At 34.7% G+C, this 461373-nt stretch carries 364 protein-coding genes, 10 tRNA genes and 1 pseudogene (2 of these 375 cut by a window edge); 200 read left to right on the top strand and 175 right to left on the bottom strand.

The features are described 5' to 3' along the window. From BXU10_RS10545 to BXU10_RS10565, 5 genes are all read right to left on the bottom strand, one after another. Positions 1-2035: the 5' portion of an outer membrane protein assembly factor gene (locus BXU10_RS10545; RefSeq protein ID WP_078227292.1), read on the bottom strand. 704 nt of this gene lie to the left of the window's left edge; the window shows 2035 of its 2739 coding nt (coding positions 1-2035); it begins with the start codon at positions 2033-2035; its stop codon lies beyond the left edge, outside the window. Continuing rightward, complete coding sequence (locus tag BXU10_RS10550; RefSeq protein WP_078227293.1) at positions 1968-2708, bottom strand: isoprenyl transferase; 741 nt, start codon at positions 2706-2708, stop codon at positions 1968-1970. Before BXU10_RS10550 ends, BXU10_RS10545 begins: the two co-directional genes overlap by 68 nt. Position 2709: 1 nt before the next feature. Beyond that, entirely contained in the window at positions 2710-3393 is a 684-nt protein-coding gene (locus BXU10_RS10555; RefSeq protein WP_078227294.1) for a DUF6089 family protein, read from the bottom strand. A 173-nt stretch (positions 3394-3566) separates the two neighbouring features. After that, positions 3567-4454, bottom strand: coding sequence for an NAD kinase (locus BXU10_RS10560; protein WP_031454470.1), 888 nt, complete (start codon positions 4452-4454; stop codon positions 3567-3569). 84 nt (positions 4455-4538) lie between these two features. Then, complete coding sequence (locus tag BXU10_RS10565) at positions 4539-5198, bottom strand: CBS domain-containing protein (protein WP_078227295.1); 660 nt, start codon at positions 5196-5198, stop codon at positions 4539-4541. Between the two features lie 116 nt (positions 5199-5314). Here BXU10_RS10565 and BXU10_RS10570 point away from each other — a divergent pair, with 116 nt between their 5' ends. From BXU10_RS10570 to BXU10_RS10605, 8 genes are all read left to right on the top strand, one after another. Further along, the gene (locus tag BXU10_RS10570; RefSeq protein WP_078227296.1) at positions 5315-6028 is read left to right on the top strand and encodes a pyridoxine 5'-phosphate synthase; all 714 of its coding nucleotides are present in this window, start codon (positions 5315-5317) and stop codon (positions 6026-6028) included. 24 nt (positions 6029-6052) lie between these two features. Then, positions 6053-6817, top strand: coding sequence for an alpha/beta fold hydrolase (locus BXU10_RS10575; protein ID WP_078227297.1), 765 nt, complete (start codon positions 6053-6055; stop codon positions 6815-6817). A 48-nt stretch (positions 6818-6865) separates the two neighbouring features. Next, complete coding sequence (locus BXU10_RS10580) at positions 6866-7213, top strand: phage holin family protein (protein WP_031454474.1); 348 nt, start codon at positions 6866-6868, stop codon at positions 7211-7213. Positions 7214-7325: 112 nt separating this feature from the next. After that, positions 7326-8651 carry a trigger factor gene (locus tag BXU10_RS10585; RefSeq protein WP_078227298.1) on the top strand — a complete coding sequence of 442 codons (1326 nt, stop codon included), beginning with the start codon at positions 7326-7328 and terminating at the stop codon, positions 8649-8651. 313 nt (positions 8652-8964) lie between these two features. Then, the gene (gene clpP, locus BXU10_RS10590; protein WP_078227299.1) at positions 8965-9639 is read left to right on the top strand and encodes an ATP-dependent Clp endopeptidase proteolytic subunit ClpP; all 675 of its coding nucleotides are present in this window, start codon (positions 8965-8967) and stop codon (positions 9637-9639) included. A 153-nt stretch (positions 9640-9792) separates the two neighbouring features. Further along, positions 9793-11025: an ATP-dependent Clp protease ATP-binding subunit ClpX gene (clpX, locus tag BXU10_RS10595; protein ID WP_078227300.1), complete on the top strand. Its 1233-nt coding sequence runs from the start codon at positions 9793-9795 to the stop codon at positions 11023-11025. Between the two features lie 134 nt (positions 11026-11159). After that, positions 11160-11759, top strand: a complete 600-nt coding sequence (locus BXU10_RS10600) for a hypothetical protein (protein WP_078227301.1) — start codon at positions 11160-11162, stop codon at positions 11757-11759. Further along, positions 11743-12408, top strand: a complete 666-nt coding sequence (locus BXU10_RS10605) for a murein L,D-transpeptidase catalytic domain-containing protein (protein ID WP_078227302.1) — start codon at positions 11743-11745, stop codon at positions 12406-12408. The genes BXU10_RS10600 and BXU10_RS10605 overlap by 17 nt, the downstream gene beginning before the upstream one ends. A 148-nt stretch (positions 12409-12556) precedes the next feature. Here BXU10_RS10605 and BXU10_RS10610 read toward each other — a convergent pair whose 3' ends face one another. Then, positions 12557-13522: a GlxA family transcriptional regulator gene (locus BXU10_RS10610; RefSeq protein ID WP_078227303.1), complete on the bottom strand. Its 966-nt coding sequence runs from the start codon at positions 13520-13522 to the stop codon at positions 12557-12559. Positions 13523-13652: 130 nt separating this feature from the next. Here BXU10_RS10610 and BXU10_RS10615 point away from each other — a divergent pair, with 130 nt between their 5' ends. From BXU10_RS10615 to serB, 8 genes are all read left to right on the top strand, one after another. Beyond that, positions 13653-14063, top strand: coding sequence for a VOC family protein (locus tag BXU10_RS10615; RefSeq protein ID WP_078227304.1), 411 nt, complete (start codon positions 13653-13655; stop codon positions 14061-14063). 21 nt (positions 14064-14084) lie between these two features. Further along, on the top strand, positions 14085-14489 hold the full coding sequence (locus tag BXU10_RS10620) for an SRPBCC domain-containing protein (RefSeq protein WP_078227305.1): 405 nt from the start codon (positions 14085-14087) through the stop codon (positions 14487-14489). Then, positions 14490-14897 (top strand): DUF1801 domain-containing protein, encoded by a 408-nt coding sequence (locus BXU10_RS10625; RefSeq protein ID WP_078227306.1) that lies wholly within the window; start codon positions 14490-14492, stop codon positions 14895-14897. 22 nt (positions 14898-14919) lie between these two features. Beyond that, entirely contained in the window at positions 14920-15336 is a 417-nt protein-coding gene (locus tag BXU10_RS10630; RefSeq protein ID WP_078227307.1) for an SRPBCC family protein, read from the top strand. A 215-nt stretch (positions 15337-15551) separates the two neighbouring features. Beyond that, positions 15552-15959, top strand: a complete 408-nt coding sequence (locus tag BXU10_RS10635) for a VOC family protein (protein WP_078227308.1) — start codon at positions 15552-15554, stop codon at positions 15957-15959. Positions 15960-15961: 2 nt separating this feature from the next. Then, positions 15962-16399, top strand: a complete 438-nt coding sequence (locus BXU10_RS10640; RefSeq protein ID WP_078227309.1) for an ATPase — start codon at positions 15962-15964, stop codon at positions 16397-16399. 70 nt (positions 16400-16469) lie between these two features. Further along, positions 16470-16910 (top strand): VOC family protein, encoded by a 441-nt coding sequence (locus BXU10_RS10645; protein WP_078227310.1) that lies wholly within the window; start codon positions 16470-16472, stop codon positions 16908-16910. Positions 16911-17067: 157 nt separating this feature from the next. After that, positions 17068-18297, top strand: a complete 1230-nt coding sequence (gene serB, locus BXU10_RS10650) for a phosphoserine phosphatase SerB (RefSeq protein ID WP_078227311.1) — start codon at positions 17068-17070, stop codon at positions 18295-18297. 158 nt (positions 18298-18455) lie between these two features. On the opposite strand, the gene BXU10_RS10655 is transcribed toward serB, so the two are convergent. Together BXU10_RS10655 and BXU10_RS10660 are read right to left on the bottom strand one after the other, a co-directional pair. Continuing rightward, entirely contained in the window at positions 18456-19211 is a 756-nt protein-coding gene (locus BXU10_RS10655; RefSeq protein ID WP_078227969.1) for an alpha/beta hydrolase, read from the bottom strand. A 38-nt stretch (positions 19212-19249) separates the two neighbouring features. Further along, positions 19250-20758, bottom strand: coding sequence for a GH3 auxin-responsive promoter family protein (locus BXU10_RS10660; protein ID WP_078227312.1), 1509 nt, complete (start codon positions 20756-20758; stop codon positions 19250-19252). A gap of 233 nt (positions 20759-20991) precedes the next feature. Between BXU10_RS10660 and BXU10_RS10665 the strand changes: the two genes are divergently transcribed. Both BXU10_RS10665 and BXU10_RS10670 read left to right on the top strand, forming a co-directional pair. Continuing rightward, positions 20992-21786 (top strand): DUF2797 domain-containing protein, encoded by a 795-nt coding sequence (locus tag BXU10_RS10665; RefSeq protein ID WP_078227313.1) that lies wholly within the window; start codon positions 20992-20994, stop codon positions 21784-21786. Positions 21787-22022: 236 nt separating this feature from the next. Next, complete coding sequence (locus tag BXU10_RS10670; RefSeq protein ID WP_078227314.1) at positions 22023-23102, top strand: glycosyltransferase family 9 protein; 1080 nt, start codon at positions 22023-22025, stop codon at positions 23100-23102. Positions 23103-23143: 41 nt separating this feature from the next. Here the strand turns inward: BXU10_RS10670 and BXU10_RS10675 are convergent, their stop codons facing one another. The 3 genes from BXU10_RS10675 to sppA form a co-directional block, all read right to left on the bottom strand. Further along, the gene (locus BXU10_RS10675; RefSeq protein WP_078227315.1) at positions 23144-25771 is read right to left on the bottom strand and encodes an AsmA-like C-terminal region-containing protein; all 2628 of its coding nucleotides are present in this window, start codon (positions 25769-25771) and stop codon (positions 23144-23146) included. 328 nt (positions 25772-26099) lie between these two features. Next, positions 26100-27047 (bottom strand): alpha/beta hydrolase, encoded by a 948-nt coding sequence (locus BXU10_RS10680; RefSeq protein ID WP_078227316.1) that lies wholly within the window; start codon positions 27045-27047, stop codon positions 26100-26102. 9 nt (positions 27048-27056) lie between these two features. Continuing rightward, on the bottom strand, positions 27057-28814 hold the full coding sequence (sppA, locus tag BXU10_RS10685; RefSeq protein ID WP_078227317.1) for a signal peptide peptidase SppA: 1758 nt from the start codon (positions 28812-28814) through the stop codon (positions 27057-27059). A gap of 137 nt (positions 28815-28951) precedes the next feature. On the opposite strand from sppA, the gene folK reads away from it, so the two are divergent. Further along, the gene (gene folK / locus BXU10_RS10690; protein ID WP_078227318.1) at positions 28952-30085 is read left to right on the top strand and encodes a 2-amino-4-hydroxy-6-hydroxymethyldihydropteridine diphosphokinase; all 1134 of its coding nucleotides are present in this window, start codon (positions 28952-28954) and stop codon (positions 30083-30085) included. Between the two features lie 118 nt (positions 30086-30203). On the opposite strand, the gene BXU10_RS10695 is transcribed toward folK, so the two are convergent. The 3 genes from BXU10_RS10695 to BXU10_RS10705 all read right to left on the bottom strand — a co-directional run bounded on the left by BXU10_RS10695 (position 30204) and on the right by BXU10_RS10705 (position 33547). Further along, positions 30204-32408, bottom strand: a complete 2205-nt coding sequence (locus BXU10_RS10695) for a T9SS type B sorting domain-containing protein (protein WP_078227319.1) — start codon at positions 32406-32408, stop codon at positions 30204-30206. Between the two features lie 98 nt (positions 32409-32506). Further along, entirely contained in the window at positions 32507-33040 is a 534-nt protein-coding gene (locus BXU10_RS10700) for an RNA methyltransferase (protein ID WP_078227320.1), read from the bottom strand. A gap of 75 nt (positions 33041-33115) precedes the next feature. Next, entirely contained in the window at positions 33116-33547 is a 432-nt protein-coding gene (locus BXU10_RS10705) for a DUF1573 domain-containing protein (protein WP_078227321.1), read from the bottom strand. Positions 33548-33707: 160 nt separating this feature from the next. Here BXU10_RS10705 and mutS point away from each other — a divergent pair, with 160 nt between their 5' ends. The 4 genes from mutS to BXU10_RS10725 all read left to right on the top strand — a co-directional run bounded on the left by mutS (position 33708) and on the right by BXU10_RS10725 (position 37248). Beyond that, the gene (gene mutS / locus BXU10_RS10710; RefSeq protein WP_078227322.1) at positions 33708-36314 is read left to right on the top strand and encodes a DNA mismatch repair protein MutS; all 2607 of its coding nucleotides are present in this window, start codon (positions 33708-33710) and stop codon (positions 36312-36314) included. 146 nt (positions 36315-36460) lie between these two features. Next, positions 36461-36533, top strand: a tRNA-Gly gene (locus tag BXU10_RS10715). 77 nt (positions 36534-36610) lie between these two features. Further along, a tRNA-Leu gene (locus BXU10_RS10720) sits at positions 36611-36696 on the top strand. Between the two features lie 177 nt (positions 36697-36873). Continuing rightward, entirely contained in the window at positions 36874-37248 is a 375-nt protein-coding gene (locus BXU10_RS10725) for a DUF1508 domain-containing protein (protein WP_078227323.1), read from the top strand. A 108-nt stretch (positions 37249-37356) separates the two neighbouring features. On the opposite strand, the gene BXU10_RS10730 is transcribed toward BXU10_RS10725, so the two are convergent. Both BXU10_RS10730 and BXU10_RS10735 read right to left on the bottom strand, forming a co-directional pair. Next, positions 37357-37572 (bottom strand): hypothetical protein, encoded by a 216-nt coding sequence (locus BXU10_RS10730; protein WP_078227324.1) that lies wholly within the window; start codon positions 37570-37572, stop codon positions 37357-37359. 337 nt (positions 37573-37909) lie between these two features. Continuing rightward, entirely contained in the window at positions 37910-39154 is a 1245-nt protein-coding gene (locus tag BXU10_RS10735) for a 3-deoxy-D-manno-octulosonic acid transferase (protein ID WP_078227325.1), read from the bottom strand. A gap of 136 nt (positions 39155-39290) precedes the next feature. On the opposite strand from BXU10_RS10735, the gene BXU10_RS10740 reads away from it, so the two are divergent. Further along, complete coding sequence (locus tag BXU10_RS10740; protein ID WP_078227326.1) at positions 39291-40424, top strand: DegT/DnrJ/EryC1/StrS aminotransferase family protein; 1134 nt, start codon at positions 39291-39293, stop codon at positions 40422-40424. 67 nt (positions 40425-40491) lie between these two features. Here the strand turns inward: BXU10_RS10740 and BXU10_RS10745 are convergent, their stop codons facing one another. Further along, entirely contained in the window at positions 40492-41268 is a 777-nt protein-coding gene (locus BXU10_RS10745; RefSeq protein ID WP_078227327.1) for an META domain-containing protein, read from the bottom strand. 272 nt (positions 41269-41540) lie between these two features. On the opposite strand from BXU10_RS10745, the gene nirB reads away from it, so the two are divergent. The 8 genes from nirB to BXU10_RS10785 all read left to right on the top strand — a co-directional run bounded on the left by nirB (position 41541) and on the right by BXU10_RS10785 (position 51811). Further along, a complete protein-coding gene (gene nirB / locus BXU10_RS10750) occupies positions 41541-44051 on the top strand; it encodes a nitrite reductase large subunit NirB (protein WP_078227328.1) in 2511 nt (836 codons plus the stop codon). 126 nt (positions 44052-44177) lie between these two features. Further along, a complete protein-coding gene (gene nirD / locus BXU10_RS10755; RefSeq protein ID WP_031454507.1) occupies positions 44178-44558 on the top strand; it encodes a nitrite reductase small subunit NirD in 381 nt (126 codons plus the stop codon). A gap of 34 nt (positions 44559-44592) precedes the next feature. Continuing rightward, the gene (locus BXU10_RS10760) at positions 44593-45177 is read left to right on the top strand and encodes a DUF4202 domain-containing protein (protein WP_078227329.1); all 585 of its coding nucleotides are present in this window, start codon (positions 44593-44595) and stop codon (positions 45175-45177) included. A gap of 64 nt (positions 45178-45241) precedes the next feature. Continuing rightward, entirely contained in the window at positions 45242-47062 is a 1821-nt protein-coding gene (locus BXU10_RS10765) for an ATP-binding protein (RefSeq protein WP_078227330.1), read from the top strand. A 300-nt stretch (positions 47063-47362) separates the two neighbouring features. Continuing rightward, positions 47363-48022 (top strand): response regulator transcription factor, encoded by a 660-nt coding sequence (locus BXU10_RS10770; protein ID WP_078227331.1) that lies wholly within the window; start codon positions 47363-47365, stop codon positions 48020-48022. Between the two features lie 100 nt (positions 48023-48122). Continuing rightward, positions 48123-49601, top strand: a complete 1479-nt coding sequence (locus BXU10_RS10775) for a nitrate/nitrite transporter (RefSeq protein WP_078227332.1) — start codon at positions 48123-48125, stop codon at positions 49599-49601. A gap of 268 nt (positions 49602-49869) precedes the next feature. Continuing rightward, entirely contained in the window at positions 49870-51258 is a 1389-nt protein-coding gene (locus BXU10_RS10780) for a CmpA/NrtA family ABC transporter substrate-binding protein (RefSeq protein ID WP_078227333.1), read from the top strand. A gap of 187 nt (positions 51259-51445) precedes the next feature. Beyond that, on the top strand, positions 51446-51811 hold the full coding sequence (locus BXU10_RS10785; protein ID WP_078227334.1) for a hypothetical protein: 366 nt from the start codon (positions 51446-51448) through the stop codon (positions 51809-51811). Between the two features lie 171 nt (positions 51812-51982). Here the strand turns inward: BXU10_RS10785 and BXU10_RS10790 are convergent, their stop codons facing one another. Continuing rightward, complete coding sequence (locus tag BXU10_RS10790) at positions 51983-52504, bottom strand: hypothetical protein (RefSeq protein WP_078227335.1); 522 nt, start codon at positions 52502-52504, stop codon at positions 51983-51985. A gap of 67 nt (positions 52505-52571) precedes the next feature. Continuing rightward, positions 52572-53126: a hypothetical protein gene (locus BXU10_RS10795; protein ID WP_078227336.1), complete on the bottom strand. Its 555-nt coding sequence runs from the start codon at positions 53124-53126 to the stop codon at positions 52572-52574. A gap of 156 nt (positions 53127-53282) precedes the next feature. On the opposite strand from BXU10_RS10795, the gene BXU10_RS10800 reads away from it, so the two are divergent. After that, complete coding sequence (locus tag BXU10_RS10800) at positions 53283-54188, top strand: IS1595 family transposase (protein WP_078226492.1); 906 nt, start codon at positions 53283-53285, stop codon at positions 54186-54188. Between the two features lie 48 nt (positions 54189-54236). Here the strand turns inward: BXU10_RS10800 and BXU10_RS10805 are convergent, their stop codons facing one another. The 8 genes from BXU10_RS10805 to BXU10_RS10845 form a co-directional block, all read right to left on the bottom strand. Then, complete coding sequence (locus BXU10_RS10805) at positions 54237-54596, bottom strand: hypothetical protein (protein ID WP_078227337.1); 360 nt, start codon at positions 54594-54596, stop codon at positions 54237-54239. Positions 54597-54816: 220 nt separating this feature from the next. Beyond that, entirely contained in the window at positions 54817-55605 is a 789-nt protein-coding gene (locus BXU10_RS10815; protein WP_078227339.1) for a hypothetical protein, read from the bottom strand. A 51-nt stretch (positions 55606-55656) separates the two neighbouring features. After that, positions 55657-56115, bottom strand: a complete 459-nt coding sequence (locus BXU10_RS10820; protein WP_123921978.1) for a hypothetical protein — start codon at positions 56113-56115, stop codon at positions 55657-55659. After that, on the bottom strand, positions 56105-58666 hold the full coding sequence (locus tag BXU10_RS10825; RefSeq protein ID WP_078227341.1) for a hypothetical protein: 2562 nt from the start codon (positions 58664-58666) through the stop codon (positions 56105-56107). The genes BXU10_RS10820 and BXU10_RS10825 overlap by 11 nt, the downstream gene beginning before the upstream one ends. A gap of 5 nt (positions 58667-58671) precedes the next feature. Then, the gene (locus BXU10_RS10830) at positions 58672-59139 is read right to left on the bottom strand and encodes a DUF4280 domain-containing protein (protein ID WP_078227342.1); all 468 of its coding nucleotides are present in this window, start codon (positions 59137-59139) and stop codon (positions 58672-58674) included. A gap of 46 nt (positions 59140-59185) precedes the next feature. Continuing rightward, entirely contained in the window at positions 59186-59545 is a 360-nt protein-coding gene (locus BXU10_RS10835; protein ID WP_078227343.1) for a PAAR-like protein, read from the bottom strand. A 49-nt stretch (positions 59546-59594) separates the two neighbouring features. Further along, positions 59595-60806, bottom strand: a complete 1212-nt coding sequence (locus BXU10_RS10840; RefSeq protein WP_078227344.1) for a hypothetical protein — start codon at positions 60804-60806, stop codon at positions 59595-59597. Positions 60807-61008: 202 nt separating this feature from the next. After that, positions 61009-61413 (bottom strand): helix-turn-helix transcriptional regulator, encoded by a 405-nt coding sequence (locus BXU10_RS10845; protein WP_078227345.1) that lies wholly within the window; start codon positions 61411-61413, stop codon positions 61009-61011. 252 nt (positions 61414-61665) lie between these two features. Between BXU10_RS10845 and BXU10_RS10850 the strand changes: the two genes are divergently transcribed. Further along, a complete protein-coding gene (locus tag BXU10_RS10850) occupies positions 61666-62292 on the top strand; it encodes a bifunctional 2-polyprenyl-6-hydroxyphenol methylase/3-demethylubiquinol 3-O-methyltransferase UbiG (protein WP_078227970.1) in 627 nt (208 codons plus the stop codon). A gap of 28 nt (positions 62293-62320) precedes the next feature. On the opposite strand, the gene BXU10_RS10855 is transcribed toward BXU10_RS10850, so the two are convergent. The 6 genes from BXU10_RS10855 to BXU10_RS10880 form a co-directional block, all read right to left on the bottom strand. Continuing rightward, positions 62321-62872, bottom strand: a complete 552-nt coding sequence (locus BXU10_RS10855) for a chlorite dismutase family protein (RefSeq protein ID WP_078227346.1) — start codon at positions 62870-62872, stop codon at positions 62321-62323. A gap of 106 nt (positions 62873-62978) precedes the next feature. Beyond that, positions 62979-63785 (bottom strand): ABC transporter ATP-binding protein, encoded by an 807-nt coding sequence (locus BXU10_RS10860; RefSeq protein ID WP_078227347.1) that lies wholly within the window; start codon positions 63783-63785, stop codon positions 62979-62981. Positions 63786-63863: 78 nt separating this feature from the next. Next, positions 63864-64751 (bottom strand): nitrate ABC transporter permease, encoded by an 888-nt coding sequence (gene ntrB, locus BXU10_RS10865; RefSeq protein ID WP_078227348.1) that lies wholly within the window; start codon positions 64749-64751, stop codon positions 63864-63866. A 176-nt stretch (positions 64752-64927) separates the two neighbouring features. Next, entirely contained in the window at positions 64928-66139 is a 1212-nt protein-coding gene (locus BXU10_RS10870) for a CmpA/NrtA family ABC transporter substrate-binding protein (RefSeq protein ID WP_078227349.1), read from the bottom strand. Between the two features lie 31 nt (positions 66140-66170). Continuing rightward, complete coding sequence (locus BXU10_RS10875; protein ID WP_078227350.1) at positions 66171-67622, bottom strand: alginate export family protein; 1452 nt, start codon at positions 67620-67622, stop codon at positions 66171-66173. 383 nt (positions 67623-68005) lie between these two features. Beyond that, positions 68006-68710 (bottom strand): Crp/Fnr family transcriptional regulator, encoded by a 705-nt coding sequence (locus tag BXU10_RS10880; RefSeq protein ID WP_078227351.1) that lies wholly within the window; start codon positions 68708-68710, stop codon positions 68006-68008. Between the two features lie 188 nt (positions 68711-68898). Between BXU10_RS10880 and BXU10_RS10885 the strand changes: the two genes are divergently transcribed. Then, positions 68899-72417: a nitrate reductase gene (locus BXU10_RS10885; protein ID WP_078227352.1), complete on the top strand. Its 3519-nt coding sequence runs from the start codon at positions 68899-68901 to the stop codon at positions 72415-72417. A 127-nt stretch (positions 72418-72544) separates the two neighbouring features. Next, entirely contained in the window at positions 72545-73981 is a 1437-nt protein-coding gene (locus tag BXU10_RS10890) for a rubredoxin (RefSeq protein ID WP_078227353.1), read from the top strand. A 140-nt stretch (positions 73982-74121) separates the two neighbouring features. On the opposite strand, the gene BXU10_RS10895 is transcribed toward BXU10_RS10890, so the two are convergent. Further along, a complete protein-coding gene (locus BXU10_RS10895) occupies positions 74122-74985 on the bottom strand; it encodes an AraC family transcriptional regulator (RefSeq protein WP_078227354.1) in 864 nt (287 codons plus the stop codon). A gap of 96 nt (positions 74986-75081) precedes the next feature. On the opposite strand from BXU10_RS10895, the gene BXU10_RS10900 reads away from it, so the two are divergent. Both BXU10_RS10900 and fabD read left to right on the top strand, forming a co-directional pair. Then, entirely contained in the window at positions 75082-75444 is a 363-nt protein-coding gene (locus tag BXU10_RS10900) for a DUF983 domain-containing protein (RefSeq protein ID WP_078227355.1), read from the top strand. Positions 75445-75515: 71 nt separating this feature from the next. After that, positions 75516-76391, top strand: a complete 876-nt coding sequence (gene fabD, locus BXU10_RS10905) for an ACP S-malonyltransferase (protein ID WP_078227356.1) — start codon at positions 75516-75518, stop codon at positions 76389-76391. A gap of 130 nt (positions 76392-76521) precedes the next feature. Here fabD and BXU10_RS10910 read toward each other — a convergent pair whose 3' ends face one another. From BXU10_RS10910 to BXU10_RS10930, 5 genes are all read right to left on the bottom strand, one after another. Continuing rightward, the gene (locus tag BXU10_RS10910) at positions 76522-77055 is read right to left on the bottom strand and encodes a YceI family protein (protein WP_078227357.1); all 534 of its coding nucleotides are present in this window, start codon (positions 77053-77055) and stop codon (positions 76522-76524) included. Positions 77056-77306: 251 nt separating this feature from the next. After that, on the bottom strand, positions 77307-78023 hold the full coding sequence (locus tag BXU10_RS10915) for a pirin family protein (protein WP_078227358.1): 717 nt from the start codon (positions 78021-78023) through the stop codon (positions 77307-77309). Positions 78024-78334: 311 nt separating this feature from the next. After that, entirely contained in the window at positions 78335-78697 is a 363-nt protein-coding gene (locus BXU10_RS10920) for a hypothetical protein (protein ID WP_078227359.1), read from the bottom strand. An 11-nt stretch (positions 78698-78708) separates the two neighbouring features. Next, positions 78709-79329, bottom strand: coding sequence for a response regulator transcription factor (locus BXU10_RS10925; RefSeq protein ID WP_078227360.1), 621 nt, complete (start codon positions 79327-79329; stop codon positions 78709-78711). Next, positions 79326-81326 carry a sensor histidine kinase gene (locus tag BXU10_RS10930; protein ID WP_078227361.1) on the bottom strand — a complete coding sequence of 667 codons (2001 nt, stop codon included), beginning with the start codon at positions 81324-81326 and terminating at the stop codon, positions 79326-79328. Before BXU10_RS10930 ends, BXU10_RS10925 begins: the two co-directional genes overlap by 4 nt. A 137-nt stretch (positions 81327-81463) precedes the next feature. Between BXU10_RS10930 and BXU10_RS10935 the strand changes: the two genes are divergently transcribed. Further along, a complete protein-coding gene (locus tag BXU10_RS10935; RefSeq protein ID WP_078227362.1) occupies positions 81464-83605 on the top strand; it encodes a LamG-like jellyroll fold domain-containing protein in 2142 nt (713 codons plus the stop codon). 278 nt (positions 83606-83883) lie between these two features. On the opposite strand, the gene BXU10_RS10940 is transcribed toward BXU10_RS10935, so the two are convergent. The 8 genes from BXU10_RS10940 to BXU10_RS10980 all read right to left on the bottom strand — a co-directional run bounded on the left by BXU10_RS10940 (position 83884) and on the right by BXU10_RS10980 (position 92109). Continuing rightward, complete coding sequence (locus tag BXU10_RS10940; protein ID WP_078227363.1) at positions 83884-84459, bottom strand: Crp/Fnr family transcriptional regulator; 576 nt, start codon at positions 84457-84459, stop codon at positions 83884-83886. Further along, positions 84459-84779: a DUF6370 family protein gene (locus BXU10_RS10945; RefSeq protein WP_078227364.1), complete on the bottom strand. Its 321-nt coding sequence runs from the start codon at positions 84777-84779 to the stop codon at positions 84459-84461. Before BXU10_RS10945 ends, BXU10_RS10940 begins: the two co-directional genes overlap by 1 nt. Positions 84780-84781: 2 nt before the next feature. Continuing rightward, positions 84782-85942, bottom strand: a complete 1161-nt coding sequence (gene purT, locus BXU10_RS10950; RefSeq protein WP_078227365.1) for a formate-dependent phosphoribosylglycinamide formyltransferase — start codon at positions 85940-85942, stop codon at positions 84782-84784. A 473-nt stretch (positions 85943-86415) separates the two neighbouring features. Next, positions 86416-88284 carry a U32 family peptidase gene (locus BXU10_RS10955; protein WP_078227971.1) on the bottom strand — a complete coding sequence of 623 codons (1869 nt, stop codon included), beginning with the start codon at positions 88282-88284 and terminating at the stop codon, positions 86416-86418. Between the two features lie 128 nt (positions 88285-88412). Next, positions 88413-88814: a hypothetical protein gene (locus BXU10_RS10960; protein ID WP_078227366.1), complete on the bottom strand. Its 402-nt coding sequence runs from the start codon at positions 88812-88814 to the stop codon at positions 88413-88415. 145 nt (positions 88815-88959) lie between these two features. Continuing rightward, positions 88960-89415 carry a PA2169 family four-helix-bundle protein gene (locus BXU10_RS10965; RefSeq protein ID WP_078227367.1) on the bottom strand — a complete coding sequence of 152 codons (456 nt, stop codon included), beginning with the start codon at positions 89413-89415 and terminating at the stop codon, positions 88960-88962. 337 nt (positions 89416-89752) lie between these two features. Next, the gene (locus BXU10_RS10975) at positions 89753-90943 is read right to left on the bottom strand and encodes a pyridoxal phosphate-dependent aminotransferase (RefSeq protein ID WP_078227369.1); all 1191 of its coding nucleotides are present in this window, start codon (positions 90941-90943) and stop codon (positions 89753-89755) included. 68 nt (positions 90944-91011) lie between these two features. Then, positions 91012-92109, bottom strand: coding sequence for an acyl-CoA desaturase (locus BXU10_RS10980; RefSeq protein ID WP_078227370.1), 1098 nt, complete (start codon positions 92107-92109; stop codon positions 91012-91014). 107 nt (positions 92110-92216) lie between these two features. On the opposite strand from BXU10_RS10980, the gene rsmG reads away from it, so the two are divergent. Then, positions 92217-92846 (top strand): 16S rRNA (guanine(527)-N(7))-methyltransferase RsmG, encoded by a 630-nt coding sequence (gene rsmG, locus BXU10_RS10985; RefSeq protein WP_078227371.1) that lies wholly within the window; start codon positions 92217-92219, stop codon positions 92844-92846. Between the two features lie 129 nt (positions 92847-92975). Here rsmG and pruA read toward each other — a convergent pair whose 3' ends face one another. Beyond that, positions 92976-94601 (bottom strand): L-glutamate gamma-semialdehyde dehydrogenase, encoded by a 1626-nt coding sequence (pruA, locus tag BXU10_RS10990; protein ID WP_078227372.1) that lies wholly within the window; start codon positions 94599-94601, stop codon positions 92976-92978. Positions 94602-94778: 177 nt separating this feature from the next. Between pruA and BXU10_RS10995 the strand changes: the two genes are divergently transcribed. From BXU10_RS10995 to pdeM, 4 genes are read left to right on the top strand one after another with little or no spacing between them, the layout of a single operon-like run. Then, a complete protein-coding gene (locus tag BXU10_RS10995) occupies positions 94779-95843 on the top strand; it encodes a ligase-associated DNA damage response exonuclease (protein ID WP_078227373.1) in 1065 nt (354 codons plus the stop codon). After that, positions 95844-97445, top strand: coding sequence for an ATP-dependent DNA ligase (locus tag BXU10_RS11000; RefSeq protein WP_078227374.1), 1602 nt, complete (start codon positions 95844-95846; stop codon positions 97443-97445). A 17-nt stretch (positions 97446-97462) separates the two neighbouring features. Then, on the top strand, positions 97463-99922 hold the full coding sequence (locus BXU10_RS11005) for a ligase-associated DNA damage response DEXH box helicase (protein WP_078227375.1): 2460 nt from the start codon (positions 97463-97465) through the stop codon (positions 99920-99922). A gap of 4 nt (positions 99923-99926) precedes the next feature. Then, positions 99927-100559: a ligase-associated DNA damage response endonuclease PdeM gene (pdeM, locus tag BXU10_RS11010; protein ID WP_078227376.1), complete on the top strand. Its 633-nt coding sequence runs from the start codon at positions 99927-99929 to the stop codon at positions 100557-100559. Position 100560: 1 nt separating this feature from the next. Here pdeM and apaG read toward each other — a convergent pair whose 3' ends face one another. The 7 genes from apaG to map all read right to left on the bottom strand — a co-directional run bounded on the left by apaG (position 100561) and on the right by map (position 108832). Further along, positions 100561-100947: a Co2+/Mg2+ efflux protein ApaG gene (apaG, locus tag BXU10_RS11015; RefSeq protein ID WP_031454545.1), complete on the bottom strand. Its 387-nt coding sequence runs from the start codon at positions 100945-100947 to the stop codon at positions 100561-100563. An 82-nt stretch (positions 100948-101029) separates the two neighbouring features. Further along, complete coding sequence (locus BXU10_RS11020) at positions 101030-102283, bottom strand: DUF5103 domain-containing protein (RefSeq protein ID WP_078227377.1); 1254 nt, start codon at positions 102281-102283, stop codon at positions 101030-101032. Between the two features lie 75 nt (positions 102284-102358). After that, the gene (locus BXU10_RS11025; RefSeq protein WP_078227378.1) at positions 102359-105253 is read right to left on the bottom strand and encodes a DEAD/DEAH box helicase; all 2895 of its coding nucleotides are present in this window, start codon (positions 105251-105253) and stop codon (positions 102359-102361) included. A gap of 124 nt (positions 105254-105377) precedes the next feature. Continuing rightward, complete coding sequence (locus tag BXU10_RS11030) at positions 105378-106151, bottom strand: class I SAM-dependent methyltransferase (protein ID WP_078227379.1); 774 nt, start codon at positions 106149-106151, stop codon at positions 105378-105380. Further along, the gene (locus BXU10_RS11035; protein WP_078227380.1) at positions 106151-106669 is read right to left on the bottom strand and encodes a hypothetical protein; all 519 of its coding nucleotides are present in this window, start codon (positions 106667-106669) and stop codon (positions 106151-106153) included. The genes BXU10_RS11030 and BXU10_RS11035 overlap by 1 nt, the downstream gene beginning before the upstream one ends. Continuing rightward, positions 106659-107891 carry an AAA family ATPase gene (locus tag BXU10_RS11040; protein WP_078227381.1) on the bottom strand — a complete coding sequence of 411 codons (1233 nt, stop codon included), beginning with the start codon at positions 107889-107891 and terminating at the stop codon, positions 106659-106661. Before BXU10_RS11040 ends, BXU10_RS11035 begins: the two co-directional genes overlap by 11 nt. 122 nt (positions 107892-108013) lie before the next feature. Then, entirely contained in the window at positions 108014-108832 is an 819-nt protein-coding gene (gene map / locus BXU10_RS11045; protein WP_031454550.1) for a type I methionyl aminopeptidase, read from the bottom strand. A gap of 187 nt (positions 108833-109019) precedes the next feature. Between map and BXU10_RS11050 the strand changes: the two genes are divergently transcribed. Beyond that, on the top strand, positions 109020-110273 hold the full coding sequence (locus tag BXU10_RS11050; RefSeq protein ID WP_078227382.1) for a DUF445 domain-containing protein: 1254 nt from the start codon (positions 109020-109022) through the stop codon (positions 110271-110273). A gap of 61 nt (positions 110274-110334) precedes the next feature. Here the strand turns inward: BXU10_RS11050 and gpmI are convergent, their stop codons facing one another. Next, the gene (gpmI, locus tag BXU10_RS11055) at positions 110335-111852 is read right to left on the bottom strand and encodes a 2,3-bisphosphoglycerate-independent phosphoglycerate mutase (protein WP_078227383.1); all 1518 of its coding nucleotides are present in this window, start codon (positions 111850-111852) and stop codon (positions 110335-110337) included. A 481-nt stretch (positions 111853-112333) separates the two neighbouring features. Between gpmI and BXU10_RS11060 the strand changes: the two genes are divergently transcribed. Next, complete coding sequence (locus BXU10_RS11060; RefSeq protein WP_078227384.1) at positions 112334-113053, top strand: murein L,D-transpeptidase catalytic domain family protein; 720 nt, start codon at positions 112334-112336, stop codon at positions 113051-113053. Here the strand turns inward: BXU10_RS11060 and BXU10_RS11065 are convergent. Next, positions 113042-114625: a murein L,D-transpeptidase gene (locus BXU10_RS11065; protein WP_078227385.1), complete on the bottom strand. Its 1584-nt coding sequence runs from the start codon at positions 114623-114625 to the stop codon at positions 113042-113044. The genes BXU10_RS11060 and BXU10_RS11065 overlap by 12 nt on opposite strands. A gap of 1 nt (position 114626) precedes the next feature. After that, positions 114627-115064 (bottom strand): GNAT family N-acetyltransferase, encoded by a 438-nt coding sequence (locus BXU10_RS11070; RefSeq protein WP_078227386.1) that lies wholly within the window; start codon positions 115062-115064, stop codon positions 114627-114629. 135 nt (positions 115065-115199) lie between these two features. On the opposite strand from BXU10_RS11070, the gene BXU10_RS11075 reads away from it, so the two are divergent. Then, positions 115200-115272, top strand: a tRNA-Gly gene (locus BXU10_RS11075). 92 nt (positions 115273-115364) lie between these two features. Beyond that, a tRNA-Gly gene (locus BXU10_RS11080) sits at positions 115365-115437 on the top strand. 46 nt (positions 115438-115483) lie between these two features. On the opposite strand, the gene pepE is transcribed toward BXU10_RS11080, so the two are convergent. Then, the gene (gene pepE, locus BXU10_RS11085) at positions 115484-116191 is read right to left on the bottom strand and encodes a dipeptidase PepE (protein ID WP_078227387.1); all 708 of its coding nucleotides are present in this window, start codon (positions 116189-116191) and stop codon (positions 115484-115486) included. A gap of 162 nt (positions 116192-116353) precedes the next feature. Here pepE and BXU10_RS11090 point away from each other — a divergent pair, with 162 nt between their 5' ends. From BXU10_RS11090 to BXU10_RS11120, 7 genes are all read left to right on the top strand, one after another. Then, the gene (locus BXU10_RS11090; protein ID WP_078227973.1) at positions 116354-117121 is read left to right on the top strand and encodes a hypothetical protein; all 768 of its coding nucleotides are present in this window, start codon (positions 116354-116356) and stop codon (positions 117119-117121) included. Further along, complete coding sequence (locus BXU10_RS11095) at positions 117108-117833, top strand: carboxypeptidase-like regulatory domain-containing protein (protein WP_078227972.1); 726 nt, start codon at positions 117108-117110, stop codon at positions 117831-117833. Before BXU10_RS11090 ends, BXU10_RS11095 begins: the two co-directional genes overlap by 14 nt. Next, entirely contained in the window at positions 117823-118578 is a 756-nt protein-coding gene (locus tag BXU10_RS11100) for a hypothetical protein (protein WP_078227388.1), read from the top strand. Before BXU10_RS11095 ends, BXU10_RS11100 begins: the two co-directional genes overlap by 11 nt. Further along, the gene (locus BXU10_RS11105; protein WP_078227389.1) at positions 118575-119081 is read left to right on the top strand and encodes a DUF6702 family protein; all 507 of its coding nucleotides are present in this window, start codon (positions 118575-118577) and stop codon (positions 119079-119081) included. Before BXU10_RS11100 ends, BXU10_RS11105 begins: the two co-directional genes overlap by 4 nt. 64 nt (positions 119082-119145) lie before the next feature. After that, positions 119146-121389, top strand: a complete 2244-nt coding sequence (locus BXU10_RS11110; RefSeq protein ID WP_078227390.1) for a M1 family metallopeptidase — start codon at positions 119146-119148, stop codon at positions 121387-121389. A 104-nt stretch (positions 121390-121493) separates the two neighbouring features. After that, positions 121494-121841, top strand: a complete 348-nt coding sequence (locus tag BXU10_RS11115; protein WP_031454562.1) for a twin-arginine translocase TatA/TatE family subunit — start codon at positions 121494-121496, stop codon at positions 121839-121841. A gap of 1 nt (position 121842) precedes the next feature. Further along, positions 121843-122406: a phosphatase PAP2 family protein gene (locus BXU10_RS11120; RefSeq protein ID WP_078227391.1), complete on the top strand. Its 564-nt coding sequence runs from the start codon at positions 121843-121845 to the stop codon at positions 122404-122406. Between the two features lie 184 nt (positions 122407-122590). Here the strand turns inward: BXU10_RS11120 and BXU10_RS11125 are convergent, their stop codons facing one another. The 5 genes from BXU10_RS11125 to BXU10_RS11145 all read right to left on the bottom strand — a co-directional run bounded on the left by BXU10_RS11125 (position 122591) and on the right by BXU10_RS11145 (position 125989). Beyond that, a complete protein-coding gene (locus BXU10_RS11125; RefSeq protein WP_078227392.1) occupies positions 122591-123058 on the bottom strand; it encodes a hypothetical protein in 468 nt (155 codons plus the stop codon). A 135-nt stretch (positions 123059-123193) separates the two neighbouring features. Continuing rightward, positions 123194-123916 carry a phytanoyl-CoA dioxygenase family protein gene (locus BXU10_RS11130; RefSeq protein WP_078227393.1) on the bottom strand — a complete coding sequence of 241 codons (723 nt, stop codon included), beginning with the start codon at positions 123914-123916 and terminating at the stop codon, positions 123194-123196. 69 nt (positions 123917-123985) lie between these two features. Continuing rightward, positions 123986-124627: an O-methyltransferase gene (locus tag BXU10_RS11135; protein WP_078227394.1), complete on the bottom strand. Its 642-nt coding sequence runs from the start codon at positions 124625-124627 to the stop codon at positions 123986-123988. A 109-nt stretch (positions 124628-124736) separates the two neighbouring features. Next, entirely contained in the window at positions 124737-125090 is a 354-nt protein-coding gene (locus tag BXU10_RS11140; RefSeq protein ID WP_031454566.1) for a hypothetical protein, read from the bottom strand. A 302-nt stretch (positions 125091-125392) separates the two neighbouring features. After that, entirely contained in the window at positions 125393-125989 is a 597-nt protein-coding gene (locus BXU10_RS11145) for a YceI family protein (RefSeq protein ID WP_078227395.1), read from the bottom strand. Between the two features lie 423 nt (positions 125990-126412). Here BXU10_RS11145 and rlmN point away from each other — a divergent pair, with 423 nt between their 5' ends. From rlmN to dnaG, 8 genes are all read left to right on the top strand, one after another. Next, positions 126413-127456: a 23S rRNA (adenine(2503)-C(2))-methyltransferase RlmN gene (gene rlmN / locus BXU10_RS11150; protein WP_031454568.1), complete on the top strand. Its 1044-nt coding sequence runs from the start codon at positions 126413-126415 to the stop codon at positions 127454-127456. 76 nt (positions 127457-127532) lie between these two features. After that, positions 127533-128510: a polyprenyl synthetase family protein gene (locus BXU10_RS11155; protein WP_078227396.1), complete on the top strand. Its 978-nt coding sequence runs from the start codon at positions 127533-127535 to the stop codon at positions 128508-128510. 61 nt (positions 128511-128571) lie between these two features. After that, positions 128572-129123, top strand: coding sequence for a LemA family protein (locus BXU10_RS11160; RefSeq protein ID WP_078227397.1), 552 nt, complete (start codon positions 128572-128574; stop codon positions 129121-129123). 12 nt (positions 129124-129135) lie between these two features. Then, on the top strand, positions 129136-131043 hold the full coding sequence (locus tag BXU10_RS11165) for a DUF2207 domain-containing protein (RefSeq protein ID WP_078227398.1): 1908 nt from the start codon (positions 129136-129138) through the stop codon (positions 131041-131043). Between the two features lie 298 nt (positions 131044-131341). Then, entirely contained in the window at positions 131342-131902 is a 561-nt protein-coding gene (locus BXU10_RS11170; protein WP_078227399.1) for an RNA polymerase sigma factor, read from the top strand. Then, complete coding sequence (locus BXU10_RS11175; RefSeq protein ID WP_078227400.1) at positions 131889-132599, top strand: hypothetical protein; 711 nt, start codon at positions 131889-131891, stop codon at positions 132597-132599. Before BXU10_RS11170 ends, BXU10_RS11175 begins: the two co-directional genes overlap by 14 nt. A gap of 83 nt (positions 132600-132682) precedes the next feature. Continuing rightward, positions 132683-133723 (top strand): hypothetical protein, encoded by a 1041-nt coding sequence (locus tag BXU10_RS11180; protein ID WP_078227401.1) that lies wholly within the window; start codon positions 132683-132685, stop codon positions 133721-133723. 127 nt (positions 133724-133850) lie between these two features. Next, a complete protein-coding gene (gene dnaG / locus BXU10_RS11185) occupies positions 133851-135881 on the top strand; it encodes a DNA primase (RefSeq protein ID WP_078227402.1) in 2031 nt (676 codons plus the stop codon). Positions 135882-135955: 74 nt separating this feature from the next. Here dnaG and BXU10_RS11190 read toward each other — a convergent pair whose 3' ends face one another. Together BXU10_RS11190 and nadE are read right to left on the bottom strand one after the other, a co-directional pair. Then, a complete protein-coding gene (locus BXU10_RS11190; RefSeq protein WP_007810686.1) occupies positions 135956-136585 on the bottom strand; it encodes a response regulator transcription factor in 630 nt (209 codons plus the stop codon). A 92-nt stretch (positions 136586-136677) separates the two neighbouring features. Continuing rightward, positions 136678-137484 (bottom strand): NAD(+) synthase, encoded by an 807-nt coding sequence (gene nadE, locus BXU10_RS11195; RefSeq protein WP_078227403.1) that lies wholly within the window; start codon positions 137482-137484, stop codon positions 136678-136680. Between the two features lie 98 nt (positions 137485-137582). Here nadE and gldB point away from each other — a divergent pair, with 98 nt between their 5' ends. Beyond that, positions 137583-138539: a gliding motility lipoprotein GldB gene (gene gldB, locus BXU10_RS11200; protein WP_078227404.1), complete on the top strand. Its 957-nt coding sequence runs from the start codon at positions 137583-137585 to the stop codon at positions 138537-138539. Beyond that, entirely contained in the window at positions 138539-138874 is a 336-nt protein-coding gene (gldC, locus tag BXU10_RS11205) for a gliding motility protein GldC (protein ID WP_031454580.1), read from the top strand. Before gldB ends, gldC begins: the two co-directional genes overlap by 1 nt. A gap of 37 nt (positions 138875-138911) precedes the next feature. On the opposite strand, the gene BXU10_RS11210 is transcribed toward gldC, so the two are convergent. From BXU10_RS11210 to BXU10_RS11220, 3 genes are all read right to left on the bottom strand, one after another. Further along, positions 138912-139538: a hypothetical protein gene (locus tag BXU10_RS11210; protein ID WP_123921979.1), complete on the bottom strand. Its 627-nt coding sequence runs from the start codon at positions 139536-139538 to the stop codon at positions 138912-138914. A gap of 163 nt (positions 139539-139701) precedes the next feature. Then, entirely contained in the window at positions 139702-140322 is a 621-nt protein-coding gene (gene yihA, locus BXU10_RS11215; protein ID WP_031454582.1) for a ribosome biogenesis GTP-binding protein YihA/YsxC, read from the bottom strand. A 44-nt stretch (positions 140323-140366) separates the two neighbouring features. Next, positions 140367-141131 carry an alpha/beta fold hydrolase gene (locus tag BXU10_RS11220; protein ID WP_078227406.1) on the bottom strand — a complete coding sequence of 255 codons (765 nt, stop codon included), beginning with the start codon at positions 141129-141131 and terminating at the stop codon, positions 140367-140369. 377 nt (positions 141132-141508) lie between these two features. Here BXU10_RS11220 and mraZ point away from each other — a divergent pair, with 377 nt between their 5' ends. The 17 genes from mraZ (at position 141509) to BXU10_RS11305 (ending at position 160075) form a co-directional block, all read left to right on the top strand. After that, positions 141509-141982 carry a division/cell wall cluster transcriptional repressor MraZ gene (gene mraZ / locus BXU10_RS11225; protein WP_031454584.1) on the top strand — a complete coding sequence of 158 codons (474 nt, stop codon included), beginning with the start codon at positions 141509-141511 and terminating at the stop codon, positions 141980-141982. After that, positions 141957-142865, top strand: a complete 909-nt coding sequence (gene rsmH / locus BXU10_RS11230) for a 16S rRNA (cytosine(1402)-N(4))-methyltransferase RsmH (RefSeq protein WP_189328080.1) — start codon at positions 141957-141959, stop codon at positions 142863-142865. Before mraZ ends, rsmH begins: the two co-directional genes overlap by 26 nt. A 15-nt stretch (positions 142866-142880) precedes the next feature. Beyond that, a complete protein-coding gene (locus BXU10_RS11235) occupies positions 142881-143228 on the top strand; it encodes an FtsL-like putative cell division protein (protein WP_031454586.1) in 348 nt (115 codons plus the stop codon). Beyond that, positions 143219-145225 carry a penicillin-binding protein gene (locus tag BXU10_RS11240; RefSeq protein ID WP_078227407.1) on the top strand — a complete coding sequence of 669 codons (2007 nt, stop codon included), beginning with the start codon at positions 143219-143221 and terminating at the stop codon, positions 145223-145225. Before BXU10_RS11235 ends, BXU10_RS11240 begins: the two co-directional genes overlap by 10 nt. Next, a complete protein-coding gene (locus tag BXU10_RS11245) occupies positions 145222-146685 on the top strand; it encodes a UDP-N-acetylmuramoyl-L-alanyl-D-glutamate--2,6-diaminopimelate ligase (protein WP_078227408.1) in 1464 nt (487 codons plus the stop codon). Before BXU10_RS11240 ends, BXU10_RS11245 begins: the two co-directional genes overlap by 4 nt. Positions 146686-146764: 79 nt before the next feature. Beyond that, complete coding sequence (gene mraY, locus BXU10_RS11250) at positions 146765-147994, top strand: phospho-N-acetylmuramoyl-pentapeptide-transferase (RefSeq protein ID WP_031454589.1); 1230 nt, start codon at positions 146765-146767, stop codon at positions 147992-147994. After that, a complete protein-coding gene (murD, locus tag BXU10_RS11255) occupies positions 147995-149326 on the top strand; it encodes a UDP-N-acetylmuramoyl-L-alanine--D-glutamate ligase (protein ID WP_078227409.1) in 1332 nt (443 codons plus the stop codon). A 79-nt stretch (positions 149327-149405) separates the two neighbouring features. After that, complete coding sequence (locus BXU10_RS11260; protein ID WP_031454591.1) at positions 149406-150719, top strand: FtsW/RodA/SpoVE family cell cycle protein; 1314 nt, start codon at positions 149406-149408, stop codon at positions 150717-150719. A 46-nt stretch (positions 150720-150765) separates the two neighbouring features. Further along, on the top strand, positions 150766-151851 hold the full coding sequence (murG, locus tag BXU10_RS11265; RefSeq protein ID WP_078227410.1) for an undecaprenyldiphospho-muramoylpentapeptide beta-N-acetylglucosaminyltransferase: 1086 nt from the start codon (positions 150766-150768) through the stop codon (positions 151849-151851). A gap of 142 nt (positions 151852-151993) precedes the next feature. Beyond that, complete coding sequence (gene murC, locus BXU10_RS11270) at positions 151994-153343, top strand: UDP-N-acetylmuramate--L-alanine ligase (protein ID WP_078227411.1); 1350 nt, start codon at positions 151994-151996, stop codon at positions 153341-153343. Continuing rightward, a complete protein-coding gene (locus tag BXU10_RS11275) occupies positions 153330-154052 on the top strand; it encodes a cell division protein FtsQ/DivIB (protein ID WP_078227412.1) in 723 nt (240 codons plus the stop codon). Before murC ends, BXU10_RS11275 begins: the two co-directional genes overlap by 14 nt. A 6-nt stretch (positions 154053-154058) precedes the next feature. Beyond that, positions 154059-155468 (top strand): cell division protein FtsA, encoded by a 1410-nt coding sequence (gene ftsA / locus BXU10_RS11280; RefSeq protein WP_031454595.1) that lies wholly within the window; start codon positions 154059-154061, stop codon positions 155466-155468. 73 nt (positions 155469-155541) lie between these two features. Further along, positions 155542-157527 carry a cell division protein FtsZ gene (gene ftsZ / locus BXU10_RS11285; RefSeq protein WP_078227975.1) on the top strand — a complete coding sequence of 662 codons (1986 nt, stop codon included), beginning with the start codon at positions 155542-155544 and terminating at the stop codon, positions 157525-157527. Between the two features lie 213 nt (positions 157528-157740). Continuing rightward, the gene (locus BXU10_RS11290) at positions 157741-158190 is read left to right on the top strand and encodes a GatB/YqeY domain-containing protein (protein ID WP_078227413.1); all 450 of its coding nucleotides are present in this window, start codon (positions 157741-157743) and stop codon (positions 158188-158190) included. Positions 158191-158230: 40 nt separating this feature from the next. Continuing rightward, a tRNA-Arg gene (locus BXU10_RS11295) sits at positions 158231-158304 on the top strand. A gap of 310 nt (positions 158305-158614) precedes the next feature. Continuing rightward, complete coding sequence (locus BXU10_RS11300; RefSeq protein WP_078227414.1) at positions 158615-159433, top strand: hypothetical protein; 819 nt, start codon at positions 158615-158617, stop codon at positions 159431-159433. 378 nt (positions 159434-159811) lie between these two features. Beyond that, entirely contained in the window at positions 159812-160075 is a 264-nt protein-coding gene (locus tag BXU10_RS11305) for an RNA polymerase sigma factor (protein ID WP_180908268.1), read from the top strand. 245 nt (positions 160076-160320) lie between these two features. Here BXU10_RS11305 and BXU10_RS11310 read toward each other — a convergent pair whose 3' ends face one another. From BXU10_RS11310 to BXU10_RS11320, 3 genes are read right to left on the bottom strand one after another with little or no spacing between them, the layout of a single operon-like run. Beyond that, entirely contained in the window at positions 160321-160839 is a 519-nt protein-coding gene (locus BXU10_RS11310; RefSeq protein ID WP_078227416.1) for a hypothetical protein, read from the bottom strand. Beyond that, the gene (locus tag BXU10_RS11315) at positions 160817-161284 is read right to left on the bottom strand and encodes a hypothetical protein (protein ID WP_078227417.1); all 468 of its coding nucleotides are present in this window, start codon (positions 161282-161284) and stop codon (positions 160817-160819) included. Before BXU10_RS11315 ends, BXU10_RS11310 begins: the two co-directional genes overlap by 23 nt. A gap of 7 nt (positions 161285-161291) precedes the next feature. Next, on the bottom strand, positions 161292-161753 hold the full coding sequence (locus BXU10_RS11320) for a hypothetical protein (RefSeq protein ID WP_078227418.1): 462 nt from the start codon (positions 161751-161753) through the stop codon (positions 161292-161294). 246 nt (positions 161754-161999) lie between these two features. Between BXU10_RS11320 and BXU10_RS11325 the strand changes: the two genes are divergently transcribed. The 3 genes from BXU10_RS11325 (at position 162000) to BXU10_RS11335 (ending at position 165227) form a co-directional block, all read left to right on the top strand. Then, on the top strand, positions 162000-164027 hold the full coding sequence (locus BXU10_RS11325) for a sensor histidine kinase (RefSeq protein WP_078227419.1): 2028 nt from the start codon (positions 162000-162002) through the stop codon (positions 164025-164027). After that, positions 164024-164767 (top strand): LytTR family DNA-binding domain-containing protein, encoded by a 744-nt coding sequence (locus tag BXU10_RS11330; RefSeq protein ID WP_078227420.1) that lies wholly within the window; start codon positions 164024-164026, stop codon positions 164765-164767. The genes BXU10_RS11325 and BXU10_RS11330 overlap by 4 nt, the downstream gene beginning before the upstream one ends. 130 nt (positions 164768-164897) lie before the next feature. Next, positions 164898-165227, top strand: coding sequence for a DUF4870 domain-containing protein (locus BXU10_RS11335; protein WP_031454617.1), 330 nt, complete (start codon positions 164898-164900; stop codon positions 165225-165227). Between the two features lie 224 nt (positions 165228-165451). Here BXU10_RS11335 and BXU10_RS11340 read toward each other — a convergent pair whose 3' ends face one another. Genes BXU10_RS11340 through BXU10_RS11350 form a run of 3 tightly spaced genes read right to left on the bottom strand, consistent with a single transcriptional unit; the run spans position 165452 to position 167196 of the window. Beyond that, on the bottom strand, positions 165452-166198 hold the full coding sequence (locus BXU10_RS11340; protein ID WP_078227421.1) for a hypothetical protein: 747 nt from the start codon (positions 166196-166198) through the stop codon (positions 165452-165454). Positions 166199-166224: 26 nt separating this feature from the next. Next, entirely contained in the window at positions 166225-166704 is a 480-nt protein-coding gene (locus BXU10_RS11345) for a DinB family protein (protein WP_189328081.1), read from the bottom strand. Between the two features lie 27 nt (positions 166705-166731). Beyond that, on the bottom strand, positions 166732-167196 hold the full coding sequence (locus BXU10_RS11350; protein ID WP_078227422.1) for a DUF962 domain-containing protein: 465 nt from the start codon (positions 167194-167196) through the stop codon (positions 166732-166734). 160 nt (positions 167197-167356) lie between these two features. Between BXU10_RS11350 and BXU10_RS11355 the strand changes: the two genes are divergently transcribed. Continuing rightward, on the top strand, positions 167357-167902 hold the full coding sequence (locus BXU10_RS11355; protein WP_031454621.1) for a DUF4494 domain-containing protein: 546 nt from the start codon (positions 167357-167359) through the stop codon (positions 167900-167902). Positions 167903-168546: 644 nt separating this feature from the next. On the opposite strand, the gene BXU10_RS11360 is transcribed toward BXU10_RS11355, so the two are convergent. The 6 genes from BXU10_RS11360 to BXU10_RS11385 form a co-directional block, all read right to left on the bottom strand. Then, a complete protein-coding gene (locus BXU10_RS11360; RefSeq protein WP_078227423.1) occupies positions 168547-169776 on the bottom strand; it encodes a TMEM143 family protein in 1230 nt (409 codons plus the stop codon). Positions 169777-169974: 198 nt separating this feature from the next. Then, a complete protein-coding gene (locus BXU10_RS11365) occupies positions 169975-171237 on the bottom strand; it encodes a hypothetical protein (RefSeq protein WP_078227424.1) in 1263 nt (420 codons plus the stop codon). Between the two features lie 2 nt (positions 171238-171239). Continuing rightward, positions 171240-171620 carry a hypothetical protein gene (locus BXU10_RS11370; protein ID WP_078227425.1) on the bottom strand — a complete coding sequence of 127 codons (381 nt, stop codon included), beginning with the start codon at positions 171618-171620 and terminating at the stop codon, positions 171240-171242. Positions 171621-171797: 177 nt separating this feature from the next. Beyond that, on the bottom strand, positions 171798-172052 hold the full coding sequence (locus tag BXU10_RS11375; protein WP_123921980.1) for a hypothetical protein: 255 nt from the start codon (positions 172050-172052) through the stop codon (positions 171798-171800). Positions 172053-172230: 178 nt separating this feature from the next. Next, entirely contained in the window at positions 172231-172944 is a 714-nt protein-coding gene (locus tag BXU10_RS11380; protein ID WP_078227427.1) for a LytTR family DNA-binding domain-containing protein, read from the bottom strand. After that, positions 172917-173999, bottom strand: coding sequence for a sensor histidine kinase (locus BXU10_RS11385; RefSeq protein WP_223255419.1), 1083 nt, complete (start codon positions 173997-173999; stop codon positions 172917-172919). The genes BXU10_RS11380 and BXU10_RS11385 overlap by 28 nt, the downstream gene beginning before the upstream one ends. Positions 174000-174074: 75 nt before the next feature. Here BXU10_RS11385 and BXU10_RS11390 point away from each other — a divergent pair, with 75 nt between their 5' ends. The 3 genes from BXU10_RS11390 to BXU10_RS11400 all read left to right on the top strand — a co-directional run bounded on the left by BXU10_RS11390 (position 174075) and on the right by BXU10_RS11400 (position 176971). Then, positions 174075-175067, top strand: a complete 993-nt coding sequence (locus tag BXU10_RS11390; protein WP_078227429.1) for a hypothetical protein — start codon at positions 174075-174077, stop codon at positions 175065-175067. A 30-nt stretch (positions 175068-175097) separates the two neighbouring features. Next, positions 175098-175310, top strand: a complete 213-nt coding sequence (locus BXU10_RS11395; RefSeq protein ID WP_078227430.1) for a hypothetical protein — start codon at positions 175098-175100, stop codon at positions 175308-175310. A 128-nt stretch (positions 175311-175438) separates the two neighbouring features. Continuing rightward, positions 175439-176971, top strand: a complete 1533-nt coding sequence (locus BXU10_RS11400) for a SulP family inorganic anion transporter (RefSeq protein WP_078227431.1) — start codon at positions 175439-175441, stop codon at positions 176969-176971. 28 nt (positions 176972-176999) lie between these two features. Here the strand turns inward: BXU10_RS11400 and BXU10_RS11405 are convergent, their stop codons facing one another. From BXU10_RS11405 to miaB, 9 genes are all read right to left on the bottom strand, one after another. Next, positions 177000-179372 carry a hypothetical protein gene (locus BXU10_RS11405; protein WP_123921981.1) on the bottom strand — a complete coding sequence of 791 codons (2373 nt, stop codon included), beginning with the start codon at positions 179370-179372 and terminating at the stop codon, positions 177000-177002. A gap of 202 nt (positions 179373-179574) precedes the next feature. Further along, positions 179575-181203 (bottom strand): chaperonin GroEL, encoded by a 1629-nt coding sequence (gene groL, locus BXU10_RS11410; RefSeq protein WP_078227433.1) that lies wholly within the window; start codon positions 181201-181203, stop codon positions 179575-179577. 10 nt (positions 181204-181213) lie between these two features. Further along, a complete protein-coding gene (gene groES / locus BXU10_RS11415) occupies positions 181214-181501 on the bottom strand; it encodes a co-chaperone GroES (protein WP_078227434.1) in 288 nt (95 codons plus the stop codon). Between the two features lie 145 nt (positions 181502-181646). Continuing rightward, the gene (secG, locus tag BXU10_RS11420; protein WP_078227435.1) at positions 181647-181988 is read right to left on the bottom strand and encodes a preprotein translocase subunit SecG; all 342 of its coding nucleotides are present in this window, start codon (positions 181986-181988) and stop codon (positions 181647-181649) included. Between the two features lie 3 nt (positions 181989-181991). After that, the gene (locus BXU10_RS11425) at positions 181992-183635 is read right to left on the bottom strand and encodes a tetratricopeptide repeat protein (protein ID WP_078227436.1); all 1644 of its coding nucleotides are present in this window, start codon (positions 183633-183635) and stop codon (positions 181992-181994) included. A gap of 53 nt (positions 183636-183688) precedes the next feature. Then, the gene (locus BXU10_RS11430; RefSeq protein WP_031454636.1) at positions 183689-184210 is read right to left on the bottom strand and encodes an LptE family protein; all 522 of its coding nucleotides are present in this window, start codon (positions 184208-184210) and stop codon (positions 183689-183691) included. Between the two features lie 78 nt (positions 184211-184288). Next, the gene (locus BXU10_RS11435; protein ID WP_078227437.1) at positions 184289-185548 is read right to left on the bottom strand and encodes a sigma-54-dependent Fis family transcriptional regulator; all 1260 of its coding nucleotides are present in this window, start codon (positions 185546-185548) and stop codon (positions 184289-184291) included. Between the two features lie 56 nt (positions 185549-185604). Next, complete coding sequence (locus BXU10_RS11440) at positions 185605-186126, bottom strand: YcxB family protein (RefSeq protein WP_078227438.1); 522 nt, start codon at positions 186124-186126, stop codon at positions 185605-185607. Positions 186127-186149: 23 nt separating this feature from the next. Further along, entirely contained in the window at positions 186150-187595 is a 1446-nt protein-coding gene (gene miaB / locus BXU10_RS11445) for a tRNA (N6-isopentenyl adenosine(37)-C2)-methylthiotransferase MiaB (protein ID WP_078227439.1), read from the bottom strand. A gap of 378 nt (positions 187596-187973) precedes the next feature. On the opposite strand from miaB, the gene BXU10_RS11450 reads away from it, so the two are divergent. From BXU10_RS11450 to BXU10_RS11485, 8 genes are all read left to right on the top strand, one after another. Beyond that, complete coding sequence (locus BXU10_RS11450) at positions 187974-188771, top strand: hypothetical protein (protein ID WP_078227440.1); 798 nt, start codon at positions 187974-187976, stop codon at positions 188769-188771. Positions 188772-188942: 171 nt separating this feature from the next. After that, the gene (gene topA / locus BXU10_RS11455) at positions 188943-191459 is read left to right on the top strand and encodes a type I DNA topoisomerase (RefSeq protein WP_078227441.1); all 2517 of its coding nucleotides are present in this window, start codon (positions 188943-188945) and stop codon (positions 191457-191459) included. 2 nt (positions 191460-191461) lie between these two features. Beyond that, entirely contained in the window at positions 191462-192613 is a 1152-nt protein-coding gene (locus BXU10_RS11460; protein ID WP_078227442.1) for a formimidoylglutamase, read from the top strand. A 261-nt stretch (positions 192614-192874) separates the two neighbouring features. After that, a complete protein-coding gene (gene gldK, locus BXU10_RS11465) occupies positions 192875-194275 on the top strand; it encodes a gliding motility lipoprotein GldK (RefSeq protein WP_078227443.1) in 1401 nt (466 codons plus the stop codon). A 55-nt stretch (positions 194276-194330) separates the two neighbouring features. Continuing rightward, positions 194331-194978 (top strand): gliding motility protein GldL, encoded by a 648-nt coding sequence (gene gldL / locus BXU10_RS11470; protein ID WP_031454644.1) that lies wholly within the window; start codon positions 194331-194333, stop codon positions 194976-194978. Positions 194979-195029: 51 nt separating this feature from the next. Next, positions 195030-196568 (top strand): gliding motility protein GldM, encoded by a 1539-nt coding sequence (gene gldM, locus BXU10_RS11475; protein ID WP_031454645.1) that lies wholly within the window; start codon positions 195030-195032, stop codon positions 196566-196568. A 44-nt stretch (positions 196569-196612) separates the two neighbouring features. Then, the gene (gene gldN, locus BXU10_RS11480) at positions 196613-197602 is read left to right on the top strand and encodes a gliding motility protein GldN (RefSeq protein WP_078227444.1); all 990 of its coding nucleotides are present in this window, start codon (positions 196613-196615) and stop codon (positions 197600-197602) included. A gap of 76 nt (positions 197603-197678) precedes the next feature. Beyond that, a complete protein-coding gene (locus BXU10_RS11485; RefSeq protein WP_078227445.1) occupies positions 197679-198728 on the top strand; it encodes an FAD-binding oxidoreductase in 1050 nt (349 codons plus the stop codon). 127 nt (positions 198729-198855) lie between these two features. Here BXU10_RS11485 and BXU10_RS11490 read toward each other — a convergent pair whose 3' ends face one another. Next, positions 198856-199245: a DUF983 domain-containing protein gene (locus BXU10_RS11490; protein WP_078227977.1), complete on the bottom strand. Its 390-nt coding sequence runs from the start codon at positions 199243-199245 to the stop codon at positions 198856-198858. Positions 199246-199351: 106 nt separating this feature from the next. Between BXU10_RS11490 and BXU10_RS11495 the strand changes: the two genes are divergently transcribed. After that, positions 199352-201265 (top strand): ABC-F family ATP-binding cassette domain-containing protein, encoded by a 1914-nt coding sequence (locus BXU10_RS11495; RefSeq protein ID WP_078227446.1) that lies wholly within the window; start codon positions 199352-199354, stop codon positions 201263-201265. A 255-nt stretch (positions 201266-201520) separates the two neighbouring features. Here the strand turns inward: BXU10_RS11495 and BXU10_RS11500 are convergent, their stop codons facing one another. After that, positions 201521-202483, bottom strand: coding sequence for an App1 family protein (locus BXU10_RS11500; RefSeq protein WP_078227447.1), 963 nt, complete (start codon positions 202481-202483; stop codon positions 201521-201523). 61 nt (positions 202484-202544) lie between these two features. On the opposite strand from BXU10_RS11500, the gene BXU10_RS11505 reads away from it, so the two are divergent. Then, positions 202545-203414 (top strand): diacylglycerol kinase family protein, encoded by an 870-nt coding sequence (locus BXU10_RS11505; protein WP_078227448.1) that lies wholly within the window; start codon positions 202545-202547, stop codon positions 203412-203414. A 10-nt stretch (positions 203415-203424) separates the two neighbouring features. Here BXU10_RS11505 and BXU10_RS11510 read toward each other — a convergent pair whose 3' ends face one another. Both BXU10_RS11510 and BXU10_RS11515 read right to left on the bottom strand, forming a co-directional pair. Continuing rightward, positions 203425-204570 carry a GNAT family N-acetyltransferase gene (locus tag BXU10_RS11510; protein WP_078227449.1) on the bottom strand — a complete coding sequence of 382 codons (1146 nt, stop codon included), beginning with the start codon at positions 204568-204570 and terminating at the stop codon, positions 203425-203427. A 122-nt stretch (positions 204571-204692) separates the two neighbouring features. Beyond that, the gene (locus tag BXU10_RS11515; protein WP_078227450.1) at positions 204693-205181 is read right to left on the bottom strand and encodes a DUF1761 domain-containing protein; all 489 of its coding nucleotides are present in this window, start codon (positions 205179-205181) and stop codon (positions 204693-204695) included. A gap of 186 nt (positions 205182-205367) precedes the next feature. On the opposite strand from BXU10_RS11515, the gene BXU10_RS11520 reads away from it, so the two are divergent. Together BXU10_RS11520 and BXU10_RS11525 are read left to right on the top strand one after the other, a co-directional pair. Then, positions 205368-205994, top strand: a complete 627-nt coding sequence (locus tag BXU10_RS11520; RefSeq protein ID WP_223255420.1) for a Two component regulator three Y domain protein — start codon at positions 205368-205370, stop codon at positions 205992-205994. A gap of 218 nt (positions 205995-206212) precedes the next feature. After that, positions 206213-206518 (top strand): hypothetical protein, encoded by a 306-nt coding sequence (locus BXU10_RS11525; protein ID WP_078227452.1) that lies wholly within the window; start codon positions 206213-206215, stop codon positions 206516-206518. 79 nt (positions 206519-206597) lie between these two features. Here the strand turns inward: BXU10_RS11525 and BXU10_RS25250 are convergent, their stop codons facing one another. From BXU10_RS25250 to BXU10_RS11580, 11 genes are all read right to left on the bottom strand, one after another. Next, positions 206598-206774, bottom strand: a complete 177-nt coding sequence (locus BXU10_RS25250) for a hypothetical protein (RefSeq protein ID WP_223255421.1) — start codon at positions 206772-206774, stop codon at positions 206598-206600. Between the two features lie 143 nt (positions 206775-206917). After that, complete coding sequence (locus BXU10_RS25255; RefSeq protein WP_223255422.1) at positions 206918-207097, bottom strand: hypothetical protein; 180 nt, start codon at positions 207095-207097, stop codon at positions 206918-206920. Between the two features lie 18 nt (positions 207098-207115). Further along, entirely contained in the window at positions 207116-207508 is a 393-nt protein-coding gene (locus BXU10_RS11535) for a hypothetical protein (RefSeq protein WP_078227453.1), read from the bottom strand. 279 nt (positions 207509-207787) lie between these two features. Further along, positions 207788-208962, bottom strand: a protein-coding gene (locus tag BXU10_RS11540; RefSeq protein ID WP_223255423.1) for an IS3 family transposase whose coding sequence is annotated in 2 segments (ribosomal slippage) — positions 207788-208707 and positions 208707-208962 — 1176 coding nt in all. Because the reading frame shifts where the segments join, the coding sequence is not laid out codon by codon here. Positions 208963-209007: 45 nt separating this feature from the next. Next, positions 209008-209337 (bottom strand): hypothetical protein, encoded by a 330-nt coding sequence (locus BXU10_RS11550; protein WP_078227455.1) that lies wholly within the window; start codon positions 209335-209337, stop codon positions 209008-209010. 72 nt (positions 209338-209409) lie between these two features. Next, on the bottom strand, positions 209410-210762 hold the full coding sequence (locus tag BXU10_RS11555; RefSeq protein WP_078227456.1) for a DUF3526 domain-containing protein: 1353 nt from the start codon (positions 210760-210762) through the stop codon (positions 209410-209412). Position 210763: 1 nt separating this feature from the next. Next, on the bottom strand, positions 210764-212200 hold the full coding sequence (locus tag BXU10_RS11560; RefSeq protein ID WP_078227457.1) for a DUF3526 domain-containing protein: 1437 nt from the start codon (positions 212198-212200) through the stop codon (positions 210764-210766). A 9-nt stretch (positions 212201-212209) separates the two neighbouring features. After that, positions 212210-214507, bottom strand: coding sequence for a TonB-dependent siderophore receptor (locus tag BXU10_RS11565; RefSeq protein WP_078227458.1), 2298 nt, complete (start codon positions 214505-214507; stop codon positions 212210-212212). 28 nt (positions 214508-214535) lie between these two features. Further along, positions 214536-215231: an ABC transporter ATP-binding protein gene (locus BXU10_RS11570; protein WP_078227459.1), complete on the bottom strand. Its 696-nt coding sequence runs from the start codon at positions 215229-215231 to the stop codon at positions 214536-214538. Between the two features lie 240 nt (positions 215232-215471). Then, positions 215472-215825 (bottom strand): hypothetical protein, encoded by a 354-nt coding sequence (locus BXU10_RS11575; RefSeq protein ID WP_189328082.1) that lies wholly within the window; start codon positions 215823-215825, stop codon positions 215472-215474. Between the two features lie 117 nt (positions 215826-215942). Beyond that, positions 215943-216317 (bottom strand): helix-turn-helix domain-containing protein, encoded by a 375-nt coding sequence (locus tag BXU10_RS11580; protein ID WP_223255424.1) that lies wholly within the window; start codon positions 216315-216317, stop codon positions 215943-215945. A gap of 113 nt (positions 216318-216430) precedes the next feature. Between BXU10_RS11580 and BXU10_RS11585 the strand changes: the two genes are divergently transcribed. Further along, on the top strand, positions 216431-217042 hold the full coding sequence (locus BXU10_RS11585) for an FMN-dependent NADH-azoreductase (protein WP_078227460.1): 612 nt from the start codon (positions 216431-216433) through the stop codon (positions 217040-217042). Positions 217043-217087: 45 nt separating this feature from the next. Here BXU10_RS11585 and BXU10_RS11590 read toward each other — a convergent pair whose 3' ends face one another. After that, positions 217088-218368: an acetyl-CoA C-acetyltransferase gene (locus tag BXU10_RS11590; RefSeq protein WP_078227461.1), complete on the bottom strand. Its 1281-nt coding sequence runs from the start codon at positions 218366-218368 to the stop codon at positions 217088-217090. A 164-nt stretch (positions 218369-218532) separates the two neighbouring features. Further along, complete coding sequence (locus BXU10_RS11595; protein WP_078227462.1) at positions 218533-219135, bottom strand: RNA polymerase sigma factor; 603 nt, start codon at positions 219133-219135, stop codon at positions 218533-218535. 278 nt (positions 219136-219413) lie between these two features. On the opposite strand from BXU10_RS11595, the gene BXU10_RS11600 reads away from it, so the two are divergent. From BXU10_RS11600 to BXU10_RS11645, 10 genes are all read left to right on the top strand, one after another. Continuing rightward, positions 219414-220565 (top strand): FecR family protein, encoded by a 1152-nt coding sequence (locus tag BXU10_RS11600; RefSeq protein WP_078227463.1) that lies wholly within the window; start codon positions 219414-219416, stop codon positions 220563-220565. A gap of 185 nt (positions 220566-220750) precedes the next feature. After that, a complete protein-coding gene (locus BXU10_RS11605) occupies positions 220751-224332 on the top strand; it encodes a SusC/RagA family TonB-linked outer membrane protein (RefSeq protein ID WP_078227464.1) in 3582 nt (1193 codons plus the stop codon). A gap of 14 nt (positions 224333-224346) precedes the next feature. Then, a complete protein-coding gene (locus BXU10_RS11610) occupies positions 224347-225756 on the top strand; it encodes a RagB/SusD family nutrient uptake outer membrane protein (RefSeq protein WP_223255425.1) in 1410 nt (469 codons plus the stop codon). Between the two features lie 63 nt (positions 225757-225819). After that, positions 225820-227016: a TlpA disulfide reductase family protein gene (locus BXU10_RS11615; protein WP_078227466.1), complete on the top strand. Its 1197-nt coding sequence runs from the start codon at positions 225820-225822 to the stop codon at positions 227014-227016. Positions 227017-227165: 149 nt separating this feature from the next. After that, positions 227166-228299, top strand: coding sequence for a TlpA disulfide reductase family protein (locus BXU10_RS11620; RefSeq protein ID WP_078227467.1), 1134 nt, complete (start codon positions 227166-227168; stop codon positions 228297-228299). A 208-nt stretch (positions 228300-228507) separates the two neighbouring features. Further along, positions 228508-231297 (top strand): pitrilysin family protein, encoded by a 2790-nt coding sequence (locus tag BXU10_RS11625; protein ID WP_078227468.1) that lies wholly within the window; start codon positions 228508-228510, stop codon positions 231295-231297. A 331-nt stretch (positions 231298-231628) separates the two neighbouring features. Beyond that, positions 231629-233632 carry a cytochrome c biogenesis protein CcdA gene (locus tag BXU10_RS11630; RefSeq protein ID WP_078227469.1) on the top strand — a complete coding sequence of 668 codons (2004 nt, stop codon included), beginning with the start codon at positions 231629-231631 and terminating at the stop codon, positions 233630-233632. 22 nt (positions 233633-233654) lie between these two features. Further along, entirely contained in the window at positions 233655-235142 is a 1488-nt protein-coding gene (locus tag BXU10_RS11635; protein WP_189328083.1) for an aminotransferase class V-fold PLP-dependent enzyme, read from the top strand. 89 nt (positions 235143-235231) lie between these two features. Further along, a complete protein-coding gene (locus tag BXU10_RS11640) occupies positions 235232-235717 on the top strand; it encodes a GNAT family N-acetyltransferase (RefSeq protein ID WP_078227471.1) in 486 nt (161 codons plus the stop codon). A gap of 276 nt (positions 235718-235993) precedes the next feature. Beyond that, positions 235994-236638, top strand: coding sequence for a hypothetical protein (locus tag BXU10_RS11645; RefSeq protein WP_078227472.1), 645 nt, complete (start codon positions 235994-235996; stop codon positions 236636-236638). 129 nt (positions 236639-236767) lie between these two features. Here BXU10_RS11645 and BXU10_RS11650 read toward each other — a convergent pair whose 3' ends face one another. From BXU10_RS11650 to BXU10_RS11685, 8 genes are all read right to left on the bottom strand, one after another. Continuing rightward, positions 236768-237178 (bottom strand): hypothetical protein, encoded by a 411-nt coding sequence (locus tag BXU10_RS11650; RefSeq protein WP_078227473.1) that lies wholly within the window; start codon positions 237176-237178, stop codon positions 236768-236770. Positions 237179-237340: 162 nt separating this feature from the next. Next, positions 237341-239083: a RagB/SusD family nutrient uptake outer membrane protein gene (locus BXU10_RS11655; protein WP_078227474.1), complete on the bottom strand. Its 1743-nt coding sequence runs from the start codon at positions 239081-239083 to the stop codon at positions 237341-237343. Between the two features lie 27 nt (positions 239084-239110). Then, positions 239111-242296 carry a SusC/RagA family TonB-linked outer membrane protein gene (locus tag BXU10_RS11660; RefSeq protein ID WP_078227475.1) on the bottom strand — a complete coding sequence of 1062 codons (3186 nt, stop codon included), beginning with the start codon at positions 242294-242296 and terminating at the stop codon, positions 239111-239113. A gap of 18 nt (positions 242297-242314) precedes the next feature. Beyond that, positions 242315-243790, bottom strand: coding sequence for a fasciclin domain-containing protein (locus tag BXU10_RS11665; RefSeq protein WP_078227476.1), 1476 nt, complete (start codon positions 243788-243790; stop codon positions 242315-242317). A gap of 52 nt (positions 243791-243842) precedes the next feature. Further along, positions 243843-245540, bottom strand: coding sequence for a fasciclin domain-containing protein (locus BXU10_RS11670; RefSeq protein WP_078227477.1), 1698 nt, complete (start codon positions 245538-245540; stop codon positions 243843-243845). 7 nt (positions 245541-245547) lie between these two features. Next, positions 245548-247062, bottom strand: coding sequence for a RagB/SusD family nutrient uptake outer membrane protein (locus tag BXU10_RS11675; protein ID WP_078227478.1), 1515 nt, complete (start codon positions 247060-247062; stop codon positions 245548-245550). Between the two features lie 11 nt (positions 247063-247073). Then, complete coding sequence (locus BXU10_RS11680) at positions 247074-250358, bottom strand: SusC/RagA family TonB-linked outer membrane protein (RefSeq protein ID WP_078227479.1); 3285 nt, start codon at positions 250356-250358, stop codon at positions 247074-247076. 1 nt (position 250359) lies between these two features. Beyond that, positions 250360-252570 (bottom strand): fasciclin domain-containing protein, encoded by a 2211-nt coding sequence (locus BXU10_RS11685; RefSeq protein ID WP_078227480.1) that lies wholly within the window; start codon positions 252568-252570, stop codon positions 250360-250362. 779 nt (positions 252571-253349) lie between these two features. Between BXU10_RS11685 and BXU10_RS24995 the strand changes: the two genes are divergently transcribed. Further along, positions 253350-253505: a hypothetical protein gene (locus BXU10_RS24995; protein WP_180908083.1), complete on the top strand. Its 156-nt coding sequence runs from the start codon at positions 253350-253352 to the stop codon at positions 253503-253505. A gap of 610 nt (positions 253506-254115) precedes the next feature. Here BXU10_RS24995 and BXU10_RS11700 read toward each other — a convergent pair. The 3 genes from BXU10_RS11700 to BXU10_RS11710 form a co-directional block, all read right to left on the bottom strand. Then, entirely contained in the window at positions 254116-254655 is a 540-nt protein-coding gene (locus tag BXU10_RS11700) for a DUF3575 domain-containing protein (RefSeq protein ID WP_078227481.1), read from the bottom strand. A gap of 88 nt (positions 254656-254743) precedes the next feature. Further along, positions 254744-255880 (bottom strand): helix-turn-helix domain-containing protein, encoded by a 1137-nt coding sequence (locus BXU10_RS11705; protein ID WP_078227482.1) that lies wholly within the window; start codon positions 255878-255880, stop codon positions 254744-254746. 233 nt (positions 255881-256113) lie between these two features. Next, positions 256114-257661 (bottom strand): S41 family peptidase, encoded by a 1548-nt coding sequence (locus BXU10_RS11710; protein ID WP_078227483.1) that lies wholly within the window; start codon positions 257659-257661, stop codon positions 256114-256116. A gap of 307 nt (positions 257662-257968) precedes the next feature. Between BXU10_RS11710 and BXU10_RS25000 the strand changes: the two genes are divergently transcribed. The 3 genes from BXU10_RS25000 (at position 257969) to BXU10_RS11720 (ending at position 259970) form a co-directional block, all read left to right on the top strand. After that, on the top strand, positions 257969-258130 hold the full coding sequence (locus tag BXU10_RS25000) for a hypothetical protein (RefSeq protein ID WP_180908080.1): 162 nt from the start codon (positions 257969-257971) through the stop codon (positions 258128-258130). A 42-nt stretch (positions 258131-258172) separates the two neighbouring features. Next, positions 258173-258679 (top strand): PRC-barrel domain-containing protein, encoded by a 507-nt coding sequence (locus BXU10_RS11715; RefSeq protein WP_078227484.1) that lies wholly within the window; start codon positions 258173-258175, stop codon positions 258677-258679. Between the two features lie 202 nt (positions 258680-258881). Next, a complete protein-coding gene (locus tag BXU10_RS11720; RefSeq protein ID WP_078227485.1) occupies positions 258882-259970 on the top strand; it encodes an SGNH/GDSL hydrolase family protein in 1089 nt (362 codons plus the stop codon). Between the two features lie 276 nt (positions 259971-260246). Here BXU10_RS11720 and BXU10_RS11725 read toward each other — a convergent pair whose 3' ends face one another. Then, complete coding sequence (locus BXU10_RS11725; protein WP_078227486.1) at positions 260247-261737, bottom strand: S41 family peptidase; 1491 nt, start codon at positions 261735-261737, stop codon at positions 260247-260249. Between the two features lie 57 nt (positions 261738-261794). Here BXU10_RS11725 and BXU10_RS11730 point away from each other — a divergent pair, with 57 nt between their 5' ends. Further along, the gene (locus BXU10_RS11730) at positions 261795-262175 is read left to right on the top strand and encodes a hypothetical protein (protein ID WP_078227487.1); all 381 of its coding nucleotides are present in this window, start codon (positions 261795-261797) and stop codon (positions 262173-262175) included. A gap of 252 nt (positions 262176-262427) precedes the next feature. Here BXU10_RS11730 and BXU10_RS11735 read toward each other — a convergent pair whose 3' ends face one another. The 3 genes from BXU10_RS11735 to BXU10_RS11745 all read right to left on the bottom strand — a co-directional run bounded on the left by BXU10_RS11735 (position 262428) and on the right by BXU10_RS11745 (position 265249). Beyond that, positions 262428-263318: an alpha/beta fold hydrolase gene (locus tag BXU10_RS11735; protein ID WP_123921982.1), complete on the bottom strand. Its 891-nt coding sequence runs from the start codon at positions 263316-263318 to the stop codon at positions 262428-262430. Positions 263319-263459: 141 nt separating this feature from the next. Beyond that, a complete protein-coding gene (locus BXU10_RS11740) occupies positions 263460-264608 on the bottom strand; it encodes an AraC family transcriptional regulator (RefSeq protein WP_078227488.1) in 1149 nt (382 codons plus the stop codon). Between the two features lie 224 nt (positions 264609-264832). Further along, positions 264833-265249, bottom strand: coding sequence for a thioesterase family protein (locus BXU10_RS11745; protein WP_078227489.1), 417 nt, complete (start codon positions 265247-265249; stop codon positions 264833-264835). 332 nt (positions 265250-265581) lie between these two features. Between BXU10_RS11745 and BXU10_RS25005 the strand changes: the two genes are divergently transcribed. Continuing rightward, positions 265582-265731: a hypothetical protein gene (locus BXU10_RS25005; protein ID WP_189328084.1), complete on the top strand. Its 150-nt coding sequence runs from the start codon at positions 265582-265584 to the stop codon at positions 265729-265731. Continuing rightward, positions 265721-266149: a hypothetical protein gene (locus BXU10_RS11750; RefSeq protein WP_078227490.1), complete on the top strand. Its 429-nt coding sequence runs from the start codon at positions 265721-265723 to the stop codon at positions 266147-266149. The genes BXU10_RS25005 and BXU10_RS11750 overlap by 11 nt, the downstream gene beginning before the upstream one ends. Before the next feature lie 521 nt (positions 266150-266670). Here BXU10_RS11750 and BXU10_RS11755 read toward each other — a convergent pair. Further along, complete coding sequence (locus BXU10_RS11755) at positions 266671-267075, bottom strand: helix-turn-helix transcriptional regulator (RefSeq protein ID WP_078227491.1); 405 nt, start codon at positions 267073-267075, stop codon at positions 266671-266673. A 178-nt stretch (positions 267076-267253) separates the two neighbouring features. Between BXU10_RS11755 and BXU10_RS11760 the strand changes: the two genes are divergently transcribed. The 4 genes from BXU10_RS11760 to BXU10_RS11855 all read left to right on the top strand — a co-directional run bounded on the left by BXU10_RS11760 (position 267254) and on the right by BXU10_RS11855 (position 292640). Further along, on the top strand, positions 267254-267814 hold the full coding sequence (locus BXU10_RS11760) for a hypothetical protein (RefSeq protein WP_078227492.1): 561 nt from the start codon (positions 267254-267256) through the stop codon (positions 267812-267814). 507 nt (positions 267815-268321) lie between these two features. Then, a complete protein-coding gene (locus tag BXU10_RS24795; RefSeq protein WP_123921983.1) occupies positions 268322-289663 on the top strand; it encodes an immunoglobulin-like domain-containing protein in 21342 nt (7113 codons plus the stop codon). 52 nt (positions 289664-289715) lie between these two features. Next, the gene (locus tag BXU10_RS11850) at positions 289716-290627 is read left to right on the top strand and encodes a type IX secretion system membrane protein PorP/SprF (protein WP_078227493.1); all 912 of its coding nucleotides are present in this window, start codon (positions 289716-289718) and stop codon (positions 290625-290627) included. A 12-nt stretch (positions 290628-290639) separates the two neighbouring features. Continuing rightward, complete coding sequence (locus BXU10_RS11855; RefSeq protein ID WP_078227494.1) at positions 290640-292640, top strand: OmpA family protein; 2001 nt, start codon at positions 290640-290642, stop codon at positions 292638-292640. Positions 292641-292834: 194 nt separating this feature from the next. Here the strand turns inward: BXU10_RS11855 and BXU10_RS11860 are convergent. Then, positions 292835-292907: transfer RNA gene (locus BXU10_RS11860), tRNA-Met, on the bottom strand. Positions 292908-293024: 117 nt separating this feature from the next. Between BXU10_RS11860 and era the strand changes: the two genes are divergently transcribed. The 5 genes from era to BXU10_RS11885 all read left to right on the top strand — a co-directional run bounded on the left by era (position 293025) and on the right by BXU10_RS11885 (position 300102). Continuing rightward, positions 293025-293906, top strand: coding sequence for a GTPase Era (gene era / locus BXU10_RS11865; RefSeq protein ID WP_078227495.1), 882 nt, complete (start codon positions 293025-293027; stop codon positions 293904-293906). 27 nt (positions 293907-293933) lie between these two features. Beyond that, positions 293934-294935, top strand: coding sequence for a hypothetical protein (locus BXU10_RS11870; protein ID WP_078227496.1), 1002 nt, complete (start codon positions 293934-293936; stop codon positions 294933-294935). A gap of 15 nt (positions 294936-294950) precedes the next feature. Continuing rightward, positions 294951-295544, top strand: coding sequence for a CHAP domain-containing protein (locus BXU10_RS11875; RefSeq protein ID WP_078227497.1), 594 nt, complete (start codon positions 294951-294953; stop codon positions 295542-295544). 296 nt (positions 295545-295840) lie between these two features. Beyond that, on the top strand, positions 295841-297151 hold the full coding sequence (der, locus tag BXU10_RS11880; protein WP_078227498.1) for a ribosome biogenesis GTPase Der: 1311 nt from the start codon (positions 295841-295843) through the stop codon (positions 297149-297151). 158 nt (positions 297152-297309) lie between these two features. After that, a complete protein-coding gene (locus BXU10_RS11885; protein WP_078227499.1) occupies positions 297310-300102 on the top strand; it encodes an outer membrane beta-barrel protein in 2793 nt (930 codons plus the stop codon). A gap of 132 nt (positions 300103-300234) precedes the next feature. Here the strand turns inward: BXU10_RS11885 and BXU10_RS11890 are convergent, their stop codons facing one another. From BXU10_RS11890 to BXU10_RS11925, 8 genes are all read right to left on the bottom strand, one after another. Then, on the bottom strand, positions 300235-300978 hold the full coding sequence (locus tag BXU10_RS11890) for a DUF2490 domain-containing protein (protein WP_078227500.1): 744 nt from the start codon (positions 300976-300978) through the stop codon (positions 300235-300237). A gap of 165 nt (positions 300979-301143) precedes the next feature. Next, entirely contained in the window at positions 301144-303708 is a 2565-nt protein-coding gene (locus BXU10_RS11895) for a TonB-dependent receptor (protein WP_078227501.1), read from the bottom strand. Positions 303709-303952: 244 nt separating this feature from the next. Beyond that, positions 303953-304366: an Rrf2 family transcriptional regulator gene (locus BXU10_RS11900; RefSeq protein WP_078227502.1), complete on the bottom strand. Its 414-nt coding sequence runs from the start codon at positions 304364-304366 to the stop codon at positions 303953-303955. 109 nt (positions 304367-304475) lie between these two features. Beyond that, positions 304476-305300 (bottom strand): YgcG family protein, encoded by an 825-nt coding sequence (locus BXU10_RS11905; protein ID WP_078227503.1) that lies wholly within the window; start codon positions 305298-305300, stop codon positions 304476-304478. 3 nt (positions 305301-305303) lie between these two features. Then, positions 305304-305741 carry a TPM domain-containing protein gene (locus BXU10_RS11910; protein ID WP_078227504.1) on the bottom strand — a complete coding sequence of 146 codons (438 nt, stop codon included), beginning with the start codon at positions 305739-305741 and terminating at the stop codon, positions 305304-305306. 69 nt (positions 305742-305810) lie between these two features. Then, entirely contained in the window at positions 305811-306401 is a 591-nt protein-coding gene (locus BXU10_RS11915; RefSeq protein ID WP_078227505.1) for a LemA family protein, read from the bottom strand. Between the two features lie 40 nt (positions 306402-306441). Further along, positions 306442-306774, bottom strand: a complete 333-nt coding sequence (locus tag BXU10_RS11920; RefSeq protein ID WP_078227506.1) for a MerR family transcriptional regulator — start codon at positions 306772-306774, stop codon at positions 306442-306444. A gap of 54 nt (positions 306775-306828) precedes the next feature. Next, positions 306829-307806, bottom strand: coding sequence for a M23 family metallopeptidase (locus BXU10_RS11925; protein WP_078227507.1), 978 nt, complete (start codon positions 307804-307806; stop codon positions 306829-306831). Between the two features lie 252 nt (positions 307807-308058). Between BXU10_RS11925 and alaS the strand changes: the two genes are divergently transcribed. Both alaS and BXU10_RS11935 read left to right on the top strand, forming a co-directional pair. Then, positions 308059-310695, top strand: a complete 2637-nt coding sequence (gene alaS / locus BXU10_RS11930) for an alanine--tRNA ligase (RefSeq protein WP_078227508.1) — start codon at positions 308059-308061, stop codon at positions 310693-310695. A gap of 106 nt (positions 310696-310801) precedes the next feature. Beyond that, positions 310802-311179, top strand: a pseudogene (locus BXU10_RS11935) (GxxExxY protein). A gap of 72 nt (positions 311180-311251) precedes the next feature. On the opposite strand, the gene BXU10_RS11940 reads toward BXU10_RS11935, so the two are convergent. Beyond that, a complete protein-coding gene (locus tag BXU10_RS11940; RefSeq protein WP_078227509.1) occupies positions 311252-312997 on the bottom strand; it encodes an ABC transporter ATP-binding protein in 1746 nt (581 codons plus the stop codon). Positions 312998-313308: 311 nt separating this feature from the next. On the opposite strand from BXU10_RS11940, the gene BXU10_RS11945 reads away from it, so the two are divergent. The 7 genes from BXU10_RS11945 to BXU10_RS11975 all read left to right on the top strand — a co-directional run bounded on the left by BXU10_RS11945 (position 313309) and on the right by BXU10_RS11975 (position 324954). Continuing rightward, a complete protein-coding gene (locus tag BXU10_RS11945) occupies positions 313309-314055 on the top strand; it encodes a hypothetical protein (RefSeq protein WP_078227510.1) in 747 nt (248 codons plus the stop codon). Between the two features lie 101 nt (positions 314056-314156). Beyond that, complete coding sequence (locus BXU10_RS11950) at positions 314157-315116, top strand: GSCFA domain-containing protein (protein WP_078227511.1); 960 nt, start codon at positions 314157-314159, stop codon at positions 315114-315116. 162 nt (positions 315117-315278) lie between these two features. After that, on the top strand, positions 315279-320378 hold the full coding sequence (locus tag BXU10_RS11955) for a translocation/assembly module TamB (protein WP_078227512.1): 5100 nt from the start codon (positions 315279-315281) through the stop codon (positions 320376-320378). Continuing rightward, on the top strand, positions 320362-322677 hold the full coding sequence (locus tag BXU10_RS11960) for a BamA/TamA family outer membrane protein (protein WP_078227513.1): 2316 nt from the start codon (positions 320362-320364) through the stop codon (positions 322675-322677). The genes BXU10_RS11955 and BXU10_RS11960 overlap by 17 nt, the downstream gene beginning before the upstream one ends. 135 nt (positions 322678-322812) lie before the next feature. Further along, positions 322813-323295 (top strand): 3'-5' exonuclease, encoded by a 483-nt coding sequence (locus BXU10_RS11965; RefSeq protein WP_078227514.1) that lies wholly within the window; start codon positions 322813-322815, stop codon positions 323293-323295. Positions 323296-323394: 99 nt separating this feature from the next. Then, positions 323395-324666 (top strand): DUF2851 family protein, encoded by a 1272-nt coding sequence (locus tag BXU10_RS11970; protein WP_078227515.1) that lies wholly within the window; start codon positions 323395-323397, stop codon positions 324664-324666. A 60-nt stretch (positions 324667-324726) separates the two neighbouring features. Further along, on the top strand, positions 324727-324954 hold the full coding sequence (locus BXU10_RS11975; protein WP_031456752.1) for a PspC family transcriptional regulator: 228 nt from the start codon (positions 324727-324729) through the stop codon (positions 324952-324954). A 73-nt stretch (positions 324955-325027) separates the two neighbouring features. Here BXU10_RS11975 and BXU10_RS11980 read toward each other — a convergent pair whose 3' ends face one another. After that, positions 325028-326476, bottom strand: a complete 1449-nt coding sequence (locus BXU10_RS11980; protein ID WP_078227516.1) for an amino acid permease — start codon at positions 326474-326476, stop codon at positions 325028-325030. A gap of 247 nt (positions 326477-326723) precedes the next feature. On the opposite strand from BXU10_RS11980, the gene BXU10_RS11985 reads away from it, so the two are divergent. The 19 genes from BXU10_RS11985 to BXU10_RS12075 all read left to right on the top strand — a co-directional run bounded on the left by BXU10_RS11985 (position 326724) and on the right by BXU10_RS12075 (position 344271). Then, a complete protein-coding gene (locus BXU10_RS11985; protein ID WP_078227517.1) occupies positions 326724-327611 on the top strand; it encodes a helix-hairpin-helix domain-containing protein in 888 nt (295 codons plus the stop codon). 11 nt (positions 327612-327622) lie between these two features. Next, positions 327623-328765 (top strand): acyl-CoA dehydrogenase family protein, encoded by a 1143-nt coding sequence (locus BXU10_RS11990; RefSeq protein ID WP_078227518.1) that lies wholly within the window; start codon positions 327623-327625, stop codon positions 328763-328765. 110 nt (positions 328766-328875) lie between these two features. After that, complete coding sequence (gene rpsU, locus BXU10_RS11995) at positions 328876-329070, top strand: 30S ribosomal protein S21 (RefSeq protein ID WP_007807454.1); 195 nt, start codon at positions 328876-328878, stop codon at positions 329068-329070. Positions 329071-329225: 155 nt separating this feature from the next. Beyond that, the gene (locus BXU10_RS12000) at positions 329226-330119 is read left to right on the top strand and encodes a tyrosine-type recombinase/integrase (RefSeq protein WP_078227519.1); all 894 of its coding nucleotides are present in this window, start codon (positions 329226-329228) and stop codon (positions 330117-330119) included. A gap of 36 nt (positions 330120-330155) precedes the next feature. Then, positions 330156-330458, top strand: a complete 303-nt coding sequence (gene hpf, locus BXU10_RS12005) for a ribosome hibernation-promoting factor, HPF/YfiA family (protein WP_078227520.1) — start codon at positions 330156-330158, stop codon at positions 330456-330458. A 91-nt stretch (positions 330459-330549) separates the two neighbouring features. Continuing rightward, a tRNA-Thr gene (locus tag BXU10_RS12010) sits at positions 330550-330623 on the top strand. 54 nt (positions 330624-330677) lie between these two features. Next, positions 330678-330758 (top strand) — tRNA-Tyr (locus BXU10_RS12015). A gap of 91 nt (positions 330759-330849) precedes the next feature. Then, positions 330850-330921, top strand: a tRNA-Thr gene (locus BXU10_RS12020). 53 nt (positions 330922-330974) lie between these two features. Then, entirely contained in the window at positions 330975-332162 is a 1188-nt protein-coding gene (gene tuf / locus BXU10_RS12025) for an elongation factor Tu (protein WP_078227521.1), read from the top strand. Between the two features lie 60 nt (positions 332163-332222). Continuing rightward, positions 332223-332293 (top strand) — tRNA-Trp (locus tag BXU10_RS12030). A gap of 18 nt (positions 332294-332311) precedes the next feature. Continuing rightward, on the top strand, positions 332312-332509 hold the full coding sequence (gene secE, locus BXU10_RS12035; protein WP_008466927.1) for a preprotein translocase subunit SecE: 198 nt from the start codon (positions 332312-332314) through the stop codon (positions 332507-332509). Between the two features lie 9 nt (positions 332510-332518). Next, positions 332519-333070: a transcription termination/antitermination protein NusG gene (gene nusG / locus BXU10_RS12040; protein WP_007807444.1), complete on the top strand. Its 552-nt coding sequence runs from the start codon at positions 332519-332521 to the stop codon at positions 333068-333070. Between the two features lie 66 nt (positions 333071-333136). After that, the gene (gene rplK / locus BXU10_RS12045; protein WP_007807442.1) at positions 333137-333574 is read left to right on the top strand and encodes a 50S ribosomal protein L11; all 438 of its coding nucleotides are present in this window, start codon (positions 333137-333139) and stop codon (positions 333572-333574) included. A gap of 13 nt (positions 333575-333587) precedes the next feature. Next, a complete protein-coding gene (gene rplA / locus BXU10_RS12050; RefSeq protein ID WP_031456760.1) occupies positions 333588-334277 on the top strand; it encodes a 50S ribosomal protein L1 in 690 nt (229 codons plus the stop codon). 22 nt (positions 334278-334299) lie between these two features. Beyond that, the gene (gene rplJ / locus BXU10_RS12055) at positions 334300-334803 is read left to right on the top strand and encodes a 50S ribosomal protein L10 (RefSeq protein ID WP_078227522.1); all 504 of its coding nucleotides are present in this window, start codon (positions 334300-334302) and stop codon (positions 334801-334803) included. 88 nt (positions 334804-334891) lie between these two features. Further along, positions 334892-335263, top strand: a complete 372-nt coding sequence (gene rplL / locus BXU10_RS12060) for a 50S ribosomal protein L7/L12 (protein WP_078227523.1) — start codon at positions 334892-334894, stop codon at positions 335261-335263. A 266-nt stretch (positions 335264-335529) separates the two neighbouring features. After that, positions 335530-339342 carry a DNA-directed RNA polymerase subunit beta gene (rpoB, locus tag BXU10_RS12065; protein ID WP_078227524.1) on the top strand — a complete coding sequence of 1271 codons (3813 nt, stop codon included), beginning with the start codon at positions 335530-335532 and terminating at the stop codon, positions 339340-339342. 255 nt (positions 339343-339597) lie between these two features. Next, positions 339598-343908, top strand: a complete 4311-nt coding sequence (gene rpoC, locus BXU10_RS12070; RefSeq protein ID WP_078227525.1) for a DNA-directed RNA polymerase subunit beta' — start codon at positions 339598-339600, stop codon at positions 343906-343908. 54 nt (positions 343909-343962) lie between these two features. Continuing rightward, complete coding sequence (locus tag BXU10_RS12075) at positions 343963-344271, top strand: DUF3467 domain-containing protein (protein ID WP_025572408.1); 309 nt, start codon at positions 343963-343965, stop codon at positions 344269-344271. Between the two features lie 239 nt (positions 344272-344510). On the opposite strand, the gene BXU10_RS12080 is transcribed toward BXU10_RS12075, so the two are convergent. Then, positions 344511-346103: a peptide chain release factor 3 gene (locus tag BXU10_RS12080; RefSeq protein ID WP_078227526.1), complete on the bottom strand. Its 1593-nt coding sequence runs from the start codon at positions 346101-346103 to the stop codon at positions 344511-344513. Between the two features lie 347 nt (positions 346104-346450). Between BXU10_RS12080 and BXU10_RS12085 the strand changes: the two genes are divergently transcribed. Continuing rightward, positions 346451-347884, top strand: a complete 1434-nt coding sequence (locus BXU10_RS12085) for a peptidylprolyl isomerase (RefSeq protein WP_078227981.1) — start codon at positions 346451-346453, stop codon at positions 347882-347884. Positions 347885-347961: 77 nt separating this feature from the next. Next, complete coding sequence (locus tag BXU10_RS12090; RefSeq protein ID WP_031456770.1) at positions 347962-348915, top strand: MoxR family ATPase; 954 nt, start codon at positions 347962-347964, stop codon at positions 348913-348915. A 55-nt stretch (positions 348916-348970) separates the two neighbouring features. On the opposite strand, the gene xrtN is transcribed toward BXU10_RS12090, so the two are convergent. After that, positions 348971-350284, bottom strand: a complete 1314-nt coding sequence (gene xrtN / locus BXU10_RS12095; RefSeq protein ID WP_078227527.1) for an exosortase N — start codon at positions 350282-350284, stop codon at positions 348971-348973. After that, a complete protein-coding gene (locus BXU10_RS12100; RefSeq protein ID WP_078227528.1) occupies positions 350212-352710 on the bottom strand; it encodes an XrtN system VIT domain-containing protein in 2499 nt (832 codons plus the stop codon). Before BXU10_RS12100 ends, xrtN begins: the two co-directional genes overlap by 73 nt. A 410-nt stretch (positions 352711-353120) precedes the next feature. On the opposite strand from BXU10_RS12100, the gene BXU10_RS12105 reads away from it, so the two are divergent. The 3 genes from BXU10_RS12105 (at position 353121) to BXU10_RS12115 (ending at position 359765) form a co-directional block, all read left to right on the top strand. Further along, positions 353121-355904, top strand: coding sequence for a bifunctional aconitate hydratase 2/2-methylisocitrate dehydratase (locus BXU10_RS12105; protein WP_078227529.1), 2784 nt, complete (start codon positions 353121-353123; stop codon positions 355902-355904). Between the two features lie 124 nt (positions 355905-356028). Further along, positions 356029-358293 (top strand): aconitate hydratase, encoded by a 2265-nt coding sequence (locus BXU10_RS12110; RefSeq protein ID WP_078227530.1) that lies wholly within the window; start codon positions 356029-356031, stop codon positions 358291-358293. 344 nt (positions 358294-358637) lie between these two features. Next, a complete protein-coding gene (locus tag BXU10_RS12115; RefSeq protein ID WP_078227531.1) occupies positions 358638-359765 on the top strand; it encodes a peptidoglycan endopeptidase in 1128 nt (375 codons plus the stop codon). Positions 359766-359778: 13 nt separating this feature from the next. On the opposite strand, the gene BXU10_RS12120 is transcribed toward BXU10_RS12115, so the two are convergent. The 4 genes from BXU10_RS12120 to BXU10_RS12135 form a co-directional block, all read right to left on the bottom strand. Further along, positions 359779-360087 (bottom strand): hypothetical protein, encoded by a 309-nt coding sequence (locus BXU10_RS12120; RefSeq protein ID WP_078227532.1) that lies wholly within the window; start codon positions 360085-360087, stop codon positions 359779-359781. 167 nt (positions 360088-360254) lie between these two features. Further along, positions 360255-360749, bottom strand: coding sequence for an SHOCT domain-containing protein (locus BXU10_RS12125; protein WP_078227533.1), 495 nt, complete (start codon positions 360747-360749; stop codon positions 360255-360257). A 5-nt stretch (positions 360750-360754) separates the two neighbouring features. Beyond that, on the bottom strand, positions 360755-361240 hold the full coding sequence (locus tag BXU10_RS12130; RefSeq protein ID WP_078227534.1) for a hypothetical protein: 486 nt from the start codon (positions 361238-361240) through the stop codon (positions 360755-360757). 178 nt (positions 361241-361418) lie between these two features. After that, positions 361419-361889 (bottom strand): hypothetical protein, encoded by a 471-nt coding sequence (locus BXU10_RS12135; protein ID WP_123921985.1) that lies wholly within the window; start codon positions 361887-361889, stop codon positions 361419-361421. A gap of 393 nt (positions 361890-362282) precedes the next feature. Between BXU10_RS12135 and BXU10_RS12140 the strand changes: the two genes are divergently transcribed. Further along, entirely contained in the window at positions 362283-363692 is a 1410-nt protein-coding gene (locus BXU10_RS12140; protein WP_078227536.1) for an APC family permease, read from the top strand. A 78-nt stretch (positions 363693-363770) separates the two neighbouring features. Here BXU10_RS12140 and BXU10_RS12145 read toward each other — a convergent pair whose 3' ends face one another. The 9 genes from BXU10_RS12145 to BXU10_RS12185 form a co-directional block, all read right to left on the bottom strand. Beyond that, on the bottom strand, positions 363771-365492 hold the full coding sequence (locus BXU10_RS12145; RefSeq protein WP_078227537.1) for an ATP-binding protein: 1722 nt from the start codon (positions 365490-365492) through the stop codon (positions 363771-363773). A 72-nt stretch (positions 365493-365564) separates the two neighbouring features. After that, positions 365565-366689, bottom strand: a complete 1125-nt coding sequence (locus BXU10_RS12150; RefSeq protein WP_078227982.1) for a histidine kinase — start codon at positions 366687-366689, stop codon at positions 365565-365567. Between the two features lie 82 nt (positions 366690-366771). Then, entirely contained in the window at positions 366772-367863 is a 1092-nt protein-coding gene (locus tag BXU10_RS12155; RefSeq protein ID WP_078227538.1) for a porin, read from the bottom strand. A 375-nt stretch (positions 367864-368238) separates the two neighbouring features. Next, complete coding sequence (locus BXU10_RS12160) at positions 368239-368790, bottom strand: K(+)-transporting ATPase subunit C (RefSeq protein ID WP_078227539.1); 552 nt, start codon at positions 368788-368790, stop codon at positions 368239-368241. 122 nt (positions 368791-368912) lie between these two features. Further along, positions 368913-370970 carry a potassium-transporting ATPase subunit KdpB gene (gene kdpB / locus BXU10_RS12165; RefSeq protein ID WP_078227540.1) on the bottom strand — a complete coding sequence of 686 codons (2058 nt, stop codon included), beginning with the start codon at positions 370968-370970 and terminating at the stop codon, positions 368913-368915. Positions 370971-371151: 181 nt separating this feature from the next. Beyond that, entirely contained in the window at positions 371152-372873 is a 1722-nt protein-coding gene (kdpA, locus tag BXU10_RS12170) for a potassium-transporting ATPase subunit KdpA (protein WP_078227541.1), read from the bottom strand. 108 nt (positions 372874-372981) lie between these two features. Then, entirely contained in the window at positions 372982-373059 is a 78-nt protein-coding gene (kdpF, locus tag BXU10_RS25740; protein ID WP_078227983.1) for a K(+)-transporting ATPase subunit F, read from the bottom strand. A gap of 175 nt (positions 373060-373234) precedes the next feature. After that, positions 373235-373516 carry a hypothetical protein gene (locus tag BXU10_RS12180; protein ID WP_078227542.1) on the bottom strand — a complete coding sequence of 94 codons (282 nt, stop codon included), beginning with the start codon at positions 373514-373516 and terminating at the stop codon, positions 373235-373237. A 243-nt stretch (positions 373517-373759) separates the two neighbouring features. Next, the gene (locus tag BXU10_RS12185) at positions 373760-375115 is read right to left on the bottom strand and encodes a sigma-54 dependent transcriptional regulator (protein WP_078227984.1); all 1356 of its coding nucleotides are present in this window, start codon (positions 375113-375115) and stop codon (positions 373760-373762) included. Positions 375116-375296: 181 nt separating this feature from the next. On the opposite strand from BXU10_RS12185, the gene BXU10_RS12190 reads away from it, so the two are divergent. Continuing rightward, positions 375297-376304 (top strand): LLM class flavin-dependent oxidoreductase, encoded by a 1008-nt coding sequence (locus BXU10_RS12190; RefSeq protein ID WP_078227543.1) that lies wholly within the window; start codon positions 375297-375299, stop codon positions 376302-376304. Positions 376305-376339: 35 nt separating this feature from the next. Here the strand turns inward: BXU10_RS12190 and BXU10_RS12195 are convergent, their stop codons facing one another. Together BXU10_RS12195 and BXU10_RS12200 are read right to left on the bottom strand one after the other, a co-directional pair. Beyond that, positions 376340-376840: a pyridoxamine 5'-phosphate oxidase family protein gene (locus tag BXU10_RS12195; protein WP_078227544.1), complete on the bottom strand. Its 501-nt coding sequence runs from the start codon at positions 376838-376840 to the stop codon at positions 376340-376342. Positions 376841-376858: 18 nt separating this feature from the next. Beyond that, positions 376859-377233 (bottom strand): STAS/SEC14 domain-containing protein, encoded by a 375-nt coding sequence (locus tag BXU10_RS12200; protein ID WP_078227985.1) that lies wholly within the window; start codon positions 377231-377233, stop codon positions 376859-376861. Positions 377234-377435: 202 nt separating this feature from the next. Between BXU10_RS12200 and BXU10_RS12205 the strand changes: the two genes are divergently transcribed. Then, positions 377436-378056, top strand: a complete 621-nt coding sequence (locus BXU10_RS12205; protein WP_078227545.1) for a DUF4230 domain-containing protein — start codon at positions 377436-377438, stop codon at positions 378054-378056. Positions 378057-378233: 177 nt separating this feature from the next. Here BXU10_RS12205 and BXU10_RS12210 read toward each other — a convergent pair whose 3' ends face one another. After that, on the bottom strand, positions 378234-379988 hold the full coding sequence (locus tag BXU10_RS12210) for an aromatic amino acid hydroxylase (protein WP_078227546.1): 1755 nt from the start codon (positions 379986-379988) through the stop codon (positions 378234-378236). 235 nt (positions 379989-380223) lie between these two features. Between BXU10_RS12210 and BXU10_RS12215 the strand changes: the two genes are divergently transcribed. Genes BXU10_RS12215 through BXU10_RS12225 form a run of 3 tightly spaced genes read left to right on the top strand, consistent with a single transcriptional unit; the run spans position 380224 to position 381713 of the window. Then, a complete protein-coding gene (locus BXU10_RS12215) occupies positions 380224-381114 on the top strand; it encodes a DKNYY domain-containing protein (protein ID WP_078227547.1) in 891 nt (296 codons plus the stop codon). Between the two features lie 29 nt (positions 381115-381143). Continuing rightward, positions 381144-381296, top strand: a complete 153-nt coding sequence (locus BXU10_RS25745) for a DKNYY domain-containing protein (protein ID WP_369803404.1) — start codon at positions 381144-381146, stop codon at positions 381294-381296. Between the two features lie 3 nt (positions 381297-381299). Further along, positions 381300-381713, top strand: a complete 414-nt coding sequence (locus BXU10_RS12225; RefSeq protein ID WP_031456795.1) for a nuclear transport factor 2 family protein — start codon at positions 381300-381302, stop codon at positions 381711-381713. Between the two features lie 30 nt (positions 381714-381743). On the opposite strand, the gene BXU10_RS12230 is transcribed toward BXU10_RS12225, so the two are convergent. From BXU10_RS12230 to BXU10_RS25010, 6 genes are all read right to left on the bottom strand, one after another. Continuing rightward, positions 381744-382187, bottom strand: coding sequence for a hypothetical protein (locus BXU10_RS12230; protein ID WP_078227549.1), 444 nt, complete (start codon positions 382185-382187; stop codon positions 381744-381746). Positions 382188-382225: 38 nt separating this feature from the next. Further along, positions 382226-382609, bottom strand: a complete 384-nt coding sequence (locus tag BXU10_RS12235; RefSeq protein ID WP_078227550.1) for a group III truncated hemoglobin — start codon at positions 382607-382609, stop codon at positions 382226-382228. 81 nt (positions 382610-382690) lie between these two features. After that, the gene (gene ilvA / locus BXU10_RS12240; protein WP_078227551.1) at positions 382691-383935 is read right to left on the bottom strand and encodes a threonine ammonia-lyase IlvA; all 1245 of its coding nucleotides are present in this window, start codon (positions 383933-383935) and stop codon (positions 382691-382693) included. 174 nt (positions 383936-384109) lie between these two features. Next, complete coding sequence (locus BXU10_RS12245) at positions 384110-384652, bottom strand: DUF4136 domain-containing protein (protein WP_031456799.1); 543 nt, start codon at positions 384650-384652, stop codon at positions 384110-384112. Between the two features lie 26 nt (positions 384653-384678). Next, complete coding sequence (locus BXU10_RS12250) at positions 384679-386655, bottom strand: urocanate hydratase (RefSeq protein WP_078227552.1); 1977 nt, start codon at positions 386653-386655, stop codon at positions 384679-384681. A gap of 331 nt (positions 386656-386986) precedes the next feature. Next, the gene (locus BXU10_RS25010) at positions 386987-387163 is read right to left on the bottom strand and encodes a DUF5522 domain-containing protein (protein WP_165830187.1); all 177 of its coding nucleotides are present in this window, start codon (positions 387161-387163) and stop codon (positions 386987-386989) included. A gap of 112 nt (positions 387164-387275) precedes the next feature. On the opposite strand from BXU10_RS25010, the gene BXU10_RS12255 reads away from it, so the two are divergent. Genes BXU10_RS12255 through hemL form a run of 5 tightly spaced genes read left to right on the top strand, consistent with a single transcriptional unit; the run spans position 387276 to position 391008 of the window. Next, positions 387276-387611 carry a hypothetical protein gene (locus BXU10_RS12255; RefSeq protein WP_078227553.1) on the top strand — a complete coding sequence of 112 codons (336 nt, stop codon included), beginning with the start codon at positions 387276-387278 and terminating at the stop codon, positions 387609-387611. Beyond that, positions 387608-388516 (top strand): 1-aminocyclopropane-1-carboxylate deaminase/D-cysteine desulfhydrase, encoded by a 909-nt coding sequence (locus BXU10_RS12260; RefSeq protein ID WP_078227554.1) that lies wholly within the window; start codon positions 387608-387610, stop codon positions 388514-388516. Before BXU10_RS12255 ends, BXU10_RS12260 begins: the two co-directional genes overlap by 4 nt. Next, complete coding sequence (locus BXU10_RS12265) at positions 388509-389390, top strand: glucosaminidase domain-containing protein (RefSeq protein WP_078227555.1); 882 nt, start codon at positions 388509-388511, stop codon at positions 389388-389390. Before BXU10_RS12260 ends, BXU10_RS12265 begins: the two co-directional genes overlap by 8 nt. 27 nt (positions 389391-389417) lie before the next feature. Next, positions 389418-389669, top strand: coding sequence for a hypothetical protein (locus tag BXU10_RS12270; protein WP_078227556.1), 252 nt, complete (start codon positions 389418-389420; stop codon positions 389667-389669). Between the two features lie 52 nt (positions 389670-389721). After that, positions 389722-391008: a glutamate-1-semialdehyde 2,1-aminomutase gene (hemL, locus tag BXU10_RS12275; protein ID WP_078227557.1), complete on the top strand. Its 1287-nt coding sequence runs from the start codon at positions 389722-389724 to the stop codon at positions 391006-391008. A gap of 42 nt (positions 391009-391050) precedes the next feature. Here the strand turns inward: hemL and BXU10_RS12280 are convergent, their stop codons facing one another. Further along, entirely contained in the window at positions 391051-391503 is a 453-nt protein-coding gene (locus tag BXU10_RS12280) for a hypothetical protein (protein ID WP_078227558.1), read from the bottom strand. A 195-nt stretch (positions 391504-391698) separates the two neighbouring features. Between BXU10_RS12280 and BXU10_RS12285 the strand changes: the two genes are divergently transcribed. Next, positions 391699-392709, top strand: coding sequence for a 2-hydroxyacid dehydrogenase (locus BXU10_RS12285; RefSeq protein ID WP_078227559.1), 1011 nt, complete (start codon positions 391699-391701; stop codon positions 392707-392709). 43 nt (positions 392710-392752) lie between these two features. On the opposite strand, the gene BXU10_RS12290 is transcribed toward BXU10_RS12285, so the two are convergent. The 3 genes from BXU10_RS12290 to lysS all read right to left on the bottom strand — a co-directional run bounded on the left by BXU10_RS12290 (position 392753) and on the right by lysS (position 396289). Then, positions 392753-393247 carry a hypothetical protein gene (locus BXU10_RS12290; protein WP_031456807.1) on the bottom strand — a complete coding sequence of 165 codons (495 nt, stop codon included), beginning with the start codon at positions 393245-393247 and terminating at the stop codon, positions 392753-392755. Then, entirely contained in the window at positions 393244-394500 is a 1257-nt protein-coding gene (locus BXU10_RS12295; RefSeq protein WP_078227560.1) for an AAA family ATPase, read from the bottom strand. Before BXU10_RS12295 ends, BXU10_RS12290 begins: the two co-directional genes overlap by 4 nt. An 88-nt stretch (positions 394501-394588) precedes the next feature. Beyond that, the gene (lysS, locus tag BXU10_RS12300) at positions 394589-396289 is read right to left on the bottom strand and encodes a lysine--tRNA ligase (RefSeq protein WP_078227986.1); all 1701 of its coding nucleotides are present in this window, start codon (positions 396287-396289) and stop codon (positions 394589-394591) included. Between the two features lie 342 nt (positions 396290-396631). Here lysS and BXU10_RS12305 point away from each other — a divergent pair, with 342 nt between their 5' ends. The 5 genes from BXU10_RS12305 (at position 396632) to BXU10_RS12325 (ending at position 402910) form a co-directional block, all read left to right on the top strand. Continuing rightward, positions 396632-397387, top strand: coding sequence for a hypothetical protein (locus tag BXU10_RS12305; RefSeq protein WP_223255426.1), 756 nt, complete (start codon positions 396632-396634; stop codon positions 397385-397387). 5 nt (positions 397388-397392) lie between these two features. Beyond that, the gene (gene lipB, locus BXU10_RS12310) at positions 397393-398091 is read left to right on the top strand and encodes a lipoyl(octanoyl) transferase LipB (RefSeq protein ID WP_078227562.1); all 699 of its coding nucleotides are present in this window, start codon (positions 397393-397395) and stop codon (positions 398089-398091) included. A gap of 427 nt (positions 398092-398518) precedes the next feature. Beyond that, a complete protein-coding gene (locus tag BXU10_RS12315; protein WP_078227563.1) occupies positions 398519-399370 on the top strand; it encodes a nuclear transport factor 2 family protein in 852 nt (283 codons plus the stop codon). Between the two features lie 514 nt (positions 399371-399884). Beyond that, positions 399885-400466 (top strand): Crp/Fnr family transcriptional regulator, encoded by a 582-nt coding sequence (locus BXU10_RS12320; RefSeq protein WP_078227564.1) that lies wholly within the window; start codon positions 399885-399887, stop codon positions 400464-400466. Between the two features lie 68 nt (positions 400467-400534). After that, entirely contained in the window at positions 400535-402910 is a 2376-nt protein-coding gene (locus BXU10_RS12325; RefSeq protein WP_078227565.1) for a TonB-dependent receptor, read from the top strand. Positions 402911-402955: 45 nt separating this feature from the next. On the opposite strand, the gene BXU10_RS12330 is transcribed toward BXU10_RS12325, so the two are convergent. Beyond that, entirely contained in the window at positions 402956-403624 is a 669-nt protein-coding gene (locus BXU10_RS12330) for a ribonuclease HII (protein WP_078227566.1), read from the bottom strand. A 174-nt stretch (positions 403625-403798) separates the two neighbouring features. On the opposite strand from BXU10_RS12330, the gene BXU10_RS12335 reads away from it, so the two are divergent. Both BXU10_RS12335 and BXU10_RS12340 read left to right on the top strand, forming a co-directional pair. Beyond that, positions 403799-405766, top strand: coding sequence for a putative porin (locus tag BXU10_RS12335; RefSeq protein ID WP_078227567.1), 1968 nt, complete (start codon positions 403799-403801; stop codon positions 405764-405766). Between the two features lie 39 nt (positions 405767-405805). Further along, entirely contained in the window at positions 405806-407167 is a 1362-nt protein-coding gene (locus BXU10_RS12340) for a pyridoxal-phosphate dependent enzyme (protein WP_078227568.1), read from the top strand. Positions 407168-407224: 57 nt separating this feature from the next. Here BXU10_RS12340 and BXU10_RS12345 read toward each other — a convergent pair whose 3' ends face one another. The 6 genes from BXU10_RS12345 to BXU10_RS12370 form a co-directional block, all read right to left on the bottom strand. Further along, positions 407225-407434, bottom strand: coding sequence for a hypothetical protein (locus BXU10_RS12345; RefSeq protein ID WP_078227569.1), 210 nt, complete (start codon positions 407432-407434; stop codon positions 407225-407227). 262 nt (positions 407435-407696) lie between these two features. Beyond that, positions 407697-409718 (bottom strand): heavy metal translocating P-type ATPase, encoded by a 2022-nt coding sequence (locus tag BXU10_RS12350; RefSeq protein WP_078227570.1) that lies wholly within the window; start codon positions 409716-409718, stop codon positions 407697-407699. Positions 409719-409729: 11 nt separating this feature from the next. After that, positions 409730-410923 carry an efflux RND transporter periplasmic adaptor subunit gene (locus BXU10_RS12355; RefSeq protein ID WP_078227571.1) on the bottom strand — a complete coding sequence of 398 codons (1194 nt, stop codon included), beginning with the start codon at positions 410921-410923 and terminating at the stop codon, positions 409730-409732. Between the two features lie 10 nt (positions 410924-410933). Next, positions 410934-415250, bottom strand: coding sequence for a CusA/CzcA family heavy metal efflux RND transporter (locus tag BXU10_RS12360; protein ID WP_078227572.1), 4317 nt, complete (start codon positions 415248-415250; stop codon positions 410934-410936). 102 nt (positions 415251-415352) lie between these two features. Further along, entirely contained in the window at positions 415353-415679 is a 327-nt protein-coding gene (locus BXU10_RS12365) for a DUF6660 family protein (protein ID WP_031456824.1), read from the bottom strand. Positions 415680-415812: 133 nt separating this feature from the next. Further along, positions 415813-418428 (bottom strand): glycoside hydrolase family 3 C-terminal domain-containing protein, encoded by a 2616-nt coding sequence (locus tag BXU10_RS12370; protein ID WP_078227573.1) that lies wholly within the window; start codon positions 418426-418428, stop codon positions 415813-415815. A 354-nt stretch (positions 418429-418782) separates the two neighbouring features. On the opposite strand from BXU10_RS12370, the gene BXU10_RS12375 reads away from it, so the two are divergent. After that, complete coding sequence (locus BXU10_RS12375) at positions 418783-423075, top strand: hybrid sensor histidine kinase/response regulator transcription factor (protein WP_189328086.1); 4293 nt, start codon at positions 418783-418785, stop codon at positions 423073-423075. A 122-nt stretch (positions 423076-423197) separates the two neighbouring features. On the opposite strand, the gene BXU10_RS12380 is transcribed toward BXU10_RS12375, so the two are convergent. Next, positions 423198-423518 carry a GIY-YIG nuclease family protein gene (locus tag BXU10_RS12380; protein WP_078227575.1) on the bottom strand — a complete coding sequence of 107 codons (321 nt, stop codon included), beginning with the start codon at positions 423516-423518 and terminating at the stop codon, positions 423198-423200. A gap of 691 nt (positions 423519-424209) precedes the next feature. Between BXU10_RS12380 and BXU10_RS12385 the strand changes: the two genes are divergently transcribed. The 16 genes from BXU10_RS12385 (at position 424210) to BXU10_RS12465 (ending at position 449020) form a co-directional block, all read left to right on the top strand. Then, the gene (locus tag BXU10_RS12385) at positions 424210-425025 is read left to right on the top strand and encodes a hypothetical protein (RefSeq protein ID WP_123921986.1); all 816 of its coding nucleotides are present in this window, start codon (positions 424210-424212) and stop codon (positions 425023-425025) included. Positions 425026-425104: 79 nt separating this feature from the next. Further along, positions 425105-428314, top strand: a complete 3210-nt coding sequence (locus tag BXU10_RS12390; RefSeq protein ID WP_223255427.1) for a TonB-dependent receptor — start codon at positions 425105-425107, stop codon at positions 428312-428314. Between the two features lie 20 nt (positions 428315-428334). After that, positions 428335-430224 carry a RagB/SusD family nutrient uptake outer membrane protein gene (locus BXU10_RS12395; protein WP_078227577.1) on the top strand — a complete coding sequence of 630 codons (1890 nt, stop codon included), beginning with the start codon at positions 428335-428337 and terminating at the stop codon, positions 430222-430224. An 11-nt stretch (positions 430225-430235) separates the two neighbouring features. Beyond that, complete coding sequence (locus tag BXU10_RS12400) at positions 430236-431885, top strand: DUF5123 domain-containing protein (RefSeq protein WP_078227578.1); 1650 nt, start codon at positions 430236-430238, stop codon at positions 431883-431885. 174 nt (positions 431886-432059) lie between these two features. After that, positions 432060-433709 (top strand): glycoside hydrolase 43 family protein, encoded by a 1650-nt coding sequence (locus tag BXU10_RS12405; protein ID WP_078227579.1) that lies wholly within the window; start codon positions 432060-432062, stop codon positions 433707-433709. A 201-nt stretch (positions 433710-433910) separates the two neighbouring features. Beyond that, positions 433911-435131, top strand: a complete 1221-nt coding sequence (locus tag BXU10_RS12410) for a glycoside hydrolase family 105 protein (RefSeq protein WP_078227580.1) — start codon at positions 433911-433913, stop codon at positions 435129-435131. Positions 435132-435306: 175 nt separating this feature from the next. Beyond that, the gene (locus BXU10_RS12415; RefSeq protein ID WP_078227581.1) at positions 435307-436998 is read left to right on the top strand and encodes a glycoside hydrolase family 28 protein; all 1692 of its coding nucleotides are present in this window, start codon (positions 435307-435309) and stop codon (positions 436996-436998) included. Positions 436999-437287: 289 nt separating this feature from the next. After that, positions 437288-440506: a pectinesterase family protein gene (locus tag BXU10_RS12420; RefSeq protein ID WP_078227582.1), complete on the top strand. Its 3219-nt coding sequence runs from the start codon at positions 437288-437290 to the stop codon at positions 440504-440506. 12 nt (positions 440507-440518) lie between these two features. Further along, entirely contained in the window at positions 440519-442807 is a 2289-nt protein-coding gene (locus tag BXU10_RS12425) for a glycosyl hydrolase family 28 protein (RefSeq protein ID WP_078227583.1), read from the top strand. A gap of 72 nt (positions 442808-442879) precedes the next feature. Continuing rightward, positions 442880-443866: an alpha/beta hydrolase gene (locus tag BXU10_RS12430; protein ID WP_078227584.1), complete on the top strand. Its 987-nt coding sequence runs from the start codon at positions 442880-442882 to the stop codon at positions 443864-443866. Further along, entirely contained in the window at positions 443866-444681 is an 816-nt protein-coding gene (locus BXU10_RS12435) for a rhamnogalacturonan acetylesterase (RefSeq protein ID WP_078227585.1), read from the top strand. Before BXU10_RS12430 ends, BXU10_RS12435 begins: the two co-directional genes overlap by 1 nt. 252 nt (positions 444682-444933) lie before the next feature. Then, complete coding sequence (locus BXU10_RS12440; protein WP_123921987.1) at positions 444934-445482, top strand: hypothetical protein; 549 nt, start codon at positions 444934-444936, stop codon at positions 445480-445482. Between the two features lie 270 nt (positions 445483-445752). Next, complete coding sequence (locus BXU10_RS12445) at positions 445753-446709, top strand: tol-pal system YbgF family protein (protein WP_078227587.1); 957 nt, start codon at positions 445753-445755, stop codon at positions 446707-446709. Between the two features lie 279 nt (positions 446710-446988). Continuing rightward, the gene (locus BXU10_RS12455; RefSeq protein WP_123921988.1) at positions 446989-447456 is read left to right on the top strand and encodes a hypothetical protein; all 468 of its coding nucleotides are present in this window, start codon (positions 446989-446991) and stop codon (positions 447454-447456) included. Between the two features lie 72 nt (positions 447457-447528). Beyond that, positions 447529-448257, top strand: coding sequence for a phosphodiester glycosidase family protein (locus BXU10_RS12460; RefSeq protein ID WP_078227988.1), 729 nt, complete (start codon positions 447529-447531; stop codon positions 448255-448257). A 295-nt stretch (positions 448258-448552) separates the two neighbouring features. Then, on the top strand, positions 448553-449020 hold the full coding sequence (locus BXU10_RS12465) for a hypothetical protein (RefSeq protein ID WP_078227589.1): 468 nt from the start codon (positions 448553-448555) through the stop codon (positions 449018-449020). Between the two features lie 256 nt (positions 449021-449276). On the opposite strand, the gene BXU10_RS12470 is transcribed toward BXU10_RS12465, so the two are convergent. Then, positions 449277-451661: a TonB-dependent receptor gene (locus BXU10_RS12470; protein WP_078227590.1), complete on the bottom strand. Its 2385-nt coding sequence runs from the start codon at positions 451659-451661 to the stop codon at positions 449277-449279. A gap of 101 nt (positions 451662-451762) precedes the next feature. Further along, positions 451763-452779 (bottom strand): AraC family transcriptional regulator, encoded by a 1017-nt coding sequence (locus tag BXU10_RS12475; RefSeq protein WP_078227591.1) that lies wholly within the window; start codon positions 452777-452779, stop codon positions 451763-451765. Positions 452780-453310: 531 nt separating this feature from the next. Here BXU10_RS12475 and BXU10_RS12480 point away from each other — a divergent pair. From BXU10_RS12480 to BXU10_RS12490, 3 genes are all read left to right on the top strand, one after another. Beyond that, positions 453311-455446: a T9SS type A sorting domain-containing protein gene (locus BXU10_RS12480; protein ID WP_078227592.1), complete on the top strand. Its 2136-nt coding sequence runs from the start codon at positions 453311-453313 to the stop codon at positions 455444-455446. A 79-nt stretch (positions 455447-455525) separates the two neighbouring features. Then, on the top strand, positions 455526-457085 hold the full coding sequence (pelA, locus tag BXU10_RS12485; protein WP_078227593.1) for a pectate lyase: 1560 nt from the start codon (positions 455526-455528) through the stop codon (positions 457083-457085). A 217-nt stretch (positions 457086-457302) separates the two neighbouring features. Further along, the gene (locus BXU10_RS12490) at positions 457303-460353 is read left to right on the top strand and encodes a glycoside hydrolase family 2 protein (RefSeq protein WP_078227594.1); all 3051 of its coding nucleotides are present in this window, start codon (positions 457303-457305) and stop codon (positions 460351-460353) included. A gap of 217 nt (positions 460354-460570) precedes the next feature. Here the strand turns inward: BXU10_RS12490 and BXU10_RS12495 are convergent, their stop codons facing one another. Further along, a complete protein-coding gene (locus BXU10_RS12495; RefSeq protein ID WP_078227595.1) occupies positions 460571-460840 on the bottom strand; it encodes a hypothetical protein in 270 nt (89 codons plus the stop codon). 271 nt (positions 460841-461111) lie between these two features. Further along, on the bottom strand, positions 461112-461373 hold the 3' end of the coding sequence (locus BXU10_RS12500) for a DUF6625 family protein (protein ID WP_078227596.1). Its footprint extends 653 nt past the window's final position; 262 of the gene's 915 nt are visible here — the last part of the coding sequence; its start codon lies beyond the right edge, outside the window; the stop codon is at positions 461112-461114.

Here is a 461373-nt window from a genome sequence, read left to right on the forward strand (position 1 = left end):
GTTTATATTCTTCTTTTTCTCCTAATGATGAATAATCTATACCATTAAACAATGAATAAGGAGGTGTTATTTTTGCTGAAACGCTAAATTCTGAACCATATGTCGGAAATATAGGATTCACTCCTTTATTACTTCTCGTAAGACCAATTGTATAGGCTAAATTTCTTGAAGTTCCATTACCAAAAGTAAAAAGTCCTGTGAAATAATTATTCAAATCATAATGTTGGTAACTTACAGATTGAGATAATACGAAATAATCATCTGGTACACTCAGCCTTTTAGCAAGTCCAAGCTGTAAAGTCAGGATGTTAAAGCTTTGGCTTTTATCTACATTACGACCATAGCTGTAATTAAATTGTTTACTATATGAAATAGATGAACTAAATTGTACTGGTTTTTTTCCTCCAAACCAAGGTTCTGAAAATGATACACTATAAGTTTGGAAATAGGTACTTCCTTGTAAACGAAGGGATACTTTTTGGCCATCTCCCATAGGCAAAGGTTTGTAAGCTTCCTTATTAAACAGGTTTCTTGCCGAAAAGTTATTAAAAGATAATCCTAAGGTTCCTATGAAACCTCCACCACCATAACCACCTTGTAACTCTACTTGGCTAGAACCTTTTTCAACCAAATTGTATTCGATATCTACTGTTCCTGATGCGGCATCTACATTTTTAAATTTAGGATCAATTGCTTCAGGATCAAAAAATCCTAATTGTCCTATTTCACGAATGGTTCTTACTAATAGTTCTTTACTATATTTTTCACCAGGTTTTGTTCTTAGTTCACGATAAATAACACGATCGTTTGTTTTATCGTTTCCAACGACTGATATTTTGTTGAAATAAGCAATTGGTCCTTCTGTAATCCTAATTTCAAAATCAATGGTGTCATTAGCAGTTTTTACCTCAACAGCATTAATATTTGAAAACAAATATCCATTGTTTTGGTATAAGTTAGTAATGTCCTCACCATCTGGTTTAGTCTTATCTGCGATTCTTTTTTCTAATAAAACTCCGTTGTATGTTTCTCCTTTTTTGATTCCTAAATAACGATTAAGTTGTTGATCAGAATAAACGGTATTTCCTAAAAATTTAATATTTCCGAAGTAATATTTGTTTCCTTCTTCTAAATTAATTTTAATGGCAAGCATGTTCTTTTCTTTATTATAGGTGACAGAGTCATATATAATACGTGCATCACGATATCCTTTTTCTTTATAGGTTGCAATAACTTTTTCTAAGTCAGTCTTGTATTTTTCAGGAATAAATTTTGAAGCTTTCAGTACACGAAGGATATTTCTTTGTTTGGTATCTTTCATAGCGCTTCTCAACTTACTGTCTGTGAATTGTTTGTTGCCTATGAAGTCTATACTGCTAATCTTAACCTTATCTCCTTTGTCTACACGAACGAGCATATTAACATTGTTGCCTGCAGTAGTGTCAGGAGTAGTTGTAATAGTAACTTTTGTTCTATAAAATCCTTCTTTTTTGTATTTGTTTTCGATGTAATTTTTTGTAGTAGTGATTAAATTTTCATTTACAATCTTGCTCTTTGTCAGATTGTTATCTTTTATTAATCCTTCGACTTTACTCTTTTTAATACCAACAAATTTTACTTCATTTAATTTCGGAAGCTCAACTATATTTAAGTCTAAATAGATACTGTCATTTTCTACCTTATTTACGTAAAAAGTTATTTCATCAAAAAGACCAAGTTTTCCTAATTTTTTGATTGCACCACTAATTTCTTCACCAGGAACAGTGATTTCCTGACCTTTTTGCAGACCTGAAAATGTTACAACGGTTTGTTCATTGAAGCTTATTTTACCAACAACAGAGACTTTTGCAAGAATGTATTTTTTTCCCTGATCAAAAGGAATTCTTTCTTGTGCTTTAATTTGAGAAAAACTACCCAAAATAAACAGGGTAAGTACTATTTGTATTCTTTTTTTTAACACTAAAATATTATTTAATTTGTTCACTGGTTTTTCCAAATCTACGTTCTCTTTTTTGATAACTAATGATAGCCTCATATAAATGTTGTTCTTTAAAGTCTGGCCAGAGTACCTCAGTAAAATATAATTCTGCATAGGCAATTTGCCATAGCAGAAAATTACTTATTCTGTGTTCTCCACTTGTTCGTATTAATAAATCTACGTCAGGTAAATTTTGCGTGTAAAGATGCTCATTTATAATTGAATCGTCAATAGTGTCTAATGAAATTATATTATTTTTAACTTTATCACTGATGATTCTTACGGCATTTACTAATTCTTCTCTTGATCCGTAACTTAAGGCTAAAGTTAGTGTTAAACGGGTGTTGTTTTTTGTTTTATCGATGACATCCAATAATTCTTTTTGAGCAGATTTTGGTAACTTATCAAGATTTCCAATAGCATTAAGTTTGATATTGTTTTCTTGTAAAGTAGTAAGCTCTTTTCTTAATGAATTTACAAGTATTTTCATCAATGTTTGTACTTCTAATTTTGGGCGATTCCAGTTTTCTGTAGAAAAAGCATATAAAGTTAGAAACCCAATACCAAGTTTAGCACATGTTTTAATGGTTTCTTTGACTGATTTGGTGCCATTTTCATGACCAAAAGCACGAAGAAAGCCTTGTTGTTTTGCCCAACGACCATTTCCGTCCATAATAATGGCAAGATGTTGGGGTAAGTTTGTTTTATCTATGGATTCTAATAAATTCATTTTATTCTGCGCAATAGCAAGGTTTTTGTCCAAAGGTATATGTCAATGTTACTCCCGTAAAAACATACCAGTCATTATTATTTAAATTACCAAAACGATTATTAGTAAAGGAATCATTTTCAGGATTGCTTCCATCTATGTTGTCTGTAAGAGTATATCGTGCTCCAATTTCAGCTGCTAAAACAAAATGACGGCTAATGTTTGATTTTATTCCTAATATTATAGGTATAGCAAAAGAACCGGATGCTTTGTCTTTTTCAGTTATTCCATTTTCTATATATAATTCATCATATCTAAAATAATTGATACCTGAAAATATATAAGGTGTAATTTTGGTGTCTAAGTCATGTAAATTAAAGTCGAAGAAATTGAATTCTAACCCGGCAGAAAGTTCTTTTACGTTATTTTTAAAGTTGAAACCTCTTTTGTTTCGACTTGATTCTTCTGATTTTGAATCATTACCAGTTACCGTTGATTGGGTATAAGAAAAGCGATAAGAATGGCGTGGACTTTTGTTCCATTTGTATAATATCCCAAAAGCAAAATTTTCAGGAGCAATATAAGTGGTTCTTCCAACGTCTCCTACGAAGTTGCTTCCGCCTAAAAAAACACCAATCTCATTAATTTGAGCATTCAGCGTAATAAAGGGGAAAAAACATAACAATAAATTAAAAATTTTCTTCATTTAATTAAAAATTGCGTGCAAATATAATAATTATCACTACTAATCAACGTTCCTTTAGTTAAATGTGTCTTTTTTTAGATTTACCTTATGATTTTGAGACATTTAATGAACATTAGATATGTGCAAAACGAAAAAAAGTACTCATATCGTATAGTCGGAATTCGCAAAAGACTTTAATTTCTTTTATCTTCTCCCCATAGTAATTTTTTCCTGAGTGTTTTTAAGAAAGTTTCTCCCGGAATTTCAACCATTTTAATTTTAAAATCTGTTTTTTTAATGGTTAAAACAGATTCATTTTTAATGGATGCAATTCTGGAATCCAGAGAAACTAAATATTGGTCTTCTCTTCCGGAAACACGAAGTTTAATTTCGGTATCATCAGGAATGACTAATGGTCTTGCGTTTAAATTATGTGGTGCTATTGGTGTAATTACCAGACTTTTTACATCAGGAGTTAATATTGGTCCGCCGCAACTGAGTGAGTAACCTGTTGATCCCGTTGGTGTTGAAAGAATAAGTCCGTCTGCCCAATAAGAGTTTAAATATTCGTTATTTAAATAGGTTTCGACTGTAATCATCGAAGTCGTATCTTTTCGGCTAACAGTGACTTCGTTCATGGCGAAATTTAAATCATCTTCGATAGCATCATTTTTAGGATCGCAGGTAAGGCTTAATAAGGTTCTTTCAGAGATGGTGTAATTTTTATCAATTACAAACTGTAAGAAGCTATCAATACTCTCTTTTGGCACCGTAGCCAAAAAACCTAATCTTCCGGCATTGATTCCTAAAATTGGTACTCCTGAATTACGAGCCAGACTCGCTGCTCTTAAAATAGTTCCATCGCCACCAATGCTGAGCAGCATTTCGAAGCTGTTATCAAGTTTTGTTTTTGCAGAGAAAGTTTTGTATTCTTTTTTTATTAATTGTTTCTCATAAAGCATGTTAAGAAAGTTTTCTTCAATGACCATTTCGACATTATTGTTGTTAAAAAACACAAAAATATCCTTGATAATGGGTTCGGTACTGTTTTGATAATATTGTCCGTAAATTGCTACTTTCATTTTTTTGAATTACATAATGAGAAAACTAGATAATGTGCTAATGCGAAAATCTATTGACTCATTTTCTGATTGCCGTATTAAGGATTATATATTAAGGTATTTGTCTAAATAGTCAGAACGCTCTTTTAAACTGTTAATATAGGTGTCTTCCTGATGTTCTGAAATAATTTCGTAATTGTATCTTCTAAAAGTCTGAATGATTTCGTTCATTGGTCCAACGCCAATTTTTATTGTAATGTGAACATTTTCTAAATCGGCTTCGGATATAAAGCAACCCAGGATTTTACCATTATTGCTTTCTACAATTTGCGTTACCTGAGCCATAGAATAATCTAAAAGGCCTTTTTGAACAATAATGATCCCTCCTTGTTCTTTTAAAAATGGGGTCTCCTGAAAAAATTTCATGATATCTTCCATTTCATAATATCCAATATAAGAATTGTTTTCATCAAGTACCGGAATAACATTAGTATGGTTTTTGGCGAAAATCTCTAAAACATCCAGCCAAATCATTGATTTTCTGGCGAAAAATCGCTCTAATGTATATTTGTAGTCAATAATTTTCTTATCAAGATCAAAAGTTTCAATATCATCAGAAGCAATGCTTCCTATAAAGGTTCCGTTTTCTAAAACCGGGAAATGAGAAAAACTTAATTCAGCAAAAAAATCCTGAACTGATGCTATCGTTTCCTGACTGTCGATTGCTCTAAAATCGTTTGTGATATAGTTGGTAATTTCTGTCATAAGTGGTTTGAAGATATTTGATGCAAAATAATCAAAAAATAGCAAAAAACGCTACGTTTTACTTTGTATTTTTGTCTTTACAAATATAATGTTACTAGAATTAATAATCTATTTATATGACAAAGTTAAGTGTAAATATTAATAAAATTGCTACTCTGAGAAATGCACGTGGAGGCAATGTACCTGATTTATTAAAAGTTGCCACAGATATTCAGAATTTTGGTGGTCAGGGAATCACCATACATCCACGTCCGGATGAGCGCCATATTCGTTATCAGGATGCTCGGGATTTAAAAGCAATTGTTACAACAGAATATAATATTGAAGGAAATCCACAACATAATTTTATTGATTTGGTATTGGAATGCAAACCGGATCAGGTAACATTGGTTCCCGATGCAATTGGTGCCATTACCTCGTCTGCCGGATGGGATACTATAAAAAATCAGGCGTATTTAACCGAGGTTATTCAGGAATTTCAAAGAAACGGGATTCGAACTTCAATTTTTGTTGATCCGGTTTTGGAAATCATAGAAGCAGCAAAAAAAACCGGAACAGACAGAATCGAATTATACACAGAAGCTTTTGCGCATCAATATGATTTGGGAAATAAAAACGGAATCGATCCTTATGTAAAAGCTGCAGAATTAGCAAATGAATTAAGTTTGGGTATTAATGCAGGACATGATTTAAGTCTTGATAATATTCAGTTTTTTAAACAAAATATTCCGGGATTATTAGAGGTTTCTATTGGTCACGCCTTAATTTCAGAAGCACTTTATCTTGGCTTGGACAACGTGGTAAATATGTATCTAAATAAGTTAAAATAATTCTTCAGAATAAAAAAAATAAATATGCTTTACTCAAAAATAGAAGGCGAAGGAAAACCATTTGTTATTATGCATGGTTTTCTGGGGATGTCAGATAACTGGAAAACACTTGCCGGACAATATGTAGAAGCCGGATTTCAGGTTCATATTTTAGATTTAAGGAATCACGGACGCAGTTTTCATTCGGATGAATGGAGTTATGAAGCCATGGTTCAGGATGTGTTCGAATATTGTCAGGCAAATCAATTGTCAAATATTGATATTCTCGGGCATTCAATGGGCGGAAAAGTAGCAATGCTTTTCGCGACTACGCATCCGGATTTGGTTGATAAATTGATTGTAGCCGATATTGGACCAAAATTCTACAAACAACATCATCAGGATATTTTAGCGGGATTAAATGCTGTTGATTTTTCTGTAAAGCCAAGCCGAAATGATGTAGAAGAAATTGTAGCACAATACGTTCCTGATTTTGGAACACGTCAGTTTTTATTGAAAAATTTATATTGGAAAGAGCTTGGTCAATTGGCTTTCAGGTTTAATCTTCAGGTTTTTAATAATAATCTGGATGCTATAGGAAAGCCTTTGGCGGAAGGTTTGGTTTTTGATAAGCCGGCTTTGTTCATTCGTGGCGGAAATTCAGGTTATGTTTTAGATACGGATATTGATCATATTTTGGAACATTTTCCGGATTTAAAAATAGAGACGATTCCTAATGCAGGACATTGGCTTCATGCTGAAAACCCTAAAATGTTTTTTGAGCTCACTAGTGCATTTTTGAAATCTTAATTTAATAATTTTAAAACTTTTAATTGAATTTTTAAACCAGAAAAAACCATGAAATTATTACTTAGACTCTTCGTTACTGCAGCTTTGGTTGTATTGTTATCAAACCTTTTGTCCGGGGTTCACGTTGCTAGTTTTGCTACCGCCGTAATTGTTGCAGTAGTTTTAGGATTGCTGAATATGTTTATAAAACCAATTTTGGTTCTCCTGACTCTTCCTGTGACAGTTGTGACTCTTGGTTTGTTTTTACTCGTTATCAATGCTGTTATTATTTTGTTGTGTACCAAAATAGTTGGAGGTTTTGCAGTCGATTCGTTTTTGACAGCATTAATTTTCAGTGTTATTTTGTCTGTACTGCAATCTATAACTTATAAAATATTAGGAGACGATAAAAAATAAAAATGCGAAGTACTCTAAAAACGCTTCAAATACAATACATTAAAAACTTGGTTGGGTTGCAAAAATTTTATAATTTTGCAACCCAATTTTATTATGTAAATTAAAGAAGAAGATGGATATTAAAAGAGTAGCAATAGACGCTGTAAACGAGACAATTGTATTGAACGTTGTTCATATGGATTACAAAGGTCAGGTAGCAAAAAGAATAAACGAAAAATTGCCTTTGGCACAAGTTAAAGGATTTAGAAAAGGACAGGTGCCTAAAGATCTTGTTGAAAAACAATACGGAAAAGGTATTAAACAAGAAGAAATTAAAAAAGTAGTTGATTTGGCTTTAGAGCGTTTTATTCAGTCTGAAAGATTAAATCTTTTGGGTACTCCTATTGCTAAAGAAAATGAAAACTTCGACTGGGATGCTGAAGAGTTAACTTTTGAATACGAAATTGGTTTAGTGCCAAATTTCGAAATTGATTTAGAAGCTAAAAACAATATCGTAAAATATATCGTTACTGCTGATGATAAACTAATCGACGGACAAGTTGAGCGTATCCAAAAACAATTTGGAAAAGCAAACCCTGTTGAAAAAATTACTGCAGATTCTGATGTTACAGGAACTTTCGCAAATGCAGAGAACGGAATTGAAAACAAAACAACTTTATCATTGTCAGTTTTCAAAGATAAAAAAACAGCTGATTTGTTTATCGGTAAAGAAGTTGGGGATGTAGTTACTGTAAATACAAAAGGCTTATTTGAAGATGATCACCAATTAATGGATTACTTAAAAGTAGGTCACGATAATGTACATGATTTAGCAGTTGATGTAACTTTTACAATCGAAGCAATTAATGTTTCTGAGCCAGCAGAATTGAACCAGGAGTTATTTGACAAACTTTTTGGTGAAGGAAAAGTAGCTTCTCTTGAAGATTTGAAAGCTAAAATTAAAGAAGATGCAGAAGCTCAATTCGCACAGCAGGCTGATCAAAAATTATTATTGGACGTTCAGGATTTCTTAATCGAAAACACAAAATTCGATTTGCCGGCTGAATTCCTAAAGAAATGGTTGCAGACTGTTGGAGAGAAAAAACTTTCTGCTGAAGAAGCTGAACTTGAATACACAAGATCTGAAAAAGGTTTACGTTTTCAATTGATTGAAGGAAAAGCAATGGCTCAAAGCAATATCCAAATTACATTTGAAGATTTGAAAGCTTTTACATCAAACGCAATCAGACAGCAAATGGCTCAGTTTGGACAGACAAATCCAACTACTGAAGAAGTAGAAGGAATTGTAGCCAGAGTTTTATCTAACCAGGAAGAAGTAAAAAGACTTTCTGAGCAGGTTGTAGCAGCTAAATTGTTAGATTTGTTTAAAGAAAAAGCAAATCCAACAACAAAAGAAGTTACTTATGATGAATTTATTGCTGCGTCTTACGGAGAATAAATTTAGTCGAAAGTAAAAGTTGTAAAGTCAAAAGTTGTGAAGTAGAGATTTATTAGTTTATTTCTAACTTTAAGATTTTATTCCAGATATTGAAAGATAAAAAATAGTTATATTTGAGCGTCAAAAAGATGATTTTTGACGCTCTTTTTTTAAGTTTTAAGCTTATGGTTTAAATTTTCATTTCATAAATTTCAAAACTTATGAAATATAAAAAGAAGACAAATTGACATCATTTATAAAAAGGTATGAACTTTGTTTGATTCGTTTAAAGTCATTTTCAGACTTTAGACTTTCAAACTTTTAAACTAAAAATATGAACTACGGTAAAGAATTCAAAAAATTTGCTACAAAGCACCAGGGAGTAAACGCCATGTACTATGACAAAATCATAGCGGCAATGAACCCAACTAATATGACTCCATATATTATAGAAGAGCGTCAGTTGAATATTTCTCAATTAGATGTTTTTTCCAGATTAATGATGGACAGGATTATCTTTTTAGGAACAGGTATTGACGATCAAATCGCTAATATCGTTCAAGCACAATTACTTTTCTTAGAAAGTGCTGATGCTTCAAAAGATATTCAGATTTATTTAAACTCTCCGGGAGGAAGCGTTTACGCAGGTTTAGGGATTTATGATACCATGCAGTACATTAAACCGGATGTGGCTACAATTTGTACAGGTATGGCAGCGTCAATGGGTGCTGTTTTATTATGTGCAGGAGCTGCAGGAAAACGTTCTGCATTGCCACATTCAAGAGTTATGATTCACCAGCCTTCAGGAGGAGCGCAAGGTGTTGCAACAGATATGGAAATCAACTTACGCGAAATGTTGAAATTGAAAGATGAATTATATCATATTATTTCACAGCATTCCGGTCAGACTTTTGATAAAGTACATAAAGACAGTGAGCGTGATTACTGGATGAAAGCCGATGAAGCTAAAGAATATGGTATGATTGATGAAGTATTGAGAAGAAGCTAAAAATTAGTTTCAGGTTTCAGATTTCTTTAGTTAATCTGAAACTTAAAAACTTGAAACAAAATTTATAAGATGTAATAAGATACTAAGTTTTTGAGCTTTAAATAACAAAATCTCAGAAACTTAGTATCTTTGCAGCTTAGTAACTTATATAGAATGGCAAAAGTAGTATTAGAATGTTCGTTTTGTGGAAGAAAAAAGCCAGAAACTAATTTATTAATTGCGGGGATTAATGCACACATTTGTGATAAATGTATTGAACAGGCACACGGAATTGTTTTAGAAGAATTAAAATCAAGCGGGAGCTCAAAATTGGTTGGGGATCTAATTTTAAAGAAACCAAAAGAGATTAGAGCTTTCTTAGATCAATACGTTATCGGTCAGGATCAGACGAAAAAAGTGATGTCAGTGGCGGTTTACAATCACTACAAACGTTTAATGCAGCAGCAATTAGACGATGAAGTAGAGATTGAAAAAAGTAACATCATAATGGTGGGGCAGACAGGAACAGGAAAAACATTAGTAGCAAAAACCATTGCAAAAATGCTGGACGTTCCTTTAGCAATCGTTGATGCAACTGTGCTTACAGAAGCAGGTTACGTAGGAGAAGATGTTGAAAGTATTTTGACTCGTTTACTGCAAGCTGCTGATTATGATGTAACCAAAGCCGAAAGAGGAATCGTATTTATTGACGAAATTGATAAAATCGCCCGAAAAAGCGACAATCCGTCTATAACACGAGACGTTTCGGGAGAAGGTGTGCAGCAGGCTTTACTTAAATTATTAGAAGGGACCGTTGTGAATGTACCGCCAAAAGGTGGCCGTAAGCATCCTGATCAGAAATTTGTTGAGGTGAATACTCAAAATATCCTGTTTATTGCAGGAGGAGCTTTTGATGGAGTTGAACGCATTATCTCTAAACGTCTCAATCGTCAGGCTGTTGGGTACTCGACGTCTAAAAATGCTGACAACATAGACAAAGATAATTTACTGCAATACATTATTCCGAAAGACATTAAAGACTTTGGATTGATTCCGGAGATTATAGGTCGTTTACCGGTTTTAACGCACATGGATCCTTTAGACAGAGAAACATTAAGAGCCATTTTAACGCAGCCTAAAAACGCATTGGTAAAACAATATCAGAAGTTGTTTTTAATGGATGAAGTGGAATTTAGTATTACAGATGAAGCTTTAGATTTTATTGTAGACAAAGCATTAGAATATAAATTAGGCGCACGAGGATTGCGTTCGTTATGTGAAGCAATTTTAACTGATGCTATGTATGAATTGCCAAGTTCTGACGATAAAGTTTTATCAATAGATAAAGATTATGCAGAGCATACGCTGAGTAAAAATTTATTGAAGCGTATGGAAATTGCTTCATAATTTAAAATACTATTTTTCTAAAACCTGTTCGTTTATTTGAGCAGGTTTTTTTATATCGAAATACTTAAGCAATGCTTTTCTTTCTTTGTTACAAAAGAATATATTTGGTTTTTATAATCTTTTACTATTAAGATATGATAACTGAAGTTTTAAAAAGTTTGGCATATTTATATTATCCTAAAAATATATGTCCATGGAATCAGCAAGAATTGTACTTAGAAACTTCAGAATATAAAAGACTACAATCAATAATAGATTTTTTTGATTCTGATGAAAGTCAAAAAACACGAAATACTATTAAAGAAGAATTTGGTAAAGATTTGGTTTTGAAAGACTTTCAGGATTTTTCCAGACTGGATTTGCAGGATCGGTGTTATACATTTCTTTTGACTGTTGTTGAAGATGGTGAACTTTGTTCAATCACTTTGTATATGAGTATTTTAATTCCTTATTATGTAGTTAAAACTACAATTCATACTAGTCAAATCTTTATTTCAAAATCAAGGCTTGAAGAATTGGAAAAAGAAAATCAAGATTGTAGAAAAATCAAAGATTTAGCTTTAGATATTGAAAAAATCATAGAAGAAAAGCTGTCATATACCAAATTCCCTGAAGGAATAATGAATAACATTATAGATGATATTAGTTTTCAAGATTCATATTTGGGGGAATTTAAAATGTTTAATGCTTTTTTTAATAACCAAGTTATTTGTCAGGATGAAAACTATAATTAAAAATTATTTAATCTTCGTACTGTTTTGTGTCTTCGGATTTTCTTGTAATAAAGAAAATAAAGTAATGACTGTTTCTGAAAATGAACTGACAAGCGAAATAGTTTCAAAAGAAAAGCCAAGATTTGAAATTAATTATGACAATTATTACAAAGAAGCAAAGCAATATTGTAAGTTGAATAACCTGAATCTGGACAAATTTATTCTGATTGATTTAGGCGTGCATTCAGGTTTGAAAAGATTTTTTATATATGATTTTAAAGATAAAAAAATATCAAAATCCTATATGGTAAGTCATGGCTGTGGTGCCAATGAATGGGGCAGAACGAATTCAAAACTCGATGCACCAATTAGCAATGAATTCGATTCGCATTGTTCGTCGCTGGGCAAATATGTGATTTTAGATCGCGGAGTAAGTCAGTGGGGTATTAAAGTCAATTATATTTTAAAGGGAAAAGATAAATCAAACTCGAATGCAGCAAAACGTGCTATAGTCCTGCATTCCTGGGAAGCTATTCCTGAGAATGAAGTTTATCCAGAGGGGACTCCTGAAGGCTGGGGCTGTCCGGCTGTTTCTAATGAAAGTATGAAGGAAATTGATGAAATACTAAAACAGCATAAAAAAGTTTTGATGTGGATTATGAAATCCTAATCAATTAAGAGGTTTAAGTTTTGAAAACTAAATTTTCTTTTTAGCCCTGATCGAAGCGATATCTTCTGGCTGCGGGGTTCGCAGGCAGAGATATAGCGCAGAGCAGGACATAAGGTTATTGTAAAGACAAATATCTGCTCCTGAAAAATTATCGTACCCTAAATTTTTCTCTGTATTCAATGGGTTTCATGCCTACCATTTTATAAAATACTTTTCTAAAAGCTTTAGGGTCATTATAACCGGTTTTTTCGATAATCTCAGAAATCGAAAGCTGCGTTTGTTCGAGATATTTTTTTGAACTTTCGACCCGTATATTTTGAAGATATTCAATAGGCGGGATGCCGGTGACTTGTTTGAATCGCCGTGTCATGTTTCGGGTGCTGGTAGGAATATCTTTGGTGATTTCTTCTAAGGTTTCAATTGTACTGTATTCGTTTTCAATCTTCTGCTGCAATCGTGCCACTAAACTGTCATTATGTAAATGATTGGGCCTGAAAGTGCTGAAATAGCTTTGTTTGTATCGGTTTAAGTCGATTGAAAATATTTTAGCAATCTGTACGGCGATTTCGTTTCCGCAATATTTCTGAACCAACAAAATCAATAAATGAAAAGTTGAGGTCGATCCGCCGCTGGTGTACAAACTGCCATCTGCAGTAAGTGTTTCTTCGGGTTTTAATTTTACTAAAGGAAAAGCCTTTGTAAACGCGCTGCAGGCATCGACATGTGTGGTGGCGATTTTTTCATTCAGTAAACCTGAAGCGGCAAACAAAAATGCACCGGTGCAAAAACTGGCCAGTTCAGTTCCCGATTGGTGATGCTTTTGTAACCACGGAATGAAATTACAGTTTTTGGCAATCATCTCACCCATATTTTCGGTAGTAAAAGCAGGAATTAAAATCAGGTCTAAACTTTTATTAAATGTTTCGATAGAGTTGACTTCATACCCAAATAATTTTTTTTCATTGATTTGTTCAGCCGACTGGAAAACCATGATTTCAAAAGGTTTTTCAGCTTCTGTGTTCAGTTTATTGGCAGTTTCAAAAACTTCCAGAATGGCTGCTACACTCAGTAATTTGTAGTCATACCCCAAAATTAGCCCTAATTTCTTACTCATAATTTTAGCTTTTACAGTAGTACTAAGATATGGATTTTGTCTTAAATGACCCTAAAGTTGACTTTTATTGTCGTTTAAAACTGGTTTTGAAATTTTAAATTTGTGTCAGATAATTTGTAATTTTATAAATATGGAAACAAAAATTTTCTTAAATCTTCCTGTAAAAGATTTAAATAAGTCGATATCATTTTTTACACAATTGGGTTTTTCGTTTGACCCAAAATTTACAAATCAAAAAGGAACCTGCCTGATAATTGGTGAAAATATATTTGCAATGCTTTTGTTAGAAGAATTTTTTAAAACATTTACTCAAAAAGAAATTTGTAATACAATGGCAAGCACAGAAATGATTGCTGCTATTTCTGTTGAAAGTAGAGAAAAAGTTGATGAAATTATTACGGCTGTTGTTAAAGCTGGCGGTAAACTACACAATGAAGCTAAAGATTATGGCTGGATGTATCAAAGGGATTTTTTTGATTTAGACGGACATCACTGGGAGATTTTCTTTATGGATGAAAGCCAGATTCCGCAAGAAGGCTAATCATTTAATTTGGATATTCATATGATAACGGTACAAACCAGTGTTAATGCAGCAATCGAGAAAGTTTGGGAATTCTGGACGATTCCAAAACATATTCAGAAATGGAATAATCCTACTGATGACTGGCATACACCATTTGTTGAAAATGATGTGAAGGCTGGAGAGAAATTCAAATATACGATGGCAACAAAAGATGGAAGTATTTTTTTTGATTATGAAGGAATTTATACTAAAGTCGACAAATTTTTAGTTATTGAATATCAGCTTGTTGATAACAGAACAGGAAGTGTTCAGTTTGAAATTCAGGATGATATAGTGAAAATTACAGAAATATTTGAACCTGAAAAGACCCATCCTGCAAGTGAGCAAAAACAATTTTGCCAAAGGGTTATTGATAATTTTAAAAAGTATACTGAAGCTAATTAAATGACAAAACAATCAAATAAGAGCAGCGAAGTAACTGAATTTCTGAACGAACTAAATCATCCGTTCAGAAAAGAAATTGAGGAATTGAGAGATCACATTTTAGTATCAAATAAAAATCTGACTGAAAATATTAAATGGAATGCACCAAACTATTGCTTTGAAAATGAAGACAGAATTACAATGAGAATTCAGCCCATGACAACAAAAGTGCAACTGATTTTTCACAGAGGAGCAAAAAAACAGGAGCAGCCAAAAGACAGATTGATTGCCAATAAAAGTAAAATGTTAGTATGGAAAGAAAACGACAGGGCAGTCATAACTTTTAAAAATAGTCAGGAGATTAAAAAAGGAAAAGACGAGTTGGAGAAAATTATAAACGAATGGATAAAACCAACGAAAAATAAGTAAAATTTTAAAACAGAGAACTACAATGATTACAGTAAAAGCAACAATAAATTCTTCAATACAAAAGATTTGGGAGTTTTGGACTTCACCGGAACATATTACAAAATGGAGTTTCGCATCTCCGGACTGGCATACACCTTATGCAGAAAATGATTTGAGAGAAGGTGGCAAATTCAAATCGACTATGGCGGCAAAAGACGGCAGTATGAGTTTTGACTTTGGAGGAGAATATACTTTGGTAAAACAAAATGAATCCATTGAATACATTATGGCCGATGGAAGAAAGGTTGAAATTAGTTTCAATGAAACACCAAACGGCGTAGAAATAATAGAGAGTTTTGATCCAGAAACAGAAAATCCCGAAGAAATGCAGCGCGGAGGATGGCAGGCCATTCTGGATAATTTTAAAAATTACGCAGAAGCTAATTACATTCAAAGCTAGAGCTGGAAAAGGTTCAAAGATTAGCTTAAATTATATGTTTAAAAAAACATTTAAAAACTCAATGTCAGGCTGAGCGGAGTCGAAGCCCTCGTTTTCATAAGCCTTCGACTCCGCTCAGGATGGCAATTGTAAAACTAAAGCCCAAAGTTAAATGAACTTATATCACTTATATGGTAAAAAATAAATAAATATCTAACCAACAAAATTCAAAAAAAATGACAAAACAAATATGGTTGAATCTGCCAGTGAAAAATGTAGCAAAAGCAAAAGAGTTTTTCTGGAAAATAGGTTTTTCTTTTAATGAACAGCATGAAACCCCAACTTCGACCTGTATGGTGGTGGGTGAGGGGCATTTTGTAGTGATGCTTTTTGAAGAATCAATTTTTGAAAGCTTTTCGCAAAACAGTATTACAGATACTAATGCCGGTTCTGAGATTTTGATTTCGATTGATGCTGAGAGCCGTGAAGAAGTTGATGAACTGGCTCAAAAAGTACAGGATGCAGGAGGAACTGTTTTTGGGGCTCCGGCAGAAAGTCAGGGCTGGATGTACGGTTGCGGTTTTTCAGATTTAGATGGCCATCGTTGGAATGTCTTATTTATGGATTTTAGTAAATTATCATAATTATGGAAATATTAGAATTTAAAATCAGAATCAAAGCTTCGCCGGAAAAAATCTGGTCTGTTTTATGGGAGGATGAAACGTATAAAGAATGGACAAGTGCTTTTTGTGAAGGTTCCTATGCAGTAAGCGATTGGAATGAGGGTGATAAAATACATTTCATGTCTCCCGGGGGAGAAGGAATGAATAGTATTATAGAAAAGAAAATTCCGAATGAATATATGGCTTTCAAACATATTGGAGAGATAAAAGATTTTAAGGAATTGCCTCTTAATGAGGAAACAGAAAAATGGAGTGGTTACATGGAAACCTATCGATTAATTCCCGATGACGAATTTACAGATCTGGTTTCTCAGGTTGATGTAATCGAAAAGCATATTGATTATTTTAAAGATGCATTTCCAAAAGGCCTGGAAACGGTAAAAGAACTTGCAGAAAAGTAAATATCAATTGCAATGTCAATATCAAATTGCAATAAGTAATAGAAATAAATAACGATAAAAATATCAAATCATGGTAAAATCAGTAACAACTTATTTAATGTTTAATGGAAATTGCGAAGAAGCATTTCTGTTTTACAAATCCGTTTTTGGAGGAGAATTTCAATATGTTGGAAAATATAAAGATGCACCTGCAGAAGAAGGTGCAGAACCACTTTCTGAGGAAGATTCAAACCGGATTATGCATATTTCGCTTCCAATTGGAGATACGATCTTGATGGGAAGTGACAGTCATCCCAAATATGGAGATGTAGGTTTTGGAGATAATTTTTCAATATCAATCGGCACAGAAACCACAGAAGAAGCAGACAAAATTTTTAGCGGACTTTTGGCTGGCGGAAGGGTAGATATGCCATTGGAAAAAACCTTTTGGAGTTCTTATTTTGGGATGCTCAAAGATAAGTTTGGAGTAAACTGGATGATTAGTCTTGAAGAACCGCAACCCGGAAATTAAAAAAGTTATGTAATTTCAGTATCGAAACATAATTGTTAAATTAATATAGAAAGCACATTCGGAATGTGCTTTTTGTATTCAAAAAAACAAACAATATCCTTTTTTATAAACAATAGATTGCCGATTTTTGTCGCTTCTTAAAATCAATAAAGATAAAATGGCGACAGAAGATAAAGAAATTATTTTATTAAAAGTTTCAGGACACGACAAACCGGGAGTTACAGCTGGTTTAACCACAGTATTAGCAGCTTATGATGCCGTGATTTTAGACATAGGTCAGGCTGATATTCACGATACATTATCTCTAGGGATTTTGTTCGAAATTGAAGCTGGTTCAACTTCCGGACCTGTTTTAAAAGATTTGCTGTTCAAAGCCTATGAATTGGAAGTAAAGGTTAAATTTATTCCTATTTCTGTCGAAGATTACGAAACCTGGGTAAAATCACAATCCAATCAGCGTTATATCATTAATATTTTAGGAGAAAAATTAACCGCCGTACAATTGGCAGCTGTGACTAAAATAATGACAGATCAAAACCTGAACATCAATTCTATCATTAGATTGACGGGAAGAACTTCTGTTGTTGAAAAAGAAGAGTATCCACGTTCCTGCATCCAGTTATCCGTTACCGGCCATATTGTAAACAAGATCGAAATGACGGCTAATTTTATGGCAATTTCCAGAACACTGGACGTTGATATTTCGTTTCAGGAAGATAATATTTACAGACGAAACAGACGTTTGGTTTGCTTCGACATGGATTCTACATTAATCCAGACCGAAGTAATCGATGAGCTGGCTGAACTAAACGGAGTAGGAGAGCAGGTAAGAGCGATTACCGAATCTGCTATGAACGGCGAAATTGATTTCAATGAAAGTTTCAAAAAACGTATGGCTTTGCTGGAAGGTTTGAGCGAAGACGTTTTACAAAAAGTAGCTGAAAACCTGCCCATCACAAAAGGAGCACACCGTTTAATGAAAGCTTTAAAATACTATGGTTATAAAACTGCGATTCTATCAGGAGGATTTACCTATTTTGGAGAATACCTGCAAAAAGAGCTGGGAATCGATTATGTTCACGCCAATCAGTTAGAAATTAAAGATGGTAAACTAACCGGTAAATATATAGGCGATATCGTAGATGGTATCAAGAAAGCAGAATACCTGACTGCCATTGCCGAAAAAGAAGGAATCCACATCAACCAGACCATAGCAGTTGGGGACGGAGCAAACGATTTACCAATGATTAATTTAGCAGGTCTTGGAATTGCTTTCCATGCCAAACCAAAAGTAAAAGAAAGCGCCTCAAATTCGATTTCGAGTTTAGGTCTTGATGGTGTTTTATATTTACTAGGATATCACGACCGATATATTGATATGATGTAATTCATCCTGAATTTTCTCACGCCATTTCTGTCATTCCGAAGAATGAGGAATCTCCGTAAGTAACTCGACAATCAAAATAAAAACAAACCTTAGTCATAAATTTGAGCTAAGGTTTTTTTATGGGCATTTCCTGTAAAAAAGCGCACTGGACTATTCGTTTAATCTTTTAAGAAAGCTAACACATAGTTATTTATTTCTTCTCGCTGTTCTTCATTTGCGCGATTGTCCATGTTATTGTGAATTGTATTTGAAAGTTTTATAATTTTTATGGCAAACTTTTTTTGTTCTTCTATTGTTGGCAAAACACCCTCATCTGCTGGTTGATCACTGGAGCGCAAGGAATAAATTTTCGGTTTATTCGTTCTTGGTAATGCCATTCTTCTATTATCCAGAGTAATTATCTTACTAACAATATTTGGATGTTCCTGTGAAAATAAAGCAGTCATATCACCACCGTTAGAATGGCCAATCAGCGTTATGTGTTTGAAATCTAATTCAGGATTTGTTTTTTTTAATTCATTTATTACAAACAAAATATTTTTAGCACCACTTTCCCAAAATGGGCGTCTTACAACTTGAGGAATTCCGGAAGAAGGAATTAAGCTGTCTGTGGGTAATTCGTGTTGAATACTAACTACGAAATACCCTTTTGAAGCAAGAAAATGGGTTAGGTAAGAATATTTAAGATTTGAATGTGCCTTATTTTGATAATAGCCATGACTGAAAATGACAATTTGTTGATTATTGATTTTCGTATCTGTTTTTGGCAGGAAAAATGCAATTGGAATTTTCCTGTTTCTTTGAGAATCAAACATGTCTAAACTATCTAACCGAACTGCATAATTTTGGCCGTTGATTGATGGGGAACCTGTTAATGCTAAGAAAAATAATATCTGAAAATAAATTTTGTTCATTTTGTTTGTGTTAGGATTCATTTTGTCAATTCAAGAGTTTACATTCCCTTCAACTGCTCCAGATAATCCCTCTGATTCGAAAGCCTCGGAATCTTATGCTGTCCGCCCAATTTATCACGTTCCTTCAGCCAATCGTAAAATAAATTTTCCCTGGCGACATTAATTACCAAAGGATTTAACGTCATATTGTTGTAGCGTTTGGCTTCGTAATCAGAGTTTAAGGTCTGTAAAGTTTCATCTAAAACCTTTTGGAAAAGTCCAACATCTGCCGGTTTTTTCTTGAACTCAATCATCCATTCGTGGGCTCCTTTTTCTTTGTCCTGCATAAAAATTGGAGCAACGGTATAATCAATAACTTCGGTTTGGGTGATTTCGCAGGCTTTGGCAATCGCCTGATCGGTATTTTCAACCATTAATTCTTCACCAAAAACATTAATATGATGTTTGGTTCTTCCCGTAACCTTGATTCTGTATGGGTTTAGTGAAGTAAAACGAATCGTGTCACCAATTAAATAACGCCACAATCCTGAATTGGTCGTAATAACAATTGCGTAATTTTTATTCAGCTCAACATCGGCTAAACGAATTACTTTTTGGTTTGGTGTATCAAAAGTATCCATCGGGATAAATTCGTAGAAAATTCCGTAATCGAGCATCAATAATAAATCGCTGGAATTATTCAAGTCCTGAATTGCGAAAAACCCTTCAGAGGCATTGTAGATTTCGTAGTATTTAAAATCTTTGCTCGGCAATATATTTTTGTATTGTTCTTTATAGGGAGAGAAACTTACACCTCCGTGAAAATAAACCTCAAGGTTTGGCCAGAGTTCTAATAAATTTGATTTTCCTGTATGTTCTAAAACCCTGTTCATTAAAACTAACATCCACGAAGGAACACCGGCAAAACTGGTTACGTTTTCATTTTTGGTTTCGTTGATAATCGCTGCAATTTTGCTTTCCCATTCGGTCATCAAGGAGATTTTATTGCTTGGCGTACTGCTGAATTCGGCCCAAATAGGCATGTTTTCAATTAAAATCGCGGATAAATCACCAAAGTAGGTATTGTTGTTTTCGTAAATCTGGGAACTTCCGCCCAAGCGAAGACTTTTTCCGACAAACAATTCTGAATCTTCGTTATTATTCAAATACATACAAAGCAAATCTTTACTGCCTTTATAATGACAGTTTTCCAGAGCTTCATTGCTTACGGGGATAAATTTACTTTTGGCATTGGTTGTTCCGCTGGATTTGGCAAACCATTTTATAGGAGTTTCCCAAAAAACACCCTGCTCTCCCTGACGTGTACGTTCGATTAGGGGCTGTAATTCTTCATAACCTGAAACCGGAACTCTTTCTGCAAAAGTTTTATAAGAGTTGATTGATGCAAAATCATATTGCTTCCCAATAATTGTGTTTTCTGAAGCCGTCAATAAATTATGCAGCAGTTCTTCCTGAACTTCGTTTGGGTATTTTAAAAAGAGTTCTATTTGGTGTATCCTTTGTTTAAGCACCCAGGAAGCAAAAGAATTTATTATGGATAGAGCCATGAAGAAATTTAGATTTTAAATTCATAATTTTAGATTTCGGATTAATGCCTCTCGCAAAAGCCGGAGATTTAAAATTTGAATATCGATATACAAATACTAACTTTGTCGTTGTATCAAAAATAGTGTTTTTTTATAAAAAACAGTTTATTTGCAACAAAGATTCCCTTTCTTGAATTTAATTTAAAAAAGGAAACAAAAATCCAAACACTACAATTTAAACACTACAATCTCAAATGCAATATCAAGGTGTACTTACAAAAATGCAAACTGAATTTGGAAATCCAGTTCAATATTATCTGGTTTTTGAAGATAGTTTTCTACATATGAACCAATTATTGAATAGCGAAATAGAAATCAGTTTTGAAGGGTATCAATGTTTGAATTGCAGCAAAAAGAAAAAAATATTTCGTCAGGGATTTTGCTATGATTGTTTTTACTCTAGTCCTGCCGTTGGAGACTGGATTATGAGACCTGAACTGAGTACGGCACATTTAGGAATCGCTGATCGTGACCTGGAGTATGAACAAAAAGTACAATTGCAGCCTCATGTTGTTTATTTTGCTGTAGCTAGTGAAATAAAAGTGGGTGTAACACGTAAAACTCAGGTGCCAACCAGATGGATAGATCAGGGGGCAAGTCAGGCAATTTCAATAGTTGAGGTTCCTAACAGGTATCTGGCTGGTATTACTGAAGTCGCTTTAAAAAGTTTCTACACAGATAAAACTAATTGGAGAAAAATGCTTCAAAACCCAACTCAAACTTTCGATTTGATTGCCGAAAAAGTAAAAATAGAAAGTTTAATTCCGGCAGAAGCTCAGGAATATTTTTACAGTCAAAAGAATGATGTATACGATTTACATTACCCTGTTTTAGATTATCCTGTAAAAGTAGCAAGCTTAAATTTGGACAAAACTCCATCGTTTCAAGGAAAGCTTGTTGGAATTAAAGGGCAATATTTAATTTTTGAAAACGGTACTGTTTTTAATGTCAGGGGATCTGAAGGATATTTAGTTACTATTTCAGTTTAACAGATGATTTAAAATATAAATTAAAACACAAAAGCTTTGGGATTTCTCAAAGCTTTTGTGTTTTAATTTATTGATATTTAAAATATTAACATGTGAAAAATGAAACATTTCATTACAATTTTATAATAATTACTTATTGAGAGATTTTAATTTTAAAAATATATACGAATTAGTTTTGTAACAGATTACAAGAAGAATTCATTTTTAAATTACAAATCAGCTTAATTAGTTATAAAATGGGAATTTTAAGTAAAGTAAATGTTGTCAGACGTAGCCTTATGCATAATCTGACTAAGAATATTGGAAGATCAAACACTGAACAAGGGATTACTTTGGTTAATAGAAACGATGTCAAAAGAGTGTTGATTTGCAGACCAAATGCCAGATTAGGGAATCTATTGTTGATTACTCCTTTTGTTCAGGAATTAGAAGAGACGTTTCCAAATTGTAAAATCGATTTGTTTGTAAAAGGTTCTTTATCACCTGTCATTTTTCAAAATTATGGTCAGATATCCAGAATAATAGAATTGCCTAAAAAGCCTTTTAGCAATTTATTAAAATATTTTAGTGTTTGGATTTCCTTAAAAAAGTACAAATACGACATTGCCATAAATGTAGATCACGGCTCTTCTTCTGGTCGATTGGCAACCAAGTTTTCTAATTCTAAATTTAAGTTTTTTGGCGATTTACCTTTTTCTGCCAATTTATATTCTGGCGATTATGCTCATATTGCCAAATATCCAATTTATCACTTTCGGGATTATTTGACCAAATTAGGATTTGAGAAAAAAGATAGTACTATTGCACCTTTAGATCTTAAACTGAATTCTCATGAAATTGCAGCTGGTAAGAAAACATTGGAAAATTTGGTAGAAAACATGAACAAAACAATTTGTATTTTTACTTATGCAACAGGTGCAAAATGTTTATCGGAATCCTGGTGGGAAGATTTTTATGCCAATTTAAAAGCTGAATATAAAAATTATAATATTATAGAGATTTTACCAATAGAAAATGTTTCTCAAATTGGTTTTAAAGCACCTACATTTTATAGTAAGCATATTCGGGAAATTGGCGCTGTTATAGCTAACGCCGATTTGTTTATAGGTGCCGACAGTGGAATCATGCATTTGTCCAGTGCGGTTCTAACGCCAACAGTGGGGCTGTTTTCTGTTTCAAAATTAAAGAAATATGAACCATACGATAATAATAGTATTGGAGTTGATATAAATAATTTTCCGAAACAAGATTATTTTAGAGTTTTTGATACAATTTTAAATAACGGAAAATCAGCCATCTATTATAAAGCGATTTAAAAAGAAAGGTCAATCTAAACAGATTGACCTTTCTTTTTGTGTTATTTTTTCTTCTTAAACAAGCCATTCAGTAAGTCACTTGCTTTAGTTTTAACTTCTTCATTAGTTTTCGCCTTATCAGTAGCCGTCTTTGTTGTATCTTTTGATTTGCTGTTTTTGTTCAGTAAATCCGTAAGGGCTGTAGCGCCTTGTTTGGTTAGCTTTTCTTTTTGTTGCTTAACTACCTGAGAGGTAAGATTATTTATGGCCGTTTTGGTATCTATGGCAACCTTAGGTTTTGAGAAGTTTCCGGTTATCATACCTGAAATTGGAATGTTTTCTAATTTAGCAGCATCTGCAGGAGATAACTTAGAGAGAAAAGCATTTGCTTCAGTGCCTAAATACTTTGCCGGTACATCCATTTTTATATTGTAACTCATCGTCTGATCAAACCCATGAGCTCCGCCAACGTTAATTTTAATGTCCTGGTATTTTATGTCAAATGGTTTGATATTTACTTTCCCGTCATCAAAAGTCAATGCCATTTTTAAATCATTTAAGTTTAGTTTATTTACGTCAATAAATTTAACATTAGAACTCAAACTGTTCAACAAAGTCGAATTTTTTGCATTCACCGTAGTCGAAAGCAATTGCCCCAGTAAATCCCCGGAAAGTGATTTTAAATCAGGAGTTAATTCTTTGGCATCCAGATTTCCGTTTAATTTAATAGTCGAATTTAATTTTCCGTTGATTATTCCTGCGATAGGTGCAATTTTTTTCATCATATCCAATTGCGTAAAAGTCTGAGCAATATCAACCTGGTTGAAACCTAAATTCATATTAAAAGTAGGAACTTTTGCTTTTGTAGAAACCGTACCTGTCAATCCGATAGATCCCCCAAAAATCGATGTTTTAAAGTTTTCTAAAGAGGCTTTTTCATCCTTGATGATTAGCTTTCCTGAAACGGCTGTCAATTTTAAATTATCATACAAAACGGTATTTGCTTTTGCGTTTAAAGTACAATTTAAAAATGCTGGAATCTTCATTGCATCTGCAGGCTTTCCAGCCGTTTTTGTTTCGGCTTTGGCTTCTCCATTTGTAGTTGTAGTTTTTGCAGGCTCCCCTGAAGTCATAAAATCGTCAACAGCCAACTGGTTTGAACTCATATTAAAGTTTCCTTTCAGCTCTTGTTTTTTGAACATAAAACCGTAGAAATTTTCTAAAATTCCGTTAATGGCAATGTCACTTTTTCCGGTGGTAGCATTAAACTGCTTTAGGTTAATTCTGCTCGGATTAAACTCAACCAGAGCCGTGCTGATGTTCATTGATTTATTGTTCTCATCAGTATATTTGAATCCTGACAAACTTATCGTTCCTGCATTTTTAATGTTTTGATACTGGCTGTTCTCTACAGATGCCATATCAAAATTAGTCGTAACATCAGCTTTTAAGATTCCTGCCAGTGGCTTATCTAATTTAACAGGATAGGCTTTTGAAAGATTCGCCAAATTGATAGTTCCTTTTAAAGCTGCATCAACAATAGGATTTACCGTTATATTTTTAATATTTGCTTTGGCACTAAAAACATCCTGATCGATTTTGAAAGAAAGTTTGTCCAGATTAACGTAGGTATCATTCAAAATACCGGTTTCATTGATGATTTTAGTATCAATTACAATACTCTGAACCGATTTTGGTAAGTTTGGATATTGAAAAGAAGCATTGTTTGATGCGATTGCAATATTGAATTTAGGAACCGTTGTTTCTGTCAATTCTCCTTTTGCAAAACCAACAATAGTAAAATCTCCGGTTGTTTTTACGCCATCTAAACTTGATGCATAGGCTGAAGGAATTAATCCTAAGAAATTAGTAAAAGATGAGGTAGGAGTTTTGAATTTCAAATCATAAATCTGTCCAGCTTCTACCATCTGAATAAATCCGTCAAATTCTAAAGGCAATTGATTGATCAGGGCTTTATTCTCTTTAAAAGTATACTTGCTTTTAGCTAAATCAATTCCTAAAACAGCATCTAAAGTCAGTTTTACATCTTTAAGATAATTCATTTTATCCATGTCCAAAGAAACTTTAGCAGTGGATTTTGTAGTCAGGTCAAGATTCGAATTGGTGAAATCACCGGTCCCTTCGTGATTTAAACTATCAATTACCATTTTTATTTTTGAACCCTGATCGATATATCTGAAAGTAAAATTTTCAATTTTATAATTCTGAATTTTTAGAGAAAGGGGATCACTTTTTTTATCATCTTTCTGGGTTTCTTTTTTATCTTTTAAAGCAATGTCAAAGTTTCCAACTCCGTCTTTATTGAAAATAATATTGATCAGACCATTTTGAGAACTGATTCCCTCAATGCTCATAGGTTCTTCTTTTCCTTTAAAAAGTTCCTTGATACTCATCTTTAAATCTAATTCACCTAAGGAAACTAAAGTGTCTCCTTCAAATGGAGCTTTGTTGATGATAACTAATTTCTCAATAGAAACATTTGCATTTGGGAAACTTTTAAATAAACTTAAATCAGCATCCGCAAAACTTACTTTTGCATCTACACTTTCGTTGATGGCTTCAGCAATTTTAGCTTTAATCTGATCTTTAAAAAAGTAAGGAATCGCAAATAAAGCCGCAATAAAAACTACGAGTACAATTCCGGTGATTTTTAGAATTTTCTTAAGCATATAAATAGAATTTGAGGTTTAATTATATAATTGACTTAGAGTCTGTTTAAAATTTATTTTTGAATGATTTTTGAGCTAAATAAGGCAATTTTTTATAGAATAGCAGCGTTATTGTATGAAAATTTAACGAAGTTGTAGCCTAAAATCATCATAAAAAAGCCAATAAATAAATTTTAAACAGGCTCTTAGTGCAAAAATAGTTTTTTTGATTGAGTTTAAAGATAAACTTTTCTCAAACATATTCTGAAACATAGTTGATTTTTAGGGATAAAAAAATATCCGTCTGAATATAGATTCAAACGGATATTTTATGGTTTTATGATTTTGATTACTTTTTGATAAAAGAAATAATCTTATTGGTCATGACTTCTGAAACAGGTAAGCTTTCATTGTTATAGCTTTCCATGTTTGCCTGAGTATCGCCTTCGATATTTTTCAGAACATGGTTCATGTTCTCGACAATCAAAAGTTCGGCATTTTTGCTGGCCTGAGATAAAAGTTCGGCATCTTTGACGGTTACTTGTAAATCCTTATTTCCCTGAACAATCAAAATAGGGACATTTAATTTTTTAATTTCTGTTTGTGGATTGTATTTAAACCATGAAATTAAATAAGGCTGAATGCTGGCTCTGAAGAGAGAATTCAGCATCGGGTCAACTTTTTTTACTATATTACCGCTTTTCAGCGAATCAATAATTGGAAAAGTCAAATCGTTGAGTTGTTTGTTTGATTTGGATCCGATTTGTGTTTTTATTAATATATCAGCAGATTCTCCGGGACCTGCAATCGAAATGAATTTGTTTGCTTTTGCTCCGGCTATCATTCCTATTAATGAACCTTCACTATGTCCAATGACAATTACCTCAGAAAAACGTTTGTCTTGTTTTAGTAAATTAATCCAGCTTTTAGCATCTTCGGTATAATTTTCAAATACCAGTGTCTGTTCTGAAATTGCCGAAGCTTTGCTTTCTCCGATTCCTCTTTTATCATAGCGTAATGATGCAATTCCGTTTTTTGCAAGACTTTCGGCAAGCATTTTTAATGAATTGTTTTTCATCATCGGATTATTCCCATTTCTGTCTGTTGGTCCTGAACCTGAAATTAGTAATGCTACGGGATATTTTTTTGTTAGGTCAGGAGTCGTTAATGTTCCAAAAAGTTGATCTGTATTTATTTTTAATACAATTGGAGATTCCTTAAAAGTGATTTCTTTTTTGTCCTGAGCATTAACAAAACTTAGTATAAAAACGGTTAGAAGAAGAATTATTTTATTCATTTTCTGAAATTATTTGATGTTGATGGTGTAAGGCATTATGGCCTGAGCTCCTTTAAGTTTTTGAAGTCTTTTGATGTGTTCGATAAGCAAATAATTTTCTTCACCAATTTCTTCTTTTATGAAAGTTTCTTTTGACTGAGCGAATGGAAGACCTGATAAAAGGTCATTGAAATCTTTCTCGTATTCAGGATAATTCTCTGTACTGTATGATTTTACTTTTGCTATTTTGGCTGCTTCAGCAATAGCATCATTCAACCCTCCAATTTTGTCTACTAAACCAATTTTTAGAGCTTCAGTCCCAGACCAGACTCTTCCCTGTGCAATGGCATCTACTTGTGCAAAAGTCATTTTTCGGCCTTCGGCAACGTGTGTTACAAAAGTGTTGTAAATGTGCTCAACACTTTCCAGTGTAAAAGCTTTGAATTTTTCGTCAACCGGTACAAACGGACTATAATTTGCTGAGTTTTCATGTGTCTTTACCTGTTCGGTATTAATTCCTAATTTGTTTGCCAAAGGGCTAAAATTTGGTAAAACACCAAAAACACCAATAGAACCCGTGATTGTATTTTTTTCGGCAAAAATTTTATTGGCATTACAAGCGATATAATAACCTCCGGATGCAGCATAATTACCCATTGAGACCACAACAGGTTTTACTTTTTTGGTAATCTCAATTTCTCTCCAGATCAAATCAGAAGTAAGTGCGCTTCCTCCAGGACTGTCTACTCTTAGCACAATAGCTTTTACATCCTCATTTTTTCTGGCTTCCTGAAGTGAACGTCTCATAGAACCTTCACCAATTTGATTAACATCACCTTCACCGCTGCCAATTTCGCCCTGAGCGTAAATAATTGCAATTTGATCGGTTGCAGTATTAGTTAAAGCTGTGGTTACGTTATTTTGAGTGTAATCTAAAATCGAGATTTTATTATAATCATCATCACCGGTCACTTTTAAAGCTTTTTTTATGGCATTGTGATAGACATCTTCATAAGCTATAATGTCAACCAGATGTGCATTTTTTGCCATTTCGGGTGTTCTGGCTAACAAGCCGTCTGCAATTTCGTTTAATTTAGTAACCGGAATATTTCGGCTTTTTGAAATATCGGCTACTACAGTTGACCATATAGAATTTAAAAGAGCAGTAATTTGTTCTCTGTTAGCATCGCTCATTTTGTTTTCAAGAAAAGGTTCAACGGCACTTTTGTATTTTCCGTGACGAATCACTTCCATATGGATACCTGATTTTTCCTGAAAATCTTTAAAAAACATTACTTCAGAAGAAAGTCCTTTAAAATCAAGATCTCCGGCAGGATTCAAATAGATAGTATTTGCTACCGAGTTCAAATAATATTCTTTTTGAGAATAAGTATTGGCGTAAGCCCAAACAAATTTTCCTGATTTCTTGAAGCTTTCCAACGCATTTCTCAAATCTTTATATTGCGCCAGTCCTAAAGAAGATTCATCATTTAATATAGAGATTCCTTTAATTTTGTCGTCTGTTTTTGCCGCTTCAATAGCATTAATTACATCAGTTAAACCAATTTTTCCATCTTTAGAGAATTGCGTTACCCATGGATCTTTAAATTTCCCGGCATAATCATTATTGATTTCTTTTAAATCTAATTCAATAACTGAATCGGCTTTGACTGTAACAGTGTCCTCGCTTCCAAAAATAGTTCCGATTAGGATTACTCCAAAAAAGAATAACATAATAAAAACAAAAATACCAACAACTGTGGCAATTACATTTCCTAGAAATTTCATAAAATACTTTTTTTAAATAAGTAGTAAAAGGTGTTGCTTTGTTACAACTTTTATCGATAAATTTTCAATTGAACCAACATGGCACTACACAAATATATTGTTAATTCTAAAATAGTTTTAGTTAATTTGCATTAATTATGAAATCACAGCATCAGGTTATTTTATCAATAGGCAGCAATCAGGGCAATCGGCTGGAAAACATCGAAAGCTGTATTGATTTAATACATCAGGAAGTGGGAACCGTAATCCGGGTTTCAAAATTGTACGAAACGCCTGCCTGGGGATTCGAAAGTGATGCTTTTTATAATTGTGCTTTGATTTTGCAGAGTTCTTCCTCTGCACAAAAAATACTCAGTCAGGTTTTAAAAGTAGAAAAACAATTAGGGCGTATCCGTTCTGATCAGCAAGGCTACCAATCCCGAATTATCGATATTGATTTGATTGTTTTTGAAGATGAAATTATCGAATCGGATAAGCTTCAGGTTCCGCATCCATTAATGCAAAACCGAAATTTTGTTTTGCTGCCCATGCAGGATTTAAAATTAAACTGGAAACACCCGGTTCTTCATAAAACAGTTTCTGAATTAATTGCAATAACACCGGATGATAGCATTTGTACTGTGGTTCAGGACTTAAAAAATCCATTGGATGAAATTCCGCTTGAGCGGTTTAATTATATTGCTTTTGAAGGAAATATTGGTGCAGGAAAAACTACTTTGGTACAAAAAATTGCTGAAGATTTTAATGCAAAAACCGTTTTGGAACGTTTTGCAGACAATCCTTTTTTACCAAAATTTTATAAAGATCAAAACCGGTATGCTTTTCCGTTAGAAATGTCTTTTCTGGCTGATCGTTATCAGCAATTATCGGATGATTTGGCACAATTTGATTTGTTTAAAGATTTTGTGATTGCCGATTATCATATTTTTAAATCCCTGATTTTTGCAAAAATTACGCTTGCCGAAGATGAATACCGTTTGTATCGAAACTTGTTTGATATCATTTATAAAGAAATGCCAAAGCCGGATCTGTATGTTTATTTATATCAAAACACAACAAGACTGCTTCAGAACATAAAAAAGCGCGGCCGAAGTTATGAGCAAAATATCTCGGCTGAATATTTAGATAAAATCAATAACGGGTACTTAGAGTATATTAAATCTCAAACAGATCTCAATGTTTTGATCATTGATGTTTCAGATCGTGATTTTGTAAAAAAACACGAAGATTATCTTTTTATTTTGGATCAAATTCAAAAGGTAATTAGATAATGTTCCAATTTGATAATTAGAAAACTTTTAAAGGTTTTACTTTCTAACAGGTGTTAATTTTATCTTTTTCGTCTGAATAACTATCTCATTTTCTAATTGACAAATTTTCTAATTAAAATTATCTCTTCAAAGAAAAATGGCCTTTAAAAAGAGGGGTTGTATCGTCAATTTTTAATACATACCAATAATCAGAAGAAGGAAGAGGAGCTTTGTTGAAAGTGCCGTCCCAACTCAATTTGGATCCGCTTAATTGTGCTAAGAGTTTTCCGTACTGATCAAAAATAGTAACTTGTGCCTGAGGATAATTCTCCATTCCGGTTACTTCCCAGAAATCATTTTGAAAATCGTTATTAGGAGTGAAAAATACCGGAATAATCAACACAATAAAATGCTGAGTTGTTTCATTAATGTTGCACAAATTATCTTTTGCTTTTACATAGGCGGTTTGCAAACCACCTGCCACATCATAAAAAGTATTTGAAGTTTGATAATTTACCCCATCCACAGAGTATTCAAAATAATCTGATTCATTATTTAGATTGATAGTAATAGTTGTTTTGTTAACCTTAATATTTTTAATGATTGGCTTTTTATATTCAACAACAGTTATAGTTTTTTTACTGGTACAGTTTTCAGGATTCGGACTGGTTACTTCTACGCTATAACTTCCGGGAGTTGAAACAGAAATAGTTTGTGTCGTTTCTCCTGTTGACCATTTATAAAACATTCCACTCAATTTAGAATCTAACATAACAGTTTGGTTTTCGCATAAAATAATTTCTTCGTCACTAACAACAGGAGGAGTATATACTATTATATTTACCTGAGTACGATTTGAAGTACACCCACTATCTGAAGCTTCAGTATAATAAGTTGTATTTGCTGAAATACCAGGTGTAGTAAAATTATTTCCTGTATGAACACTCGTTCCGCCTGTTGAAGTTGTAAACCAATTAATAACTCCTATATTTGAAGCTGCTTGTAATGTTACAGTTCCTGCTCCGCACCTGTAAACAGGGGAATATACAGTTGGAGTATCCGGAGTTTTATTAACAGTAGCAACTACTGCTTTTCGATTTATTTCGCAACCAGCATCAGCATAATAAGTTGTTGTAGTGTTTATTGTTGGAGTCGTATATGTGTTTCCGATACCCAATAAATTGCCTCCTACAGATGCATCATACCAGTTAATCGTTCCGGCATTCGAGGTCGCTTTTAAAATAAAGATTCCTGAGTCGCAAATTGGTTTTGGAGAAGTTATTACAGCCTCCGGAATTGTAATTTGGGTGCTGGCAGCAATTTCTAAAGGCAATTCTCCAGGCATTCCTCCATACTCAACAATATATCCTTTTGGCTGATAATCATCTCCTGGAATTAGTGATCCTGTATCTGATAAATCATTCCAAGAACCCGGAATTCCAATACCCGGAGCAGTAATATGTGCATAATCTTCATCTCCCAACTGGTTCGGTTCGTTGTTGTTCCAAAAAGCAAAGTTAGGAGTGGTGCCGTTAGAAAGACCATTCCAAAAAAATGTTCCATTTCCATTATTTGCAAGTCCTTCGGGGCCTGTGACCCATTTCCAGATGTTTTCTGTTTCAGCATCACTTCCGCCAATCCAGCCGGCTCCTGAGGCTTGTTCACCTGATAATTTTGCTTCATCTGTTGCTGAAATAGTGGCCAGATAGCCCTTCAGTCCATAATAGGTACTGTTTTCTGCGGCTGCTTTTGCCTGTGTCCAGGTAATGCCAACGTTAGAGATAAATTGATAAAAATGTCCGGTTGATGGTAAATAATTTGCCTGACCAATAGTGATAGAAAAAGTTTTGGTTCCGGAGGCAGTAGCAGAAGAGTTTGAAAAAACAACATCTCTAATCGCAGACTCAAAATTGGAGTATGAAACATCGATTCCTGTTGGACTTGATAATTTTAATTTTCCGGCAGTAACATCCCAACTTGTTGTAATTGAAGGGTGGAATGCAGGCTTAGAAAGTTCAAGTTTATCAAAACCATTAGAATATCCTGAAGAAATCTGAATATAAACTGCCTGAGTTCCTGTTTCTGCAGGATCATGGCTAATAGTAATTCCGGTTACAATATTGATACTGTTTTGAGGGCAATATAGTTGGTTCCCATGAGCTTTAATTACAGGAGGATCAATTGTAAAAACTGTTTTGGAATGACTTTTTTTATTTGTTTTTAAAGTGTCATTTTTAAAAGTAATTAAGTTTCTATCAACAGTTTTTTTCTCAGTTGCGTAAGTCTGAACAAAACTTAAAATATATAATAAAATTGATATTTTTAAGAAATTGATATTTTTCATCCTATAAAAATATCGATTTTATAATAATAAAAAAAGATATTTTTATTTTAGTGTTAAATATATAAGGATTATTTTTAAAATTATGATTTTAAATGATTTTATGGCCATTTTAACTTGGAAAACAAATCCCAGACCACTATCCCCGCACTAACGGCGATATTCAAAGAATGTTTAGTGCCCAATTGCGGAATTTCAATACAGCCATCACAAATAGCTACGGCTTCCTGAGCAACTCCATAGACTTCATTCCCGAAAACCAATGCATATTTTTGATTTTTTTCAACTTTAAAATCCTGAAGAAAAATAGCGCTCTCTACTTGTTCAATAGCGAGGGTTAATACATTTTCTTTTTTAAGGTTTTCAATAACTTCCAAAACATTTTCCTGATGTTCCCAGGAAACGGTTTCAGTAGCGCCAAGAGCTGTTTTATGAATTTCTTTATTAGGAGGCGTAGCTGTGATACCGCACAAGATAATTTTTTCTACCAAAAAAGCATCGGCTGTTCTAAATACAGATCCTATATTGTGTAGGCTGCGAATATCGTCTAATACTAAAATCAAAGGAGTTTTATCTGATTTTTTAAAATCATCAATCGATTTTCGGTCCAGTTCACTATTTTCAAGTTTTCTCATTCGGGTTGAATTATGGTCATAAAAAAAAGCTTCCAAAGATAAGGAAGCTTTTTCGATTATTTTATTGTTTTCAGATTAGCTTTTTGCCGGATCCGGTAAAACAGTACCTTTAATAGTTAATGTTTTTGTAGGTTGTCCTTCAGCATTAGAAGTAACAGTTACCGTTTTTGTAAATGCACCAATTCTGTCAGTAGCATATTTTACACCAATAACACCTTTAGCTCCCGGAGCAATTGGTTCTTTTGGTGTTGTTGGCACAGTACAACCGCAAGATCCCTGAGTGTTAGTAATAATCAATGGCTTTGTTCCGTTGTTTACAAAAACAAACTGACGGTTTCCATCAGCATTGTGAGCGATAGTTCCGTAATCAATTGTTTCGTTTTCAAAAACCATTCCGGCTCCCTGAACTTTAGCAACTTTAGCTGTAGCAGCTTTTTTAGTACTTTGAGCATTAGAAGCTGTAATTCCAACTACAGCCAACATAGTGAATAAAATTATTTTTTTCATCTTTTAAGAGTCTTTGTTTTAATGATGAACAAATCTATGTAAAATTCTTAAATGTCAACTTAAAAATTCCTTAAAATATTTTAATTTTTGATGCCCTTCGATATGCCGCTAAAATATTATAAATTCGCTGTCGTAATTTTCATTTTAAAAACACAATAATTTGGCAGCGAAAGAGAAAGTGGTGAAAGAAACACCTTTGATGAAACAGTACAACGAAATCAAGAGGAAATATCCTGATGCATGTCTGCTTTTCAGAGTAGGGGATTTTTACGAAACCTTTGGAGAAGACGCAATCAGGGCATCTAAAATTCTTGGGATAACATTAACCAAAAGAGGAGCTGGTTCTGAAACCGAAACAGCTTTGGCAGGTTTTCCGCATCATTCTATTAATACGTATTTGCCAAAATTGGTTAAAGCCGGACTTCGTGTTGCGATCTGCGATCAGCTCGAAGATCCTAAGATGACGAAAACAATTGTTAAGCGTGGGGTTACAGAGCTTGTTACTCCAGGGGTTTCTTTAAATGATGAAGTTTTACAATCCAAAACCAATAACTTTTTGGCGTCGGTTTATTTTGCCAATAAAAATATCGGGGTCTCCTTTTTGGATGTTTCTACAGGAGAGTTTTTAACAGCTCAGGGAAATGCAGAATATATTGATAAGTTATTGCAGAATTTTAACCCGAGCGAAGTTCTGGTTCCTAAAAACAACAAAGGCGATTTTAAAAGCGCTTTTGGAGATGACTTTCACAGTTTTTATCTGGAAGACTGGATTTATAAGGAAGATTATGCTTTAGAAACTCTGATAAAGCATTTTCAGACTGTTTCTTTAAAAGGTTTTGGAGTTGAAGAACTAAAAGAAGGAATTATTGCTTCCGGAGCGATTTTGTATTACCTGTCAGAGACTCAGCACAATCGTGTGCAGCATATTACGGCAATTCAGCGTATTGCTGAAGATGCTTACGTCTGGATGGATCGTTTTACCATCAGAAATTTAGAATTATATCACAGCTATAATCCAAATGCTGTAACACTTTTGGATGTAATTGACAGAACGCTTTCGCCAATGGGTGGGCGTTTATTGAAGCGTTGGCTGGCTTTACCTTTGAAAGATGCTAATAAAATAAAAGGACGTCATGATGTGGTTTCGTATTTGAAATCAAATCCTGAAGTTTTGCATAATATTCAATATCAAATTAAGCAAATTTCAGACTTAGAACGTTTGATTTCTAAAATCGCAGCCGGAAAAGTTTCACCTCGTGAAATTGTTTATTTGAAAGAATCTCTGGATGCTATTATTCCAATTAAAACTTTGGCATTGCAAAGTCCACAAGAAGCGGTTAAAATTATTGGGGATAGTTTACATGCCTGCGATTTGCTAAGAGAGAAGATTAAAGTTACCTTGAATCAGGACGCTCCCGTTGCGATTGCAAAAGGTAATGCGATTGCAAAAGGAATCAGCGAAGAATTAGATGAACTTCGTGCTATTTCAACTTCAGGAAAAGAGTTTTTGGAGGGAATTGAAAGAAGGGAATCAGAAAGAACCGGAATTTCTTCTTTGAAAATTTCTTTCAATAATGTTTTTGGTTATTATATCGAAGTTCGAAATACACACAAAGATAAAGTACCGGAAGAGTGGATTCGTAAACAAACGCTGGTAAATGCAGAACGCTACATTACTGAAGAATTAAAAGAATACGAAACCAAAATTTTAGGGGCTGAAGAAAAAATTCATAAAATTGAATCCGATCTTTTTGAACAATTAGTAGCCTGGATTGCAACTTATATCAAGCCGGTTCAGATGAATGCAAGTTTGGTGGCTCAATTGGATTGTTTGTGTTCCTTTACCCAGTTGGCGGTCGAAAATCAATATGTATGCCCAGAAATTGATGAAACCTTCGAATTGGATATTAAAAACGGAAGGCATCCTGTTATTGAGAAGCAATTGCCTGTTGGGACTCCTTATATCGCAAATGATGTTTATTTAGACAGGGATGTGCAGCAAATCATCATGATTACCGGCCCTAACATGTCGGGTAAGTCGGCAATTTTGAGACAAACTGCCTTAATTGTACTTCTGGCTCAAATGGGGAGTTTTGTACCGGCAGACAGCGTGAGGATGGGTATTGTAGATAAAATCTTTACCCGAGTAGGAGCTTCGGATAATATTTCGATGGGCGAATCGACTTTCATGGTCGAAATGAACGAAACTGCTTCAATCCTAAACAATATTTCAGACAGAAGTCTGGTTTTGTTAGATGAAATCGGGCGTGGGACGAGTACATATGACGGAATTTCGATTGCATGGGCTATTGCTGAATTTTTGCATGAACATCCGGGCAGGGCAAAAACATTGTTTGCTACCCATTATCATGAATTAAATGAAATGACAGAATCGTTACCAAGAATCCAAAATTATAATGTGGCGGTAAAAGAATTAAAAGATACCGTTCTTTTTATCCGTAAACTCGTAAAAGGAGGAAGTGCCCATAGCTTTGGTATTCATGTAGCGAAAATGGCCGGAATGCCACAGCTGGTTATTTCAAAGGCTCAAAAACTGCTTAAGAAACTGGAGAAAAATCATTCCAGTGATGCATTAAACGGAATCAAATCTGCAAATGATGAAATGCAGATGAGTTTCTTTAATCTGGATGATCCTTTGCTGGAAGAGATAAAAGAAGAGATTATGAGCCTTGATATAAATGCAATTACCCCGGTTGAAGCATTAATGAAGCTGAATGAAATTAAGCGAATGCTGATTAAGAAATAAATTTCATATTTAAAGTTTAGGTTATCAGAAAGTTATAAAATAAGTTTAATTTTTTTTCAAAAAAGGCTTGTTTAATTGAATAAATGTCCTAAATTTGCACTCGCAATACAGAACAAGTATTGCGAGTTCTTAATAAGATTTGAAACGCGAAAATAGCTCAGTTGGTAGAGCGCGACCTTGCCAAGGTCGAGGTCGCGGGTTCGAGCCCCGTTTTTCGCTCAAAACCATATATTTAAATGGTGTTGTGTTTGCTTTTTTTTAAAAATTAGCTAAATAAAAACATTAAAAGCTTAATTGCTCGGATGGTGAAATTGGTAGACACGCTGGACTTAAAATCCAGTGAACAGCAATGTTCGTGCGGGTTCAAGTCCCGCTCTGAGTACTAAAGCCTCTTCTTTTTTGAAGAGGCTTTTTTTATGGTGTAAATCTGGGGTTATTGTGGGTGAATTTGCGCAGCAAATTTATTTTGTTGGTTATTGTTTAATCAACAATCAACAATCAACAATCAACAATCAACAATCAACAATCAACAATCAACAATCAACAATCAACAATCAAAATGGGTGCTTTCGTAATTAGTAGAAGGTTTAATGATGAATATAAATTTGTGTTTACTTCCAGAAAAGGAAAAGTAATTTTTACAAGTTCAAGTTATGAGTTGAAATTTGAATGTGAGGAAGATATTGAGAGGTTTAAGTTGAATGTGGAGCATGCTAAATTTTTAAAATTTAAGGGCTCAGGTGGAAAGTATTTCTTTAAACTAATGTTGGGTGAGGTTCAGTTTGCGATGAGTCGTAAATACACGACTGAATTGCTTTTGCAGAAAGGAATAAAAGAAATTATTTTGTATGCTTCGAAAGCAGAGATTTTGGACTTCTCTTCAAATGATTTGATTTTTGATGACGAAATGGTAGCTGAGGGGGGAGTGTTGTAAAAAAAAAAGCGTTTGCAATAACAAACGCTTTTTTTTGTGATTAGAATTTAATCATAAAAAAAAAACCATCTCAACGATGGTTTTAAAATTTTTAGAACTAGGTTCTAATTATTTTTTTACTTCTTCTACTTTAGCAGCAGCAGAATCAACTTTAGCAGCAGCAGAGTCAACAGTTGCAGCAGCAGAATCAACTACAGCAGCAGCAGAATCAACAGTTACAGCAGCAGAATCTACAGCAGGAGCTTCAGCAGTAGCGTCAGCTTTTTTACAAGATACAACAGTTAAAACAGCAACAACAGCTAAACTTAAAAATACTTTTTTCATCTTACTTTATTATAAAAGGTTAATTATTAATTCGAGGCAAAGATATAAATTTTTTAATATGTAAAATATTTTTTTATTTTTTTTTTAAAATATTTTCCTTTGTTCCTCGATGTTGTTATTCATCAATTAGTGTGCCAAAACTAATAAATCGCGCTGTATTGTTGTATTTTTGGTGAATTTTATTTTTTATTAAATATTCGAAAAACATTTGGCTATTTTGAATTGTTTGTTTGTGGTTTGTTTTGCTTTTGATTGATAATTCTATATTGAAAAAAAAGTGATGTGAGCTGTTTTGGAAAGTTTTTATAACATTTAAATCTTAAAAACATGAAATTTGTTAGTTAGTTTGTTTCTGTGAAATGGCTTTTATGATAGTATTTGTTGCTCCTTTGTTGTTTTGAATGTAGGATTGGCAAATTTTTCCTTTTTCTTCCAGAAAATTGTTGTCTGAGAGCAACTGATTAAAGGCATGTTTTAGGTTTTCTGTATTCGAGATTGTTGTGCAGCCTCCAAGTTTTACTAATTCAATGGCTTCGGCAAATTTAGAATAGTTAGGTCCAATAACAATTGGAATTCCAAAGGTTGCGGGTTCTAATATGTTGTGAATGCCGGGATTTCCAAAACCACCTCCTACGTACGCTATAGTTCCGTAGCTGTAAATTTTAGTTAGTAAGCCAACGGTGTTAATTATGAAAACAGTGTAATCTGTTAAGATTTTGTTTTCTTTTTCAGAGAACAAAACTGTTTTTTTTGTAATCGCATTTTTTAGATTTTCGATTTGTTCAGTTTTTATATTGTGAGGGGCAATAATAAATTTTACATTTTCAGGAGCCTCGTTGATGTATTCAGCTAATAACACCTCGTCTTTTGGCCAGGAACTTCCAATAACTATTGTTGGTTGATTGTTTTTGAAAGTTTCAATAAATTCAAGTGAATTATCTCTCTCTAAAATTGCGTTTACACGATCAAATCGGGTGTCGCCTGCAACAATTACGTTTTGAAATCCTATAGATTCAATTTTTTGTTTTGAGTTCTCATTCTGAACAAAAAAATAAGTAAAAGTTTTCAATGCCTTTCTGTAAAATCCACCATACCATTTAAAGAACATTTGGTTATCTCTAAAAATACCTGAAATTAAATAGGTAGGGGTTTTTAATTTTTCCAGCTCTTTTAAATAGTTAAGCCAAAATTCATATTTGATAAAAAAGACCAATTCAGGATGGGTTAATTTTAAAAACTGTTTGGCATTGCTTTTAGTGTCTAAAGGGAGGTAAATAGTAATATCAGCGACATTATTGTTTTTACGTACTTCATAGCCTGAAGGAGAAAAAAAGGTAACAATGATTTTATGTGTTGGGTATCTTTCTTTAATTTTTTCGATAACCGGAAGTCCTTGCTCGTACTCTCCCAATGAAGCCGAATGAAACCAAATTGTTTTATCTTCAGGGTTTATTTTTTCTTCTAAAATAGTAAAAACATTTTTTCGTCCATCTACAAAAAGCTTAATTTTCGGACTGATAAGGGCTACTATTTTAAGAAAAAAACCAGTAATTGAAACGACTAAATTATATAGAAAAAGCATCTGTTTATTTTTGTGGCAAAAATACGTTTCTTTCGATTATTTTTCATTGTTTGAAGGTATTAAATAACTATTTTTGCTTTTCGTTTTAAAGATTTTGGTGTAAAACAGAATCTTCAGATTTAAATAAGAAAGATAAATGAAAAAAATTCAAATGGTTGACTTAAAGGGTCAATACGAGAAAATAAAAACTACTGTTGATGCTTCTATTCAGGAAGTTTTAGATACAAATACTTATATAAATGGACCATTGGTTCATGAGTTTCAAAAAAATCTTGAAGATTATCTGGGAGTAAAACATGTAATTCCATGTGCCAATGGAACCGATGCATTGCAAATTGCTATGATGGGGTTAGATTTAAAGCCAGGCGATGAGGTAATCACGGCAGATTTTACTTTTGCTGCAACTGTTGAGGTTATTGCTTTACTGCAATTGACTCCGGTTTTGGTTGATGTTGATATGAATAATATGAATATTTCGCTTGACGGAATTAGAAAAGCGATTACACCAAAAACCAAGGCGATTGTTCCTGTGCATTTATTTGGCCGTGCGGCCAATATGGATGCGATTATGGAGATAGCAGCTGAATATAATTTGTATGTTATTGAAGATAATGCTCAGGCAATTGGTGCAGATTACAAGTCTAAAGATGGTTCAAAAAAGAAATTAGGAACAATTGGACATGTGGGTGCAACTTCTTTTTTTCCTTCTAAAAACTTAGGTTGTTATGGAGATGGAGGTGCAATTTTTACTAATGATGATAAATTGGCTCACATCTTGCGAGGTATCGTAAATCATGGTATGTATGAAAGATATCATCATGATGTAGTAGGCGTAAACTCACGTTTAGATAGCATACAGGCAGGTGTCTTGAAGGCTAAATTACCCAATTTAGATGCATACAATAAAGCACGACAAGACGCAGCAAGAAAGTATAGTTTGGCTCTAAGTGTAAGTTCAGATATTTGGTCGCCAACGATTTGTGAAAGCTGTGATTGCCACGTTTTTCATCAGTATGTGATAAGAATTCTAAATGGAAAACGAGATGGGTTATTAGCGCATTTGCAGGATAAAGGAATTCCATGTGCGATTTATTATCCAATTCCATTGCACAGCCAGAAAGCTTATACTAGTTCTCGATATAAAGAAGAACAATTTATGGTAACAAATCAATTAGTGAAAGAAGTAATTGCGTTGCCAATGCACACTGAACTTGATGATGAGCAAATTAAATTTATTACAGATTCAGTTTTAGAATTTTTGAACAAATAATTTTAAGATTTAACAATCAAATGAAACCCAAATTGTCAGTCTTGATGATTTGGGTTTTTGTTTGAAATTAATCTACTTTCCTAAAAACTAAAAGTTTTCCTGATGGGTTGGAAAGGGTTAATCGGTTGTTTTTAATTGAATAAGTAGTGCTGTTTTGAAGTGCTTTTACGAATTTATCTTCTTTGTTATTTTCGGAGCAAGCCATTAAAGTAGAAGTTATATTGCTGAATCTAAGTAAATCATTTTCGAAAAATAAGCTTCCGGTAATTGAATTACAGCCTCCAAAGCCCATAAATTTGTTCTCTTCAGCATGAATTTCTATTCTGTGTAATTCTTTTTGAAAATCTGCCACAAAGACTTTGTATCCGTTTAATTCTTCTAAAACCCAGATGTCGTGCAAGCGGTAATCGGTAATGTATTTTCCGCAGCCTTCTATTTTTTGATAATTGGCCTCAGTGTTATTCTTAATTTCAATAGAAACTTTATAAGGAGAAATTGCTCCTGACATTGAATTCTGGCAGTCTGTGTGCTGAATTGAAATTGTAATACTTGAGTTTGCATTGCTGGCTTTGTATGATTTTATATTCGCACCCATTGCTCTGATTGGTTTAGTAGATGAGAAACTTAAATTTTCTTTTCCTTGTATTAATGATGTAAAAACAATTTTTTTCTTTCCAATTTTTAATCCCCAGAAAGGCTCGTTTCCGGTTGCCTTAAAATAGCTAGTACTATCTTCTTCGGAGGTGTTTTCTGAGGAATTATTCGAATTTGTGTTTTTTGAATTAACGGATTTGCAACTATATACAAGAGAGAATGTGATAAATAAAATTAAGTACTTTTTCATATAAAGTAATTTAGGTTGTAAAGTTTAGAAAAGGCTTTTTGTGTGCAAATCGTTGATAAGTAATATGTTAGTTTGTTTTTAAATTTAAGTAAAATAGTACAGATAAAATAATTTATGAAAATATGTATAAATCGTAATTCCTTAGTACTTATAGGTAATGAGATAAACTACGTATTTAGAAGAGTTCTATTTAATAAAAAAATTACGTATATAAGCATTTGATATAAGTATAAATACTTATATTTGCGTAGTAATACTTAATTAAAGAAATCATGATTAAAGTAATAGTAGTTGGAAACGGGATGGTTGGGTATAAATTCTGTGAAAAATTTATAGCAAAACCGGGGCAGGAGAATTATCAGATTACCGTATTTGGAGAAGAGCCAAGACGCGCTTATGATCGTGTTCACTTAAGTGAATACTTTGGAGGCAAAACAGCAGATGACTTGTCATTATCAACAAGTAATTGGTATGCAGATAATAATATTACTTTAAATACTTCGGAGTTAATTACTGATATCAACAGAGAAGAAAAAACGATTCATACACATTTAGAAAAAACGCATAAGTATGACTACTTAGTGCTTGCAACAGGATCTTCTGCTTTTGTACCGCCAATTGACGGAGTAGAAAAAGAAGGTGTTTTTGTATATCGTACTATTGAGGATTTAGATGCAATTATGGCGTATGCCAAAAAAATAAAACAAAAAGGCGCTACTCAAGCGGCTGTATTAGGCGGAGGTTTGTTAGGTCTTGAAGCCGCAAAAGCGGTTCGTGATTTAGGATTGAATCCGCACGTTGTTGAATTTGCTCCACGCCTGATGCCAAGACAGCTTGATAAAGGAGCGAGTGATATGCTGCAGTCTAAAATCGAGGAGCTCAATATTGGGATACATCTTAATAAAGCAACACAATATATTGACGGAAAAGAATGTATAACGGGAATGATGTTTGCCGATGATGAATTGTTAAAAGTTGACATGTTGGTTATATCTGCCGGAATTAAACCGCGTGATGAACTGGCTAGGGTTTCGGGACTTGAAGTTGGTTTGCGTGGCGGAGTTGTGGTTAACAATCAGATGCAAACATCAGATCCTTCTATTTATGCGATTGGTGAAGCAGCCTTGTATAATCAAAATATTTATGGTCTTGTAGCTCCTGGTTATGAAATGGCCGATGTTGCTGCAGAGCAAATCTTAAATGGTTCTAAAACCATGAGAGAAACTATCGATATGTCTACACAATTAAAATTAATTGGTGTTGAAGTAGCGAGTTTTGGAGATCCTTTTATAGAAAATGATGACGTAACCGCAATTATTTACGAAAATAAATTATCAGGAGTTTATAAAAGAATCAATGTTACTAAAGATTCTAAAACCTTATTAGGTGGAATTTTAGTGGGAGATTCAAGTGATTATAATTCACTTTTTCAGATTTACAGCAATGCAATGGCGTTGCCTAAAAATCCGGAAGATTTGATTTTAGGATCAAGAGACGGTTCAGAAGGCTCAGCTATGGGAGTGATGGATTTACCTGATACAGCTGTAATTTGTTCTTGTGAGAATGTAACTAAAGGTGCAATCTGCTGTTCAATTTTAGATGAAAGCTGTTCCAGTTTTTCAGATGTGGTAAAATTGACCAAAGCGACTTCGGGTTGTGGTGGATGTAAGCCAATGGTTTCTGACTTGGTAAAAGCGGCTCAGAAATCGATGGGTAAAGAAGTAAAAGATGTTATTTGTGAGCACTTTCAACATACACGTCAGGAGTTATTTGATTTAGTGAAAATTAATAAGTATGAGAATTTTTATGACGTTCTTGATCACCATGGAACAGGTGATGGATGTGAGGTTTGTAAACCTGTAATTGCCTCAATTTTCTCAAGTATTTATAATGATACGGCAAATAAACACCTTACGACTCAGGATACGAATGATAGATTTTTAGCAAATATTCAAAGAAACGGAACATATTCTGTGGTGCCAAGAGTTGCCGGTGGAGAAATAACTGCCGAGAAATTAATCGTAATTGGACAAGTTGCTAAACAATTTGATTTATATACAAAAATTACAGGGGCACAGCGTGTTGACTTATTTGGAGCACATTTAGATGATCTTCCTAAAATCTGGAAAGTATTAATAGATAATGGATTTGAAAGTGGTCATGCATACGGAAAATCATTACGTGCCGTAAAAAGCTGCGTAGGAAATGCCTGGTGTCGTTACGGAATGGATGACAGTGCCGGTTTTGCGATTGAATTAGAAAACAGATATAAAGGAATCCGTTCTCCGCATAAATTAAAAGGAGGAGTTTCGGCTTGTATTCGTGAATGTGCCGAAGCAAGAGGAAAAGATTTTGGTTTGATTGCTGTAGAAGGTGGCTGGAATTTATACATCGCCGGAAACGGAGGAGCTAATCCAAAGCACGCTGTTTTATTGGCAGAGCAAATTGATAAAGGAACGGTTATCAAATACATGGACCGCTTTTTAATGTATTACATCAGAACAGCCGGACCGCTGATCAGAACTTCAACATGGTTGGAAAAACTCGATGGAGGTCTAGAATATCTGAAAGAAGTAATCATCGAAGACAGTCTTGGAATCTGTCAAACATTAGAAGCTGAAATGCAGACTTTGGTCAATACTTTTGAATGTGAGTGGAAACAAGCTCTTGAAAAACCAAGATTATTGAAACGTTTCAGTCATTTTGTGAACTCGGATGAAAAAGATGATAATATCGCTTTTGTTCCGTTAAGAGATCAAAAAATGCCAAAAGCCTGGACATAATAAGTCTTTAATTTTAAAATAAGATATTAACGTTTGCTGTCCTCTTACCCTCTTTTTTACTGCGCCATCAAACTCTCTTGATTGTAAAGGGAGGGATAAGAACACAGATTTAAAAATACAACCAAAATGGAAGAAATTTTAAACCAATACGAAACTGTGCATCCAAGTGATGCCAAAATATGGTTCAAAGCCGGTAATGTGAGTGATTTTCCAACTAACCGTGGCGGTTGCATCAAATACAAAAATAAACAAATTGCCGTTTTTAATTTTGCACGACGTAACGAATGGTATGCTTGCCAAAATGCCTGTCCGCACAAAATGGAAATGGTTTTGTCAAGAGGAATGACAGGTTCTGCAAATGATATTCCTAAAATTGCCTGCCCAATGCATAAAAAAACTTTTTCATTAGTGGATGGTTCTAACCTAAATGGAGATGATGATTTGAAAATTGCAACATATCCGGTTAAAATTGTTGAAGACGAAGTGTTCATTGGCTTTTTAGATTAATTACGTATATTTGAAAATATATTTTCAGTAAAAAATGAATACACCTTTCCAAAAAGCAAGTGAGTGGATTGATGCCGAAAACGCTCAGGATCCAAACATAGAAACAGATCAGAATATTGAATATCCGAAAGAGCTTTTATATTCAAACAGGATGTATGAAAAACTGATGCAGTTTTGTCCTGAAGCTTCAGAGGAAGTTCAGATTGCTTCAAAAGCACAGCATATCTGCCGATGGAAAGTAGCACGCGAGTCTTACCCAATGGATCGTGTAGGGTATTTAAGATGGAGAGAAGACCTGAAAAAATTCCATGCAAAAACTACTGCCGAAATTCTCGAAAGAGCTGGGTATGACCAAACTTTTATTGACCGTGTTTCTTTTTTGATTGAAAAAAAATTACTTAAAAAAGATGCCGAAACCCAATTGCTGGAAGATGTAATTTGTCTGGTATTCTTAGATTATTACTTAGAGCCGTTTGTTGAAAAGCATGATGATGAAAAACTTAAAAACATCATTAAAAAAACCTGGGATAAAATGTCTGAAAAAGGACATCAGGAAGCCTTAAAAATTAAATACTCCGAAGAGAACTTAAATTTGATAAAAGCATCTTTGGGATTATAATCTGATTTTATGAAATAAGCGAAAGCGAATTCCATTTTCCGCTAAAAACAAATATTATCTTCGAATGAAAAAAGGCAATCAGGAAGTTGCAGAAAAAATTACATTCAAAAATTTACGACGTTTGTATTTTTTTGCACTCTGGACTATTGCCATAACCATTATTTTAAGTCAGCTTTTAATTCAATATAACTTAAAACAGCAGCTTAGCGATTCTAAAATTATCAATATTTCCGGTAAACAAAGAATGCTGAGTCAAAGAATTACCAAGGAAGTTTTAATTTTAAATTTTGTTTCTGATGCTTCTCCAAAAAAGGAAATTGCCCATCTTCGAAATTTATTGTCACTTTGGAAAATTAATCAGGATGCTTTAGAAAATGGAAGTGACAGTCTTGCTTTTCCAAAAGAAAAAAGCGAGAAGCTAAATGAATTATACTTTCAGATAAAACCTAATTTTACAGCTGTTGTTGAAACAACAGAATTGTTTCTTCTTAATTTAGAACAAAAAAACAATCCTGAAGCCAATCAAAAACTGGTAGCTGTTATTTTGAAAAATGAAAGTATTTTTCTTTCGAAAATGAATGAAATAGTTAGCCAGTATGACATTGAAGCACATCAAAAAGTCACTGAACAGCGCAAAACGGAATATTGGATTTTCGGATTTACATTGTTGGTGCTGATTCTCGAATTCTTTTTTATCTTTAGACCTACCAACAAAAAAATTGAAAAGCTTATTGCTAAGCTTTTATCTTCTCAAAAGAAAGCTTTAAAACTTGCCTACGATACCGAAATTATTAGTGAAATCAAGGAGAATTCGGTAAAAGAACTCAAATCGCTAAATTATGCGATGGAAAATACGTTGCTTTATTGCCGCATTGCACCCGATGGTTCTATCATTCACGTAGGTGAAAAATTCGCAAAACTTTTAAACTATACCAAATTTTCTTCGAATAAAACTTTTTCGCAGGTTCTAACGATTGATGAAAAGGAACAGCTTAATATCGACCGCATTATTTTTGAGAAACAAAGAAGCGGTTGGCAGGGCGAAATTAAAATTGTCAATCGAGAAGATCAGACTATCTGGCTTGATTTGTCGATGGTTCCGGTGATGATTAAAAAAGATGAACTAGAGCTTTTAATTGTCTGTTTTAATATAACAGAACGTAAAAAAGCGCAACGAGAAGTAGAACGCCTGAACATTGAAAACAGTACCGAAAAAATTAATCAGCAAAAGATTATTTCGAGTAAAATCGTTGAAAATCAGGAAAATGAGCAGAACCGTATTGCCAAAGAAATTCATGACGGAATAGGGCAGATGTTAACCGGATTGAAATTTAGTCTGGAGAGTATTAACCTGGATGACAAAGAGAAATCGGCACAGAAAATAGAATACCTGAAAAAATTATCACTCGATATTATTAAAGGCGTCCGAACGGCGACTTTTAACCTGATGCCACCCGAATTAAGTGACCACGGAATCGTTTCGTCAATTGCAAAATTGACTCAGGAGCTTTCTAAATTGACAGGAAAAGAAATACTGTTTTACAACAAAACCGATTTTGACCAGCGACTGGATTCTTTAATTGAAATAAATATTTATCGTCTGACTCAGGAAGCGATTAATAATGCTATTAAGTATGCAGAATCCACCCATATTATTGTGCAGCTTTCTCACAGTGAGACTTTACTAAGTATTATAATTGATGACAACGGAAAAGGGTTTGATAAGACAAGCGTAGATAAAAAACGAAACAGTGAGTCCGGAATGGGGCTATTGTTTATGAATGAAAGAATTCAATACATAAACGGTCGTGTATTTATTAACTCTATTCTGGGAGAAGGAACTAGAATTACTTTTAATATCCCGATTTCGAAAATAGATAATTAGTCAATTAGAGAAATGTGCCAATTAGATAATTGGAAAAATGTGATAATAGATATTTTATATAATTAATAACGTAACTTTTTCATTTTCAATTAAAAGTATGTTTCTTAAATCATAATAAAGTTTAGACTGTTTTTTATTTTACAATTCAAGAACACCAAAATTTGATTCACTATGAAATTATCTAATTACCTAATTGACACATTTTCACATTAACTAATTTCTTAATTTAAAAATTACGTATCTTAGCGGTTCGTTATAGATGAATATACGTAAAAGTTCAGAATTAAAATTAAGTAGAATATGAGTGATATTATTCGTGTTGTATTAGCAGACGATCATGTTTTTGTAAGAGATGGAATTAAATCTTTACTTGAAAATGAAGCAAACATAGAGGTTGTAGGTGAAGCAATTGATGGTGCCGATGCACTTGATGTTGTTGATGCCCATAAGCCGGACTTACTTATAGTAGATATTCGCATGCCTAACCTGACCGGTATCGAAGTAGTAGAAAAACTTAGAAGCGATAGTAACAACGTAAAAATTATCATGCTTTCTATGCACGAATCGGAGGAGTATGTATTAAAGTCTATAAAAGCAGGAGCTGACGGGTATTTGTTAAAAGGTTCCAGTAAAGACGAATTTTTGAAAGCCTTACATACCGTGGCCAATGGAGGTAAATATTTTAGCGGTGATATTTCTTCTATTTTAATAAGTCAGTTAACAACTTCATCACTTTCTGCAGAGCCAAAACAAAATTTTGGAGAAGAAATGATGATCACAAAGAGAGAAAAAGAAATTTTGACACTTTTATTATCCGGAAAAGGCAATAAAGAAATTGCTGAAGCTTTAGATATAAGCAAACGTACTGCAGAGGTACATCGTTTTAATTTGATGAAAAAATTAAAAGTAAAAAACCTAATGGAACTTTCTAATAAAGCTGCTGAATATTCATTATTATAAAAAACTACGTATAATTACGTAAATATTTTTCAAAAACTGCGTTTTCGCAGTTTTTAACTACGTTTTAGTACTTATTTTTACCAAAAAAAATATAAGTACCATGACAAATACAAATTCATTATCGCAATCACACAAAATTTTATTTTTAAACACATTGGCATTTACAGTGTGTTTTGCATGTTGGACCTTAAATGGAGTTTTAGTAACTTTTTTAGTAGATAACGGAATCTTTAACTGGAGCGTTGTTCAGGTAGGCTGGTTGCTTGGAATTCCGATATTAACCGGTTCTGTGATGCGTTTGCCAATGGGTATTCTTACGGATAAATTTGGTGGAAAATATGTATTTTCATTATTATTATTACTGTGTTCTATTCCTTTATTTTTATTGCCTTTTGTTAGCAGCTTTTTAATGTTTGCTATATTAAGCTTTTTGTTCGGAATGGTAGGAACAAGTTTTGCAATAGGGGTTGGATACACCTCAATTTGGTATCCAAAAGAATGGCAGGGACGCGCTTTAGGAATCTTCGGAATGGGGAATGCCGGAGCTGCAATTACTACTTTTTTAGCTCCTTCGCTATTAAATCATTTTTCTATAGAGGATCCACAAAACGGCTGGAAAATTCTTCCTGTTATTTATGCAGTTGCATTAGTTGTAATTGGTGTTGCCTTTTTGTTATTCGCAGAAAACAAAAAAATAGAAAACAATACAAAAAGTGTTTCACAAATGTTGGGCTCTTTAAAGTCTGCCCGTGTATGGCGTTTTGGAGCGTATTACTTTTTAGTTTTCGGATGTTTTGTTGCATATTCCCAATGGTTGTTACCAAATTTCATGAACGTTTACCAAACGAGTCTGGTAATGGGTGGATTATTTGCTACAATGTTTAGCTTGCCATCCGGTGTCATCAGGGCTTTTGGAGGTTACTTGTCAGATAAGTACGGAGCCCGAAAAGTAATGTACTGTGTGTTGAGTTCTTCTGTTATTTTGAGTGCTTTGTTAATGGTTCCAAAAATGGAAATTACGACAACGGGTCCTGGAGTTTTGGCGACTAAAAAAGGAATAATTACTTCAGTTTCTGATCAAAATATTAAAATTGGGGAAACAGATTTTGCTGTAGCTCAGAAAAAGGAAATCACAGATGAAAGTGCTATTTTTCCAACCAGTACATCATGGCAGCAGGTAGTTGTAGAACAAAATCAAACCGTAAAGAAAAAAGAATTACTTGCAAAAGGAATTACTGTAATTAAGTTTGATGCCAATATGTGGGTTTTCTTGGTATTGGTAATTTTAATTGGAATTTCATGGGGAATAGGGAAAGCAGCAGTTTACAAGCACATTCCTGAATATTTTCCGACAGAAGTTGGAGTTGTTGGCGGTATGGTAGGTATGATTGGTGGTTTAGGAGGGTTCTTTGGTCCAATTATTTTTGGATACTTATTAACCGCAACTGGAATCTGGTCAAGCTCCTGGATTTTTATTCTTCTTCTTTCTGTTATTTGTTTGATTTGGATGCATTATACAATTACCAAAATAATGAACGAAAAACAACCTGTTTTGTCAAAAGTAATTGATAGACAGTAAACTTTTATATTTTTTTTAATTCTTAGTTATTTAGTTATTTGAATTAGGCTGAAGCCAAAAGTGTTCTATTTTTTTCTCCTTTTTATAACCACTGTAAAAGGAATCTTAAAAAAAGAGTTTTTGATTAATTTCAAAAACTCTTTTTTTATAAAATTATCTCCTAAACGATTGATGTCGTTTTTCTGCTAATTATTTCTTTGAGGAAATAATTCAGTACTCTTTTTTTAGAGTAAATGCCAATTTATTTTTTAACCAAAAATCAGCCAGTATGAAACCTACATTACTCAGATTGTCTACGCTTATTATTGTACTCTTTATTGTTTTTAGTTTTAAAGGCAAAAATACAAATAGTACATCTTTTAAATTTCTATTAACCGATCCTCCAACAACAAAAAAACTTGTTCTTGAGAAGCCAAATGTAACAATAGGATTTATTAAACTTACCGATATGGCTCCTTTGGCAATTGCAAAACATTTAGGTTTTTTTGAAGCTGAAGGCTTAAATGTAAAGCTGGAAGTACAGGCCAACTGGAGAGATATTTTAGATAAAGTATTAGATCAGCAAATTGATGGTGCACAGATGCTGGCCGGACAACCCATAGCTGCTGCAGTTGGCTGTGGACGACAAGGAGCTCTTGTTACAACATTTTCTATGGATTTGAACGGAAATGCTATTACGGTTTCAAAAGATGTATGGTCAAAAATTGTGGATAGTATTCCACAGGAATATGGCAAACCGGTACATCCAATACCTGCAAGTGCGCTTATGCCGGCTTTAAACCTTTATAAAAAACTAAACAAACCTTTTGTGATTGGAGTTGTATCTGCTTATTCGAATCATAACTATCAATTGCGCTATTGGCTTGCTGCCGCAGGAATTAATCCGGGATTTTATAGTAACAATAATATTCAGGGAAGTAAAGGAACGACAGGCGGAGATGTACTGTTGAATATAACAGCACCGCCACAAATGCCGGAAACATTACTGGCAGGGACTATAAACGCCTATTGCGTAGGAGAGCCATGGAATCAGCAGGCTGTTGATCAGGGAATTGGGGTGCCGGTTGTTACAAGCAGGGAAATCTGGAAAAACCATCCTGAAAAAGTATTTGTGATGACGAAGGAATTTGTCGAAAAATACCCAAATACTACAATTGCAATTACAAAAGCATTGATTAAAGCAGGAAAATGGCTGGATGACCCTGTGAACAGAAAAGAAGCAACCCGTATTCTGTCAAAATCGGCTTATGTAGACGGAGAAAAAAGAGTAATCGATAATTCGATGTTGGGAACATTTGAATTCGAAAAAGGGGATGTTAGATCTATACCTGATTTCAATGTTTTTTTTAGATACAATGCCACTTATCCTTATTATTCTGATGGGATTTGGTTTTTGACTCAAATGAAGCGCTGGGGACAAATTGCAGAACCCAAAACAAATGAATGGTATCATACTAAAATCAAAGAGGTCTATAAACCCGAAATTTGGAACACTGCCGCCAAATTATTATTAGAAGAAGGATTTTTAACAAAAGCAGAAATTCCTGTAACAGATGGCTATAAGCCTGCAACTACAGAATTTATTGATAATATGCTGTATGATGGAAAAAAGCCTGTGGAATATATTAAAGGTTTTAAAATTGGAATAAAGGATTAGTTACCTATGATTGTCACTGAATCTAAGAATTTTAGCTAAAACAAATCGTTTTTATCCGAAATTTACTTACATATTTTACCCTTTTTTCTGTTTCAGAAAAAGGGTATTTTTTTTGACTTACTAAAAGCATATTATATGCTTTAATTAGTTATATTTGAGCCGATTATGAACCCCAAATTCTATCCTGATGAAACCATTTCTAAAATTATCTATGTTAACCTTTTTTGTAACTCAAACGGGTATTGCTGAAAAATTAAATGATGCTTTAATTTCAAAAAATTCAGAAATAAATTTTGCAAAAACACAAAAAAGAGGAATTAAAAAAAACAACATTATTTATTATGTTGAAAATGACCTGCAAACAATATCTGCCTACAAAAGAAGCAAATTAAAATGGCAAACCAATGTAATTTCTGTTTGTGGAGAACCAAAAGTAGGGAATCCTGAAATAAGATATGTAGGATACAATACAAACAAACTACTTATCGTAATGGGAAAACACAATTTTGCAGAAATAGATGTAAATAGTGGCATGACAAAACTTATTGGTTAAGATTGGACAAACGATATTTTATCTAACTGTCTACTATTTATCTAATGGAAACCCAATAGTTTGAAATTGCAATATGGCTAACCCGATCGCGTAGTTATGCTCAGCGATTGCACGGAAATTTTTCCGTGCCAACAAAGGGACGGGTACGGATTATAAATCCGCGCGATCGGGTTAAAAAAAACTAACTTTCTTCATTTTTTTATCATTATGAACTGCTTCATAGGGTATATTAACTTTGTCAAAATATATAATTTTTATTAAATCTTTTTCTTTAATTTTCCTATAATCTTCCTGTTCCACATAAATTCTTTTCTTTTCATTATTGAAAGTATTAATTAAAAATATCTTGAAGTATTCTGAATTAGAAGACGTCTCATATGTATATGTGAGGATATCCTTATTTTGCACTTGAAATTCAGCCTCTATACGATCAATATTACAGGTATTGATTTTTCTATTCAGAGAAATGATGCTGTATATGGAATTAAAAATCAGAAATCCTATAAATGATAATACAATTATGATTATAATTTTTATAAATAGAAATTCTACCCAATTGATAAATAAACAATAAAGAAATGAACAAAAAAAGAACAATAAAAAAATAATAATAAAATAAGATTTTTTGGCATTTTTGTTAAATGCGCTACTAACAAAAATCATCTCATCTTCTGTAATTTTTATTGTTTTCATCTTAAAAAAATCTAGTTCGGCTTTCGATTTTCGCACTTATTTATTTCACAGTGATCTCACGTGACGTTTACCACAATTTCCAATTTCTTCTTGAGAAAAAACGTGAATATTCCAACTCGTGATTATTACAAATAGCTTTTATAATAATATTCACTATCTCAAAATAAGTAATTGTTATAACTTGGTTCTCTTTTACTTTTTTGTAATCTTCCTCATTTATATAAATTCCTTTTTTTTGATTATTTTCATTAATAAGATATAATCTAAAATAATGACTATCTGAAACGGAATCTGAAGTATAAGTATAATTATCTTTTCTTTGAACAATAAAGTCTTCTGTTATTTTATAGATTTCTTGATTAGTAATTCTTTTATTGACAATAAATCTTCCATATAAAAAATTTAGAATTACTAATCCTAAAACAGAAATAAAATATATGGTTAATAAATTGTCCAGATGATTGTCAAATAGTGATAAGCCAATAAAGAAGATTAAAAAATAAATTGGCAGCAACAGAAAAGCTAGAATAAAAGGCATTATAAACAATGATTTCCATAAACTTTTATTAAATGTTTTTTTTACAAAATCAACTTCTTCGAATTTAATTTTCTCTTTTAGCATTTTGGATTATATTGTAATTTTTTAGTTTGAGAAAGATTCAAAACAGAGATTATTTACTGAAAGACGATATTTTGATTTAGTTTATGTAAAAGATTTTTGATTATCCGTAATTACTCATAATTGAATAAAAAGCCTTATTTTTGATAAAAAAAAGCGATGAATATATTCAATTTTACTGCAAATTTTGGAAGCGAAGAATCTTGCCGACTTCATTTTAAAGAAGAAAGAGATAAGATCGGAGTTCAATGTAAATGCGGAAGCACAGAACATTTTTGGATAAAAAGCAGATGGAGCTATGAATGTAAAAAATGTAGAAGTCGAATTTCATTACGTAGTGGAACGATAATGCAAAGTTCGAATTTATCATTTTTGGTTTGGTACAAAACTATATTTTTATTAACGGCAACAAAAAAAGGATTTTCGAGTAAAGAAATTCAAAAACAATTGGGATTGAAACGTTACGAGCCAGTTTGGTCTATGGTTCATAAACTTCGAAAAGCAATGGGAAATAGAGATGCACGCTATACTTTGGAAGGAATGATTGAATTTGACGAGGGTTATTTTACAATTGAATCTACTGAAATAGAACAAGAAAAAGGAATTCGTGGACGTGGTGCTGTTGGGAAATCTAACGTTGCAATTATGGCAGAATCTACCGTTTTAGAAGATATAGAAACGGGTGAAAAATCAAATCAGTGCAGGTATTTTAAAGCAAAGGTTTTAACGGATCATACATCGGAGCAAATAAATCAAACTATACAGGAATCTATTTCTGAAAAAAGTATCCTTTTTACAGACAAGAGTACTTCATATATAGACATTGCAGAATATGTAGAAATTCATATAACTGAAAAATCCAATAAAGAAACAACCACAGAAACTTTAAGATGGGTTCATATTGCAATTAGTAATGCAAAAAGAAATTTCCTAGGAAATTTCCATAAAATTAAAGGAAAATATCTTCAATTATACCTAAATGAGTTCGTTTACAAGCTTAATAGGAGGTATTTTGAGGAAAAATTATTCGACAGGCTAGTAATAGCAAGCATCACAGGGTTATGACTAAAAACGGATAATCAAAAAAAGATTTTATCTGAATTAATAAAAAAACTATTCTTCTTTTACAATTATAGATTTCAAATCATTAGCAATAGAACTAACTTCGTCTTTTTTATAATTTGAGTTTAATATAAAAAACCATTTGTCTACCGTTTTTTTAAAAAAATTAACTTCTGAATAATCGTAATTGTATGTAATATTAACATAAGGATTTCTTGTATGAATTATCAAGATTTGAAGATTTTCTTCAGCATCATTCTTTGTTGATAATAATTTATAATTAAAACTTTCTATGTGTGTATCTACACCAGCTATTGTTCCTTTTAGATCATTGTTAAATGTTATAAAAATATTTTGGTAAGCGTTTTTATTAAATCGTGTAATTTTATTCTCGTCTAAAGAATATAACACCTTAAATTTTCCGGTGTTTTACTGTTTTTAAGCCATTTATTCACATATTCTGGATCTCTTAATATATCAGGAATATTTTTGCGGATTTTATTACCTTCAATAACAATATTGTTATTAATTCGTATTAAGTCGTTTAGACCAAGAGGGAAAATAAAAAAAAATAAACCAAAGATTATTAATACCACTACTAGTACTATCCGATTAATAAATTTTCTTTTTCTCATCGTATTACTATTAGTGGAGTTCCTTCTTCTTTCCTATGAAATAAAATCATCTCAGTAAAACCATATTCATCTTTGTTATCAGATTCATAAACAAATCCAGCCGGTTGCCCAATTGATTTAAGACCTACTAATCTGTTGTTCCCATAAAAAACAAGTTTATAGTTTTTAATATCAATTGACCTGAAATTTTCTGGCAAACCATAAAAAAATGAATCTTCATTATCAATAATTTCAGTTTGGGTCAAGTAAAAACTAGTATTATGCTCATTTAGACGATCTTTATACACGTCTTTGTAATGCTTAATGTTTTTGCTTTTTAATAAATTTTTAATATTTTCTATTTCAATTGTAAGCTGTTGAAATAAAGATTCTTCTTTTTCTCTTGATAAATCAATAGATTTTGACCAACCTTTATTTTCATAAGGAACTTCAACAATAAATTTATCCTGATAATAGTAAATAGGTAAATCTTTATTTTTAAAGTCTATTGTTTGCATTTCATAAATTTGTTTTCTTCCTAAGAACTGTTTGTTTGCCTCTTTTACAAATATTTTAATATCAACTGTAGCTTGCTTTAAAATATTTTTCCCTGTTTCGATAGGTAAAACTGTAATTTTAAAATAATAAGTATCGCTCTTCAAAATAGCATCATTAAGAGGCCAATCTACAGCCATTCCTCCATTTTCATAATTGCTAAAAACTGGAAAATCATTAATTAATATTTCTATTAAACATCCACTTGTCTTAATCTCCATTTCATAAAATGGTTCATCTAATTTCAACATTATTTCTTAATTTATTTTAATTATAAAACTCAATTATTTTATCTATTCGTTCTATTGATAAATAATTCGATTATGATTATCTAAAATCTCTTGTAAACTTTTTTTATTCTTACTGTATAGTAATTTTATCTTTTGGAAATTAAAACCGCTATCAAATGTTTCCCATAATATACTTTGATCAAAGTTAATATCTGAATTAATTAATCTTAAATTTTCCTCCAATTCTTTAAACAACAGTTTTAAATTCTTGGCATCATCATCTATTTCTACATGTAATCTATCTCTTCGTACATTTAAAAAGAAAAAATAAACTATTCTATTTAGTAAGCTTTTCTTAATTAGTTTGTACTCAACAGGACTTTCTAAATATAGATCTACTCGATTTTTATATATCGAATCATCAATGTAATAGATTATAATAGAACTTATGCAATTATAGTTTATTATAGTTTGAATATTTAATGACTCATATATTAAACACTCTCCTTTTGAATAGATATTAACCTTCATGTTTAGTATATTCTTTACCATTGTCACTAAGAGTTTCACGGTTTAATACATTAAACTTCTTTTTAAATTGATCATTTGGCGGCGCATTCATTTTTCTATTTGTATTCAATGTTACAACAGTTATAGTCATTTCTGCTCCAAGCCAAATAATTTTGGTTTTAGAATAATCTCCTTTTCCTAAATCATATCCCTTTTCTTTAGTGTATTGTACTCCTGTAGATATAGCACCTTCAATTTTCAATGCTTCTTGTTCAGCTTCATTGACAGGGATTGTGTTATCAACAATCCTTTGAGTATTTGCTATAAATACTATATCTTTTCTTTTTATTCCTGCCTTAAATGAGAAGTTAATATCAACAGTTATCTTTGTTTTCATTGCCGGATCAAAACCATCGATTTCATTATAAGATAAACTTTCATCATAGGCTATAGAAGATCCAACTTCGGCAATTATATACAAATCTACCTTCGCTATTGTTTTAATAGTTTTTGCTAAAAATTCAATTATTAAACCAACTAATCCTCCAAATTTAGATGCATTTGCTACTAAATCAACACCTATTTTAATTCCTATTAATGGTTTAAAGCCAGCGCCTCCAGTGAAATTAATTACAGCCTGTTTATTTTTTTTAGCATAATCATATTTCCATTTTAAGAAAAAAACGACACTTGGAGGATCAATGTCAAAAGTTATTTTATCTAAATTTCCAGTTTTTATTGCTGCTGATAAAGGTGCCTCGCCTGTATTAAAAATGGATATCCATTTAAAAATGAGATTATATGTACCAATAATTTTTTCAATATTTTTAACAAATTCTAAAGATACCTGTTCAACATAAGCTCCTCCATTTATAGAATATTTTACTACCAAAGAATACCCAATTCCTCCCTTTTCAATAATTTTTCCTAATTGTTCTACTTTTATTCCCTTAGCTTGATAATCTCCTAAACTTTGCTGGGCTCTAGTTAAAATGCTCTTATCTGCCTTAACTCTAAAGCCAGCACCAGTGCTTATTAGAAATGCTAATTCCCATTCAATGTCAGGTAAAACATGTAAATTAATATATTTTTGATGCCTACAAGATTGAACATTAACTTTGATCAGCTTGTTAAAACTATTTTTAGAAAAAGTATTTGATAACCAAAAGTACTTTGACATGTCATTTCTATCATACTCAAACCAAGATTCAAAACTTAGCTGTCTATTTATCAATTCAGTTTGCTTAAAATTAGTCAAATCATTTTTATTGTCAATATGAATTTGGTTTCCATGATTTCTATCATCTGTATATCTACATTCATCGGTATTGCTATTTTTATCAGTTTTTACTTTTAAAATCTTCGGATCTGATCCTAAAATTAGTCCTATTTCGATATTCGAATTGTAACTTACTCCAGGTGTTTCTTTGAAGATTTCCAATACTTCCGTTTTATGATCTTTCTCATATTCTAATGTTATTTCTGTGTATTGGCAAGGATGAAAAGCACTTTCATTTGTTTCTACTGCTCCAACTACAGCAACTTTATTACTTACTTCATTAGGAGCTGTAAGAATTAAACCATTTTTAGCAATACTTAAATAACTTCGCTCAAAATTTTCAAAATAAATATCATCTTGAATTGATTTTATAATAGGAAATATTTTCAATTCTTTTCCGCCTTCCTTCTCCCAAATTGCTTCAACTAATACTTCTACTTCTATTTTTTGAGTATATTGGATATTGTCAGCTGTATTCTCTTTACTTTTTAACAAGTCGGAAACCCCTACCTTGCCAATATCGTTTTTCTTTACTTTTAATACATTTACTTCTCTAACAAAAATTGACTGACCTGAGAAATTCAACTCATCATTACCAGTAAACAAATCACGATCTATTAATTTTATTTCTACTTCTTGCCCATACATGCCAGACGTATAGATATGTAATATTACTTTAGACATAAAACCAATAGTCTCAACAATTGGCTGATAACTAAAATCTGTCCATTCTGTTCGCAATATTTTTGGTGTCCCTTTTGCTTTTACGTAAACTCCGTTTGGTATTTTTCCCATGGCACCTTCTTTTTCATGAAATGCCTCAAGCCATGCCATTCCACCTCCAACTAAAAGAGCTGGGAAAGCAACCTTTTGTTTACCTAAACTTTGTATTTGAGAAATACCTTTACTAAAGGATTGATTATGAGACAAAGTGTTGTGGTCTAGTTTATTACCAACCAACTGCCAGCACCAATTTATATTTTCATATTTCTCAATAAGAGCTTGGGATTCTTTATTCAATTTTTCCCAATCCTGCATATTAGCTTCGTAATTTTCGTCTAATTTTCTTTTACTCCATCCTTCTTTGGCATGTTGTTCCCATTTTTGTCTGGCAAATTCAAGTGAACTTTTCTTCTTTTTTTCTAATTCTTTTATTTTTTTTTCATCCTCTTGATACTGCTTGATAGTGACGAAAATAGAACCTTCATTATTTAAAATAAGGGTTCCGGTTGAGGCATTATAAGTCTGCCCTTTTTCTAATACTGGAATTATATTTAATTTGTTATAGCTCATTTTCTTTACAGATTTGGTATTTGCAATTCTCCAACTTCATCAATATTTAAACTCATTGCCGGATTAATCACCTTAATAATTTCGGGATCAGAATTTTTAATGTTTTGCTTGGTAACTTCACATATCTGTCCATTATTTATGATTTCAATACACGCACTTCCTGCTACAGCACAAGTTGCTTTACTATCTTCTAATAAAGGCTTGCCACTATTACTCAAAGTAACTTTATCATAAAAGCCGTCCCATTTAGTAATTGCCGGAGAACAAGGACTGTTGTTGGTTTTCGAGCAACTTCCAAAAGTATTTTTTTCAAAAGTTTGTCCTATATCTTTATTGGTTGCTGTTAATTTTGATTTAGCTTCCCAATCATTTATATAATGTTTTTTTTGTGTTTTTACTTTCAAAGTATCTGGTGCTGTACCAAATTGGCACTTGCAAATTGCTCCTTGACAAACTAAATGTACTTCACTCATTATTATAATTTTTGATAGTTATTAAATATATTTTGCAAAAATTAATCTATTTAAGACCGACAATTTTCAACGTACCCGCCTTTTCAATAATACAGTCTTGTCCGGAATTAACAATTGATATAACCCCACCTTGTTTGCAAAGCAATACTGATTTTGTCGTAATGTATTTCCCTTCTGCGGTTCCACTATTTGCGGTATTTAGCCATTTTTTTTCTAATGTCTCAAATTCACATGCCTTTTTATGAAGACAGCAGAAAATAAAATCGCAAATATTTACATTGCTATCAAGTATAGGATTTTTATCCTCAATCTTAAATCCATGATCTTCTGAATTTAGAAAACTTGATTCTACACTTCCATATTTGCATTGCATTGTAGCACTTTCTACGACTATATAATCTTCCATGATTATGTAAAAATTTAAAAGTTAATTTGCTCTTACTTTATTACATCTGTTAATTACCCCAAAAGCCATCCCAAAATCCTCGTTTCGTTATCATCTTTTCATTGATAATTTCGGCGTTCCAATCTATTTCTTTTGATATTGGGACTTGTGCCTCCCTTTTTTCTTCTTTCTTTACTCTTTCGTATGTTTCAAACTCCACAGTAGATATTGTTTTACTATTTTTTCTTGTATTTATAAAACCAACAATAGAAAATATACTGTTATTAGTATGGTTTAGTTTGTATTGAAAATCCATGTTATTATGAATTTTTTCTTCTAACTTTCCAATTTGAAATTCTTCTTTTTCTAAATTGATTTCTGTATTTTGCGAAGTATCATTATGTAGCTTATTTTGTAACTGTAAATTTTCTTCAAAATTCACTTTCGATCTTACAATTCCTTTACGTCTAACAAGTATTTTTGATGTTGTACTCTGGAATTCATCAATACTTTGGAATGTTTCTAATTCAGAATCATTATTTGTAAACGACAAATCAGGCAAGTAATTTTGATATATAGATGCAAAATAAATAGTGTAAAAAGGATGTTCGGCTAAATTTCTTTTCAATCGTGATGCTGATTGAATACTTCTTTCAAACGAAGAAATTAACTTGGTTATAATATCACCACCTTTATAATATTCAAGAATAGAAGGTTTCAGTATTTCCCATCTCTTTTGGATCGCTTCAATATTAAGTATTTCGTGTATTTCGCCATTCTTATTCAAACTCATCACTATTGGATAGAGTATTTTTGAAGTTTTATCTGCTAATTGTTCAATAACCATTTCTGGCTCTTTATTGTTTATGTACACCTGATTAATCTGATATTCTACAATAGAAAAATCATTATATTTCTTTAAAAACTCAATTTGTGATGTAAAATGGACTTTATTTATTAATTGATTATTCTCTTTATACAGTATTATAGTTCCGTACTTCTTCTTTAGGCCATTTTCAAAAGTTAAACGTAAACAATTGTTCTCACCTAATTTGATTTTTTCAGGAATATTGATGGCTAATTGAGCATCTGTGTCAGCCTCTAATGGAGGTAGTAATATATATTCTGCCCATTTTATAGGCAGACCTAATTCTACTAAATCGGATAATTCACAATATCTATTGTGGTAAGCTCTTACATCAAAAGCTGGCATTCCAATCTTTGCTGCAATTATTTCTATTGTCTCGCCTTTTTGAACTTTATACTTTCTAAAATTATTCATTTATTAAAATAGTTGAAAAACAAATGTAAATAATTTATTATAAAATAAGATAAAAAAATATAGCGTGTTTCTTATAAAAAAGAAATGTAGTTGTATTTAAAACAAAAAAAAGAGACAGATTTTATATGTAAATCCTGTCTCTTTTAATTAATTTTAAGGCTAATTAGTTGAATGTTAGTGGTAAATAAAAATTATTCGGAAATTATTTATTAATCAATTTTTCAAGTCTTACCATCATTTCATCCTTCTCTTTCAACATACGCTCGTATAACGCAATTTTTTCTTCGTGAAGCTTTAAAATTTCTTGCAATGGATTAACATTATAAGTACCACCAGAATTACCGATGAATGCTTCATCATAAAAAGTATTAGAAATAATATTTATCGCCTGCTCCTCATCAAAATTCTGAAAAGCTTCAACAGGAATTTTCAATACAGCAGAGATTTGTTTCAGCAAACTGTCTTCAATTACATCTTTTTGCTCCAGCATAGAAATTTTCTTTTGGTTCCAGTCTTCACCCAGATTATAAGCCAATGCTTCCTGCTTTATGTTAAGCATTTCTCTAAAACGTTTTACGTTTCTTCCCTGATGTATTTTCTGTTCCATAACGAGTATCAATTTTCTAATGGCTCAAAGATAAAGCCATTTAGATTAAAAAGTCTTAATCTCAAAGATAAAAAAATATCGGATAAAACATCTTTTTTGTCAGATATTATATCCGCATTTCGTGTAGATTATACTTTTAAAATTATAACTTCGCTGGTAAATAGTAAAATACGATTTTATAAAAATCTTCCTAAAACTTTTATTTTCATAATACTAAAACGAGTAGTGTATGATAAAAATAAACGCAATAACATGACAAACCTTTGGACCCAAAGATGGGATGACCGCTACAGCAAAGAAGAATTTGCGTATGGCGAAGAACCTAATAATTACCTGAAAGAACAACTCGGAAAATTAAATCCGGGAACTGTCCTTTTCCCGGCAGAAGGCGAAGGCCGAAATGCTGTTTTTGCAGCCAGAATAGGGTGGAAGGCTGATGCTTTTGATATTAGTGCCGAAGGGAAAAACAAAGCAATTAAACTGGCGGAAGCTAATAATGTAATGATTGGTTATCAGGTTGGGGAATTAGAATCTCTTGATTATCGAACAGAACAATTTGATGCAATTGCTCTGATTTATGCACATTTTCCGGCAGAAATAAAATCGGCTATTCATAAAACACTGCACCAGTATTTACGCAAAGGCGGAATTATAATTTTTGAAGCCTTCAGTAAAAAACATATTGAATATCTGGCGAAGGATGATAAAGTAGGCGGTCCAAAAGATATTGAATCCTTATTCTCAATTGAAGAAATTCAGTCTGATTTTCCGGATTATGAAATCATCGAATTGGAAGAAAAAGAAATTGAATTGAACGAAGGTTTGTTTCATAACGGAAAAGGTTCTGTAATTCGTTTTGTTGGGAGAAAAATAAAATAGCAAATAGAGACACAATTGTACGTCTCTACTAAACTTTCATTAATCGAATGTCAATTTCCCGATTAACATAAGTCCATTCTTCGGTTTTTCTTAAAGTGTCTAAAAGTTCCTCAAAAGCTTCTGCATCAGCTGGAGCATATTCAAACCAGGTTAAAAAATCAAATGCCTCACCAATATCTCTCGAGTGGAATAATTTTCGGGCAATAGCAGGCAGGTATTTCATTCCGGTTTGGGTATGCTTCGATTTACTCTCCATTATTTTTCTGCGTTCGTCTTGCGCCAGATTCCACCAGGTTTCTGATTTTCGAATCGGAATAAAGGCTGCGAGGGTAGCATTTTTTCTCCCAAGGTCTTCCTGAATTGAAGTTAATTTGTCTTTTTCTTCTTTTTCAGTGTAACGCAAATTGCTGATAATTCCTTTAAAAGACCAGATTCCTTTTTCAGATTGACTCAAATCTCCTAAAGGAACTTTAGTCAAATGTGAAACAGATTCGATAGGATTGCCTTTGTAGGCTGTCATTGAAGTAACTTGCCATTCGCCGGAATTGTCTCCAACGAAATCAAAAATAGTACTTGTCATAGTTTCGGGATTGAGTTATTGAAATATTTCCTGGCTTCTTTTTTAATCAAAGAATCCTTGTAATGCCATTTATTACAAGGATATGTTATTGAGAAATAAGTGAGAACTAGCTTTTATATACCATTCCCATATCTTCAATAGAGAATTTATCTGTTAACAAGTGCAATAAACGATCTCTTAAATCGATATATTCAGAGGTTTTTACAATTTCAATTTTATTTCTTGGTCTTGGCAGATGTACTTCGACAATTTCGCGGATAGTAGAGGCTGGTCCGTTATTCAAAACCACAATTCTATCTGATAAAAATAATGCTTCTTCGATATCATGTGTAATCATAACGATGGTTTTTTCGCGATTGTTTAAGTTCCATAACTTTAATACTTCAAGCTGCATCGAACCTTTTGTTAAAGCATCCAAAGCACCAAATGGTTCGTCCAAAAGCAATACGCCCGGATTTATAGCGAAGGCTCTTGCAATAGCAACACGCTGCTTCATTCCGCCTGAAAGCTGTCCTGGTAATTTGTCTTTGTGCTCAAAAAGATTCACCATTTTAAGGTTCTCAATTACGATTTCGTGTTTTTCTTTTTTAGAAATACTCATAACCGAATCAACAGCCTGAAAAATATTTTCTTCGACAGTTAACCAAGGTAAAAGCGAATAGTTCTGAAAAACGATTCCGCGATCCGGTCCTGGTCCTTTTATTTTTTTGTTAGCCAATTCAACAGAACCTCCCGTTGGAGTTAACATTCCTCCAATGGCATTCATTATAGTTGATTTTCCACATCCTGAATGTCCGATAATGGAGATTATTTCTCCCTTTTGAATAGACAAATTAATATCCCGAACTGCAATGTATTTTCCTTTTGGTGTTGGGAATGATATTTCTAAATTTTTTATTTCTAAATAACTCATGATGTTTTTATTTAATGATTGAAAAATTTAATGATTGAAAGATTTGAGATCTGCAACCTTTTAAACTCAGAACCTTTTCTAGGCTTTATAAGCCACTTTACTTTCAATAAAAGTGAATAACTTATCGAAAAGAAGCCCCACGATTCCGATAATGATAATGGCTGAGATTACTTTTTCTAAGCTTAGGGCATTCCAGCTGTCCCATACAAAAAATCCAATTCCTGCACCACCCGAAAGCATTTCTCCTGCAACAATTACCAGCCAGGCTACACTGATACTCAAACGTAATCCGGTAATAATATGAGGCAAACTATACGGAATCAAAATTTTGGTTAAATAACGCATTTTCGAAAAGCCGAATGCTTTTGCTACATTTTTATGATCTTGGGGAATCGAAGCCACTCCAAATGAAGTATTGATTAAAGTGGACCATAATGAGGTAATGAAAACAATAAAAATAGTCGCCATTCCGGTATCTTTAAAAACAACAAGCCCAATTGGAAACCAAGCCAATGGTGAAACCGGTTTTAAAAGCTGTACTATCGGGTAGAAAATTTGTTTGCAAATAGTACTGGCTCCCATCAGAATTCCAATTGGAATTGCTATTAAAGATCCCAGCAAAAATCCGGTTAAAACAGTTTTGATTGAATTGAATAATTGTAACCCGATTCCTTTGTCGTTTGGTCCGTAATCATAAAACGGATCGCTTAGCATTTCTTTTAAAACGGTAAAAGTTGCTAAAGGTCCAGGAAGGGCATCTTTGGTATAAATGCTGAGTAAGCTCCAAAAGCCTATAAAAACAAGAACTCCGATTCCTGCGAATACAGTCGATTTTAATTTTTCTGCAAATTGACTGATAATCAATTTTATTTTGTCATTTTTTACGGAATCATTTGAAGTGCCTGGTGTCAAAACTTCGGCTTGACCGGAAACAGCACTTAGTGTTAAGGTATCTTTATCAGACATGATATTGTAATTTAAATTTAGAAATTAGATTTATGAATTCCCGAGTAAGTAAATTTTGCCACAGCTAAAATGATTCTAACAGATTAAAACTTTAAGTAGGCTTAAAGGATAATGTTTTAAAGACATTAAATCTGTGGCAAGAAACAAACTTATGTACGGGAATAAAAAGAACTTTATTATTTAACTGCTTTTAGGTAAGCTGCAGGATTTGAAGGGTCAAAAACCGTTTTGTCCATCGTTAAAGAGAAAGGTTTCATATCATCATTTGGTACTTTTACTTTCATGCTTTTGGCAACTTCTTCGTATAAATCCTGTAAAATCAGTTTGTCTGCAATAGCTTTGTAATTTGGTGCTTCTTTTAACATCCCAAAACGTACATATTGTGCCATTGCCCAGATTGCATGTGATTTACGAGGATAATTTACCATTCCGCCTTTGTAAAACAGCATATAATCTTTAGAATAAACCTGAGTACCCTGATTACAACCTAAATCATAATTACCCATTAATCTGTTTTCGATCACATCTGCAGGAGCGTTAACATAAGGCGCTTTTCCGATTATGGCAGCTGCTTTTTTACGATTGGCCGGATTGTCTAACCAGATACAAGCTTCTAAAACTGCTTTCATTACTTTTACAAGATCTGTTCTGCGTTTTTCACTGAATTCTTTATTGACAACCAAAGCTTTTTCAGGATGGTCTTTCCAAATATCCTGAGATGCTACTTGTGTAAAGCCAATTCCCTGTTTTACGGCAACTCCTCCCCAAGGCTCTCCAACACAGTAACCGTCCATGTTACCAACTTTCATATTCGCTACCATTTGTGGAGGCGGAATCGTAATAATTTTAGAAGTTTTTTGATTTACACCTGCAATTGCCATCCAGTTACGCAACCATAAATCGTGCGTTCCTCCCGGGAAAGTCATGGCGAAAGTCACTTCTTTCTCAGCTTTTAATTTTGCTGCTACAACCGGCGCTACTTTATTCATTTGCTTGAAACCAACTTTTCCGCAAAAATCTTTTGAAAGTGTAATCGCCTGACCATTTACGTTTAGCATCATGGCGATTTTCATTTCAGAACCTGCTTTTCCTCCTACCCCTGTGTAAACCGAAAATGGCATTGAATACAGACAGTGCGCTCCGTCTAATTCTCCGGTTAAAATTTTATCACGAACATTTGCCCATGAAGATTCTTTGGTAACGACTACTTCAACGCCGTATTTTTTAAACAACCCCAATTCTTTTGCCATAACAATTGGCGAGCAGTCTGTTAGTGGAATAAATCCTAGTTTTACAGGGTCATTCTGAGCGGATATTTCTGTGAAGAAAGCTATAATAACTAATAATAAAGTCAATAGCATTTTTGTATTTATGAGTCCTTTTTTCATTTTAAATAGTTTTAAAAGTTATTTTATTCAATTATTTCTTTGCAAGGAAATTTGGTTTGATATTTAGCATTACATAAGCAAACTGTGGCGTTAAATCTGCATTGGCGACATTTTTAACAGGTGCAGAAGCCAATGAATTTGTTGCTTTCATGATAGAGTAACCCGCTTCAAAATTGATAATTTTGGTTAGATTGTATCTTACCGTTAAATCAACTTCGGTACCTAAATAAGAGTTTAATTTACCGCCTGCGCCATTAGTTATTTTGTTTGCCGATTCAAAACCGTGTACATCTAAAAAGAAACTTAGATTGTCTTTGGCATTGTATTTTATTTTGAAGAAATAATTTAATAAACCTTGTTTTCCGAATCCATTGGCTGCATAAAAATAATCCATACTTCCCCAGAATTTATGAGGCGTTCCGTATAGTGGATCAAAACGATTATTATCAGAAGTAGTAGTTACGGTTTTTGTTCCGTCATCACCAGATAAATAATCAACTCCGGGCCCTATGAATAATTTTCTTCCAACCTGATACGTTGATGTGATAGAAGCCATGTTGGCACTTAAAGACCTTCCGTCCTTGTCATGACCGCCCTGATGATAGAAGCTTCCCATGAAATTTAATTTTCGGGTTGCATTTACGTTATAGTAAATTCCGGTTGTGTTTCTGCTCCAAACCCCTTCACCATTTACCTTTGTAGTTACAGGAGGAGTTCCGGCTGTTACGTTGGTATATTTATTAAAATCATCTTTAAAGAATAGAAAAGACAAATCACCAAAGAAGAATTTCTTACCTATATAAGCATATTGAAATGATTTGTACATCGTTCCAATTCCGTTTGTTCCTGCACCATAAGCTGAATTGGTTCCGTTATAAATTGTTCCGGTATTATTTTCTTTATTTTGATTGAAAGCTGCCCCAACATCTGCAATCCAGCCTTTGTTTGCATATTTAAAAACGATTGCATCGTGGCGTCTTCCTTGCTGCAGCCAGTCTAAGCTTCCTAAAACTTTCTGATCATCATAAGAGATTTCCTGACGTCCTGCCTTTACCGAGAAATTCTGAATAGTACTTAAGGTATCTACTAATGAAATTTCTGCCCAGGCTTCGTGCAATAAAATTCCGTTATTAGCCTCAGTAGTTGTTCTGTTGATTGAAGAAGCATCTTGCCCCCAAACACGAACGTCTTGTAATGAAGTGTAGATTTTAAAACGGTATCCTGTATATCCTGCTGATAATCTTGTTCTTTGGCTTGTAAATAAGGCTGCTTTATCTCCCTTTTGCTGTAGTGTTCCTTGTCCGGCACGCATTTCAACACGGTCTCTTAATTGACCTGTAAGTGTAAATTGTGCTTTCGCTTCAAATTTCCCTAAACAAGTAATGGCAATTCCTAATAAAATTGTTTTTGAAAGTTTTGAGTTAAAAAGGCTTTCTTTTTTCTGGCTTTGATTCTTTAATATCAGATTAGTTAATGTAGACATGGTTATTTGTTTTGATTAGTATGAAGCAAACTTACATACGTATTAATACTTAAGTAGTGCGCTTTTACCATATCAAAACATTTTTTTTCAGCTGAAAAAAGCGTTTTAAAATCAATTTATTTACTGTGTTATCGCAGAAAATTTAAAATAACTAAGTCATAACAAGGCTTTACAAATATTGTCTTTTGAAGTTTAACTAATGTTTTGAGAAAAATAGAGTTTGTTTTAAATAAAAAACAATCTTTTTAAAGCGCTTTTTTGAGTGCAAAAAGCCAAATAAGTTAGAAATATACGTAGAATTATTTCTAAGTGATTATTGATACTACTTAAAAAGGAGATTTTATGAAGAAGAAATGTTTTTTTGAGAAACTACTTAGATCTTATTAGAAATATTTATGTTCCATTATTTCAGATTGTAGCTTTGGAAGTGCCAATAAGCCGATTCTTTTGCCAACTGTTTTTATAAGCGCTTCTTTTTTAAGACTTGAGAGTATGCGAATTGCCTGTTCTTCAGTAGTTCCGGCGAAGTCAGCGATTTCTTTTCGGGAAAGTTCAATTTCTATTAAACCATTGGTTTGACCAAACTTACGATGGATATATAAGAGTAAATCAATTATGCGTTCCCGAACATTCATGTGTGCAATTTTTCGAATGTTGTTTTCACTTTTGTTTAATTCATCAGCATAAAATAACATTAGGGCATACGTAAATTCAGGAACATTTTGAAGTATTTCCATCATCGTTTCATTACTGAAATTGCATAAAACAGTATCTTCCAGAGCGTATGCGCCAATTAAATAACGCTTGCTGGTACCAAAACCACGAAATCCAATTGTGTCTCCGTTTTTGGTTAAGCGAACAATCTGCTCACGTCCGTTAATGCCGGTTTTGACTGTTTTTACTTTTCCTTTGCAGATAAAGTAAAGTCCCTGAATAGGAGCGCCTTCAATAATAAACTGATGCGATTTTTTGCATACGAAGCTGTGTTTTTTGGCAACATACTGCTTCATTTGCTCTAAGTGAAGGTGTTTTTTTATAAAACAGTTTTCGTTTGTACAGCTATAACAAATGGCCAATTCTTCTTTCATGGTGTCCCTTTTTATTGATTTGCAAACTAAATTCCTGTTCCTTATTTATTTTGATTCAAAAATAGAAAAATAAATTGACAAAATACGTATTTGTACGTAAAAATACTTATTTTTGTGTAGATTTAAATAAGTGCTTTATCTAGAGCCTTATTAAAAGATTATAATTATAGTATTTAAAAAAAACCAGAATGCAAAACACAAAAATCAAAACTACCTGTTCCTACTGTGGTGTTGGCTGCGGAATAATCGTTACAAATGATGCAAAAAACGGTGTAATGGTTGAAGGAGACAAAGATCATCCTGTAAACAGGGGAATGTTGTGTTCTAAAGGAATGAATTTGCATTATGTAGTTAATGATACTTCAGACAGGATCCTGTATCCACAAATGCGCGGAAGCAAATCGTATCCGTTGGAGCGTGTAAGCTGGGATACCGCTATTGATCGTGCTGCAGCCGTTTTTTCTTCTATCATAAAAAAACACGGACCGGATAGTGTAGGTTTTTATATTTCAGGCCAATGCTTAACTGAAGAATATTATTTAGTAAATAAATTAGTAAAAGGTTTTTTGAAGACCAATAATATAGATACGAATTCCAGACTTTGTATGAGTTCTGCCGTGGTTGGGTATAAAAAAACATTTGGTGAAGATTCTGTTCCAATTGCCTACGACGATATTGAACTGGCTGATACATTTTTAATTACAGGAGCAAATCCTGCCTGGTGTCACCCGATTTTATTTAGAAGGCTTGAAAAACACAAAGAGAACAATCCGAAAGTAAAAATTATTGTTGTTGATCCAAGAAGAACCGATACAGCTGCTTTCGCCGATTTGCATTTGCAGATTATTCCGGGTTCTGATATTATTTTATATCATGCGATGGCAAAGCGTATCATTGAAAAAGGATATGTTGATCATGACTTCGTGAAAAATCATGCTGAAAATTTTAAAGAATATAAAGATTTAGTTTTAAATACTTCACTGGAAAAAGCCTCAAAATTATGTGGCATTTCAGTAAACGATATTAAACTGGCTGCTGATACCATCGGAAAAGCAAAAGGTTTTATTTCGCTTTGGGCTATGGGATTGAACCAAAGTGTGGTTGGTGTTGATAAGAATACAGCTTTATTGAATTTATCTTTATTAACAGGACAGGTTGGAAAGCCGGGTTCAGGGCCTTTTTCGCTAACAGGCCAGCCTAATGCAATGGGCGGAAGAGAAGTTGGCGGAATGGCGAATTTATTAGCCGCGCACAAAGATTTAGCAAATCCCGAACATCGAAAAGAAGTGGCGGATTTTTGGGGAGTTGATGCAATTTCAGAAAAACCGGGTTTGACAGCGACCGAAATGTTCGAAGCACTGGAATCTGGTAAAATGAAGGCCGTTTGGATCATTTGCACCAATCCGTTAGTAAGTTTACCTGATTCCCGTCGAATCGAAAAAGCTTTGCAAAATGCTAAATTTGTTGTCGTTCAGGATATTTCGCATAATGCAGACACTGCGAAGTATGCCGATTTATTATTACCCGCAGCAGGATGGCTGGAAAAAGATGGCACGATGACCAATTCTGAACGTCGCATTTCGTATTTGCCAAAAGGAATAAATGCTCCCGGAGAAGCACTTCCGGATATTGAAATCCTGATTCGTTTTGCTCAAAAAATGAATTTTAACGGTTTCAATTTTAATAGTGCCGAAGAGATTTACAAAGAGCATTGTGCACTGACCAAAAACACTAATATTGATATTTCATTCTTAAATTATAACCGATTAAAAACCGAAGGTACTTTTCAGTGGCCGGTTCCTGATTATGGACATCCGGGAACGCCTCGTCTTTTTACGGATAAAAAATTCTATACCCCATCACAAAAAGCGATTTTTAATTTACCAACGTCTATTGAAAATACATCGGAACAGCCATCTCCTCAATTTCCATTTATTTTGACTACAGGAAGGGTTCGTGACCAATGGCATACGATGACAAAAACCGGAAAAGTATCGCGATTGATGACGCATACACCAAGTCCGGTTCTAGAAATTAATCCGATTGATGCTTTTAAAGCAGATATTAAAGATGGCGATATCGTAATTGTAACCAGCAAGAACGGAGAAGTTCGTGTAAAAGCAAAAGTTACGGATTCAATCAAGGAAAAAGTGGTTTTTCTGCCCATGCACTGGGGAAAACAACTTGAAAATGATTTAAACAGGACCAATAATTTAACCAATACTTTAGTTGATCCAATTTCAAAAGAACCTGATTTTAAATATACGACCGTTTCAATTACCAAATATGTAAAACCTTTTCAGAAAATTGCAATTGTGGGTGCGGGAGCTGCGGCTTTCCGTTTCATTCAAAATTATCGTGAATTCAATTCTACCGATGAAATTGTAGTTTTTTCAAATGAAATAAATCCGTTTTACAATCGTGTATTGCTTCCGGAATATATGACAGGCGAATTTTCGTGGCAGCAATTATTAAAGGTTAAAGATGGTGAAGCATTAAATAAATTGAAAATTACCATGAATGCAGGTGTTGCTGTTGGTAAAATAAATGCTGCCGAAAAAACAATTATAGACACTTTAGGCGATACACATACTTTTGATTCTTTGATTTTAGCTACCGGAAGCCGTCCGTTTGTGCCTGAAAACGCACAATTACATTTGCCGGGACGTTTTACCGTGAGACGAAAAGAAGATGCTGATCGTTTAAAAAAACACCTTGATGACACCAATTTGCCTCCGGAAGAACAGCATGTAGTAATCGTGGGTGGAGGTCTGTTAGGATTAGAATTAGCAGCGGCCTTAAAACATAAAAAAGTAAAAATTACCATCATCCAAAGGGCTTCACGTTTAATGGAACGTCAGTTGGATCGTGTTTCAAGTAAATTATTGGCCGAAGAAGTGCAGCTTCGTGATATTCAGATTTATTTTGATAATGAAGTCAGTACTGTTTTTGAAACGGACAACGATAACGAGCTTGAAATAGCCCTGAAAAGTGGACGTATCATTACCGCAAATGCTATTGTATATACCATTGGCACTATTCCCAATATCGAAATTGCGAGAGAAACGGGACTTGCCTGTGGTCGTGGAGTAAAGGTAAATCAGTATTTACAATCGTCAAATCCGGACATTTATGCTATTGGAGAAATAGCCGAATTCAACAATCAGTTATTCGGAATCACATCAGCAGCAGAAGAACAAGCGGATATTCTGGCTAACTTTTTGGCCGGAGATATCAGCAGTTACTACAAAGGTTCTGTTTTAATGAACATCCTGAAACTGGAAGACATTAATCTATGCAGTATTGGTGATGTTGAAATTCCGGAAAACGATGATTCATATGAAGAAATAATTTTTGCCGATTTGAAACAACGCTATTACAAAAAATGTATAGTCAAAAATGATTTATTGGTCGGCGCCATTTTGATGGGTGACAAAAATGAGTTTGCCGAGTTTAAAACGATGATCGAAAGCAAAATTGAATTGTCAGAAAAACGAAACTCATTGCTTAGAGGAAGTTCAAATGCAAAGCCGGTATTGGGAAAATTAGTTTGTTCCTGCAGTCAGGTTGGAGCAGGTAACATTGAAGAAACCATTAAAAGCGGTGTGAATAATTTTACGGATTTATGTAAAAATACAGGTGCCGGATTAGGCTGTGGAAGCTGTAAAACCGAAGTCAAAGAAATTTTAGCAAAATGTAAAGTTTAAAAATTTTGTTTCAGGTTTTCTTTGTTTCACGTTTCAAGTTAACCGCATAGAGAAAAACTTGAAACTTGAAACATGACTCGAGGCTGGAAGCCGAACTGGCGAAGCAAACTAAAAAAACTATAAGAACATGGAATTAACGAGATTAATAGTAAAAGGAGGCGTTATTTCGCCGGGAGAACTTAGAGAAGTGGTCAATATGGCTGCGGATCAGGGTTTAGATTCAATTTCATTTGGTTCAAGACAAGATATTATTTTTCCAAAAGGTTTTAAAGCTTTGGATAAAGAAAAAATGGGGAAACATCATTTTGTTTTTCCCGATGAAAAGAGCGGTAATAATATCGTTTCTTCTTATGTCTCTACAGATATTTTCAGAAATACCAATTGGCTGACAGGAAATAAGTTTTTATATATTTTAGAACAATTTAAAGACCAGCCCAAACTTAAGGTCAATATCAATGATCCAAAGCAGCAGTTGGTTCCATTATTTACCGGACATCTTAATTTTATTGCTTCCGAACATGAAGATTATTGGTATTTGTACATTCGCTTACCCAAATGGCATCGTATGGAAGTATATCCGGTATTGATTTACAGTTGGGATATAGCAACGTTTTACTATGAAATCGAACGTATTGTTACAACCGAAGAATCTTTCGGAATCGATATGATTTTTAGTCTCGTAAGTGAAGCTTTGGACACCAATAACAGAACGATTGATAAACCATTAAATGTTCCTTTTTATCCTTTTCCGTACTACGAAGGAATGAATCGAATGGGTATCGACCAGTACTGGCTTGGTTTGTACTGGAGAAATAATTTTTATGATTTGGATTTCCTAAAAGAGATGTGCGATTTATGTTTCGATTGCAAAATTGGTAAAATATGTATTACGCCATGGAAATCTTTTATTATAAAAGGAATCCCGAAAGACAGAAAACTGGAATGGGAGAAATTTTTAGGTAAAAAAGGAATCAATGTACGTCATTCACTTTTAGAATTGAACTGGCATCTGCCCGTAGCAATGGACTGGGCTTTGAACCTGAAAACGTTTTTAGTTCGTACACTCGATCAATTTGATATCAGTACCTACGGATTAAATTTCGGTTTGTCTGAATACAATCGTGACGGGCATTATTTTACTTCGATTGTAATCGAAAAAAATGAATTGCCTAAAGATCTGGAATCCATAAAAATCAGGGATACTTACAATGTGTTGTTTGCAAAGAATTTTGACCCAAATACAAGAGAATACATTGTACATTCACAAGATATTGATAAGCTGGAGCTACCAACAATTTTGATAGAACTGAGCCGAAAATACTTTGAAGAATTAGGAAACTCAATTCCGGAAACAACAGAAAAAAATACACAGAAAAAAGAAAAACCGCAATTAGATGTTTACCAATGTCAGGAATGTTTAACGACTTATAATCCGGAATACGGAGATGAAAGCCAAAACATTCCAAAAGGCATTTTATTTACAGATTTAGCTGAAACCTATTGCTGTTCACTATGCGAAGCACCAAAAAGCAATTTCAAAATTCTGGAAGCTGTAACCATTTAAAATATTTTTTTGAACCATATAAGTTATATAAGAAAATATAAGTTTTTCTCTTAGTTATTGAGTAAAGCAGAAACATTTTTAATAATAAATTATGCGCCAAACTTTTAAATGAACTTATATAACTTATATGGTTTAAATTTTTAGTTCTTTAAATCCCGAAAAGCCGTCGGAGAAACTCCTGTTTGTTTTTTGAAAACTCTTGAAAAATACGAGTAATCATCATAGCCAATAGCCGATGCCACTTCGTTTACAGCCAACTGTTTATCGGTCAGCATTCGTTTGATTTCCAGAATAACCCGATCCATAATGACTTCTGTGGCTGTTTTTTGTAAAATTTCATTGCAAATTCGGTTTAGGTGTTTTAAGGTGATATTTAATTTATCAGCATAAAAAGAAGGCGATTTTTCTTCTTTAAAATGCTGCTCCAGAAGCTTTTCGAATGTATTGATTTTGATATTGTACGAATGGGTTTGATGCGAATAGGTTTCACTGTATTTGCGCCCAATTTCAATATGAATACAATCCAGTAAATTCAGCATTTTATCCAATTGAAAATTATTGTGCTGCTTATTTTCTTCAGTTAATAATTTAAAATAAGGCAAAATCTTGGGTATTTCATCAGCTTCAAAAACCATTTCAGGACAATTGTGAATCGAATCATAAAAATTATAATCGTTGATTTTTTTCTGTCCGAAATATAAATTATAAAGTTCCTGCGAAAATATAATCACAAAGCCTTCAATATCATCAGACAAACTCCAATGATGCATTTGTCCGGGCTGCAAGACAAACAGACTTCCTTTCTGGATTTCAAACCGGTCAAAATCGATTTCATGAATTCCGGATCCATCCGTAAAAAAAACCATTAAATAAGAGTTATGCCGGTGCGGTTCTTCGACAAAACTGTGGCTTTTTAAGTGCTCTTTAAATGTGTTTACATAAAATTCACGATGAATATCGTTGCAGCTAAAATTCTCTACACTATAAACCGGATATTTTTTCATGATAAAATGTCTTTATTGTGCTATCAATAGCGAAGATATAAAAAAGGTTTTTATAGTATCTGATTTACCTTTGTATAAATATAAAAAAACAATATTATGTCTAACACATTAACTCATATTTTAAGCAACGAATGTCCTGTTTGTCATAAAGGAAAGGTTTTTAAAGACAAAAATATTTTTCTGAATTTTGGTTTTCCAAAAATGAATGAAACTTGCAGTCATTGCAATTATAAATTTCAAAAAGAGCCTGGATTTTTCTTTGGCGCCATGTATGTAAATTATGGATTAACAGTAGCTCAGGGAATTGCAACGTATTGTATCGCTCAATTTTTCTTCGAAAAGAATTTCGATTTAAGAATCATTCCGATTATTGCTGTTGTCATTATCTTGTTTACTTCTTTCAATCTCCGATTCTCAAGATTAGCATGGATTTATATGTTTAAGGATTATACGAGCTAAAAAAATGTTATTTTTGCCTTTCAATTGAAACTAATTTTCAATTTAAAAAATAGCAATCTTAAATTAGACAAATGAAAGCATACGTATTTCCGGGTCAGGGCGCACAATTTACAGGAATGGGCAAAGACTTATATGAAACATCTCCATTGGCAAAAGAATTATTCGAAAAAGCCAATGAAATTTTAGGTTTCAGAATTACTGATATCATGTTTGAAGGCACTGCCGAAGAACTAAAAGAAACCAAAGTAACACAGCCGGCCGTATTCTTACATTCGGTTATTTTAGCCAAAACATTAGGAGATGATTTCAAACCAGAAATGGTGGCAGGACATTCTCTAGGAGAATTTTCAGCTTTGGTTGCCAACGGAACTTTATCTTTTGAAGACGGTCTGAAATTAGTTTCACAACGTGCATTAGCAATGCAAAAAGCCTGCGAAATAACACCTTCAACAATGGCTGCAGTTTTAGGATTGGCAGACAATGTGGTGGAAGAAGTTTGTGCCTCAATCGACGGAATCGTAGTCGCAGCAAATTATAACTGTCCGGGACAATTAGTAATTTCAGGAGAAACATCAGCAGTTGAAAAAGCGTGTGAGGCAATGAAAGCTGCCGGAGCAAAACGTGCTTTGATTTTACCTGTTGGAGGAGCATTTCACTCCCCAATGATGGAACCAGCAAGAGAAGAATTGGCAGCAGCCATTGAAGCGACCACTTTTTCAGCTCCAATTTGTCCGGTTTACCAAAACGTGACAGCAAGTGCAGTTTCTGATGCTAACGAAATTAAAAAGAACTTAATCATTCAATTGACAGCTCCTGTAAAATGGACACAATCTGTACAGCAAATGATCGCTGACGGAGCTACTTTATTTACCGAAGTTGGTCCAGGAAAAGTATTGGCGGGATTAATTGGAAAAATTGATAAAGAAGCCGCTACAGCTAATGCTTAAATTTTAGCATTTGATTGTAGTTTTAAATAAAGAAACCCTTCTTAAACTAAGTTTAGGAAGGGTTTCTTATATGTGATATTCAGTTGACTAGATTAATAAAAAATAAACAATCAAAAGAATAAATAATAATTTACGCCTGTTTAGCAAACTGTAATTCAATGTTCAGTTTAACTTCTTCGCCAACTAAAACACCACCGGTTTCTAAAGCTGAGTTCCAGTTTAAGCCCCAATCTTTACGGTTAATTTTTCCTTCGATACTCAAACCTACTTTTGTATTTCCCCATGGATCAGTCAGGATTCCGCTAAATTCTACCGGAAAAGTTACTGTTTTTGCAACTCCTCTGATGTTTAAATCTCCAGTGATTTCATACTTTTCATCATTGATTTTTTTGAAAGAGGAAGCTTTGAAAGTTAATTTTGGATGGTTTTCAGCATCAAAAAAATCACCGCTTTTTAAGTGATTGTCCCTGTCAGCATTGGCAGTATCGATAGAAGCGATATCACCTGAAAATTCAATTGCTGCATTTTCGAAATCATCACCTTCAGTAGTAATTGTTGCATCGTAAGTTAAAAATTTTCCTGAAACATTGGTAAACATCATGTGTTTTACTTTAAAACCAATTTCTGAGTGAGTTGGGTCAATTGACCATTTTGTAGTTGCCATAATTTTATTTTTTAAATATTAATTTCATTTTGATAAGACAAAGGTACGGTGACAGTAAGTCTAAAGCACTTAACCTAGATTAAGAAAGAAAATATAATCTTATTTGATTATGCTAACCAGAACTAAGTCTATTCATAAAGTTAACCTTTCTTTTTTAGTTTTTCAAGAAAGCAAATAAAAAAAACGATAACAATCTGATTTACAGATTAATTATCGTTTTAGCGTACAGGTATTATTTTTTTGTCACTGAATTAATAGTTCATCGGAATGTCCATCAATAAAAATTCAGCATCTGTGTTGGCCTTAATGCTTAAAGTATCGGTTCCTGAAATCCCAACCGCATCACGGGTATTTAATTCCTGACCGTTGATGGTTACGTTTCCTTTTAAGATAAAAGCATACACTCCGTTTCCTTCTTTTTTAATTTTGTATTCTGTTTCAATTCCTGAGTCAAAATTCCCCATGTTGAACCAGGCATCCTGATGAATCCAAACTCCTTCATCATCTGCATTTGGAGACAAAACCTGAGCCAGTTTATTGTGTCTGTCTGCAACATTCAACGTAATTTGCTGGTAACGCGGCGTAACATTTCTTTTGTTTGGAAACAACCAGATTTGCAACAATTTAGTCTGCTGATCAGCATTTGGGTTAAACTCACTATGCTGAATTCCGGTTCCGGCACTCATTACCTGGATATCACCATTTTTGATTACTTCGGTATTTCCCATACTGTCTTTGTGAGCCAAATCTCCTTCAAGCGGAATAGTAATGATTTCCATATTATCGTGTGGATGTGTTCCAAAACCCATTCCGCCTGCAATCGTGTCATCGTTCAAAACACGAAGTGCCCCAAACTGAATTCTGTTCGGATTGTACCAGCTTGCAAAACTAAAGCTGTGATAAGCGTTTAACCATCCGTGATTTGCATTTCCTCTTGTTTCTGCTTTGTGCAATACTATATTTTCCATGATTTTGTGTATTTGTTATTTTTATAGTACAAAGATACCACCATCATAGATGAAACGCACTTAATGTAGATTAAGAAAGGTTCTGGGGTCTGAGTGGCTAAGATTCTAAGATTTATATTGTGCTGGTTTTGGGAGCAGTAATTTTAGTTTCAAAACACCTATACTCCTGCTATTCGCTATATCTATTGCTGCGAACCCCGCAACAACAGGATGTCGCTGCTATCAGGGCTGGATTAGAAATCTTTATTTTCAGAAGTATTAGGAACCTTCAAAAAGAGAGAATTTCCAGATCTTATAAGATTAAAATAGCATCATTTTATTTTTATAAATTTTCCTTTTCCGACAGCAATATCCAAATAATTCATAACAAAACCATTTCTATCATGAATGTAAAAAATCATGGTGTCTTTCTCAATTTGATTTTTTGGAATACTGATAATGGTTTTAGAATTGGTGAAATTGTCTAATAAAATGCTGTTTCCATACGAAATTTTTCCAGATGGAATAAATTTATTTGAAAAAGCGTAAGTACTATCTTTAAATATAATCTTATCATTCTGGTTTGTAAAATATCCATTTTCGCAGATAAAATAATAACTGCCTATAAGCTTATCGGTTTCCTGATTGCCAAAATTGATAAAAAAGAAAGTAATTATTAAAATGAAAGATTTCATGGTTTAGATGTCTACTTTTTACTATTCTGCATGGCCCAAATCAGTAATGCATTTTTTTCTTTAGGCAAGCCTAATTTATCGATTATTTTGCTTCGGTGGCCTTCAACCGTTTTTTCAGATAAAAATAATAACTCGGCAATTTGTTTTGTAGTTTTTTGCTGCGTAATCAGTTCAATAATTTTCCTTTCAGATAATGTCAGATGTGCCAGTTCATTGTTATCATTGGGAGTATCTGTTATTAAATCATCTTTCAAAAAAGCACTGATATATTCATGTCCTTTTTTTACTTCCTGAAGACATTTTTCTAATTCGGTTTGAGCATGTTCTTTTAGAATATAACCATAAATTCCGTATTCTTTCGCCTTTTTATATATGGTCATTTCTTTGTGCATGGTCAGTAAAATGATTTTGGTTTTCAGTTTACTTTCCTGTATTGCTTTGGCCACATCAAGACCATCCAAACCTGGCATATTAATGTCCAGAATAGCAATATCTGGTAAGTGAAGTTTAATTAAATTTAGTGCCGAAATTCCATTTGAACAGGTATCTTCCACTCTATACCCATAAGATTCTACAAAACTTTTTGTTCCAGACAGGGTAAAAGGATGGTCATCTGCAATTAATATTCTCATTGAGCTTTCTTTATATCGATGGTAATTATTGTGCCGTTTGTATTTGATGTGATATTAGCTTGCCCGCCAATAGCCCTGCTTCGTTCTATAATATTATGCAGGCCAAATGAAGATTTACTGTTTAAAGTTTCTTCTACATTAAATCCTTTTCCATTGTCTTTAATTTCAATTATAATGCTGTTTTCGTTTTCCGTTATAGAAATTTTAGCAGCAATTGCATCAGCATATTTTATGATATTGGAAAGTGCTTCCTGCACAATACGGTAAATTTGCAATTCATCGGAAGAAGATAAAACACGGTGATAATCAATCTCGGCCGTAACCATGAAATTATTAACAGATTCTGCCCGTTCTGTCATTTGATTAATGCTTTCTTTTAATCCTATTTTATCAAACATTATAGGGTGTAAATTCCTGCTGATACTTCGGATATCATTAATAATAGCATCAATTTTCTGACTGGTAATTTCTGTTTTTTCTTCGAAGGAGTTTTTTAAACTCAGCAGTTCGTGACTTACACTGTCATGCAGGTCGCTTGCAATACGTTTGCGCTCTTCTTCTGTTTTTTCGAGGAGTTGTTTGGTGTATAACTGCGTATTTTCTTTTTCGAGTTTTAATTTTTTTTGTTTTTGTTTCAGGTTAAATGCAAAGTTTATAAGCAATATCCCTATCAAGCTGGCACATAAAAGTGCAATTGTTGTATTTTTGTTTGTTATGGTCTGTTCTTTTATTTTTAATTCCTGTGCTTTTTTTTCAGTTTGATATTTTTTTTCAAGTTCTACTGTTTTTACCCTGGTAATTATGCTTCCTATACTATCTGCAATAATTTTCTTTTGTGCTTCATAGGCTAAAGCAGTTTTATAATCTTTATTTTGAATTGCACTGTTTTGTAATACTCCATAAAGCATATTGACTTTTTCATATTGCTGATTGCTGATTAAAGTGGGTAATGTTTTTTTTATATCTGCAAAATTGGAATAATTTGGATTCTTTTTTATCTCATACAATGCAGATGTTAATTTGTATTCCTGAGTTAAATCATCAGAATCTATTTCTTCAACAACAGGTTTTAAATCGTTCAGTATCTTTTTGGCTTCTAATAACCTGTTTTCATGAATTAAATTTTCTGCCTTAAAATCAAATATTTTTATTTTTAATATTTTACTTTCATCGTTACTGCTAATAAAAGCCTGATAAACAGAATCGATTAATGGCCTTTCACGTTTGTCCTTTAAATATTCATATATCGAAATTTTATTAATCAAACCGATATAGACATTATAGGTATTGTCAATTTTTTTATACGCTTGTATTGCTTTGTCCGCATTTTGAATAGCTCTTTTTTTATCACCAATGGCAGTGTATATATTAGCGTAATTCGAATAAACAAAAGCCAAACCTTTAGGATTATCTATTTTGCTGAAATATTCAAAAGATTTCTGATTGGCAAGCAGACTTAAATTTTGCTTCCCCATAATATAATAAATATAAGATAAATCGTAGTAAGCTCTGGCAATATTGTAACAGCTATTATAGTCGTCAGGCTCTAATGTCGTAATCTTTTTAAAGTACTCACATGCCTTTTTTAAATTATACTTGTCGAAATAATAATTGGCAAGATAAGCATCTACAAAAGTGGTTTTTAATTCAGGGACTTTGTGTCTGTATCTGGTGTCAAATTCTTTGACTTTAGTCATAAACTGATCATTAAAGTCATAAGAATCTGCAAGATATACACAGGCGAAATCTAAAACTTCGGCTGCTTCCAAATATTTTTTTTCTTTTATTTTGTCGTTGTAATAGTTGTGAAAAACCGATAAATAATTTTTGTCCTTCTTGTAATGCTCCACTTTATGCAACCAGGCTTTTGTGGCATCTTCCTTTACTGGTTCTTCTTTTTGAAATAAAACTTCATTCGTTTCATTCTTCTGACAAGAAAAAACAAGCAAAAAAATTGCAATAAGAAAAGCATGAAATAAATAATTGGTTTTAGACATAACCTTATTGTTTTTTTTACAAATGTATCTATTTGAATCAGTATTTGAATTATAAATAAATAATTCAGGGGTTTCCCCTTACGTGAATTCGTTTGGATTTGCCAGAATTTTGTAATCTAACATTTTAAAGAAAAACTATGAGAAAAATTACTCTATTAAGAAATCAAATACTTTTGTTTGCCATTGTGCTGACCACAAGTTTTTCGAGAGGACAGGTTTCAGCAAGTGCATTGTCTTTTGATGGTGTCAATGATTATGTGGAACTGGGGGATATAATGCCTGTAACATATACCAAAGAAGCCTGGTTTTATTTATCAGATTTAAGTCTCCAAAACAATCTTATTTCGGGAGGCTCAGATGGGCAACACGCACTGTATCCCTCTGCAAATTATGGAAACAGATTGTCGGCAGGACACAATGGTATCTGGAATGCAGTGCAGGACCCAACTCCAATTGCAGCTAATACATGGTATCACGTTGCTTTGACTTATGATGCTGCAACCACCACAATGAAAATGTATAAAAATGGTGTTTTAGTAGCAAGCAATACCTCTGTACCTCCTTTTACTGGCGGAAACGCTGTACGACTTGGTACATTTGATACTGCAAATTTACTTGGAGGTAAATTAGACGAAGTACGTATCTGGAACAGAGTATTACCTGAATGTGAAATTCAAAACAATATGAATGGGGAACTTCCTGCAGGACAAGTAGGATTGGTGGCTTATTACAAGTGCAACCAAGGTATTCATGCTGCAAATAATACAGCAATTACTACCCTGACTGATACCAGTGGAAATGATAATACCGGTACGTTAAGCGGATTTGCCTTAACTGGATCTTCCTCAAACTGGGTTGCACCAGGAGGCGTAGTTACCGGAACAATGAGTCCGGCACAATTGTCGGTTACAAGTCCGCAATTTTTTTGTACGGCGGCTACAATTGCTGATTTAACGGCTACAGGAATGGGTATCAAATGGTATTCTTCATTGGAATCGTTAAACGAATTGGGTGCCACAACTGCATTGACATCAGGAACAACCTATTATGTTTCGCAAACTATTGGTAGCTGCGAAAGTCCAAGAAATGCAGTTGTTGTAATGATAAATACAACTTCGGCACCTACAGCCATTAGTCCACAAACTTTTAATAAAGACGCTACGGTTGCCAACATTGCCGCAACTGGAACCGACTTAAAATGGTATGCAGCTTCTACAGGAAGCACAGCTTTAGCAAATTCATCTCCAATAACCGGCGGCATCTATTATGTCTCTCAAGCGGTTTCAGGTTGCGAAAGCTTAAGAACGGCTATTGAGGTAAATCTTAATGCATCAGCATTGGATTTTGATGGAATAGATGACAAAGTAAACTGCGACACTGGTATTTCTACAGTATTGAGTAATACCAATAAATTAACCGTTGAGGCATGGATTAAAACAACTAGGGATTCAAATGTAGAAACTATTGTTTCCAATCATGGTAACGGATCTTCTACTCAATTTGATTTACGTACCGTTAATGGTGAATTTAATTGTTTCATTGGTTTTGGTAGTTACGTAGTTACAGGAGGAACAGTTATACCAAACACATGGCAACATGTAGCGATGGTGTTTGATGGCACCTCTGTAACACTGTATGTTGATGGAGTAAATGTTGGTACCACACCAACCCCATCCAATTATACTTTGCCAACAAGCGTGGCACCAATGATATTAGGATATAATGGCTATGGAGAAATTTTTAAGGGACAAATGGATGAGGTTCGTGTTTGGAACAAAGCTTTGACTCAAACTGAAATTCAAAATAATAAAAATTGCGAACTAGGGCCAGGACAAACTAATTTATTAGCGTATTACCAATTTAACCAAGGTCTTGATAATAGAAACAATTCAACAGTAACCACAGTTGCAGATGCCAGCAGCAATGCCTATACAGGAATGTTAGATGGTTTTGAACTTATAGGAAATACCTCAAACTGGACTGCAACCAGCATTGTGACAACAGGAAATACCTGCTCGACTAATTTAAATAACAATCATTTTGAATTTTCATCAAAAACAACAGTCTATCCTAACCCTTCAAATGGTCTATTCTCTTTAAATAATGATGCTCGTGCCGCTATTGTAGTATATGATTTGAATGGAAAAATTATTAAATCGGAAAATATTAATTTTGGAAATACCAATTTGAATTTAAATAGCTCCCCAAATGGAGTTTATTTGTTGAAAATAACCTATGATAACAATCAGGTTGAAACGATTAAATTGATAAAAAAATAAGATAAAACAGATTTAAACAGAAAGACTTCTTCCTATCTAAGAAGTCTTTCTGTTATAAAAATCAATAAAAAAAACCGTTGTATAATTACTTTTAATCACACTCAAACATCGATTTTTTTAGTGATTAAAAGAATTTAAATTGGCGTTTTACTTTTCAGAGCTAACTTGCCTTGAAAACAGAGCTTTTTCTGTCTTTTTTTGACGATTAATTATGAATGTATGTCCCATTTGCACTTAATTTAAAAGCCCTGAAATATATTTTATCAATAATATAGCGCTTACTTTTTTAAAAGCCTTGCTTTCATTTTACTGAAAAACTCAGGCGTAACCCCAATAAAGGAAGCAATTTGTTTTTGAGGCACTTTATGAACCAATGTTCCATATTTCGAACAAAATTTCTCAAAACGCTCTTCGGCAGGTAAACTCAAATTATCCATTAATCGCTGTTGATTGGCAACTAACGAATTTTCAATTAAAATTCTAAAAAAACGTTCCAGTTTCGGAATTTCAAGATACAATTGCTCCTGATTTTCTTTGGACAAAGAAACCACTTCTGCCTCTTCCAGAACTTCAATAAAAAGCTGTCCCGGTTTTTGCGAAAAATAACTATACATATCACTCATCCACCAGCCTTCGCAAGCAAAGGAAAGCACATGTTCTACAATATTATCGTTGATATTGAAGCTTCTTAAAATTCCCGAATTGACAAAATACGAATGTTTGCAGACTTCTCCGGCGTTCAGTAAAATCGTTTTGGCTTTGTAAGTGTTCGTTTCTAATTTAGATAAAAAAAGTTCCTGTTCTTCCTGAGTCAGTGAAACATGTTTGGCAATATTTTCAAGAATCAATGCCATTATTTTTTATCTTCTATTAGCTTAAATGAAGTTGCTTTAAATCTGTCACCCACTATTTCTCCGGTAACAGCAGCTTTGCTGATCGCATTGCAAAAACCTTTTTCTGAATGCGCATCTCCGTGATCGTGAATCGTTGTTCCATCCACAAAATAGCTTTTTCCGTCAATGCGAACTGCTAAATCACAGCTTTTGCCTTTCATTCCAAATTGACATTCACCGCAGGAAGCTTCTACAATGGTTGGTTTGTCAAATTTCTTTTTACTTTGAGCCTGAACAGCAATTCCAATGAAAAGGAATGTCGCCAATAATATATTTTTCATAGTTAAGAATTTACAGTTATTAATTTTGCTGTTTCTTTGGCACGTTCTGTTACTTCGTTTATTGGAGTTGAAAGTGTATCGTGACTTAAAACTACACCCATTCTTCGATAAGGTCTTGAAGTTGGTTTTCCGAAAATTCTGAAATCGGTTTTCGGTAAAGCTGCTACTTTTTCGATTCCGCTAAAAGTTGGATTAGTAGAATCTTCGGATGCTAAAATTACAGCGCTTGCTCCGGCTTTTTCTAAAGTGATTTCGAAAATTGGAAGACTTAAAATGGCTCGTAAATGCAATTCGAATTCGTTGAAATTTTGTGTTCCTGCTAAAGTTACCATTCCCGTGTCATGCGGGCGAGGAGAAAGTTCCGAGAAATAAACGCCTTCATTCGTCAGAAAAAATTCAACACCAAAAAGTCCGGCTCCGCCAAGGGCTTCTGTAATTTTTTCGGCCATATCCTGCGCTTCATACAAATCTTTTTCTGAAACCTGAGCAGGCTGCCAGCTTTCCTGATAATCTCCTCTTTCCTGTCTGTGGCCAATTGGCGAACAGAATAGAGTTGGATTATTATTTTGAGTAATCGTTAAAAGGGTAATTTCAGAATGGAAATCTACAAAAGCTTCTACAATAACTTCAATTACATCGCCACGTGAACCAGCAACGGCATATTCCCATGCTTTTAAAATATCTTCCTGAGATTTTATAGTCGATTGTCCTTTTCCAGATGAAGACATTAAAGGTTTTACCACACACGGAATTCCAACTTCCTGAACAGCTTTTTGCAGTTCTTCGGCAGAAGTTGCGTATTGATATTTAGCGGTTTTTAAGCCTAATTCTTTAGCTGCCAAATCACGGATTGCTTTACGGTTCATGGTAAAGTTGGCCGCTTTCGCCGAAGGAACAACGGTAATGCCTTGCTTTTCGTAATCATAAAAACGTTCGGTACGAATAGCTTCTATTTCTGGAACTATAAAATCGGGTTTATGTTTGGCTACAATTTGGTCAAGAGCTTCGCCGTCAAGCATATTGATGACTTCAAAACCGTGTGCAAGCTGCATTGCCGGGGCATTTTCGTAGCTGTCAACAGCGATTATAGTTTGTCCGATTCGTTGCGCGGCAATGACAAATTCTTTACCTAATTCGCCTGAACCGAGGAGTAATATTTTCATTTTGGAGTAGTGTATTGTTGGAGTAGTAAAAGTAGCGAAAAATGTTTTTAACCGCAAAGTTCGTTAAGTTTTTGCTTTTAAATTAGAAGAAAGTTACGGGGAGAGTTTTCTCGCAGATTTTACAGATTTGGCGGATTTAATTTAACTGTGAATTTAAGTTTTAGATAAAGTAACCATACGTTTGTCATTTCGAGGAACGAGAAATCTCCGCAAGTAGCTCCGTACAGAATGTCGCCAATCTTTGTAGAGTTCCAAGTGAAGATTTCTCGTTCCTCGAAATGACAAGATTGTGGGTAGTACGAAATGAAATTATAAACGTAAAAGTTCTTGTAAACCCGTTTGCGTGAGGGATTGTAGTGGAAATCCTTTTGTGTAATGAAATGGAACAAAAGATTGTAGCGGAAAGCCCGACCCGAAGGGACACGTCCAAAATAAAAAACCGATACTTCTTTTAAAAAGTATCGGTTTGTATATTAATGAAAATGGTCTTCTTCAATCTCAAATTCAGCATCTTTTTCCCAGATTTCCATTTCGCAGGGCTTGCAGTTGAATTTTAGTTTATATTCTAACTCGCCCTGTTTTAAAACTAATGGCTCTTTTACCTTAACACCTACAATATCTTTTTGGTGTATCGGACATTTTTTTAATTCGTATTTGATGCAATATTTTGTGGTCATTACACGGGATTTTCCAGGATCCCATTGTAATTCGAATGCTTTTTCAATTTCGGTAACACCGTGGCGTTCGTAGAATTTACGAGCGGTTTTGTTTGAAACGTTGTACATAAAATCCAGTTTGGTTTCCGGATACGGATGTGACGTTTTTACCAGTTGGTGTTCTTCGCGAACGTAATTTGCCAGACGAATTTCTGATAACTGATCGAAAACATTTCTTCGCATTTCGTTGATTTTTGAAATAGGAAGGAACCAGTTTTGAGTGAACATTACATTGATTTCATCGGCGCTGTAAGGTGTAAAACCCGTTTTTGCCAATTGAGTTTTAATGTTTTCTTCGATTGATTCACCGGTTTTAGTCTGCTCTTTTGCGTGCTCTAATTTTACGGTACTTACATTTCCATCTTCGTCGGTTGCAATTAATTCAAAACCGTTTTCATTTTCAGTAAGCAATAAAGTAGTTCCGATTTTACGGATGGCGCTGTCTTCTCTTTCAACAATTTTGATGAAAGCAATATCGTTGTTACGGTAAATAAAAGTCCCGTCTTCAATTTCTTTTAGAACGTTTGGATATACTTTTCCGTTCTCTGCTTTGTTTACATAAATTCCGTCCGCTTCGTTGTTCTCGTTGATGAAACAAAGTCCGTCACCATTGTTTAGCAATTCACCATTTTCGATTTCGTAAGCGTTTCCGACAGTTCGGATTAATTTACCAATATATTGCCCTTTTGATTTTGGACTTTCCCAGGAACCAATTGAGCTGTGTCTTTCATTTACGAAATAATCGGTATAACCACGATTGAAAGTTCTGTTTAAAGTAGAATCGAAAGTATACGTGCATTTTCCGGAAGAAGCTTTGGTGTATTTATCGCTTCCTTCTAAATAGCTGTCTAATTTTTGGCGTAAATAAGATACGTTGTTTTTAACGTAAGCAACGTCTTTTAATCGGCCTTCGATTTTAAAAGAAACGATTCCGGCTTCAATCAAATTCGGAATCTGATCTGAAACATCTAAATCTTTAATCGAAAGCAAGTGACTGTTTTTGATTAAAGTTTCTCCGTTTCCGTCAATTAAGTTATAAGGTAAACGACAGTTTTGAGCGCAGGAACCACGGTTGGCGCTACGCTCTCCGTTTGCCACACTCATATAACAGTTTCCACTGAAGGATACACATAAAGCCCCGGTTACGAAAAACTCTAATTCAACATCAGCGTGGTCGTATATTGTTTTAATTTGATGCAGGTTTAATTCGCGTGCTAAAACCACACGTTTAATTCCGGCATCTTTAAGGAATTTGATTTTGTCTGCGTCACGGTTATTGGCTTGCGTGCTTGCGTGAAGTACGATAGGAGGTAAGTCCATTTCCATAATCGCCATATCCTGAATAATCAGGGCATCGACACCAATATCGTATAATTCCCAAATCATCGAGCGACAAGTTTCTAATTCGTTGTCGTACAAAATGGTATTCATTACCACAAAAACCTGAGCGTTAAATAAGTGTGCATATTTTACTAAGGCCGCAACATCTTCGATTGAGTTGTTGGCATTAGAACGTGCTCCAAATTGTGGCGCTCCAATATATACTGCATCTGCACCGCTGTTTATAGCTGCCATTCCGCCAATTAAATCTCTGGCCGGAGCTAATATTTCTATTTTCTTCTTCATTTCTAAAACTTTAGCTTTTGTGGTATTCACGAAAAAAAGTGTGCAAAGGTCTTATAAATTATTTGAGATTGCTAATGTTAAAGGTGTTTTTTTGAAATTGTTAACTTAATATAGAAAGAGTTGATATTTTATTCTGCCTTGCTTTTGAATTTATTTCCTAAGTTTTCAAATTGTATTTGTTTATAGGATACATTTCTAATTTCGTATTTAAATCTTTTTGGGATTAATACTGCTGATATATCCATTGGATCTGTATTAATCCAATAGTAAAGAAATAAAGTGTCATTAATTACTTTTGCATCTCCATAATATTTTAGGCCTCCTGTTTCATATTTTTCAATTATGATTTCAATTCCCTTTTTTGTTTTTTTAGATGTAATTAATTCTGCAGTTTTACTTTCATTTCTTTTTAAATAGCCGGAATCAAAAGCTTCTTCTGATGAGAATTTAATATTAATATTTTTTAATTCCTTTTTTACACAGTTGGTTAATAAAAGAAAAATTATTAAAGTAAAAAAAATATATCTCATGTATGATTGATTTTTTGATTGAAGTCAAAAGTATAAAAAAAATATACCTATTTTCAATTTGAGGATGGTCTTAAAAATAAACAAAAAACTGCCCAATCCGAAGACAAGGCAGTTTCTCAAAAAAAAGCATGAATCGATCGATCGATTAATTGGATTTCGTTTTAATTAATGTCAAAGTATTTTGAATACTGTTCAATTGTTTTGAAACAACAGAAACCTGATTGTGTTCTAAATGGTTTTCTTCAAGTGCCATTTTGTATTTTTCGATGGCTGCTTCTTCACCAGTGACACATGCGTTGATTATTGCTTCGGTGTCACCCCCTGTAAAAGATGATTTGATATCAATCCAGGTACGGTGTAAGGCTCCAAGCGGGCCTCCGCCAGAAGTATCTGTTGATTTACCTAATTTATTGATTTCGTCTTGTAATTCGACAATAAATAAGGCTCTTTCACGGGCATACTCCAGAAAATCAGTTTTCATTGCCGAATTTTCTACATGTTCAGCTGCATTAGTATAGCCCAGTTTTCCATCTTCCAAAATTGAAATTAATCCTTCTAAAGTTTTAACTGCTTCTCTTGTAGTTTCATCTGTATGTATCATGATAAATATGATTTAAAATTTATATATTACAAAGATGGAATTTATAACATTTTCTTTTTTACAGGATTACGCTGTTATTTTATATTATTATGGAATGGAAATTTTGAAACTATAAAAACAGTTCATGCAGATGATAGCAGACTCTTCCTCGAAAAAAATGATATTTCTGATGTTCTTTTTTGCGTGAGGGATAGAAGCGATATCCTTTTATGGCGGTGTTCGCCATAAAAGATTTAGCGAATAGCCCGGCCTTTGGGGCACGCCAAAAAAAAACAGCTCAAAGTATAAAGTGATGAAACTTTAAACCTTAAGCCGTTTTAATAAAACGATTATGTCGTTATGCAGCCAAAGCTTCTTTGATTCTGCGTAATGCTTCTTTTAAAATATCGTCGCTGGTAGCGTAAGAGAAACGAATACAATTTGGATTTCCGAATGCGTCTCCGGTTACTGTTGCAACGTTTGCTTCTGCTAAAAGGTACATCGAAACGTCGTTTGCATCTTTAATCTCAGTTCCTTTTAATGTTTTTCCGAAGAAAGAAGAAACGTCTGGGAATACGTAAAATGCTCCTTCCGGAACGTTGATTTTTACTCCTGGAATTTCTTTTAATAATCCAACTACTAAATCTCTACGAGTGTGGAATGCCTGAACCATATGGTTTAATACGCTTGGATCAGCATCTACAGCTGTAATAGTAGCACGTTGTGCCACTGAATTTGCTCCGGAAGTTACCTGGCCCTGAATTTTTGTACATGCTTTTGCGATAAATTCCGGTGCTCCTATATAACCAATTCTGTATCCTGTCATAGCGAATGCTTTTGCAACTCCGTTTACAGTGATTGTTTTTTCTAACATTCCAGGGATTGAGCCAATGCTGCAGAAAGTTCCTGAAAAATTGATGTGCTCGTAAATTTCGTCAGCAACAACATATATGTTTGGGTGCTTTTCCAGAACTTTAGCCAAAGCTGTTAATTCTTCTCTGCTGTAAACGGAACCAGAAGGATTACATGGAGAAGAGAACCACATCATTTTTGTTTTTGGTGTAATGGCAGATTCTAATTGAGCAGGTGTAATTTTGAAATCAGTGTCAACAGAAGTTGGAACTTCTACAGGAACTCCTCCTGAAAGTTTTACGATTTCAAAATACGAAACCCAGTATGGTGCAGGTAAAATAACCTCGTCACCATTGTTAAGCATTACTTGTGCGATGTTGTATAAAGATTGTTTTGCTCCTGTAGAAACTACGATTTGAGAAGGTTTGTAATCTAATCCGTTATCTCTTGTGAATTTTCTGGAAATGGCTTCTCTTAATTCTAAATATCCTTCTACCGGAGAATAAGTGCTATAGTTTTCGTCTACTGCTTTTTTAACCGCTTCCTTAATGAAATCAGGGGTGTTAAAGTCAGGTTCCCCCAAACTTAAACTGATAATATCTTTTCCTTGTGCTTTTAGCTCGCGAGCTAATGCGGCCATCGCTAAAGTTTGCGAAGTAGCTAAGTTGTTAATTCTGTCTGAAAGAATATGGTTCATTATAAAAAATTTAATTGCTCTTAATTTGCTGTGTATTTAAGAGAGGTTAATTATTAATAGATTTTTGATTATGCTAATTCGGGTTTTCTCCCAAGATCTTTTAAGTGTTTGTAATGTGCCCAAACGGCGCCCCTCATCGTTCTGAATTCATGGTAAGGCAAATTGCATTCTCGGGCTGTTTGTTTTACAATTTCAGCAATTTTTCCGTAATGGATGTGACTGATATTTGGAAAAATATGATGCTCAATCTGATGATTTAATCCACCGGTAAACCAGTTTACAATTTTGTTTTTTGGTGCAAAATTAGCGGTAGTATATAATTGGTGAATTGCCCAGGTATTTTCGATTTCCCCTTCTTCATTCGGAACAGGATTTGTCGTTTCTTCTACAACATGTGCCAATTGAAAAACGATACTTAAAATTAATCCGGCAGTATAATGCATTACAAAAAATCCGATAACAACTTTCCACCATTCTACGCCCAAAGCCATTGGCAATACCATCCAGATTAAAACGTAAATTATTTTTGTGATCACCAAAACCGTCCATAATTTAGTTGGACTTTGAGGAGTTCCGTATGATAATTTTCTTTTCAGATAATTTTTCATCTGCTTAAAATCGGTTGTTAAAGCCCAATTGAAAGTCAGCAAACCATATAAGAAAAAAGAATAATAATGCTGGAATTTATGAAAACGATGCCACTCGGCATTTTGTGTAAAACGGATAATTCTTCCTGCATCCAGATCTTCATCATGACCATGAATATTTGTATAAGTATGATGCAAAACATTGTGCTGCACTTGCCAGTTGTAAACATTTCCCGCCAAAACGTATATACTGCCGCCCATAATTTTATTGATCCATGATTTTGATGAGTAAGAACCATGATTACCATCATGCATTACGTTCATACCGATTCCGGCCATTCCTATTCCCATCAAAATATTCAATAATAATTGTGCCCAGAAAGGCATGGTATCCAGTGCTAAAATTAAAAAATAAGGTGTAAGGAAGATGGAGAAAAGAATAATCGCCTTTAAGTGCAACTTCCAGTTTCCGGTTTTTTGGATATTGTTCTCCTTGAAGTAATTGTTTACCCGTGAGTTAAGCGTTCTGAAAAACTTCAGATTATCCTGCTTTGAAAATGTCGGTGCGGTATTATTCATATTAATTTTAAATAGTTGTCAAAGGTAATTATTATAAATTTTCAATTTGCAAAATTGAGTTAAATATTTCAATCGTAAAGTAGTACTTTTGTTAAAAATTTAGAGCAATGGATGAGATATTGAAATATTTTCCGGATTTGACCGACATTCAAATCGAACAGTTTCAAAAATTAGACTTTTTATATCACGACTGGAATGAAAAAATCAATGTTATTTCAAGAAAAGATATTGATGCCTTATATACCAAACATATTTTGCATTCTCTTGGAATTGCAAAAATCATGAAATTCGAACCCGGAGCAACCGTTTTGGATGTTGGAACCGGAGGAGGTTTTCCCGGAATTCCACTTGCCATTCTTTTTCCGGAAACCCGTTTTTATTTAATTGATGTGATTGCCAAAAAAATAAAGGTAGTTCAGGGCGTTGTAGATGCTTTGGAATTAAAGAACGTAAAAGCAGAACAAAAACGTGCTGAATTGGTAAAAGGTGATTTCGATTTCATAGTAAGCCGTGCCGTAACCAATATGCCGGATTTTGTTTCCTGGATTCATGATAAAATCAAAAAGCAGCACAAACACACTTTAAAAAATGGAATCCTATATTTAAAAGGAGGTGATTTGACTGAGGAATTGAAAGATTTTCCAAAAGCAACCTTATATGATTTAGCTGGTATTTTTGAGGATGAGTTTTTCGAAACTAAAAAAGTGGTTCATTTACCATTGAAGTTTCAGGCTTAAAAAGGTTTCAAGTTTAAAAGTTTCAGGTTTCAAGTTTTGAAACCTATAAAAAATCCGAATCTAATTTAGATACGGATTTTTTATATAGACAAAGTTTCAAACTTGAAACCTGAAACTTGAAACAAAAGATTATCCCAAAAATGGATATCTGTAATCCTCAGGAGTTACAAAAGTTTCCTTGATCGTTCTTGGAGAGGCCCAACGCAATAAGTTCAATGCTGAACCTGCTTTGTCGTTTGTTCCTGAAGCTCTTGCTCCGCCAAAAGGCTGCATTCCAACGACTGCACCTGTTGGTTTGTCGTTGATATAGAAGTTACCTGCTGAATTTTGCAATTTCACAGTAGCCACTTCAATAGCATAGCGATCCTGACTGAAAACAGCTCCTGTTAAAGCATACTCAGAAGAAGTATCAACCAATTCTAAAGTTTCTTCCCATTTTGCATCTTCGTAAATGTAAAGCGTTACAACTGGTCCGAATAATTCGGTTTCCATCGTAGTATATTTTGGATTTGTCGTTACAATAACCGTTGGTTCAATAAAGTAACCTACAGATTTGTCGTAATTTCCTCCAACAATAATTTCAGCATCAGCGTCTTTTTTAGCCTGATCTATATAACTGGCCAATTTGTCAAAAGAACCTTCGTGAATAACTGCTGTAATGAAGTTTCCAAAATCTTCCGGAGAACCGATTTTCATAGATTTTACATCCGTAATTAATTGCTCTTTTACAGCTGGCCATAAACTTTGCGGTATATAAACCCTGGAAGCTGCGGAACATTTTTGCCCCTGAAATTCAAAAGCTCCACGAGTGATTCCGGTTACTACTTGTTTTACATTAGCACTTGGATGTGCAATAATAAAATCTTTACCACCAGTTTCACCAACAATTCTTGGGTATGTTTTATAGTTGTGGATGTTGGCGCCAATTTTAGCCCAGATATCTTTAAATACATGGGTTGATCCTGTAAAGTGAATTCCAGCGAAATCTCGGCTTGCCAAAACAGTATCGGTAATCATTAAAGCATCACCAAAAACAACGTTGATAACGCCATCAGGAACTCCCGCTTCTTTGAAAACATCCAAAATAATTTTTGTAGAAAATACCTGACTATCACTTGGTTTCCAAACTACAACGTTACCCATCATCGCGGCACTTGCAGGAAGATTGGCAGCAATAGCCGTAAAATTAAAAGGAGTAATAGCGTAAACAAAACCTTCAAGAGGTCGGTATTCTAAACGATTCCAGGTTGTAGAGTCAGATTTTGGCTGATCTCCGTAAATCTGCGTCATGAATTCTACATTGTAACGTAAAAAGTCGATCAATTCACAAGAAGCATCAATTTCTGCCTGATGAATATTTTTAGACTGGCCAATCATGGTTGCTGCGTTAATACGTGCTCTGTAAGGTCCTGCGATTAATTCTGCCGCTTTTAAGAAAATAGCAGCACGCTGTTCCCACGCCATATTTGCCCACGCTGCTCTTGATTCAAGAGCATTGGCAATCGCTTTTTCGATATGTTGTTTTTCAGCCAGATGATATTTTCCAACAACGTGCTGGTGATCATGAGGAACTGTTATATTTTTTGTATTTCCGGTTCTGATTTCTTCGCTTCCAATATGTAAAGGAACATCAATTTGAGAATTCCACATTGTAGTGTAAGCTGCCTGAACAGCTGCTCTTTCCGGAGAGTTGGGTGCGTATCCTTTTACGGGCTCATTGACCGCTTTAGGTACATTAAAAAATCCTTTTAACATGGGATGAGATATTTTAAAATTACGAATTGTTTAATTTTAGGCAAAAGTACAAAGGTTATTTTGATTATATCACAATACAATACTAAAATGTTGTAATTTAATAAACTAATCACGTCAAGCTATAAAACGCATGTTTGTATAAAAGTTTAAATTTGAGTGACTTCAATTTACAGGACTATGAAAATTCCGCTTCTGGCTTTTAACGATAAAGGAATTTACTGCCAACAGGCTGATGTATATCTTGATCCCTGGCGGCCGGTAAAAAATGCTATTATTACGCACGGTCACGCAGATCACTCCCGTTGGGGACATCAAAATTATATTACACATCATACAAATGTTCCGATAATTCGGCATCGTTTGGGAGAAATAAATGTGACCGGAAAAGAGTGGGGAGAAACCTTTGTGATTAATAATGTGAAATTCTCATTACATCCAGCTGGACATATTATAGGAAGCTCTCAAATTCGCGTTGAACACAAAGGCGAAGTCTGGGTTTTTACTGGCGATTACAAAACCGAACACGATGGAATATCAGTTCCGTACGAAGTGGTAAAATGCCACACTTTCACCACGGAATGTACTTTTGGATTACCAGCTTTCAATTGGACGCCACAGGCAGAAGTCATTACGGAAATCAATAATTGGTGGGCAGAAAATAAAGCAGAGGGAAAAACCTCCATTCTCTTTGGATATTCTCTAGGGAAAGCACAACGACTTTTGAAATATTTAGATACCGATATCGGTAAAATATACACGCATGGTGCTATCGAAAATATGACGAATGTTTTACGTCCGATGGTGGATTTTCCGCCAACAACTTTAGTAAAACGCGAAACTAAAAAAGAAGAATTCGCAGGAAATATTGTTCTCGCTCCGCCAAGTGCCCACGGAAGTATCTGGATCAGAAAAATGACGCCTTTTGTAACCGGTGCAGCAAGCGGCTGGATGGCTTTTCGCGGAGCCAGAAGAAGACGTGCCATTGACAAAGGTTTTGTGTTAAGCGATCATTGCGATTGGTATTCGCTTTTGGACAGCATCAAAGCCACCGGAGCAGAAAAAATAATCTGCACGCATGGTTATACCGATATTTTCTCCAAATATTTAAGGGAATTAGGTTACGATGCCAGAACTGAAAAAACACAGTACGAAGGTGAAGCAGCAGAAATGGAAAAAGACAATAAGGAAGTTGTATTTGAACAAAATGAAACTTCGGATATTTCTGAAAATAAGGAACTGTAGATGAAAAATTTCGCCCAACTCATTAAGACACTCGACAGTTCTAATAAAACCAACGTAAAAGTCGATGCTCTGACGACGTATTTTAAAAATGCATCGCCAGAAGATAAAGTATGGACGATTGCGATTTTGTCACATCGTCGTCCGCCAAGACCGGTTAATACCACTTTACTGCGGATTTGGGCAAATGAATTGGCGAATATTCCGCTATGGCTTTTTGAGGAAAGTTATCATATTGTTGGGGATTTGGCGGAAACTATCGCTTTAATCATTCCAACAACCAAAGAACATTCTGATAAAAGTTTAACCGAATATCTTCAGGAAATTATTGCGTTAAAAAAGAAATCAGATATTGAGAAAAAAGAATATTTGCACGAAAATTGGTTAGCACTCAATTATTACGAACGCTTTGTTTTTACCAAATTAATTACCGGAAGTTTAAGAATCGGCGTAAGCCAAAAATTAATGACCAGAGCTTTATCTAAAGCAGAAAATGTAGATGAAGATGCTTTGGCTTATAAATTAATGGGAAATTGGGATCCGAATAAAATTACGTTTCAGGAATTGATTCTGGATGAAAAAAGCAGTGATTATTTGTCAAAACCATATCCGTTTTATTTAGCTTATCCAATTGAAGGCGAAGTCGATAATTTAGGAAATCCTGAAGACTGGTCAATTGAACATAAATGGGACGGAATTCGCTCGCAAACGATTATTAGGGACAATGAAATTTATGTCTGGTCAAGAGGCGAGGAGCTTGTTACCGATAAATACCCTGAGTTTCGGTCTTTCGTCGGAATTATTCCGGATGGTACCGTTATTGATGCGGAAATTTTAGCTTTTCCCGAAAAAGAAATTGGGACTTTTAATGATTTGCAAGCCAGAATTGGACGTAAAACAATATCAGTTAGTTTACTTGAAAAAGTGCCTGTAATATTAAAAGCCTATGATATTTTAGAATGGGAAGGTCAGGATATTCGAAATTTACCGTATTCCGAAAGAAGATTATTATTAGAACAATTATACAATTCAATTAAAGATAAAACGGCTTCTTTTCAATTATCAGAAAGGGTGTTGCTCTATTCCTGGCAAGATGTTACAAACGAAAGAATGCGTGCCCGCGAAATGAAAAGCGAAGGTTTGATGTTAAAACGAAACGACTCGCCCTATCAGGTGGGAAGAAAAAAAGGTGATTGGTGGAAATGGAAAATAGAACCGTTGGTGATTGATGCCGTTTTAACGTATGCGATGCGCGGTCACGGAAGAAGATCTAATTTATTTACAGACTATACTTTCGCACTTTGGCAGATTAACGATAACGGAGAAAGAGAATTAGTAACCTTCGCCAAAGCTTATTCCGGTTTAACGGATGCGGAATTCAGAAAAGTAGATGACTTTATCAAAAAAAATACGTTGGAACGATTTGGTCCGGTTCGAAGTGTAACGCCCCAATTGGTTTTCGAAATTGGTTTCGAAGGAATCGCACTTTCCAAAAGACATAAAAGTGGGATTGCAACCCGTTTTCCAAGAATTTTGCGGTGGCGACAGGATAAGAAAATTGAGGAAGCCAATTCAATTGAAGATTTAAAAAGTATGATTTCTTAGAAGTCAAAATCATAAAAATGAACAGAGACGAACTTTATACCATTGCAGAAAACTGGTTTCAAGATCAGGGCTGGAAAGCATTTCCATTCCAAACCCAAACGTGGACAGCTTTTCTGCAAGGCAAAAACGGGTTATTAAACGCGCCAACAGGAAGCGGAAAAACCTACGCCTTATGGTTTCCGATCCTTCTCGATTACATGAAGAAAAACCCGAATTATAAAACGAAACATAAACCAGGATTAAAGGCGATTTGGATAACACCGTTACGCGCTCTTTCAGTAGAAATAAAACAAGCTGCCGAAAGAATTCTTAATGATTTGGATACACAAATGACAGTTGGAATCCGTTCCGGAGATACTTCGCAAAGCGAAAGAACCAAGCAAAGTAAAAAAATGCCTGACTTGCTGGTTACCACTCCTGAAAGTCTACAATTATTATTGGCTTCAAAAGAATTTGCTAAAACTTTTGCCAATTGCTCCGCCATTGTGGTCGATGAATGGCACGAATTATTAGGTACAAAAAGGGGTGTTCAAATGGAACTCGCTTTATCCCGATTAAAAACGATTGCACCAAAAATGCGTATTTGGGGAATTTCAGCCACCATCGGAAATCTTGAACTGGCGCAACAGGTATTGTTAGGTGTAAATTCAGAAGCTTATAATAATTCGGTTTTGATTAAAGCCAATATCAACAAAAAAATAAAATTAATTTCGATATTACCCGACAAAATGGATAGTTATCCGTGGCGTGGTCACATGGGATTGCATCTAATTGATGAGGTTGCGAAAATAGTGCGGAAAAGCAAAACTACTTTAATTTTTACTAATGTACGATCTGCCTGCGAAATGTGGTTTCAGGCAATATTGGAGAAATATCCGGAGTTTGCCGGAGATATGGCCATGCATCACGGAAGCATAAGCAGGGAAACCCGTTTGTGGGTTGAAAATGCGATTAGAAATGAAGAATTAAAAGTTGTAGTCTGTACTTCTAGTTTAGACTTAGGAGTAGATTTTGCTCCTGTTGAAACCATCATTCAGGTGGGTGGACCAAAAGGTGTTGCCCGTTTTCTGCAAAGAGCAGGACGAAGTGGCCATCAACCCGGAAAAGAAAGTGTAATTTATTTTCTTGCTACACATGCCATTGAACTAATTGAAGCTTCAGCACTGAAAAAAGCGGTTGCCAAAACGATTGTCGAAGACCGTATTCCTTATTTGAACAGTTGGGATGTTTTGGTACAATATCTGAATACGTTAGCTGTTTCTGACGGATTTTTTCCGGATGAAATTTTTGAAGAAGTCCGACAAACATTCTGTTATCAAAATATTACAAAAGAAAACTGGAACTGGATTCTGAACTTTATTACCAACGGAAGTCAAAGTTTACAAGCGTATGAGGAATTCAAAAAAGTAGAAATTGAAGAAGACGGACGTTTTAAAATTAACAGTCGATTGATTGCACTGCATCACCGAATGCAGATAGGAACCATCGTTGGTGATGCTTCATTAAATGTGAAATTTTTAAGCGGAGGTTATATTGGAAATATTGAAGAATGGTTTGCCTCAAAACTACAGCCGGGAGATGTTTTTACCTTTGCAGGAAAACGTTTGGAATTATTTCGTGTAAAAAATATGCAGGTTTTGGTTCGAAAGGCTGATCCCAAAAAAGAGTCAAGAACTGTGAGCTGGATGGGAGGGCGCATGGCATTATCTGTCCAGATGAGCGAATTGCTTCGGGAAGAATTATACGCTGCTAATAGCGAGAATCTGACCCCGGAATTAAAAGCTTTGCAGCCTATCTTTGCAAGGCAGCGAAAGGAAAGTATTGTCCCTGGCGATGATGAATTCTTAATTGAAACCTTTAAAACCAGAGAAGGTTTTCATGCTGTTTTTTATCTTTTCGAAGGTCGGTTTGTGCATGAAGCTTTAGCCAGTATTTTATCCTATCGCATTAGTTTATTATCTCCAATTACTTTTTCTTTGGCTTATAATGATTACGGGTTTGAATTGCTCTCCGATCAGGAAATTGACATGCAGTCGGTTTTTGATAACAATTTGTTTTCTACCGAATATGTGCATCATGATTTGCAGAAGAGCCTTAATTTAACAGAAATGGCTCGCAGAAAATTCAGGGATATTGCCGTAATTGCAGGACTAGTTTTTACCGGAATGCCCGGAAGACCTGTTAAAACAAAACATTTGCAGAGTGGCTCGCAATTGCTTTTTGAAGTTTTCAGAGATTATGAGCCGGATAATTTATTACTCCAGCAGGCTTATACAGAAACATTTGAACATCATTTGGAAGAAGGTCGTTTGATTCAGGCTTTAGAAAGGGTAAATCAACAGACTATTGTCTGGAAACAATGCAAAAAACCTACACCATTCAGTTTTCCAATCATTACTGATCGTTTGAGGGAAAAATTATCAAGCGAAACATTGGCGGAAAGAATCAAAAAGATGACAGCGAGTTATATGAAATAATAATATGAAAATTACAATCAATAAGCAAAGTTTTATTTTACATCCTTGCGGTGCGGCTTTCTGGGAAGAAAAAAAAATACTTTTAATATCAGATTTGCATTTAGGCAAAGTATCGCATTTCAGAAAACACGGAATGGCGATTCCGGAGAAAGCGATTCCGGAGAATTTTAATCGGTTAAACAATATTTTAGAATTATTTGATGCTGAAACTATAATTTTCTTAGGGGATTTATTTCATAGTAAAATGAATAAAGAATGGAATTTGTTTTCAGACTGGACTAAAAGGATAAAAAAGCAGATTATTTTGGTGGAAGGTAATCACGATATCATTTCGAAAAAAAATTATATAGATTTACATATAGAAATTTATTCAGAACTCATAATTGATGATTTTTTATTAACACATCATCCAACAGAAAGAGAAAATCTCTTCAATTTTTGCGGACACATTCATCCGGGAATTAAACTAAAAGGATTAGGAAAGCAATTCTTAAGCTTGTCTTGTTTTTTCAGAAAAACGAATCAAATGATTTTTCCGGCTTTTGGAGAATTTACAGGTAATTTTTATCTGATTCCCGAAGAAAATGACAAAGTGTATGCTCTTGCAAAAGGAGAAGTAATAGAAATTAAAAACTAATTTAATTCAAAGCAAATGGAGCACACATCCTAAACGTAGGAACTATAACTTTAAATATTTTGGTTGTAGTAAAATTAATCATATTAAAATGACCTTTCATCGAACCATAAGGTGATGATAATAAACAACCTGAACTGTAAGTATGATTTTCGCCTGGTTTTAAAACAGGTTTTTTTCCAATAACACCTTCTCCATCAACTACTTCTAAGTCATTTAGGGAGTCGAAAATTTCCCAGTGGCGGGATGTTAATTGAACTGAATCCTTACTGTGGTTTTCGATTGTGACCACATAACTAAAAGCAAAATGAATCTTGTAGTTCTTGAAGTAAGTACCTTCAAAACTAGTCAAAACAGATATTTTTATGCCTCTTGTTATCTGAGAAACCATAACTAACGTAGTATATATGTGTGTGTTATATGTGCAAACTTACGAAAAAAAATGATTCGATTGAAATCCTTTTTTAGAATGTTTAGTTAATAATGTTCAATGAGTTGGCGTTTCCTTTTCCGATAACTCTTTCGTAACGGTCTGTATTTTCACGGTAATAGACTAAAATAGTGTATTCGTTTTCAGTTTGATAAAAGTTTCCGTCGATGGCATTTTCATAATCAATAACACCATTTTTGTCAGCAACTGTGTATTGAAAATTTGTAAAACCCTGTTTAATCATTACGGCTTTTTCATAAATACCTTTATCTGCATTATAATCCATTTTGTATTCTGGCGACAAACTGTAATTATTGAACATTCCGGTAATATAAATGTCTTTGTTTAACCTGAATGCAGGAGCTGAAAGGCTAAAATAGACCCAGGCGTAATCAGCTTCAATTTCCTGATTGGATCCGTTAATATTTTTGACTACAAAATTTCCATTGACATCCTGATATACCGTATAAATCTGATTGCCTCTTGCTGGGCTTGTGTATAAAAATGAACTGTAAATATCACTGCTTGAATTTACTTTCGCTACATTGTTATTTGCAGCTCTAATATCTTTATTCTCAAAGTATAAAAATTCATTTCCGCCCCAAAATTGTGTTTCACTGTCGTATTTATAAACCAATTGATTACCAAGTGTATATTGTGGGGGAATATTTTTAATACTCGTATTAAAATCACCATTCTGCATTAAAAGTATTTTTACGTTTTGTAATGGTGTCTGAAAAGCAATGTCATTTGAAGTAATGGCAATATCAAGATTTTGTTTGTATTCAATGTTGTTTAAATTTCGGGTTCGTTTAACCTGAGCTGCTACAGTAGATTTATTTTCGTATAAAATGAACTTTCTGGAGAAAATAAGCTCTCTGTCTTCATTTAGGATTTTGACCATATAATTACCTGAAATTCTTAGCTGAGTAGCAAACTGATTTGGAAAAGGTAACTTATAATGCGAGTAATTCTGGAGCGTATTGAAAGAATTCGAATAATCCATAATTCTTTGATTGTCAAAACCCCGAATATAATCTGTTTTAGGGATTTCTGAAGGCTTCCAGTTGTAGTCACAATGTACAATTTCGAAATAATAATTGGCTTCGTTGCCGTATAAATCATCAAATTGAAGTTCAAATGTGGAACCTAATTCAAATATTGGGACTACATTGCTGCCATTTTGTACAAATGAAACTGTTTTTATATTGTATGGCGGATTAATTTCTTTTTCCTGGGCTTTCGCCAAACTGAAAATAAAAAGAAAAATAAAGCTTGTATATGAAAATTTTAACATCAGATTACGTTTGTAAGATTGTAAATATAACAATTTTATAGAACGAAAAAGACGCTTTTGTATTGGATTTCATCATTAAGATCCCAAAATATAGGCTAAGTTGCCTTCAAGTTCGTCATTGATATAACTTTCTTCCAAAAGAGAATCAGACAATAGCTTTTTATTTTCCTGAAGTTTCACTATTTTTTCTTCAACTGTATTTTTCGAGATAAAACGAATTACATTTACTTTATTCAACTGCCCAATTCGGTGTGCTCGTGCAACTCCTTGCTTTTCTGCGAAAGGATTCCACCACGGATCTAAAAATAAAACATAAGAAGCTTTTGTGATATTCAGACCAACGCCACCTGCTTTCAACGAAATAAAAAACAACAACGGATTTTCGTTTTCCTGAAACAATTTTACCTGTTGTTCTCGTTTGCCGGCTGGGGTTTCTCCTGTAATTTCACAAAACTCGATTTTGTTTTGTTTGCACCAATCGGTATAAAAGTTCAGGTTGGTAACAAACGAACTGAAAATGATTACTTTTTGTTTTACTTTAACTAAATTTTCAAGATAATTGGTAACAGCAATATATTTTCCGGAATCAATTTCGGAATCTGCATCGACCATTTTCGGATGATTACTCAATTGTCGCAGTTTCATCAAAGTATTGATAATACTGATTTTATCTGGGCTTGAACCATCGGTTTTAAGGAGGAAATTACGAGCTTTAGATTTTTCTTTTTCATATAATTTTTCCTGTTCCGGATCCATGTCGCAATAATAAATCTGCTCTGTCAATTCCGGTAAATCTTTTAAAACCTGTTCTTTGGTTCGTCGCAAAATATAAGGCTGGATGAGGTTTTTTAATTCGGTTAAAACTTCTTCATTCTGCTTTTTCTCAATCGGATTTTTGAAATTTCCCACAAAAAAAGCATAACTGCCCAGAATATCCGGATTGATAAACTGCATCTGCGACCATAAATCGTCAAGCGAATTTTCGATTGGCGTACCACTCAGCGCAATTTTATGACCTGTACTGATTTTATTGATGGCTTTAAAAATTTTAGAATTTTTGTTTTTAATATACTGACTTTCATCTAAAATCAGATAGCGGAAATTATACTTTTCTAAAATGGAAATATCCCGGTGAACGATGCTGTAACTGGTAAAAATCAAATCAGTTGAATCTAATCTGCCTGCGAGTAATTTTCTGTCATTACCCACATATTGCATTTTTGAAAAGTGTGGCGTAAACTTTCCAGTCTCATTAAACCAGTTAAAAACCAAAGAGGAAGGCAGCACTATCAAAGCTTTTAGAGGCTCTCTTTCAACAGTCGTTTCATTTGCAAACAAATCAAAATTGGTCGTTTTGGTTGTAAAGCCTAATTGCTCCTGTACAGAAACCAAAACAGCTAAAGTCTGTAATGTCTTTCCAAGTCCCATGTCATCCGCGAGACAAGCACCCAGATTAGAATTGAAATGTCCCAAAAGCCATTTTACACCCTCAATTTGATACGGTCTTAAAGTTGTTTTTAGTAAATCTGAGGGAGTATATTCAGCATGAGTAATTACATTATTATCAATTTCTGAAATTCCGTCCAAAGCGGTGAAATTACTTTTACGTAAAAGTAATGCTCCGTTTTCTGTTTTTGCCAGTTTTGCCAAAGAACCATATTTGCTGAACCATTCCAGCGGAATTAAAAAGTAATTTCCGTCAGGTAACATAAAAAGTCTTTCCTTGCTTTTTATATTCGGAATAATTTCGCTGAAATTGATTTTATAATTGCCAATAGTAACGATGATTTTAATATCAAACCAATCGGCTTTTGTTTCTTTTGCAATCGAAATCGTATTACTTTCTGTAATGATTTCTTTGCTTTCAAGTTTCAGGTTTTGGATTGTAAAGCCTAAACTTTCAAGCTTTTCCTTGTTGTCAATAATCAATTGAATATTGATATAAGGATCATTCGCTTCTGTTTCAAGTCCAAACAATTCGTTTTTGACTTTTACTAAACCAATTTCAAGTAATTTTTTTGTGTATAAAATTTCTACGGCACTCCTTTTAAACTGAATTATTTTGGGTTCGTTAGCAATACTGAAATCCACAAAAGAATGTGTTTTTTTAGTTTTACCGGCGTCAAATACATAACCGTTATAATCGAAATAAAGGTTGAGGTAATAAGAATTTTTAAAGAAATCATAAACAGGCTGAATTGTACTCGAAATTATTTGGTCACGAAGTTCCATTTCAAAACCAGTAGCTTCAATATCAATTTTTTTAGCTATTTCGGGTATAAATCCTTTAAAATAATCATCCACCAATTTTGATGGAATTTCAATTGATTTTTTCTTTAAAAACGGAGTCAGTTTTTTAGCATTCAGTTCTTTTAGCTGCCCTAATTTTTTATCAATAATTAACCACCCCGGTTCATCCAAAAGAATATCAATACTACTATTCATGGGTGAAAAAGTAGTTTTATTTTCTTTTAACGAAAGGGTATAAGTAATTCCTTCTAAATGTTTGTCAAATTGTATCTGAGGTTCAAATTCAAGTGGTTCAACTGTAACTCGCGAACGGTAAAAATCTTTTTCAGCGCTCATATTAAGTGATAAAGGAAATTGTTCCTTCACGATTAAATCGTAAAAGGAACTTAAATTAAATTTTAAATACTGACGGATTGCAAACTCAATTTTAGAATCTTTTTGCAGATCAGCTATTGTTTTCGCTGATTTGATTTTGGCACCGAACTTCTTGAAAATGAATTCAGGTTTTAAGGATTCGCAGGCTGTCAGGATTTTTTTAGTATTTGAATCTAAATTTTCAAAATCAATTCCGAAACTATCCAATACAACTTTTGTAGCTTTTTTGTTGAGATATTTTATTTCGCTCGTATTCTCAACAATATAGGCTGTAGGAATATAGGTATTCAGATTTTTTTCAAAACTAATGTCAAAACAGAACTGAAATGATTTAATAGGTTCCAAGGTTTAAAGGTTTGGTTAGGCTTGTAATTTGGGAATTGTGCTAAAAAAAAGCGTTTTCAAATTATTTCTATTTTGAAAACGCTTTTTTAAATGAACTTATATCACTTATATGGTGAAAAAAAAATTAGTTTTCCTGTTTAAAGCAAAGCGGAATAATTTCGCCTTTTGCCAAACAGTATTTCTCAACCAACTCTGGTGCAATTTTATTCGTGTAATCTTCTTCGATAACAATAAAACCTATACTTCTCAGTTTATCGAAATAATCGCGCCCATACACACGAACGTGATCGTATTGTCCGAAGATTTTAGCACGCTCTTTTTGATCTGTAATCGAATCGTCTGCAAACGTAACTTCGCGGGATAAATCCTGTGGAATTTGCAAAACTGCCATTCCGCCTGGTTTTAAAACTCGGAATAATTCCTGCATCGCTTTGGTATCGTCCGGAATATGTTCTAAAACGTGATTACACAAAATAACGTCATATTCATTGTCTTTGAAAGGCAAATTACAAATGTCTGCTTTTACATCTGCCAAAGGCGAAAGTAGATCGGTTGTTGTATAATCCAGATTTTTCTGCTTGCGGAATCTTTTGTAAAATGCCTGTTCCGGAGCAAAATGCAATACTTTTTTCGGTGCTGTAAAAAAATCGGTCTGATCGTTTAAATACAGCCAAAGCAAACGGTGTCTTTCTAGAGAAAGTGTGCTTGGCGAAAGCACATTATTACGTTGTTTTCCATATCCGTAAGGCAAAAACGACTTAAAGCTTTTTCCGTCAATAGGATCGGTAAATTTGCTTCCTCTTAACGATAAAGCTAAAATTGGTCGCACCACATAACTCAAACGAATTAATAATGGGCGGGGGATTGTATTAAGTACTAATTTAAATAATTTTTTCATTAGATTCTAAATATTCTTTGAAATCGATCGTTGTCAATCACTTTTAGTTTTGAAAATAGGTGTTTGTATTCAGATGTTAATTCTCTCTCTACTGCTGAAAAAGTAACTTTAGCTGCTGGACTAGAATTTGTGTTGTAAACAAAATATATTTGAAAAATACTATTAGGGAAACACATGTTTTCAGTAAAACCCTTGTTGTATATATAATTGTAAAATGATATTATACTTTCTGTTGCTTTTAGTCTAAAATCAATTTTCTTGATACCACCACTTTTAAATTCAACAAAAATTACTTTTTCGTCTTTAAAATAAACAGTATCTGACGTTTTTATCGTTTTATTAATTTCATCAAAATCAAAGCTAAGTTTTGTTGAGTTTATAAGAGATTTAGTGATTGTAATTTCTTCTTCTATATTGTTTATTATGGTTTTTTCTTTTATTTCGTACCATGAGATTTCTTTTAATGTTTTCTTAAGTACATAGTTCTCAAAATGTTCTTGAATATCATTAAACCTCATCGTTTATGTCTTGGATTTTATAAAATGCTTCAGAAATTGAGCTTAAAATAGGAGATATGTCTTTCGTTACATCGATAATACTTGAGGATAACCCATCTTCATTTTTTTTAGAGAAATAAAAATTAGTAGATTTCTCATGATTATATTTTTTTGAATATGCTTCAATGGCTTCTATAAAATATGGACTATGTGAAGTTAGTAACATTGGAATGTCAAAATCTTTTGAAAGTTTTACAAGGATTTCTGCGTATTTTACTTGCCAAGTTGGATGTAGATGAACTTCAGGCTCGTCAATTATTAATAAAGTTCTATTGTTTAATCTATTATTTTTTAATAATAATTGAATCAGCCCAAAACTTTTTATACCAACAGCAGTATTTTTAATGTTTAAATCTTGTTTGTTTTTTTTATATCTTACTCCTTGGAGTAAATCTATAGTAATTTCTCCATTAATTATTTCAGAAATTTCTTTGTATATTTTAGAATAATCTGATGTAGTATTTGTTAATGGATTTGATAAAGATTTTGCTAGTTCTTCTTGTCTATTTCTCGAGTAAAGTTGTGCGCCGTCTTTCCCAACAAATCTTTGTAAGGATTCATCTACGATTGATGGGCTTTCAATAAAGTAGACATCTTTCAAATATGTTTCTAAATTATTATCTAGATTTATAAATATAAAGTCTCTATCCTTATACCATTGTTCAATTGTAGCATTGCCTTCTAAATCTTCAATTTCAATTTTTGAAATTGTTTCAGAAGTTTTAAATACGTTGTGAAGTGTTGCTATTTCTGATCGAAGCCAATTTGTTATTTCATCTTTCTTTTGTTCAATTGTATTGAAGTCAACATAGAAATATTTTTTTAGCATTCTCAGAGAGTCTGAAAGGGCTTTTCTTGAATCCTCGTTTATTGATTCAAGTTGTATTGTTTTTTCAATTTTTTCAAGCCATTCAGAACTGATTTCTTTTATTTGAAATTCTGTAATATCTATGGATTCATTTTTTTTTAATTCTTTTAAAATGTCTTGATATCTATATATAACTCGACTATTTTTTTCATCTTGAAAAAGATTAATATTTTGGTTGAATCCTTTAATTATAGAGTATAAAACTTTTCCAACAGTACTTTTTCCAGAGTCATTTTGACCTGCAATAAGAGTAATCCCCTCAATGTTAATGTTTACTTCTTCAATAATTCCAATATTTTGGAGTTTTATTTTCATTAGATACTATATTTTTATAAAAGTAGTTATTTTTAAATTTAATAAATTAAAAATATTATTCTCTACTAAAATATTAGTGTTATGTATTAGTAAATGGTCTCTGTGAATCTCTGTGGAATAACTTATAAAACTAAAGGCACTTTTCTAAATTCATCTTCTTCATTGCTTTCGATTCCTAATGCTTTGTAAATGTAATAGAAAGTCGATAAAATTTCCGGCTTTCCGTCAATTAAAGCAACATCATGTTCGAAATGGGCACTTGGTTTACCGTCAGCAGTCAGGATTGTCCAGCCATCTTTAAGCTGTTTGATATTTTTTGTCCCCATGTTGATCATAGGTTCAATGGCAACCACCATTCCTTCAACGAAAAGTTTTCCTCTTCCTTTTTTACCATAATTCGGCATTTCCGGAGCTTCATGCATTTTTTGACCTAATCCGTGTCCAACTAATTCACGGACAACTCCGTATCCGTGAGATTCAGTATATTTTTGAATGGCATTTCCAACATCTTCAACACGGTTTCCGGCTTTAAATTCCCTGATTCCTACGTAAAGAGATTCTTTGGTTACCTGCAAAAGCTTTTTGGTTTCCGGTGCAACTTCTCCAATTTCAAAACTATAGGCATGATCTCCATGATATCCATTTTTGAAAGCACCGCAATCTACAGAAATAACATCACCATTCTGTAAAGGCGTATTATTCGGAATTCCGTGAACAACCTGAGCATTCGGACTCATGCAAAGCGAATTCGGAAAATCGTACAAACCAAGAAAGCTTGGAACAGCACCGTGATCGCGAATGAATTCCTCGGCTAATTTGTCAAGATATAATGTAGTGACTCCTTCTTTGATTTCAGAAGCAATCATTCCTAATGTTTTCGATACGATCAAAGCGCTTTCGCGCATTAATTCTATTTCCTCACGGGTTTTTTGGATAATCATATTTTTCAGATTTTCAGTTCGCAAAAGTACAATTTTAATCTTATTTTTTTTAAGTTGATTTTGAAATTAATTAGAACTGAAATTTCAATAATTTATCTAAAAATCAAAGTTTCTTTTCAATTCTAACATTTTTTTAAAAGAGCATTTCAGAAAAAAGACATAAATTAGTAGTAAAACCTTATTAATCATGAAAACTATTACAGATCAGGATATTGATAAAGTAAACGCTCTTAGGAAAATGAAGCGAAATGCTTTGGCACTTTTGGGCGTGGCAGTTCTGTTGTTTATAATTGCCATTTATTTTAAAATCCCTATGCTGCAGGCGTTTAGCGAAGCAGCAATGGTGGGCGGAATTGCGGATTGGTTTGCAGTTGTAGCCTTGTTTCGCCATCCGATGGGAATTCCGATTTGGCATACGGCAATTATTCCGACCAAAAAAAATGAGATTGGTGAAAATCTCGGCAATTTTGTTTCTGAAGAATTTCTGAATCGTGAAAAGCTGGAAATTAAGTTAGATGAATTCAATTTTGCCTCTAAAGCATCTGATTGGCTTTCGCAGGATGAAAATGCCAATAAAGTTGCAGATGCTATAACTCTAAATATTATTCCGGGGGTTTTAAAAACGATAAAAGATGAAGATATAAAGCGATTCATTCAGGTACAGTTTAAAGAAAAACTTGAAGCAATTAATTTCGGAGACTGGGTGGCGCTGGCATTTGAACCTTTGCAAAAAGGGAATGTAAAAGACCAATTATTGAATAATCTTCTTGAAGTGATGAGTGCCGAATTAAGCGAAAATAAAGACTTAATTAGAAAGAAAGTAAAACAATCTACCCCTTTTTTGAGTTTTGGCCTTGCTGATAAAAGCATTTCGGAAGGTATTTTTAATGGCTTGCAGGAGTTTCTTGATGAAGCCAAAAATCCGGAGAGCGCAGTTAGAATTAAAATAGATGAATACATTTCTGATTTCCTGAATAAGGTAAAGAACTCGGAAGAAATGCGAATCAAAATCAATAATCTGATTGTTGGTTTTGCCGGAAAAACAGAAGTTCAGGATTACATTAACGGGATCTGGGATGAAATAAAATTATCAATTACAAATGATTTAGAGAAAGGTGAGGAATCTTCAATCCGAAAAAACATTGCCGGTTTGATTCAGAATTTTGGAAACGGACTCAAAGAAGATTCGACAATGGTTGATAAAATCAATAATTTTATTAAAAACGATTTGCTTTCTGTTCTTCTGAATAATAAAAAGGTAATTGGGGATTTAATTTCTTCAACTGTGAAAAGTTGGGATGGAAAAGAGGTTTCTGAAAAATTAGAACTTGAAATCGGAAAAGACCTTCAGTACATCAGAATCAACGGAACTTTAGTGGGCGGATTTATCGGACTTATAATATATGGAGTTGAATGTACCTACCATTATTTTGTAATGTAAATAAAAGCAAAGAGAGACAAATCCTAAAACTTGTCTCTCTTCTATTAAAAAAAGTGGTTTTCTATAGTAATGAATGACAAGTCATTGCTTCAGGCTGTGGAACACCCATCAATTCTAAAATAGTAGGGGCAATATCGCCTAAAACACCATTTTGGATGTTTTTTAACTCCTTGTCAACCAAAATAATCGGCACCGGATTTGTTGTGTGCGCTGTATTTGGGCTTCCATCAGGGTTGATCATCGTTTCGCAGTTACCGTGATCGGCAATTACAATGGTGGTGTAATTGTTTTCAAGAGCAGTTTCAATAACTTGTTTTGCGCAGGCATCAACAGCCTCACAAGCTTTAATTGCTGCTTCCATGATTCCGGTATGTCCAACCATATCACCGTTAGCAAAGTTTAAACAAACAAAATCTACTTCACCTTTGTTTAATTCAGGAACAAGGGCATCTGTTAATTCATATGCACTCATTTCAGGCTGTAAATCGTAAGTGGCCACTTTTGGAGAATTTCTTAAAATACGTGATTCTCCTTCAAAAGGTACTTCTCTTCCTCCGGAAAAGAAAAAAGTTACGTGCGGATATTTTTCTGTTTCAGCAATTCGAATTTGTTTCTTGCCGGCTTTTTCTAAAACTTCACCAAGGGTTTCAGTGATATTATCTTTATTGTAAACAACTTTTACATTTAAATAAGTTTCGTCATAGTTGGTAAGCGTAACATAATACAAGTTCAATTTGTGCATGTTCTGCTCGTGGAAATCTTGTTGAGAAAGGGCTTCTGTAAGTTCACGGCCTCTGTCGGTTCTGAAATTGAAGAAAATCACAACATCGCCTTCGACAATTGTTGCTAATGGTTTTTCTTCTTCATCAACCATTACGATTGGTGCAATAAATTCATCGGTTACATCTTTTGAATAGCTTTCAAGAATACTCGCGACAGCATTTTTTGACGGAGTTCCTATTGCATTTACAACCAAATCATAAGCCAGTTTTACACGCTCCCAGCGTTTATCACGGTCCATTGCATAATAACGTCCAACAATTGAGGCGATTTTTACAGTAGTATCTTTAATATGGTTTTCTAAATCCTGAATATATTTGGCACCTGATTTTGGATCGACATCACGTCCGTCTGTAAAGGCGTGAACGAATACATTTTCTAAACCATATTCCTGAGAAGCGTCGATAAGCCCGCGTAAGTGTGAGGTATGAGAGTGTACGCCTCCATCAGATACTAATCCTAAAAAGTGTACTTTTTTATTGTTTTCTTTAGCATAAGTAAAAGCATCAACCAAAACTTGCTCTTTGGCAAGTGTCTGATGTGCTACTGCTAAATTTATTTTGGCTAAATCCTGATAAACGATTCTTCCGGCACCCAGGTTCATATGTCCAACTTCGCTGTTTCCCATTTGTCCTTCGGGTAAGCCAACGTTTAATCCGTCGGTACGAAGTTGTGCGCTTGGGTAATTTTGGTAAAGGCTATTTATAAAAGGAACATTTGCATTGTCTATTGCAGATACTTTAGGGTCAGGAGATTTTCCCCAACCGTCTAAAATCATAAGGATTACTTTTTTATTCATGGTTTTTAGTTTTTGGCAAAGATAAACCATTTATAAAACAGGCAAGAAACGATTGTGACAATTATGTTTTATAAAATGAACAGTGCAAAAAAATAATAATTTAATTGAAGAAAGCTTTGTTTTTTAAAATTAATGCAGACAGGTTTGAGATTCTGTAGTAGTTGAATAGTATTTTATGTTAACTAAATAGTTTTAGTGATTTATACGTTTTTTAGATACAAAAATATTACTAAGGTTTTGATTTCATATTAATTAGGTTTTAAAAACAATTCAATTTGTTTTTAAAATAATGAATTATGTTTATGAAACAAGGTAAATTCCTGCAAAAAAAAATGATATATTTAGCTTAATTTAACTTTTTTTGCGATTTAGTGTTAAAGTTTGAACAAATATCACCTAATTTAGTGATATTAATTTTTGTAATTACAAATAAAGTATAAATTTGTCAAACCTCAAAAGAAGTGTAATCTAAACGAAATCAATGATTTATAAGATTTATCCCGCAATTTTATTTTTGTTTTTGTCTTTTGGTACAGATACTAAAAATAACACTGAAGCTAAAGAAGTAACAGTACGCAACATTGCTAAAGTTGAAAAACTGGCTATTGATGCGAAGATTGAAAATATTTATAACACATTAAATACGAATAGTTTTATTCTTCCTGAACTAAAAACTTTTACGGAAGCCTTGAAAGGTTTTTACTTATTGAAAGAAAAAGGTTTTATTCAAAAAGATATTTTAACTCTGGTTGATTTTAGTTTGTCATCAAACTTAAAACGTCTGTGGGTTATTGATTTATCGACCCATACTATTTTATTTCAATCTCTTGTAGCGCACGGCAGAAATACCGGTGAAGAGTTTGCTTCAGCATTTTCAAATGTTAGTTCATCTTTTAAAAGCAGCTTAGGGTTTTATAGTACCGGAGAAATTTATCAGGGAAAACATGGTATTTCATTACGCTTAGATGGTTTAGAAAAAGGAATAAATGATCAGGCTCGTAACAGAGGCGTTGTCATGCATGGAGCCGATTATGTTTCTGAATCGTTTATCAGAGATCACAAAAGATTAGGAAGAAGTCAGGGATGTCCGGCAATTCCCGTTGAAATGACAGATGAAATTATTCAGGCCATAAAGGGTAAATCATGTTTGTATATCTATCACCCTTCGCGAAGTTTTCCTATGGAGCAACTAATTTCGTAATTTAGAATACAAATCTTCATCGAGATCATAAACATCATATCTGAAAATCAATTGATTTTTTCTACTCCAGGCAGTCCAATACCATTGATATAATTTATATTTTTTGGTAATCTTAATGCTTGTTGTTTTTTTACGGGCAATTATGGTGTCAATTTTATCTTTTGACCAGTTTTTAGAATCATCTAAAATATGCTGTGCCAATTCTAATGGGTTTTCAACACGTACGCAGCCGGAACTCAAAGAACGATTACTTCTTTCGAAATAATTTCGGTGATTGGTGTCGTGTAAGTAAACACTATAATTGTTAGGAAACATAATTTTTATTAATCCAAGTGAGTTATAATAACCTGGTTTTTGAATATACCTGTAGCTGCGGGGTTTATTTATGTTCCAGTTTGCAGGATCGACTTCGTGTCCGGCGCTATCATAAATGGTGATGTTTTTGTTTTTCAAATAATTTCTGTTTCGTTTCATTGCAGGAACCACATCTTCCTTTAAAATAGTAGGAGGAACAGTCCATGTTGGATTAAAAACGATGCTTTTAAGAGTAGAGGTTAAAACCGGTGTTTTTCTTTTACTGGTTCCAACAACAACATTTCTAACAGCAGTTGTATCCTTATTTTCTACAACATGCAAACTAAAATCAGGAATGTTTACTATAAAATAATTTTCAGCAAATTCATTCGGATACCATCTCCAGCGCTCTAAATTGGCAATAATCTGATGTTTTCTTTTTTCTTTAGAAAAGTTTAGGTGATGAATAGTGCTGGCTCCAATGACACCATCCGGAACTAAACCGTGACGGGATTGGAATTTTTTCATAGATTCAAATGTTTTATTGTCGTAGATAGCCGTTAAGCTGTCTTTACCTGACATATCATTCCAATATAAAAGTCTTTTTTTAATATTGATTAATGCGCGATTAGTATCATGCAGTACTATTTTTTCTTTTGATTCAATAGTACTAATAGGGTCGTCAGGAAAACTATTGATAAGTTTTAAGGCTTTTAGTAATTGTTTATAAGTTTCCGATTTAGGCTGGATATTTTTAACTAAACTATCCAAAGTATTGTGATTGAAACTTTTTACTAATGCAGTGTTAATGTCTAAATCCTTGTCTTCAAGTGCCCAGTCCCGATATAAAAATTTGGGGTTTAGTTTTCCTTCGTATAAATGGGTAACATATTTTTCAAAATTATGAGTCAGCAGCAAATCATATTCGGCTAGTTGTTTGCTGCTTAATTTATTGATTTGATTCTCGTAAACATCCATTTTCTTTACGCGATAATCATTTGGATTTAAACCTAAATCTTCTGATTTTTTTAGTTGCGATAAAATATAAGTTCTTTTTTTTAGATTTCCCCAAATGGTTTTATTGTCAGATGAAAGATAAAATTGTTTTAATGTTTCACTTTTATAAGCGTTTATAAGTGCAGTATCTATGTCAACAGTTCTTGCATCTGTAATTACTATGGCAGGTAAAGCTTTTTTTATTTTTGGAAGTGCGTCTTTTTGGTTCTTTTTGCAGCTTATAAAGAAACACAGTATCAACAGAAAGTAAAGTTTATTCATTTTATATTTTTTTGTACATTAAATAATGTTCTCCAATATTTGGGATTTCAAACGGATTTCCCTTGATTTTATATCCCAGTTTTTTATAGAATCCAACAGCGACTGTTCTTGCATTAAACCATATCAAATCGAATTGGTTTGATATACAATATTCTTCACAATGTATTATTAGTTTCTCTCCAAAACCTTTTTTTTGGTGTGATTCTAAAATAGCCATTCCACGAATTTGGACCTGAAAAATTTCTGCAAAGATAGGATTGCTTTTTAGGAATAACGAAATTATTCCTGTTAAATTTGAATTTTTAAATAATCCGAAGTGATGTGTTGTTTCTAAATCATCCCCATCAAAAATGCAGGTTTCGATGGATTTTTCTTTTCGAAGTACAGGATGTCTTACAATAATGGCTTCCTGTGCAGATATTTCTTTAATTAATGTCATGTTCTGAATAAAAAAACAAAGCTATAACATTTTAATTTTAAATAGATTACTAAAAATAGTGATTTTTAATTTATTTTTTTTCAAAAAAAGCTTGTTTTAAACCTTACTTATTTTTTATATTTGCACCACAGTAATGCGAAAGTAGCTCAGTTGGTAGAGCTCCAGCCTTCCAAGCTGGTTGTCGCGAGTTCGAGCCTCGTCTTTCGCTCTAATCAAAACTTAGGTTTAGATTTAAAATGTAAATAATTTGTTTTTTATTTTTTTAAAAGATTTATTTTTTTATATTTGCACCCTGTTAATGCGAAAGTAGCTCAGTTGGTAGAGCTCCAGCCTTCCAAGCTGGTTGTCGCGAGTTCGAGCCTCGTCTTTCGCTCTTCGAAATCCTCAAACAATTTGTTTGAGGATTTTTTGTTTTTAGGTTATTTTAAATTACTAAGGTCGCTTTCGGGATTTAACTCAGTTGGCTGTTGATTCTGTAGAAATAAACGGGCTGATAGATTTCCTTTTAAAGTAATTTTTTCTCCTTTTACTTCAAGCCAGCTGCCTTCTCTTAATCCTAAAACCGGAATAGTATTAAAAGCATGAAACTCTTTTATTCTTGTTTCGCGGGTTTCTCCCATGTGTTTGGATTGTAAATCAGGATCTAAATAATGAGGGTTTAGATTAAAAGGAATTAATCCTAATGTCTGAAAACTAGGAGGGTATACTATAGGCATGTCGTTTGTGGTTTGCATTGAAAGACCGCAAATATTGCTTCCGGCACTGGTTCCTAAATAAGGTATTCCGTTTTTTACCGTTTCAGAAAGAATCTGCATAATATTATTTCTGTATAATTGAGTAACCAGTAAAAAAGTATTTCCTCCTCCAGTAAATATTCCTTCAGCGTTTTTTAAAGCTGTTTCAGGATCTTCAAATTCATGAATTCCTTTTACTGAAATGTTGATAGTTTGAAAAACTGAAGCTGCTTTTTGAGTATATTCATCATGCGAAATTCCGCCAGGACGGGCATAGGGGATGAATAAGATAGTTGAACAATTTTTAAAATGCGATTGCAATACAGGTAGCAAATATTCTAAATAACGGCCTTCATGTAGTGTAGAGGTGCTTGCAATAATGATGTTTTTCATAAAATTAGAAACTCTGATTGTTTAAGGATAAAGGTATTGAAAAGCCTGTTCTGTTGTTAAAAGCCTTTTTAAATTAACATATTTTTACCATGCTGTTAGTATTAAATTTGGAACACATTAGGATATTTTTACATTTTTAAGAGTAATTCTAATTTTTTGATTTTGATTGATAAAATTATCTGTTTAGTAGTAGTGTTTTTGAGTCAGGTTGTTTGGTCTCAGAATCAGGAACGTATTGTTTTAAACGGAAGGATTAATTCAAACACAAATGATTTGGAAGGAGTATATGTGGTGAATGCGCAAACTGAAGTAATGGTAACAACTACTGCAGATGGATCATTTTCTATAAAGGCCAGAAGTGGAGATACACTTGTTTTTTCGTCAATTCAATTTAAGGAAAACCGGGTGCTATTGACGCCTGAAAATTTTTCAGACCTTAATTATACTGTAAAATTAAATCTCCTCATGTATCAATTGCAGGAGGTAATTGTAAAACGATACGATAATATTAATGCTGTTGCTTTGGGTATTATTCCTTCGGGACAAAAAAGCTATACAGAGGCTGAGAGAAAGTTGCACACAGCTACGGCATTAAATCCTACTGCAAATGCAGGAACAATGGCTGGAGGTTCTATTTCTGTTGATCCTTTATTGAATTTCTTTTCAGGGCGCACGGCAATGTTGAAAAAGGAAGTTGCTGTAGAGAAAAAAGAGTCTTACATGCGGCTTTTAGAAAATTTATTTACATTGGATCATTTTGTAAACAAACTAAAAATTCCTCTTGAATATGTAAAAGGATTTGAGTATTATGTGGTAGAAAATGATAAATTTACAGCTATTTTAAATTCTAAAAATAAAACTTCGACAGAATTTTTATTAGGAGAATTGGCTGTTAAATACAAAGAGATAATTGCTATTGAAAACAAATAATACCTTATATATAATCTTGTTTTTTTTTGTTCAAATTTGTCTTGGGCAAAATAAAGTTTCAAGAGAAATTTTTGGACAAATTTTTGAGCAGTCTACTTCTGTGGAGGGTGTAAATATTATTAATAATAACACACAAATTACTACTGTTTCAGATGTAAATGGAATGTTTTCTATTGTGGTAAAATCAGGAGATGTTCTGGTTTTTTCATCAGTAAATTTAGAGCCTTTAAAGCGCCGCATTACTGCTGATGATATAAATTCAAGTTCGCTTGTAATAAAAATGACAGCAAAACAAATTGAGCTAAAAGAAGTAGTTGTAAATGATAATGCTAATATCACAGCTGAAAATCTCGGGATTATTCCACATGGACAAAAAAAATACACTCCGGCTGAAAGAAAGCTTCGTACAGCAACATCGACTTCTGTTGATAAAGTAATAAATGCAATTTCTGGAAGAACTAAGATGTTAAAAAAGGAGGTTAAAGTTGAGAAAAAAGAAACCCTTTTTAAGAAGTTGGAATATCTTTTTGAGGAAGCATATTACACGGATCGTCTTAAAATTCCGTTAGAACATATAAAAGGATTTCAGCTTTACTGTGTGGATAATCCTGAATTTGCTGTATCTTTGGATACTAAGAACAAAACAATGAGTATGTTTTTGATAACTCGTTTGGCGCAGGAATATCTAACAATTATAGAGTATGAAAAATAAATTAGGAATATTTGTACTGTGTTTGTTTTGTCAATTTGTAGTGGGACAAACTAATTCGAGAAAAACTTTACACGGCCAGGTAGTTAACAGTTCTCTTCCAATAGAGACAGGTTATGTGATGAATATAAATGCTAAAATAAGAACTTACATTGGTCCAAAAGGATTGTTTGATCTTTTAGCAAGACCAAAAGACACTCTATTGTTTACGGGTTTGGCGTTTCAGTCTAAAAAAATTGTTTTAACAGAAAAAGACTGTGCGGAAACGCTTTTATTTATCCCTTTAGATTTAGTCAATATTGAGTTAAAAGAAGTTTTGGTTCATAAAGACTTAAAAATTAATTCTTTGGATGGTGGTTCGCAGCGTTTTGTTGATATGCAATTTGAAGACGACAAACAATCAACTGCTAAAAACACGGCAATGTATTCAAATCAGACGATTAAATACGGAACTGATTTTGTCCGAATTTTTAAAGATGTTAAAAAGCTGCTTCGAAAAGATAAAGAAGTTGAAGAGGAAGTGATAAGTGACATCGCTTTTGTTGAATATTCGAAAGATAATTTTACACCTGATTTTTATATAAAGACATTAGGGCTGAAAGAAGATGAAATCGATTTGTTTTTGATGTACTGTTCGAATGATTCAGAGTCTAAAAGACATTTAAAAACAGATCAAAAATTTGAACTGATGGATTTTATGATTAATAAAAATAAAGATTTCAAAAAGGTTGTGGTGAAACAGAAATGAAAAAGAATCTCCTTTATTCCTTAATTGGAATATTATTTTTATCCCTGTCTGCATTTGCATTCCATAAATTCTACATGGGAGTTTTTCAGGTTAGTTATTCGACTGAAAAAAAAATGATTCAAATTACCTCTAGAATATTTGTTGATGATCTGAATAAGGGGATAGAAAAAAAATACAATAAAAAGACCTTTCTGGCTACTGATAAGGAAACTCAGGCTGATATTGATTTATTAAAAAGATACCTTTCAGAAAATTTTAATATAAAAATAAATGGTCAGCTAAAACCTATTACTTTTTTATCAAAAGAACTCGAATCCGATGATGTTTTGGTTTGTTATTCCAGAATTACTGCTGTAGAGAAATTTAAAGTATTAGAAATTTCAAATACAGTTTTAGTTGATTGGAATGCTGAACAGCAAAACATTACACATATTTCAGCATATGGAACTAAAAGAAGTGTGCTTTTTACAGAATCTTCAAAGAAAGAAGTGTTAAAGTATTAATGAACGGGTAAAATTGTTGTTTTAATTCCTATTTTCACGGCTTCAAAAACTCCAAAAAATATTTATGAAAAGACTTTCATTACTATTGCTTTTTCCTGCTGTGCTAATGGCTCAGGAGAAAAATACCACTGTTGCTCCAAAACAACAGGGAAAGTATGATACAAACAAGTTTAGCCAGATGTATGACTTGATGGCTACGCCAAATATGTTTCGTACGGCATCAGGAGCCCCGGGTCCTGCTTATTATCAACAGCAGGCAGACTACAAGATTGATATTGATCTGGATGATAAAAACTCAAGATTAAGCGGATCTGAAACGATTACTTACACAAATAATTCACCTGACAGTTTAGAGTATTTATGGATTCAACTGGATCAAAATCAGGCTAAAGCCAATACACAATCTGCTTTGGCCGAAGGAGAGAAAATTAATCAGGTCTTGCCTTTGGAGGGTTTTTCGGGTAAATATCTAAAGAAAGATTTAGAACGCGGTTTTAATATCGAATATGTAAAAGACGCTAAAGGAAATCCGATGTCCTACACCATCAATGAAACCATGATGCGTATTAATCTGGTTTCGCCTTTAAAACATGGAGAAAAGATTTCATTGTCTGTAAAATGGTGGTATAACATCAATAATTACAGAAAAGAAGGCGGACGTTCCGGTTATGAGTTGTTTGAAAAAGACGGTAATAAATTATATGTAATAGCCCAGTTTTATCCAAGAATGGCAGTTTACAATGACGTTGAAGGATGGCAAAATATGCAATTTTGGGGAAGCGGGGAATTTGCACTTCCTTTTGGAAATTTTGATGTAAATATTACAGTTCCTGCTGATCATATTATTGATGCTACGGGAGAATTGACCAACAGAGCTGAAGTTTTTACGGCAGAACAGGTAAAACGTTATGAACAGGCTCAAAAATCATTTGATAAACCGGTTGTAATTGTTACACAGGCAGAAGCAGAAGCTGCTGAAAAAGGTTTCTCTGAAAAGAAAAAAACATGGAAGTTCAGTGCAAAAAACGTACGTGATTTTGGAATTGCCTCTTCAAGAAAATTCATTTACGATGCAATGGCTGTAAAATTGGGTGGAAAAATAGTAATGGCTGAATCTGTTTATCCAAAAGAAGCAAACCCGCTTTGGGGAGAAACTTCAACTATGACAGTTGCCCATACTTTAAAAAGTTATTCGTCACATACATTTGATTATCCATATCCAAAAGCAGTATCCGTTTCTGCAGAAGATCAGGGAATGGAATATCCTATGATTTGCTGGAATTTTGGTCGTCCTGACGAAAATGGTGTAACAAGCAAAGAAGTAAAAAACGGAATGATTGGTGTTGTAATCCACGAAGTTGGGCACACTTTCTTTCCGATGATTGTAAATTCTGATGAACGTCAGTGGACCTGGATGGATGAGGGTTTAAATTCATTTTTAGAATATCTGGCGGAACAGGAATTGGATCCAAAGTTCCCTTCAAGACGCGGACCTGCAAAAAATATTGTTCCGTACATGAGCGGAGACCAGAAGTTTTTGGAACCCATTATGTCTAATTCTGAAACCATTCATCAATTTGGGAATAATGCGTACGGAAAACCGGCTACAGGACTTAATATTTTAAGAGAAGTAGTGATGGGAAGAGAATTGTTTGATTATGCTTTTAAAACCTATGCAAACAGATGGAAATTTAAACATCCAACTCCGGAAGATTTCTTCAGAACGATGGAAGATGCTTCTGCAGTAGATTTAGACTGGTTTTGGAGAGGGTGGTTTTATTCAACTGACTTTGTAGATATCGGAATCAAAGAGGTAAAGCAATATTATGTTTCAGAAACTCCAACTGCAGATATCAAAGATGTCAAAGTTAGAAAAGGACGTTTCGGGTACGAAAAAGGACCTTTTGTTTATTTAGTGGCAGGTGATAATACAGAAGTAGAGGAATCTAAGAAAAAGGCTTTAAAAGTAGAAGATTTTAAGCCTTTGGCTGATTATGTAGATCAGACTTTTACGGCAGAGGAAAAAGCAAGCATTAAATCGCCTAAATATTTCTACGAAGTAGAATTCAATAAACCAGGCGGAATGATTATGCCAATTTTGGTTGAAATTACCTATGAAGACGGTACAAAAGACAATTATCAGTATCCTGCACAAATATGGAGAAAAGGCAATGAATCAGCCAAAAAAGTGTATGCAACTGAAAAACCTGTCAAAAGCATTCAGATAGACCCGAAATTATTGACCGCTGATATTGATGTAACCAACAACTCTTGGCCAAAAATCGAGCAAAAGTCAAAATTTGATTAAATATAAAATTAGAAAGACTCTGAAAAGAGTCTTTTTTTTTTAAGTAAATTTTAAAACACCTGCCTGTAAAATTTAATATCTTTGTGACACAAAAAATAAAAGATATGTTTGGTATAGGAGGAGGAGAATTAGTTTTTATACTTTTTATAGTACTAATGCTTTTTGGATCAGATAAAGTGCCTGAAATTGCCCGTACAATGGGTAAAGCGATGGCGCAGTTAAAAAATGCAACAAATGATATTAAAAGCGAAATTCAAAAAGGGGCTGAAGCAAATGGTCTTGATGCAAAATCGCTTTCAGATATAACAGGTAATATCAACGCTCAAATTAATGATGCCAAATCTAATTTATTAGGTGATACAACAAATTTATTGGGCGACACAGCTACAGAAATTGACAAAGTAAAAGAAGATATTGATTCCATCGCAGGACCTGTAAAACGTCAAAGATAATATGCTTAAAAAAATACAAGAATTAGATACTCATTTATTAGTTTATCTTAACAGTTTAGGTTCTGAAACATACGATAATTTCTGGCTGATTATTACAAGTCAGTTAAATTGGACTCCCGTTTTTTTATTAATGTTTTATCTTATTTATAGAAAAATTGGAGGAAAACAAACCTTGTATTTATTGCTTTTTATAGCAGTTTTGATTGCTTTTACAGATCAGACAACCAATCTTTTTAAAAACACTTTTCAGCGTTTACGACCTTGCAATAATCCTGAAATCAACACAATTATCAGGGTAGTGCAATCCCGAAAATCGTATAGTTTTTTCTCTGGGCATGCTGCTAACACAATGGCTGTGGCTACGTTTTTATTTCTGGTTTTAAAACGCCATTTCAAATACCTTGGGTTTCTGTTTTTATGGCCATTAATCTTCGCCTATAGCCGTATCTATTTAGGTTTGCATTACCCGGGAGACATTCTGACTGGCTATTTCTTTGGAGCTTTGTTTGGATTTTTGATGTTCAAAGTATATCAAAATTTAAAACCAAAATACTTTCCGGGATAATACTTATTGTCATCCTGAGCGTAGTCGAAAGAAGGAACTGATTCCGGCTGTCCGCTATATCTTTTGAGCCAAACCCTGGCACAAAAGGATTTCACTTCCATCCGGGCTAGGGCACTCGTTTTCAAAAAGAAATTTTTAAAAACAGATGTAATTATTAAATATACCTGTTTTTAAAAATACTTTCTTAGAAATTAAATTCTTCTAATTCTATTGCTTCGTCAAAATAAGCCTTAAACTTTTTAGATAATTCTCCATCTTTAAATTTTACAATTGTAAAAGAACTATCCCAAGCGGTAATTTCGCAGGATGAGTTTTCAACCTGAAATTTGTCATTAATCCAAACATCATCATTTCCTTCTGCAAATGGAGGGTTTTTTATATCAAATATTGGCTCTTCAGTTTTTTTTACGGCAGATATTACACCCCATATGATTTGAGAATCTGTTTTAACTATTTTTTTTAAATTTTCAGGTGTTATTATTGAATAATCATCTTCCAGATCAATTGGTAATTGCTGTTTTGAAAAATTTATAATGTCTAAGTCAGACATCACCCAATTAAATTCGGAAATGTTTATCCATGATGAATTTAAAAGATCATTTAAGTTTGTGTGGCAGTATAATTTTTCTGTATTTCTTATTATCCAATTCAAAATTTATTTTTTTACATAGATGAATGATTCAAACATTTAAATATTCTCTATAAATTTGACTTACCGCAAGATCTTCGTGAATTAGGAAATAGAAAACAAATCTAAACTCTCGGATTATAATTTAAAAAGAAAACATTAGTTCAAAAGAACCGTTTTCTCGCTCCATTCCAATCCATCAAAAAGTTCCTGCTTGCTGAATTCAATATGAATAACTCTTCTTCGTTCGTTGTTTGTAGTTTTATTTGAAGCATGAAACAGCAAAGGTTTCATAATCATAATACCACCTTTTTCAACTTCGCAGATAGTTTCCTTTTCGTTTTCGAAATCAAGCTTTTCAATTCTTAAAATTCCTTTTGAATGTGAATTATTGATGACTTTCAAAGCACCATTATCTTTTGTGGTTTTGTCAATGTGAATTCTGATAGTGAAATTATTTTCAAGAATTGCTGCAGGAGGCTGAACCGCAAACTGATTTTGTTTTACAGTCCAGTTTTCAAAATTCTCAACCTCAATTTTTTTATTGACAGAAATAGTCAGGTCCTGATGGTAGGCAACAAACCAGTTCGATTTTTCGGGTTTGTCAAAATAAATGGATTTGGTTATAAAATAGCCTTTTCCAAAAGCAGTTTCTATAATTTTCTGTAATTTTTGATTGAATATAAAAGGTAAAGTCTCAGGAATTTCTTTATGAAATTGCCTTACAGCAAATAAATCCTGAGATTTTCTGAAAGTATCATTTTCTGGATTATTTTCCGTTGTGTTTTCAATTAAAGAAATTATTTTTTGAATTTCCTCTTCGTTGTAAACATTATCAATAATTGTAAATCCGTCAGTGTTTATTTGATGTAAATTCTTCATTTTAAATTTTGAAATATCACGTTTATTACGAAAAAATCTTAGAAACTTAGCGTCTCAGAATCTTAAAATTTACAAAACCCTGCTGACTGTCAATCCATCGCGAATTGGTAATAAAACCGTTTCTACTCTTGGGTCATTTTTCAAAAGTAAATTATATTCTAAAAGTATTTTGGTGCTTACATCATTTGGATGTACCGGTTCCAGGATTTTTCCGCTCCATAAAACATTATCAGACAAAATGATTCCGCCCTTATTCATTTTAGGAACAATCATTTCCCAGTAATTAATGTAGTTTTCTTTGTCGGCATCAATAAAAACCAAGTCAAATTTTACATCCAGAGTCGGAATAATATCGATTGCTTCACCCAAATGCTGAAAAATTTGTGCACCCCATGGTGATGCATCAAAATATTTACGCTGAAAATCAATGAGTTCTTCTTTGATGTCAATGGTATGAAGCTGTCCGTTTTCCTGCATTCCTTCACACAAACACAAAGCGGCATAACCCGTATAAGTTCCAATTTCTAAAATATTCACCGGTCGGATCAATTTAGACAACATACTTAAAACACGCCCCTGAAAATGCCCGCTTAACATTCTTGGCAAAAGGATTTTCTGGTACGTTTCTTTATTAAGTTTCGCTAACAATTCCGGTTCGTTTTCAGAATGCTGTTCAATATAATCTTCTAAGTCTTGTGAGATAAAATGCATTGCGTAGTGTATTCAAATTTGGCTGTAAAAATACAAAATATAAGCTCACTTTTGGTCATAAAAAAACCATCCGTAAAGTGGATGGTTTTAATGTTGAATTCTGATGAAATTATTTTTTCAAGGCTTCATTTACTTCTTTAGCAGTTTTCACTGTTCCGTCTTTAGCAGCTTTAGCAGCAGCTTCTACTTTTTCAGCACCTTTTTTAGTAGCATCTTTTACATCTTCTATCGTTTCCTTGGTTTTTTCTTTTGCTTCCTCAGTAGCTGCTTTTGCTTTATCAGCTGCATTTTCTGCTTTTACAACAGCACTGTCTTTTACTTCTTCAATATCTGTTGTTAATGAGTCTACTTTGTTTCCAAGAGTTAATTCCTCTTCAGGTTTAGTTGCTTTTTTGTCTTCACAAGACTGAACACCGAATGCTAACAAAGCGATAACTGCTAAACTTAAAATTTGTTTTTTCATGATAATTTAATTTTTTAAAATTGATAATATATAAAGGGTATAAAGCTGAAAAAATAAAAGTACAAATTTTAAAATTAAGCGCTCTTTGTAAGATTATTTTCCTATCGAGTGCAAGACAATTCCCGTGCCAAAATTTATTTTTTTAGGCATGCTATTGATTTTTTTTAAAGAAAAATATTTTTACGACTGTATCTAATTCAAAACAGCAGGAAAGCAAAACGGAGTCAAAGCCTTTTTGGATAAAAAGCCTTCGACTCCGTTCATTTTTGAAAGTAGTAAATATAGTTTACTTCAATCAGGATTTATTTAATTACTAAGACATTTTCGCTTTGTGTATAATCATTTAAAGTAATATTAAAAAGGATAGTCAGATCTTTTCCTGTTCTCACAACTCCAAGTGCTGCCGTTGGAGGAGATATTCCAAAATCAGCAAAAGTAATTTGGTTAGAACCTCTTAAAACAAAATTCCCATTAACAGCCGTTACGTTTACCTGCGTTCTGTACTCTTTGCTGATACCAGAAATGGTATAAGTACCGGTTAGATTCCAAACGGTTTCATTTACTTTATCAGCAGATTTTAAAATATACTTAATGTTTTTGTGTGCTTTTGTGTCTAAAGCTTCATAAGCCACGTCATCCATACTTGATTTGCCGCTTTTTAAACTTTCTGCAGGTAATATAATCGTTAAACTGTTTATATCGGTTAGTTTAGAATCTTTAACCGTTAAATTGGCAGTGCCTGTTCCTTCTGTAGATTTCATTACCCAATCGTGAACAGTAGAAGTACCCGCGACTTCAAATTTTGATTTTGTATTTACCGTATAATTTTTTTGAGCATTGGTGTAAAATGTAATTCCTAAACAGATAACTGTTAGAAAAAAAGATTTGAGAGTTTTCATTTTTTATTGATTTATTTTGTTAATCATTTAATTAAGGGAATGATGTTTTAATAGTCTAATGAAATCTTATGTCAACAATCATCTCCTTAATTCTTGTATCAAATTTATTGTGAATACAAAGCATATTTGATGATAAAAATCATAGATAAAATTGTTTTAAAAGACTATAATAATAGTAGGTACAATCTTTTATTACTAAAATGAGCTCTGATTAAAAGGTTTAAAATTTGTATCTGTTTGAAATTTAACAACTTGTTGGTGATGCTAATTGCGATGTCTGAATATTTTGGATTTGGTATATAAAGTCTTTTATTTGGACAAAATAATTGAGAATTTCCTAAAATAACTTTAAAAATTGGGCTTTACCGGCAAGAATGACTCAAAAAAGCATTTAAAAAGAACAAAAGTGATTAAATTTGCACCATGCAAATCGAGAAAAAAGATATAAGAGCCTTATCAAAAGATCAGTTACGTGAGTTTTTTGTCGCTAATAATGACAAAGCTTTTCGCGGGAATCAGGTTTATGAATGGTTATGGAGTAAAGGAGCACATAGTTTTGATGATATGACCAATGTAGCAAAACCTACAAGGGCGATGCTTGAAAATAATTTTGTAATCAATCATATTAAGGTTGATACGATGCAGCGAAGCAGTGATGGAACTGTAAAAAATGCTGTTCGGCTGCATGATGGTTTGGTGGTAGAATCAGTTTTGATTCCTACCGAAACCAGAACAACAGCTTGTGTTTCCAGTCAGGTAGGCTGCAGTCTGGATTGCAACTTTTGCGCAACTGCACGATTAAAACGTATGCGAAATCTGGAACCGGGCGAAATTTACGATCAGGTTGTCGCAATCGATAAAGAAAGCCGTCTGTATCATAATCATCCGCTTTCGAATATTGTTTTTATGGGAATGGGGGAGCCTTTAATGAATTATAACAATGTAATTAAGGCTATTGATATGATTACCTCTACAGAAGGTTTAGGAATGTCGCCAAAACGTATTATGGTTTCCACATCCGGAATCCCAAAAATGATTAAAAAAATGGCCGATGATGATGTGAAATTCAAATTGGCAGTTTCCCTGCATTCTGCAATCGATGAAATTCGTGCGCGAATTATGCCTTTTAGTCAAAATTTCCCGTTAAAGGATTTGCGTGAAGCTTTGGAATACTGGTACAGAAAAACCAAAAGCAAAATTTCGTACGAGTATGTGGTCTGGAAAGGAATCAATGATGATAAAGCTTCAGTTGATGCCTTGGTTAAGTTTTGCAAATATGTACCCTGCAAAGTAAATTTAATAGAATACAACCCAATTGATGATGGTGAATTTCAGCAGGCTTCAGAAGAATCAATCATGGCGTATATTAAAGCATTGGAGAATATTGGAGTAGTGGTAAAAGTACGCCGCAGCCGTGGAAAAGATATTGATGCTGCTTGCGGACAATTGGCAAATAAAGAAGGTTAAATGTTATATAAATTTACTTCCAAAAGTAGTTTTCAAGTGCCAGATTTATTTTCAAAGTAGTATATTTGAAAACGAAATGAATATTACTTCTCAAATAAAGCAGCCTATTTTTAATGAAATGGAACTTTTCGAAAAAAAGTTCTATGAATCGATGACTTCAAAGGTTGCCTTGCTCAACCGCATTACCTATTATATTGTAAATAGAAAAGGAAAACAAATGCGTCCGATGTTTGTTTTTTTAACCGCAAAAATGGTTTCTGGGGGTGTTGTAAATGAGAGAACGTATCGTGGAGCTTCAGTAATTGAGCTGATTCACACTGCTACTTTAGTGCATGATGATGTGGTAGATGACAGTAATCGCCGCCGTGGATTTTTCTCTATTAATGCCCTTTGGAAAAATAAAATTGCAGTTTTGGTTGGGGATTATTTACTTTCAAAAGGATTACTGCTTTCCATCGACAATGGCGATTTTGACCTTTTGAAAATTATTTCGGTAGCTGTTCGCGAAATGAGTGAAGGCGAATTACTTCAGATTGAAAAAGCACGAAGACTCGATATTACGGAAGATGTTTACTATGAAATCATCAGAAAGAAAACCGCTACACTTATTGCAGCTTGTTGTGCGCTTGGTGCTAAATCGGTAATTGAAGACGATATTCAGGTTGAGAACATGCGCAAATTTGGCGAACTTATCGGAATGGCATTTCAAATCAAAGACGATTTATTTGATTACAGTGAAGAAGCCATTGGAAAGCCAACCGGAATCGATATTAAAGAGCAAAAAATGACCTTGCCTTTAATTCACGTTTTAAATACCTGTACCCCGCAGGAAAAAAAGTGGCTGATAAACTCCATCAAAAACCATAACAAAGACAAAAAGCGCGTTAAAGAAGTTATTGCCTTTGTAAAAAACAATAATGGTTTGGCTTATGCCGAAAACAAAATGGTGCAGTTTCAGCAGGAAGCACTTTCTCTTTTAGAAAACTACCCGGATTCTGAATTCAAAGCAGCGCTTACCTTAATGGTGAACTATGTTATTGATAGAAAGAAATAATTCTGTATAATTTTTTTAATATTTTTATTGTTAAATTTGACTTCGAATTTAATTCTAAAATATGATTACTATACTTATATCTGCTTTTTCTTTACTAATTCTTATTCTCTTTATTGTACTTTATAATGGTTTCGTTTCCAGAAGGAATCGGGCAGAAGAGGCATTTAGCGGCATTGACATTATCTTAAAAAAACGATTCGATCTGATCCCGAATCTTATAGAAGCCGTAAAAGGATATATGAGTCATGAAAAAGAAACATTTAGTTCTATTGTAAATCTTCGTAATCAGGCTTTGAACACTAATAATCCAGATGAAAGATTAAAACTGGATCAAAAACTTAATAATGCTGTGGGATCAGTTTTTGCTTTAGCAGAAAGTTATCCCGACTTAAAAGCCAATACTAATTTTTTAAGTCTGCAATCTGATTTAGGAGAAATAGAAACTGAAATAGAACGCTCAAAACGATATTACAACGGAACAGTAAGAGATTACAATATTGCTGTAGAATCTTTTCCGGGTAATTTAATTGCCGGCATCTTTGGTTTTCCGAAAAAAGATTACCTCGAATTAAAAGAGCAAGATCAAAGAGAAACACCAAAAGTTCAGTTTTAATTCCTTTATTATATGCAGCTAAAAAAAATATTTTTTGTTCTATTTTCTATTTTCGTAAATCAACTACACGCTCAGGAAAGAATTTTAAATTTTGATGTTAAAGTTAAAATTGAAAAATCAGGAACCATTGAGGTTGTCGAAAATATTACGATAAAAGCAGAAGGAAATGTTTTTAAACACGGACTTTTAAGAACTTTTCCGCTAACCCGAAAAGATAAAGACGGTAATGATATCGATGTAAAATATTCGATAAACTCCATTGAAAAAGACGGAGCAACCGAAGATTATTTTACAAAAGAAGAAGGAAATTATTGGAAAATTTACATTGGAGATGCAGCTGTTGAATTAGAAAACGGAACGTATAAATACCAGATCAGTTACAGCGTTCCGTTTCAGATTGGATATTTTGACAATTATGATGAACTCTATTGGAATGTAACCGGAAATGGCTGGGATTTTCCTATTGATAAAGCAACCTGCCAATTTTATCTCCCATCTGAAAACAATAAATTTGAAAACTTACATTGCTACACCGGTAGTGAAGGATCTTCAGCTTCAAATTGTACTAGTTCCCTAAATGAAAGTAAAACAATTGTTACTTTTTCGGCACGTCAACTTCGATCAAATGAAGGTTTAACAGTTGCTGTTTCATTTCCTAAAGGAATTATTGATCCTCCAACTCTTGCTCAAAAATCAAATTCTTTTTATAAACAAATCAAAACCTATTTCTGGTCTGTTGTTTTTGGAATTGGAATGTTTGTTTTTTTCTTTTTTAGTTGGAGAAAACATGGAAAAGATCCCGTTAAAAGAACAGTAATACCAGAATTTTTGCCTCCTTTTGATTGGTCTCCTGCGCTTGTAGGATATGTCTATCATAGAGAACTCAATGCAAAAATACATATGGCTTCCCTTGTAAATACCGCAGTAAAGGGTGCTGTTAAAATTTCTTCTACGATAGAAAGCGGTATTTTTGTAAACGAAAACAAATACGAAATTGAAGTTTTAGAAAAAGATTCAAAATCTTTAAGTTCTGAAGAATCAGCAATAGTAGATAGTTTTTCTAAAAAAGCAAAAATAAAAGTGCAGGATTCTAACTATAGGATTTTTGAGAAAGCTTATTCTAAATGGACTAAAGCGATAGAAGATCAAATTAAGTTAGAAGAGATTTACCAAAACAATACGCGATTAAAATGGATTGGTTTTGCCGTTTTTGTAATTGGGGGATTGATTTATGAAATATTGTCTAAAAACAAAGGATTCGTAAATTATACTTTTTATACAGGATTAATTTGTGCAGTGGCGGCATTAACCTATTGGTTTTTACAAAAAGAAGAGAGAACTGGTTTAGTAATTTTAAGATTCCTTTTTGCTTTCTTTACTTATCCACTGGCAATTGGAATTTTTTTAATGACAATTCCTTTTTTAAGCACAATACAAATTGTAGTTATTGGTATCGTTTTTTTAATGTATATCTTCTACGTAGTGACTTTGGGAAAATTTACAGAAAAAGGTGCAGAAGAATTTAATCGATTAGAAGGATTTAAGTTATATCTCGAAACAGCGGAGAAAGACAGAATGAATATGTTGAATCCGCCTGAGCTGACACCTCAATTATTCGAAAAGTTACTTCCGTACGCAATAGCATTGGGAGTCGAAATAAAATGGGGAAAACAATTTGAAGAAATTTTAGAACTCGCAAAATATAATCCGGAGTGGTATCAAGGAAACGATACTTTTTACAGACAGCCAACACTGTTTTTATCAGGTTTTGGAAATTCTGTAAGTGCAGCAGGAACCGATCCAACACCCTCCAGATCATCGAACTCTTCATCAGGAAGTAGTGGCAGTTGGAGCAGCGGCAGCTCTGGTAGCGGAAGTTCCGGCGGTGGCGGTGGTGGCGGAGGCGGTGGAGGTTGGTAAAACTTGCCCGTAAAGAGTTATTTTGAAAAATATTTTATTTTGAAGAACCTTGCAATAATTTTATAGCAAGGTTTTTTTATTGTATGTTTTCTTGGTTTTAGCCGGATGCTGTTTTTTTATAAAATCAAAATGAAAAAGAATATGAATTTAAGTATCAGTAAATCAATATTTTGTATTTGTGTATTAGGATTTTAAATTTATTTTTTGATTTTTTTCTACTCACATGCAACCATTTTAAAACAATACTCGTCTATGCTAATAGAAGTCTGTTAGTAAAACAAAATCTGAACGCTTATTAATGAAAATTATTCAGTTACATCACGAAGAAACCAAAATCATAAAGTTGGCTGTCGAAAATAACCGACAAGCACAACAGCAGATTTATAGCAGGTTTTCTCCGAAAATGCTTAGCGTTTGCCGTCAATATATAAAAGACATTCAGCTTGCAGAAGATGTAATGATAACCGCTTTTATGAAAGTGTTTACCAACTTAAACAAATTTGAACACAAAGGAAGTTTTGAAGGCTGGATCCGCCGAATTATGGTTAACGAATGTATTTCGTATTTGAGAGTTCAGAAAAAAGTAAAATTTGCAGAAGATGAGTTTTTTACAGAAGAAAGTTTCAACGAAATTGATAGCCAGTTTACTGTTGATCAGATTCAGTTTTTAATAGATGCCTTGCCGGACGGATATAAAATGGTTTTCAATTTATATGCAATTGAAGGTTATAAACACAATGAAATTGCTAAGATGTTAGGAATTAATGAAGGAACATCAAAATCGCAATTATCGCATGCAAGGAAAATGCTGCAAACACAAATTACTATTTTAAAAAAACAAGAAAATGGAACCGAATAATTTTGAAAAGGATTTCCGTGAAAAACTAAATCAGCGCACAATTGAACCAAGCAATAAAGCCTGGGACAGATTGGATGCCATGTTAAGTATTGCCGAAGAAAAGAAGCCGGAAAAGAGTAATAAATGGCTTTATGTTGCAGCGAGTGTCATGGGAATTTTATTGGTTGGAACTTTCTTTTTTACTCAAAATAATAATGCAACCCAAACGCCAAAGAAAGTTGTTATTGAGGAAAATACTAAAAAAGATTCGGTTCTGAAACCGGTTTTGGATAATACAGATTCAGTAAAAACAAAAATTGTTGTCTCAGAAAATCCTTTGAAAGAAAGTTTAAATAAAGAAGAAAAAAAACGTAATCAAATCTCAAATAAAATCATTAAAAATGAATCAAATCTAATAACGGAGTCTTCAGTCATCATCAAAAACAATCAGGAAAAACAATCAATCAACAATCAAACTTTAATTGCCGAAAATACTAAAAATTCAAATGTAGATCAGTTATTGGAAAATGCAGAAAACAAAGTTGTCGCAGAAAATTCAACCAAACCAAAATCAAAGGTAAAAGTTAATGCCAATGATTTACTCAATCAGGTTGACGGTGAATTAGAACTTTCTTTTAGAGAAAAAATAATTTCAAAAGTCAATAAAAATTATCAGACAGTAAAAGTTGCCGTAGCCAGCAGAAATCAGCAGGAATAATTGCAAGTTCAATCTCAATTGCAAATAACAAATTCAATGCAAAAAAATAAGAATAAAATCATCAATCAATTTAAAAATCAATCATGAAAAATTTTACCATTTACCTCGTTATTTTAGTCTTTTTATTTGTCAGTAAAGTGCTGGGACAGGAAACTTTTGAATCAAGGGCAAAACAAATTGCAAATAAAATTGAAAAAATTACTAAACAGGAAAAAGAAACCCTTAAAAAAGAAGTTGAAGAAATAAATGTACAGCTTTCAAATGGAGTAATTACAGGAGAGCAGGCTGATAAACGTAAAAAAGAGTTAGCAGAAGCAAGAGCTGTCATTATCGAAGAGAAAGTAACTCTTGCTCAAAATGAACTTAATGACCTGGTTCAGCAAAAAGTCGATGGAAAACTAAAAGAACAGGATTCTACCAAGAAAGGAAGATTAATAATTCATTGGGATAAAAACGATTGGCACAAAAAAGATTCGATTCGTGGGGAAAAAAGGACAACTTCACAATTTGTTTTTGCAGCGGGTCTCAATAATATTATAGCAGATGGGGAACTGCAGGATTCTAATTATAAGTTTATGGGCTCACATTTTTACGAATGGGGTTTTACTTATAATTCACGATTAATGAAAAATGATAATCTGTTGCATGCAAAATACGGTCTTTCCTTGATGTATAACAATATTCGTCCAACCAATAATCGCAGTTTTGTAGTCAACGGAGATCAGACCGATTTAGAGATAAATCCTGTAAATTTAAAAGAATCACGTTTTAGAAATGTATATTTAGTTTTGCCGGTACATTTAGAATTTGATTTTACAAAACCCAAAGAAAAAGATGGGAAAACGTATTTTAGAACGCATAAAAGTTTTCGTTTTGGAATTGGAGGGTATGCCGGAATCAATGTGAAATCGAAACAGATTTTAAAATTTGAAGAAGATGATCTGAAATATAAAACGACAATAAAAGGCGATTATAACGTGAATAATTTTATTTACGGATTGAGTTCTTATATTGGTTACAAAGAATTGAGCTTGTATTTAAAGTATGATTTAAATCCATTATTCCAGGACAATTTAGTTAAAGAAAATAATATTTCATTAGGCTTAAGGTTTGATTTTAATTAAGTATACAATTTTGTTAATTAGTAGAAAAAGCGCTTTATAAGAGGCGCTTTTTTTTATGTAAAAGCAGTAAATTAAAGAAGGATTTGTGTACTTTTACAGGCTATTATTTTTTAAAAATATTTTAAGTTTGATCTCACAAAATACAATTGATACTGTTTTTGAAACTGCTCGTGTAGAGGAGGTTATTGGTGATTTTGTTAATTTAAAGCGTGCCGGAAGTAATTTTAAGGGATTGAGTCCATTCTCAGATGAGCGCTCACCGTCATTCATGGTTTCGCCTGCAAAAGGGATTTGGAAAGATTTTAGTACAGGAAAGGGTGGGAATTCTGTTAAATTCTTAATGGAACACTCACAGTTTACTTATCCGGAAGCTATTAAATACCTGGCCAAGAAATACAATATTGAAATAGAAGAAACCGAACAAACGGATGCTGAAAAAGCTATAACAGATGTTCGCGAAAGTATGTATTTGGTTTCAGAATTTGCTGCAAAGTATTTTAATGAGACTCTCTTGAATTCAGAAGAAGGGAAAGCCATAGGGTTGTCTTATTTTAAAGAAAGAGGTTTTACAAATGAAACTATCAAAAAATTCAATTTAGGGTATTCGCCGGAGACTTGGGATGCTCTGACCAAAGAAGCTTTAGGGAAAGGCTATAAACTAGAGTTTCTGGAAAGTACCGGTTTAACAATTCCAAGAGAAGACAGACCTTTTGACCGTTTTAAAGGACGCGTAATGTTCCCGATACAAAGTATGTCGGGTCGTGTTTTGGGTTTTGGAGGGCGTATTTTAACCAATGATAAAAAAGCAGCAAAATATCTGAATTCACCGGAAAGTGATATTTACCATAAAAGTAAAGTGCTCTACGGAATTTTTCAGGCTAAACAATCAATTGCTAAACTAAATAATTGTTATTTGGTTGAAGGTTACACGGATGTGATTCAGTTTAATCAGGCCGGTATTGAAAATGTTGTAGCTTCCTCCGGAACAGCTTTAACGCCGGATCAGATTCGTTTGGTAAATAGATTGACCAGAAATATTACGGTTCTTTTTGATGGAGATGCTGCGGGTCTACGGGCTGCAATTCGCGGAATCGATTTGATTCTGGAAGAGGGTATGAATGTAAGGGTTTGTGCTTTTCCGGATGGGGAAGATCCTGATAGCTTTGCCAGAAAAAATTCACATGATGATTTGGTTGCTTATTTAGAAAATAATAGTAAAGATTTTATACAGTTTAAAGCTTCAATTTTAATAGGAGAAGCAAAAAACGACCCTATAAAAAAAGCCGATTTGATCCGGGATATGGTTACCAGTATTTCTAAAATTCCAGACCGTATTCAGCGTGAAGTTTACATACAGGAATGTGCTCGAATAATGGATATTTCTGAGCAGGTTTTGGTAAGTACATTGGCACAGTTAACTCAAAAAGAGATTGCTGACGCTGGTAAAAAGCAAAAGCAAGAACAAAAAGCTTTTGAGGTCCATAGAAATAATTATCCCCCGGATGATCCTAGATATTATGATGACCCAACTTTTCCTGGAGATATGGAACAGCCGTCTGAAAAAATAGATATTTTGTACGGTTTAGAAAGAAAAATCATTGAAATTTTATTGCTCTATGGAAGTGTTACCGAAGATTTTGAAGACGTTTTCTTAAAGGCTGACGAAGAAGGAAATGTAAAAGAGGTTACAGAAAAAAGAAAATATAAGGTTTATGAGAAAGTTTACCTGAGTTTGCAGGAAGACGAAGTAGAACTATCAAATCAATTATTTCAAAATATTTTTAATAATATAATTGATTTTTATAATCAAAATGAAACTTTTAGCTTAGATAAATATTTGATGCATCTTCAACCAGAGTTTGCTCAGGAAGTAACGAATATTTTGATGGAAGATGAAAGACTGACTATTCACAACTGGGAGGGACAGAATATTTTTCCAAAACACAAAGATGCAACCATTGAGCAAAATGTGTCAGATACCATTTTTTCAATGCGATGGTATTTAATTTCTAAAATTATTCATGAATTAAAAAATACCTTATTAAGCGATCCGCAGGAAGATAATTCAGAAATATTATCTATGGTTGTTGATTATTCTAAACTGCTTAATAATTTTTCAAAAAAACTGGGTAGGGTTGTTGTACCTTATCATTCATAAAGACAAAAGCTCTATATTTTTCAATATAGAGCTTTTTACTTTTGATGACTCACTTAAGGAATCAATCATATTGTTTAAATAATTTCTAAAGTCTTAGCTTTATTAACCAAGTCAACTAAATTGGTCACATTCAATTTCGTCAATAGTCTTAGTTTATAAGTACTAATTGTTTTTTCATTCAGGTTTAAAATTTTAGAAATTTCGTTGTTTTTCTTACCGTCACTTAAGTAACGTAAAACTTCAATTTCACGATTGGAAAGTTTTCTGTACAAACGCTCACTTTTACTTTGTTTAGCAATAAGTGCCATGTTTTTACGTACAGTTTCGTTAATAATAACTTTTCCTTCGTGTACCTTAATAATTGAAACACCTAATGTTTCAAGTTTTTCTGTTTTGTGCACGTACCCGGAAACACCCGCTTTAATCGCATTAGGAGCGTACATTTGCTCGGCCAGATCGCTGAAGATTACAATTTTCGTTTTAGGAAAATTTTTCAGGATAGATTTCACTTCAAAGATACTCGAAAGACCTTCTAACTCTAAATCTAGAATTAGGATGTCGATCTCCTTCGTCTGAAGAATATCTCTAACCATTGAAAAATTACCTACATTGGCAACGATTGAAATTTGATCGTGGTCTTTAAAATAAGACTTAACGCCAAAGTGAGTCACAGGGTGGTTGTCTGCTAGACATACTTTAATCATAATTTTACCTTTTTAGAATTGTACATTGTTTTTGGAGCTGTAAAATTAATAAATAAATTCTGTAGTTTATAGCTGACAAATGTTAAAAAGTATTATTTTAACGTTTTTGGTATGATACAGACCGGAATTTCTTCCATTTTATGCTTGTTGCTGGTATTTAGACGTTTATAAATTTCGAAGACAGATTTTTCTCTTCCACTAAAATTATCTGCTGTATTTCCTGTTTCTTCGGCTAACATAGCCCATTCCAGTTCGTCATAACTTGCGCCTAATTGATCCTCATCTGTTCTGTTGTCACCAAATAGACCATCTGTGGGAGCAGCTGTTAAAATTGAGTCAGGAATTGTTAAAAATTCTCCAAGAGCATATACATCAGATTTCATCAAATCTGCAATCGGACTCAAATCAACACCTCCGTCTCCGTATTTTGTATAAAAACCAACGCCAAAATCTTCTACTTTGTTACCAGTACCTGCAACTAATAAACCATGAATTCCGGCTAAATAATATAAAGAAGTCATTCTTAATCGAGCACGGGTGTTTGCAAGTGAAAGATTTACTTTTGCGTCATCATCAGATTTTGGAACTGTAGTTTTAAATGCTTCAAAAGTCGCTGTTAAATCTGTTTCGACATCTGAAACATTTGAGAAACGTTTTTTTAATTGTTCAATGTGTTCTCTTCCTCTCAAAACCTGATTTGGTGCCTGATGAATAGGCATTTCTACACATAGAACTTTCAATCCTGTCTGAGCACATAATGTAGAAGTTACAGCAGAATCAACTCCACCGGAAATTCCAATTACAAAACCGTTAACTTTTGCTTTATTAGCATAATTTTTCAGCCACTCTACAATGTGGTTATTTACTTTTTCTGTCTGAATAGTGCTTTTTTTAGCCATAATAATTCAAGTTTTAAGATGTAGGGATGTATATTTGCACAAATATTTTTAAGTATATGTTTACTTAAGATAAGTAACACAAATCTAATTAAAATAAAATGAAATTATATCGCTTTGTAGTGGTTCTGTCCTTGTTTTTTTTATCCTGTAATCAAAAAAACAAAGTAGAAAAAGCTGTTGAAGAAATTCCGGTTGACATTAAGGTTGAACGTTTTGATAAAGTTTTTTTTGAAACCAAACCTGAAGATTTAGAAAAAGTCAAAAAACAGTTCCCTTTCTTTTTTCCTGCAGGAAACGATGATAGCGTCTGGTTAAGTAAAATGCAGGAACCGATTTGGAGAGAAGTCTATACTGAAGTTCAAAAAAAATATTCAAATTTTGAGCCGGTTCGTCAGGAGTTTAATGCGCTTTTTCAACATGTAAAATATTATTTTCCAAAATCAAAAACGCCAAAAGTAATTACGGTGATTGGAGAAATGGATTATAATGCCAAAGCTATTTATGCCGATAGTCTGGTTATAGTAGCACTTGAATTATATTTGGGAAAGGAGCATAAATTTTATCAGTTTCCAAATTACCTGAAACAAAATTTTGAAGAAAGACAAATAATGCCAGATGTGGTTTCAAGTTTTGCTTACAGGAATATTCCGGCTTATGCTGATAAAAATCTGGTATCTCAAATGATTTTCGAAGGAAAACAATTATATGCCAAAGATTTGCTTTTACCTGAATATACAGATGCTGAAAAAATAGGTTACACAACTGAGCAGATAAAATGGTGTGAAGAAAATGAAGCATACATGTGGCGTTATTTTATAGAAAAAGAGATGTTGTATAGTGTCGATCCAAAGTTGACAACCCGATTTATTGCTCCGGCACCTTTTTCAAAATTTTATCTGGAAATAGATAATGATTCTCCAGGAAGGGTTGGTGCCTGGATAGGGTGGCAAATGGTACGTTCGTACATGAAAAATAATACCGTAACTTTGCCGGAGTTATTAAAAACAAGCGCGAAAGAAATCTTTGAAAAGTCAAAATACAAACCTAAGAAATAATGTCAGATACAATAAATTCAGAAATTAAATTCAATATTGAGTTAGATGAAAACCGTGTTCCTGAAAAGCTAACATGGAGCGCTCAGGATGGAGGAGTTCAGGCCGAAGAAGCTAAGGCAATTATGTTGTCGATTTGGGACAGCAAAGCTAAAGAAACAATGAGAATTGATCTTTGGACGAAAGATATGCCTGTTGATGAAATGAAAATTTTCTTTCACCAAACTTTGGTAGCGATGTCTGACACTTTTAAACGTGCAACTGATGATGTAAAAATGTCAGATACAATGAAAGATTTCTGTGATTATTTTGCAGAAAAACTGGAACTTACCAAGTAGTATCTAATAAAAAAAATCCAGATTCCATGTATTACAACTAGGATCTGGAATTTTTTTTCTCCTGATAGGTCGGCAGGCGATTTACAGGCTTGATAGAATTCTTTTTGATGTCATTTATAATTTTCCTGTAACATCCCATTATCACTACGGATGTGGGGTAGTTTGTAATACTAAGCTCTTCTTCCAGACATCCTCCCGATGCTCGAGAGTAAATTATCTCTCCGCGATTCAAATCGTACACTTCTAAAATGACTTCAGCGTATGTCATTTGTTTCTTGTAGTAAAAATGATTTTGAAATTCAAAACTACTAAAGTCATTTTTTGCATTTTTACATTTTATATTGACATAATAATCAGCATCAGCTGCTTTTTTAAGCTCTAAAATTGCTGCTTTGTCTAATTTCAATGGGACTTGTTTGGTAGCGAAGTATTTTCGTTCGTCCATTGAATACTTTGCTCTCCTTCCTAAATATTTAGAAAAATCAGCCATTACATAACGGGTTAATTTTGTTTTGGTATTTTGATCAACTTCAATATCGCCAACAAGCCATGTGCCTTTAGTGAAATCCAAACTATTCGCTTTATCTGTACTGTGTAAAAAGTAGTGAGTGACATTGCAGGCAGATAAGAGTAATAAAAGTAAAAAGCAAAGAGTTTTCTTCATAAAAGAATGAAATTAATTTGTTTCAAATATAATTTAAAAAAAGATATTGACTTGGTTATATCCGTAAAATAAAATTCAGATCCAAAGAAGTATCTTCTTGTTCTTCAAAGAGAATGATAAAATGAAGGTGCGGCCAGGAGTATTTAAAGATTCGAATTTAGGTTTAAAATCCGCTATTGTTTTTAAAAACCTCCTGATTTACTTCATCTATATAGGATAAAAGTTCTTCTTTTCCTGTTGATTCTGTTGATGAGGTAACAAAATACTGAGGCATTTCTGCCCAGTTGTTGGCAAACATTTGTTTTTTGTATGCTGCAATATGTGAATCAATTTTTACTTTGCTGATTTTGTCTGCTTTTGTGAAAATAATACAGAACGGAATCTCGCTTTCGCCCATATAAGACATGAATTCAATATCAATATTCTGAGCTTCATGGCGTATATCAATTAAAACAAAAGCACAAACTAATTGTTCTCTGGTTTCAAAATAATCAGTAATAAATTGCTGGAAAACCGATTTGGTTTTTTTAGAAACTTTGGCATATCCATAACCCGGTAAATCGACCAAAAACCAATTATTATTGATTTTAAAATGATTTATCAATTGTGTTTTACCAGGCCTGCCTGAAGTTTTTGCAAGATTTTTATGATTTGTAAGCATGTTTATCAAAGAAGACTTTCCTACATTTGATCTTCCGATAAAAGCATATTCCGGTAAAAATTCTTGTGGGCATTTTGCAACTTCAGAATTACTGACAATGAATTCGGCAGTAGTAATTTTCATGTTTTTTTGATTTTTAAAACTTCTTAAATTCTACAGTTTAGATACTAAAAATTCTTTTTAGCAAGCCATTCTTCAAGAATTTCATTAAATTCCTGAGGATGTTCCATCATAGCAGCGTGTCCGCATTTGTCTATCCAATATAGAGTTGAATTAGGTAATAACTTATCAAATTCTTCAGCTACATTTGGAGGGGTTACGGTGTCATTTTTACCCCAGATGATACAGGTTTCAACTGTCATTTTTGGCAAATCTTTTGCCATATTATGACGAATTGCACTCTTGGCAATCGTTAATGTTTTAATCAGTTTTATACGGTCATTTGCGGTTGCGTATACTTCATCAATAAGTTCAGGAGTAGCAATTTTTGGGTCATAAAATACAGCTTCAGCTTTCTTTTTGATGTATTCATAATCACCTCTTCTAGGGTAGCTGTCTCCCATTGCGCTTTCGTAAAGACCTGAGCTTCCTGTAATTACTAGTCCTGCTACTTTTTCAGGATATAGTTTAGTGTGGTAAAGGGCAATATGTCCTCCTAAAGAATTCCCTAATAAAATTACCTTATCAAAACCTTTAAAATTGATAAAATCCTTAACGTATTTCGCAAAACTTTTCACGTTTGTTTTTAAAATACTTTGAGTGTAGATTGGCAAATCCGGGATTACAACTTTGTATCCTTTTGTTGGGAAGTATTGCGCTACACCGTCAAAGTTACTAAGACCTCCCATTAATCCGTGAAGAATTACGATAGGAGTTCCTTCACCAGCTTCAAAATAGCTGTATTTGCCCTCTTTTTTGTAGTGTTTGTCCATTTAATTTAATGCCAATTTCAATTTGGACAAATATAGGGTTTAATAAATAAAAATGAATTTTTGCTGTCATTTTTTAACTATATAATTTAAGTAGAATTTATAATTGTTTAAAAATCAGCTTTTAGAGTGGTTTTTGTTGAATTTTTAAGTTGTTAAAATCATTGCGTTATAATTGTTTTTTTAAGAGAAAGACTATGTATTTTTTATAATTGCGAAAGGAATGGATTTAGAAAATGATTAATGTATAACATCTTGATAGTCTATTGATTAAAGTAAGCGGAGTGAAAGTGGGTAAACTTATCAACAAAGTGGTATATAGTGGTAAAATGTGGTAATATTTTTTATATTTTTGCTGTGTAACATGTTAATGATTTTTTTTGAACACTATTGTAGGAACATATGAGTGTAAAGTGGATGCTAAAGGAAGGCTAATGATGCCTGCACCTTTGAAAAAGCAATTAGCTTCCTCTCTTCAAAACGGATTTGTTTTGAAACGCTCAGTTTTTCAGCCGTGTTTAGAATTGTATCCAATGGAAGAATGGGATTTGATGATGCAAAAAATTAACAAGCTAAACCGTTTTGTAAAAAAAAATAATGATTTTATCAGAAGATTTACAGCGGGAGTTAAAGTAGTAGAAATCGATGCATTAGGAAGATTGTTGGTTCCGAAAGATTTGGTTGCTTTTTCGGGTATTTCGAAAGATGTGGTTTTTTCATCTGCTGTTAATATTGTGGAAATTTGGGATAAGGATTTATATGAAAAATCAATAAGCGGCGAAGATATGGATTTTGCAGATTTAGCCGAAGAAGTAATGGGAAATATTAATGACGACGACAATGGAATATCATAATCCGGTTTTACTTCATCCAACAGTTGATGGTTTAAATATTAAACCTGACGGAATATATGTGGATGTAACGTTTGGCGGCGGAGGACATTCAAAAGAAATTTTGAAACGATTAGGTCCAAACGGGAAGTTGTTTGCTTTTGATCAGGATGAAGATGCTCTTGCAAATGCATTGCCGGATGAAAGGTTTACTTTAATTAATGAGAATTTTAGATTTATAAAAAGATTTTTGCGTTTTCACGGTGTAAAAACTGTAGACGGAATCCTGGCTGATTTAGGAGTTTCATCTCATCAGTTTGATGTTCCTGAAAGAGGTTTTTCAACAAGGTTTGATGCCGAGCTGGATATGAGAATGAGTCAGAAGAATGATTTAAATGCTTATCGTGTAGTTAATGAATATGATGATGCAAATTTGAGAAGAGTATTCTCGGATTATGGAGAATTGAAAAATGCACCGGTTTTGTCAAGAACAATTATAGAAGCCAGAGAGCATTATCCAATAAAAACGACTGATGAATTAAAAGACGTTTTGGCGAAATATTTACCTGAAAGGGTTCGTAATAAAGTATTGGCTCAAATTTATCAGGCTATTCGAATTGAAGTGAATCAGGAAATGGATGTTTTAAAAGAATTTATTGAGCAATCATTAGAAATTTTAAAACCCGGCGGAAGATTCTCTGTGATATCTTATCATTCGTTAGAAGACAGGCTGGTAAAAAGATTTATTAAAAACGGAATGTTTGAAGGCGAGCCTGAACGTGATTTTTATGGAAATTTTTCAGTTCCGTTTAAAACTGTCGGTAAATTGATTGTCCCGGATGATGCCGAAATCAAAATTAATAACAGGGCAAGAAGTGCCAAACTTAGAATTGCTGAAAAGATATAATAATATAGGTCTAAAATGAAAAGTGGTGTATTTGGTATATTAAAAGCAAGATTCTTGATTAATGATGACGCTGTGAAAAACTGGCGATTCATTGTTTTTATCATTCTGCTTGCTATAATAATGATTGCAAATACACAACGATATGAACAAAAGGTTTTTGAAATTGCAAAACTGAATAATGAAGTAAAAGAATTACGTTCTGAATTTGTAGACAGAAGATCAGAACTAATGAAACTGAAAATGGAATCAACAGTTTCTAATAAAATGCTTGAAAAACAAATTTATCCATCAACGGTTCCTCCGACAAAAATAGAAGTTAAAAAAGAAGAAGAAAAAAGTTTTTTTAAAAGAATATGGCAGTAGACGATAAACATATATCCTACAGAATTTACCTCGTAGCAGTTTTCATCTTTGTGATGTCAATTGCTATTGTTGTTAAATTAACTAATATTCAGTGGGTTGAGGGTAATTATTATCGAAAATTAGCCAAACAGCGTACAGTAAGAAATTTTGTGATTCCGGCCAATAAAGGAAATATTTATTCTGCTGATGGTAGTTTGCTTGCAACATCAATTCCAAATTATGAAATCCGTTTTGATTCGAAAGCACCAAAAGAAGAAAATTTTGAAAAATATATAAAACCTCTTTCAGATTCTTTGGCCGTTATTTTTGACAGACCAAGCGGTTACTATCAAAATGAATTAAGAAGAGCACGAAACAATAAAAATCGTTATTATTTAATTGCACGTAAATTAAGCTATACTGATTATGTGAGAATTAAAGGGTTTCCGTTGTTTAATTTAGGTGCATTCAAAGGAGGAATTATCGTTGAGCAGGAAACAGTTAGGAAACATCCGATAGGGAAAATTGCTGAAAGAACAATTGGGTATGACCGTATTGATCCTGCAACGGGTGTTGAAGTTGGAAAAGGAATTGAATGGGCTTTTAAAAGTTATCTTAACGGAAAAGATGGTAAAATCTTAAAGCAAAAAATTGCTAAAGGGCAGTGGAAACCCATTCGTGATTTGAACGAAGTTGATCCTATAGATGGTTACGATGTAATCTCAACAATTGATGTTTTTATTCAGGATATTGCCCACCATGCCTTATTGAAACAGCTTCAAGATTACGAAGCTGATCATGGTTGTGTAGTCGTAATGGAAACAGAAACGGGTCATATAAAAGCAATTTCTAATTTAGGAAGACAAGAAGACGGATCGTATACAGAAACTATAAATTATGCAGTAGCAGAATCTCACGAACCGGGATCGACTTTTAAGTTGGTTGATTTAATGGCAATTTTAGAAGATAAGGTTGCTGATACAAGCACGGTGTATGATAGTCATGGTGGTATAATTAAGTATTACGGAAGAGCTGTGAGAGATTCGCATACAGGTGGTTATGGAAAGATTTCATTAGCCCGTGGATTTGAACTTTCATCAAATACAGTGATGGTTCAGGCAGTTTATGATAATTATAAAAATAATCCGGCAAAATTTGTAAATCATATCAGAAGTTTTGGTTTGGATAAGCCTTTAGGATTGCATTTTAAAGGAGAAGGAAGGCCAATTATTCCACATCCTGGTGATAAAATTTGGTCCGGAATTTCACTTCCGTGGATGGCTTTTGGATATTCAGTTTCAGTTACTCCAATGCAAACTTTAGCCTTTTATAATTCGGTTGCAAATAATGGCGTAATGGTAAGGCCTCAATTTGTTTCAGAAATTAAAGAATGGAACAAAACGATTAAAAAATTTGATACTGAGGTAATTAATCCAAGAATTTGTTCGCCTGAAACACTTAAAAAAGTAAGGGCAGTTTTAGGGAATGTGGTAAAAAAAGGAACAGCTTCTAAACTGTATTCGAAAGATTTTCCAATGGCAGGAAAAACAGGAACAGCTATGGTTAATTATAATAAAGCAGGAAGGGAAGGAATGTATTATGCATCATCTTTCGTAGGATATTTTCCGGCAGATCATCCGAAGTATTCTTGTATTGTAGTGGTTCATAAACCAAATACAGCTATGAATAATTATTACGGAGCAGATGTTGCAGGACCGGTTTTTAAAAGAATCGCTCAAAAAATTTTTACAGATGCGCCTTCAACAAATAAAATCAAGCGTTTAGATTTAAAAATCCCAAAACAGGAAAATAGTTATAATAAGTTTGATGTAGAATCAAATAAAAAGCCAAAACTGATTCCAAATTTAAAAGGAATGCCGGGGATGGATGCAATCGCTTTATTGGAAAATTTAGGTTTGAAAGTGAAAGTAAGCGGAGTAGGAAAAGTAAAAAAGCAGTCTTTACAAGCTGGGGAAAGTATTAGTAAAAACGCAACAATAGTATTAGAATTATCGTGAAAATACTGAAAGACATATTATACAAAGTACGCATTGAATCGGTAATAGGTTCAACAGAAATTGCTATTCATAAAATTGATTTTGATTCAAGAAAAATTGAAGAGAATGATGTTTTTATAGCTATTCGCGGATCACTTTCTGATGGGCATGAATATATTGAAAAAGCGATTCAGTTAGGTGCGACAGCAATTATTTGCGATACATTACCGGGACATATTGAAAAAGGAATAACTTATATACAGGTAAAGGATACCAATACGGCTTTGGCTTTTATGGCTGCCAATTATTTTGGAAATCCTTCTGAAAAATTAAAATTAGTTGGTGTTACAGGAACAAACGGAAAAACAACGATTGCTTCCTTATTATTTCAATTATTTCAAAAAGCAGATTTTAAAGTTGGTTTATTATCAACCGTAAAAATAATGGTTGATGAAACAGAATATAAAGCAACGCATACAACTCCTGACTCCATTACAATTAATCATTATTTAAATGAAATGATTGAAGCAGGAGTGACACATTGTTTTATGGAAGTGAGTTCACACGGAATTCATCAAAAAAGAACAGAAGCATTGCATTTTGTGGGGGGAATTTTCACGAACCTTTCACACGATCATTTAGATTATCATCCCAGTTTTGCAGAATACAGAGATGTAAAAAAATCATTTTTTGACTCGTTGCCAAAGACGGCTTTCGCTTTATCAAACATTGATGATAAAAACGGAGCAGTAATGTTGCAGAACACGGTAGCAAGAAAGTTTACATATGCCTTGAAAACATATGCAGATTTTAAAGCACAAATTTTAGAAAGCCAATTGTCCGGATTATTGTTAAAAGTAAATGATAATGAAGTTTGGGTAAAACTGATTGGCACTTTTAATGCCTATAATATTTTAGCTATCTACGGCACTGCCATAGAGTTAGGTATGGATAGTCTCGAAGCGTTGCGTTTGCTTTCTGATTTAGAAAGTGTTTCGGGACGTTTTCAATATATCGTTTCAAAAGGAAATATTACAGCGATTGTTGATTATGCACATACACCGGATGCTTTGGAAAATGTTTTAAAAACAATCGATGATATCAGGACTAAAAATGAACAATTGATTACTGTTGTAGGTTGTGGAGGAAACAGAGATAAAACCAAGAGACCAATTATGGCTCAAATTGCTACCAATTTAAGTGATAAAGCTATTTTGACTTCTGATAATCCAAGAAATGAAGATCCGGAAGTAATTTTGGATGAAATGGAGAAAGGTGTTGAACCTCATAACTATAAAAAACTCTTACGTATTACAGATAGAAAACAGGCGATAAAAACAGCTTGTCAATTAGCCCAGCCTAATGATATTGTTTTGATTGCCGGTAAAGGCCATGAAACGTATCAGGAAATAAATGGCGTTCGGCATCATTTTGATGATATGGAAACGGTAAAAGAAATTTTAGATCAACTAAATAAATAACAACGAATTTCTAAGTTCAAATACCACAAGGGTCATTAGAATTTGGAATTTCAAATTGGAATTTAAAAAATAGAAAAATATGCTATACTATTTATTTGAATATTTTGACAAAACATTAGATATAAGCGGAACGGGAGTTTTTCAGTATATCACTTTTAGATCGGCTTTGGCATTCATGCTTTCGCTGCTTTTGTCAACTATTTACGGAAAAAGAATTATCAATTTTTTGCGTAATCAGCAAGTTGGTGAAACAGTGCGTGAGTTAGGTCTTGCAGGTCAGAATGAGAAAGCAGGAACTCCTACTATGGGAGGACTTATTATCATTTTTGCAACACTGGTACCCGTTTTGTTATTTGCACGATTGCATAATATTTACATCGTATTGCTTATTGTAACAACTCTTTGGATGGGTACAATTGGGTTTGTTGATGATTATATTAAAATATTTAAAAAAGATAAGCAAGGTCTTAAAGGGATTTTTAAAGTTATTGGTCAGGTAGGTCTTGGAATTATTGTTGGGGCTGTTTTATATTTTAATCCGGCTGTAACGGTAAGAACAGATACCGGAAGAACAAGTGTCTATAAAAATGTAAGTTCAACAGTAGTTTTGCCAGCTCCGGTTGAAGAAAAATCAACAGCAACAACAATTCCGTTTGTGAAAAACAATGAATTTGATTATGCCGAAATTCTGTCTTTTATGGGAGAAGGATACGAAAAATGGGCATGGTTAATCTTTATTCCGGTTGTTATTTTTATTATCACAGCTGTATCAAACGGAGCAAATCTAACTGACGGAATTGATGGTCTTGCTGCGGGAACTTCGGCGATATCCGTTCTTGCGCTCGGGATCTTTACATTCGTTTCGGGGAATATTATTTTTTCAAATTACCTTAATATAATGTACATCCCTAATTCGGGAGAGATGACCGTCTTTATCTCTGCTTTTACAGGTGCTTTGATTGGGTTTCTGTGGTATAATTCCTTTCCTGCTTCAGTTTTTATGGGGGATACAGGAAGTTTGACCATTGGAGGAATCATTGCTGTATTGGCCATTGCAGTTCGTAAAGAAATATTGATTGTTTTATTCTGCGGAATTTTCCTTGCAGAAAGTGCTTCAGTGATTATTCAGGTAGCCTATTTTAAATATACCAAAAAACGTTTTGGTGAAGGCCGAAGAATTTTTCTGATGTCTCCGTTGCATCATCATTATCAGAAAAAGGGATACCATGAGAGTAAAATTGTAACCCGATTCTGGATTGTTGCCATCATGTTAGCCATATTGTCAATCGTTACTTTAAAGTTAAGATAGATGAGGCTGGTGGTTTTAGGAGGGGGAGAAAGTGGTGTAGGTACTGCTATCCTCGGAAAGAAAAAAGGATATGATGTTTTTGTATCTGATTTTGGAAAGATAAAAGAAAGTTATAAAGAAGTTCTTATCATTAATAAAATTGCATGGGAAGAGGAACAGCATACTGAAGATTTAATTCTGAATGCCGATGTAGTAATGAAGAGCCCGGGAATTCCTGAAAAATCCCCGATAGTAAAAAAGCTTATTGCGGCTGGAGTTAAAGTGATTTCGGAAATAGAATTTGCCAAACCTTTTACAGAAGCATTGACAATTGGAATTACCGGAAGTAATGGTAAAACGACCACAACAATGCTAACGCATCACTTGCTAAAATCAGCAGGTTTAAATGTTGGTTTGGGAGGGAATATAGGAAAAAGTTTCGCCTGGCAGGTAGCAGAAAATAAATACGATGCCTATGTGCTGGAATTAAGCAGTTTTCAGCTTGATGGAATAATAGAATACAGGCCAGATATAGCAATTATAACCAATATTAGCCCGGATCATTTAGATCGTTACGAATATAAATATCAAAATTATATTGATTCAAAGTTCAGAATAACAATGAATCAGACCGAAAACGATTATCTTATTTACGATGCAGATGATGAGGCAATCACAGAGTGGTTGAAAAATAATAAAACAAAAGCAAAATTAATTCCTTTTTCATTATCTAAACAATTCGGTGAAGGAGCTTACATAAAAAATAACAAAATGGAAATAAACATCAACAACGAAGAGTTTACAATGGAAACAGAATACATTGCGTTAGAAGGAAAACATAATTTAAAAAATGCAATGGCAGCAAGCTCTGTAGCAAAGTTGATGCAAATTAGAAAAGCAACAATTCGAGAAAGTTTATCAAATTTTCAAGGTGTTGAACACCGTTTAGAAAAAGTTCTTAAAATTCAGAATGTACAATACATAAATGACTCAAAAGCAACAAATGTAAACGCTACTTTTTTTGCATTAGACAGTATGAATTTTCCAACTGTCTGGATTGTAGGTGGTGTTGATAAAGGAAATGATTATAACGAATTAATGTCATTAGTTCGTGAAAAAGTAAAAGCAATTATTTGCTTAGGAATTGATAATCGAAAAATTATCGAAGCTTTTGGTAACGTGGTGGATATCATGGTTGAAGTGAATAATATGAATGACGCCGTAAAAACAGCACAACGATTAACTGAAAAAGGAGATGCTGTTTTATTGTCCCCAGCCTGCGCAAGTTTTGATTTATTCGAAAACTACGAAGAAAGAGGAAAACAATTTAAACAAGCGGTGCACAACTTGTAAAAAAAAGTTTCAAGTTTTAGTTTTGCTTTATGAAGAAACTTAAAACCTGAGGCAAGAGAAACCTGAAATAAAAGTGATTATGAAAGAGCTGGTTAACAAATTAAAAGGAGATAGGGTAATATGGTCATTTGTGGCTTTATTGGCATTGTTTTCGTTTATGCCTGTTTTTAGTGCGAGTAGTAATTTAGCTTATATAGGTCATGGAACGGGAAATACTTTAGGGTATCTTGTAAAACATCTGGCGCATATTTGTATTGGATTTTTGATCATTTATTGGGTGCACAAAGTGCCGTATCATTATTTCAGGGCTATATCAAAAATAGCATTGCCTGTAGTCTGGTTTTTATTACTTTATACTTTGTTAAAAGGAACTGTAATTGCCGGAGCAAATGCAAGTCGTTGGATTCAGGTACCATTTATTGGGATCACCTTTCAGACTTCAACTTTAGCTTCTATTGTTCTTTTTATTTTCGTGGCACGTTACTTGTCAAAAACCAAAGAAGAAAACGAACCTTTTCAGGTTTCATTAATACAGCTTTGGTTACCGGTTTTTATCACATTGGCGCTTATTTTACCGGCAAACTTTTCGACAACAGCGTTGATTTTTTGTATGGTTATGATGCTGACTTTCATTGGTAAATATCCATTAAAATATATCGGTTTTATTATTGGCTCAGGAATTGCAATGTTGGTATTTTTTCTTTTGGTGGCGAAAGCTTTTCCGGATTCAAGATTCTTCAGCAGGGTATCGACTTGGGAAAGTCGTATTATGAATTTTACAACAGATAAACCTGATGAAGATGATTATCAAATCGAAAAAGCAAAAATTGCGATCGCTTCAGGAAGATTAGGTGGTTTAGGACCAGGTAAAAGTGTTCAGAAAAACTTTTTACCGCAATCATCTTCCGATTTTATTTATGCTATTATAGTTGAAGAATATGGTTTAGTTGGGGGAGTTTCAATATTGATTTTGTATCTGTTGCTGTTATTCCGATTTGTAATTGCATCTCATAAAGCAAATACTTTGTTTGGAAAATTAGTTGTTGTTGGACTTGGTTTTCCGATGATATTTCAGGCAATGATCAATATGGCTGTTGCGGTCGAATTATTACCGGTTACAGGGCAAACGCTTCCACTGATAAGTAGTGGAGGTAGTTCGATTTGGATGACTTGTTTTGCTCTTGGAATTATTATAAGTGTGACCAAAAAAGAAGAAGAAATTGCAGAAGAAAGGGAAGAGAAGGAAAAACGAAAAGAAGCACTTCAACGATTAATAGATAAAGAATTGGCTGAAGAAGATTTGCCGGCCGATGAAATTTATGAAGAAGAAGGATTGAGGTATTCTATTGAAGATAATTCCAGAAATCCAATGAATGCGGTATTGAATAAGTAAAATTTAAAAAGAGAATAGTTTTAAATACTATAGCCTTTAAAATAATATGACAAAGTATAAATTCATACTAAGTGGTGGAGGGACAGGAGGACATATTTATCCTGCAATTGCGATTGCAAACGAGTTAAAATTACAATTTCCTGATGCCCAGTTTCTTTTTGTAGGTGCCAAGGATAAAATGGAAATGCAAAAAGTGCCTCAGGCAGGTTACGAAATAAAAGGGCTTTGGATTGCTGGTTTACAAAGAAAACTGACATTGCAAAATTTGATGTTTCCTTTAAAATTAGCATCTAGTTTATTAGAGTCAAGAAGAATTATCAAACAGTTTAAGCCAAACGTGGTAATAGGAACAGGTGGTTTTGCCAGCGGACCTTTACTGCAGGCAGCTGGTTCGGCAGGGATACCTACAGTAATTCAGGAACAGAATTCGTTTCCGGGGATAACAAATAAATTGCTAAGCAAAAAAGCAAATGCAATTTGTGTTGCATATGAAAATCTAGAGCGATTTTTTCCAAAAGAAAAAATAGTTCTTACGGGAAACCCTGTTCGTCAGGATTTAATTGATATTGATAGTAAAAGAAAAGAAGCGATTTCTTATTACGGTTTAGATCCTAATAAAAAAACATTATTGATTTTAGGAGGAAGCTTAGGTGCCAGAAGAATTAATCAGTTAGTTGAAAAAGAATTGCAAAATTTTGTTTCGCAAGATATTCAGTTGATTTGGCAGTGTGGAAAATTATATTTTGAGGATTATAAAAAACACAATCAGTCAAATATAAAAGTGGTTGATTTTATTGAAAGAATGGATTTTGTTTACGCTGCTGCAGATGTAATTGTTTCCCGTGCAGGAGCATCATCGGTATCGGAATTATGTATTGTTGGGAAGCCAGTAATTTTTATTCCGTCTCCAAATGTAGCTGAAGACCATCAAACTAAGAATGCTCAGGCTATTGTAGATGCAAAAGGAGCAATTTTACTGAAAGAAACAGAATTGGAAACTCAGTTTAATATTGTTTTTGAAGCTTTAATAAAAGATCAGGGTAAACAAAAACAATTAAGCGAAAATATTAAAAAACTGGCTAAGCCAAATGCGACAAAAATTATTGTAAATGAAATTATAAAGTTGTTATAATATAACTTTAAACTATAATTATACAACACGAAAAACAAATCAGAACGTTATTTTTAGGCGTTTTGAGTTATTAAATAAAGAAAACACAAAAGCTTAATTACTAGTTTTTTAATTATGTAAATAGCTCAAAATTAAAATTGAAATGAATTTAAATCAAATACAAAACGTTTATTTTATTGGCATCGGAGGAATCGGTATGAGTGCTTTGGCCCGTTATTTTAAATATATCGGGAAAAAAGTTTCAGGTTACGATAAGACACCATCAATGCTAACAAATGAATTGATGGAGAGTGGTATCGATATTCATTTTGAGGATAATATTAATTTGATTCCGGGGGATTATTTTGTAGAAAATACATTAGTCATTTTTACACCTGCTGTTCCTATAACCCATTCAGAATGGAATTATTTTATAGAAAGACAGTACGAAGTTAAAAAGCGTGCTGAGGTTTTAGGAATTATTACCAGAGATACTTTTAGTTTTGCAGTGGCCGGAACACACGGTAAAACAACAACATCCAGTATTTTAGGGCATATTTTATATGAAAGCGGTGCGGATGTTACAGCTTTTGTAGGCGGAATTGTTGAGAATTACAATTCCAATTTGATTGGAACAGGAAAGACAGTTACAGTTGTAGAAGCAGATGAATTTGACAGGTCATTTTTGCACCTTCATCCGGATATAGCCTGTATAACTTCTATGGATGCCGATCATTTGGATATTTATGGTACAAGTGATGCAATTGAAGCTTCGTTTGTTGAATTTGCTTCTAAAGTCGAAGATGTAAATAAGCTGTTTATAACAAAAGAGTTGCCTCTAAATGGTGTTCAATGCGCCATAAATGAAAATGCTGTGTATAAAGCTTACAATGTTCGAATTGAAGACGGAAGTTATGTTTTTGATGTTCAGACTCCATCAGAAATAATGAAGGATCTGCGTTTTGGCTTGCCCGGAAAACACAATTTGATGAATGCATTAATGGCTATTGCAATGTCAAGAACTTATGGTACGCCTACAGATTCTATTGCAAAAGCACTTGCTTCATTTAATGGAATCAGAAGACGTTTTTCTTATCAGATTAAGACTGATAAATTAGTATATATTGATGATTATGCACATCATCCAACAGAAATAAATGCTGTTCATCAGGCAGTTAGGGAGTTGTATCCAGGTAAAAAAGTACTGGCTGTTTTTCAGCCGCACTTATTCAGCCGCACAAGGGATTTTGCTGATGGGTTTGCTGAAAGCCTGTCTCAATTTGATGATGTACTATTAATGGATATATATCCGGCACGAGAATTACCAATGGAAGGAATTACATCGTCCTGGCTGTTGGAAAAAATGACAAATTCGAACAAAAGAATTGTTGCTAAAGAAGATTTATTGGCTGCTGTTAAAACCAGTGATGCGCCAATAATTGTGACAATAGGGGCTGGTGATATTGGTGAAATGGTACCTTCAATTAAAAAGATGCTGAATGAAAATATTTAACTGGACAAACATAAGATTAGTACTTATTTTCGGACTTGTTTTGTTTCTGTATTCGTTTGCGCAACATCGAAACGGAGATCGAAAACTGAAGAAATCCATGGTGGTTTTTGTAGGAGATAATATGCTTTTTGTGAAGCCTGAAACGGTTAATAAATTGTTGATAGAAAATAAAAGAGACGCTTCCAGTATCCGAAAAGATGAGTTAGATTTGAATAAAATAGAAAAAACCCTTGATACGCAAGAGATGATTGAAAAGTCAGATGTTTTTGTAAGTATCGATGGAGTTCTAAAAGCGCGGGTAAAACAGAGAACACCGATAGTAAGAGTTTATGATGGTGCAGGCTCTTTCTATATTGACTATGAGGGAAATAAAATGCCTTTGTCAGACAATTTTACAGCGCGTGTTCCTCTTGTTTCGGGAACAATAAATAAAAAAAATAACGAAGATTTAGCTGCCCTATTTCGCACAATTTATGACGATGCGTTTTTGAAAAAAAACATCATTGCAATCGAAATTATGCCTAATGGCAGCTTAAAAATGTTTAATAGAAATTATAATTACATCATTGATTTTGGAAGAACGATGAATGTTGATGAAAAATTCAGGAATTATAAAGCCTTTTTTCAAAAAGCAGTTTTAGATAGTTCGTTATATAAATACAATAAAATTGATCTCAGGTTTACGGAACAAGTAGTTTGCACAAAATAATAGAAAATGGAAAAAGATAACATTGCAGTAGGTCTAGATATTGGAACAACAAAAATAGTTGCCATGATAGGCAAGAAGAATGAGTATGGGAAATTGGAAATTCTGGGTATTGGTAAATCCAAAAGTCTGGGTGTTGCGAGAGGTGTTGTAAATAACATCACGCAGACCATTCAATCCATTCAGCAAGCTATTCTGGAAGCCGAAAATAATTCAGGGTACAAAATTAAGGATGTAGTTGTAGGGATTGCCGGACAACACATTAGAAGTATACAGCATACAGATTATATTAGCCGTAGTAATCCTGAGGAAGTGATTGGCGAAAAAGACATTCAGCTTTTGATTGATCAGGTAAATAAACTGGCTATGTTGCCGGGAGAGGAAATCATTCACGTTTTGCCTCAGGAATTTAAAATCGATGGACAATCTGAGATAAAAGAGCCAATTGGAATGTACGGCGGAAGACTGGAATCAAGCTTTCACGTTGTAGTAGGACAAGCATCTTCAATTAGAAATGTTGGAAGATGTATTCAGAGCTCGGGAATTGAATTATCAGGATTGACTTTAGAACCATTAGCTTCTGCAGATGCTGTTTTAAGTCAGGAAGAAAAAGAAGCTGGTGTGGCACTTATCGATATCGGTGGCGGAACAACAGATTTAGCCATTTTTAAGGATGGTATTATTCGTCACACTGCAGTTATTCCTTTTGGAGGAAATGTAATTACAGAAGACATAAAAGAAGGCTGTTCGATTATTGAAAAGCAGGCAGAACTTTTAAAAATAAAATTCGGTTCAGCATGGCCTGGAGAAAATAAAGATAACGAAATTGTTTCTATTCCGGGTTTAAGAGGAAGAGAGCCAAAAGAGATTTCGCTTAAAAATCTATCTAAAATTATCCACGCTCGTGTTGTAGAAATAATAGAACAGGTTTTTGCTGAAATTAAAGCTTACGGGCATGAAGATCCACGTAAAAAATTAATTGCCGGGATTGTACTTACAGGCGGAGGAGCCCAGTTAAAACACATTAAGCAGTTAGTAGAATATATCACAGGGATGGATACCAGAATTGGATATCCAAACGAGCATTTAGCAGGTAATTCAAGTGAAGAAATCTCTAGTCCGTTATTTGCAACTGCTGTTGGATTAGTAATGAACAGTATTGAAAACAGTACGCAAAGCGCTGTTAGAATGGAGGTTGTAAATGAGCAGCCAAGGGTGGTTTACAGAAATGTTCCTCCGGTAACGCAACAGCGATACGAAGTTGAAGAAAACTACGTTGAAAGAGTTGAAACTATTGAACAACCAAGAGAAGTTAAAAATAATGTAGTTGTAGAAGAATCTACCGAAATAAAAATCAGAAGATCATTTTTTGACAGATATGTCGATAAAATAAAAGATTTTTTAGATAACGCAGAATAAAGAAAAGGAATTACTATTGGCCCCAAGTCAAGAAGTAAAAAATGTATTAAATAAGAATTTCAAAACCAAAAAGATGATGAGCAACTCAGAATTTGGAAGTATTTCATTTGATTTACCAAAAAACCAATCAAATGTTATCAAAGTAATAGGTGTAGGTGGAGGCGGTAGCAATGCTATCAATCATATGTTTAAACAAGGTATTAAGGGTGTTGATTTCATCGTTTGTAATACAGATTCACAAGCACTTCAAAATAGTTCGGTACCTAACAAAATTCAGTTAGGAGTAAATTTAACAGAAGGTCTTGGAGCAGGTGCAAATCCTGATGTAGGACAACAATCGGCTATTGAAAGTATCGCTGATATCGAAAAGATGCTTGATCGTGGTACTAAAATGGTATTTATTACTGCGGGTATGGGTGGTGGAACCGGTACGGGTGCTGCTCCTGTTATAGCACAATTATCAAAAGAAAGAGAAATCTTAACGGTAGGTATCGTTACAATTCCTTTTCAGTTTGAAGGGAAGGTACGTCAGGAACAAGCGCTTATAGGAATTGAAAAATTACGTAAGCAGGTTGATTCGCTAATTGTAATCAATAATAATAAATTAAGAGAAGTATACGGAAATCTTGGTTTTAAAGCAGGATTCTCAAAAGCGGATGAAGTTTTGGCAACAGCCTCAAGAGGAATCGCCGAAGTAATTACGCATCATTATACTCAAAATATCGATTTACGTGATGCCAGAACGGTTTTGGCAAACAGCGGAACCGCTATTATGGGATCAGCAGTTTCAGAGGGTGACAATAGAGCTAAAGATGCTATAGTGTCTGCATTAGATTCTCCATTGTTAAATGATAATAAAATTACAGGAGCCAAAAACGTATTGTTGCTTATCGTTTCTGGATCTAATGAAATAACGCTTGATGAAATAGGAGAAATCAATGATCATATTCAGGCAGAAGCAGGTTATAATGCTAATATTATCATGGGAGTTGGTGAAGACGAAACTCTGGGAGAAGCTATTGCTGTAACTATTATTGCTACAGGTTTTGATGTTGAACAACAAAACGAAATAGTAAATACTGAGCCTAAAAAAATTATTCATACCTTAGAAGATGAGCAAAGAAGTGTTCATAATCTAACAAACAGGTCTCTTGCTTCTTTTGATTTAAATACTGAAACACCAGTAATAAAATCAGAGGAAAAAATTGTTTTTGATTTGATGGAAGATCCGGTTGTTGCTCCTGTGGTACAAACCCCGGTTGCTCCGGTAGTTACACCAACAATTAATCAGGAAGAATTAGTGGTGATGTCAGAGTTTATCAAAAATCTTGATGTAACTTTTGAAATCGTTTCACCAATTACAGATATTGATTTTACTATTTCAAGTCCGGAAGTGCAATCTTTTCAGGAAACGAAACAAGTTGAGCAAAGAGTTTTCGAAAGACAAGAGCAGACTGCTTTTTCTTTTGATTTGCCACTTTTTAGAGCTGAACCTGAAGTGAAAAAAGCATCGCTGGTTGTTGAGGATAATAAAATTTTATTTGAATTGACAAATGAGACTCGTAATATAAAAGTAAACGAGCCAGTTTCATTTGTGCCGGTAACAGAACTTTCTGAAAATGGAATCATCAAATATTCACTGGAAGAATATATGGAGGTTGAGAATGATTTAATGGGTTCAAAACCAGTTGAAAAAGTGATAGAAAGTGTAGTTCCGGAAGAATTAAATATCACATTGAAACCAAGAGGTGATTTTGAAAGCCAACCTGATTTTACAACGACTTCAGAAATTTCTCCTCTGGAATTGACAATTGAAGAAACTCTGCGCTTAAGAGCTGAGGAAAGAAGAAAGAAATTAAAAGAATTTAATTATAAATTTCATAATAACGTTTCGAGAATTGATGAGCTTGAAAAAGAGCCTGCTTACAAAAGATTAGGAATTGATTTGTCTAATTCACAGTCAAATAACACTAATTCCAGAATCTCAGTCGGAACAGATAGTAATAATGATTTGCAATTACGTTCAAATAATTCTTTCTTACACGACAACGTAGATTAGTTTTAAAAATCATAATATTTGGATAGCCCGAAAATTGGATTTAATTTTCGGGTTATTTTTTTTATCTTCGCACAGAATTTAGAATTTGACTTTTTGAATAGCTATTTAAAAATATTGAAAATGGATCTATTAATTCAGTGCAAACCAAGTCAAAACAAATCCAAATGAATAGGATAAGCATCAACTAAGCTTATTTAAATAAAATAATTAAAGATGAGTTTACAAGTACAAATCATGGATGAGATTAAAACTGCCATGAAAGCAAAAGATACAGTAGCATTAGAGTCATTAAGAGCCATTAAATCTGAATTATTATTAGCTTCAACTGCATCTGGTTCTAAAGAAGAATTGTCAGAAGATGAAGAAATTAAATTACTTCAGAGATTAGTTAAAACACGTAAAGAAAGTGCTCGAATTTTTACAGAGCAAAACCGTCCTGATTTAGCTGAACCAGAATTGGCTCAGGTTGCGGTAATCGAGAAGTTTTTACCAGCTCAGTTAAGTGAAGAAGAAGTTGAAGGCATTATCGCTAAGATTATTGCTGAAACCGGAGCTTCAGGTATTGCTTCAATGGGCAAAGTAATGGGATTGGCGTCTGCTCAATTGGGCGGAACTGCCGAAGGAAAAACCATTTCTGCAATTGTGAAAAAATTATTAGTTTAAATTAATAATTAAGATAATACAATCTAATTATTATAATACTGACTGCGTAGTTCAACTGGATAGAATATCAGATTTCGACTCTGAGGGTTGCAGGTTCGAACCCTGTCGCGGTCACAAGAAAGGTAAAATACATAATGTATTTTACCTTTTTTTATTTCTATAATTACAAAGACAATGTTAAGAAATCCGTACTTTTCATAATTGTTTTATTTACTTATTGAACTTTCGCATGTAAAATCGAGTATCTTTACCCACGATTGCGATAAAGAATATGCAGATGATTAACCATCTCTCCCTTTCATAACACAAAATTCTTGTTTCTAGTCATAACGTTATAGTAAACAAGATTTATCAATAACCATTGCTAGTTTTAGTTCTTTTTAGGTTTATTAGCTTTCGTATTCAACCTTAACCGTTACAACATATGACACTGATATCTAAAGAAAAATTTTCTGAAGCTGCTGGCCTTTCTAAAATTCCTATCCCGGGATTATCTTCTTATTTAATGAAAGTAATGAAGATTAACAACTTAAATGAAGTTGTAAAAGAGGCTGGTAATCTTGAGGGCGCAGATTTTGCTAATTATGTTTTAATGAAAATTGGTGTAAAAGTTCAATTTGATCCTGCTGAATTATTAAACATTCCTCGTGAAGGAGCATTTATAGTTGTTGCAAATCATCCTTATGGGGGTATTGAATCATTGGCTTTATTAAGTACAATTGCGAAGATACGTCCTGATACATTGTATATGGGGAACTTTTTATTAAAGGAAATACCAAATCTTGAGAAATGCATTATTGCGGTAAATCCATTTGAAAATGTGCAAAATTCTGCGAGTATTACGGGATTAAAAATGACACTCAAAACTTTATCAGAAGGTATTCCTGTTGCAATATTTCCTGCCGGAGAAGTTTCATCTTATGATTTTAAGACGAGTAAAATCACAGATCCGGAATGGCATCCTGTGGTAGGAAAAATTATCTGTAAAGCAGACGTTCCTATTTTACCTATATATTTTCATGGAAATAATGGTTTTTTCTTCGGTATGTTAAAATCAATTCATCCCATGTTACAAACTTTAAAACTGATCTCGGAGCTCTTTAATAAACAAGGACATACTTTAAAGATGAATATCGGAGAGCCCATTTTTTTAACTAGAACTAAAGGCAAAGTCTCTGACCCTCTAATGTTGAAAAATCTTAGAAGCAAGCTATACGCTCTCAAAAATCAATTACATAATTAAGCGATTCAAGTCTATTTAATGCTTGTGTATAACTTTGAAAGTTAAGCATTTATATTTTTCAATCTCTGTCACCTTACTTAAAATATTGAAACCTTCGAACATAAGGTTCGAATGTTGTGCCAAGGTGTTCACTAAAAGGATAAAGTCAGTTTTTCTGATTTGTCCTTTTTTGTTTTAGATGTAAATTATTGTTTCTTAATTATTGGTTGTAATTTTTGGTACTTAAATCTTTTAAACATAAACTTTAAAGTATATAAAAAAAGCAATGATGTGTGTTCCATGTAAATTAAGGATTTTAGCTTCCCTTGTTTTTTTAGGCTAACAGATCCTCTAATACTTTCCAGATTGTATTTTTTTTCTGAAAATAATGAACAATTCGTGAAAAGCTTTTCTGGATTATCCGAAATATTAGTGAAACTAAAAAAAGGAGATGCTTCAGCCTACAAAATACTTTTTGATCAGTATTATGATATACTTTGTGTCTATTCTGTGAGATATTGTGACTCCTATGATATGGCGCAAGACATAGTGCAGGATATATTCGTTGACTTTTGGAATGAAAAACGTTATCTGAAAATTGAGGATTCGCTGGGTGCTTATTTGCATAGAGCTGTCAGAAACAATAGTGTAGTAGAAATGTGAAAACATTCTAAATTGTATGCCTCCTTAAACAATGCTTTGGATAATAATAAAGAAATTCTTATTCCTGCTTTTGTCGCTTCTTTTATATTATTTTTAACAGGTATTGGTTTACTCTATTATCTACCAATTGGTAATTCGAAAAAGCAATCGTAAGCGTACTGTCTATGTAAACTATTCTGTTTAATTAAATACTCATTTTTAATATTAATTTCCTCAGTTTTATTGATTGTCTTTTTTGGCACATTCTAATTTGTTAAACCCTGAGCAGAGTCAATCATTTTGTTAATTCTGATCAGTATTTGTTCTTCATATATTTCCTGCTTCGCATCGCTTTTTTTTCCAGAACTGAAATTTTCACTTATCGCATAACTTTTTACAAAATGACTTTTTTTTGCACCAAGGCTATAATGCCAGCTGCCCATTTCGGAACTGACAAAGATCACAGCTTCTTCCAGTTTCATGATTTTTTTCTTTTCAGAAACAGGACTCATTCTGTAAACTGAGTTAGCTCTCAGATCAAAAGTATAGCTAATTTTTGCTCTTATCAGAATATCGTATAAACTATGAATAACACCATAGGCTAATAAAAAGTAAAGGGCAAAAAATAAAGTTTCATCCAGTATTTCTCTAAATAATGGCAATAGAATTGCTGCCGTAAAAATCCCTGCTAAAAACCATGATGATAATTTCTGGAGTGGTTTTACAGGCTGAAATGAAAACGAATTTGAGTTTTCTTCAATATTATATTTTTCCCGTATGTTCATTCTTGTCAAGTATTTCGTCTATTTCGTTTGCCAGATTCTGCATTGCTCTTGTGGTAAAGCCCTGAGCAATCAAGTGCGTTTTTTCTTTTCCGTCTTTTAAATAATTGATATTTAGAGAAGTGTTGATAGTAATAAAATATTGCTTCATTCTTATCAGTTCAAAATTTTGAAAATCTTTCAGGGCAATAGGAACAGGTTTCCCAATTAGTCCTACTTTGATGATGATTTCCTGTGTGTCTAAATCTATAATAACCTGTTTTGACCAAATAGATATAACAGCACAAACAGACAAAACACCAAATATCCAGAACATAGCCATATTGTCGATCCAAATTCCGCCTATTGCAAAAGCAGCAAGGCCTGTGCTGATCATTATAGAAAAGCCATATTCACGTTTCATGACATATTTATTGCCCTCTTTTATAAAATATTTTAGCTGCGTCATGGGGAACTTATTCTATGGTTACACCGTCTATAATTAAAGAACGGCAATTCAGTGAAAAATATGAACTCGAATAATCGCCGTTTAGCTGATCGCTTAAGGCATCTAATGTTGCACCTTTAAATTCAAATTTTCTCGATGGCGTTTTCCCGTAAGTATCAGTCATAGTCAGTTCACCGTCGATTCCGTTTTTATTTTTAGCAAAAGCGCTTAATAAAGCAATATTTTGTTTTTCAAAATCAATTGCCAGATAATGATTTTTTGAATCTGTTTTGTCTAACGAATCTTTTGATGGCAAAGTTGAGTTTCTCGTAAACGAAACTGTTGCAGAGCGAACAGCTGCTGTAATAGTTTTATTTCCATCTTTTACGGTGATTTCAATTTTTGTACGTTTTTCGTCAGTTTGACCGTAGCTGATTAGAGTAAAAAAGCAGAAAAAGATAAACAGTAGTGAAAGGATTTTCTTATTCATGATAGTATTGATTTTAAAATAATTTAACAGAACAAGATTACTCCATACAAAAACCAATAGCAATTGCGAATTGGTAAATGGAATGTTTAGATTTTTATTTGGTTAATTCTAAAATATATCAGGAAACTGGCAGTTTTTGGTCTCCAATTAAGTATTTTTAATCAGCTTTTTATCATTTAAAAACCATGATGAAATGTTTGGTAAGTCTAATCACAATTTGTACTTTGGCGACAATTACCATTATTTATGCTTCAAATTTTTACATCTGATTTCAAAAAAACGAGAAAAATTCACTGCCCTTTTTTGGTGTTATTTTGCTTTTTATTGACAATCGCAATGCAGGCGCAAAGTGTCTCTGCTGTCGAAAAAATGGCGAGTCAGGGTTATGCCAGACGTTTTTCTGATACTGTAGCTTCTCTTAAAATCCAGCAACAGGCTCTTAGTTTGGCAATAAAAAATAAGAACAAAGAAGATGAAGTGATTTGTTATTCGTATTTGGCATTAACACAGAGGCGTCTGTTGCATTTAAAACAGTTTTTGCATTATGCAGATACCGCTTATTACCTTTCGCAGAAAATAAATAAAGTTAGGGCAAAAGCATATGCGGCTGGGGCAATGGGGTCTTTAAAATCGTATATCGATGATAAGCCTCAGGCACTTGAGTATTCTCTGGAAGCCTATAAATTGTTTTCTAAAATAAAGGCACACGATCAATGTGCCAAAATTGCTTCAGATATCTCGTACCTTTTTTCACCTGCATCACCTCCAAAAGTCGAAAAATATGCGAGAGAAGCAATGGTTCATGCTGCAAAATCCGGAGATGCTGAAAGCGAGTTGTATGCAAGATTAGCTTTTGGAAGTTTTTTGACCGATAAACTCGAAACCGGAGGGATAGCAGATTGGGAAGCTGCCATGGATTTTTTTAAGGAGACAGTTTCTTTGGCAGAAAAAAAATCAGATCAAATTGTGAGTAAAAGCAACATCGGAGTTGCCTATATCAATCTTGCTGATCTTTATACCAAAAGCCCACAGCCAATTGAAGAAAAGGCTTTTCTGAAAAACCTCGAAAAAGCCACTGCAATTGCCAAAAAATACAATGTAAAAATTATCTATAGAAGTGCGATTGGACTTCAGGGATATTATTTTACCCAAAAAGGCGATTATATAAAAGCAGAACTTCTTTTTATTGACGGAATCAATTATCAAAAAAGCCTTCCGTATACTGATAATTATCTGTTAGCTACATTTTACAGCTCTTTAAAAGATGTTTCGGTAAAGCGAAAAGATTTTCAGGCCTACTATGGTTATGATACGCTTTATGCAAAATACAATCAGTTAAAATACAACGAGTCGACACAGTCAAAACTCCAAAATGCTGAGGCCAGATATGAATCTTCCAAAAAAGCAGAACGTATTAAACAACTGGAACTCGAAAACGAATTACAACAGAAAAATAAGCTGTTGGGTTATGCCATTGCAGGAGTTTTACTGATAGGACTAATATTTATGTTCAGGTCTTATTACTACCGTCAGCGTTATTATCAGAACAGAGAAGATTTTTTAAAGCAGGAACAAGCCAATAGCTATCTTAAAGTACAGTTGATGGAAAAAGAAACCATCGAAAACCTTTCGGCAAGATTATCATTAGAAAGACGATTGCTGCGCTCGCAAATGGATCCGCATTTTATTTTTAATGCCTTAGGGAACATCCAAAGTATGATTTTGCAAAAAGATACTATTCCGGCCGTTTCTTATCTCAATAAATTTGCAAAACTCACCAGACAGGTTTTAGAACAATCACGCAAAGAAACCATTTCTCTTGAAGAAGAAATCAATACCTTAAAGAATTACATCGAACTGCAGCAGCTACGTCTAAACAATGGTTTTGACTATGTAATTGAATGCGACGATGCTGTTGAAACAGATGTTTTAATTCCACCCTTATTGATTCAGCCTTTTGTGGAAAATGCTGTCGAACATGGCTTAAAACCACAGGAGAATAATGTACGCGGACGAATCGAAATTTATTTTAAAGAAGATGAGAACGGGCAAAGCTTAATCTGTACAATTAAGGATAACGGAATAGGGCTGGCAGCTTCGGGAAAATTAAAAATCAACGATGCACATCAATCTTTATCCACAACTATCACAGAGGAACGGTTGACAAAAATGCAAAAAGAGAATCCCGATGCCGGTTTTACAGTAAAAGAAAGAGATCCGGAAACTGAGGGGCAGGGTTGTATCGTAATTATAAATATTCCAATACTACAATGATATACAAAACAATAATTATTGAAGACGAACACCGATTAAGAGAAGCCTTGTCGATTATGCTGGAAATGGTTGCCGGGGACAGTATTCAGATTATCGGATATGCTGAAAGCGTTGATGAAGCCAAAAAGGTAATAGACAGACTCAAGCCTGATCTGGTTTTTATGGATATAATGCTCAAAGACGGAACCGGTTTTGAGGTCCTGCAGCAAATTTCGTTTAATGCTTTTCATCTCATCTTTACTACGGCCTATGAACAGCATGCCATCAACGCATTCAAATACAGCGCTGTTGATTATTTGCTAAAACCTATAGATCCGCAGGAACTAAAAACCGCAATTGAACGTATTGCCATTTTGCAGGAAAGGGTTCTGGAAAAACAGCAAATCACCGAATTGCAGACCAATCTTTCTAAAACGCCTGACAGACTTGTTTTGCCAACTCAGGAAGCAATGTATGTTGTGAAATTAGAACAAATTTTAAGATGTGAAACTTCGGGCTCCTACACCACTTTTTTCCTAACCGATGGCCGAAAAATCATGGTCTCCAAACCGCTAAAAAATTATGAGGATATTCTGGTCCCGCCAGTTTTTTTTCGGGTACATCAGTCACATCTTATCAATGTAAATGCCATTTTGAGCTATTCCCGCGAAGGAATGATTCACATGAATGACAAATCGGTTGTGCCAATTTCGAGAGCAAAAAAGGAGCAATTTTTCAAACTGATGAAAGACGAAATTTAATTTTACAACAGCGATTTACAGTATATAAATTTAACTACGGCAAATACCAACCAAAAGCTACCCATGACAAAGTGGTGGTTTCACATTCGTTTCATTGTATCTATTTTTGGTCCAACTAATAATTAGAACAATGAATAATAAAACCTTATCAATCCTGAGCTACATCACCATTATTGGTTGGATCATAGCCTTCGTAAAAAGCAAAGACATAACGCCAAAAAGCGATCTTGTAACGTATCATCTTAAGCAGGGCTTCGGAATTTTTCTATTTTCTTTCGCAGTAAATATTATACTTTCTGTAGTTGTGTTCACGGTTACGTCGCTTTATTTTCTTAACTACATTGGTTACGCCATTTTTATTCTGTGGATTTTCGGAATAATCAATGCAGCCAACGAACAAAAGAAACCAATTCCGGTTATCGGAAAAATATTTGAAGACAAATTTAGTTTCATAAACTAAAATTTAATTTTTACCTTTTGTTGCATTTTAATTTTGGATAGAAATATTATCCCAATGCGTTCAGAAATACAAATTGGGATAATTTCTAATAGAAAAAAGTGCTTTTACAATTTTAGAAGCTTAATCCGGCCATTCGCTATATCTTTTATGGCGAACCCCGCCACAAAAGGATGCCACTGCTGTCCGGTCTAGGGCTTTAGTTTTCAGTAGAAGAAAAGAATAATTTACTCCTCAAAAACTTTTTCGGTACTCACAGAATTATTTTCCTGATACAATTTTTGCCCAATAACACCTTTATCACCTAAAGCCCGTCCTTTGATTAACCATGCAATTCCAAAAGTAAAAAGCGAAAGTGATTCAAAAACCAAAGTCGAATAAGGAAAAAGATAAAATTTTTCCGCTACAGGTACCATGATAATAAATATCAATATCGAATAGCCGCAAAATCGGTAAATGTTGTTTTCATTCAGGACACTTTTAGGAGTTTGAATTTCTTTTTCCTGACGAATTGTAAAAACATTGATAGCCAGTAAAGCGAATATTAAAAACAATAAAGCCGCAAATCCATAGTGAAGCCAGCCAATCCATTTTTCATTAAGCGGAATAAGGCTGTACATTTTATCGGATATAATATCAGGATTTGTAGGAAATAAAGCTACTCCTAAAGCCATAACTCCTGCAATATTAGTTAATAAGTTGTCGTTTTTCCAGACTGAAATATTGCCACGACCTTTATAACAAATCAAAAATAAACCTACTGCACATAAAGCTCCGGTAAAAATTTCCCTTAGATTCGTATAATAATAATGACTTATCGAATGTTGAACAGGAGTTTCGAAAAAAGAAATAAAAGACAAAACAACTAACAGTATCGGCAGGCTAATTCCCAGATAACCAATCGCACGTCGAATTCTTCGATAAGTAAAAATATCATAATTTTCAATTTTCACTTCCTGATTGTTTATTTTCATGGTAATGATTATTTTGGGTATAGAAATTACCGCATTATATCAGTGTCAACAGGAGTATAGCCTAAATGCCTGCTTAAGGATAAAATTTGCCCTTTGTGATGATATTCGTGAGTAATAACATGAGTAAAAACCTTAAACGGTTTTGCTGAATTTTTGATGTTTTGTACTTCATATACTATTTCATCTTCAAAATCATCCATTTTTGTGATAAATTCCAACATGAAATTATCTACATCATCAAACAGTCTAATAACGTCTTGTATTGTTTTAAAGTTTTCGTATTCAGCATAGATTACATTTTTTTTCAAAACAATATTCGCTATCCAGTATTCGTAAGTGTTTGCAACATGAACTAACAGATTTCTAATGCTTCCTCCACGGCCAAATGAAGTATTTTGATTAACAAAATCTTCATTTGAAATTGTTTTACAAAATTCAAACAATATCCCACGGGATTCTTTTATGAATTCATATTGCTCTTTAGAGTATATAGCTATAAATTTCATAACGTAATATTAAATTTAGTTGAGAAGTTATTTCTTAGAAAACAAATTCTCCACAACCCATGCCGGACCAATCATTAAAAACTGGATATCTTTAAGGAAAGAAGGCTTTTTGCCTTCAATATTATGACCATAAAATTGCCCAATCCAGGCAATAACAAACACACCTATTGAAAATATCCACAGGGGCAATAACTGTGCGATATAATAATTGGCAATCAGACAAAGTGCTGAAAAAACAGCAATCTTAAGAGCCATAACGATTGATAATCTGATATAGAAAATAAGTACAAAAAGTAAAACCACAAAAGCCCAATTTTCAATAATTGGAGCATTTAATTTTAAAGTATTTGAGATAAGCCCGGCCGGGATACTCATTAATAATCCTACTATAGAAAAGTAAATTGCCGGAACACATATATAATGTATCGCTTTGTTCTTTGGATTTTGGTGGCTCACTGCATATTCTTCAAACCATTGTTCTAATGTTCTCATTTTTCAGGGTTTAGGTGAATATCAAAGCTATTAAATATTTTTGAGTTTGTTGTAAATTTCGTTAAAAATTCTGGATTTCAAAATTGTGAATATCTATTTTACGAAAAGACGATTTTATTTCCGTTAAAATCTATCTTTGGCTTCCTTAAAAAAAACAAAGATGAGTGCAATTTGGTATGAGTGCAAGGTAAAATATAGAAAAACGGATGATATTGGATCACAAAAGGTTACAACAGAACCTTATTTGGTAGACGCAATATCCTACACGGAAGCTGAAAGCAGAATTAATGAAGAAATGAAGGCGTATGTAAGTGAAGAATTTAAAATCACGAATATAAAAGTGGCAAATTATGCAGAAATTCATCCTTTCGAAAATGCAGACCGTTGGTTTAAATCGAAAGTATCATTAATAGCTTTTGATGAAGAAACTGGAAAAGAACGCAAAACAAACATGTATTTGTTAGTACAGGCCAATGATGTAAAAGAAGCATATGATAACACCGTTTCAGTAATGAAAAACACGATGGGCGATTATACAATTCCGGCTATTTCAGAGTCACCAATTATGGATGTTTTTCCTTATTTCAGTGGTGAAGAAGAAGAGTTGGAGCAATTAGAAAGATTCAATGCCCTCAAAGCTTCTAAGCCAGAATTGGTTGCTGTGGGAGAAACGGCAGAGGATTTTACTGAAGCAGAAACAGATTAATTATCAATGAGATAATTAGTCATAAAACAAAAAAGAGAACTTATGGTTCTCTTTTTTGTTTTAAATAATTTGGTAAGCACTTTATTTATTTTATAGTAAAAATTTGTATGAATTTATTCTTGACAAGAACCCTCTTAAGAACAAGTTTTTCTTTTCTCAAAAGCGTACAATCCTATAGCAACGCCTTTGAGGTTTTGAAGGACAGATGTTAAAGTTCATTTTGCAAAAGCAAGACAATAATAGCGGCAACAACAAATGAAATCCATAAGACTAGAAGTATTTTTGTCGTTATATGTTTTGTTTTTTTATAGCTTGTATGAGACATCTCTTTTCTCGATTTTAATGATTTGTAATTTTAACTTTTGATTGAAAACGACTTCAAAAAAAATAAAACTAACTGATTTTGTTAAATTTATTAATAAGGTCAATATTACGAGTTAAATCGATTAACTACAAAATAAACCGATAAAATACTTTTTTTAAAAAAAATAAACAGGATTTTACTTTAATAATAGGTTGAAAACACTGAGGTTTTGCTTGATACGGGTATAGAATTTCAACTAAAAAAAGCAAAAAAACACACAACTAGTATGTTGTGCTTTTGTGATAGAGAATTTTACTTGTGATTTTTGGAAGCAGGAAAGTTATTTTTGGTTATAATCAAAAGCTTCATCCCATAATTTATCAATTTTAATCAGAGCTTTGTCGAGCGGAATAACCTCCCATTTAGTATTGGTTTCAATTCCAAGACCAATGTTTTTTAGTTTTAATAAAGCATCTTTTACATCAAAATCAAGGTTTGTGTTTAGTTTAGTTTTAAACCATGATTCTATTTGATTATCAATTTCTTCTGCTGTTAACGGAATTTTACTTTCGTGTAAAAAGGTATAGGCTAAAATAGTTTCCTTAAGTACTTCTTCTTCAGATGAATTTAACAGCGAATAAAAAGCACCGCTGTTGTTTCCCAGATTTTTAAAATATAGGCTGTCCGAAAGCATTTTAGAATATCTAATTTTTTTATTTACAAAATTGTTGTATTGGCGAAAACAATAAGCAGATAAAATTCCCAATGCAATTAATCCCTGATTTAAAGAAGTTTTACTGTTTAGTATATCAATAGCTTCACCTGTTTGATAGGCATCATACATATTGATCAAAGCCGGAATTACTTTTGCACTTAATAGTGACACTCCACCAAAAACTCCTGGTATCCAAAGAAGTAATTTATCGGTAGTAGACATTCTTGGAATTGCATTTGGAAAAATGGTTTCAAGATCGTTTTTAGGGACACGTTTAAATATTTTCAAAACGATCGATCCCGGATCTACAGGCATCTTTCCTAATTTTACTTTTTTCTTCTTAAGATAATCGGCTTCATTATAATTTAGATAAATCATAACGCGATCATAATATTCAATCTCTATTTCTTTTTTCCAGAAAATATGTTTAGTAATTTTTTCTTTCACTTTGTGATGACCGCGAACATACAGTTCATATTCTTTAAAAGCATTAAGGTCTATTGAAAGTTTTAAACCAATCAAATCCGAATCTTTAAAAGCTTTGTCCAATGCTTCTTGCTCAACGCGGCGATAGTTGCCATGATCTAAAACTTTAAGAAGTGTTTCTTTAAAGATCGAAAAATCACTCTTGCCTACAAATCCTTCACGTTCTTTCTCACTTAAATCCGGATCAAATAAAGCATAGTTTTGTTTTAGATTTCGATTAAGATTAAAAGCTTCATAATGATAGTAATGTTCGATGATATCGAATAATTTTTTAAAATCTTCTGCTTTTTTTTGATCTTCTGCAAAAGCAGCTATTTGTTGATCGAGTAAGAATTCCTTGTTAAAAGGAATGTAATGTTCTCGTGTCATATGAATTTGGATACTTTAATCTTAGTAGTATTTTCTTAAACGCAAAAATACCACTCGAAATTTGATTTTAAGTGGTAATTGTATTAAAGTTTAGTTATTGTTTAAAAGAGAATGATCTGATTGAGAATTTATCTGCTTTTATTTTAATGGAATGGTAAAAAATGAAATTTATAGTATAATATTTACTAAATATATTAATTACCTATTATTGCCAAATCCTACTACAAGACCCAAAGCAGCTATTAAATTGCCATCCTTAGTTGTTGTTCCATCGTAATTACGTCCAAAAGAAAATGTTAGTTTCTGATTTTTTAATATGGCATAATCTGCGTTTGCTATAAATCTCCAGGAAGAATTAATAGAATCCTGTGACAAGGCACTTCGGTAGATTGCCTCGATACTGCAATTAAATTTAGACTGAGATTTTCCAAAAATATATCTAATTCCTGTATCAAGAGTAGAAATATTATCAATTTCATTAACCTGATTATCCAATGCGAAAATTTTATCAGGATTATACAGATATCTTATTAACCCTAATAAAGACCCGGTTTTTTCCCAAGTATATCCAAAAGTGGTCCATATTCCCGTATTGTAAACTTTTGAGTTATTAAAATTTTTGTTCCTGAATTCGGCACTGATACCGCCCGCAATATCCCACGTAAAGTTTACTCTGGCCAGTTGAAATTTGCCTGCCAATTCTTTTACCTTGGAATCTATTTTAGTAAATTGTTCTGCATCTTTATTATCATCCAGGAGAATTTCTATTTTTGCACCAATAACGGAGTCTAATTTGCTTGCTTTTTTTAGTAATAATTCACCAAGTAATAGATTATCCTTTGATTCATCTTTAGTATCGAATCCTGCAAAAATATTTTTTCTTGCTTGTTTCAGACTATCAATTTCCTGAGGAAGATTATCATATACCTTAGTTTGGTTTTTCTTCATCAGCGTAAGTTTTTCCTGCTGCAGTATTGCAATTTTCCTTAATTGACTTACCGTTGTACTGTCATAATTTCCCCGATAGATTGAAAATCGGAAACCCATGGCGCCGTATGTACTTTCAGGATTGAAATTATTCGAAACCGAGTCTGTGTTCTTAACTGCAAAAGATAATACCAAAGTCTGTTTTAAAACTTTTTTGCCATAAGAATTGCTAAGACCTTTAGTAGAAATATCTCCTAAACTATTTTTTTTGAACAGCCAGTACGGTGCAATATCAATAGCGTAGTTAGATGGTAATTGCGAAAATGAATTGGTCGCTGTTTGAAGGGATGTCATAAAAGCTGAAACATCTGTAGGTTTATCAATATCACTTTGTGAAAAACCTAATAAGTTTGAAACCGGAGAAATAGGCGCCTTTAATAAATCAAATTCCTGACTGTTGTCTTTTTGCTGTGCCACCAGTATAAAATTGGTCAGCAAGATGGATACAAAAATAATTTTTAGGGCTATTTTCATGATCAAGAATTTGAAGGGTTAAAAAACTCAATATTGCAATAATAATCTGCTGAATCTCCGTCACTATCAACCATTTTATATAAAGGATAGTTTCGGGTTAAGAAACCGCCGGACAACTTTATATTTAACGAAGTTACATTGGTTTCCTTAGAAGTATCAGTGATCGTTGCCTGTATTTTAAGACTTTTTCCGTGCAGCAATTTATTTTCCTGAATGGCTGTTTTAGGCAAATTGCCAATATGATTAGCAACAATGTCTTCTTTGTCTAAAGCAATACTCAAAGTTGAGGTCTGTCCCTGATCCCCAACGATTATTTCGATTGAAACTATTCGATTGGAATCATTAATTAAATAAAGCGTATCAAGCGTAGTTTTAGCAGCCATGATTTATGGAATTAAAGTTACAGTAAAAGTAAGTTTAAAATTACAATGTTGGATGAGGGCAAATATTGTTTTTTAACAAGTTATGAGTCAGTAGATTTTGATTTGTAAGGAATAAAAAAGCCTGCATAAACTTAAAGAGGTTTGCACAGTTTTTAGTGTAAAATCTTCGAAAAACCTTTAATTAATTAAAAATAATAAACCGGATACGCCGCTAATAATTGCGAAATAAAACCAAAACTGCAAATTAACTTTTATTCTTTCATTGCTTTTTTCAATATTCATTAAATAAATAGTTTGCTTTTCCAGCAATTCCCGATCATTAAAATCTTTTAAAGAACTTGTTGTCAATAATTTTTGTTGGTTCAAAAAATCTTTTTCTTTTTCAGTTGTTGAATACATATAGTTTTTTAAGTTAGTTAATTTTAAAAACAAAAATCTGTAATTATAAATTTGAATCTTTACGTAAATCCATAATCTCCTAAAAAATTATTCCCAGACAATTATACCACAAAATAAACCCTAATCCCCAAGTATAAATACCCGTTCTCGTGTAAACACTAAAAACAAAAAAGCCCAACCATAAAAGTTGAGCTTTTCAAAAATTATCTAATTATCTAATTGGCAAATTGTTCAATAAAATCTGATATTTCCTTCCTACAGGAACAACTTCACCATTAAGCATAGTAATATTTTTAAAAGTGACAGCAGTAATTTTATTCACATTTACAATAAAAGAGCGATGTACTTGTAAAAAGTTAGAGCACTCAATTTCTGAAGCAATGTTGGAAAGTGAACCGTAAATGATAACAGGCGATTTAAGTCTGGTGCTGTAGAGTTTCATGTAGTTACCCAGGCTTTCGATATAAATAATATCTTCGAGTGGCATGTCTGTCATTTGTCCGTTTATACGATAGGAGAATGTTTTTACGTTGGTATTGATTTCTTTTTTAAGGCTGTTTCCAGAAAAATAAGTTTTGGCTTTTTCTATGGCCTTGGCAAATTTTTCAGGCGAAATAGGTTTTAAAAGATAATCAATCGCATCATTTTGGTAAGCCGAAAGCGCAAAATCAGAATACGCAGTTGTAACAATAGTGAGTGGTCTGTTGGGTTGTAATTCCATTAATTCTACACCCGAAATAATAGGCATATTGATATCCAGAAAAATAATATCGTATTGATTGGCATTAAGCATTTTAATAGCCTCCATACCATTAAAAGCACTGCCGGAATGTTCCAGTTCATCAAATTTTGAGATATGCGAAATCAGTGCTTTGTGTGCAGGCGATTCGTCATCAATTATGAGACAGCGGTAGGTAATTGCCATATACTTAATTTTACAACAAACATATTTTTCTCTTTTTTACAGCTCAAATGGTGTTTTAAACCATATACTTTCAAACGCCTTTTAAGGTTTTCAATTCCAATTCCGGTGCCCGAAAGCCGTGATGATTCCAGATAATTGTTCTTTAAAGTAAAAGTCAAATTTCGACATTTTACCTTTAAGTCCAGTTTAATAAAAGGTTCTGTAGTTTCGGCAGAGAATTTTACGGCATTTTCTACCAGTGGCAAAAAGAACAATGGCGGAATCTCGGTCAGATCATAAACACCTTCGATGTTTTGGGTTACAGACAATCTTTCATTTCTAAAAGTGTAATATTCAATGTATTTTTTTATGAAAGCAATTTCTTCTTCAATTAAAACATAATCTTTTTTTGTCGCTTCAATCTGATACCGAAGCATATCCGAAAGGTTCAGGATTCGGTCAGGAACTTTGTCCGGTTCTGCCAATGCTTCCCCGTAAAGATTATTCATGGCATTCAATAGAAAATGGGGATTCAATTGTTGTTTTAAAAACAAAAGCTCCGACTTAAAATTCATGATGTCTTTGTCTGTCTGTGTGATTTTTTTAGTAATAAAGATGTGTACAAAATAGAAAAGAGTACCATTTATAATAAGTGACAATATTTGAAGGGTTTTTAAGTTTCCTAATCCGACTTCGGGGAAAAACCAGGTCATACAATAATAAAAACCTGTCCAGTAAACGACAAGAAGCGTAAAAAAAAGCTTGAACTTTTTACGGAATAAAAAAGGTTTGATAATAAAAAGATTAAAGCAGGTTATCCAGACAATGGTTGGAAAATAACCAACAGCAATTTTACTGAGGATATAAGTCCAGTCATGACCGTCAAGTTTTACTTCATCGTAGATACAAGCCAGAATAATCAGATATACGAGCGTATTTACGAAGAGATTGCGTAGAAAAAAGTTTTGATAAATTTTTGCAATTGTCATAACGGCAAAAATACTATAATAGTATAGTTTATAACTGTTTGTGATAGGTAAATTATACAAACGCCATTCGTATAAAACATACGCCACTGGTATAAAATTGTGATTGAAATCAGGATAACTAGATTATTTTTGATTCGGATTTAATATCATAAGACAGTTTTCATGAAATCAAAAATCATTTCGTTAATCGTTGTATTTACATCTTTGCAAACAATAGCCCAGGAAAAAGAACCTGATATGAAAACGTTTGGCAAAGTTATAATTGATAAGTTTCCCAGTACAAGAACTTTTGATATTCAATATGAGCAATTAGGACCATCAAATTACAATTCGGAATTATTAGGGAACAAATTTGAAAGGGGCAGAATTGAAAATCATAGCCGGTTTAAAGCAGCGTTTAATTTGCCTTTTTATGCTTCAAAATCCAAACAGTTTGTTTTGACGACTTCATTGCGGTATAAATATGAAAGTTATGATTTTGGAAAAATTTATAATTACAGTACAGATCAAACGTATACCCGTGACAATCGAAATACGCAATATTGGGCAGGAGGATTAAGCGCAACCTACATGTCTTCGCTCTTTCACAAACCGGTTATTTACAATGCTACTGCTACTGTTGATGGGAACGAAGATGATTTTCAGCGTCTAAAAGGTTTCGTTTCGGTAGTTTTGGTGCTTAAAAAAACACCTTCTACTACAATTACTGCAGGAGCTTTAGCATTATTAGATCCGTCATCGATAATTCCCGTTACGCCGCTTTTTTCGATGAATCATAAGTTTAAAAATTCAAAGTGGGATATGGATTTTATTCTGCCTCAGCGAATTTTGTTTAGAAGAGAATTGCTCGAAGACGGCAGAATTTCTTTTGGAACAGAATTAAATTCTGAAAACTTTTATCTCACTTTAGACACTGCCAATCTGAAAGGTGTCTATGAACTTAACCAGCTGGAGTTAAAATCCGGAATTACGTATGAATATAGTTTTTCGCCCAAAATAATCGCATTTGTAAAAGGAGGTGTTAATCATGTGTTGACCACCCGAATTACCGAAAAAGGGGAACGAACGAACCAATATGTTTATGATCAGAAAGAAGATACTCAGGGGTATTTTAGATTTGGAATTTCATATAATCTTTTTAATAAAAAACAGTAGTTCTTAGATTTATAATTTAAATTAATGATTATGGAAGTCGAAATTTTTAAAACAAATGTTCAGGAAGAGGCAGATAAAAATCATGTCATGACTGTTATCCAGACTCAGTTTCCTTCTTATAAAATCAATTTTGATTTAGAAGACTGCGATAAAATATTAAGGGTTGAAGGGGATGAACTGCAACCTGAAAATATTGTAGAATATGTAAATCATCTGGGATACGTTTGTGTTCCTTTAGAATAAAAAATATGATCAGCTTTATTTTTTCTTGTATTATGTTGTTGTTGGAGCAGTTATAAGTACAGAAGTTCCTTTTTGTAGAGAAAGGTTTTATTGATTTTAGGCACATTATTTTTTTAAATTTGTGCCCTATGAAAAAAGCATTCCAACTCTTCGATTTTACTCAAAAAGTCAATTACAAAAATGAAATTTTAGCCGGTTTAACTGTAGCTATGACGATGATTCCGGAATCGTTGTCGTTTGCTATTTTGGCCGGATTTCCGCCTTTAGTTGGATTATATGCTGCTTTTATTGCTGGCCTGGTAACGGCAATATTTGGTGGAAGACCCGGAATGATTTCAGGTGGAGCAGGAGCGACAGTAATCGTTTTGATTGCTTTAATGAAATCGCACGGAATTGAATATGTTTTTGCAGCTGTAGCATTAGGAGGTGTTGTCCAGATCGGCATTGGACTTTTTAAACTCGGAAAATTCATTCGCTTAGTCCCTCAGCCTGTCATGTTTGGTTTTGTAAATGGTTTGGCGGTTGTGATTTTTATGTCGCAACTAGAACAGTTTAAAACAATTGTAAATGGTCAGGTTTCCTGGCTTCAGGGAACTCCTTTATATATTATGCTTGGTTTGGTTGCTTTAACAATTGCGATTGTTTTAATTTTTCCGAAGATTACAAAAGCAGTTCCGGCTTCTTTAGTAGCCATTATGGTAGTTTTTGCTTTGGTAATTGTTTTTAATATCGAAACCAAAACGGTTGAAGATATAGCATCAGTTCAGGGCGGATTTCCTCCGTTTCATATCCCTGATATTCCACTTTCTTTTGAAACTTTAAAAGTGATATTTCCGTATTCGGTAATTGTGTCGGCTGTTGGTTTGACAGAAGGTTTGCTTACGCTGAATTTAGTTGATGAAATTACCGGAACACGTGGAAATAGTAACAGAGAATGTATAGCTCAGGGAAGTTCGAACATCTTAAACGGTTTTTTCTACGGAATGGGAGGCTGCCCAATGATTGCGCAGACTTTAGTAAATCTTGGTGCAGGTTCCAGAGCAAGACTTTCCGGAATTATAGCTGCTTTGAACATTTTAATTATCATACTTTTTGGAGCTCCTATAATTGGAAAACTGCCAATGGCTGCTTTGGTTGGCGTTATGATGATGGTTGCCATTACAACTTTTGAATGGGCAAGTTTCAGGATTATAAACAAAATGCCAAAACATGATATTTTTGTTGGAATTCTGGTTGCTGTAATTACAATTGTATTGCACAATCTGGCTTTGGCAGTTTTAATAGGTGTTATTATTTCAGCTTTGGTTTTTGCCTGGGAAAGTGCCAAAAGAATTCGTGCACGTCATTTTATTGATGAAGCAGGAGTGAAGCATTATGAAATCTATGGACCGTTATTTTTCGGCTCAATAACTACTTTTCTTGAAAAATTTGATATTCAAAACGATCCGGATCATGTTATAATAGATTTTAAAGAAAGCCGTGTTGCAGATATGTCGGCAATTGAAGCTTTAAATAATCTGACAAAAAAATACAATCAGTTAAATAAACTAGTCGAACTACAACATTTAAGCGAAGACTGCAGTCAATTGCTGAAAAATGCCGATGCAGTTATTAATGTAAATGTAATTGAAGATCCTACCTACAAAGTGGTTTCATCATAAAAACTAAGTTCTAATAATCATGAGGAAATTATGAATTTCCTCCAATATGAATTTTTTTGACTTCTGAAATTAATTGTCCTTCTTCAGAAAATCCTTCAATTAAGACCTGAATTTCTTTTTGATTGTTTTTAGGAAATTTTATCTGATAGTCTAAGTGGTCGTCTTTTAAATCTATATCCGGAGACCAGTTTAAAGTGCCGAAATAATTAAACTCCTCCTGATTTTCAAATCTGCTATTTTTGTAATTAATGTTTTGAGCAAAACCCTTTGTTACTATGAACGTGGTAAACTTTGGTTTAAAATAATTACTTTTCTGTCCTTTTTTCATGTAAATTTTAATCGTACCATTCCCTACAGCTGAAACATCCGAACTGCCTGATTGATCAATATAAATTTCATCTATCTGATCTAAAGTAAGAGTTAACAATTGATTAAAATCAAAAGCTAAAATGTCATCAATATATACTGATGGAGAACTTGCTGAATCGCCCAGATATGCTCCTCTTGAGTTGCGAACATATACAGTATTATCATTTGGGTTGATGCCGGTATTGTATCCGTTTGATGTCAGGAAGCTCAAAACGGTTCTGTATTCTCCTTCTTTAATTTTAAAGGCTTTAGCAACAGGACTCATGCTGTTTTTGTGCGTTAAAATCTCTTTTTTGAAATTGTTTTTTATTGCGATTCCTTCCAGTTCAATAGCCTTGTCTTCTGGCTTTGGCGGAGCGAAATTAAAAACATTATCTGTAGTTTTTAATGCAGGGCAAGTAATTTTTTCGAATGAAGGTCCTAAAATAAATCGGGGTTCGTCTCTGGAAACTCGGGCTTCTATCTTAGTAAATATTGTAGAATTTTTCTCATTTATCATTTGTACAGCTAATACCGTAGAATCCTGCGCATAAAAATGTTCAAACTTAAAATCATTATGCTCATCTATACTAGCTTCATCAAATAAATTATCTTTTAAGGATATAAGAGAAATTTTGTTCTTCGAATTGGGTTTTAGTTCTTTCTCTACTTTACCGCTAACAGTAACCCCTTTTTCAAATTGATAATTTATTTTTGGCGGATCAGATTTAATATTTTCCCAGAGAAATTTGCCCTTATTTTGATTAAACATTAAGAGTTCCAGGTCTTGTTTTCGATTCTTGTTGTCCGGATCATAATAAGGATACGTATTTGTTTCGGGTTTTTCTAAATACGCATTCAGGTAAAAGGTACCTGAAATCGATTTTTTTTTATTCATACAAACACTCTTTTCAGGAAGTATGCTGATACTTAAATGAGCCTTATTGACTTCTGTCTTTCCGGATAAAATAATACTGTCATTTGATGTTGCTTTTGCTTCCAGAGTTGTTATGGGAGTAATATCATTCTCGATGTACACAAGTCGCTCAGTAACTTCATTCAAATCTTCATCCAGTACTCTAATGGTGTTTACTCCATTTGATAAATTTTTTTTATCAAAAAAGCAAGGCTGTTCTGTTTTATTATTATTGAAAGTAATTTCTTGTTGCATAAAATTGCCATCTTGTTCAATAAGCAAAATGAATTTTTTATTTTGGTATAACTGAAGACCTTTTTCATTGGTTTTAAGAACAACAAGCAAATTGTTTTTTGCCAGATTATTATTGTAACTCAAAATAATCCCGGTTTCAGCGATTTTGCCCAATGGCTGTGATATGTTTAATTTTTCAGAGTTTATTTTGAGCGTATATTTTTCTTTTAAATCCGCTTTTAAATAAAAAACGCCATTTCCCATTGAGTTGGTTTGAAAATGTGCAACCTCATTTGATTTAGAATCCAAAATAACTCCGTTTATTATTTCAAGGCCTTTCTTATTACAATCTTTAATTTTAATTCCAACTGTATTAATGATGCCGTCTATTATATTACCACCTTCCGGAAATAAACTTATTTCTGCCGTTTTCCAGTTAGGTTCATTAGCTTCAAAAACATAGGGATTGTTTTTACTTATAATTTCAACTGTTTGGTTAAAAGAATCATCTTCCTTAAAATTATTCATCCAGTTAGTATAAAAATGGAAGTTATATTTACCGGGTTTAAATTTCTCGTTCAAATGAATTCCGCCCTTAAAAGTGCCATTCTCTGTAAAAAGTAATTGCTTTTGAATTATTTGCTGCTGATCATTATAGACTACCAATTCAACGTTTGTAGTGTTGTTGTTTGGAATATTGTTGTTTTTGCTGAATAGATATCCTTTAAAAGCGATATCTTCATTGTTTATGTAAATATTTTTGTTGAATTGTACATGGATAATTTCCCTGTCATAATGAAAATAAGTATCGATATATTCCTTTATTTTTTCCGAATTATTAGCAGTTTGAGAAAAGGATTGCAAACAGAATAACAAACTAAAAAATCTGGGAAATAGTTTCATACAAAGAAATGTTTAAGCTAAATTATATGTTGAATAAATCAGCACATAAATTTAATTGCAATAACAATCTGTTGTAGTTAACGCATTCTTAATGTTTTGTTTAAAACATCAAAATTTTTATCATGATAAGATTAAAAAATAAAAGCTAAAAAAAATCCGTTTACCAAAAGTAAACGGATTTATATATAGTTGGAAAGGGTTCTTACATCATTCCCGGCATTCCGCCACCCATTGGCATTCCACCACCGTTTTCTTCTTTAATATCAATTAATGCACATTCTGTAGTAAGGATCATTCCGGCAACAGAAGCAGCATTTTCTAATGCCACACGAGTTACTTTTTTAGGATCTATAATTCCTGCTTTAAGCATGTCTACGTATTCGTCAGTTTTGGCATTGTATCCAAAATCACCAGAACCTTCACCAACTTTTGCCACAACTACAGAGCCCTCAAGACCTGCATTTTCAACAATAGTTCTTAACGGAGATTCAACAGCGCGAGATACAATCTGAATTCCTGTTGCCTCATCAGCGTTATCCGCTTTAAGGTCTGCCAAAGCAGCTTTTGCTCTTAATAAAGCAACACCACCACCGGCAACAATTCCTTCTTCAACAGCAGCACGAGTCGCGTGTAAAGCGTCATCAACTCTGTCTTTTTTCTCTTTCATTTCAACTTCAGAAGCTGCACCTACGTAAAGAACTGCAACACCACCAGATAATTTTGCTAGACGTTCCTGCAATTTTTCTTTATCGTAATCAGATGTTGTAGTTTCTATCTGACCTTTAATCTGGTTTATACGATTTTTTAATAACTCAGAATCATTATCACCACTTACTATAGTGGTGTTGTCCTTGTCAATGCTAATTTTTTTTGCTGTTCCTAATAATTCAATAGTAGCATTTTCTAGAGTGTAACCTCTCTCTTCAGAAATTACAGTTCCGCCTGTTAAAATAGCGATATCTTCTAACATTGCTTTTCTTCTGTCTCCAAAACCTGGAGCTTTTACAGCAGCAATTTTAAGAGCTCCTCTTAATTTATTTACTACAAGGGTAGAAAGAGCTTCTCCGTCAACATCTTCAGCAATAATCAATAATGGTTTCCCTGATTGGGCAACTGGCTCTAAAACGGGAAGTAATTCTTTTAAAGAAGATACTTTTTTGTCGTATAATAAGATGTATGGATTTTCAAGTTCAACTTCCATTTTCTCAGGATTTGTTACGAAGTAAGGGGAAAGATATCCTCGGTCAAATTGCATTCCACGAACAACATCTACATATGTTTCAGTACCTTTGGCTTCTTCTACGGTTTTAACACCTTCTTTACCTACTTTATCAAATGCTTCAGCAATTAAATCTCCGATTATTTCATCATTGTTTGCAGAGATAGATGCAATTTGTTTAATTTTTTCGGTATTTGTTCCAACTTGTGTAGATTGTTTAGCCAGGTCAGCAACAATTGCCAATACAGCTTTATCAATACCACGTTTCAAATCCATTGGATTTGCGCCTGCAGCAACGTTTTTCAAACCTTCTTTTACGATAGCCTGAGCTAAAACTGTAGCAGTTGTAGTTCCGTCACCCGCTAAATCATTGGTTTTAGAAGCAACTTCTTTAACCATTTGCGCGCCCATGTTTTCTAATGGGTCTTTTAATTCGATTTCTTTTGCAACAGAAACACCATCTTTAGTAACAGTTGGTCCACCAAATGATTTTCCGATAATTACGTTACGACCTTTTGGTCCAAGGGTTACTTTTACAGCATTTGCCAATGCATCAACACCACGTTTTAATCCGTCACGTGCTTCAATATCAAATTTTATATCTTTTGCCATTTTTTTTTATTTATAGTAGTATTCCAAAAATTTCATTTTCCTTCATAATTAGATAATCTTTACCATCCCATTTTAATTCTGTTCCAGCAAATTTTCCAAATATTACGTTATCTCCAACTTTTACTGTTGGATTTTCATCTTTAATATCATCACCAACAGCAACTACAATTCCTTTTTGAGGTTTTTCTTTTGCAGTGTCTGGAATTATTATACCTGCTGCAGTTCTTGTTTCAGCAGGAGCAGGCTCAATGATAATTCTGTTTTGAGTTCCTCCTATAGGTTTAATGTTAAAAGCCATATTTTAAATTATTTAATATTATTTGTAATGATTCTCTATAGGTCAGAAACTGTGCCATCCTTTAAAATAGCGCCAAAACTGACATTTTTTCCTAAAAAAAATGCCAGCTTTGACAGGCTGGCATTTCATTTTTGTATTTAAATTATTATTTAGCTGCTGGAGTTGCCGGAGCAGGAGTTTGTTGAGCAGGAGCAGCAGGAGTATTAGCTGCGGGTGCTTCAGTTTTTTCAATAATTTTAGAGTCTGTTCCCCCTGAAATACTTGGGAAGCTTAAACTTGAAAGCAAGATTAAAGCAATCAAAATAGTAGCAAGCGTCCAGGTACTTCTGTCTAAAAAGTCAGTCGTTTTTTGTACTCCGCCTAACATTTGAGTTCCACTAATTGTAGACGATAATCCGCCTCCTTTAGGGTTTTGAACCATAATTACTACGATCAATAGAAAACAAACTATTGTGATTAAAACTAAAAAAATTGAAAATGTACTCATTACTTAATTATTGTTATTGTTATTTTGTTGTAAAATCTTTATATCCGATATGCGGTCTGCAAAGAAAGTAATTTTTTCTGGATATTTCAAAATTAATATTTCATATGCCTGTATTGCCTTTGTATATTTTTTTTGTTCCAAATAAACTCTGGCTAACGTCTCTGTCATTAAATAAGAGTTATCTTCTTTATGTGAGTCAGGTTGTACTGCCGGAGTTATTGCGGTTTGTTTGATTGGTGAAATTTTCGGATTCGCTTCTATGAATTTATTTATTATTTCTGCTTTTTTCTTTTTCTCTTCGTCCATTATTTCATTTTCGACTATGTTTTCAACTTCAATTTCTGTTTTTACTGCTTCTTTTGGACCTTCATTTGTTCTGTCAATTGGTTCCGGTCTTGCTAATTGCAGCCATTCCTGAAAAGAATGCTTTTCGCTAACAGAAAAATCCAATGGTTTTCCAATTTCCAGATTTTCTTCGGCAATTTTTACTGATTCCGGAACTTTAGTTTCTGTAGGTTCTTCAACAGCTTCTTCAAAGACAACTGTTGATGCATCTTGTAATGAAGTATATACAGATTCTTCAATTGATTCAACTCTTACTTCGGGAACTTCATCCTCTACAATTTCATCAAAAAAAGTTCGTGTTTGTTCCTTTATAACAGGTACTTCTTCAATAGCTGGAGTTACTTCTTTAAAAGAATCTAAAGTTGGTTGCTCAGTAATTGAGTCAGTTGGCTTTTCTTCAATTTTTAGAGGCTCTTCAACAGTGGTTGTTGTTATTTCTTTAAAAGAATCTAAAGTTGGTCGCTCAGTAATTGAATCGATTGACTCTTCTTCAATTTTTAGAGGCTCTTCAAAAGTAGTGGTTGTTATTTCTTTAAAAGAATCTAAAATTGGTTGCTCGGTAATTGAGTCAATTGGCTTTTCTTTAATTTTTAGAGGCTCTTCAAAAGTAATGTTTGTTACTTCTTTAAAAGAATCTAAAGTAGGTTGCTCAGTAATTGAGTCAATTGGTTTTTCTTTAATTTTTACAAGCTCTTCAAAAGTAATGTTTGTTACTTCTTTAAAAGAATCTAAAGTAGGTTGCTCAGTAATTGAGTCAATTGGTTTTTCTTTAATTTTTACAAGCTCTTCAAAAGTAACGTTTGTTACTTCTTTAAAAGAATCTAAAATCGATTGCTCAGTAATTGAATCAATTGGTTTTTCTTCAATTTTTGCAGCTTCTTCAAAAGTAGCGTTTGGGATAGTTGTAGCCTCTTTAATAGAATTTAAAATAGACTTCTCAATAGGATTAATATGAACTTCTGCCAGTTTTTTCTTTTCTTCCGCTAAGACAATTTCACTGTCAAAAACCGTTATGTTTAAAAGATCTCTAAGTTGACGGTCATAATATTCGCCTTGAATAGTCGTAAAAGTTTCAGAAGTAATAAAATCAAATAAAACAGAGCGGTCGGTTGTGTGGGCTGCTGTAACTTTTAAGGCATAATTATACTTAAAGCTATTTTTATTATAAAGCCCTTTTAATCGCAATGCACGGGCACTTTGAAAATACGGAAATTCATACAGAACATTTTCCAATGCTTCAGTATGCTTTTCTGTGATGGCATCAGGCTTATTTATTAAGTATGTATAATTAGTTACATTCATTATTTTAACCTAGTTATTGTTGTTTAATTGTTAATAAAACCGATTAAGCAATTTTACCATTTAGCTAATGATTCATTAAAGATATCCTGGGTAATTCTTTCAAAAATATCTCTGATGGCTTCATTTAAGACTGATCCTACAAGTTGAGATTGCGCCGGATAGTCATGATAAAATTCGAATGTTTTTTCAAAATCATCAGTTTCTTTCTTTCTATTTGAAAAACGAACCATTACACGAATCGTTAAACGGTTTTGGGAAGCTGTTGCATCACCATTTGTAGTCACAGCACTTGCACTCATTGGAGTAATTCGGTAATCTGTAATTTCACCTTCATAAAGCAAATCACCATTTGAGCTTACTAAATTTAAATTAGTCTGATTCATGATTAAATCCTGTAAAGCCAATGTGAACTCTCTGTCGATTCCAGGTTCAATCAAATCAGCGTTATTCTGAAAAAAGTTTACCTGAAATGTTTTGCCTTCAATTGGAGAAGCGCCCGTAAAGTTATATTTTACAGTACAACCGCTCAGTGTTAAAAGACTGATTAGGGCTAATAGAGAATATATTTTTTTCATAAAGTTTTGAATGAAATTCTAATTTTGTTCAAATATACTAATTTGGAATTTGCAATTTAATTTTTGGAATTGATTAGTTTATAAGTCAAATTGTTTGATTTTTCGGTATAAAGTTCGCTCAGAAATACCTAATTCATCAGCCGCAGCTTTTCGCTTACCTTTGTTTTTTTCTAGTGATTTTTTGATCATTTCGATTTCTTTTTGTTCTAAACGTAAAATCTCTTCTTCTTCAATCGTTTCAGCGTCTAAATAGTTGTTGTCGTCTGGTATATGATAATTATCTTCATGCGCTGCCGGCGTCATAACCGCTGTCCTTGGTTCTTCTTCAAAATCTATTTCACTGTCGTTTTCCTGTGAGCCATAAATTTTCTGAATTAAATTTGGATTGATGTCCTGAACTTTTGAAGACCCATTTTTCATTAATTCTAAAGTGAGTTTTTTTAAATCATTTAAATCACTTTTCATATCAAAAAGCACTTTATACAAAATGTCTCTTTCGGTACTAAAGTCACTTTCTTTTTTACTGTCGTTAATTACAGAAGGCAGATTGCTGCCTTCAGCAGGCAAATAAGATTTTAAGGTTGCAAGTGTAATATCGCGATTGGTTTCTAAAACCGAAATCTGTTCAGCAACATTTCGAAGCTGACGAATATTTCCGCTCCATCTGAATTTTTGCAAAAGCTGTACAGCATCATCATCTAATCGTAATGGAGGCATTTTATATTTGTGTGCAAAATCGGCAACAAATTTCCTGAACAATAAATGAATGTCGTCGTTTCTTTCTCTTAAAGGAGGTAAAGTAATTTCTACTGTGCTTAAACGATAGTACAAATCTTCACGAAATTTTCCTTTTTCGATTGCGTTAAATAGATTTACATTGGTGGCTGCAACAATTCTCACATTCGTTTTCTGAACTTGTGAAGAACCTACTTTTATAAATTCGCCATTTTCAAGTACACGAAGTAAACGAACCTGAGTTGTCAGAGGCAATTCGCCAACTTCATCAAGAAAAATGGTCCCGCCGTTGGCTACTTCAAAATAACCTTCACGTGTACTTGTAGCACCTGTAAAAGCTCCTTTTTCATGCCCGAAAAGTTCACTGTCAATGGTTCCTTCCGGAATAGCGCCACAGTTTACAGCAATATATTTACCATGTTTTCTGTGAGAAAGCGAATGAATTATTCTTGGAATATTTTCTTTACCAACACCACTTTCTCCGGTTACCATTACCGAAATATCAGTAGGTGCAACCTGAATGGCTTTTTCAATGGCGCGATTTAATTTTGGGTCATTCCCAATAATCTCAAATCGTTGTTTTATTGCTTGAACTGTTTCCATTTTTTTGTTTCAAGTTTTATTGGTTTCAAGCTTCAAGTTCTTTGCAGACTTAAATCTTATTTTTTTAAACTTTTTTTTATATCGATTGAATTAAAAAGATGTTTTAATTCATTGTATTGATTGTCTTTTAAATCTTCTTTAATAATAGGTAAAGCAGAGGTTTTATTTAGATAGATCAAAAACCATTTATCGGTTTCTTTGATTTGAAAAGATTCTTTCCAAAGATTTAACATTTTAAAACTTTCGCCCTCTTGTGTGAACGTCTCTCTATTGAAAGTTATTTTTTGGAGCTCTAAGTTTTTTTTGTTTTTAAGAATGTTTTTTTTAATACTGGAAATAGTCAGAAAATAAATGGCTAACCAAACTATAATAACTATTCCGAAAGGAATAAAATCCAGAAAATTCCACTCTAAATTAGTTTCAGATTGCGTGGTTGATAAAATAGCATTTTGTATAATAACAAAAAAGAAAATAAACATAATCCACTTTACAAACCCCATCCTGAAAAGCAGGTATTTAGAAACTTTAACCAATGTATCTACGTTAGGCTTGTATTCAATAATAATTTCTTTTTCCATTCTTAATTTATAACTTAAAATGATTAATTCATTTCAGAATACCCAACCGCTTCACCTTTCAAAGTTCCACTAGTACAACTTGTGATTTTTACGTTTACGAAATCCCCAATTTTGTAATTTTCTTTAGGGAAAACAACTGTAATGCTTTGAGAATTTCTTCCTGAGAATTCTTCTTTAGATTTCTTAGAAACTTTTTCTACTAACACTTCAACAGTTTTACCTACGAATTCTTCGCTTCTAAACCAGGCGTGTTTTTGTTGTAAATCAACAATTTCCTGTAATCTTCTTGCTTTGGTTTCTTCCTCAACATCATCTTTCATTTTTCTTCCCGCAAGAGTTCCGGGACGTTCAGAATACGAGTACATATACCCAAAGTTATATTTTACATATTCCATCAAACTCATAGTGTCTTGGTGATCTTCTTCGGTTTCTGTTGGGAAACCGGCAATCATATCTTGTGAGATTGAAGCATCGGGAACAATCGCTCTAATTTTATCAATCAGTGCCATATATTCCTCGCGAGAATGCAAACGATTCATTTCTTTTAAAATTCTGTTGCTTCCTGACTGAACTGGTAGGTGAATATGTTTACAGATATTTGGATATTTTGCAATAACGTGCAAAATACTCTCATGCATATCCTGCGGATTAGAAGTCGAAAAACGAATACGCATTTTTGGGAAACCGACAGCAACCATTTCAAGCAACTGGTCAAAATCTACCGCAGTCGCTTTTTGCATTTCAGAAGCATTTACAAAATCCTTTTTTAAACCACCACCATACCAAAGGTAACTGTCAACATTTTGTCCAAGAAGTGTAATTTCTTTAAAGCCTTTACTCCACAAATCCTGAATTTCAGTCATAATACTTTGCGGTTCACGACTGCGCTCGCGTCCGCGTGTAAAAGGAACAACACAAAATGTACACATATTATCACAACCACGGGTAATTGAAACCAAAGCTGTAATTCCGTTACTCATCAAACGAACAGGCGAGATATCTCCGTACGTTTCTTCTTTTGATAAAATTACATTAATGGCGTCACGTCCTTCTTCAACTTCTGCTAATAAATTCGGAAGATCTTTGTAGGCATCGGGACCAACAACAAGATCTACTATTTTTTCTTCTTCCAGAAACTGACTTTTCAACCGCTCGGCCATACATCCCAAAACGCCCACTTTCATTTTTGGATTAATACGTTTTACCGCATTGTATTTTTCAAGACGTTTACGGATAGTTTGTTCGGCTTTGTCGCGAATTGAGCAAGTGTTAACCAAAACAAGATCTGCTTCTTCTAAAACCGAAGTAGTGTTGTAACCACCGTCAGATAAAATCGAAGCTACGACTTCGCTGTCCGAAAAATTCATCGCACAACCGTAACTTTCTATAAATAGTTTTTTAGTATTCTCAGGCTTATTTTCTAAAACAAGACTTTCGCCCTGTTTGCTTTCTTCAATAATCTTTTCCATTGTAAAATTTCAAAGTGCAAAGATAACGCAAATACCATCAATATGACAAGATGTCAGATAAAGAATTAACAATGTTTTCAGAATCATTCGGCAACATTGTTTTGTAAATACATTTTACAAATTGCATTTTATTAGGAGCTATTTCCGGCTTTCCGTTTCAAGTCCTCATTAAAAAAGCAAAGTTTCTAATGTTTTAAAAAGAGCTTCCGCCGGTCGCTTTTTTAAAACAGGAAACTTTTGCTTTTTTAACTCCGGGCTTTACACTTCAATCCGGGCTATGGCATTCGGTTTCGGAAGAAATATGTGTTTGAAATTAAGTAATTTGGAAATACTTATAAGAGGCTATATCTTTGTGAATTAACATAAAATCACGTACAAATGAATGAAAATGTATTAAGAAAAGAGAGAGAAAATGTGTTTAAAATTAATCACTATTATTATTTAGTAGAATCTTGTTTAAAAGGATTTGGTGACAATTATGTTCCAGTTAGGGTTCTTGAAATGAATCAGAAATCTATAAAATTTCTTGATTTATTAGAAAATAAAGAATATGATAAGGAATTAAATAATAGTTGCTTAACTCAATTTAGGAGTTTTTACCCTTCTAGCTATTTATTTGAAAAAATAGGTTTCTCAAAGTTAGAATCAAATCCTTTTAATATAAATGAAATTTATGTAGTTAGTTGTTATGAAAATGACAACAATTATATAATTCATTTTATTAAGAGAGTAAGTAAAGGTTTTATTATAAAAAAGAAAGAAGAGTTTTATGATTTAAATTTAGAAGAATTGAAAAAGGTAGGAGAAGCTTTTACTGATATAAAATTAGAATATAATAAATATCATTTTTTTGAAAATCCGACTTTAGATTTTAATAATTTATTACCATTTAAGGAATTGCGTTGTGATAAAAGAGTAAAAGTGCTTATGAATAAAATGAATACGAATGAATATGTTGTTTTTTTTAACGAAGAAAGTCTAATTCATAAAAAATATCTTTTATATAAAACAAGTCAGCCAAGTGAAATTAAAAGATTGGAAGATTTAAAAAAAATGAAAGGTGAAGAAATAAGGAGTGTAGGATATTTATTGAAAAAAATATTTAATATAGAAGATTTTAAAATTATAGATAAATACGTTTTAGAAACTTTTGAAACTTCTCGAATCAGGAAATAATAAGTACATTTCTCGGTCATGAACTCTTAAAAACCATACCTATATATATAATCAATCTGTTTATAGACAAATCTGCAATTTTTAGAATCATATTGTCAAAATACTTCAAAAATGAATTATCAGGGTTGATATTTAAAAAAAACTTCTACTTTTGTTGCAGAAAAATAGACTATGGCAAAGAATTTAGTAATAGTGGAGTCACCTGCAAAAGCGAAAACAATCGAGAAATTTCTCGGTAGCGATTTTCAGGTGGAGTCAAGTTATGGACACATAGCGGACTTGCCTTCCAAGGAAATAGGAGTAGATGTAGAAAATGGTTTTAAACCTAAATACGAAGTTTCTTCTGACAAAAAAGCCTTAGTAAGCAAGCTTAAAACACTATCTAAAAATGCCGAAATGGTTTGGTTGGCAAGTGATGAGGACCGCGAAGGAGAAGCTATTTCATGGCACTTGGCGGAAGAATTAAAACTAGATACTAAGAAAACCAAAAGAATTGTTTTTCACGAAATTACCAAAAGTGCAATTCTTAAAGCGATCGATAATCCAAGAGAAATTGATTATAATTTAGTAAACGCCCAGCAGGCACGCCGTGTTTTAGATCGTTTGGTAGGTTACGAATTGTCTCCGGTTTTGTGGAGAAAAATTAAAGGAGGACTTTCTGCCGGACGTGTGCAATCTGTTTCTGTGCGTTTGATTGTAGAGAGAGAACGCGAAATTCAAAGTTTTAATGCAGTTGCCAGTTATTCAGTTGTAGCAGAATTTGTAAACGAAGCAGGAAAAGCTTTCAAAGCCAAATTGCCAAAAAATTTCAATACAAAAAAAGAAGCCGAAGATTTTTTAAACAAAAACATCGGGTCAAAATATAAGGTAGCCGATTTAGAAACTAAACCTACCAAAAAATCTCCAACAGCACCATTTACAACTTCGACACTTCAACAGGAAGCAGCGAGAAAATTGTATTTGCCAGTAGGAATCACCATGCAGCTTGCACAGCGTTTGTATGAGGCCGGACTTATTACTTATATGAGAACGGATAGTGTGAACCTTTCAAAAGATGCAATGGATGCTGCTGAAGCTGAAATCATAAAATCATACGGGAAAGAGTTTTCAAAACCGAGAACTTTCGCTAACAAAAGCAAAGGTGCACAAGAAGCGCACGAGGCAATTCGTCCGACAGATATGTCACGTCATACGGTAAACATAGATCGTGATCAGGCTCGTTTATATGATTTGATCTGGAAAAGAACATTGGCGTCTCAAATGAGTGATGCACAATTAGAAAGAACAAACGTGAAAATTGAAGCTAATAATCATAGTGAAATCTTTACGGCTTCTGGAGAAGTTTTGCTTTTTGAAGGTTTTCTTAAAGTATATCTTGAAGGGCATGATGATGACGAGGAAGAACAAGAAGGAATGTTGCCAGCTTTAAAAGTGAATGAAAAATTAGCCAATAACTACATCACGGCAACAGAAAGATATTCAAGACCGCCGGCAAGATATACTGAGGCTTCTTTGGTTAAAAAGTTAGAAGAATTAGGAATCGGGCGCCCGTCTACATATGCACCAACTATTTCTACTATTATCAATAGAAATTATGTAGAAAAAGGAACTCTTGAAGGTCAGGAACGTAATTATACACAACTTACTTTGCAGGCTGATAAAGTAGGAGAGAAATTGCTTAAAGAAAATACAGGTTCTGATAAAGGGAAGTTGGTTCCCACAGATATCGGAACAATTGTTACTGATTTCTTAGTTAAGAATTTCGGAAATATCCTTGATTATAATTTCACGGCAAAAGTAGAGCAGGATTTTGACGAAATTGCTGAAGGGAATATTGACTGGGCAACCATGATGCAGGAATTCTATGATAAGTTTCATCCAAATGTCAAAGATGTTGAAGCAAATGCGGAAAGAGAAAGCGGTGAAAGAATTCTGGGTAAAGATGCAGATGGAAGACAAGTATCTGTTCGTTTAGGAAAATTTGGTCCAATGGCTCAAATTGGAGAAGCAGATGATGAAGATAAGAAGTTTGCCAGTTTAATGGCGGATCAAAATATTGGAAATATTACTTTGGAAGAAGCTTTGAATTTATTTTTATTGCCTAAAAACTTAGGAGAGTATAAAGGAGAAGAAGTTGAGGTAAGTAATGGACGTTATGGGCCTTATGTACGTCATGGAAGTGTATTTATTTCGTTGCCAAGAGGTGAAGATCCTCTTGCTGTTACCAAAGAAAGAGCTCAGGAATTAATTGATGAAAAAGCTCTTGCAGATGCACCTATTGCTGTTTATAAAGGAGAAGCAGTTCAAAAAGGTGTGGGGCGTTTTGGGCCGTTCATCAAATGGAATGGTCTTTTTGTAAATGTGAGTAAAAAATACAATTTTGATAATTTATCACAAACGGATGTTGAGGAATTGATTGAAGATAAATTACAGAAAAACATTGACAAAGTGCTTCACAATTGGGAAGACGAAGGAATTCTGGTTGAAAAAGCACGTTGGGGACGTTCTGTTATAACAAAAGGTAAAATCAAAATTGAATTAAGTAAAGATGTTGATGCAACAAAATTAACATTGGCTCAGGTTCAGGAAATGATTGCTGCTAAAACGCCGGCAAAGAAAACGCCTGCAAAAAAAGCAACAACAGCAAAGAAAGCTCCGGCTAAAAAAACAGCTGCTAAAAAGAAATAAAAATGGAATTTGATTTTCTGGAACCAGTTAGCGAAGGAGTTTTAAAATTCATTAGTTCTTTATCTTCTCAAGAATTAGGTAGTAAAATTGTTTTGCATACTCAGGATCAGTTTCCTGAGATTAGCAAGATTAATATAGCTATTGTTGGTGTTTTAGAAGATCGTAGAAATATTGATATTGTTAATGAAGTTAATCTTACAGCAGTTCGTAAAAAACTTTATAGCATGTTTCCTGGTAACTGGGATGCATCTATTGCTGACTTAGGAGATATTTTGGCAGGCGAGTCAGTAGATGATACTTATTTTGCACTAAAAAAAGTAACTTCAGCATTAATAAAAAATAAAGTGATTCCGATAGTTCTGGGAGGTTCACAGGATTTGACCTATGCTTTGTACCGTGCTTATGATGATTTGGAGCAAATGGTTAATATGGTTTCTGTGGATAACAGATTTGATTTTGGTAAAGAAGATGAAACGGTTTCGTCTAATTCTTACCTGACAAAAATCATAATTGATGAGCCTAATAATCTTTTTAACTATTGTAATATTGGTTATCAAACCTATTATAATTCTCAGGAAGAAATTGATTTGATCGAAAAGTTGTTTTTTGATGCTTATCGTTTAGGTGAAATTTCCAACAATATATCTTTAGCAGAACCAGTTTTTAGAGATGCGGATTTAGTTAGTATTGATTTGAATTCGGTAAAGTCTTCGGATTCTGGAAACACAGTTTCTTTTGAACCTAATGGTTTTAATGGGAAAGAGATTTGTTCCTTAGCGCGTTATGCGGGAATTAGTGATAAGGTTTCATCATTTGGAATTTTTAATCATAATAGTACTGTACATGAATCGGCTATGATTGCTCAAATAATTTGGTATTTTGTTGAAGGTTATCATTATCGTTCTAAAGAATATCCTTTTGGAAGCAGAACAAATTACTTAAAGTATATTGTTCCGCTTGAAAATGAAGAGTTGATTTTTTACAAAAGTGACAAGACAGACCGTTGGTGGATTGAAATCCCTTCCTTGTCAAATGGACACAATAAATTGAAAAGAAATACGTTGTTACCTTGTTCTTATGACGAGTATTTGTGTGCTTGTAATCAGGAACTGCCGGAAAGGTGGTGGAAAGCGCAACGAAAAAATGCTTTATAATCAGTTTTTTTGTTGAAAATCTTAATTTTTAGATTTTATGAATGTTTTATTTTGTCTGTTTTAGTAAAAATCGAAGTGTAAAACATAAAATTTAACGTTTTATGGTGATTATTTCAAACACTTAATCATCAAAATATTTTTTTTTTATTTTTTTTAACATTAATTTTGACCGCTGAAATAAATATAGATATAGTATTGTTTTTTTAAAAAATAATAAATACGTTTACGACTTATAATAATGAATAGAAATCCCAAATTTATATGAAGAAGTTTATTGCATTTGCGACAATGTTAACATTAGTAATTGGCTGTGGTAAATCCGGTGATAAAGGCGAATTAGTTGGTGTGCAAGGAGGAAAATGGCATCCTGAAAAGCCTTATGGAATGACTTTGGTTCCAGGTGGATCTTTTATCATGGGTAAAACCGATGGTGATTTAGCTGCAGTAGAAGACGCTCCTACAAAAACAGTAACGGTTCGTTCATTTTATATGGATGAAACAGAAATTACAAATTCAGAATACCGTCAGTTTGTCGAATGGGTAAAAGATTCTACAATGCGAGTACGTTTAGCTATTTTAGCAGACGAAACCGGACAAAAATCAGCAGCTGGTACAACGGGTAAAGGTAAAAATGCCGGTAGTATTGCAGATTATGCATTTAATGATTCAGAGCCGGATAAAATGACGGCTTATGATAAATATATGTACGATAATTATTATAGTGTAGGAACAAAAGATGATCCTTATGCTGGTAGAAAATTAAATAAGAAGGTTAAGTTAATAAGAGATACAAAAGCTTATCCGGATGAGTATTATACTGAGGTAATGGATTCTATGTATTTGCCAATTGAAGAATCATATAATGGTTTAAGAACAATTGATGTAAATAAATTGAAATTCCGTTATTCATGGATGGATATTCAGGCTGCTGCTAAAGCTAAAGTTGGTAAGAGAAAAGATTTCGTGAAAACTGAAGAAGTGCCAATTTATCCTGATACAGCTGTTTGGATTAAAGATTTTGCTTATTCATACAATGAGCCAATGCATAATGATTATTTCTGGCATAAAGCATATGGAGATTACCCTGTAGTTGGTGTAACTTGGAAACAAGCTAAAGCTTTCTGTGCATGGAGAACTTTAAATAAAAACAGTTACATTAAATCAAAGAAAAAAGGACGTGACTTAGTTAATGCTTTCAGGTTGCCAACAGAGGCAGAATGGGAGTATGCGGCAAGAGGAGGTTTAGAATCTGCAACTTATCCTTGGGGTGGTCCATATACCAGAAGTGATAGAGGATGTTTCTTAGCTAACTTCAAGCCAAGCAGAGGTGATTATGCTGCTGATGAAGCTTTGTATACAGTTGAGGCTAAATCATATGAAATGAATGGTTATGGTTTGTATAATATGGCGGGGAATGTTTCGGAGTGGACAGATTCAGCTTACAATCCAAATGCCTATGAGTATGTTTCTACAATGAATCCAAACGTGATTGATGGAAATAATCAAAGAAAAGTTGTTCGTGGAGGTTCCTGGAAAGATGTTGCTTACTTTTTACAAGTAGGAACTCGTGACCATGAATATGCAGATTCTGCAAGAAGTTATATCGGTTTCAGAACCGTTCAGGATTATATGGGGACTCAAGTTACCGGAAGTAAAAAGTAAATTAAATTCAATTCAATAACCAAATCTATTTAAAACCTAAAAAAAGAGTATTATTATGGCATTATTAAGTAAAAAAGCAATGAATTTCGCTTATGGTATGGGAGCGGCAGTAGTAATTATTGGAGCATTATTCAAAATTACTCACTTTGAGATTGGACCTTTAACAGGTACATTGATGCTTTCAGTAGGATTAGTAACAGAGGCGTTAATTTTTGCACTATCGGCTTTCGAACCTGTAGAAGATGAATTAGACTGGACTCTTGTGTATCCTGAATTGGCAAATGGTCAGGCTAAAAAGAAAGCTGATAAAGTTGAAACACCATCTGATGCCCAAGGATTGTTGTCTCAAAAATTAGATGTAATGCTTAAAGAAGCTAAAATTGACGGAGAATTAATGTCAAGTTTAGGAAACAGTATTAAGAATTTTGAAGGAGCTGCTAAAGCAATTTCTCCAACTGTAGATTCTATTGCGTCAACAAAAAAATACAGTGAAGAACTGTCTATGGCTGCTGCTCAAATGGAATCATTAAACAGTTTGTACAAAGTTCAATTAGAAAGTGCTGCAAGAAATGCTGATGCTAATAAAGAAATTGCTGAGAATGCATCTAAATTAAAAGAGCAAATGCAATCAATGACTGCGAATATTGCTTCTTTAAATAATGTTTATGGTGGTATGCTTTCTGCAATGAGTAACAAAGGATAATTAGTTTTTAACTATATATTAAATTTATTAATAAAAACTAATTAGAAAAAAATGGCAGGAGGAAAATTAACCCCTAGACAGAAGATGATTAACCTGATGTATCTGGTTTTCATCGCAATGTTAGCAATGAATATGTCCAAAGAAGTTTTGTCTGCTTTTGGATTAATGAATGAAAAGTTTGAAAGTGCGAATACGTCATCTGAGCAATCAAATGCCGGTTTATTATCGTCATTAGATCAAAAAGCTGCTGAAGCAAAAGGAGAATTCGCAGCGGCAGCAGTAACAGCTCATAAAGTTGAAACAGCTTCAAAAGAATTTTATGCCTATATCGGTGGTTTAAAAGGTGATGTTTTAAAAGGTTTTGAAACGGATAAAGAAACTGGTAAATTACCTTATGAAGCAATGGATAAAGGTGATAATATCGATAACTGGTTTACAGGTGAAGGTTATACTGCTAAAGGAAATGATATTATTTCTAAAATTGAAAAGTATAAAGCTGATATGAAAGCCGCTTTATCTGATAAAAAGTATGCTGCAATTGTTGCTGAGATTGAAAAGAAATTTGATGTTTCAGATGTTAAAAACAAAGAAGGCTTAAAAGATAAATATTTAGCTTATCATTTTAAAGGTTTTCCAGCAGTTGCTTCTTTGGCTAAACTTTCAGCTTGGCAAAATGACGTTCAAAAAGCAGAAACTGATGTTTATAACAGTGCTTTAGGAAAGGCTGCAGTAGCTGCTGCTTCTTACAGCAACTACCAGGCAATTGTTGTTTTGGATAAAAATGCTTATTTCCAAGGTGAAAAAGTAACAGGTAAAGTAGTTTTAGGTCGTTATGATGAAAATACAAAACCTACTTCATTTCAAGGTCCTGGACAAATTGTTAATGGACAGGCAGTTATTTCATTAACTGCAGGAGGTGTTGGAGAGCAGGATATTAATGGACAGTTTACATTCTTAGAAGATGGTAAAAATATCCCTTTAAAATTTGCTGGTAAATATGTAGTAGTTCCAAGACCAAATTCAGCTACAATCTCTGCTGATAAGATGAATGTTGTCTACAGAGGTGTTGTTAACCCAATTTCTGTTTCATTTGCAGGAGTTGACGCTAACAAGATTGTTGCAAGTGCTCCTGGATTAAATTCTGCTGGTAAACCAGGTAAATATAACATGAGTCCTGGTTCAGGTACAGAAGCTACAATTTCTGTTACAGGAACATTGCCAAACGGAGATAAAGTTACAGATAAGAAAACATTTAGAATTAAAGGTATTCCTGGTCCAACAGGTACAATTAGAGGAGAAATGGGTGTTGTTAAAGGGCCTAAATCTAACTTAGAAATTGCTACAATTGGCGCTAAATTACAAGATTTTGATTTCGAGGTTGGTTTAGATGTAGTTGGATTTAATTTAAAAATTACCGGACAGCCTACTGTTGTGGTTAACGGTAACAGATTAAATGCACAGTGTAAATCAGTTCTTTCAAAAGCAGGTAAAGGAGATCAGGTTACTATTTCTGAAATTAAAACAAAACTTGTTGGGGCTGGAAGTTATTTATTACCAAGAACTGCTCCGGTAATTTACGAAATACAATAATAAAGTAGGTAAAACTACGTTCAATATCTTATAATGATATCATGATGAAAGTAAGAAATTTTTTAATAGCTATTATTTCTATCGCAGGGGTATTTGCTTCTAATGCGCAATCTAATTTGCTTAATGCAAAAACACCTGATCAGATAGGACTTAAAACTCCTGCACAGCTTATCTCAGATAATGACAAGCCTTTGGCTTATGGTTACGTAGATGATAGAGATGTATTAATGGGGAAAACTACTTGGGAAATTATTGATTTGAATGAAAAAATCAACTTTCCTTTATATTTTCCTGTAGATACGGCAAATATTGGTTCTGATAGACGTTCTCTTTATGATGTTTTGACGAAAGCTATGAAAAATGGCAAAATAACTGAAGTTTATTCTGATAGTTATTTCAATACTAAAAAATCTTTGAAAGACATCGAAGGATCATTATCACGTATTGATACAACTGATGCTGGTAGAGAACTAATCAACCAATATCCAGATGATTACAAGGCACATGTTGTTAAGAAAAAAGTAGTTACTGGTACTGGTAAAAAGAAAGTAGTTACTTATGTTGACGAAACTGTTGGGCCTACAAGAACTGTTCCTTCTGAGTATATTTTGAAACAGGATCTTACTGCTGCTGATGTTTCTCAGTATAAAATAAAAGGATACTGGTATTTTGACAAACGTCAAAGTGAGTTGAAATATCGTTTACTGGGAATTTGCCCGGTAACTCCTGATGTTTACACTATGAACAGTGATGAAAAGGATTATATTGAATTGTTTTGGATTTTTTATCCAAATTCAAGAGCGGCTTTACATGAGGCAAAAGCTTTTAACGATACCAATTCAGCTCTTCCAATATCATTCGATCAAATCTTAAATTCAAGACGCTTCAATGCGGTTGTGTATAAAGAAGAAAACTTGTATGGAGATCGTGAGATTAAGGAATACATGAAGGATAATGCACAAAATCAATTGTTAGAGTCTGAAAGAGTAAAAGAGAAGATTCGTAACTTTGAACAAGATATGTGGAACTACTAAGTATTCAAATTACATTATAACAAAAAACTCTTACTACCTTTGTAGTAAGAGTTTTTTATTTATTTAAAAATTTATCATGATTGATTACCTGATTATTGGATCTGGATTAGCTGGCATATCTTTTACAGAAATAGCCCTCGCAAATAACAAAAAAATTTTAGTAATTAATGATAAGTCGCAAAAATCATCCAGAATAGCTGGAGGGTTGTATAATCCTGTAATTCTAAAACGTTTTAGCGAGGTTTGGAAAGCAGAAGAACAATTAGTTATATTGGATTATTTTTACAATCAGGTTGAAACGAAGTTGCAAACAAAGTTTAATTTTAAACTTCCAATTCTTAGAAAGTTCTTTTCTATAGAAGAACAAAATAATTGGTTTTCAGCTTCTGATAAACCTTTTTTAGCACCTTTTCTTTCGACTAAATTAATTCATAAAAAATACAATGGAATTGAATCTCCACACGATTTTGGTGAGGTCTTGCATACCGGTTATGTTGACACAGCACTTTTATTAGATAAATATCAGGAGTATTTAATGATGAATAATTTACTCATTGAAGAGACATTTGACTATCATAGACTGATTTTTAATGAAGATTTTGTTCAGTACAAAGATTATCAGGCCCGTAATATAATTTTTGCGGAAGGATACGGGATGCTTGCGAATCCATTTTTCAATGATTTGCCCCTTGATGGCACCAAAGGGGAGCTGTTTATTATTAAAGCTCCGGAACTGGATTTGGATATAATTGTGAATACCAGCGTCTTTATTTTACCATTAGGGAATGGATTTTTTAAAGTAGGAGCTACATATAATTGGAAAGACAAAACTGATATACCTACAGATGAAGGAAAGAGAGAACTACTTGAAAGAATTCAGGAAATATTAAACTGCGATTTCGAAATTTTTTCACATTTTGCAGGTGTAAGGCCTACAGTACGAGACAGGAGACCCCTGATTGGGACTCATTATAAGCATCAACAGCTACATCTTCTAAACGGATTAGGAACCCGTGGTGTTATGCTTGGACCTGCAATGGCAAAAGATTTATTTGATTATATCGAAAATCAAAAACCGTTAGATCCAACAATTGATATTTATCGTTTTTACAAAAAAAGAAAGTGATTTTTATTCTTGGATATAAAATATTCTTTTAAAAGGATGGCTAGTTCATAAAAATGGAAATCCTTTTAATTCAGGGTTCGGTTCAAAATATTACAGATATAGGAAGAAACTGTTTTGAAATTTTAAATTATTTATTTTTTGAGCTTGTTGAAGGATCATACGAAACAAACATATTGATGTAAATGTTTCTTGATAATCTTAAAATAAATGGAAGCAGAAGAATTAAGGTTACAATTATAGATATAAATGCGTAACCAATACTAGCTCCAAAAATCACAAAAGAAACGATAAAAGCTAGAATTCCAACAGCTACATTTAGTCCATAACTTACATACATTGCTCCATAAAAAAATGAAGGTTCTAATTGGTATTTTAATCCACAATGGCTACATTTTTCGTTCATTTTTAGAACTTTAGCCAGGTTTAGCGGATTTTTGTCGGAATACATGCTCTCATTTTGGCATTTTGGACAACTTCCTGTTAAAATACTATTTAATTTCGATCCTTTTTTTAACATTTGCAAAAAATTTAGTTTACCATTATTTAGGTGAAGCAAATTTACAATTTTCATTCTCTGTTTAAGGTATCAAAACTTGAAACTTTAAACATTAAACAATAATTTAATGCTTAATATACACAATCTTTCGGTTTCTTTTGGAGGAACTTATTTATTTGAAGAAGTTACTTTTCGTTTGGGTGCCGGTGACCGCGTAGGTCTTGTTGGTAAAAACGGAGCGGGTAAATCGACAATGCTTAAAATGCTGGCAGGAGATTTTAAACCTGATTCTGGAGTTATTTCTCAGGAAAAAGATATTCGTATGGGGTTTTTACGTCAGGATATTGATTTTGAACAAGGGAGAACTGTTTTGGAAGAAGCTTATGAAGCCTTTACTGAAATTAAGATTGTTGAAAAAAAGCTGGAGGAAATTAATCATTTGCTGGTTACCAGAACTGATTATGAAAGTGAAGAATATAGCCAGATTATTGAGGATCTTTCTGATTACACACATCGTTTTGAACTTTTGGGAGGTTACAATTATGTAGGAGATACAGAAAAAATCCTTTTGGGGTTAGGTTTCAAAAGAGAAGTTTTTAATAATCAGACCGAAACATTTTCCGGAGGCTGGAGAATGCGTATAGAGCTTGCTAAGCTTCTCTTGCAATCAAATGATGTTCTATTGCTGGATGAGCCTACCAATCACTTAGATATCGAGAGTATCATCTGGTTAGAAAGTTTTCTTCGTAATTATCCTGGAGTTGTGGTAATCGTATCGCACGATAAAATGTTCCTGGATAATGTGACCAACCGTACCATCGAAATTTCATTAGGAAAAGCATACGATTTTAATAAACCGTATTCACAATATTTAGAATTGCGTCATGAAATTCGCGAAAAGCAATTGGCTACTCAAAAGAACCAGGCCAAAAAGATTGAAGAAACAGAAAAATTAATCGAGAAATTCCGAGCGAAAGCTTCAAAAGCTTCGATGGCGCAATCGTTGATTAAAAAATTAGATAAAGTAGAAAGAATCGAAGTTGACGAAGATGACAATTCGGTAATGAATATCTCTTTCCCAGTTTCAAAAGAGCCTGGAAAAGTGGTAATCGAAGCTGAAAATGTTACAAAAGCCTACGGAGATAAAACGATTCTGAAAGATATTAGTTTATTGGTAGAAAGAGGAAGCAAAATTGCCTTTGTTGGTCAAAACGGACAAGGAAAATCGACTTTCATTAAAGCATTAGTAAACGAATTTGAATACCAGGGAAATATTAAATTAGGACATAATGTTCAATTAGGATATTTTGCTCAAAATCAGGCTGAATATTTAGACGGAGAAATTACGTTGCTTCAAACGATGGAAGATGCGGCAACCGATACTAACCGTATGAAAGTCCGTGATATGCTAGGTTCGTTTTTGTTTCGTGGAGATGATGTTGAGAAAAAAGTAAAAGTACTTTCCGGAGGTGAGCGTAACCGATTGGCACTTTGTAAATTATTGTTACAGCCAATCAACGTATTGTTGATGGATGAACCTACAAACCACTTAGACATTAAATCTAAGAATGTACTTAAAGCAGCGCTTCAAAAATTTGGCGGTACATTATTACTTGTTTCTCACGACAGAGATTTTCTTCAGGGAATGTCAAATATCGTTTATGAGTTTAAAGATCAAAAAATCAGAGAATATTTAGGAGATATCAACTTTTTTCTGGAACAGCGCAATCTCGAAAACATGCGTGAAGTAGAGAAAAAAGATGTTGTTAAAACAGCAGCTCCAAAAGAAAACAATAAAACTTCATACGAAGACCAGAAAAAAGGGAAAGCTTTGCAAAATCGCTTAAGTAAAGTCGAAAGTCAAATCAAACAATTGGAAAAAGATATTCAGCACGATGACAAAATGCTGGCTTCAAACTACGATAAGCATATCGAGGACGCCTCTTTTTTTACCGCATACAACAAAAAGAAAACAGATCTGGATCAGTTGCTTCTCGATTGGGAAATCGTTCAGGAGGAAATTGATAATTTTAACGCTTAATATAATTTTCGGGAGCTAATCTGGCTTTCCGTTACATCCCGATAGCTATCGGGACACAAAACCCTGATTTTTCTAAATCATAAAACAAGCTTCCGCTGGCTGCTACTTTTTGGTAAGAAAAATCAGAGTTTTTAGTTGCGTGGCTTTCCACTTCAAATGAAATTCACTGAACTCCGATTAAAATAAAAATTTAGTGAAGTAATCCGGGCTACAATAAATCAATTAAAAATGGTTGTTTTGATAACAACACACAAATCACTTAATAATCTCAATAGATTTTGAATGCATAATCGCTTCACTGCTTTCTTTAAAATAGCAGGCAGAAACATCAAGTGATTCTAAATTTTTCATAATTTTTTTGACTTCCTTTTTTTGAGTTTTTCCGGTTTGTCTTATATAAACCGCAATCACAGTAACCGGGAATATTTTGCAGATTTGCTCATATAAAAAAGGATCATGCTGTGAATCATCTCCCAATAATACATATTTAAGATTCGGATAGAACTCCAAAACATGTTTGATCTTATCAAATTTATGATTGTGGTCACCGCGTCCGCTCATGAAAAAATCAGTAATGCCACGCTTAATATCCTTCAATAAAATAACAGCTCGTGGCAATTGATGTATTTTGGTAAATTTTACGATAAACTGGTACAAATTCCATTCGCTGCTTGAAATGTAAAAAAAAGCATTTTGTTCATCTTTATTGTTTCTTCCTGCAGAACTTAAGGCCTGATAATGCTGAACAACATCTTTAAAAACTTTTCTGTCATTTACATTTTTGAATAATAGGATATAAATTTTTCTGAAAATGTTTTTTGTATGTGAAATCAAAAAAGTATCGTCAATATCAGATATGATTCCCAGATTTCCATCATGAGGTCTTATAAAACTCCCTTTGGAAGTAATTGTTTCTGTTTTATATTTAATGCTGACTTGATATTCCATCCATCCAAAATGAAATTCTTTTTCAAGTGGAATACAAAATTTGAAATAACCATCATCCAACGTTTTGGTATGGATTTCTTTTTCTCCAAATTTTAGGTAAACATCAAAATTTTGAATGGTTTTTATCCTGAACTGATTAATAATTGAACGTGCATTTTTTAAGTTTTTCTTCTGGAAATCATATTCATACGTTCTCTTAAAAACATGCCCCATCACAATTAACTCTTGTTCATTTGCATAACCACGATATAATTGTAGAATTGGTTTCATTAATTACGTATATTTATGTAACTGTAATTTAATTAATTTAATTGGTTTTAAGAATAAAATTTTGAAAAAGAACATCCTATTTGTTGTAAATCCAATTTCCGGAGATTTGGATAAATCAGATTTAATCGAGGCTGTAAGCGAATTTGCGGCTACAAATCATTTTGATTTAGAAGTGTATGAAACTACCGGAAAAAATGATTCGAAAGAAATACAATTATTCTACAATCAATATTTACCAGAACGAATTGTGGTTGCTGGAGGCGACGGTACTATTAAAATGGTAGCCGAAGCGATGGAACAGCACGATGTCATTATTGGTATTTTGCCAGCCGGTTCCGCAAATGGCCTTTCAGTCGATTTAAATTTGCCTTCAACAATAGAAGAAAATCTGAAAATTGCCTTTTTGAACCATTACATCGAAATGGATATGATTTGCATTAACGGCAAAAAGAGTATTCATTTAAGCGATTTAGGGTTAAATGCAGATTTGGTAAAGAATTATGAAGAAAGCGATGTACGTGGTTTTTGGGGCTATGCTTTGCAGGCATTTACAACCCTGACAGAATCAAACGAACCATTTGTTGCAACAATTTCAGCAAATAAAAAAACAGTTGAACATACGGCAAGAATGATCGTAATTGCCAATTCTCAAAAATACGGGACAGGTGTAACTATTAACCCAAATGGCTCCATGAATGATGGTAAATTTGAATTGGTTATCCTGAAAAACCTTGATTTACTTTTAATCGGGAAAATAATTACCGGCAACATGCCTATCGATTCTGAGGATGTTGTTATTATTTCAACAGACAAAGCTACGATAGAAACCGATTATCCTGTAAGTTTTCAGATTGATGGCGAATATTGCGGAGCCCAGACATCGTTGAAGATCCATATTTTGCATAAGCAAATGAAAATTGCAATTCCTTAAAAAGGAAGGGTTATTTAAAAGGATTTCGTTCCTGCCAGTCGGTTTTAGGCTCCAGATAATTAAAAAAGCGTGCAATGTTGTGATTTATCAAAGCATTGCTATGCGTAATTAAACCATACATTTTTACAGGTTTCGCTCCCACAGAACTTTTTATTTCAAGGGCGGTTCGGGCGAAAACAATACTTTCAAAACCTTTTTTAATTGAATACCCAATCATATCGTAAAGCATATTTAAATACAGCATCTTTTCGCGTTGTACACTTTCGTCATAACCTAAAAAATACGTGTTCATTACATTTCCGTTTTTTATCAATGTGTTGAAACCTATTAGTTTTTCATCTAAAAAGTATCCATACAATAAAAAATCATCTTTCATGATTTCTTTAAAAAAGCTAAAGTGATTCCGGGCAAGAAAAAAGGTGTTAAAAGGAGCATTTTTCGCCACATGAAAATATAACTCATAAATAACATCTTCATATTGTCGAATATCAGCCAAAGACATTTTTTGTTTTACGATTCTTTCCGATTTTTTTCGGGCGCGTTTGTACTGATCCCGATATTTTTTTGACAAAGCATCAATATAATCCTGTTCAGTCTTCCAGTTTTTATTGATTTCAAAAATCATATTGGGCTGTGTGGAAAACGTATAATTGTTTTTGAATTCAGCCTGTAATGGTTTTATTTCTTTAGCTGTAAAATCTTTTATACTGGTAATGTGAACTTTTTTTCCGCTCGATTTTAAATCCTTTTTCAGCTGACTAATCGCTTTGTGGAGTGTTTTAATTGCTTTTGATTGTCTTACGTTTTTATCAAAAGCAAAAGCATTTTGTCCGGTCAGCATATTGTTGCCTACAAAAAGTACATGCGAAGCGAAATTTTTAAGGGCAAAATTCCGAACAGAAGTTTTTAAACATTTATCCCGCTCTCCGAATGATTCCAGTTTTTCGGCAAATAAAAATTGGGTCAGCGCAATTCCAACAAGTTTTTCTTCTTCAAAGAATCCGATGAAATGGCAAGTCATGTTTACCGGACAGGAATTTTCGAGTACTTCGAGATATTCACGTGTCAAAAAAATGTTTTCTACAGCAAGCGAGTTCCATGCAAAAGGCAACAGTGACGCGCTTTTATATATTTGGAAAGAATAGATTGTATTCAAGTGTGTGTGCTAATTTCTTCAAAATTAGATAATATTTACAATAACTTATTTGCTTTAAGTTATTATTAAGAAAATCCGTTTGAATTTGGATTTCAAACGGATTTTGAAATTTATGATTTTTATTAGGCGTATGCGCAAACAATTCCGCCCATAATGGTAAGTATAACGATCCAGTATCCTGCATGAACAAAGATGTATTTCCATGATTTTCTTTCGAATAAACCATTGATTCCAATAACAGGAAATGCGAAAAATAAACCGGCCATAAAACCATGAAGCGCTCCATGTTTAAATGTTCTGTATGCAGTTCCGTAATCGGCCATGAAAGCGTGAAATGACGGTTTTGCGCTTTCTATCATGGGTGGTCCGCCGATCATTCCCAGAGCACCAGACTGGTGAATTGTAAACGACATTAGAGCCATAGAAATCAGTACAGAGAAAATATAAGTAAATCCAAATATTTTAAGCATATTGCCTTTTTTGAGATCATCTTCGGTAAAATTATTTTCTCTCATCCAGATTTTTCCAAAAACTTTTGGATTGTACCAGATAAATCCGATTACAAGTGTAACAACTGCAGCAGCCAAAAAGGTGATAAAGTTAATTTTCATGATTTTAGGTTTTATAATTAGTTAATCAAATTTACTTAAAAATTCAGCTTGAAAGGTTTTTATTTAAGGATTAAAAAGGCCGTTTTTACTTATTAACACTTTATCGACATTGCTTGTCTTAAAGGTTTAAAAAATATAATTTTGCAGAAAATCTCCAGACCTTAATCTATGCGAAAAATTTGTTTTTTGTTTTTAGTATTTGCTTTGTCAAATTCAGTTTTTGCAGATACGGTTTCTGATAAAGAAAAGGACGCTCTGATTAAAATATATCATGCGACAAATGGAGGGGAATGGAAAGTAAAATGGGATTTAACCTCATCAGTTTCTGCTTGGTTTGGTGTTGAAATTAATAATGGAAAAGTGGTTGGACTTAATTTGTCCAATAATAATTTGAAAGGCGAATTGCCTTCGGCTATTGGAAGTTTAAAGCATCTGGAAATACTGGCACTTTTTGATAATCAGATAGGAGGAGCATTGCCGGATTCTTTATATGAAATTTCAAATTTGAAAGTGCTGCTTTTGAATAATAATAAATTCTCAGGAAGTCTTAGCTATAAAATAAGAAATTTTAATGTTTTAGAAAATCTGAGTTTGTTTGACAACAGTTTTGAAGGCGAAATTCCAAAGGAACTTGAAAACCTGAATCATTTGTCTGAAATGAATCTTTCGTACAATAGATTCAAAGGTTCTGTTTCAAAAAAGCTCACTTTGCTGGACGCTTTAAACATGACCATGTTTGATCAGAAAGGAAATCCGTTTTTACTGGATGTAAATGAAGAAAAAGAAATTATAAATAATAGTACCGTAAATTAATCTTGCTTATGAATGAATTTTACTCGTGAAAAAAGTTGATTAATATTTTTAGTTAATTGTGAAAAAACCGTAATTCTTTACGGTTTTTTTATGCTAAAAAAATAATAATTTAATACCTCTAATTTTACGTTTTTGCTTTTTTTTCATAACTTTAATTATTGAATTCAAAATGCAGTTCAAATCAGCTAAAATAAATTTTAATCTTTAATAATAACGTCATGGTAATACATTATCAGGGTAAACAACACGGAAACAATACGAAATTCACCATCAGAATAATTGGTAACAACCTTTCAAGAAGCAGTTCAAATTATCAGATAGATTTGCTGGTAGGTGATAAACAATTGCCATTATTTACATCCGAAATTCATCAGAGTTTATCGAATTGCCTGAAAGAAATTTATCTTTTCAGAAAACATAACGGAATCACTTTTGAAGAATCTTCAGAAAAAATAGAGACTTTATTAGTGCCTTACGATAAGGTTCTATACGATTATAATAAGTATGCTTTGTTTAGAGCTTAAGCATTAAACCAAAAAGACTGCTAATTTAGCAGTCTTTTTGGTTTAATATAAAATTCAATTAAATGAAATTTAGATGTAATTATTTATAGCCAGGATAAAAAGGAAAATTATACGCCCCATTTTTTATTCTATAAACGATGTCTTCGTGATTCATAATTAATCCTATTTCCGCTTTTTGATTTTCTCCTGTTAATTTACCGACAGAAGTAAATTTTTTATCATTTATTTTCCACACATACCAGTTGTTAGAAACCATATATTCTCTAGGTTTTTTACCTAAATCACTTGTGCCTCTAATAATATATGATCTGTCTTTCCTATCTCATCGTTATGGTTGTATTTTTCCCAAAAGCCTAATTTTAAACCAATTTTTGTTACGCAATGGGCATAAAACTCAACTTATCCGTTGACTATTTCCAATACATCAGGACTTGAATTTATAGGATATTCGTTTTTGAAAGCACGTATAACATCGCTGTTTAATTGTGTTAAATCAAGTGCAATCAATTGAAAACATTTTTTACTATTCTCGCTTATCTTAACCGAAAAAATGTCTCCTATTTTTGTGTGTGTTTTCAAAATCATTTAAGATCTACATTAATACTCTATCGATTTTATCAAACCAGTCCAGTCTTGTTTGAATGTATCTAAATCAAAATTTTTAAACTTATATTTTGCAATAATTTCAGGAACTTCCTTAATTAATTTTTCAAAAACGATTCTATTTCTCTCTTCCTGAGTAATTTTCAGGAACAAATCAAAGTCAAGCATAATATCCATATATAATGCCTTTTCTTTTTTTATAAAACGAATGCGTTGTTTGAAATTATATTCAGTATGACGACACATTAAAACAATAAAAATATCATTAAGATCAGTGCCATAATCTTTTAAATAAAAAAAATCTTTAAATTCTCTCTGAGGGATTAAAGATAGAGTGTCACTAACTTTTGTTTCCCACCAACTATCTGCAGTTATTCCAAAGTCCATATTTATTATTTTATCATTTTATTACCGAAAGGTAAATATCCGTTTTGTTCTATATAATTTTCATTTTTTCTAATTGTAATGCCTCCATTAAAGTGCCTCTAAATTCAGGGAAGTACTCAACCCCATGTTCACCAATATTTTTTAAATATTTTTGGGAATATCTCTTAAAAGGATTAAAGTTCTTGGTAGTACCAATTTTCCAAATATCACCCTTTTCTAACCAGTCTAATTCCTGCGCTTTTCTAAAACTGGATATGCAAACAAAAAGTAGAGAAAAAGTTAAGCTACATTTTTGTAATTAGTTAATTTATTAAATTCTTCAATAGTTTTATAGTTCAAAGCAGAGTGCCTTCTTTTTTTATTGTACCAAATTTCGATGTATTCAAAAATTTCAAGTTCCATTTGTTCTTTAGTAATTAGTTTATTCCCATAAATTAATTCTGTTTTTAGTGATTTGAAAAAACTTTCTGCAACAGCATTATCCCAGCAATCTCCTTTACGGCTCATACTTCTAGTGACAGTTTTAAAAGAGTCAAGCATATTAGTAAAGCTTTTATTAGCATATTGAATTCCTCTGTCGGAGTGGAATATTAATTCATTTGTAATTTTTCGATTTTTAAGTGCCATTTTCCAAGCTGTTAATGTAGTTTGTTTAGTACTCAAACCATTGCTTAGACTCCAGCCAATTATTTTTCTGTCGAACAAATCCAAAATAATTGTGAGATACAAAAATCCGTCCTTTGTTTGAATATATGTTATATCTGAAACCCAAGCTTTAGATGGTTCCTTCACCGTAAATTCTCTTTTTAAGATATTTGGAACAACAAAATGATTATGTTTTGAATTGGTTGTTACTTTAAATTTTTTACTCAATTTACTGTACAAACCTAATTGCTTCATGTATTTAGCGACTGTTATTCTAGATATTTGATATCCTATATTTTGAAGTTCTAAAGTAATTCTTGGACTTCCATATCGCTGTTTGGTATTAAAATATATTGAAGTTATTGCTTCTTTTATTAAAATCACTCGTTTTTGCCTTTGTGAAACAATCTGTTTTTTCCATTTATAGTAACTGCTGTTGCTTACTGCTAAAACTTTGCACATCTTTTCAATCGAATATATTTTTTCATGGTCTTTTATGAAAAGATAAATCATCGACCTCCCTTGGAAAAGATGCTTATTGCCTTTTTTAAGATATCACGTTCTAATTCTGCTTCTTTTAATTTTTTTTCAAGTTCATGAATTTTTTCTTGTTCGGGACTTAGTTTTAAATTGCCTTTTCCAGGAAAACTTCCCGTTCCAAATTCTTGATAATCTTGGCGCCATTTATAAAGCAAAGCAGCTGTAATACCAAGTTCCTTGGCAAGTAGAGAGATATTATCTCTTTCATAACTTAATTGGACTGCTTTCTCTTTGAAAATGCGGTCGTAATTTTTACGATTTTCTTTCATGGTCTAAAGTTAAGATTTTGTCCTTAACTAGAACTCCACGCTAAGTTAGCACATCCAGTTTTGTTTTAAATAGTTATAAGAATCTTTAGTAGTCGAAAAATCAGACTGCAAAAGTTTATCCGGTTGTGATAGTTGCCTAATAACAGAAAGTCTCACATAATCACCATTTATTTCAGTTACCTTAAAAATAAAATATTTGTTTTCAAAACTTTGGCTGCCGTTATGGCCTCTTTGTTTGCTAAAGATAAAACTTCCCAACTGCAATTTGTGTTCCGGCGTATTGATTGCTTTTTTCCATGCATACGGTTTGTAGACCAATTGTTTTAAGGCGTAAAAAGCAATTATAATTAGCAGTATTAAAAGTATTTTTTTCATTTTTTTGATTTAGAAGGGATTTTGAAAGTACTATAAATACCTTCAAAATTCCCTCTAAATTAACATTAATCTTTAAATTCCCTGATGGTTTTTCCTGAAATTCATCCAGCCTAAACTAATCAACAGCAAATTGAACAATACCAGTGGTAAAAGGGCTTTTGCAAAATTGGTTTTGGAAGTATCTTCAAAAGTTTCAACCTTAAATTTCGACCAGTTTTCTTTTTTAACATCGGCATTGTCAAAGATTTTCGGGTAGAAATACAAGCGCAGTTTTTCATGAAACTGGTTTGTTTTTTCCATAAATAAAAGCTGGTTTCCTAAGTCAGATTTGGCAATTTCGTTTAACTGAATCTGAGTGTGCAGTGTCGGAATAAATTGTGCAATGTTTTGACTGGCTTGGTTTCGTTGCTTCAGTTTTGTTTCCAGTTCTTTTGATTGAACTGACGATTCGTCGTCGCCCATTTGCTGCATGGCATAATACCAGAGCCAGCTGAATTCTTCATCGGGCAAAGTATAATTTTTGAATTGCGGATAATGCTGGTAGAATTTATTCATTGTCGCTGTTTTATCCATGTCCCATTTTTCGTGGTACGCATTTCGCTGTTTCAGCGTCAGCTCCAAAGCTTCCGGGACAGGGTATTTATTCACGATATAAGTATTAATTGTTGCCGGAAGAATAATAATCAGAAACAGCCAGATCGTTAATAAAATCACGGCGTTGAAATTGGAATTCTTTTGCAGGGAAACGATAAAAAAACAAACGGCAAACCAAAAAAAGATGTATAAAATACTGATTGTGTAAAAAGTAAAAAGTGAACTGTCTAAGGGAATATTCAATAAGAAAACTGCAATAAAAAGGGTAAACGTTAATAATGCCATGAAACTTAAAATTCGGATGTAAAACAATTTCAGAATGTACAAAAATGTATTATCGCTTTGTGTTGCCACGATTTTCCAGGTTCCGGATTCTTTTTCTTCGGAAACTACATTATACGTAAAAGCAATAATAAGGAGCGGAAAAAGATAAATCAGTACAAAACTAAAATCGATATTTCCTAACATCAAATTGTTCGGGTTGTTTAATTCTGAATCGTATTTCTGACCTTCCAGACCCCGAATCGTAACACTTTGTATCGACGGATTTACATCCCTCTGTCCAATTGCCAGACTATTGATCGGGAACGTTTTATTGACCAGAGAGAATTTGATGTAATAGAGCAGCAGTCCCATTTCGTCTGAATGATATGCAGCATTTCTCGCAATGTGTTCTTTTTGATAAGCCGCTGCTTCTTTGATATTCCGGTCTTGTTTTTCCTGAAACTGATTTCCAATCAAAAGACTTATGAACCCGATACCCAGCAAAAAAAGCAATCCAATTTTGGTTCCTTTTGAGCGTATGAAATTTTTAAATACTAATACTAACATATTAAATGGCTTTTAGGTTTTTAGCGGCTATTTTTATAAAAAGAAACAGCAGGCTGATCCAGAGAATAATGGAGATAATTGAAATGATTTCGCTTCTCAAAACCTCCCAAATTCCTTTTGGTTCGTAATGAAATTCGGGTACGTCAGCCCAGTGTTCTTTATTAATTGAAGCTGGTTTACTTTTATCATTGCTGATGTATTTAATTTGTAAAGCATTCATTTTTTGTGCCATATCGTAACGATACGTTTCAGCCTGTTTCTGAAAATCGATGTACGAATCATAATCGGTATTCGACAATCCCATCGATACATTTTTCATGGCGATGTAGGGATTTATAAACGAAACTGTTTTTGAAAAGCTGTTTTGCTTTTTATAAATCTCCAATAAATCTTCAAGATGTTTATTGTAAATATTCGAACTTATTCTTTCGCCTTCGGTCATAATGAAACCGGAATAATTAAAGGGTAGTTTTTGAACTGAATCGACTTTGTAGACCCTAAGCAAAGAATCTTTGATCGCTTTATAATGTGGGTCGTTCGGATTATGGCTGTCTCCCTGTTTTAAAATGTCTTTTTCAATATCACTGTTGAACTTAATTTTAGAAGGCGCTTCGTAAATATAAGCACCAATTGCCTGCGTTGTTCTCGGTAAAATAATTGTGAAAACCAACCAAATCCCAATTAACGAAATCAACGCTTTTTTTGAAGTTTTGCTTGAAGCAGAAATCAAAACGGCAATGGCGCAAAAAAATAACAGATATAGAAAATGAAAACCAATAAACAAGAGCATTTTAACAGTCTCGTCAAATGAAACGGCAAAGTTCTGAAGCAATAGCCAAACGAAAACCAAAATAATAATCGTAGGGATAAAAAGCATCATAATGACAGATGCAATGCCGAGTGTTTTTCCCAGTAAAAGCTGTTTCCAGCTGATACCCTGACTCAAAAGTAATTTTAATGTTCCGTTTTCTCTTTCGGCTGCGACCGAATTAAATCCGAGGAAAAAAATCAACAACGGCAGCAAAATTTGTAAAACCATGGCAATGCTGATTTCTCCAAAACGAAGCATGCTGTTTGAAAATCCGGCTTCAGAAAAATTAGCTGTATTTTGTTTGTGAGCTTCCAGATAAATGGCATTTCCGAAAAAAGGTTCCATTCCAAATTCAAAAACGCTTAACGAAGTGTTTTTACGAAAAGCAAAGTTTCCGTAATGTGCCATTCGGTGTGGGTTTTTATCCGGATTTTTCAACCAGTCTTCCCTGGATTCGTGTTGGTATTTTTCGCTGGTTTCATTTTGATTCGTGTAATTCTCCCAACCCGAAAACGCAGCGTACAGCAATAAAACACCAATAAAAAGGGTAATGATGTAAACTGCCTGATTTTTAAAAACAGATTTTCTGAAATGTTGGGCTATTAAATTTTCTACGTGTAAGGACATAACTGCAGATTAAAATTTATAAGTTACGGTAAGCGTTGCATTTCTAGGAGCTCCGGGAAATAACCTCAAATAGTTCTGAGCGCCTAACCAGTAAGTTCTGTTAAAAATGTTCCCTGCGTTTACAGCAACCTGAATATTACTTCTTTCAGGTTTGTAGTATATAGCAGCATCAAAAATGGTAAAATCAGGAAGTGTAAAATCTCTTGTAAACCACGGAATTTTGCTGCTTTGATATTGCATTCCGAAACCAATTCCGAAATTATCCAAAGCAGAATCGGATTTGAAATTATAACGGGTCCATAAGTTGGCGCTGTTTTTTGGCGTATTTTGTTTTCTGGCGCCAATTAAGGAAGCATTGCGGTCATTGGTAATTTTGGCATCAATATAACTGTACGAAGCATTGATTTGCCAGTCTGGTGTAATGTAGCCTGCCAAATCACATTCGAAACCACGGCTGCGCTCAGAACCTCTGGTAACCAATAAATCAGGATTAACAGGGTCGTTGGCATTCATCAGGATATTGCGCTGGTTTATTTCGTAAACAGCGGCGTTAAAACTCATTGAATTGTTTAAAAAAGTAGCTTTTAAACCCACTTCTTTCAAATTGCTTTCGAGAGGATCAAACAAACTTCCGGCAGGTAAACTTCCGGTTTGCGGCATCAACGTAACGGTGTTCGATTGGGGCTGATACCCTTCGAGATAAGTCGTATAAACATTGATAGCGGTATTGATGGCATACGTAATTCCTACACGAGGCAGTAAAGCCGATTTCTTAACGGTTAATTCGTTATTCGTCTCGTAATTGGTGATGTCTTCAAACCATTCGTTTCGTAATCCTAAAAGAAACGTAAACTTGTCCCACTGAATCTGATCCTGAATATAAATAGCATTCGTAGTGGTTAAAGCCGATGGTAATGCTGTTCGTATATTCAAAGTATAATCATCAGGACTTCTTACGGTATAAGTCGGATTATTTAAATTGAAATAATTTACATTTGGTTTTGGTAAAGTAACACCGTCAATTGTAATAGTTTGATAATTAGATGCATTTGCGGGTACAAAAGCGCTTGCAACAGTTCCGTCCTTAAGTAGATAGCCTCTGGCTGCGTTTTGTCCGCCGCCTTTTGTTTTGTTCCAGCTGCTTAAATCGTAACCCGTTAGTAGTTTATGATTTAGTTTTCCGGTTTTGAAATCGAAATTTAAAAAGGCTGTTAAGTTGTCCACATTCCAGTATTGCTGGCGCTGTACAAACTGCATCATCGCAAGACTTGTTACCGGCTGATTGTTCATGTCTACTGCAAATCCGTTTGTGGTTCGGTGTTCCTGTAAATCTTCTCTCCAGGATTGTTTCATGTATGCGGCATTAAAACCAATTTTTGAAGTGAATTTATGAGAGAAATTCGTAGTGAAAATCATTTCTTTCGATTTAAAAAAATCACTTGGCGCACCTAAATTCAGGCTTATTGGTGTTTTATTCAGACTTGTAACTCCGGCAACGGCTCCAAAAATAGGCTGCCCGCGATCCAGAATTCCGGTCATGTCGCTTAAGATTAACTCTGTATTGATAGCTGTTTTTTCATTCGGAATATAACTGAAGGAAGGAGAGAGCAAATACGATTTATTGCCCACTAAATCACGAAACGATTTTGCTTCCTGATACGCTGCATTTACACGATATAATAGTGTTTTTGATTCATTTAATGGGCCGGTAAAATCAAGAGTTCCTCTAAAAGTGCTAAAACTTCCGGCACTCAGGCTTATTTCTTTTCGGTCAGTGGCTAATGGTTTTTTGGTCACCAGATTGATGCTTCCTCCTGGATCTACAGAAGAAAAAGTAGCGCTCGACGGTCCTTTAATTACTTCCACACGCTCAATATTACTGGTAAGCGGCTGCAGGAAATAATATTGGCGGGTACGCATTCCGTTGATGATTTGTCCCTCTTCGTTCTGGCTGATCCCTCTGATGGTGTATTGATTGTAATAACTCGCCGGAATCACACCGCTTGTCATTTTTACAGCATCGGCGAGATAAATTGCGGCTTTGTCTGCAATTAATTCTTTGGTAACCGTAGAAATTGATTGTGGAATGTCTTTGTTAAGCGTAGCTGTTTTTGTTGCTCCAAAAGAATAATCGCTGTTGTATTTTCGGGTAGAACGGCCTATGATTTCTACGGCTTGGAGTTCGTTTAATTTGGCTTCCGTTTTAATGGAATCCTTAGCGATACTGTCGTTACTTTTTGTATTCGTCTGCGCTTTTAAACAAGCAGAACTAAAGACAAAAAACAGTACTATAAATAGATGTTTCATTTTTTATGTAGATGGAAATTTTTCCTTTTTAAACAGTTTGTAAATACAAATCTTCCAATTCGTTTGCTGATATTTTTTCGGCTTCGATAATCGTAACCAGATTGCCCTGTTTCATGATTCCGATGTGTGTTGCGACTTCCCTGGCTCTGAAAATGTCGTGTGTAGCCATTAAAATTGCTGTTCCGTCTGCTGAAAGTTCTTTTAAGATTTGAGAGAATTCGTTGGAAGCTTTCGGGTCTAAACCGCTCGTAGGTTCGTCTAATAATAGCACTTTTGCTCTTTTGGCAATAGCAATTGCAATCCCTACTTTTTGGCGCATTCCTTTTGAGTAGCCCCCCAGATTTTGATCATGAGCTGTAATTTGCAGACCTGCTTTGGTTAAAAAATAAGTCAGTTCTCCGGTTGAATATTTAAATCCGGCAAGGGAGGAAAAGAATTTCAGGTTTTCCAGTCCGGTAAGATTTGGATATAACATTACCGTTTCAGGAATGTATGCCACATCTTTTTTGGTCTTATCTGCATCGGTAACAACCGAAATATTGTTGATTTTAATTTCGCCATGGGTTGGTTTTATAAAACCCAGAAACAAATTTATGGTAGTCGTTTTTCCGGCACCATTTTGTCCCAACAGCGCAAAAATTTCTCCCTCTTTAATGGTTAAATTCAAGGAATTCAAAGCAATTTGATCGCCGTATTTTTTAGTCAGGTTTTCTGCGGTAAGCATCTTTTATATTTGTTTGGAATTATGAATATGGAATGATTTGATTCACAAAAACACCAAGGTGCTTTTGAACCAAAATCGTATTGTCGGAATAAGGAAGGAGTTTACTATGTGAAATTTTAAAAAAAGACGTAATATAATTTCAGCGGAAAAGTTTCCTTTAGAAAAAGACGTACGAATAGGAGTGTTCTTCACTTTCTGTTAAAAGCAAGTGAATGATTCTTTTTAAAGTAATATAGTAAACTAAGCCAGAGCAGGAGGTGCTCTTAAAGCAAAAAGACTGCCCTTGAAAAACGCTGCAGTTATTAGGTTGTAAGTGAATTCCTGTACAGTAGGAATGTGTGTTTTATGAAAGGTATAAGTAGGAAATGCGTTGGAAATAAAAGTGCTAAATTCAAAATGACATATAGAACAATTATTCTCTATATTATGACTGTGAGTGATTTGCTTTTGTCCAGGGATGTATTTATGATCACAATGTTTCTCCTGAATTTGCGCATAAACATGCTCGTAAGAGTGAATCGTCTGAAAAAGCATTGCGAACAATACCGTTAAAGACAGTAAAAGATTAATTATGACGAATTTCTTTTTATTCATTCTTATTTTGGAAATCTCAGTTGTTGTAATGCAACCAAGTTGCAAATATAGAAATGTTATTTACAAAAGAAAACAAAATCTATCTATCTTTTTTAAACATACTTTTAATCAGAAAAATTATTTACCAATGATTTCTTTTCGATGTAAATCTCCCCAGTCTTTTAATGCCAGAATTACATTTACTAAAGACTTGCTGTGTTCTGTTCTTCTGTATTCAACGGTTGGCGGAAACGTATCATAAACAGTTCTGATTACCAGTTTGTTTATTTCCAGATTTTTGAGCTCTTTAGATAACATTTTGTCTGTGATGCCATCGAGGTCTTTTGAGATTTCCTTGAACCGTTTTGGGCGATCAGATAAAGCAATTAAAATAGGCAGTTTCCATCTGCCGCTTAAAACCTCCAAAGCATCTCTTACAGGCAATAAAGCACCCATACAGTTGTTTTTTGAGCACTCAGTTTCTTTTGTAATAGTGGTGTTTTCGCTTTTCATTTTCATGTTTATAACGTTACTATACTCAATGAAAGCGCTATCTCTGAGGATAGTACTATAAAAGAGATAGTAAATGTAAATAAGTTTGTATTGTAAAACAAAACAAATAAATTATGAGTAAAAGAATTCTGAATATAATTACAAGTATCAAAGGAGATAATTCCTTTAGTAATAAATTATCGAATGCAGTGATTGAAAAACTGGGAAATGTATATCCGGAGATTGAGGTTCAGACCCTTGATCTTTCAAAAACACCTTTGCCTTATCTGGATGCATCACAGATTGGAGCATTTTTTACGCCTGAAGAAATGCATACTGATGAACAAAAAGAAGCCATTATAAGTTCAAATAATGCAGTAAAAGAATTATTTGACGCTGATATTATTGTGATTGGGGTATCATTTTACAACTTCGGAATTCCGGCGGTTTTAAAAGGATGGGTCGATCAGGTTTCCAGAGCGGGAGTGACTTTTAGTTATGCTGATGGCACGCCAAAAGGATTGGTAGTGAATAAAAAAGTATATTTATCTATTGCGTCCGGGGCTGTATTTTCTGAAGGACCATACAAAAGTAATGATTTTGCAGATCCTTATTTACGTGCTATATTAGGTTTTTTAGGCATGACAGATGTGACTACTTTTCGTGTAGAGGGAACATCAATTCCTGATTTTGCTGAAAGTGCTTTGCCAAAGGCTTTGGCAGCTGTTGAAGAATTTTCTTTTTAAGATTTGCATAAAAAATCCCGGTTCTGACGGGATTTTGCTTTTAAGTTATTTCTCAATAATCATGGTAATTCCTTGTCCGCCGGCGGCACAAATTGAAATAAATCCTCTTCCGGATCCTTTTTCGTTCAATAATTTTGCCATCACACCAATGATTCTGCCTCCGGTTGCTGCAAAAGGATGCGCTGCTGCCAGACTGCTTCCTTTTACATTTAACTTTTCCCGGTCTATTGTTCCCAATGCTTTTTTTAAACCGATTGCTGTACTCAGTTCCGGACTTTCCCAAATTTTGAGAGTTGCCAAAACCTGTGCTGCAAAAGCTTCGTGAATTTCATAATAGTCAAAATCCTGTAAAGTCAATCCGGCTTTTTCTAACATTTTGCTGGCAGCAAATAATGGAGCTAATAAAAGGTTTTGCTGATTTTTAACATATTCAATCGCAGCAACTTCTGCAAAAGTAATATAAGCCAGAACTGGAAGTCCGCGTTCTTTTGCCCATTCCTCACTGGCTAAAAGAATACACGAGGCTCCATCTGTAAGCGGTGTTGAGTTTCCGGCTGTTAATGTTCCGTTTACTTTATCAAAGGCAGGATTTAATTTGGCTAATTTTTCAATAGTACCGTCTTTTCTCAGGTTATTGTCTTTTTCAAGTCCGTTAAACGGAGTAATCATATCATCAAAAAAACCTTCATCATAGGCTTTTGCCATATTCAAATGACTTTTAAGAGCCAGATTATCCTGGTCTTCTCTGGATATTTTATAATGTTTTGCGGTTATTTCTGTATGTCCGCCCATTGAAAGTCCGGTTTGTGACTCTTCATTTCGGGGAACGAGTGGTGTTAAATCTTTTGGTCGGAGTTTTAAAAATAATTTGATTTTTTCGCCTAATGATTTCGCTTTTCTGGCATTCAGTAAAATTTTACGTAGTTTTTCGCTCACCGCAATCGGCATATCGCTGATTGAATCAACACCTCCGGCAATTCCGGATTCAATTTGCCCAAGAGCAATTTTATTGGCAATATAAATGGCACTTTCTATTCCGGTATCACAGGCTTGCTGTAAGTCACAGGCTGGAGTAGCGGGATCGAGAGTTGTTTTCATGACACATTCCCGAATCAGATTGTTGTCATACGTATGTTTGATAACCGCACCGCCAGCTACTTCGCCTAATAGCTGACCTTTTAAATCGTATTTATCAATAAGTCCGTTTAAGGCTGCGGTCATCATTTCCTGGTTTCCAACTTCGGCGTAGGCCGTATTAGCTCTTGCAAATGGAATTCGGTTATAACCAACAATAGCAACTTTTCTAATGGCATTTGGAGTACTCATACTTTCATTTTTTAATATTTCCTGAGATTAAAGATAAGAAGGAAATTATAAAACAGGATGAGATTTATTTTAGGAAAATAGCTTTAGGAAAATCATGTAAAGACTTCTTTGTAAATAAAAGAAATGGAATAACTGTAATTACTTCAGAATAAAAGAGATTCAATTTAGCTTAATCCCAGCTTTTTCTTTTTTCCGAAGAACATAAACAAAACACTTTTTATCTTTTCTTCAAGCGAAGAACGCAAAATCGAAAATGCTTTGGTAATCTGCGCCTCAACAGTTTTGATGGATACATCAAGATGTTCGGCAATTTCGATATTGGTTAAACCTTCTTTTTTACTTAAAATAAAAACTTCCCTGCATTTAGGAGGTAAACTTTCTATCTCTTTATTTACTACCTTTAAGATGTGTTGAAAAGATTCAGAATCATCCTCAAGAACAACTGAGTTTAAGGCATCATGATACGTTTTTTCGAGAGAAAACAAGGATTGGTTTTTTCTGTATAAATCGATAAACTCATTATAAGCTAATTTGTAAAGAAAGCTTTTGATGGCATGATCTGATTTTAACCGCGCTCTTTGCTCCCAAACTTTTATAAAGACATTCTGAACGATGTCTTCGGCGCTGTAAATATTTTTTACAAGGCTATTGGCATAAACACAAAGTTTATGATGGTAGGAGTCGATGAGATAAGTGTATGCCTTTTCATCTCCGTTTCGAAGAGATTCAATCAGAATATTATTATCGTTGTAATCATCGGTTTTCATAGTAACAAATATATAAATTTAAAATTTTAGGACTTAATCAGAACGGATATTTCCCAAAATAAGCCCTGTATTCAGATTTTCTATTTGAATTTTATTACAAATAAAAATGCCTAAAAATGCAAAGATAAATCATTTTGTTTTTTAATTCTATCAAATTAATAGAATTTATTGAAAGAAAAGACTTGTGAAAAATAAAAAAATCAGTAAAATCAAAAAAACTTTATCAAATTGTTAGGGTTTTGTTTTTTGGCTTCGTAATAATATTAAAAAAAGATAAAATGACAGTAAAAAAGTCAGAACGATTAATGGTAAAATTTATCACAAATCAGGCCAGTCAGGATGAAATTGAACAACTGACGGAGTGGTTAAAGGATGAAGCAAACCAAATTGAGTTTAGGGAATTTGTAAAAACGAATTATGCCATTGACACCGCTATGAATACATTCGATTCTGCTGAAATAAGAAGGCAGTTATCAGAAAGAATTCAGAAAGAAAATAATGTTTTTTATAAAAGAAGGTTCTCTTCTTATTACAAATATGCAGCGATTTTGGTTGTCGCTCTGGGCGGATTTTATTTTTATAAAAATTCGAATATCCCGAAAGAGAAACAAAATGTTGTTATTCCGAGACAGGATGAAATTGTTTTACAATTAGATAATAATTCAGAAGAGGAAATTGATACGGCTGATACTCGAAATCTAACGGATAAAAACGGTAACATTATTGGCAGACAGGAAAAAAACAGGCTGGTGTATAACAAAGCCTATACTGAAGGAAAGTTAGTTTACAATACAATTAAGATTCCTTATGGTAAAAAATTTGAAATACAGTTGTCAGATGGAACCATTGTGTATTTGAACGCCGGAACTCAATTGACGTATCCGATACAGTTTTTAAAGAGCGAGGGGCGAAAAGTGAATCTGACAGGGGAAGCTTATTTTGAAGTTGCCAAAGACAAGGCGCATCCGTTTACGGTAAATACACATGAAGTAAGTGTTGAGGTTTTGGGAACCAGATTTAATGCAGATGCATACATGGATAATACAAGTACAGATATTGTGCTGGTTGAAGGAAAAGTTTCGCTTTATAAAGGTCAGAAAACAAATGAAAATCAGGTGTATTTGAAACCGGGTTTTAAAGGATCGAGTATAAAAGGGAAGTCTGTAATTACAACAGAAGAAGTAAATCCGGATTATTACACAGACTGGGTAAAAGGAAGTTTAGTATTTAAAAATGCCTCATTTGCAGATATTATAAAAAAACTGGAACGGCGATACAATGTGACTTTCATTAACAGAAATAAAATGCTCGGGAAAGAAATTTTTAACGCCCGTTTTGATAATGAGACTATTGAAGTGGTGCTGAAATATTTTAGCGACAGTTATGCAATAGATTATACTATTGACAGAGATAAAATTACGATTAAATAGCGTTTAAAATATCAAAATATAAATCCAAGAACAAATTTGAAATTAAGAACCATAAAAAGGAATAAGCCTATGTAACAAAAGTTCGAGAAGCGGCTGTAAAAAACCGGAAAATGCGCCAACATTTCCCGGTATAGGAATGCGGTCAGTTAATTAACCAACCAACATTAAAAAAACATTTTAAAAGTATGAAAAAACTATTGAACAAAATCAGGTTCGACAAGCCTTTTTTGAAATTTGATTTGAAGATGAAATTGACGACATTATTATTATTAACCACTTTGTCTGTTATGCAAGCGGGTGTGACCTATTCTCAAAAGGCCAGACTTTCTTTCAGTGCCAGTAATATGACTGTTGGAAAAGCAATTGAAAAGCTTGAATATACCAGTGATTACAGATTTGTATACAATGTAAGATCAGTTGATTTAGATAGAAAAATAGATATTAATTTAACCAATGCTTCTATTGAAACGATACTAAATACCATTTTTAAAGATTCAGGTACCGATTTTAAAGTGAGCGGATCCCATATTGTTTTGACACCCAAAAAAGCACCGGCTGAAAAACCAAAAGCTGAGGTTCAGGATTTTATAGTAAAAGGAAGGGTAACCGATACAAAAGGAATGCCTTTAGTAGGTGCGGCGATTTCGGATAATGGTTCAGGTCGTGGTGTGCAAACCGATTTTAACGGAGAATATCAGATTATTGCAGTAAGCAGTGAAACTACTTTAGCTTTTGCTTACTTAGGATACATCAGGCAAGAAATTAAAGTAGATGGTAAAAGCATTATCAATGTTGTTTTAAAAGAAGATGTTCTGGAATTAGAAGGAGTAGTTTTGACTACAGGATATCAAAATATTACAGCAGAAAAAGCAACAGGGGCTTATTCAAATTTAAAAGCAAAAGATTTTCAGGAACAGCGGTTAAGCAGTTTAAACTCCATTTTGGAGGGACGCATTGTAGGGTATCAGGATGGTAAAATTCGTGGAACGACTACTATGACGGGAACAACATCTCCGCTATATGTTATTGACGGATTCCCTGTTGAGAATACAAAATTAACCCCGTATTCTTCTCTTGATGAAAATGTGCCCAACCTCAATTTAGAAGATATTGAAACCATTACTGTTTTAAAAGATGCGGCAGCTTCCTCTATTTACGGAGCACGTGCGGCTAACGGAGTTGTAGTAATTACAACTAAAAAAGCAAAAGCAGGAAAAACAAATATTTCGTTTTCGAGTAATTTAACGGTTACACCTTATAAAAACTACACGGGAAACCTTACTGATTCTGCCGATATTATTGGTTTAGAAAGAGGATGGGCTGCAGGAAATCCTAATTTGCAAAGTGCTAATGCCAGTACTTATGCAAAATCTTTATTAAATAATGCTGTATTTACAAGCTTAGGAATGCAGACTATCTTAAACGGTTATGCTGGTAATATTTCTCAGACAGAAGCAAATAACCGTTTAAACTCGCTAGCCGGGCAAGGTTATAAATATTTTGATGATATTGCTAAATATGCAAAACGTGATCAGTATTTTATGCAGCACAACCTTAGTCTGGGTAAAGCTACTGAAAACAATGCTTTTAATGCATCTTTGACTTACAAGAGTAATGAGCTTGAAGATAAATATTCTGAAAACCAATCGGTTGGGATTAATTTGAAAAACTCAACTCAGATTAACAGCTGGTTGTCGTTGGATTTAGGAACTTACCTTAATTATGGCAAAGGAGATACGCAGAGTTATTTTGCTTCGAACCCTAATTTTACTTCGGGTCCTGGTTTCAAATATCAGCCATACAATCAGTTGGTTAATAATGATGGAACTAATTTTGTTTCTACTGCAGCATCCCGTTATAATGCTTTTACGCTTCAGTCTTTACAAAATTATGGCCTTTACAACATGGACATTACTCCAATGGATGAGTTTGGAAGAAACCTGATTAAAAGCAAAAATTTCTTAAACAGAACGTTTGCTAAATTTAACGCCAAGATCAGTCATGCATTCAATTACAACGTAATGTTCCAGTACGAATATGGTGCAGATCGTACAAGTCAGTTATTTGAAAAAGAATCATACTATGTTAGAAGCAAAGTAAATGGTATGGTCACTGTTGTAAATAACAAACCGGTTTATAATCTGCCTTATGGAGACATTATAAAAGAAGCAAATCAGTACAATAACGCTTATAATTTCCGTCAACAGCTAAATTTCAATCAGACTTTTAATGAAAAGCATGATGTGTCCGCTATTGCTGGTATGGAAATTCGACATACAAAACTAGAGTACACAGATAACACCCGTTACGGCTATGATGATCAGACTTTAGGCTTTGCTCCGGTAAATCAGGCTGATTTGCTTAAAGTGTACGGAAGTGTGTTTGGCGGATCGATGACACAAAATGATTTTTCTTTAGAAAGAGAATTAATAAACCGCTATGTTTCGGTATATGGAACAGGAGGTTATACGTATGACGGAAAGTATTCTGCAACAGGAAGTGTACGCTGGGACCGTTCGAACCTTTGGGGAACAGACAATAAATATCAAAACAAACCAACCTGGTCAACAGGTGTTGCATGGAATATTGATAAAGAATCATTTTTTAAAGTTTCATGGGTAGATGCGCTTAAAGTTCGTGCTTCTTATGGTATTGGAGGAAATATTGCTAAAAATTCAGCACCCTATTTAACAGCGTATTACAATTCTAATTCAAATGTTGGAGGAAATCAGGGAACTGTTAGTTCGAGACCAAATCCTGAATTATCCTGGGAAAAAACAACCACTACGAATATCGGTTTGGACTTTGCACTATTCAAAAACAGATTAAGCGGAACTGTAGATTTATACAACAAAAAAGGAGAGGATTTATTAGCAAGCAGCCAGGGGATTCCAACAGAAGGATGGGGTTATTCTACTTACAATACAAATAATGGAGAAATGACCAATAAAGGTATCGAAGTTAGTTTAAGCGGGGCTATCGTAAAAACACCTTCATTTTCATGGGATGCAACTGTTTTGTATGCGTATAACAAAAATAATGTCGATAACGTAAAAGTTGAAGCTCCTGTTTATTTCTTGCAATTAGATTATCCTCAGGCTTTCCCAAGAGTTGGAACCAGTTTTAATTCTATTTATGGTTACAAATGGGCTGGCTTAAGCAACACAGGAGTGCCTCAGGTTTATGATGCTTCAGGAACTGCAGTAAAATATAATCCGGGTCAAATTGATGCTATTAAGGATTTTGGTTCAACAGTCCCTACACACAGCGGATCTTTCCATACGTCTGCTAGTTATAAAAACTTCTCACTTTCTGCACTTTTCATTTATGAATTGGGGCATAAAGTAAGAAATACATTCCTGCCAATGTTAACCAATAATTACAATGGTGCAGCTGGCGGATATGTAACAGACATTACAATGGTTAATAATAATATTGCAAACCGTTGGATGCAGCCGGGTGACGAAGCATTTACAGATATTCCAAGAGCCGTATACGAGTATGAAGCAGATTTTAATTCAGATTCCCGTTCCATTTATTCCTATGCGGACATCAACATCTTGGATGCTTCAAATGTAAGATTAAGCAACATTTCATTGAGTTATCAATTGCCAAAAGATCTTATTCAGAGAGTAAAATTACAAAATGTACGTTTCAATCTGAATGCAGAAAATGTTTACACATGGGCAAAAAGCAGAGATGCTAAATACATGTTAGGCGGTTTCCAGTCTCCAAGTTTTGTTATGGGTGTAAATGTTAATTTCTAATTTATAAAGACTAAATGATGAAAAATATATATAAAAGTGTAGTGTACTTCTTAGCTTTAGGATTGACTTTTGCATCTTGCGAAAACTATCTGGATGACGCTCCAAAAGGATCTAAAGTACCTACAACATTAGTAGACTATGAAGCTTTTCTTCGTGACGAATATACCAATCACAGAGTAAATATAGCAGGAGCTTCACAATTAATGAATGACCAATATGCAACGCTTGCTACTTTATCAAGTGACAGATTAATCAATGCTAATTATATGTGGGATCAAAATGCCGACCGAATTGCATTGAAAGTATCTGATGAAACGACTTATTATGCAAGCTATCAGGGAATTTCGACTTTCAATTTAATTATTGAAAATGCTCTTTCTACAACAGAGGCTACTGAAGAACAAAAAAGAATAGTGTGGGCAGAAGCAAAAGTACTGCGCGCGATGAACTACTTTAATCTGGTTAATTTTTATGCAGATACTTATGTTGCTTCAACAGCTTCAACAAAATTATCTGTTCCGTTAATTACAAGTGCTAATATTAATGCACCAAGTAAACAGGTAACGATTCAGGAGTTGTATGATTTTATTCTGAATGATGTTAAAGAAGCTTTGCTTTATCTGCCAAAAGTTTCCCAGACGGTTTTACATCCAAATCTGGGAACAGGTTATGCTTTTTATGCAAGGGTATATCTTCAGATGAACAACTATACAGAAGCTTTGAAATATGCAGATCTGGCATTGGCAGAAAACAATAAACTGTATGACTGGATTGCGTTTTACAATGCTAATAAAACATTAATTGAAACTCCTGCTAATTATACCACATTTACATCTCCAATGGGATATAATTATGTAGAGAATTACAACTATCGTCATGGAGCTAACTCTAGTTTAACAACAGAAAACAGTATTCCTGTAGAACGTGCACAGCGTTTTGAAGCCGGAGACGCGCGTTTCTTGTCACGTTGGAAAACCTACACTGTTGGTGCTGAAACCTATTTTAGAAGAACCTTATCCGGTGCTTTTAATTTTGGCGGAATGACAACTGTAGAAATCTATTTGATTAAAGCAGAATGTCTGGCACGTGCCAACCAAATCAGTGATGCATTGGCGGTTTTGAATACTGTTCGTAAGACACGTATTCTTCCTGCTTCTTATCAGGATATTTCGACTACAGACAAAACAACTGCTTTAAAGGCTATTTACAGAACAAAAAATAATGAACTTACCAACACGCTGATTCCTTTTGCAGATGCACGTCGTTTAAATGCCGAAGGTGTTTATCCGGTAAGTTTCTCAAAAGTAGCTGGTGGAACAACTTATACGTTATCAGCAACTTCTCATATGTGGACAATGCCTTTCCCACAAGGAGCTGTAAAAAATCCGGGTAACGGAACAATAACGCAGAATGTAGCAAAATAATAAAGGCCCCAAAGCTTCCTGAGTAGGTATTCCGAAAGGGGAGCTTCTTATAAAATATCAAAAATGAATACAATTAAATTTAAAATAGCAGGATTGTGCATCTGCCTTCTCACAATTTCCGGCATTGCGCAAAAGAAAAAATCAGCAGCTCCGGCAGCAGCTTCTTATACCATTGAAGGAAATATTACGGGACTTGAAGATGGAACAGCAGTAAAATTAATTCCGGGAGCAACACATTCTTCAGAACCTGCAGTTGCAGAATCAAAAATTAAAGACGGCAAATTTACATTGACAGGAAAATTAAAAGAACCTCGCTTTTTTTATGTTGCATTTGGAAACAACAAAGGATTTATACCGGTTTTAGTAGAAAATTCTAAAATAAAATTATCAGCTGAAGGAACTGTTTCAGAAGGAGAAGACAAAAAAATTAACTTTAAAAATGAAGTAGTTTCAGGATCCAAATCACATGATTATTATAAAAAAGAAACTGCTTTTAGAAAAGAATTAGAAAAAGACTACCAAGAGTATCACAAAGGCACTGAAAAAGTCTCGGAAGCATATGGTAAAGCAAGGGTTGCCGGAAATAAAAAGGCAATGGATTCTATTGGAAACACTCCGGAATGGAAAAGTTTTGAAGCAAAAGAAAAAGCATTTTTTGATAAAGTAGCATCCAGTTCAAAAAATCTGATTTCAAAACATAAAGATACATGGTGGGGCCCCTTTTTTATGATGATACAGTACAGCTATTTTACACCGGATCAAAAACCGGAATTTGAACAATTTTCTGAAGCAGCTAAAAAAAGTTATTACGGACAATTGGTTGATAAAGAAGTAAATCCGAAATCATTGATTGGGACAAGTGTTTCAAATTTTGCCTTAAATGATAAAGACGGAAAACCATTAAGCGTAAAAGAGATCGTGGCAGGAAAAAAATATATTCTGATTGATTTCTGGGCTTCCTGGTGTGCGCCATGCAGAAAGGAAATTCCAAACCTGAAAACAGCCTATTCAGAATATGCTTCTAAAGGATTTGAAATTTTAAGCATTTCAATCGATAGTGACCAGAAAGCGTGGTTGAAAGCTTTAGGTCAGGAAAACATGCAATGGCCAAATTTGTATGATGATGACAAAGTAAGCAAAGCATTTAATGTAAAAGCGATTCCTGCAACTTATTTAGTAGACAGTAAAGGTGTTATTATTAGTGATAATCTAAGAGGAGCGGCATTAGAAGAAAAATTAAAAGAACTTTTCAAATCATAATCTGGTTTTTAATTTTTTTTTAAATCAGCCGCGGATTGAAAGACTAAAAATCTTCTGAATCTCCTAAATCTGCGAGAAAAAAATAAACACAAATATGCTATATGTTGAAAAAATAAGCATAAAGCATTTACAAATAAAAAAATAGCAACATGAAAAGTATAATTTCAAAATCAGTTTTATTAGCGTTGGCGCTGGTAACCACAATTACTTCCTGTTCTAAAAAAGAGGAAGGATTTACTATCAACGGAAATATTCCGGGACAAAAAGACGGAACAGTTTACTTAGAGTTTCAGGATGGTGATCAAACCGTAGTTAAGGATTCTGCAAAAATTGTTGACGGTAAATTTAGTTTTACAGGAAAAGTGGAAGAGCACTTGAGATACAGCATTAAGTTAAAAGGTCAGGAATACGGAAAAGTTTTTGTGTTGTCTAATGAAACTATTGGATTTACAGCGCATAAGGATTCAGTTTATATGGCCAAATTGTCCGGAGCAACCCAGGATTCTATTTATGGTTCTTATTATAAAAACGAATTTAAAAAGATTCAGGATGTTGCGGGACCAATTTATAAATTATCAGATTCCTTAAGTCAAAACGGAAAAGTAAAGCTTACTGCTGAGCAGCAGGCCATGATGGATAAAAAATGGAAAGATTTGCAGACTCAGGCAGATGACCTGACTTTTAAATTTATCAAATCACACAAAGATCAGGTTGCGGGAGCATTAGTTTTAGATGACCGTTTGGTAACTTACGGAACGCCGGAACAGGTAAATGAATATTTTGCAGTTTTGACTCCTGAGGTACAAGGCTCTTATTTTGGTAAAAAAATAAAAGAAGGAATTGAATTGAATAATAAAACGGCTGTAGGTGTTGCAGCGCCACAATTTTCTCAAAACGACGTGAACGGAAAAGTGGTAAAATTATCTGATTATAAAGGGAAATATGTATTGGTTGATTTTTGGGCAAGCTGGTGCGGTCCATGCCGAAAAGAAAATCCAAATGTGGTTTTGGCATACAAAACATACCACGACAAAGGATTTGATGTATTAGGAGTTTCATTAGATGATAAAAAGAAACTTTGGGAAAAAGCAATCGAAAAAGATGGTTTAACCTGGGCACATGTTTCAGATCTTAAAGGCTGGAAAAATGAAGCAGCTGTTTTGTACGGGGTAAAATTGGTTCCAACTAATTATCTGATTGGACCTGACGGAAAAATCGTGGCTAAAAACCTTAGAGAAGCTGAACTTCAGTCAAAGCTGAAAGAGATTTTCAGTAAATCATAAATTGCCTTATAATTCAAGAAAAATAAACACATAGAAACATAGATTTATTTCTTTTCAAAAAGGATACAAAAGAGAAACATATTTCTCAACACATAGCTATGTTTTTTTGAATAAGTGAAACGTCTTTTCACGGTTACAAAAACTATGATTCTATGTGTTTAAATCTAAATAACGAATTATAAATTTCTTCATAAAAATATCAAACACAATGAAAAAATACATCTTTCTGGGCTATTGTTCACTTGCTTTCTGTACGCTGGTTTCAGCACAGGGAAAATCAGATAACTTTAAGAAAATAAAAGAGTTAGGCGGAATTGAAGAATATTTGTACCAGCCCAACGGAATGAATATTTTGCTTTTACAGGACAATGCTTCGCCAGTGGCAACGGTGCAAATTGTATATCGTGTAGGTTCCAAACATGAAGTTTTAGGAAACACGGGATCGACGCATCTTTTGGAGCATTTAATGTTCAAAGGAACACCTACTTTCAATAAAAAAAGCGGTACGACAATTACGGATGTGCTTCAAAATACCGGAGCACAATTAAATGCCACAACGTGGTACGACAGAACCAATTATTTTGAAACCCTGCCAAGTGACAAAATTGGATTAGCATTACAAATTGAAGCCGACAGAATGCGCAATTCTTTATTGACCAAAGAAGATAAAGAAGCTGAAATGACGGTTGTGCGCAATGAATTTGAACGTGGTGAAAACGATCCAAATAGCTTATTGGATAAAGAAATCTGGGCTTCAGCTTACATTGCACATCCGTATCATCATTCAACAATCGGTTGGAAATCGGATATTGAAAAAGCACCAATTGAGGTTTTGCGTAATTTCTATAATACCTATTACTGGCCGGATAATGCAACTTTAACGATAATCGGTGATTTTAAAAAAGAGAATGTTTTTGAATTGATCGAAAAATATTTCGGTGGAATTACCAAAGCACCTCATACATTACCTCAGCCTTATACCGAAGAGCCACAGCAATACGGCGCGCGTAAAATTGTGGTTAGAAAACCGGGTGAATTAGGTGTTGTAAATAAAGCGTATAAAATTCCGGGGGCTTTGCATGAAGATTTACCGGCTTTGAATATTTTAGGCGAAATCATCGGATCAGGGCCTTCAGCAATTTTGAACAAAACTTTTGTAGATACCCGTATGGGAATTTACGCTTATGCAAGTGCGACAAATTTTAAAGAAGTTGGTCTTTTTACCATTGGGGTTGGTTTTCCAACAACATCAAAACACGAAGATATCGACGCTAAAATAAGCGAAGTTATTGCTAAAATCCAGAAAGAAGGTGTAACTCAGGATGAGGTAAACCGAGTGGTTGCCAAAATTAGTGCACAGACTATTTTAGCGCGCGACGGTTCTGGTGTTATTGCTTCAGAATTAAACGAAGCTATCGCTTCAGGCGACTGGACAGACTTTGTAACCGGTGTTAACCGATTGAAAAAAGTAACCCCGGCGGATGTTTTACGCGTAGCTCAGCAATATTTGGTTGAAGATCAAAGTACAACGGGCTATTTTATTCCGAAACAATCCGGTGCTCAAAATCAGGATGCGGCTCAGGCGAATAATTTCATGCCTGAAAACGGTCCTTTTTATTACAGACATCCGGAAGGCGGACATTCGCATGAAGAAACTTCTTCTGAAATTTCAATACAAAATAATAATACATCAGAAATTGCTTTAGATGCAAGTGTAACTGAAAAAACAGCTTCGGCTTTCAAAAGAGAAAAAGTAGCCGGAATCGATGTGGTTTCGGTAAAAACATCTGCAAAAGATTTTGTGACAGTTGCAGCAAGTATTTCATTAGGGAATTTTGTTAATGAGACTAAAAATCCAATGGTTTCTTCTTTAGCAGCTTCTATGTTATCAAAAGGAACTACGCTGAATGATAAATTTAAATTCTCTGAAAAACTTCAAAAGTTAGGGGTGAACTTAAATGTAAGCGCTTCTACAACCAAAATAAGTATCGGATTTAAATGTCTTAAAAAAGATTTAGATCAGGTTGTTGCTTTATTGGCAGAAGAAATCCGCAATCCTTTATTTGACCTGAAAGAATTCGAAAACCTCAAACAGCAGTTTACAGGAAATGCTCAGCAAAATTTAAATGATCCGGGCGAAAGAGGTGATATTGCGCTTTCTCAGGCAATTTATCCAAAAGGAAATCCAAATTATAGCCTAAGCGTTGAAGAAGATTTAGCCAACATCAAAAATGCAAATTTAGAAGAAGTAAAAGCGTTTCATAAAAAATATTTCGGTCCTGCCTCTATGCATTTGGTAATTGTTGGAGATACAGATGGGGCTAATTTAAATGCTTCTTTGAAAAAATCATTCAAGAACTGGAATGGTGGCGTTTCTGAAACTTTAAAATTTGAGGATGCCGTAAAAATAGCTTCAAAAACAGAAGTAGTTACAATTCCTGAAAAGCCAAGTGCCGAATTGTATATTGGTCAGTACACAGGTTTAAAAAGAGCCGATGCAGATTATATTCCGTTTTACATTGGAAATTACACTTTAGGTGCCGGTTTTGCAGGTCGTTTGATGCAGACCGTTAGGGATAATGATGGCTTAACATATAGCATTTCATCTGGCTTAGGAGGAAATATCCAAACCGGGGGTTACTGGATGGTGAATGCTTCTTTCAATCCCTCTTTATTTCAAAAAGGACTGGATGCTACGATGGTTCAGATTGATAAATGGGTAAAGGAGGGCATTACTGCAACAGAATTAGAAAATAAGAAGACCAATTTAATCGGAAGTTTTAAAGTTGGAATGTCTACCACAAGCGGAATGGCAAGAACGATTTTGAGTTTTATCGAGAGAGGACAGGAGCCAAATTACATCGACCAATATCCAAAAGATATTGAAAAAGTGACTTTGCAACAGGTTAATGATGCTATTAAAAAGTACATTCAGTTAGACAAAATGATCATCATTAAATCTGGTTCGCTTGATCAAAGCGGAAATCCGTTGAAATAATGTTATAATTGTTTTAATCGCAATCTACGTCATTCCGAGGAATGATGAATCTTCGCAAGAAACTCCGTAAAGTAAATCGCTAATCTTGTCGAGCTACTTACGGAGATCCTTCGTCCCTCAGGATGACAAAAATGAGTGTAATCAATAGGGTTGTAAAACTTTGTCAAAATTTTAAACTTTGACAAAGTTCTCTCAACCTGAAACTTGAAACAAAATCTACAAGTCTTTCATTATTTCATTTTTAGAAACTGAATTAGTAAGCCATTTTCTATGAGAGACTTTTAAGGGCTGTCGGCAAGCAGCTCTTTTTTTTAAATATCAAATCAAACAAATGAAAAATATCCTAATTGCATTATTGTTACTTCTTTCGGGAAGTATGTTTGCCCAAATGTACAATCCGGTAAAATGGAGTACTTCGGTTGAGAAAATCTCGGATAAAGAATATATTTTAAAAGCTCAGGCGATAATACAATCCGGCTGGCATTTGTACGGACAATATATCGAAGAAGGCGGGCCGTCGCCAACCGCTTTTACCTTTAAAAATGCACAAAAAAATTTCGAATTAATTGGTAAAACTACCGAAGATAAAGGCCATGAAACGGTCGATAAAATCTTCGATATGAAAATTAAATATTTTGAAGATAAAGCGGTTTTTACTCAAAAAATCAAATTTACTTCGGATGAAATTCTGAACGTTACAGCAGACGTTGATTTTATGGTTTGCGATGACAGTAATTGTTTGCCTCCGTCGTCAGAAGAATTATCGTTTAAAATCCCGAATTCAAAGAAATTGGCTGTAGCCAAAAATACTGCAGTTGTTAATAGTGATACGATTACAGTTGAAGAAAAAACAGCTGTTGTGACAGAAGATAAAACCGTAAAAGAGGTTATTAAACCAGCTAAAAAAAGTCAGTCAAGAGGTTTTTTAGGCATTTTTATTCTTGCTTTTTTATCAGGATTTGCGGCTTTACTGACACCTTGTGTTTTCCCGATGATTCCAATGACGGTAAGTTATTTTACCAAGCAAAGTAAAACGAAAGCAGCCGGAATTAGAAATGCTCTGATTTACGGATTTTCAATCGTAGTTATTTATGTTTTGTTGGGGTCGATTGTAACGGCTGTTTTTGGTGCCGATTCATTGAATGCACTTTCTACAAATGTTTGGTTCAACCTGATTTTCTTTGTTTTATTGGTTGTTTTTGCAATTTCATTTTTGGGTGCTTTCGAAATTATGCTTCCAAATGCATTAGCAAACAAGGTGGATTCTCAGGCAGACAGAGGAGGATTGATCGGGATTTTCTTTATGGCTTTGGCTTTAGCAATTGTGTCATTTTCGTGTACGGGGCCAATTGTAGGCACACTATTAGTTGAAGCAGCATCAAAAGGAGGAATTGCCCCGATTGTCGGGATGTTAGGATTCTCAATTGCCATTGCATTACCATTTTCATTGTTTGCTGCTTTCCCGGGCTGGCTGAATGCTTTGCCAAAATCAGGCGGATGGTTAAATACTGTAAAAGTGGTTTTAGGATTTTTAGAATTGGCTCTGGCTTTTAAATTTTTATCCAATGCCGATTTGGTTTTACAATTGCACTGGCTGGAAAGAGAAGTTTTTCTTGCCATCTGGATTGCTGTTTTTGGCGTTTTGGCATTTTACTTATTTGGAAAAATTACGCTGCCGCACGATTCTCCGTTAAATCATATTTCGGTAGGGAGATTAAGTCTTGGATTGATTGTTTTAACTTTTACTATTTACCTGATTCCGGGACTTTGGGGCGCACCTTTAAAACTCATCAGCGGATTTCCGCCGGCAGTGCATTACAGTGAATCTCCAAACGGTATTGGCGGTGGAAAGGCAGAAACAGCCAGCAAAGAAGCATTGCCTGAAGGCGCAGAATATGGTCCGCACAATATCATCACGTTTCATGATTATGACAATGGAATGAAATTCGCTAAAAAAGCAGGAAAACCGGTTTTGTTGGATTTTACAGGATATGCATGCGTAAACTGCCGAAAAATGGAAGAACTGGTTTGGTCTGATCCAAAAGTTTTAGGCGTTTTAAAAAATGATATTGTACTGATTTCATTGTATGTAGATGATAAAAAAGACTTACCGGAAAGTGAGCAGTATGTTTCTGAAACAACAGGAAAAAAAATCAAAACGATTGGTAATAAATGGAGTGATCTTCAAATTAAGACTTATAAAGCCAATGCACAGCCTTTTTATGTAATTGTAGATCATAATAGTGCTAATCTGACGGAACCTTCTGCGTACAATCCTGATATTACAGCATATTACAACTGGCTGCAGTCCGGAATCCGGAACTTTAAAAAGTAAATGCTTTTAAATAATAAATGAAATGGAAATTACTTTAAAAACAACCGAATTAGAACAGCATTTTTCTAAATTTAGAGGAAATATAATAGGAGTGAACCATACTTTCGAATCGGTTTACGGGAGACAAAAATTATATTATGCCGATTGGATTGCCAGCGGAAGATTGTACATCCCGATTGAGGATATTATGCTTAATAAAATAGGTCCGATGATTGCCAATACGCATTCTTTTTCAAGTGAAACCGGTAAGGCATCGACTTATGCTTATCAGTATGCAAGAGAATTGATTAAAAAACATGTGAATGCCAATGAATCCGATGTTTTGGTTACCACCGGAACCGGAATGACAGCAGCTTTAAATAAGTTACAGCGTATCATGGGATTGCGGTCTGCGGATAACATCTACAATGTAAAACTGAATTTTGATGATGAAAGACCGGTGGTTTTTATCACCCACATGGAGCATCATTCCAATCAGGTTCCGTGGTATGAAACCATTGCCGATGTGGTGATTCTGCCGGCAGGTGAAAACAATTTGGTTGATCCGAAAATACTCGCATCAGAACTTAAAAAATACGAAAACAGAGTTTTGAAAATCGGTTCTTTTACGGCCTGTTCCAACGTTACCGGAATTATCACTCCGTATCATGAACTGGCAAAAATCATGCATCAGCACGGAGGTTTATGTTTTGTCGATTTTGCAGCTTCGGCACCTTATGTCAAAATCGATATGCATCCAAAAGAGACTGAAGAGCAATTGGATGCGATTTTCTTTTCGCCTCATAAATTTTTAGGCGGACCCGGAACCTGTGGGGTTTTGGTTTTTAATGAGAAGCTATATAAAGCTAATTTTCCGGATAATCCGGGCGGAGGAAATGTAAAATACACGAATCCGTGGGGCGGCTATGATTACAGTGATGCAATAGAAGTAAAAGAAGATGGCGGAACTCCGGGGTTTCTGCAGGTGATGCGTACAGCTTTATGTCTGGAACTGAAAGAACAGATGGGCGTAAAGAAGATTCAAAAAAGAGAGAAAGAGTTGTTGGATCTCTGTTATTCGGAACTTCAAAAAGTGGATGGTTTATCCATTTTGGGCGATTTGAAAAGCGAACGAATTGGCTGTGTTTCTTTTACAATAGAAAACATCCATTACAATTTAATCGTCCGTCTTTTAAATGACCGTTTCGGAATCCAGGTTCGTGGTGGCTGGTCATGTGCCAGTACGTATGCACATTATTTGTTTGATTTAGGTGAGGAAAAGTCTAAAATGATGACCAATGAACTTCTTCAGAAAAACCTAATCAATAAGCCGGGCTGGGTGAGACTATCGCTCCATCCGACATTGAAAGACGAAGAGCTATTGTTTATTTGTAATGCCATTCAAAAAGTGGCGCTTTGTTATGAAGAGTGGCAAAAAGAGTATCAGTATAATCCGTCAACAAATGAATTTGAAAATCTTATGGCAGAAGAAACGATTGCAGAAGATGTGAGAGATTGGTTTGTTTTATAAATAGAACAGAAGCCTGCAAAATCATTTTGAATTTGCAGGCTTATTGTTTAAAACAGGACTTTGTTTAATTTTGCTAAAATTTTAAAACTATGATAACTTTTAGAAATGCTACTTTAAACGATCTTGATGTTATTACTGAAATTGAAAATATTTGTTTTCCGCCTAAAGAGGCAGCATCAAAAGAATCATTTACAAAAAGAATTCAAATCTATCCAGAGCATTTTTGGCTTCTGGAAGCTGAGGGAAAGTTAATTGGCTTTGTAAACGGAATGGTTACGAATCAAAATACCATAAGTGATACATTGTTTAGAGAAGCCTCATTACACGATAAAAATGGTAAATGGCAAAGTGTTTTTGGGATTGCTGTGGCACCAGAATATCGCAATCAGGGTTATGCTGGCCAGCTCATGAACCATTTGATTATGCAGGCTAAAAAGGAAAGGCGTAACGGGGTTATCCTGACTTGTAAATCACATTTAATCCAATATTATCAACGTTTTGGATTTGCTGATTTTGGAGTTTCCCAATCTGTTCATGGCGGAGAAGTTTGGCACGATATGTCATTGATTTTTTAGAATGCATTCTAATAAAAGTAGCTCCAGAGTCAAATTGATTTTGGAGTTTTTTTTATACGAGTTTTAGATTATACAATTTTCATAAAAGTCTTCCCAATCCTTGTATTTCTTCATATTGTAAATGAAATTAAAATTTCCGTGTACCAGCACGGTTCAGGATGGTTATTTTATTTTAATCGAATAAGTTTGTGACGACAAATGTTATAAAGAGTTCTTTTTAGCAAATTTTATTTACATATTGTCAATACTATTTTATTAATACTAAAACGATTAATTATGAATGAGGTCACGATTGATTGTGTTGTTTTCGGTTATGATAACGGAAGCCTTAAGGTGCTCTTATCTAAGGGGAATAAAGGAGTAGGGACAAAATGGGGGCTTATATCCGGAATTGCTAAGGATGCTAAAAAAGCAGATGAGACTGCCCTGGATTTACTGAATGAATTTGGTAATTTTGAAAATGTGTTCCTGAAACAGCTGACAGAGGGAGCCGGTACAAATTCTCAAACTTTAAGATATTACACGGTTATTAATATTGAAGATTATCGGGTGAAATTTGGTGTAGTTGATTTATACCAAAGATGGTTTATGATTACAGATGTACCTGATTTAATTCAGGATCACAATTTAATTTTAGATTATAGTTTGTATCAGTTAGAAAAATGTGTTCGTGAGTCTCCTGTTGATTTTAATCTTCTGCCGGAGAAATTTACGATATCAGAATTAATGAATCTTTATAAGGGAATTTTGGGCATAGAAACGGATAAGGATAGTTTTAGCAGAAATTTTTTAAAGCAGAAAGTAGTAGTCCCTTTGAAAGAAAAAAAAGAAAATGTTTCTGAAAAAGGAGATAAACTGTATAAATTTAATGCTGCTTTTTTCAACAAATGTGCTTCAAAGGATTTTGTTTTGGATTTTTAAATGATAGTAAAATAAATATAAAACTTTCTTTTTTGTAAAATTCCACAGGAAAGTGTTGAAAAAATATTATTAAAAGCGGGTGTAAAACCTTTTAAAGGATACAACCGCTTTTTTTGTTAATATGAGTTTTTATGAGTTATTTGGGATAGTGGATAATTGTATTGTATAATCATCATCATAAGCAGTCCATGACCAGGATTCTGAATAAATATAAGGGTCTATGAAATTGCCATTCGCATCATAACAGCTGGCAATCCAACCAGGAACTAAGAGTGTTTCAGTGGCAGCACAAAGTAATGGTGCACCACTGGTAGTCGCTTCATATTCAATTGTTGAATAATTGTCAACCTGTATGATCCCGCTCTGTGAAGAAGCATATTGTGCCTGCTGTACATTTACAACAACAACACCGTCTATTTTAATTTTTAAGGTAGCTTCACCATCGGGTGTATGTACTGACCAGCGTAAAACACTCTGAGCAGATAGGGTACTAAATACACCACATAATAATAACATCAATAAAACAGTATTCTTTTTCATAAAAATGGTTTTTAAATTAGATAAAAATTAAACTACTAAATACAATACTTTATTTGATATAAAAAGGTTTAATCTTTTTATTATTAAAGCTTAAAGCTTTATTTTTTGTATAAAAAAGGCTTATAAATATTTCAATATCTATAAGCCTCTCTAAAAATAGTTTTACCAATTAAATGGCAAATACCAATTGTTAACGTTCATCAGTTTAGAACGTACTTCGTCTGCTTTACTGTTTCCTTCACTGTTCAGTTTTTGGTATACTTTTTCAGCTAAAAACGATGGATCATTTCGGCGTAAAGCTACACGAACCAAATCTTCCCAACGGTTTCCTTCGTAAGCTAATTCTAATGCGTCTTCCTGAATAATATTGTTTTCGGTCGTAATTACATCATCTCCAACTGCTCCGACAAATTTCATGAAAGCACGGCCACGAATTCCATCATTACGATGCCAGTTTGCTCTATAAAATGGATAATCCCCCATACGGGCATCGAAATCATATGGGAATGGCAATTTGGTTTGCTGTACATCAGTAACATCTGTAGGTGCAGGACTTGGAGTATAAGCTCTTCTTATACCATTGTTTAAAATGGCATACGCTACTTTTTGCTGGTTATCTCTGTTGGCAGCTTCTGCATAACGCAGATGTAATTTAGCTGCACGGTATAAAAACCATTGCCCTTTTGTATTAGCAATTCCGGTTGTAGCTACTGCTTCACTGCTGTAAAGGTATTTCATAATTACGGGATCGCCATTTATAATATTATAGGTAAATTTTGGTCCACGTGCATCGTAAGGGATATCATTACTTTGTTTCTGATTGTCCCATAGAGCAATAGCTGTGTTGGATGGTTTGACTAGATAATCGCCATTTTTGCTCGAAAATAAAGCGATAAATGGGTTTTTAGGAGCAAAATTATTTTCGAAAGGCAAAGACCAAATCCATTCTGTGTTCCATAATGCATCTCTGTCCCTGGCAAAAATGGATCTCCAGCCTTGTGTATTGCTATTAATTAAGGTTGTAGCGTCTTGTTCAGAATATCTTAAATAACCAACCGCTAAATCGTCATGCGTTGTAACCTCTGCAAATTTTACCCTGTAAGTATTATATAGTTCTGTATCTGTACCTCCTTTAGTTCCGGTTTCCATAACATTTTTGTAATGTATAGCAGCAGCATTGTAATTTCCTTTCCAAAGATGTAAATCACCCAGCAAACATTCTTTGTTGATAAAGAATTTAGCTGTATTGTAGCCGTCAATGGTAATTACCAAAGAACTTCCTGAAGCATATAAATCCTTATAAGGCAAATTTTCGGTAAATAAAATCAATTGATCTAATAATTGATTAAATGGTATGCGGGGATATTTAGAAATGTTTTTTGCATCTTCTATTGTTTCAATAGGTTCTGTGATGTAAGGAATGTTTCCATAGTGAATTCCTAACTGAAGATAAACCCAGCTGCGAATTGCTCCCACATCAGAGTAACGCTGGTCATACTGTTCCTGAGTAAAACGCTTTTTTTCGAGCATCATATCGAAATTTTTAAGCACATTATTACAGTTTTGAATCACCACAAAAAAATCTTTAGGATTGGCATACGGGTTGTCAGCTGAAACATTATGTTCTGAAATTTCTTTAAGGTATGGACTTGAATTTCTGGTTGTTGTCATCAGGTCAGCACGCATTTCATTCAAAATAACGTTTTTCTCTGCAAGTGCCATAAATTTTCCGTAAACCCCCATTACAGCGGCATCAGCATCATATATATTACGATACATTTGCTCTTCAATAAGCTTGTCTTCAGGCTGCACATCCAGATAGTCAGAGCAGGAATTCAGGCTAAATGTTAGAGCCAGTATCCCTAATAGAATGCTTTTTTTTGTTTTTATACTAATTGTCATCATCTGTATTCTTATCTAAGTGTAAAATAATTAAAGGCCTAAACGTAATCCTAATTGAAAACTTGTAAACTGAGGTGCTAATCCGATATCTGCACCCTGCCCAAATATAGATGAGGTCGCACTGAATTCTGGATCATAGCCCAGATAATCTGTCAGTGTAAACAAGTTATTGGCAGTAGCATAAATTTTTATGGCTTTTATATAATTCATTTTTTCGACATTAAAATCATAACCCAATACTAAAGTTTTTAACCTTAAGTAAGAACCGTCTTCGATCCATCGGTCAGAAAAACTGGCATTTCCCATAGGATCTCCCCATGTAGCTTTTGGTATATCAGTTTGTTGTCCCTCGGCTCTCCAGCGGTTTGCTATAGCAGTACTTTGGTTTTCGTATCCACTCATCTTTTCAAGGTTGTAGCGTACCCCATTATAAAGGTCGTTTCCTACTGAAAAAGTAAATAGTCCCTGTAGGCTGAAGCGTTTATAGGTAAAATTAGTTGTAATGCTTCCTGTTAAATCCGGGTTTGGATTACCAATTATCATACGGTCTTTATCATCAATTACTTTATCACCGTTTGTGTCTGTAAACCGCATATCTCCACCGGCAAAAGGAACTAATTGACCATTACTTAAACGTTTTGAAAATCCGTCAGCGTTGGCATCTGCAGTAGTAGAATATACACCATTAGTTTTTAAACCATAAAATAAATTAGCATCATTTCCTACGGAGGTGATATATGTCGCTCCACCGAACTGAGTTAGGATATCACCATTTGGAAGGGTTTGTACCTTATTTTTATATGTGGCTAAATTCAGTCCAAAATCAAAAGTAAAATCTGGTGAGCTTATTACACGGCTATTCAAAGATAATTCTGCCCCTAAAGTTTTCATTTGACCACTGTTTGAAACTACATAATCAAAACCGGTTACATTGCTAACAGATTCATAAACAATCATGTCCTCTGTTTTCTTTCTGTAAAAATCCATAGAAACGTTAATACGTTCATTAAACAAACCTAAGTCAGCACCAACATTAAATTTTTTGACGGTTTCCCACTGCAGGTGTGGATTTCCAATGTTACCACTTACCAAGCCTTGTACGCCCAATAAGTTTTGTGAAACATAATATTTTTGAGCTGTAAAATTTCCGATATCGTCATTTCCGCCTTCACTGATGGTTCCTCTTAATTTTAAATAATCAATGGCTTTTGAATTTTTCATGAAATTTTCAGCAGAAACCATCCATGCTCCTGTTATAGCTGTCATAAGAGAGAACTTATTATTCCCGTTCTCTTTATCTCCAAAACGGCTTGAACCATCAACAGCATAACTGGTTGTCAGGAAGTATTTATTATGGTAATTGTAATTTGCACTGGCATATATGTTTAGCCAATTCCATTCTCCTAAAGCTCCTCCAACCTGGCGCAATAGGTTAGATCCGGCTCCTACGCTTGTAAAATCATCAGTAGCAGAATTGTATCCCAAACCTAAATCACTTTCAGAATGATTACTTTGTGTTCTAAAACCAAAACGAACATCTACTTGCTGATCATCCTTAAATTTCTTAAAGTAATTGGCGTAAGTATCAGTATAAATGCTGTTTAAAATTTGTACCTCACTACCGGAACGGTTTTTAGCTATTGCAGTAGGGAGAATAACATCGGCTACTCCTTTGTCCGGAATAAAGAAAATTTCGCGCTCTTTGTTGTAAGTAAGTCCAAAAAGGGTATTTACATTCCATGCATTATTAATTGTATATTTAAAATTCAGGTTTCCAAAGAAACGATAGTTTTTATTGGTTCCAATTCCGTCATTTAGTATAGCTCTTGGATTGCTGACATTAAAATCATCCGTATCTGCCAGGTTTGGAGAAACATTTCCGGCATCATCTATAGCATTGGCTGCTAAAAAAGGTGCTTTTGTAAGACCCAGATAAATTGGACTAGTTTTGTAAGCAAATCCCTGATCTCTCTGTTCCTGAAGATTATTGATAAAAGACATGTTGGCATCTACATAAAGCTTTTCAGTTAAACGCAAAGCTGCATTTAAACGGGTACTGTAACGTTTTGATTCGGTGTTTTCAACAATTCCCTGATTATTAAGATATCCCACAGACAAACCATATTTTGCAATATCATCCCCTCCACGCACTTTAAGGAAATAGTTTTGGCTAACACTCGACTTGAAAATTTTATCCTGCCAGTTGGTTTCATTATGATATTTGTAATATCCCGGAAGCAGAGGATTGTCATTCATATACGGAAGAGCCGCAATTTGATCCTGAGAAAGTCCGCGAGTAGCTTCTAACTGCGAAATATGTGTACGGTAGGCATCTGCACCCATAACCGGTAATTGGTCAGGGGTCTGATTAGCACTCCCATACATGGTAAAGTCAATTTTTGTAGTCAGTTCAGTCGGACGAGTGGTATTGATAATAAGGACACCATTCGCTCCTTTGGCTCCATACAGCGCACTGTCATCTTTAAGGACAGTGATGTTTTCAATGTCTTTTACATCAATATTATCCAAAGGAGAGGAAGAATTGTTTTGTATAATTCCTGAACCATAATCTTCATCGTCATAAATCATTCCGTCAACAATAATCAACGGTTTATTTGTTCCATACAAAGAAGTAAAACCGCGAAGGTTTAAATAAGCACCTGATCCCGGAACTCCGGATCTTCTAATACTGTTAAGCCCGGCTACTCTTCCCTGAAGAAAATCGCCAACAGATTCTTTAATGGGACTGGACCATTGATTGGTTTTAAAATTAACCACATTTACCGCTTTGGTGCTTCCGTACTGGAATTCAGTTCCGGTAGGTAAATTGGCTATTTGGTAAATAGGAGAATAATACGCTTCGTACAAAAATATTTCTAAATCTGAATTTCTGTTTTTAAGAGGAAAGACTTTGGTTTGAAATTCCTGTCCGCTTATAGTCAACAGCGCTTGTAAATCAGGTACATTGATTTCAAAACTACCGTCATCATTGGTAATGGCTGCAGAAAAGTCTTTAACTACTACATTTATCCCTGATAAACCTGCTTTAGTTTTGGCATCTTTAACAATACCTTTTACTATTATTCCCTTTTTTATTTTAGGAGCAGTTACAGTAGTTGCAGTTGAATCCTGAACGTTTTGAGCATATAGGGATACACTAAGGCTTCCGGCAAAGAAGATGCTTATTGCACAGGTTAGTTGTAAATTTTTTAACATATCTATTTTTATAAAATATTATTTAACGACAGGAACAAATTTTAAATAATCAAGGATCATGGTGTTATTACCTACTGTAGTTGTATTGGCTCCAAAAAGAGTAATCTTGTCTATGTCCTGAGCGTTTGTTAAGGTGAATTCTCCTAAATATACATCAGTGTAAACTCCAATTTCAACATTTTTAAAACCAAAATCTTTGAAAGCTTCATTAAAATAAATCACATTATCCCTTATGACAGTTCCTAAAACTAATCTTTGCTGAAAAACAGTAGCCGTTGAACTGTAGTTATTAATATTAACAGCTCTCCAGTAGACTTTGTAAGTAGTACTAAATAAATCAGTTGCTTTATAATTCAATTGAAAGTATGTGGCTCCCGAATTGTATACCATAACATCTTTGAAAAAAATGTTGTTGAGATCCTTTTGTTCACGATAAAAAATCTTGCTGCGTAGGTTAGATGGGGAGAAAGAAGTATTATCTTCTCCTTCTACTTTAGTGGTAACTAAGCGATCAGTCAACGGAACATCTACTTTTTTCATGCGGTAAACGATCCCGTTACTCAAAACAACAGGTTCTCCCACAATTTGGGTTTTGTCTATCTCTACTTTCACTCCAAAACGGGTAGTTAAAGTTAATTTGTCTGGTAATTCATTTGGCATATACGCTTTAGGAAAAACCATATCCCTCACCGTGAAATAGCTGGAATATGTTGTGGTAGAATCTGCAGTAGATTTATTTAGATACGGCCTGAGTTTATCTACTTCAGCATTATAACCTTCATCTTCAATTAAAAATAGTGTGTAAGAGTTCTTTTCGTTGTTTACATTGTATACATTTTTTAAAAAAGAATTACTTAAGGAATCTGCAAGCACCCCAGGTACAGCATTTTCTTTTGCAGTAATGTCAGAATCGTAAATGTTTAATTCATTTAGGCTTACCAGATAATTACTCATTGAAGAAGAAGCTGTTTGCGAATTGATGTATTCCCAAATATTCTTTTTTGGTGCAAGTGAACGGTTGATAATATGAAAAACACCATTTGCAGCATATTTATCGGCGGTAACAATAGTGGCATCACCAATTGTTGCATTACCTTTAAATAACAAATATTTAGGGCCAAGCATTTTGATTTTCTCAGAGGCATCTTTCCTTACAGAGGAATAGGCTGATAGTGCAATGTGATTTTGTACAAAAGCAACAACTTTTTCAGGAGTATTTAATAATGAGGCGTCAACCTGAGCCATAGCTTCATTTGTAGGAGCAAAAACGGTATAAGTTTTTGAAGCCGATAAAATTTTGTCATAGCCTGATTGTGCTAACAATTCTGAAAATTTTGATGTTTCAGCTGTATTGGCGATGGCTTCATTCAGCGTAATATTCAGGTTGTCGTCTCCATTATTCTCACGATCCGACCAGGGATCAGAGCACGAAAATAAAGCTAATGTCAGAATACTAACAAAAAGTTTTTTATTAATTAGTTTTAATAGGGTCATTTTTTGGATGATTAAATTTTTGATTAGGATGCTTTTGTTTCGGCTGATTGTGTTATGGTAGCGGAGCAAAACCTTCTCCACCAGATTGAAGCCTAGGATACAGCTGATCCATGTTTATTGGACGGAATTCTACCACATCCATCCAGGCGGTATCACCAGGATTCGAAAGTGATTCAAAGGTTATAGTATGTCTTCCTGTGGTTTGTACATCGATAACACCGCAAAGCCTGCTGTTAAACCTATTGGTAAATGGTTCAATATGACTTTTATAACCTTGTGATTCCAATACTCTTTCATCAATATTATTAACGCCCTGTTCCTGAAAGTTAATCAGCCTAGGCAATGCAACGCCGTCAAAATAAGCTCTGACAGTTGGGTTTTTTTGAGATTTCCATCTATACGATACCCAAACTTTATATTTACCTTTTATAATTACCGGTGTTTTAAAAGCAATGTTTTGAGTATTACCATTTCTAAAACGGAAGATCTCGATTACATCCCCTTTCCACGCACGGTCCTGATAACTGGAACTTCCTTTAGCCGCACAGACATAAGTAAGGGCATCAACACCATCCCATGTTACTTCAGTAAATAGTGATTTGGCAAGAGCTACATAATTACCGGGTTTTCTAAAAATGGCACTTAATTTTCTGAACTCAGGCTGATCTCCTAAATCAAAATAAACTGGGGCCGGATTTCTCTTTTTGATAAAGAAATTTTGCTCAACACTATGAACTACTCCATTAGAAGTGGTAATATCACTTGACGGGCGGTTTACAGGAATTCCTTTTTCTAAAACACCATTAAAAGTTTCTTCATTTAATAAGATTTTGCCAGTAGCCAGTTTTACGCTAATTACTTCCAGTGGTGCTTTGGTTTCCAATGATGGGGAAACAGCTAAATCAGCTAAATATTGAAGTTTTGGTAAAACACGGTAACTTACAAAAAGATTCAGACTGTCTTCAGGATTTAACGGATCATTTAGATGACTGTATTTTGCTTTTAAATCGGCTAGACTATTGATACCTGCCGCTTTGAATACCTCATTTGTTTCAGTTAATACTGTTAAATGTCCGGAGAGTGTAGTTTTTCCATCAACAGTTGTTGAAGTTAACGGCTGATTTAGTTTTTCAAACCATCCTGTTGCCTTTAAAGCTTCCGTAAATAACGAAAGTGATTGGTCTGCTTCAATCGTCTGTGCTAAAGTTTTATCAGCAACACGCAATACTTTATCTATTATATGTATTATCCCGTTTCCTACTTTTATATTTGAAGCGGTAATTTTGGCTGTTTTATTAATAGTTACACTGGAAGCCCCATCAATATTCGCAGCTCCGGTAATAATATATTGTCCTTGTTGGCTAGGGGTTGCAATTTTTCCATCAGTAAATGCTGTAGTGCCTACTTCCTGGTCAAGAATATGCAGTTTTACAAGTTCTTGCAAATTTAATAATGGTACATCTTTTACAGATGCCACCCCAATATCGGCTAAATAGTTTTTTACCGCATTGTTGTTTGGCAGGAATAAAGTGTAAGTACCGTAGGTATTCATAAATGAAGAATAATTAGTAATTTCTAACATTTCCAGAAACATGGAATAGTCATCATTTTGTCTTAAAAAATCAGTAATGTTTACTGTTTCATCAGTTCGTTCATTGATTTTTTCAGAAGTACAGTTAAGAAATGCCAGGGTTAAAAAAACCACTAAAGTAAGTCTCATCAATTTTAGGAATGCAGCGTATCTTTTCATGACTTAATTATTTATAAAATGGATTTTGAACAAGTGCTTTATTAGTATATAATTCGTATTCATTAATAGGCAAATAATGACTATTTGGATCCTCAAGTTTAGCTATAATAGATTGCTGCTGATCTGCCGGAGCGCTAATCAGTGCCATACTAATCAATAAATCTAAGCGCTCATAATTATTTCTTCGGGCATTTCGCAGAACATCAAACCATCTCTTTCCTTCATAAGCAAATTCGCGGGCTCGCTCTGCTAAAATATAATCAGTCATTTCTGATTTGCTTGTAGTAGTCACGGTTTGTGAAGTTGAACTGATGGCTTTGCGTTTGGTACGGATATCATCGATAATAATAAGGGCTTTATCTCCTTCACCTAATTGCGTTAAAGCTTCTGCTTTTAAAAGTAAAACATCTGAATATCTGTATACAAACCAATGTGTGTCAGATTCTTGTGAAGTTTTAAAATCATTGTTGTTAAGTCCGGTGTACTTATAGATAAAATTAAGTCCGGGAACCAAAGCGCATCTTTCACCTCTTACATCCCTGTTCAACGGATTGTTAAAGTCAATACCAAATACATCCTCTATCACATGTGGAGCTGCCAGGAATTCCGGTCTTTGAAAAAACATGTCGTAAAACGGATTAAGGTTTTGTTTCGTGTATTGAAACTCAAAAATGCTCTCAGTGGTATTTCCAACAGCAAATACATTGTTGAACCAGCTATTGGAAGCAGGAATTAATTCAAATTTACCTGAATCAGTCACTTTAGTAGCTGCAGCCAGAGCTTCGGCATATTTATCCATCCAAAGATAAACATCAGCCTGCATAGCATTAATTGTATAAACTGTAATTCTTCCTTTATTAGAAGCGGTATTTCCATAATCAACAACGGCATACTCTTCAGCTAAAATAAGATCTTTGATAACTTGTGCAAAAATTTCATTTTGTGGTGTTTTTGCTATTTGAAAATTATCCTTGTCAGAAAGTGTTGCAGTCAGTTTAAGAGGTACATCCTTAAAAGTACGGGCCAGGGTAAAATACATATAGGCTCTGATGGCTAAAGCCTCAGAAAGAAAATTGTTCAATTGTGTTTGTGTCAAAGTTGGATCACTATTTCTTACAGCAGGGGCGAGTTCAATAACAGTGTTACAGTAATTGATAACACGGTAAAATGCGGCCCAGCTTGTCAAATCGTTCGATGACAGGATATTTGAAGTTGTAATATCTCTTTGTTCTTCTGTAATATTTCCTCCCGGAGTTATCATATCGGCTCTGATTTCTCCATACATAAACAAGTATTCACTGATATTATAATCGGTTCCCCCTGTTGGAATTTGCGCTCCAGGAGGTCTTTTTAATAATGAAGAATAGATTCCTATAACGGCAGCCTGGATGTCTTCTTTAGTTTTCCAGAATTCCTCACGTACGATTCCGTCTTCAGGTTTTAAATCTAAATAGTTGTCACATGATGTTGCAGTAACAAAAATTAGAAGAAAGGCTATTGTGGATTTTATAGTAGTTCGCATAATTTTTTTATTTAGAAACGTGTTGTTATACCTAATGAGAAACGGCTTGTAGGAGGAGTTCTGGAGTTGTCAATAGCAATTCCGAATGGATCTCCGGCTTTCATACTCACTTCAGGATCCTGACCCCTGTAGTTCGTCCAGGTATATAAATTGTCTGCAGTTACATAAGTTCTTATTTCATCCATTCTTAAACTTTTTAATAGTTTCTTTCCAAAAGAATAACTAAAAGTAACAGAGCGCAGTCGAAGGAAAGAAGCATCTTCCACATATCGGTCAGATCCTAACCAGTTATACCCTGCTCCGTAAATTGCTCTTGGCATTTCGGTTACATCACCAGGATTACGCCATCTCGATAATGTTGCTGTACTTTGATTACCCCATCCATACATGTTGGTTGTGGTCATATCCGTTCCGTTTACAATATCATAATTCATACGAAAGTTAAAGAACAGTAATAATTTGAACTGGTTGTTAAAAATTATATTAGGGCCAAATCCACCTGTAAATTTAGGGTTACTGTTTCCTAAATATACCACATCACGACTGTCTATGTTACCATCTTTATTGATGTCCTCATAAATAGCATCACCAGGTTGAAAAGTATAGTCGGTATTTGGATAATTAAAACGCATATACACCGTTTGTCCATTTGGACCTGTAATTACATTTCCATTTGCATCTCTTGCCAGAGTTGCTTCCTTGTCAGTATAAACTCCTTTGAATTTATATCCGTAGAATGATCCAAAAGGGCTGTCTTTTTGAAGAAAACGTTTGTATTCTCCATTACGATCCGTATTTCCACTTTCATTAGGGAAATATGGAGAAATTTCACGAATCATATTTTCATTGCTGGCAATGTTAAAATTGAATTCTACTTTCCACTTACCAGATTTAATTGGTGTAGTAAAAAGACCTAATTCCCATCCCTGGTTGTCCATAGTCCCAACATTCTGATCCATTTTGCTGTATCCAGAAACGGTGGTGATATCAAGATCCAGGAAAATCATGTCTTTTGTGGTGTTTCTGTAAAATTCTGCATCCAGTGTAACACGCTTATTAAACATTTGAAGATTGAATCCTAAATTTTTTCCAATCAGGGTTTCCCAACGAAAATTACTCAGTTGAATATTTTGAGGATATACGCCGTTAAGTCCTAAGTATTCTGTGCTGTAATTTCCATACACATTGAAATAAAGGTAATCATACCTAGGAGCTTTTCCTGATTGTCCATAACTAAGTCTTAAACTAAGGTCATCAATCCAACTGACATTTTTCATAAAAGATTCTCCTGAAATTCTCCAACGCGCAGATGCCGAAGGAAATAAGCCGTATCTGTTTTCCTGACCAAATCTTGAATTACCATCTGCACGTAAACCTACGTTTAGAATATAACGGTCTAATAAACCATATTGCGCATTCAATAAACTACCAACAGTTCTTGTCTGGCTATTACTGGTATATAAATTTAATTCTGAATTTTGTGTTCTTGACGGATTGGATGGATCTGTAAGTAAAGATGATGCTGTGTTCGAGGTAATTACCTGATGTGACTCGTAACGGGAATCATTCGATTGTAAAGATAAAAGTACCGATAAATTTTGTTTTTCACCAAGATCAGGGGTGTAAATGAAATTGGTTTTGGTCGTTATATTAGCCATATCAACATCCACATCAGAAGCTCTGTTAACTACTGTTTCTGTAATTGGACGTCCTGTAGCATTTTGAGGCAGAAAAGATTTCGCTTTTGTACTGTTAAAATCAAATTGTAGATCAAATGTTGAGATTAATTTTTTTGGTATAATATCAACATTGATGTTAAAATGGGGTACTACTCTGTCACTTACCTGATTGTTAGTAGCAAATTCCGCCATAGCAACAGGATTATAAGTGCTTGGGTATCCTCCCTGAACGTTTTGGGCCGGAGAGAAATAGTTAGGAGTAAGAACTCCGGATTGATCATATTCAAAAATTCCCATGTTTGGCATTTTTCCGTAGGAAACACTTCTAAGTAAATCCTTGTCAGTACCCGAAAAATTATTGACATAATTACGGTCTGTACTGGAATGTGTATACGCTATATCAGTTTTAAAACGAATACGGTCTGAAACTACATAATCTAAATTTAAACGAGTACTGATTCGTTCAAAGCCAGTACCTATAGTTACTCCTTTAGAGTTGTAATACCCTACTGAGCTGAAATATCTTGCTCTTTGTCCACCGCCTTGTAAAGAAAGGTTGTGATCGTGTATAAGACCAATTTGAGATATTGCTTTTGTCCAGTCGGTATTGTTACTATAGTTTTTGTAATAATAAACCTCCTGAGGGTCGTATTGAAATTCTTTAATATTTTGTGTGTTTAAAGGCACACCGTTTCGGTTCATGAATTCTTCCGGAATCAATTGTGAGTATTGATCTCCGTTTAACATCGGAATTGCATCAGGAACTTTTGAACGAGTACCTACAAAAGTGTAGCTAATTTTTGGAGCACTGATTCCACCACGCTTCGTATTGATGATAATAACACCACCTGCTGCGCGTGACCCCCATAAAGCAGTTGCTGCTGCATCCTTATCGATGGTGATGGTATCAATATCCGAAGGAGCAATATTTAGTAATGCTGCATAACCATCATCATCAGCAGTACCAAAGTTAAAATCTGCCGGGATAGAGGTTTCATAAGGCATTCCGTCAACAACGATTAAAGGGCTTGAAGATCCTGAAATTGAAGAAGCTCCCCTGATTTTAATCTGCATTCCTGCACCAGGGTCACCACTTGATGAAATAATATCCACACCTGCAATACGTCCTTGTAATTGCTCATCAATAGAAGCAGCCTGAGAGTTAGCTATATCTGCTGCTTTAATAGTAACAGAGCTGGTTGTTTTATTTCTATCGGCAATGTTAAGTAGTCCGGTTTCTACCTTTTTTTGTCCTGTAACTACAACGTTGTCCAAAGAAGTTATAGTAGAAACTAAAGCAATTTTTATTGTGGTTTTGCCGTTAACAGAAACCACTTTCGATTTATATCCAATAGTTGAAATTAATAATTTATTATTTGGGTTTTTTAGATGTATTGCAAAATTTCCGTCTATGTCAGATAAAACACCTCCAACGGTACGATTTTCTGAGTCCTGTTCAACGATAGTAGCTGAAGGAATTGGTAAATTATCACTTGAGTCGACAATCTGACCACGCACTAAGGCATTTTTAGAATCCTGAGCCAATGACGGCAGTGCTGCCAGAATAATCAAAGCAAATGAAAAACGGTAAAGTAAATTGGTTAGATTTTGTTTCATTTTATTCTGTATATAAAAGATAGTTGTCTACTAAATGGATTAAGGTTCTGTCGGCTAAGTTGTTACTTTTGTTTGCAATGAAGTTGGCAGATCTGTTTGAGTTATCAATAAAAGTCAAGACTCCTGTATCACTCATAACACTTACGTAAGTTTTTTCATCTTTACTGTCTTTTCTTAAAGTTTCAATTTGTCCTGCTTCAAGTCCGTCGTCAGAAACAGTTTTATTAACCAGGATATGGTATTGTATAAATTCTACAACCTGAAATTGTTCGAATGAAGATGTAGGTGCAAAAGTAGGTGCACCAGTAATTTTATCTCCTGGAAGTTTCCCATCTTTCACAGCCTGTATAATGGCTGCATTGTTTGGAACAATAAATGTATAAGAATTACCTATATTTACTCCTCCAATTTTGTCTCCAGCAAAAGCGATACTCGAATTTTTCAGATAACTGTAGAAATTAAAATATTCTGACCCTGCCACAGCTAAATTTCTAAGGTCTGTTCCCGGGGGCTGTTCACTAAATTCAAGCAGCTTATCAATATAGTAAGTACGTCCGTTTTGCTGGTCTTCATATCCAAGAATATTGGCCATGTTTTCTAAAACTTCATTTCCGGCGGCATAAACCTTATTGTTACTCCATTTGATGTATTCGCCGGCAATGTCCATGTCTCCGGAGCGTATAATTCCGGAACCCGATAAATCATTTAGTTCTCCATTAGGAGTAGGGACAATACAATTGTATAAAACACGCAGTAAACGCAGTCTGGCTGGTGTTCCAGATAAAGCAGCACCATTAATTGGAGAAACATAATTCCATTCGGATCTGGCAGTATTGTACTCATATCCAAGTCCACGTAATACTGTATCCGAAGGTAGAAACAAGGTGTATTTTTGATTGATATTGCTGATAATTTCCCTGTATGAAGAACCATCATTAAACAATCGTGTAGCTAAAGTAAATTTAGGATCCAGATAAGCTGAGGTGTACACACTGTAAAATAAATTTGACGCCTGTACTTTGTTAGTTCCGTAAAAGAAACCATTACTTAATACTTTGGCTTCTTTTACATCTGTATTTAAGTTGAATCTTAATTCTTCATCCAAACCGTTGTTAAATGAACCTAATTTTGATGGCCATACAGCACCCTGTACCATGTGTGCTTTAAATAAATCCTGAAAAATATATTGAGGAAGTTTGTCAATGGATGGGTAGTTCTTAAGTAAAACTTCGTCAATGAATTTTTGTAAAGATGTATTATCAGGTGCAAATAGGGTATAAGCATCACTCTGCCCATCATTATCTGCCTGCTTTAAAAAGTTTTCATTATTAGGGGAATAAGGCAAAGTGGGGTCATAGTATTTTACATAAACATCGTCGTTTTTGCCAGAAAAATTACGGTAGGTTGTAGTAGCAGATTGGTTAAATGCATAAATAACCAGATTGTCCTCAAGTAACTTACGGAATTGACTGTACTGACTGTTGTTTTCTAAATACTGATCTAAATTTACCAAAGGAAGTGATACTTTGGTAACTTCGTGGATAATTCCATTTTCAGCCACAATATCTGCTTCTTTTACACTTCCACCTAATAAATTAAAGTCGGTATAAGTTGAACCTGGAAAGAAAAAATTGTAGTCATTCGAAGTTAATCCCTTTGCGGCAAAATACTCTTTTTCAAAATAAGAGATATATTTGTTATTATTGTCTCCTGAAAGATAACCTCCATTTCTGTTAGATCCGACAACAACCATGGGTTTACCGTTTATGGTTTTGTTTTGAAAGCCATCGTAAAAGGCAGTTCTTCTTCTAAAGGCATTATCCGGAACCCATCCCGTACCTGATTGATAGTCAGAAAGCTGATCTGCACGGAAAGCATTGTATATGAGAGCATATTTTACAATTTTTGAAGCAGTTTCAGCATCAACTTTATTTACATCTGAAATACCCTGCTCTTGAAAAAATTTCGTAAACGCCTCATCATTCGGAGCCATCATGGTCCAATATCCTGCTTTACCTAAGATATCCTTGTATCCGGCTTTTTCAATTAAAACCAGAAGATTTTTAAAATTTCCACGAGCTTCTAGTTGTTGGTAGATAGGAGGTTCTAAAGAGTCAGGTCGCTCGTAGTAATCATCATAAGCATCCTTACTGCAACTTGAGAGAAGGACTAAAAATGAAAAGATAAGTAGATGGTGTATTTTTTTCTTCATTCTTGGTTAATTTATTATATTGAAAAGGTCAGTTAGTTTTAACTTTTTTTTAGTAAATACGAATATGTCAAACCTAAAAGGTTCTGTTGCTAATTCTATCCTGCACTATCCTGTTTTTTTTAGTATGTGTTTTTTATATCTATAATAAATATTGATATTATAATTTATATGTTAATATTTGAAAAATATGTAAATTCCAGTATTTGTAAGGCTTTGTGTTCTCTGTATTTATAGGCGATTATGATTAAAATGCTCCTGCTTTTTAGAGAAAATTATAGAAAAATGTAAAAAAAAGAATATTGGAAGGTATTTTTACAAATGAGAAGAGAATTTTTTTGAAGAAAATTCGCACGCAGTTAGAGAGGTTAACACTCTAATAGACTGAGGTTTTGACAGAAAATCGTCGTAATTATGAGTTGAAGACTAAAAAAAAACAAAAGGTTTAATCTCGATTGATAGTATCAGGTAAAAAATAATTCACTTCTTTTTAGGACAGTGTCTAGAAAATATTCAGAAAATTATCATTTGCTAGGAAAGTTTGTTTTAACACTTTTTATGTTAATTTTGCTTAACATAATTTGTTTTTGAAACTCTAAACATTTAAAATTTATCTGGAAAAAAGGTTCTTGTAAATCATATATAGCAATTCCTTTAAATGCATTAATTTAGCTCTCTACATTAATATTGTGAAGATTTTTTATTTCGGCCATTATAAAAGTACTTTGTCTGTTGCCAATGCTTTCAATAGAGCCTAATTTGTTGAATTCAAAATTCTGATAATGTGTGTCTTATTTCGTTTTGTTGTCAACGAGCGAAAAGATCTTTATCCGGATGCTCAGGCATTATGTCGGACCTGGGCGAATGTTTTAAGAGATAAAATAGCCGAAGTCATAGCACTTGGATGCAAACACGTAAAATTTGATGAGCCAATGTAGATAGAGTCTACTGGTAAGCATTTTATCAATAAGTTTAAAGATGGTTTGTTTGTCATCGTCTTCGAGCTGTTGTATGAGTCTCATTTGCTCAACGGCTGTTTTATCTTCCATCACAACTTCGGTTGGAATTTTGCCATCGTAATTAATAATTTGGTCAGTAGTCCCCCGTTGGTGTAAGCAGAATTAATTAACGGCTAGCGCGCGATGCCTCAGGCTCGTGCCTACAAAGAAATCTGGTCAAGCTACAAAAAAAAAGGTGTTGCGATCAACCCTGCCCACAAATAGTACAGGAGCATGGCTTATGATGCTCGACCGTGGTTATACCTGATTGCGCAAATATGTAGACAACGATAGCGTGGAAATTTTTTCCGTGCCCTCAATATAAGACCAAACAACACGATAACGCTGATTTGTAATCCGTGTCCGCAACGATGAGTAACAAATCAACTGGTGACCTGCTTAAAACATAATATAAATCGTAGCATTTGTAACGTGGTTATTTAAACAAGGCTAATCTTTGAACAGTAAATAAAAATGATTCAAAACAACCAAAAAGCAGTTCAATTTTGAACTACTTTTTGGTTAAACTAAATCTGTTTTTTAAGTTTTATTAAAATCTATACCCGGCACTCAGTCCAAATTTTGCAACAATAGTATGGTCTGTTTTATTTGCATTGAATAACAGACCTCCATAACCAATGTTCGCTTCAAGAAGGAATCCGGTTTTACTGACCCATTTCCAGCCTCCACCTGCACCGAGAGCTAAATCAATAACATCCGGGTTTTCTGTATATAGGGAATGATCTTCTGATGCATATATTTTTTTACCATCTGTAGAAGTCAGCATTCCAAATCCTTCAACAAACCAGCCTGATGCATATTTTTTACCAAAGTATCTTCTGTAATACGGAGAGATTGAATAATTTAAATCTTTTTCATTTGTTGTATTGTCAAACACATAATAAACAGAAAGTCCTAATGACGAATTATGATTTAAATGTCTTTCGTAACCAACCTGAAAAGATTGCCATAAAGGAGCAAGTCCATTTAATTTGATTTCATTATTTTTCTGATAAGGATCAGTTTCATTTTGTGCTTTAGAAGAATAAAAGACAAACAAAACAATAAGCAGTAAAAAGTTTTTTTTCATAAAATGTGATTTGAATTATTGAGTTCCAAAATTCACATAAGAAAAATTAAAGAAGGTCTCAAAAGCTTAAAAATGTATAAATCGGTACTTATTTGCAGCTATTTTTATATTCATTTGGTGTCTGACCGGTAACTTTTTTAAAGGCTTTAAAAAAAGTCGTTTTCGAAGTAAAGCCGGATTCCAGCCCCATTGCCAGTAAATTATAATTGTTATATTCAGAATTGGAAATCATTTCTTTGACAGCTTCAACCCGATATTGATTGATGTACTGCGCAAAATTGTCTCCTGTTATCGTATTTACAATTTGTGACAGGTATCCCGCGCTTATGCCTAGTTGTTCTGCCACTTTCTCTCTGTTTAATGTACTATCAGTATAAAGGTGCTGCTCTTTGCAAAGAAGTTCCAGTTTTTGAAAATAAAGATTATCTGCCGTGATAGATTCCCTGTATTCTTCGGGATTGTCAGTTTCAATAATTTGCATATTGGTATGTGAAATAGCCAAATCGTTGTTCAAAAAATTGTAAATAGCCTCTTTGTTTTTGGCTAGTTTGTATTTGTAAAGACCATTATAAGCGGTCCAGTGAATAATGATTGTAGCAGATAAAGCCAGAACGTTCATAGCAGGAGAAATGTCATATTGAAGAAATAAGCCCACCAAAGCGGTAATAATAAAGGCGAATAATAATGAGGAAACAATTATTAATAAGGGAATAATCCATTTTTTTTCCTCTGGATCTTTTAAATGCTTTATCATAAAATAAGAGTAAAGTAACAGAAACGGGATGAAGGTAACCGCTAAAATAAGGTGAATCAGACCCAGTATATTGATTAAACCAATGCCTGACTCAGGAATAGTATAAATTCCGGCGACATGATCAAGATCTTGTATAATATTAAGAACAGCAGAATAGACAAACGGAATAAAACACAAATAAATTTTTTGTTTGCTTTTTACACGATCATCAACTCTGTTTATTATAAACAGAAATAGCAAAGCAGGTATTAGAAATGTCCACTCAATATGGTTAATAAAGTGTAGAAAAGGATAGCGGGTAAAGGCATCTTCAATCTCAAAAACATGATTCAGTAAAATAATGGAAAGCGTAAAAAGTAAATAGGCCAGATATTTATTTGAATTACTATTGAACAAGGAAGACTTTAAAATAATTAAACCTAAAACAATTCCCTGAAAAACTGCAATATTTAAAAGTGTAGTATAAATCAATTTTTTAATTTTTTAAACAGAGCTTATTTCATACGCGTTGATAAGACGAATTTATAGTACTGCGGATAATTTTCTTAACGGATTAAGAAATGATTAACTAAAGGGATAAAGATGATATAATGCTCCGATTGTGAGCGCAAAAAAGATTGCTAAAGATTTTTATTCAGAAAAACAAAAAAACTCCAGATTTCTCCGGAGCTTTTATAGGTTTTAGGAAGTATAAAAAATTACGATCATTTCATTTTTATAAGTTTAAGAGTAAATTCCATTTGCGTATCCTTCTGTTGGAAAAAATCATCTAAAGAAGGCCATACTTCGTAGTCTGGCATAATACCGTGACCATCTGGCTGATTATCTTTTTTGGGTGCATCCTGTACCAGGTTTACAATTGAAAATTGTGTTTTTATCTTTGAATTCGGAAGTTCATAAACCAGTGGCGTATGTCCATTATGACGATAGTAACCGCCAACGGTCTCAACACCAACGATGGTAACATTCTGAACATAAGCTTTTACCAGAGAAGCAAAATGAGAAGCTGCTGATGCCACATTTTCATTAATCAAAAGGTAAAGTTTGCCTTTAAAGAAGGGCGATTTAGGATGATAAAACGGATTGTATTTTGGGTTTTGTATGCTTATATTATTTTTGAAAACCGGATAAACACCTTTCAGGTATTCTTTTCCCATTTTTCTTGAAACACTATCCAGTCGTTCTGATGTTGAAACACCCCAAAAATATTTTTCGTAAGGTAAAAAGTTGGGGTCAAAGAGTATAGTAGCCTGTACATTTTCTTTGAATGGTTGATCTGTGAGATACATTACAGGCTGTTCAAAGTTAGGGTCACTGCCTCCGGGATTATTTCTAACATCAATGATCAGATTAGAAACCTTGTTTTTGTCCAGTGTGTTAAAAACGCTGTCCAAAAATTGCACATACGGTTCAAATTTGGGATCGTCTGATCCGGATGCCATGCCAAAAGATCTCAGATTTAATATACCTGTATCAGGATTAAGCATGTGAAAACTATAAGCAGACTGTTTCCTGAAATCTGTCAGGTTAGTAACTGGGGCACTAAATCTGTTTTTAATGTTTGTTTCTCTCTCATGCAGCGTTACCGCAGGAAGCACCTTTTTTTTAGGAGAGTCAGATTTTGGGGAGATGTATTCTATTACAAATGCATCATGAAGACCATATTCCAAAAGATAGTTTATCCCAAATGATTTGTTTACACTAGCCGATAACTTTTCTGTAATAGTGTGACCATCTGCAGTATAGTATTTATAAAAAGAGTGCATCAATTCTACATCAGTTACGCCATTTATACTTTTTATTCTCGAACCGGGCGGTATATCTGACGATTGACCATCAAAAATAATTTGTCCGTTAATATAGAGAAGAGGATAAGGGAAAAATGATTTTTGTCTGTTCAGGAAATTTATCAAATCAAGGTTAGGAATAGTATAGTTATGGACACTTCCTTCATAATCGGTCAGACGGAGTATTATTTTGTAAAAATCGATAACACTCATAGGTTTTTTAATGCTTTTAATAGTAGTGTTGTAGATGCTGTCTATCTGTTTTTTAGAGCGATATTGATACAATCCCGAGTTTACTTTTTCACGTATGGCAAGGAGTATTTTAAGGTCCTCATGGATCTGTTTTTTTGAAAGCATTTTATTGTAAATCAGTAAGCTATCCTTATCAAAGCTTTGTCCCTGAATTTTACCAGACAACAAAAATAATAAGATAGTAAAAATTGATATCAGATTTTTATGATTCATAAAGACATACCGTTATTTGATTATAAAAAGATCTGTGCACAATAATTAGAGTCTGGAAAATCAATATTTATAGTTTTAATTTTGAATAGTTTAATATTCACTATTGACAATTCTTACCGATACTCTTATGATAAAAATAAGATAAAATTTATATTAAGACAAATCTTATTGATAACTAATAGTGATAATTGAGGTTTTTTATCTGCTGGGAATTTTATAACATCTATCTGAAATTAAATACTTTACACGCTCATCTCATTTGTAACTTTATGATGAAGTTAAAATATTCATATAAAAATATAAAGTTATGGCAGAAATTAAAATTGAGAAAAAGAGGCCAGTCTGGCCATGGATTGTTGCAGTGCTTTTGATCGCTGGGCTGCTATATTATGTCTTTTTAAGAGACGATGAGGTGCAGAGCGAAACCACCATTGAGAACGTTTCCGGTACAGATACCATTGCAGAGTAAGCCTGAAACCTGGAAGATATAATTGATAAAATTAAAAAGAACATGGAGAATAAAGATAAAAATTTATACAGGCTTGACGAACTTACAGATTATAAGGTAGCTTCAAACTATTCTGATATAAGAGGATGGAAAATCGTTGATGCTGACAATCGCACTATTGGTAAAATTGACAATTTATGGGTCAATAAGGACATGCAACGTGTGGTATATCTGGACGTGAAAGTTGATAAAGAATTAATAGACGACAGCCGTCATGAGGTTCATGATACGATAGTAAATGACAATGGAAGAGAATTTATGTACAAAGAAGGAGACAGCCATCTGATTATTCCAATTGGGTCTGTAAACATCAATAAAGACACAAAAATTGTCATGGCCAACAGTATAACCTATGATACTTTCAGGAGAACAGGAAGATATAATACACAGCATAATTTTGATAGGAACTACGAAAGAAGTGTATTAAAATCATACTATGCTGATGAGGAGTCCCGATCCGGATCTGAAAGTGATGACGATGCTTTTTACAACCGCAGGGAATTTGACTGACGCTAGTGTGTCATTAAAAAGAATTATATCTTTAAAAATAGATACTTTTATAAAAGATGAACTAGTAAAGACCGGATATTTAAGTATGTCTGGTCTTTTTTATCATAGAATGCGCAGCGTGATTATATGCCTGATAAATACTTTGCAGAGTGAAATTAATAGATTAAATAATAACTTTACATTTTTCTAAGTTAATTATATAATGATGATCCATTTCAAAAAGCTACAGGTTTTGGTTTTATTTTCTTTCATTCCATACAGCTACGCACAGCAGGTTGTTAAGCCGGATGATACCAGAATCAATTATACGGGGAGAGTAAATGTTTCGGCAGACTCAACTATGTTTTACTGGCCTGGTACTACAGCAGGTATAACATTTAAAGGGTCTGGCGTTTCAGTAAAAATGAAGTCTTTTAAAGAGAAAGCTTTTTTTTACGCCATAATCGACAAAGATGATAAAAAACCTTTTAAATTTGAAACAGATAATACCCTTACAACTATAAATATAGCCAGAGATCTTGGTCCGGGTATCCATACAGTAGAAATATACAAACTATCAAATTCTACCTCAGTTAATGCATTTTATGGATTTGAACTTTATGGGCAAACAAAATTATTGAAGAACACTGATAATCGTACCAGAAAAATTGAATTCTATGGAAATTCAATTACAGCAGGACATGGTGTAGATGTTCCGGAAGGAGGAAGAGACTCGGGAATGCCGGAAGATTTCAATAATTATTATACCTATGCTGCTCTAACAGCAAGACACTATAATGCTAAACCGTTTATTATTGCGCGCAGCGGAATAGGAATTACGGTAAGCTGGTTTCCTGAAATTATGCCTGAAATATACGATCGTACTGCACCGCTCGATCCTTTAAGTAAATGGGATTTTACAAAGTATACACCGGATATTGTAGTAATTAATCTTTTTCAAAATGATTCCTGGATTGTAAACAGGCCGGAACATGAACAGTTTAAACGAAGATTTGGCACTGAGAAACCATCAGAAGCCTTTATAATTCAATCCTATGCTGATTTTGTTCGTTCAGTTAGAAGCAAATATCCATCGGCGAGTATAATTTGCGCTTTAGGTAATATGGACGCTACCAGGTCTGGTTCCGAATGGCCTGGCTATATCCAAAAAGCCGTTGATCAATTAAACGATAAAAAAATACATACCTTAGTTTTTCCCTATAAAGAAACAGGCAATCATCCCAATAGAAAAGAACAGGAAGCAATGTCAGAACAGCTAATTGAATTTATTGATCGCAATATAAAATGGTAAATAGTTAAGCAATCGGCAATCGTACGTTCACGAGCGAAACACTCGCGCCCAATGTCATTAAGTTAAAGATTAAATGATAAAATGATTGCTGATTTTTGATTAACGATTTTTGATTTCAGATGTAAAAAACTCCTAAAATCAACAATCTAATATTTAATCAAACCAAATCTGAAATCAAAAATCGTTAATACTCAATCTAAAATCTCTTAACTTAATAACATTGCACTCGTGCCAGCCTTTAGATTTGTGATTTTAATTTCTAAATTTCATTGCTGTTTATTGTTTTTTCAACCTTTTAAAATCCTCGATATATAAACCTTTGGCAGTATTTGTAGGGTTGAATGCAGCAAGATTGCCAATCGACAAAGAAGGATTGGTGGTTTTTGCTGTAGTTCGCATAGTTTGGCCTGTAATTAATTCGAGAGCTTTCTTCAAAGAAGGATCTTTTTCGTTTCCAAATTCAACCAGATTTAAGAAAATACTATAAGGATTGATTTCGTAATCAGGTGTAATTTTCGCTGGATTTGCGTCTCTGTCTTTGTTATAATAGGAAAAGGTAATGGGTTGCAATTGCCATTTGTGTTTAGTACTTCGATTGGCATAGGAGATATAATTATAAGCAGGAGAATCGTATAGTGTGTTGGATCCTACAAATTTACCTACAGTTTCTTCGCCTATTGTGACTACGTTAATGTATTTTTTTAGACATTGTATAGTGAGTTCACTGGCAGAAGCAGTTTGAAAACTTACCAGCACATATATTTTTGTCAAAGCAAGGCTGTTTATACTTTCTTCTCTCTGAAAAGTGGGTTCGTTATCAACCAGGTTAAAAATGTTTACTTTTTCGGAAAGATTTTCATAGCCGTCTTCACTATTGTGTTTGTTATTGAAGTCTAAGTAAATATAGGGTTTATTGGTAAAACTGCCATTAATCATTTGCGCCAGAGCAACTGCAGTTTCTAATGAACCGCCTCCATTGTATCTTAAATCTAAAACCAATTCGTTAATTCCATCCGATTTCATTTTAGCGAAAGCCGCGTTGAGTTCGTCATTATAATCGGATTTAAAAGCATTAAAAACCAGATAACCAATGTTCTTTGCTCCATATACTTTCTTTTCGTAATAAGCAACAGGGTTTTCGTCAATTTCGGCTTTTGTTACAGTCAGAGTTCCTGCTTTGTCTGTGGTTACCATACTACTGCTTGTAATTTGCACACTTGCTGCCAGAGTAATGGTGAATTGTGTGTTTTCTAGTTGGTCATAATTACTTGCAGTAAGCTGGCTTCCATTTATTTTTGTAATAACGTCACCTCTTTTCAATCCCGCCAAAGCTGCTGGTGAGCCAGGTACAGTGTAGTTAATTAAAGCTACCATATTTGTATTGGATGCGTCTTTAGGATAAATTCCATAGCTAAAACCACCTTGTTTTTCGACTTCTGCGATTTTTGAAACCTGTACTATTTCATTACTGTTTTCAATCCAGGAAAATCTATCGACAGTTCCTCTTTGATATAGAAGTGAATAAAAAAGCGCATCGGGAGTTTTTCCGTTAATAAAATTGTTATATGATGCGGTAGAAGCGATTTTACTGTCGGACAAATTGGCAACGTTGGGTTGCCAGTAGTACCAGGAATTCATAGCTTTCCAGACAAAGTTGTTAATCTCGTCTGGCTGGGTAGTTGTAGTTTCATTAGAATCAGAATCCTTGCTGCAAGCTGTAAAGGTCAATCCTACAAGTAATGTTGTAACAATATATTTTAATTTCATTATTTTTTTCAATCGTTTAATTTAAGTTAAATTTGTGGGTATAAAAACGCTAAAAGTATGAAAAATAGTATTCCAAAAGCCGTCTTTTTATTATTTTATTTCGGAGTTTTTTTTCTTTTTTCCTGCTCCGGACAACTTTTAGAGATTAAAAACCAAACGTATAAAAGTTATAACAGGAATAATGAGAGAGGATATGTAGTTAGTTTTAAATTAAATGACGCTGCCGTTGTTCCTAAATCGGTTGTAATTAATGGTATTGTTCAGGATATATCCAAAGAAAACAAAATTGGAGATACTTACCAGGTAAATGTGATTGCACAAACTACCCTAATTCATAATTACGAAGTAAAATTAGATAAAAAAGAAAATGGAATTTATTTTGAGAAAAATTCCAATATATTTTTTCAACCTGTAAAATTCAAATTAATCACTGAGTAATTGAAAAAGCAGATCATCTAATAGTAAATGTTTTAGACAATAAATCGTTTATTCATTATCATCAATATTAATTGTTGTTTTAAAGTCAGTAGACTATTTTCTGATGAATACATGAATAGATAGTACAAAGTCGGTCCCGAAAGCTTTGGGGATTGCGCAGTGTTAGAAAGGAACACTTCGGAGAGACTGGGTAAAGAATTTCTAAGATTTGGCAAAAGCAAAAGAGATTTCAATCGAAATCTCTTTTATAACTTATAGTTTTGACAATATTAGTTTAATATTGTCCAGGACAAGTTCCGGCTCTTCAAGTTGAATAAAATGTCCGGATTTTATTGTCGTGATATGTTTAAAATTAGTAATTCCTTCCTTAAGTGATTCCTTAGAGTCGTACCATAATTGTCTATCGGCTGCGTCATGTTCTGCATCTATTTTCATACTTGTTATGGCAATAACCGGAACGTCAGGCAAATTAGGCAGTGTCGCTGTATATTTAAAATCTTCAATTAATTGCAGTGTTTCTAAAGCTATGCCTGAATTTGCACCATTAGCCATTTTATAATTGTTGTAATAGGTGTTTATCTGTTCTTGTGAATAATGATTGTATTTTTCGTGAGAAGCATCAACAAACACTAATCCTGCAACTTTTTCAGGATTTTTTATGGCATAATCTCTAATAATCAAACCTCCTAATGAATGTCCTACGAGTACCACTTTTCTGCCATTTGCAAATTGATTTATCACAGTTTCAAGTTCACTTCTTAATGTATTAATATCCCTTGGCTCAGTATTAAAACCTGATTTTCCATAGCCGGCTCTATCGTATAATAAAACATCAGAATCCAGAAAATTAGATATTGTTATAATTTCTGAGGATTTTCCGGTGCTGTACCAGGAGGTATGATCATTGCCGAGACCTGATTCAAAAACAACCAAATAGTTTGATTTTTTTGATACTGTATATGCCATTAGTTTATGGGTTCCTAAGTCTACAGCAATTCCCGGATATTCTGCTTTACGATCATTATTATCGTCTGAGCATGAAATACAACAGAGGACAGAAAAAGTAATTATGAAAATAGATTTTAATCTAAATTTAATGATTTTGTTTAGCTTTAATTTTCGTGTTTCTTTTTTAAAGTTCATAGTAGTATTTTATTTTTTTAAATAAATCTGATACAAATATTAGTATCATTTACCACTTAAAAGTTCTGATTTATCAATCAGGACTACTTTTAAAATAAACTATAATCTACAGATTCATAATTGGTCAAAAATTAAAAAAACTTAGAGAATTTGTGCTAAAGCGACGTTTACTTTTTTAAATTCTGATGGAGTTTGATTGGTGTTTTTCTTAAAAGTTGTATAAAAAACTGTTTTAGAATTGAAACCCACTTCATAAGCAATTCCTATTAAATTCAAATGCTGCATTTTTGGATCCTGAATTAATTTTTTAGCTTCTTCGATCCGGTAACGATTAATAAATTGGTAAAAATTTTCGTTAAAACCTTTATTAATAATGTACGAAAGTTGATGAGATGAAATATTCAGTTGTGAAGCCAATTTGAATAAACTCAATTCAGGGTTCAAAAAAGGCTTTTGATTGTTCATTACCTCAATTAAAACTGATTTCATTTCCTGTAAATTGATATCAGAAATTAGTTTTTTCTCATTGCTCCCTACATTGAAATTCTCCCGTATAATTACATCCATTTCTTTTTTTTCTTGTTGATTAAGACTTGGAATTTCTTTTTGTTTTAAAGAATAATAAGCAATAAAAAAAACGCCTATCAGATAAAAAAGACTGGCAAAAAGATCGAATGAACTATTGGTTTTTGCCAATTTAAAGAAATTGTCCATTAACCAAAGACCTGTTATAATGAGCACACAAACCACTGTTTTTTGTAACCATGCTAAGTTAATTGCAGATACATTTGAAGTGTACAAAAATAAATTCTTTTGATAGAAAGTAATTTCTCTATAAGCTGCAATGCAATAGAGAATGACCTGTAGACAAAAAAATAAATTAAAAACAGTTATAATTAAAACAGCATTCTTTTTATCGGCAGCAGTTGGAGCGGGGACATCAATTACTAATGAAAGTAAAAGCAAGAGAAAAATTATAAAAGCAAAGGCAAAATGAAAATTATCTTTGATTCGCCATTTTCTATTGGGATGAATAAAATAAATTACACTAAAATAAAAAACAGGAGCAACTATAAAATCTGTTAAGCCAAGAAAATCATTTATGAGCATTCTTGTTTTCGTAAACTCAGTTTTCTCTAATAAATCATTAAACTGAATCAGGAAAATACACAGAATAAAAAAGCCAAACCATCGATTAACCCGACTGTTTAGCTGATTAATATTTGCAAAGATTAAAAATGCCAGTAATAAAGTCGTTCCTGCAACAAAAAAGCTGAATAGTTGATCCATTAAAAGGCAATTTTTTAGGCGTGTATGTAAGTTTAAGTATTTTGAAAATGATAAAAATACTAAATATTTACAGTAATGTTTTTTTATTTTCTCATGAACCTATGAATAGGCAGCACAAAGTTGGTCCCGAAAGCTTTCGGGATTGCGCAGGGTTAGAAAGGAATACTTTGGAGAGCCGGCTAATTTATTAAAAAGTAAATGGTAGTTTAACTTTATTATAGATATTAAACTTCCAATGAAGAGGCATCAGCTAAATTGGCTTTCAATTCTTCAGGTAAATAAGGTCTTCCTCCGGTTGCAGGAATACAAGTTCCTGTAAATACTGCTGAGGTCATTATTTTTCCATTTTTTAGTATTGATTGTTTAAAATGCAGTCTTGGTAATCCCTGAGCATCTGTATATACAGTACAGGTGACATCAAAATTATCGTCTTTTTTGAGGGAGCGTATAAATTTGATCTTATACTCTGATAAAACCATAAAAACACCATTTTCTGCCTGTTGAACGAAATCAAAACCTAGAATTTCCCTAATATAATCATGGCGGCATTCCTCCATATAAAACGGGTAATATAAGCCATCCATAATACCTTGTACATCTATATGTGTGTCTACAACAGTGTAATTTTTTGAGTATTCCATAGTATTGATTATAGAGTTTTAATTTTTATAAAAAACGCAAATATTTTGGGATTATTGCCGTCTAAATTCCCGATCGCTTGTATATGCGCAACGATAGCGGAAATTCTTTCCGTGCCCGTTCCTGTATTAATAAAAGCTGATGTAAAGGTTTAGTTAAAAACTGGATTTTCTTTTTTATAAATCTGTTAAGATATACTTTGCGGGTACGGATTACAAATCCGCGATCGGGGTTTTATTAAATCTGTTAAGATATAGAATGCGGGCACGATTACAAATCCGCACGATCGGGTGTTTATGATATTGCAAAAAATGGATTAAATATATCAAATGGTTTGGATACAACAATGGCACTTTTAGCTCTTTCTCGAAATGGATATGCACAGGCTATTGCAGGAGGGTACTTTTTTACTAATTTTGTTTTGGAGACAACTTTAGATACCAATGTAGGAAAAATAATTGAAAATCAATTAGATGGAAAATAGAAAAATTTATTTTATAGATGTAATTTATTATAATTGCTATTCCTTTTACAGGAGATATGAGAAAGACTTAAATGAATTTTCAGGTCAAGCTTTAACAGCAGTATGCTTATCATTAAATGCTATTGCAATTTTACTTTTATTACAGGAAAATTTTAAAATATTTCTTTTTGAGAATAAATGGTACACTTTATTTGTGTCACTACCAATTATATTGTTTACAGTTATTCGGTATAATAAGCACATAAATATAGAGGAGATTGAAGATGCAATATATACAAAAGAACAACACGAAATCAAAAGATTAAACTTGATTGCAGGTATTTATGTTTTTTTATCAATCTTTGGAACAATTGTTTTTGCAATTGTTTTAGGAGAATTAAATAATCCGCCACCTTTGTGGGAAAAATGGTTTAACTAACAATAAAACCCCGACCGCTCGGATATGTTCGTCAACGATAGCGCAGAAATATTTCTGTGCCCACAAAGAGAATCGACAAAGAATATAAAAAAGAAACCTCGCTTTTCGCGAGGTTTTTTTGTGTTTTATAGCGAGGCTACATTTTTCTGAAAGAAATTCCCCCGCCCCATCTGGTGCTCGATTGCATCGAGTACCTACTTAAATTAAAAGACAAAACGTAGCGTTTGCAACGGTTAAAACAAAGAAACCACTTCATACGAAGTGGTTTTTGTTTTTTTATGAATAAGCTTTTTTTGCTTTATAATCCCCCCGCTCCCCCAAAGACTTCCTTATGAAAAGCTGCACAAACGTCTCTAAACTGCACCAACTTTTTTAGTTGTTATAAATTGTAATCGTCTCAAGAGTCTCTGACTCTTTTTCTGTCAATTCAGAAATAGTTTAAAAATAAGTTAAATCTTATATTTTTTTGTGAAAAGATTTAAAATGAAAGAAGGATACGCAATTAGGGATCAGACAAATAATTATTTATTAATCAATTTTTCAAGCCTCACCATCATTTCATCTTTCTCTTTCAACATACGCTCGTATAACGCAATTTTTTCTTCGTGCAACTGAACTAATTTTTCAATTGGATGAAAAGTAGGATTATGATTGATGCCATTCAATATTGACCCATTGTCAAAAGTATTGGCAATAATATTAACCGCCTGCTCTTCATCAAAATTCTGAAAAGCTTCAACAGGAATTTTCAATACAGCAGAGATTTGTTTCAACAGGTTGTCTTCAATTACATCTTTTTGCTCCAGCATAGAAATTTTCTTTTGGTTCCAGTCTTCACCCAGATTATAAGCCAATGCTTCCTGCTTTATGTTAAGCATTTCTCTAAAACGTTTTACGTTTCTTCCCTGATGAATTTTCTGTTCCATAATGAGTGTTAGTTTTCTGAAGGCTCAAAGATAAAGCCATCTGCATTAAAAAGTCTGAATTTCAAAGATAAAAAAATATCTGTAAAATATCCCTTTGTCAGATAGTATATCCAAATCCGGAATAGTTTATCCTTTTGAAAGAGTAGAACTTCGCTTGTAAATTTTAAATCTTCCCGCCATGAAAAAGAATAAAATGTACTTTGAAACTAATTTTTGGGCAGCCTATGAAGCAGAAAATCCACTTGAGGCTCTTTACTCTTTTTTTGACTTTGCCCAACTCGATTACTACAAGCAGATGTTGAGTGATGTGGTCATGCATTGCCACAGGAGCAAGATATACAAACAAGACAATCCATGCGAAATTTTTGTTTTCTATACTGCTGTATGCTCTTTTATCAAAGTGTGTTATTGCTTAAAGAGGAAAAGCACAAAATGGAAAGTGAAAGGTTCGGGCGATTATCAGTCCATAACGCAGCTGGCTTCACTTAGTAAAGAAGAATATGCGAATCCTTTTTTGGTATTCCAAAGCGCATTTGAAGAGAAAACTCCCGAAGAATTTACTTTTTTTCTCTATGAAATTGTCCAAATCTCATTGTCTCCCCATACAGAAGAGCTTGATTATGATCTCGTAACGTGCTATATCCATTTAATCAGAATGCTCGATGCCGGGCAGATTATGGGCGAAAGAGGCATTGAAAAGATTGAAAAAGCAGAAGAAATTATCCCTGTAAACGAATAAAATATCCTCTGTTTATTCAAAACACTACATTATGAAAACTTCAGAAAAGGGTACGTTTTTTATCTATTTTTCACAGCTTCGGCATTTTTATTCTTTAGGAGTCTTTTTTTGTAGTTACAAAGTAAATGGATGTATTTTATCTAAAATTAAATTTCCACGGCTTCAATAATTACCTTGTAAACATTGGCGATTAACATTTTTGTGTAAATAAAAAACTACATGTTATTTTTAAAAAATGTATTTCGACGTTTATTCAAGTAGATTACCGACTAACATAGTTATTATTTTAAGGTTTATTTAGTTTTGTCTAACTCAAACTACTGATTATTAAACTAAAAACTATTATTGGAACCTATTTTAATTTTATGATGCTTGTATAATTAAGCCTCAATCGCTTTCACAAAATATAATTTGTATGCGAGTAGTGCTTTGTTCTTCTTTTCAAAAAGCTATCCTTTTCTAAAAAATTATTTTGGATTTTAATTCCCTTGCCAAATCTAAACGCTTATGTATAATTTTACTTTCAAAGTGCTTAATTACTTTAAATTGACTTTTTTTAATGTGTTTCTTATTTTTTACAAAAAAAATGCATTGTCTTTTTGTAACGACAGAATAGTAAACATCAATTTGACAGAAAAATTAAAATCAGTTTTAATTTCAAAAACAACCCTAATTGCTATACTATTATGTTTTGTTGTTTCGGCAAAAGCCCAAACAGGTCCTTCGGATGATTTTGACGGAGATGGTATCGTAAATTCCCAGGATTTGGATGATGATAATGATGGAATTTTGGATACTGATGAGTGTAATAATTTAATTTTATCGGGGAGTTTTGAAAATGTTACTACACCGCTTGATGGAAATAATGTAGGTGCAAATATTGCGCCATGGGTTCTGGGTACTGGTAATCAGGCAAATGTAGTTCGGGTTGATGGACCGGGACCCTATACTTATCCAAGTGGATTTGGACCACAGAGTAGTGCAGATCCTGGCTTAGCAAATGTTAATACGTATCAACGATATTTGGATATAGCAAATGGTGCAAATGATTTTTATCAAACTTTTACAATTACAGGAACAGGAAATACAATATTAACTTTTAGTGGTTTTTTCTCTTCAAGAAACAGGGCGTTTGGAGACTCTAATCCGGCTACAGGTGTAGGATCTATAAGAATTGTAGATGGAACCGGAACCGGTGGGACCGTAAGAGCTACAACTGGAAATATTTCAGTTACAAATAATACTAGCTGGACTTTTATTGAAGGCGTAGTGAGTTTGCCTGCAGGTACTTATTCGTATGTTGTGTCAATGGATAATGCCATAAATTTTGATAATGCCAGTTTAACTGGAATGTGTGATACTGATCTTGATACTATTCCAAATAAATTTGATTTAGATTCAGATAACGACGGCTGTTCAGATGCTAACGAGTATTATCATTTAGCTTCTGCAGATGGTAATGATGGAGGTGTTTATGGTGTAGGGACTCCAACGGTTAACACTACAGGGCTTGTAACCGGACCGGTTGCGGCCACTTATTCAGGAAATTATGCAAATGCAACTGTTGGGGGTGGTGTTTCAAGTGTTTTAAATTCTGCAACACCTGCAGATCAATCTGTACTTGCAGGCGGAAATATAACATTTACAACCACTGTTACAACCTCGGGTTCCGGAACAACTGAGCATCAATGGCAAGTGAGTACAAATAATGGTACTACTTGGACTAACATTACTAATGCAGGTGTTTATTCAGGAGCAACAACTGGTACTTTGACTATTACGGCGGCTACTGCGGCAATGAATAGCTATAAATATAGAGATTTAGTTAAACAAAGTAATTTAGCTTGTGGTCCTACTTCCAGAGTGGCTAATTTGTGTGTTTTAACCACACCAACTTTAACTTCGCCAACTCCAATTTGTTCAGGGAGCGATGCCGTTTTCACGATTACAGGTACAGCAGGAAATGTAGTCACTTACACTGGAGCAGTTTCAGGTACAGCAACAATAGGTTCAGGAGGAACTGTAACTGTAACGACATTAGGAGTTTCACCTAATACTACTTTAAATTTAACTAATGTAAGCAATGGAACATGCAGTCTTGCAATATCCGTTACAAGGACTGTGGTTGTAAACAGCACTGCTGGAGCACCTAACAATACCACTACAACAACTGCAATTTGCGAAAATACCACCAAAGCCTTATCCGCTACACCGGCTGGAGGAACGTGGTCAGTATTTTCAGGAGGCGGAAGTATTTCAGGTACAACTTATACCCCGGCAAACGTGACAGCAGATACCTCTGTTACGATCCGTTATACGATTGCTGCCAGCGGATCATGTGCCGCTAGAAGTTCTGATGTAACATTCACTGTCAATGCATTTGCAGGAACAGCCAATAATACTACCACAACAACAGCAATTTGTGAGAATACCACCAAAGCCTTATCAGCAACTCCGGCAGGAGGAAGCTGGTCGGTAGTTTCAGGAGGCGGAAGCATCTCCGGCACAACTTACACCCCGGCAGACGTCGCAGCCAATACCTCAGTAACGCTTCGTTATACAGTTGCCGCCAACGGATCATGCGGGGCTACCACTTCAGATGTTACTTTTACGGTGAATGTATTTGCAGGCACAGCCAATAATACCACTACAACAACAGCAATTTGCGAGAATACGACCAAAGCCTTATCCGCAACACCAGCAGGAGGAAGCTGGTCGGTAGTTTCAGGCGGCGGAAGCATCTCCGGCACAACTTATACCCCGGCAGACGTTGCAGCTGATACTCCGGTAACGGTTCGTTATACAGTTGCCGCCAATGGATCATGCGGGGCTACCACTTCAGATGTTACTTTTACGGTGAATGTATTTGCAGGAGCAGCCAATAATACTACCACAACAACAGCAATTTGTGAGAGTACCACCAAAGCCTTATCCGCAACTCCGGCAGGAGGAAGCTGGTCGGTAGTTTCAGGCGGCGGAAGCATTTCCGGCACAACTTACACCCCGGCAGATGTGGCAGCCGATACTCCGGTAACGGTTCGTTATACGGTTGCAGCCAACGGATCATGCGGGGCTACCACTTCAGATGTAACATTCACTGTCAATGCATTTGCAGGCACAGCCAGCAATACCACTTCAACAACAGCAATTTGTGAAAACACGACCAAAGCCTTGTCTGCAACCCCGGCAGGAGGAAGCTGGTCGGTAGTTTCAGGAGGCGGAAGCATTTCCGGCACAACTTACACCCCGGCAGATGTGGCAGCCGATACTCCGGTAACGGTTCGTTATACGGTTGCAGCCAACGGATCATGCGGGGCTACCACTTCAGATGTAACATTCACTGTCAATGCATTTGCAGGCACAGCCAATAATACCACTACAACAACAGCAATTTGTGAGAATACCACCAAAGCCTTGTCCGCAACACCAGCAGGAGGAAGCTGGTCGGTAGTTTCAGGAGGCGGAAGCATTTCCGGCACAACTTACACCCCTGCAGACGTGGCAGCCGATACTCCGGTAACGGTTCGTTATACGGTTGCAGCCAACGGATCATGCGGGGCTACCACTTCAGATGTTACTTTTACGGTGAATGTATTTACAGGCACAGCCAATAATACCACTACAACAACAGCAATTTGTGAGAATACCAACAAAGCCTTATCCGCAACACCAGCAGGAGGAAGCTGGTCGGTAGTTTCAGGAGGCGGAACCATTTCCGGCACAACTTACACCCCGGCAGACGTTGCAGCTGATACTCCGGTAACGGTTCGTTATACGGTTGCAGCCAACGGATCATGCGGGGCTACCACTTCAGATGTTACTTTTACGGTGAATGTATTTGCAGGCACAGCCAATAATACCACTACAGCAACAGCAATTTGCGAGAATACGACCAAATCCTTATCCGCAACTCCGGCAGGCGGAAGCTGGTCGGTAGTTTCAGGAGGCGGAAGCATTTCCGGCACAACTTACACCCCGGCAGATGTGGCAGCCGATACTCCGGTAACGGTTCGTTATACGGTTGCAGCCAACGGATCATGCGGGGCTACCACTTCAGATGTTACTTTTACGGTGAATGTATTTACAGGCACAGCCAATAATACCACTACAACAACAGCAATTTGTGAGAATACCACCAAAGCCTTATCCGCAACACCAGCAGGAGGAAGCTGGTCGGTAGTTTCAGGAGGCGGAAGCATTTCCGGCACAACTTACACCCCGGCAGATGTGGCAGCCGATACTCCGGTAACGGTTCGTTATACGGTTGCAGCCAACGGATCATGCGGGGCTACCACTTCAGATGTTACTTTTACGGTGAATGTATTTGCAGGAGCAGCCAATAATACTACCACAACAACAGCAATTTGTGAGAGTACCACCAAAGCCTTATCCGCAACTCCGGCAGGCGGAAGCTGGTCGGTAGTTTCAGGAGGCGGAAGCATTTCCGGCACAACTTACACCCCTGCAGACGTGGCAGCCGATACTCCGGTAACGGTTCGTTATACGGTTGCAGCCAACGGATCATGCGGGGCTACCACTTCAGATGTTACTTTTACTGTTAATCCGAATTCTATTGGCGGAAGTATTGCAGGAAGCACGACTGTTTGTACAGTAACTAACAATACAGTACTTACATTATCTGGACATACAGGTAATGTAATTATGTGGGAATCATCATTAGATAATTTTGCTACTGTAACAACAATCGCGAATACTACCAATACATTAACGGCAAATAACTTAACGGCTACTACCTCTTATAGAGCAATAGTTCAAAGTGGTGCATGCACCGCTTTGAATTCAGTGGCAGCTTCGATAACAGTAAGCCAATTTCCTTCTTTTAGTATTTCAAATGCTACTGCACCAGAAGGGACTAATGCTGTGTTTAATATCGATTTGAGTACTACTACTTGTAACGATGTTGAAATCACAATAACGACATCAAATGGTACTGCAGGTGCATTAGATTATACTACTGTCAATACAACTGTGACAATTCCAGCTGGAAGTACAAATGTGACAGTAAATGTTCCAACAACAGTTGATGCAATCAGTGAGCCAAATGAGACTTTCGCTATTGCAGCTACTGTTACTAGTGGAAACACAACCAATTCGACTGCTAATGGAACAGGAACAATTACTGATAGCAATGGTATTCCAACAGTAACACTTAGCGGAACAGCTTCAATAGCCGAGAATGCAGCGGGCACCGCTACGATCACCGCTACACTGAGCACGGCTACGACTACCGCTACAGTGGTAAGCTTAGGCTTTACAGGAACAGCTTCAGCAGGAGATTACGCAGCAAGCACTACTACGATCACCATCCCGGCAGGCCAGTTGACCGGAACGATCACGATTGATCCGACCGATGATGCGCTGTACGAAGGAAATGAAACCGTAATCATCGATATCACGAATGTTACAGGAGCTACGGCAGGCAGTACAACTCAGGCAATCGTTACGATTACCGATGACGAGACCACCCCAACGGTAACCCTTAGCGGAACAGCTTCAATCGCAGAGAACGCAGCGGGCACCGCTACAATCACCGCTACGCTGAGCACGGCTACGACTACCGCTACAGTGGTAAGTTTAGGCTTTACAGGAACAGCTTCAGCAGGAGATTACGCAGCAAGCACTACTACGATCACCATCCCGGCAGGTCAATTGACCGGCACGATCACTATTGATCCGGCCGATGATGCCCTGTACGAAGGAAATGAAACAGTAATTGTCGACATCACAGGAGTAACCGGAGGCAATGGTGCTACAGAAAACGGCGTTCAGCAGGCAACGGTAACGATTACCGATGATGAGACCACCCCAACGGTAACACTGAGCGGAACAGCTTCAATAGCCGAAAACGCAGCAGGTACGACTACAATCACCGCTACGCTGAGCACGGCTACGACTACCGCTACAGTGGTAAGTTTAGGCTTTACAGGAACAGCTTCAGCAGGAGATTACGCAGCAAGCACTACTACGATCACCATCCCGGCAGGCCAGTTGACCGGCACGATCACCATTGATCCGACCGATGATACCCTGTACGAAGGAAACGAAACCGTAATCATCGATATCACGAATGTTACAGGGGCTACGGCGGGCAGTACAACTCAGGCAATCGTTACGATTACCGATGACGAGACCACCCCAACGGTAACCCTTAGCGGAACAGCTTCAATAGCCGAGAACGCATCAGGAACCGCTACAATCACCGCTACGCTGAGCACGGCTACGACTACCGATACGGTAGTAAGCTTAGGCTTTACAGGAACAGCTTCGGCAGGAGATTATACAGCAAGCAATACAACAATCACCATCCCTGCAGGTCAGCTGACCGGTACGATCACCATTGATCCGACCGATGATACCCTTTACGAAGGAAACGAAACCGTAATCATCGATATCACGAATGTTACAGGCGGCAATGGTGCTACAGAAAACGTCGTTCAGCAAGAAACTGTAACGATCACTGATGACGAGACCACCCCAACGGTAATACTTAGCGGAACAGCTTCAATCGCAGAGAACGCAGCAGGAACCGCTACAATCACCGCTACGCTGAGCACGGCTACGACTACCGCTACAGTGGTAAGTTTAGGCTTTACAGGAACAGCTTCAGCAGGAGATTACGCAGCAAGCACTACTACGATCACCATCCCGGCAGGCCAATTGACCGGCACGATCACTATTGATCCAACTGATGATGCGCTGTACGAAGGAAACGAAACAGTAATTGTCGACATCACAGGAGTAACCGGAGGTAATGGTGCTACAGAAAACGGCGTTCAGCAAGAAACTGTAACGATCACTGATGACGAGACCACCCCAACGGTAACACTGAGCGGAACAGCTTCAATAGCTGAAAACGCAGCAGGTACGACTACAATCACCGCTACGCTGAGCACGGCTACGACTACCGCTACAGTGGTAAGTTTAGGCTTTACAGGAACAGCTTCAGCAGGAGATTATGCAGCCAGCAATACTACGATCACCATCCCGGCAGGTCAATTGACCGGCACGATCACTATTGATCCGGCCGATGATGCCCTGTACGAAGGAAATGAAACAGTAATTGTCGACATCACAGGAGTAACCGGAGGCAATGGTGCTACAGAAAACGGCGTTCAGCAGGCAACGGTAACGATTACCGATGATGAGACCACCCCAACGGTAACACTTAGCGGAACAGCTTCAATAGCCGAAAACGCAGCAGGTACGACTACAATCACCGCTACGCTGAGCACGGCTACGACTACCGCTACAGTGGTAAGTTTAGGCTTTACAGGAACAGCTTCAGCAGGAGATTACGCAGCAAGCACTACTACGATCACCATCCCGGCAGGTCAATTGACCGGCACGATCACTATTGATCCGGCCGATGATGCCCTGTACGAAGGAAATGAAACAGTAATTGTCGACATCACAGGAGTAACCGGAGGCAATGGTGCTACAGAAAACGGCGTTCAGCAGGCAACGGTAACGATTACCGATGACGAGACCACCCCAACGGTAACCCTTAGCGGAACAGCTTCAATAGCCGAAAACGCAGCAGGTACGACTACAATCACCGCTACGCTGAGCACGGCTACGACTACCGCTACAGTGGTAAGTTTAGGCTTTACAGGAACAGCTTCAGCAGGAGATTACGCAGCAAGCAATACTACGATCACCATCCCGGCAGGCCAATTGACCGGCACGATCACGATTGATCCGGCCGATGATGCGCCGTACGAAGGAAACGAAACAGTAGTCATCGATATCACGAATGTTACAGGCGGCAATGGCGTTACAGAAAACGGCGTTCAGCAGGCAACGGTAACGATCACCGATGACGAGACCACCCCAACGGTAACACTTAGCGGAACAGCTTCAATCGCAGAGAACGCAGCAGGTACCGCTACAATCACCGCTACACTGAGCACGGCTACGACTACCGATACGGTAGTAAGCTTAGGCTTTACAGGAACAGCTTCGGCAGGAGATTATACAGCAAGCAATACTACGATTACCATCCCGGCAGGCCAATTGACCGGTACGATCACTATTGATCCGGCCGATGATACCCTGTACGAAGGAAATGAAACCGTAATCATCGATATCACGAATGTTACAGGGGCTACGGCGGGCAGTACAACTCAGGCAATCGTTACGATCACTGATGACGAGACCACCCCAACGGTAACACTTAGCGGAACAGCTTCAATAGCCGAGAATGCAGCGGGCACCGCTACGATCACCGCTACACTGAGCACGGCTACGACTACCGCTACAGTGGTAAGCTTAGGCTTTACAGGAACGGCTTCAGCAGGAGACTACGCAGCAAGCACTACTACGATCACCATCCCGGCAGGCCAATTGACCGGCACGATCACTATTGATCCGGCCGATGATACCCTGTACGAAGGAAACGAAACCGTAATCATCGATATCACGAATGTTACAGGGGCTACGGCGGGCAGTACAACTCAGGCAATCGTTACGATCACTGATGACGAGACCACCCCAACGGTAACACTTAGCGGAACAGCTTCAATAGCCGAGAATGCAGCGGGCACCGCTACGATCACCGCTACACTGAGCACGGCTACGACTACCGCTACAGTGGTAAGCTTAGGCTTTACAGGAACGGCTTCAGCAGGAGACTACGCAGCAAGCACTACTACGATCACCATCCCGGCAGGCCAATTGACCGGCACGATCACGATTGATCCGACCGATGATGCGCTGTACGAAGGAAACGAAACCGTAGTCATCGATATCACGAATGTTACAGGCGGCAATGGCGTTACAGAAAACGGCGTTCAGCAGGCAACGGTAACGATCACCGATGACGAGACCACCCCAACGGTAACACTTAGCGGAACAGCTTCAATCGCAGAGAACGCAGCAGGTACCGCTACAATCACCGCTACACTGAGCACGGCTACGACTACCGATACGGTAGTAAGCTTAGGCTTTACAGGAACAGCTTCAGCAGGAGATTACGCAGCCAGCAATACTACCATTACGATTCCGGCAGGCCAATTGACCGGTACGATCACGATTGATCCGACCGATGACGTGCTGTACGAAGGAAATGAAACAGTAGTCATCGATATCACGAATGTTACAGGAGCTACGGCGGGCAGTACAACTCAGGCAATCGTTACGATTACCGATGACGAGACCACCCCAACGGTAACACTTAGCGGAACAGCTTCAATCGCAGAGAACGCAGCAGGTACCGCTACAATCACCGCTACACTGAGCACGGCTACGACTACCGATACGGTAGTAAGCTTAGGCTTTACAGGAACAGCTTCAGCAGGAGATTACGCAGCAAGCAATACTACGATTACCATCCCGGCAGGCCAATTGACCGGAACGATCACTATTGATCCGACCGATGATGCCCTATACGAAGGAAACGAAACAGTAATTGTCGACATCACAGGAGTAACCGGAGGCAATGGCGCTACAGAAAACGGCGTTCAGCAAGAAACTGTAACGATCACTGATGACGAGACCACCCCAACGGTAACACTGAGCGGAACAGCTTCAATAGCCGAAAACGCAGCAGGTACGACTACAATCACCGCTACGCTGAGCACGGCTACGACTACCGCTACAGTGGTAAGTTTAGGCTTTACAGGAACAGCTTCAGCAGGAGATTACGCAGCAAGCAATACTACGATCACCATCCCGGCAGGCCAATTGACCGGAACGATCACTATTGATCCGACCGATGATGCCCTATACGAAGGAAACGAAACAGTAATCATCGATATCACGAATGTTACAGGCGGCAATGGTGCTACAGAAAACGGCGTTCAGCAAGAAACTGTAACGATCACTGATGACGAGACCACCCCAACGGTAACACTTAGCGGAACAGCTTCAATCGCAGAGAACGCAGCAGGAACCGCTACAATCACCGCTACGCTGAGCACGGCTACGACTACCGCTACAGTGGTAAGTTTAGGCTTTACAGGAACAGCTTCAGCAGGAGATTACGCAGCAAGCAATACTACGATCACCATCCCGGCAGGCCAATTGACCGGTACGATCACGATTGATCCGGCTGATGATGCGCTGTACGAAGGAAACGAAACAGTAGTCATCGATATCACGAATGTTACAGGCGGCAATGGCGTTACAGAAAACGGCGTTCAGCAGGCAACGGTAACGATCACCGATGACGAGACCACCCCAACGGTAACACTTAGCGGAACAGCTTCAATCGCAGAGAACGCAGCAGGAACCGCTACAATCACCGCTACGCTGAGCACGGCTACGACTACCGCTACAGTGGTAAGTTTAGGCTTTACAGGAACAGCTTCAGCAGGAGATTACGCAGCAAGCACTACTACGATCACCATCCCGGCAGGCCAGTTGACCGGAACGATCACGATTGATCCGACCGATGATGCGCTGTACGAAGGAAATGAAACCGTAATCATCGATATCACGAATGTTACAGGAGCTACGGCAGGCAGTACAACTCAGGCAATCGTTACGATTACCGATGACGAGACCACCCCAACGGTAACACTTAGCGGAACAGCTTCAATCGCAGAGAACGCATCAGGAACCGCTACAATCACCGCTACGCTGAGCACGGCTACGACTACCGATACAGTGGTAAGTTTAGGCTTTACAGGAACAGCTTCAGCAGGAGATTACGCAGCAAGCACTACTACCATCACCATCCCGGCAGGCCAGTTGACCGGCACGATCACTATTGATCCAACTGATGATGCGCTGTACGAAGGAAACGAAACAGTAATTGTCGACATCACAGGAGTAACCGGAGGTAATGGTGCTACAGAAAACGGCGTTCAGCAAGAAACTGTAACGATCACTGATGACGAGACCACCCCAACGGTAACACTTAGCGGAACAGCTTCAATCGCAGAGAACGCAGCAGGAACCGCTACAATCACCGCTACGCTGAGCACGGCTACGACTACCGCTACAGTGGTAAGTTTAGGCTTTACAGGAACAGCTTCAGCAGGAGATTACGCAGCAAGCAATACTACGATCACCATCCCGGCAGGCCAATTGACCGGTACGATCACGATTGATCCGGCCGATGATGCGCTGTACGAAGGAAACGAAACAGTAGTCATCGATATCACGAATGTTACAGGCGGCAATGGCGTTACAGAAAACGGCGTTCAGCAGGCAACGGTAACGATCACCGATGACGAGACCACCCCAACGGTAACACTTAGCGGAACAGCTTCAATCGCAGAGAACGCAGCAGGTACCGCTACAATCACCGCTACACTGAGCACGGCTACGACTACCGCTACAGTGGTAAGTTTAGGCTTTACAGGAACAGCTTCAGCAGGAGATTACGCAGCAAGCACTACTACGATCACCATCCCGGCAGGCCAGTTGACCGGAACGATCACGATTGATCCGACCGATGATGCGCTGTACGAAGGAAATGAAACCGTAATCATCGATATCACGAATGTTACAGGAGCTACGGCAGGCAGTACAACTCAGGCAATCGTTACGATTACCGATGACGAGACCACCCCAACGGTAACCCTTAGCGGAACAGCTTCAATCGCAGAGAACGCAGCGGGCACCGCTACAATCACCGCTACGCTGAGCACGGCTACGACTACCGCTACAGTGGTAAGTTTAGGCTTTACAGGAACAGCTTCAGCAGGAGATTACGCAGCAAGCACTACTACGATCACCATCCCGGCAGGCCAGTTGACCGGTACGATCACGATTGATCCAACTGATGATGCGCTGTACGAAGGAAATGAAACCGTAATCATCGATATCACGAATGTTACAGGAGCTACGGCGGGCAGTACAACTCAGGCAATCGTTACGATTACCGATGACGAGACCACCCCAACGGTAACACTTAGCGGAACAGCTTCAATAGCCGAGAACGCATCAGGAACCGCTACAATCACCGCTACGCTGAGCACGGCTACGACTACCGATACAGTGGTAAGTTTAGGCTTTACAGGAACAGCTTCAGCAGGAGATTACGCAGCAAGCACTACTACCATCACCATCCCGGCAGGCCAGTTGACCGGCACGATCACTATTGATCCAACTGATGATGCGCTGTACGAAGGAAACGAAACAGTAATTGTCGACATCACAGGAGTAACCGGAGGTAATGGTGCTACAGAAAACGGCGTTCAGCAGGCAATCATTACGATTACCGATGACGAGACCACCCCAACGGTAACACTTAGCGGAACAGCTTCAATAGCCGAGAACGCATCAGGAACCGCTACAATCACCGCTACGCTGAGCACGGCTACGACTACCGATACAGTGGTAAGTTTAGGCTTTACAGGAACAGCTTCAGCAGGAGATTACGCAGCAAGCACTACTACCATCACCATCCCGGCAGGCCAGTTGACCGGCACGATCACTATTGATCCAACTGATGATGCGCTGTACGAAGGAAACGAAACAGTAATTGTCGACATCACAGGAGTAACCGGAGGTAATGGTGCTACAGAAAACGGCGTTCAGCAGGCAATCATTACGATTACCGATGACGAGACCACCCCAACGGTAACACTGAGCGGAACAGCTTCAATAGCCGAAAACGCAGCAGGTACGACTACAATCACCGCTACGCTGAGCACGGCTACGACTACCGCTACAGTGGTAAGTTTAGGCTTTACAGGAACAGCTTCAGCAGGAGATTACGCAGCAAGCAATACTACGATCACCATCCCGGCAGGCCAATTGACCGGAACGATCACTATTGATCCGACCGATGATGCCCTATACGAAGGAAACGAAACAGTAATCATCGATATCACGAATGTTACAGGCGGCAATGGTGCTACAGAAAACGGCGTTCAGCAAGAAACTGTAACGATCACTGATGACGAGACCACCCCAACGGTAACACTTAGCGGAACAGCTTCAATCGCAGAGAACGCAGCAGGAACCGCTACAATCACCGCTACGCTGAGCACGGCTACGACTACCGCTACAGTGGTAAGTTTAGGCTTTACAGGAACAGCTTCAGCAGGAGATTACGCAGCAAGCAATACTACGATCACCATCCCGGCAGGCCAATTGACCGGTACGATCACTATTGATCCGGCCGATGATGCGCTGTACGAAGGAAACGAAACAGTAGTCATCGATATCACGAATGTTACAGGCGGCAATGGCGTTACAGAAAACGGCGTTCAGCAGGCAACGGTAACGATCACCGATGACGAGACCACCCCAACGGTAACACTTAGCGGAACAGCTTCAATCGCAGAGAACGCAGCAGGTACCGCTACAATCACCGCTACACTGAGCACGGCTACGACTACCGATACGGTAGTAAGCTTAGGCTTTACAGGAACAGCTTCAGCAGGAGATTACGCAGCCAGCAATACTACCATTACGATTCCGGCAGGCCAATTGACCGGTACGATCACGATTGATCCGACCGATGACGTGCTGTACGAAGGAAATGAAACAGTAGTCATCGATATCACGAATGTTACAGGAGCTACGGCGGGCAGTACAACTCAGGCAATCGTTACGATTACCGATGACGAGACCACCCCAACGGTAACACTGAGCGGAACAGCTTCAATCGCAGAGAACGCAGCAGGTACCGCTACAATCACCGCTACACTGAGCACGGCTACGACTACCGATACGGTAGTAAGCTTAGGCTTTACAGGAACAGCTTCAGCAGGAGATTACGCAGCAAGCAATACTACGATTACCATCCCGGCAGGCCAATTGACCGGAACGATCACTATTGATCCGACCGATGATGCCCTATACGAAGGAAACGAAACAGTAATTGTCGACATCACAGGAGTAACCGGAGGCAATGGCGCTACAGAAAACGGCGTTCAGCAAGAAACTGTAACGATCACTGATGACGAGACCACCCCAACGGTAACACTGAGCGGAACAGCTTCAATCGCAGAGAACGCAGCAGGTACCGCTACAATCACCGCTACGCTGAGCACGGCTACGACTACCGATACGGTAGTAAGCTTAGGCTTTACAGGAACAGCTTCGGCAGGAGACTACGCAGCCAGCAATACTACCATTACGATTCCTGCAGGCCAATTGACCGGCACGATCTCCATTGATCCGACCGATGATACCCTGTACGAAGGAAATGAAACAGTAATTGTCGACATCACAGGAGTAACCGGAGGCAATGGTGCTACAGAAAACGGCGTTCAGCAGGCAACGGTAACGATTACCGATGATGAGACCACCCCAACGGTAACACTGAGCGGAACAGCTTCAATAGCCGAAAACGCAGCAGGAACCGCTACAATCACCGCTACGCTGAGCACGGCTACGACTACCGCTACAGTGGTAAGTTTAGGCTTTACAGGAACAGCTTCAGCAGGAGATTACGCAGCAAGCACTACTACGATCACCATCCCGGCAGGCCAGTTGACCGGCACGATCACCATTGATCCGACCGATGATACCCTGTACGAAGGAAACGAAACCGTAATCATCGATATCACGAATGTTACAGGGGCTACGGCGGGCAGTACAACTCAGGCAATCGTTACGATTACCGATGACGAGACCACCCCAACGGTAACACTTAGCGGAACAGCTTCAATAGCCGAGAACGCATCAGGAACCGCTACAATCACCGCTACGCTGAGCACGGCTACGACTACCGATACGGTAGTAAGCTTAGGCTTTACAGGAACAGCTTCGGCAGGAGATTATACAGCAAGCAATACAACAATCACCATCCCTGCAGGTCAGCTGACCGGTACGATCACCATTGATCCGACCGATGATACCCTTTACGAAGGAAACGAAACAGTAATTGTCGACATCACAGGAGTAACCGGAGGCAATGGCGCTACAGAAAACGGCGTTCAGCAAGAAACTGTAACGATCACTGATGACGAGACCACCCCAACGGTAACACTGAGCGGAACAGCTTCAATCGCAGAGAACGCAGCAGGTACCGCTACAATCACCGCTACGCTGAGCACGGCTACGACTACCGATACGGTAGTAAGCTTAGGCTTTACAGGAACAGCTTCGGCAGGAGACTACGCAGCCAGCAATACTACCATTACGATTCCTGCAGGCCAATTGACCGGCACGATCTCTATTGATCCGACCGATGATACCCTGTACGAAGGAAATGAAACAGTAATTGTCGACATCACAGGAGTAACCGGAGGCAATGGTGCTACAGAAAACGGCGTTCAGCAGGCAACGGTAACGATTACCGATGATGAGACCACCCCAACGGTAACACTGAGCGGAACAGCTTCAATAGCCGAAAACGCAGCAGGAACCGCTACAATCACCGCTACGCTGAGCACGGCTACGACTACCGCTACAGTGGTAAGTTTAGGCTTTACAGGAACAGCTTCAGCAGGAGATTACGCAGCAAGCACTACTACGATCACCATCCCGGCAGGCCAGTTGACCGGCACGATCACCATTGATCCGACCGATGATACCCTGTACGAAGGAAACGAAACCGTAATCATCGATATCACGAATGTTACAGGGGCTACGGCGGGCAGTACAACTCAGGCAATCGTTACGATTACCGATGACGAGACCACCCCAACGGTAACACTTAGCGGAACAGCTTCAATAGCCGAGAACGCATCAGGAACCGCTACAATCACCGCTACGCTGAGCACGGCTACGACTACCGATACGGTAGTAAGCTTAGGCTTTACAGGAACAGCTTCGGCAGGAGATTATACAGCAAGCAATACAACAATCACCATCCCTGCAGGTCAGCTGACCGGTACGATCACTATTGATCCGGCCGATGATGCGCTGTACGAAGGAAACGAAACAGTAGTCATCGATATCACGAATGTTACAGGCGGCAATGGCGTTACAGAAAACGGCGTTCAGCAGGCAACGGTAACGATCACCGATGACGAGACCACCCCAACGGTAACACTTAGCGGAACAGCTTCAATCGCAGAGAACGCAGCAGGTACCGCTACAATCACCGCTACACTGAGCACGGCTACGACTACCGATACGGTAGTAAGCTTAGGCTTTACAGGAACAGCTTCAGCAGGAGATTACGCAGCCAGCAATACTACCATTACGATTCCGGCAGGCCAATTGACCGGCACGATCACGATTGATCCGACCGATGACGTGCTGTACGAAGGAAATGAAACAGTAGTCATCGATATCACGAATGTTACAGGCGGCAATGGTGCTACAGAAAACGGCGTTCAGCAAGAAACTGTAACGATCACTGATGACGAGACCACCCCAACGGTAACACTTAGCGGAACAGCTTCAATCGCAGAGAACGCAGCAGGAACCGCTACAATCACCGCTACGCTGAGCACGGCTACGACTACCGCTACAGTGGTAAGTTTAGGCTTTACAGGAACAGCTTCAGCAGGAGATTACGCAGCAAGCACTACTACGATCACCATCCCGGCAGGCCAGTTGACCGGAACGATCACGATTGATCCGACCGATGATGCGCTGTACGAAGGAAATGAAACCGTAATCATCGATATCACGAATGTTACAGGAGCTACGGCAGGCAGTACAACTCAGGCAATCGTTACGATTACCGATGACGAGACCACCCCAACAGTAACACTGAGCGGAACAGCCTCAATCGCAGAGAATGCATCAGGTACCGCTACAATCACCGCTACGCTGAGCACGGCTACGACTATCGATACGGTAGTAAGTTTAGGTTTTACAGGAACAGCTTCGGCAGGAGATTATACAGCAAGCACTACTACCATCACCATCCCTGCAGGCCAATTGACCGGTACGATCACGATTGATCCGACCGATGATGCCCTATACGAAGGAAACGAAACAGTAATTGTCGACATCACAGGAGTAACCGGAGGCAATGGTGCTACAGAAAACGGCGTTCAGCAGGCAACGGTAACGATCACCGATGACGAGACCACCCCAACGGTAACACTTAGCGGAACAGCTTCAATCGCAGAGAACGCAGCAGGAACCGCTACAATCACCGCTACGCTGAGCACGGCTACGACTATCGATACGGTAGTAAGTTTAGGTTTTACAGGAACAGCTTCAGCAGGAGATTACGCAGCCAGCACTACAACAATCACCATCCCTGCAGGCCAGTTGACCGGCACGATCACTATTGATCCGACCGATGATGCGCTGTACGAAGGAAATGAAACCGTAATCATCGATATCACGAATGTTACAGGAGCTACGGCAGGCAGTACGACTCAGGCAATCATTACGATTACCGATGACGAGACCACCCCAACAGTAACACTGACCGGAACAGCCTCAATAGCCGAGAATGCATCAGGAACCGCTACAATCACCGCTACGCTGAGCACGGCTACGACTACCGATACGGTAGTAAGCTTAGGCTTTACAGGAACAGCTTCAGCAGGAGATTACGCAGCAAGCACTACTACCATTACGATTCCTGCAGGCCAGTTGACCGGAACGATCACTATTGATCCGGCCGATGATACCCTGTACGAAGGAAATGAAACCGTAATCATCGATATCACGAATGTTACAGGAGCTACGCCGGGCAGTACAACTCAGGCAACGGTAACGATCACCGATGACGAGACCACCCCAACGGTAACACTTAGCGGAACAGCTTCAATCGCAGAGAACGCAGCAGGTACCGCTACAATCACCGCTACACTGAGCACGGCTACGACTACCGCTACAGTGGTAAGTTTAGGCTTTACAGGAACAGCTTCAGCAGGAGATTACGCAGCAAGCACTACTACGATCACCATCCCGGCAGGCCAGTTGACCGGAACGATCACGATTGATCCGACCGATGATGCGCTGTACGAAGGAAATGAAACCGTAATCATCGATATCACGAATGTTACAGGAGCTACGGCAGGCAGTACAACTCAGGCAATCGTTACGATTACCGATGACGAGACCACCCCAACGGTAACCCTTAGCGGAACAGCTTCAATCGCAGAGAACGCAGCAGGAACCGCTACAATCACCGCTACGCTGAGCACGGCTACGACTACCGCTACAGTGGTAAGTTTAGGCTTTACAGGAACAGCTTCAGCAGGAGATTACGCAGCAAGCACTACTACGATCACCATCCCGGCAGGCCAGTTGACCGGCACGATCACGATTGATCCGACCGATGACGCCCTATACGAAGGAAACGAAACCGTAATCATCGATATCACGAATGTTACAGGGGCTACGGCGGGCAGTACAACTCAGGCAATCGTTACGATCACTGATGACGAGACCACCCCAACGGTAACCCTTAGCGGAACAGTTTCAATCGCAGAGAATGCAGCGGGCACCGCTACAATCACCGCTACGCTGAGCACGGCTACGACTACCGATACGGTAGTAAGCTTAGGCTTTACAGGAACAGCTTCAGCAGGAGATTACGCAGCAAGCACTACTACGATCACCATCCCGGCAGGCCAGTTGACCGGCACGATCACCATTGATCCGACCGATGATGCCCTATACGAAGGAAACGAAACCGTAATCATCGATATCACGAATGTTACAGGGGCTACGGCGGGCAGTACAACTCAGGCAATCGTTACGATCACTGATGACGAGACCACCCCAACGGTAACACTTAGCGGAACAGCTTCAATCGCAGAGAATGCAGCGGGCACCGCTACAATCACCGCTACGCTGAGCACGGCTACGACTACCGATACGGTAGTAAGCTTAGGCTTTACAGGAACAGCTTCAGCAGGAGATTACGCAGCAAGCACTACTACGATCACCATCCCGGCAGGCCAATTGACCGGTACGATCACTATTGATCCGGCCGATGATACCCTGTACGAAGGAAATGAAACCGTAATCATCGATATCACGAATGTTACAGGGGCTACGGCGGGCAGTACAACTCAGGCAATCGTTACGATCACTGATGACGAGACCACCCCAACGGTAACACTTAGCGGAACAGCCTCAATCGCAGAGAATGCAGCGGGCACCGCTACAATCACCGCTACGCTGAGCACGGCTACGACTACCGATACGGTAGTAAGCTTAGGCTTTACAGGAACAGCTTCAGCAGGAGATTACGCAGCAAGCACTACTACGATCACCATCCCGGCAGGCCAATTGACCGGTACGATCACTATTGATCCGGCCGATGATGCCCTGTACGAAGGAAATGAAACCGTAATTGTCGACATCACAGGAGTAACCGGAGGCAATGGTGCTACAGAAAACGGCGTTCAGCAGGCAACGGTAACGATTACCGATGATGAGACCACCCCAACGGTAACACTGAGCGGAACAGCTTCAATAGCCGAAAACGCAGCAGGTACGACTACAATCACCGCTACGCTGAGCACGGCTACGACTACCGCTACAGTGGTAAGTTTAGGCTTTACAGGAACAGCTTCAGCAGGAGATTACGCAGCAAGCACTACTACGATCACCATCCCGGCAGGCCAACTGACCGGAACGATCACGATTGATCCGACCGATGATGCCCTATACGAAGGAAACGAAACAGTAATTGTCGACATCACAGGAGTAACCGGAGGCAATGGTGCTACAGAAAACGGCGTTCAGCAGGCAACGGTAACGATCACCGATGATGAGACCACCCCAACGGTAACCCTTAGCGGAACAGCTTCAATCGCAGAGAATGCAGCGGGCACCGCTACAATCACCGCTACGCTGAGCACGGCTACGACTACCGATACGGTAGTAAGCTTAGGCTTTACAGGAACGGCTTCAGCAGGAGATTATGCAGCCAGCACTACTACGATCACCATCCCGGCAGGTCAATTGACCGGCACGATCACTATTGATCCGACCGATGATGCCCTATACGAAGGAAATGAAACAGTAATTGTCGACATCACAGGAGTAACCGGAGGCAATGGTGCTACAGAAAACGGCGTTCAGCAGGCAACGGTAACGATTACCGATGACGAGACCACCCCAACGGTAACCCTTAGCGGAACAGCTTCAATCGCAGAGAATGCAGCGGGCACCGCTACAATCACCGCTACGCTGAGCACGGCTACGACTACCGATACGGTAGTAAGCTTAGGCTTTACAGGAACGGCTTCAGCAGGAGATTATGCAGCCAGCACTACTACGATAACCATCCCGGCAGGTCAATTGACCGGCACGATCACTATTGATCCGGCCGATGATGCCCTGTACGAAGGAAATGAAACCGTAATCATCGATATCACGAATGTTACAGGAGCTACAGAAAACGGCGTTCAGCAGGCAACGGTAACGATCACTGATGATGAGACCACCCCAACAGTAAGTATCTCTACTCCTACGACTGTAGAAGGTACGAATGCAGTATTTACGGTAAGTTTGGATGTGCCGAGTTCAGTAGATACAGTAATTAATGTTGTCACTACAAACGGTACAGCTGGTTCTCTTGATTACACATCTGTGAATACAACAGTAATTATTCCTGCAGGTAGCACAAGTGCAACGGTAAGTATTCCAATATTGAGCGATGCCATTCATGAGCCTAGTGAGACATTTACTTTAACAGGAACGATAACTAGTGGCACTACAAGCAATATAACAGTAAGTGGAACAGGAACTATTACCGATAGTAATGGGGTTCCAACACTGAGTATTTCAAATCTAACGGTAAGTGAGGGCAGCCCAGCAGTATTCACAGTTAGTCTTAGCGGAGTAAGTTCAGTAGATACAGTAATTAATGTTATCACTGCAAACGGTACAGCTGGGTCCCTTGATTATACATTAATAAGCACTACGGTAACTATTCCGGCAGGAAGTACTAGTGTAACGGTAAGTGTCCCTATTCTAATTGATGCTATTAATGAAGCACCTGAAACTTTTAGCCTAACAGGTACTATAACAGCTGGATCGACTGCCAATACAACTGCGATAGGTACGGCTACCATTAGCGATACGAGTATTGTTTTAATTGCAAATGATGATGAAGCTTCACCGGATGGAATAAATGGTTCATTAGAATTTATAAATGTTCTGGATAATGATTTAAGAAATGGATTGAAAATAGATCCTTCTGATGTTAATATTCAACAGAAAACAACCTTTACATATTTTGAATTTAATTCAGATGGTACGGTAAATATATTGCCAAATACTCCAGGAGGTACTTATGAAGTAGTCTATGAGATTTGCGAAAAAGCTGGTTCAAATAATTGTACTACTGCTGTATTAAAAGTTTTTGTTGAAGCTCCGTCGATTGCAATTATTAAAACAGCAACATTTAATGATGAGGATAATAGCGGATATGCAAATGCAGGTGAAACGATTACCTATAACTTTAAGATTACAAATACAGGAAATGTTCCATTGTCCGGAATAAAAGTTACAGATAATTTGCCAGGAATTGTATTATCAGGACAGCCAATTAGTTTACAAATTGGTGAATCAGATGAGCATACATTTACAGCGACATATTCTATTTCGCAAAGTGACATCAATAATGGAAGTGTAACAAATCAGGCTTCTGTAACAGGTCAAAGTCCATTAGGTGCTATTGTTGAAGATAAATCAGATGATAAAAATAATGCTGATGATAATCCAACAGTATCAAATATAGAAGGTTGTGTTATTAAAGTATTTAACGCTGTTTCTCCTAATAATGATAATTTGAATGATGAACTTAATATTAGAGGCATTGAATGTTATCCTGACAACACTATTGAGATTTATAATCGTTGGGGTGTCCTGGTATTTTCAAGAGACCGTTATGATAATAGTAACGGGAATTTCAAAGGAATTTCAGAAGGAAGAACAACAATTAAACAATCAGAGAAATTACCTGTAGGAACCTATTTTTATATTTTAAAATATAAAGATAGTAATGCGAAGCAGCATGAATCAGCAGGATATTTATATCTAAGCAATTAATAAAGAAATGACTTACTGTATTTGTAGTAAGTCATTTGATAAAAATGATAAAATGAAAAAATTAGTTTTAGTTTTTATGTTTTTTTCTGCTTTGAGTTTTGCTCAGCAAGATTCACAGTATACACAATATATGTACAATACGATCAATGTAAATCCTGCTTATGCTGGTTCGCGTGGTGTCTTGAGTATTTTTGGATTGCATCGTTCCCAATGGGTTGGACTTGATGGTGCACCGACCACTAATACACTATCTGTGAATACACCCTTAAATCGTGAAAGTTTAGGATTAGGAGTCTCTATTGTAAATGACAGAATCGGACCAACGAATGAAACTACTGTTTCTACCGATTTGTCTTATACAATTCCTACTTCAGATACTTTTAAACTTTCATTTGGAATTAAAGCCACGGCTAATTTATTTAATCTTGATGTGAACAAATTAGATGCAAAAGATCAGGGAGATCCTCAATTTCAAAATATGGACGGGAAATTTTCTCCAAACATAGGAGCGGGGATTTACTGGCATTCTGATAAAGCTTATTTAGGTTTCTCTGTCCCTAATTTTATCGAAACCAATCGTTATAATAATGATGATGTCGCTATTTTTAAAGAAAAGATAAATTACTATTTTATAGCGGGCTATGTGTTTAATTTGGATGATTTGGAATATATCAAATTTAAACCAGCATTATTGACCAAACTGGTTCAGGGAGCGCCATTACAAGTAGATGTTTCCGGAAATTTTATGTTTAACGATAAATTTGTTGTAGGAGTTGGATATCGCTGGAGTGCTTCATTAAGTGCGATGGCAGGTTTTCAGGTTACAGAAGGGTTATATATTGGGTATGGATACGACCATGAAACTACAAGGTTGCAAAAATTTAATTCAGGTTCACACGAGGTTTTCCTTCGATTTGATTTGTTTAACAGTTACAGAAGTATTACTTCACCAAGATTCTTCTAATATTCAATTGCTATGAAAATTAAAAAAATAAGTTATACAGCTTTGTTCTTTATGATGGTTTTGACAGCAATTGGACAAAAAAATGAAACGGCTGATGCTGATAAAAAATACGATAGATACCAGTTTGTAGATGCTATTGAGGTATATGAAAAAGCTGCAGAAAAAGGATATAAAGATGAAAAGATATTTCAGCGATTAGGCAATGCCTATTATTTTAATGCAGAATTGACTAAAGCTGTAAAATGGTACGATCAGCTTTTTGATTTGAATGCAGAACAAGAACCTGAATATCTTTATCGCTATGCCCAATGTCTTAAGGCAGCAGGGAATTATAAAAAAGCAGACGAAATATTAACCGAGTTCAATAAAAAGATAAACACTGATAAACGCGGAATATTATTTGATATTAATAAAAATTATTTAGAAGAGATAAAAGCCAATTCGAACCGTTTTGAAATTGCTGATGCCGGAATAAATTCAGCTTTATCAGATTATGGCACTACGATTCTAAATGATAAATTAGTTTTTGCTTCGGCTCGTGATACAGGTGGAGTTGCAAAAAAAACGTTCAAATGGACGAATAAATCTTTTACAAATTTATATTCAGCAGCTTTAATGCCTGACGGAAGTGTTGGTACTCCAGAGCGTTTTCAAAAGAATATTAACTCAAAGTTTAATGAATCGACACCTGTTTTTACTCAGGATGGGAAAACAATGTATTTTACCAGAAATAATTATTTAGATGGTAAAAGACGAAATGACGAAAAGAAAGTAACACTCTTAAAACTTTATAAAGCAACGTTAATTGAGGATCAATGGCAGAATATTACAGAACTTCCTTTTAATAGTGACCAATATAGTGTAGCGCATGCTGCTTTAAGCCCGGATGAAAAAACATTGTATTTTGCATCAGATATGCCTGGAACGTTTGGGCAGTCGGACTTGTTTAAAGTAAGTATAAATGAAGACGGAACATTTGGGAAGCCTGAAAATTTAGGAAGTGAAATAAATACAGAAGGAAGAGAAACTTTTCCTTTTATTTCAGGAGATAACGAATTGTATTTTGCCACTGACGGAAGACCGGGTTTAGGTGGTCTTGATATATTTGTTTCCAAAATAAATTCAGATTCGAGCTTTGAAGAAGTTCAAAATGTTGGAAAGCCGGTAAACAGTAAACAAGATGATTTTGCTTTTGTAATTAATAGTAAAAGCAGAAGTGGCTTCTTTACGTCAAATAGAGAAAATGGGAATGGTTTAGATGATATTTATCGATTCACTGAAACCAAAAGACTGGTCTGCGAACAAGATTTGGCAGGGACTGTTACTGATGCTGAAACAAACGAAATATTGGCCAATGCATCTCTTATGTTATTCGACGAAAATTCCAATTTTGTAGAAACAGTTTCTTCAGATGAAAAAGGCAATTACAGGTTTCCTAAAGTGAATTGTGGTAAAAAATATTCGATAAGAATTTCAAAAAATGGTTACGAAACAAAGACTGTTTCAGTAACAATCAATAAAAGAACAGGAAATACTACTTTAAAGATTTTGTTGGAAAAAGTATTTGTACCAATTGTAGCGAAACAAATTGAAACAAAAAAAATACCTGTTACGCTAATAAAACCGGAAGCTGTAAAAGAAGGAATAGATTTAGCAAAATTACTGCATTTGCCAATGAACTTTTTTGATTTAGGTAAGGCGACAATCAAAAAAGTATCAGAGCCTCAATTGAAGAAACTTGTTGATGTTTTAAATCAATATCCAACCATGAAACTTGATATTCGTTCGCATACAGATAGCCGTCAGTCAGCCTTAAATAATCAGATTTTATCTGAAAAAAGAGCACAATCAACAAAAAACTGGCTGTTAAAAAAAGGAATTGATGCCAGTAGATTAACAGCAAAAGGATACGGAGAAACCCAATTAGTAAATAAATGTGCTGATGGGGTAAAATGTACAGAAAAACAACATCAGTTAAACAGACGTAGCGAATTCATCATTATTAGTATGTAGTTAAGAGATATAAATTATACCTAGAGTATTTAGGAAATATTGATTTAGTTATTAATAATTATTATTAAAAAAGTAGCCTGCGAAGGCTGCTTTTCTTTTTATTATAAGCTGGCGGATGTAGAGTTAATAAACTTGTTAGAATGGGGGATATAAAAAAGGGACAAAGAAGAAAATTTCTTCTTTGTCCCAAGTAGTAGCGGGAACAGGACTCGAACCTGTGACCTTCGGGTTATGAGCCCGACGAGCTGCCTACTGCTCTATCCCGCGATGTTTCGGGTGCAAATATACGCCGTTTTTTGAGAAATCCAACGAAAACTTTAAAAAATGTTTTATTTTCTGTATTGAGTTGATATGACTACCTTTGCACCTTAAAATAATACACAAATGTCACATAAAGCAGGATTCGTAAACATCATCGGAAATCCAAATGTTGGTAAATCAACCTTGATGAATGCCTTCGTTGGAGAACGATTATCAATCATAACATCAAAAGCACAAACTACACGTCATAGAATTTTAGGAATTGTAAACGGAGAAGACTTTCAGTTGGTTTTGTCTGATACACCCGGAATCATTAAGCCAGCTTATGAAATGCAGGAATCAATGATGAATTTCGTGAAGTCGGCTTTTGAAGATGCTGATATTTTAATCTATATGGTCGAAATTGGTGAGCAGGATCTAAAAGATGAAGCTTTCTTTAATAAAATTATCCACGCTAAAATTCCGGTTTTATTATTATTGAATAAAATTGACAACTCAAATCAGGAACAATTAGAAACTCAGGTTGCTTTTTGGAAAGAAAAAGTACCAAATGCAGAGATTTTTCCAATTTCGGCTTTGCAGAATTTTAATGTTCCGGAAGTTTTCGGAAGAATAATAGAATTACTACCGGAATCTCCAGCTTATTACCCAAAAGATCAATTGACAGATAAACCGGAACGTTTTTTCGTAAATGAAACCATTCGTGAAAAAATCCTGCTGAATTACAGTAAGGAGATTCCGTACGCAGTTGAAATCGTAACCGAAGAATTTTTTGAAGACGAAAAAATCATTAGAATTCGCTCTATTATTATGGTAGAACGTGAAACTCAAAAAGGAATTATTATTGGACATAAAGGAGCTGCTCTTAAAAAAGTAGGAACCGATGCCCGAGCTGATTTAGAGAAATTCTTTGGAAAACAAATACATATTGAATTGGTAGTGAAAGTAAACAAAAACTGGAGAAGCAATGCCAATATGCTGAAACGATTTGGGTATAATCAATAATTTTCCAAAACATCAAAATAGTAATTTATGCAGGTTTCGACGAAGTATTCAATACCAATATGCTGTGGGCTTATATTGATTTTGGGTATAAATTACTTTTTCAGTTCAAAAGAAAAAACGGTTTCAGCTAAACCTGTTATCAAAAAAACAGAGTTGATTGAAAAAAAGGAAGCAGTTGCTTTTGATACAAAGGATTGTTCTGATGAGGAAGTGAAATTGTTTTTAAGCGAATTCATACAACAATTCAGTACTAATAAAGCTGCCAATATCAATAAGTTCATAGATAAAACTAATGGATTGGCAATATTTGTTAGAGATGGATATTATCCTATTTTAAGCTTTTCTGATGGAATTGATGATTGGATTGAATGTTTCGATTTTAGAATCTATGATAATGTAGAATTTGGAAAATTCCCTAAATATCTGGGAGATGGAGAGTTTGAAAAGACAGGCTTTTATTATGTGAAATATCAAAATAAATTCAGTCTTGATGATTTTGACGATACGTATAGTAATCGGTCAGATGAAGAGAAAAAGCCATTTCGACAGCTTGAAAAATTATGCAATTACAGAGCCGATGTAATGTCTTTAGATAAAAGCAGGGTCCTGACATTATATTTTAGTATTTATAAAAATAATAAATATTTGGTGGGTATTACTCAGGATTCTGTAGATGACGTGTTATATATAGATCAGGAAAATGAGTTTGTACCAATAGATACAGAAGAGCAAGTTGAAACGTTTTTATCAAATAATAGAAGATTTTGTGACGTAGCGAACAAAGCATATGTAGACTTTGATAAAAAAGAAATTACATACTGGGATTTTGGTGATCATCCTTACCCGTTTAGTAATTATAAAATAGGTCCTGTAAATGTTATTTCAGCAAAAATCAAAATTAGGGATATTAAATTTTTTAATTTAGGTGAAGAAGATGAGGGATTTACTTTAAAATTATCAAATAAAGGTGTTTTTAGTTCATACAGAATGGGGGCAAGACCGCAATATATTTATGCTAAGTGTAATTAAATTATTAAAGGATTAATGAAAATTAAAAAAATTACGCTTCTGATTATTTCAGTTTTAGTTTTAACATATGCGGGAATAAAAGTTGTAAAGAAAATAAACTTAAACTCTGATTATAAAATAGGACAGTCACTCGATAGTTTAAATGGCGTAAAAGTTTATTATAATGGAGGAGTAGATAATGTTCTGGAAAGAAATGTTACAAAAGACAATTACAATTTAGGCTTAAAATATCAATGTGTCGAATTCGTAAAGCGATATTATTACGAACATTACAATCATAAAATGCCAGATGCGTACGGTCACGCAAAAGATTTTTTTGATTCAAAAATAAAGGATGGCGATTTAAACCCAAACAGAGGTTTGATTCAATATGCAAATCCAGGTAAAGCAAAGTCTGAAATTGGAGATTTGGTAATTTTTTCAGGATCGCTTTTAAACAGATTCGGGCATGTTGCGATAATTTCTAAAGTTTCTGAAAATGAAATAGAGATTATTCAGCAAAATCCAGGGCCATTTGGCAGTTCCAGAGAAGTTTTTGGTGTAAAAAATCAGGAAGGAAAATATAAAATCGAAAGTAGCAGATTGCTGGGCTGGTTGAGAAAAAAATAAAGTTTTAAAGAAAAACATTCTATTAAACCGGAATGCCCTAGCCCTGATAGCAGTGGAAATCCTTTTGTGGAGCTTTTTAGCAGAACAAAAGATTGGAACGAATAGCAGGAATAGCTCCTAAAATAATATAAAAATCTTAGGTACTTAGTCCCAATAGCTATCGGGATAGCAATTAGCAACTTTTTTTAACTACCTTTGCAAAAAATTTAAATAAGGTATTTTGGATTTATAATTTACTGAGATTTAGTTAAAAACAAAATCTGAAATTGTGAGTCTGGAATCTAAAATTCAAAAAAATGAATAACATTGTTGCGATAGTAGGAAGACCTAACGTAGGGAAATCGACCCTGTTTAATAGGCTGATACAAAGAAGAGAAGCTATTGTAGATTCAGTATCTGGGGTTACCCGTGATAGAAACTATGGTAAAAGCGAGTGGAACGGAAAAGAGTTTTCTGTCATTGATACCGGAGGATACGTTCGCGGAAGTGATGACGTATTTGAAGGCGAAATCCGTAAACAAGTTGAACTTGCTATCGACGAAGCCGATGTTATTATTTTTGTGGTAGATGTTGAAGAGGGTATTACTCCAATGGATGATGTTGTTGCGCGATTATTGCGTAAAGTCACTAAGCCTGTTTTATTGGCTGTGAATAAGGTTGATAACGCCATGCGTGAAAAAGATGCTGTGGAATTTTATAACCTTGGTTTAGGTGAATATTTTACGTTTGCGAGTATTTCAGGAAGTGGAACGGGAGATTTATTAGATGCTTTGATCGAATCTTTTCCGGTAAAACCGGAGCCAGTTCAGGAAGAAGTTGTTTTGCCTCGTTTTGCTGTAGTGGGACGCCCAAATGCAGGTAAATCAAGTTTTATCAATGCATTAATTGGTCAGGATCGTTTTATGGTAACCGATATTGCAGGAACTACACGTGATGCAATTGATACCAAATTTGACCGTTTTGGTTTTGAATTCAATCTTGTTGATACTGCGGGAATCCGTCGTAAAGCAAAAGTGAAAGAAGATTTAGAATTTTATTCTGTAATGCGTTCTGTTAGAGCAATTGAGCATGCAGATATTTGTATATTGGTTATCGATGCAACCCGCGGATTTGAAGGTCAGGATCAGAGTATTTTCTGGCTGGCAGAGAAAAACCGTAAAGGGGTTGTTATTTTGGTAAACAAATGGGATTTGGTAGAAAAAGATACCATGTCTACACGTGATTACGAAGAGAAAATCAAAAAAGAATTAATGCCTTTTACTGATGTGCCAATTTTGTTCGTTTCGGCTTTGACAAAACAACGTTTATTGAAAGCATTGGAAGCTACGGTTCAGGTTTTTGAAAACAGAAAACAAAGAATTCCAACGTCTAAATTCAATGAATATATGTTGAAAGTGATTGAAGCATATCCGCCGCCGGCAACTAAAGGAAAGTATGTCAAAATTAAATATTGTATGCAATTGCCAACCTTAACACCTCAATTTGTGTTTTTTGCCAATATGCCACAATACGTTAAAGAACCGTATAAGCGTTATTTAGAAAATAAGATTAGAGAAAATTGGGATTTCGCAGGAGTTCCGATTGATATTTACATCAGAGAAAAGTAAAACACAATATCCCCACAAGTTGGGGATTTTTTTATGTCTTTTTTTATTTGATTAATAAATTGTTAGAACGAAATGGTTTTCTATTTGAAATAAACGTAAAATTCACAATTAAACCTTTCGTTTTTTCTTTAGTCTTATTGTTCTAACTAACCTTTTTTATGTCCAGATTATATTACTTTTTACTGTTTTTTATTTTTGTTTATTCGGCTAACGCTCAAAACGACATAGTTCTCAAAGGAACTGTTGTTGATATTAATACACAATTGCCGGTTGAACTGGCTACAGTTTATTTTACGACAATCAAAGATTCTACTGTTATTGACTATACTACAACAGATAAAAATGGTTTTTTTAGGTTAAATACAAAAAAACTTGATCAGTCTGTTTTTCTTAAAATAAATTATTTAGGATATCAAACGTATACAGAAGAGCAAAAAGGACTTTTAGAAAGTAAGGATTTTGGCAAATTATATTTGCTCGAAAATGTAAATGCTTTGAATGAAGTGATTGTTAAAAGTGAAGCCCCGCCGATCCGAATGAAGCAGGATACTTTAGAATACAATGCCGCCTCATATAAAGTTCGGCCTGATGCAAACGTAGAAACTTTATTAAAACAATTACCGGGCTTTGATATTGATGAAGCAGGTAAAATGACCGTCAACGGAAGAGAAGTCAATCAGTTGTTGGTCAACGGGAAACCTTTTTTTGACAGGGATGGAGCCATCGCGCTGAAAAATTTGCCTGCTGAAATTATACAAAAAGTTCAGGTTTCTGATTTTAAAACCAAAAAAGAAGAACTATCCAAACAAGAATCTACATCGGACTATTCCAGTATCAACCTGACTATCGATGAAAAGAAAAACAAAGGCTACTTTGGAAAAATCCTGGGAGGATATGGTTCTGATGATCGTTATGAAAGCAGCCTGATCATGAATTTCTTCAATAATAAACAGAAGATCAGTATTCTGGGATCTTCTAATAATATCAATTCGACCGGTTTTGCGCAGGATGAAGTATTTGATAATATGGGAGGAGGAAGAAACAGTCAGGGAAGTGGTAATACTGGAGGAAAAGGAATCACACATTCTAATTTGTTAGGAGTTAACTATTCTGATGACTGGAGTAAATATTTAAGCGCAACAGGTAGTTACAATTTTGATAATAAAATTAATAAAAACGAAAGTACAGTTAATGAAATCAGTATTTTGCCTTCCGGTAATAATTATACAACATCGAGTTCGAAAACCAGAAATGAGAGTACGGGAAATAAAGCAAATTTTGAATTAGAATATAAAATTAATCCAACAACGCGTCTTGTTATTACGCCTAATGTAAGTCAGACACGTTCTAATGGGAGTTCAAATTCCAGGAATGAGACTACAGATGAAAATGGAAGAATTTTAAATACAAGTACATCAGATCCATATAGAGAAAATATGTCAACCAATTTCTCAAATACAATCAATTTTAATAAGGCTTTTGAAAAAAAAGCCAGAAACGTCAGCCTTGTTTTTACTAATAATAATTCAGGGACGGATTCTGATGGGATAGTAGATTCTAAAACTTTTTTGTATAAGCAGGATGGTGTAGAAGAAGATAGGAGATTACAAAAAACAAAAGGTCGAAATATCTCAGATTCCTATTCTCTGGATCTTGAATATACAGAACCTATTACAGATTCTTTGCGAATAAGATTCGGTACCGATTTTGATTGGCAAAACACATCAAACGATTTAAAAACTTTTGATAATGATTTGTCTCCGGGAACTTTGGTTGATTCAGTAAGTAATTACATAAGTTCGAAACGAAATATGATAAGTCCAAAAGTAGGACTTACTTTGAAAAAAAATAAATTTACTTTCAACCTGAATACTAGAACGGCTATTGTTGATTTTGATAACCATTCGTTATATGAGAACAAGGCAACAGACTTAGAAAAAAGATATGCTCTGTCTTTTGGAAATATGCAGTTGCGATATAAATTCAGCAGGTCTAAGTTTTTTACTTTTAAATATGATTATTCAAACGCACTTCCATCGGCAAGTCAATTGATGCCTGTGGAGGATTTAAATAATTCATTAAATACTGTTACCGGAAATCCAAATTTGGATCCGATTGAGAAAAATAGTGTAAATTTTGATTTTAAGAATTTTGATTTCCGTACGCGTTCCGGATATAGTTTATTTATAAGGGGTGATTATTTCAATAATGATGTTGTATCAATTTCTGATTTTGATGACGAGACAGGAAAAAGAACTACAACTTATATCAATATTTCAGGAACTTATAGTGCCACGGCCGGTGGAAATTGGAGTCAATCCATAAAAAAAGACGCCCATACGCTGCGATATGGTGTAGGCTTAAACGGTAAATATTCTTTTGATAAAGGGTTTACAAATAAGACTTTTTATAATGCTAAATCAGCTGTAATTTCTCCAAAAGTTTATTTAACTTACGAATACGGTGAGTTGCTTACTATTTCACCATCTTACGGATTTTCATACAATCAGACGAATTATGAAAACACTTCTGCAAATTCAACTTCAAATGTCGTGCACAGAGCCGGTTTACAAACCACAACATACTGGCCGGCAAATTTAATTTTTGGAAATGATTTTGGATATACCTATAATTCGAATCTTTCTGATAATTTCAAAAAAGATTTTTACCTGTGGAATACAAGTTTGTCATACGGATTTTTGAATAAAACATTATATGCTAAAATCAAAGTTTATGATGTTTTAAATCAAAATCAAAGCGCTGGCAGAACCATTTCGGCAACTTCAGTACGCGATGAAGAAAGCACCGTTTTAAAGCGTTATGCGATGTTTTCCATAGCTTATAAAATTGGAAATTTTGCAGCAGAAAAAGGATCAAAAAGAAGAGGAGGTGAACGAGGACAAGGTGGTGGCGATAGGGGTGACCGAGGTGGAAGAGAAAGAGAGGATTAAGTTTTTTAAATTCTGAGATTAGATTTTTTAAGGTTGAAGATAGAGCCAAAAGATATTATTAAACAGACTCAAGTTTAGCTTGAGTTTGTTGTTTAGCGGCTGTTTCAAATTAATTTATAAAATTGAATTCTTTTATGATTTTATTTTTCTATCGATTTTATGATAAAGAGTAAAACGAATAATGTCACGATCATAAAAATCTACACCGCTTGCTCTTCTTTGAAAGCTTTTTAAATAACCTAATTCCAAACCAATATTCGGGTTAAAATGATAGCGCAAAGCACCGTAAATTCTGTTTTGGTCAAAGGTGTTTTTTTTATTGTCTTTTCCGTGATTCAATAAAATTTCATCAGAAATAGTTCCTTTTAAGCTTCTTTTTTCTTTTTCCCAAAGTGTAAAAGTTGATTGTAAACGATATCTGAATCGAAAGGAGAAAGAAAAATCGTTTAATAATTCTGTTTTACCCGCTTTTTGTATAAATCGTTCTTCAAGCTGAAAACGGTTATGAAAAGTAATCTTTGCAATATCGTTGATAAGAGTGATATCCTGTTGACCCCGATATTCTGGAATTGTAAAATCAGGATCGGTTTGAGGAGTTTGGGTATTTACACTAAAATAGGCAAATCCCCCTCCTAAATCAATAGTTTTCGTAGTGCGATATCTTCCCTGAATTCTCAAGACCCATAAATTTTCGTGAACAGGATTTACAAAGCTGCGATTATCAAATTCAGAATGTAGTGACCATTTTTCAGTTATTGGCAAAATAGTGTAGTATCGAACCCAGGTTAAAGTTTGTTGTTCGATATTTTTTTTGCTCTGAGCTAAAGAAAATTGACCTAAAAAAGCCAAAAAAAGAAAGAATCTGAAAAACTTCATCAATGTTGTATAAATTCAAGCCGCGAATATATACAAATGAGAGATGATTTTAGCAGAATAAAAATTGTTTTAAATTGTATTTTGTGATTTCAATCTTGGTAAAAAAAAACGAGATGCACTTATGAAAATGCATCTCGTTTAGCAAAACTAACTTTATTTTTATTATTATAGCGAATATTTTAGAGTAATACCATAGGTTCTTTGGTCTCCTAACACGGCAGCATAGTGTCCGGCATTTCCACCTGCTGGCAATAATTGCTCGTAATAATCCTTGTTTAGAATATTGCGTCCCCAGAAGTTAATAGATAAACCATCTGTCGCACGGAAACCTAAACGGGCATTAAAAATAGCATAACCAGGAACGATTAAATATTTTGAAGCTGAAGGGCTTGATGAGAATTCTGATCTGGCATAGCTATCAAGAGCTATGAAAAATTTCCCTGCATTTCCGAAGAATCTTGCATTTTTAGTATATTCACCTCCTAAGCTTCCAGCCCATTTTGAAACACCTGGTAAATCAGATCCGGAAACATCTTTATAGTTTACAGCTTTTCCGTCAATAACAAGACCAGTATCTTCTAATGGTAGTGGTGCATTTGTAAATTTAACATATTGACCTTCAGTATAAGTTCCGGCAGCGTTAATGCTAAAGTGGCTGTTAATTACAAAACTGGCATCTAATTCGGCACCTCTTACACGTACTTTATCAGCATTAGCAAGGTATCCACGATTTACTCCTAACTCTGCAGCCTGAACGTTTGTTTGAAAATCTTTAATTTCCGTATTAAATAATGTCAGGTTCAATATAGAATTTCTAAACGGGGAAGTTTTTACACCTAGTTCATAATGATTTACATCCTCAGGCTTAATTACTGCAAGATCAGCAAGTGTTTTATCTGCTGGAGGAGTTGGAAGTCCTGCAACATTTACACCAACCGGTTTGTAGCTTTTTGCGTAAGTAGCATAAGCATTGATTTTATCGCTAAATTTATATATTAAAGTTAAATTTCCTGAAAAATCGGTATCGTCTGTACTTGAATCGAAAGCCTGATCTGTATATACTAATTTTTTCAGGGCAATTAATGCAGGGTCGGTTGTCTGAAGACCTCCGTATGTGGTACGCTTATAGTTTGCTTCTTTTTTATCAAAGTTATATCGTACACCAGGTAATACATGCAGGCGATCTGTTATTGCCCAGTCTAACTGTCCAAATACTGCCGCACTCGATGCTCTGATTCTTGCATCAGTTTTAATTCCATAACCTTCAAAAAGACCTGGGGTTTTCCATAAATTACTTGTTGTGCTTTGAGAAAATCTCCATTGTGCACTCCCTGATTCTTCTGTACCGTTTGTTTGTGATGTCTGATCAATAAAGAATACACCAGCTACACCGCTAATCTTAGATGTTAACTGACCCGCATATCGAACTTCCTGTGTAATTTGGGTTTGTCTCGTTGGGTTTTGTGATTTTGCCAAAACCTGTAAGCCTGTAAAATCCCTGTCATTTGATGGATCCCAGTTCCAGAAACGCCATGCGGTTGTCGAAGTCAAAGTTCCGCCACCAATTTTGGTATCAACGTTAAAAGATATACCTCCCATATCTTGTCCGGATCTCCAAGGGGTATCCTGGTCAATTTTACGGTCAAATGCGTTTCTGCTTGGTAATTGATAATTTAAGTCTGTTATAATAGCATCAAACTGACGGTAAGCAGCTCTTTTGGTTGGTGCAACGCCTGCAATTACTTGTGCATATCCGTCAGGACGTTGTGTAGTGATATCTGCAGCTAATATAATATTGGTATTTTCTGACGGAGTATAAAGTAACTGCCCTCTAATTCCCTGATTGTTTAGGGTGTTTGTAGCTCTTCCTGTTGCAGTATTGTCAATCAGACCATCGCGTTGTGTACCTGAAAAAGAAAGGCGTCCTGCAATTTTTTTGCTTAAAGCACCTGTAACAGAAGCTTTAGCCTGAAGGAAGGCATAGTTCCCGTAACTTACTTCTAAATCAGCACCTGATGTGAAACTTGGTTTACGAGTTGCAATGTTAAAAGCTCCTGAAGTAGTGTTTTTACCAAAAAGTGATCCTTGTGGTCCACGCAAAACTTCAATTCGTTCTACATCTACAAAATCTAAAGTTGTAGCTGCCGGACGGGCATAATAAACACCGTCAACATAGAAACCAACACCAGGATCAATACCATCGTTAGTAAGGCCATAAGGAGAACCCAGACCACGAATATTTATTCCGGTATTTCTTGGGTTTGATGAATATAATTGTACAGATGGAACCAATTCTTTTATACGATTTACGTTAAAAGCTCCAGCTTGCTCAGCTTGTTTTCCAGTTACTACTGATACTGCAATTGGAATATCCTGAACTTTTTCTATTCGTCGTCTTGATGACACTACAACTTCAATAAGTTCGTTTTCTTCTTTTAAGGCAATTTGTAAAAGTGGGGCTGGTAAAGTGGTTATTTCAATTTCGGTAGTTTTATATCCAACATATTGTACCAGTATAGTTAAAGGTAGTTTTTTGCTTTTTGTGTCCAGGCTAAAATGTCCGCTGGAATCAGTTATAGTGCTTATTGTAGTCCCTTTTACCACAACATTGGCTGCTTCTAAAGGTGCTTTTTGTGAATCTGTAATGGTACCTTCAATATTTTGTGCGAATGAAACCGAGAAGGCTAAAATAGATAGTATTGTAAATATATTTTTTATAGAATTTTTCATTTTATATTATGTATATGTGATTAGTAGAATTTAAATTAAATTTTTTTTACCAGCACATACACATCATAGAAGAATTGTTTTTCACTGCAGTGAAATTTTTAGTATTACTTTTTTGCAAAAGATTTGAGACATAAGACTTACTTAATTTTACTTTCATCGGTTTAAAATTTGTAAATGATTTGTTAATTATTTTTTGCAAATATATATAAAATCTATCAGTTTAGTAGGGTTTTAAAATATTTTTTTATTTTTTTATTAGTGAAGCGATTGTAATGTTCTGCATAGCCTTTAAAGTTTCATCACGAATGATCATTAAACCATGGCGCAGGCTGCATTCTTCCTCGGTTTTACAATCTGAACAAGGCTCGTAAAAATTCAAAGAAGCACATGGTAAAAGTGCAATGGCGCCATCAAATAAACGATGAATTTCAGCTAAAGTAATGTCGTTTTTAGATTTTATCAGATAATATCCGCCAAATTTTCCCTGCTTACTGCTCACAAAACGTCCTCGTTTCAGATCTAATAAAATCTGCTCTAAAAACTTTTTAGGAATATTGCCGCCATCAGCAATCTCTATTGTTTTAGAAATGTGATTTTCGTCTTGTTCTGCTAAATAAAGTAGGGCTTTAAGGGCGTATTTTGCTTTATGTGATAACATCTATGATTGGTTATAAATTAAAATTGTAAATAATTATGAATGGCAAATTTAAGCTAAATCAGCATAAAATTAAACTGAAACCAAAACTTGAACCGATATTTGAAAAAAATTACCAGCCTCCGCTTGAACCTCCACCAGAGAATCCGCCTCCGCCAAATCCACCGCCGAAACCTACGCCACCTCCGGATGATCCACCGCCAAAGCCTCCAAATCCGCCTCCACTGCTTCTGCCAAGACTACTTAGAAGAATGACATCCATCAGGCTAGGTCCTCCGCCACTATTATTCCCTGAATTTCCTCCACCGCCTCTTTTATTTCGTGCAAGTAAAATTAATACAATTACCACAATTATGATAAAAGGCAATACAGGAAAATCTTTTCCTTTACTTTGTTTGCGTTCACCCTTAAATTTTCCTTTAAAAACATCAATTATAGCATCAGTACCTTTGTCAAGACCGTTATAAAAACTGCCTGCTTTAAATTCAGGGATAATTATATTTCGAATTATAGTTCCGCCAATACCTGCTGTTAAACGATCTTCCAGACCATATCCGGGATTGATAGCGATTTTCTTTTCGTTTTTTGCTAATAAAATAATAACACCATTATCGTCTTGCTTAGTTCCTCCTATTCCCCATGTTTGTCCCCATTTAGTAGCCAGCTGACTTACATCTTCTCCTTTTAAACTTTCAATCGTAATAACTACTATTTGTGTTGTAGTAGAATCTGAATAACGAATTAGTTTTTCTTCTAACTGTGTTTTTTCAGAAGCACTTAAAATGTTGGCATAATCATAAACAGAGGTTTGAAGACTTGGCTTTTCAGGAATGGTAAACTGAGCAAAAATCCCTGTAGAAGTAAAAAATGCAATTGACAATAGGATAAACTGAAAAACTCCGTTGGAATTTAATATTTTGTTTTTGGAAAATTTCATTGTTTAACCTTTTGAGATTTCGTTTGATAATTCGTTCGTGTCATTTTCCTGAGATGGGAAATATTTTTTCAGTTGTTCTCCGGCATTCAGAATGCCATCAACAATTCCCTGCTTAAATTTTCCTGATTTGAAATGGTTTGTCATAACGTCTTTGGTACAATTCCAAAAATCATCGGCTACCAGATCATTAATTCCTTTATCTCCGCAGATAACAAAGTTTTTGTCTTCAACTGCAAAATAAAACAGTACGCCATTTTGCAATTTAGTTTCATCCATCCGTAATTCATGAAAAACTTCTAAAGCCCTGTCAAAAGGAACTTTAGAAGTTGTTTTTTCTATATGTACTCTAATTTCGCCGGAAGTATTTTTTTCAGCCAAACAAATAGCTTCCACTATTGCCTGTTCATCTTCTTTGGATAAAAAATCTTCTACTTTTGACATGAGAAATATTTTAGAGTTTAGATTATTGATTTTAGATTTAAGTACATTCTAAAAATTTGTAAAAATTAATTATTTATTAAAATCTATATCAACTGGTTTATCTGCACCAACTACTGATTTAAAATATGGTTTTTCTTTATATTCACCTAAAAACCATTTGTTTGGTATAGATAATACATATCCGTTATATTCTTGAACAGCTTCGTTAAAACGGGTTCTAGCTGTTAAAATCTGGTTTTCTGTACTTGGTAATTCATCTTGTAATTTTTGGAAACTTTCTGTAGCTTTTAATTCAGGATATTTTTCAACTGTAACCAATAATCTTGATAATGATGAAGATACTCCACTCTGTGCCTGATTGAATTGTTCTAGTTGTTCAGGGGTAACGTTACTTGGATCGATTGTTACCGAAGTAGCTTTTGCACGAGCTTCTATTACCGCAGTTAAAGTTCCTTTTTCAAAGTCAGCAGTGGCTTTTACTGTTTTTACTAAATTTGGGATAAGGTCATTACGTCTTTGGTAAGCTGTTTCAACATTTCCCCATTCTTTGTTAACCGCTTGATTGTATTTTAAACCAGTGTTTTTAATTCCAATTGACCAAAACGCAATGATAGCAATTAGTACAACAATAATTCCTACGGGGATTAACCATTTTCTCATGTCTGTTTTATTTTAAAGTTTATTTTTAAATTTATTTTAATTACAATTCGTTTTTAATATCTATTAACTGTGTTTTTATGGTTTCTAATTTACGTATTATTTCGAATTTATCTAATGTTTTCTTTTGTCCTTCTTTCAAATGTGTTTTGGCGCCTTCAAGTGTAAAACCACGCTCTTTAACCAAATGATAAATCAATTGTAAATTCGTAATATCTTCAGGAGTAAACATTCGGTTGCCTTTGGCATTCTTTTTTGGTTTCAGGATATCAAATTCGCTGTCCCAAAAACGTATCAAAGATGCATTGACATTAAAAGCCCTGGCTACTTCACCAATGCTGTAATATCTTTTATCTTTAGAAAGCTCAATATGCATGATTTTATTTTTCTGTTTATTCAAATTTATTCAAAATTACTACTTTTCGCAGTATTAATCTAATGACTGGTTTTCCTGATTGGCCAAATGTGAAATCGCAACATATTCTACAGCAGAAATATTTCCGTAATAAAAATTCAGCGGATTCACGACTTTTCCGTCTTTATGCACTTCATAATGACAATGTGGGCCTTCAGATCTTCCGGTGCTTCCTACATATCCTATAACATCTCCACGTTTAACATGTTGTCCCGGTCTGCAATTGTATTTGCTTAAATGCGCATACAAACTTTCGTATCCAAAACCATGCCTGATGACTACATGGTTTCCAAAACCTGATGCCGAGTTGTCAGCTCTGGCAATAACTCCATCTCCGGTAGCATAAACAGGAGATCCCGTATTGGCTGTGAAATCCATGCCATTATGCATTTTTCGCACTTTTGTGAAAGGATCAATTCTGTATCCAAAACCGGAAGCCATTCGTTTTAAATTTTCGTTTCGGACTGGCTGAATGGCAGGAATTGCCGCCAATAAATTCTTTTTTGTACTCGCGATTTTCAAAATGTCATCCAATGACTTTGATTGAATTGCCAATTCTTTCGAGAGTTGATCAATTCGTTTGGTTGTGCTGAGTACTAATTGCGAATTATTATATCCTTCTAAATCTTTATATCTTTTAATGTCTTTAAATCCGGATTTTCTAATAGAATCCGGGATCTCTGCCTTATTAAAATAAACCCTGTAAATATTATTGTCACGATCTTCTAAAGCCTCAGTTACATCATCAATTTCATCCATTCTTTTGTTTAAAATGGCATATTGTAATTTTAAATTCTCAATTTCACGTGCCTGTAAACGATCTTTTGGAGTTTCAAAATATGGTGTATTGATTAAAAGGACAAAAACTAAAAAACCAAATAATGCTGAAGCCAGTAAAAACAGCAATGCATAACCAATTTTGATTCTCTTTTTTGTTTTTATTTTCGTATAAGCCAGATTTTCTGAGTCGTAATAATATTTTACTTTCGCCATATTTTAAAATACCCTATTTTTGCAGCTTATTAAAAAAGTTAGTCGAACAAATTTAATAAATGTTTCAGTTGTTCGACGCTTTTTTTAATAATTAAAGCAATTAGATAATATATCAATTTGATAATTTGATAATGTATTTAGAGTGAATTTTATTGTTTTGAACTTTAAGTTTCTACTTAAAATTATCTAATTATCACATTTTCAGATTGATTAATTATCATTGATACATTTTCAAATTATCTCATTATAAATATGAAATCACAAGACGTACGTAAGCAATTTCTAGACTTTTTTAAAAACAACGGACACTTAATTGTTCCTTCTGCTCCAATCGTTCTCAAGGACGATCCAACTCTTATGTTCAATAACTCGGGAATGGCCCAGTTTAAAGAATATTTTTTAGGAAACGGAACACCAAAAAGTCCGAGAATAGCCGATACGCAAAAATGTCTTCGTGTTTCAGGAAAACATAATGATCTTGAAGATGTAGGTTTTGATACCTATCACCATACTATGTTTGAGATGCTTGGAAACTGGTCTTTTGGAGATTATTTCAAAAAAGAAGCAATCAACTGGGCATGGCAGCTTTTGACAGAAGTATATAAAATCCCAAAAGAAAATCTTTACGTATCTGTTTTTGAAGGAAGTAAAGAAGATAACGTTCCGTTTGATCAGGAAGCCTGGGATATCTGGAGAACTCTAATTGATGAGGACCGAATTATTCTTGGAAATAAAAAAGACAATTTCTGGGAAATGGGTGACCAAGGACCATGCGGACCTTGTTCTGAAATTCACGTTGATTTACGTCCGGAATCTGAAAAAGCATTGGTTACAGGAAAAAGCCTTGTAAACAATGATCACCCGCAAGTAGTTGAAATCTGGAATAATGTATTTATGGAATTCAACCGTAAAGCTGATGGATCATTAGAAAAACTTCCTGCACAGCACGTTGATACAGGAATGGGATTTGAGCGTTTGTGTATGGCACTGCAAGGAAAAACATCAAATTATGATACCGATGTTTTTACGCCGCTTATTGAGAAAATAGAACAAATTACAGGTTTAAAATATACATCTGATGAAGTAAAAAACATCAGTGAAGAACAAAATAAAACCAACATTGCGATTCGTGTTGTGGTAGATCACGTTCGTGCGGTTGCCTTTGCAATTGCAGACGGACAGTTGCCATCGAATACAGGTGCAGGTTATGTAATTCGTAGAATTTTGCGTCGTGCAATTCGTTACGGATTTACATTCTTAAATACCAAAGAACCATTTATCAATAAATTGGTAGAAGTTCTGGCAAATCAAATGGGAGAGTTTTTCCCTGAAATTAAATCGCAGCAACAATTAGTTACCAATGTAATTCGTGAGGAAGAAGCTTCTTTCTTAAGAACTCTTGATCAAGGATTACAATTGTTAGAAAATGTGGTTTCAGAAACTAAAGGAAAAGAAGTTTCCGGCGCTAAGGTTTTCGAATTATACGATACATTTGGTTTCCCAAAAGATTTGACAGCCTTAATTCTAAAAGAAAAAGGTTTCTCTTATAACGAAGAAGAGTTTGAAGTTGAATTACAAAAACAAAAAACACGTTCTCGTGCAGCTTCTGAAGTTTCAACAGAAGACTGGAATGTTTTGATTCCGGGAAATGTAGAAACATTTGTTGGTTATGATAAAACCGAAAACGATGTAAAAATCACTCGTATCAGAAAAGTAGATTCTAAAAAAGATGGTATTTTGTACCAAATCGTTTTAGACAATACGCCATTTTATCCAGAAGGAGGAGGACAAGTTGGTGATAAAGGAACGCTTGTTTCTGCAAACGAAACAATCGAAATTATCGATACGAAGAAAGAAAACAACCTGATTTTGCATTTTGCAAAACAGCTTCCGGAAAATGTAGAGGCAGGTTTTGTAGCAAAAGCAAATACTGATTTAAGAACATCAACATCAAAAAATCACTCGGCTACGCACTTGATGCATTTGGCTTTGAGAAGCATTTTAGGAACACATGTAGAGCAAAAAGGTTCGTTGGTAAATCCAAATTATTTACGTTTTGACTTTTCGCATTTCAGTAAAGTTTCTGATGAAGAAATCAAGCAGGTTGAAGCTTCTGTAAATGCTCAGATTGAAGCACAGTTACAATTAGTTGAACACAGAAATATTCCAATTCAGGAAGCATTAGATAAAGGCGCAATGGCTTTGTTTGGCGAAAAATACGGAGACAATGTTCGTATGATTGAGTTTGGCGACAGTAAAGAATTATGCGGAGGTATTCATGTAAAAAATACAGCAGAGATCTGGCATTTCAAGATTATTTCTGAAGGTGCTGTTGCGGCTGGAATTCGTCGTATTGAAGCCATTACAGGTGATGCTGTGAAAAACTTCTACCTAAACCAGGAAAATACTTTGGCAGAGATAAAAGAAACGCTAAAAAATCCGCAGGATATTTTAAAATCGGTTGCTTCTCTTCAGGATGATAATGCAAAACTGAAAAAACAAGTTGAGCAATTATTGAAAGAAAAAGTAGGTTCATTAAAAGCGGAATTAGAGAAAGATTTCCAGGAAGTAAATGGCGTAAATTTCCTTGCTAAACAAGTAAATTTAAGTATGGCTTCTACAAAAGATTTAGCTTCGGCTTTAGGAAGTTCAAAACCAGATTCGTTTGTGTTTTTAGCTTCTGTAGAAGATGGTTTACCAAATATTCACTGTTATATCGCTAAAGAATTAGTTGGAAGTAAAGGCTTAAATGCAAATGCAGTTATCAAAGAATTAGGAAAATATATTGACGGAAATGGAGGAGGACAGCCTTTCTTCGCTTCCGGAAAAGGTAAAAATGCTTCCGGAATTGCTGAGGCTTTAGCTAAGGCGACTGAGTTTGTGAAGTAAAGTTTTATTTCGCGCAAAGACGCAGAGTCGCAAAGTTTTTTAAGCTTTGCGACTTTTTATTTTTATAAAATTAATTTTTGTAAGTTTATACTTTAATTATTTTAAGATGACCGAAAATGAAATTTCAGCTATTGTAGTTGATATTTGTTATAAAATGCATGTCAAACTTGGACCAGGTTTGTTAGAGTCAGTTTATGAAGCAATTCTATTTTATGAGCTAACTAAAAAAGGATTATTTGTAGAAAGGCAAAAAGTAATACCCGTTATTTGGGATGAATTAAAACTAGATATTGGTTTTCGAACTGATTTAATAGTTGAAAATAAATTAATTTTAGAAATAAAGTCAATATAAAAAATTACAGAGGTTCATGCGAAACAAATTATGACCTATTTAAAAATTACAAATATTAAATTAGGTTTGCTGATAAATTTTAACGTGCCTTTGATTAAGTTTGGTATTACAAGAATTGTTAACAATCTTTAGTTATACAATAAAAAAATATTGAAACAACAAAGTCAAAAATTTTGCGACTCTGCGTCTTTGCGCGATAAAAAATTATTTACGTTCCCCAATCTGCTGACGCCACATAGCGTAATACAAACCTTTTTCAGCAATTAAGTCATCATGTTTACCTTGCTCAATTATTTTGCCTTGTTCTAATACAAAAATTCGATCAGCGTGCATAACTGTTGATAAGCGATGTGCAATTAAAACCGTGATTCTGTTTTGGTCTGATATGTTTCTAATAGTTGCATTGATTTCTTCTTCGGTAATCGAATCTAAAGCAGAAGTAGCTTCATCAAAAATTAATAAATTTGGATTTCTTAAAATAGCTCTGGCAATAGACAAACGTTGTTTTTCGCCACCAGAAACTTTAATTCCGCCTTCGCCAATTGTGGTATTTAACCCATCTTCGGCACGTTTCAGCAATTTTTCACAGCTGGCTCTCTTTAGGGCATCATATAAGTCCTCGTCTGTGGCGTTTGGTTTTACAAATAATAAATTTTCACGAATTGTTCCGGAGAATAATTGGGCATCCTGAGTTACAAAACCTAATTGTTTTCTTAGATCCAATAAATCAATTTCTGCAGAATCAATATCATTATATAAAACCTCACCTTCTGCAGGTATATACAATCCAACCAGTAATTTAACCAAAGTTGTTTTGCCAGAACCTGAAGGACCAACAAAGGCGACTGTCTGGCCTTGTTTGATTTCGAAATTGATATTTTCAACCGCTTTAAATTTTGCTGTCTTGTGTTGGAAACTTACATTCGAGAACAATAAAGACTGAATTGCGCCCACATGTTTTGGATTTTTAGGGCGAAATTCTTTTGGAGCACTCAATAAAGTTTTGAAATTTTCCATTGAAACTTTCGTCTCGTTGACCACAATAATAAAATTCCCTAATTCCTGTAATGGACCAAAAATAAAAAAAGTAAAAAAGACCATGGTCAATAAATCACCTACAATGATTTTTCCACCAAATAAAAAATAATACAAGGTAAAAACAACACAGGTTCTTAAAAAGTGAACAGTTGTTCCCTGAATAAAACTTAAACTTCGAATGTAGCGGACTTTTTCTAATTCGAGATGTAAAATTTTAAAGGTATTTAAGTTCAGACGTTTTTCTTCCTGATAGGTTAATCCAAGACTTTTTACCAATTCAATATTTCTTAAACTTTCGGTTGTTGAACCCGCCAATGCGTTTGTCTGATTAACGATTTTTTTCGAAACAATTTTAATCTTCTTACCCAGATAAGAACTCACCAAAGCAATAATTGGAGCTGTAATTAAAAAAATAAGTGAAATTCGGAAATCAATTCGTGCAACGTAAATTATTACGAAAATGAAGCCAATGATAGTCTGAAAAATAAGAGAAATAGAAAGTGTAATTAGTTTTTCAGAATCAGAACGTACTTTGGTCAGTTTGCTTAAAGTTTCACCGCTTCGCTGGTCTTCAAATTCGGCATAAGGCAAATCGAGAGATTTTTTAATTCCGTCTGTATACATTTGAGCCCCCGTTCGCTGAATGACGACGTTGGTGAAATAATCCTGAAAGTTTTTAGTAATTCTTGAAATCATGGCTGCTCCAAGTGAAAGTCCCAGCCAGAATGATAATGATTTAATAAACTCCATTTCATTTCCTTTGTATTTTGCCAGTCCAACACCGCAGTCCTGCATTAATTTACCGGTAATAATAGAGTCTGATAAACTGAAACAAATGTTTATGGTAGCCATAATCAAAGCAAAAAACAAAAGCATTTTGTGTTTGATTATATAGGAGTATAATAATTTCATAAGAGAATTTAATTTATAAAAAGAAAAACAAAAGTACTAAATTGACAAGCATCATTTCGCGGATCTTGTTGTATTTAAAAGTTAATTTTTGAACCCGGATTTTAAATTTATGAAAAGAGGTAAAAAAACAATATACTTTTTTATTAAATAATAATTATTTACAAGTTTGTTCTTTAGAAAGTTATAATTTATTAGGATACTAAATATCTTTTTGATTAATTATTTTTGGTTTTTTATTGTTAAAACAAGTTAGGTTTTTAGGTCTTATTTTAGTTCATTTGTAGGAAATATTAATGATCTAAATTTTAAAAATGAAAAAAATTTTATGCCTTTTTGGAGCTTTGACTTTTGCACTAACTTCTTGTTCAAGTGATGAAGATTCTTCAGGGTCACCTTCTTCAGATTTGGTTTTACTTAAAAAAACGATTTCAACTGATTCTGAAGGAGAAAAAGTGACTACAATTTATAAATATAGTGGTAATAAAATTGTTAGTGTAACTGATGATCAGGGAGAATTTAATCGTTATTATACTTATACAGGAGATTTGATTACCAAAATAGAATATAAACTTCCAAATGGAACAGTTGATCAAATAAACACATATGAGTATGACTCAAACAACAGGTTAATTAAATTTGTAAGAGTTGAGCCTTTAGATGAATTGGGAAATAAAGAGGTTTATACCTATAATTCTGACGGAACAGTTTCAATAAAAGAGTATATAGGAGATGACAAAACACAAAATCAACTTAATGGAGAAGGGAAAGTAACTTTTACTAACGGAGAAGTGACTAAAATAATTATAGATTATGGACCAAGCAGAAGCTATATCTATGATGACAAAAACAATCCGATGAAAAATGTTTTAGGATTTGATAAATTGGCTTTTGAAGATAGTGAAGCTTCTGGAATATTACATAATATAGTTTCTGAAAAAGATTTGGATTACGATGAAGTAACAGCTACCTATATTTTTACATATAATTCAGCCGGATATCCAACAAAAAGTACAGAAAATGAAGAAGGAGAAATAGCTACAGTCGAGTTTTTCTATTAAAAATGAAAAGACTCTGTTAAGAACTATAAAAAACCAAATACATCTGTATTTGGTTTTTTTATTGGTAAAAATTCGTGAAATTCGTGTTTAAATTACAAACCATGTATTTCAGAACCCAAATCCCAATTTCAAAAAGCAGTATTCCAATTGATTATAATTCGAAGATACTCTCTATTGGTTCTTGTTTTGCAGAAAACATGGCAGATAAATTGGATTATTTTAAGTTTCAAAATATAACAAATCCATTTGGGATAATTTTTAACCCGCTTTCAATTGAAAATTTATTTCGAAGAGTCTGCGAAAAACATTTTTTTCAGGAAAAAGATGTTTTTTTTCACAATGAGCGCTGGCATAGTTTTGAAGTACATTCGGATTTAAGCAATTCAGACAGAGAAGAATTACTTGAAACGTTAAATAAAGCCATTACCCAAACTTATAATAAGTTACAGGAAGCTACACATATAATTATCACATACGGTACTTCCTGGGTTTACAGAAGTGTTGAAAACGATCAAATTGTTGCCAATTGCCATAAAGTACCTCAAAAACAATTTTGCAAAGCATTATTAATGGTCGATACAATTCAGAAAAGTATTCAGACTACCATCGACTTAATTCAGGTTCTAAATCCAAATGTGAAATTTATTTTTACTGTTTCTCCCGTTAGACATATAAAAGACGGTTTTGCAGAAAATCAGCTTAGTAAATCACATTTATTTACAGCATTGCATCAGGTTTTAAAAACTAATAATTCACATTTCATGGCTCAGGACTATTTTCCTTCATATGAGATCATGATGGATGAACTTCGGGACTATCGTTTTTATTCAGAAGATATGTTACATCCAAATAAAGTAGCAATCGATTATATCTGGCATAAATTCAGCGAAAACTATATTGCCGAAAATAGCTTTTTGACGATGCAGGAAATTGAAGATATACAAAAGAGATTGCACCATCGAAGCTTTAATCCTGAGTCTGAGCAGCATCAGAAATTTTTGGCTAAGCTTCAGCAAAAAATCAAACTTTTAGAAAAAAAACAACCTTCAATTAAGTTTTAACTGTCATCCTGATAAATTATGGCATGATTATTTGTCAGTAAAATTTTAGAATAATTGCGTGTAATTATGTAAATTGTTAGAACTTAAAATTAACAATTTTGTAAGTTGTAGAGATACACACTTTCGATAACGCAATTTCAATCTAATGTGTTTTATTGGCGTATGAATAAAAAGATAATTCATTATTTAAAAAAAACACTACGTATTCTACTTTGGTGCGTGGGTTCTGTAATTGCACTTTTATTACTTCTTATTATTTTAATTCAGGTCCCTTCTGTTCAGAATTATGCTAAGGATAAAGCGATTACTTTCCTGCATAAAAAAATTAAAACAAAAGTTTCCTTAGATAAAATTGCGATAAAATTTCCAAAAGAGGTAGTTCTGGAAGGTTTTTATTTTGAAGACCAAAAAAAGAATATTTTGCTGTCAGGAAAGCGATTAGAGATTGATGTTGATCTGGTAAAACTGATAAACAGTGAACTTGAAATCAATTCTGTTTCTCTGGAAAATGTAAAAGCCAATATATACAGGGATAAAAATGGCATATTTAATTTCGATTATATTATTAAAGCTTTCGAATCAAAAGAACCGAAAGATCCGGACAGTAAACCATTCAAAATAGCTGTTGTAAAAGTAAATCTGGATAATGTCAGTTTTAATTTCAAAGATGATTTTGCTAAAAATGATGTGAAAGTAAAATTATCGCATTTTGATACCTATTTCAACAAGTTTGATCTGGATAAAATGAATTTCGATATTCCGAATATTAACTTAAACGGATTGAAATTGGTATTGGATCAGGATGCGGTTGAAAAAATTGCTGAAGTTTCTGTAAAAACAGTGGATACAATTTCGAAAAGGAAGGACTTTAGATTAAAATTAGATAAAATTCGTTTATCAAAAATTGATGTTTCTTACGATAATAAAGATTCCAGACTGGATTCAGGAATAAAATTGGGAACTTTGAATCTGAATGTTAATGAAATTGATTTGAACAGACAGCTTTTGGACTTCGATACTTTCGAATTGAAAAACCTAAAAGGGAATTTAAGATTAGGAGTAAAAGACAAACAACTGAAAACCCCAAGTCTGGATTCGACTTCTATCAAACAAGCTGGCTGGAAAGTAAAATTAAAAGATGTTACGATACAAAATATTGCTTTCAAATTTGATAATATGGAATCAAAACCAACTCAAAAAGGAATTGATTACAGTCATTTGGATTTGAGTAAATTTGATCTTCAGGCAGCTAAATTATATTATGGAAATGATACCATTTCAGGAAATATAAAATCGCTTTCAGCAAATGAAAAAAGAGGATTACAGATTCAGTCATTAAAAACCAATTTCTTTTATGATTCAAAAAATGCATCTCTGGATAATTTATACATAAGAACACCTCAAACACTTTTACAAAACAAAATTAAGCTGACATATTCTTCACTTGCAGCATTAAAAAAAGATCTTCCTAATCTCGTTATAGATGCTAATTTAAAAGATTCCAAAGTTGGTTTTAAAGACATATTATTATTTGCACCTGATTTGCATAAAACAAATCCGTTCAGGGATAATCCAAACGCGATTTTATATTTAAATACGCAGTTAAACGGAAAAATAAAAAATCTGAACATCCCATTGTTCGAAATGAGCGGAATCGGAACGACCAAAGTTTCCCTTTCTGGAAAAATTATCGGTTTGCCAGATGCCCAAAAAGCCAATTATGATCTGAATATTAAAAAACTTTCAAGCACATCAAAAGATGTATATTCTTTTGTTCCCACGGGAACCATTCCGAAGAATATTCAGTTGCCGTCACAATTTAATCTAAATGGAAAATTTAAAGGTTCTGTTCAGAATTTCAAAACCAATTTGGCTTTAAACAGCACTTTTGGAAATGCCAAAATAGATGCTTTATTTGACCAGCGCATAAAAAAAGGGGAGAAATATGATGCAACAGTTTACCTGCTTGATTTTGATCTGGGAAGATTGATAAAAAATGATTCTATCGGAAAAATTACCCTCAAAACAAAAGTAAAAGGGAAAGGGCTGGATCCTGAAACTGCAGTGGCAGAATTGGATGGAATTGTACAAAAAGCAGTTTTCAACAGATATACTTACAGAGATTTGGCTTTAAAAGGGAATATCGAAAACGGATCTTTTGCAGTCAAATCAGGGATGAGCGATCCAAATTTAAATTTTAAGCTGACAGCTAGCGGAAATACAAAGCAAAAATATCCATCAATCAAGTTAAAACTAAACCTGGATATTGCCGATTTGGAAAAATTGAATCTTCATGCAGGACCAATGAAATTAAGAGGGAATATTGATGCTGACGTCGTCAACAGTAATCCTGATTTTTTAAACGGAAAAGTGTTTCTTTCAAACGTGCAAATTTTAAAAGATACCGAACCTATTGTTTTGGATTCGGTTCGTGTAATTGCTTTTTCAGATAATACGAGAAACAATATCAAAATATCTTCACAGTTTTTACAAGCTGAGGCAGATGGAAAATATAAATTGACAACACTGACTTCAGCCATAAAAAAATCATTATCAAAATACATTGATTTGAAAAATCCGAAAGTAAACGGAGAATCAGGTGAACAAAGACTGACTTTTAAATTAAAAATTGATAACGATCCGATACTCTTTAAACTGATTCCTAAATTAACTGGTTTAGAGCCGGTCAATATAACAGGGAAATACAATAATGTTACCGACACCTTAGAAATAAAAGGAACGATTCCGAGAATTGTTTATGGAACAAACACAATTTCAGACGGAAAAATAAATATAGAAGCCAAAGAAAATGCGTTAGAATATAGGGTTTCTGTTGCCACGATTGAAAGTGGCGCGATAAAAGTTCCGTTTACAAGTTTATCCGGAAAAGTTGAAAATAATAATTTGACATATGCGCTTGAAATTCAGGATGCGAAACAAAAACAACAATATTTTATCGCGGGTGTGTTTAAGGCAGAAAATTCTAAAAACATCCTTAAAATTGATGCCGAAAATTTCGTTTTGAATTATGAAAAATGGAATATCGATCCTGAAAACGCGGTTGAAATTGGAGATAAAAGGCTTTATATTAATAAGTTTTATTTAGAAAATGCCGGAAATGAATTAAAAATTCAATCTCAGGGAACTCAGAATAACGCACCGTTGCAGGTTGATTTTGTAGATTTTAAAATCGAGACTATTTTAAATATAGTCAAAAAAGATAAATTGCTGATGCAAGGTTTGATTAACGGAAACGCGGTTGTAGAAAATGTAATGACCAGTCCCACTTTTACATCAGATTTAAAAATTGATGATTTTGCATTCAGAGGTGAGGCAGTTGGAAATATTGAAGTAAAAGTTGACAATAAAACCAATAATGTACTGGCTGCAAATGTAATGCTGACCGGACAGGAAAATGATGTAAATGTAAAGGGAAATTACAGAATCAGTGATGGTAATTTAGACTTTAATGTTGATGTTAATAAATTGACTATTAAGAGTATTCAGGGATTTACGATGGAAAATATTACCGAAGGAACAGGTTATTTGTCGGGTAATTTTAAAATCGTTGGCACTACATCAAGCCCAAAAGTTTCAGGGGAACTAAATTTTAATGATACCGGTTTTAGAATAACACAGCTGAATTCTTATTTTAAAACAAATCAGGAAAAAATTACTTTCAATAATGACGTGATTACTTTTGATAAGTTTACATTATACGATCAAAACGACAATGAGTTGTCTGTAAACGGAACAATTCAGTCTCCTGATTTCAAGAATTATAATTTTGGCTTAACTGTAACTGCAGATAATTTCCGCGCAATAAATTCTAAAGCAGCAGACAATGATTTGTTTTATGGAGATTTATTTTTAGATACCAAACTCAATATCAAAGGAACATTAGACAGTCCGGTTATTGGAGGAAATATCAAAATCAATGAAGAAACGAAATTCTCTGTTGTCTTGCCTCAATCAGATCCTTCTATTGCAGATCGTGAAGGAATTGTAGAGTTTGTCAATGAGGATAATTTGTATCTGAAACAAACGGTTGAAATGGAGAACAAACTAAATCAATCTCCGCTAAAAGGGATGGATGTTAGTGTAGATATTACAATCGACAAAGAAGCTGAATTAACATTGGTTATCGATAAAGGAAATGGAGATTACCTGAATTTAAAAGGAGAAGCACAGCTTACGGGCGGAATCGATCCTTCAGGAAAAACAACTTTAACAGGGAAATATGAATTTTCGGAAGGAGCTTATGAAATGAATTTTAATATGATCCGAAGAAAATTTGATATTCAGAAAGGAAGCTCAATAACCTGGAATGGAGAACCAACAATGGCAACTTTAAATATTACGGCAATCTATAAAGTAGAAACTGCACCAATCGATTTGTTAGGGAGTCAATTAGCGGTAAGTCCAACAATTAGAAATACATACAAACAAAAAATTCCGTTTGAGACGCATTTGAAAATGAAGGGTGAATTGTTAAAACCTGAAATCTCTTTTGACATTATTCTGCCTGATGGAAATTATAATGTCTCATCAGATATTGTTACGGCTTCACAAGCAAAACTGGAGCAGTTAAGACAAGAACCTGCTGAGTTGAATAAACAGGTTTTTGCACTTTTATTACTGAACAGGTTCATTGGAGAAAATCCTTTTGCAAGTGAAAGCGGAGGAACGAGTGCTGAATCATTAGCCAGACAAAGTGTAAGTAAGATATTGTCTCAGCAACTGAATGATCTTGCCGGAGAGTTAATAAAAGGCGTTGAGTTAGAATTTGATCTGGAATCTACAGATGATTATACTTCAGGGGCAAGAGAAAACAGAACCGATTTAAATGTTGGGGTTTCCAAAAAACTCCTTAATGACAGATTAAAAGTTACTGTTGGAAGCAGCTTTGGTGTTGAAGGACAGGAACGTGCCAATGAAGAAAGTACAAATATTGCCGGAGATGTTGCATTAGATTATCAACTGACCAAAGATGGTCGCTACATGGTGCGGGCGTATCGTAAAAACGAATATCAGGTTGCAGTAGAAGGGCAGGTTGTTGAGACAGGAGTAGCTTTTATTATTACAATGAGTTACAATAAATTTCGTGAACTTTTTTATCGCAGTGCTGAAGAAAAAGAAATGATCCGAGAAGAAAAACTTCGTGAAGAAAAAAGGAAACTAAAAGAGAAAGAAGAAAAGGAAAAAAAGAAACTGGAAGAAAATCAGATAGATCAAATTGAGGGTAATGAGCAAAAAACATAATATTATGGAAAACAGATATATCAGATATTGTATTGTGCTTTGCCAGTTTTTTGTTTTTGGATGCAGCAATACTAAGTATTTGCCAGAAGGAGAATTGTTATATACCGGAGCATCTGTAACGGTCAAAGATTCTGTGATAAAAAAGAAAGACAGAAAAGCACTTGAAAAAGAATTAAAGGATTTATTACGTCCAAAACCAACTAAACAAATACTAGGTTTACGTCCTAAATTATGGATTTACAATCTTGCCGGAGAGCCCAAAAAAGAAAAAGGGTTTAGATATTGGTTACGAAACAAAGTGGGCGAAGCGCCTGTCCTTTTTAGTCAGGTAGATTTAGATTATAATTCGTCAGTTTTAAGGAATTTTACCGAAAACAGGGGCTATTTTAAAACACGTGTCAGTGCTGACTCTACTGCCAAAAATAAAAGAGTAACGGCGGAGTATACAGTTCAGCCCAAAAGACAATATAAAATAAAAGAGGTGAAATTTCCTGAAGATTCATCTGCTTTGGGTAAAGCAATTGCAAAAACAAGCCGCAGAAGTTTACTTAAACCCGGGAATCCATACGATTTGGATGTTATAAAAGCAGAGCGTGAACGTATTGATGGCAGACTTAAGCAGAAAGGATATTATTATTTTAATCCTGATTATATTTTAGCTCAGGTAGATAGCACAAAAGGAGATTATGAGGTCAATATAAAATTAAAGATAAAAGAAGAAACGCCGGAGAAAGCTAAAATAGCTTACAAAATTGATAAAATCATTGTTTATCCAAATTTCTCTATTTCAAAAGATAGTGTACAATATAAAAAAGATGACATTGTTCAGTATAAAGATTTCACGATAATTGATACAGCAGATACTTTTAAGCCAAGGGTTTTTGAAAGGACAATTTATTTTAAAAAAGGAGATTTATACAATCGAAAAGATCACAATTTAACTTTAAACCGTTTTGTGAATCTTGGGACATTTAATTTCGTTAAAAATGAGTTTAAAGTTTCTGATAGTTTAAAAAATACATTGGATTCCTATTATTATTTAACATTATTACCAAAAAAGTTCATTCGGGTTGAGGTGCTGGGAAAAACAAATTCAGCTAGCTATACAGGTTCAGAAATCAATGTCAACTGGAACAACAGAAATTTATTTCGTGGTGCAGAATTACTTACGGTATCTGTTTTTGGCGGAGCAGATTTTCAATTGGCAGGACAAAATAAAGGAAACAATATTTATAAACTTGGAGCAGAAACAAGTTTAACCTGGCCAAGATTTATTACGCCTTTTAATATTGAAGGACCTAGCGGATTTGTACCAAGAACAAAAGCAACATTGCGATATGAATATCAAAACAGAACACAGCTTTATGCTTTAAACTCCTTTAATGCTTCTTTGGGGTATTTATGGAAAGAAAATATTCGAAAAGAGCATCAGCTAAACGTAATAGATATTACATATGTGAGTCCGAATAATGTAACACCGGAATATCAGGCAGACATTGATCAGGATCCAGCCTTAGGGAGGGTAATTGAAAAACAGTTGATTTTTGGTCCAACTTATCAATATACGTTTACGAATACTATGCAAAAACGTAGAAAACATACAATTTATTTTAATGGAGAATTGGACCTGGCAGGAAATATTACTGGGCTAGTAACAGGTGCTGATGTTAAAAAAGATAATCAAAAAACGATTTTAGATGTTCCTTTTAGTCAATATGTAAAAATCAAAACAGACTTCAGACATTATCTAAAACTTGGAAAAGAAAGCGAATTGGCCAGCCGAATTATTTTAGGTGCAGGGTATGCTTATGGAAATTCTACAGCAATGCCTGCAACGAAACAGTTTGTTGTGGGAGGAACCAATAGTATTCGTGCTTTTAGAGCAAGATCTTTAGGTCCGGGGAGCTATAAAGCAGAACCTACATCAAGTACTTATTTACCCGATCAGTCTGCCGATTTGAAATTGGAATTTAATACAGAATATAGAGCAAAACTTTTCAGTATCGTTAGAGGTGCAATATTTGTAGATGCAGGAAATATTTGGCTTTTAAACGCTGATCCCGATAAGCCCGGAGCAGAAATCACCAAAGATTTTATGAAACAAATTGCAGTAGGAGCAGGTGCCGGATTGCGTTTTGATTTATCTTTTCTGGTTTTAAGAACTGATTTAGCTTTTCCTTTAAGAAAACCGTATTTGCCTGAAAATGAAAGATGGGTACTAGATAATATTAATTTTGGCAGCGGTTCGTGGAGGAAAGAGAATTTGATTTTTAATATTGCAATTGGTTATCCTTTTTAGAATGTGTTATTCAAATACATAATTTACTTTTTAACGGACAATAGACTAAAAGAAAAGGTAAAGTCCTAAATTTGCATAATAGAATTGCTGCTGAAATCTGCAATTAAAAATGTAAATCATAAAACTTAAATCAAATTGACTTTTACTGCCATAGATTTTGAAACGGCCACAGCATATCATCCTTGTTCAGTTGGAATTGTTACTGTAGAAAACGGAATTATTGTAGATGAGTTTGTTACTTTAATCAAGCCGCCTAATAACGAATATAATCCTTTTACAATTCAGGTTCACGGAATATATCCTCGCGACACCATAAATGCAAAAACTTTTTTACAGGTATATCCTGAAATTGAAAAACGTTTGAAAAATAGAATAGTAGTTGCTCACAATGAAAGTTTCGATCGGAATGTTTTAATTAAATCCATGGCACTCTATGGTTTGCATTACGAAGATTTGAATGTTGCTAATAAATGGGAATGTACTGTGAAAATTTATAAAGCAAAAGGGGTAAAACCAACCAAATTGAGTGATTGCTGTCGGGAAATGAGAATTCAGCTTAATCATCATGAAGCATTATCTGATGCCAGGGCATGTGCAAAATTATATTTATTGAAATAATTTCGGATAATTTTTAAATCAATATCTCTTTAATTGTAATATTTATACTATTTTTTTTGTACTTTAGAATATTGTAAACCAATATAAAGTCTAAAAAAAATGAAAGAAGATTTTCTTCATTATCTCTGGAAGTTTAAAAAGTTTGATACTCTAAATTTAAGAACTATAAATCAGGAAGAAATTACGATTATAAACACGGGTAATTATCTGGAACTTGCCGGACCTGATTTTTTTAATGCCCAAATAAAAATAGGAGATCAAAAATGGGCAGGAAATGTTGAAATGCATTTAAAATCATCTGATTGGTATTTACATCTTCATGAAAAAGATCCGGCTTATGAAAATGTAATTTTGCATGTAGTTTGGGAACACGACGCTGATATTTACAGACAAAATAATGTAGAAATACCCGTTTTGGTTTTAAAGAAGTATGTGTCTTCTGAAACAATTTCAAATTATAATAATTTAAAATCCCCCAAATCGTGGATATATTGTGAAAAACAAATTTCAAAAATACAGAGTTTTGTTTTTAAAAATTGGCAGGAACGCTTATTCTTTGAGCGATTAGAAAGAAAATCACAATCTATTTATAATTTGCTAAAAGAAACAAATCAGGACTGGGAAGCTGTTTTATTTTGTTTGTTAGCTAAAAATTTTGGTTTAAATACCAATGGAAACGCATTTCTGCAATTTGCAAAAGCAATTCCGTTTTCAATTATTCGAAAAGAAAGCTTTGACCTGGAAAATCTGGAAGCTTTATTTTTTGGAAGTACAGGATTATTGGATTCTGATAAAGAAGATGTTTATTTTAAGGATTTAAAATTTAGGTATTTTTATCTTTTACATAAATACCAAATAGAAAAAGTGTATACAGAACCTGTTCAGTTTTTTAAGCATAGACCGGATAATTTTCCAACTATTCGCTTATCTCAATTAGCAGCTTTATATCACCGGCATCAAAACTTGTTTTCTAAAATAATTGAATTGAAATCTATCAATAGTATTTATAAAGTATTTGATGTTTCGACCAGTTTATATTGGCAAAATCATTACCAATTTGATAAAGAAAGCCCAAATAAAACAAAATCATTGTCTAATTCATTTATAGATTTATTGGTGATAAATACGATTGTTCCTTTACAATTTGCCTATGCTAAAACGGTAAATGAATCGATTGCAGAAGATTTAATTTCAATTTTGGACGGGATTTCTCCAGAGAAAAACTCAATTATTGATAAATTTAAATCTATTGGAGTTTCTTCAGAAAATGCTTTTGAAACACAATCTTTATTACAGCTTAAAAGTCAATATTGTGATGTAAATGGCTGTATGAAATGCGCTGTAGGAATGGAGTTACTTAAAAATAATTAGATAATTAAGAAAGTGAGTCAATAAGATAATTTTGTACTTTTGAAAAAAAACAAATATTCTATGTCTCTCGTTTTAAAACTTAAATTCTTTTTCGAAAAGTATGGTTTTCATGTATCTTCCAGATTGGCGGATAAGCTTGGAATGCGTGTGACAAATGTCCGGTTATTTTTTATCTATATTTCGTTTGTTACTGCTGGTTTGGGGTTTGGAGTCTATCTTACTCTTGCATTTTGGATTAAGCTAAAAGATTTAATTCGGGCGAAAAGAACATCAGTTTTTGATTTATAAGTTATTTCAAATAAAAAAGAGGATTATAAAGTTTTTTAAGCTTCATAATCCTCTTTTTTATTTAATAAAAATCTTATTTCGGGTTGTTCAATTTACTATTTTTCTTTCCGTAAATAAAGTATATTATAATACCTAATGCCATCCAGATTACAAGTCTTGCCCAGCTTTCGTTTGGAAGTGAATACATTAAAGCAAAACAGATAACAATACCGGCTACAGGAACGAAAGGAACCCATGGAGTTTTGAAAGCTCTTGGTGCATCAGGCATTTTCTTGCGCATAACCATAACACCTATACAAACCAAAACAAATGCTAATAAAGTTCCGATACTTACCATATGTCCTAAATCACTAACAGGAACAAGTCCGGCAAATATGCTTACAAATACTAAAAAGAAAATATTCGTTTTCCATGGAGTACGGAATTTTGCATGGATTTCACTAAAAAAAGGAGGAAGTAAACCATCCTTACTCATTGTATAAAATACACGGCTTTGTCCCATTAACATTACCAGCATTACGGAAGTATATCCTGCTAAAATGGCTACAATTAAACCGGTCTGTAAAAAGTCATATCCGGTTACAGCAAAAGCAGTAGCAGCAGGTTTGGCATCTCCTGCAAATTTATAATAAGGTACAAGTCCTGTCATGACATGAGAGAACAGCACATATAATAAAGTACAAATTATCAAAGAACCTAAAATACCAATTGGCATTCCTTTTTGGGGATTTTTAGCTTCCTGTGCCGCAGTTGAAACAGCATCAAAGCCAATGAATGCAAAAAAAACAGTACCAGCTCCGGCAGCAATTCCTGACCATCCAAATTTCCCAAAGACCCCTGTGTTTTCAGGAATATAAGGAGTGTAATTGGTTGTGTCGATAAATTTCCATCCTAGAACTATAAAGATAATAACCACAGCAACTTTTACCACAACTAATATATTGTTTATAGTTGCTGATTCTTTTGTTCCCTTAATTAATAATAAAGAAAGTAATGAAACAATAAAAATTGCAGGCAAATTAACAATTCCTCCCTCTATGACTGTGCCATTGCTTAAAGTAAGTGTTTCCCATGGAGAACAAATTAAGTCAGGAGGAAGATGGATATTGAATTTGGCAAGAAGCTCAAGAAGATATCGGGACCAGCTTACACCAACGGTTGCAGCTCCTAATGCATATTCTAAAACTAAATCCCAGCCGATTATCCAGGCCATGAATTCTCCCATTGTAGCATAAGAATAAGTATATGCGCTACCAGCAACAGGAATCATTGAAGCAAATTCAGCATAACAGAGTCCTGCAAAAGCACACCCTACAGCAGCTAAAATAAATGATAGTGTTACTGCTGGACCTGCATGATCCGCAGCTGCAATTCCTGTTAGAGAAAATAGCCCTGCTCCAATAATTGCTCCAACACCAAGTGCAACAAGCGAACGTGAAGATAAGGTTCTTTTTAATCCTTTTTCAGATTCGGATGCTTCACCAAGCAATACCGAAAGAGGTTTAGTTTTCCAAATTGACATATTATAATATTGGTTTATTGTTATTAAGTTCCAAATGTATTGTTTTTTATAAAAAATAAAAACAATTATGAAGTTTTAAGTTATAAAATATTTAATTTTTAGTTAGAAATGGTAAAAGAAGTTCTGTAATATCTCAAATGCGTTACGTTATTAGCAAACTACTTCAAAGTATTTTTTTTGAGGAGTGTAAAAAAATCGTATTTTTCTTATAAATTTATGCTTTTTTAATTTTATATAATATTTTAAAATGAATTTTAAAGATATAATGGCTCATATGAAGTTTACCAGTCAGGAACGTAAAGGAATTTTTTTTCTGCTTATATTGATTATAGCTCTCCAGCTATTTTATTTTTTCTCAGATTTTAGTCAGACTGAAAAAAACTCTCCTGAAAAAGAACAGTGGCTGGCTTTGCAATCTGAAGTAGACTCATTAAAAACAATTCAAAAGGATAACAAGCCTAAAGTATATTCATTTAATCCAAATTTTATTTCTGATTATAAAGGCTATAAATTAGGAATGTCAATACAGGAAATTGACAGACTTTTTGCATTCAGAAAAGAAAATAAATATGTGAATTCGGCAAAAGAATTCCAAGAGGTAACTAAGATTTCAGATTCTTTATTAAATGCAATTTCACCTTATTTCAAATTTCCAAATTGGTTTCAGAATAAAAAAACTACTAAAACGTACGATAATGAATATGTCCATAAATCCTTTTCTAAAAAGGAAAAATTTACAATCTTAGATATTAATCAGGCGACTCAGGATGATTTCATGAAGATTAATGGAATTGGAGAGGCATTGTCATCGCGGATTTTAAAACAAAAAGAAAGTTTAGAGGCTTTTGTTTCAATGGAACAAATTAATGATGTTTGGGGGCTTTCTCCAGAAATTGTACGTGAATTGAAAAAACATTTTAGAGTTTCTTCCTTTCCAAAAATTAAAAAAATCCCTGTAAATGATGCGTCTTTAAAGGAATTATCTCAATTTCCGTATTTTAGATATACGTTGGCAAAACAAATTGTAACTTACAGGAGCATGAACGGAAATATTAAAAATATTGAGGATTTGATAAATATTAAAGGCTTTCCTGTTGAAAAAGCAAATATAATTGGTTTATATTTGGAGTTCTAAAACAGATTACAATGAATTTTGATTACAATGAAACGCAGTCTATGATTGCGCAATCCATAAAAGATTTTGCTGAAAAAAATATAAGACCTTATATAATGGAATGGGATGAAGCACAAATATTTCCAATTCCGCTTTTCAAAAAATTAGGAGAAATGGGTTTTATGGGGGTTTTGGTTTCTGAAGAATACGGAGGATCTGGTTTGGGATATCACGAATATATCACTGTAGTAGAGGAAATTTCAAAAGTTGATCCATCCATAGGATTGTCAGTTGCGGCGCATAATTCATTATGCACAAACCATATTTTAACTTTTGGCAATGAAGAACAAAAAAGAAAATGGTTGCCTAAATTAGCAACCGCTGAACATATAGGAGCTTGGGGCTTAACAGAACATAATACAGGTTCTGATGCAGGCGGAATGAATACAACTGCAGTCAAAGATGGGGATTTTTGGGTTATAAACGGGGCTAAAAACTTTATCACACATGCAATTTCAGGAGATATTGCTGTTGTAGTTGTGCGTACTGGAGAAAAAGGAGATTCGAAAGGAATGACCGCTTTTGTATTTGAAAAAGGAATGCCTGGATTCACATCAGGGAAAAAAGAAAATAAATTAGGTATGCGAGCAAGTGAAACTGCTGAATTGGTTTTTGATAATTGTCGTGTACCGGATTCAAACAGATTAGGAGAAATAGGCCAGGGGTTTATTCAGGCTATGAAAATATTAGATGGTGGAAGAATTTCAATTGGAGCCTTATCACTCGGAATTGCAAAAGGAGCATATGAAGCGGCACTTAAATATTCGAAAGAAAGACATCAGTTTGGGCAGCCAATCAGTAATTTTCAGGGAATTTCATTTAAATTGGCAGATATGGCTACCGAAATTGAAGCCTCGGAGCTGTTGTTACATAAGGCCGCTTTTTTGAAACAGCAGCATAAGCCCGTTACAACATCAGGAGCTATGGCAAAAATGTATGCTTCAGAAGTGTGTGTAAAAGTAGCTAACGAAGCTGTGCAGATTCACGGGGGTTATGGTTATACTAAAGATTTCCCAGTCGAAAAATTTTACCGAGATTCAAAATTATGTACTATAGGTGAAGGAACTACTGAGATTCAGAAACTGGTAATTTCGAGAAATTTGTTGAAAGAATAAAGGAGTATTAATGATCGATTTTGTCTTCTCGAAAAAAAATATTAATTATGACTCGTAATTCATAATTAATATTTACTTTTGCAGTCTTAACGAGAGGAGGTGTCAATATTATGTTAATTATACCAATTAAAGACGGAGAAAATATCGATAGAGCATTAAAGCGCTATAAAAGAAAATTTGATAAAACAGGAACTGTTCGTCAATTAAGAGCACGTACTGCTTTTATTAAGCCTTCTGTTATCAAAAGAGCTCAAATTCAAAAAGCGGCTTACATTCAAAACATGAAAGATGGTTTAGAAAGTTAGTATTGGCTTTTCAAAAATAATTACCGTTAGTCGTCAAAAAGTTATAACTTTGATGCTAACGGTTTTTTTGTGTCTTATGTTTTAAATATCACTCTGTTTAATTTGTGTCTTATATAGATGATTGCCGTGTGATTTAAAATAAAACTCTTTCTTTTATGAAAACCAATAAAGAAGCTTTTCGGGATTACCTTCAGCTGGAAAAAAAATATTCCCCTCATACGGTTAATGCTTATTTAAATGATATTGTGTTTTTTGAGGTGTTTAATAAATCTCATTTTGAACAGGATGATATTGATAAGGTGAGTTATAGTCAAGTTAGGAGTTGGATAGTGTCGCTTGTGGATGATGGTGTTTCAAATGTTTCTGTAAATAGAAAAATGGCTTCTTTGAAAGCATTTTATAGATTTCTTTTGAAAACCAAACAAATTGATGTGAGTCCTATGTTGAAACATAAAGCATTGAAAACGCCTAAAATAATCCAAATTCCATTTTCTGAAAAAGAACTGACAGATTTAATGAAGTCAGTTGAATATCCTGTTGGTTTTGAAGATGTTAGAGATAAGCTTATTGTAGATTTGTTTTATACAACAGGGATGCGGAGGGCTGAACTGATAGGTTTGATGGTTAAGAATGTTGATTTATCTTCTGGTGTAATTAAGGTTTTAGGGAAACGAAATAAAGAACGTATAATTCCTGTATTGCCGGTAATTGTAGAGCAAATTGGGGTGTATTTACGAGAGAGAGCGGGTATTGAAGAGTTGGTGGATGTGGATTGTTTTTTTATTTCAAAAAAAGGGTTAAAATTGAGTGAATCTTTTGTGTATCGTTTAATAAATTCATACTTTAGTAAAGTCTCCGAAAAGGTAAAAAAGAGTCCGCATGTACTTAGACATACATTTGCAACTCATTTATTAAATAATGGAGCAGATTTAAATTCAGTTAAGGAGTTATTAGGGCATTCGAGTTTGGCATCCACTCAGGTTTATACTCATAATAGTTTAGCAGAGCTTAAAAAGGTATATATAAATGCACATCCGCGAAACAAATAGTAATTCCGAAATGTTTAACCCCTTAAAATTTGTATTATGAAGGTAGATGTTCATGCAGTTAACTTTACTGTTGACAGAAAATTGGTAGATTTTATTCAGGAAAGAATGGATAAATTGGAAAAATACTATGACAAAGTAGTTTCTTCGGATGTTTTTTTAAAAGTAGAAAGAACAAGTGATAAGGAGAATAAATTTGTAGAGATTAAAATTAATGTTCCTGGAGATGATTTTTTGGTAAAAAAACAGTGTAAGACTTTTGAGGAAGCAGTTGAGCTTTCGGCAGAATCACTTGAGCGTTTATTGGTAAAAAGGAAAGAAAAAATAAGAGCATACATATAATTGAAAATTTTTTTCGAAAAATGTTTTGATACAAAGATAAAATAGCTACATTTGCAGTCCGTTAGAAATAGCGGACTTTTTTATTGATATTGCCAGCGTAGCTCAGTTGGCTAGAGCAGCTGATTTGTAATCAGCAGGTCGTGGGTTCGAGTCCCTCCGCCGGCTCTAAATAGTTCAAATGTGATTTGAAATTGTTCATGCAATTATTGATAAAAAACTGGGGAGATACTCAAGCGGCCAACGAGGGCAGACTGTAAATCTGCTGTGTGAACTTCGCAGGTTCGAATCCTGCTCTCCCCACAACAAAAAGAAGTTAAGATTTTGGATTGTAGGTTTTGGATTTTTTTAGAATCTGAGGACTAAATTCAAACATCTAAAATCAGAACTCTCTGCCGACTTAGCTCAGGGGTAGAGTGCTTCCTTGGTAAGGAAGAGGTCACGGGTTCAATTCCCGTAGTTGGCTCAAGTAAGTAGGAAATTGAATTAATATATAACTAAGATTAAAAATTAAGTAAAATGGCAAAGGAGAATTTTAATCGTTCCAAACCGCACTTAAACATAGGTACAATTGGACACGTGGATCACGGAAAAACTACATTAACTGCAGCAATTACAAAAGTATTGTCTGATGCTGGTTACTGTCAAGCAAAATCGTTTGATCAAATCGATAACGCTCCAGAGGAGAAAGAAAGAGGTATTACTATTAATACATCACACGTAGAGTATGAAACAGCTAACCGTCACTACGCTCACGTTGACTGTCCAGGTCACGCGGATTATGTAAAGAACATGGTTACTGGTGCTGCTCAAATGGACGGAGCTATCTTAGTAGTTGCTGCTACAGATGGTCCAATGCCACAAACTCGTGAGCACATCCTTTTAGGTCGTCAGGTAGGTATTCCAAGAATCGTTGTTTTCATGAACAAAGTGGATATGGTTGATGATGCTGAATTGTTAGAGCTTGTTGAAATGGAAATTAGAGATTTATTATCTTTCTACGAATATGATGGAGATAATGGTCCTGTAGTTCAAGGTTCTGCTTTAGGAGGATTGAATAATGATCCTGCTTGGGTACCAAAAATCATTGAATTAATGGAAGCGGTTGATGCTTGGATCGAAGAGCCGGTGCGTGACGTTGCTAAGCCATTCTTGATGCCGGTTGAAGATGTATTTACAATTACTGGTCGTGGAACTGTTGCTACAGGTCGTATCGAAACAGGTATTGCTAATACAGGAGATCCAGTTGAAATCATTGGTATGGGAGCTGATAAATTAACTTCTACTATTACAGGAGTTGAGATGTTCCGTAAAATCCTTGACAGAGGTGAAGCTGGAGATAACGTAGGTTTATTGTTAAGAGGTATTGATAAAGAATCTATCAAAAGAGGAATGGTTATCATTAAGCCAGGATCAGTAAAACCACACGCTACTTTCAAAGCTGAGGTTTATATCTTGAAAAAAGAAGAAGGAGGACGTCATACTCCATTCCATAATAACTACCGTCCACAGTTCTACGTACGTACAACTGACGTAACAGGAGTTATTACTTTACCAGAAGGAGTAGAGATGGTAATGCCAGGAGATAACTTGACTATCAATGTTGCTTTGTTAAGTCCAATCGCAATGAGCGTAGGTTTGCGTTTTGCTATTCGTGAAGGTGGTAGAACTGTGGGTGCAGGTCAGGTGACTGAAATCATAGGATAATCATATAACAAATTATAAAAAGCCAGTTGATTTTTTTAACGAAATCACTGGCTTTTAATTACGGGCGTAGTTCAAGGGTAGAATAGCGGTCTCCAAAACCGTTGATGGGGGTTCGAATCCCTCCGCCCGTGCAATAAAAAATATATCAAATGACAAAAGTTACTAATTATTTATCAGAGGCTTTCGAAGAGTTAAAGTCAAATGTTACTTGGCCTGCTTGGGCTGAGGTTCAAAAATTGACAATTGTTGTAGCTGTATTTTCGATTCTGTTCGCTTTGGCAACATGGGGGGTGGACGAATTTTTTGCAAAAGCTTTGGCTGGATTTTTTAACTGGTTAAAAGGATAATTTTTTGTGATGGCAGATAATAATGTGAAAAAATGGTACGTAGTTAGAGCTGTAAGCGGACAGGAGAATAAAGTCAAAGCTTACATTGAAACTGAGATTGCCAGATTAGGTATGGGTGATTATGTTTCCCAAGTTTTAGTGCCTACAGAAAAAGTAGTTACTGTAAAAGAAGGAAAGAAAATGTCTAAGGATAAAGTTTATTTTCCTGGATATGTTATGATTGAAGCCAATTTAGTTGGTGAGATACCTCATATTATTAAGTCTATTACTAGCGTAATTGGATTTTTAGGTGAGATCAAAGGCGGGGAGCCTGTTCCTTTGAGGCTTTCTGAAGTAAATAGAATGTTGGGTAAAGTAGACGAGCTGGCTGTAAATACAGATACTCGCGCTATTCCTTTCAGCTTAGGTGAAACTGTTAAAGTGATCGATGGACCTTTTAATGGATTTAATGGTACAGTTGAAAAAATCAATGAAGAAAAGCGTAAACTTGAAGTAATGGTTAAGATTTTCGGAAGAAAGACTCCATTGGAATTGAGTTTTATGCAAGTTGAAAAAGTATAATTTTTGTTACATCTATAATAACCACTGCAATTGCTTCCAATAATTGTGGTGTTAAATTTTTTAAAAATGGCTAAAGAAATTAGTAAGGTAGTTAAACTACAAGTTAAGGGAGGTGCTGCGAATCCGTCGCCACCGGTTGGACCTGCTTTAGGAGCTGCTGGGGTTAATATCATGGAGTTCTGTAAGCAGTTCAATGCTAGAACACAAGATAAACCTGGCAAAATATGCCCAGTACAAATTACTGTGTATAAAGACAAATCATTTGATTTTGTTGTTAAGACTCCTCCAGCTGCTGTCCAATTATTGGAAGCTGCAAAGCTAAAGTCTGGATCAGGTGAACCAAATCGTAAAAAAGTAGCTAGTGTTACTTGGGATGTTATCAAAGCAATTGCTGAAGATAAAATGGTAGATCTAAATGCATTCACAATTGAATCTGCAATGAGCATGATCGCTGGAACTGCAAGATCTATGGGTATAACTGTATCAGGAGATGCTCCTTTTTAATTAAGAGAAAGAAATGGCAAAATTGACAAAAAAGCAAAAAGAGGCTGCTTCAAAAATTGAAAAGAACAAACTATATACTTTGAAAGATGCAGCTGCATTAATTAAAGTTATAGCTTCTGCAAAATTTGACGAGTCTGTTGATATCGCAGTTCGTTTGGGTGTAGATCCAAGAAAAGCGAATCAAATGGTTAGAGGTGTAGTTACATTACCTCACGGAACAGGTAAAGATGTTAAAGTATTAGCATTAGTTACTCCGGATAAAGAAGCTGAAGCTAAAGAAGCTGGAGCTGATTATGTAGGTCTTGATGATTACCTTCAAAAAATTAAAGACGGTTGGACAGATGTTGATGTTATTATCACGATGCCTGCTGTTATGGGTAAATTAGGTCCATTAGGTCGTATTTTAGGACCTAGAGGTTTAATGCCAAACCCTAAGACAGGTACAGTAACTATGGATGTTGCTAAAGCTGTTGCAGAGGTTAAAGCTGGTAAAATTGACTTTAAAGTTGATAAAACTGGTATAGTACATGCAGGAATAGGTAAAGTTTCTTTTGGAGCTGAGCAAATTTATGACAATGCACACGAAATTATTCAAACATTAATCAAACTTAAACCAACTGCTGCTAAAGGTACCTATATTAAAGGTATTCACCTTACAAGCACTATGAGTCCTGCTATTGCATTGGATCCAAAAGCAGTATAATTGGTAGTTAATAATTTTTAGTATGACTAGAGAAGAAAAATCAATCGCGATTGAAAATTTAACTGCGCAGTTAGCTGGTACAAATATCATTTATGTATCTGATATTTCTGGATTAAACGCAGAGACAACTTCAAGCTTGAGAAGAGCTTGCTATAAAGCAGGTATAAAATTAGAGGTTGTAAAAAACACTTTGCTTGCAAAAGCAATGGAAGCTTCTTCTAATGACTATGGTGATTTACCTTCAGTTTTGAGTGGTAACAGTGCTATATTCATTTCAGATGTTGCGAATGCACCTGGAAAAATAATTAAAGATTTTAGAAAAAAATCAGCTAAACCTGTATTAAAAGGAGCTTATATCAATTCTGAAATTTACATTGGAGATGATCAATTAGATGCATTAGCAACTATTAAATCTAAAGAAGAACTTCTTGGAGAACTTATTGGATTATTGCAATCACCAGCACAAAGAATTATTTCTGCTTTACAAAACAAATTCGCAGGTAGCGAAGAGGAAACTGAAGCATAATAATTCGAAGCAAGGATTTTCCTTGTTGCTTAATTAGCGCACAATAAACAAAATATAATTTTACAAATCATTTTAAACGATAGAAAAAATGGCAGATTTGAAACAATTCGCAGAACAATTAGTTAACCTAACAGTTAAAGAAGTTAACGAATTAGCAACAATATTAAAAGATGAGTACGGTATCGAGCCTGCTGCTGCAGCTGTAGTAGTTGCTCAAGGTGGTGGAGAAGGTGCTGCTGAAGAAGCACAAACTGAATTTACAGTTGTATTGAAAGAAGCTGGAGCTTCTAAATTAGCTGTTGTAAAATTAGTTAAAGAACTTACAGGTTTAGGTCTTAAAGAAGCTAAAGATGTAGTTGACGGTGCTCCATCTAACGTAAAAGAAGGTGTTTCTAAAGAAGAGGCTGAAGGTCTTAAAAAATCATTAGAAGAAGCTGGAGCTGTAGTTGAATTAAAATAATTCAACTCGGTTTTAAGAACTAGGTTTAGGTCCTGAGTTAGTACTCAAAGGCCTAAACCATTTTTCGTATAATAAAATACATTAAATTTTATTATCAAATAGTTTAATATACGAAAGAGTTTTTGATCAATACGAAGAAAAAAAATTGAGCTGAAGTTATAAGCTTATTTTTAAAGATGTATTGGTTTTAAAAAGAAAGTATAAACTACGCAGTGTGTTTTTACACAAAAAAAATTACTTTTTTTTAATCAAAATTTTGTCCATTGATGATAACAAATCAGACTGAAAGATTGAATTTTGCCTCTACAAAAAACATACCTCAATATCCGGATTTTCTAGATGTGCAGGTAAAATCGTTTAAAGATTTCTTTCAATTAGAAACTAAATCTGACGAAAGAGGCGACGAAGGGTTGTACAACACCTTCATGGAAAACTTCCCTATTACAGATACGAGAAACAACTTCGTATTGGAATTCCTTGATTATTTTGTAGATCCGCCACGTTATACCATTCAAGAATGTATAGAGAGAGGTCTTACTTATAGTGTGCCTTTAAAAGCCAGGTTAAAACTATACTGTACAGATCCAGAACACGAAGATTTTGAAACAATTGTACAAGATGTTTATCTTGGAACAATTCCTTACATGACTCCAAGTGGTACTTTTGTAATCAATGGTGCCGAGCGTGTTGTAGTATCTCAATTACACCGTTCTCCGGGGGTTTTCTTTGGACAATCATTCCATGCAAATGGGACTAAACTTTATTCTGCCAGAGTAATTCCTTTTAAAGGTTCTTGGATAGAATTCTCTACAGATATCAACAGCGTAATGTACGCTTATATCGATAGAAAGAAAAAATTACCTGTAACAACTTTATTTCGTGCTATCGGATTCGAAAGAGATAAGGATATCCTTGAAATTTTCGACTTAGCAGAAGAAATTAAAGTTTCTAAAACTGGTATTAAGAAATATATTGGAAGAAGACTTGCTGCACGTGTATTGAACACATGGCACGAGGATTTCGTTGATGAGGATACTGGAGAGGTAGTTTCTATCGAACGTAACGAAATCATCCTTGATCGTGATACAATTATTGACAAAGATAATGTTGAAGAGATCATAGATTCTAACGTTAAATCTATTTTGTTACACAAGGAGGATAATAACCAAGCAGATTATGCTATTATCCACAATACGTTACAAAAAGATCCAACAAACTCTGAAAAAGAAGCTGTAGAGCACATTTACCGTCAGTTGCGTAACGCTGAACCGCCTGATGAGGAAACTGCTCGTGGTATTATAGATAAATTGTTCTTCTCTGATCAACGTTATAACTTAGGTGAAGTTGGTCGTTACAGAATGAACAAAAAATTGAATTTAGATATCCCTATGGATAAGCAAGTGCTTACCAAAGAAGATATCATTACAATTGTAAAATATTTGATCGAATTGATCAACTCTAAAGCAGAGATTGATGATATTGATCACTTATCAAACCGTCGTGTTAGAACAGTTGGAGAACAATTGTCTCAACAATTCGGTGTTGGTTTAGCACGTATGGCCAGAACTATTCGTGAGAGAATGAACGTTAGAGATAACGAGGTGTTTACACCAATTGACTTGATTAATGCTAAAACATTATCATCAGTTATCAACTCTTTCTTTGGAACAAACCAGTTATCTCAATTTATGGACCAAACGAATCCATTAGCTGAGATTACGCACAAAAGAAGACTTTCTGCACTTGGGCCAGGTGGACTTTCGAGAGAGAGAGCTGGTTTTGAGGTTCGTGACGTTCACTATACTCACTATGGTCGTTTATGTCCGATTGAAACTCCAGAGGGACCAAACATTGGTTTGATTTCATCACTTGGTGTTTATGCAAAAGTAAACGGAATGGGATTCATCGAAACTCCATACCGTAAAGTAACTAATGGTGTAGTGGATTTAGAAAGTACTCCGATTTACTTAAGTGCTGAAGAAGAAGAAGGAAAAATGATTGCTCAGGCAAACATTGAGATGGATGAAAATGGTAAAATTACAGCAAGCAATGTTATTGCACGTGAGGAAGGTGACTTCCCGGTTGTTGAACCGTCTGTAGTTCATTATACAGACGTAGCACCTAACCAGATCGCTTCGATTTCTGCTTCATTGATTCCTTTCCTGGAGCATGATGATGCGAACCGTGCGTTGATGGGATCAAACATGATGCGTCAGGCAGTTCCTTTGATCCGTCCTGAAGCACCAATTGTAGGTACAGGTTTAGAGCGTCAGGTAGCTTCAGATTCAAGAGTATTAATCAATGCTGAAGGGCATGGAACTGTTGAATATGTTGATGCTAATATCATTACTATTAAATACGATCGTACTGAAGACGAGAGAATGGTTAGTTTTGATGCTGATGAGAAAACATACAACTTAATTAAATTTAGAAAAACCAATCAAGGTACAAGTATCAATTTGAAACCAATCGTAAGAAAAGGTGACAGAGTTGTTCCTGGGCAAGTATTATCAGAAGGATATGCTACTCAAAATGGTGAATTAGCTTTAGGTAGAAACTTAAAAGTTGCGTTCATGCCATGGAAAGGGTATAACTTTGAGGATGCGATTGTAATTTCTGAAAAAGTAGTTCGTGATGATATTTTTACATCTATCCACGTTGATGATTATTCATTAGAGGTTAGAGATACTAAGTTAGGAAACGAAGAGTTAACAAATGATATTCCTAACGTTTCTGAAGAAGCTACTAAAGATTTAGATGAAAACGGTATGATTAGAATTGGAGCAGAGGTTAAACCTGGCGACATTTTGATTGGAAAAATTACACCAAAAGGAGAATCAGATCCTACTCCAGAGGAGAAATTACTTCGTGCAATCTTCGGAGATAAAGCTGGTGATGTAAAAGATGCTTCATTAAAAGCTTCTCCATCTTTACACGGTGTAGTTCTTGACAAAAAATTATTTGCAAGAGCCGTAAAAGATAAACGTAAACGTACTCAGGATAAAGATGCTTTAGGCGCTTTAGAAATGGAATTCGAAACTAAATTTGTTGAATTAAAAGACAGATTGGTTGAGAAATTATTCCTGATCGTTAACGGAAAAACATCTCAAGGTGTAATGAATGATTTGGGTGAAGAAGTTTTACCAAAAGGTAAAAAATATACTCAAAAAATGCTTTACGCAGTAGAAGATTTTGCTCACTTAAGCAAAGGTCAATGGGTTGCTGATGATGCTACAAATAAAATGGTTAATGATTTAATTCATAACTATAAAATTAAGCTGAACGACTTGCAAGGATCTTTAAGAAGAGAAAAATTCACTATTACAGTTGGAGATGAATTACCATCTGGAATCTTGAAATTAGCTAAAATCTATATCGCCAAAAAGCGTAAGTTAAAAGTAGGTGATAAAATGGCGGGACGTCATGGTAACAAAGGTATTGTTGCAAGAATCGTTCGTCATGAAGATATGCCTTTCCTTGAAGACGGAACACCGGTAGATATCGTATTGAATCCACTTGGGGTACCTTCACGTATGAACATTGGTCAGATTTATGAAACTGTTCTTGGATGGGCTGGTATGAACTTGGGTAGGAAATTTGCTACTCCAATTTTTGACGGTGCTTCTTTAGATCAAATTAATGAATTAACTGATGAAGCTGGAGTACCACGTTTCGGACATACACACCTTTATGATGGTGGTACTGGAGAGCGTTTCCATCAAGCTGCAACTGTGGGGGTAATTTATATGCTTAAATTAGGACACATGGTTGATGATAAGATGCACGCACGTTCTATCGGACCATACTCGTTGATTACACAACAACCACTTGGAGGTAAAGCTCAATTTGGAGGTCAGCGTTTTGGAGAGATGGAGGTTTGGGCACTTGAGGCTTATGGAGCTTCTAGTACACTTCGTGAAATCTTAACAGTTAAATCGGATGATGTTATTGGTAGAGCTAAAACTTACGAAGCTATCGTTAAGGGTGAGTCTATGCCAGAACCAGGATTGCCAGAATCATTCAATGTATTGATGCATGAATTGAAAGGTCTTGGGCTTGACATTCGTTTAGAAGAATAATAAAAGTTTTGTAGTCAGTCTCATTTTTTAATGGGACTGATTACTCATTTATATAAGTTTTTAAAGATTTATACCCGTAACCCGTTCCGATTTTTTATAAATGCAAAGCATTTTATAACTAGCGCTTCAAATAAAAGTTTGAGGTTTAGAGAAGTAACCCGAGGTAGTAGCGAATGATTAACTCTTTTCTTTTAAAGAGTAGATTATAAATCTAAAATCAATTTTTTAATTGTAAATAAATCAATAGTAAAAACTATGATGAATAATAGAAACAACAATAAAGATAAAAATCAGGTAAAAAGATTTAATAAAATCTCTATCGGATTGGCTTCACCAGAATCTATCCTGAAAGAATCAAGAGGAGAGGTTTTAAAGCCGGAAACTATTAACTATAGAACACACAAACCAGAACGTGACGGACTTTTCTGCGAAAGAATCTTCGGACCAGTTAAGGATTTTGAATGTGCTTGTGGCAAGTATAAAAGAATTCGTTACAAAGGTATTATCTGTGACCGTTGTGGTGTTGAAGTTACTGAGAAAAAAGTACGTAGAGACAGAGTAGGACACATCAACCTTGTTGTGCCAATTGCTCATATCTGGTATTTCCGTTCTCTTCCAAACAAAATTGGTTATATCCTTGGTCTTCCATCTAAGAAATTAGATATGATTATTTACTACGAAAGATATGTAGTAATTCAGGCTGGTATTGCCAAGAATGCAGATGGAGAATCTTTACAAAGACTAGATTTCTTAACTGAAGAAGAATATTTGAATATTTTAGATACTCTTCCACAGGATAATCAATATTTAGATGATTTTGATCCAAATAAATTTGTTGCCAAAATGGGAGCAGAGTGTATTATGGATTTATTAGCTCGTATCGATTTAGATGAGTTGTCTTATCAATTAAGACACAGTGCTAATAACGAAACATCTAAACAACGTAAAACTGAAGCTTTAAAAAGATTACAAGTCGTTGAGTCTTTCCGTGAGTCTAACTTAAATCGCGAAAACCGTCCAGAATGGATGATTATGAAAGTGGTTCCTGTTATTCCGCCAGAATTACGTCCGCTTGTACCACTTGATGGAGGTCGTTTTGCAACTTCAGATTTGAACGATTTATATCGTCGTGTAATCATCCGTAATAACCGTTTGAAAAGATTAATGGAGATTAAAGCTCCTGAAGTTATCTTAAGAAACGAGAAGCGTATGTTACAAGAATCTGTAGATTCATTATTCGATAACACACGTAAAGCTTCTGCTGTTAAAACAGAATCTAACAGACCATTAAAATCATTATCTGATTCCTTAAAAGGTAAGCAAGGACGTTTCCGTCAAAACTTACTTGGAAAACGTGTGGATTATTCTGCCCGTTCGGTAATTGTTGTTGGTCCTGAATTAAAATTATTCGAATGTGGATTGCCAAAAGATATGGCATCTGAATTATACAAACCTTTCGTAATCCGTAAATTGATTGAAAGAGGTATTGTTAAGACAGTAAAATCTGCTAAGAAAATCATTGACAAAAAAGAGCCTGTAGTTTGGGATATCCTTGAAAATGTAATTAAAGGACACCCTGTATTGCTTAACCGTGCTCCTACGTTACACAGACTTGGTATTCAGGCTTTTCAACCAAAATTAATTGAAGGAAAAGCGATTCAGTTACACCCATTAGTATGTACGGCTTTCAACGCCGATTTTGATGGTGACCAGATGGCGGTTCACTTACCATTAGGACCAGAGGCTATTTTAGAGGCTCAATTATTAATGTTGGCTTCTCACAATATCCTAAACCCTGCAAATGGTGCTCCAATTACTGTACCTTCTCAAGACATGGTCTTGGGTCTATATTATATGACTAAAGAGCGTATTTCTACAGAAGATCACATTATTTTAGGTCAGGATTTGACTTTCTATTCTGCTGAAGAAGTAAATATCGCATTAAATGAAGGAAGATTAGAATTGAATGCTCGTGTGAAAATTAGAGCAAAAGATTACAATGAAACTGGAGATTTAGTGTACAAAATTATCCAAACAACTGCAGGGCGTGTATTATTTAACGAAGTAGTACCTGAAGCAGCTGGATATATCAATGACGTATTGACTAAGAAAAACCTTAGAGATATTATCGGACACATTTTAAGTGTGACTGATGTACCTACAACGGCAGCTTTCTTGGATAATATGAAAGATATGGGGTATAAATTCGCATTTAGAGGAGGTTTATCATTCTCTTTAGGAGATATTAGAATCCCAGAACAAAAAACGAAGTTAATTGCAGATGCCAGAGAGCAAGTTGAAGGTATCTCGACTAACTATAACATGGGTCTTATTACCAATAACGAACGTTACAACCAGGTTATTGACGTATGGACTTCTGCGAATGCTCAGTTAACAGAATTAGCAATGAAAAATATTAGAGAAGACCAGCAAGGTTTCAACTCTGTATATATGATGCTTGATTCTGGGGCGAGGGGTTCTAAGGAGCAGATTCGTCAGTTAACAGGTATGCGTGGATTGATGGCTAAGCCTAAAAAATCTACTGCCGGTGGTGGTGAGATTATTGAAAACCCGATTCTTTCTAACTTTAAGGAAGGTCTTTCTATCCTTGAGTACTTCATTTCTACTCACGGTGCTCGTAAAGGTCTTGCGGATACGGCTCTTAAAACGGCCGATGCTGGTTACTTGACAAGAAGACTTCATGACGTTTCTCAGGATGTTATTGTTAACATCGAAGATTGTGGAACTTTAAGAGGTGTTGAAGTATCTGCATTGAAGAAAAACGAAGAAATCGTTGAATCTTTAGGAGAGAGAATTTTAGGGCGTGTTGCATTACAAGACGTAATTAATCCTCTTACTAATGAAGTAATGGTTGAATCAGGTCAACAAATTACGGAAGCAATTATGAGAACGATCGAAGCTTCTCCAATTGAAAAAGTAGAGGTTAGATCTCCATTAACTTGTGAGGCTACAAAAGGTATTTGTGCTAAATGTTACGGTAGAAACTTAGCTACCGGAAAAATGACACAAAGAGGTGAAGCTGTAGGAGTTATTGCAGCTCAGTCTATTGGAGAACCGGGTACACAGTTAACTCTTCGTACGTTCCACGTTGGAGGGGTTGCAGGAGGTATTTCTGAAGAATCTAGTATTGTTACAAGATTCGCTGGTAGACTTGAGATTGAAGATTTAAAAACAGTAAAAGGAGAAGACAGCGAAGGAAATTCTGTTGATATCGTGGTTTCACGCTCAACTGAGTTAAAGTTAGTTGACGAGAAAACGGGAATTGTTTTAAATACACATAATATTCCTTACGGATCCAGTATTTTTGTAAATGATGGAGATGTTGTTAGTAAAGGAACGGTAATATGTAAATGGGATCCATATAATGGTGTAATTGTTTCTGAGTTTACTGGTAAGATTGCTTACGAAGATTTAGAGCAAGGACAAACATTCATGGTTGAAATTGATGAGCAGACAGGTTTCCAGGAAAAAGTAATTTCTGAGGCCAGAAATAAAAAATTAATTCCAACCTTATTGGTTTACGGTAAAGAAGGAGAGTTAATTCGTTCTTATAACTTACCGGTTGGAGCTCACCTGATGGTTGAAAATGGTGAAAAAATTAAAGCTGGTAAAGTATTAGTTAAAATTCCACGTCGTTCTTCTAAGTCTGGAGATATTACAGGAGGTTTACCAAGAATTACAGAGCTTTTAGAAGCTCGTAATCCTTCTAACCCAGCTGTAGTTTCTGAGATTGACGGAGTTGTTTCTTTTGGAAAAATCAAAAGAGGTAATCGTGAGATCGTAATTGAATCTAAATTTGGTGACGTTAGAAAATATCTTGTGAAACTATCAAGTCAAATTTTGGTTCAGGAAAATGACTTTGTAAGAGCGGGTGTTCCATTGTCTGATGGTGCAATAACTCCGGATGATATTTTAAGAATTCAAGGGCCGGCAGCTGTACAACAGTATTTGGTGAATGAAATTCAGGAAGTATACCGTTTACAAGGGGTAAAAATTAATGACAAACACTTTGAGGTAGTTATCCGTCAAATGATGCGTAAAGTAAGGGTTCAGGATCCTGGAGATACTTTATTCTTAGAAGATCAATTAATTCATACTAAAGATTTTATCGTTCAAAACGATAAATTATATGGAATGAAGGTAGTTGAAGATTCTGGAGATTCTGCTGTATTGAAACCAGGTCAGATTATTACGCCTCGTGATTTACGTGATGAAAATTCATTGCTGAAACGTAATGATAAAAACTTAGTTGTAGCCAGAGATGTAATTACTGCAACGGCAACGCCAGTTTTACAAGGTATTACAAGAGCTTCGCTGCAAACTAAATCATTCATTTCTGCTGCTTCATTCCAGGAAACAACAAAGGTACTTAACGAAGCTGCAGTAGCAGGTAAAGTTGATGATCTTGAAGGATTGAAAGAAAATGTAATTGTTGGACACAGAATTCCTGCAGGAACTGGTATGAGAGAATACGATAATACAATCGTAGGATCGAAAGACGATTACAATGAAATGATGGCAAATAAAGAAGAATATATTTATTAATTCTTATCAATTCCCTCTTTTTCGAAAGAGGGAAATTGAAAAAATATTAAAATTATGAGTAATCCGAAACAACAAGAGCAAATTAATATCGAGTTAGATGAAACTATTGCAGAAGGAATTTATTCTAACCTTGCGATTATCAACCACTCATCATCTGAATTTGTTTTAGATTTTGTAAATATTATGCCGGGTACTCCAAAAGCCAAGGTGAAGTCAAGAATTGTTTTGACGCCACAACATGCTAAAAGATTATTGAGAGCAATTGGAGAAAATATTCATCGATTTGAAGCTGCTCATGGCGAAATCAAAGAAACTGAACAAGCACCGATTCCGCTTAATTTTGGTCCGGCAGGACAAGCGTAAATTTTTAAAGCTCCAGAAATGGAGCTTTTTTTATAAATGAATTAATAAAAAGTGTATTTAATCTGATTTAATTTACTTTCAACGAGTATGTTTTAATAGGTTACTGTTTAATCATACTTTTGACTTAACATAAAATAAAGAAAATTAATTTTTCCATATAAAGGTTAATTTAATTCTTAAAAAAAGCGCCAACTTTCAAAGTTGGCGCTTTTTAATTTTGTGTAAAATGTAAAATGTCTTTATTCAAATTCTGATGTAAAAAATAATTTTACATTTGGATATTTACTTTGAGTCATCTGAATCGTAAAATCAGAATCAGCTAAAAAGACTAATTGTCCATATTTATCATGAGCTAGGAATTTTTGTTTGATTCTTTTAAACTCTTTAAACTCTTCACTTTTAGGGTCGTTAGGTTTTACCCAGCACGCTTTGTGAACAGGAAAATTTTCGTAAGTACATTTGGCTCCATATTCATGTTCCAGACGGTATTGGATTACTTCATATTGCAGTGCACCAACAGTACCAATGATCTTACGGTTATTCATTTCTAATGTAAATAACTGTGCTACACCTTCATCCATTAACTGATCAATTCCTTTATCTAATTGTTTTGCTTTCATTGGATCAGCATTATTAATGTATCTAAAGTGTTCAGGTGAAAAACTTGGAATTCCTTTGAAACTCATTAATTCACCTTCAGTTAATGTATCACCAATTTTAAAATTTCCGGTATCGTGAAGACCAACAATATCTCCCGGATATGAAATGTCGACAATCTCTTTTTTCTCAGCGAAAAATGCATTTGGACTCGAAAATTTTAAATTTTTCTTCTGGCGAACGTGATAATAAGGCTTATTTCGTTCGAATGTTCCAGAAACAATTTTGATAAAAGCCAGACGATCTCTGTGTTTAGGATCCATATTGGCATGTATTTTAAATACAAAGCCGGACATTTTTTCTTCAGTAGGATCTACCAAACGAGTTTCAGAGTCTTTCGGTCTTGGAGATGGTGCTATTGCAACGAAACAATCCAACAATTCGCGAACTCCAAAATTATTCAAAGCAGAACCAAAAAATACAGGCTGAAGTTTTCCGTCTAAATAATCCTGACGATCAAATTTTGGATAAACTTCGTCGATTAATTCTAATTCTTCACGAAGTTTCTGAGCTGCTTTTTGACCAACAATTTTATCTAATTCCGGGTTATTTTGGACATCAGAAAAGGCAATCGTTTCTTCGATATTTTTTCTGCTGTCTCCGCTAAAAAGATTGATGTTTTGTTCCCATAAATTATAAATTCCCTGAAAATCATACCCCATTCCGATAGGGAAACTCAAAGGAGTAACCGTCAAACCTAGTTTTTGTTCTACTTCATCCATTAAGTCAAAAGCATCTTTTCCTTCACGGTCCAATTTATTGATGAAAACAATCATTGGAATATTACGCATTCTACAAACTGCAACTAATTTTTCAGTTTGTTCCTCAACCCCTTTTGCAACGTCAATAACAACTATAACGCTATCAACAGCTGTTAAAGTTCTAAAAGTGTCTTCAGCAAAATCCTTGTGTCCGGGTGTATCAAGAATATTGATTTTTTTGTCATTATAATTAAAAGCAAGAACAGAGGTTGAAACAGAAATACCTCTTTGGCGTTCGATTTCCATGAAATCACTCGTTGCACCTTTTTTAATTTTATTGTTTTTTACGGCGCCTGCTTCCTGAATTGCACCTCCAAAAAGTAATAATTTTTCTGTCAATGTTGTTTTACCGGCATCGGGATGCGAGATAATTCCAAAAGTTCTTCTGCGTTGTATTTCTTTTAAAAAGCTCATATTTTTGTATAAATAGGTTGCAAAAGTACTATTAATTAATACGATTTGAAAATAAATGCGATTCTGTTTTGGTTTAGATGATTTGGTTTTTTTATTATTTAGACTAATAAAATCATTAATATGTTTTTTCTTGATTGCCAACTGTCTGCATTGTGTATAATTTTTTGTTAATAGTATAGCTGATAGTTGGATTATGTAATTGAATTGTTATTTTTGTCCGTTATAAGTTGTAAAAAACGAAAGCAATTTTTTTGTATTTTCTAAGTTTTGAAAATATTGATTTAATTAATTTCAGTTTTAAAGAAAAGACTAAAACAAGGCCTTACATTCAAATTAAATTTAAAATAATGTTATTAAAAAAATTACAGCTAAAAACTATTGATTACAAATTAGTGTTAACAATGTGTTTTTTACTTTTTTTCAACTCAATTATTTCTGCTCAGGAGATTATTAAAGATGTTGTAGCTGAGAAACCTGTTGAAGCAACTTCAGTTAATAAACAAAAGATTGATGGTATTATTGCTACAGTTGGAGATTATATTGTTTTAGACTCAGATATTGACAAAGGATATCTTGAAATCACTGCCCAGGGAGGTTCTGTAAAAGATGTTACAAGATGTCAAATGTTAGGTAAACTTTTAGAAGATAAGTTATATGCACATCAGGCCATTCAGGACAGCATTATAGTAAGTGATGCTGAAGTGAAAAGTATGATGGATGAAAGGCTTACTTACATGATGAGACAAACAGGAGGGGATATCAATAAAATTGTAGAATTCTATAAGAAAAGCTCTGTTGAAGAATTCAAAACTTATTTTGCAGATATATTAAAAGAGCAAAAATTATCTTCGGAAATGCAGAAAAAGATTATCGATGCTGTAGAAATAACACCAGAGGAAGTTCGTAATTTCTTTAAAAAAATACCAAAAGATGAATTGCCAACTTTTGGAGCTGAGATGGAAGTTGCTCAAATTGTTGTGGAGCCTAAAGTTTCAAAAGAAGACAAACAAAAAGTAATTGACAGATTAAACGCTATTAAAAAAGATGTTTTAGAGGGTTCAAGTTTTGCAACAAAAGCCGTTTTGTATTCTCAGGACCCTGGTTCTTCTCCTGCAGGAGGATATTATAAGATGACAAGAAAAACTCCTTTTGTAAAAGAGTTTAAGGATGTTGCTTTTAGTCTTGGAGAAGGTGAGATTTCAGATCCTTTTGAAACCACCTATGGCTATCATATTATAATGGTTGATAAAATTAAAGGACAAGAAGTAGAATTGCGTCATATATTAATATCACCAACAGTTTCTGAAACAGCTTTAAAAGAAGCTAAAGAAAGAATTACAAATATTAGAAATAAGATTGTAAATAAAGAAATTTCTTTTGCCGATGCTGCAAGAACTGAATCTGATCAAAAAGAAACAAGAGCAAACGGAGGTACTTTAGTTAATCCAAATACGCAGGATACCCGTTTTGAATTAACTAAAATGGATGCGACATTATACAGCCAGGTTTCAAATTTAAAAGATAATGAAATTTCTCAGCCACTTTTGGATACAGATGATAAAGGAAAAAAAACATACAAATTGATAACTGTAACTAATAGAATCGATAGCCACACAGCCGATTATGCAAAAGATTACACTAAAATTAAAGAATTAGCATTAAAAGAAAAACAAATCAATACAATTGCAAAATGGTTTGATACAAAAATTAAAGATACATACATTAAGATTATTGGAGAATACAGAGATTGTACTTTTACTAATAATTGGTTGAAAAAATAATTTTTATTAAATAAAGAAAAGAGTTAGTTTTATGAATTCATAGAGCTAACTCTTTTTAATTTAAAATATATTCATAAATGTCTGACGTAGCAGCAATTCATAATTTAGTTCAAAAAAGAAACGAATTAAAAACCGAGATAGCAAAAATCATTGTAGGGCAGGATGCCGTTGTAGATCAAATTTTACTTTGCATATTTTCCGGAGGCCATGCGCTTTTAATTGGTGTTCCCGGGTTAGCAAAAACCTTAATGATAAATACATTATCTCAGGCTTTAGGTTTAGATTTTAAAAGAATCCAGTTTACTCCGGATTTAATGCCATCCGATATCCTTGGGAGTGAAATTCTGGATGAAAACCGACAGTTTAAGTTTATCAAAGGACCAATTTTTTCGAATATCATTTTGGCTGACGAGATTAACAGGACTCCTCCTAAAACTCAGGCAGCTTTGCTTGAAGCCATGCAGGAACGCTCCGTTACTATTGCTGGAGAAAATCATAAATTAGATTTGCCGTATTTTGTATTGGCAACACAAAATCCAATTGAACAGGAAGGAACTTATCCTTTGCCTGAAGCTCAGTTAGATCGTTTTATGTTTGCTGTAAAACTCGAATATCCAAGTTTTCAGGAAGAGGTACAGGTAGTAAAACAAACTACTTCTGATGTGAAAACCAAAATAAATCCTTTGTTTACGGCACAGGAAATCATAGATTTTCAACACTTGATCCGCAGAATTCCTGTAGCAGATAATGTTATTGAATATGCAGTGACCTTAGTGAGTAAGACACGTCCTGATAATCCTTTGTCAAATGATTTTGTTAAAAATTATCTGGATTGGGGAGCAGGACCAAGGGCTTCACAAAACTTAATTTTAGCGGCTAAAGCACATGCAGCTTTTAATGGTAAATTTTCACCGGATATAGAAGATGTAAAAGCAGTTGCAACCGGAATCTTGCGTCACAGGATTATCAAAAACTACAAAGCAGATGCTGAGGGAATAACAGAGGAAATTATTATTCAGAAGTTGATGTAAAAAATTATATAAATTGTTAATTGCCTGAGATATCTTAAAATTTCTCAGGCTTTTTTTATAAAGTCAATTTACTTGTTTCATTTATAAGCCGTACAGGTTTGTTGTAAAAAAGTTTTATTAGTAATACCTCTGTGATTGAAGTATATTTTTTCTGTTCACATTCATACCACCAATATGAAAGATATTGAATGTGATTTTTTTCTAATTTAACAAACCATATTTTAGACTTATTTTTTATTATTCTTTTTGATTCAGTAATTTTATAGCCATCTCCTGTCCAGCAAATTGTAGGGTTGTGTGCTATTGTTTTAATGTAAATGAGTTTTTCAGGAGCTACGATTTTAAAAACTTCCTTATTGATCCATATTCCGTTCTCAATATGATATTCAGGATTTAGATTTTTCAATAGATTGTAATGTGTTTCTTTTTTGATTTCCAGACTAGTAATAAAAATAATCACTACGCCTGTCAATAAGGGCAGTAAAGCTGGTAAAGATTGTGTTTTATAAATAGTTTCTTTTTGTTCAGTTTTAAAAAAACGAATCAAAAACAGCATGGGGGCAATTTGATAAAATATAAAACAAAGTAATCCAATACTATGATGCAAAACATTCTCTTCAGTACAATCAAATAAAATTAATGATAGAATCCTGAAATAATTCGAAATAATATTCAAAGCAATTACAACCAAACAGAACGCAAGAATTTGCCTTATACTGAAATATCTGTGTTGTTTCCGTTCTTCTAAAGTCAGTAATAAAGCACCGAAGAGTAATCCTGTTTTAAACATAGATAATCCCATGCAGGCTGTATCAATGGTGATTTTTGCATTGTTAATATAAAAATTAACGCCTTCAATTTTGTCTATTATAATGAAATTCTTCAGGGTTAAATAAACAATATAACAAAGTGTCTGTTTTATTTCAGTTGTCAAATAGTCGAAAAAAGTATTAAAAAGAGATGAAAATAACAGGATACAGATAAAAGCTATAAATGAAAATTTTCGGGTGAAGCTATAATACAGAGAGCAAATCAAAAATGACATTGCTAAAAAATGCAACGATTTTGTGTGTAAACGAAAGCTTATGAATTCCAGTATAAAAATCATTCCTAAAAGAGGGTAGTTCATGTTGATTGAAGTTTTTCTACCCCCGATAAGAAATAATAATATTGAGAAAACAATTCCGAAAAGGTTACTATCAAGACCAGTAACAACAATATTATAATTTATGATTAACAGAGTAAACAAAATCAAAATTAAAATTGCCTTTTTGTTCTGTGATAAAAAGTCTTTCATTAGATAACCTGCTTTTTGTTTTTTCTGTAATAGAAGAAAAGCGTTGTAAAACCAATAATGATTAAAAGCCATTCATGAGGTTCCGGAACAGATCCGTCATTATTAACAGAAGCATTTCCTAAAGTATCAATATTTTTTTCTATTCCGTTATTTTTATAATCTTCATCGGTTTCCAGAACAATTAAAGACGAAATTGGTGTAACAATATTAGCATCTTTAGCTAAATCAACATATTTGTTTTGTTTTAATGTGTCATTTTGAATTTCTACCTGATTATTTAAAACTTTTCCGAAGCAAAACATTCTGTATAGATGATTAGATCCTTTGCTGGTGGTTTTTTCAAGAACAGGATTTTCTTGAATTGCAATTCCGGCTGTTTCTATATTAATACTGTTTTTGAATGTTTTAAATTTTATAAAACAATTTGTGCTAATAATATTTGAGCAGTTTTTAATATCTGTTTGAAGATATTCAACATAACGCTGTTCTTTTACCGTCTGCCAAAAAGGATTTATTTCATCAGAAATATTAATGACTTTTAAATGTTTGTTTTTTGTGAATTTTTTAATCTTTTTTAAATAATCAGAGGATTCTAACTCCTCAAAATTAGAAGAAAATGTACCGCATTTTGTTATAATTAAACTATTGTTCTCCATTTTGAATAAAGGCAAAAGAGAATAATTGAGTTCCTGAAACTGATCAAATATATATTCACAATTTGTGGTATTGATTTCTTGTTTGGTATTGTTGATTATAACAAAGTATTTTTTGTTAGCTATTTTCAGGAGTGCTAAAACTTCTTCGATATTCCAATTATTAGTCAGATCTAAGATTATTTCTGACGGATAAAATCTAATTTTTTGTTTTTGTATTGGTTTTGCTTCATAACTCTTATTTTTCCAGACAAAGGCATTATTGACGGGGTTTGTGATTAAAGTAAGTTCTGCTTGCCATTCCTCTAAGCCTTTAGAATTATTGATATAATAATTATTTTCAAAATCAAAATCTTTTGAAGCTTCAAATGCGGTATTTCCGCTTATCTGAATTCTTGAGATTGTAGCGGCATTGTTAATATTTGGACCTTTGATGTTCAGACTTTGATAAGTCATTTTGGTGTCTTTGACTTTTAAGGGAGTCGTGAAACCACATTTAAAAGTCCTTGGTGTTTCATTTGTAACAGGAAAAACCCGAACTGTTACCCTGTTTCCTTCTTTCCATTGCATCAAAGAAGGATCGCGTGCTTCGACGCCAACAATTTGTTTGTAGGCAACTTTTGCTTTTTCTTTTGTGGTCAGAACCCCTTTTCTTTCTATTCCATTGACCCATAATGATAATGAGGTAGCTACAGAACCTTCGGGAAGCTGAAAAGAATAAATAGCTTCCTTTTGTCCCCAGCTTTTTTCATCGCAGGCGATATCCATTGTAATTTCGGTGTATGCTAATCTTTCATTAGGGTAAATTTTTACATCTTCTTTAATGTTTTTGGTAATGAGGTCTGTCCCGCTCCAGAGCTGCTCTTCAGTTTCGAGTCTTTTGTTAAAATTAGATTTGAGGATGTTTATTTGATCATCAGTACTTAGGTCCAACTTTTCTGTAAAATGATAGGCAATATTTAAAAACGGATTATGCGTTTTTCTTTCATTGTACTGTTGATTGCTTCCAATGCCATCAAGACCTCTTAAAATAAAGAATTCATCAGTGGCAGTGTACACGATGTTCTTCTTTAGTAATATTTCGTTGAAAAAATTTGGTTTTAGATTTTGAGAAACTCTAATATATGCCGGCAGATCATTATTTTCATCAAATGTTTTTGTAATGCTGTATCGGTTTACTTTTTGGCTTTCTATATTTAATAATAATGTAAACAGAATAAAGCCAAATAAAACAGAGCCTATTCCGACACAAAAAGCATACATGTTTCTTTTATGATCCAAAATTACTTTTGAAAGTATAACGGTGTGAGTAATAATTACAATTCCAGGGACTAAACCATAAAATCCAATCCCTAATACAATAATTCCAATTAGGGAAATGAAGGATAAAGGAATAAGAAATATGGCATAATATAGAATTAACAAGCAGGAAAACCCATTAATAAAATAGGAAAAAATGTTAATGTATTTGTCTTTAATGTCGCTGTAAATGACAAAGTTTGAAAAGCAAAACAAGAACGTTGTGCAATAAACCCAAATTGGAAGATTTTCAAATATATTGATTAGAATATTTGCTGAGAAACATCCAATAAACCAATTCAGAAATAAAAAAGGAATTAAATGCTGGTACTTTTCCTTATTTCTTAAAACATTAAAACTAAGAATTACAGCATAAGGGAATACAATAATAAGATTGATAACAGAAAGTATTTCAAAGCTCTCAAAATCATATTTACTGCCTATTAATAATAAAATTAAGAGTACAGTACTAAAAGCTGTGACAAAAAGGCTAATCGTAGCACCAATTCGATTCTTAAAAAGATAATTTATTTTGTTTGTTTTCATGTAAAGTTGTTTTTAAATAAAAGTACTTTGAATAGCAAAGTTACAAGAATATTTGAAATATGATGATTTAAATTTTATTTTTTTTATAAATAAGTAGTTTTACGTATAAAAGACGTTGAGAGGTAAAACTACAACGATATAAATACTTATTTAGAAAAGTTCTTTCTTAAAAATGAGATAAAAACCTCACTTGCTTTATAACATTAAATTTCGACTTTGTTAAAGAAAAGATATTAAATTGTTGATAATCTAATATTTAGGGGTAATATTGAAATATTGTCAATAAATAATGGTGAAATTCATTATTTTGCAATAATAATTTTTGAAAAAGGGACATCCGTTATATTTTTTTTAATTCTCGGCTTTAATTCCTAAATTTGCGAACAAAAAATAAAAATACCTATTTTACTATGGCTTTCGATAATAATATCTACACAGATTACCTTAAAGAAATTGAAGAGCGCAAAGAACAAGGGCTTAACCCGAAACCAATTGATGGTGCCGATTTGTTAAGTGTAATTATTGCTCAAATTAAAGATGTAAATAATGAATACAGAGAAGATTCTCTTAAATTTTTTATCTACAATACTATACCAGGAACTACTAGTGCGGCTGGTGAAAAAGCAAAATTTTTAAAAGAAATTATTTTAGGAGAATCGGTAGTAAATGAAATTACTCCTGCTTTTGCTTTTGAATTATTATCTCACATGAAAGGTGGTCCTTCAATTGAGGTGTTGCTTGACTTGGCTTTGGGTAATGATATTTCTATTGCGAATGAAGCTGCAAATGTACTTAAAACCCAAGTTTATCTTTATGATGCAGATACAGATCGTTTAAAAGAAGCATTTAAAAGTGGTAATGTAATTGCTAAAGAAATTATTGAAAGTTATGCACAAGCTGAGTTCTTCACTAAATTGCCAGAGGCTCCTGAAGAAATTAAGGTTGTTACTTATATTGCTGGTGAGGGAGATATTTCAACGGATTTACTTTCTCCGGGAAATCAGGCTCACTCACGTTCAGATCGTGAACTTCACGGGAAATGTATGATTACGCCTCAGGCACAAGAGGAAATTAAAGCACTTCAGGCACAACATCCTGACAAATCGGTGATGTTAATTGCAGAAAAAGGTACGATGGGAGTTGGTTCTTCAAGAATGTCAGGTGTAAATAACGTGGCTCTTTGGACAGGTAAACAAGCAAGTCCATATGTTCCATTCGTAAATTTTTCTCCAATTGTTGGAGGAACGAATGGTATTTCTCCTATTTTCTTAACTACAGTTGACGTTACTGGTGGTATTGGAATTGATCTTAAAAACTGGGTTAAGAAAGTTGATGCAGAAGGGAACGTTGTACGAAATGAAAGCGGGGATCCAATTCTTGAGGAAGTTTATTCAGTTGCTACAGGGACTGTTCTTACAATTAATACAAAAACAAAAAAACTTTATAACGGAGATAAAGAACTGATTGATATTTCAAGATCATTTACTCCTCAGAAAATGGAATTTATTAAGGCTGGTGGGTCTTATGCCATTGTATTTGGTAAAAAACTTCAAACATTTGCGGCAAAGGTTTTAGGAATTGATATCCCATTAGTATTTGCTCCGTCAAAAGAGATTTCTCATGAAGGACAAGGGCTTACAGCAGTTGAAAAAATCTTCAACAGAAATGCTGTTGGTTCAACTCCGGGTAAAATATTGCATGCTGGTTCTGATGTTCGTGTAGAAGTAAACATTGTAGGTTCTCAGGATACTACAGGGCTTATGACTGCTCAGGAATTAGAAGCTATGGCTGCTACAGTGATTTCGCCAATCGTTGACGGTGCTTATCAATCAGGTTGTCATACTGCTTCAGTATGGGATAAAAAAGCACAGGCTAACATTCCTAAATTGATGAAATTTATGAATAATTTTGGTTTGATTACTGCACGTGATCCTAAAGGTGTTTATCACGCAATGACTGATGTTATTCACAAGGTTCTAAACGATATTACCATTGATGACTGGGCTATCATTATTGGTGGTGACTCTCATACAAGAATGTCTAAAGGTGTTGCTTTTGGTGCTGACTCAGGAACAGTTGCTCTTGCACTTGCTACCGGAGAAGCTTCAATGCCAATTCCGGATTCTGTAAAAGTGACTTTCAAAGGAACGATGAAAGAATACATGGATTTCCGTGATGTTGTTCATGCTACGCAAGCCCAAATGTTGAAACAATTTGGTGGAGAAAATGTATTCCAGGGAAGAATTATAGAGGTTCATATTGGAACACTTACTGCTGACCAGGCATTTACATTTACAGACTGGTCTGCTGAAATGAAAGCAAAAGCTTCTATCTGTATTTCAGAAGATGATACTTTGATTGAATCATTGGAAATTGCAAAAAGCAGAATCCAAATCATGATCGACAAAGGAATGGATAACCATAACCAAGTTCTTCAGGGATTGATCAATAAAGCAAATAAAAGAATTACTGAGATTAAAACGGGTGATAAGCCAGCTTTGACTCCGGATGCTAATGCTAAATATTACGCTGAAGTGGTTGTAGATCTTGATCTGATTGCTGAGCCAATGATTGCTGACCCGGACGTAAATAATGCAGATGTTTCTAAACGATATACTCACGATACAATCAGACCTTTGTCTTTCTATGGCGGAGTGAAAAAAGTAGATCTTGGATTTATCGGATCTTGCATGGTTCACAAAGGAGATATGAAAATTCTTGCTCAAATGTTGAAAAATGTTGAAGCACAAAATGGGAAAGTAGAATTTAATGCACCTTTAGTTGTTGCACCTCCTACTTACAACATTGTTGATGAATTGAAAGCTGAAGGTGATTGGGAAGTGCTACAAAGATACTCAGGTTTCGAGTTTGACGATAACGCTCCTAAAGCTGCAGCACGTACAGAATATGAAAAAATGTTATACTTAGAGCGTCCAGGATGTAACCTATGTATGGGGAACCAGGAAAAAGCGGCTAAAGGAGATACAGTAATGGCTACTTCAACCCGTCTTTTCCAGGGAAGAGTAGTAGAAGATACTGAAGGTAAAAAAGGTGAATCATTGCTTTCATCTACTCCGGTTGTAGTATTATCTACAATTCTGGGAAGAACCCCTACAATAGAAGAATATACAGCAGCAGTAGAAGGTATCAACCTGACTAAGTTTGCTCCTTCAAACAAGCAGTTAGTTATGTAATAACATACTTATTTCAATTATAATTCAAAAGCCCGTGTGATAAACCCGGGCTTTTTCTTTAATAGCTGTTCTATTTTTTGTAACTTGTGTTGTTCAAAAAAATAACAAATAACAATTATACAGTATGGCTTTTGATATTGAAATGATTAAAAAAGTGTATCACAACATGCCCGGTCGTGTTGATGCCGCACGAGAGATTGTTGGTCGTCCACTTACTTTAACAGAGAAAATTTTATACAATCATCTTTGGGATGGAAATCCAACCAAAGCGTTTGGAAGAGGAGTTGATTATGTTGACTTTGCACCGGATCGTGTAGCATGTCAGGATGCAACAGCACAAATGGCATTATTGCAATTTATGCATGCCGGCAAATCAAAAGTTGCTGTTCCTACAACAGTTCACTGTGATCACCTGATTCAGGCTAAAGTTGATGCTGCAACCGATTTGGCCAGAGCAAAAACACAAAGTAATGAAGTTTTCGACTTCTTGTCGTCAGTTTCTAATAAATATGGAATCGGTTTCTGGAAACCCGGAGCCGGAATTATTCATCAGGTAGTACTGGAGAATTATGCATTTCCGGGCGGAATGATGATTGGTACGGATTCACATACTGTAAATGCAGGAGGTTTAGGGATGGTAGCGATTGGTGTCGGTGGTGCTGATGCTGTAGACGTTATGTCCGGAATGGCCTGGGAATTGAAATTCCCTAAATTAATTGGAGTTAAATTAACAGGTAAATTATCAGGCTGGACTGCTCCTAAAGATGTTATTTTAAAAGTTGCCGGAATTTTAACTGTGAAAGGCGGTACCGGAGCGATTGTTGAATATTTTGGAGAAGGCGCAACGGCTATGTCCTGTACCGGTAAAGGTACGATTTGTAATATGGGTGCTGAAATTGGCGCTACCACTTCAACTTTTGGTTATGACGATTCTATGAGTCGTTACCTGCGTTCTACAAACAGAGCAGATGTTGCAGATGCCGCAGATAAAATAGCTTCTTACCTGACTGGAGACCCTGAAGTTTATGCCGACCCTGAAAAATATTTTGATCAGCTTATCGAAATCAATTTATCTGAATTAGAGCCACACTTAAACGGTCCCTTTACTCCTGATTTGGCTACTCCAATTTCTAAAATGAAAGAAGAAGCCATCAAAAATAACTGGCCATTACAAATTCAGGTTGGCTTAATAGGTTCGTGTACCAACTCTTCTTATGAAGATATTTCCCGTGCCGCTTCTTTAGCCAAGCAGGTTTCAGAGAAAAATTTAAAAGTTAAATCTGAATTTACCATTACGCCAGGTTCAGAAGTAGTTCGTTCTACTATTGAAAGAGACGGATTTATTGACACTTTTCATAAAATTGGCGCAACAGTCTTTGCAAATGCCTGTGGCCCATGTATTGGTATGTGGGACAGGGAAGGTGCAGAAAAAGAAGAAAGAAATACAATCGTTCACTCTTTTAATCGTAATTTCTCCAAACGTGCAGACGGTAACCCAAATACTTTGGCTTTTGTAGGATCTCCTGAACTGGTAACAGCTTTGGCAATCGCGGGGGATTTAGGCTTCAATCCATTGACTGATAAATTGATTAATGAAGATGGTAAAGAAGTAATGCTTGATGAACCAACAGGAGATGAATTGCCTGAAAAAGGTTTCTATGCCGAAGATCCTGGCTTCCAGGCTCCGGCTGAAGATGGTTCAGGCGTTCAGGTTGTAGTAAGCCTTACTTCAGAGCGTTTGCAATTATTAGCTCCGTTTGATGCCTGGGATGGTAAAAATATTACTGGTGCCAAATTATTGATCAAAGCATTCGGAAAATGTACAACAGATCATATTTCTATGGCAGGACCATGGTTACGTTTCCGTGGACACTTAGATAATATTTCCAACAACATGCTCATTGGTGCTGTAAATGCATTCAACCAAAAAACAAACTCTGTTAAAAATCAATTAACAGAACAGTATGATGCGGTTCCTGCTGTAGCCCGTGCCTACAAAGCGGCTGGCGTTCCGTCTGTCGTTGTGGGAGATCACAACTATGGCGAAGGTTCATCTCGTGAACACGCAGCAATGGAACCTCGTTTCTTAGGTGTAAAAGCAGTTTTGGTAAAATCTTTCGCCCGTATTCACGAAACCAACCTAAAAAAACAAGGTCTTTTAGGATTAACCTTTGCTAACGAATCAGATTACGACAAAATTCAGGAAAATGACACCATCAATTTTACAGATTTAACGGAATTCGCTCCGGGAAAACCGTTGACATTAGAGTTTGTTCATACAGATGGCTCAAAAGATATTATTTTAGCGAATCACACTTACAACGAAGGTCAGATTGGCTGGTTTGTTGCAGGTTCTGCACTAAACTTGATTGCTGCCGGAAAAGCTTAATTCAAGATTTCGATTATAATTATGAACGCTCTGTGAAAACAGGGCGTTTTTTTTTCAGGAGCCAATCCGGCTGTCTGCTGTATCTTTTGTTTTTTGGCAGCAAAAAACAAAAGGATGCCGCTTCCATCCGGGCTAGGGCATATGTGTTTATTATAAATATTGTTTTCAATTCAAAAAAAAACATTTATCTCAGAAGCATTTTAAATGTTAAGCAGAACTTAAAAACATGTTAAAAAAAGTGCTTTTTTTAGTTTAAAAAGTTAAATTCGCTTTACAGGTATACACTGTATTTATTAGATTTTTATAAGTGTATCATACACAGTTAAATAAAAAAAATCCCCCAAATGATTTTTAGATTAGCCATCATAATATTCTTTTTCAGCATAGCAGGTTTTTCTCAGGAAAAATATATCAAACACACCATTTCAAAAGGTGATAATCTTACTTCTATCGCTAAGAAATACGGAGTGAAACCCAAAGATATTGCAAATGCCAATCCAAATGCTCCCAAAATTTTAAAATTAAATTCGGTTTTATTAATTCCAAATACCAATCAGTCAGCAACAATAAAATCTAATGAAACTGCTGCTAACACAACTCCGGGCTTACATGATGTTCAGGCAAAAGAAACGCTGTGGGGAATCTCAAAAAAATATAATGTTTCTGTTGAGGATCTAAAAAAAGCAAACCCACTTTTGGAGACAGAAGGTCTAAAAATAGGACAGCAAATTACCATTCCATCAAATACGAATACGGATCCGGCTTTGCAAAAACCAATTGAAAACATTCAAACAACTACAGATGTTGAAGTTTCAAGGAAAGTTCAGCCCAAAGAAACGAAATATGCCATAGCTAAGGAATTCGGAATTACTGTAGCCGAGTTAGAAAAACAGAATCCGGAAATCAGGAAAAAATTACCAGTGGGATATGTTTTAAAAATCCTTACTTCAAAAGAAAAAGCGGATGCTTTACAGGCTTCAAAACCAACTCCGGAAATAAAAAAAGATACCTTAGAATCTCCTGAATTTGCATCTGATAAAGGAATAATTAAAAAAGATTCTGCACTAATAAAAGGGAATAATCATTCTGATCTAATAGACCAATTGATATCAAATGCGACCGAAAATATAGGAACGCGATATCGTTCCGGAGGGACCACAAAAGCAGGTTTTGATTGCTCAGGGTTAATGTACTGTACTTTCGGTAATTTTGATATTAAGCTACCAAGAAGTTCAATCGAGCAGTCCAGAATTGGTACAAAAATCAATACAGAGGAAGCTCAAAAGGGAGATTTAATTTTCTTTAAAACCAATGGAAGACGCCAAATTAATCATGTTGGTATGGTAGTAGAAGTGGTTGAAGGAGAAATTAAATTTGTTCATTCCTCAACTCATAGCGGAGTTATCATCTCTTCAACCAAAGAGCCTTACTACGAAAGAACTTTTTCGCAGGTAAATCGTATTTTGGAATAATGGTTTTTAAAGCTTAAATTTTCGCGCATAAGTTCCAAAATAGATATTCATCCCCTGAGAGATACGCTTTTATTATCCGAATATCTGATTTACTCTGAATTCTTGAATAATCAATCTTAGTTTTAAAATTTGTTTTGTTAATTGAAACAAATAGGGTAATATCATTGTAAAAATGAACAGGAATACTTTCTTCAAGGTCTCTTTTTATACCATTTCTTGAAGCAATTAAATTTTGATTAGCAATCATTTCTATAAATTTTGAATCACTTCTTTTTCGATCTTGTTTTGATAATTCAAAAGGGATTGTGTTTACTGTTATCATAATATATTCTTATTAAGGTTCAATTTTCTCAATGTTTCGGCCAACGTTTCGCAGTTTGGGGATTTTGAAAACGAGTATTTTCGGCTAAATAAAAATACGAATTAAAAACGTTTATTCCACTAAATTCGCAAATGGCTACATAGGGACGTGTGTTAGCAGCTGTAGTATTATCCGTTATATTTTTTCATAACAATATTTTTTTTATCTTCAAATTCTTCATTACTTATAATACCACTTTTCTTTAAGTTTTCAAGTTCTGAAATTAAAACATCAATTTCCTTTTCTATTTTAATTCTGTTTTTATTTTTTTTCTCAATTTCTCTGGCTTCAAATATTTTTGCTTTATACTCTTCTTGCGATAATATTGAATTAGTTTTTAATCGATTTAGTGTTTTAATTGGGGCTTTTTTATTCTCTTCGGAATTAAAATAAATAAATCCCAGAAATAAAGCAGAGATTATTCCTCCACCAACTAAAAATATTTTATTGTAAGTTTCTTGTTTTCTATTGTCAACCATGATCGTAAGTGCTTCGTAACTTTCATAATAAAAATTATTTTGGTAATATTCATGAGGTTTTATACTTCTTTCTTGATAGATTTTAAATGCACAGACTCCAACTACTGTAAATATTAAAAAGATAAAAATTTTACTTATTTTCATATTAATTATTTTAAGCAATTTATTTGTTGAACAATAACTGTTTTGTTTTTTTGTAGACCAAAAGTCCTTTTTATAATTTCATCCGAAAAATTAAATCTCAGTGATGTAATTTCATATTTGCTAAGTTCATTTATATTTTCATCAGTCAATTCAAATTTAGCATTACAAATTTCACTACCTCCAACATAATCTTTTTCACTATCAAGTAAATTTAATATTAAAACTTTTTCAGCAGTTGTAAATACCATTAAATCTGAACCAATTGTTTTTGCGTTTTTAGCAAATCTAGCAGTTAGAATTAAGAATTTAGTATCGGCAACTTGAGTAATTGATAGTGCGATTTGATAATTACTATCGAATGCAACTAATAATGGATTACAGATCTTAATTTGATAACCATTAAAACTTTTAGATTTACAATTACATTGCGCAGTAATTTTACAAGCTGAAGTTGCTAAAAGAAATAATAATATAAAAAAATTAATATTCATGATTTTGGTCTTGATATTCAATATAATTCTCCCATTTTTTGAAACTATAGCTGCTAACGTTTGGCCGCTAACCGAAGTTGCTGATAAAAGCGGACTGAGTTCTCTCTGCCAAGAGAATGTTTCTTCGTGAAATCACAGCTTCCGGCTACCGAAAACTCGGCAATTTGGTTAGTGGCGGTTAGTTGCTGTTCTTGTTATTTGTAATCACGAAATTGTATGCCTTTTTTGTCTTTTCATTTACTTGAATTTCGTTCTCAATAAATTTTATTGTGAATTTTATTTTTGTGAAAATAATTGTGTCATTGATTACGTCTTTTGCAGTTTGTCGTTTATAGTTATCGTTCACCATTTTTTTGAACGTTGCGGACTTTTTTGGATCAATTAAAGTGTAAATTATTTTACGATTCGCAATTGTGATTATTTCATAATCAAATTCTTGACTTCTCTTTTGATATAGTTTTCTGACTAACTTAATATTTTTATCATCCATTTTACTTTCTTGAGCAAAACCTTTACTCAAGAAGAAATCAACTTTTCCCTCTAAAGAATTAAGCTGACTTGTATATTCCAATTGTTGTCGACCGATTTTTTGAGCGCAAGCAATTGAAGCAAATAATAAAAATAGTAGAGGTGTAATTTTTTTGAACATGTAATCTCGATTTTTTACGATTTTTTTTAGAATAGCAACTAACTTGTATATTATACGAAACAAACCTTCGCCAATCTACCCAAAAATAAATGTAAACACGAAGGTTTGTTTCGTATTATTCTTTCAAAAATAATAAAAAAGATCTCCAATCACTAAATAACTTTATGAATCGCTAATTAAATATTTCCTTATGAAAACTAAAGCTGCGTGAGGGATAGAGGCGGTATCCTTTTGTGAAGAGAAACGGAACAAAAGATATAGCCGAAAGCCCGACCCTTGGGACACGCCCAAAAGAATAAAATAAAATAATCTAAAATTCTAACAATCTAGGGGGCTAATTAAAAAATTTCCAAAAAAAGTATATCTTTAACCAACCCAAAAAACCAAAAAATAATGCAAGAAGACAACCAGGAAAATTTTAAGAGAGAACTCGGATTATTAGACGGAACCATGCTTGTGGTAGGTTCTATGATTGGCTCCGGGATATTTATTGTGAGTGCGGATATCGCCAGGCAAGTAGGTTCGGCAGGATGGCTGACATTGATTTGGCTTATTTCAGGCCTCATTACCATTATTGCAGCAGTAAGTTATGGAGAGCTGAGTGCCATGTTTCCAAAAGCAGGAGGGCAATATGTGTACCTGAAAGAAGCATACAATAAACTAATTGCCTTTTTGTATGGCTGGAGTTTTTTTGCGGTAATCCAAACCGGCACAATAGCTGCAGTAGGAGTAGCTTTCTCTAAGTTTGCAGCCTATCTTTATGAACCTCTCAGCGATGAAAATATATTATTTGAATTGGGAGCTTTTAAACTCAATGCAGCTCAGATTGTATCGATTGTAACTATTGTTTTACTGACATACATTAATAGTCGGGGCGTAAAAAACGGAAAGATACTTCAAACTATTCTTACCATAATTAAGATATTATCATTGCTGGGTTTGATCGTTTTTGGATTAACGCTTGCAGCAAAAGCATCGGTTTGGGATGCTAACTGGGCAGATGCCTGGACACCTCATTCTTATAATACAGATAATGTTTCATGGCTTCCTGTTAGCGGAAAGGCATTGATTACCGGAATTTCGGCAGCGATGGTGGGTTCGTTGTTTTCGAGTGATGCCTGGGTGGGGGTAACTTTTATTGCGGGAGAGATTAAAAATCCAAAACGTAATGTGGGTTTAAGTTTGTTTTTAGGGACTTTTATCGTGACTATTATTTATGTTTTGACAAATTTGATGTATTTGTCAGTGATTCCGTTAGACGAAATTGCAACAGCCAAATCGGATAGGGTAGCGGTAGTAGCTTCGCAATATATTTTTGGAGATATTGGAACTTTGGTTATCGCCATTATGATTATGATTTCGACTTTTGCCTGTAATAATGGTTTGATTATGGCGGGTGCGAGAGTATATTATACAATGGCAAACGATGGTTTGTTCTTTAAAAAAGCAGCAGTACTGAATAATTTTAGTGTACCCGCATGGGCTTTGTGGGCACAGTGCATTTGGGCTTCGGCTTTATGCCTGACTGGGAAATATGGTGATTTGCTGGATTTTGTTATCATCATTGTTTTGATTTTTTACATTTTGACGATTTACGGGATTTTTATTTTACGTAAAAAAATGCCCAATGCAGAGAGGCCTTATAAAGCATTTGGATATCCGTTTTTACCATTGCTTTACATTATTGTAGCATCGGCGATAAGCGTTTCTTTATTGATTACAAAATTTTCAACCTGTGGTTGGGGAATCCTGATTATGTTAATTGGAATTCCGGTTTATTATTTTATGAACCCAAAAGAATAAGATTGTAAAATAAAAACGCCATATTAACCAAAATATGGCGTTTCCTATACTTTATGTTTCTTGTTTTGAGATAAAAAATTAAACATTTAAAGCAAACCAAAAAGTACTACCCAATCCTAAATTACTTTCTACTCCAACAGTTCCGTTTTGAGCTTCTATAAATTCTTTACTGATTGCCAATCCCAGTCCCGTTCCTGATTTTGGACTTCCCGGAATCTGGAAATACTTATCAAAAACTTTGTCTTTGTATCTGGGGTCAATTCCTTTTCCGGTATCGATAACCTGAAAAACTATCTGATTATTTTCTTCTTTTAATTTAATAAAAATCGTGCTTTTTTCAGAAGAATAACGAATAGCGTTCGATAAATAATTAATCAAAACCCAGCCCGTTTTTTCGGAATCGGCTTTTACGTTTTTGAGATTTTCAGCGGCATTAATAATTAATTGAATCTGCTTTTGATCTGCCTGAACTTTTACAGCTTCAACGGCATAATTTGCAATTGTGTTCGGATTACTTTTTTCGATATTTAATTGAATATTTCCGGTTTCCAGTTGTGACAGATTGAGTAATTCCCCTGTGATTTTCAACAAACGCTGACTGTCGTCTTTAATGCTTTCAACCAATTGTTTCTGATCATCGTTCATATCGCCCGTTTTGGCATTTTCAAGCAATTGAAGACTTAATTTAATAGAGGCAATCGGCGTCTTTAATTCGTGCGAAACGATGGCAATAAAATTAGTTTTAGCAAAATCCAGTTCTTTAAAAAGCGTAATATTTCGCAGAATAATCACATCGCCAATATTGATTTCTTTTTCTTCACCGGTCGGTGTTATCGTAATATTGAGAATTTCTTTTTCAAAGTAACTTTCTTTGCCGTTGGCAAATATTTTTAAAGGCTGTTTTTTCGGAATTTCATTTTCACTTTCTTTCAAAATTAAAGAACGGATTAAATCATTCGTAACCGCCAATTCAGATGCCTGTGTGTTAATGATGTTTTCTGATTTCAGACCAATAATTTTCAGTGCTTCATCATTGGCAAACAAAACAATACCTTCGTTATCCAAACCAATTATCGGATCGTTCATATTATTGATAAGCGTTTCCAGTCGTTTTTTCTCAAAAAGAAGTTTATACACATTACTGTCGTGATATTCTTTCAGTTTTTGGGCCATGGTATTAAATGATTTTGCAAGATCTCCAAATTCGCTGTGACTCGTAAAATGAACACGTTCTGAATAGTTTTTATTCGCAATTTCCTTAATACTGAGCGTTAATTCCCTAATTGGATTTGCAATGTTATTTGGCAGATTAACCAATAAATTAAACGCTATCAAAAAGCACAAAGTTCCCACAATAGCAATGGAGAAATTGGACGTTTCTGCCGTTTTTTTAGCAATATCACTTTTCTGTTTGATGGCATCCAGATTCAGTTTCATAATGGCAAAAATATCCTGACGGATTTGTCCTTTTACAGTTTCGTCAGAATTGTTTTTACTGAGAAGAGCAAAACTTTCCTGCAGTTTTTCAGTAGCCTGCTTTTCGCCTGGTTCTGTAATATTATGGGTTTGCTTTTCGAGATTTTCCTCAAAATTCTGAATGGTTTCTTTCGAACCCAATTTAATTCCGTCCAAAGCAGAAATCATATTTCGCGAATATTCCAGCGTATTGTAATTGGATTTCAGAATATTCTCGGTGTCCTGCTTAATTAAAAAAACAGAATAAGCACTCACTAACGAGAGAATGATGATCATCAAAAATAACAATCCAACACCCAGATTCAATTTGGTTTTAATTCTCATATTTTATTTTTTGAGTGAAATGTTTCCTGTAAAATGTGAAATGAAAAATCTTATATCTCACATTAAAACATTTTACGATAATATAACAAGATCGACGTTTGATAATGATAATTTATTTAGCAGACGCCTGAAAATTGTTGTAGACAAAATTACTTTAAATAAATTCAAATGCGGTTTTCCGATGCAGACAGTTGTAATTTGTTTTTCTTCTACAGTTGTCAAAATTGCATTGGAAATATTCGAATTTTCGAGTTTAATAACTTCGGCTCCTAATTGCACGGCAAGTTTAAAGTTATTAATTAAGTGTCTTTGTTTATCAAGTGCAATTTTTGTACTGCTTTCCTGAGGAGTTTCGACGTACAAAACATACCAGCTTCCGTTATAATAGCTTGCCAATCGAGCTGCTTTTCTGATCACAATTTTAGCCGTTTTATCATTACTGCTAATACAGGCTAGCAATTTTTCATGACGCAAAGCGTGAAGCTGAGGTACTTCGCTTTCTACTTTTCGAAGCACTTGACTTGCTACTTCTTTCAAAGCCAATTCGCGCAATTGCAGAATTTGTTCCGATTTAAAAAAATTCGTTAAAGCCGTCTGAATTTTATCCGGAGTATAAATCTTTCCTTCTTTCAAACGTGCAATCAAATCTTCAGATGTTAAATCGATATTCACGACTTCATCTGCCAAACGTAAAACATTGTCGGGAATGCGTTCCTGAACATCAATATTTGTTATACGTTTTACAGCTGAATTTAAACTTTCAATATGCTGAATATTCACAGCCGAAATGACATTAATTCCCGTATCTAAAATCTCTAAAACATCCTGCCAGCGTTTTTCATTTTTGCTTCCTTCAACGTTCGTGTGCGCCAATTCATCAACAATAACCACTTCTGGTCTAAGGTTGATGATTGCCTGAACGTCGAGTTCTTCGAGTTCTTTTCCTTTATAGAAAATGGTCCGCCTCGGAATAACCGGAAGACCAGACAATAACTCATGCGTTTCCTTTCGCATATGTGTTTCGATGTAACCAATTTTTACATCGATTCCGTTTTTCAATAACGAATGCGCTTCCTGAAGCATACGGAAAGTTTTGCCTACACCGGCGCTCATTCCAATGTAGATTTTGAACTTTCCCTTTCGGGATTTCTGAATCAAATCCAGAAAGTGCTGTGCGTTATTATTTTCGTTTTCCATAATTTTTGCTTTAAGCAATAAGCTTTAGGCTTTAGGCAGTATAACTTTAAAAAGCTTACCGCTTAAAGCCTATAGCCTAAAGTTAGAAAGAAATCGCCAGGGAAGTCGTTACAAACGTATTCGTATCCGTTGGAAGATTGTCTTTATTTGTGAAAATTTCTTCTTTGCTTGAAAGATTTCTCGCTTCAATTCTAAACATAATAGTATCAGAAACTAAGTAATCAAAGTTAGCTGAAAATCCGTAAGTTTTAAATCCGTTTGGCGTTTCTGTCCCGATAGCTATCGGGATAATTACCCCTTTTTCATCGCTGTAATATTCCCCTCGCGCTGCCAGTTGAATTTTATCTGTCGGTTTGTATTGCAGAATCAAAACAGGCGAAAACCAGGTATCGTATTTATTACTGTTTTTAGCCGATTGCTGTGAACCAACATCAAAACCAGCCGTAACATTTGTTTTATCCGTTACTTTAAATTGTCCGTAAAAGTTGTTGAAATAGCGCCATTTTTTATCAATATCCAGCTGTTCATTTCCAACATAAGTACTCCAATTCAAAATGACTTTATCCGAAGGTTTATAAGTAATCTGCGTTCCAAAAGTCGGAGTTTGATTTCCGTCTATTTTTTGAATTCGCTGCCAGCCGTTCAAATACATCGCAGCCAAATACCATTCTCCAGAATCTGATGTATAACCAATTTTCACACCCGCTTCATAATAAGGCGAATTCTCAGCCAGAATACTCCGAGTCAAAGTTTGACAGTCTTTCCCAATCGCACTTTCAAAACCAATATGCGATGGCATAATTCCCGCATCAATCCATAAATTATGTTTCGAAGAAATCTTCACGCCAACATTCGCTTCATAAATATTTTTCAGCAAATCCTGTTCAGCCGACATATTATATTGGGCATAAGTTCCCGCCATCAGCGCAAAATTTCCTCGGACATTTTCCTTCGAATAATTCACTTTTGCCAAACCCAGATTCAGGTTTACTTCATTGCTTCGATTATAATTATAAATAAATCCGGGACGCGTATGATTTTCCGGTTTCCCGAAATCATAACTGTAATAAACATCAACATATCCCGAAAACGTAAACGGACTTTTAGATTCTTTCTGTGCGTGTAAATTGCTACAACCAAAAGCGATTAAAGCAGTAAGTATTATTTTTTTCATTTTTGTGGTATTCAATTATTTATTAGTAGATTTTTTAGGAGCTATTTCCCGCTATCCACTACAATCTTTTGTTTGGAACCCCAAACAAAAGGATTTTCGTTTCTATCGGGGCTAGGGCATTTGGGGTAAAAAAGGCGTTTTGTATTATAATAAGTTTTATATCCTAACAGGTTTTAAAAACCTGTTAGGTGTCAATTGTAGAATTCAGTTTTTCGATTCCAATTTTCGCCACAGTTTGTCATTTCGACGAAGGAGAAATCTTCGTTGCTAGATCGCCACAGATTTGACATTCTTTGCGGAGCTTCTTGCGAAGATTTCTCCTTCGTCGAAATGACAAGAATGCGCATAGAAAACCTTAGAACCTCAGTGCCTTTTCTAGCGGAGCGCATCCAGCGCTACATTCAATTCCAAAACATTCACGGTCTCAGGACCAACAACAGCTGTATTAATTTTAGATTTCACCAAAGCTTTTACTTTAGCTTCATCCAGTTTTCTTTCTTTAGCAATTCGTTTTACCTGAATAAAAGCCCCTTGCGGAGAAATATTCGGATCTAAACCACTTCCGGAAGCTGTAACTATATCAGCTGTTATTTCAGATTTTTTCAAATAAGGATGAAGCAATAAAAATGTATCAATTCTCTTTTGAACCAACGCCAAATATTCAGCATTGCTCGGCCCTTTGTTACTTCCGGCACTTCCTGCCGCATTATAATCAACAGCCGAAGGTCTTCCCCAGAAATAATTCGACTTATCGAATTTTTGACCGATTTTTTGATAACCAACAACCTTTCCGTTAACCGAAATAGTTTCTCCTTTTCCTTGATTAGGAGCAATTTGTGCGATTCCGTAAATCGCTAAAGGATAAATAACTGCGAATAAGATCAGTGTAACCGCAGTAAGTTTTATTATAGAAAATAGATTTTTCATTTCTTTAAAGTTTCTAAGAGACTAAGTCTCTAAGTTTCTAAGTTTTTTTAATTGTGATAAATAAGTTTTAAAGATTCTAAGAAAAAAAACTTAGAATCTTAGCAACTTAACGCCTTAGCATCTTACATAAATAGTGCTACAAGTAAATCAATTACTTTAATTCCGATGAAAGGAACAATCAATCCGCCTAAACCATAAATCAAAAGGTTTCTTTTTAAGATGGCACTAGCCCCAATTGGACGATAATCAACACCTTTCAGCGCAAGCGGAATCAAAATTGGAATGATAATCGCATTGAAAATTACAGCAGATAAAATCGCACTTTCAGGACTGTGCAGATGCATAATATTCAAACCTTGTAATGCCGGAATCGCCGTAATAAAAAGAGCAGGAACAATGGCAAAATATTTAGCAACATCATTCGCAATAGAGAAAGTAGTCAACGTTCCGCGAGTCATTAAAAGCTGTTTTCCAATTTCAACAATCTCAATTAGTTTTGTTGGGTCATTGTCAAGATCGACCATGTTTCCGGCTTCTTTTGCTGCTTGAGTTCCGCTGTTCATGGCAACTCCAACATTTGCTTGGGCAAGGGCAGGAGCATCATTTGTTCCGTCACCCATCATGGCAACTAGTCTTCCTTCAGCCTGTTCTTTTCTGATATAATTCATTTTATCCTCAGGCTTAGCTTCGGCAATAAAATCATCAACACCTGCAGCTTCGGCAATAAATTTTGCCGTAAGCGGATTATCTCCTGTAACCATAACCGTTTTGATTCCCATTCTGCGTAAGCGCTCAAAACGCTCTTTCATTCCGGTTTTTATAATATCCTGAAGTTCAATAACGCCTTGAACTTCATTGTTTTTGATTACTACTAATGGAGTTCCTCCGTTAGATGAAATCGTAATAACTTGTTGGGCAGTATCTTTAGGGAAAATATTTCCAGCTTGTTCTGCAATGTTTTTAGCAGCATCCTGAGCGCCTTTTCGAATGTTAGTTCCGTCTTTTAATACTACTCCAGAAGTTCTGGTTTCGGCCGTAAATTTTATACTGTGTGAGATGTTTTCTGTAAATTGTGCAATATCAGATTGTATTTTTCCATTTAAGTCGATCGTTTTGCTCAATTCGATAATACTTTTTCCCTCCGGAGTATCATCTGCAAGTGAACTCAACACGGCAGATTTAATAAAGTCATCTAAAGAAATTCCTTTTGTTGGATAAAAATTGGTTGCTTTTCTGTTTCCAATTGTAATTGTTCCTGTTTTATCCAAAAGCAGAACATCAATATCTCCGGCAGTTTCAACCGCTTTACCCGATTTTGTAATTACGTTAGCTCGTAAAGCTCTGTCCATTCCCGCAATACCAATCGCAGAAAGCAAACCTCCAATTGTAGTTGGAATCAAACAAACAAACAAAGCAATGAAAGCCGCGATCGTGATGGGTGCGTTGGCATAGTCGGCAAACGGTTTTAGCGTAACGCACACAATCACGAAAATTAAAGTAAATGCGGCTAATAAAATGGTTAAGGCAATTTCGTTTGGTGTTTTCTGACGGCTCGCACCTTCAACCAAAGCAATCATTTTATCCAAAAAACTTTCGCCAGGTTCAGAAGTAACTTTTACTTTAATTTTATCAGATAATACTTTTGTCCCTCCGGTTACGGATGATTTATCTCCGCCAGCTTCCCGAATTACAGGAGCACTTTCTCCAGTAATGGCACTTTCGTCGATAGTAGCCAGACCTTCGATAATCTCACCATCGGCAGCAATTAAATCACCGGCTTCGCAAACGAAAATATCGTCTTTTTTTAATGCAGAAGAACTGATATTTTTTATTTCTCCATTAGTTAGAATTTGTCTTGCAGGAGTTTCTTCGCGGGTTTTTCTTAAACTATCGGCTTGTGCTTTTCCTCTTGCTTCAGCAATGGCTTCGGCGAAATTTGCAAATAAAAGCGTTGCCAGTAAAATTAAAAATACAATTAAGTTATAAGTAAAACTTCCTTGGTCATTTGCGCCCATTAAGATCGAAATGCAGACAGCAAACATAATGGCTGTTCCAATTTCTACGGTAAACATTACCGGATTTTTGATCATCATTTTTGGATTCAGCTTTACAAAAGACTGCGCTAAGGCTTCTTTTATCTGTTTACTTTCAAACAATGATGTGGATTTATTAGTTGTCATTTTTTATATTATTTTGTTTAACTGATTTTTAAAAACACATAGAAACATATATTTTAACTTTGCGCAAAAGGCGTTTCACTTGCATACATTCACATAGCTATGAGTGAAAACGAGTTTTTTTTTTATTCTTTTTTATAGATTTAAATTCTATGTTTCTATGTGTTTAAATTATCCAGCATTTTTATTTTAGAGTAAAAAATTCCGCTAAAGGCCCAAGTGCCAACGCTGGGAAGAATGATAAAGCAGCGATAATTGCGATTACGGCAAAAGTCATGATTCCGAAAATCGAGGTATCAGTCTTTAAAGTTCCTGCACTCTCTGGAATGTATTTTTTACCTGCCAGTAAACCTGCAATTGCTAATGGACCAATGATTGGAATAAAACGTCCTAGCAGCAATACAATTCCCGTAGTGATATTCCAGAACGGATTATTATCTCCCAAACCTTCAAAACCAGAACCATTATTGGCAGCACTTGAAGTGTATTCGTATAACATTTCTGAGAATCCGTGGTTACCAGGATTATTTAACCAGCCTGTTGCATTTCCGTTAAACCAATAACCCATTGCAGTATCGTGTGCAGCAAAATAAGAAGCTAAAGCAGTTCCGGATAATATTAGTAATGGATGAAGAATGGCGATAAAAGCGGCAATTTTAACTTCTCGCGCTTCGATTTTCTTTCCTAAAAATTCTGGTGTTCGACCAACCATTAATCCGGAGATAAATACAGCCAGAATAATGAAAATATAGTAGTTCAAAATACCAACACCACATCCGCCGTAAAAGGCATTTACCATCATAGATAATAATTGCATAGTTCCGGACATTGGCATTGAACTATCGTGCATACTGTTGACAGATCCTGTAGAAATTACCGTTGTAGCAATACTCCAGAAACCTGAAATAGCTGGCCCAAAGCGAACTTCTTTTCCTTCCATTGCTCCGTTTAATTGAGAGATTCCCATTTTTCCGATAGCAGGATTTCCCTTGATTTCGCTTGACATTGTCGGAATTACCAAGAGTAAAAATCCAACTGTCATTACAGCAAAAATGATATAAGCGAATTTTCTTTTATTAAGGAAGAAACCAAGTGCAAAGATCATCGCAAAGGGAACAATCATCTGCGCCCAAAGTTCAATCGCATTCGTAAAATAAGTTGGGTTTTCTAAAGGATGGGCCGAGTTAGCTCCAAAAAATCCACCGCCGTTTGTACCAATATGTTTAATCGCAATAAAAGCAGCAGCGGGTCCGCGTGAAACTTCAACGTGATCGCCTTGTAAAGTTGTGATCGCATCTTTACCTTCAAAAGTCATTGGAGTTCCGCTAAAAACTAAAGCAATAGCTACGATTGTAGAAAGTGGTAATAATATACGAGTGCAGCTTTTTACAAAATAGTTGTAGAAATTCCCCAATTTGTCTGTGGTTCTTTCGCGCATAGCGGTAAAAACCATTGCTGCAGCAGCGATTCCTACTCCAGCTGAAACGAATTGTAAAAACATCAAAACCATTTGCGATAAGTACGAAACACCCGTTTCACCAGAATAATGCTGTAAGTTGCAATTCACTACAAATGAAATAGCCGTATTAAATGCCAAATCGGGCGACATTGATGGATTATTGTCCGGATTTAATGGTAAGGAACCTTGAAAAAGTAAAACAAAAAAGCAAAGAAAAAACCAAAGCATATTGATACTTAAAAGTGCTCTTAGATGCTGTTTCCAGTTCATTTCTTCAGCTGGATTGATACCGCTGATTTTAAAAATAAATTTTTCAATTGGATTGAAAATCGGGTCAAGAAGCGTTTTGTCTCCTAAAAAAACTTTAGCAATATACTTTCCTAAAGGAATCGCTAAAACAGTTGTCAGGATAAAAACACCTATGACGCCTAATAATTCTGTGTTCATAATATGTGAGTTTTGTAAAATGTGAATTGTAAAATGAGAAATGTGAATTGTAAAATGAATTGATCTAACTTTTACATTTCACATAAAACATTTTACTTTTTACATGATTTAAAATTTTTCAGGTTTGATTAATACATAAATCAAATACACGAAAACGACGATTGAAACAATAAAGAGTGTTGTCATGATTTAGATTTTTTCGAAGAATTCAACAGAGAGGAAACAAATGGCAAACAGTAAAACTGCCAATGCGAGTAAAAGAAAAGGGATCATAATATTATTTTTAGATTTGTGAAATGTGAGAAGTAAAATGTTATTTGTGAAAAGTGATCAGTACATCTCACAAATAACATTTCACTAATTAGACTCCTGAAGCATTAACCTGCTTGATGTATTCAGTTTTAAGCGATTGCGGAAAAAGATGTGAAATATTGCAGTAACGCACTTCCATAAAAGAGGAAACCGAAAAAACATACACATTAGAAATAGCATTTTTAGTTTCCATGCTTCCAGTAATAAATAATCGTTCAGCGAGTGCTAAACACTTTTTAGCCCGAACGATATTACCAGATATGATTGATTTTTTAGTGATTTCGGCAAACCGTTCGGCTTGTTTGTAGATTGAGGTAACTTGATTTTTCATTTGGATGAAATTTTAATGTTCTTTCTCCTTATGCCAAAATATGTTCCGAAAAAGTCAAGTTGTAGCTAAAGTGCTGTCAATAAAAGAAATGTAGTTTTGTGTCAAAAATCAGGCATAATAAAAGCCTATCAAAATGATAAGCTTTTATTGAAATGATAGGATTATTTAATTATGAATTATGAATTATGAATTATGAATTATGAATTATAAAATGTAATCCACTTTGATATTGGAATTTTGAATTTAAATTTTGGAATTTTCAATCCCATATTCTTCCAACTTTCTATACAAAGTAGCAATTCCAATTTCCAATAATCTAGCCGTTTCAGCTTTATTTCCTTTAGTATAATTTAAAACCTTTTGAATATGCAGTTTCTCAATACTCTGCATAGAAAAAGCGGACATAGATTTGCTGGCTTTTTCTGTTTGATGCTGCATTTCGTAAGGAAGAACATCAGAAGTCAAAGTGTCGCCGTTACTTAAAATAACAGATCTCTCGATTATATTTTTGAGTTCACGAATATTTCCCGGCCAGGAATAATTTTCTAGTTTTTCTATAAAATCAACAGAAGTTTGTAAAGTCTTTTTATTCGTTTTTTCTGAGAATTGTTTCACAAAATAATTAACCAACAACGGAATATCTTTAACTCTTTCTTTAAGAGAAGGCAGTTTGATTTCGAAAATATTCAAACGAAAATACAAGTCAGAACGAAAACGATGCGCCTCGCTTTCTTCTTTTAAATCACGATTTGTCGCTGCAATTAATCTAAAATTTGATTTTTTTGAAGTCGTATCTCCAACCGGAATATATTCACTCGTTTCTAAAACCCGCAATAATTTGGCCTGAAGATCAATTGGCATTTCTCCAATTTCATCCAGAAACAACGTTCCGCCATTTGCTTCTTCGATAAAACCTTTTTTATCTTTCACAGCTCCGGTAAATGCGCCTTGTTTATGACCAAAAAGTTCGCTTTCCAGAATTTCTTTGCTGAAAGTGCTACAGTTTAAAGCCACAAAAGATTTTCCTGTACGATTGCTGTTTTCGTGAATCGCCTGTGCAAAAACCTCTTTTCCTGTTCCTGTTTCTCCGGTCAATAAAACAGTTGAATCGGTTTTGGCTACTTTTTGAGCTAAATCAATAACTTGTTCAATTCCTTTTGATTTTCCGATTATCGTGTTGAAAGAATATTTATCGTTGATTCGTTTTTCAAGTTGTTGTACTTTTTTCTGTAAATGCACTTTTTCTACCGCTTTATAAAGAAGGGGAATAATTTTGTCATTATCGTCTCCTTTTACAATATAATCGAAAGCGCCATTTTTCATCGCCTGAACACCGTCTGGAATATTTCCGAAAGCGGTTAAAAGAATAACTTCCGTTAAAGGAAAACTGCTTTTTATGTTTTGAACAAAGTCAACGCCGTTTCCGTCGGGAAGTTTTACATCACACAAAACAACATCAATATCGGTTTGTTCCAGTTTCTTAAAACCGGACTTTAAATCTTTCGTTTCAAAAACTTCAAATCCTTCCGATTTTATAATGCGAACAAGCAGACTTCTCAGTTTTTCTTCGTCGTCTATAATTAAAATTTTGTGTGTCATTTGCAGAGATGCTAAAACCAAATTTGGTATTTGATGTACAAATTTAGGTTTTAAATCATTCGGGTTTTAAGTTTTAATTTAAAAAGTTAGAGTACATTTTAAATATTATAATTCAATTAACACCGCATAATTTAGCTTTCATTTTAAATGAATTAATTTTGTAAAAAAGATATTTATTTACATGAAAAATCCAATTTCACTCTCCATATTAGAACTCGCTATTATCAACAATGACAGCAATGCAGCTGAAACATTACATAAAACAAAAGAAATTGCCCAATTAACAGATACTTTGGGATACAAAAGGTTTTGGCTTGCCGAACATCACAATATGGCGCATGTCGCCAGTACTGCAACTGTAGTGTTGATTGGATATGTTGCCAGTCAGACGCAAAATATCCGTGTAGGATCTGGCGGAATTATGCTGCCTAATCACTCGCCTTTAATTGTAGCTGAACAATTTGGAACTTTAGAAACATTGTATCCGGGCCGAATTGATTTAGGTTTAGGAAGAGCGCCCGGAACAGATCAGCCAACTGCTGAAGCCATTCGAAAGGATTTCTTTGAGCAGGCACAGCGATTTCCGCAAAACGTATCAAAACTACAGGAATATTTTTCAGAAGAAAATGCTACTGCGAAAGTACGTGCTTTCCCTGCCGAAGGAACAAAAGTACCAATCTGGATTTTAGGATCGAGTATGGAAAGTGCTTCTTTGGCAGCTTCGTATGGTTTTCCTTATGCTTTTGCAGGGCATTTTGCTCCGCGCCAAATGCTGCAGGCTTTTGAATTTTATCGTGACAATTTTCAGCCATCGAAATTTCTGGACAAGCCCCAAACAATGGCATGCGTAAATATCATTGCAGCCGATACAGCCGAAGAAGCTGAAAAACTTTCAACAAGTTTGTATCAAATGTTTTTGAATTTAATTCGAAATGACCGTAAAGGACTTCAGCCGCCAGTTGATTCTCTGGAAGATATTATGAGTGAAGAAGAGCGTTTTCATGTCAATCAGATGACCGGAGGTTCTTTTGTTGGAAGTAAAAAACAAATTGAAGCAGATTTGAAAAAATTTATTGATTACGCTAAGATTGATGAACTAATGATTACCAGTCCAATTTTCGAACATGAGGCAAAATTAAAAAGCCTGCGATTGACCAAAGAAATAATCGATGAATTGAAGGAAAATTAAAACTATAAAAAGAGAGGCTTTTCGAGCCTCTCTTTTTATAGTTTTAATTTTCCTTCAACACCTATATCTGTAGTATTTCCAAATAATGCTGAACCTGCCATTTTAAGTAATGAAATAACTTTTCCGTCCTTTGTGTCCCAGTAATAAGCATCCGAAGGGGTCACTTTTATAACTGTAACATTTGGGTCATTTTTGCCTTCCTCAAACCAGGCTTTGGCAACAGGCGTCCATAACTCGTCAATTATCGATTTATCTTTATATATCGATGCTGCACCGTAAATAGAAATGTATTGAGAGCTTGAATTGCTGGCAAAAAACAATTGAACCTGATTGTCTTTTAAAATTTCAAAATTCTTATTGCTGTTCGCAGAACTAATAAACCACAAATTTCCTTCATCATCAATATTCTGAATACTCATAGGTCGTGATTGAAGAGGTGTTTTTGTTAATTCAGTTACAAAAATTCCTGTTTTAATTTCTTTTACTAATGAAATTATTTTTTCTACTGCTTCTTTATTATCTAAATCTTTATGCATGATATTGTCTTTAATAGTTTAATCCAAGTCAATTTTTTCTGATGTCCAGTCTACGGCCAGCATATAATCTTCTTTTTTGAATCCTTTGAATTCTCCCGGCATAATTGTATTGAAAACTTTAGTAAAATTTATCATTCTCTGACAGTCTGTTACGATAGCGGCTCTCGTCCATTTTGTTATGTTTTTAATGCTTAACAAGGATTCGTGAAGCCATGCACCTAATGTAAAATCAGTTGGAGAATTATCAAAAAATAATAAATAATTAAGTTTTGGTGTTTCATCAATTAAAAGACGTACTTCTGATTTAACAAAATCAACATCGCCTTTAACTACGTGACCAGCTGTTTTAAAACCAATCATGTTTTCTGGTAACTCCTTAATTTTTTCAATCATAACATTTAAATTTTGCAGGTTAAATTCATTTTTTACAAAAATACATGACAAGTATGTTTTAGTGCTTATGTAAAAAACTGATTATCTTACATAATTCCAATGTTGACTAAATTATTACATCAAAATCGTTTTTGGAATCGTAAGGAATCCTACATAAAAAAGTATTAAATTAGCTATCATTATAAAAATGTAAATCCAGATTATGCTTAAGAGAATATTAGTTGGTGTCGGTATTGTAGTTGCCATTATTTTGGCTTTCAAATATTGTGAATTCAAAAAAAATGATGATGCCGGAATTGAGTATAACACAAATCTGATTCAGCAGCAAATTTTGAATGTTGGAAAACTTGTTGTTACTGAGGGGCATTTTTCTGAAGTCATCACGTATAAAAACCAACAGAAATATTTAATGAACATGATTTCTTTTGAGAAGAAAGCGCTTATTGTAGTAAACGCAAATGTTACAGTTGCCTACGATTTGCATAAAATGAAATATGATATTGACGAGAAAAACAAAACCATAACAATTCTCAATATTCCGAAAGAAGAAATTACAATCAATCCGGATATTCAGTTTTATGATGTGGAGCAAAGTAAACTGAATCCTTTTACGGGCGATGATTACAATAAAATAAATAAATCGGTAAAAGCTAATTTGGCTAAGAAAATTGATAAATCTACACTTAAAACAAACGCTCAAAACCGATTAATAAGTGAATTGTCTAAGATTTTGATTATGACCAATTCTATGGGTTGGAAATTACAATATAATGGAAAAACTATTGAATCGGAAACAGAATTAAATCAGGATTTGAAGTTGTAATATTCAAAGGTTGAGAGGTTTTCGGCAATCTTGTCATTTCGAGGAACGAGAAATCTTCACAAGAAGCTCTACAAAGATTGGATTTTCGTTATGGAGTTACTTACGGAGATTTCTCGTTCCTCGAAATGACAAAAGTAGATTAAAAACTTTGCTACTCTTTGCCTTTGAGAGATTAGTTTATGAAACTTTTTCAAAAATCAAGTCCAGTCCACCCAAAATTAAATGTGCAACTTCAGGGCGTTTTTCTTTTAATTGCTCCAAATAACCCAAGACTTCCTGTAAAAGCTTTTTTTCGTCAAAATCTTTCAAAAGTTCGGTGATTTCAACTGCAAGCAGCCAGTCGTTAGGGTGATTGTTTTTTAATTTTTCAAAAACCGATTGGAGTTCAGATTTAGAATCTCCATTATTACGAATATTTCTTACTGTTGAATATAAAACTTCCAATTCATCTCGTTCTTCTGTATGTTTTGCTTTGATGGTTTTAGAAGTAGGAACAATATTAATCAGGTCAAAACTATTCACGTCAGCAGGGCCTGAAAAAGCTGAAACTACTTTTTTACCAATCGCCATATCGTAATTACCCCATTCCGGCTGAAACAGAATCGTTTCCCCATGTGTTACGGTACAATTTTTAAAACTGATTAAAATAATTTCACCATGCAAATTTCGGGATCCGGTAATGATTTCGCCTTCAACGATGATATTACCTTCAAATTCCAGTTTAACAGTTTCGTTTTCTACGATGCTGTATGCCTGCAAATCCTTCGGGCTCATATCTTCAATAGCCAGATTAAAACCTTTCAGTTTCCCAATCGGGCTTCCAAATCCATGTGAGTGCGTTAAACTTCCGTGACCCACCAATTCTTTTTCACGGTATGATAAAGCTGTTTTTCCTGTTGTCTGAATGTAAACCGGTTTTCCTTCTTCTTCAATAGCATTAGTAAAAACACCTGAAATTTGTAAACCTGTGCTCAGTTCAATTGTTCCCAAAGCATTCGACTGAATCAGTTTTTGAATTCCGGACAAACCTCCGGTACGCAAAGCCATTTTATTGGCAAACTCTTCTAAAATCAGACTCAGATGCGAAAAAGTTGGGGTTACATATAATTGAGGCTGTAGTTGCGTAATATCAAAATTTTGATTGGCAGCCGAGATATCATAAGGTATTTTCTTCACATTATCAGTCATACAGTGAGCACTTTCGCCAATTGAGGAAAGTAGTCCGGCGCCGTAAATTTTAGGGTTTTCAATAGTTCCGATTAAACCGTATTCAACCGTCCACCAGTGTAAATTTCGAATTTGAGCCATTTCAGATAATTCGCCCATGTTGTTTTGCAGATCGGCAACAGCTTTTTCGGCTTCCTCAATTTTTTCCTGAGGCGTATCTTCGGCTTCTTTCAATATCGAAAGCAGTCGGATTGCTTCATACATCTGATAATCTTTATGAGATGAAATCGCTTTGCATCCAATTTCTCCAAAGCGTCTTAAATACTCAGCATATTCAGGATTTGCAATAATAGGAGCGTGGCCGGCACCTTCGTGAATAATGTCCGGTGCAGGTGTATATTCAATATGTTCTAATTGTCTGATATCCGAAGCAATAACCAAAACATTATACGCCTGAAATTCCATAAAGGCATTGGGCGGAATAAATCCGTCAACTGCAACGGCTGCCCAGCCAATTTCGGTCAGGATTCGGTTCATACCATACATACTCGGAATAGAGTCAATCTCGATTCCGGTTTTTTTTAAACCCTCCAGATAGGAATTATGGGCTACTTTCGACAAGTAATCTACATTTTTGCGCATCACATACCGCCAAACGGCCTGATTAATGGGCGTATAATCGCTATAATCCTGAGGTTTGATGAATTGCTTTAAATGTTTAGGCAATCTTTCTAATAATGGATTTGTTTCAATGTTCGGATTCATTTGGGAAAAACTGTAGTTGAAATGTAAAATTACAAATTTGAGCTATTGAAAACGATTTTTTTAATATTTAATTTGAATAATAAGAGTGTTTTGTTAGAGAATTATCAGTTTTTAGTTGTTTGGAGTTTTTGGAGTAAATTGTTGAATACAGATTACCTGCTGAAGATAAATTAGACATGAAAAAATAACAATAAAATACTTAGTTTTACAAAAGTATATTTAGGTATTTACAAGGATGAACGTTTTTTTGATCATTTTAGCAATAGGGGTGTTGGCCTTTTTAGGAATACGATATTTTTTATTCCGGATAGGAGATCCGGTAAACAGGAAAGTTTCCGATTCGTATTTTTATCATTACAGAAAAAATTTGATTGTACATTCGCCAATGGGCAATTGGTTTGAATTGGGATATTTTGAGTCTGAGTCTGATGTTGAATCTTTTCAGCCCATAAACAGGGATTTTGGAAAAGATAAAAAGGATGTTTTTTGGAAAGGAAGAAAGCAAGCTGTTGATTATGCAACGTTTCAGGTTGATGCCTCCGGAATTATTAAGGATAAAAACCATGTATATACTACGAACGGAAAAGAATATAATTTTTTAGGAATTATAGAAGTAGCAGATCCTAAAAGTTATCAGTTGCTTGATCCTTCACTTTCGGAATATAAACGGATTAGCTGGTTCAAGGATGCTAATGCAGTCTTCTACAGAAGTAAAAAAACAGAAGGAGATCCGGCAACTTTTAAGCCTTTGAACGATGCAATTGCTGTGGATGATCATTTTATTTATTCGATTATTCATCAAAGAGGCGATGGCATTTATGCTTTTGAAGTTGATGAAGTAATCCGAAAACATAAAAGAATTGCAGGTGAAATCAAGGTTATTAACGATACATACGTTCAAATAGGAAATGCTGTTGTTTCTGCTTTTACGAAAGAGGAGTTTACGCTTCATACTTTCGAAACCATTAAAAATACCAAAGAAATTGATTATTTTACAATAGTGGTTAACGACACCTTAATTTACAAAGGAATAGCATGCCCTGAAATTGATATAGAATCTTTTGAGCCATTAGATTACGGTTATGCAAAAGACAGCAAAAATGTATATTATAATGAAAAAAAATAACTGGTGCTTCTATTTCAGATTTTGAAATAATCTCTCCGGATTATGCTAAAGATAACAAAAACGTGTTTTATAAAAATAGTATTGCTGAAAAGGCAAATCCAAAAACATTTAAAAGAACCTCTGAAAATGGTGTTTGTGAGGACGGAACAAATAAATTTAGAAACGGAAAAATTATTAACTAAAATATGGAACAGAAATTACCTTTGCCGCCTTTTACTTTAGAAACGGCAATCCAAAAAATACAAATGGCAGAAGACGCCTGGAACAGTCAGGATCCGGAAAGAGTTTCAAAAGCGTATACTGTTGACAGCGAATGGCGAAATCGTGATCAGTTTATAAATGGCAGGGAAGAAATTGTCTCTTTTCTAACTCAGAAATGGAAAAAAGAGCTGCAGTATAAATTAAAGAAAGAATATTGGGCACATACTGAAAACCGTATTGCTGTACGTTTTGAATATGAATATCAAACGGCTGAAGGAGATTGGTTCAGGGCGTACGGCAATGAAAATTGGGAATTTGATGCCAACGGACTGATGCAAAAAAGATTTGCGAGTATCAATGATATTCCGATTAACGAATCTGAGAGGAAATTGAAATAAATTTTACAGCTATGAAAATAACGATTGATTTTAACAATCGTTATTTTCATAATTTACTTTCTCCATTTTATCCTCGTAACTTTCGGTTTCTTTTTTGGTCATACGGACTTCTTTCAGATTTACATTTAATTGTTTTTTACTGTCAGGACTGATCCATATGCCATTAAAATTTGTTCCTTCTTTCTTTAAAATCATAACACCCGAAAATTCATGTTCGACTAATACAAATTGATTTTTGTTTTTTTTATTCTGAGTAATGTCTAATTGAATCCATTTTTCGGATTTATCATATCGATACATAGAGGTGTACATCAAACCGCCTATACAAGGATTTTCTTCTTCTTTGATATAAAATGTTACTGCTGTTTTTCCGTGAATGGTGCCTTTGTAAAGCATGCTTTTGGCAGATTGGGCGCTTGTGGTGATAGTAAAGAACATACAAAGCACGCTACAAAGAAAAAGTAGTTTTTTCATATTTTAAGTAAATAGTTATTTTTTAAATTATTGCAATTTTATTGATTTGCCTGATTTCTGAAATATTCAATTTTATAATTGAACATATACGCCATATTTGCTGCGCGGACTTTAGCTACATCTGCTAATTTGCCAACAAACAAATTGTCAACAGTTTCAGTGAAAATTTCCATCCAGCGATCAAAATGAGATTGGTTTACAGGCAATTGTTTGTGTGGCGGAAAAGGACTCCCGGAATAGGTATGTTCTTCTAAAAGTAAAGTCTGCCAGAAACGATACATTTTTTCCAGATGTTCCGGCCATCTTCCTGTCATTTTTTCATTAAAAATAGATCCGATTAAATCGTCGTTTTGTACTTTTTCATAAAATGTATTCACTAAAAGTTTAATATCTTCTATGTTTGAAATGTCCCGAGATGCCATGTTTTTTAATTAAGTCATAATTTGCAAAAATACGATATAACAGCTTTTTTATTTGCTGATATTTATCATTGCAATACATTTTTATCCAATTAACTGCGTATATAAATCGGGATTATCATTCAGATATTGAAATTCAAAACCGTTTTTAGTCATATTCAATTTAATATTCAGAATGTCTTTTTTGTTTTTCAATTCTAATCCAACCACAACAGAACCCATTTCACGGCTCGTTTTTTTAACAAACTGAAAATAAGTTATATCATCATCTGGTCCCAAAATGTTGTTCACGAATTCTTTCAAAGCACCCGGACGCTGTGGAAACTGAATCATAAAATAATGCATCAGTCCTTCATAAAGCAAAGAACGCTCTTTTATTTCGGCTGTTCTTTCAATATCATTGTTGCTTCCGCTGACTACGCAAACTACTTTTTTGCCTTTAATCTTGTCTTTGTAAAAATCTAAAGCAGCTATTGTCAAAGCACCTGCAGGTTCAACCACCATGGCCTCTTCATTGTACAAACGTAAAATGGTGGTACAGACTTTTCCTTCGGGAACCAGAATAATGTCTTCCAGATTATAACGGCAGATTTCAAAAGTTTTGTCGCCAACTTGTTTTACAGCTGCACCATCTACAAATTTATCAATCGTTTTTAGTACCGTGTTTTTATTTTCTTCAATAGAAGTTTTCATCGAAGGAGCGCCTTTTGGTTCAACACCGATTATTTTGGTATTCGGACTTAAATGTTTAAAAACCTCGGATAAACCGGAAGCCAGTCCGCCGCCGCCAATCGGAACAAAAACATAATCGATGGGTTCTTTGTAACTTTCCAGAATCTCTAAACCTACAGTTCCCTGGCCGGCAATTACTTTTTCATCATCAAACGGATGAATAAATATTTTATGATTTTTGATGGCGTCTGCAGTTGCCGAGGCATAAGCATCATCAAAAGTATCTCCTGTCAAAACAATTTCTACGAACGATTTTCCAAACAATTGTACTTGTTTTACTTTTTGTTTCGGAGTGGTTTTAGGCATATAAATTTTGCCTTTTATGCGCAGTAAATTACAGGAATAGGCAACGCCCTGAGCATGATTCCCGGCACTGGCACATACCACACCAATTTGTTTTTCAGCATCGGTTAACGAAGAAATCTTGTTGTAAGCTCCTCTGATTTTATAAGAACGGACAATTTGTAAATCTTCTCTTTTTAATAAAATAGTCGATTTAAATTCGTCTGAAAGATTTAGGTTCTGTGTCAAAGGCGTTGCAGCAACAACATTTTCGAGTTGTTTTTTTGCATTTAGTACTTCGTTAAATAAATTCATGATTAGTATTGTTAAAATAAAAAACCTCCCATTTGGGAGGTTCTTATAAAATATATTTTACATACTTGTTTAACACCTCGCCATTAATGCTGAATTGCAATAATGTTAATAATAGCGATACTAATGTTAGTATAGTTTGTCATTTTCTGTTGTTTCAAAAAACAAATGTATCAATTATTTTTTTACCTGAGGCGGATACTGAGCCAAAATTTTCTTTACAAAATCAGCAATTTTTTCATCTTTTTTGTCAATGTTTCGGGTTAGCGTTCCCTGGCCTTCTCCCTGCCAGATCATTTCTTTCTTTTTAGCATCAATCAAATCGATGTATAAAGTACCTTCAGTAGAAGTCGAAACACTTGTTTGGTTTCCTCCGTACATCATCCACGGATTCCATCCCCATCCCCAACCGTAGCCCCATCCGGCATTAAATTGGTTAACATTTACCTGCTCTCTTGATTTAGTGAAAATGTTTACTAATAAATCAGGATTTTCACTTTTAGTAAATCCTTTTGCCTGCATTTCGGCATCAATTGCGTGTAAAATGCGTCTTTTATCCAAATCAGAAATCTCTACTTTATCAATTCCGGGTTTGAAGAAAGCATAGGTTTTATAAGGCGTAAAATCGACATTTTTGTCGTAATCAGAATAAACAGTAACACTGCTGCATGAAGTAAGGATTAATAACAGCAAAATCGGAACTAATTTGAATGTTTTCATAATTTTTTAGAATTAAATGTTTTGTTTTATAGTAAGCTTTCATCAACCAGACTGGGTAATGTTACTTTCAATAGCGGCTGAACCTCCATTGCTCTTTTTATAGCAAAAACAGCACCTTCATTTCGGGCCCAGCTTCGTCTTGAAATTCCGTTGTTTACATCCCAAAAAAGCATTGATGCTAATCGTTTTGAAGCCTCTGTAGAACCATCAAGAACCATACCAAATCCACCGTTTATAACCTCTCCCCAGCCAACACCACCACCGTTATGAATGGATACCCAGGTTGCTCCTCTAAAGCTGTCACCAATTACATTCTGAATCGCCATATCGGCAGTAAAACGGGATCCATCGTAAATGTTAGAAGTCTCTCTGTAAGGCGAATCGGTTCCGGAAACATCATGATGATCACGTCCTAAAACAACCGCGCCGATTTCACCTTTTGCAATCGCTTGGTTAAAGGCTTCTGCAATCTTGATTCTTCCTTCGGCATCTGCATATAAAATACGGGCTTGAGAACCCACAACCAGTTTGTTTTCCTGAGCCCCTTTGATCCATTTAATATTATCCTGCATTTGCTGCTGAATTTCATCTGGAGCAGTTTCTGCCATTTTTTCTAAAACTTCACAGGCAATCGCATCTGTTTTCAATAAATCTTCCGGTTTTCCGGAAGTACAAACCCAGCGGAAAGGGCCAAATCCGTAATCAAAGCACATTGGTCCCATAATGTCCTGAACGTAACTCGGATATTTAAAATCGATATTGTTTTCTGCCATAACATCAGCTCCAGCCCGAGAAGCTTCTAATAAAAAGGCATTTCCGTAATCAAAGAAATACGTTCCTTTTGCCGTATGTTTGTTAATGGCAGCTGCGTGGCGGCGTAACGTTTCCTGAACTTTCTCTTTGAATAGTTCCGGATTTTCAGCCATCATTTTGTTAGCGTCTTCAAACGAAATTCCAACAGGATAATAACCTCCGGCCCACGGATTATGAAGCGAAGTCTGGTCGGATCCCAAATCAATTTTGATGTTTTCCTGATCGAAACGTTCCCATACATCCACTACATTTCCTAAATAGGCTATTGAAGCGGTTTCTTTTTTGGCTTTCGCCAAAGCGACTCTGGCAACCAGTTCATCTGTTGAGGTTACAACTTCATTAATCCAACCCTGTTCGTGGCGAATTTTAGTAATTTTCGGATTTACTTCGGCGCAGACCGTAATACAACCTGCAATATTTCCCGCTTTTGGCTGTGCGCCCGACATACCGCCTAGACCCGAAGTTACAAATAAACTGCCTTCAGGATTTTGTTTTATTTTTCTGAAACCATTCAAAACTGTAATTGTGGTTCCGTGTACAATTCCCTGCGGGCCAATATACATATAACTTCCCGCAGTCATTTGCCCGTATTGCGAAACGCCCAGTGCGTTCATTTTTTCCCAATCGTCCGGTTTTGAGTAATTTGGAATTACCATTCCGTTCGTCACCACAACTCTTGGTGCTTCTTTATGAGAAGGAAATAATCCCATCGGATGTCCAGAATACATCGTTAAAGTCTGCTCGTCTGTCATTTCAGACAGATATTGCATCGTCAATAAATATTGTGCCCAGTTTTGAAAAACGGCGCCGTTTCCGCCATACGTTATCAATTCGTGAGGGTGCTGTGCCACAGCATAATCCAGATTGTTCTGAATCATGTGCATAATCGCCTTTGCCTGCAATGATTTACCGGGATATTGGTCAATTGGTCTTGCGTACATTTTATAATCCGGACGAAAACGATACATATAGATTCGGCCGTATTTTTCTAATTCTTCTGAAAATTCAGGAATTAATTCCGTGTGATGTTTTGGTTCAAAATAACGTAATGCATTTTTCAGTGCCAGTTTTTTTTCTTCTGCCGAAAGAATTTCTTTTCGTTTCGGAGCATGATTAATCGCTGGGTCGTATGTTTGCTTTGGCGGCAATATTGAAGGAATCCCTTGTTGTATTTGTTCTTTGAAAGTCATTTTTTCTTTTAGATTTTTAGATTTTTAGATTTTCTGAAGTTAAGAATCAAACAGCTGCTTTTAATTAGGTTAGTGCAATTTTAAATTGCCGTAAAGAATTATCTAATTCTCAAATTGACACATTATCTAAATTAAAATGACTAAGGATAACGGATATCCGACCTGTGATAGGATTTGTGTATTGTGATCCTAAATTTTCTTGAACGAATATCCATTTTAGATTTTTAGACTTCTTAGATTATTAGATTTCGAAAAATGGAACAATCTCTTTTTATTTGACTCAAGGATTGCTGGTTTTTAGACAATAAAAATATCTAAGAAGTCTAAAAATCTATTTCCTTATTTCTCCCGTTCGTTTATCAAAACCATACGGACAATGGCGACAGCCGCTTTTGCAGCAGTAACCACGTTTTAAATGGTGTTTTTCAGTAAAGCACTTATAACCTTCGGGTGTATAGTAAAAATCTTCGCCTTCGATTAATTTATTTTCATTACTTTGCTCTTTCATAAACTATTTTGTGTCAATTGGCGTTTCATTAAATCGGAAAAACAATTAATCGATTGTGATTTTATTGAAATCGAACAATTTTATAACTACAAATTTATAAATTTTACAGCCAATGTTTCTGATTGTTGCTAAATATTTAATTCCGAAAGGCTATCGCGGAATGGCTGTTTTTCCATTCATTTTAGTAAAATATTATAAAGATCAGGTAAATGTTATTTTTTTAAATCACGAAAAAATACATTTAAGACAGCAAATAGAAATGTTGATTCTTCCGTTTTTTATTTGGTACATTTTAGAGTTTTTTATTCGTTCTATCCAATACAAAAACAGAGATTTGGCCTATAGAAATATTAGTTTTGAAAGAGAGGCATACGAAAATGAAACCAATTTAACTTATCTGAAGAAACGGTCATTTTTTCAGTTTCTGAAATACATAAAATTAAAATGAATCCAGTTTTTAATCAGCCCATAAATATTCAGTTTTCAAACGACATTTCTTTGACGATAAAGCGTGAAGATCTGATTCATCCTTTTGTATCGGGAAATAAATTCAGGAAACTGAAATACAATTTGCTTCAGGCGAAAGCCGAAAACAAAGATACTTTACTGACTTTTGGCGGCGCATTTTCGAACCATATTGCAGCGGTGGCTTATGCAGGAAAAGAGCAGGGGTTTAAGACAATTGGAATTATTCGCGGGGATGAACTTTTCGATAAAACAGAAGAAAATCCAACCCTTAAATTCGCACAGGAAAACGGAATGCAATTTGAATTTGTTTCCAGAGAAAATTACCGTTTAAAAAGCGAAGAATCATACATTAAAAATTTAAAAGAGAAATTCGGAGATTTTTATTTAGTTCCCGAAGGCGGTACAAACGTACTGGCGGTGAAAGGCTGCGAAGAAATTTTGACTGATGAAGATTCAGTTTTTAATTATGTTTGCTGTGCAGTTGGAACTGGGGGAACCATTTCAGGATTAATAAATAATGCGTTGCCAAATCAGCAAATTTTAGGGTTTCCGGCGTTAAAAGGTAACTTTTTAAACGATGAAATTCGTATTTTTGCCCAAAAAGATAACTGGAATTTAATTTCTGACTATCATTTTGGAGGTTATGGCAAGGTAAATTTGGAATTAATCGAATTTATCAATTCTTTTTTTGAAGAAAATAAAGTGCCTTTAGATCCAATTTATACGGGAAAGATGGTTTTTGGCGTTATTGATTTAATACATAAAAACTATTTTTCTGCACATTCAAAAATTTTACTCATTCACACCGGTGGATTGCAGGGAATTGCGGGAATGAATATCAAATTGAAGCAGAAAAAATTACCAATACTCAAAATTGATGTTTAAAAAAATAATTACACTCTTCGTAGTCGCAGTATTGGCAAGCTGTTCTTCCAGCAAACCCACTATCGCAACAACTAAAAAACAGGCAGCGGTTCAAAGACCCAGAACAGCTTCGACTAAAAAAGGGACTTATTCTAAACCAATTGCTAAATATCCTTCTACAAATAACACAACTGAAGTTATTCAATCGACTTCAAAAACAGTTGTTACCAGCAGTTTAATCACCGATTATGTTTTGCAATACAAAGATATTGCCATGGGAAACATGCAAAAATACGGTATTCCGGCAAGTATTATTCTGGCACAGGGAATTCTGGAATCAGGAGCGGGAAGAGGAGATCTGGCGTTGTCAGCAAATAATCATTTCGGAATAAAATGCCACAATGACTGGCTTGGGGAAAGTGTTCGTCATGACGATGATTCGTCTCAGGAATGTTTTAGGAAATACAGACAAGCGGCAGAATCGTATCGGGATCACGCTTTATTTTTGGTGGGTAAAAACAGATATGCCGTTTTGTTTACGTATGAAAAAGACGATTACAAAGCCTGGTCAAAAGGATTAAGGGCTTGCGGCTATGCGACGGATCCTAATTATCCGGATAAATTAATCAGTTATATTGAGCGTTATAATCTGCATCAGTACGATTGTCAGGTTACAGGAAAAAATTATACGGCAATTAATAAGTCAGAACCGGCAAGGAGTTCTTCTTCGTCTTCAGTTTCAAATTCAAACGATCCGAATTTATACGAAGTCCAAAAAGGAGATACTTTGTATTCGATATCCAAAAAATTCAACATACTGGTTGACGAATTAAAACAGAAAAACAACCTGACGGACAATGCACTTTCGATAGGTCAGAAACTGAAAGTGAAATAATTATTAGTTATTAGTTGTAAAATATTAATGAAAAACAAAATCGTAATTGGAGTTTTTATTTTGGCAATATCGATAACAATTCGATTTTTTTGCGGAGTTTATCGTCATGATGAATTTAGAGAAAATCATTTTTTCATAAAACATAGCCCAATTTGGAAATGGGAATTTTACTCTCCTCAAGGAATGTCCGACTTAAAATTTGAAGACCTTTCGAAAGAAGAACAAATCGAACAGAAATATTTTAATGAATATATAAAAGACAGAAATCTTAGTTTGTAATTTTTAAATCTAATAATCTAAGAAGTCTAAAGACCTAATAATCTCAAAAAAAATGATTTATAAAAGAAGTAGTCAGCTTTTTGCTGAAGCAGAAAAAGTAATTCCGGGTGGCGTAAATTCACCGGTTAGAGCATTTAAAGCCGTGGGTGGAACTCCGATATTCGTAAAAAGTGCTAAAGGAGCTTATTTATTTGATGAAGACGGAAATAAATTAATCGATTATATCAACTCCTGGGGACCAATGGTTTTGGGTCATGCGTATCAGCCGGTTGTGGATGCTGTAATCGAAAAAGCAAAACGGGGAACTTCTTTTGGAATGCCAACAGAACTGGAAACAGAAATAGCAGCTTTAGCCGTTTCAATGGTTCCGAATATTGATAAAATCCGTTTTGTAAACTCAGGTACAGAGGCTTGTATGAGTGCGATTCGTCTCGCACGCGGCTTTACAAAAAGAGATAAAATCATCAAATTTGCAGGCTGTTACCACGGACATTCAGATTCCTTTTTGATTCAGGCCGGAAGTGGAGCCGTAACTTTTGGCTCACCAAACAGTCCCGGAGTTACAGAAGGAACTGCAAAAGATACGTTATTGGCGAAATACAATGATTTAGAGAATGTAAAGACTTTAGTTGAAGCTAATAAAGGCGAAATCGCAGCCATTATTATCGAAGCCGTTGCAGGAAATATGGGGTGTATTCCACCTCAAAAAGGTTTTCTGGAAGGTTTAAGAGAATTGTGTACAGCAAACGGAATTTTATTGATTTTTGATGAGGTAATGACCGGTTTTCGTTTAGCTCGCGGTGGAGTTCAGGAATTGTATAACATTAATGCTGATATTGTCACTTTCGGAAAAGTAATTGGAGGAGGACTTCCGGTTGGAGCTTTTGCAGCCCGTGCAGAAATTATGAATCAGTTAGCACCTCTTGGTCCGGTTTATCAGGCTGGAACATTATCAGGGAATCCGCTGGCAATGGCTGCCGGATTAGCGATGCTGCAATCTTTAAATAATGATCCTGAAATTTTTACCCGATTAGAAGAAAAAACAGCTTATCTGGAAGTAGGAATTGACAGGGTTTTAAAAGCGAATAATATTGTCTTTACAATCAACAGAGTTGGTTCAATGATTTCTGTACATTTTGATGCAAATCCGGTTACGGATTTTCAAACAGCTGCAAAAGGCGATAACGAAACGTTTAAGAAATTCTTCCACGGTTTGTTGCAGGAAGGCGTTTATATTGCGCCATCAGCATACGAAACCTGGTTTATTACAGATGCTTTAACTTATGAAGATTTAGATTTTACGATTAATGCAATTGATAAGGTTTCTAAAACTTTTTAATAATAAAGAAAGAGGCTTTCGGGCCTCTTTCTTGTTTTAATGTTATAGGTTGTCATTTTTGCGTTCTCTCATTTTATCTCTTACCTTGTCTTTATTTTCCTCCTGATTTTTTTTCCATTTTGTGTATTGATCGGCAGTTAAGATTTCTTTCATTTTAGTGTCATTTGCATTCATTTCTGCTGTCATTTCTTTTTTGAAGGCTTCTCTCTGTTCAGCAGTTAGTTTTGTGCCTTTTTCTCTTTGCTCTTTTCGGGCTTCTCTTAATTTTTCCGTCTTAGCACTTCTTTCAGCAATCAATTGCTTTACTTTCTCTTGTTGTTTTGCATCTAAAGTCAATTCAGAAGTTAGTTTTTTCAGTTGTTTTTCATTACGCTGTTCCGGAGTTAATCGCTCTCTTTGTTCGCGCATTGGTTTTTGATCCATCTCGGCATCGCCATCCTGGGCAAAACTTGCTACTCCAACGAATAATAAAGCTGCCATAAATAATTTTTTCATGATTTGTTTTTTTAAGGTTATATCATTTAGACTTTATCAAGTTAAATAGGTTTAATCTGATCCTCAGAATTATAGATTCTTTAACAAATTGAATATTTTTTTTAAAAGGTTTTCGTGATGGTGATGAAATGACGGAATTATTTGCTTAATTTGAATAATGTATCACGCTTATAACACATTTAAAAATTCGTTAGTATGAGTTCAGCAACAAACAAAATTGCTATTTTTTCTACACAGCCCTATGATAAAATCTTTTTTAATAAATACAATGTTTTTGGTTATCAGTTAGATTTTTATGAAACACAGCTAAATCCGCAGACGGTTATTTTAATCGAAAATGCAGCAATTGTATGTGTTTTTGTCAACGATATTGTAAATGAAGCAGTTATCAAACAATTGGCAGAAAAGAATGTGAAAATTATTGCATTGCGCTGTGCCGGATTTAATAATGTCGATTTAGAAGCAGCCAAAAAATACAATTTAAAGGTGTGCCGTGTTCCGGCGTATTCACCACAAGCTGTTGCAGAACATGCAATGGCAATGATTTTAACATTAAACCGAAAAACACACAAAGCCTACAACAGAGTCCGTGAACAAAACTTTTCGTTAAACGGATTGTTAGGTTTCGATTTATTCGGAAAAACAATCGGAATTATCGGAACAGGAAATATCGGAAAAGCTTTTGCGAAAATTGTCTTGGGCTTTGGCTGTAAAGTTTTAGCGTATGATATTGTGACAAACTCTGAAATGGAGAAGGATGGAGTTGAATTTGTGTCTTTAGAGACTATTTTTAAATCAAGTGATATTATTTCACTTCACTGCCCGTTAAATGAGCAAACCAAGCATGTTATCAATGAAAAATCAATCGCTTTGATGAAAGATCACGTAATGATTATCAATACAAGCCGTGGCGGATTAATTGAAACTGCCTGTATAATTCAGGGTTTAAAAGAAGGGAAAATTGGTTACTTGGGGATTGATGTTTACGAACAGGAAGAGAAACTGTTCTTTAGGGATTTATCAGCAGATATAATTCAGGACGATGCAATTCAAAGATTAATGAGTTTTCCAAATGTGTTAGTAACGGCACATCAGGCATTTTTTACCAATGAAGCTTTAACGCAGATTGCTTTGGTGACTTTTAATAATATAAAATCTTTGTTGAGTCAGAATACTACTGAAAACAAAGCGGCTTTGCTGGTTTAAAAAGGTTTGCAGACTGCACAGGTTTTAAAAGCCATAGGGGTTTTTATTCAAAAGAAATATAATTGCTTTCAATAAGATTTAGTTTGTAAGCATCTTTAAATTCTTTCCTTTTTGTGGATTTACTCGCACTTACAATTCTTCTTTTACTTGGAAAACAAACTACGGCATTAAGGCTGTAAGGATCAAAATCTATCAATTTTGAATAATACTTAAATGTGTTTTCTAACTGAGAATAAGCATCTTTCCTGTGATTCGCCTGATTTCCTTTGGCAACTTTAACTTCTGTAAAAAACACATCCTGATTATTACAAATAACATAATCACATTGGCCGCCTTTCACCTTTTTCATAACGCAATCATCATTTTGAATGAAATAGAATTCTGCATTTGACTTATTTTCAATATGTAAATGCCAGGATTCTTTTGATGAGACAAATAAAACGGTTTCAGCTTCAAAAACAAATGTATGTTTGTCCGTGATTGTTTTTAAACAATTGGCTTCAATATTAGGGAATGCTTCTCTAAGACTTTGAATCATAAATCAAGCAATTTGTCAAATTCATTAGCAAAAGCATCTGAAACACCATCAATCATATTTTCAGAAATCTGTCCTAATTTATCATTCATGATTTTTTTTGCCTTGCCGTTTTTCAATTCGTAAGCAATAAAGTTTTTAGGATTTAGCCAGGACTCTTTTTTTATAATTTTATTTACTTCTTTTGGATTTTTTTGTCCCTTATCATAAGCTAATAATAAATTGTTTATAGATGCTAAAACAAAAGGGCTATGAGTTGTAAGGATTAAATTCTTTCTGTCAAACAAACAGTTTTTAACTAAATATTTAATCAATTCATGTTGTGCTTTTGGGTATAAATTTAACTCAGGTTCTTCAACTACAAAATTGAAATTGTATTCTTCTTTTAATGATTTGGAATATTCTACTAAAAGTAAAATTGGAATTATGGATTGTAATCCAGAAGCAGATTCTAATAAGTCAACTTTTTCATTTTCATTATGATATATGTAGGATGTTTTTCCTTCTCTTTGATATCTGAAATTTTTATTGATAATAGTTAAAGGCAATTCTTTAATAGTATGAATTGCTTTTTCGTATTCTTGACCAATTTCTAAAAGATGTTTTGGGATTTGAATATTGTTATTAATTAAACCTAAAGTATGTTCAATAATTAGGTGTAAAAAATTTCTTTCAGAAGGAATGTATAATGAGTCAAATTTAATATTAATACCATATTCTATTAGTATATTTTCATAATACAGAAAAAAATCTACAATTGGAATTTCATACGATTTGGTTCCGTCATTGAAATAATCATTTAGTTTTTTAAAAATATCGTTAACTATTTGTGGAGTAAATTGATTTTTCCAATTAGATATCAAATCATGTTTTAGAAGGTTTTTGAATTTTTCATTTTGACTTTCCTTATTTGATTTGCTATTTTTTAAGAAAATTACAAATTGTTCTTTAATTAACTCTCTTGGATTTGTTTTTGAATATTCATTATTGTTCAATGTAAAACTATAGTCTCCTTTTGAGTAACTAATAAAAGTCTTATCATTGGTAAATGATTTCATATTATATTTATTTAATTCCTGCTCAAATGGAATTTTACTATCTCGTCTAAAATTTTCATCTTCTAATATCGAAATTAATTTAGCCAAAGTACTCTTCCCAGAAGCCTGCGCCCCAATAAAAGTAACCATTTCTCTAACTTCGATATCAATATCTTTTAGAGGGCCGAAATTTTTAACAATAAGTTTTGCTCTTTCCATGTTTTCAAAATTAAGGAAAATATTTATATATGAAAAAGGAGCTTCAATAAAAGCTCCTTTTTAAATTTTTATATGATTTTAGAGGAATTTACCCCACCAATTCCACAAACTTAAACTCACCCTCCACGGCAACCTTAGTCAAACCGTGTTTAGATAAATTTTTCATAGACGCATCCCATTTTTTACCGCTTAAATTTGCCGTAATTTTTAATTGCTGAAGGTCCATTTTATTGTCATTTCCTTTCAATAAGTCTAGGATGAATTTCTCTTCATCAGAAAGTTCAACTGTTTGTTTTTTCTCCGGACGCATTTGCGGGAACAATAAAACTTCCTGGATAGAAGCGTTATTTGTTAAATACATAATCAAACGATCCATTCCAATTCCCATTCCGGATGTTGGAGGCATACCGTATTCAAGGGCTCTTAAGAAATCCTCGTCGATAATTCCGTTTGCTTCATCGTCACCTTTTTCAGAAAGACGCATTTGGTCTTCAAAACGCTCACGTTGGTCAATTGGGTCATTTAATTCAGAATAAGCATTGGCGATTTCCTTTCCGCAAACCATTAATTCAAAACGCTCAGTTAAGTCTGGATTATCACGGTGCTCTTTACAAAGCGGAGACATTTCTTTTGGATAATCAGTAATAAAAGTTGGCTGAATATAATTTCCTTCGCATTTCGCTCCAAAAATCTCATCAATCAGTTTTCCTTTACCCATAGTGTTGTCAACCTCGATTCCCATTCCGCGTGCAGCTTCAAACAATTCCTGTTCAGTTTTTCCCGAAATATCAAATCCGGTAAAATGTTTGATAGAATCTGTCATCGTCACACGTGCATAAGGCGCTTTAAAGTTGATTTTATGCTCGCCAAAAGTAACTTCGCTGGTTCCGTTAACGGCAATCGCACAATGCTCAAGCAAGCCTTCAGCAAATTCCATCATCCAGTTGTAGTCTTTGTAGGCTACATATATTTCCATTGCAGTAAACTCAGGATTATGCGTTCTGTCCATTCCTTCATTTCTAAAGTTTTTAGAGAATTCATAAACACCTTCAAATCCACCAACAATTAATCTTTTCAAATACAATTCGTTCGCAATACGCATGTAAAGCGGAATATCAAGCGAATTATGGTGTGTAATAAAAGGTCTTGCCGAAGCACCGCCTGCAATGGGCTGTAAAACCGGAGTTTCTACTTCAAGATAACCTGCATCATTAAAATAACCGCGCATAGCAGTAAATAATCTGGTACGTTTTAGAAAAGTTTCTTTAACGTGCTGATTCACTGTTAAATCCACATAGCGCATTCTGTAACGCAATTCAGCATCGTTAAACGCATCATGTATATTTCCTTCCTCGTCCACTTTTGGTAGAGGTAACGGGCGTAATGTTTTACTCAAAAAAGTAAAACCAGTCGCACGAATACATTTTGCACCAACCTGTGTAGTAAACAACTCACCTTCAATTCCAATAAAATCACCTAAATCGGTTAATTTTTTGAAAACCTGATTGTACAACGTTTTATCGTCACCTTCGCACAAAACATCACGGTTCACGTACAATTGAATACGTCCTTCGCTGTCTTGCAATTCAGCAAAACAAGCTTTACCCTGATCACGAACACTCATCAAACGTCCCGCAACGATCACCTTCTTGCCTTCTTCAAACGTTTCCTTTATCTGCTTCGAAGTATGATTTACAGGAAAAAGATTAGCCGGATAAGGATTGATTCCTAAGTTGCGTAAGTTTTGAAGTTTTTCTCTTCTGATGATTTCTTGTTCTGATAATGCCATTTTGTGCTCTTTTTTTAAGTGTGCAAAGATAGTTTTTAAGTCGCAAAGTTGCAAAGTCATAAAGTCTAAAGTTTTAGAAAAGAGCAATGTTTTTTATTAGAAGCAGAAAAAACGTTTCTTAATTATCTTTTGTCCCGCTATTCGTTACAATCTTTTATGCCGAACACCGGCATAAAAGGATTTTCACTTCTATCGGGGCTAGATTAGAAATTTTTATTTTCAAAAGACATTTTAGTAGAAGTGTTAGTAATAAAACGTTGAGTTAGTTGTAAAACTTAGCAACTTAGAATCTCATAATCTTAGTAGCTTAAAAAAGTTCGTATCTTTGATAAAAAATTAACCATGATGAAATTATATAAATTACTTAGTTTTTCTTTTTTATTGGCAACACTTACAAGCTGCACTTTTACTGAAAATATAACCATCAATGATAACGGAACAGGCAAATTTTCTGTAGATATGGATGGTTCGTCTTTAATGGCAATGGCTGGAGACCAGATAGGCAGCCAGATGGGAGCAGATACTAAAAAATCCATGGACTCTACTTTTACTTTTAAACAGCTAATTGCAGAAAAACAAGACAGTATCTCAAAGTTATCTCCCGAAGCTCAAAAAGAAATTAAAAAACTGGAGAATTTTGTTTTCAATATAAAAATGAACGGAGAGCAAAAACAGTTTTTAATGAACATTGCTACTGATTTTAAAAGTGTAAATGAACTGCAGGACGTACTACAGTCGATGAATACTCTTCAAAAGCTGGAAGGAGGAGCAAATCCATCAACTCCTTTTGCAGGTCTAGGTGATAATAAAAGTAAACTAAGCTATACATATAACGGAAAGAAATTTACCCGTAAGGCAATAATAGACAAACAAAAACTGACTGAAAAAGCGAATGATTCGACAGCAGATATGTCAAAAATGATCTTTGCCTCTTCTAATTATATCGTAAAATATCATTTTCCTAAAAAAATAAAGAAAGTTTCAAATCCGAATGCTTTATTTAGTGAGGACAGAAAAACAATTACAATTCAATACCCTTTCACGGATTATATGGAGAATCCTGACAAACTAAACTTTGATGTTGAGTTTGAAAAATAATTAAAATGAACAAAAAAATTCAACTTCAGGATTTAGGAAGTAAAGATTATAAATCGGCCTGGGAATATCAGGAAGAACTTTTTAAGGATATAGTCGATTTAAAAATTAAAAACAGAAGAGAAGAACTGGATTTAGAAACTCCAAATTATCTGCTTTTTGTAGAACATCCGCATGTGTATACTTTAGGTAAAAGCGGTGATCTCGAAAATTTATTATTAAACGAAAAACAGCTCGAAGCAAAAGGAGCATCCTTTTATAAAATCAATCGTGGCGGAGATATTACCTATCACGGTCCCGGACAAATTGTAGGTTATCCGATTCTGGATTTAGAGAACTTTTTTACAGATATTCATAAATATTTACGTTTTCTCGAAGAAGCCATTATTTTAACCCTGAACGAATATGGCTTAGAATGTGGACGAAGCGATGGAGAAACCGGAGTCTGGCTTGGTGTTGGAACTCCATTTGCACGTAAAATCTGCGCTATGGGTGTGCGTGCTTCACGCTGGGTAACCATGCACGGCTTTGCCTTAAATGTAAATGTAGATTTGGGGTATTTTGACAATATTATTCCGTGTGGAATTCGTGGTAAAGCGGTTACATCTTTAAACGTTGAACTTGGAGTAGAAAAGGTAGGCGAAGAGGAAGTGAAAGCTAAAATCATCAAACATTTGACTAATTTGTTTGAGGCTGAATTTATTTAAAGACAGCTTTAAAAAATATAAGTAGTAATAAAAAATTAAAAGAGACAACAATTTTCATAATTGATTGTCTCTTTTCTATTTAAAATTCTTTTCCTCTGCTTTTAATTTATATAACATAAGGCCGATTATCTAAAACAAAACAGCATTATGTTATAAAATTAGTCACTGTTTTTTGATAGAAAATAGTATTTAATCCAAATGATAAAAATTATAAAATGGATTTCTTATAACCTTAGTTCGATTAATACAGCACAGAACTTGTTTACAAATAAATTATATCAGTTAATGTTCCTGTAAGGTTTTTTCAACCTTGTATAATTTTGAATAAATAACAAATTATGAAAGTATTGTAATTCTTTTCTGTATTTATGCTAAATTTGAGTAAATGCTTTATTGTAAAGTTTTATTAATCTAATTTGTCTGACTTATGAGAAAAATTTACTTCATCTGTATTCTTTTTTTGTGTAATGCTCTTCTGGCTCAAAAGAAGGAAAAATTATATCCGGTTACGATTTATGAAAAAGTCTGGCAGGAACGCAATAATGACACCAGATTAAAATTAATAAAAACGATTTGGCTCGAGGACAGCACTTTCGAAGATCCTTCTGCTTCTATAAAAGGGATAGCTGCATTTAATAATGTCATCAATGAGTTTTATAAAAAAAATCCGGATGCTGTACTAACTTCCGGGGCAAAAACGGTAAAAGACAATTATGTGACCTGGGACTGGAAGATTCAGGATTCTAAAAATAAGCTGATAATGGCCGGTCGTGAGTTTGCCAGATTAAACGGAAAAGGACAGGTGAGTAAAATTATCAGTTTTTGGGATAAGGATGCAGCTTTGTCTGAGGCTGATATTTTGAAAAATCTGGAAGAAGAGAATTTTAAAGTGGTAGCACAATATTTTGAAGGTCTTTTTAAAACAAAGGATTTGAATACCATAGCAGCTTTAATCGATGACGATGCAATTTATAATCAGGCAGAAGGTTTGCCTTATGGAGGAACTTATAAAGGCTTTAATGAATGGACCAAAATGTTTGCAAAATCAGCCGAGTTCTTTGATTTTCAGATAGAAAAAGAGCCTGTTTATTTTAGTGATGCTTCCAAAAAGGAAGTTATTATTTATTTTACCATAAATTGTAAGTCAAAAAAGTCAGGCAAAACACTTTCGATGCCAATCTCGGAACATTTTGATTTAAAAAACGGAAAAATTACTGCTATTAGGCCATTTTATTTTGATACGAAACAATTTGCAGAATTTTTGAAAAGCAGAAAGTAACAATATAGTTTTACCAGTGAATTAGAATTTTTGTGATGAGGCAGACAGTGTTTCAGACAAAAGTACTTATGAATATAAAAGTAAGATTAAGCAGCTTTTTTAATAAAAGTTGGGTAATTATAAATTGAATCTCTTTTGTAACAGATCCTCTTTTTATCATTTAGAAATAAAAACAATCATGAATTTTTAGAATCCTCTTTTTTTTAAAAACTCAATTAAATCATTATTTATAGTGATTTCTAATATTTTCAGTAAGTGTATTTTTGTAATAATAGCTAATCCATAAAATAAAAGAACAATCTATAAGAAAAAGCGTAAGCTTACAAAAATCCATAACGGTTAATTCATAAAACTAAATCGAGACAGTAAGCTAATTAAATAATAAAGCAACTCGTAAATTAAAGTATGCAGATGCTAAATTTTCGATATAACTATTTTGATAAATTCTCTTTAATAGTGTTTTAACGTAATCTTTTTTAGAACTGAAACTACATTATTTCTAAACCACAAATTTATGCAAAGCGTAATTACCGATTTATCCGGATTCATGGAATTTAATGAAAAAGAGAGTCTTGCTTTTAAAAGTATACTAAAGCCTAAAACAATCAAAAAAAATGAGCATCTTTTGTTTGAGGGAGATTTTTGCAATTTTGGTTTTTTTGTAGAAGAGGGATGTATTCGTTGTTATTATTCGGTTGATGGAACAGAATCAACAGTAAATTTTTTCTTTGAAAACGAATGGTATTCTGATTTTGAAAGTTTCTTATATGAAAAACCTTCCATGATGAATATTGAAGCTTTGGAAGATTGCCGCTTTTATTTAGCTTATAAAAAAGATTTTGATAAATTAGTTTCTGAGTATCCAGTTTTTAATAATTTTTTAAGGATTATGATGCAGCGAACCATTCAGGGTTTAACAGGAAGAAATAAGTTCATGTCATTATTGTCTCATGAAGATAGATATCTTAGATTTATAAAAAACTACCCAAAGGTTGTCGAAAGAGTTTCTCTCAAATATATTGCAAGTTATTTAGGGGTAAAACCGGAGAGTTTAAGCAGAATAAGAACGCGTCTAACCTTAAATAATAAATCTTAACCTGAGTCAATTTTTAAGAAAAACCCTCTTTTTACATTTGCTTTAATAACTATAAAGTAAAGTAAAAAATGAAAAAAATATTTTTGATTATTTTAAGCCTTCTTGGTTTAACTTCTTTTGCCCAGACAGGAGTTGTCAAAGGAAAAATAATTGATAAACAATCTGAAAAACCAATTTCTGAGGCGGTTATTACGCTCATCGGAAATGATGAAAATCAAACCACATCTGATAAAGAAGGAAATTTTAAGTTATTCGGAATTCCGCTGGGAAGGCAAAGCATTTCGATAAGTTTAACAGGATATGAAAGTACATCAGTTTCTGATCTTGATATTACTACAGGAAAAGAGAATCTGCTGACTATTCCAATGATGGAACAATTCAATGCATTAGATGAAATTGTAGTTACTTCCGGATCCAATAAAGCTAAAGCTATAAATAAAATGGCTATAGTTTCTACAAAACAGTTTAGTCCCGAAGAAGTTACAAGGTTTTCAGGTGGGAGAAGTGACGTTGCGCGTCTGGTTTCAAATTTCGCAGGAGTTTCAACAGGTGATGATAGCCGAAATGATATCGTGGTTCGTGGAAACTCTCCTTCCGGAATGTTGTGGCGTATTGAAGGAATGCCGGTTCCAAATCCAAATCACTTCGCAACTTTAGGAACTACAGGTGGACCTGTTTCTGCTTTAAATCCGAACCTTCTGGCGAATTCTGATTTTATGACTTCTGCCTTTCCGGCTGAATACGGTAATGCAATTGCCGGAGTTTTTGATTTAGGTTTCAGAAAAGGAAATCCTGATGAATATGAATACATGATAAGTGCAGGCGCATATCCCGGATTAGAATTTATGGCAGAAGGGCCGCTGGGTAAAAAAGGAGGCTCGTTCGTGGCAGCTGCAAGATATGGTTTTGTTGGGATTCTGGGACTGGCCGGAACCACTGCTCAGCCTAATTACAGCGATATTAGTTTTAATGTGGCTTTTGGAAAAAGTAAATTAGGAAATTTTTCTCTTTTTGGGATATATGGGACTTCAAAAATTGATTTTTTAGGAGAAAATATTAATAAAGAAGATCCTTTTGCAGCTCAGGACGAAGATGGTTTCGTAACTTCTTCATTTGGATCAATAGGATTAAAACATAATTTAGATATTGGAAGCAATTCATCGTTAAAAACAATTATTGGATTTGCAAATTCCGGGAATACTTATAAAAATGACCGCTATTATAATTACGATACACCATCAGAAAATAAATTAAGATTTTCGGACATAGACAATTCTGAAAGCAGAATCACTTTTTCTACTCTTTTCAATTCAAAACTGAATAAAAAGATAACAATCCGGGCGGGTTTATTATTTGAAAATTATACGCTTAATGCAGATTTGGCAACCAGGGACAGACAACAGGACAATGATGGTGACGGTTATCCTGATTTGGTTCAGTTGATTCGTAATGATGGGAATTTTAATATCTTACAGCCATTTGCACAGGGGCAATTTCGATTAATGGAAAAATTAACTTTTAACGGAGGTATTCATGCCCAATATTTTTCAATTAATGAGCAATTTGTTTTTGAAACAAGAAGTGCCTTATCATATGCTGTAAATCCTAAAAATACAATAAGTTTTGGTTACGGATTACATCATCAAAGTGTCCCTGTTCCAATTTTATTTTTAAGTGAAAATATAAATGGAGACAGAGTCCAAACCAACAAAAATTTAGATTTGGTTAAGAGCGAGCATTATGTTTTGGGCTATGATGTTAAATTGGCCAATAAATGGAGAGGGAAAGTTGAGTTGTATTATCAGCAAATTGATAAAGCAGCGGTTGAATCTTCTCCGAGTAGTTATTCGTCATTAACAGAAGGTGCAGATTTTGGCTATTCAATTGATAAGACCTCTTTGATAAGTAACGGGAAAGGTCATAATCAGGGTGTTGAATTCACTTTAGAGAAATTTTTCAGTCAGGGATTTTATGGTTTGTTCACCACTTCAGTTTTTGAGAGTAAATATAAAGGAAGCGATGGGATAGAACGAAACTCACCTTTTAATAATGGTTATGTCATTAATCTTTTGGGAGGAAAAGAATTTAAAATAGGAAAAGATCAGAATAATGTATTTTCGATTGATACTAAGTTTACAACAGCGGGAGGTCGTTATTATACACCGGTTAATTTGGCAGCTTCAAATGCGGCTGGATACGAAATCAGGGATGATGCAAATGCATTTAGCCGGCAATATGATCCTTACCTGAGATGGGATGTGAAGTTTGGAATTAAGTTAAATAGTAAAAACAAAAAAAGGTTTCATCAATTTTATATTGATTTTCAAAATGTTACTAATAATACTAACGTTTTTACCAAACAATACAATCGGCTTACAAATACTGTGAATCAAAAAGATCAAATTGGTTTTTCACCGGATTTTGGATATAAATTTCAGTTTTAACCGATAATTTTTTTGTAATGGGCTTGTCATTGTGATAAGCCTTTTTTATTGTTCAAAAAATTCCAGTTCTAATTGTTCCGGTAAGAGTCTGAAACTCATTCGGTGGTATTTTGTAGTACCATATTTTCTTATGGCTTCGCGATGTTCTTTGGTCGGATAGCCTTTGTTTTTTTTCCAGTTGTACATCGGGAATTCTTTATGAATTTCGTTCATGAATTCATCCCGGTACGTTTTTGCCAGTACAGAAGCTGCGGCGATGCTCAAAAATTTCGAATCTCCTTTTATAATGCTTTGATTAGGAATTGATTTTAGCAAATCGATTTCTGTTGCTGAAAATTGTTTTCCAAATGTATTTTTCAGACCTAATTTTGCATTTAGCGAGCGGTTACCGTCAACAATAATAAACTCCGGGATCTGCTTTAATTTTAAAATACATTCCTGCATTCCTTTCATCGAAGCATTCAGGATATTTATTTCGTCAATCTCATCCGGATGTAAATGTGTTACAGCAAAGCATACGGCGTTTTCTTCGATAATGGGTTTTAAAGATTCTCTTATTTTTTCAGATAATTGTTTACTGTCATTTAAAAAAGAGTGCTCAAAATCAGCAGGTAAAATAACAGCAGCAGCAGTAACCGGTCCCGCCAGGCAACCTCTTCCTGCTTCATCAGTGCCGGTTTCGAAGACATATCCTGAAAAATTTTTCTGAAGCATTTCTTTTGACTTTTAAAACACAAATATTATAAAATTTTCTGTAAAAATATACGTTCTCATTCTATTTGCTAAAGCAGTCGCATAAATTGATGTGATTTTTTATTTATACATATTTATAATTTACCTTTGCTTTAGCAATTTTATCGAAATCATTACACATACATACGCTATCAAATGAGAATACTTTTTTTTCTATATCTATTAGTTCTGCCTTCTTTATTGTTTTCTCAGGAAGTAACTCCTAAAAAGAATTTAGATATGAATTCGCAATATTCAAGTATTACGGATACTGTAAAAAAGAAAAAAGTGCTTGTAGCCAAAATTGAGCAATATCAAATTGTTACTATAGAGCACGATACAACTATTGTAGATACTTCGTTAACATTAAAAAGTGCTTATAAACAAAATTATCTTAGAAGAGATAATTTTGGCCTTTTGCCTTTCTCAAATATTGGCCAAACTTACAATACCTTACAATATAGCCTGACTGATTTTTCTCCCTATCCGGATATTGGTTTTCGGGGAAAACATTTTAATTTTATGGATGCCAGCGAGATTCACTATTATCACGTTGCAACACCATTGACCGAGTTATTCTTTAATACATCTGTTGGAAAAGGTCAAAATGTCGATTCGTTTATTACTTTAAATACATCCAAAAATCTTAACTTTTTTATCGGATACAGAGGTTTACGTTCAGAAGGAAAATATATCAATCAGTTAACCAGTATTGGAAATTTTAGAATTGGAGCCAGTTATAATACTACTGACAAACGTTACATTTTATATCTCCATTATGCATATCAGGATGTTTTAAATGAAGAAAATGGAGGAATTACAACCCCGGAAGATTTTGAAAGCGGAGATCCAAATTTCTCGAATCGTCAGCGACTGGAAGTTTATCTGACAGATGCCGAATCTTTCCTGAAAGGGAAAAGACTTTTTTTTGACCACGCTTTCAGAATAAATCCTAAACAGGCTAATAATAATTTGTATGTAACACATCAGTTTAATTACGAAAATAAATTTTTTGAATACAAACAGCCTACAGTTTTGTCAACCGTAGGAAATACAGTTGTTCAAAGGTTTGGAGAATCTTATGTTACCAGTAATCTTAAAGACCAGACCCGTTTTGAAAAATTGTATAACAAAGTAGGAGTAGCGTATGAGAATTCACTTCTTGGAAAATTTAATTTCTTTATTGATGATTACCGTTCAAATTATAAATATTACCGTATCATTCTTGATAATGAGGGCAATGTTGCTGTTAATGATAATTTATATAGAGAAATTAATAATGTTGGTGCGCAATACGAATACCAAAAAAATAAATGGAACGGAAGATTTTTACTTACAAGATCCATTACAAAAGAGACAATTTCAGATTTAGATGCCAAGCTGAGATATAATTTAAACGAGAAAATCCAATTCGATTTTCGCTACCAAAACATAAGCAAACTGCCAAATAATAATTATGAACTGTATCAAAGCAGTTATATACAGTATAATTGGGGTGATCCTTTTAAAAATGAAAAAATCAATTCGTTTAGCGGAAAAATTTATACACCATGGCTTAATGGGGAGGTTCAGTATTCTGTATTGAACGATCACTTATATTTTGAAGATGTCTCAACACCTGAACAGACAGAAAATAGGACTCAAATTATAAATCCGGCACAATATGGAAATGCAATTAATTACATATCTATTAAAGCAAACAGAGAGTTTAAATTTGGAAAATTTGGCTTAGATAATACATTTTTATACCAAAAAGTAGATCAGTCTGAGGCTATTTTAAATGTTCCGGATTTTGTAACCAGAAATACATTATATTATTCTACCTATTTCTTTAAAAAGGCACTGTATATCCAGACCGGGATTATTTTTAATTATTTTACAAAATATTACGCAAACGATTATAATCCTGTAATAGGAGAGTTTTTTGTTCAGAATACCAAAGAGATTGGTGGCTATCCAACTTTTGATTTTTTCCTGAATGGAAGAATCCGTCAAACCCGAATTTATTTAAAAGCAGAACATTTTAATTCTTCTTTTTCAGGCAACAATTATTATGCAGCACCAAATAATCCATATCGTGATTTCACTATCCGATTTGGACTGGTTTGGAATTTCTTCCAATAAAATAAAATTTCGATTAAAATAAAATTAAACACAGATAGAATGGACTTTTCAAATACTATTTTAGAAACCATTGGCAACACACCTTTAGTAAAACTAAATAAAGTCGTTGCTGAAATTGATGCCTTGGTATTGGCAAAAGTCGAAACTTTTAATCCCGGGAATTCTGTTAAAGACAGAATGGCAGTGAAAATGGTGGAAGACGCTGAGGCAGATGGGCGCTTAAAACCAGGCGGAACTATAATTGAAGGGACTTCCGGAAATACAGGGATGGGGCTGGCACTGGTAGCTATTATTAAAGGATATAAATTGATTTGTGTAATTTCTGATAAACAGTCTAAGGAAAAAATGGATATTTTGCGTGCCGTAGGTGCCAAAGTAGTTGTTTGTCCTACAGATGTTGAACCCACAGATCCAAGATCTTACTATTCGGTTTCAAAACGTCTTGCTGAAGAAACGCCCAATTCATGGTATGTAAACCAGTATGATAATTTATCGAATTCTCTGGCACATTACGAGCAAACCGGGCCCGAAATCTGGAAACAGACAGATGGTAAAATAACGCATTTTGTTGTTGGAGTAGGGACAGGTGGCACTATTTCAGGAGTTGGAAAATATTTAAAAGAGAAAAACCCCAATATTAAGATTTGGGGAATCGATACGTACGGTTCTGTTTTTAAAAAATATCATGAAACCGGAATTTTTGATGAAAACGAAATCTATTCGTACATCACTGAGGGAATTGGAGAAGATATTTTGCCTAAAAATGTTGACTTTTCACTCATTGACGGATTTACAAAAGTTACTGATAAAGATGCGGCTGTTTATACCAGAAAAATTGCTATGGAGGAAGCTATTTTTGTTGGAAACTCTGCCGGAGCTTGTATAAAAGGATTGCTGCAGCTAAAAGAACATTTTAAACCTGATGATGTTGTCGTAGTATTATTTCATGATTCAGGAAGCCGGTATGTGGGTAAAATGTTTAATGATGACTGGATGCGTGAACGCGGTTTTCTGGATGAAAATATTACAAAAGCAGAAGACGTTATCAAGGATCATATTGATAAAGAACTGATCGTAGTTCGTACCGAAGAATTGGTTTCGCATGCTATTGAGCGTATGCGTAAGTACAAAATTTCGCAGATTCCTGTTGTAGATATTAATGGTTTTGTAGGTTCAGTGGATGAAACGGATTTGTTTAGAAGTTATGTAGCCGATAAAAATGTAGCCGAAAAACCAATCAAGGAAGTAATGGGAAAACCATTTCCGATTGTAAAATTAGGAACTCCGATCGAAGAGGTTTCAAAGTTATTTACCAAAGAAAATGATGCTGTTTTAGTAGATTTAAAAAACGGTAATTATCATATTATTACCAAATATGATATTATTGGTTCTATAAAATAATAGCCCGTCTAAAAAAAAACAAAAGGCATGCATTTTAAAAAATGCATGCCTTTTGTTTTATCTATTGATTTTTTCCTCATTATAATCTGAATTATAAGTATTCAGCCTGTTTTTACCCGTAGTCCGATTTGGACTGTCGTTTATAAATTCTTCAGCAGTCTGGGCATTTTTATTCTTTTCAGAATTAATTTTTAAATTCCGAATATTTTCTACCATGTCTTTTTCAGGACAGTTTTCGTTGTCCGGATCATAATTTTTCTCGGTCATGATTTTGTATTTTAAAGATTATTCAGTTGATTTTTTAGAGTTTGCAGTTTCCTCTTTTAAGGATAGTATAAATTTAAAAACGATTCTCTTTATTCCTTTTATAAAATTTAAATCTTCTGTTATATAATTATTAGGAACTGACTAAACAGTGTTTGTTTGTTTGTTTGTTTGTTTGTTTGTTTGTTTGTTTCCGGGGGATGCTAAAAACAAAACCCTTAAAAGTCAAGACTTGTAAGGGTTTAAAAAAATAACGAAATAGAAATTAAAACTTCATTCGTTGAATCCTGACAGCATTCAAAATAGCTAACAAGGCTACTCCAACATCAGCAAAAACAGCTTCCCACATGGTTGCCAAACCTCCGGCTCCCAGAATCAAAACTCCTGCTTTTACGACGAAAGCCAGTGTGATGTTTTGCCAGACTATTTTTTTTGTCTGTTTTCCAATATCAATCGCCATCGCTATTTTACTAGGTTTGTCATCCTGAATTACCACATCGGCAGTTTCAATGGTGGCATCGCTTCCTAGCCCGCCCATGGCAATACCAACATTACTGAGTGCCACAACGGGGGCATCATTTACACCATCGCCAACAAAGGCAACAGTTTCCTTTTTAGCCTTTATTTCTTTGACTTTATTGACTTTATCTTCTGGCAATAAGTCGCCAAAAGCATTTGCAATTCCCAGTTTTTGAGCTACAAATTGTACGACTGTGTTTTTATCACCGCTTAACATAGTGGTTTTTACATTCAGTGCTTTTAATTTATCGATGGTTATCTGCGCATCTTCTTTAATGCTGTCGGCAATGGTCAGATAACCGACAAACTTTTTGTCGTAGGCAACCGCAATCAGTGTATACACTATCGAATTGGGGTCAACATCATAAGGAATGGAGAAGGCATCCATCAACTTAAAGTTGCCAACCAATAAGCTTTTTCCATCAATGACTGCTTTTAGTCCTTGCCCTGGGATTTCTTCCACTTTTTCGAGTTTAATAGAAGTGTCAATTTTACCCACATATTCATGTATCGCAGTCGCAACGGGATGTGTGCTTTGACTTTCCAAAGTGTTTACCATTTGCAGCATTTCCTTTTCATCGAATTGTGAGTCAAAAGCAACTTCCTGTACTTTAAAAACGCCTTCGGTCATGGTTCCTGTTTTGTCCATCACAACATTCTGAATGGTGGCAATTGCATCAAGAAAATTACTTCCTTTGAACAGAATACCGTTTTTACTCGCTGCTCCAATTCCGCCAAAATAGCCTAACGGAATAGAGATTACCAATGCACAAGGGCAAGAGATAACCAAAAATACTAAGGCTCGGTAAAGCCAATCTGAAAAAACATAATCAGCTATGAACAAATAAGGAAGAAACGTAATCAGCACTGCCAGTAAAACCACAATAGGAGTATAGATTTTAGCAAACTTCCGGATGAATAATTCAGTAGGTGCTTTTTGCGCTGTGGCGTTTTGTACTAATTCTAAAATTTTAGAAAGTTTACTGTCGTTATAAGCTGTGGTCACTTTTACCTGTGAAACTTTATTAAGGTTGATCATTCCGGCTAAAACAATTTCTCCTTTAGATTTTGTATCAGGTTTGCTTTCTCCTGTTAAAGCAGCAGTGTTGAACGAAGCAGTTTCAGAGATTAATTCTCCGTCCAAACCTAATTTTTCACCTGCCTTTAACTGAATGACATCACCAATTTTGGCATCTTCGGCTTTGATGATTTTAGGTTCAGAACCGACTAAAATAGTAACTTCATCTGGTCGTTGGTCCAATAAAGATTTAATATTCTTTTTTGCTTTTTTTACCGCCAAAGCCTGAAAAACTTCTCCAACAGAATAAAAAAGCATAACAGCCACCGCTTCGGGATATTCACCAATGGCAAATGCCCCAACAGTAGCAATAACCATCAACAGGAATTCAGAAAAAAGATCTTTATACCTAATACTTTCAATAGATTCTTTGATAACAGGAAAGCCGACAGGAATATAAGCGACAACATACCAGGCTATTCGTATCCAGTCTCTAAACCAAATTGGTGTAAAGTAATTGTCTAAAACTATAGCAATTAACAACAATACCAAAGAAATGACTGAAGGCAGAAACATTTTGAAGACGCTTTCATTTGCATTATGGCTATGGTCATGTCCCTCATGATCTGTATGCTTTTGTTTTTTGGAAGAACAACCGCAATCATGGGTATCCGTTTGGATATGGATTTTTTGTTCTATGGTACAACAAGACTCTTTAGCCTCTGCATTATGTTGGTGTTTGTGTTCCATATTTAAATGTTTTAATGTTCGTGTTCTCCGCCACCTTTTGATTGTGATAAAAGATAATAAGCACCTTTAATCACAATTTTGGCATCCGAAGGAATTTCTTCAATTAGCTTCACTTCGGTATATCCCAAATCGGTTGTTCCTACTGAGACTTCAACTGCTTTAAAGTGAATTTCTTTATGGTTTCCTCCTTCTTTTCGGTGTTCTTCATTTTTTACAACTTCTTCGTTCCCAGATTCTTCAATGTAAATAAAATACTTTTCTCCGTTTTTTACAATAGCGTCTTTTGGCAATGCCGAAACCGTCTGATTCGAAATGTTGATATTTGCAGCAACATACATTCCTGAGATTAAATCTTTGGTATTGCCCGGATTTATTCTGGCGTGAACGGCAACGGTTTTACTTTCATTGGAAAACGATTTATTGATACCAAATATTTTCCCTTTAATCGCTTTATTCGATTGATTGGTCAGTATAAAATCGACTTCCTGTCCTATCGAAATTTTACCTAAATCCTTTTCAAATACATTCAGGTCGAGGTGCATCTGACTATTGTCAACTACTTCAAACAAAGTTACGCCAGTTTCTGCAAATGCACCTTTGGTAATATTGATATTACCCACATAACCACTAATTGGAGATACTATAGGGACTAAGGAAGTACTGCCTTTAGGATTTACATTGAGTGCCTGTAATTTGTTTTTGGCTGCCTGTGCTTTGGCTCTTTCGGAAGCGAGTTTTGATTTTACTTCCTGAAATGTTTTTCGCGGATTGACATTTTCTTCACTTAATGTTTTCTGACGTTTAAATTCATGCTCCAGATATTCAATATTCGCCACTGCCGACTGATATTCTTCCTGCATTTCAGAAACTTCCAGATTTTGAATGGTTGCCAATGTTTTACCCTTTGCTACAAATGTTCCTTCCAAAACAAAAATATCTTTTACAACTCCGCCAATTAGTGTCGAAACATCAGCTCTGTTTTGGGGTGGTACAGCTGTGTAACCGTTAGCTTTGATTATGGTGTTGAGGTTTTTCATTTCAATACTACCCGTTTCAATTCCGATAGTTTTGGCTTGTTTTTCGGTTAAGGCTACTTCGGTTTCTGATTTTTCTTCGGCATGTTCTTCTTCGGTTTTCTTTTCTCCACAGGAAATAAAAAGGAAAATGGAAAGTAGAAGTATTTTATTGACTATTATATTTTTCATCTTGTATAAATTAATTGTAAGGAATGGATGGAAACTGCAGCTGAATGGCACTTTGATTGTATAAATTAACCGCTTCGGCATTTTGCTTTTTGATGTCAATAGCCTGATTCAAAAAACTGATGTACGACCAATAGCTCATATCGCCATTGGCATAGCTTTTTTGAGCCGTATTGATAATTTGGTCCGCATATTCCAACCCTTCGTTTTGATAATACTGTAATGCTTTTTGCTGTTTGTCAAATTCATTCTGCAGTTCTTCTTTTTTCAGTTTTATGGCTAATTTATTCTTGTCAAGCAGTAGTTGTGATTGCGAAACACTGATTTCGGATGCTTTGGCTTTAGCCGAATTTACGCCTCCAAAAAGCGGAATCTGCAAACCTGCCGTAAATCCCTGAAATAAGGATTTAGTGTCAATCGTTTGGGCAAAATAACCCAATCCTAATTTAGGCGTTCGCTGTGCTTTAAAAACACTGGTTTCTTTTTGATTAACTAAAATTTGTTGTGTATAATAATCGTTTACCAAACCTTCTGCTTTAGATGAACTTACATCAAGCGTATTTTTATATTGTAAAGTAGCGGTTGTTTCAGGAATGACGATAGCATCGCTTTGCACAAAATATTGCAGCTGCTTTTGATAAATAGCTAAATCGTATTCAATCTGAGCTTTGATCGTTTCAATTTCCTTTACTTTGGCTTTGGCACTTATGACTTCAATATTGCCGCTTTCTCCGGTTTTGAAACGTAATTCGGCATTTTTGAGGAACTTGGTATAAATCGAATTCAGCTCGTTATTCAACTTTTGTAGTTCTACACCGTACAAATATTGATAATAAGCTAAAGTTACCGCTTTTTCAATTTCATATTCAGAGATCGCTTTGCGCTTTTCGGCCAATGCTGCCAGTTCTTCCTGTAATTGTCGGTTGGCTTTCGTTATTTTACCAATTGGGAAATATTGCTGTACCGACACATTATGATCGTAATCAGCACTGTTGAACTGCCCTCCCTGATATTGAATCTGCAAAGGATCCGGCTGAAAAGCAGTTTTTTTCAGGGCGTTTTGTTTTTCGATTTCTTTATCGGCTATTTTCAGTGTCGCATTATTTTTTTTTGCTAATTCAAGAGCCTGTTCCAAAGTTACCGTTTGGGTATTTTGGGCAAAAGAAAAGGTGCTTATCAGCAAAAAGATTGTTGTAATTATTGAAGTATTCATTGTGTTTTTTCTTTTAATTCCACGTTCGAATAATAAATAAAGTATTGGCAATACAATGAGCGTAAGCAATGTTGCTGAAAATAATCCGCCGATAACCACAGTTGCCAGAGGTTTTTGTACTTCTGCACCACCACTCGTTGATAACGCCATTGGCATAAATCCTAAAGATGCTACGGCAGCTGTCATTAAAACGGGACGTAATCTTGTTTTGGTTCCAATTAAAACGCGTTGAAGCGGGTCAGTAATGCCTTCAGTTTTGAGCTGATTGAAATAGGAAATAAGCACAATTCCGTTTAAAACGGCAATACCAAACAAAGCAATAAAACCAATTCCCGCAGAAATACTAAACGGCATTCCGCGTAACCAAAGTGCAAAGACACCTCCAATCGCAGAAAGTGGAATGGCAGTAAATATCAATAAAGATTGTTTGATACTGTTAAAGGTGAAATAAAGCAGAACCATAATCAAACCCAAAGCGATAGGAAGTGCGACTGAAAGTCTTTTGTTGGCTTCGATCAGGTTTTCAAATTGTCCGCCATAGGTAACGTAGTAACCCGCAGGAAGCTTGAAGTTGATTTGTAGTTTCTCCTGAATTTCTTCTACCACGCTTTTGATATCGCGTCCCCGGACATTTAAACCTACAGTAATTCTTCGTTTTCCATCTTCACGGGCGACCTGAACGGGGCCTTGTTCGTAACTGATGGTTGCTACCTGCGCTAGCGGAATCTGCTGTCCATTTGGCAACGGGACAAACAAATTGCTTACATCTGAAATATCTGCCCGATTGTCTTTATTCAGCCGTACCACTATATCAAAACGTTTGCTTTGCTCATAAATTTTTCCTGCACTTTCTCCCGCAAACGAAGAGCGGATAATTTGATTGATGTCACTAATATTCAATCCGTACAGAGCAATTTTGTGATAGTCATATTTGACTGTGATTTGAGGTAATCCCGTTACTTTATCGGCTTTCAGATCACCAATTCCTTCAATGGAACTGATTTTTCCAATAAGTTCTTTGGCTTTGTTGTCTAAAACTTCCAGATCATCACCAAAAATCTTGATGGCAATATCGCTTCTGCTTCCTGTCATCAATTCGTTAAAACGCATTTGGATAGGCTGGGAAATTTCGATATTGGCTCCGGGAATCGCTTCCATTTCCTCTTTCATCAAATTGGCCAATTCTTCCCAATTATCGGCTGAAATCCATTCACTTTTATCTTTCAGTACTATAATTAAATCGCCACTTTCTATAGGCATTGGGTCGGTCGGAATTTCGCCGCTGCCGATTTTTGCCACAATAGTTTTGATTTCAGGAAATTTAGCTTTTAAAATCTTTTCGTATTTCGTAGTCGTTTCTACCATTTGGCTCAAAGAACTTCCTGTCATAATTGTAGTATTGATGGCTAAATCACCTTCTTCAATGGTTGGGATAAATTCGCCTCCCATATTTTGGAAAGTAATAAAGGCGAAGGCAAATAAACCAACAGAAACCAAAAGAACCGCTTTTTTAAAATGTAAAGCTTTATTCAGCAGCGGAGTGTATTTTCTTTCAAACCACGCCATCATTCGGTCACTAAAATTGGTTTTATGGTCCGTCTTTTTTGATAAGAATAAAGAAGTCATCATGGGCACATAAGTTAATGAGAGTATGAAAGCTCCAATAACTGCAAATCCAACGGTCATTGCCATAGGTTTGAACATTTTTCCTTCTGTTCCTATTAACGCTAATATGGGCAGATACACAATCAGGATAATGATTTCGCCAAAGGCAGCACTGTTTCTAATTTTAGAGGCTGACAAATAAACTTCGTTGTCCATTTCTTCCTGAGTGAGTTCCTTTTTCCTTTTGATGTTTGCCAGATGATGCATCGTGGCTTCTACAATAATTACAGCACCATCGACTATAATTCCGAAATCAATTGCTCCCAAACTCATTAGGTTTCCGCTTACGCCAAAGTAATTCATCAGTATGACTGCAAAAAGCATCGATAGGGGAATCACCGAAGCAACGATTAAACCGGCACGCAGGTTGCCGAGGAATACTATCAGAACGAATATTACAATTAATGCTCCTTCAACGAGGTTTTTGGTTACCGTTCCAATGGCATTATTGACGAGTTTTCCTCTGTCAATAAAAGGTTCTGCGACAACTCCTTCGGGTAAGGATTTGTTGATTTGCTCCATTCTTTCCTTGACTCTTTCTACAACTGCGCTTGAGTTTTCGCCTTTTAGCATAAGAACCAATCCGCAGACAATTTCGCCTTTTCCATCTTTGGTTGAGGCTCCGTAACGCAACGCGATGCCTTCGCGAACCGTGGCAACATCACGAACCAAAACAGGAGCGCCGTTTCGGTTTTTGATTACCACATTTTGCAGATCAGTAATTCCTGAAGCCATTCCGACTCCGCGGATGAAGTAAGCATATTCGTCTTTTTCGATATAAGCCCCGCCGGTGTTTTGATTGTTTTTTTCTAAAGCTTCAAAAATCTCTGTAATCGTAACTCCCTGACTGTTTAATGTATTAGGATCAACTGCGATTTCGTATTGTTTTAGTTTTCCTCCCCAGCTGCTTACTTCGGCAACACCTTCGACACCCTGCAATTGCGGAATAATAATCCAGTCCTGAATGGTTCTCAGTTTTACGGCGTCGTATTTGTTTTCATAGCCTTTTTTGGCATAGACATCATACTGGAAAATTTCACCCAGACCAGTCGTAATTGGGGCTAATTCAGGAGTACCTGCGTATTTTGGAATATTTTCCTCAGCTGCTTTTATTCTTTGAAAGATTTGCTCTCTTGCCCAGTAAATATCGGCCTCGTCTTTAAATACAACCGTTACCACAGAAAGTCCAAAGCGTGAAATACTTCGCAGTTCAATTACTTTGGGAATGGTTTTTACAGCCTGTTCTAAAGGATAGGTAATCAACTGCTCTACTTCCTGACTGGCAAGAGTGGGAGCGGTGGTAATAATTTGTACCTGGTTGTTGGTTACATCAGGTAAAGCATCAAGCGGTAATTGCTTAATGGAATAACTGCCCCAGGCCAAAAGCACAAGGGTAAAAAGCAGTATAACGAATTTATTCTTTATACTGAATTGTATAATCTTGTCTAACATTTGAAAATGTATAATGCATTAGAAATAAGCAAACAGAATATTTGCCATTGTTCGTGCCAAAGCACAGCTTTCTAACCCGGAATCGGAATTACCCGGGTATCATTATACTAATTGAGGCGGCTGCCAGATACTTCCGTAGAAATTGGAAGTGAAAATAGATTGGTAAGTTGGCAATTGTGTTTCTATATCTTTAAAAGGTATTGGAAAATCTATTGCTATAGGTCGTGAATAACTTGCCATTTGTGAACCACAGCAGCTGCAGATACAAAACGGTGAACACAAATCATTTTCTTTTTCGTGTGAATGATTGTCTTGTTTTGAAACCAATTCTGATTTAGTGTGCGCGAAACTATTTATCCCCATGTCTGCACAAGGCATACACGAAAGTATTAGAATAACAATTGATAATATGGTACTTGTAAGTTTCACGGTTGTAAAAATAGGATTTTTATTTTGATCCTTACTAAATTATTTGGAGTGAATATTAATAATAAATAAAAAAAACAAACCCCTTACGAAAGATGTAAAGAGTTTGTGTATTAAATTAAAAATAATCTAAAAATTATTTTTCCAGTAAAACTGTTTTTCCGGTAATTTGAAATCGGCCTTTTTGTGTGTCGTCAGAACCATCAGGTTGTTTTCCGCCTACCGATATTGTAAACCACCCCGGTTCAACAATACGCTGGCCTTTTTTATCTATTAGGGACAACTGTCGGGGAGTTATTGTAAAACGAACCGTTTTTGATTCTCCTTTTTTCAGGCTGATGCGTTCGAAACCTTCCAGTTGCAATATCGGGCGTGGTGTAGAGGCTTTTTCATCTTTTAAATACAATTCGACAACTTCATCTCCGTCACGTTCACCGATATTCGTTACATCAACAGATACTTCAAAATCTTTTTCAGAAGATGGGCTCGCTGGGAATTTCAGATTGCTGTATTTGAATTTGGTATAGCTTAAACCAAATCCAAAAGGATACAGCGTTTTTTTATCAAAATAACGATACGTACGGCCTTTCATATCGTAATTTTCAAAAGGAGGAAGCTGATCAACCGATTTATAATAAGTCACCGGAAGTCTTCCGGCCGGGTTGTAATCGCCAAAAAGCACATCTGCAATTGCGTTACCGCCCTGCTGCCCAGGATATCCTGCGGTTAAAATTGCAGGCACATTATCATTTGCCCAATTGATTGAAAGTGCGCTTCCGTTTATTAAAACCAGAATGACAGGTTTTCCGGTTGCTATTATTGCTTTCATAAGCTCTTCCTGATTTGCCGGTAAGTTAAGACTTGTACGGTCTCCGCCCTCAAAACCCTCTGCCTCAACCTTCATTTCTTCGCCTTCCAGACGTTCGTTTAAGCCCAAAACCAATACCACAGCATCTGCCTGATTCGCAGTCTGAATTGCTTCCTGTAGTATGTTTTCTTCAGGTTCAGACCATAAAAGCTGTGCGATGGCATCACCATAGAAGTTTTGATACTTAACCTCGATTTTATATTTTTTCCCAGCTTCTAATTGAATTTTCTGCGAACGGATGCGCGGGTGGTGATTGTTTTTTCCACCAGTGTTTTTTCCACCTTCAATTTCCACTGTCATAAAAGGTTTAGACCATTCGGAAATATTGTAAACTCCCGTTTTTGGTGCTACAATATAACCAGTCCATCTCACACTGTAGTTGCCCATTTTCATGCGGGTATCTGGAGAGTTTATGTCCCAGTGAAAGTCTATATTATCATCTATACGGGTAAAAATTGGTTTTCCTTCCCATTCCTTATTGTTAAAGTATTCTGCTGTCAGCCCTTGTGTCCCATTTTCATTTTGAAAATAAACAGAAGGGATAACTTTCATTTCGGGAACTCCTTTCGCTAAATCGGTTCCCTTTGCATATAAAACCTTAGCCTGAGGTTCTAATTTGTTTTGAATTCCTTTTAATACGGTAACAGGATTGCTTGGAATACCGCTATAATTGCCCCATAATGACTGTACATCATTGACATTTGGCCCTATTACGGCAACCGTTTTGATATCTTTAGAAAGAGGAAGGGTATTGTTTTGGTTTTTTAAAAGAACGATACTTTTTTGAGAAGCGACACGAGCCAACCAGTCATGGGCTGAGTTGTTGTTTACCGAATAAGGAATTTGAGCGTAAGGTACAATCTCCTCCGGATCAAACATGCCTAATTTAAACCGGGCTGTAAACAAACGTATTAAGGTAATGTCAATATCAGCTTCGGTTAGTAACTTGCGATCAAGAGCTTCTTTTAATGATTTGTAACAGCTTCCACACTCCAAATCCAAACCTTGTTTTACAGCTAAGGCAGAGGCTGTTGCAGCATCACTGGTAATTTTATGGTATTTCCAGATATCGGTTACAGCCCCGCAGTCTGATACAATATAACCCTTAAATCCCCAATCATTTCGCAGTATATTGAATAAAAATGGACTGGCACTGGCTGATTCTCCTCTAAAACGGTTATAAGCGCCCATTACGGAATAGACATGTCCTTCTTTTACTAAAGTTCGAAAAGCAGGAAGGTAAGTTTCATATAAATCGATATCACTCGTTTCTGCATTAAACTGGTGACGGGAAGGTTCCGGACCAGAATGAACTGCATAATGTTTAGCGGTTGCAATTACCTTAAAGTATTTATCATTAGTACCCTGAAGACCCGTAACATATTTAAGGCCTAACTGGCCGGTAAGATAAGGATCCTCGCCATAAGTTTCGTGTCCACGTCCCCATCGTGGATCACGAAAAATATTGACATTTGGAGACCAGAAGGTCAGTCCCTGATACATGCCGTGCTGTCCTCTTCTTAAATATTCGTGATGTTTGGCACGTGCCTCATCCGAAATAGCATTGGCTACATCAAAAATTAATTGCCTGTCCCAGGAGGATGCAATCGAAATAGATTGTGGAAAAACGGTTGCATATCCGGCACGGGCAACCCCATGCAGCGATTCGTTCCACCAATTGTATTCAGGTACACCAAGACGTTCAATCGCGGGAGAAGAATCCATTAACTGACTTATTTTTTCATCAATTGACATTCTCGACACAAGATCATTAACACGCTGATCAGTTGGTAAATTTGGATTTTTAAACGCAAAGTTTTCCTGTGCGAAAGTGTTTACTGCCAGAAAGCTTAGTACAAACACAAGATGGTATATTTTTCTCATGGAATTCTCTTGAAAGTATTTGGTTTATAGTTAGTAGGGTAATTATTTTATAAATTTCGGAAATTTTGAACAATCAATTACTTTTCTTTCGCAAAATTAGATGTTTATATTTTTTGGCTTGGGATAAATTACTATTTAAGGGACGTTATAAAGCTCATTGTTAAAATTTAATAATTTGTTTTACTATATCGAGTAGGTACAAATTACTATTTAAAGGGTGGTATTTGGCTACTGACAGGGTGAATCTTAGGTTGGGAAAAGAATTTTGATATTTTTGTGCATTACGTAATAAAAAGATAAATGCTGAAACGAAATATAATTATAGTTTTTTTCTGTTTGATTTGTGGTCTTTGTATGTCACAGCCATCGGGTATTCTTACTCATTTTTCGCATGATCTGAAGTTAAGTCAGTCGCGTATCCTTGATATACAGCAGGACAAAAAGGGATTTATCTGGCTTGGTACTTTCAATGGTTTAATACGTTATGACGGGAATACTTTTCAGAAATTTAAGGCAGAACAAAACAATACCATGAATTTATTATCGAACAGGGTTGCTAAATTTAAGTTTGATAAAAACGGGCGTATATGGATTCAGTCTGAAAAAAATGATGTTTACTATTTTAATACGCATCAATTAAATTTTCATTACCCCGTTGAAGGAAAATCTGTTACATCTTCTGATAATGTTTTTCAAAAATTTAAAGTTATGCCTTCCGGAAGAGTGTGGTTGTTTCCTGAAAAGAAAAACTATCTGACAGTTTTCGAAACGAATAAGAAAATTCGAAAAATTCCTTTAGACCCTTCCAAGCATTGTGGTAAAGTTCATGATGTTTTTGAAGATAGATTGGGAACAACCTGGATTTTGACAGATAACGGTATTTGCAGACTAAAAAAGCTGGTTACAGGACCTGAATATTTTTTTGTAAATATGAAAGGACAGTCCGGAAAGTCTTATTCGTTTATTTCTTTCATGGAAACCAAAGAGGACATATGGTTTGGAGGAGCCCGTGGAAAGCTTACACGCTTTACTAAAAAATCAAGTACTTTTTTTGATTTTGAGCTGGGGATTAACGAAGATATTATTAATGAAGAAAGTGTGGGCGAAAGCAAAGTATTGCTAATAACACGCAGCAATGGCTTTTATATTTATGATACAAAAACGGGCAAACTGGATGTTTACAATAGTAAAACATTGGCAGGTTTTCCGGATAAGAATGTTAATTATTTAGGATCAAGCCATTCCCGTCAGTTTTGGTTTGAGGGTGCAGGAGCAGGTGTGTATCAATTTGATTTGGTTACCCGAAAACTAAGACATATAAAAGTTGATTCAGCTGATCCGGCCTCTGCCGGTATCGAAAGAAAAAGTTTTCTGCTTAATTCACCGGACGGAAAGGTCTGGATCCAGTCACACAGTGAACCATTTGCTTATTGGGACGAAAAAAACAACAAATTATATTCGATTATCCAATCTATTAAAGAATCAAAGGAAACAGTGTCTGATGTGATGCATACGGCAATGTTCGACAAATTAGGAAACCTCTGGTTTTGTTCCTTCAAACAGGGATTAGATCTGATCACTTTTAACAACAGTAATTTTTCAATATTAAATCTCGATTCATCGAATAACGGTCATAAACATAATGTTCGTAGTCTGATGACAGATAAAAGCGGTAATATTTGGGCCGCAAGCCGTACTGAAAAAATCACCTTGTTTGATGCGAAAAAAAATAAGATAGGTGTATTAGCATCTGACGGACAATTGTCTCAGGCAGGTCCGGGATGGGGAGCAGATATTTACAGCATGATGCAGGATACCAAAAATAGGGTGTGGATTGGAACCCGTGGAAATGGATTGTTTTGTTTAACTCCTACAGGACGCCCTTTTAACTACAAAGTGACTCATTATAAATATGATGAAAATAATATATACAGCATTAGTTCAAATGATATTTATAAAATTTTTCAGGCGTCATCAGGTCAGATTTATATAGCTACCTGGGGAGGAGGCATCAATCTCATTCGTCAGTCAAATGATGCATTCCGTTTTATTAATTACAGGAACGAACTAAAAAACTTTCCGATAAGAACAGCTGATAAAGTTCGTTCTATAGTTGAAAATAAAAAACATGAATTATTTTTTATTTCATCTCATAAATTATTCTCTTTTTCCGGAGAAAATAAATCGGCAGAAAAACTGCAGTTTAAAGAATATCGTCAGGTTTCAGGCAACGATATTTTAGATGTTCTAATAACCCATGACAATAAGGTAGCGCTTGCGACTAACGGCAATGGATTGATATTGAATGATTTGCATGAAAACAAGCAATTAAATATTAAGTCCGTTTGGAACGAGAGTACTGCTTTTCCTGTTCAAGGAGTAGTGGCAATGCAAGAGGATAAAGTTGGGAATATTTTGTTAATGAGTGATAACCAGTTGGTTAGATTTGATTCCAAAAAAAATACTGCCGAAACGTTTCCTGAACTGAAATCACTTATTGGTACAGAAATATTTTCAGAAGCAACAAAATGCCGCCTTGCAAATGGTGAAATTGCAGTAGGGTATTCAAACGGAGTTATTTATTTCAGACCTGAAGCTATTAAAGCCTTCAATTTCAGGCCTTACCTGGCAATATCCGGTTTTTTGGTTAATAATAAAGAACTGCATGAAATAAATCCTGATACGCCTAAAAATCCTGATTTACTGGAAGAAGTTACGCTGCAACACGATCAGAATTTTTTCAGAGTACAAATTTCCGCCTTGGATTACATTAAAAGCGAGAGTATTGTGTATCGCTACAAGCTGGAAGGAGTTGATAAGCAATGGAATTATCTTAAAGGGGGGCAATCCATTAATTATACGAATTTGGGAAGGGGAAATTATACCCTTTTGATATCCTCTACAAATGGTCATAATCTATGGGCAGATAATCAGAGGCAGATTAAAATTACGATTCGGCCTTCTGTTTGGGGAACTAATTTGGCTTATTTCTGTTATCTGGTATTGGCTATTGGTTTATTTTTAGTCGTTAATCGTGCGGTTCTTACCATATTAAAACTGAGAAGTGATGTGAAATTGCAGAAACAAATGGGGGAATTAAAATTGAAATTCTTTACTGATATTTCCCATGAAATCCGTACTCCTCTTACCATGATCACGGCACCTTTGGAGGTAATGCTTACCGATGATGATATTAAAGATTCTGTAAAAGGCCAGCTTCGAATTATTGAAAAAAACAGCAATAAGTTATTGAATCTGGTAAATCAGATTTTAGATTTAAGAAGAATTCAGGACAGGAAACTTGCAGTTAGTGAGATAGATTTAGGAGCGTTTGCAACTAAAATAAGTGAAAATTTTAGTGAAATGAGTATTCAGCGTAACATACAACTGGAGGTAAATATTAGTGATTCAAAACCAGTTGTTTGGGCTGATCCGGATAGTCTTGATAAGATTTTGGTTAATCTGCTTTCAAATGCGTTTAAATATTGTAGAAAAGGAGATTTGGTTCAGGTATATGTGGAAGAATCTGAAAAAGAAGTTTTTCTAAAAGTGATGGATAACGGACCGGGGATTAGTCCTGTACTTCAAAAACGATTGTTTATACGTTTTTCAAACTACAATGAAAATCCCTATAACCCAAGCACAGGAATAGGGCTTTCTATTGTCAGGGATTTGGCAGATAAACACGGAGCAGGTGTTTTAGTAGACAGTACTCCCGGTAGAGGAAGCTGTTTTCAAATTAGTTTCTTAAAAGGATATAAACATTTTAATGAGGATGTGGATATTATATTTGAGGAATCCGAATCTGATGAGCATTTTGTTAATGATCACAAATTTGAAGAGGAGTCCATTTTGGAGACATTTGATGAAGAGGAAGAACAAAATCCTGTAGGTTTGATTGTAGAAGACGATCCTGAATTGAGAGCCTTTATTGTTTCTGTTTTAGAAAAAGAGTATACCATTTATGTAGCAGAAAATGGAGGAGAGGGACATTTAAAAGCTGCAGAATTATCTCCTGATTTTATCATCAGTGATATTATGATGCCACAAATGGATGGGATAGAAATGCTTAAATTGATTCGAAACAACCTTGCGACAAGTCACATTCCGATAATTCTGCTTAGTGCAAAAACAGCAATTGAAAGTAAATTGGACGGAATGGAATACGGCGCTGATGATTATATAACCAAACCCTTCAATGTAAGTCTTTTAAAAGCAAGGGTAAAAAATATTTTAGAACAGCGTCAACGCCTTCAACAATTATATTCTACGGGTACAATTCCTGAAATTTCTGAAAAAGAGCCATTGCAAATTTCTACAAAGGATCATAAATTCATGTTACAGGTAATAAATCTGGTAAAGGAAAACATGTCTAAATCAGATTTTTCAGTTGATGAATTAGGTAAATTGATGTGCATGTCGCGCGCTAGTTTCTTTAATAAACTTAAAAGTATTACAGGAGTTTCGCCGGTAGTATTTATTCGCGATATGCGTTTGAATGAAGCAGCCGAACTTATTAAAAAAGAAGATTTGCTGATCAAGGAAATTTGTTTTGAAGTTGGTTTTAATGATCTGAAATATTTCGGAAAGTGTTTTAGGGCAAAATTTAATTATACACCGGCTGAGTATAGGAGACAGTTTCGTTGAAAATTCCAATATTTACTTGATTCAGACTAAGAGAGCTTCGACTCCGCTCAGCCTGACACTGAGATAAACTTTTATAATTGACTCGAGTGTCATCCTGAGCGGAGTCGAAGCCTCGTTTAATACTATGTTTTCTGTATGCAGTTTTTATGAGTTGTTTCATTTAAACATTCTGAAAGTTTTTTCAAATCCTCCCATTTATCGCTTATTATTGCTTCCTTCTTTTTCCTGCTCCATCCTTTTATTTGTTTTTCAAACGAGATGGCATGATTCACTTCGTTGAATTCAGTACAAAAAACTAATTCTAATGGTCTCTTAGCAAGAGTATAACATTCTTCATTTAGTCCTAAGATATGTTCGTTTAACCTTCTTTCGATATTATTTGTCATTCCGGTATAATAACTATTATCAGAACATTTTAAAATGTATACATAGTATTGTTTCATTTAAAAAGTTTTAAAAAATTAATCATTCATTTAAAGTTAGAAAAATACTCAACAATAGAATGGTTTGATTCTGTTTTCGCTTGTTTTATCGAATAATACCTAAATGTGTGTCAATTGGAACGGGGGCTTTAGCTTCGCTCAGCCTGACATGAACACAGATTTTATAACTAATACAACTGTCATCCTGAGCGGAGTCGAAGGCTCGTTTAATACTATGTTTTCTGTATGCGGTTTTTCTGAGTTGTTTCATTTAAACATTCTGAAAGTTTTTTAATTGTGCCAACTTATTGGAAAAGGGCTTCGACTCAGCTCAGCCTGACAATAGATATAAAGATCCTATTTATACATCTTCTAAACTTGATTTTGAGTTAAATACAATGATAGTTCGTTTTTATTAGTGTTTATTTTTTCGCACAATGTAAAAAATATCCTAATTAATTGACTAATCATTAATTATTACTACTCGAATTAGTGATTTCACCCTCCTCGAAAAGCAATATTTACACCATTTTCCAGCTCGCTATCTCTAGTTTTGCTGCATAAACCAAAAGTCTTTAACTAATTTTTAACTAACTATTAATAACCAAAACTTATGAAAACAAACCAGACTCTCATTCTATTATTAACTGGCGTATTGGTCTTAACAGACGAATATTTAGCAGATAAACAGTTTCAATTAAAATAATAGGATATGAAAAACATAAAAAAACTAATACTCGGAGTAGGCGTACTTCTTTTTATCATGACTTCCTGCTCTAGTGATGAAATGAAATACGAGCCCTCTGTTGTGAGAGATTATGCACTTCAGCTGAATGGCAATACCTGGAATATAAATGTAGGTATATCGACAAGACCTATTTTTATTTATAAAGATAACGGTGATTATTTTGGCAACTACAGTTCGCTTTATCGTTTTGCCCTTGAAAAAGGAAGTTACAAGTTTATTGCATCTGATATTCCGGCAGAAATGGTTCCGTTACCGGTTAATCTGAATGATTTTGTTGTTCCTCAGTCAGTCAATGCTGATCAAAAAGTAAATTTATCGGCAGTGGTTCCTTATGCAACACCATTTGAGGAAAAGCTTACCATGAACATTCTTACCAGAACAGGGACATTACGCCTCAAGTCAAAAGACATCGTAGCTGATCCAGGTTACGCTGTCATAAAAACTACTGTTTCTGTAAAACGTAACGGATACAAAGTCTCCGATGAAACCTTTGTAAAAGGAGATATGACCGTTTCCAGATCTAAGAAAACGACCACAGGAGGAATTAACTACTTAGATGATTTTATTGTATTTCAGACTGATGAAGCAGCGAATAATGTTACGATTCGTATTGAGTTTATGACAGCCGATTTGGTTGTAGTAAAAACAAAAGAAATTGAAGGCTCTTTTCCAATTTTAGGAAACGGTGTTACTAATATCGATTTTAATCTTAATGATCCCGATACACCAATCATTAAAGATTATGTAGTGACCATTAATGGAGTTGTACAGACCAAATAAATAAAATCCAATTGAACAGATTTGAAACAAATCTAAATCAAAATAAAATATAGTAGTTATGATGATAAAAAAACATATCATGAGCACGTTAATCGTCTTGTTTTTTGCGATTGGCGGTTATGCTCAGGAAACTGTGACCGGGGTGGTGAGAGATAAAATGGGCTCTATTCCCGGCGCAACAATTATTGTAAAAAATGAAAAATCAAATACTTCCAGTGATTTTGACGGAAAATTTTCCATCAAAGTAACGAACCCTAAAACAGCAGTTTTGGTTGTTAAGTTTATTGGTATGGAAGATATAACGGTGCCTTTAAATGGGCGCACCTCCGGAATTGACATCGAGATGAAGGAATCGACCAGTGAACTGAATGAAGTAGTGGTAATTGGTTACGGTACTCAAAAACGTGCAAACCTGACCGGAGCCGTATCCAGTATAAAAGGAACAGTATTAGAAAAAGTTCCAACCAGTAACGTAGCAGAAGCGCTGGTAGGTAAATTGCCGGGTGTTCAGATTACTTCTGCAGACGGTTCTCCTGGTTCCGAAATAATGATACGGGTTCGTGGAGGAGGTTCTATTACTCAGGACAATGCACCTTTAATTTTGGTTGATGGGTTTGAGGTTGCTACCTTAAATGATATTCCGCCAACAGACATCGAATCGGTAGAGGTATTAAAAGATGCTGCATCTACTGCTATCTATGGTGCCCGTGGTGCTAACGGGGTTATTTTAGTTACTACAAAAAATCCTAAAGCAGGAAGGGTTTCAGTGAATATAAACAGTTACATGCAAATAAAAACCTTAGCGAACCGTCTGGATGTAATGGATCCGTATGAATATGTTATGATGCAATATGAGTATGAAAAAGGAAGATCCTCAAATCCGACTGCTTTTTACAATCGTTATGGGCAGGCAAATGAAATGTATATTTATAAAGGTGATCATGGAGTAGACTGGCAGGACGAAATTTTTGGTACTAACCCGATTACTAAATACCTTGATTTTAGTATGAATGGAGGTAATGAAAAAACCAAATTCAAGTTTTCGCTAACCAATCAGGATCAGCCCGGAGTATTAATAGGAACTGGTTTAAAGCAGACCAACATGAACCTAACGCTTAATACAAAACTGTCTGATAAATTTACTTTTGAATTCCAGTCCCGCTTTATAAACAAGAAAATTGAAGGAGCAGGTACAGAAGGGGTTAATTTGCTTACTGCACTGCGTCAGGCACCAACACTGGGTTTACAGGATTATATGACATTGCCTGATGATGATACTTATTTTGATCCGGAAGATTATGAACCTGTTCCGCGTTTCAATCCGATACAGGAAGCCGAAAGAAATTATCGTGAGCGTACCGCACGTACATTCAATACAGTGGGGGCATTAACCTGGAATTTAATGAAAGGATTGAGTTTTCGCAGCTCATTCGGTTTTGAATACCAGTATGAAGAAGACGGCCGTTTTTGGGGCTTAAAGACGGGTACTGCAAATGCTAATGGAGGTCTGCCGGTAGTGGGCTGGCAAATGACTCAAAGTCCTCGTACACAATTGAACAATGTATTAAATTATAGCTTCAAAATCAATAATGTTCATGATTTTCAAACTATGGTGGGGCAGGAAATGAAGGATCAGAGGAGTGCCAGTAAGACTTATTACACGGGTTATTTTCCTGAAAGTATAACAGCAGAGAAAGCATTGGATAATCTTGCCCTAGGAAAAGGTTATAATAACTCATCAAAAGAAGGTTCGCCTAATAAAATTTCATCATTCTTCGGTCGTGTAAATTACGGTTATGACGACAGATACCTTGCAACATTTACAATTCGTGCAGACGGTTCCACAAAGTTCGGTCCTGCAAATCGCTGGGGAGTATTTCCAGCCGGAGCATTTGCATGGAGAATATCAAATGAAAAATTCTTAAAAGAGAGTACAACCGTTTCAAATTTAAAATTACGTTTAAGTTACGGAGTTTCGGGTAATGATAGAATTGATGGCGATTTGTACGCCAAATATTATGGTGTTTCACAAGACAGATCAGTAGGCTGGGGAGAGGAGAGTCATTACTACTATAACTTTTATAATCCGAGCGGTAAGAGTGTAACGTATTTAAACAATCCTAACGTGAAATGGGAGACAACTTATACTGCCAATATAGGTGTTGATTTCGGCTTTTTTAAAGAACGTCTAACCGGTAATATCGAATTTTACCAAAACACGGTAAAAGATTTGTTAGTGCCTTCTGATATTCCCGGATCATCAGGTTTTAGTAAAATTATGACCAATGTGGGACAGACATCCAACAAAGGGGTTGAATTTGCAATTAATGCCAATCTCATTCAGAAAAAAGATTTTCATCTGGATGTAAATTTCAATATTGGATATAATAAAAATAAAATTGACGCACTTTCAACCGGAGAGAATGAATGGATTCTTAGTTCAGGATGGGCAGGAACACAATTGTTAAATGATGACGATTATCGTGCTTATGTAGGCGGTACAAAAGGGTTGATTTATGGTTTTGTTAATGATGGTTTTTACACCATGGATGATTTCGACTCATTTGACCCATTAACAAAAACATGGAAACTGAAAGAAGGTGTGGCAAACTCCAAAAACCTGTCAGGTGATCCGCGTCCTGGAAATGCTAAATTTAAAAAACTGACGCCTGTTGATGCATCAGATTCAAATACGTATGTAATTGGTGCGAATGACAGAAAAGTGATTGGAGATACAAACCCAAAATATTCAGGAGGTTTTGGACTGAATGCAGTATGGAAAAATTTTGATTTCTCTACTTTTTTCAACTTTGTATATGGGTTTGATGTTTTCAACGCCAACAAAGTTATGATGACTTCCTGGTATCAAAACAACCAAAACAACTTAGGAATGGAAGTGTCGATGGATAACCGTTGGCGTAACTTTGATGATATGGGGAACGATCTTCGTTACTCTCCGGCACTCTTGGCAGATTTCAATAAAAATGCCACTATGTGGAACCCAACATCAATCGGTCGTCCTATTGCTTCGTCTTATGCCGTTGAAGATGGTTCTTTTTTACGATTGAATACACTTTCTATAGGATATACAATTCCAATAGACGTATCCAAAAAATTAATATTTAACAGAGTTCGTTTGTATGTAACCGGTACTAATTTATATGTCTGGACGAATTACTCAGGCTATGATCCGGAAGTCAATCTGTCAACAGGACTGACACCTAACATTGATTACAATGCCTATCCAAGGACAAGAAACTACACTTTTGGAGCTCAGTTATCATTTTAATTAAATCAAATTTTAAAATTATGAATAAAAAGATATTATTAAGTATGCTATTTAGTTTCGCACTTTGTTTTACAGCTTGTGATGATTATTTAGATGTACATCCGGCAACCGGTTTTACCGGCGATGAAGTTTTTAGTTCTGAAAGTGAAATACAATCTGCACTTGCAGGGGTATATACACTTATGCTGACTGATGATACGTATTCTAATCGTCTTGCCTTTGTTTTTAATCCGAATACAGATGTAGAGATGGCAGCGGTAAGCACTACTGCGGTGAATGTTAACGGCTCTGACATTGCCTGTTTTGAACCGAAACCGTATTGGACAACCCTGAATTCTACCTGGAATGCCATGTACAAGATTATCAATGCTGCGAATGATGTTATTGAAGGAATTGAAGGTTCTGATCTTTATAAAACAGCCAGCAAAACTGAGCCTTCAAAAATTACGCAAATGTATGGAGAAGCTAAAACAATCCGTGCCATGATATATTTAGATATGATCCGAATCTGGGGAGACGTTGTGTTTCGTACTAAATCATCAACAGGTGATGAGGATTTTAGAGTAGGAGTTACAGACAGAAATAAAATTCTTGAATTTCTAATAGACGATTTAAAATCGGTAGAGCCATTAATGCAATATGCAAGCGTACTAGAGTATGGTACAGAACGTGCATCAAGAAGCTTCAATCAGGGTTTGATTGGTTTGCTTGCCCTTACACGCGGAGGATGGACTTTACGCCCGGATAGTGATGCAGCCAGTATTGGTCATATGGTTCGTGGGGAAAATCATGAATTGTATTATGATATTGCCATTCAGTATTTAGGAAAAGTAATTAATGAAGGACAGCATGACCTCAAATTAAGTTATCGCAATTTTTGGATTACGCAAAACAATTGGGTAACTCCGGTTAATGATGATGTAATGTTTTCATTGCCATTATTGAAATCTATCTCAGGCGAATATGGCTATGCTATTGGTATTCCAATTATAGAAGGAACTCACCCTTACGGAAGCGCTTCCGGAAGTCTTAATTTAGCAGGAACCTATTTGTACTCGTTTGACAGTAAAGATTTGAGACGTGATCTTACCTGCGCACCTTACTCGTATGATGCCAATTTAAAACAGGTAATTCGTCTGGATTTAGCTAAGCTGGCTGTTGGAAAATGGTCAAAACTTTACTCAGCCCCACAAGGAGGTACAAGTACTAAAGGAACAGGTATCAACTACTCCTGGATGCGATTTGCAGATGTACTGTTGATGTATGCTGAAGCGGTAAACGAACGATTTGGTCCTCGTCAGGATGCTCAGGAATGTTTAAAACGAGTGCGCCGCAGAGCATTTGATCAGGCAGACTGGGGAGCAAAAGTAGATAGCTATGTTTCCTCAAAATCAAATCCGGATCTGTTTTTTCAGGCCATTATGGATGAGCGTGCCTGGGAACTTGGCGGAGAAAGCAAGCGTAAATTTGACTTAGCCCGTTGGAATAAATACAGCGAGGTAATTTACAATCAATATAACAAATTCGTGAACTGGGGCAAAGTAGCCAATGGAGCTTATGTTCCGGGTGTTGACAATGTTCCGGGAAGCGTTTACTGGAAAGAGATTCCGGATCCAATTAATGCAGGCAGAATAATTTTAGATATAAAAGGAATTGATCCGGTTTTACAAGCGAAACCCGCAGGTTATACAGAAACGGCTTTTGCCACAAAATGGTATGCCTTAAATAACGATACGCAGGCTTATGAACCAAACAACGAGGTTAAGTGGAGTTTTAGAGGTTTCATAAACTTCAATAACGCTTCAACTAAATCTCCAAATGACCCATTGCGTTATTTATGTCCTTATCCTTCAAAAGTGATTTCGGATCATCGTGGGGCTATTCAGAATTATTATGGTTTTAACTATTAATTGAATTACATATGAAAAATTCAAAAAGAGCTATTTATATTTTATCATTCCTCAGCATGATTTTGTTTGGAGGAATGCTAAACTCTTGCCAGCAAGACGATTTTGCTTATGCAAAGGTTGGAGATTTGTTTCAGCCCAAGTTTGTACTTACTGCTCCTGTGGTTAAAAGTAATTCTATTGCAGTAGTATGGTACAAAGTAAATGATGCTGCTTCCTATACGGTAGAATTGCATTTAGACAATTACTATTCCAGTCTGTTCAAATCATATACGATTACAGGTACGCAAATTTTGATGGATGATATTCCTTATAAAACACAGTTCTACATTAGAGTTCGTGCGAATAACGACAATCCTAAATTTAATTCGCAATGGGCCTATACAAATGCTTTGACAGAAGAACGTCCGGCGTATGCTCAAATATTGAAACCTGTAGAGAAGGTAAATATCACTGAAACTGAAGTAACCGTAAGCTGGACAATCGATGCGGCTAATCCGGTAGATAGTATTTCTGTTGCACCGGCACAGTCTAAGGAAATTCCGGCTATAGGACGTAAATTGACTCAGGCTGAAATAAGTCTTGGGCAGGCTAAAATTGAAGGTTTGGAAAAAAGTACAGCCTACAATGTAAATGTTTACGACAATAATAAGCCACGTGTTTATGACAGGCCATACAATCAGGTTAATTTCCGTTCGGCAGGACCATCACCAGGACAAATTTTGGTTATGAAAGGGGATGATTTAGATGCATTGTTAAGAAAAAACAATACTGATGCTACAATTCCTGAAGGAACAGAATATTTCCTCGAAGCAGGTTCGTTATTTAAGATTACTCCATTTACTATTTCAAAAGGTTTTAAGCTTACGGGTGGAACTCAGGGAGCAATACCTCAAATTGAAATGAACGGAAACTGGAATATTACCGAAGGATCCTTTTTAACCTCATTAGCTTTTGAAAACATTCGTTTTTATCAGACAATTGATGCCAGTTACTTTTTTAATAGTGGAACTTCTTGGACAATTGGAGAGGTTACATTCTATAATTGTGTGTTTAATAATTTTAAACGTGGTTTCTGGAGACATCAGGGAAGCGGAAAATACAAAGAAGTAGGAAGCTTTAAGATGGAATATTGTACTCTGGATGAAGTAGGAGGTCATTCAGGAACCTATGGTACCTTTGTTCTTGGTTCTGCCGGAGCTGACAATTTTAAAGAAGCCATTTTCAAAAATTGTACTTTTATGAGAGACTATTATGGGACAACCAATAATACGTACAATTTTAAAAACCTGTTCGATTATGGTACGTCTACTTATCCAATTTATTTAGAATACACCAATGTATCGATTTATGATTATGCTTATAATCGCGGTTTGATTAATCTTCCGGCAGCTGTAGGATCTACTTTGGTTTTCAAAAATGTATTATTAGCCTCAGCTTGTGGTAAAGTTATCCAGTCAATTGCTGCAGGCAGTACAACTGCATTCAGTAATAATTATACCACTACAAATTATCTGCTGGGACCTTCGAGTATTCAGGGTACCGCATTAGGAATAAGTGCTCAGGACTTATTCGTAAATCCAAAAGCAGGAGATTTAACAATCAAAGATTCAAACTCTCCAATTGTTACAAACAAAGTGGGCGATCTTAGATGGCTTCCTTAATTTCTGCTGGTTAATTGTTTAGTTAAAAAAAGAAGTATTCTAACCCCGGATACTTCTTTTTCCTACCATGTTTTTTCTAATGCTGATACCTCAGACACTTTAGTCTGGAGATAATCAGTGCCTGTTATTATAAATGTTTTTTAGTAAAAACATGTTGATTAAATACTTTTTAAAATGAAATTAAAACAATTAGTACTGTCCATAGGTCTGACAGTTTATGGATTAGGAGCAAATGCTCAGGGATGGAATGGTGACTTAGGAAACGGAAAGTACAAGAATCCTATTTTACATGTGGACTATTCAGATCCGGATGTATGTGCAGGGAAAGATGGTTATTATATGACTGCTTCGAGTTTTAATAGTTCTCCGGGACTTCCTGTTCTTCATTCAAATGATCTGGTAAACTGGGAGTTAATTGGATATGCATTACAAAATCAATTTCCCGTAGAGCATTATCTTACTGTTCGTCATGGGGATGGTGTCTGGGCTCCATCAATTCGCTATCACAATGGCGAATATTATATTTATTGGGGTGATCCTGATTTCGGAATTTATATGGTTAAAACCAAAGACCCGGCAGGGACTTGGGAAGACCCGGTATTGGTAAAAGAAGCAAAAGGAATCATTGATACCTGTCCGTTTTGGGATGAAGATGGAAAAGCGTATCTGTCTTATGCATTTGCAGGTAGCCGTGCGGCTGTAAAGACTGTTTTAATGTTGTCAGAACTTGCGCCAGATGGTACCAAATTAATTGGTAATCCGGCGATGGTCTTTGACGGACATAATGGTCATACAACTGTTGAAGGTTCTAAAATGTACAAGAAAGATGGCTATTACTGGATTATGGCTCCTGCCGGAGGTGTAAAACCAGGATGGCAGCTGGCTATGCGTTCTAAAAATGTTTGGGGACCTTATGAATCTAAAATCGTTTTGCATCAGGGTGATACAAAAACGAACGGACCACATCAGGGTGGATATGTTGAAACACCTAATGGAGACGGATGGTTTATACACTTTCAGGATCGTTGGGCATACGGGCGAGTTGTGAATCTTCAGCCTGTTACCTGGAAAGAAGGCTGGCCAATTATGGGAAAAGACAGCAACAATGATGGTATTGGAGAACCGGTTATGGAATACACAAAACCAAATGTGGGCAAAAATTATCCTGCAACTCCTTTGGTTTCTTCGGATGAATTCAACGGACATCAATTGGGATTGCAATGGCAGTGGCAGGCCAATCAAAACCCCGGACAACAATGGGGATGGTTATCTGCCAATCTCGGATTTATGCGTTTAAATTGTATTCCTCGTGACGAAACTATAAAAACTATGTGGATGATGCCTAATCAATTATTACAAAAATTACCTGGTGCAAACTTTACAGCCACCTCAAAACTCACTTTTGAAAACAATCCAGATGCAAAACAATGCAGTACCGGGCTAATTCTTTTTGGTGAAGATTATGCGTACATCGCTATTGAACAAGATGTTGAAGGTAAGCTCAAATTAGTACAGCGATTAATGAATGATGCGCGTACTTCTAAGAATACTGAGACAGAAGTAGCGTCAATACCGATTGATCAAAAAACAATTTATTTCCGTACTAAGGTCGAAATGGTACAAAACAAAGAGCCTTTTGACTCAAAAGCGGCTTTTTATTACAGTACTGATGGAAAGACATTCAAAGCGTTTGGCAAACCTTTTAAACTTGTTGCAGGCCGTTGGGTAGGAGCAAAAATAGGATTGTTTGCAACAGGAACGAAACTTATTAGTGACAGCAGTTATGCCGATTACGATTGGTTTAGAGTAGAAGAAGATAAGTAACAAAAAAAATAAAATGTTGTCAGGCTGAGCGGAGTCGAAGCCCTTTCCAATTGAAAAGCCTTCGACTTAGTTTATCCTGAGCGAAGTCGAATGGACTCAGGGTGACACCTGGGTAAAATAGGTGTTTAGTACAATAAGAAATATTAAATGTTTCGAGAATCGTTTTAAATCAGTTATCACAGATTATTAAGTGAAAAAACAATGACAAACAAAATTAAATATTGCATCCTCTCAATTCTGGTTTGCCATTTGGCTTCATTTGGACAATCAAAACCAAAGGATAACCAAATTTCACCGATTGAATGGGCAAAGAAAATGGCCGATTCTGATCAAAAACGTACTCCAAATCCTGTATTCCTTGATGGGGTAAAATTTCCTAAATGGAATTATACAAACGGATTGGTAACCCTTGCGAATCAGCAGTTATATGACTATACCAAAGAACAAAAGTACTGGGATTACGGATTTTCCTATGCTGACCAGCTTATTAATAAGGAAGGCAAAATATTGGGAGGTTATGAACTGGAAAAGTACAGTCTTGATTTAATAAACTCCGGAAAAATTCTTTTTGAGATTTATAAAAAGACAGGCGAGGAGCGATATAAAAAAGCAATGGACACACTCCACAAACAGTTGGAAGGTCATCCAAGAAACTCCGATGGAGGCTATTGGCATAAAAAAAGTTATCCATGGCAGATGTGGCTTGACGGCGTTTATATGGCAGATCCGTTTTCTGCAGAATATGGCGCCGTTTTTAATGTTCCGAAGTCAATTGATGATGCGATTTTACAGGCAGAACTCATTCAAAAACACACTTTTGATTCAAAAACCGGACTGAATTTTCATGGTTATGATGAGAAGAAGGTTCAATTCTGGGCAAATAAAGAAACCGGACGTTCCTCTCACATATGGGGACGCGCTCAGGGATGGTATTGTATGGCTTTGGTGGATATTTTAGATTTTATACCAAAAGATCATCCAAACAGAAAAGATTTGATTAAAATTCTCCAAAAAGTATTCACGGCAGTCCTTAAAGCTCAGGAAAAAGATTCGGGAGTATGGTGGCAGGTGATGGATCAGCCGCGACGCAAAGGCAATTATCTGGAATCAACCTGTTCAACCATGTTTGTGTATTCTTTTGCCAAGGCGTATCGAAATGGATATGTAGGTTCAAAATTTCTGAAATCGGCAAGGATTGGTTTTAACGGGATCCAGAAACAGTTCATCAAAGAAAATACCGATGGAACAATTTCTATTACAAAATGCTGTGCCGTTGCCGGATTAGGAGGAAAAAATCCTAAAGACCGTGATGGTTCATTCGAATATTATATTTCAGAACCTATCAGAGACGACGATGCAAAAGCAGTTGGTCCGTTTATTATGGCGGGTATTGAATTGCAAAAGATTTTGGATAAAAAATAATTGAATTGTCCTTTAAAAAACAAAATATTTCTATTTAGCCCCGATAGAAGAGGAAATCCTTTTGTGCCGGTGTTCGGCATAAAAGATTGCAACGAACAGCGGGACTACACGCCTGAAAACATTCAATTTTTCTGCTTCAAAAAAATTATAGCAGCTATTAAAATATAAAATAATTATGATAAAAATTAAATCAGTTTCCTTTATCGGATTAGTAATGTTCTCCCTGATTTTCTGTAGCAGTATCGTTGCTCAAAATAAAGCTAAACAAAAAAACAAAGTTTCAACAGAAAGTAAACTTCCTTTTGATATGCCGGAAGTACAGCTTCCAAAATTTAAAAAAGATACTTTGAATATTGTTGATTTTGGGGCTGTTCCAAACACAGAACAACTTTGTACAAAAGCGATTAATGATGCTATCACAAAATGCTCAAAATCGGGTGGAGGCGTCGTTGTTATTCCTTCAGGCATGTGGACTACCGGTCCGATAAAGATGCAAAGCAACGTAAATCTTCATACCAAAAACGGTGCTTTTATTTCGTTTACAAGTGATGTGAAACAATACAAACTGATAGAATCCTATTTTGAAGGAAATAAGGTGATTCGCTGTGAATCTCCAATTATGGGAGTTGGCTTAGAAAATATTGCCATTACAGGAGAAGGAATTTTTGACGGAAACGGTTCTGCATGGCGCCCGGTTAAAATTGGCAAAATGACCGACGGGCAATGGAAAGAGCTTATAAAATCCGGAGGAGTATTATCTAAAGACCGCAAAATTTGGTACCCTTCAGAAGGAGCCTATATTGGCAACGAAGAAAAAGATAAACTTCCTAAAACGGCTACTGTTGAAAATATGGAGCCTTACAAGCAGGCGCTTCGTCCAGTAATGGTAAGTCTTGTGAATTGTAAAAAACTATTATTGGATGGTGTTACTTTTCAGAACTCACCAGCTTGGAATGTTAATCCGTTAATGTGTGAGCATGTTACGTTGAGTAATCTAACCATTCGTAATCCGTGGTATTCTCAAAACGGAGACGGTCTTGACTTAGAATCTTGCAGAATCGGTAGGGTAACCAACTGTCGTTTTGATGTGGGTGATGACGCAATCTGCATCAAATCAGGTAAAGATAAAGAAGGCAGGGATCGTGGAAAACCAACGGAGTTATTCGTAATTACAGATTGTGTGGTTTATCATGCGCATGGCGGTTTTGTAATTGGAAGCGAAATGTCCGGAGGTGTTAAAAATATTTTTGTTAAAAACCTGACGTTTAACGGTACGGATTGTGGTTTACGATTTAAATCGGTAAGAGGACGTGGCGGCGCAGTTGAAAACATTTGGATGGAAGATATAAAAATGAACAATATTCCAACAGATGCTATCAATTTCAACCTGTATTATTTTGGAAAAGCAATTGATGAAGATCCGGAAACAGGCGAAATGACGGTTGAAAAAATGGTGGTTTCTGAAGAAACTCCTTCGTTTAAAAACATATATTTCAAAAATATTTATGTAAACGGAGCCAAACAAGCTTTGAAAATTATGGGAATTCCGGAAATGCCTGTTGAAAACCTGCAATTTAAAAACATGGTTATTCGATCAGAAACAGGGATCCAAATCAATTATGGAAGTAAAATAGATTTTGAAAATATTGATCTAAGATTGGATAAACCGGGTATAGCGATCAGTCTTTCAAACAGCCAGAATATAAATGTCGGAAGTTTTAAAGCTACCGGAGAAAACCAATTGTTTTGGGTTGGAGGTACTTCTACAAAAGAAATATCATTGAAGAAAAATGGTCAGAAAATGACTTTTGATGAAGATATAAAAGTGCTGGAGTCAATTAAAGACGAGGTAAAACTTGTTGAGTAATTAGTGATTAGTCCTTAGTAAATAGTCCCTAGTGATTAGTTCTAAGCTCAGGATTATAATTAAAATATTAAAAAAATCAATTCGAGTGTTTTCTGTAATCGATATAGAAAAAAAATCTATAGGGAACCGTTTTGATAGTTTACGGTTCTCTATACAATCCCGCTTTTGGGCGGGATTACTCGAACTGATGAAAATTATTTAAATATGAGAAATTAAATAGAATGAACCTTTCTCCGAAATTAAAATCGGAGCAGGAAAAAATAACTTACTAACTAAAACCAAACCACAAATGAAAAAACAATGCTTTATGTTCTTGTTACTGATGCTCTTTTCAGTAATGGGATTTTCACAAACCATTCAAAAAATTGAAGCAGAAGCATTTAATACGGCTTCAGGCGCAAAAGCAGAAAATAATGCTGCGCTTTCCGGAGGAAAAAATGTTGGATACATTAAAAATAATACCTGGATTAGCTTTACCGGACATGTTTTTAATCAATACGACAGTAGCTTTAATATTTTGGCAGCCGGAGCAACAGGAGGGACGATTGAGTTGCGATTGGGTTCGGCAACCGGAACTTTAATTGGAACTGTAACAGTAAGCGGATCAACCGGATTTACCGATTACAAAAAATTTTCAACAACAATTATACCTACAACCGGAACACATGATTTATATCTGGTTTTTAAGCATACAACCAATACGGGTTACTTATTTAATTTAGATTATTTAGAAAAAGTTACTACCATTCCGGGTGCGATTACTTATAGTTTAACTACGAATGTAAGTCCTGCCGCATCGGGTACAGTTTCTTCGAATCCCGGGGGAGTTAGTTTTGTTGATGGAACTGCCATTACTGTAACCGCAAATAAAAACTTTGGTTATAATTTTGTTAGATGGACAGATGGAAACGAAACTCCTGTTTCAACGGCAAATCCATATACTTTTACGATTACTTCTAATTCAACTCTTGTTGCAGAATATGCAACAGTGAATACCTATACCTTAAATGTAAATGTTGCTGGTGCTTTCGGTTTAGGCGAATATACAGTTTCTCCTGCAGGTAAAGATGGTGCGTTTTCTGTTTACGAAACAGGAACAAATGTTACGGTTACAGCGGTTGAAAATGATATTATTAAATTCAACAATTGGTCTGACGGATCAACAGCTTTAAGTACTGCTGTTACAATGACCGAAAACAGATCTATCACAGGAACTTACGATAACGCAACATTTATAGCAGGCTGGACATTTAAAAATGATCAGTATGCTAATCCAAGAATTACCGAATTATTTTCTAAAGTTGAAAACAAGCCTGAGCTATCTGCTTATAATGTTGCAGATAATGTTTTTGCTCCGAATGTGAGACTGCAAAATAGAGGCGGGAAAAATGGTTTCTGTGTTTGGAATACGGTTAGAGGCGATTTCTTCTATTTTAGTACCTCTTTTTCAACGGTTGGATATAAAAATATTACTATTTCATCAGGACTGATTGGTTACTATTATGGCTGTGACGAATGGACTTTTCAATATTCACTTGATGGTGTGACTTTTCAGAATATTTCAGGCTTAACAACCATAAATACAAGCTCAGTTACGCCAATCGGAGGAATACTTCCGGTTGAAGCAGAAGGAAAAGCAAAAATATATCTGAGATGGTTTCCAAATGTGAACGGACCAAAACACGGAAGTGCAACCGATGTAACTGCAACAGTTTTGTCTAATGTGATGATTAAAGCAGAAGAAGTTTTAGTTTCGGATGCAGTTGCTCCGGTGCTTTTGTCTTCACTTCCTGCGAATGCTTCAACAACGGCTGGTGCCAGCGGAAATATTATCCTTAATTACGATGAAAAAGTGAAGTTAGGTACAGGATTGGCAACACTTAACGGAAAAAATTTAACGGCAGAATTTGTAAATAAAACAGTAAAATTCAGCTATTTCGGTTTAGACTATAATACACAATATACTTTTAGTCTGCCAGCAGGATTGGTTACAGATCTTTCGGGTAATAATGCTGCGGCAGTTTCTCTATCATTTAAAACAATGGAAAAACCGGTTCCTGCAAAACGTGTATTCAATTTAATTGTTGATGCAAATGCAACAGTAGATCAAATAGCTTCAGGAAAATACGTAAAAACCATTGCAGAGGCATTTACTGCAGCACCCTCGAATTCATCAGCCAGATTTTTGATACTGATTACGAACGGAACTTATAATCTTGGAGGTGACGGAACAAGCCCTCAGGGAATTGTACTTCAGCTTCCGTCAGGAAAAAATAATGTATCCTTAATTGCTCAGTCAAAAGACAAGGTAATACTTCAGGGAAATCCGGGATGGGGAATCAAGAATGCGGTTCTTTCTATTGAAGCCAATGATTTATACATGGAGAATATAACAATAGAACACAAAGACGGAATCACAACATCAGGCCAAAGACCAGCACTAAACCCTGCCGGAGACCGAAATGTATATAACGGAATCAAATTAAGAAGCAAGCAGGATACCCAGGTTACAGGCGGAAATAGAAGTTTTTACTATAAATCAACTATTGAAGGTGATGTAGATTTTATCTGTGGAGGAGGAACACACTGGTTTGAAGAATGTAAATTGACTTCAGGAGGCGGTTACATCGTGGCTCCAAATCATACTGCCGATGTTCAGTACGGATATATTTTTAACAACAATACCATTACTGCAACTACCAGTTATTATTTAGGCCGTCCCTGGCAAAATGCGCCAAGAGCTGTTTATATAAATACTACAATGGTAAATGAGCCAAATACAATAGGTTGGGCAAGTATGGGAACTTTACCGGCACTTTTTGCAGAATATAATAGTGTAAATGGAAGTGGAGTAGCGGTCAATACTGCGAACAGAACCAATGTATTTTCAGTAAGTGGTGTTAATCAGACAGGAAATTATAATCCAATTTTGACCAAAGCACAGGCAGATCAATACACTATAGAGAATGTCCTTAGCGGTACAGACAAATGGGATCCGCGTTTGGTGGTGGAACAAGTTGCTGCTCCAACTAATCTTTTGAATCTTGGTAACAACACTCTTAAATGGTATGATAATCAATATGCGATTTGTTATGTTGTAAGCAGAGACGGCAAGGTACTGGCAATTACAACTGATGCAGCTTATGAAGATATTAGTGCAACAGCAGGAGGTAATTATGTTTATACAGTACAATCTGTTAGTGAATATGGTGGTTTGAGCGCTATCAGTACTTTGGGTACTTTGGGTTTAGGGACGAAAAATCAATCAAAAGAAGTAAGTGCATATCCAATACCGACAAATAATATCGTGAACCTAACATTGCCAGAAGGAACCGGAAGCGTAAATTATCAAGTTTATTCAATTCTGGGACAAAAGGTTAAGCAAGGTATTTTAGCAGCAAATACAACCCGATCAGTAGATTTAAGCACATTGACTTCCGGTGTTTACATTATTAGTATGAAAAATACAGAAGGAGTAGTATATAAAGTAAAAGTGATTAAAAACTAAAAAAAATTAAATATGAAAAAACAATATTTTATTTCCTTATTACTGGTACTCTATTCATTAACAGTATTTTCGCAAACAATTCAGCGTATTGAAGCAGAAAACTATAGCGCCTACAATGGTGTATCTACAGAAGCTAATGCGGCTCTCTCCGGAGGTAAGAATATCGGAAGTTGCAAAAATGGATATTGGGTTAAATTCGCAGGACATGTTTTTAGTCAATATGATACCCGTTTTGATATCGCAGCTGCCAGTAAAACGCAAACCGGATCACAAACAGTTGGGACTTTGGCCGGGACTGTTGAAATAAGAATAGATGCAGTTGCTGGTACTCTGATTGGTACAGCCAGTGTTAATGCGACTTCAACGGCAAATTGGACAACTTATCAAATTGTTTCTGCTGCAATAAGCCAAACGGCAGGCACACATGATTTGTATTTTGTATTTAAACCTGTCTCGGGAAATAACTATGTAGGTAATTTTGATTATTTTGAAAAAGTGACCAATGACCCCAGTGTTACCATGTATAGTTTGACAACCAATGTGAGTCCTGCTTCATCGGGAGCAATAATTGGGAATCTATCCGGTACCCAATATGCAGAAGGAATCCAGATAAGTTTGACGGCAAATCCAGAATATGGATATGTTTTTTCAAAATGGGTAGATGGTAACGGAACTCTTGTTTCGACAAATAGAACAATTACGTTTGCTATGACCGCAAATACCACCCGTGTTGCACAATTTGTGGCAGAGACTTTTCCTGATGCCGCCACTACACAAATCCTGCCTAACATACCTGCCACTCAATATGTGATTACCGAGGCATTATATGGGGGAAGCACTTTCAATCTTGATAATGCGGCAGCTATAAATGCAGCTATTATTGCCGCAAACGCTGCAGGAGGGGGAACCGTTGTCGTTCCTGCCGCTGCTTCACCTTTTTTTAGTGGTCCCATTACGATGAAAAGCAATGTTAATCTTCAAATTTCTGCCGGTGCGACCCTACAGTTGATGCCTTACGGAAACGGAAATGGATCTCCTGCCGGTTCTTATCCAAACAGCGGAACGACGGATAGTTATACAACCTTTATTTATGGAGAAAACCTTACCAATATTGCCATAACCGGAGGGGGAACTATAGAAGGAGATGGCAGCGCCTGGTGGACAGCCTTTGATGCTACTGGTATCGGCCGTCCGGGGATAATACGTTTTAAGGCCTGTAATAAGGTTTTAATTTCTGATATTACAGTACACAACGCCCCAAATGTTAGTCTTACCATGGGAAAAAGCGGCAGTGGCCGTGGTGGAAACGGAACAATCAAAAATGTAACAGTTATTGCACCGGAAACTGCTCCAAACACAGATGCACTGGATGTATGGTACTGGGACGGATTGGATGTGCTGAACTGTAAATTCTCTGTGGGTGACGATGATGTGGCAGTAGATGCCAATTCTCAGAATATTAAAATTAAAAATTGTGCTTTTGGTGAGGGTCACGGTGTTTCGGTGGGAAGCTACACTTCTAATGTAAACAATGTTTTTGTCGATAATTGCAGTTTTAACGGCACTTCCAACGGATTCCGTCTGAAATCAGCTATTGATCGTGGGGGGAATGAAACTACATTTTACTATTCGAATGTTACGATGGAAAATGTATCGACTCCGTTTACAATTACAAGTTGGTATCCAAAAGAGCCTACAGCGTCACCCTCAACATTAACTCCCGGAACAGTTACAAGTACAACACCAACCTGGAAAAATATTACGTTCAAAAATATTACCGTAAACAATTCGGCCACTGCTGGAGTACTTTATGGTTTGCCGGAATCCCTTATTACCAATGTTGTTTTCGATAATGTGAAGATTAGCGCAAAGAAGGGAATGGTTGCCAATTTCGTAACAGGGCTTGTATTCCAAAACTGTTCTTCTATTACTATTCCTACTGGTGATGCGATTATTCCTTATAAAGCAGAAACAGTAAACGGAAGCAACACAATAAACGGTATCAATACAACGACTGGAGCTCCAACATCATGTAATTTATCAGTGGAGGATGTAAATTTTACTAATAAATTTTCTTTTTATCCAAACCCGGTAAAAGGCAATGATTTTACAGTGAGTACTGACACAGGGATTGAAAAAATTGTAATTTATAATCTTTTCGGTGCAAAAATAAAAGAGATGAAAGGGAATGATTCAACTCAACAAACCATTAATGTTGAAGGATTTTCTGTGGGTTACTATTTTATACAAATTATATTGGATAATGGTAAAATTAAAACAACGAAGTTTATCAAAGAATAAATTGATTACTGTCAGTATATTTGAAGTTCAATCCTATTATTGATTTTGATTACATTATTTAATAAGCAAAAAATGAGATTTGATAAAATCATTTTCGTTCTAATTTTTTTTCTGTGTTTCCAAATTTGGGCACAGAAGACAGTAAGTGTTATTCCAAGAGATACTTCTTTTACTGCAGCAAATGAGTTTAAGAAGAACCTCAGGCATTTTCCGGATATCAAAGTAGCTAAAGATATCTTACCGGCAGGAGTTGTAGAACACCGACAGATTATTTACACCACATTAAAAAACACTCCTTTTGGAGACAGGGATTTGCATGTCGATGTTTTCTCTCCAAAGAAATCAGGAAAATATCCTGCTTTGATTATGGTTCATGGCGGAGGATGGCGATCGGGAGATAAATCATTACAAATTCCGATGGCACAAAAATTAGCTGCCAAAGGCATAGTAACAGTATGTGTAGAATATCAGCTTTCGATGGAAGCAAAATATCCGGCAGCTGTTTTCAATATCAAATCGGCTGTCAGATGGATGCGGGCAAATGCAGAAAAGTATCATATTGACCCTAATAAAATTGCTATTTCCGGCTGTTCGGCTGGTGGACAGCTGGCAATGTTGGTCGGACTAACAAATGGGGTGCAATCTAAAGAAGGCGATCATGGAAATTTAGGTTTTTCAAGTGAAATTCAGGCTATTGTTGATATTGATGGGGTAGTCGATTTTATGGCACCATCGTCTCTAAATTTAAACAGAAAACCAAATTCTCCGGATGTAGAATGGCTGGGAGGTACATTTTATGAAAAGCCCGAAATCTGGAAAGACGCTTCCGGTATTTTTTGGGCAAACGAAAATTCCTGTCCCGTTTTATTCATTAACAGTGGATTTTCGAGATTTCATGCAGGTCAGGACGAGTTAGTCGGGATGATGAAAGAATGGGGAATTTATACCGAAGTTCATAAATTTGATGTAAAAATGCATCCCTTCTGGCTGTTTGAACCCTGGGTTGATCCTACGGTCAATTATATCTATGATTTTTTAATTAAAAACTTAAATAAATAATGAATTCAAAATTTACAGTTTCAATTTTTTGCATTGCTGCCAGCCTTATGATTATGGCTTTCACAATAAAAAAATCCAATATAACAACCGTTTATCTAATCGGGGATTCGACTATGGCAGATTATGCCAATAATTATGAACCGGGAAAAGATTATATGAAAACGAGATATCCGGTGACTGGCTGGGGACAGGTTTTTCAACAATTTTTTGCGAAAGACAGTTTAAAACAAGTAAAGAATTTAATAAAAACAGATAGTGTTTTTGTAGATGACCGGGCAAGAGGAGGAAGAAGCACCAGAACATTTTTTCAGGAAGGACGCTGGAGATCCGTATATGAAAACCTTAAAAAAGGAGATGTAGTTATCATGCAGTTTGGACATAATGACGGAGCTGTAGATAAAACAGAAAGATATGTAGATGTTGAAGGGTACAAAGAGTTTTTAAGGCTTTTTGTATCGCAGGCAAGAGAAAAAGGAGCGTATCCTATTATCCTGACTCCTGTAGCAAGGAATTTCCCGTGGAAAGAAAATATTTTAAACAATGCCCATGGCGAATATGATAAAGCACCCAAAGATGTTGCCACAGAGATGAAGGTTTCTTTAATAGATTTAAACAAAGCTTCAAGAGAATTTTTTACCAAAAAAGGACAGCCTTACGTTACTGAAAACTACTTCATGAATTTACCCGCAGGCGTATATGAAGCCTATCCGGAAGGCCAAAAAGACAATACTCATTTTCAAACCAAAGGAGGAGTTGAAGTTGCCAGATTAGTTTTTCAGGGAATGAAGGAATTAAACTCTAATTTTAAAAAATAAAATATACGGTAGGGACCTAAAAATGCACGAAGATATATTTTTCGTGCATTTTTTTTTATTGCTGACTATTATAGGTTTTATGATTTTAAAAATGGCAGTTGAGCCTTGGAGAATTTAAGGACAACCAAAATACGCTATAGATGATTTGTGAAAATAATTTTATTATATTCGGAAAATAATAATATGCAATATAATTTACACTAATTTACCTAAAAGGGGTTGAATATATGATTGATTTTATTGAACACAGGTATGAATAGAAAAATATCATTTACTAAAAAAACGGTTTTTGTAAATCCTCTCTATATCTTCCATAACAGAATGAATTACAATATTATAGACGAAAATTCGATAAAGTCTACATTGATGATTATGTCAACTTTGACAGGAGAGCTACAGACTGAGGGCAAGACATATCATATTAAGCCAATTTCTAAATTTTTCACTGTTAAAGGATTTGAGATTCTATTAGAATCAAATAAAATTGGGAGTATTGAATATTGGGGTTGGATATGGAAGAAACCGAAATTAATCATTAATATTCAAGGAGATGATCAGGTTTGGATCTTTGAAAAAAATGAACCAGGACTATTTCGAAAACGAACTAATCCTTACATTACGAAAATGAAATATCAGGGTAGAGAAGTAGAATACAAAATTGAATCCGATAATTCAACTAGTGAAAAGGAGAGCTTAAGAAGATTAAGCGGAACAGCTTCTTTTAAAGAAGAAGATAGATTGTCATGCCAATTAGGGATTTATCTCAATGAACTTCTTATTTTCGATGAGATGGATAAATAAAAACACCTACAACCCTCGTGTATGTCTATTATAAGTTTAATGAATATTAGCATTTTTTTAATTTTTTGAAAAGCAGGAAATAATTCGTTTTAAATCGACAACTATATATGAAAAGTTTGGGGAAAGAACGCAAAAACTACTAACAGCAACTTCCTCAAATTGCTGGCTTTGTTTTTATGGGAAAGAGTTTTTTCCATAACTTCGTTTTTATTTCCATAAGCAGTAGATAGTTGTGAACCGTTGATAATGCTATTTCAAAATTTAAAAATCATGAAAAATATTTTAATTACAATCTTGCTTTTATTTTCATCAATTAGTTTTGGACAGAAAAAGAGCTTAAATGAAGATTTAATTTTATTTGAGAAAACAGTAGCAATACAAGAACTATTGCATGATGAATTATATCAAATTGTAAGAGCAAAAGACACGGTTGGCATAGATAAGGACGAAAAAATAAAACAGAAATTTTCTATTGAAATCAAAGAAAAAATTCTAAATAAAGTAATTAAAAACTACACAGAATTAATAGCAGAATATCCAAAATCAAAACTTATTTTCAGGGCTTTAAATAACAAAGGATTTGCAGAATTTGAACTTGAGGATTACAAGAATGCTAAAAACACTTTTTTAAAAGTCTTAGAAAGTGAAGCAAATGACAAAGAAAAAGGTGGAATTGGCTCAGGATTAATGGGAGAGCCCTATGCAAATTATAAAAACAGAGCTTGCAAAATACTTGCTGATTTAGAGATAAAAAATAAAAATTTTCAAGGCGCAATAAGTTACCTTGATTTAACTAAAAAATATCCATATCGCCATTTTTGCGGAAATGAATTCGCTGCGGAAGAAATTTATATGGCGCAAATGTACTCTAAATGTTATTTGGGTCTAAATCAAGAAGAGAAAGCTTATGATATTTTAATACCAAACATTATTGAAAATGGTTTAGCAAGTAATTCTGAACTTGTAAATATTACATTCAATGCTTTGCTGAAAAACCACAAAAAAGAAGATTTAAAAGCCCAATTAGAAAATTCTTTTAAAAATGTTACAGCAACAAAAGAAACCAGAAATAAAAATGAATATACTTATTACTACATAAATTTCTTAAATAGAAAAATTGAGTTAAGTTACTGGAGATTGGGCGGAATGATGAACGAACAAGAGAGAGGGCAAATAATCGCTGAAATTCAAAATAATTCTGAATTTTATAAATTGCTGTCTGAATAAAAATACAGCCGACATTCTTGATTAGTCAAGATTAGTCAGTATAAAACGGCTTGCTGATTTTTTGAGTAAAAAATATTTATAAAAAATAATTGAGTTATAAAGACAAAAATAGATTGTGCAAGAAACCATAACCACAACTTGTGATCTTTTACAGCAACACAAATTTTAACAGAAAACTTAAGACAACCTAATATAATAACAACCATAATGAAAAGTAAAAGATACTTTATTCTATTTATACTTGTAATGAGCATTAATTATTCAAAAGCTCAAACTAAAATGATTGTATCAAAAAAGCATACTTTATTGGTAGATATGCCTAAAAACTGGATTCAGGTTCAGGATGGTCCTGTTCCTTTTTTTATTGTCCCTGATGAAAAAAATGTAAGTGATAAAACTTATATTTATGTTTTTGGTAACGATTATGAAACCGCACCTGAAATTGATAATTGGATTGAAATTGAAAACCAATATCAAAAAGAAAACAATAAAGGAGTAAAAATTGGAGAGCAGGAATTAAAATTCGAGAATATTCATAAAGATAATTTTTTAACCGGAAAATATAAGGTTATAACATATGATTATTTAGACAAAAGCCAGCAAATTACATTAGTCATAGAATGTAAAACAACTATTGTTATTGTGGTGCTGAATACAATTGATGAAGACGAAAAAAATAAATACATGAAAGACTTCATCGATATTTCAAAAACAATCAAAATTATGAATTCAACTGTTAAAAATTAAGTTTCACAGCCGAAATTAAATTTTAATTAGTTATCGAATTTGTTGCAGGAAGCTTTTCCAAATGCTAAAAAAATGAAGAGAAAACAAGCTGTCATAGTATTAATTATAATTTTGTTCACTTCAGTTGGCTTTTTTGTACAATCTAAAGAGCCAAAAAATGATGATGAACGTTTCATTAGCTATACCGTTAATCCAAAAAAACTAAAAGTTGAATTTTATTGGAAAAACCAGGAAGGTGAAAATTTTAAAAATGCTGAAAATCTAAAGGTTGAATTGACAAAACAAAAAAGAGAACTTGTTTTTGCAACCAATGGAGGAATGTATAAAAAAGACAGCTCACCACAAGGGCTCTACATTGAGAATAAGGTTAAGAAAGTTGAAATCGATACAACTCAAGGTGAGGGAAATTTTTATCTTAAACCAAATGGAGTTTTTTACATAACTACTAACACAACACCAATTATTTGCTTAACAAATGATTTTACAGATAATGGTAAAATAAAATATGCCACGCAATCAGGGCCAATGTTAGTAATTAACGGAAAAATTCACCCCGCTTTTAAAGAAAATTCGACAAACTTAAATATTCGAAATGGTGTTGGAATTCTCCCAAACAACGAAATAGTATTTGCAATGTCCAAAAAGGAAATAAATTTCTATCAGTTTGCAGAATACTTTAAAAAACTAGGTTGTTTAAATGCCTTATATTTGGATGGATTTGTTTCACGAACGTATTTACCAGAAAAAAACTGGATACAAACAGATGGTAATTTCGGAGTGATAATTGGAATAACAAAATAAATTATTACAATAACCCGTTGTGTGAAATTGATTAAAAAAATTGATTTGACTAAAAAAAGTATAAAATCGTGAGTAAAACATCATTTTATAACTTAAGGCATTGATGTCATCCTGAGCGGAGTCGAAGGCTTTTGAATACGAAAGGGCTTCGACTAGGTTTATCCTGAGCGAAGACGAATGGACGCAGCCAGACACTTATTTTTAATTTCACCCAACGGGTTACAATAATATTTAAAAGTAGTTTTGAATGAATTGAACATTAGTCAGTAACCATATTAATAAACATAAATTAAAAATGACATTTAATAAAATATTAAAAACCGATTTAGGAGTTACTGAAGTTATTGACAAACTAAATATTGTGACAGAAAAATTTCATACAAACTCTGGAAACAAATATAAATTCGAAGGTAAGATATACAATTCCGAATTTCAAATATTTCCAACTTTTGATTATGGATCCAGAAATCAATTACGTCCAGAAATCAATGGAAAGATAGAAAAGCATGAAAACTATAGTTTAGTTAATTTAAAATTTAAAGTGCAAGACTATCTAAAACTTCCAATATTTATAATTATAATTTTAAATTTAGCTTTTGCAATATTTCTTTTTATAAAACCAATTAGCAGCTTTTTTACCTGGAATTTTTTTATAATATTATTATCGGCTGCATTCTTAATTTTCTACATAAGTTTTAAAGTTAAAATTGAATCATCAACAAAACTATTGTGTCAAATTCTGACTGCAGAAATAATAGGATAAATGTCTGCTAAAAGCTCTTACCTGAGATTGGGGTATTGGTTTAGTTTAATCTTAAGTCTTTTGTAACTGCTGTATATTTGTAATAATGTTTGAGAATTCAAAAGTCATCAGATCATCTGTTTTGTTTGTCATTATAAAATTTTCCTCCAGTAAACCAATAAAGTTTATTTGGAGGATTAGATACCATTTTTAAAACGAGGGATCTTATTTTATTATGAATCCATCATTTGTTAATTAGGAGGAAGGCATGTAATTATCAAACTCCTGTTCTCACTCTTTCCTCTTCATTTCCGGTTCTTCTTTTTGCAACATTTACTTTATTGCTTCCAAGCTTATAGTTGAAAGACAATTGCAGGTATTGGGTATCAAAATAATAGTTAGAATCACGATATATCCCATTAACAGTTGAATTAAACCTCATTTTGTCGGTCTTAAAAATATCATTCGCTTTCAGGGTAATTTTTAAATCTTTATTAAGTAATAAATATTGGGCAGAAAGAGAAGTTGAGCTGGATAAATCAAGCCTGTTAACACCATAAGTCCCTACAGGCATACACTGGAAATTGAAATTTAACAATACTGTTTTTTCCTTATTTAAAACAAAATCATTATTGGTAGAAAAGTTGGAGTAAAAACCATCCACGCCATTTGCCGGTATATTAATAGTTTCGGCAGTCAAATAATTTAAAACAAACGTAGTGTAACTGCTCCACCAGCTAAATGTATCGAAAACATAGAGTTCTGAAATCCCATATCTTTTTATATTAAACATATTTCTATTAGTCAGGCGAACAACAGAAGTATTGTCATCAGGCAGTCCTATTTGGTTATACATATTATTTTCTATACTGTAATAAAGCTTGCTTTCTAATTTTTTATAGGAATAAATCAGTTCAAAATTATCTACAAAATAAGGCCTTAGAACAGGATTTCCCTCAACGCTCAAAAATGGGGTTACGTAAGTTATGTTTGGGTTCAATTCTGAAAAATTAGGACGTCCTATCCTTTTTCCGTAACTAAATCTGTATGTAGAATTTTCGGCAGGAGAGTAGGATAAATTGATTGTAGGAAATAGTTTTATGTAATCATTATTTACCACTGCATTTAAATTTCCATCATGCGATTTTGTTTGGGTAGCTTCCATCCTCAGTCCGGCCTGTACTTCCAAATTTTTAAATTTTTTATTTGCAGAAAAATACAACGCCTGAACATATTCGTAATAATCAAATCGATGGCTTATTTGCGGCATATCGGTTACAGGATTATCGACAAGTCCGCTATTGAATGCTGCAATATTATTTTCTGTATTTGAAACTGAAATTTTTCCTCCCGTACTCCAATCAGCAAATTTGGCAGGTAATTCGAGATCAATTTTAGCAGAATAATTATTAGTGCTTTGCATATTATTGTTGATTCCTTTAAAATACTGGATATTGTACGGATCCCTTATTTCCGAAGTTCCTTTGTAAGGTCTCGAATCATTATTTGAAAAATTAAAATAATCCAGATTCAGGATAATTTTCTTTCCAATAGAATCAAGTTTAATTTCATTAAAAAAGTTTATGGATTGAAAATCAGGTTTTTGATTAGAATTTGTCGCAGCTGTTATATTTTTAAAAGGGACATCGTTATGATATTCATAAACAAATGATCCTGCAGGTCTGTTAGCTTTTGTTTTATTAAGATTTGTAATGTACTGAAAGCCAAAAGCCCAATTAGAAGTTGCAGCATACTGTATACCCAGGACTCCGTTTAACCTGTTGTAATCTCTGTTAAAGGTTTGTTTGGTGTTCCAAAATTCGTCAGAAAAGTAAATATAATCCTGATAATCAAAAGACTCTCCGCCGTTTCTGTAGTTTAATGAAGAATTAAGGCTTAACTTATTCTTATTGTACATAAAATTACTGGTAACCGATCCCTCATCATCTTTGGATCGATGCAGATAAGTACTTCCTAGAGTAAGGCTCCAGGCATCTTTTTGAGATTTTTTCAGTTTAATGTTAATTAATCCGCTCCCACCAGCAGCATCATATTTAGCTGGTGGTGTTGTAATGACTTCAATACTTTTGATATTATCAGCGGGAATTGATCTTAAGAAATTCGCCAAATCTTCTTCACCAAGTTCCAGCATTTTGTCATCAATCAAAACCCTTATTGCTTGTTTACCAACAATGGTGATGTTCTCATTTCTAACCTGTACACCAGGAGTAATTTTTAAGGCTTCCAGAGCATCACCACCAACTGCGCTGATTGTATTTTCTAAATTAAAAACAAGTCGGTCAACCTTTCTTTCTATGAGTTCTTTCTTTTTTGAAATTACGACCGTTTCTAATGTATTTGTTGTATTTACAGGTATGTTTCCTGCTTCAAAATCCGAATTCAATTCAATGTTTTTTGCGTATAAGATTTCTTTAAATTGACGAATTTCTAATTTGTAAATACCTTTTTGATATTCGATATTAAATTCACCTTTTTCATTTGTCAGGGAATTAATCAGCGGAACTGACTTGTCTGAGAATAGAATGACTTCGGCATATTCTACAGGATTATTTTCTATCGTCACCACTTTTCCGGAAATTTTAACCTGTGCCACTATTGCAGTACTCAGCATGAATGCTATAAACAAAAACATGTTTCTCATCTTAAAAAATTAATTATTAATAATGAGGGCAAATATCCGGGAGTCAGCTATTTTAAAGGTTTTAGTTTATAATGAAGTAGTTTGATTTTATAAAACAGAACTCATTTTGAGTACGATTTTTGGTATTCGGCAGGAGTTAAGCCGGTTATTTTTTTAAAGGCAGTAAAGAATGTTGATTTTGAGTTGAAGCCGCTATCATATCCTAAGCTTTCGATTGAATAGTTTTTTTCGGTTTCTAATAATTTTTTTGCTTTTTCAACCCTATATTCTTTAATAAGACTAGAGAACGATTTGCCTAATATTTCATTTACATACTGTGATAAAAGATGTTTGGTTATTTTGAGCTCTTTGGCAGCTTCTTCAAGATTAAAATTTGGATTAACAAATAACTCTTTTTCGATTATTAGCGCTATTTTTTGGTCAATCAGAAGCAGTGTTGCCTTGTCAATTTCTTTGTTTTGGTATTTTTCTTTTTCATTAAAAAAAGTAGATTCATTACTATTTCTAAAAATTAAAAGTAAAATAATCAGGTACAAAACAAAAGTAAAGGATAAAGCACCTACTATATAAGAAGTATAAGCAGCAACAATATAAGCAAGACAGATAAAAGCAACACCCATATAAATACTGAGAAACCAGACTTCTAATTTTTTTAAACTACTTTTTTTATTGGTTTTTTGAATAATCGGCCCGATATATTTAAAAGAGAAGACAATGTAAATAAACCATTGAAGATATATTGCTTTAACAATAAATAATTTCCAGATTTCTAAATGTTCGACATATGGATAAAAAATCCCTAAAGCTGTCATTATTGCCAGGTAAGGTATGATATGTTTTTTCCAGTTCGGTTTTTCAACACTATAGGATTTCAGATATAAAAAAAGAAATGGACCAATCAAAATACAGGCAGAAAGACCAATCTGAATAAAAATACTGGATAAGTGCGGATTAAAATAGAAAAATACTGATTTTACAATTCTAATGCTTAAAACCAGTAATAGCAATGATAAAAAATAGTTTGTAAAAATTTTCTTTTTAGCATTTATGGCAAAATAAAATGAAAGCAGAAACCCATTAAAAGCTCCTAAAGCACTAAAAAAGAAAAGGAATGTCATGATTAATTAATTAGGAAATTATTTATGTGTTCAGTCTCAGATTAAAATACTTTGAAAACCAGTCTGAAAGAACAATTTTATTTTAATCATTTTTCTGAAATGTATGCCGAAAAATAGTTGCTAAACTTGAATGTAACAGTTGAAAACAGTTCGTATTCTTGTAGTTTTCTACTAATTTCATTGTAGCGAATATAGGAAATAATAAGAAACTATTTCTATGGAAAAGGTATAAAATCCTGCGAAATATTCCGGGAACAGACTCGTATGTTTGAAGTAAAGAAAAAAGATATAGTTTCCAAAGAAGAATAAAAATGGCAGTGTAAATTTCTAAAGCTTTTTTTGATATTTCGAACGAAGTAAATAGGTCTTTTAAAGAAAATAGCAATTTATACCCCTAAATATTGCATTTTGTCTCCTTGTTAAGTTGGGTGAAATTTTATATTTGCTTTTAGTCAAATTATATTTAAATTACTGTTTTAATTTCAAATTTAGCATTGACTGAATTTACTAACCTAACCGACCAAATAATGTATGAACCCGAAAACTACCAACTTTTTTTTAAAAAAAGCAGTTCTTCTATTGCTGTTTTTCATTGGAATAACCACACACATTTATGCCCAGCGAACCGTCGAGAAACTCAATCACGGTCTAATTGCTATGCGTTTAAATGCCAATCAGGTCTATGTTGGCTGGAGAATGTTGGGAACCGAACCAACTGATGTGAGTTATAATTTATATTGCGATGATATAAAAATTTCAGTTAGTCCTTTTGTAAACACAACTAACTATACCCACAACGTTACAACTAATGGCGTTTATTCCGTACGTGCCGTTATAAACGGAATAGAAGAAAATAATTCAGAAACTGCTGTTGTATGGGCAAACCCTTATTTGGATATTGCCATGCAGGTTCCTGCCGGTGGAACAACCCCTGATGGTCTGGCCTATACCTACGACGTAAACGATTGCAGCGTAGGAGATGTAGACGGTGACGGCCAATATGAAATATTTGTAAAATGGGATCCAACCAATTCAAAAGACAATTCGTTAACGGGTTATACGGGTAATGTTTATATGGATTGCTATCGATTGGATGGAACACACCTCTGGAGAATTGATTTAGGAAAAAATATCCGTGCCGGTGCACATTATACCCAATTTATGGTGTACGATTTAGATTCTGACGGAAAAGCTGAATTGGCCTGCAGAACTTCAGATGGAACCATAGACGGAACAGGAGTTGTTATTGGAGACGGGACTGCAGATTACAGACTCCATGACAGTGCCAGTAAATCATTCGGATTTGTTTTGACAGGACCTGAATTTTTAACGGTTTTTAACGGGCAAACCGGAAAAGCAATGGCCAGCACCAATTACTTGCCTGCCCGTGGTACCGTTTCTTCATGGGGAGATAGTTATGGAAACCGTGTAGACCGTTTTGTTGCAGCTGTGGCGTATCTCGACGGATCAAAACCAAGTTTGGTAATGGGACGTGGTTACTACACAAGGCTCGTTCGTGTGGCTTGGGATTGGAGAAACAACACGCTTTCACAGCGATGGATTTTCGATAGTGCTGCTTCCGGTAATTCGGCTTATGCTGGTATGGGAAATCACCAAATGACTGTTGGTGATTCAGATGCAGATGGTAAAGACGAAATTTTTAACGGCTCAAGTGCTATAAATGATGATGGTACAAAATTATATGCCAACTCTTTAGGACATGGTGATGCGCTTCATATGAGCGATATGGATCCGGATCTTCCGGGAATGGAAATATGGCAGTGTCTGGAAGAGCCAGCCAAATACAAGACAAACGGTCTTGTATTTTTAGATGCCAAAACGGGAAGTACTATTTGGGGTATACCCGGAACAGGTGATGTAGGCCGCTGCAATGCTGCAGATATTAACCCACTTATCAAAGGATATGAGTGCTGGGGCAGTACTGGTGGTGTAAACTATTTAATGGATTGCAAAGGGAATCTTATCAGCAACTCAAAACCTTCACAAAATTTCTCAATATGGTGGGATGGTGATTTGAATCGGGAATTATTAGATTCGAATAAAATTGACAAATGGAACCACCTTATTTCGAAAAGTGTTAATTTACTAACTGCAACAGGATATTCTTCCAATAATACTACTAAATCTACACCATGTTTAAGTGCGGATATTTTTGGAGACTGGCGTGAAGAAGTTATCTTTCGCAAAACAGATAATACTTCTATTAGAATTTACACTACCTCCATTCCAACAACAAACAGATTATATACTTTGATGCACGACACACAATACAGAGCAGCAATTGCCTGGCAAAATTCGGGTTACAATCAGCCTCCGCATCCTGGATTTTATTTGGGAGTAGATATGGCAGCACAGACACAGCCTAATATAGTTACAACAACAGCAACTCTGGGTAATGATGATTTTTCCATTGCACCCTCTTCAGTCAATGCAGTTCTGTATCCAAACCCTGCAAGTCAGACTTTTACTATTACAGCTTTGGGGAAATTCACATACACTATTTATAACCTGTCAGGACAAAAAATAGGATCAGGAAAAGGAGAAAACCAAACCGAAGTTGGGGCTATAGCTGCCGCATCCGGAGTTTATATTATCACTGTAAAATCTGAGAAAGGAACTTCTACAATCAAACTGATTAAGGAATAAATGGTGACAGTTTGCGATAGAAGGTAAATAGTTTTCACAAAATATAAAATAGTTCAGAATTAATAAAATAATATAGCTTATGAAGAATGCAATAATTTTAATTTTTTCGGTTTTTTTGTTCTCCTGTTCATCAGATGGAACTGAAAAAGCAACACAGGTAAAAACAATTATAATTAATGGCGATATTGTAAATGGAACGCCTAAACAGCTAACGGCCATCGTGCTTCCTGATGAAGCGATCAATAAAGAGCTAACATGGAGTGTTTCTGATCCCACAATAGCTTTCATTACAGAAAACGGGCTATTAACCGGGATAAAAAATGGGACTGTAAAAGTTACTGCTACGGCAAAAGACGGTTCGGGCATTACTGCAGAAAAAATCTATACTGTTTCCGGGATTACGGAACCAGCGGTATTTATCCAAACGGTTTCTATTACACCGGCTACTATAACGAATGGTCAGCCCTTGCAATTAACCACTCAGATTGCTCCTGCAAATGCAACCAATAAAACAGTAACCTGGAGTCTTTCAAGCGATGCGATAGCTACTATAAGCCCGGAAGGATTATTGACTCCTAAAATTAATGGAAACCTTACGGTAACGGCAACAACGACTGACGGAAGCGGAAAAAGTGCTCAAATAGAAGTAACGATTACTGGTGTTACTGCTGTGTATGCTACAACGGTAAGGGCAGAAAGCATCTTAATCTGGCAAAGGAGTAACGGAGGCTGGGGGAAAGCTGTTGCTGATTTAAATCTATATAACGTTGCACAGACTACAGAACAAAAAGCAGCAGCACTCGCATCAAAAAACAATACCGATACCACAATAGATAACGGGCATATAGTAACAGAATTAAGATGGCTGCTTGCAGATTACAAAACAACCCAAAATCCTAATTACCTTGCTGCAGCCGAAAAAGCAATTGACTGGCTATTCCTTGCACAATATGCTAATGGAGGATGGCCTCAATATTATCCGGACAAAAGTGGCTACAGGCATCATATCACATATAATGATGGCGCAATTGCCAATGTGATGAATCTAATGTGGGATATTACTAAAGGTAAAAATAATTTAGACCTTGTAAATCCGGCTTATAAAGACAAAGCGACAACGGCATTTAACAAAGGAATTGACATTATATTGCAAACACAGATTACATATAAAGGCAAAAAGACGGTTTGGTGTGCGCAACATGATGAAGTAACCTTAAAACCGGCATTAGCCAGAGCTTATGAATTACCTTCTTTTAGCGGCTCAGAATCAGTAGGCATCGTACGAATTTTAATGTTGGTAGAACAGCCGTCTTCCGCAGTAAAGCAAGCCGTAAAAGATGCTGTCGACTGGTTTAATGGCGCTAAACTTATGGATATAGCTACTAAAAAAATCACAGACTCTTCACAAGCTTCAGGTCAGGATGTAATAGTTGTTTCTTCTCCCGGTAGTGTGCTTTGGGCAAGATTTTATGATTTAGAAAATAACCTGCCATTATTCTGCGGACGAGACGGAATTCCCAAAAAGACTTTAGCCGAAATTGATAATGAAAGAAGAGTAGGATATTCATGGTACGGCAACTGGCCAAATGGGTTAATAGGTTCAGAATATACCAATTGGAAAGCTAAACATGGTTTATAGAATAGTTCTGCTGACTATAGTTTTTGACTCGGTCAGGGGGTGAAATGCTTTTAAGTCTAAGGTATTTCAATCCTTGATTTGAATTAGGAATGAAAGATTCATTTTAAAAAATAGTAGTAATAACCTGAGTTCGATTAATACAGCAAAAGGGGAAATTTACATTTTTAAGGCAAAATAATTTTCATTAAAAAGAAATAAAAGATAACAATTGAAATTTATGAGAAAGGATTTTATAATGTTTAAAAATGTAGCAGTTTTACTTATTTTTTCAGTAGTCGCTATTACCTCTGCACAAAACCAGCGAATCGTGCAGGATATATCTAATAACAACTGGAAACTTTGGCTGGATCCAATGGCACAATGGCAAAATGATGTATTATTTACTCCGCCAGTTGATGTCAAAAAAATACCTGTTAATATTCCAACCGGTGGCTGGCAGGCACTTCAGAAAGGCGAAAGCAAAGCGGTACATCTTCCGGCAACGGTTGAAGAGTTTCATTGGGGATGGAATAAAAATGCCTTTGGGGTTTCAGGTAATTATTTAGGGATTTCTTGGTTTACAACCGAAGTTAAGGTGCCGTTATCAATGAAAGGCAAACGAATTGTTCTGCACTTTGAAAGCGTTCGTTTCAGGGCTGAGGTTTTTGTAAACGAAAAACTGGCAGGATATGATTTAATCAACGGAACTCCTTTTGACGTAGATATTACCGATTATGTGACAGTAGGAAAATCCAATGCTGTAGCGGTCCGAATTACCGATCCAAACGGGAATTTCGACTGGAGGGACAGTTCCAATTATATGTGGGGAGACTATCGTACCAATCCTACGCACGGATTTGGCGGAATTACCGGAAAAGTAAGTCTTGTAGCCACTGATCATGTTTTTATAAATGATATTTTTATCAAAAATAAACCGAAGGTGAATGAAATCGATGCCGAAATTTCGTTGACAAACAACACTCCAACAGCTTTTAAAGGAAATGTTTTATTAGAAGTAAGAGAGAAAAAATCGGGTAAATCCGTTTGGGAAAAAAGCTTTCCCGTTGAGGTAGTAACAGGAGATAATACACCGCTGTCTTTTTCCATAAAAATAGATAATGCAAACCTTTGGGACGTTGATCATCCTAATTTATATGTTTTTAAAGCCTCTTTTAAAAATGACAAAGAGGTAAAAGATGTCACAGAGAAAAAATTTGGTTTTCGCTGGTTTGAAGTCAAAGAAGTTAATGGAGACAAACAGTTTTATCTGAATAACAAACGCATTGTCGTAAGAACCGCAATATCATGGGGATTTTGGCCGATAAACGGAATTGCACCAAGTGACGAACTGGCAAAAAAACAAATTTCAGATGCCAAAGCCGTTGGTTTGAATATGCTGAATTTTCACAGAACTATTGGGCAGACTAACGTTTTAGATTATGCCGATGAAATGGGCTTACTGTATTATCAGGAGCCTGGAGGAAATCAATATCCGGCCAATCAATTCAATCCTAAAAATGAACTGGAAAAAAAAGAATCTGATTTTTATTTTGCCGCGCGGGACGAAAAGTTCTTCAGAATGATCAAACGGGACAGGAGCCATCCTTCGCTTGTAATTTATAACATGCATAACGAAAGAGGAGCAGAGCCTCAAAAAAAAGACAGTTTACAGATGCTCGCGGGACACAAACTGGATCCAACCAGAATCATGACCTACAATTCGAGTAACGGCCCGATAAAAACAGGAATTGATCCACGTTTTAAATTACACTTGCTGCCTTATAGCAATCGGTTTTACAATTACGGTTGGTTCGACCAGCATCATGCCGGAGGCCCAGGTGTATATCATGATAATTTGTACAGCAATCCTAAAAAGTATGCAAAGTTCACAGACAACAAAGAAGAAATTGTCTATTACGGAGAAGAAGGCGCAATTGGCACACCGCCACGATTACAGCTAATCAGGGACGAAATTCTGAAAAAAGGCAAAAACATTGGCTGGGAAAGTGACGATTATTTGAAATGGTACGATGCCTATGACACTTTCTTAAAGAAAAATGATTTCCAGAAGTCTTTTCCAAACGTGGACAGCCTGACCAGACAAATGGGGAATGTATCTTTTTATTATCAGGGGCGTACGATTGAGAATGTCCGAATAAACAATACAATTGATGGTTATGCGGTAAACGGCTGGGAAAGCATGAAGCTGGAAAACCATTCGGGTATTGTAGATAATTACAGAAATTTAAAAGGTGATGCCGATTTAATTGCCCGTTACAATGAGTCTTTGTATGTAGCCGTAAAACTGACAAACAAAGTTTTATCTGTAAAAGATACAACGGTCGTGGATTTTTTCATTGTGAACGAAAAAGATATCAAAGGAGCATTTGATTTGAAAGTTAAAGCGACAAATAACAAAAAAGAAACAGTCTGGACAAAAACAATTCCGGTAACTGTAACCGGAGGAACTACCTATGGCGAATTATTGTCTGCTAAAAACAATTTTGCCCCGGAAACAGAAGGATATACTATGATTACTGCCGAATTGGTTTCGAAAGACAATAGGGTTATAGCCACCGGAGCCGATGAATTATTTGCTGTAAAACTGAATAAGGAAAAGATTGCCTCTAATATTATGGTTGCCGATACTACGGGAATTGTAGGGAAGTATTTTGATTCTGAAAAAATAAATTTTAAAAATTATAAAAGCGGAAACCCATCCGGAAATTGTCTGGTAATAGGTGGATTTAAGCCACAACAGACCGGAAATCCATTGGTTACGGATCTTTTAGAATGGGTAAATAACGGAAACACTATTGTCGTAATCAACGATATTGATATCTGGGCGACTTATTTTGCTAAAAAAGAGGCAGCTGATTACAGAGGATTCAAGACATTAGGAACATCGTGGTACGGAGGGAATTACTTTGTAAAAGAAACCAAATGGTTCGACGGTTTACCGCAATCCTGTGTATTCAATTGGGAATACCAGTGTTTTGCAACGTACAATAAAAACCGAGTTGGACTTCGAATGTTCAACGGAGAGACTATTGTTGGCTGTGTATCCGATCATAAGCAGGAAGTATATTCAGCGTTAACTGTAATGCCGCACGGACGCGGAAAAATCATTTTTTGTGCGCTGGATGTTTTTAGCTGCATAAAAGAAAATGAGTTCCTTAAAAAAGCAGAAGGTGATGGCGAAAATGCCTCTATGAAAACTTTCAACGTTTCGGCTAAAAACAAGGCAAATGTCGTAGGACAGCAGCTTTTATTGAATCTGTTAAAATAAGCGGTATCCTATTTTTCAGGAACAGAAATCATAAAGCATTTTTAGCTGCAGGGTTTCTGCTCTTTTGCTTTTATCTTTAAAGGCAAGAAGATTCCTGAATATATTTTAAGGATGTATACTTCAAAAAAAACGAAACTTCCTGATGAAACTTATTTCAAGAACTAAAAATATACTTCCTTATTATATTTTGAAATATAATAAGGAAAGTAGTAAATAGTTAAGCATTATCAGGTTGTGGAGCTGCTAAAGTTTCAAATTCAGATTTTATAACGTCCTTATATTTTGCTAACCCTATTGCTATTATAGGGATCGATATTTTGCCAATTACTGAACTAGCCTGATTTTTGCCTATTTTTTTTAGGTAGGAGGATAAAAGCAAAGACCCAATTGCACCATATAGTATATAATTTGCCGGTACATCAGCTATCTTATTTTCAATAAATTCTCTAATATCTTCCAGATTCTCCTGATTAATTAAGTTTTCCATAATTCTGTAGTTTATTATTTTAAATCTAAAATTACTGATTTATGGTTGCTGCAGTTTACAGAATTGGAGGATTGGCTTATATAATTATCAGAGGTTTGAAATAAATATGCTTTTAAGTCAAAGTGTTGTAAATTAAGAATATAAAAAAAAACAATAACAATCACTAAACGTCGAGTTTTGTTGCTATATAAACGTTCACGATGACTAACAATCAATTTCATGAAACTCTTCCGGTACTCATGGTATAGAGTACCGTAAAAGAGTTTTATTTTTAACTATGAAAAAGTTGTACTTTTTTTAAGGATTTCTTTTTACGTATTATTTTTAATCCTAATAGTCTCCAAAAGCTATTTTTATTAATACCCTTTTTATTAAAATAAAAAACATCAGGTATCGGAAAATTTACTGACTTATTCTCACATTCGGCTTTATACTTTATCATATCATAAAATAAGCACTCTTTCTTGTTAGAATAGATTATATTTCCATTATCCCATCTCATTTTATTATGCATGGTTTTATAGAAATAAAGT

It is taken from the genome of Flavobacterium sp. LM4 (genome assembly GCF_002017935.1).
In the GTDB taxonomy this organism is placed as follows: domain Bacteria; phylum Bacteroidota; class Bacteroidia; order Flavobacteriales; family Flavobacteriaceae; genus Flavobacterium; species Flavobacterium chungangense.

Coding starts and splice junctions, on each gene's coding strand:
- BXU10_RS10550 (WP_078227293.1), bottom strand. CDS start 2,708: ATGAATTTATTAGAATCCATAGATAAAACAAACTTACCCCAACATCTT.
- BXU10_RS10555 (WP_078227294.1), bottom strand. CDS start 3,393: ATGAAGAAAATTTTTAATTTATTGTTATGTTTTTTCCCCTTTATTACG.
- BXU10_RS10560 (WP_031454470.1), bottom strand. CDS start 4,454: ATGAAAGTAGCAATTTACGGACAATATTATCAAAACAGTACCGAACCC.
- BXU10_RS10565 (WP_078227295.1), bottom strand. CDS start 5,198: ATGACAGAAATTACCAACTATATCACAAACGATTTTAGAGCAATCGAC.
- BXU10_RS10570 (WP_078227296.1), top strand. CDS start 5,315: ATGACAAAGTTAAGTGTAAATATTAATAAAATTGCTACTCTGAGAAAT.
- BXU10_RS10575 (WP_078227297.1), top strand. CDS start 6,053: ATGCTTTACTCAAAAATAGAAGGCGAAGGAAAACCATTTGTTATTATG.
- BXU10_RS10580 (WP_031454474.1), top strand. CDS start 6,866: ATGAAATTATTACTTAGACTCTTCGTTACTGCAGCTTTGGTTGTATTG.
- BXU10_RS10585 (WP_078227298.1), top strand. CDS start 7,326: ATGGATATTAAAAGAGTAGCAATAGACGCTGTAAACGAGACAATTGTA.
- clpP (WP_078227299.1), top strand. CDS start 8,965: ATGAACTACGGTAAAGAATTCAAAAAATTTGCTACAAAGCACCAGGGA.
- clpX (WP_078227300.1), top strand. CDS start 9,793: ATGGCAAAAGTAGTATTAGAATGTTCGTTTTGTGGAAGAAAAAAGCCA.
- BXU10_RS10600 (WP_078227301.1), top strand. CDS start 11,160: ATGATAACTGAAGTTTTAAAAAGTTTGGCATATTTATATTATCCTAAA.
- BXU10_RS10605 (WP_078227302.1), top strand. CDS start 11,743: ATGAAAACTATAATTAAAAATTATTTAATCTTCGTACTGTTTTGTGTC.
- BXU10_RS10610 (WP_078227303.1), bottom strand. CDS start 13,522: ATGAGTAAGAAATTAGGGCTAATTTTGGGGTATGACTACAAATTACTG.
- BXU10_RS10615 (WP_078227304.1), top strand. CDS start 13,653: ATGGAAACAAAAATTTTCTTAAATCTTCCTGTAAAAGATTTAAATAAG.
- BXU10_RS10620 (WP_078227305.1), top strand. CDS start 14,085: ATGATAACGGTACAAACCAGTGTTAATGCAGCAATCGAGAAAGTTTGG.
- BXU10_RS10625 (WP_078227306.1), top strand. CDS start 14,490: ATGACAAAACAATCAAATAAGAGCAGCGAAGTAACTGAATTTCTGAAC.
- BXU10_RS10630 (WP_078227307.1), top strand. CDS start 14,920: ATGATTACAGTAAAAGCAACAATAAATTCTTCAATACAAAAGATTTGG.
- BXU10_RS10635 (WP_078227308.1), top strand. CDS start 15,552: ATGACAAAACAAATATGGTTGAATCTGCCAGTGAAAAATGTAGCAAAA.
- BXU10_RS10640 (WP_078227309.1), top strand. CDS start 15,962: ATGGAAATATTAGAATTTAAAATCAGAATCAAAGCTTCGCCGGAAAAA.
- BXU10_RS10645 (WP_078227310.1), top strand. CDS start 16,470: ATGGTAAAATCAGTAACAACTTATTTAATGTTTAATGGAAATTGCGAA.
- serB (WP_078227311.1), top strand. CDS start 17,068: ATGGCGACAGAAGATAAAGAAATTATTTTATTAAAAGTTTCAGGACAC.
- BXU10_RS10655 (WP_078227969.1), bottom strand. CDS start 19,211: ATGAACAAAATTTATTTTCAGATATTATTTTTCTTAGCATTAACAGGT.
- BXU10_RS10660 (WP_078227312.1), bottom strand. CDS start 20,758: ATGGCTCTATCCATAATAAATTCTTTTGCTTCCTGGGTGCTTAAACAA.
- BXU10_RS10665 (WP_078227313.1), top strand. CDS start 20,992: ATGCAATATCAAGGTGTACTTACAAAAATGCAAACTGAATTTGGAAAT.
- BXU10_RS10670 (WP_078227314.1), top strand. CDS start 22,023: ATGGGAATTTTAAGTAAAGTAAATGTTGTCAGACGTAGCCTTATGCAT.
- BXU10_RS10675 (WP_078227315.1), bottom strand. CDS start 25,771: ATGCTTAAGAAAATTCTAAAAATCACCGGAATTGTACTCGTAGTTTTT.
- BXU10_RS10680 (WP_078227316.1), bottom strand. CDS start 27,047: ATGAATAAAATAATTCTTCTTCTAACCGTTTTTATACTAAGTTTTGTT.
- sppA (WP_078227317.1), bottom strand. CDS start 28,814: ATGAAATTTCTAGGAAATGTAATTGCCACAGTTGTTGGTATTTTTGTT.
- folK (WP_078227318.1), top strand. CDS start 28,952: ATGAAATCACAGCATCAGGTTATTTTATCAATAGGCAGCAATCAGGGC.
- BXU10_RS10695 (WP_078227319.1), bottom strand. CDS start 32,408: ATGAAAAATATCAATTTCTTAAAAATATCAATTTTATTATATATTTTA.
- BXU10_RS10700 (WP_078227320.1), bottom strand. CDS start 33,040: ATGAGAAAACTTGAAAATAGTGAACTGGACCGAAAATCGATTGATGAT.
- BXU10_RS10705 (WP_078227321.1), bottom strand. CDS start 33,547: ATGAAAAAAATAATTTTATTCACTATGTTGGCTGTAGTTGGAATTACA.
- BXU10_RS10725 (WP_078227323.1), top strand. CDS start 36,874: ATGGGTGCTTTCGTAATTAGTAGAAGGTTTAATGATGAATATAAATTT.
- BXU10_RS10730 (WP_078227324.1), bottom strand. CDS start 37,572: ATGAAAAAAGTATTTTTAAGTTTAGCTGTTGTTGCTGTTTTAACTGTT.
- BXU10_RS10735 (WP_078227325.1), bottom strand. CDS start 39,154: ATGCTTTTTCTATATAATTTAGTCGTTTCAATTACTGGTTTTTTTCTT.
- BXU10_RS10740 (WP_078227326.1), top strand. CDS start 39,291: ATGAAAAAAATTCAAATGGTTGACTTAAAGGGTCAATACGAGAAAATA.
- BXU10_RS10745 (WP_078227327.1), bottom strand. CDS start 41,268: ATGAAAAAGTACTTAATTTTATTTATCACATTCTCTCTTGTATATAGT.
- nirB (WP_078227328.1), top strand. CDS start 41,541: ATGATTAAAGTAATAGTAGTTGGAAACGGGATGGTTGGGTATAAATTC.
- nirD (WP_031454507.1), top strand. CDS start 44,178: ATGGAAGAAATTTTAAACCAATACGAAACTGTGCATCCAAGTGATGCC.
- BXU10_RS10760 (WP_078227329.1), top strand. CDS start 44,593: ATGAATACACCTTTCCAAAAAGCAAGTGAGTGGATTGATGCCGAAAAC.
- BXU10_RS10765 (WP_078227330.1), top strand. CDS start 45,242: ATGAAAAAAGGCAATCAGGAAGTTGCAGAAAAAATTACATTCAAAAAT.
- BXU10_RS10770 (WP_078227331.1), top strand. CDS start 47,363: ATGAGTGATATTATTCGTGTTGTATTAGCAGACGATCATGTTTTTGTA.
- BXU10_RS10775 (WP_078227332.1), top strand. CDS start 48,123: ATGACAAATACAAATTCATTATCGCAATCACACAAAATTTTATTTTTA.
- BXU10_RS10780 (WP_078227333.1), top strand. CDS start 49,870: ATGAAACCTACATTACTCAGATTGTCTACGCTTATTATTGTACTCTTT.
- BXU10_RS10785 (WP_078227334.1), top strand. CDS start 51,446: ATGAAACCATTTCTAAAATTATCTATGTTAACCTTTTTTGTAACTCAA.
- BXU10_RS10790 (WP_078227335.1), bottom strand. CDS start 52,504: ATGAAAACAATAAAAATTACAGAAGATGAGATGATTTTTGTTAGTAGC.
- BXU10_RS10795 (WP_078227336.1), bottom strand. CDS start 53,126: ATGCTAAAAGAGAAAATTAAATTCGAAGAAGTTGATTTTGTAAAAAAA.
- BXU10_RS10800 (WP_078226492.1), top strand. CDS start 53,283: ATGAATATATTCAATTTTACTGCAAATTTTGGAAGCGAAGAATCTTGC.
- BXU10_RS10815 (WP_078227339.1), bottom strand. CDS start 55,605: ATGTTGAAATTAGATGAACCATTTTATGAAATGGAGATTAAGACAAGT.
- BXU10_RS10820 (WP_123921978.1), bottom strand. CDS start 56,115: ATGAAGGTTAATATCTATTCAAAAGGAGAGTGTTTAATATATGAGTCA.
- BXU10_RS10825 (WP_078227341.1), bottom strand. CDS start 58,666: ATGAGCTATAACAAATTAAATATAATTCCAGTATTAGAAAAAGGGCAG.
- BXU10_RS10830 (WP_078227342.1), bottom strand. CDS start 59,139: ATGAGTGAAGTACATTTAGTTTGTCAAGGAGCAATTTGCAAGTGCCAA.
- BXU10_RS10835 (WP_078227343.1), bottom strand. CDS start 59,545: ATGGAAGATTATATAGTCGTAGAAAGTGCTACAATGCAATGCAAATAT.
- BXU10_RS10840 (WP_078227344.1), bottom strand. CDS start 60,806: ATGAATAATTTTAGAAAGTATAAAGTTCAAAAAGGCGAGACAATAGAA.
- BXU10_RS10845 (WP_078227345.1), bottom strand. CDS start 61,413: ATGGAACAGAAAATACATCAGGGAAGAAACGTAAAACGTTTTAGAGAA.
- BXU10_RS10850 (WP_078227970.1), top strand. CDS start 61,666: ATGACAAACCTTTGGACCCAAAGATGGGATGACCGCTACAGCAAAGAA.
- BXU10_RS10855 (WP_078227346.1), bottom strand. CDS start 62,872: ATGACAAGTACTATTTTTGATTTCGTTGGAGACAATTCCGGCGAATGG.
- BXU10_RS10860 (WP_078227347.1), bottom strand. CDS start 63,785: ATGAGTTATTTAGAAATAAAAAATTTAGAAATATCATTCCCAACACCA.
- ntrB (WP_078227348.1), bottom strand. CDS start 64,751: ATGTCTGATAAAGATACCTTAACACTAAGTGCTGTTTCCGGTCAAGCC.
- BXU10_RS10870 (WP_078227349.1), bottom strand. CDS start 66,139: ATGAAAAAAGGACTCATAAATACAAAAATGCTATTGACTTTATTATTA.
- BXU10_RS10875 (WP_078227350.1), bottom strand. CDS start 67,622: ATGTCTACATTAACTAATCTGATATTAAAGAATCAAAGCCAGAAAAAA.
- BXU10_RS10880 (WP_078227351.1), bottom strand. CDS start 68,710: ATGAAAGAAGAATTGGCCATTTGTTATAGCTGTACAAACGAAAACTGT.
- BXU10_RS10885 (WP_078227352.1), top strand. CDS start 68,899: ATGCAAAACACAAAAATCAAAACTACCTGTTCCTACTGTGGTGTTGGC.
- BXU10_RS10890 (WP_078227353.1), top strand. CDS start 72,545: ATGGAATTAACGAGATTAATAGTAAAAGGAGGCGTTATTTCGCCGGGA.
- BXU10_RS10895 (WP_078227354.1), bottom strand. CDS start 74,985: ATGAAAAAATATCCGGTTTATAGTGTAGAGAATTTTAGCTGCAACGAT.
- BXU10_RS10900 (WP_078227355.1), top strand. CDS start 75,082: ATGTCTAACACATTAACTCATATTTTAAGCAACGAATGTCCTGTTTGT.
- fabD (WP_078227356.1), top strand. CDS start 75,516: ATGAAAGCATACGTATTTCCGGGTCAGGGCGCACAATTTACAGGAATG.
- BXU10_RS10910 (WP_078227357.1), bottom strand. CDS start 77,055: ATGGCAACTACAAAATGGTCAATTGACCCAACTCACTCAGAAATTGGT.
- BXU10_RS10915 (WP_078227358.1), bottom strand. CDS start 78,023: ATGGAAAATATAGTATTGCACAAAGCAGAAACAAGAGGAAATGCAAAT.
- BXU10_RS10920 (WP_078227359.1), bottom strand. CDS start 78,697: ATGAAATCTTTCATTTTAATAATTACTTTCTTTTTTATCAATTTTGGC.
- BXU10_RS10925 (WP_078227360.1), bottom strand. CDS start 79,329: ATGAGAATATTAATTGCAGATGACCATCCTTTTACCCTGTCTGGAACA.
- BXU10_RS10930 (WP_078227361.1), bottom strand. CDS start 81,326: ATGTCTAAAACCAATTATTTATTTCATGCTTTTCTTATTGCAATTTTT.
- BXU10_RS10935 (WP_078227362.1), top strand. CDS start 81,464: ATGAGAAAAATTACTCTATTAAGAAATCAAATACTTTTGTTTGCCATT.
- BXU10_RS10940 (WP_078227363.1), bottom strand. CDS start 84,459: ATGGCATTGATTCTTGAAAATATTGCCAAACATGTTTCACTGACTCAG.
- BXU10_RS10945 (WP_078227364.1), bottom strand. CDS start 84,779: ATGAAAAATATATTATTGGCGACATTCCTTTTCATTGGAATTGCTGTT.
- purT (WP_078227365.1), bottom strand. CDS start 85,942: ATGAAAATATTACTCCTCGGTTCAGGCGAATTAGGTAAAGAATTTGTC.
- BXU10_RS10955 (WP_078227971.1), bottom strand. CDS start 88,284: ATGAAGAAGAAAATAGAAATATTAGCTCCGGCCAGAGATTTAATTGGC.
- BXU10_RS10960 (WP_078227366.1), bottom strand. CDS start 88,814: ATGAGATATATTTTTTTTACTTTAATAATTTTTCTTTTATTAACCAAC.
- BXU10_RS10965 (WP_078227367.1), bottom strand. CDS start 89,415: ATGATACATACAGATGAAACTACAAGAGAAGCAGTTAAAACTTTAGAA.
- BXU10_RS10975 (WP_078227369.1), bottom strand. CDS start 90,943: ATGAACCATATTCTTTCAGACAGAATTAACAACTTAGCTACTTCGCAA.
- BXU10_RS10980 (WP_078227370.1), bottom strand. CDS start 92,109: ATGAATAATACCGCACCGACATTTTCAAAGCAGGATAATCTGAAGTTT.
- rsmG (WP_078227371.1), top strand. CDS start 92,217: ATGGATGAGATATTGAAATATTTTCCGGATTTGACCGACATTCAAATC.
- pruA (WP_078227372.1), bottom strand. CDS start 94,601: ATGTTAAAAGGATTTTTTAATGTACCTAAAGCGGTCAATGAGCCCGTA.
- BXU10_RS10995 (WP_078227373.1), top strand. CDS start 94,779: ATGAAAATTCCGCTTCTGGCTTTTAACGATAAAGGAATTTACTGCCAA.
- BXU10_RS11000 (WP_078227374.1), top strand. CDS start 95,844: ATGAAAAATTTCGCCCAACTCATTAAGACACTCGACAGTTCTAATAAA.
- BXU10_RS11005 (WP_078227375.1), top strand. CDS start 97,463: ATGAACAGAGACGAACTTTATACCATTGCAGAAAACTGGTTTCAAGAT.
- pdeM (WP_078227376.1), top strand. CDS start 99,927: ATGAAAATTACAATCAATAAGCAAAGTTTTATTTTACATCCTTGCGGT.
- apaG (WP_031454545.1), bottom strand. CDS start 100,947: ATGGTTTCTCAGATAACAAGAGGCATAAAAATATCTGTTTTGACTAGT.
- BXU10_RS11020 (WP_078227377.1), bottom strand. CDS start 102,283: ATGTTAAAATTTTCATATACAAGCTTTATTTTTCTTTTTATTTTCAGT.
- BXU10_RS11030 (WP_078227379.1), bottom strand. CDS start 106,151: ATGAAAAAATTATTTAAATTAGTACTTAATACAATCCCCCGCCCATTA.
- BXU10_RS11035 (WP_078227380.1), bottom strand. CDS start 106,669: ATGAGGTTTAATGATATTCAAGAACATTTTGAGAACTATGTACTTAAG.
- BXU10_RS11040 (WP_078227381.1), bottom strand. CDS start 107,891: ATGAAAATAAAACTCCAAAATATTGGAATTATTGAAGAAGTAAACATT.
- map (WP_031454550.1), bottom strand. CDS start 108,832: ATGATTATCCAAAAAACCCGTGAGGAAATAGAATTAATGCGCGAAAGC.
- BXU10_RS11050 (WP_078227382.1), top strand. CDS start 109,020: ATGAAAACTATTACAGATCAGGATATTGATAAAGTAAACGCTCTTAGG.
- gpmI (WP_078227383.1), bottom strand. CDS start 111,852: ATGAATAAAAAAGTAATCCTTATGATTTTAGACGGTTGGGGAAAATCT.
- BXU10_RS11060 (WP_078227384.1), top strand. CDS start 112,334: ATGATTTATAAGATTTATCCCGCAATTTTATTTTTGTTTTTGTCTTTT.
- BXU10_RS11065 (WP_078227385.1), bottom strand. CDS start 114,625: ATGAATAAACTTTACTTTCTGTTGATACTGTGTTTCTTTATAAGCTGC.
- BXU10_RS11070 (WP_078227386.1), bottom strand. CDS start 115,064: ATGACATTAATTAAAGAAATATCTGCACAGGAAGCCATTATTGTAAGA.
- pepE (WP_078227387.1), bottom strand. CDS start 116,191: ATGAAAAACATCATTATTGCAAGCACCTCTACACTACATGAAGGCCGT.
- BXU10_RS11100 (WP_078227388.1), top strand. CDS start 117,823: ATGAAAAATAAATTAGGAATATTTGTACTGTGTTTGTTTTGTCAATTT.
- BXU10_RS11105 (WP_078227389.1), top strand. CDS start 118,575: ATGAAAAAGAATCTCCTTTATTCCTTAATTGGAATATTATTTTTATCC.
- BXU10_RS11110 (WP_078227390.1), top strand. CDS start 119,146: ATGAAAAGACTTTCATTACTATTGCTTTTTCCTGCTGTGCTAATGGCT.
- BXU10_RS11115 (WP_031454562.1), top strand. CDS start 121,494: ATGTTTGGTATAGGAGGAGGAGAATTAGTTTTTATACTTTTTATAGTA.
- BXU10_RS11120 (WP_078227391.1), top strand. CDS start 121,843: ATGCTTAAAAAAATACAAGAATTAGATACTCATTTATTAGTTTATCTT.
- BXU10_RS11130 (WP_078227393.1), bottom strand. CDS start 123,916: ATGAAGAATTTACATCAAATAAACACTGACGGATTTACAATTATTGAT.
- BXU10_RS11135 (WP_078227394.1), bottom strand. CDS start 124,627: ATGCATTTTATCTCACAAGACTTAGAAGATTATATTGAACAGCATTCT.
- BXU10_RS11140 (WP_031454566.1), bottom strand. CDS start 125,090: ATGAAAAAACAAATTTTAAGTTTAGCAGTTATCGCTTTGTTAGCATTC.
- BXU10_RS11145 (WP_078227395.1), bottom strand. CDS start 125,989: ATGAAAACTCTCAAATCTTTTTTTCTAACAGTTATCTGTTTAGGAATT.
- rlmN (WP_031454568.1), top strand. CDS start 126,413: ATGCAAATCGAGAAAAAAGATATAAGAGCCTTATCAAAAGATCAGTTA.
- BXU10_RS11155 (WP_078227396.1), top strand. CDS start 127,533: ATGAATATTACTTCTCAAATAAAGCAGCCTATTTTTAATGAAATGGAA.
- BXU10_RS11160 (WP_078227397.1), top strand. CDS start 128,572: ATGATTACTATACTTATATCTGCTTTTTCTTTACTAATTCTTATTCTC.
- BXU10_RS11165 (WP_078227398.1), top strand. CDS start 129,136: ATGCAGCTAAAAAAAATATTTTTTGTTCTATTTTCTATTTTCGTAAAT.
- BXU10_RS11170 (WP_078227399.1), top strand. CDS start 131,342: ATGAAAATTATTCAGTTACATCACGAAGAAACCAAAATCATAAAGTTG.
- BXU10_RS11175 (WP_078227400.1), top strand. CDS start 131,889: ATGGAACCGAATAATTTTGAAAAGGATTTCCGTGAAAAACTAAATCAG.
- BXU10_RS11180 (WP_078227401.1), top strand. CDS start 132,683: ATGAAAAATTTTACCATTTACCTCGTTATTTTAGTCTTTTTATTTGTC.
- BXU10_RS11190 (WP_007810686.1), bottom strand. CDS start 136,585: ATGATTAAAGTATGTCTAGCAGACAACCACCCTGTGACTCACTTTGGC.
- nadE (WP_078227403.1), bottom strand. CDS start 137,484: ATGGCTAAAAAAAGCACTATTCAGACAGAAAAAGTAAATAACCACATT.
- gldB (WP_078227404.1), top strand. CDS start 137,583: ATGAAATTATATCGCTTTGTAGTGGTTCTGTCCTTGTTTTTTTTATCC.
- gldC (WP_031454580.1), top strand. CDS start 138,539: ATGTCAGATACAATAAATTCAGAAATTAAATTCAATATTGAGTTAGAT.
- BXU10_RS11210 (WP_123921979.1), bottom strand. CDS start 139,538: ATGAAGAAAACTCTTTGCTTTTTACTTTTATTACTCTTATCTGCCTGC.
- yihA (WP_031454582.1), bottom strand. CDS start 140,322: ATGAAAATTACTACTGCCGAATTCATTGTCAGTAATTCTGAAGTTGCA.
- BXU10_RS11220 (WP_078227406.1), bottom strand. CDS start 141,131: ATGGACAAACACTACAAAAAAGAGGGCAAATACAGCTATTTTGAAGCT.
- rsmH (WP_189328080.1), top strand. CDS start 141,957: ATGACGACGACAATGGAATATCATAATCCGGTTTTACTTCATCCAACA.
- BXU10_RS11235 (WP_031454586.1), top strand. CDS start 142,881: ATGAAAAGTGGTGTATTTGGTATATTAAAAGCAAGATTCTTGATTAAT.
- BXU10_RS11240 (WP_078227407.1), top strand. CDS start 143,219: ATGGCAGTAGACGATAAACATATATCCTACAGAATTTACCTCGTAGCA.
- mraY (WP_031454589.1), top strand. CDS start 146,765: ATGCTATACTATTTATTTGAATATTTTGACAAAACATTAGATATAAGC.
- murD (WP_078227409.1), top strand. CDS start 147,995: ATGAGGCTGGTGGTTTTAGGAGGGGGAGAAAGTGGTGTAGGTACTGCT.
- BXU10_RS11260 (WP_031454591.1), top strand. CDS start 149,406: ATGAAAGAGCTGGTTAACAAATTAAAAGGAGATAGGGTAATATGGTCA.
- murG (WP_078227410.1), top strand. CDS start 150,766: ATGACAAAGTATAAATTCATACTAAGTGGTGGAGGGACAGGAGGACAT.
- murC (WP_078227411.1), top strand. CDS start 151,994: ATGAATTTAAATCAAATACAAAACGTTTATTTTATTGGCATCGGAGGA.
- BXU10_RS11275 (WP_078227412.1), top strand. CDS start 153,330: ATGAAAATATTTAACTGGACAAACATAAGATTAGTACTTATTTTCGGA.
- ftsA (WP_031454595.1), top strand. CDS start 154,059: ATGGAAAAAGATAACATTGCAGTAGGTCTAGATATTGGAACAACAAAA.
- ftsZ (WP_078227975.1), top strand. CDS start 155,542: ATGATGAGCAACTCAGAATTTGGAAGTATTTCATTTGATTTACCAAAA.
- BXU10_RS11290 (WP_078227413.1), top strand. CDS start 157,741: ATGAGTTTACAAGTACAAATCATGGATGAGATTAAAACTGCCATGAAA.
- BXU10_RS11300 (WP_078227414.1), top strand. CDS start 158,615: ATGACACTGATATCTAAAGAAAAATTTTCTGAAGCTGCTGGCCTTTCT.
- BXU10_RS11310 (WP_078227416.1), bottom strand. CDS start 160,839: ATGAACATACGGGAAAAATATAATATTGAAGAAAACTCAAATTCGTTT.
- BXU10_RS11315 (WP_078227417.1), bottom strand. CDS start 161,284: ATGACGCAGCTAAAATATTTTATAAAAGAGGGCAATAAATATGTCATG.
- BXU10_RS11320 (WP_078227418.1), bottom strand. CDS start 161,753: ATGAATAAGAAAATCCTTTCACTACTGTTTATCTTTTTCTGCTTTTTT.
- BXU10_RS11325 (WP_078227419.1), top strand. CDS start 162,000: ATGCTTCAAATTTTTACATCTGATTTCAAAAAAACGAGAAAAATTCAC.
- BXU10_RS11330 (WP_078227420.1), top strand. CDS start 164,024: ATGATATACAAAACAATAATTATTGAAGACGAACACCGATTAAGAGAA.
- BXU10_RS11335 (WP_031454617.1), top strand. CDS start 164,898: ATGAATAATAAAACCTTATCAATCCTGAGCTACATCACCATTATTGGT.
- BXU10_RS11340 (WP_078227421.1), bottom strand. CDS start 166,198: ATGAAAATAAACAATCAGGAAGTGAAAATTGAAAATTATGATATTTTT.
- BXU10_RS11345 (WP_189328081.1), bottom strand. CDS start 166,704: ATGAAATTTATAGCTATATACTCTAAAGAGCAATATGAATTCATAAAA.
- BXU10_RS11350 (WP_078227422.1), bottom strand. CDS start 167,196: ATGAGAACATTAGAACAATGGTTTGAAGAATATGCAGTGAGCCACCAA.
- BXU10_RS11355 (WP_031454621.1), top strand. CDS start 167,357: ATGAGTGCAATTTGGTATGAGTGCAAGGTAAAATATAGAAAAACGGAT.
- BXU10_RS11360 (WP_078227423.1), bottom strand. CDS start 169,776: ATGACACGAGAACATTACATTCCTTTTAACAAGGAATTCTTACTCGAT.
- BXU10_RS11365 (WP_078227424.1), bottom strand. CDS start 171,237: ATGAAAATAGCCCTAAAAATTATTTTTGTATCCATCTTGCTGACCAAT.
- BXU10_RS11370 (WP_078227425.1), bottom strand. CDS start 171,620: ATGGCTGCTAAAACTACGCTTGATACGCTTTATTTAATTAATGATTCC.
- BXU10_RS11380 (WP_078227427.1), bottom strand. CDS start 172,944: ATGGCAATTACCTACCGCTGTCTCATAATTGATGACGAATCGCCTGCA.
- BXU10_RS11390 (WP_078227429.1), top strand. CDS start 174,075: ATGAAATCAAAAATCATTTCGTTAATCGTTGTATTTACATCTTTGCAA.
- BXU10_RS11395 (WP_078227430.1), top strand. CDS start 175,098: ATGGAAGTCGAAATTTTTAAAACAAATGTTCAGGAAGAGGCAGATAAA.
- BXU10_RS11400 (WP_078227431.1), top strand. CDS start 175,439: ATGAAAAAAGCATTCCAACTCTTCGATTTTACTCAAAAAGTCAATTAC.
- BXU10_RS11405 (WP_123921981.1), bottom strand. CDS start 179,372: ATGAAACTATTTCCCAGATTTTTTAGTTTGTTATTCTGTTTGCAATCC.
- groL (WP_078227433.1), bottom strand. CDS start 181,203: ATGGCAAAAGATATAAAATTTGATATTGAAGCACGTGACGGATTAAAA.
- groES (WP_078227434.1), bottom strand. CDS start 181,501: ATGGCTTTTAACATTAAACCTATAGGAGGAACTCAAAACAGAATTATC.
- secG (WP_078227435.1), bottom strand. CDS start 181,988: ATGAGTACATTTTCAATTTTTTTAGTTTTAATCACAATAGTTTGTTTT.
- BXU10_RS11425 (WP_078227436.1), bottom strand. CDS start 183,635: ATGAATGTAACTAATTATACATACTTAATAAATAAGCCTGATGCCATC.
- BXU10_RS11430 (WP_031454636.1), bottom strand. CDS start 184,210: ATGAAAAAAATATATTCTCTATTAGCCCTAATCAGTCTTTTAACACTG.
- BXU10_RS11435 (WP_078227437.1), bottom strand. CDS start 185,548: ATGGAAACAGTTCAAGCAATAAAACAACGATTTGAGATTATTGGGAAT.
- BXU10_RS11440 (WP_078227438.1), bottom strand. CDS start 186,126: ATGGAAAAAGAAATTATTATTGAATACAAGCCTAACGTAGATACATTG.
- miaB (WP_078227439.1), bottom strand. CDS start 187,595: ATGGAAAAGATTATTGAAGAAAGCAAACAGGGCGAAAGTCTTGTTTTA.
- BXU10_RS11450 (WP_078227440.1), top strand. CDS start 187,974: ATGAATGAAAATGTATTAAGAAAAGAGAGAGAAAATGTGTTTAAAATT.
- topA (WP_078227441.1), top strand. CDS start 188,943: ATGGCAAAGAATTTAGTAATAGTGGAGTCACCTGCAAAAGCGAAAACA.
- BXU10_RS11460 (WP_078227442.1), top strand. CDS start 191,462: ATGGAATTTGATTTTCTGGAACCAGTTAGCGAAGGAGTTTTAAAATTC.
- gldK (WP_078227443.1), top strand. CDS start 192,875: ATGAAGAAGTTTATTGCATTTGCGACAATGTTAACATTAGTAATTGGC.
- gldL (WP_031454644.1), top strand. CDS start 194,331: ATGGCATTATTAAGTAAAAAAGCAATGAATTTCGCTTATGGTATGGGA.
- gldM (WP_031454645.1), top strand. CDS start 195,030: ATGGCAGGAGGAAAATTAACCCCTAGACAGAAGATGATTAACCTGATG.
- gldN (WP_078227444.1), top strand. CDS start 196,613: ATGAAAGTAAGAAATTTTTTAATAGCTATTATTTCTATCGCAGGGGTA.
- BXU10_RS11485 (WP_078227445.1), top strand. CDS start 197,679: ATGATTGATTACCTGATTATTGGATCTGGATTAGCTGGCATATCTTTT.
- BXU10_RS11490 (WP_078227977.1), bottom strand. CDS start 199,245: ATGTTAAAAAAAGGATCGAAATTAAATAGTATTTTAACAGGAAGTTGT.
- BXU10_RS11495 (WP_078227446.1), top strand. CDS start 199,352: ATGCTTAATATACACAATCTTTCGGTTTCTTTTGGAGGAACTTATTTA.
- BXU10_RS11500 (WP_078227447.1), bottom strand. CDS start 202,483: ATGAAACCAATTCTACAATTATATCGTGGTTATGCAAATGAACAAGAG.
- BXU10_RS11515 (WP_078227450.1), bottom strand. CDS start 205,181: ATGAAAATTAACTTTATCACCTTTTTGGCTGCTGCAGTTGTTACACTT.
- BXU10_RS11525 (WP_078227452.1), top strand. CDS start 206,213: ATGGTAATACATTATCAGGGTAAACAACACGGAAACAATACGAAATTC.
- BXU10_RS25250 (WP_223255421.1), bottom strand. CDS start 206,774: ATGGTTTCTAACAACTGGTATGTGTGGAAAATAAATGATAAAAAATTT.
- BXU10_RS11535 (WP_078227453.1), bottom strand. CDS start 207,508: ATGGACTTTGGAATAACTGCAGATAGTTGGTGGGAAACAAAAGTTAGT.
- BXU10_RS11550 (WP_078227455.1), bottom strand. CDS start 209,337: ATGAAAAAAATACTTTTAATACTGCTAATTATAATTGCTTTTTACGCC.
- BXU10_RS11555 (WP_078227456.1), bottom strand. CDS start 210,762: ATGTTAGTATTAGTATTTAAAAATTTCATACGCTCAAAAGGAACCAAA.
- BXU10_RS11560 (WP_078227457.1), bottom strand. CDS start 212,200: ATGTCCTTACACGTAGAAAATTTAATAGCCCAACATTTCAGAAAATCT.
- BXU10_RS11565 (WP_078227458.1), bottom strand. CDS start 214,507: ATGAAACATCTATTTATAGTACTGTTTTTTGTCTTTAGTTCTGCTTGT.
- BXU10_RS11570 (WP_078227459.1), bottom strand. CDS start 215,231: ATGCTTACCGCAGAAAACCTGACTAAAAAATACGGCGATCAAATTGCT.
- BXU10_RS11575 (WP_189328082.1), bottom strand. CDS start 215,825: ATGAATAAAAAGAAATTCGTCATAATTAATCTTTTACTGTCTTTAACG.
- BXU10_RS11580 (WP_223255424.1), bottom strand. CDS start 216,317: ATGAAAAGCGAAAACACCACTATTACAAAAGAAACTGAGTGCTCAAAA.
- BXU10_RS11585 (WP_078227460.1), top strand. CDS start 216,431: ATGAGTAAAAGAATTCTGAATATAATTACAAGTATCAAAGGAGATAAT.
- BXU10_RS11590 (WP_078227461.1), bottom strand. CDS start 218,368: ATGAGTACTCCAAATGCCATTAGAAAAGTTGCTATTGTTGGTTATAAC.
- BXU10_RS11595 (WP_078227462.1), bottom strand. CDS start 219,135: ATGAAAACCGATGATTACAACGATAATAATATTCTGATTGAATCTCTT.
- BXU10_RS11600 (WP_078227463.1), top strand. CDS start 219,414: ATGACAGTAAAAAAGTCAGAACGATTAATGGTAAAATTTATCACAAAT.
- BXU10_RS11605 (WP_078227464.1), top strand. CDS start 220,751: ATGAAAAAACTATTGAACAAAATCAGGTTCGACAAGCCTTTTTTGAAA.
- BXU10_RS11610 (WP_223255425.1), top strand. CDS start 224,347: ATGATGAAAAATATATATAAAAGTGTAGTGTACTTCTTAGCTTTAGGA.
- BXU10_RS11615 (WP_078227466.1), top strand. CDS start 225,820: ATGAATACAATTAAATTTAAAATAGCAGGATTGTGCATCTGCCTTCTC.
- BXU10_RS11620 (WP_078227467.1), top strand. CDS start 227,166: ATGAAAAGTATAATTTCAAAATCAGTTTTATTAGCGTTGGCGCTGGTA.
- BXU10_RS11625 (WP_078227468.1), top strand. CDS start 228,508: ATGAAAAAATACATCTTTCTGGGCTATTGTTCACTTGCTTTCTGTACG.
- BXU10_RS11630 (WP_078227469.1), top strand. CDS start 231,629: ATGAAAAATATCCTAATTGCATTATTGTTACTTCTTTCGGGAAGTATG.
- BXU10_RS11635 (WP_189328083.1), top strand. CDS start 233,655: ATGGAAATTACTTTAAAAACAACCGAATTAGAACAGCATTTTTCTAAA.
- BXU10_RS11640 (WP_078227471.1), top strand. CDS start 235,232: ATGATAACTTTTAGAAATGCTACTTTAAACGATCTTGATGTTATTACT.
- BXU10_RS11645 (WP_078227472.1), top strand. CDS start 235,994: ATGAATGAGGTCACGATTGATTGTGTTGTTTTCGGTTATGATAACGGA.
- BXU10_RS11650 (WP_078227473.1), bottom strand. CDS start 237,178: ATGAAAAAGAATACTGTTTTATTGATGTTATTATTATGTGGTGTATTT.
- BXU10_RS11655 (WP_078227474.1), bottom strand. CDS start 239,083: ATGATGACAATTAGTATAAAAACAAAAAAAAGCATTCTATTAGGGATA.
- BXU10_RS11660 (WP_078227475.1), bottom strand. CDS start 242,296: ATGTTAAAAAATTTACAACTAACCTGTGCAATAAGCATCTTCTTTGCC.
- BXU10_RS11665 (WP_078227476.1), bottom strand. CDS start 243,790: ATGACCCTATTAAAACTAATTAATAAAAAACTTTTTGTTAGTATTCTG.
- BXU10_RS11670 (WP_078227477.1), bottom strand. CDS start 245,540: ATGAAAAGATACGCTGCATTCCTAAAATTGATGAGACTTACTTTAGTG.
- BXU10_RS11675 (WP_078227478.1), bottom strand. CDS start 247,062: ATGCGAACTACTATAAAATCCACAATAGCCTTTCTTCTAATTTTTGTT.
- BXU10_RS11680 (WP_078227479.1), bottom strand. CDS start 250,358: ATGAAACAAAATCTAACCAATTTACTTTACCGTTTTTCATTTGCTTTG.
- BXU10_RS11685 (WP_078227480.1), bottom strand. CDS start 252,570: ATGAAGAAAAAAATACACCATCTACTTATCTTTTCATTTTTAGTCCTT.
- BXU10_RS24995 (WP_180908083.1), top strand. CDS start 253,350: ATGTGTGTCTTATTTCGTTTTGTTGTCAACGAGCGAAAAGATCTTTAT.
- BXU10_RS11700 (WP_078227481.1), bottom strand. CDS start 254,655: ATGAAAAAAAACTTTTTACTGCTTATTGTTTTGTTTGTCTTTTATTCT.
- BXU10_RS11710 (WP_078227483.1), bottom strand. CDS start 257,661: ATGAATCATAAAAATCTGATATCAATTTTTACTATCTTATTATTTTTG.
- BXU10_RS25000 (WP_180908080.1), top strand. CDS start 257,969: ATGGCAGAAATTAAAATTGAGAAAAAGAGGCCAGTCTGGCCATGGATT.
- BXU10_RS11715 (WP_078227484.1), top strand. CDS start 258,173: ATGGAGAATAAAGATAAAAATTTATACAGGCTTGACGAACTTACAGAT.
- BXU10_RS11720 (WP_078227485.1), top strand. CDS start 258,882: ATGATGATCCATTTCAAAAAGCTACAGGTTTTGGTTTTATTTTCTTTC.
- BXU10_RS11725 (WP_078227486.1), bottom strand. CDS start 261,737: ATGAAATTAAAATATATTGTTACAACATTACTTGTAGGATTGACCTTT.
- BXU10_RS11730 (WP_078227487.1), top strand. CDS start 261,795: ATGAAAAATAGTATTCCAAAAGCCGTCTTTTTATTATTTTATTTCGGA.
- BXU10_RS11735 (WP_123921982.1), bottom strand. CDS start 263,318: ATGAACTTTAAAAAAGAAACACGAAAATTAAAGCTAAACAAAATCATT.
- BXU10_RS11740 (WP_078227488.1), bottom strand. CDS start 264,608: ATGGATCAACTATTCAGCTTTTTTGTTGCAGGAACGACTTTATTACTG.
- BXU10_RS11745 (WP_078227489.1), bottom strand. CDS start 265,249: ATGGAATACTCAAAAAATTACACTGTTGTAGACACACATATAGATGTA.
- BXU10_RS11750 (WP_078227490.1), top strand. CDS start 265,721: ATGGAAAATAGAAAAATTTATTTTATAGATGTAATTTATTATAATTGC.
- BXU10_RS11755 (WP_078227491.1), bottom strand. CDS start 267,075: ATGGAACAGAAAATTCATCAGGGAAGAAACGTAAAACGTTTTAGAGAA.
- BXU10_RS11760 (WP_078227492.1), top strand. CDS start 267,254: ATGAAAAAGAATAAAATGTACTTTGAAACTAATTTTTGGGCAGCCTAT.
- BXU10_RS24795 (WP_123921983.1), top strand. CDS start 268,322: ATGTATAATTTTACTTTCAAAGTGCTTAATTACTTTAAATTGACTTTT.
- BXU10_RS11850 (WP_078227493.1), top strand. CDS start 289,716: ATGAAAAAATTAGTTTTAGTTTTTATGTTTTTTTCTGCTTTGAGTTTT.
- BXU10_RS11855 (WP_078227494.1), top strand. CDS start 290,640: ATGAAAATTAAAAAAATAAGTTATACAGCTTTGTTCTTTATGATGGTT.
- era (WP_078227495.1), top strand. CDS start 293,025: ATGTCACATAAAGCAGGATTCGTAAACATCATCGGAAATCCAAATGTT.
- BXU10_RS11870 (WP_078227496.1), top strand. CDS start 293,934: ATGCAGGTTTCGACGAAGTATTCAATACCAATATGCTGTGGGCTTATA.
- BXU10_RS11875 (WP_078227497.1), top strand. CDS start 294,951: ATGAAAATTAAAAAAATTACGCTTCTGATTATTTCAGTTTTAGTTTTA.
- der (WP_078227498.1), top strand. CDS start 295,841: ATGAATAACATTGTTGCGATAGTAGGAAGACCTAACGTAGGGAAATCG.
- BXU10_RS11885 (WP_078227499.1), top strand. CDS start 297,310: ATGTCCAGATTATATTACTTTTTACTGTTTTTTATTTTTGTTTATTCG.
- BXU10_RS11890 (WP_078227500.1), bottom strand. CDS start 300,978: ATGAAGTTTTTCAGATTCTTTCTTTTTTTGGCTTTTTTAGGTCAATTT.
- BXU10_RS11895 (WP_078227501.1), bottom strand. CDS start 303,708: ATGAAAAATTCTATAAAAAATATATTTACAATACTATCTATTTTAGCC.
- BXU10_RS11900 (WP_078227502.1), bottom strand. CDS start 304,366: ATGTTATCACATAAAGCAAAATACGCCCTTAAAGCCCTACTTTATTTA.
- BXU10_RS11905 (WP_078227503.1), bottom strand. CDS start 305,300: ATGAAATTTTCCAAAAACAAAATATTAAATTCCAACGGAGTTTTTCAG.
- BXU10_RS11910 (WP_078227504.1), bottom strand. CDS start 305,741: ATGTCAAAAGTAGAAGATTTTTTATCCAAAGAAGATGAACAGGCAATA.
- BXU10_RS11915 (WP_078227505.1), bottom strand. CDS start 306,401: ATGAGAAAATGGTTAATCCCCGTAGGAATTATTGTTGTACTAATTGCT.
- BXU10_RS11920 (WP_078227506.1), bottom strand. CDS start 306,774: ATGCATATTGAGCTTTCTAAAGATAAAAGATATTACAGCATTGGTGAA.
- BXU10_RS11925 (WP_078227507.1), bottom strand. CDS start 307,806: ATGGCGAAAGTAAAATATTATTACGACTCAGAAAATCTGGCTTATACG.
- alaS (WP_078227508.1), top strand. CDS start 308,059: ATGAAATCACAAGACGTACGTAAGCAATTTCTAGACTTTTTTAAAAAC.
- BXU10_RS11940 (WP_078227509.1), bottom strand. CDS start 312,997: ATGAAATTATTATACTCCTATATAATCAAACACAAAATGCTTTTGTTT.
- BXU10_RS11945 (WP_078227510.1), top strand. CDS start 313,309: ATGAAAAAAATTTTATGCCTTTTTGGAGCTTTGACTTTTGCACTAACT.
- BXU10_RS11950 (WP_078227511.1), top strand. CDS start 314,157: ATGTATTTCAGAACCCAAATCCCAATTTCAAAAAGCAGTATTCCAATT.
- BXU10_RS11955 (WP_078227512.1), top strand. CDS start 315,279: ATGAATAAAAAGATAATTCATTATTTAAAAAAAACACTACGTATTCTA.
- BXU10_RS11960 (WP_078227513.1), top strand. CDS start 320,362: ATGAGCAAAAAACATAATATTATGGAAAACAGATATATCAGATATTGT.
- BXU10_RS11970 (WP_078227515.1), top strand. CDS start 323,395: ATGAAAGAAGATTTTCTTCATTATCTCTGGAAGTTTAAAAAGTTTGAT.
- BXU10_RS11975 (WP_031456752.1), top strand. CDS start 324,727: ATGTCTCTCGTTTTAAAACTTAAATTCTTTTTCGAAAAGTATGGTTTT.
- BXU10_RS11980 (WP_078227516.1), bottom strand. CDS start 326,476: ATGTCAATTTGGAAAACTAAACCTCTTTCGGTATTGCTTGGTGAAGCA.
- BXU10_RS11985 (WP_078227517.1), top strand. CDS start 326,724: ATGAATTTTAAAGATATAATGGCTCATATGAAGTTTACCAGTCAGGAA.
- BXU10_RS11990 (WP_078227518.1), top strand. CDS start 327,623: ATGAATTTTGATTACAATGAAACGCAGTCTATGATTGCGCAATCCATA.
- rpsU (WP_007807454.1), top strand. CDS start 328,876: ATGTTAATTATACCAATTAAAGACGGAGAAAATATCGATAGAGCATTA.
- BXU10_RS12000 (WP_078227519.1), top strand. CDS start 329,226: ATGAAAACCAATAAAGAAGCTTTTCGGGATTACCTTCAGCTGGAAAAA.
- hpf (WP_078227520.1), top strand. CDS start 330,156: ATGAAGGTAGATGTTCATGCAGTTAACTTTACTGTTGACAGAAAATTG.
- tuf (WP_078227521.1), top strand. CDS start 330,975: ATGGCAAAGGAGAATTTTAATCGTTCCAAACCGCACTTAAACATAGGT.
- secE (WP_008466927.1), top strand. CDS start 332,312: ATGACAAAAGTTACTAATTATTTATCAGAGGCTTTCGAAGAGTTAAAG.
- nusG (WP_007807444.1), top strand. CDS start 332,519: ATGGCAGATAATAATGTGAAAAAATGGTACGTAGTTAGAGCTGTAAGC.
- rplK (WP_007807442.1), top strand. CDS start 333,137: ATGGCTAAAGAAATTAGTAAGGTAGTTAAACTACAAGTTAAGGGAGGT.
- rplA (WP_031456760.1), top strand. CDS start 333,588: ATGGCAAAATTGACAAAAAAGCAAAAAGAGGCTGCTTCAAAAATTGAA.
- rplJ (WP_078227522.1), top strand. CDS start 334,300: ATGACTAGAGAAGAAAAATCAATCGCGATTGAAAATTTAACTGCGCAG.
- rplL (WP_078227523.1), top strand. CDS start 334,892: ATGGCAGATTTGAAACAATTCGCAGAACAATTAGTTAACCTAACAGTT.
- rpoB (WP_078227524.1), top strand. CDS start 335,530: ATGATAACAAATCAGACTGAAAGATTGAATTTTGCCTCTACAAAAAAC.
- rpoC (WP_078227525.1), top strand. CDS start 339,598: ATGATGAATAATAGAAACAACAATAAAGATAAAAATCAGGTAAAAAGA.
- BXU10_RS12075 (WP_025572408.1), top strand. CDS start 343,963: ATGAGTAATCCGAAACAACAAGAGCAAATTAATATCGAGTTAGATGAA.
- BXU10_RS12080 (WP_078227526.1), bottom strand. CDS start 346,103: ATGAGCTTTTTAAAAGAAATACAACGCAGAAGAACTTTTGGAATTATC.
- BXU10_RS12085 (WP_078227981.1), top strand. CDS start 346,451: ATGTTATTAAAAAAATTACAGCTAAAAACTATTGATTACAAATTAGTG.
- BXU10_RS12090 (WP_031456770.1), top strand. CDS start 347,962: ATGTCTGACGTAGCAGCAATTCATAATTTAGTTCAAAAAAGAAACGAA.
- xrtN (WP_078227527.1), bottom strand. CDS start 350,284: ATGGCTTTTAATCATTATTGGTTTTACAACGCTTTTCTTCTATTACAG.
- BXU10_RS12100 (WP_078227528.1), bottom strand. CDS start 352,710: ATGAAAACAAACAAAATAAATTATCTTTTTAAGAATCGAATTGGTGCT.
- BXU10_RS12105 (WP_078227529.1), top strand. CDS start 353,121: ATGGCTTTCGATAATAATATCTACACAGATTACCTTAAAGAAATTGAA.
- BXU10_RS12110 (WP_078227530.1), top strand. CDS start 356,029: ATGGCTTTTGATATTGAAATGATTAAAAAAGTGTATCACAACATGCCC.
- BXU10_RS12115 (WP_078227531.1), top strand. CDS start 358,638: ATGATTTTTAGATTAGCCATCATAATATTCTTTTTCAGCATAGCAGGT.
- BXU10_RS12120 (WP_078227532.1), bottom strand. CDS start 360,087: ATGATAACAGTAAACACAATCCCTTTTGAATTATCAAAACAAGATCGA.
- BXU10_RS12125 (WP_078227533.1), bottom strand. CDS start 360,749: ATGAAAATAAGTAAAATTTTTATCTTTTTAATATTTACAGTAGTTGGA.
- BXU10_RS12130 (WP_078227534.1), bottom strand. CDS start 361,240: ATGAATATTAATTTTTTTATATTATTATTTCTTTTAGCAACTTCAGCT.
- BXU10_RS12135 (WP_123921985.1), bottom strand. CDS start 361,889: ATGTTCAAAAAAATTACACCTCTACTATTTTTATTATTTGCTTCAATT.
- BXU10_RS12140 (WP_078227536.1), top strand. CDS start 362,283: ATGCAAGAAGACAACCAGGAAAATTTTAAGAGAGAACTCGGATTATTA.
- BXU10_RS12145 (WP_078227537.1), bottom strand. CDS start 365,492: ATGAGAATTAAAACCAAATTGAATCTGGGTGTTGGATTGTTATTTTTG.
- BXU10_RS12150 (WP_078227982.1), bottom strand. CDS start 366,689: ATGGAAAACGAAAATAATAACGCACAGCACTTTCTGGATTTGATTCAG.
- BXU10_RS12155 (WP_078227538.1), bottom strand. CDS start 367,863: ATGAAAAAAATAATACTTACTGCTTTAATCGCTTTTGGTTGTAGCAAT.
- BXU10_RS12160 (WP_078227539.1), bottom strand. CDS start 368,790: ATGAAAAATCTATTTTCTATAATAAAACTTACTGCGGTTACACTGATC.
- kdpB (WP_078227540.1), bottom strand. CDS start 370,970: ATGACAACTAATAAATCCACATCATTGTTTGAAAGTAAACAGATAAAA.
- kdpA (WP_078227541.1), bottom strand. CDS start 372,873: ATGAACACAGAATTATTAGGCGTCATAGGTGTTTTTATCCTGACAACT.
- kdpF (WP_078227983.1), bottom strand. CDS start 373,059: ATGACAACACTCTTTATTGTTTCAATCGTCGTTTTCGTGTATTTGATT.
- BXU10_RS12180 (WP_078227542.1), bottom strand. CDS start 373,516: ATGAAAAATCAAGTTACCTCAATCTACAAACAAGCCGAACGGTTTGCC.
- BXU10_RS12185 (WP_078227984.1), bottom strand. CDS start 375,115: ATGACACACAAAATTTTAATTATAGACGACGAAGAAAAACTGAGAAGT.
- BXU10_RS12190 (WP_078227543.1), top strand. CDS start 375,297: ATGAAAAATCCAATTTCACTCTCCATATTAGAACTCGCTATTATCAAC.
- BXU10_RS12195 (WP_078227544.1), bottom strand. CDS start 376,840: ATGCATAAAGATTTAGATAATAAAGAAGCAGTAGAAAAAATAATTTCA.
- BXU10_RS12200 (WP_078227985.1), bottom strand. CDS start 377,233: ATGATTGAAAAAATTAAGGAGTTACCAGAAAACATGATTGGTTTTAAA.
- BXU10_RS12205 (WP_078227545.1), top strand. CDS start 377,436: ATGCTTAAGAGAATATTAGTTGGTGTCGGTATTGTAGTTGCCATTATT.
- BXU10_RS12210 (WP_078227546.1), bottom strand. CDS start 379,988: ATGAATCCGAACATTGAAACAAATCCATTATTAGAAAGATTGCCTAAA.
- BXU10_RS12215 (WP_078227547.1), top strand. CDS start 380,224: ATGAACGTTTTTTTGATCATTTTAGCAATAGGGGTGTTGGCCTTTTTA.
- BXU10_RS12225 (WP_031456795.1), top strand. CDS start 381,300: ATGGAACAGAAATTACCTTTGCCGCCTTTTACTTTAGAAACGGCAATC.
- BXU10_RS12230 (WP_078227549.1), bottom strand. CDS start 382,187: ATGAAAAAACTACTTTTTCTTTGTAGCGTGCTTTGTATGTTCTTTACT.
- BXU10_RS12235 (WP_078227550.1), bottom strand. CDS start 382,609: ATGGCATCTCGGGACATTTCAAACATAGAAGATATTAAACTTTTAGTG.
- ilvA (WP_078227551.1), bottom strand. CDS start 383,935: ATGAATTTATTTAACGAAGTACTAAATGCAAAAAAACAACTCGAAAAT.
- BXU10_RS12245 (WP_031456799.1), bottom strand. CDS start 384,652: ATGAAAACATTCAAATTAGTTCCGATTTTGCTGTTATTAATCCTTACT.
- BXU10_RS12250 (WP_078227552.1), bottom strand. CDS start 386,655: ATGACTTTCAAAGAACAAATACAACAAGGGATTCCTTCAATATTGCCG.
- BXU10_RS25010 (WP_165830187.1), bottom strand. CDS start 387,163: ATGAAAGAGCAAAGTAATGAAAATAAATTAATCGAAGGCGAAGATTTT.
- BXU10_RS12255 (WP_078227553.1), top strand. CDS start 387,276: ATGTTTCTGATTGTTGCTAAATATTTAATTCCGAAAGGCTATCGCGGA.
- BXU10_RS12260 (WP_078227554.1), top strand. CDS start 387,608: ATGAATCCAGTTTTTAATCAGCCCATAAATATTCAGTTTTCAAACGAC.
- BXU10_RS12265 (WP_078227555.1), top strand. CDS start 388,509: ATGTTTAAAAAAATAATTACACTCTTCGTAGTCGCAGTATTGGCAAGC.
- BXU10_RS12270 (WP_078227556.1), top strand. CDS start 389,418: ATGAAAAACAAAATCGTAATTGGAGTTTTTATTTTGGCAATATCGATA.
- hemL (WP_078227557.1), top strand. CDS start 389,722: ATGATTTATAAAAGAAGTAGTCAGCTTTTTGCTGAAGCAGAAAAAGTA.
- BXU10_RS12280 (WP_078227558.1), bottom strand. CDS start 391,503: ATGAAAAAATTATTTATGGCAGCTTTATTATTCGTTGGAGTAGCAAGT.
- BXU10_RS12285 (WP_078227559.1), top strand. CDS start 391,699: ATGAGTTCAGCAACAAACAAAATTGCTATTTTTTCTACACAGCCCTAT.
- BXU10_RS12290 (WP_031456807.1), bottom strand. CDS start 393,247: ATGATTCAAAGTCTTAGAGAAGCATTCCCTAATATTGAAGCCAATTGT.
- BXU10_RS12295 (WP_078227560.1), bottom strand. CDS start 394,500: ATGGAAAGAGCAAAACTTATTGTTAAAAATTTCGGCCCTCTAAAAGAT.
- lysS (WP_078227986.1), bottom strand. CDS start 396,289: ATGGCATTATCAGAACAAGAAATCATCAGAAGAGAAAAACTTCAAAAC.
- BXU10_RS12305 (WP_223255426.1), top strand. CDS start 396,632: ATGATGAAATTATATAAATTACTTAGTTTTTCTTTTTTATTGGCAACA.
- lipB (WP_078227562.1), top strand. CDS start 397,393: ATGAACAAAAAAATTCAACTTCAGGATTTAGGAAGTAAAGATTATAAA.
- BXU10_RS12315 (WP_078227563.1), top strand. CDS start 398,519: ATGAGAAAAATTTACTTCATCTGTATTCTTTTTTTGTGTAATGCTCTT.
- BXU10_RS12320 (WP_078227564.1), top strand. CDS start 399,885: ATGCAAAGCGTAATTACCGATTTATCCGGATTCATGGAATTTAATGAA.
- BXU10_RS12325 (WP_078227565.1), top strand. CDS start 400,535: ATGAAAAAAATATTTTTGATTATTTTAAGCCTTCTTGGTTTAACTTCT.
- BXU10_RS12330 (WP_078227566.1), bottom strand. CDS start 403,624: ATGCTTCAGAAAAATTTTTCAGGATATGTCTTCGAAACCGGCACTGAT.
- BXU10_RS12335 (WP_078227567.1), top strand. CDS start 403,799: ATGAGAATACTTTTTTTTCTATATCTATTAGTTCTGCCTTCTTTATTG.
- BXU10_RS12340 (WP_078227568.1), top strand. CDS start 405,806: ATGGACTTTTCAAATACTATTTTAGAAACCATTGGCAACACACCTTTA.
- BXU10_RS12345 (WP_078227569.1), bottom strand. CDS start 407,434: ATGACCGAGAAAAATTATGATCCGGACAACGAAAACTGTCCTGAAAAA.
- BXU10_RS12350 (WP_078227570.1), bottom strand. CDS start 409,718: ATGGAACACAAACACCAACATAATGCAGAGGCTAAAGAGTCTTGTTGT.
- BXU10_RS12355 (WP_078227571.1), bottom strand. CDS start 410,923: ATGAAAAATATAATAGTCAATAAAATACTTCTACTTTCCATTTTCCTT.
- BXU10_RS12360 (WP_078227572.1), bottom strand. CDS start 415,250: ATGTTAGACAAGATTATACAATTCAGTATAAAGAATAAATTCGTTATA.
- BXU10_RS12370 (WP_078227573.1), bottom strand. CDS start 418,428: ATGAGAAAAATATACCATCTTGTGTTTGTACTAAGCTTTCTGGCAGTA.
- BXU10_RS12375 (WP_189328086.1), top strand. CDS start 418,783: ATGTCACAGCCATCGGGTATTCTTACTCATTTTTCGCATGATCTGAAG.
- BXU10_RS12380 (WP_078227575.1), bottom strand. CDS start 423,518: ATGAAACAATACTATGTATACATTTTAAAATGTTCTGATAATAGTTAT.
- BXU10_RS12385 (WP_123921986.1), top strand. CDS start 424,210: ATGAAAAACATAAAAAAACTAATACTCGGAGTAGGCGTACTTCTTTTT.
- BXU10_RS12390 (WP_223255427.1), top strand. CDS start 425,105: ATGAGCACGTTAATCGTCTTGTTTTTTGCGATTGGCGGTTATGCTCAG.
- BXU10_RS12395 (WP_078227577.1), top strand. CDS start 428,335: ATGAATAAAAAGATATTATTAAGTATGCTATTTAGTTTCGCACTTTGT.
- BXU10_RS12400 (WP_078227578.1), top strand. CDS start 430,236: ATGAAAAATTCAAAAAGAGCTATTTATATTTTATCATTCCTCAGCATG.
- BXU10_RS12405 (WP_078227579.1), top strand. CDS start 432,060: ATGAAATTAAAACAATTAGTACTGTCCATAGGTCTGACAGTTTATGGA.
- BXU10_RS12410 (WP_078227580.1), top strand. CDS start 433,911: ATGACAAACAAAATTAAATATTGCATCCTCTCAATTCTGGTTTGCCAT.
- BXU10_RS12415 (WP_078227581.1), top strand. CDS start 435,307: ATGATAAAAATTAAATCAGTTTCCTTTATCGGATTAGTAATGTTCTCC.
- BXU10_RS12420 (WP_078227582.1), top strand. CDS start 437,288: ATGAAAAAACAATGCTTTATGTTCTTGTTACTGATGCTCTTTTCAGTA.
- BXU10_RS12425 (WP_078227583.1), top strand. CDS start 440,519: ATGAAAAAACAATATTTTATTTCCTTATTACTGGTACTCTATTCATTA.
- BXU10_RS12430 (WP_078227584.1), top strand. CDS start 442,880: ATGAGATTTGATAAAATCATTTTCGTTCTAATTTTTTTTCTGTGTTTC.
- BXU10_RS12435 (WP_078227585.1), top strand. CDS start 443,866: ATGAATTCAAAATTTACAGTTTCAATTTTTTGCATTGCTGCCAGCCTT.
- BXU10_RS12440 (WP_123921987.1), top strand. CDS start 444,934: ATGAATAGAAAAATATCATTTACTAAAAAAACGGTTTTTGTAAATCCT.
- BXU10_RS12445 (WP_078227587.1), top strand. CDS start 445,753: ATGAAAAATATTTTAATTACAATCTTGCTTTTATTTTCATCAATTAGT.
- BXU10_RS12455 (WP_123921988.1), top strand. CDS start 446,989: ATGATTGTATCAAAAAAGCATACTTTATTGGTAGATATGCCTAAAAAC.
- BXU10_RS12460 (WP_078227988.1), top strand. CDS start 447,529: ATGAAGAGAAAACAAGCTGTCATAGTATTAATTATAATTTTGTTCACT.
- BXU10_RS12465 (WP_078227589.1), top strand. CDS start 448,553: ATGACATTTAATAAAATATTAAAAACCGATTTAGGAGTTACTGAAGTT.
- BXU10_RS12470 (WP_078227590.1), bottom strand. CDS start 451,661: ATGAGAAACATGTTTTTGTTTATAGCATTCATGCTGAGTACTGCAATA.
- BXU10_RS12475 (WP_078227591.1), bottom strand. CDS start 452,779: ATGACATTCCTTTTCTTTTTTAGTGCTTTAGGAGCTTTTAATGGGTTT.
- BXU10_RS12480 (WP_078227592.1), top strand. CDS start 453,311: ATGAACCCGAAAACTACCAACTTTTTTTTAAAAAAAGCAGTTCTTCTA.
- pelA (WP_078227593.1), top strand. CDS start 455,526: ATGAAGAATGCAATAATTTTAATTTTTTCGGTTTTTTTGTTCTCCTGT.
- BXU10_RS12490 (WP_078227594.1), top strand. CDS start 457,303: ATGAGAAAGGATTTTATAATGTTTAAAAATGTAGCAGTTTTACTTATT.
- BXU10_RS12495 (WP_078227595.1), bottom strand. CDS start 460,840: ATGGAAAACTTAATTAATCAGGAGAATCTGGAAGATATTAGAGAATTT.